This is a genomic window from Cupriavidus sp. 207A1 (genome assembly GCF_057798955.1).
In genome coordinates, this window is sequence record NZ_JBYOJO010000006.1 from 1 (window position 1) to 388,605 (window position 388,605).

Sequence of the window (388,605 nt, forward strand, 5' to 3'; positions counted from 1 at the left end):
CCCCACCGCTCGTTGCCGACACAACCTTGCGCCGTCATCCGGCCCCGCCAGCTGGATAGGTGCGTACGGCCATGCCGGCGCACCGCTCTTTCACGCCGGAGCCGCATGAGCGAAGCCACCCCTTCCCCCAAGTTCCTCGACGCCGTGCGCAACCTCGCCGGCTCGCTCGTGGCGATGGTGCAGACGCGCCTGGAGCTCGCCAGCGTGGAGCTGGCCGAGGAGCGCACGCGCTTGCTGAAGGTAGCCCTGCTGGCCTTGTTCGGGCTGGCGTTCTTCGGGTTGGGCCTGGTCACGCTGACCGCCCTCATCGCGATCCTGTTCTGGGACACCTACCGCTGGCAGGCCCTGGGCGCGCTGACGGTGCTCTACCTGGTGCTGTGCGCCGTCTGCCTGGCGTACGCCCGCAACGTGCTGCGCAACGCGCCGCCGATGCTGGAAGCCACCCTCGCCGAAATCGACAAAGACCGGGAGATCCTGCGCCGATGAGCACACTCGACCCTGACGACGCCACGCCCGCACGCGAAGGCGGCGAATACCCGCGCGCGCCCCGGTTCACGCAGGAGGTGCGCCTGCCGCTCGCGGTGCGCAAGGAACTGCTGCTGACCCGCGCCGCCCTTGAACGCCACGATTGCCGGCAGGCGCTGCACGCGGTACGCGGCGGCGTGCACCGCCTCGGCACCGTCAGTGCCTGGCTGCCGCGGATCGCGCGACCGGGCTCGTGGATGAAGGTGGTCGGGTTGACCAAGGACTACCCGATGCTCAGCACCGCGGTGACACTGGCGTTGCCGCTGGTCAAGCGCGTGCCGGTGCTGCGCCTGACCTGGAAGCTGTCCAAGCTGGGCCTGGTCGCGGGCGCGGCCTACTGGGCCTACAACACCTGGCGCGAAGCCAAGGGCCAGGCGGTGCCGCCGGCCAACGTGCCGACCCCGGCCCCGGCCGGCACCCCGCCCGCCGCCGACACCGGCTTCCGCGATCCACTGATCCCCTGACCCTCCTGCCGACTCACCCGGCCAGCGCCAGCGCCGGCCGCGCGCCGGCTTCGGGGCCGGCCGGCGCGAACGGCACCGGCGGCGCAATGTGATAGCCCTGCGCCAGGTCCACGCCCAGCTCGCGCAAGCGCGCGAGCATCGCCTCGTTCTCGACGAATTCCGCAATGGTCTGCTTGCCCATGGCGTGGCCGATGCGCTGGATCACCTCGACCATTACCAGGTTGACCGGATCGGCCAGCATGTCGCGCACGAAGCTGCCATCGATCTTCAGGTAAGCGGCGGGCAAGTGCTTGAGGTAGGTGAACGACGACATGCCGGCGCCAAAGTCATCCAGCGCGAAGCGGCAGCCAAGCTGCTGCAACTGCATGATGAACGCCCCGGCCTGCGCCAGGTTGGCAATGGCCGCGGTCTCGGTGATCTCGAAGCAGACGCCGTCCAGCGCGATGTCGAAGCGCAGCGCCTGCTCGCGCACGAAATCCGGGAACTGGATGTCCGCCAGCGACGCGCCTGACAGGTTGATCGCGCAGGTCGCGATCTCGGCCTGGCGCCCCGCCAGCGTGGCAAACGCGGTCTCTACCACCCAGCGGTCGATCATCGGCATCAGGTTGTAGCGCTCGCAGGCCGGCACAAACGCCATCGGCGGCACCAGCCGGCCGCGCTCGTCGACCATGCGCAGCAACAGCTCCACATGGCGCCCCGCCGCCGGCACCGTGCCCTGCTGCACCGGCACGATCTCCTGCGAGAACAGGCAGAAGCGTCCGGCGGCCAGCGCGGCGTGCACGCGGCTGACCCACTCCATCTCGCCTTGGCGCGCCTGCACCACGCTGTCCAGCGGATGGTAGACCTGGACGCGGTTGCGCCCGCCCTCCTTGGCCACGTAGCAGGCCGCGTCGGCCGCGCTGAGCGCCTCGGCCACGCTGCCGGTGTGCCGGTCCAGCGTGACCAGGCCGATGCTGACCCCCACCGCGAAGGTGCGCTGCCGGTGCGCAAAGCGGAAGCTGGCAATGGCGTGGCGCAAGCCCTCGGCCACGCGCTCGCCGTCGGCGCTGCCGCAATGCTCGAGCAGCACGCCGAACTCGTCGCCGCCCAGTCGCGCCAGCATGTCGCTGCGGCGCAGCTGGCCGCGCATGATCTCGGCCATCTGCCGGATCAGCTCGTCGCCGGCGGCGTGGCCGCAGGTATCGTTGACCACCTTGAACTGGTCCAGGTCCAGGTACATCAAGGTGTGGGGGGTGCCTTGCGCGCGCGCACGCTCGATCGCCGCGGCCAGCCGGCGCTCGAACTCGGCGCGGTTGACCAGGCCGGTCAGCGCGTCATGGCTGGCCTCGTACGCCAGGCGCGCGGCATGCGCGCGTTCCTGGCTGATGTCGTGCAGCACCACCACCACGCCGATGGCCTGCGCGGCGCGGTCGCGGATCAGGGCCACCGACGGCTTGACCGCCAGCGCCTGCCCTGGCTGCCCGGCACCATCGCGCTGCACCAGCTGGGCAGAGCGGCTGTGCCAGCGCTGGCGCAGCGCCAGCGTCACGATATCGGGCAGCGGCGCCAGGCTGTCCTCGTCGCGCAGCACGCACACCTCGCTCAGGGGCACGCCGCGGGCATCGGCCTCGCACCAGCCGGTCAGCGCTTCGGCGGCCGGATTCAGCGACTGCACGCGGCCCCATACGTCGGCGGTCACCACCGCGTCGCCGATCGCCTGCAGCGTGACCTGGGCGCGCTCCTTTTCGGCAAACAGCTGGGTCTTGTAGCGCTTGTGCTCGGAAATGTCGGTCAGCGAGCCCGCCATGCGCGCGCGCCGGCGCCCGGCACCGCGTACCAGCCGGCCGCGCGCGCGCACCCAGAGGTAGTCGCCGGCGCGGTTGCGCAGGCGGAATTCGGCGTCGTAGGGCTCGCCGCTGCGCAGGTGGTGCGCCAGCTTGGCCTCGAACGCCCCCAGCTCGGACGGATGCAGCAGGCCCAGCACGGTTTCGCGCGCATGCGGCAGCTCGTCGGCGCGGTAGCCCAGCATCTGCGCGCAGCGCGGCGAGAAATACAGCTCGCCGCGGCCAAGATGCCAGTCCCACAGGCCGTCGTTGCTGCCTTCGACCGCGAGCTGCAGCTGCTCTTCACTTTGCGCCAGGGCCTCGCGCAACCGGCGCTCGCGCCGCAGCGGCCCGACCGACAGCAAGATCGCCGACATCAGCAGCGCCGCCGCCATCACCGCGCTGCCGGTGGTGAGCAGCCGCGTGACCCGGCGCGACGCCTGCCCCAGGTGGCCCGAAAAGGCGCGCTCCAGCGGCGTCAGCCGGGCGTCGATCTGCGCGATGTTGCGCAGCACCGGCGCAACGCAGGCGTCATCGCAGTCGGGCTGGGCGGCCAGGCGCCGCAGCGCCAGCGCCTGCTCATGCAAGGCAAAGATCTCGAGATCGCCCTGCGCCCACACGCGGATGGCGGCATCGACTTCATGGATCTGGCGGAAATTCCGGTACAGGCGCACCATCCGCGGGATGTCTTCGGGGTGGTTGCCGCCGGCGAGCAGGCCCTCGTGCACGCGTTCCAGGTCAGGCTCGGCACGGTCCAGCTCCAGGCGCGCGCGATGGTCGCCGAACGGGATCGCGATGGACGCAAGGTAAGCGTCGAAATCCGCCGGATCGCGGTCCTCGCCGTAGCGCAGCAGATGCAGCACGGCGTTCTTCTGGCCCTTGGACCACTGGCTCTCGCCCGCCACGAAGGCGCGCGCGGCCGACAGCAGGTCCAGGCTGGCGATGCTGAACAACGCCAGCGCGACCACCACCGGTACGAACGGCCAGATGATGCGCAGCACATGCCCGCTGGCCGGCAAGGAAACGCCTGCTCGCCGCATAGGTCTTGTTCGAGGGGCCGTGTCTCGCGGCCGTTCCGAGGGCCCGCGGTCCACACGCCGCGGTTAGACCCATTGTGCTGCGCTGGCCGGGCGTGCGTCTCTACCTCGAACTAGTTAAAGCACCCCCCCACCCTCGGGGCATGCCGGACGGAAAAAATGCAAAAAGGGCCTGTGGCGTGCGCCACAGGCCCTTCGTAATGCTGGTGGGTCGTGCGTGACTCGAACACGCGACCAACGGATTAAAAGTCCGCTGCTCTACCGACTGAGCTAACGACCCGAAAAAACAGAACCGCGATTATAGTGATGCGATTCTCGATGTGTCAAGGGAAAGGCGCGCCAGCGGCTCACACCATGCGTTCCAGGCGCCACATCTGGTAGCGGAACGCCAGCACCGCGCCGGCCAGGATGCCGGCCAGCGCAATGAACGAGCCCAGCGCCAGCGTCGACACGCCCGACAGCCCCTGCCCCACCGTGCAGCCCAGCGCCGTGACCCCGCCCGCGCCCATCAGGATGCCGCCGACCATGTGGTTGGCGACGTCCTCGGCATTGCCGAAGCCTTCCCAGCGGAAGGTGCGCGTGGCCAGCGCATACGCTGCCGCGCCGGCGATCACGCCTAACACGCTGACGATGCCGATGGTCAGCACCTTGCTCTTGTCGCTGAACATCATCAGCCAGTCGAGCGTGTAGGCATACGGCGCGACGAAGCTCAGGCTTTCCATGCGGCCGCTGTTGGTCGAGACAAACAGTTCTTCCAGCGTATTGGGGTCTTCGGCGACGTAGCCGAGGTGGCCGGACACGTACCACATCGCCACGATGATCAGGCCCACGCCGATGCCGCCCAGCAGGTTGTCGAAGGTGCGGAAACCGCGCCCGGCCAGCGCCCACGCCGCCAGCACGCCGCCCAGCGCCAGGCCCAGGCCGAGTTGCAGCACGGAACGCGCCGCGCCGGTGCCCTGCGCCAGCACCGACGGCAGGTCCTGCGTGGTCGGCAGCGCCAGCGCCACCGCGTCGACGGTATTGACGCGCACCACGCCGAACAGGCCGCGCAGCGTCATGTAGGCCGACAGCCCCAGGAACACGAACACCACCAGCGACTTCAGGTTGCCCGCGCCGATGCGCACCAGCGTCTTGCTGCCGCAGCCCGACGCCAACACCATGCCGAAGCCGAACATCAGCCCGCCGGCCAGCGCCGACAGCCACGCCAGCTTGCTCGCGGCATAGATGGTCTTGGTCGGGTCGATGGCGCCGTTCCAGGCCAGCACGCCGGTGCCGATCATGGCCACGCCGATCGCCAGCACCCACATGCGCATGCGGCTCCAGTCGCCCATGTTGACGATGTCCGAGACCGCCCCCATGGTGCAGAAGTGGGTGCGCTGCAGCACCGCGCCGAACAGGAAGGCCAGGACAAAGGTGCTCAGCAGCACCGAGCGCGACAGCGCGGCAAGATCGATTTCAGGCATGGGGCGGGAACGGCGGGCTCAGGCTCGGGATCAGTCAGGCGGCGGCCTGGTAGCGGGTCGGGTCGGGCACGCCGGCGGCCTCGAAGCCGGCGCGGCGGATGCGGCAGGAATCGCACACGCCGCAGGCGCGGCCGTCGTCGTCGGCCTGGTAGCACGACACCGTCAGGCTGTAGTCGACGCCCAGCGCGATGCCGGCGCGGATGATCTCGCCCTTGGTCATGTCGATGATGGGCGCATGCACGCGGAAGCGGTCGCCCTCGACACCGGCCTTGGTGGCCAGGTTGGCCAGGGTCTCGTAGGCCGCGACGTATTCCGGGCGGCAGTCCGGGTAGCCCGAATAGTCGACCGCGTTGGCGCCGAAGAACAGGTCGCGCCCGCCCACCGCCTCGGCCCAGCCGAGCGCCAGCGACAGCATGATGGTGTTGCGCGCCGGCACATAGGTGACCGGGATGCCGCCGCTGGCGCCGTCGGTGGGGACCTCGAGCGCGTCGTCGGTCAGCGCCGAGCCGCCGAAGCGGCGCAGGTCGAGGTCGACGATCTCGTGGCGCACGGCGCCCAGCGCCGCGGCCACGCGCTTGGCGGCCTCCAGTTCCGAGGAATGGCGCTGGCCATAGCGCATCGACAGCGCATAGGTCTCGAAGCCCTGGGCGCGGGCCATGGCAAGTACGGTGGCGGAGTCGAGTCCGCCGGACAGCAGGACGATGGCGCGTTGGGTCATGGTGCGGTTCGCGCCGGGGGCGGCGCGCAAGAACATTCAGGCGAATCGCATATTCTAGCGCGACAAACGAAAAAGGCCCGCCGAAGCGGGCCTTGCGATGGCGGGCGGCGGCGCCGGCGGCGCTTACTTCAGCGTCTTGAGCCGGTTGCTCGCCGCCTGCGCCCCCTCGGTGCCGGGATACTTCGCCACCACCTGCTCCAGCGTCTTGCGCGCGGCCGCCTTCTGGCCGGACTCGAGCTGGTTGTTGGCGATGGCGATCATCGCGTCCGGCACCTTGGGGTGGGTCGGGTTGGCGTTGACCATGTTCTGCAGCACGAAGGTGGAACCCTTGTAGTCGCGCTGCGCGTACAGCGAGTTGCCGAGCCAGTACTGTGCCAGCGGCAGGTACGGGCTCTGCGGGTACTTCTTCGCGAACGCCGAGAACGAATTCCCCGCGCTCTTGAAGTCGCCCGCCTGGAACTGCTTGAGCGCGGCATCGTATTCGGGCTTTTCGCCCGGCTGCGCGACCCCTTCGCGGCCTTCGACCGTGACCTGCTGCGGCTCGAATTTCTTCAGGCGCGCATCCAGGTCGGCGTAGTAGTCCTTCTGCTGCTTCTGCAGCGTGTCCACCGTGTTCTGCAGGACTTCGTTCTGGCCGCGCAGCCGCGCCACTTCCTGGCGCAGGCCTTCGAGCTGGTTCTGCATGTCGAGCAGGGTGCGGCTGTTCTGCTCGATGCGCTGCGTCGCGGTCGCCTGGAAACCGTTGAACTGGTCGCGCAGGCCGATGACGGCCTTGCGGGCCTCGTCATCGTCGAACACTCCGGCATGCGCCTGCGACAGCGGCAGCATGCCGCCGCCGGCCACGGCGGCGAGCCACAACAAGGTGGAAACGCGTGCTTTCATGGAGGGTCAGTCCGCAGATCAGTAGTTGATGTCCGCGCGGCGGTTTTCCGCCCACGAGGCTTCATCGTGGCCGGTGGCCTTGGGCTTTTCCTTGCCCAGGCTCACGGCTTCCATCTGGCCGTCGGGCACGCCCATCGAGGCCAGCGAGCGGCGCACGGCTTCGGCGCGCTTCTGGCCCAGCGCGAGGTTGTACTCGCTGGTGCCGCGTTCGTCGGTGTTGCCCTGGATCAGGATCTTGCGGCCCTGGTTGGTGCCCAGGTACTTGGCGTGCGCGCCCAGCATGCCCTGGTAGTCGGCCTTGACGGTGTAGCTGTCGAAGTCGAAGTAGACGCTGCGCTTGGCCAGCGGGCTGTTCGGATCGTTCAGCGGATCGGCGGCGGTCACCGGGGTGACGGCGCGCGGATCGGCACCCGTGCCGCCGGCACCGGCGCCGGCATTGGCGGTGTCGTCCAGCTTGACGCCGGAGCTACAGGCGCCAAGGGCCAGCAGTGCGGCAACGGCAAGGGTTTTGGTCATCAGTTGGGCCATGGTGGTTGACTCCTGTTATTGCATGAAAGGACCCCAGGACGGCTCTCGAACATCGCCGGACTGGAGGGACAGAACCTGCCGGGTACGCCCGTCAGTGGACACCGCCGCCAGCACCGCACGACCGCCCACGCGGGTGGCATAGAGGATGTACTTGCCGTTGGCGGCGAAGCTGGGCGCCTCGTCGTTGGCCGTATCGGTCAGCGACGTCACGTCGCCGTTGGTCAGGTCCTGCAACTGCAGCTTGAAGCCGCCCCCGCGCGAAATGTACGCCAGGTACTTGCCATCCGGCGAAATGCGCGGGCTCACGTTGTAGCTGCCCTTGAAGGTGACGCGTTGGGCCCCGCCGCCCTCCTCGCCGGAGGCGGGCATGCGGTAGACCTGGGGCGCACCGCCGCGGTCGCTGGTGAAATAGATGCTCTTGCCGTCGGGCGAGTACTGCGGCTCGGTGTCGATGGCGCTGCTGCGCGACAGGCGGCGGATGCCCGAGCCGTCGGCGTTGACCTGGTAGACCTGGGTATTGCCGTCGCGCGACAGCGCCAGCGCCAGGTGGCGCCCGTCCGGCGACCACGACGGCGCGCTGTTGTTGCCCTTCTGGTTCGACACCAGCGTGCGCTTGCCGCTGGCCAGGTCGTGCACATAGACCACCGGCTTCTTGGCCTCGAACGAGACGTAGGCCACGCGCGCGCCGTCCGGCGACCACGACGGCGAGATGATGGGCTCGTTGCTGGTCAGCGCCACCTGGGCGTTCTGCCCGTCCGAATCGGAGATCAGCAGCTGGTAGCGGCCGCCCACCTTCGACACGTAGGACAGGCGCGTGGCAAACACGCCGCGCTCGCCCAGCAGCTTTTCATAGATGTAGTCGGCGATCTTGTGCGCGGTCACGCGCAGCTGCGACTGGTTCACGGTGAAGGCCAGCCCGCCCAGGCTCTGTCCCTTGACGGTGTCGTACAGGCGGAAGCGCACTTCGTACTTGCCGCCCGCGGCCGGGGTCACGCTGCCGGCGACGAAGGCATCGGCGCCGCGCGCCTTCCAGCTGCCCAGGTCGACATTGGCGGACTCGGCCACGGTGGCGCCGCCGGGGTCGACGTTGCGGAAACGGCCGCTGCGGGCCAGGTCCGAACGGATGATCGCGGTCAGGTTCTGCGGGGCCTGGGCCTCGCCCTGGAAGTTGGCGGTGGCCACCGGGAACTGGCTGCTGCCAACCCCGGAGATCTCAACATTGAGCTGCGCGTGCGCGGCGCCCGCGGCCATGGTCATGGCCGCGGCCAGCCACGCCATCAGCGCGCGCCGGCCGGCCAGCGGCATCGGCCGGCTCGCACCTCGGGATGCGGGGGAATCTGCGTTGTGCCGCCTCGCGGACAGCCAGTTGGGGGCCCAAAGCTTTCGCATGCTGCTCCTCAGTCGATTTCAAGTTTCGTCGGGCACCGTCGGGCACGCCGGGCAATCGTCAACACGGGCAAATGCGGCATTGCAGCGCGTGGCGCATGCCCCGTCCGTGTGCATACCGCACCGTCGGCTGCGTCGGGCAACCTGTCATGCTAGCGCTGGGACCGGAACCCGACGATGAAGGTTGCATTATGTTGCAAATCGTGCCGTGCCGTTCACCCGGTCCCACTCAGTCCTTCGGCCGGAAGGTAATGGTGAAGCTGGCCGGCGCCTTGCCGTTCTCGTCGCGCGGCAGCGGATCGGAACGCTCGACCGCGCGCAGCACGGCATTGTCCCAGCCGGAGTTGCCGCTGGACTTGGACAGCCGCGCCGACAGCAGCGAACCGTCCGGCGCCAGCTGCACCGAGACCACCGCGTTCGGGTTGCCCGGCACGTCTTCGGTAAAGACGATGTTCGGCTTGACGCGGCGGCGCACGCGGTCGGCATAGCCGGGCGAAGCCTTGCCGCCACCGCCGGCACCGGCGCCGGCCGCGTTGCCGACCCCGCCACCACCCGCGCCGGAGCCGCCGGCCAGCGCCTGCAGGCGCGCCAGCTCGCTCTTGCGCTGGGCGTTGGCGGCGGCTTCGCGCTTGGCCTTGGCGTCGGCATCCGCCTTGGCCTTGGCGTCGGCCTGCGCTTTCGCCTTGGCGTCGGCCTGGGCCTTGGCCTTGGCATCGGCCTGCGCCTTGGCCTTGGCCTCGGCGGCTTCCTTGCGCTCGCGCTCGGCCAGTTCCTTGCGTTCCTGCTCCTGCTGCGCGGCCTTCTTCTTCGCGTCGTCCTTGCGCTGCGCTTCCTTGCGCTCGGCCTCGCGCCGCTCGGCTTCCTTGCGGTCGGCCTCCTTGCGCAGCGCTTCCTTGCGCGCCTCTTCCTTGCGCTCAGCCTCCTTGCGCTCGGCCTCCTTGCGGGCCGCTTCCTTGCGCTCGGCTTCTTCGCGCGCGGCCGCCTCGGCGCGGCGCTTCTTCTGCTCCAGCGCGATATCGGCGTCGTCCTCGACCTTGCTCTTCACCTGCGGCGGCGGCGGCGCCGGACGCGGCTGCACCACCGGCTCGGGCTCTGGCTGCGGCTGCGGCCGTGGCGGCGGGGGCGCGGTGGCGGCGGGGATTTCCTCCCATAGTTCGGCCTCGGCCCCGACCGGGGTGCTGCTCTGCCAGCTCACGCCGTAGTACAGCACCACGGCCAGCAGCAGGTGCATGAGCAGCGCGAGCAGGAAGGAACGCAGGGTTCCCCGCTCCTTGACCGGCTGGTAGGGATAGGCGGCGGCGGTCGTCATCAAGCGCAACGGCAATCGGATAGGTGCTTCAATACGTCAGGAGGTCTTGGACTTGACCATCAGGCCCACGCGCTTGACGCCGTCGGCTTTCAGGACCGACATCACGTCCAGCACCGCCTCGTACTTGACCGCGCGGTCGGCGGCGATCACCACCGGCTGGTCCGGGTTCTCGTTCTGGCGCTGGTGGACGAAGTCCAGCAGGCCCTGCTTGTCGAGCTTGCGTTCGAAGGCGTTGCCGGCGGTGTCCTTGCCGCGCGCGGTGAGCTGGCCGTCTTCATGCACGGTGACGACGATCGGGGGCGCCTTCTGCTGCGGCGTGGCATTGGCCACGGTGGGCAGGTCGACGGTAGCGGGGCTGACGATCGGCGCTGCCACCATGAAGATGACCAGCAGCACGAGCATGACGTCGATATACGGCACGACGTTGATCTCGGCGCTGGCCCGGCGGCGCGAGCCGCCGCGGCGCTGAATGGCTGCCATTGCAGGACTCCTGGAAACGCCGGCCCGGGCTCGCGCCCGGGCCGTTGATAGGGAATACGGTTAGCGGGTCTGCCGCTGCAGGATGTTCAGGAACTCTTCCATGAAGCTCTCGAAGCGGATCGCCAGGCGATCGATTTCGGTGGCATAGCGGTTGTAGGCAATCACTGCCGGGATCGCCGCGAACAGGCCGATCGCGGTCGCCACCAGCGCTTCGGCGATGCCGGGCGCCACCGACGCGAGCGTCGCCTGCTGCACATTGGACAAGCCGCGGAACGCGTTCATGATCCCCCACACCGTGCCGAACAGGCCGATATACGGGCTCACCGAACCGACCGAGGCCAGGAACGGCAAATGCGATTCGAGCACGTCCATCTCGCGCTGGTAGGCCGCGCGCATGGCGCGGCGGGCGGCGTCGAGCAGCGCGCCGGCCTCGTTGCCGCGCTCGCGCGCCTTCAGGAACTCGCCCATGCCGGATTCGAAGATCCGTTCCAGCGCACCGGTGTTGTGGCGGTTGTTGACGGCACTGTTATAGAGCGCCTGCAGGTCGCCGCCGGCCCAGAAGTCGCGCTCGAAGCCTTCGGTCTGGGTGCGCGCCGAACGCACCGCCAGGTGCTTGCGGAAGATATAGGTCCACGAAAACAGCGACATGACGAGCAACAGCGCCATGACGGCCTGTGCCAGCACGCTGGCGTGGAGCACCAGCGTTACGATCGACATGTCTTGCGTGACGGTCACGGGATTCATCGTGCTGACTTGATGGTGGCTAGAACGGGGTCGGGGATCGGGGCGGGGCGGAAAGTGCTTTTGTCGACGCAGCCAACGCGGATCGCGCCGGTCGCGAGCATCAGCTCGCCACGCCAGGCTTCCTGGGTGAACTGCACCGAAGCCGGGCCGACCCGGTCGATGCGCGTGCGGATCTCAAGCTGGTCGTCCAGCCGGGCGGGCGCATTGTAGTCCACCGCCGTACTGCGGACGATGAAGACCACGCCCGCCTGGTCGGCGAGCGCCTGCTGTTCGATGCCGAGCGAGCGCAGCCACTCGGTGCGGGCGCGCTCGAAGAACTTGAGGTAGTTGGCGTAGAACACTACGCCGCCTGCATCGGTGTCTTCCCAGTACACCCGCAGGGTCCAGACAAAGTTTGGCATGGCCGCGATTGTAACGGAGAGCGATACCCGTTTCGTGTAAACCCGCAGGACGACTTTGCAACAGCAAGTTGCTGGCCAGGGCCGCGCCAGCCCTTGCCAGCCCTCGGCTGGCGGGTCCACGGCTTGCGGCGGGCGGCCGCCTCGCGCTACACTGCGCGCAACCATTCCATCTTGCGCGACTGGCGAAGTCAGTGGGCACTACCACGAGGAAGCGCAAGTTCTCTGGCGTGAAGTTTCCAAACGCCATGGCGTTGACGCGAGTCATGCCTGCCGCTCGCCTGGGCAGCGAATGGGAAGCAGGGTGCGCCTGCGCCGACGGCCAAGCCGCCGGTGCCGGTCGCCGCTAGCCTTCCCCGCGCGCCCTACCCCCGATGCCTGCATCGGATTCCCTTTTTTCAGACGAGTTTCGCCATGTTCGAACGCAGCCGTTTTACGATCGACCAGATCGACCCCGAGGTCTTTGCCGCCATCCAGCAGGAAAACCAGCGCCAGGAAGACCACATCGAGCTGATCGCCTCCGAGAACTACACCTCGCCCGCGGTGATGGCCGCGCAGGGTTCGCAGCTGACCAACAAGTACGCCGAGGGCTATCCCGGCAAGCGCTACTACGGCGGTTGCGAGTATGTCGACATCGTCGAGCAGCTGGCCATTGACCGCGTCAAGCAGCTGTTCGGCGCCGAAGCCGCCAACGTCCAGCCCAACTCGGGCTCGCAGGCCAACCAGGGCGTGTACTTCGCCGTGCTCAAGCCGGGCGACACCATCATGGGCATGAGCCTGGCCGAAGGCGGCCACCTGACCCACGGCATGGCGCTGAACATGAGCGGCAAGTGGTTCAACGTCGTCAGCTACGGCCTCAACGCCCAGGAAGACATCGACTACGACGCGCTGGAAAAGCTGGCGCAAGAGAAGAAGCCCAAGCTGATCATCGCCGGCGCCTCGGCCTTCGCGCTGCGTATCGACTTCGAGCGTATCGGCAAGGTCGCCAAGTCGATCGGTGCCTACTTCATGGTCGACATGGCCCACTACGCCGGCCTGATCGCCGCGGGCGTCTACCCGAACCCGGTACCGCACGCCGACTTCGTCACCACCACCACCCACAAGAGCCTGCGCGGCCCGCGCGGCGGCGTGATCCTGATGAAGGCCGAGCACGAGAAGGCGATCAACTCGTCGATCTTCCCGGGCATCCAGGGCGGCCCGCTGATGCACGTGATCGCCGGCAAGGCGGTGGCGTTCAAGGAAGCGCTGACGCCGGAGTTCAAGGAATACCAGCAGCAGGTGGTGAAGAACGCCGCGGTGCTGGCCGAGACCCTGATCGCACGCGGCCTGCGCATCGTCTCGGGCCGCACCGAAAGCCACGTGATGCTGGTCGACCTGCGCGCCAAGAACATCACCGGCAAGGAAGCCGAGCGCATCCTGGGCGAGGCGCACCTGACGGTGAACAAGAACGCGATTCCGAATGACCCGGAAAAGCCGTTCGTCACCTCCGGCATCCGCGTGGGCTCGCCGGCCATGACCACGCGCGGCTTCAAGGAAGAAGAAGCCCGCATCGTCGGCAACCTGATCGCCGACGTGCTGGACAACCCGCACGACGCCGCCAACATCGCCGCGGTGCGCGAGCAGGTGTCGGCCCTGACCAAGCGTTTCCCGGTCTACGGCTGACGCGCCCAGGCCGCCCGCGCGCACGCGCACGGGCGGCCGGCAGCTCCGCGGTCCGTGCCACCCCCGGCGCAGGTCGCGGGCCTCGCCAACCCGCCCCGCCGCCGCAGAACGACAACACGGACAAGGCGATGGGGTTCAACTGAAGGTGGTCCGGCATGAAATGCCCCTTTTGCGGTCATTCCAATACCCAGGTTCTCGACACCCGCATGTCGGAAGACGGCGATGCCGTGCGCCGGCGCCGCCGCTGCGAAGCCTGCGATCGCCGCTTCACCACCTATGAGCGGATCGAGCTGTTCTTCCCCGCCATCGTCAAGAAAAACGGCTCGCGCGTGGACTACGCCCGCGCCAAGCTGAAGGATTCGATGCGCCTGGCGTTGCGCAAGCGCCCGGTCTCGGCCGAAGCCATCGACGAAGCCATTACCCGGATCGAGGAAAAGCTGCTGGCCCTGGGCGAGAAGGAAATCCCCAGCAGCCAGGTCGGCGAACTGGTGATGCGCGAGCTGCGCAAGCTCGACAAGATCGCCTATATCCGCTTCGCCTCGGTCTACCGCAGCTTTGAAGACGTTTCCGAATTCTCGGACGTGCTGGCCGAAGTCACCGCCGGCAGCGGCAAGCGCTGACGCCTGCGTCTGCTGCTACCAGCACTGCGCCGACGCCACGCCGGCGCGCATCCCCGTGTTCCCCTGCAGCCCCAGGTGGTTGATGGTATAGCTGCCGCAGTCGTCCCCCGCCTGCGCGCCGACCGGCGTTGCCGTCGCGCTGTAGCTGGTCGCAGGATTGCCGGCCACCACGCTCAGCTGGTAGTAGGCCTGGCCGCCTGACTGGACCGCCACCGGGAACGCCGCGCCGGCATATCCCAGCGCCGCGGGCGTGCCGCCATAGACGTTCTGCGTGCTGAACAGCCGCTCCTGGCGCGCCGCGAGATCCAGCAAGGCGGTCTTGGCGTCGGTGCGGCGCGACTTGCGCACGTGTTCGGTGTAGGACGGGTAGGCGATCGCGGCCAGGATCGCGGCGATCGCCACCGTGATCATCAGCTCGATCAGCGTGAAGCCGGCGGCGGCACGCCGCGGCGATGGGGATGCGGACAGGTTCATGGGCGTCAGCGCAGGCGTATCCAGTTGAGGCGGGCGCCGGCGCCATTGGCGCCGGGGTTGATCTGGGTGATGGCGCCGCTGCCGCCCACGGTCTGCTGCACCAGGTAGGGCCGCTTCTTCGCCGTCACCACCGACGGCGTGCCGGTGCCGCTCAGGCCGATGCCGCTGACGATGCCGTTGTTCAGCAACGGGAAGGTGCTGCTGTTGGTGCTGCTGAAGAACGACTGCGCGGCCGCGCCGCCCGAGCCCATCGACACGCCTATGGTAAAGCCCGACGGCACCTCGGCATTGCACGACAGCGCCTGCGACAGCGCCGAACTGGGCGGGATGGTGGTGTTGACGATCACCATGCCGTAGGCGATCACCGGGTTGTAGATCACCTGCTCGCGCGTGGCCGACGGCAGCGGCAGTTGCCAGCCGTACTTGTTGTTGCCGCTGGCGCAGGCGTTCGAGCCCTGCCAGCACACCTTGCCGGCGCTGACCGTGCGCACCGTGACCGTGCTGCCGGCCGCGCGCCCTTCGGCGGTAATCGACTGCTGCGTCAGGTTGGCGCCGGACAGCGGCCGCGTGGCGCTGGCCAGCGAGGCATAGCGGGCCTGTGCCCCGGCCACGGCGTTCCATCCCGCCATGTCCCAGTCCCACACGCCATACAGTCCCTGCCCGCCCGGCTCGAACACCGCTTCGCTGCCCTGGGTCTGCTCCAGCCGGCGGCCGGTGCCGAACGCCACCACCACGCGCGGCATCGCCGCGGCGCCGGTTCCGGTGCCGGGCACCGAGCCCACCGCCACCCTGGTGGAGATCGGCTTGCCGCCGGTCTGCATCAGCGGGCGGCTGCCGGCGCGCCAGTGGTCCGGATTGTCCGAGGTCAGGTCGAAGCGCCACAGATTGCCGAACACGTCGCCAGCGTAGACGTAGTCGGTGATGTGGTCGCCGTCGAGGTCGGCCGGCGTGACATAGGCAATGCCGTTGCGGCTGCTGGCGCCGGCCGGGTCCTGCTGCGGCCCGTAGCCGGTGCCGAGATAGCGGAAGCTGCGCGAGCCGTCGGCCGGGTCGACCAGCATGATGAAGAGCCCGGCCGAGCCGCTCTTGCTGCCCAGGCCGTTGCCGAACAGCACCGCCCACTGGCCGTTGTGCAGGCGGCGGATCACGGGCGTGCCATAGGTGTTGCCGAGGTTGTCGCCGCACGCGCTATCGCCGGTGCACTGCAGCGTGTTGTTCCACTCGCCGATCACCGTGGCGCTGGCCGCCGCCGGGGTATCGCTGAAGCGTTCCGGATCGGTCACGTCGAGCGCGTAGAGCGCGCCGCCGGTCGCGGCCGCGGTCTTGCTGGCGAGCGGGCCGCCGCGGTTCGCGCCCGGCCCCAGGCCGCCGACCAGCCAGGTATGCCAGGCACCGGCGTAGTAGAGGTCGCCGGTGCCTGGCGTGGCATCGACAAACAGGTTGTGCACGTATTGCGGCGAACTGTAGGCGAGCGCCGCATTCGTCGACTGGATGGTGTCTAGCACCGCGCCGGGCATGTACGCCAGCACCTCGCGCCCGTCGTTGGGTTTGTTGGCGTCGTTGCCGACGAATGCTCCCGCGGCGTTGTAATAGCCGGAACGGAAGCCGTGCAGCAGCCCGTCGTTAGCGCCGACATAGACCACGTTGAGCCGCTGGGCCTTGGCTTGCCGGAAGGCGTCGTAGCTGCCGGCGGGCTCTGGCGGGCTGGCGCGCTTGTACAAGGCATCGGTCCACGGCCCGCTGTACGGCGATGACGGTGCGCCGACCCAGGCCGGGCTGGAATCGATGATGTCGCCCAGCACGCCGGTGCGCTTGCGGAACTGCCCGGCGCCGGCCGCGGTCAGCTCCTTGCTGCGGTCCCCGCGCAGATAGTCGAGGCGGTCGCCGCCCGGCGCGGCATCGCCCGCGCTCAGCTTCGCCTTGTGCGCGTCGGGCAGGTTGGCGTCCCAGCGCAGCGGGATGCCGCTGCTGCCGCTCCAGGTCAGGATCCTGCGGCTGTCGGGCGCCTGCGCCACCACCGCGGTGCCGGTCGCCGCGCAGTGGCCGCCGGTCAGCGTGCAATGCGCGTTCCAGTTGGCCACGGTGGCAATCGACACCGAGTCGGTGGCGGGATCGTAGAGCAGGTTCTGCGCGCTCAGCTCGCCCCACCAGTTGGTCGGGTGGTAGTAGGCCAGGTACACCTGCGAGCCGGCCTCGACCCGCGCCGACTGCTGCACGTTGGTGCCGGCCGAGCTGCTGGACTGGCCCACCGGCTCGGCCTTGAAGCAGGTGATCTCGTGCACGTTGCTGCCGCTGCCGGTGCCCGCGGCGAAGCCGAAGCGCAGCGACGCCGGCACCGGTCCGTTGGCCTGCGTGATGTCCTGGTCGGTGATCACCGGCGTGGCGGCGCCGCCGTTGTAGCTGTAGGACATGCTCAGCAGCCCGTTCTGGGTCAGCTTGAGCGAATAGACGATGGGGATGCCTTTGGCCCGCGTCGGCCTCGACACCGCCTGCTGGTTGGCGATCTTGTCGGGCAGGTCGCTGATGCCGAGCATGCGGTAGTTGTAGGCCAGCCGCCGTCCCCTGACATCGCCGCCGTCCTTGCCGCTGCTCCAGTCCTGCACATAGCCGCGCGCACAGGTGTTCTGCACCGCCTGCGCGCGCTTGCTGGCGCTAAGGCTGTCAGGGTAATAGGCCGGATAGGCGGCGCGCAGGCCGGCCCAGTTGGTGTCGCCCGAGCCGCGCACGCTGATGCGGTTGGCCTGGAAGGCCGGGCCCGAGTCGGTGTTGTCGGCCTTGTTCGAGAAGTTGCCGAACTCGTCAATGCCGATGCCGATATAGCCCCCGGCGACGCCGTCGTACGCACCATTGACGTTCGAGCAGCTGTAGCCCAGGCTGCCGCCCAGCCCGCCCACGGTCGGGCTCTTGCTGCCGTCGGCGAGGTAGAAGCTGATGCCGTCGGCGCCGGTGCCGCGCAGGTTGTCGCCGCCGTAGGTGACGGTGGAGAACGTGACCTGCAGCCCTTCCTGCATGCCGAAGGTGAACCGGGACACCACCGCGCCGTTCTGGTTGTCGCCGTTCGCGCCCTCGGCCGTATCGCCGTTGGTCAGCCGCAGCGCGCCGTAGCCCGCGGCATCCGGCACGCTGCCGCTGGCGCCGCCGACCAGCTTCGAATTGCGGTCCCGGTAGTAGGTGAAGCTCGACGTGGCGCAGCCAGGAATCGAGCCGGTGCCGTTGCCTGCGGTCAAGCACGCGCCATTCAGCGCCACCCAGTCGTAAGAGGACGCAGCCCCGTTCAGGTTGTCCTGGATCACCAGCGCATGCGCCGGCCCAGCCAGCAACACGTTGACGGCGGCGCTGACGGTGGCACTAACGGCGGCGGCAATGCCAGCGAGGCGTGGAGGTTGGCTCATCACTCTTTCCCGAGATCCTTGGTGCCGGCGCCAAGCTGGTAGGTGCTCTGCACCACCGCGGCGGTGCCGTCGCTGCCGCCGTAGCCAGCGCCGGTCACGCGGAACAGCATCGACAGGCCATCCGGCGACAGCCCCAGATAGTGGATGTAGAGGCTGGGCGCGCGCGCATAGTTGATGTCGGTGCCGTTCAGGCCGCCGGGGCTGCCGGCCGTCGCAAGGCGCATCGACGGCGGCAGGTAATCCGCCCGCGCCGGCGTCCACGGCAGGCTGGCCGGGTCCGCCAGCGCGTTGGCGCAGACCTGCAGGTTGGCCGGGTCGTTGGCGTCGATCACGCTGTTGCAGGCCGCGCCGGCGGAGCCGTTGCCCTGCCCCAGCCACCATTCGCCGTACTGAAGCGCGCCCTGCGCGGCCTCGAACGCGCGCTGCTTCTCGCGGGTGTTGCCGGCGATCTTCTCCTGCAGGCCGAAGCCGCGGAACATCGTCACCGACAGCAGCGACAGGATCAGCAGGAACAGCAGGCCGATGATCAGGACATAGCCGCGCGGCGCGGCGCCGGCGCGCAAGCGGTCTGGCTGGGCGCGTGTCATGGGCGGTTCATCAGGCTGATGGTCTGGGTCCAGCCGAGCGTGGCCGGCTGGCCGGGCTGACCGGCAAAGGGATTGGCAAAGGTCAGCGTCACGCGCGCACTGCGCACCTGGCCCCACAGTGCGCCGGCGCTGACCGCGCTGGCGCTCAGGTAGGTGTCGACGTTGCCGCCGTTGCCGGTGTCGGTGCCGTAGCGCACCCGCAGCGCGGAGATGCCGCCGGCCAGCGGCACCGGCGCGCCGCCGTTGACCGCGCAGGTCAGCTCGTTGGCGGCATTGACCGCAAAGGTGTTGAGGTAGGTGACACTGGCGCCCGAGGTATTGGCCGCCCCCTGGCAGTTCATGATGCCGTCGCCGCTGGCGGTGACAAAGCGCGCCGTCAGCGTATCGCTGGCGCCGTCGGCACCGGACTGGCCGACGATGGCCTGCCCCGCGACGAAATCGCCGAAGGCATTGTCCGCCAGCGCCGGCAGCGCGTCCGCCGCGACCTGGTTCAGCGGATCGGGGAAGTACCCGGCCGACTGCACCGTGTTGGCCAGCATCGTCATCACCAGGCGCTCGCTGTCCTGCAGCGCGGCCAGCCGCTCCTGGTCGCGCACGGTGCCGCGCAGGTTGAGGAACACCGTCATCAGCGCCGCCAGCATGAACAGCGCGATTACCATCGCCACCAGCACCTCGACCAGCGAGACACCGGCCTGCGCGCATCGATACCCGCGGCGAGACCCGCGGAGCGGGATTTGAAGGATCGCTCTCATGGCTGGACGTGCAGTGTCAGGCTTTGCGTGGCGGCCATGGCCGAGGTCCGCGCCGCGGTGGTCTGGTTGTAGGCCAGGTAGTGCTCGCTCCAGGTGGCGGTCAGGCTGCAGCGGATCGGGCGGCTGATGTCGTTGCTGCAATTGACCGTGGCCGCGTAGGTGGGGAAGTGTGCTGCCATTTCCGCGGCCCAGTGCTGCACGTCGTAGGCGGCCATCTGGATCGGCGTGCAGGCTACGCTGGCGCAGTCCGGCGCGGTGGCGCTGAGCGCGCCGGTGCTGTCGGTCACCGTCGCGCCGGACAGTGTGAAGGTCTGCGGTGCCGTGCCGGCCGCCCAGAAGCCGCGGTTGCCGTGCATCGCCGCGGCCAGGCTTTCCAGTTGCAGCGCCACCAGCGAACGCCCGCGCGCAATCTGCGTATTGGCCAGCGCCGCCGCCTGCATCTTGGCCAGGCCGAGCAGTCCCACCGAGGTGATCACCAGCGTGATCAGCACCTCGATCAGCGAGAGTCCGCGCGCCATGCGGCGCCGGTGCAGGCAGCCGTCCCGTCCGGTCACTGGCATGCGCCCTCCCCGGCGCGCTGGATGGTCTGCCGGCCGGCAATATTGATGGCGATGCAGCGCGTGGCTGCGTCGGCCACCGGGCTGGTGCGCAGCGTCATCGTCAGCGCGCCGCCGGGCAGTACGGCGAAGCCGTCGCGGTTGTAGCTCAGGAAAGCCGCGCCGGCGGGCGTGGTGAAGGTGTCGGTGGCGGACCAGCCGGCGCGGTAGTGCAGCACCTCGTCGGCCGGCGGGGCCGCGTCCACCGTTCCCGACCCATTGCGGTCGACGAACGCGATCCAGCCGCGCGCCCAGTTGCCGGCGCCCAGGCAGGCGCTGCCATTGGCGGACGGGCACACGCTGACCGGCAGGCCGCGCTTGACGGCCTCGCTGCGCGCGAGCTGCAGGGTGCCGACCATCGACTGGATCTCGCTGTCGACGCGGCTGGTGCGCAGCAGCGAGACGAACGAAGGCGTGCCGATCGCCGCCAGGATCGCCACCATCACCACCACCGCCATCAGCTCGACCAGCGTCAGCCCGCGGCAGCGCCGGCGCAACGCGCGCGGACCGGCGCCAGCGCGGCTGCCGCTGCTAGCCACGCGCACAGGCATGCCCGGGCCGGGCATGGCCACATCGCGGTGAAGGCAGGGAGGCGCGGTATCGCGAAGGCGAACCGTCGCCGGCATGTCAGCGCGCGGGCAGAGGTGCCGCCGCCGATGGACAAGGAACTGCCAGGATGACCCGATGCATGTTGACCCCCGATAAATGGCTTTGTTACCTGGGCAAGGCGATCCGCTCTGACGGCGGAAAGGCCTGCCCGCACCCGAAATTCTTATTCTGTGCCTCGCTGCCGCCGGAGTGGCTGGCGACGGGATACCGCGAAATCGCGATTCGCCATTCGAATAGCGGAATCGTTACGACTTTGCAACACCCGCGATAGTGGGGAATTTGATAATTCCTGTCAATTGCATCGCGTCAGCGTCTGGCGGCGAGCCGGCAACGCGTTGGGCCGCCGCAACTGACTGCCGGCAAGCGTCACGATCGGGGCCGGCATGCCCGCGCTTAACACAATGGTGCGGATCTTCCCGCTTTACGTTTCGGCACGTTCGCGGCCGGGAGGGCTGGCTAATCTGGGCCCATCGCCTTCACCGCCCATGCCATGTCCTCACCCGCAACCCGGCGTCCACCGCCGCCGCCAACTACCCCGCAACCCAGGCTCCAGCGCGCCTACGCACTGATCGAGGCACTTGGCGCCCTGTCGATCGTACTGGCCGGACTGCTGCCAATGGCGGTGGTCGGCACCACCGGGCTGGGCTGGCTGCGCGAACTGGAGCGCCTGGCGCAGGCCACGCGCAACGCGGCCGACGATGCTGAACTGGGGCGCTGCGCCACGGCGCTGGCCGCCGTCGCCGTCATCGTGCCGTTGCCGGATGTCGGCGGCTGCCAGCCGGCCGGCGCAACATTGGGGCGCCCATGAACGTGCTCATTGACGCGCGCAGCTCACGGCCCCACCCGCGCGGCTTCTCGCTGGTCGAATTGATGGTCGGCATGGCGCTGGGCCTGATCGCCTCGGCCGCGGCCGGCTCCGCCTTCCTCAACGCGCACGCGGCCTACCTCGCCGCCACCGACCGCGTGCTGATCGAGGAACGCGGCCAGCGCGCGCTGGCCATTCTGTCCACGCTGCTACGCCAGTCCGGCTGGCCGGGCGAGCCCGCGTCCGGCATGGCCGCCACCGCCCTGCCCGCGGTCAGCGGCGCGGACAATTGCGGCCAGCCCGCCATGGCCGCCGTGCCCGCCTGCGCCAGGGCCGCGGTCGGCCAAAGCGACGCGCTGCTGGTCCGCTTCAGCGGCAGCGGCCTGCCCGCCGCGCCGGCGCAGCCGGACGACACCATGACCGATTGCAGTGGCTATCCGGTTGCGGCAAGTGCAGCGGGCGCTGCGGGCACCGGAACAATCGCCGGCTACGTCGCGGAGAACCTGCTCTATGTGGCGGCTGGCGCCGACGGCGTGCCGCAACTGCTGTGCCGTTACCCGGCCCGCCGCAATGGCCTGATCGACGGCAGCGGCTGGACCTCGGGCGCGCTGGTGCGCGGCGTGGAATCGCTGCAATTGCGCTATGGACTCGACCTGGACCAGGACGGCCGCCCCGAGCGCTTCGAGACGGCATCGGCGATCCCGCCGCTGGGCGATGCCGCCTGGCAACGCGTGGTGGCGGTCCAGATCGCCGTCGCCGTGCGCGGCGACCGGCCGGGCTCGGCCACGCCAGTCCGGAGCAGCGCTACGGACACGCTGTCGCTGCCCGGCACCGCCGCGGCGGACCTGCCGCCCGCTGCGCCGACGCACGCCGGCACAGCGCGCCGCGTGTTCGCCGCCACAGTGCGGCTGCGCAATGCGCCACGCTGCCAGGAGACGCTGTGCTAGCGCCCCGCCCGGCACGCTCGCGCCACACTGGCGCCGTCACGCTGCTGCTGTGCGCCACCCTGCTGCTGATGGTGGTGCTGATCGCGGCCGCCACGCTGCAGATGCTGCTGGCCGGCCGGCAGCTTGCCGTCATGCAGCGCGAGCGCGAACTCGCCTTCCGCGCCGCCGAGGCGGCGCTGCGCGACGGCGAGGCCGAGCTGCTGGCAGCCGCCACATCGCCGGACACGCACGACCGCCTGGCGCTTTTGCCTGCGCCGGGTCGCTGCGGCAGCGGCCAGCAGGCGGGCGTCTGCCGGTCCGCGCTGGCCGGGCCTCCGGTGTGGCAGCCGTGGCTGCGGGTCGATGCCGACGTCGACGCCATCGGCGTGCCACTGGGCCGCTTTACCGGCGCTGCGCTGCCGGCCAACGCAGCCGCACAGGAGCCGCCGCGCTATGTCGCGGAAATTCTGGATGAAGCGCCGGCCGGCTACAGCGCGCCGGACCCCACTGTCGCAATCGCCCCGTGGCCGCGGGTCCGTGTGACCGCGATCGGCTTCGGCCCCACGCGCGCCGTGCGCGCACTGTTGCAAAGCGTGATCCAGCCATGACCCGCCTCGCCCGCTGCGCGCTCCTCTGCCTTGCCCTGATGCTTGTTCCCGCGTGCCATGCCGCCGGGTCCGAAGCGGGCCGGCTGCCGCTGGCCTACCGGAGCGCGAACGGCGCCTATCCGTGGACCGGGCGCTTGTTCGCCATCGGCTGGCAGGACCTGACGCAGGCGCCCTCGCCTGGCTTGTGGGAGGCCGGCGACCATCTCGACCGTCGGACGGTGCCATCGCGACGGATATTCACCTACGCCGCGCCGGACGGCGCAACGGCACGCGCCATGCCGCTGCAGTGGGATGCTGTAACCGAGGCCCCGCACATGGGCGACAGCGCATCGGTGGACTGGCTGCGCGGCGACAAGACCCGCACCAACCTGCGCCCGCGCGATACCCGCCTGGGCAATGCGGCAGGCGCGCGCGTGCGGGTGGTGGCGCCGCCGGCCTGGTCGCCCGGCAAACCCGGCCACGCCGGCTTTCGTCTGCGCTACAGCCTGCGCCCGCACGTGGCCTGGCATGGCACTGTCGACGGCCTGCTGCACGCGTTCGATGCCGCGACCGGCGAAGAGCGTGCCGCTTACCTGCCGGGCGCGCTGCTGCCCTATGCCCTGGCCATGCCGGCCCCGGGCACACCGACGCTGCCACCGCCATGCCCGCGCCCGGAAGCGCAGGACGTCACCCTCCGCGGCGAATGGCGCACGGTGCTGCTGTGCGGCGTCCCGGCCAATGCCGCGGTCGGCAACCCCGCCGCAGTCTTCGCGCTTGACGTCACCGATCCCGACGGACAGATGCCGTTCGTGCCGATCTGGGAGATCGCTGCGACCCACGCCTTGCCACTGGCCGCGCGCGGACCGGTACGCGCTGCCGGCATCCGTAGCCAGGATGGGTTGCGCTGGTTCGCGGTGGTGATCGTCGATGCGAGCGCCAATGGCGAAGCGGGTGTTGCCCGCGCCGGACTGGCGCTGCTGCCACTGGACAAGCCCGCCGGCGCCGCATGGGCCGGCCAGTACGCTGTACGCACCTTGCCCTTGCCGGAGCGCGATTGCCTCGGCGGCCCTGCGGCCGGACAGCTGGTGGCGGTCAGCGTGTTGTCCGATCTCACCGGTGCCGCGCTCGCGGCCTATGCCACCGACGATGCCGGCCAGCTCTGGCGCTTCGCGCTCGCCGACCTGCCGCCGGCCGGGGCAAGCCCTGCCGCGGCCTGCCTGTACCGGATGCAGGTGTCCGCGCGACCGGCCAGGGAAGAGGCCCCCGTATTGCTCGGATCCCCCACCGCGCCCGTGGTGATCTACGGCGCCGGCAACGAACTGGCCGCGGTGCCCGATGGCGCTGCGACACGCAGCGCCACGGCCCGCACGCCCCGGCAGGTCACGGCCCAGGTTGCGGACAACGGCCATATCCTGCGCGCGGCCCCCGACGGCACACAGGATCCCGGCTGGCGCCTGACCCTGCCCCATGCCGGCGAACAGCTGGTCCAGGTCGAGCCGGTCTTCCCCGGCTACCTGCTGTTCGTGACCCGCACGCCCGATGGCGCGCAGCGCAGCTACCTGGTGCTGGCGGCGACGGGGGAATCCGTCGTGCAGCGCAGCTCCGGCGAGCGCCTGCTGGTCGCCACCGGCCAGTTGCTACCGCCCGGGGCCAGCGTGTTCGCGACCCGCACCGAATTGCCCGGCACGCCCGCTCAACCGGGCGGCGCCGGACGCCAGGCCTTTGCCCTCTCAGTGTGGGCAGCGACGGGCAACGCCGTCACGCAGATCGCACAAACGCTGGCCACGCGCCGCACCGGACGCCTGCGCTGGCGCGAGATCGTCGGCCCGGCCAGGGAGGATGCGCCATGATGAGCCTGGCATCGGCCGGCCGGCGCAAGCGCGGCTTCAGCCTGATCGAACTGGTGGCGGCGCTGGCCGTGATGGCCATCCTCGCAGCCATCGCCGTGCCCGCGTGGCACCGCCATCTGGCGCGAGGCTGGCGCGCGCAAGCCCGCGCAGCGCAGACCGGCGCGATGCTGCGGCTGGAGCGGCATGCGCTCGAAGCCATGACCTTTGCCGCCGCGCCAGGGTCCGACATGGTTGCCGGCGAGTGGCCGCTGCGCGTGCCAGCCAATGGCCCGGTGCGCCATCTGGTAAGCGCCGGCGCTTGCCCGCAAGCCGCGCTCGATACCTGTGTCGAACTTCGTGCGCTGCCGCAAGCCGCGGATCCCGAATGCGGGACGCTGATCCTGCGCAGCACCGGCCAGTGGCTGGCGCTGCCCGATGGCGCGGCGGTGCCGCAGCCGTTGCCAACCCATTGCTGAGGCCAGGATGAAGATGCCATGCGATGCCGTCAGGCATCGACGCACGGGTGGACTGACGCTGGTCGAACTGGTCGCCGGCCTGGCCATTCTCTGCGTGTTCACGGCCGCGGCCTATCCGGTCTTCAGCGGCATGCTCGCGCGCCAGCAGGTCACGCTGGCGGCCGACCGGCTGGCGATGTCGCTGGCGCTGGCACGCGCCACCGCGCTGTCGCGCCGCGTCGAGGTGACGCTGCAGCCGCTGCCGGGGGAGTCCACGCTGAGTCCGGGCTGGCAACTGGCGACGGCAGGCGCCAGCCCTGACCAGCCGGTGGTGCTGTCCGTGGTCGAGCCCGGCACGCCGTGCCTGTCCGTGACCCTTCGGCAGACCGTGCGCGGCGCCAATGTGCTGAAATTCCTGCCTGTGGGATACTCTCGTTCTGAGCAGGGCGGTTTCCAGGCCGCCACCTTCACGCTTGGCTGCCGTGGCGAGCAGCGGCAAGTCAGGATGGGCGCGCAAGGACGTATCCGACTCTGCACACCCGGCCGCGACGCCGACTGCGAGGCGGAATCCTCAGAACCGCCATGACCCGGCAGCCCTGCCACCTCCCTGCCACCTGATCGCAGCGCCAAGGCCCAAGGCCCTACCCAATCGCCGAATGTTTTCCGATACCGACCACGCCGCCATGCAGCAGGCGCTCGCGCTCGCCGCGCGGGGCATGTTCAACACCACGCCCAATCCGCGCGTCGGCTGCGTGCTGATCAAGGATGGCCAGGTCATCGGACAGGGCTTCACCCAGCCGGCCGGGCAGGACCATGCCGAGATCCAGGCGATGAAAGACGCGCTGTCGCGCGGGCTCGATCCGGCCGGCGCCACCGCCTATGTCACGCTGGAGCCGTGCAGCCATTTCGGCCGCACCCCGCCGTGCGCCGATGCACTGGTGCGCGCCGGCGTGGCGCGCGTGGTGGCGGCGATGGAAGACCCCAATCCGTCGGTCTCCGGGCGCGGCCTGCAGCGCCTGCGCGATGCCGGCATCGACGTGCGCTGCGGCCTGCTGGAAAAGGAGGCGCGCGACCTGAATATCGGCTTTGTCTCGCGCATGACGCGCGGGCTGCCGTGGGTGCGCGTCAAGGTGGCGGCATCGATGGATGGCGGCACGGCGCTCCATGACGGCACCAGCCAGTGGATCACCGGCCAGGCCGCGCGTGACGACGGGCACGCCTGGCGCGCCCGCGCCTGCGCCATCCTGACCGGCATCGGCACCGTTCGCGACGACAATCCCGCGCTGACGGTGCGCGCCATCGCCACGCCGCGCCAGCCACAGCGGGTGCTGGTCGATTCCCGGCTCGAAGTGCCGCTCGACGCGCAGATCCTGACGCCCGACACCGGCGAATTCGCCCGGCCCGTGCTGGTGTTCTGCGCGGTGGAAGACCGCCAGCGCCAGCGCGCGCTGGAAGGCCGCGGCGCTGAAGTCGTGGTGCTGCCCAATCCGCACGGCAAGGTCGAGTTGCGCCGCATGCTGGAAGAACTCGGCCGGCGCGGCATCAACGAATTGCACGTCGAGGCGGGCTTCAAGCTCAACGGTTCGCTGGTGCGCGAGCGCTGCGCCGACGAACTGCTGATCTACCTGGCGCCCAAGCTGCTCGGCGATGCCCAGGGCATGTTCAACCTGCCGCCGCTGGCGCGGCTGCAGGATGCCGAGCAGTTCCACTGGCATGAAGTCCGGCAGATCGGCGACGACCTGCGGCTGATCGCCCGGCGCAACGATGCGTAGCGCCAGAACGCCGGCAGCCGATTCGAGATTCCCAACACCTCAAGCACAAGACTCCACCATGTTTACTGGCATTGTCGCGGCGGTCGGCCGCATTGAATCCGTGACCCCGCTCGGCGCCGCCGCAGACGCCGGCGTGCGCCTGCGCATCGCCGCGGGCGGGCTCGACCTGTCGGACGTCATCATCGGCGACAGCATCGCCATCCAGGGCGCCTGCATGACCGTGGTCGCCATGGCGCCCGACGCCTTCGAGGTCGAGGTCTCGCGCGAATCGCTGGACAAGACCGTGGGGCTCGACCGCGCCGGCCGCGTCAACCTGGAGAAGGCGCTGCGCCTGGCCGACCGGCTCGGCGGCCACCTGGTGTCGGGGCACGTCGACGGCCTGGGCGAAGTGGTGCATTTCGCCCCGGTGGGCGAGTCGCACGAACTGCGCATCCGCGCCCCGCGCGAGCTGGCGCGCTACCTGGCCTACAAGGGCTCGGTGGTGGTCAATGGCGTGTCGCTGACCGTCAACCGCGTCACCGATGAAGCCGACGGCTGCGTGTTCTCGATCAACCTGATTCCCCACACCGTCGAAGTGACCACGCTGCAGGAGCTCAAGCCCGGTGCGCGCGTGAACCTGGAGATCGACCTGATCGCCCGTTACGTGGAACGGATGCTGTCGAACACGCAGGCTCCCGCGTAAGACGCACGCTAGCGGCCCTCGTCGGGCACGTTGTAAGCCTGGCGCAACTGATCGGTGAAGGGCCGCAGCGCTTCCATGCACGCGGCGCTGTCGCCGCCTTCCATGGTCGACAGGCTCCAGTTGCAGCCGCTGGCATCCGGGGCGTGCCAGACAATATCGCCAAAGCAGGCGCCCTCGCACGCGGGCACCTTGGCCTGCTCTGCCCGGACCATCGCACGCAGTTCGGCCTTGTTCTTGATCTGTCTCGGCATGGCTGTCTCCCTGGGTAATGCGAACCTGCGGACGCGCCCGGACCGGTCTCAACCCCCGGTGCCGCGCGCAGTCCGGCGAACACTTCAGATGCGCCACTGGTGCAGCTTACGCTACCGCCCCTTGCTGGTGGCAAGTTTTCTCGCCGCGAGGCCTATGTTGTAAGTGAACTGGGAGGGACGGCGCGGTACGCCTAGAATGAAAGGGCTGTGCCGACGGCTGGTCTGGCCCACGGCGCACCCCCGCGCATTTCGCATTTCGCTTTTCCCTCGCCTACGCCTTATCGGACGCTGCCGCCTGGCGATCGCGTCCTGCTCACTGGCGTTTCCATACATCCGCCACGCCGCGCAACCGCGCCGTGACCGCCGCGCCGCTTGCGCCCGGCGACCAGGAGGATCTCGCATGCCCGCGCCTGCTTCCCGAATGACTTACCGCTGGATTCCGGCGATGCCGCGGCTGCAGTCGCCGCACCATGCCGCCCGCGCGCCGCATCACATGGGCCTGCTGAGGCTCGGTTCGACGCCGATGCGGCGCGCGGTCACGCTGCTGATCGACTGGGATCGCGCCGTCGGCGACGGCTGGCCGCGCCTGCAGCCGCCGTCATTGCCGTTGTGGCGCTTCCGGCCGTTCAAGCGCCCCGCCGCGCGGCGGTATGCCGGTTTTCCGTGGTGCCATGGCCGGACCGACTGAAACGCTGAAACGCAGCGTACCGCCATCCCGCCATCCATCGCGCGTTGCACACGCGCCAACCACGCCGGAACCAGCATGGACGAAAGCTTCTTCTATCAGCACTGCCACGTGGTCGTAACGCTGGCCGAGGTGACCTTCGGCAAATGGGAATGGTCGTATGCGCTCGATGCGCACGCCAGGTTCCACCGGCCCAACGCCGGCTTCCCCACCCGCGAGCTCGCGCTGGCTGACGCCACGCGCGCAGCCCGGACCCGCATCGCCAGGACTTCGCGCCTGCGCACCCCTGCCGCCGCCGCGGACTGGACGCCGCTGGCCGAAGCCGCGTAAGGCAAGATACCGGCAGCGCATACGACCAGGCGCCGCAGCCGCCACGCGCCTGGCTCCAGCGTCCTTCCGCGGATCCCCCTTCCCCGCTCGCCACGCCAGCCGGCGCACTTTCCGCTGCCGCTGCCTCCCGCGTGGGCTGCCTTGGCGTACAATAGCCGGCTTGACTGGGCAACCTGCCGGGCGTATATGGCCCGGCCGGCCCGGCCCGAAGCCCCGCCTCAGTCCGGCCGCTTTCCACCGCGGCCATGGTTCCTGCCACAGCCATTCGCCTGATTTCCGCCCCAACCTGCCGTTCAGCACGCCATGACAATCGCCCGTACCGAAGACATCATTGCCGACATTCGCGCCGGCCGCATGGTCATCCTTGTCGACGAGGAAGACCGCGAGAATGAGGGCGACCTGGTCCTGGCTGCCGATTTCGTCACGCCGGAGGCGATCAACTTCATGGCCAAGCATGGCCGCGGCCTGATCTGCCTGACGCTGACCGCCGAGCGCTGCCGCCAGCTCGACCTGCATCCGATGGTAAGCCGCAACGGCACCCAGCACGGCACCAACTTCACCGTCTCGATCGAAGCTGCCGAGGGCGTGACCACCGGCATTTCCGCCGCCGACCGCGCCCGCACCGTGCAGGCTGCCGTCGCCCGCGACGCCAAGCCGGCCGACCTGGTCCAGCCGGGCCATATCTTCCCGCTGACGGCGCAGCCCGGCGGCGTGCTGATCCGCGCCGGCCATACCGAGGCCGGCTGCGACCTGGGCGCGCTGGCCGGGCTGACGCCGGCTGCGGTGATTTGCGAGATCATGAAGGACGACGGCACCATGGCGCGCCTGCCGGACCTGGTCGAGTTCGCGCGCGAGCATGACCTCAAGATCGGCACCATCGCCGACCTGATTCACTACCGCAGCCGCACCGAGAGCATTATCGAGCGCGTCGGCGAGCGCGCCATGCAAACCCCGTACGGCACCTTCCACAGCATCGCCTATCGCGACAAGCCGACCGGCCAGGCCCACTTGGCGCTGGTCAAGGGCAAGCCCACGCCGGAACAGGAAACGCTGGTGCGCGTGCACGAGCCGTTCTCGGTGCTCGACCTGCTGGAAGTGAAATGCACGACGCACTCGTGGAGCATCCCCGCGGCGATGCAGGCCATTGCCGAGGCCGACAAGGGCGTGATCGTGCTGCTGAACTGCGGCGACACCGTCGAGCAGCTGTTCACGCAGTTCAGCGCGCTCGACGCCCCGCAGTCGCGTCCGCGCCGCAAGCCGGACCTGCGCACCTATGGCATGGGCGCGCAGATCCTGAAGGATGTCGGCGTCGGCAAGATGCGCGTGCTGGCCGCCAGGCAGCGCATGCCCAGCATGACCGGCTTCGACCTGGAAGTGACCGGCTACCAGCCGATGAGCGGCCAGGCCGACTGAGCCGGCCCCGGTACCGAGCCGGCCCCCCCGAATACCCGGGCCGCGGCGCATGCCGCCGCGGCCCTCCCGAAAAACTGGAGAATTGAACAATGGATCACGGCTTCTACCCCAGCAACCTCGACGGTGAAGGCCTGCGCATCGGCATCGTGCAGGCGCGCTTCAACGAGCCGGTCTGCGCCGAACTGCTCGAGGCCTGCGTGGCCGAGCTGGAAAAGCTTGGCGTCGAGGGCGAAGACACCCTGGTGGTAACCGTTCCGGGCGCACTGGAAGTCCCGCTGGCACTGCAGAAGATGTGCGAGAGCGGCCAGTTCGACGCGCTGGTCGCGCTGGGCGCCGTGGTGCGCGGCGAGACCTATCACTTCGAGCTGGTCTCGAACGAGTCGGGCGCGGGCATCACCCGCGTCGGCCTGGACTTCAACGTGCCGATCGCCAATGGCATCCTGACCGTCGACACCGACGAGCAGGCCCATGCCCGCACCCGCGAAAAGGGCCGCGACTGCGCGCGCGCCGCGGTGGAGATGGCCAACCTGGTGGCGGCGCTCGATTCGCTGCGCGGCCAGGAAGACGAGGACGATGATGAGTGATACCTCGAACACGCCGGACAACGACGCCGGCAAGGCGGCCGGGGGCAAGCCCGGCGCTGCCCGCACCGAAGCCAAGGCGCCGCCCAAGAGCGCGCGCCGCCGCTCGCGCGAACTGGCCCTGCAGGGCCTGTACCAGTGGCTGCTGAACCGCAACGACATCGGCGCGATCCAGGCCCACCTGCACGACGCCCAGGGCTTCAACAAGGCCGACCGCGAGCACTTCGACGCGCTGCTCAATGGCGCCGTGCGCGAAGAGGCACGCCTGACCGCCGCGTTCGAGCCATTCCTGGACCGCTCCGTCGATGAACTGTCGCCGGTCGAGCGCGCCGCCCTGCTGGTCGGCAGCTATGAGCTGGTGCACTGCCTGGACATCCCGTACAAGGTCGTGATCAACGAAGCCGTCGAGCTGACCAAGACTTTCGGCGGCGTCGAGGGCTACAAGTACGTCAACGGCGTGCTGGACAAGCTCGCTGCCCAGGTACGCGCCGCGGAAGTGGCTGCGCGCCGCTAAACCACCCCGCGGCTGCGCCGTGCCGTCGCGCTGGCCCTGGCGCCAGCGGCGATGAAGACGACACCCGCCGCGGCGGGTGTTTTCATTCCCACCGACCCCTTTTGCTGAACGGGCCCCTCCCGCCCGGAACACCATGGACTTGCAGCACCTGGCCACCGCCTCCCGCCTCGCCAACATTGACGCCTTCCATGTGATGGAGCTGGCCAAGCAGGCCGCCGCGCTGGAGCGCGCCGGCCGCCATATCGTGCACATGGGCATCGGCGAGCCGGACTTCACCGCCGCCGAGCCGGTGGTGCGCGCCGCCGAAGCGGCGATGCGCCGCGGCGTCACGCAGTACACCGGGGCGCTGGGCATCCATCCGCTGCGCGAGGCCATCGCCGGCTATTACCAGACCGCCTACGGCCTGGACATCCCGGCGCGGCGCGTGATCGTCACCGCCGGCGCCTCCGGGGCGCTGCTGCTGGCGTGCGCGGTGCTGGTCGAGATCGGCGCCGAAGTGCTGATGCCGGACCCGAGCTACCCGTGCAACCGCCACTTCGTCGCCGCCTTCGACGGCGTCGCGCGCATGATCCCGAGCGGCCCGGCCGAGCGCTTCCAGCTGACCGCCGCGCAGGTCGAGACCCACTGGGGCGAGCAGACCCGCGGCGTGCTGCTGGCCTCGCCGTCCAACCCGACCGGCACCTCGATCCTGCCCGACGAACTCGCGCGGATCCTGCAGGCGGTGCGCGCGCGTAACGGCTTCGCCATCCTGGACGAGATCTACCAGGGCCTGTCCTACGATGCCGCGCCGGTGTCGGCGCTGAGCCTGGACCCGAACGTGGTCACGGTGAACAGCTTCTCGAAGTACTTCAATATGACCGGCTGGCGCCTGGGCTGGCTGGTGGTGCCGGAGGCGCTGGTCGAGGCCTTCGAGAAGGTCGCGCAGAACCTGTTCATCTGCGCGTCGGCGGTGGCGCAGTACGCCGCGCTGGCGTGCTTCACGCCCGAGGCGCTGGCCACCTACGACGAGCGCAAGGCCGAATTCCGCCGCCGCCGCGACCTGATCGTGCCGGCACTGGAGTCGCTCGGCCTGCGCGTGCCGGTGCGCCCCGACGGCGCCTTCTATGTGTATGCGGACTGCCGCGGCGTCAACCACCCGGCCGCCGGCGACGCCGACCGCCTGACGCAGGCCATGCTGCACGACGCGGGCGTGGTGATGGTGCCGGGGCAGGACTTCGGCCCGCATACGGCCCGGGACTACATCCGGATCTCGTACGCGACCTCGCGCGAGAATATCGAGGAGGCGATGGCGCGGCTGGGCCAACTGTTCCGCTGACCGCACCCCTGCCGCTGTGGCGGCAGGCCAACAAAAAAGCACCCCGCGGGGTGCTTTTCTTCTGGGCGATGCCGGGGCCAGGCTCAGGCGTTGTGCGGCCCGTTATTGGCTTCCAGCTTCTCGGTCGGTGCATGCTCGACCGGGGCCTTGTCCTCGGCGGCCGGCTTGTCGGCATTGGCCGGCGCGCTGCGCACGCCGATCAGCTGGCGCAGGCGGGCACGTTCGGCCAGCACCTTGGCGCCGTAGCCGCCGTCGGTGGCCGTGGTGGCGCCGACGTAGTACTTCAGGCCACCCTCGAGCGAGCCGGCGCGGGCGATGCAGTCCTTGAGCACCAGCGCACCGATCTTGATGTTGGCGTACGGGTTCAGGGCCGCGGACACGCCGCCGACGGCTTCGTACTTGTCCTGGTGGACCTTGGTCATGACCTGCATCAGGCCCTGCGCGCCCACGCCGCTTTCGGCGTACGGGTTGAAGCTGGACTCGATCGCGATCACGCCCAGGATCAGCAGCGGGTCGATGCCGACCTCGCGCCCGGTCAGGTAGGCCGCCTTGACCAGCTGCGCGGTCGCCTGGGCGGCCACGCGGTACTTGCGGGCGATATAGTCCGCCACTGCGGCCTGCTCGCGCGCGCTGCCCAGCGTGGCGCCGGTGCTGCGGGCGTCCATCGCCACGCGCGTCACCGGGATCCGCGCGGCCAGGTGCGCGACCGACGGCACCTTGGTATTGGCCGCCAGGCTCCATTCGTCGACGCCCGACACGGTCGGCAGGCCGAGCTTGCCACCGCGGCCAGTGCCATAGCCGAACTTGGCCGCCGCGACGTCCGCCGTGCCCGGCGGGACGGCGCTGGATACGGCCGGGCTGTTGGCAGCATTGGCAGCATTGGCAGCATTGGCAGCGTTGGCGGCATGCGCGGGCGCTGCCACGGCAGCGCTCACCAGCACCGCCGGCGCTTCGTCACCGGCCAGCAAGGCGGCCAGCGTGGTGCGCCACTCCTGGCTCACCGACAGCGACACCGCCGAAACCACCGCCATCACGCCCAGGCTGTTCAGGGCGTACTTCAGCGTCGTGCGGCCACCGCGCAAGGCGCGGCCCGCGACCGGATGCGCAAGACGGACCTGCAATGCCCGACTCACTCCGGGTACCGGCTGTCGGAGGCGGACCTGCAGGGCCCGCCCGATGCCGGGAAGATGAAGGGTTTTCCAACCGCTCATGCTTACCTCCATCCGTTGCCCGCTTCGCGTGCCAGACTGCGGCATGCGCCCGATCTCAACGTACTCAAGTAAGGATGCCGCGCCGTCTAGCAGTGACGACCAAGCACCTGTTGGCAGGGCGCTCCCCGTGCGCCCAACTGGAAACAGGCCACGCCCTGGGGGGGCGCTACCTGCCACGACTTAACTCTCTACACTCCGGCAAGTCGCCGGAGGCGACCGGTCGCCCGCCATGCGCGCGGGTCTACGACCATCGGTCCTTGCTGGAGGGACTTTCTGGCACGTTGTTTTAATGTGCACCCCTTGACACAGGGAGAAAATCCATGTTGCGACGCAACACTCCATGGAGCAGACCGGATTGTAGGAACGGTGTTATATCCCGTCAAGAATAACAATTCGATAATTCACTACTTTCAGTTATTTGTAACAAGGCGGTTTTGGTCGACCCGGCATCACTCCGATGCCCGCAAACGCAGGCGTAGCCTTGGCTCGCCACGTTACGGCCCGCCCCGGGGCGGGCAAAAAACTTACAATTTCCGCGGCACCGGCTGGACGATTTTTTTGCCGCCGCCCCGAGGAATGTGTATCGTCACCGACCTGACCGCCGCCTCCCTGGATCCGGTGCGGGATGCCGCACCACAACAGAATTCACCATGCAATACAAAGACTTGCGCGATTTCATCGGCCAGCTCGAAGGGCTCGGCGAGCTGCGGCGCATCGCCCGCCCGGTATCGCCCAACCTGGAAATGACCGAAATCTGCGACCGCCTGCTGCGCGCCGGCGGTCCCGCGGTCGTCTTCGAGCAACCTGCGGGCGCTCCCCATGGCGACATCTATAGCGTGCCGGTGCTGGCCAATCTGTTCGGCACGACACGCAGAGTCGCATTTGGCATGGGCGCCGAATCGATGGAAGACCTGCGCGACATCGGCCGGGTGCTGTCGGCGCTGAAGGAACCCGAGCCGCCGCGCGGGCTGCGCGAGGCCGGCAAGCTGTTCACGCTGGCCAAGTCGGTGTGGGACATGGCGCCCAAGCGCGTCAGCGCGCCGGCGTGCCAGGAGGTGGTCTGGGAAGGCAACGATGTCGACCTGGCGCGCCTGCCGATCCAGACCTGCTGGCCCGGCGACGCCGCCCCGCTGATCACCTGGGGCCTGGTGGTGACCAAGGGCCCGCACAAGAAGCGCCAGAACCTGGGCATCTACCGCCAGCAGGTGATCGGCCGCAACCAGGTCATCATGCGCTGGCTGGCGCACCGCGGCGGCGCGCTCGACTTCCGCGAGCATGCGCTGGCCAACCCCGGCAAGCCCTTCCCGATCGCGGTGGCGCTGGGCGCCGACCCGGCCACCATCCTGGGCGCGGTGACGCCGGTGCCGGATACGCTGTCCGAATACCAGTTCGCCGGGCTGCTGCGCGGCAGCCGCACCGCGCTGGCGGGCTGCCTGACCCCGACGCTGTCCGAACTGAGCGTGCCGGCCTCGGCCGAGATTGTGCTGGAAGGCCATATCCAGCCCGATCCCAATCACCCGTCCGGCTACCAGCACGCGCTCGAGGGCCCGTTCGGCGACCACACCGGCTATTACAACGAGCAGGACTGGTTCCCGGTCTTCACCATCGACCGCATCACCATGCGGCGCGACCCGATCTACCACTCCACCTACACCGGCAAGCCGCCCGACGAGCCGGCCGTGCTGGGCGTGGCGCTGAACGAAGTGTTCGTGCCGCTGCTGCAGAAGCAGTTCCCGGAAATCACCGACTTCTACCTGCCGCCCGAAGGCTGCAGCTACCGCATGGCGCTGGTGCGCATGAAGAAGCAGTACGCCGGCCATGCCAAGCGCGTGATGTTCGGCGTGTGGAGCTTCCTGCGGCAGTTCATGTATACGAAGTTCATCGTGGTGGTCGACGACGATGTCGACGTGCGCGACTGGAAGGAGGTGATCTGGGCCATCACCACCCGCGTCGATCCCAGCCGCGACACGGTGCTGGTCGACAACACCCCGATCGACTACCTCGACTTCGCCTCGCCGGTGTCGGGCCTGGGCTCCAAGATGGGGATCGATGCCACCGACAAGTGGCCAGGCGAGACCACGCGCGAATGGGGCACCCCGATCGCCATGGATGCCGCGGTCAAGGCGAAGGTCGACACCCTGTGGGAAACGCTGTTCGAGCGTCCCGCCGGCCGATGATGGCAGCGGGCACGCGCCTGCGCCCAACCGCCGTTATCATGTCACGCTGATGCCGGGCGCCCGCGACAGGCGCCCGCAACCTACCCTCGCACCATCCGATGCCCGCGGCAGACGGGCCCAAGGAGGAGACATGACCACCGCCGCCCCGCTCGCCGAAGGCAACCTGATGTGGACGCCGTCCGAGGCGTTCCGCGACCGCAGCCAGATTGCGCAGTTCATGCGCTGGCTGCGCACCGAACGCAGCCTGGCCTTCGACGACTACGACAGCCTGTGGCAATGGTCCGTCACCGAGCTCGAAGCCTTCTGGGATGCCGTGCGCGCGTACTTCGACGTGCGCTTCGACACCCCGGCCAGGCAAGTGCTGGACCGGCGCACCATGCCGGGCGCGCGCTGGTTCGAAGGGGCCACGCTGAACTACGTGCAGCAGGTGTTCCGCCACGCCGGCAGCGGCAGCGCCCGCCAGCGCACCGCGATCCGCCATGCCGGCGAGGCACAGCCGCTGGCCGATATCAGCTGGCACGCGCTCGAGGCGCAGGTCGCGTCGCTCGCGCATGCGCTGCGCCGGATGGGCGTGCAGCGCGGCGACCGCGTCGCCGGCTACCTGCCCAATATCCCTGCCACCGTGGTCGCCTTCCTGGCCACCGCCAGCCTGGGCGCGGTCTGGTCCGGCTGCGCGCCGGACATGGGCCAGGTGGCGGTGGTCGACCGCTTCCGCCAGATCGAGCCCAAGGTCCTGATCGCCGTCGACGGCTACCGCTACGGCGGCAAGGCCTACGACCGCGCGCCTGTGCTGGCCGAGCTGGTCGCCGCCCTGCCCTCGCTGACCGACCTGGTGCTGGTGCCGCAAACCGGCAGCGGCGCCGCGACGCCCGCCGGCGTGCGCGTCCACGCCTGGCAGGACGTGCTGGCGCACGACGTGCCGCTGGCGATCGAACCCGTGCCGTTCGACCATCCGCTGTGGATCGTCTATTCGTCCGGCACCACCGGCATGCCCAAGCCGATCGTGCACGGCCATGGCGGCATCGTCATCGAGCAGCTCAAGCTGATGGCGTTCCACAACAACCTGGGCCCGGACGACGTGTTCCACTGGTACAGCAGCAGTGGCTGGATCATGTGGAACGCGCAGGTGGCGGGGCTGCTGCTGGGCACCACCATCGCGCTCTACGACGGCAACCCGGCCTGGCCCGACGCGGGCGTGCTGTGGCGCTTTGTCGACGATGCCGGCGTAACCCTGTTTGGCGCCGGCGCGGCGTTCTTCACCAACTGCATGAAGGCCGGCATCGAGCCCGCGCGCATCGCCGACGTGTCGCGCCTGCGCGGGCTGGGCTCGACCGGCTCGCCGCTGCCGGTCGAGGCCTACGACTGGATCTACCGCCATGTGCGCGAAGACATCTGGCTGGTGCCGATGTCGGGCGGCACGGACTTCGCGGGCTCGTTCGTCGCCGGCTGCCCGCTGCTGCCGGTCTATTCCGGCGAGATGCAATGCCGCTGCCTGGGCGCGAAGGTGGAAGCCTTCGACGATCACGGCCAGCCGCTGGTCGACACCGTCGGCGAACTGGTCTGCACCGAGCCGATGCCGTCGATGCCGCTCTACCTGTGGGACGACACCGATGGCAAGCGCTATCGCGACAGCTATTTCGACACCTACCCCGGCGTCTGGCGGCATGGCGACTGGATCAAGATCACAACACGCGGCGGCGCGGTGATCTACGGGCGCTCCGACGCCACCATCAACCGCCACGGCATCCGCATGGGCACCAGCGAGTTGTACCGCGTGGTCGAAGACCTGCCCGAGGTGATGGACAGCATGGTGGTCGACCTCGAATACCTCGGCCGCGAATCGTATATGCCGCTGTTCGTGGTGCTGCGCGAAGGCATGGTGCTGGACGACGCCTTGCGCGACACCCTGCGCGCGCGCATCCGCAACGCGCTGTCGTCGCGCCATGTGCCCAACGAGATCGTGCAGGCGCCCGGCGTGCCGCGCACGCTGTCGGGCAAGAAGATGGAGGTGCCGATCAAGAAGCTGCTGCTGGGCCATGCGCCGCAGGGCATCGCCAACCGCGACGCCATGGCCAACCCCGACACGCTCGACTGGTACTTCGACTACGCCGCGCGCTTCCTCAAGGCCCGCCAGGCCGAGCCGGCGGCGAACTGAGCGCCATGCCCTGATCTCTCCCCCCATGCACAACCTGCCAACCGAAGACTTCCAGGGCCAGCCGCTGGTGCGCATCGGCCAGGCCGACACCTACCTGCTGCTGGCGCCGCAATTCGGGGCGCGGCTGGTCCGCTGGGTGCACCGCGGCCAGGACCTGCTGTACTGGCCCGACGCCGCCGACTGGAGCCGGCCGGCCAAGATCCGCGGCGGCAACCCGCTGCTGTTCCCGTTCATCGGCCGGCATTTTGTCGACGGCAATCCGGGGCAATGGCGTGACGGACAAGGGACGGTCCATACCTTGTCGCAACACGGCTTTGCGCGCGACCTGCCCTTCGACGTCAGCGCCATCGACCCGCAGGCTGCCATCACGATGACGCTGCGCGACAGCGAGGCGACGCGCGCCGGCTATCCGTTTGCCTTCGTGTTCGATGTGGTCTACACCTTGCTGCCCGACGGCCTGGAGGTGGCGCTGCGCACCACCAACACCGGCACGCAGCGCCTGCCCTGTTATCCCGGCCACCACTTCTATTTCGCCCTGTCCCACGCGCAGCGCGCCGCGGCGTCGCTGGCGCTGCCCGACACGGAGCGCAAGCGTCAGTTGCCGGATGGCAGCCCGGGACCGGCAGAGTCTGGCGAGTCGACCTACCAGCTCGACGATCCACGGCTGCAGGACACCTTCCACGTCTTCCGCGGCAGCCCCTCGGCACAACTGGCCATGCCCGGCCACCGTATCGGCTTCGAGCTCGACCTGCCCGGCAGCACGCCCTGGCATGCCGTGACCACGTGGTCCGAGACCGAGACCTCGGACTTCTATTGCGTGGAACCGTGGGTGGGCCTGCCGGATGCCATCCACCACGGCCAGGGATTGCGCTGGATCGAGCCAGGGCAATCGGAAAGCGCGGTGTGCCGGCTGCGTGTGACTGGCTGATTCCTGCCAGCCGCTCAGTGCTCGAAATCCAGCCCGCCGATCAGGATCCGCGGATCGGCCTGCGACAGCGAGCGGAAATCGATGCCGCGCGGTTCCTGCCACGCCCGCAGCTTGGACGGCAGCGCCGCCAGGTAGCCGGCAAAGCGCGCCTCGCCGCCCGCGGCGAACAGGCGCTGCACCTCCAGCCCGTCCCACGCCAGCGTGATATCGAGCGCATACGGATGGCGCCGCAGCTCCGGCGGGCCTTCTGCCGTCATGCGCAGGCGCGGCGGCATCCCGGCGCCATCGGCAGGCAGCGGCTGGAGTTGCAAGCGCCGGTGCTGCTGGCCGATCGCATCGGCGATGCGCGGCAGGCATTCGGCTTCGAAGCGGGCGAAGAAGTCGGTGGTCAAGGTGGGGGGTATCCTGACATTGCGGGAGGGCGCCGGCGCTTGCGGCCCTGTGCGCCGGCGTGCCAGCCACTATACGCCGCGCGTCGCCGGCCGCGGCAAGCCAGTCCAAACACGGCCTATCATTGGCAGCTATGCAGCCCTATCGGAATCTCAGCGGCAAATCGGGTGTGGTCGCCTACGAATTCGGTCCTGAGCACATCCGGATCCGCTTCGACAACGGCCACGTCTACACCTATGACTACCGCAGGCCCGGCCGCCGTCATGTCGAACAGATGAAGCGCCTCGCCACGGCGGGACGCGGCCTGTGCAGCTATATCAGCCAGGAGGTTGGCAAGGACTTCGCGTACAAGGCCTGACGCCGAATGCGCCCCATCGGCCACTCGCTTGCATCCCCCCGGGATCCCGCATAGAATCGCGGGTTCGCGGGCGTCGTATAATGGCTATTACCTTAGCTTCCCAAGCTGCCAAGGTTTCCAATAAAGGCGCGGCTTTCAGCCTAATTCCTGCTCCGCAATTCTCCATTTCCGGCAACCCGGAAACCCGCATCCCGCCTATACCCGCTCCCGTTTTGCGGAGCAAGAAATTCCGCAGATTAAGGGGGATTCGAACCCCCGCAGGTGCCCGTGTCTATTGGCTCTGCGGGGTGATGCTGCGATGTTCTTCCGATTCCGCGGCAAAGCTAAGCCAACCCGGCGGCCCCCGCCGCGATACAATCGTGGCCATCAAGAGGGAAAGACAATGACAACGATCAGAGCAGCAGAACTGGAGGGCGCGAGCCTGGATTACTGGGTGGCCAAGGTAACCAGCAAGGGAGTGACGCTGGGTAAGCACCCGTTCTATCAGGATGCTGATGCGTATTTCCTGGCTGATGGCACGCACTACAACCCGTCAGCGGGTGGCGCCGATGCCGCGGCGCTGATAGCCCGGGCTGGAATCACGGCGATGCAACTGTTCGATGACCAGTGGATAGCCCAGTTGCCGGGCGGCGCGCAGTATTACGGGGAGATCGAGCACATTGCGGCCATGCGGGCGTATGTCGGCAAGGCGCTCGGGGATGAGTGGTCAGTTCCTGACAGCGTCGATCAGCGCCTGATGCCGGTCCCGGCACTCCCCGCCCTGCCGCTGCAGGTCGAGCGCGAACTGGCGTAGGTCAGCGAGGGTCGACCCGGTCGGCGTCTCCAGCACTGGCGGGCACGGCACCGCCGTTAGCGATGGCGGCGTTCTCGCGGTAGATGCGCATCCAGTCATCACCAGTGCGGCAGTCAGTAATATCAGGCGTCGCATGCTTGGCGGCCTCCACGGTCTTGGTGATGGTGCGGTACTCGATCTGCTTGCGGTCGCGGGCGGCAAGGTAGAGCTCGTGCGCGGCCTCAGCGTTGGCTCGCCACTTGTCGATTTCCTGTTGCTGGGCGGCGCGCTCCACGGTACGGCCATCGGAGCGCCCCTTGAGGTAGCCGACACCGAAGGACAGGACGAGAGCAGCCAGCACCGCCAGCCACAAACGCGGGTCTAGGATGCTCATGTCACAGCCTCCACGGCTTGCGCATGGAAGCCGTCCCACGTCTTCCGGTGGGGCCTGCCTGGGCGCCACGTCCGCTCGGCGTACAGCCGCCACGCGCCATCGGCGTCGGCCAGCGCCGGCAACGGATTGGGGTCGGTGTAGAGCAGCAGCCGGGCAACGCCGGCCGCCAGCACATCGTCCGACTCCAGAGCGGAATAGATCGCGTCGGGCGTAAACATGACGCGGCGGGCAGCGCACAGCGACCGGAGCAGTTCACGGCTGGCGGGATGCAGGTACACGCCCCACACCCCACCGCGCGATTTCTCGGTGCCGCGCTCGAATTGCCACAGGCCACGCGCCGGCCCGCCGATCTGGCGCCGATACGTGAGCCGGCTTTCCTGCAGGCCGATGGCTACCAGCATCACGCGCGCGCGATCGGTGCCCATGCCGGCCGGAAGGAGAGCCAGCGCCGGCCCAATGGCGGATTCCAGAGCGTCGCGGGCCGTCATTGCAGCCCCTTCCGCACGTCAGCCGCCACCTCGTCCAGACCCTGCCCCTTGTGCTTCTCGATGAAGTTAAACAGCCAGCGCACCAGCGCCCACGCCGGCAGGCCGCACGTGAACACGAGCCCGAGCATCGCCACCAGCCCGAACGGCTCATTGGCCCACGACTGCAGCCCGTAATGTTGGATCACAGCCGCCCCGCCACCGATGGAGCCGACGACAGTGGAGATCAGCCCCACAGCCCACTCGCGCGGACTCCGCGGCGTGGTGATGCACATGACGACGACGGAGGCTAGTCCAGCGCCGATCGCGCCAGCGCCAGCCATTCCGCCGATGAGTTTCCAGCCTGCCATAGAAGCTGCTCCGCTACTGATCGGTTCTGACATGTAAGACCCCGGTTTGCCAGCTCTTTGGCGGGCGTTGATGCTTGGTAAATCAGCCGGCTTGGAGCGCCGCGATCCTGGCTTCGACGTCAGCCAGCGACGACTGCACTGCGACGGTCTGAAGCTGGTTCAACTGGCGCTGCTGGGCCAGATATTCCATCTGCAGGCGTTGGAATTCGTGCTGCAGCTTCAGGTGGTCGGCCAGCGGGATATAGGATTTGTCCATATGCGATCAGTTGTAGAAGGGGACTTTGCGCAGCGTGCCGTTCACCCAGAACGACAGGTAGCCTTCCGGCGTTGCGGGGAGCGCCGAGGCGGCGCCTGCAAGGGCCGAGGGATGAGTCGTGTGCCCGGTGACACCCATCCCTGCCGCAGACAGGATGACAGCGCCGCTGCCGAGCGTGCTGTCATAGACCGCGCCCTGCGTGCCCGCCACGCCGTTCATGTTGATCTTCTTGTTAGCCGGGATGGCAATCGGCGTCGTGTAGTTCGCCTCGATGTTCAGGCCAACCGAGGATGCGGCATCTGCGGCCAGGTGGATGGCGTAGTTGGCCGAGGCGCCGGTAATCTGGATGCCGGAGCCGTGGCTAGACTGGATCTGCAAGCCGACGCCGTTGGTGCCGTCGATGGCGTTGCCAAGGATGCGGAAGCCGTAGCGCCAGTGGCCGGAGTTGTAGGTGCCATTGCCGCGTGTGTTGCTGGCCGCATAGACGGAGAAAGCTTCCGTTGCCTCGCCGCCGCCGAACGCGATGCACTCAACGCCAATCTTCTTGAGCGTGTCGCTGAACGCGAACTTGTTGACCACGTCGATTTCGCGACCGGCCATGGCGTGATTAACGCTGGTGCCGGTGCCGTCCGGCTGGACGTTCTTCACTTCATCGACGCCGCCCCAAATCACCGATGCGCCGTTCTCCGCCGACGAAATCTGGCTGTACATGCCGACGTGCTCCATCGCCGCCGTCGACTTCGAGGTGATGACCGAGAAGTAACCGAACTCGTGGTGATTCACACCGGCATTGATCGTGGAGCGGATGATGTGGCCGCCGACCTGGTTGGCGCCAGTGCCGACGGAATCCACAGTGCGCTGGATGCGGTCGGTGTCGTACGGCGTGTCTGCCACGCCCTGGGCGTCCCACAGGGTATGGGAGCCGATGATTGCGACGGAGCCGCCGAGCTTGTATTGCTTGCCCGCTGGCAGGTCCACCGGGCCAGAGAAGCCGGCCGCCGCCGCCGTCAGCGCCGCGAGGTCGTCCGCTACGCCATCGCCCACCATGCCGGCATCCATGCCGGTGAACAGGTCGCTGTTCTTCTGGTGCTGCGTGCGCGCCACCGAGTTGGCATAGGGCTGCTTGACGGCAACCAGCGCATCCCCAAGTGCCGCGTCCGTCGAGTTGGCCAGATCGGCCCGCAGTTGCTCGGCGGCATTGGCCGACGACCCAACGTTGTCCCGATCCCAGATCGTCGCGCCGACCGAGTTTTTTAGGATCATCCGGTAATTGCCGGTGCCGTAGACGACCGCCTCGCCGCGCTCGTTCAGGATGATCGGGTTGGTGTTCGGAATGGTCCCGGCAGCGTCCTGATAGGTCGCCCGGGGCGTCAGCGTGCCCGCGTCGTAGGTGAACAGCTGACCGCCGTTGAGCGGCCGACCGTTGCTGTCTTCGTAGGATTGGACCGGCTCTTGAAGCAGACTCTGCGTCATGTATGACCCCAGAAATGACGGCGCCCGCACGCGGCGGGCATAAAAAAAGCCCGCGGTCTGCGGGCTGTCGGGCTTGTGCTACTCTTTTCGGATGGACTGGATTGACCCCAAAATTCTCGAAAAGGGCCTGTGGTTAATGGCTTTCGTGGTGGCCTGGAATTTCGTTCTAGGGCTGATTGATGGCGTTCGTGCCCGTAATCACAGAGGCTGGCAGGAGGTTTGGCGCGAGCCGCTGAAGGAGCGCGTTTTGCGGCGCCTGAAGGGCCGGAGCGGCGTTACCACCGTTGAGCGCCCGTCCGACCACTGATTGGGCCAGCCGGTTGCTGCCGAGTAGCGCATTCAGGCCACGCCCAGCCGTCAGCCCAACTCCCACCGATACCGGATCAATCGCGGCTCCACTGCCGAGCAGGCCATAGACGCCCGCGCGCTGCGCAGTGCCGGAATCCCCGACGCGCTGCCGCAGAAACTGCCCGGCGATGTCAGCCAGTTCCCCCAAATCCTGCGAGCGGATGTTGCGAGCATTCGCCAGACGTGCAGGCGAAATGTTGCCCTCTGCCCCGCGCGGCAACAGGCGCTCCAGTTCCTTCAGATTGGCCCACTGCTGGCGCGTCTTCTGGAATGCCTCACCGGCGTCAGGCAGAGATTGATTCAGCGCATCCAGCAACGCCCCCCGCACCTCCCGCGCGTAGAACGCCAAGCTGCTGTCATTGCTCTTGCCGAGGCGATCAAGGCCCTTCTTGATGTTGTAGGCTGCCTCGGCGTCGATCACATCGCCCTGGCGCACCTTGCTCAGGATGTTGTCGATCTGGCGCGTGACCACACCAAACTGCGCATCCGTTAGTTCGTTCCTGGCGTCGCTGACAATGCGGGACAGGTCATCTTGGAAGGCATTGTCGGCATTGACGGCAGTGGTCTTCAGGACGCGGTCAAACTCGGCGCCGAGGCGCGCCCCAGCGCTGTCTACGGCCTTTGCGATGTCGTCCGTGTTCTCGCCAATGGTGCGTGACACCGCCGTATTGAACTGCTTCTGCTGGCGGTTCAGTGCGGCCGATTTCCCGCTGAAAGGCACGTAGTCCAGTGCAGCCGACAGGGCATTGAGCGGGCGCGTGTTCGCCAGTTGATCGGGGCGCACGTCAATCCCAAGCTCCTGCGCGCGCCGCGCCAGTTGCGCAACTTGCGGGCTTACGGAACCAAGCGTTGCCGAGCCGATTCCGCGCCCCACAGCTCGAGCACCTGCGCCGGCCAGCGGCAGAGCCGCACCCACGCCGGCCCCGGTAGCGATCTGCGCAAGCTTATTCTGGCCGAATTCGCCTTCTTCGGTGACTGGCGAGATTGCACCAGACGCGGCGCCAAGAGCCCCACTGCCGGCTGCCATACCGATCAGGCGCCCGGCATTCTGCGCGCCTTGTCCCCCACCGATGAGACGCGCCGAAGCCTGACCTGCGCGGCCACCGCCGCTGATGGCACCGCTACCGCCAGCGCCAAGCAGCCCGGCCACGTTGGCGCCGACACGGCCGATGCCCGCCGCAACCGACCCTTCCGTGTCGCGCTGATATTGCGCCTCTTGCTCGCGGATTTGCCGGTTCAGATCCTCGGCGCCGTCGACGCGGGCGACAGGAAGCCCAAGATCGGCCAGGCGGTTGCCGATTGCATCCACGGCACGCCCAACCCTCTCAGGGACGATGTTGCGCAGCAGTTGCGCTGGCCCACCGATCACGTCAGCCGTGAGGCCCTGTGCGACACCGCGCCCGAGGTTCGCCAGCATGCCGGCCTCTTGCGGTCGCGCTTTCGCGGCAGCGGGAGCCGGGCCGGAAGTGGATGCGCCGGCCGCTTGCGGCGATTCAATCACCGGCGCAGCCGACCACCATTCCCCTTCAGCAGCCTGTGCGCTGTCCGGCGTGGCGGCCTGGGCGGACGGCACCCCAGCGTTCAGAATGCGCCCTGCGACCTGCTTGCCGTATTCCAGCGTGGTCGGCGCCTTGGGATTGCGAGGATCGGACACGGCGATGCCGCGGCGCGCCTTTTCGAGACCACCGGGGCCGCCGTAGTAGCCAGCCGCGGTCAGCGCTGGATCACCGCCGGCCTGCTCGTACAGCTTGGCGAGATAGCGTACGCCGGCGCGGGCATTCTGAACCGGGTCGTTGATGTCCCAGCCCTTGTCGGCCACGCTTGAGAACGTCGAGGGGATGATCTGCATCCCGCCGACCGCACCCGCATTGGAGGTCTTGGTATTTCGGCCGCCGCCCGACTCCTGCATGTACACACTGCGCGCGATGTCGGCCAGCTTCGGTTCTACGTTCTCAGCAGCCAGCGCAACGTCGAGCGGCGATGCCTTGGGGGCAGAATCCCACCAGTTAGCCATTACGGTTTCCTCCGGGTCGTGCCGTCTGGAGCAACAAACAGGGTGCCAGACGGCAGCGCGTCAAACTGAGCCTTGCTGGCGACGCGCTGCGGGCTGCCGGGTTGCTGCGCCTGCTGCGTTGCGCCGCGCTGGAATTGCAGACCGCCACGCGACTGGTATTCGTTCAGCGTGGCATCGTCCACGCCAGCGATGACGTTGCGCTTGACCGCATCGAGGTTGCGGCGCACGTTCGTCAGGCCACTGCGCAGCTGGTCGTCCGTGGACAGAACGCCGGTGCCGAGTTCGTTCAGCAGCCGGTTCAGTTCCTGATTCGTCACCGCCGCACCCGACCGATCCTTTAGGGTCAGGTTCTGCAGCGTGGCGATCTTCTGGCGCAGCAACTGGCCCTCGCGCGACAGCAGGAACTGCGGCAGGTTTCCAGCCACCGGACCAAAGCCTGGAATGTCGCCCTTTTGCAGCCGCGCAATGTCCCCCTCGATGTCGGACAGCAGCGACTCGAACTGCGGGATGTTGGTCTTGTCGAGCTGCGTCGAGAAGGCATTCACCTTCTTGTCGAGTTGCTCCTGCGTCTTGGCGTCGCGCGCGACTTGACCGGCTTCCATCTGGCGCTGATTCGCCATATCCTGACCGCGCTGCGTGGTAGTCTGACTGCGAGCGAACTGCGATTCCTGCTGCTGTTGCCGGGCATCGAATTGGCGCTGATCCTGACCGAGACGCTGGTTCTGCAGTGCAGCGGCGTTCTCAGCCTTCCACTGTTCGATCACCGGAATAATCTTCATGCGGTTGGCCTGGATCGCCGCCGGATCGAACTGTGCCGGCAGCCGAGCGGCCACGTCCGGATAGACCTGCGAGGCGCGCGCGCGGAATTCATCCCACTGCGCCTGATTCTGCACGCCGGCCATGTTCTTGTCGGCCCAGTCGAACTGCGCCATGAGCTGGTCGCGTTGTGCCTTCTGAGCGGCGGCCTGCTGGGTCGTCTGGTCCGAGATCAGCTTCTGATACTGCGGCAGCGCGGTGGGCGACGCGGCAGCGATCTGGGGTAGCACCTCGCGCTTGAGGTTGCCCGATGCGTCGTAGTTCGCCGTGTTCCCGACGACGCCGGCCAGCGCATTCTGCTGCTGCATTTCGCGCTCACGCTGGTTCAGCGCCAGTTCGGCCAGCCGGTTCCGGCGCGCGCTGTCGAAAACCTCTTGCGTTGCAGCAAAGCCCTTCTGGAAGGCGAGCGGATCGATTTGAGTTGCCATTGCCTGTTACCCGTAAGTGCTGACGCGGCCGAAGAGTTGGTTTGCACCGCTGCCGATCGTGCCGAGGCCAGAGGCCAACGCATTGGCCTGCCCGGCGTACCCGGATGCCTGCGCGTTGCCTCCGTACTGCGCGGCATTGCCGGCGCCGGCGGCGAAGTTCTGGCCGGCGGCCTGCGTCGCATTGGTGGCGTTCTGCCCGACACCGGCCAGGTTGGCCAGCCGGTTGAAGCGGTTGGTCTGCTGCGTCTGGAAGCGGTTGAAGGCGTTGCCGTACTCGTTGGAAGCGAAGTTCTGGTTGAACTTCGTCAGCGCCTTCGCCGCGGCGCCCGACAGCAGACCGCCGCGCGCGGCCGCCGACGACTCGATCTGCTTCTGGCCCTCGCCCATGCGGAACTGGTAGCCCGGGTCGGTCTGGAAGTCCTGCGCGGTGAAGTCGCGCATCAGGTTGCCAGACTGGCCGTACAGCGCCGGCAGCGAGTTCTTGTAGTTCTGCACCTGCGCCTGGACGTTGGGGTCATTCCAGTCTGGTGCGGGCTGATCCGGGTTCTGCGCCTTCCAGTCGCGCAGGAAGCGTTCCTGGGCGTACTGGTCGGGGTTCATCATCCCGGCGCCCTGCGTCAGCGCGTACAGGGCGTTGTATCCGATGTCACGATACGGCGCCTGGTCCTCGCGCGCTTGGTCGTAGACCTCCTGCTGGAATCCCAGTTGCTGGGCCGCCGCATCACCCTGTGCGCGCGCGGCCTTCTTCGCCCCCTGTGCGCTGATGAGGGCCCCGCCAACCCCTGCGGCTACCGTCGCGACGATACCGAAGCTCATTTCAACTCCTTCAGCCGATTGGCGATCAATTGCTTGTTCTGCGAGCCGCCCAGCAGCTCCTGATTCGTGGACTCGGTCAGTTCCTCGACCAGCTTGTCGAGGTCGGTTTCATCCGTGGCATGCACGGTCGTCCAGTAGGTGTCTTCGTGCGCGTAGCCGGCGCGCTTGGCGCCAGGCTTCGAGGTGAGGATTGCGTGCGCGTCCGTGATGCGCTTCATGCCGTCATCGGTAGTGACCTCGATGTCGCCGGAGATGATGCAAAGGTGCTCGGTCTTGTGCACCGCGCCGGTCAGCACCGTGCCCTTGCGGATCAGCATCTTCCGGGCGTACAGGCCGGGGGCGAAGTGATGCCACACCGGGCATTCAACCTGCGGAAGCTCGGTCAGGGCGCGCTCCAAACGCATCACCTTCTCGCGCTCGCTCAGGCAGAAGCTGACTTCCGGTGTCACGCGCGGGACCAGGTTCATACCGACTCCGAGCCGCTGATAGTCAGCGTCACGCCGTTGCCGGTCGCCACGATGGAGCCGCCCGGCTCTACCTTCTGGTTGATGAGCCCGAACACGGTCTTTGCGCCACCAGCCGGCACGCTGATGCTGTCGATCTTCGTGCCGTCTCCCACTGCGCCGCCTGAATCGAACAGGTAGACAGAAACCGTGACGGGGGCGCCGGTCGGGTTCCATAGCTGCGCCGCCGAAACGCTCGCGCGCGTGCCGGCCAGCGCCGTGTACATGGTCGTGTTGCCCGCCGTCAGGATCGCCTGACCGAGGGTTTTCCAAGTGATTGCCATCTATCGCACCCTTCGTGCCCGGATTAGTGAATTGACCGACATGGTGCTGACACCGAAGGTCGAGTTGGCCACCAGATACACCGTGGTTGTCGCTGCCAGGCTGAGCCGCAGCACCGGCGAGCTTTGAATCTGCGCCGCGCCCGTGGTGTGCGTGGCCTGCGTCGAATTGAAGCTCCCCACACCGCCCAGCGTCGCGGATGTCGTGCTGATGCCGGAGGCGATGCCCGCAATGGTCGTGGTGCCGGCCGGAACGAACTGGATCGACCCGGACACATCCCAATCGCCCGCCGTGAGGCTGATGCTAGTTGCGTTTGCCGTGACGGCTGAGGCGAGCGCGACGCCTGCGCCGGTGTTGCTGACGTACTCGCCCACGCTGCCCGCGTTCGCGTTGTTGTTCGTGGTCGTGCCGACGATGCCGGCTGTCTGTGAAGGGACAAAGCCGCCTGTCACCGCCAAGCCATTCTGCGCATCAACGAAGCCGGTTGCGGTCAGCGTTGTGAAGGTGGCTGCCGCAGGGGTTGTGCCGCCGATAGGCGCGTTGTTGAGCGTTCCACCAGATATTGTCGGTGTGTTGATCGTTGGACTGGAGAGAGTCTTATTAGTGAGCGTCTGTGTGCCGGTCGTCGTGACAATCGCCACACCACCCACCGTGGAACTAGCCCCAAGAGACGCCACCCCGCTACTGGACAGGGTGGTAAAGGCGCCGGTGCCTGGCGTGGTCGCGCCTACCGATGCGTTATTGATTGTCCCGCCGCTTATCGTCGGGGTATTGACCGTCGGCGATGTGAGAGTCTTGTTCGTCAGCGTGTCGGTCGTCGCTCGGCCCACCAGCGTGTCGGTGCTGGTGGGAAGCGTCAGCGTGCCAGTGTTGACGATGCTGGCAATGTTCGGCGTGGTCAGTGTCGGCGATGTTCCGAAAACCAGCGCGCCCGAGCCAGTCTCATCGGCGATCACGCCGGCCAGTTGTGCCGAGGTGGTCGCAGCGAACTGGGCCAACGTCAGCAGCACCGAAGCGGCATTCGTCACCTGCCCGACCGCGTAGTCCCCGCTCTGCGCCACGACAGCGCCAGTCCGGCCAAACACCGACTGCACCGGCGCCGTCACAGACAAATCCTGCGGCGGCACGTAGACCATGCCCTCGTCGACTCCCTCATCGAGGCCGGGCGGCAGAGGCACAAACCCGCTGATCTCGTTGCTCTGGGCAGTCGTCAGTGCGATCAGGGCATTCACCGCGCCCTGCAGCGCAGTGATGTCGGTTCCGTTCGAGCCACCGATGCGGGTCATCAACTGCTGCAGCCAGATCCACCACGGCCGGCTGATCTGGCCCGTGCGCGCGTCGATGAACGGCTCGCGGATATTCGGGAGGTCAACCGTGCTCACGAAGTGCCCCGATCCGACTCGATGAACGCGCCCTGCATGGCGAACTTGGCATTCGCAGTGGTGGAGATGCGGAAGACGCGGTCCCGGCCTGAGCCAAGGCGATTCCATTGCACGCGCCGCCAGAACTCACCGATCTTGCCCAGCTTCTGCACCAGCGTGGACGACCAGGTATTGCCGCCATCATCGGACCACGACAGCCAGATTTCGGGGTCCACCTCCCCCGGCGTCGGCGTGCCTCCATTGCCCACCGCGACTTGGCAGTCCAGCACGAACTGGCGGAAGAAGTGCCGGTATCCGTCCGTGACCATGTGCGGGAAGTCCTTCAACCGAAGGATTTCGTCGCCGTTGTCGGTGTAGGTGTCTAGGTCCAGTTCGTAGATGTTGCCGTTCTCGAAGTCGCCCACCAGATTCTTGTTGTCGAAGAAGGCGTGCGAGTTGGCGCGGTGCCGCGTCGTGGCGTTATCCGAGAGGCGGTATTCGCGCTCGTGCCACAGGCTGCTCGCCACATCGAAACACCACGTCTTCTTGGCTGTCGGGAAAGTCAGCAGGAAGAAGGTGTGCCCGGTCTGCTGATACGTCCACGAGAACGCGTCATCGACCGTCGAATAGCTGGCGATGGCCGTTTCCAGCGCGTGGTCGCTAACGCGCTGCGGCTGGTAGTTCTGCGCGCGGAACACCATCCCGCCGCCATTCCGATCCCGGCCGAGCCAGTAGATCGTGTTGTCCAGACGGTTGACCGAGTGCGGCGCAAGCAAGCCCACCTCGTTGAAGGCGCCTTGCATGCGGGCAAACGGAGCATCCGGATCGCCCGAGTCGTAGAAGATTTCCAGGCTCGTCGGCCCGAACAGCCACAGCTCCAGGTGATCGACCACCATCGCAACGATGTCGTCAGGCGAGCCCTCAGCGCTGGCAAAGTCCAGCGGGTCGAGCGTGGTCGTGTAGAGCCCGGTCCAGTAGAACTGTTGCGTGCCAGGCTTGTTGAAGACGAACCGGCCGTTGATGAAGAAGACGAAGTTGGCGCCGTACCAGCCATCACCAGACATGACGGACACGGCGAAGGTCGCCAGCGTCACGACAGGCGCATTGATGGTGCCGTCCACGAAGACCGCGACCGTGCCGTTATCCGCTGCCACGACACGACCGGTCAGCGTCGACAGAGTGGCAAGCTCAGTCCACGTGCCCGAGGCGTAGCGGTACAGCTTCGAACCACGCACAGCGAACTGCACGCCGTTGCTCGCCACGAACTGGAGACGCACCTCACCCGAGCCCGGCATCGTGCTCCACAGCTTCAGGCCGGGCGTGCCGTAGTAGGTAACGGGCGCGGGCGAGCCAGGCGGGTTGATCTCGGCGTACAGATTCACCTGGCGGCCGGTGCCGGCGATCTTGCTCCGGGTCGAGCCGGCACCGGTGGTGAGCGGGATGCGCGGCATCAGTTGCTGTATTGATTGTCGATGATGTCAAGCCGGCCGATGCCCTGGCCGGCCGGTGTGCCAGCGGGCATCTGCAGGTTCTGCACGCGCGTATTCACGCGCTTCAGCTTGCGCAGGGTGCTGGATGCCAGCTTGGCAATGTCAGGGCGCAGCGGTGCGCCGAAGGCGCCGCAAAGCCACTCGGCGAGGTTGAATCGAATCGGCGCGTAGTACTCAGGCGGCAGCGTGATGTCGTCGCCAATGACCAGATTCGCCGGCAGGAACGCCTTGACCGTCAGTTCGATCTGACCGCTGCTCGGCTGCGGCCACACATACAGGGTCCCCATGGGGAAAGTCGGCTCATACAGAGCCGAGGCCGGCCACGCGCTGATGGTCTGGTTGGTGATGTTCTGCCATGCCGCCAGATCGGTCAGCAGGCGCAGGCGGTACAGCATGTCGCTCTGCAGCGTGCCATTGCGCCAGGCGGCAAAGTCCACCGACACCGGCCGCTCCACGTTCAGGTTGCCGCCCGGGCCGATGGTGTAGGACACCTGATTCGTGACGATGGGCAGGACGAGCTTCTGGAGGCAGTACACCTCCAGCTTGCTGGTGCGCCACAGGGCCAGCATCTGGTTCAAGGTATCGACGGCCGTTTCCGTATCGTCGGCATTCGGCGTCTGACCATTGCCGAGCACGCCGGCATCCTTCAGCGCCAGCTCGACCAGTTTGCTGACCGTGGCCATGTCAGATGATCCTTAGACGTTGACGGACAGCGGGGTCTTTTCCGGGCGGAACCAGAACAGCAGGTAGGTTTCCGACGCCGGGTCGATTGCGCCAGCAGTGGCGTTCACAAACGTGATCGCGACGGTATCCGCGGCGCTGACACGCGCGCTGCCGATTGCGAGGCCAGCCGACAGCGAGGGCTTCGCCACCGCGACGAAATCGCCGACCTTCAGGCCAGGCACGGTGAAGGTCTGTTCTGCGGACGTTGCTGCGGCCACGCTCGCCACGTTGATCGTCAGCGACACGACACCGAAGCGGTCCTCATTGATCATTGCACCCATGTCAGGCTCCTTTTGCTGCTTCGATTTCGGTAGCGAGGCGATCCGCGCCCCACCGCTTGTCCACCTTCACGCCCAGCGTTTCGGCTTGGGCTCGCAGGTCGTCCAGCGGATCGGCTTCCGGCTCTGCATCGGGGTCGGGCACATCGGCCGGCGAGTCGTACCAACCTTCGCCGAGCGCTTCTTCAGCGTCAGCGTCATCCACCACGATCGAGCGGCTGTCCGCCGAGTACTTCCAGCGCGGGTATTGGTCCATGGTCTTGTCCTGGAATCAGAAAGGAGAAACAGGCCCGAAGGCCCGTTCCAAGGCGACGCGCTTACTGCGTCAGACGTGCGGCCCACTCGGGGCGCAGGGCTGCCATACCAGCCAGGATGTCGAAGCGGCAGAGGCGCTTGTTGTTCGTGATGTCGAAGCCGCGCACGAAGCGCATCGACACGCCATCCGACACCATGCGTTCGGCCATGTCCATGCCGCGGGGCAGGTCCATGTCGACGGTCACCAGGGTGAATGCGTCCTTGTGGAACAGCATGTTCTGGCCGTTCTGGCTGTTGGCCGCGCCGGTCAGCACGGTGATCGCGGCGTTGTCGGCCGGGCGCGCGGTGACGTTCTGGTACGCACCGCCGGCGATGATGGCCGGGGAGATCACCACAGTGGCATTGCCCGAAGCGTCCGAGGACACGTCGGCGGTCACCACGAACTGCTGCAGCAGGCCGGTCGACTGCTTGTTCTCCGGGTTGACCGAGAACACGCCGGCGATGGTAAACACGTCACCGGCGCGCAGGCGCAGCGCGGCCGCGGCGGTCCAGCCATCGGTCACCAGCGAGGTGGTCGACGCATAGGGGTTGTCGGTCGCGCCCGAGTTGATAATGCCCTGGTTCGCTCCGTTCACCAGCGGGGTGCCGCCCTGCGGGCCGGCCTGGTGCGTCGGCAGGTTCTGCGACATCTGGAAGTCCATGCCCAGCGCGTTGCCCATCTGGCCGGTGCGGTACTGCTTGCCGACGGTTGACTGGTCGTTGAACAGGCCCTTCAGACCATCGACCATGTACGCGGTCGCCAGCGGCGTCATCGCCATGGTGCGGTTGTTGTCGCGCGGCGCGGCGTTGTTGTCCAGCAGGACGCCAGCGTTCAGCGCGGCCAGTGCCGTGGTCGGCGTGGTACCGGGGGTGCCGGTGAAGTTGAACACCTGCTTGTACAGCGACGCGATGCGCATGTCGAGTTCGGTGGCCAGGCGCTTGCCGGCGGGCTGCAGGTAGCGCTCGGAGAACTTGTCGATCGACAGCGTCAGGTCGAAGTCGGTGAAGTCCCAGTCGATGCCGAATTCCGGCTGGATGGTGATCGGCACCGTGGTTTCGTTCACGTCCTGGAAGTTCGCCGTTGCGCCGGAGCGGACGGTGTATTGCACCGGGCGGCGCACGTTGACCGTGGCACCGGCCTTGGCGCCGGACTTGGCGAACTGGTCGTTGTACTCGCGGTTGATGTTGCCGAGGAAGGCCGATTCGTTGTGCAGGATGCGCAGCGTCTCGGCGGCGATCATGCTGGAGGTGATGATGTTGTCAGCCATTTTGGGCTCCTGATGAGGTCGTAAAAAAACCCGCCTGAGCGGGTCTTATTTGCGGTTGCCTTGCAACTGCTCGTTGCGCCATTTCGCCCACCCTTCCGGGTCTTTGGACGGGTCAGGCGAACTGCCAGCCGCCGCGGCCTTGACCGGCTGCAGGGGCTTGGGAGCATTGCTCGGCTTGGGTTCGGGTTTTGCGGCCATATCGCGTTCGATCTGGCCGAGCTTTCGCGCCGCACGCAGCGGGGACATGTCCGCGAGTTCTTCCGCAACATCGGGATTCGTGCCGAGGTAATGGAGCACCTTGTGCGGCTCATCCGTTTCCAGAATTGCCTGCATCAGAGGTGTCGGCCGCGTCTGGGCGTCGAACAGCGGCGTGATGCTTGCCACCTCTTCCAGCGCCTTGTTGAAATCGGCCTTAAACTCCTTTGCCCCCTGCTTCGCGATCTCGTTGCAGCGGTCGTTCACGCGCTGTGCCTCGGTCATCTCGCGCGCCTTTTCCGTGGCGCGACGGTCGACCTCTTCCGGCGTCAGCGTTTCCTGCTCGTCGGAGGGCTGTGGCTGGCTGCGGGTGCGCAGGTTCTCGTTCTCTGCGCGGAGCTGATAGCGCTCGCGCGTGAGGCGATCCACCCGGCGTTGCAGTGCTCTGGCCTGGCGCTCGGATTCGGACAGTTCGGGCTTGCCCTCACCACCTTCCGGCGTCTCGACGGTTTCCTGACCCGCGACATCAGGATTGACAGCGGCATCACCCGATGGGATTTCGGTGACCTCGGGAGTCGTCACCAGGCTTTCAGTGGTCATAGCTCTCGGCTAAGTAGTGGCAGGCCGCATCCCCGGCCAGTGGGTTACTGCTGGAACTGCTCAGGCGGCAACTCGAACTGCGCGCCTTGTTCGGGCGTAAAAAAACCGCCTTGCGGCGGTTCGGTGGGTTCTCCCTGCTCGTCAGGCATGGCGCCCGGCGGCTCGCCCGGGTAGATGTCGGGCGACGCCATGACTTGCAGCCCGAATTCCTGAGCCAGGATTTGCGCCAACTGCGGACCCAGACCGGGCGCCATGATCTTCAGGCGCTCGGTTTCAGCCTTGTACCGGTCGATCAGCACCTTTTCGCTGTCGATCTGCTTGCTGTTTTCGAGTGCGTTGTATTCCTCGCCCAGCTTCTGCAGCATCTGCTGGCACTGCTCCAGTTCGCGCTGCATGCCCTGCATCTTGGCCATGATCTCGGGCGGCACATCCGACTTGTCGTTCTCGACTTCCTGCACCTGCGGCGGCGCCATGGCCAGTAGCAGCTTTGCCACCTTCTCGGCGTTCGGCCAGTCCTGGTTGCGGATCCACTCCGGGCCCAGCACCGGGATCAGGTCTGGCGCGCGCTGCAGCAGCTGCGCCATCGCCTCGCCGGATTCCTGACGCAGCGTGGTGAACGACGGACCGACCTTCACGCGCACGTCGTACTCGCCCACGTTCGGGTTGATCGATGCGATTTTGCCGTTCTGGTCCTTCTTGACGGCTTCCGACTGCTCGGGATCGATGACCACCGAGTCAGAAGAGCCGTCCTCGCCCAGGATTCGCGCCACGCGACGGGTGTCGTAGATGGCCGGGATCATGTCGACAACGATTCGCCCGAGGTGCTCCATCGAGCGGGACAGGTTGTCGATGTAGTGGAAATTGGCGGTGTCGCCCTCGATCTTGCGGGCGTTGATGGCCTTGCCGCTGGTTTCGTTCGACGGCGCGCCGAGGTTGGCGCGGTACATGCCGATCGACGCCTGGATGTCCGACAGCGCCATCTGGCCGCCCTGGATGAAGCTCGCAGGGATGGCCGGCGGGTTGTTCCGCTGCGGCATCGGCAACTGCGTGGTGCCGTCGTCGGCGTATGCATTCCAGGGCAGGAACGACTTGTTCGACGTATTCGCCTGCGCCCAGATGTCTTCATACCCCTCGATGGCTTCTGCCGCAGCAATCCACGGCGCCTTCGGTTGTAGCGCCACCGATTCGATGTAGGCGGAGCGCTCGTAGTTGTACGCCTGCTGAGCGTCCTTCATGCGGCGCACCATGCCGCACAGGTAGCGCTTGCCTTCCACCCACAGCTCATAGCCGAGCACCGGGATCAGCGGAATCCACTGCGACGGGAAATCGGTCTGTTCTAGGATTTCCGACCCGGACATGGTCAGCCAGCGCACCGAGCGCTTCTCGGCCTCGTAGGAGCCAACCACAACAGGCTGGACGCCCGTCATCTGGGCCTGGCGCCAGTATTCGTCCTCGGACATCTCCGTGCGGCCGCCCGGGCCTTCCACGATCAGGCAATTCGCCTTCTTCGTGACAACCGTGAAGCGCTCGGCAATGCGCAACGCGTCGTTCTGGAACCATCCGGCGGCGGTCTGGCCGGTCCACGACGACACCGCGGCGCCAGGGTAGCGCTGCTGGAATGCCTTCTTCGACAGGACCGAGGTCACCCACCCGCGCGTTGCGTCCGAACCGTCCGGCTCGGTCGAATCCGGGTCCAGCATCACCGATAGCGGGTCGTGCACGCGCTGAATGCGGATTTCCTGCTGGTTCAGCTTCGGATTGACCACCACCGGCAGCACGCGCATCCAGCCGAGGCCGATGCGGGCCGCATGTTCCTGCGCGGTGTCGTAGCAGATCGAGGCGCGCGACTGGTACTCGATGTGCCGCACCACGCCTTCCAGCGTGTTCGCCACGGCAATATCGCCGCGCTCGCTCGGCATCACCTTGATGGCCGGCTTGTTCTGCCGGCTGTCGTTGACGACCTGGGCGATGTACTGGTTCGTCTGGTCGAACGTCAGGCAGGGGCGCGCGCCGTCGATGGACGATTCGCGCGCGCGGCGCACGTTTTCGTCCCACTGCTCAGGACAGGCCGGGTTCGAGAAGCGCAGATCGGCGCGCATTTCCTCGAACTGCTTCGCCCAATAGGACTCGTCGTCCTTGAAGTCCTGCAGCAGGTCGTTGATCTCGGCCATCAGGCGTAGTAGCTGATATTGAGGATGGCGCCGGCCGTTTCCTCGATGAAGCGGATGTTCTTCAGGTCGCCTTCATACCGGAGTTCGCCGCCGACGGGCAGGCGCATGCCGGTGGTCGCGTTCGGAACCACCCCGTCATCGCGCCAGCGCACAGGCTGGGCCTCGCACTGGATCACGGCCAGTCGCGCCGGGATGATGCCGGTGGCCGCCCCAGGCACCGTCAGGCTGACGGGGGCTACCAGGCTGGTGATCTGCTGGTAGCCGAGGGGCTTCGTCAAGTCTTTGAGCATGTCAGTTCCTATGCGGCCATCCAGTTGGTGAATTGCTGAACCTTCGGCTTGTCTGCCTTCGGCTTCTTGCGCTCAGCCACCATTCCTGGGAATAGCTCGGTGAGCGCCCAAATTGCTGCGTCCGCGCGGTTCGGAGAGCGCGGGCCGGTGTATCCGATTGTGGAAAACGCCGCCAGTTCGTCTTCCATCTTGCTGAAATAGCCGACGTGGCGAACCTTGCCCTGTTCGTACAGCGACGAAAACGGCTCCGCACGCACAACCTTGCCTCGCGTGGCCGTGACCATCTTGAAAGGCGTCCGACTCCGCGCGGTCTGGATGACGTGTTTCACCATCGCGCCGCCATAGTTCGTCTCGCCGACGATCACGTCAGCTTGGTGGCGCTCCCATGCCGTGGTGGCGATGTTTCCCCACGTCGCAGGCCCAGCCTGCACAGTGCAGTCCTCGAGGATGTAGCCATTGCCGTCAGTGCCGAGACCAGCCACCACGATCCCGATTTCGTCGTTGTCTGCATCGGCCTGGTCGTCGGAGCCAGACGGGTCAACTGCCACCACGATGCGCACCATATCCGGCACCGCCCCGTCGATCACACGCCACTTCTCGATGTTCTCGTCGGGGAACAGCGCATTCGGATTGGCGTCGGCAAACTCACCATCAAGGAACCGCTTTCGCAGCCGCGCGGACATGTTCTTCAGCGTGTCCAGGTACCCGTCGGACAGGTTCTCTCGGTTCGCGTCCGGGTTGATCTGGAAGGATGCATAGTCGCTCGGGCTGCGAATCGGCTCGTTCGTGTCCGGATCGCGCTTCTGCACAAACAGCTTGTACGACCAGTGCGCCTTGTTAGGCGGGTTGCAGTCGTAGTACATGCGCGGCTTCAACTGCGTCGGCTCGCGCCCCTTGATCTCCTGCATGGCCTTCTGTGCCAGGCGTGTAACTGCCACGCCGACAGAGCCATATGGAATCTGGCTCGCCTCGTTCAGGTACATCGTGGCGAATTCCATGCCGAGAATCTTCTCGGTGCGCTCCTTGTCGTCCAAGCCACCAAACCAGATCTGCGAGCCGTTCGGAAGCTCTGCATACCAGTCCGTCTTGCTCAGCGTGTACTCGACGCCGGGGAAGCAAACCTGCATCACCTTCGGGAAGGTATCCAGCACCACGGAGTTCTTCACGTGGTTGAACCGAAAGCGCAGGATGCAATGCCGGCTGTTCGGCGCCTTCATGGCGCGCATGACCACATTGCGGGTCAGCAGGAACGTCTTTCCGCTCCGGCTGCCGCCAAACAACATGATGTGCGTCGCATCACCCGCCAGGATGACTTGGGCTTCGGCCTGCTTCGGGTTGAGCTTCACAGTTTCTCGTCAAGATCCGAAGCCGCGATGACAACCGGGCCGCCCTCCTTGCCGGTTAGCTCGACGCCCTGGATGGCCTTGCCATAGCCGCGGTCAAGCAACTCCTTCGCCGCCGCGATCCGGGCCTGATGGCTCTCGCTCGTCGTCAGGATCGTCGCCAGTTCAGTGATCGCCGCCTCGCAATGCTGCTGCGCGAGCGCCTTGATGTCAGCCGTGATCTTGTTCAAGGCACCGGGGGGCCGCCCGGCGCCAGGCCGCTTGCCACCCTTTGCCATTGATTTCCCTTGATATTTAATCGATTTCCAGAATCTCTACCCGGCTTACCGGGCGCTCTATTCCTGCCGCTCTCCGCTACCGGATCGTCTACAAAGAGACGCGCCCCGCCGACCGAAGCCAGCGAGGCGCCAAGGGTCCGAAGACCGAGGGAGACAGATGAAACGGGTTGAGGTGTAGGCAGGCTGCTACGTGCGACTTAGTCCGCGCCCTTGTGGAAGGTTCTTCGGCGGATACCCCTTACCAAGACCACTTTCGGCCGTTACCTCACGGCTGGCGATTCACCTTGTCCAGGCTAATGCACAAGGGCAGAAAGCGACTGTGAAACGCTTTGAATCGCCATGCGTGAGGTGGCTCCTTGCGGGAGCCAGTCGTCAACCGTCGTTGTTAGGCCGCATCGTGCAGTTGCTGCTTGAGCGCATAGCCCATCAGCGGCCAGATCTTGTTGACGGCGTTCTGGCGCGCGATCTTGCGGCCGATCTCGGCGTCGAAGTTCTCCGGGCTGGCGCAGGCCGACTCACCGGTCACAGTGAAGCCGTTGCGCAGCACCAGCACGCAGAATGTCAGCAGGGCCAGAGGGTTATCGGGCTTGCCAACGCTGCCTTCCACTTGGCGCACGCCGTCCTCCGCCGTGAAGTAGTGCTCGCTGGCGATGTTCGCCTCGATGTCGGCCGGCGTGACGCGCGGCGCGGTCTTGCCCTTGGCTACGATTTCCTGCTCGATTGCTTGGTCGCTCATCCATCCCTCTCTTGTTATGCGACCCGCTGGCCGCGAAAGTACGCTTTCCCGTCATCCCGCACAGCGCAGAACTCCGGATACAGCAACTCACCATCCCGCCACGTCAGCACCGCGAAGCCGGATTGCCAGTTCGCGTTGCGGCCAGTCAGGTACGCAAACTCGTCTTGCTCGGGATCAGCCAGCATGCCAGTCTCGATCCCATAGCGCAGTTGCCCGAAGCCGCGGAACTGCACGGCCTGCAACCTGTGCGTGTGCCCGGTCACCACATGGAAGCCTGAGCCCTTCACCACGTTGTTGTAGGCGGCGTGCATGCCGTTCGCCACCGCGTGGATGATCTTCGTGTCGTCGTTGACGTCGATCCGGTACGAGTCATGCCAGCGCGGCAGATGGTCAGCCAGCGCGAAGCCTTGGACGCCCTCGTACTCCGGCGCCATCGCGGCCAGCTTCGTGTCGAAGCGAATATCGTGATTGCCGGTCGTGCGCAGCAGCTTCATGCCACGCGCCACCTTCTCGATCTCGGCCAGCCGCTCCTGTACAGCGTGCAGCTCTTCCTTGACGCTGTACGTCTTCTGCCAGCCTATCCGGGCGTGCTTGCTGATCCTGGCGCCGTCCAGCAGATCGCCATTCAGGATCACCGCGTCGATGTCCGAGGCGTATTCCGCGATCACGTTGCAGAACGCCTTGTGCGCGGTCGTCACCAGCCCAGGCGAGTAGTGCGCGTCAGAGCCGATCACGATGCTGCCCGAGCGAATCTTGAGCGTGTTGACGCTCTTCTTCTCCGACAGCGTTACCTGCACCGACTGGCCCCGCCCCAGCCTTTCCCGCAGCGTTGTTTCCGCCACCCCCATAGCCCGCGCCGCAGCACGGATAGAGCCGTACTGCTGTATCAGGTCGTCGCGGGTCATGAGTTCAGCCTAGCGGCCCAGCAGCCGCACCATTCGCCGTTATCCACCAGCGGGAACATGCTCGTCACGCCGCCGTCTTCGAAGTCCACAGCGACGCTCGGCGGATTGCGCCGGCACTCGTTGCGGCCTTCCTTGGGCACGAAATAGCGGCAGTTCTCGCAGGCGACAACCGTCTCGGCCGGCTCTGCCGGTGCTTTCTTGCGAGTAGCCATAGCTTAGGTGTGTCGCCTGATGCGGCTGGGAGGTAGGGATTGTCGGGGAGACGGTCCGCTAGGCGACACGCCTAAGCCATGCGGGAATGCAAAAAGCCCGCGGCTGATTTCTCAGGACGCGGGCTCTCTGCCACAGAGAATAGACTAAGTCTTTGCGGTTTACAAGTACTTTATGCAGCCGCCTCCACCTTGATTAGCCCCCTCTTTCGTAGGGACGGCAGCAGAGCCAGCTTCGCCTCCTTGTAGGTGTAGTGCTGATCCTCGACCCGATTGGAGCGCCAGACTGCCGGCCCGGACTTGTTGCGCATGCTGATCTGGATGGCGGACCGCTGCTCGACCGTCAGGCTGTCAATGCAAAGCTGGATGATCTCGGATTGGAGGTCTTCCAGCTTTGTCTCGTCAGCCTCGTACTGGTCATTCTCAGCGGCCCAGGCATCGCCCGACCGGTATTGCTTGCACGTCTGGTCCTGTGCTGGATACCACATGCCGCGGACTTCCCGGAAGCTCTCCCGCTGCTGCCAGGCGTACCAGGCAAGGAGCAGTTCCTCTATCTGCTGCGACTCGTCTTGCGTCATGCCTCCTCCTTGATGGCCGACTCGCAACGCTCAATCGCCGCCTCCACCGACGCATCGCCGCTCTGCCTAACGGCGCCATACGGCATGTCACAATCGTTCCCGCGCAGCATCCTCGCCGCCTTGTCGCAGATGCTCCGGAATCGCTCCCTGCTGGCCTTACTGGTCCGGCTCAGCACCGCCTCATGCTGCATGGTCGCCGCATGGCAGCTAGCCAGATAGGCCGCGACCCGCTTCCAGTACTCGACTTCCCGCTCCAGATCCCTCATTCCTCCCTCCCCTTATCCCGTTTCGATTTGCCGCCACCGGCCACGATGAGGCACCACAGCGCCCAGTAGAACCACGCACCCATCACGCCACCTCCAGTAATCCAGCCTCGATCAGCGCCACGCTGGTCTTGGCGATCCACTCCATCTGCTGATGCCAGCGCTCCAGCTTCCCCATGCTCTTGCCCTGATCCAGCTCGCCGTGGCAGGTCATGCACAGGGCCATGATCGCGGCGTCGCTTGCCTTGTGCCCCATGCCTTTGCCGAAGCAGGACAGGTTGGCGTGGGCGGCTTGGGTTGCCCCTTGCCGGCCACAGCAGACGCAGGGCAGCGAGGCCACGGCGCGGCGGAGCTTCTCGCTGCGGTAGGTCATGCCACGTGCCCCCATTTTTCGCCGCTGTGGATGTGCGCGATATGACCCCTGGAGACTCCAAACCGAGCCGCAAGCTTCGAGTTCGATAACGCGCCTCGGAGGCGCCGAATCTCTCGCACGATCTCCTCCGTCAACTTCGCGCCCTTCACCAAGGAGCCCCGCATCTGTGTCCCGTGCGCTTGCTTGTCGAGCATGTTCCCCGCCCTGGAATCCCAGCGCAGATTCCCCGGGCTGTTGTTCCGCCTGTCGCCATCGTTATGGCAGCCCTCCTGATCGGGGGCGCCTGGCCCGACGAATGCTTCCAGCACAAGGCGATGAACCCATGCGGCCTTCCCCTTGCCGTCCTTCCAAAGCCTGCACTGAAGGTAGCCGTGCGTATCGGGGTTGGTGCTGAGCACCTTCCCTTTGCGGTTCAGTCGCCTGTTCGATGCCTGAGTCACGCGGTCAAGCGACCTCACGCGCCCGCAGTTCGACACTTCATACATGCCCTCATATCCCGGGATGGCGCGCCATTCCTCAGAGATTCCAGTCGATGCCAAAGTCACGTGCAGCCTCCATGTGGATGTTTTCGATCAGTTCGGAGAACTTCTTGACGGACAGGGCGGCGGTAGACCAGTAGGTCTGCACGATCTCCCCATCCGGCGAGGTGTATTCGTCTTTCAGTAGGAACCGGCGCCGGTAGTACTCCTTCCAGAACTCCATCGGGTACTGCCTGCCGCCCCACCATGCGTTATCGGCGATCTCCTTGAGCATCGCGTGCAGCTTGGCGTTCTGCTCCGCGTTCCGCTTGCGCTCTTCCGACGTGACGATCAGGCGCAGCGGCTCGCCTTTGTCGGCAAAGCTCTTGGCGTTCGCCTTGACCAGCGCCACGAAGCCAGCCCATACGGACGGGCCGCGCAGGACGAACTCCTTGTACATGGCGGCGCTCACTTCCACCCCTCCCCCGGTCGATGGCTCGGGATCGAGCTTGCCAGCGACACGATAGGCGGCTGCACGGCTGCAGCGCGAGCCTGAGCAATGCGCATTGCCTGATCCGGTCGGTACTCGCGGTATGCCGGCGACGGGCACTTGGTGGTTTTGGGCTTGCTCATGACTTAATCCAGTAGTAGACCCCGTCAATGTCCTTGAAGGTGTCGAATCCCTCCGGGGCGAGAAATTCCGTGACTCGAACGCGCAGGCCGATCTTGTTTGGTTGGATTTCCGGCCTCAGTTCCAGCGGCCCCATGTTTCCCCATTCCTCGCAAATCAGCGTGCGCGGTGTCTGCTGCTCCTTCGGCAGCCAGCTTTGAGCGCCGATCATGTACTTGATTCCGGACGGCGGTTGCGGCTCAATCCTTACCTTGCTCATGCGATCCTCGCAATCCGCACCTTGAAGCGCGGGCAGTTGGACAGGGTGTGGTCAGTGCCGCCGCAGCGTGTGCAGGCTAGGGTTGTTTTCATGCTCGCCCCTTCAGCTTGCGGACTTCCTCCACCAGGTCATTGAGATACGACCTCGACGGATAAGGAAAATCGACGTACTTACCAGTGATGGCGGAGATGTGCCGGATCGTAGTTTCACAGCGGCCTTCGCTCGCGTAATAGTCCGCGATCAGTTTGGCGATCTTCCACGCTACGAGGGCCACGATAGTGGCGCAGACAACGACCACAACGCGCGGCAGCACCTCGGTAACGATCAGCCACCAGATGAACCCCTCCTTGGCGCCGTCGGCAAGCCCGGACAGCGTTTGCAACACCAGCTTCAGTTCCTCGATACCCATTTGCCTCTCCTAGTTAGCTAACGTCCTGCACCTTCACACCCCACCGGCCGCGCGTGTCCTTCGCCCAGCCGTGGATCTCCAACTTCCAGCCCGCCTGCCGCACTGCCGGCGTGTTCTCGTGGTCGGCGATCTTTCGCGCCCGAGAACTCATGTTGCTGCGGCTGGTGGTCTGCACGCCCAACGTCTCGCCTTCCTTTACTGCCAGCAGGTCGATGAAGCCGAACAGGTCTTGTCTGACCCTGGCGTGCGGGTTCCACTTCTCGACCACGGCCACCATGTAGCCGCGGCCTTCCAGAAATTCCTTGCTGCGCGATGTGGGGCTGCTCAAACCAGTCTCTCCTGCACCCAGCGGATAGCGCCGATCACCTGCTTGAGCGCCCACGACAGCAGCGCCAGAGGCACCAGCAGCGCCGCGGTCAGTGCGTAGAACAGGAAGAAGCCGAGCGCGGTGATGAGAGCCACGATATTTGCCATTACTGTTCTCCTTCGGTTGATCGCCATGCGTCGCCGCGCATCGGTGTGACTGGCAGGCCGACCAGCAGCCCGGACGCGTGCCGGAACATCCTGCCATCCCACTGCGCCATGAACTCGACCTCACCCCCCACATCTCGGTAGCGCACTAGGCCCACCGCTTCAGGCGCCTTGCTAATCGGCTGCCAGTTCATCTCACCACCCTGCCACGTGAGGCAGCACATCGCTGCGCATCGCCTGCGCAAACCAGTGCCCCATGTAGTCGAATTCCGGCAAATGCCAGAAGCACGCCGACAGCCAGCCGGCAGTTATTGTGTTGATCCAGTACATCAGGCGGCCCTCCCTTCGAGCACGTTGATGGCCTCAGCGTCGCCGCCGACCTGGCCGTAGACCCACTTGTACGCATCCCGCTGCTCGCGGCGCGTGGTGTTCGCTTGGATGTCGTCCGTCAGGTTCAGCGCCGCACCGATCAGCCGGAACTCGTCGCCAGTGCAGCCCAGCTTGCCGGTGCGCTTGTAGCGCTTGCCGACCTCGACCATTGCCGCCAGCGCGCGCTCGATCTCGTCTTGCACTTCCGGCTGGTGGGCAAAGCTCTTGTTGGCGATCGCACAGCCACAGTTCAGGCGGAAGACCAGCGTGTGCCAGCACTCCGAGTCACCCTCGCCGGCCAGGATCTTCGCCAGGTGCGCGTGCGGGATCAGCTTCAGATTCGTGTCAGAGTTGCCGCTGTGGCGGAACATCACCGGCAGGGCTCCGGTCTCGCGTGCAGGGCGACCCGGCTTGCGTCGGGTCTTGCGATTGCCGGCCATTACGCAGCCCCCATGAGTTGGCGCCGGGATGTCGGCAGCGCAATGTCAGCCAGGTCGATCCCCCAAACTGCCAGCAGCGCGGTGAAGTCGACGGGGTTCACCTTGGCGGCGCCCTTCACGCGGGCCAACTCCCCCCGGATCGCATCCATGTCCACCGGCTTGTAGGCGACGCTGCGCCCACCAACGCCGCCGATCGTCTCGATGCGCTCAACCATCTTCATTTCGTGCAACACCAGCAGGTTCTTAACGACTTGCGATACCGCCGCATGGTGCTTTGCCGCAAAGGCCTTACAGCGAATCGGCTCCCCCGTCAGGAGTTGTTCCAACACCTTTTGCTTGATTGGTTGCTTTACAGTCATCTCGCCCTCTCCTTCGCTTCTTCCGCCGTCTTGTACGGCCCGCCAACAATCTCTTTGTCTCGCCACAGCAGGTATCGCGCTTCGCCCTTCACATAGCCCTTGGTGATCGTCCAGGGGCCGGCGCGGATGGCGTACTTGCCGTGGGGTGCCCAGGTCATGCCGCCCGGCCGATTTGCTTCACTGGCGCCGCCACCTCATCCATGCGCGTGATGCCAAGCAGCGCCCCAGATTTGCCGCCAAGCCGGACAGCCTCGGCAGCCTGAGGATTTCCGATCAACACCGGCTTCATCAGTGGCATACCGTTGCGCTGGTTTTGCGCGTTGGCGATGCCAGTCAGAACTGGGTGGTATTCCGGCGTTTCGCGTCGCATTGCATAGCCGCGGTAACGGCTCTCGAACTCCTTGCCAACAAACGGCCATTCGTCGTCGCTATGGCCTCCAATGCGCACCCAGCCGCCCATGTCGTGGACTACTCGGTGGATCAGCTGGTCATCGAAAACGACATCGGCATAGGTGCCCACCGAGCGCACCGCCTTGTCCACCTTCGCCCAAGCTTGCAGAGCCCCGTCCTGCGTACTGCCCGACATCATGCGAATCAGGTCAGCGGGCTTCGGCATGAATTGCCCGTTGTCTGGGTTGCGCACGTGGCGATCAAACGCCTGCCGGACCGCAGCAAGGTCGTAGTCCTTCAGCGCGTTCCAGTACAGGCCAACAGCGAAGGGGCTGGCAGGCTTGCCGTACAGCTCCGAGACGGCAGAGAGCATCTGCCCGAAAGTTTCAAAATCAGACTGCTGCATCGTGACCTCCGAAGATCAGGCGTTGAGCCTCTTTGACGCTGTTGGCTGTCTGCTGGCCCGCGGTGGCGGCGCCCTTGGGCGCGCCGCCCCGCTGGTTCCGCACCCAATTGCGCCAGGTAGCCATCCAGTCCGCCTTGCGCCCCTTTGCCCCCGGCTGGGCGATCCAGTAATCCCGGAACTGGCTTGCAACGCTCTCGGGGCTAAGGTCCGGGCGCTCTGCCCTGCAGAACTCGATTTCCTCGAAAGAGGGTTTCCAGTCAGCAGGCAAGCGCGAAGCGCGCGCAGTCTTTTCTCCTTCTTTCTTCTCTTCTCTTCTCTTCTCTTCTCTAGCTAACGCATCCGTAACGGCCCCGTGCTCATCCTGTAACGCTTGGTCCGTTACATGACCGTTACTGCGATGGTTGGCTACTCGTTTTGCCGTCTGCGCCCGCGTTTTTGCTGACGCCCCGTTGTGCTCGTCAAACCTGACGAGGCGCACCCCTTCCGGGTGATCCTCCAGCCAGCCGACATCGACAAGCGCGTCAGCGAGGCCAGAAACACCAGTCTTCCGGTCAACCGCACGGAGCGTCAGCCCAGGCATTGCGCCGTCTAGCGAGTGCTCGTCAGCCGTAGCCCACACCCAATACAGGCCGCCGATCACCGTGGCTTCAGTGGTGTCCGTCAAGTCAACAAGCCTGGACACCCGTGGGTCATTCCAAAGGTTGGTGCGCATCTTGATCCAGTCCCCTGCCATGTCAGCCCCTTAGCGGGGTACCAGTGCGAGCGTCTCGTGTTTCTTGCCGGTCGCAATGCAGCGGCGGGTTCCAGCCACCTTCAGCCGGCGCGCATCCAGCAACTCACGAACGCGGCCACAGACCGAGGACAGCCGCAGATTGGTCTTACTGGCGATGTCTTCCCGCGTCAGGGATGCATCGGCAGGCAGGAAGCAGTCGACAACCATCTGCTGCTGGGCCGTCAACTGCTTGACACCCAGAGAGTGATAGGCGTCCGACTGCGTGATCGAGAGGCGCCGACCACTAGCGCTAAGTACTTGTTCCATCTGATCCCCCCGGGGTTCCGGTTAATGAACTACGCGCGCCGCATGTAACGGTGACTGCGTTACAGGTGCGTTACCGACTCGTTTGGGTGAGCGCTAGGCCAGCCTTGTGCGCCAGGTACTGAGTCACCGCACGGTTGCCAACCGACCACTCGAAGTCGTTGATAAGTTCGGCCGGCAGAGAACGACGGCCCTTGGCGTCGTCCGCCATCAGGTAGTCCGTGGTGTGGGACGGGTAGGAGCCGATGCGCTCTGACAAGGTGGCGCGCGTCAAAGCCCGCACCCCGCGCATTTCCCATGCAAGACGAACTGCTTCGCGGTACGAATTGCAGGCGGCCACAAGCGCAATCGGAAGTAGGCGCGGCTCGTCCATCCTCGACTTCCAGTCCAAGTCGTGCTCAATCACGGCATTCAGGTATTTCTGCGCCGCCTCCATGCTCGGCAGAGCTGCGCCACGCCGTGCGTTACAGGGGTCGCAAACAGGCTCGACCATCAGGGGCTGGCCGTAGTCGCGATGGTCGTAAGCCTTCGCTTGCTCACCGCAGTCAACGCAGGAGAGCGTTGAAATGGGCGGCAGATCGCCGCGCGCAACGGCTTTTGCCACTTCGGCGCGGGCCTGCTGCGCACCGGAAATCTTGTGCGCTGCCACGCGCGACTGGATGACAATCTCACTCATTACGCTGCCCTCGCTGCCTTCATTGCTTCAACCTGCGATTCCAGCTCGCGGATACGGCGCTGCTCCGGCGTTTCGATAACCGAGCGGAACCCGCATACCGAGTCTTCGTACTGGCGGATCGCCCAGTTCCCGCAGAGCGCCTGGAACTTGATGCGGAAGTCGAACGGCAGGTATTTCTTCCCGGACAGAATGTTGGAGAGGTGCGATTTGGGCATGCCGAGGATCGCCGCCGCGTCGCTCAGGCTGTAGCGAACGCGGCGTTTCGCCCAGCACAGAACGACCGCATCAGCCTCATTGCGCAGACGGGCGATGAGGGCTTCAGCTACCATTTCCGGTTCTCCGACGACCTCAAAAAACGGCATCTCGCGTTGCATCTGTTCGCTCCCCAACATTTGTTATTGGTGTTCCACTTGGTGTTCCACGTGCCAATTCGTCACAAAAAAACGATGATCAAGTCATCGCAAATCAAACAAATGGCGTTATGAACGACTTACTTCCCGCCCCTGGCCTTCCCGTTCTTGCAGCAGTACTCGCGCACGAACGCCCAATCGACGGACGCGTTCAGGTCCTCACACTTGATCTTTCGATCCGTGAGTCGCTCAATTTCCGGGCAATACTTAGGAGGAACGTGACCAGCCCTCACCCACTGCTGGACTACTCGGTAGCTCGACAAGCCGAGGACCCGCGCGATTGCGGACTGACTTCCGAAGTGCTTGATGGCTTGTTGGATTCCGTTCATGGAACCGATTCTATACAAGAAATTCTAGCATTGCTAGTTTTTCCTGCGGTGCCGCTATTTTTTATAGTGGTTAGGATTCGCGCATGACCACTATCCATTCACGAATCAAGCAACGACGCCTCTTCCTTGGGCTGTCGATGGAAAAGCTCGCCGAGGAAATAGGCGTGAAGGCCTGGCAGACGATCCAGCAATGGGAGAAGGAAGGCGGGACCGCGCCGAAGCGGGATCGCTTAGAAGCAACAGCCCGCGCGCTGCAAACAACGTCGAAATGGCTGATGTTTGGCGAAGATCCCGCCTGGCAGCCCGAAGTAACTTTCTCGGAATACAGAAGTAAAAATTACTTAGGACAAAGTGAAGCTGAATCTTCAGCGCACCCTTACAATCCCCTTGCAGGGAACGTCCCCACGAGCCTTATCAGCTACCCAGTAGATGTGTCTCGGTTCCGCCCCATCTACGTCGTGGGGAAAGCACAAGGGGGCTTCCCGGATCGAATTTGGACAGACGGGGATTTTCCGGTGGGCGCTTCAGATCAATACGCGGAACTGGCTAGCCCAGACCCGCACGCATTCTTGGTACCGGTTGTTGGCGATTCAATGTCGCCACGCTTCAACGAGGGCGAGTTCGCGCTTGTCGAGCCGGGAACAGAGCCCGAGCTGGAGGACGATGTGCTGGTGCGCCTCCAGACCGGGGAAACGTTGATCAAGCGGTTGCTGTCACAACGGCATGGCATCCGGCTTGGCAGCTACAACCGGCCCGAGATCCTGACCTTCCAGCCGGAAGGCATCACCTGGATCTACTACATCGCCCACACCGTGCCCGCTCGGAAGATCAAGAATCGGATATAGGGAGAAAAGAATGCTCAGGGGTCTCTGTGCGGTAAGCGCCGCCGCTGTCCTTGCTGGATGCGCGACTTCATCATCCACCTATGGCCCGGACGGACGCGCGGCACACTCGATCAATTGCTCTGGCGCGGCGCTCAACTGGGGAATGTGTATGGCGAAGGCCGGCGATCTATGCGGAGCGAAGGGATACGACGTGATCGACCGCGTCGGCGAAGGTTATTCGGTCATTGGAGCTGGCGGAGGCGGCCTGTTCGGGGCATCCGGCTATAACAGATCGATGGTCGTCACCTGCAAAACATAAGCGCCGCTCAAGCGCACAAAAGCCCACCCTAGCGGTGGGCTTTTTGTTGCCATAACACGACCCGCAACCTGAAGTAACACTCTGATTTTTCTGGAAAAGCAAGAACCAGACACAGTCTGTTACGCGGATTTGCGCCTCGGCCTGCTAGTTTTTCTTGCATTGCTAGTTTTTCTTGCGTAAGATGCTTCCAACGACGAACGCACAACGGTGCACAACGATGGAGAGCGAGATGAAGAACCCGCCGGCACACGCCGAACAGCAAGTCGAGCAGCAGACCGAAGTCATCACGACCTACAAGGGCTTCGACAAGGATCTGAAGTGCCGCGGCTTCCAGTACGAGCTGGGGGCAACGTATGAGCATGCCGGCGAGGTCAAAGCGTGCGGTTCGGGCTTCCACGCCTGCGAGCATCCGCTTGACGTGTTCGGCTACTACCCGCCGGCAAACAGCCGCTATGCCGTGGTCGAACAATCGGGTGATCTGAGCCGCGAGGAAGGCGGTGACACGAAGGTTGCGAGCCGCACTCTGAAGGTTGGCGTCGAACTGAGCCTGGCTGGCCTGATCAAGGCGGCGGTCGAATACACCACCAGCCGCTGCGAGCCGATCAATCCCGAATCGCCCGCCTCCAGCACCGGCAACCGTGGCGCGGCCTCGAGCACTGGCAACTATGGCGCGGCCTCGAGCACTGGCAACTATGGCGCGGCCTCCAGCACCGGCGACTATGGCGCGGCCTCCAGCACCGGCGACTATGGCGCGGCCTCCAGCACCGGCGACTATGGCGCGGCCTCCAGCACCGGCAACCGTGGCGCGGCCTCCAGCACCGGCTACCGTGGCGCGGCCTCCAGCACCGGCTACCGTGGCGCGGCCTCCAGCACCGGCTACCAGGGCGCGGCCTCCAGCACTGGTAAGCATTCCGTAGCTATCGCCTGCGGCATCGAAGGCAAGGCTATGGCCTCGGCCGGCAGCGCGATCGTTCTCTGCTACCGCGACACCGACGCAGAAGGCGATGACTACGCCCGCATCGTTCACATCAAAGCCGCAATTGCTGGTCAGGACGGCATCAAGCCGGACACCTGGTACCAGCTGAACGCTGAAGGCGAGTTCGTAGAAGCCGAATAACACCACTGGACGCACAACGGTGCGGACAACAGACGGGAGCAGAGAGATGCAGACGATTGAGATCAAGGGACAGATCTACGCCCGCCGCAACTGGCAAGACCAACTGGAATTCGGCTTCTACGACTTCGACATCGGCAGCGACTGGTTCCCGGTGTGCGATCACAAGATCGTCACCGAGATCCCCGCGGGGTTCGACCCGCGTCTGGCGCAAGTCGCAGCTCTGCAGGCGCAGTTGGAAAAGCTCCGCGCCGAGTTCACCAAGCGCGTGACGGAGATCAACGAGCAGATCCAGTCGATCACCGCCATCGAGTACACCCCGGCGCAGGAGGCGGCATGACCACCGACCAAGCCGTAGCGCGCCAAGTTGCGCACGAGAACCTGCTGGCCGAGGTGCTGGAAGCACTGGAAGGCTATGTCACAGCCGAAGCAATGCCCACCTACGGCGATGCCTCTGCCTTTGTTTGGCCGAAGGTGGAAATGCGCAAGCCAGGGGATACCGCGTGGGGCTGGATTTGCGAGAAGCACGGCCTTGGCTACCAAAGCGGCTGCATTTGCTGCAGAGACGACTTCAGCAGGTTCGGTGAGTGGAAAGATCGGGAAGCCAGAGCGGCCCGTGACGAAGCCTTACGTGCTGCGCGCGACAAAGCCCGCGCTGTCCTCGCCCGAGCAAAGGAGCAAGCAGCATGAAACTCCCCATCACCTACGAAGACCTCGACCTGATCGTCACCGGGGAATACCACCGCGGGTATTCCGCCACCTGGATGGATCCGGGCGAGTCGGAATCGTTCGAGGTGTACCGCGTCATGGACCGCGATGTCGATGTTACGCATCTGTACGACGACGAGCAGCTGCAGGAGATCGAGGCGCTGGCGCTGGAGGCTGTCGAAGGCGAAGCGGAATACGCCCGCGAGCAGGCTGCGGAGTGGAAGCGCGAGGAACAACTTTTTGGGGCAAGGGTATGAAGATCAAGGTTTGGTGTGACAGCGGGGCAAACATCCACTCGGCCCGCGAAGAGGTGGTCGACCTCGAAAGGGATTGGGGCATCAGCGACGAGGATTGGGACGCGATGACGGACGACGAGAAGGATCAAGCGGTAAACGACTGGGCCAATGAGCGCCTCGAAATCGGCTGGAGCGAAGCATGACGAACCTCCCCCAAATCGACCCTAGCTTCCTCCGCCATCTCTCCGCAGAGACGCGAGACGAGATAGCCAGGCAGTCGGATGAGCCGGGGCCAGTGTTCTGGTTCAGCTTGGCGCTGGTGGTGCTGTTGGCTGTGTTTGTCGTCGCGTATCCGATCGTGATGGTGCTTGGCGCCAAGTAAGGAGCGAGACATGAAAACTCCCGGAAAGATGGTCGACATCAAGGCGCTGCGCACCGGCCTGCCGGCCAACGAGATCAAGCTGGCGATTTTGGAATCGCGCCGGCTGCAGCAGATCCGCGAGCTGGGCGACGCTTGGCTGCTGCACAAGGACAACGCGCCCGAGCGCGGCACGTACAACCCGCTTACCGGGATGAGGCTGGCGTGACATGGACCCGGCCTACTACCAGACAGTCGGCCAGTGGCAAGAGGCCGAGCAGCAAGACCTGATCGAGTGCATGGAGTGGTACGAGGCTCGCAGGGATCAATTCAACCAATCTGAAGAGGAATCTGAAAATGAGCATCGCAACCTTAGTGCTGGGCAACTCCGGGACGGGCAAGAGCACTAGCCTCCGCAACCTGGACCCGACGAAGACCATCCTGATCCAGTGCCTCAAGAAGCCGCTGCCGTTTCGCTCCACCGGCTGGAAGATCCGCAAGACCCTGAAGGACGAGGGCAACGTCTTCCAGACGGACGACGCCGGCACGATCGAGCGAATCATGCGCTCGTCGCCGCATGAGATTGTCGTGATCGATGACTACCAAGCATCGATGGTCAACCAGCTCATGTCGCGCAGCAGCGAAAAGGGCTACGACAAGTTCACCGACATCGGCAAGGACGCATGGAGCATCTTCAATGCTGCCGGCGATCTGGCGCCGCACCGCCGAGTCTACATCCTGGCTCACACGCAGACCGACGAATTCGGCGCGGTGCGCATGAAAACGGTGGGCAAGATGGTTGACCAGACCCTTGTGCCGGAAGGCTATTTCACCATCGTCCTGCGGACGGAAGTGACCAACGGCGCCTACCACTTCAGCACGCAAACCAACGGTCAGGACTGCGCCAAGAGCCCTATCGGCATGTTCGCCGATCGCCTGATCGAGAACGACCTCGCATTCGTGGACGAGCAAATCTGCGATTTTTATTCCCTCAAACAAGCAGCCTGAAAGGAAATCAGACCATGTATCAACTCGACAAGAACGCCGCGATGAACGCCGACTCCACCGGCAAGTGGCTCAGCGAAACCGGCAAGTACGTCGGCAAGATCCTGTGCGCCGAGGACATCAAGGCTCAGACCGGCACCCGCGGCGTTGCCCTGACCCTGCAAGCCAACGATGGCCGCGAAACTCGCCAGTACATCTACACGGTCAAGGAGAACGGCGAGAAGCTGTCCGGCTATGACCTGCTGATGGCGCTGATGACCTGCCTGAAGCTGCGCGACATCAAGCCGGCAGCCGGCCCGGTGAAGCGCTGGAATCGCGACACGAAGCAGGAATTCACCGAGCAGGCGACCGTGTTCCCCGAGCTCGCCAACAAGCCGATCGGCTTCCTGCTGCAAAAGACCGAGGAAGAGAGCCGCAAGAATCCGGGCCAGACCGCCTGGACCGCCAAGCTGGTTGGCGTGTTCGAAGCCGGCACGGAACTGCTGGCAGGCGAGATCCTGGGCGGGAAGACGAAGCCGGAAGCGCTGGCACTGCGTGTCGCGCAACTGGCTGACCGTCCGCTGAAGAAGCGCCCTGCTGGCGCGCCGGCTGCGCACGACTACGGCGGCGGTGGTGGTGGCGACCAGTTCGATCAAGACATCCCTTTTGCCCCCTACATGCGCGGCTTCGTGGGCCACGCCATCTAAGGAGCCACCATGACCGCCCTGACGCTCTATCAGATCAGCCAAGAGCATCGCGCGCTGGCTGACGCGCTTCAAGACATGGATCTGGACGAGCAGACCATTGCCGACACTCTGGAAGCGGAGTCGGGGCTGGTCGAGAAGAGCCAAGCCGTGGCTTTTGTGATCCGAAACATGGAGACGTTCGCCGCCGCCGTGAAGGCCGAAGCTGCGGCGATGGCTGACCGCGCCAAGCGGATCGAGAAGCGCGCCGACTCGATCAAGACCTATCTGCATTCGTGCATGAACCTCGCTGGCGTCCAGAAGATCGAGCACCCGCAATTCACGATCAGCGTGCGCAAGAACCCGGTCAGCGTGCAGATCTTCGAGGAAGGCTTGCTGCCGCCTGACTACCTGCGCGAGATCCCGGCGAAGTACGAGCCGGACAAGAAGCTGATCAAGCAAGCGATCGAGGATGGCGCTGACGTGCCAGGCGCCAAACTGACCCGCACCGAGTCATTGCAGATCAAGTAACCGACTGCGCTTTAGCGGCGCGCCAGCTACCCGGCACGGTGCGTCGCCTTTTTACACGAGGAAGGCATGACCGAGAAGAACAAGGAACTGATCCAGCGCATGCGCAGCATTGCGCAGGCATCCATGGGGCCGGACGCAGTTCGCGTTCCACCGGGCATCCAAGCGCTGATCGACGGTGCTGATGCGCTGGAGGCCGCCCTGGCGCAGCAACCGCAGGGGGAGGCGGTGGCCAGCCAGAGCGCCGAGCCGGTGGCGCTGACGGATGCCAAAACGCTCGCGTTGGGAGCCATGGTCGACGCTATGCGCTGGTGGGGTGCCCAAGAAGACGGCATTCCCGCCGAATGCAAGAAGGCATTCGACTCCGCAATGCTGGCACTGGGCTGGTCGTACTCGCACCCGCAAGACCTGAAGGTGCTCGCCACGCCTTCCGCCGCTACCGGGGCGCAGGGGCTGACGGATGAGCGCGCATTGAACGCCCTGCGGCATTTCGTTGAACTGGACGGCGTTCCAGAGATTCACGGAGCAATGCCTGTTGCGCTGCGTGCATTCAGCGATAAGGTCCGCGCCATCCTCGCCCAAGCCGCCCCGAGCGCCAGCGCGCAACAGGCGGAGCCGGTGGCGTGGTATGACGGCCACAAGTTCTATGGGAGTGAGATGGCTGCCGCCTTGGACCGAGCCGGCCCCGTTCGCCCCGTCTACTATGCCACCACCGCGCCTGCCACGCCTGCCGTCACAGAAGACATGGTGAGTCGCTTCTTGGGCTGGCGCCTGCCGGATGATTTCGCGCCGGACTGCGGCATCTCGTTCACGCCGGTCAGGCAGTACACCGGTGAACTTGTCGGTTGGCCCGTGGGCACGAATATGCTGACAGCAATCCAGGCACGTCAGATGCTGGAGCATGTGCTCGCCACGCCCAGCGCATCGCCTGCCGCGCTGACGGATGCTATCAAGGCCATGCGCAAGCCCAAGGCACCGGACGGCGCCGCCTACGCGGAATACGACAAGGGCTACAACAAGGCGCTGTCGCATGTGCTGGAACGGCTCTCCGCATCGCATCCCAAGGAGAACGACAATGGCTGACCTGAAACCGTGCCCGTTCTGTGGTGGAGACGCAGGCTGCAATCGCAGGAGCGGAGACGAACGCGACGGATACGCAGACCATGTGACGATCTTTTGCACTGGTTGCGGCGTGCGAGTTGCGGCAAGCGGCGACACTTCGAAGGGCGGGTACGCGGATAACTCCACGGTCTACGAGCGCGCCATCGGCGCCTGGAACCGTCGCGCCGCATCGCCTGCCGACCAGGGGGGGAATGCGCGCCAGTTGGTTGCCGAACGGATGGTGCAGTCGGCACTAGAAGCCGGCTGGAATGAATTCGTCTCCGATACCGGCTGCTACCCGGCATGCTTCGAGGTGCAGCGCGGAAAGCGCATCGAGGCGGATTTCCAACGGGCGGAAGGTGCCTTTCTCGAATATATCGCCGCCAGCCTGAACGCCGCCATGAGCGCCACGCCACCAGCAGCCGAGAACGGAGAACACGCATGAAAGACGTCGCCCTGTTCCTTTACGACCTGACCGGCAACATGGCCAAGCCGTGGGTCGAGGCCGGCTACACCGCGGTGCTGGTAGACATGCAGCATCCGCCAGGCATCACGCAGGACGGCCCAATCATCAAGATTGGCGCCGACATCCGGAACGGCTGGCTCCCGCCGCGGGAAATGATCGACCGCATCGCATTCGCCGCGGCCTTCCCGCCGTGCGATCACCTGGCTGTGTCAGGGGCGCGCTGGTTCAGGGGCAAGGGTCTGCGCAAGCTGGCACTGTCGATAGACCTGTTCGCCACCGCTGCCGACCTGTGCGAGTGGCTTCAGGTGCCGTATCTGATGGAGAACCCGGTTAGCACGATCTCCAGCTACTGGCGCAAGCCGGACTACACGTTCCATCCGCACCACTTCACGCTGCTGGAGCCCGACGACAACTACACGAAGAAGACTTGCCTATGGGTCGGCGGCGGCTTCGTAATGCCGGCCAGTTGCAAGGACTTCACGATTGGCGAGCCGGACGACCGTATCCACAAGGCCCCCCCCAGTGACGACCGGGCGAACTTCCGCAGCGCCACGCCGATGGGCTTTGCCCGGGCGGTGTTCAAGGCCAACGGCAAACCGTTGCTACAGGTAGCCGCCTAACAGCCCAACACCTGTATTTCGAGAATACAAGCGATACCCTGTAAATGCAGCAGCAAGCACAACGAATCATCGAATTGACCCGCCGGGCCTGGCGGATTGGAGGGAAGGATGGAAACGTTCCTGAATGAGCAAGAATTGGCCGCCCTCACCGGCTTCAAGCTAAAGAGCAAGCAGGTGGCCCAGCTGAAGAAAATGGGCGTACCGTTCTACGTGAACGCGGCCGGGCGCGCGGTGGTGGTGCGATCTGTTGTGGAAGGCGGCAAGGCACAGCCTGCGCCGGAGAAGCGCGGCTGGATGCCGCGCGTGGTTCCCGCGTGAGGATGAGATGGGACGGAAGCCCAGCAAGAACCTGAACCTGCCGCAGAACATGCGCGCGCGGAAGCAGCGCAGCGGCAAGACGTACTACTACTACGACCAGGGCGGACGGCCTCGCAAGGAGATCCCGCTGGGGTCGGACTTCATCTTGGCGATCAAGCGCTACGCCGAGTTGCACATCGCAGTCGAAAATGTCTCCGGCCGGATCCTGTTCTCGGACGTGGCCAAGCAGTATGAGGTCGAGGAGATTCCGACGAAGGCCGCCAGCACCCAGGCCGTGCAGTTCTCGGACATCAAGCACCTGCTGGCCTTCTTCAGCGACCCGCCCGCGCCACTGGAAGCCATCCAGCCCACGCACGTGCATATGTTCCTGAAGAAGCACAAGGACAAGCCGACTACGGCGAACCGGTGCAAGCGCCTCTTCTCGCACATCTGGAACAAGGCGCGCGAGTGGGGCTACACCTCCCTGCCGAACCCGGCCGATGGCATCAAGGGGCACTCGCTGGAAAAGCGAGATGTCTACGTCGATGACTCCATGTACCGGATGGTCTATGAGAACGCAGCCCAGCCGCTGCGCGATGCGATGGATCTGATCTACCTGACTGGCCAGCGTCCAGGGGATGCGCTTGAGCTGGCCGAGCAGAACGTTCAGGAAGGCCACCTGGTGATCAAGCAGTCCAAGACCAAGGCGACCTTGCGCATTGCCATCATCGGCGAACTCAAGGCGCTGCTGGACCGGATTAAGGCCCGCAAGGCCGGGCTCGACGTCAGTTCGATCTACCTGCTGGTCAACGAACGCGGCCTGAAGCTGAGCCAGCCGGCGCTGCGCTGGCACTTCCAGAAGGCCAAGGAAGCAGCGGTAAAGGCGCACCCTGACCACGCCGAGCGCCTGGCCAACTTCTGGCTGTACGACCTTCGCGCGAAGGCAGCGGACGACACCAGCGAGCAGAAGGGCGACGCCGCGGCGGCCGATCTGCTGGGCCACGCCGACGTGCGGACCACCAAACGCCACTACCTGCGACGTGGGAAGCGGGTGGCGCCCACGAAATGAATTGCGGAGCGTAGGTTCGGTTGCGGAGCATAGACCGCCGCCGGAATCGTGCTAGAATCCGCTCCCAGCAAGCCATAGCGGGCGTCGTATAATGGCTATTACCTTAGCTTCCCAAGCTAAAGACGTGGGTTCGATTCCCATCGCCCGCTCCACTTCCAGTCGAGACAAGCCGCCTTTGCCACCGTTACGGTGATCCGCCCGGCGGCTTTTTTGTTGCCATGCTTCCCCAAGACCCCAGCACCGGGCCGGCCGACGAGGCCGAGCCGGCAGACCGCGCCGCCGTGCCAGCGTCCGCCCCCTCTCCTGCCGATCCTGAAGGCGTTGCGCATCCGCGCCGCATCCGTTCGTTCGTGCGCCGCGCCGGCCGGACTTCGACCGGGCAGCAGCGCGCCATCGACGAGGTCGGGCCGCGCATGATCGTGCCGTACGCAGCGCAGCCGCTGGACTGGGAGGCGACCTTTGGCCGCCAGGCGCCGTCGATCCTTGAGATCGGCTTTGGCATGGGCGAGACCACGGCGCATATCGCCGGCCTGCGGCCGCAGGACAACTTCCTGGGCTGCGAGGTGCATGAGCCGGGCGTGGGCGCGCTGCTCAAGCTGATCGACGAGCGCGGCCTGTCCAATGTGCGGATCCTGCAGCACGATGCGGTGGAGGTGATCGCGCATATGCTGACCGACGACTGCCTCGACGGCGTGCACATCTATTTCCCGGACCCGTGGCACAAGAAGCGCCACAACAAGCGCCGGCTGGTGCAGCCGCCGCTGGTGAAGGTGCTGGCCGCGCGCCTGAAGCCGGGCGGCTATATCCACTGCGCGACCGACTGGGAAGAGTACGCGCACCAGATGGTGGAAGTGCTGTCGGCCGAGCCGCTGCTGGAGAACACCTCGGCGGCGCCGGACGGTTTTGCCGAGCGGCCGGACTACCGGCCCGTGACCAAGTTCGAGCGGCGCGGTGTGCGGCTCGGGCATGGCGTGTGGGACGTGGTGTTCCGCAAGCGCGCCTGAGCGCAGCAAACGCGCAAACAAAAAAGCGTGGCATCTGCCACGCTTTTTTTGTTGCCCGCGGTACGGCGAGGTCAGGCGTGCCAGGACACCAAGCCGGTGTAAGCGGTCAGCAGCACCACGATGCCGAAGGCGATGCGGTACCACGCGAACGGCTTGAAGTCGTGCGTGGCGACGAAGCGCAGCAGCCAGCGCACGCACAGGAAGGCGGACAGGAAGGCAAAGACGAAGCCGACCGCGAAGATGCCGAGGTCGTCGCCGTTCAGCAGCGCGCGCGCCTTGTACAGCTCGTAGACCGTGGCGCCGAAGATCACCGGGATCGCCAGGAAGAACGAGAATTCAGTGGCGACCTGCCGCGACAGCCCGAACAGCATGCCGCCGATGATGGTGGCGCCCGAGCGCGAGGTGCCCGGCACCAGCGCGAAGCACTGCGCCAGCCCCACCTTGAGCGCGTCGCGCCAGTTCAGGTCGTCGACCGACTCGATGCGCGGTGCGCCGGCCTTGGCGGCTTCCAGCAATGCATTGCCCTGCGGATGCGAGACCGTGCCGCGGCGCGCATCGCGCCATTCGGCCAGCAGGATCACCACGCCGCCGACGATAAAGGCCAGCGCCACCGAGATCGGGTTGAACAGGTGGGCCTTGATCCATTTGCCGAAGATAAACGCCAGCACGATCGCCGGCACCGAGGCGATCACCACGTTGGCCGCAAAGCGCTGCGACAGCGGGTCGTCGCGCAGGCCGCGCACCACCTTGCCGATGCGCGCGCGGAACTCCCAGCACACCGCCAGGATGGCGCCGAACTGGATCACGATCTCGAAGATCTTGCCCTTTTCGTCGTTGAAGTCGAGCAGCTGGCCGGCCAGGATCAGGTGGCCCGTGCTCGAAATGGGAAGAAACTCGGTCAGGCCTTCGACGATGCCGAGGATCACGGCCTTCAGCGCTAGTGCGATTTCCATGCGGAACGAAAGAGACGTAGTCGCGGGCGTTGTCCGGCCTGGTGCCGGACCGCCTGCATTGTTGTTCGATGCGCCCGGTCAGGGGCGGTTGATCTTGACGTTGATGCCGTCGGGCAAAACGGTGATTGTACCGGGCTCGACGTGCGTGCCGGCAATGCGCAGCTGGTCTTCGCGGAAGGTATAGAGCGGATAGCCCTGCAGCAGCTGCTCGGCCAGGATGCCGCCCAGCGCATTGAGCTGGCGCGAGAACTGCGCGGGCATGCCCTGCACGTCGAAGCGCTTCACCTCCGGATCCTGCAGCACCACCGAGCGGGTGGGCTCGTCATAGCGCAGCCCGCTGTCGAGCGCGAAGCGGCCGCTCAGGGCCTGGCTGAAGAACAGCTTGTTGTCGATGGTCGCGTCGAACTGCACGTTGACGCGGTTGCGCACGGAATCCAGCGTCAGCTGCGGGTTGGTCAGCTGGATGTCGAACAGCTCCATGTAGCGCTTGTTGAACGGGAACTTGCGTTCCAGCGCCGCCTGCAGCTGGCTTTGCGAAAAGGTGTATTCGCTGCGGAAGGCGCCGCAGGCGGCCAGCCCCACGGCCAGCGTGGCCGCGGCGGCGGCGGCGAACCAGCGCCGTCGGGAAGTCCGGATCATATTGCCTCCGATTGCGGAACATCAGGAATGAATGCCAGGCGCCATGCCACCGGACGGCTCAGGCGTGCGCTTGCGGCGCGGTCAGGATCTCGAGCCGGGTCAGCCAGTGCAGCGCCGCTTCGCGCGAATCGCCGCACATCTCGGCCGACGGCTTCAGGCCACCGCAGAACGCGGGCCGGTCCGGGCTGCCGAACACCGCGCAGCGCATGTCCGGCAGCAACTGCGCGCACGGCACGCCCGCCGGCTTGCCTCCCGGCATGCCCGGCAGCGGCGAGGCGATCGACGGCGCGATACAGCACGCGCCGCAGCCCGCGCGACAGGAAAGGTCTGACCGGCAACTCATGACGATGGTTCGGGATCGGCGGCCGTTGAGTCTGCCAGCACAAAGGCGACATTGTGCCCGAAGGACCGCGGGTCTCCTGTAAGAAAAGGAAAACGCCCTAAGCGGGCGCAGGTGACAAGCAGCCGTGCATTTAGGATCACATGACGGGACGGGTTGCGGCCCCGAGCATAGTGCATGCCCGTGCTTGACCCTCTGGGGGGCCTCATCTACATTACTGACCCACAAGTTATTAACTTTTTCGACGCGCCCCCTCGTGCCCCGAAGTCTTCGCAAGCCCGCCGTGACCAAGCCACCCGCCGATCCGCACAAGGACACCGACAGCCCGCGCTGGAGCCGGCGCAAGGCGGCGCGGCCGCAGGAGCTGGTGGCGGCAGCGCTGGACCTGTTCGTCGAGCGCGGTTATGCCGCCACGCGGCTGGAAGACGTGGCCGCCGCGGCCGGCGTGTCCAAGGGCACGGTGTACCTGTACTTCGCCAACAAGGAAGAACTGTTCAAGTCGGTGGTGCGCGAGAACCTGGTGCCGGCACTGGCGCGCGGCGCCGACCTGGTCGATGCCTACCAGGGCAGCACGCCCGAGTTGCTGCGCGAACTGCTGCGCGGCTGGTGGGGCCTGATCGGCGCCACGCCGGTGGCGGGGCTGACCAAGCTGATCATGGCGGAGTCGGCCAATTTCCCGGACATCGCGCGCTTCTATAACCAGGAAGTGATGGTGCCGGGCGACGAGCTGTTCGCCAAGGTGCTGGCACGCGGCGTGGCGCGCGGCGAGTTCCGCGCGCTGCCGGCCAACCCCACCACCACGCTGATCTGCGCGCCGCTGGTATTCCTGATGATGTGGCAGCGCGCGCTGCGCGCCACCGCCGAGAAAGACATCGACCCCGAGGCCTTCCTCGATGGCCTGCTCGATATGCTGCTGTTCGGGCTGACCGCCGGCGAAGCCCGCGACCGCCCGCTGCCGCCGCAGCACGGCCCCTATATCTGGGAAGTGATCCGCGACGACATGCTGGCGCAACGCGCCGCCGCGCTGGCCGCCGACGCCACGCCCGCCGCTTCCGCGCCGCTACCCGGCACCCCGACATGAAACGAAAGCCCCTGCTGATCACTGCCGCCTGCCTGGCGCTGGCGCTGGCGCTGAGCGCCACCGTGGCCGTGCGCAAGGCCGGCAGCGCGCGGCAGCCGCAAGTCGCGGCGCCGGCCGCCAATATCGTCGAGTTCCTGCAGACCGACCTGGTACGCGTGGCGCGCCAGGACCTGCAGCTGTCGCTGCCGCTGTCGGGCAGCCTGCGCGCGCTGAACCAGGCCTCGGTCAAGGCCAAGGTCTCCGGCGAAGTGAAGCAGGTGCTGGTGCGCGAAGGCGAGCCGGTGCGCGCCGGCCAGGTCATCGTGCGCATCGACGCGACCGAATACGAAGCCCGGGTCGCGCAGGCGCGCGGCCAGATGCTGGCCGCGCGTGGCCAGTTCGAGAACTCGCGCCAGACCTGGGACCGCAACCGCGAGCTGGTCGACAAGGGCTTTATCTCGCAGACCGCCTTCGACAAGTACCAGTCCGACCTGGCGGTGGCGCGCGCCAACCTCGACGCCGCCCAGGGCGGACTGGCGGTGGCGCAGAAGGCGCTGGCCGACACCGTGGTCAAGGCGCCGCTCGACGGCATGGTGGCCGCGCGCGCGGTGCAGCCGGGCGAGAAGGTGTCGCCGGATACGCGCCTGGTCGATGTGGTCGACCTGCGCGTGCTGGAGCTGGAAGCACCGGTACCGATGGCCGACGTGGCGCGCGCCGCGGTGGGCCAGCCGGTGGCGCTGGAAGTGGAAGGCGCCGGCCGCTTTGCCGGCAAGCTGGTGCGCATCAACCCGGCCGTCAGCGAGGGCACGCGCAGCATCATGGTCTATGTCCGCGTCGACAACGCCGACCAGGTGCTGCGCGCGGGCATGTTCGCGCGCGGCGCGCTGGTGCTGGGCCAGCGCGCCGCGGTGGTGGCGGTGCCGGTGTCGGCGGTGCGCACCGAGGGCGAACGCGCCTTCGTCTATGCCATCGAGCGCGACACGCTGGCCGAACGCCCGGTGCAGCTCGGCCTGCGCGACGAAGCCAACGGCATGGTGGAAATCGTCGCTGGCCTCGACGCCGGCGCCGAAATCGTGCGCAACAACCTGGGCACGCTGCGCGGCGGCAGCCAGGTCAGGCGCGTCAAGGCCTGACGGTACAGAGGACGCGCGCCATGTGGTTCACCCGCCTGTCGATCCGCAATCCGGTGCTCGCCACCATGATGATGATGGCGTTCATCGTGGTGGGGCTGTTCTCCTACCAGCGGCTGCCGGTCGACCAGTTTCCCGACATCACCTTCCCGGTGGTGGTGGTGCAGACGGAATATCCGGGCGCGGCGCCCGAGTCGGTGGAATCCGACGTCACGCGCAAGGTCGAGGAGATCGTCAATACCATCTCCGGCATCGACGAGATCTTTTCGCATTCCTACCAGGGCACTTCGGTCGTCGTCATCAAGTTCGACCTGAGCGTCGATGTCGGACAGGCCGCACAGGACGTGCGCGACAAGATCGCGCTGATCCGGCCGCAGTTCCGCGACGAGGTCAAGGAACCGCGCGTGCTGCGCTACGATCCGTCCGACGCGCCGATCTTCTACCTGTCCGTCTCCAACGCGCCGGGCGCCAGCCGCAGCCAGCGCGAGCTGACCACCATCGCCGACCAGATCGTGCGCAAGCGGCTGGAAACCGTGCGCGGCGTGGGCGCGATCAATCTTGTCGGCGGCACCAAGCGCGAGGTCGAGATCCGCATCCGTCCCGCGCAGCTGGAAGCGCTGGGCATCGGCGTCGACCAGGTGATGAACGCAATCCGCAACGAGAACCAGGAGTTGCCCGCGGGCGAACTGCGTTCCTCGGCGACCGAGACCGTGGTGCAGATCAAGGGCCGCGTGCCCACGCCGGATGCGTTTCGCCAGATCATCGTGGCACGCCGCGCCGGCCAGCCGGTCACGCTGGGCGAGATCGCCGACGTGCGCGACGGCCAGGAAGAGCAGGAAAGCCTGGCGCTGCTCGACGGCAAGCGCGCGCTGTTCCTGTCGGTGGTGAAGGCGCAGGGCCAGAACACCGTCGATACCGTCGACGGCCTGGTACGCATGACCGACGAGGTGCGCAAGCTGGTGCCCGCCGGCGTGCAGCTCAACGTGGTCAACGACACCGCGCGCGGCATCCGCAGCAGCGTGAAGGAGGTGCGTTCGACGCTGCTGGAAGGCGCCTTCCTGACCGTGGCGATCGTGTTCCTGTTCCTCGGCTCGTGGCGCAGCACGGTGATTACCGGGCTGACGCTGCCGATCGCGCTGATCGGCACCTTCGGCGTGATGTACCTGTGCGGCTTCACGCTCAACGTGATCACGCTGATGGCGCTGTCGCTGTGCGTGGGCCTGCTGATCGACGATGCCATCGTGGTCCGCGAGAACATCGTGCGCCACAACCTGATGGGCAAGGACCACCGCACGGCGGCGCTGGATGGCACCAACGAGATCGGGCTGGCGGTGCTGGCCACCACCTTCTCGATCGTCGCGGTGTTCCTGCCGGTGGGCTTCATGGGCGGCATCATCGGGCGCTTCTTCCACCAGTTCGGCATCACCGTGGTGGCGGCCGTGCTGATCTCGATGTTCGTCTCGTTCACGCTGGACCCGATGCTGTCCTCGGTCTGGCATGACCCCGACCTGCACGGCACCGGCAACAAGCGCAGCTGGTACGGACGCACCGTGGGGCGGCTGCTGGACTGGTTCTCGGCCAGGATGGACCGGCTTGGCGACGGCTATGCCGGCATGCTGGGCTGGGCGCTGAAGCACCGCCTGGCCACCGCCATCATCGCCGCCGCCACCTTCTTCGGCAGCTTCGCGCTGGTGCCGCTGATCGGCACGGAGTTCGTGCCCAATGCCGACCTGGGCGAGACCCAGGTCGGCTTCACCACGCCGGTCGGCACCTCGCTCGACGTCACCGAAGCCAAGGTGCGGCAGGTGGAAGCCGCGCTGAAGGCCTTCCCCGAAGTGGCCTACACCTACGCCACCATCAACTCGGGCAACGCGTCGGGGCGCAACAACGCGCTGGTGTCGGTGCGCCTGACCGAGCGGCGCGCGCGCACCCTGACCACCGCGCAGCTCAACCCGCTGATCCGCAAGCGGCTGGCCGGCATTGCCGGCATCACGCTGACCATGGTCGGCATGCCCGACGGCGCCGGCGGGCAAAAGGCGATCCAGGTATCGATCCAGGGCGACGACCTGGACGAGCTGCGGCGCCTGTCGCGCGAAGCCGGCGCACGCATGGCGGCGATCCCGGGCCTGACCGACCTGGATTCGAGCATGAAGGACGACCGCCCCACCATCGAGGTCCGTATCCGGCGCGAGCTGGCCTCGGACCTGGGGGTGGGCGTGGCACAGATCGGCAATGCGCTGCGTCCGCTGCTGGCCGGCGATGCCATCAGCTCCTGGCGCGCGCCGGACGACGAGAACTATGACGTGCGCGTGCGCCTGCCGAAGGACGCGCGCACCGGCATGGCCGACCTCAGCGCGCTGATGATCGCCAGCAGCCACGCCAACGCGGACGGCTCGCCGAAGATGGTGCCGCTGCGCCAGATCGCCGAGCTGGTGCCCACCACCGGCGCCAACCAGATCAGCCGGCGCGACCTGAACCGCGAGGTCGAGCTGACCGCCAACGTGGCCGGGCGCTCGGCTGGCGAAGTCGCGCGCGACATCAAGGCCGCGCTGGACGGGGTGAACTGGCCGGCCGGCTACAAGTACCGCTTCGGCGGCTCGACCAAGTCGATGAACGAGTCGTTCGGCTACGCCGTATCGGCGCTGGCGCTGGCGGTGATCTTCATCTACATGATCCTGGCCTCGCAGTTCGCCAGCTTCTTCCAGCCGATCGCCATCATGACCTCGCTGCCGCTGACGCTGGCCGGCGTGTTCGCGGCGCTGCTGCTGTTCGGCTCGACCCTGAACATGTTCTCGATCATCGGGTTCATCATGCTGATGGGGCTGGTAACCAAGAATGCGATCCTGCTGGTGGACTTTGCCAACCAGGCGCGCCAGGGCCATGTTGACGGCGCCTGCGGTCGCGAGCCGCTGTCGCGCGAGGCCGCGCTGGTGGAAGCCGCGCGCGTGCGGCTGCGCCCGATCCTGATGACGACGCTGGCGATGATCTTCGGCATGGTGCCGCTGGCCTTCAGCCTGGGCGAAGGCGCCGAGCAGCGCGCGCCGATGGGGCAGACCGTGATCGGCGGGATCATCACTTCGTCGATCCTGACGCTGGTGGTGGTGCCGGTGATCTATACGTACCTTGATGATTTCGGCGCGTGGCTGCGCCGGCTGTGGCAAGGCAAGCCGCGTAATGCCTCAGCGGCGCCAGCCGCGCCGGCAGCGCCCGCGCAGGCCGGGACCGGCCGGCCTTCGGCAGCGGAACGCCCGGCCCCGGTGGAGGCCAGCGCGGAATGAGCCCGCAGGCGCCCGCAAGGTTAAAATAACGGGTTTGATAAGACTGTCCGGCCGTGGCACCGCGCGGCCGGCGCACAGACCGACAGCGGTTGGCATTGGTAAGGAATGGCAAGATGGATCTCGAAAAAGCCCGATTCAATATGATCGAACAGCAAATCCGCCCGTGGGACGTGCTGGACCAGGAAATCCTGGACCTGCTGGCGGTGGTCAAGCGGGAGCAGTTCGTCCCGTCCGCGTACGCCTCGCTGGCGTTCGTCGACATGGAGATTCCGCTGCCCGCCGGGCAGAACATGCTGGCGCCGCGCGTCGAAGCCCGCATCCTGCAGGACCTGGCCGTGCGCAAGCATGAGACCGTGCTGGAAATCGGCGCCGGTTCCGGCTACATGGCCGCGCTGCTGGCCAACCGCGCCCGCCACGTACTGACGGTCGACATCGTGCCCGAGTTGGTCCAACTGGCCCGCACCAACCTGGCCAACGCCGGCGTGACCAACGTCGAGGTCGCCGAAGGCAATGCCGCCGACGGCTGGGCCGCCGCCGCGCCCTACGACGTGATCTGCATTTCCGGCTCGCTGCCGGCGATCCCGCCGTCGATCCTGGCGCAGGTGAAGGTGGGCGGGCGCATCGCCGCGTTCGTCGGCGAACTGCCGGTGATGGAAGCGCGCCTGGTCACGCGCGTATCCGAGACCGAGTACCAGGTCGTCAACCTGTTCGAGACCGCGGTCAAGCCCCTGCAGGGCGCGGCCCGGCCGTCGCAATTCCAGTTCTGAGGACGTACCGCCATGCAGGTCATCCAAGCGACCGAACTTGCCCAGTGGCTGGCCGACGCCAGCCGCGCCAAGCCGGTCCTGCTCGACGTGCGTGAAGGCTGGGAGGTGCAGACCTGCGCCCTCCCCGGCATCACCCACATCCCGATGCGCGACATCCCGGCGCGCGCAGCCGAGCTCGACGAAGACGCCGACATCGTCTGCATCTGCCATCACGGCGCACGCAGCATGCAGGTGGCGGCCTACCTCGAGCGCCAGGGCTTCGGCAAGGTCTACAACCTGACCGGCGGCGTCGACGCCTGGGCCAGCCAGGTCGACCCCGCCATGCCGAAGTACTGACGCGGCAGCCAGCAGCAACACGAAGAAGAAACGACTGTCGGCCGCGGCACCCGCCGCGCCCACCTGGAGGTGTCATGACGTTTGCGCCCAACGCCCAGCCCGGAGCGATCCGGACGCGCCTGGCGATCGCGGTTTCCCTGCTGGCCCCGCTGCTGGCCCTGATGCCCGCGGCGCCGGCCAGCGCGGCCGACCTGCTGCAGGTCTACCGCGATGCGCAAGCCAATGACGCCCAGTTCGCCAGCGCGCGCGCCCAGCTGCTGGCCACGCGCGAGAAGCTGCCCCAGGGCCGCGCCGGCCTGCTGCCGCAGGTGGTGGGTACCGCGGGCGCCAACCGCACCAAGCTGGACCAGACCGCGTCGCTGCCGATCGGCGGCGCACCCAGCGCCTCCGGCACGCGCTTCTTCAACAACAACAACTGGCAGCTGCAGCTGAGCCAGCCGCTGTTCCGCTGGGACCGCTGGGAAACCTACAAGCAGGGCGAGCTGGCCGCGCAGGCGGGCGAAGTCACCTTCCACCAGGCCGAGCTCGACCTGATCACGCGCAGTGCGCAGGCCTACTTCGACGTGCTGGCCGCGCAGGACAACCTCTACCTGGCGCGCGCGCAGAAGAAGGCCATCTCCGAGCAACTGGAACAGGCCAGGCGCAATTTCGAGGTCGGCACCGCCACCATCGTCGACGCCAACGACGCCCAGGCCCGCTTCGACCTGGCGACCTCGACCGAAATCGCCGCTCAGAGCGACCTCGAAATCAAGCGCGCCACGCTGCAGCAGATCACCGGCAAGCCTGTCGACGAACTGATGGGCCTGCGCGCCGAAGCGCCGATCCCCGGACCCCAGCCGCCCGATGTCAACGCCTGGGCGGCGCAGGCCGAGACCAGCAACCTGCAGGTCAACCTGGCCAGCTACAACCTCGAGACCGCGCAGCGCGAGACCAACAAGGCCAAGGCCGGGCACCTGCCGTCGGTGGACCTGGTGGCCTCGTACGGCTTCAACAACCAGACCGGCAGCGCCACGCAGGCGATCTCGACGCACTACAACGCGTCGCAGATCGGCGTGCAGCTGACCCTGCCGATCTTCGCCGGCGGCCAGATCCAGTCGCGCGTGCGCGAGACCCTGGCGCTGGCCGACAAGGCCGCCAGTGACCTCGAGTTCGCCCGCCGCACCGCCGCCCAGACCGCGCGCCAGACCTACTCCGGCGTCTCCAACGGCCTGGCCCAGGTCAAGGCGCTGGAGGCAGCCGAGCGCTCCGCCACCAGCGCGGTGGAATCCAACCAGCTCGGCTATGAAGTGGGCGTGCGCATCAATATCGACGTGCTCAACGCCGAAGCCCAGCTGTTCTCCACCCGCCGCGACCTGGCCAAGGCGCGCTACGACACCATCATGAACGGCCTGCGGCTGAAGGCTTCCACCGGGGTACTGCAGGAAGAGGACGTGGTGCAGATCAACACCCTGCTGACCTCGTCGCCAGGCGCGCTGTACAAGCTGCCGGTGCCGGCACAGGCGGGCGCGAAGGTGCCGGCAAACCCGCGCGCGTCGTCGGCCGAGCGCGGCGGCACGCGGCGCGAAGCCACGCCCGCGGGCACGCCGCGCTCCTGATCCTCCGCCTGGTGCGCCTTACTGCGCGCGCGTGCGGGACTCCACGTTGAGCAACTGCCAGCGGATCGCCGATGCATCCGCCGGCGGGTTCGGCACCTGGTATTCGCGCACGCGCAGCCGGTAGGCCACGCCCGGCTCGAAATCCAGCCCTTCGATCGGCCCATACCACAGCTGCCACGGCGCATCCGGCGACTCGCGCCAGCGGTAGCACGTCATCTTGCCGACGCCCGTGCACTCCACACGCTGCGAGTCGATATAGACGGTCTTCTCCACGCCCGCGGCTTCCACGCGCGCACCACGCTTGCCCACGCCTTCGCGCTCGACGAACTGCAGCAGGTCGCCGTCCACGGTCTTCCAGATGATCTGCCGGCCGGTACTGGCCGCCGACGGCTGCGTGCCCACGGTGGCAAACGGCGTCTGCATCGCCTTCAGCAGCGCCGACTCCAGCGTCATGCGCGGTGGCGGGCAAGCCATGCGCGTGCCGGCGATGCGATCGAAGCGGATGCCGGTTTCGGTCTTGCCATAGCTGCCGGTAAAGCGATTGCAGCCGCTGGTGCCGCTGACCGTGCCCTGCGCGGCATCGATGCCCTCGTTGAACTCGAAAATGATCGGCTGGCCATTGTCGCCGTGCGGGATCTCGCGCAGCGAGCCGTCAGGCTGCTGCCAGCGCACCAGTTCCCAGCGGCTCGGTCCGGACGGCTGGGTCTGGTTCAGGTTGGTGCCGGCCGAGGGAAGATTGGGCGCGGTCGCGGTGGTGCAGGCGCCGAGCATGGCGGCGACCAGCACGGCGACCGCCAAGGGCATCGGGCGATTACGACTATCCATAAGAGCTCCTGTTGCGGGCTGCCCCGGGGCGCCCGTAGCGATGTCATCGATGGATGTGACAAGCAGCATGCCGGAAAGTGCACCCCGGCCATAGACCTTCAGTTTAGCAAGCCGATCCGGCAAGGCCTCCACCAAGCGCCTGACCCTCCACACACATCCTGTAACGGGTAGTCACGCTCACCCGGCTAGGATGCGGAACTCCTGGAAATGCCACCGTGGCCATCCGATATAATCGCTTCGCCCCGAGCCGCAATGCCGGCGCCGGGCACCGCTCCTCAGGAGACGGCGACAATAATAAGACGGACGGAACGGCACGCATCTCCCATGCACCACCTTCCTCCGGAAACCTTTCTCCATGCTCTTGATGACGAGATTGCAAGGGTCCCTACCGTTGGGGATCGACAAAGCTCTGTACCTGAGCGCCTGTGTTGTCCTGGCTGCGTTTCCCGCGCTGATGTTCGTCAAGCCGTCGCTCAGCAACACCTGCTTCGGGCTGTTGCTGGGGTGGAGCGCCATCGCCCTGGCTGCCGGCGGCCGCGCGGCCCTGGCCGAATACGGCGCGATCCTGAGCCGCTACTGGCCCTTCATGCTGGCCATGGCGGCGCTGCCGCTGGCCGTGCTGCTTCAGCAACTGCTGACTGGGGCCGAAGACCCGCATGTGCCCTATCTTTACCTGCGTTTTGCGCTGTTCATCCTTCTGGTCCCTGGCATGCTGCGCCTGGGCCGGCGCGGCATGCAGAGCATCCAGTGGGGCTTCGTCGCCTGTGCGCTGATAGCCGCCTTGTGGCTGCACGAAGTGGCCGCAGCAGGCCGCCCCAGCCATGTCGGCTTCTCCAATGTCATTCCCTTCGGCAACCTCGCCCTGCTTACCGGCATGCTCGCCGTGATCTCGATCGGTTGGAACCGCCCCGGCGATCACTGGCTGGCCGGCCTGAAACTGCTGGCCGGCTTCGCGGGCCTGTATGCCTCATACATGAGCGGTACGCGGGGCGGATGGCTGGCGATTCCGGTGTTGGCATTGATCGCATTGGCCGCCTCGCGCCGGTTGACGCGGCTGCACAAGGCGGGGGTGCTGGTGGGGCTGGCCGGGCTGATGGCGCTGGGGTGGTTCAGCAGCGCGATGGTGCAGCAGAGGACGGCTGCGGTTGTATCGGAACTGTCTCAATTTGTTCAGCATGTAACGTCGGACACTTCGATCGGAGTTCGCCTTCAGCTCTGGCGCGCGTCGCTTGAACTGTTCCAGGCCCAACCCTGGACCGGCGTCGGACCGGAACACTTCGAAACGACCCTGCAGACCCTTGCCACTCAGCATGTGATTACGCCGCTGGCGGCGACCATGCCGCATTCTCATAATGAACTGCTGCATGCCGCCGCGACGCTCGGCATTCCTGGATTGCTGGCGATCCTTGCGTTGTACCTTGTGCCCGCCGTATTCTTCCTGCGCCACCTGCGCGGAACCGACCGCGGCACCCGGGTCGCCAGCGCCATGGGCCTGGCGCTGTGCTGCGGCTTCATGGTGTTCGGGCTGACCGAAGTCATGTTCGCCACGACGCTGGTCAATGCCTTCTATAGCCTGGTCATGGCGTTTTGCTTTGCCTACGTCGTCGCGCGCCAAAGCAAACTGCCGGCACCGGCAACGCCTTGAACCCGGACTCGCGGCGCCATATCTGCTTCCTGACCGGCACCCTGAATGCGATGGCCGGCGCGGAGCGGATGACCGCCACCATCGCCAACGCGCTGGCGGCACTGGGACACCGCGTCACCATCCTTAGCCTTTGGGACAGGTCCAGCCAGTTTCCCTTGCACCCCGAAGTGCGCCATGAAGCGGTGTTCCCGCAACGCCCTTCGTTCAAGCGCGCCTATTTCGCCACCGTTGCCGGCATCCGCCGGCACTGCATTGCGCATCGCATCGATGTGCTGGTGCAGGTGGACCCCATGCTGGAACTGTTCGTGCTGCCTGCCACGCTCGGCCTTGGCCTGCACCATATCGCCTGGGAGCACTGTCACTTTGACGAGGACCTCGGCAAGCCCGCACGCAAGCTGGCGCGTCGGCTGGCGGCGCGGTTCTGCCGCCAGGTGGTGGTACTGACGGAGCGCGACCGCAGCCGCTGGCTGGAAGCGCTGCGGCCGCGCAGCGAGGTCGTGTGCCTGCCGAACCCGCTGCCGTTTGCATTGCCGGATGCGCCGGCGACACGCGCGCAAAGGACGGTGCTGGCCATGGGGCGACTGGTCCCGGCCAAGGGTTTCGATGTGCTGCTGCGCGCCTGGAAGATCGTGTCGGCACAGGCGCCGCAATGGCAGTTGCTGATACATGGCGAAGGCGAGCAGCGCCCCGCCCTGGCGGCATTGATCCGGGAACTGGGGCTGGCAGACAGCGCCAGCCTGCCCGGCATCTGCCATGACCCCGTGCAAACCTATGGCAGTGCCTCGGTGTTCTGCCTGAGTTCGCGCTATGAGGGCTTCGGGCTGGTGCTGATCGAAGCGATGGCCTTCGGGCTGCCGATCGTATCAACCGATTGCGAGACCGGCCCGCGCGAATTGCTGGATCCGGGCCAGGACGCGCTGGTGGTTGCCCCCGACGACGCCAATGCCTTGGCCCAGGCGCTGCTGGCCGTGATCCGCCAACCGGAACTGGCAGCAAGGCTCGGCGCCAGCGGCCGCCAGAAAGCCAGCCGGTTCGCGCTGGAACAGATCGCGCAACAATGGGATGCCCTGGTCAGTGCGCCGAGCTAATCTTCAGTCAGCCTTCCAACGTTGGTGCAACGGCCGCCAGGGTGCGCACCGTGGCGCCGCGATGCAAGCCCGAAAAAGTCTGCGCATGCGCACGCATCTCAGCCAGGCGCGCCGGATCTGCCAGCACGCTGGCCGCGGTACGCATCAGCACGTCGGCATTGTCGACACGCAGGCACGCGCCCGCGGCAATTGCATCCTCGGTCGCCTGCGCAAAGTTGAAGGTGTGCGGCCCGATCAGCACGGGGGTGCCGACGGCGCAGGCTTCGATCAGGTTCTGCCCGCCCAGTGGCAACAAGCTGCCACCGATAAACGCCAGGTCCGACGCGGCAAAGTACATGGCCATCTCGCCCATCGAATCGCCCAGCACGATGTCGGCCGTCAGCGGCGACCGCACGCGATCGAGATCCAGATTGCTGCGGCGTTCGACCGAAAACCCGGTCCGCGCGGCCATCGCGGCCACTTCATCGAAACGCTGCGGGTGGCGCGGAATCAGCAGCAGCGCCGGCCGGGGCACGCCTGGCGCCAGGGACTCCCAGCGCGAGAAGGCGTCGAGCAGCATCGCCTCTTCGCCCTCGCGCGTACTGGCCGCCGCCAGCACCGCGCGCGCGCCGAAGGCCTGGCGCAGCTGCCCGCCCAGCGCCACGCCGGCCGGCGCGGGCTGCATGTCGAACTTGAGGTTGCCGGTGATCTGCACCGCCGGCACACCCAGTGCGTGAAAGCGCTCGGCATCGCCCGCCGTCTGTGCCAGCACGCCGGCAAAGTCGCGGTACATCGACGCTGCGGCGCGACCGAAGCGGGCCGTGCGCCGGTAGCTGCGCGGCGACAAGCGGGCGTTGACGAGGTACAGCGGCACGCCCGCCTTGCGCGCGCCATGGACCAGGTTCGGCCACACCTCGGTCTCCATCAGCATGCCCACCTGCGGCCGGAAATACCGCATGAACCGCCGCACCAGCCACGGCAGGTCGTACGGCAGGTAGCACTGCACCACGCGCGGCTCCTTGCCAAACAACTGCGCGCCGGTCTGGCGGCCGGTTGGCGTCATGTGGGTCAGCAGCAGGCGGTGATGGGGATGCGCGGCCAGCAGCGCCTCGACCAGCGGCTGGGCGGCGCGGGTCTCGCCCACCGACACGGCGTGGACCCATAGCCACGGCCCCGGCTTCGGCAGGCCGCCATAGGCCCCGAGGCGTTCGCCGACATGCTGCAGGTAGCCCGGCTCCTTGCGCGCACGCCAGGCCAGGCGCAGCAGCGCCAGCGGCAGCACCGCCACCCATAACAAGCTGTACAGGAGACGCAACATCAGGCAGCCACTCCGCGCACGCGGCACGCCGCCTCGTAGACTTCATCGACCGACGGCACCACGCCGTCGTCGCCGACATTGGCAATGCGTTCCGACCAGTAGCCTTCGGTCTTCCAGCGCCAGGTGGCGGTATAGATTTCCACGGTGGGCCGGCACAGCGCCGCGGCGATATGGACCAGTCCGGTATCTACGCCGATCACGACTTCGGCGCGATTGATCAGGCCAAAGCCCTGCATCACGGAAAAGCGCGGCAACACCTTGGCCCGCGGCACGCCCGCAGCAATGGCTTCGGCAGCCTGGCGTTCCTTGTCATTGCCCCATGGCAACAGCATCACCAGGCCTTCTTGATTCAGACGCTCGCCCAGCGCGTGCCAGTTCTGCAGCGCCCATTTCTTGCGCGCCCCCGCGGTCGCATGGAAGCACACGGCATAGCGCGCCGGCAAATCCGCCCATAGCGGATCGTCGACGGACAGCGTCCGCGCGGCCTCCCCGAAAAACAACGGCGGCTCCGCCGGCGCGGTCCCGGTCAGCGCTGCGCCGAGCAAGCGCGAGCGCCGCACCGAATGGGTCTGGCGCGGCACCGATACCGGATCGGTATAAAGCAGCCGCGCCGCCGGCTCATAGCCCGAGCCCTGCGTCGCGTTGCCAAGCCCGATGATGGGCGCGCCCGGCGCGCGCGCGGCAACGCGCGCCACCACCGCGGTCTTGAGCAAGCCCTGGCTTTCGATCACGGCGTCATAGCGTTCCTGGCGCAAGGCGTCGCGCACCGCGCCGATCTCGCGCCAGGTGCCGCCCTGCAGCAGGCGCTTGCGCCAGCGCCGCAGCGCAAACGGGATCACGCGGCGCACCTCGGGCAGCAGGCGTACCAGCTCAACGTAGCCTTCTTCGACAACCCAGTCGATCTCGGCGCCCGGCCAGCGCGCGCGCAAGTCGTGCACCAGCGGCATGTTGTGCACCACATCGCCGAGCGACGATACCTTGACCAGCAGGATGCGCGGCCGCTCCGGCAGCGCAAAAGGCACCGCGGCCGGCATGGGCTGTGCCACACCGGCCGCGTCAGACGATGCCGCAGGCACCGTCGCGCCCTCAGAACGGGAGCTGAGCATCCGGCTTCTCGGCGAGGATCACGCGCTTGAACTCTGCCTGGATGCGCGCCAGCGCGGCGTCGTTGTCCGCTTCGAAACGCATCACCACCACCGGCGTGGTATTGGACGGACGCGCCAGGCCAAAGCCGTCGGCATATTCCACCCGCACGCCGTCGATGGTGATCACTTCGCGCGCGCCGTCGAACCTGGCGTTGGCGCGGATCTTGTCGAGCAGCGTGAAGGGCTCGCCCTCGGCGCACTTGAGTTGCAGTTCAGGGGTGTTGTTGGCGTTCGGCAGCGCGTTCAGCACGGCGCTGGGATCGGCATGGCGCGACAGGATTTCCAGCAGCCGCGCGCCGGTGTACAGGCCATCGTCAAAACCGTACCAGCGGTCCTTGAAGAAGACATGGCCGCTCATTTCACCGGCGATCGGCGCGCCGGTTTCCTTCAGCTTGGCCTTCACCAGCGAATGCCCGGTCTTCCACATCAGCGGCTCACCGCCGTGCTGGCGGATCCACGGCGCCAGCTTGCCGGTGCACTTGACGTCGTAGATCACCTGCGCACCGGGATTGCGCGACAGGATTTCCTCGGCGAACAGCATCAGCTGGCGGTCCGGGAAAATCACCTGTCCGTCCTTGGTCACCACGCCCAGGCGGTCGCCGTCGCCATCGAAGGCCAGGCCCAGCTCGCAGTCGGTCTCGCGCAGGGTCTTCATCAGGTCCTGCAGGTTTTCGATATGCGCGGGATCGGGATGGTGGTTGGGGAAGTTGCCGTCGACCTCGCAGAACAGCTCGACCACTTCACAGCCCAGGCCGCGGAACAGATCGCCGACAAAGGCACCGGCCACGCCATTGCCGGCATCGAGTGCAATCTTCATCGGGCGGGACAGCTTGACGTCTCCCAGGATCCGATCGAGATACTTCGCGCGCACATCGACTTCCTTGTACGCGCCTGCGCCCTGGGTGAAAGCGCCGGCCTCGATGCGCTTGCGCAGGTCCTGGATCTGCTCGCCGTAGATGGCCCGGCCCGCCAGCACCATCTTGAAGCCGTTGTAGTCGGGCGGGTTATGGCTGCCGGTCACCATGATGCCCGAGGTGGGGCGCACGCCGTCGATCTCGATATTGGTTGCGAAATAGACCATCGGCGTCGCCACCATGCCCAGGTCCAGCACGTCCAGCCCGGTGGCGCGCAGCCCCTCGACCAGGCCACCGATCAGGTCCGGGCCGGACAGCCGGCCGTCACGGCCGACGGCGATGGAAGTCTCGCCAAGCTCCACGGCGGCGGAGCCGAACGACAAGCCGATCTGGCGCGCGACGTCGCGGGTGAGCGTTTTACCCACGATGCCGCGAATGTCATAGGCTTTGAAGATGGAAGGATCGATTTGCATGTAGGGTCCTGAGTTGCTTGTCGTCCGCGCCACACCTTGCCAGCAGGCCGATGCGGCGCCCCAAAGGCAGCTATTTTGCCGGATTGCGGCGGGCCCGGGCGGTATAATCGCCGCATTATCACGGATGGACACAATTTTCGGAGTCTGTCCTACATCCGGCGGTGCCCTGCCCAGCGCTCAGGGGTATTTTGTCCTGCCGCGGCACCCGCGGCGGACCCGATCCGTCACGAAACGTACACAGCCTTGAAGCCATCCGCGCAACCGTCGTCCCGACCTCGCATTGCCTACCTGATCACCAATGCGGAGATCGGCGGCGCGCAGTCGCATGTCGCCGACCTGCTGCGGTCGACGGCCGGCAAGGCGGATACCGTGCTGCTGGCGGGCGGCGAAGGCCCCCTCTTCGAGATCGCCGCACGCACCGGCGCGCAGACCATCCGGCTGACACGGCTGGACAATGCCCTGTCGCCCTGGCGCGCCATCCATGCCTTGCGTGAACTGGTCGGGGCATTGAAACACGCCGCGCCGGACCTGATCCATGCCCACAGCGCCAAGGCAGGCGCGCTGGGCCGCATCGCCGGACTGTTACTCGGCATACCCGTGGTATATACCGTCCACGGCTTTGCCTTCAAGGCCGAAGCCCCACCCCGCCAGCGCCTGGCCGCGCGCGTGGCGGAATGGCTGCTGGCACCGCTGGCCGCGCGCGTAATCTGCGTCGCGCAAGCGGAACGACAACTGGCCCGATCGCTTCCGCTTGCCGCCGAACGCATCTCGGTCATTCCCAACGGCATCCCCGATACACCTCATCGCGCCGACCCGCAAGCCCCCCTGCGAAGGATTGTGATGGTCGCGCGCTTTGCCGCGCCCAAGCGCCCGGACGCGGCGATCCGCGCGTTCGCGCGCGCAGGGCTGGAGTCGTGCGTACTGACCCTGGTCGGAGACGGCCCGCAGCGGCACGCCATGCAGCAGCTGGCGCAACAGCTTGCACCGGGGCGCGTGGAGTTTCCCGGCAACGTCACCGAAGTACCGGCGCTGCTGGCTTCGGCGCAGGCCTTTGTGCTGGCGTCGGACCACGAAGGCTTTCCGCTGTCCGTGCTCGAGGCGATGCGTGCCGGACTGCCGGTAGTCGCCTCAAACCTGCCTGGCATTCGTGAACAGATCGAAGACAACCGGCACGGGCTGCTGGTCGATCACGATGACGAGCATGCGTTCGCCGCAGCGCTGCGCCGCCTTGCCGACGACAGCGCCCTGCGTGCGGCGCTTGGCCATGGCGCGCGCCAGCGCTGGGAGCAATGCTATGGCCTGGAACGCATGACCGACGCCACCTGGTCCGTCTACCGCGACGCTCTCGCCCAAACGCCCCGCGCCGCGCGGGTGCCGACGTCATGACCATCAAGGCCGACAGCATGCGGCACCGCGCCCTGCGCATGCGCACCGGCGGCTCGGAGACCGTGCGCCGCGTCAGCCGGATGGTGGCTTGGGCGGTGCTCGGCCTGGCGCTGTTCGCGCTCAGCGCGGTCGGCGCCGAAATGGCCCACCGTGCCGGCATCGTGACCTACGTGTTCACGCGCACCCTGCTATGGTCCGTCGTGCCGTACCTGGTCGCGTTCATGCTGCTGCATCGCTCGCTGCACCTGCCGGCGATGGAAGGCAACAGCCTGGCCGGACTTGCCGCGACGCTGCCGTTCTGCGGCCTGCTCTTCGTGTTTGCCGCCTTCCATATCGAATACTCGCGCGGCGCGCTGCTGCTGTCCTACCTGATCACACTGGCGTGGCTCTGGACCGGCTATCGACGCTTCGTGCAGAACTACGTGCCGCTGTTCGGCTATACCGATCCGGGTACGCTGGCGCAGCTGGACGCCATCCTCGCCATGCCCGGCGCCGCGGCGCCGGCGCGCATCCGCTTCGAACCGGTGGGCTCGCTGGAGGACGCCAGGCACTTCGACGGCCTGATGGTAGAGCGCAGCGCCACCGGCGACCCCGAACGCACGCGGCTGCTCGCGCACTACAAGATGAGCCATGTCCGCATGTACTCGGTCGAGCGCGTCGGCGAAATGCTGACCGGCCGCGTCGGCCTGGCGCATATCGACGAGAACTTCCTGGACGACTACGCCGCGCACTACCTCTACGGCTACCTGAAGCGCGCGATCGATATCGTGGCCGTCACCTGCCTGGCACCGCTGGCCGTGCCGCTGGGACTCGCCGTCGCGCTCGCCATCCGACTCGAAACGCCTGGCGGCGCCATCTTCCGGCAAGAACGCGTGGGCCTGTTCGGCAAGCCTTTTGTCATGCTCAAGTTCCGCAGCATGGGCGTCGACGCCAGCGCGCCCGCCCTGTTCGCGGCACGCCGCGATCCGCGCGTGACCCGGGTCGGACGCATTATCCGCAAGTACCGCCTGGACGAGATCCCCCAGCTTTGGAACGTGCTGCTCGGGCATATGAGCCTGATCGGCCCGCGGCCGGAGCAGGCGCCCATGGTCGACCGGTTTTCCGAGACCATCCCCTATTACCCGTACCGGCACCTGGTGCGGCCCGGCCTCTCCGGCTGGGCGCAGGTGCAGCAGGGTTATGCCGGCAGCCATGAAGAGACTGTGACCAAGCTCAGCTATGACCTGTATTACGTCAAGCATTGTTCGCTGGCACTGGACCTGCTAATCGGGGTGAAGACGCTCAGGACCCTCGCGACCGGTTACGGAGCCCGCTGATGGGCAGCGTCGACGAGACTGCCGCGCCGGCGCCATTGCGCATCTTTGTCATCACCACAGGCCTCAAGCTGGGCGGCGCCGAGCAGCAGATCGCGGCGCTGGCGCGCGCCTTCCTGGCACTGGGCAACGAGGTCGCCATCCTCAGCCTGACGCAGGGGCAGGAGATCGACTTGCCTGCCGCCATCCACGTCACCGAACTGGACATGCGCAAGACCCCGCTGTCGATGCTGGCGGCCCTGCGCAAGGCCCGGCTGCTCGTGCGGCAATGGCGCCCGGATGTTATCCACGCCCATATGGTCCACGCCAATCTGTTCGCACGGGTACTGTCCAGGATGGGACGCATGCCGCCAGTCATATGCTCGGCGCACAGCGCACGCGAAGGCGGCCGCCTGCGCGCCCTCGCCTACCGCGTCACGGATCGCTGGTGCGCCCTGACGACCCACGTCAGCGACGCCGGCCGCCTGGCGATGGTGGCCAGCGGCGCCGTGCCGGACGGGCGCGTGATCGTGATGCCGAACGGCATCGATACCGGCCGCTTTCGCCCGGACCAGGCTTCGCGCGAACAGGCCCGACGCGACCTCGGCCTGGGCCCCGACGACGTGCTGGTCCTCAACGTCGGCAGGCTGGTACCGGAAAAGGACCAGGCCATGCTGATCGAGGCCTTCGCCGAGCTCAGCCGCGACATGCCCAAGGCACGGCTCATGATTGCCGGAGATGGTCCGTTGCGCGATGAACTGGCGCATCGGGTCGCCCGGCACGGGCTGAATCATGCCGTACTGTTGGCCGGCGCCAGGACGGACATCCCGGAGCTGCTGCGCGCCGCCGATGTCTTCGTGCTGTCTTCGCGTATCGAAGGCATGCCGCTGGCGGTAGGCGAAGCGCTGGCCAGCGGTCTGCCGGTCGTGGCGACCGCCGCGGCAGGTGTATCCGAACTGGCGGCAGACACCGCCACGCTAATCCCCCCCGGAAATCCACAAGCCCTGTCGAGCGCCTTGCGCAACGCCATCGCAGGCCTGCCCGGCACCGAAACTGAACGCGACCGGCGCCGCCAGCGGATCGTCGGCCATTTCGACGTGAATGGTGTGGCGCGGCAATGGCTGGCGCAATACCGTAGCCTGAGGAAGCAACCCTGATGCGCCGCAAAGTCGCGGGCAACCTGCTCTGGCTGCTGGCCGACCGTGGCTTGCAGGTGGTCGTGGGCATCGGCGTGGTGGCCATGCTGGCGCGGGCGCTGGGCACCGAAGGGTTCGCGCATTTCCAGTATGCGCAGTCGCTGGTGTTTATTGCGGCGTCGATACCGTTGATCTGTTCGGCGGAGGTGGTGGTGCCGCGGTTGGTGGCTCGGCCGGCTCCTGAAGCCACACACGCGCTGCTCGCCCACGCCTTTGCGATTCGCATGTCCGCAGGCATAGCCGGTTACGCACTGATGTGCGCCTACCTGGCATTCACACAACAGCCGGCAGACACATGGATCCCCGCAGCCATCCTCGGCACAGCCATCATGCTGCGCGAACCGTTCGGCGTGGTCATTGCATGGATGCAGGCGCGTACGCATAACCGGCCGAACGTGGTCTTCAACCTCGTTGCAATGGCTGCGAAGGTCGCTCTGATCGGCGCGCTGTTCTTTACAGGCGTCAATTTGGTGCCTGCGTATGCGACAGCCTTTGCCATCGAACCGCTGATTGCCGCTGCGTTGCTAGCCTGGTACTACCTGTCACGCGCGCCGCGTAACGTACCTGCCCGCGACGCGACGCTGACCCGTGACCTGGTACGTGATGGGACGCTGTTCTGGGTGAGCTTTATGCTGATGGTGTGTGCCCGGCGTGCCGACCAGTTAATTCTCAAGCCGCTTGTGCCGCTAGCGGAACTGGGGGCCTATGCGGCGACGATGCAAGTGCTGGACAACTTTACGACTGTCGCCACCATTCTTGCCGCAGGCATTGCACCGATGTATGTGTTTGGCCAGCAATCGGCCGAAGCCGCCAGAAGGAACGTACTTCGCGTGGCGGGCGGCATGACGGCAATCGGGCTATGCGGTGCACTCATTCTGGCGCTTTGTGCGGAATGGGTCGTTGCGTTGCTGTACGGGCAAGCATTTGGTGAGACGGTCATGCTGCTGCGGCTGGCGGCACTGGCATCCACTCTTGTTTTTGCGGATGTCGGTTTGAGTCTGTTGCCCGTGTTCCTGCGCAAGCCGAGGTGGGTGGCGATGAAGTGGGCGCTGGTGCTGACTACGACGGTAATTGTCGACCTCATTGCGGTACCGCGTTTGGGTACACGCGGGGCAGTGCTTGGCTATGCGGTGGGAAATGCCGTGGCCTTGCTATTGGGGTTGGCTTTGGCACTTCGGGCGCGGACTGCGACGGCCGTTGCATCTGCATAGGCCAAGCTTCACCGGGCGTGGTCACCCATGCCTACCAGCGTAGCCTTTTGAAGTTCTTAGAGTTATCTCATTCTCCCGAGTCTCGCTGACGCGTAGTGTTGACGGCGGTGCTGACCACACCTCTCGTAGCGACTCAACCACACTCGACAGTCGTGGTTACGTAACAGCCAAAGCTCCGCTTTGGCCGGGTAGCGCGCATTGATACAAGACCCGGAAGGGAAAAGATGCGGGCCGTCTACGAGCGGTGGTCAAGTACCCGGCCGCCCCATGACTAGGGGCGAAGCGACATCTCTCAGGAGTTGGCTATGACGGAGCAATCTGCTTGCACTCAGGTACGTACTCTTACTACCGGGCGTACATACTTTCCGGTTCGGTGCGCCAAGAACAACGGCTTTAGTGGGTTGCGGGCTGTGCCTTGGATTCGGTTGAAAGGGGTCTGGCTGGAGCAGGCCGGATTTGCCATCGGGCGGTCGGTAAAGGTCGAGGTACGGCAAGGGCAAGTTGTTATTTGGCTTGCATAGTGCGAGCCAAGAACCACGGCTGTCAGGCGATCCTGATTGCCGTGGTCGATGGTCTTAAGGGTAGGGTCGAGGCGTTGCGACGGCCTGTCCACGCACAGCCGTGCAAAATTGATTAGACATCCTGGACTAAGCTCCGATGGGTAGGCCCTAGGGTTTGATGATCTTGCGATGCATATTCAAGCTTTCGATTGCGTCCTCGGTGTAGATTGCGCGCCGGATCTGAACACTAAGAAAGGCATGATGCTCTTCCAGGCACGTCACCACGACTTGAAATCCTCGGCAGCTTTTTGCCCCACGGGCCGTCGGCGAAGTCTTGCAACGCCTGCTCAGCCTTTTGCTCACTGGACGCGTTGTAAATTGGTCACGGCGCCTGCGCCAGGCCCCATTTTTGGCGCGACCGGTAAAAAATTCTGCCAGATGGGAAAGCGCATTATCCGCCGTGAACCCATGCTACTCCGTACCTGCCTAGAAGGCACCGTGAATCTAGCCTCAACATTGGGCGAGGCAGTAGCGCCGGCCGTTAAGACCTCGATGCAATGAGCACCACCGTCAAGTATGGCAAAATCTGGTGGCCCAGAGAGTCCGCCACAAAATGTACATTTCTATCGATCCCCTCCCAAAGGGCGAAAGCCTTGGCGTCAAAGCTCGGAAAAGTCCCTATCCTCATTCCGACACAATAGACAATTTTAGTCCGCTGCTTGCCGCAGGCATCTTCATAAGCGCCTGGATGTTTCTGACATCTGTAAGCGGACTTCTCCTGTCCTTGTCGCTATGGAGCATTGCCTTCGCGACAATTTTGTCCGCCTGGGCAGCAAGCCGACTGTGCGGACGACCGCTTCGCTTGGCATTCCGTAAGGAAATAACATGGGCGATCGTATGGTTGCTGCCGGCATTAGCCGGACTAGTCGTCTGCTTTCTACCTCCGTACTCGTGGGACGAAGTGGCGTATAGCGTCGCTTTACCTCGGGCGTTCGCGGCTGCTCACCGCTTCATTTATGTGGATAGCTATGGCCCTGCTTCCGCGTTCCCTGGAAACTATGATGCGATAACCGCGGCCTCGATACTGCTTTTAAATGGGCCATTCGCCGCCAAATTTCTGAATATAGCGATGACACTCGGTATGGCTTTGTGCGCGACGGAAATTTGCCGCAGCCTCGGAACCGATTCGAAAAGAGCCCCTCTTGCGGGCATGTTTGTGCTCTGCGCGCCGGTGGTAGTGCAGTATGCCCCTATTGCGAAGAATGACATTGCCAATGCCTTCTTTCAGACATTGGCGCTTGTTAGCTTTATGCGCTATGTTGCAACGAGGAATCCTCGGTTTGTTATTTTGTCCGGTTGGTTCGTTGGAACAGCAGTAGGAGTAAAGTACAACAGCCTGCAATTCGCCGCTGTATTCTGCGTGATCGCCGTCATCGCTATCCAAACACAACCGCTTCCAGCGAAGTGGCGTCGAGTTCATGTTGCGATCCTTGGAGCTGCCATTACCGTCTCAGCTGCGCCGTGGTATCTGCGCAACCTGTTCTATTTTCGAAATCCTTTTTATCCCTTCTTCAATGATACGCTTCACGCTCAAAATGCATTTTCGTCGCGTGACAGCGAGCTCTTGAAGGAGATGTTCGAAGGTTTGGCAAACTTTAGTTGGGAATCCGGGACTTTCGCTGGTTTCATCCACAAGCTATCCGATGGTTTCGGAATGCCAGTTCTAGTTCTTGGCGCCCTTGGTACGTTAATTCTTCGCAAAGAAGTGCGCAATACGAGCAATGGTTCCTTCTTGGCCATCCTCGTGGCTTTCTTTGCGCTAAGTCTCTTCGCTGGTTTTTGGGAACCGAGATACCTCCTCTTTTTGCTCGTCGGCCTATCAGCGCTGGCAACAGCCGTGATCTTCGAAACATGCGAATTGATTCATCGCCAATGGTCACAGATCTTCGTCCCAAGGATGATCATTGCCGGGGCTGTGGTGACACTATTAACGGGAACGTACACCGTTTACCAACTTACCTTTCTAGGGCCAATCCAAACCTATTTATCACAGCCGAGGAATATTTTTCTCGAGCAATCTGTCTCCTTCTGGCCAGTGGCAAATTGGTTGAACAAGCATATCCCCGCGGAGCAAAGAGTGGGGTTTGGGGTAAACATTCTCCCTTTCTACTATCTGACGGGGTCCTGGTTCAACATACACCCGATGAATGAAACCGGCAATTTGTCTCACTGCACAACTTCACAGCAGTTCTTACAAGCCTTTCGGAAACAAGGACTCTCATATCTCGCAGTATGGAAGTGGTACGATGAAGCTGCATATCCTGCCACCAAGACGCCATATTTACATGCATTCCTAAGCGCGTTCTATAGCTCGGTTGATGACCTCCACAATTCAGGAAATCTCGTGGAGGTCCAAATCATCGGTGATGTCAAGATATATCGCATTATTTACTAAACGAACAGACGTTGCATCGAAAGCATGACGGATAACGGACAATATTCTTATACGGGCACCGAGCTGCTGTTTAGCGCGGAAACTGCCCTCGCCAACTACAACGCCTGGATCGTGAAGGAGATGATTCGCTTCTTCCGAATTCGGCCCGGCCTGAGTTCCTCGGTTATTGATTTCGGCGCAGGAGTGGGCACTCTCGCGGAACTCTTTGCACAACAAACGGGGATCCGCCCATTAGCCGTCGAGGCGGACATCGAGCATCAATCCATCTTAAATGCGCGAGGAATCGCAACCTATGCAGCGATCAGGGATATTCCAGGTCAAGTCGATTTCGTGTACTCGTCCAATGTTCTTGAGCACATCGAAGACGACCTCACCGTCCTGCGCGAATTGCGCGCCAAGCTTACTCCGGGGGGCGGCATCGCCATCTTTGTACCCGCGTTCGAGGCTATCTGGTCCAAGTTCGACGAGCAAGTCGGTCATCACCGGCGATACACAATCAAATCGCTTCGCAAAAATCTGATGTTAGCCGGGTTCACCGTTGAGGAAATTCGATATTGTGATGCGCTAGGTTTTTTTCTCGCGTTATTATTTAAATGGTTCGGCACAAGATCCGGAGAACCAAGCGTACGATCATTGCGATTCTTCGACCGCATCTTGTTCCCAATCAGTAGGATACTAGACCTCCTCACCCACAGGTGGCTTGGAAAAAATGTACTTGCGTACGCAAAGAACTAGCGCACGCGATACCGAATAATTTTCGGTCAGCCCTCTAAAAAGACGTACATCTTATATAAAGAAAAACTCAGTAGCGACGTGACAAGACTGCCAAGAACGAAAGCTATAGTATGCGCCAGAGGGAGTCCGAGCGCGTGCCCGGCCAGATAAAATAGATTCGACGCCAATGCGCACATCGCTCCCGATAACGCTGACACGATGCAGAATTTTGCAAATGCTGCGCGCGATCCCTGCGCTGCATTAAACGTGATCCGTTTTTGCAGCACATAACTTAAAGCCGAGCCTCCCGTCCATGCCAAGATCACAGAGATCGTGAATCCCACAATTCCAGACGGAAGCATCCAGCCGAAAAGTTCTCTAAGCGCCACCGTACACAGCGCAACGAATCCGCCGACCGAGATGAATCGAAAGTATTGCCTTAACAGAAACGTATTGCCTCTGAGTGCAGATTTCATTGAGGACTAGTCCATCTTTCCCGTGATCAAGAGAACGGAATGCAAAAATGCAGTGAAAATTATCTGCAACCCGACCACCATGGTGGTCGCGGCAGGTATGGTGATCCGAAGGATCCTTGAAGGGTCTAGCTTCTGAAAATCGGCCACTCCCCAGTAGACCACCGATCCCACTGCGAGGAGCGCACCAATCGTAAATATAGCACCACCAAGTATTAGCTTTCCCTCGAGACGATGAACTCTCCTTTTAACTATACCGTCGGTGGACATCTTGTTGACGACACTGTCAGATATTGCCTGCGCTGTTGAATAGAACAGCGTTAGCTGAGTGCCCATCATGATCATGCAGGCCATAAAAAGCAGTGAACTAGTGTCAAGCGTCACACCCCCAACGCGCATACTGCCGCTCAACAGCAGGGCGCCTAAAACAATGCCAACAAGGAGGAGAACAAGACCGGGATACAAGAACAGTTGCCTTGGCGCGAAAAGCAGTAGGAACCTAAGATGTCGCCAACCGTCCGACCAACGGCGAAGATGCGGGGGGCGATCGCGACCATCCTTATTCAGCTTTGTCGCGACCTCGCAAATCGACAATTTCGCCAGGACCGCCTTGACGATCATTTCGCTAGCAAACTCCATCCCAGGAGTGTCCAGATTAAGTCGCAACACAGCTTCGCGGGAGAATCCTCGCAGTCCACAATGGAAATCACGAATGTCCGAACGGAAAAAAAGTCGCCCTATGAACGACAGCACCGGATTCCCAAGATAGCGATTCAAGAAAGGCATCGCCCCCTCCTCGATCCCTCCTTGGAAGCGGTTGCCCATTACAATCTGGAAGCCATCTCGCAGTTTTGCTACGAAGGGACTCAAAGAAGAAAAATCGTATGAGTCGTCCGCATCGCCCATTATGATGAATCGCCCTTTTGCTGCTGCAATCCCCCCTAATAGGGCCGCACCGTATCCCTTTCGGGGCACTGGAACAACTCTTGCACCTGCAGCGGCGGCAATAGACTGCGATCCGTCTGATGAACCATTGTCAGCGACAACAACTTCGCCCGTGATCCGTGCTCGCTCCATATAGGCCAGGGCCTTGGTGACGCATATGCCAACGGTTCGAGCTTCGTTCAGGCAAGGCATTAGAATGGTGAGTTCGGTTTCTTCTGGACTCCCGATAGCACGCTTTCGCAATCCCGCTTCATAAAAAACGTTGGTTGCAAGAATGTCTGACTCATGATGCTCTATCACCGACATGCGCCTTAAGTGAAGTGAGGCCGCAGCATGACCATTCCGCGCCTCGTTGATCGAATGCGCTATTATCCATCATTTCCTCATGTGAAATCTATAACGTCGTTCTGCACCACCAACGGAGGATGGTAAGCGCGAAAGTACCTGCTTTCCCGTGCCCACCCCGCGGGATGGTGCCCATTTGTTTTAGTGAGAACACCCTGGGTAGGGCGATGATGGAAACAGTCAGCTACTGTCATGTCCAGTGCAATCGCTGAGCTGCAATGCAGACGAAGCACGCTAGCTGCGGGGCTCACCAAAAGATGCCTGGACTGCATACCGCCGTAGCAACGACGCCTAGGGCGAAACCGACCGATACCGTACATCGCGATCAGCGTGACTCACCGCTGCGCAAGCCACCATCGAAGCGGCTGCCGCCCCAAAATGATTTCAGCGCCTCACGAATTAACCGAAAGATGATCAGCGCATTGACGGCCCACTATTAGCAGGTCAAGCCATATTTCGTGTTCGTCCATGCGACCCGCGCTTTATGATGGTTACGCGTGGGATGAATTGCCATACGCACGTAAGCGTCGCCGCCGCTCTTCAAGACGACGCGCCAGAAGGGATTAGATAAGCCGTACGAGGCGCTCACGCGATACGCGGGGATCGCGAATATTACCGTATAACCGGTTTGCGTCGAAATTGAGGTCCCATGGCGATGAATCCGGATCGAGGCGTTGCACGATTGCGTGGTCGGCTCAACATCAGCCGCTTCATCATCAGATTGGGTCATCGGCTGAGCAAGGCACCCGAGCGCGAGATCCACATCAGGCGCCATACCGCCCAACCCAGCCGGCACCCTCCGTTGCCGTCCATGCCCACTGTCGCGCGCCTTGCGTAAATTAATGGATAGTTCGACGCAAAAAGTGCGCTAATAGGTCCACATGCATCACACCTCAGGGCTGACATCCCGGCCGGAACGACCGAGTAGCGCGGCTGCGCTCGCCATCACGAATGAACCTTCATGAATGGGACCCTGGTTGGCCGAACCAAACCGGCAAGTCGCGTCTTGGCGAGCTCGTAGATCCATACCGGAGCTTCGCAATTCATTACGAAAAAACGGAGGCGTACAGGACCGTTTACTGGATCGCTATCCTGGACGTCAAGTCTTACAGGTGCATATGGATTGACGTCCGTTAGCGCGCGAGCGCTCTGGTGGGTGATCTTCCCTTGCTTGTTCACTATCTCGATGCCAACCACGCCCTTTGAATCGGGAAGGGCAAGTTCCAGTGCTAACTCGATCGACTTTACGCTATCGAAGTTGACTTGGTATTCCACGAACGGAACTTCCGCCAGGTTTCGGCCAAGAACGAGTTTGTAGCCTTGATCTAGGCCTTGCTCAACGCAATAGTCCTTGATTTCTGCGTAGGCCTCATCAACCAAATGCCAAAGATCTGAATTCAGCCCGAACCGGCGTCGAAGCTTTTGCATCAAGCCACGCTGCAGCAAGGCAATGCCGTTCGCGTGCTGTAGCGCCATTGCGCGCATGGTGGGCAAGACTGGATCCAACATTCTCGGAGGATGCAGCGACGCTCTCCATCGGGCAATAGCTGACATGTAGCTCGTTGAACTGAGTATCTCGCCAGGCCAAGCAATGGCGTCTCTCACACCATTGCCTAGCATGGTCCTCTCTCGGGTGTCGAGTAGGGCCTGCGGGGTAGTGCGTTCAATGACGGCCTTAATAAACTCGCTGTACCGCTCAGCTATTTTGCTAATCTCAAAGTCGGCCTCCGCCCTGTGCCTGGCTTTCGTCCCCAAATCGTTTGCGAGGTCAATGTCCTCGGACAAGGTGATCATAACTCTAGCAAGGGCTGCAGCATTGTTTTTCTCAATGAGATAGCCCGTCTCGCCGTCTACAATTAACCCCTCCGGGCCACCGCAACGCGTTGAGATAACAGGCCGTGCCCGACTCATGGCCTCAATCGTCACGAAAGAGAATGACTCCAGTTGACTGGTGACAACCACGGCGCGCGATTCATCGTATACAGAATTAACGTCGGACACCTTGGGGTGGAATTGAAAGACGCTAGTGAGACCATTTGCCCATACCAAGTCGCGTAGCTGAGAGACATAATCTTCGGCGCCAGCTCCGTAAACATGGAACTCGCACGGTGGCCCACCAGCCCCAACATAAATGTTGGCAGCCTCGATGAACATCGGTACGTTCTTGTTCGGCTCTAAGGTGCAAAGCATCGAGAACTTAGGCTTGATGTTTTGCATGTCGCGAAGGCTTGTCCAGCGCTCACACGGTGTCCCGTTTGGAACGATTTCGATCTTGCTCAGTGGCACTCGATAGAGTTCGCTATAGGCGTCCGCAGCGATACGAGATGGGCAGATGACCGCCGACGCCAAATCGATTTGGCGAGCATCCTCGCCCCCCCATCGCTGGGGGTCAAGCTGAGTGGCCAAGCGCGGGCTAACTAGTCCGTGCGAGTGCAGAATCACTGGCAGTTCGCACAGTGCAGCAGCGTAAACCGCGGGCGGTAGCACATTTGTGTTGACAACTACTCCGTCAAGTTCTAGTTCTTTAAACAGATTATAGAACCTGTGACTTTGATTGATACTCAGTGCCTCTTGGAAGCGCACATGGTTGGCGTCGCCCCTTGTTGGGACGTTAAAGCTATAGTCGGCATCGAATACGGCGATTCCTGATTCTTCGACTTGCTTGCGAATCTGGCCATCTCCTAGAGGGAAGACGGCTAAGGCATCAACGCCGTCGGACATATGGCCTAGGAAGTTTGCCAGAGCACGTTCTGCTCCGGCCGGATGGACGGAGTGGGACACCAACGCGACACGCGGCCCGCTCTTAGAGAGTGTACGTCCCTTAGTGGACGAGTAAATAAGGAAGTTCTCAAAATGGTGAGAGACATTCTCTGTTGCAAAGCTGGATACAACTTGCTTTCGTGCTTGGTCCCGGATTCTGTCACGCAAGCTGCTGTCGTCAAGTAGCTTGTTTATGCCTTCCTTCCAGGACTCGACACTCTCCGATGCGAAAACGCCCGTTCTTCCGTCCTCAACGAATGAGAGGTATGGCTCCACGTTGCTAAAGATCCCCGCGGCATCCACCGCCGAGATCTCAAGGAATTTGTTCGGACACTTTGATGCCTCGAAGTGCGTGTTGCCGAGTGGGGCGAGAAGAATGTCTGGAGCGTGCTTACTAAGGGTATTTGCATAGGCCTTATAACCATACACGTACGGTTCAAAGCGAATCCTTTCGGCTGGCACGTCCTTTAGCGCTGCCGGCACCGTATGCCCCATGTAAAGGATGTCAAAGTCATCTCTTTTGGCCGCTACCTCGGTCAACGCGCGAAAAGCGGCATTGTCTGGTCGCGACGATCCCGCATATCCCACAACCAGACGCCGCCCCGGATCTCGCTTTGCAGGTAAGAAATCCTCTAAATCAATGTTAGTGGGAAGAACCACGACGTCTGACGCGTAGGCACCCATGTCCTCAGCTAGAAGGCGGTTGTAGGTGAGCGCCGTATCTGCCTTCCGAAGGCAATATGTGAACGCCTTGAAGATCTCCGATTCTTCGTTGAATACGCGGGCGTATTCCGGCCAATCCTGAGCTACGGTAAACCAATTGTCATCCAGCATGTAGACCGTCGCTATGCCGGCACGGTTGCAGAAGTCCATCAGGGCACAAGCGTGCTTCGATTTTGCTCGGCTGAAGATGACTAGATCGCTTCCGTACAGGTCAAAAGACGTTGCCGCAGCATCCAGAATAGTTCGCCAGGTAAGAGGTATGGACAGACGGCCCTGACGAAAATAGTTAAAGAAGCAGAGCTGGTTGTGCGCCGGCTCGCCAGGGCCTCCGAGGACAGTGACGCGCAACGGCTGAACATTGTCTTGAACGACGTCGATTTTCGGCACTACCACACCAATGGTGGGACAGAATCGATTCAGGGATCGGACCAGACGATACGCGTCTGGGGCTGGCAATTTCCTTGCGAACCTCTCGATTCCGCTCGTGTCGGGTTCGGTTCTTAGCTGTAACGGGCCGTCGTCGCGGCCCAACATGACATGGCGTGCATAGAGATCCGCCGATATCTGTAGTTCATGGTCCAAGGGGTACTCGTGCCAGTTCCACACAGGAGCGTCTTGCCGCCGCGTTTGAATTCCACGAATTTGGCCCTTGCGGCTGAGGTGCAGTGAGAATTCCCACCAGAATGCTCGCTGCAGAAGTACGGAGGTAGCAAACCCACCGTTCTCGATGAAGCTTTCGCGCCTGACAATGCAGTGAGACATTGGGACGAAATCGGCCATCTCGACCCAGCCCGAGGGGTAGTCCCTGTGATTTCCGTCAGTCGGGTCGTGCAGCCAGGACTTCGGTATATCGGCCCGAAACGGTGAGATCGTTGGGGCGCCCGCTAGGACCACATCATAGTCCTCGACCATATCGACGAGCGTTTCAATGCCTGCGTACCATTCGCTGACGTCAACGCCAGGCCAAAGAAACGCCAGGTACTCACCTTGCGCAACTAACGCTCCCTTGTTAAAGAGAATTGCCGGCAAGGACTTCTTCGGCATTGCAAAAAGAGCGGCAGAAGCCACACGTTGAAAACCGGCGACATCTACCACTTGCCCCCAATGCTCCCCATCTCCAACAAAGATAAACTCGACACGGACCTTCTGGCTAATTGGAATTGCACAAAGATCGAGAAGTAGAGTTGTGACAGCAGCCTGGACCTGCACATAGTTGCCGACAAGGGGTACGATCGCTGTTACAGACTTCTTATGCACTTGGGGAACTCACAGGTTTGGAGAGCTACGGGAAACCATATGTCGCAACACTGGCGACCACACGTGTCACTCTTCTCAGGGCCAGTGTTATGGACTTCAAAGCACAGCCACGGATATTAGCCTGCCTGATGGACTCGAATAGCAGCAGACATGGGAATGGGACGCTCAGCTCTAGTCGGGCTTATTGCGAACGCTGAGTTCGCGCTTACCACGCAAGACAATTCGCCGGCCTACACGGAGGCAGCGCCAAGCATTACGCATTAGCAGCAGGTGAAGCGCTGTGACACCAAGGAAAGCAAGAAACAGCATTTGTTCAGAAATGCCTTGTTTCCAGCCATATACACCAATAAATCCCAGCAGAGCATTGCTAACGAGAATGACCCACACAATCGCGTCGGGACTCAGGCCAAGGCGCAGCAGCACATGATGCAAGTGTGTACGGTCAGCGGATAAGGGATTGCGGCGTTTCATTGCCCGGCGGATTACAACCACCAGCAAGTCGATCAGCACGAACCCAAGCACCCACAGCATTACAACTGGGGGAACATGATGGGCATTGTTATATCGGGGCTGTGACAGCTCCACTGCGAACCAGACGATTCCATACCCGAGCATCAAGCTGCCGGCGTCACCGAGAAATACGCGCAGGGTGCCTCGAAAGGGATTGCGCATGTTAAAGATCAAGAAACCTAGAATCGCGCCGCAGAAAATAACGCACACACGCTGGGCCGCAAGGTTGCCAAGTTCGCCCGCCAGATAGCTGTACCAACCAAATACAATGATCGACAGCCCCCCAGCCAGACCATCGAGCCCATCGCTCATGTTCATGGCATTGATCACGGCAACCACGGCGAAAAGAGTGAGCGGGATCGCCCAGTTTGCCAGTTCGACTTCGCGCCGGCCGAAAATATCGCCTAGCGACGTCAGGTAGACCCCGCCCCAAGATGTCATCAGGATTGCTGCAAAGATCTGCGCAGCAAGCTTGGCGACCGGCGACATACCATGCATGTCATCGATGAGACCGACAAAGGCGAGCAGCGTCATGCCACCCAGCAGCGCCACGTAATAGCCTTGGTTTCGCATAAATAGCAAGCAGCCAGCCCAAACGGCAAGCGTCACAGCAATGCCACCGACCAGTGGCACGGCTCCGTGGTGCCGCTTGCGGTTGTCGGGACGATCCAGCAGGCCGCCCACCATAGCGACAGGCCGCAGCAGCAGAACGCTCAGTGCGGAGACCAGGAAGGCAAAAGCTGGAACCCAAAAGAAATCGAACATGGAATCGTTCTAATAATGTTCAATTGCCGGCGGCGACATGGCGCAAGCGGAATCGCCAGTAGGCGGAAGACGTAAACAGCCGCATCATGCTTGCCATATGCCAGCGGAGGTAGCGAAGCCGGCGGTGGCTATCACGGCGGGCATCGTGCATCACTATGACATCATTCGCCAGATGGACACTGCCTCCATTCAGCCATGTGCGAAGGCAAACGTCCACATCCTCGCAATAAAGATGGTAGCGGTCGTCGAAGCCGCCCAGTCGCCGGAATAAGGTGGCATCAAAAAGCAGAAACATGCCGGCAGCCCAGTCAACCGGAACCGTCCCTTCGCCGGTGTAGTCCGGCGGCATCCGCTTGTTGGCTAACCGGGTCAGCGCCCGTCGCAGCAAGACCAATGGTCTCGGCACTTTCCGCGCACTGTCCTCGACCGCGCCGTCGTTGGCCACCACACGCGGCGCAACGACCCCCGGCCGTGCCAAGGCTTGCGCCAATAGCACCGGAAAGGGATTCTCGATCAGCCGGACATCCGGATTAACGACGCAAAAATATGGCGTATCGCAAAATGCAAAGGCCGCGTTGTGGTTCGCTCCGAAACCCTTAGGCTCGGCATTCTGGATATACTGGATGTCGAGATCGACGAAAGTGTCGTCCGTGTTGCGGCGTTCGGGCAAGTTCTCCGTAACAACCACTTTCAGGGGAAGCTCATGGGCGATCGTAGACAACTGCCTGATCAGCGGACGCATCAGTTCGCCCTGGCCGTGGCTGACCAGGGAAACCGTCAACAGCTTAGCGGTTGCTTCCACGACCCGGCCTCGCATCCACCAACGCCCCACCGCGGCCCTTTACGCCGTCGATAATGCCTCGGGTCATCAATCGGATTCGCTTCAGCCGCGGCGACATGCCGAGGCCGAAGAACACCGCAAACTGCGACAAACGGAACACATGCGTAATCCGCCATGCCAGGCTCATCGGCGTCGTCAGCAGCATGCGCACGGTATTGCGGAACATGTAGTAATCGCGCGCCGGGGAATGCACTGGCACCTCGCGCCAGCGGCCCAGCCAGACCCGCACGACATGGTCGCCCAGCGCATGCTCAAGTCGCGCGCGCGGGATTGCGAAGAGGCGCATGCCCCGCGCCTTTACGCGCAGGCACCATTCCGTGTCGACGTGGTCGATAAAATAGCCCTCGTTCATCATGCCGTAGCGTTCGAGCACGGAGATCGCGATCATGGTGCCGGAGGCAATCAGGAAGTCGGCCTCGACATAAGGCTCCGAAGTCAGGATGGCAAGCCGCTGCACACGGCCGCGCACCATGCGGACCACCTTGGATGTCGTGCCGGTACGGCGGTCGTGTGCCACCGCCCCTACGGCGCCAACCTCAACGCCTGCATCGCGCAGTTGCCGGTCGGCTTGCCGCAGCATGGTGACCATGTCGTCGGCAGGCACACTGTCGTGGTCAAGCAGGAGCACGTATTCGGCGCCGGCCGCCTTTGCGGCTTCGATACCGCGGTTTTGGGCCGCGGCGATGCCGAGGTTGGCGCCGAGTGGCACGTAGCGAATGCGTCCAGCCCCCGCATCTTCGGAGTTGCACAAGGCGGCGACATCGATTCGTGCGGATCCGTTGTCGACGACGACGACAGTCCCGACCTGCCGCAAGGTCGCTTGCAACAGCCGCCGGAAGACAGGCTCGTCGGGATTGAAGGTAACGACGACGGCAGCGGTGTTACGTGCTTCAACGGATGCGGCGCCGGGTGGCATGGCAAATTGGGCTTCGCTCATGCCGCCCCCTTCATCCGACTGTGAACAGTGCGGACCACGCGGGCAAGCAGGGACCTGGCCCGAACATAACGCAGGTGTACCCTCAGCTTCTGTCGCGCCAGCCATCCAGCCCCGCGAATCCAGCAGGTATCCGCGCTGATTGCCACACGACTCAAACGTGGCATCCGTACGGAGCGCTGGAATTCCTCCAGCAAGCTCCGCCACTGCATGGCCACCACATCCTGCGCATAGTGCTTTCGGACATCGTCGTACGCAGCCGCTGCCATCGCTGCACGTTGCTGCGGGTTGTCCACCAAGTCCACCATTGCCCGGTACCAGGCTTCGGCATCCTGCCGCACGATCAGGCCAGTAATTTCGTTCTTCACTGAGTCTCGGTAAGGCGGACTGTCGGCATATATGCCGGCGATGCGCAGTGCACCGTATTCACGGTACTTGTTGTTGGTCTTGTATCGGTTCGACTCCGTATCCGCCATTGGGGCCAGTCCGATATCCAGCGCGGTAGCATGCTTGAACCTGATGAAGTCCTCGTAACTTCCCATGTGGGCGTGATACACGACTCGGTCCTTGCCGTGTAGCAACGGAGGACAATAACCAAAGAAGTGCATCGTCACCTGCGGCCTTTCAGCCAGCACTCGCTCCAACGCAGGAAGAATTGCGATGAAGTCCTTTTCACGCGTAGCGCTACCCGCAAATCCGATGCGGACTTCGTGTTCGTGCTCAGGCGGCGACTCCAACCCGGACAAGAGGCTGAAGTCAAAAGGCGCAGCCAACACGATGACGGGCGCCGCGAAGCGATCCCGCAGATATTTCCCAAGATGAGGCGAGTTGACGATAACCGTGTGGGCGTTGCGAACCACAAGTTCGAGGGTCTCGCGCACTTCCCTAGCCTGATAATAAGCAATCAACGGCCCTTCGCCCTGCAGCTCCCAGAAGTTGTCATCGATGTAGTACAAATACTGTACCTTTCGGCGCAACATCCATTTCACCATGGGGGCGGCGGACGGATCGCCGACGCGGATCAGCAGCGGAATGGCGTCGACCCGCGTCCGGTCCGGCAGGAAACCTCCCACTAGCAGCTTGCGCACGCGGGCCTGGCCTCCCGTTGCCTCGGCTACGAGCCTACCGATGATGTGGGTGGTCGGAATTTCGCCCTCGATCATCAGATCGACGCTCAGCGCGGCAGAAGTTCCCGACGGTGTCGGAGTAGGCAGCTTATCGTTCGTCACTTTACTGAGTATTCTGTGGCACAGTCTGTCATCATCTGCTCCGGCTTACGGGCCGACCAATCAGGTGCCACGGTCCTGACCTTAGCAGTAGCACCAGCGGGCAAGCACTCTCCTGGTCCGCGAGAATCGCGACGGAATTACTTCGAGCGGATAGACCGGCGCAACCTTGGAACCCGAGAACAGCCGCACCTCGAATTCGCCGTCCTTTTGCGACAGCGGGAAATCGAGCGGGAAACGCACCGGCCCTCCCGCCATACCATCGATCGTCTGGACGCTGTGCCAGATGATCTCGTTGTTGCTGTCGACAATCTCCACGCCTACCGTTTCCTCAAGGTTTTCGATGGACTGCACGAGGCCGACCTCAATGGCCTCGGGCTGCCTCTTCGGTACCGCGATTTTGTAGGCAACAAAGGCCTCGTTGCGGAGGTCAGGCCCGTACCAGACCTTCGCGCTGGCGGACTCGCGCTCCAGCAGTGGCGCAAATGGCGCCGGCAGGTCATTGCGCATGCCCCGACCAACCAGCCGATCCACCACGCGGATGATACGACGGCGGCGGTACAGGGATACCTCGTGGGCGCTGATCAGGCCATCGATCCATGCTTTCTCGAGCATGCCGCCATACGACGCGAGCGACGCATAGGCATCGGCCGCGCGGCGCCGATAGCGAGCGGCCTCGTCTTCGACGCTGCGCAGCTTCTGTGCGTACTCTGTTACCTTGGCGCGCTCGCTATTAAGCTCCATCGTCAGGCTTTGGATGGTTGCCGTATGGCTCGCCACTGCTTCGGACTTGACCTTGGCGAGGTCGTCGCTCAGGGCACGGATCATCTCCTCGAGACGAATGATCTCAGTGTGACTGACGTCAGGCTGGCGCAACGGCGCCCGGAGCGTGCGCACGCCCAAACCGCCCGCGCGTAGCAGGCGGGTCGTGTCCAGGTCGCGCTCCCTGCGCTCGCGAACGTATTCTGGCTCGAAGAAATCCATCGAAGCGATGAGCTTCTGCACATCCTGCTCGTCGCTGGCACCGTCGGGCTTCCAGCAGACCAGGTGATACATGATCTGGTCACACACGTCGAAGTACTGGCGCCGCGCCTCGATCTTTTCTTCCGGGCTCAGTAGCAGGTACTGCGGGAAGTAGAAGAACTCCATGCGCGCGAGCCGGAAATCCAGCCCGGGGTCGGAGTTGTCAGATTCGGCCAGTCCCCACGCCTCTGCGTGGGGATGCCAGTATTCGGCATCGTCCAAGTTGGCAACTGGGCTGTTGGTCCAGAACCGTGGCGTATGCTCGTTGAAAACGTTCAGGTGATAGGGATTTGCAACGTTGAGCTTCTGCTCGTAATACGGTGCGACTATGCAGACTTGGGCACCATGTTTGCACACGCGATATACCTCACGCATGGTATGCATGATGTCCCGTGCATGCTCGAGCGAGTGCGAAGCGTACAGCAGATCAACAGAGTCTCTCTCCAGTGGCAGCACGCCATCGAGGTCGCCGATTATATCGACGCCTGGCATCTGCATGCGGTCGACGCCGATGAAGCCTGCGGGTTTCGACGAGCCACATCCCAGGTCGACTTTGCGTAACAGTTCCTTGGTTTGTTGCATGTTCATTCACACCTCGCTTCAAGTGTTTCGGATAGCCACGGCAAACGCCCTGGCACTTGCGCGATGTCTGGCCACATCGTTGTTGAACCCGCCGCCGAGGGGCTCGTCGCTCAGATAGGCGCCCGTGAACCCACCCTCCGCCACGCAGCCGGCCGCGCGCCGCAAGGATTCCACCGCATCCGAATAGACACGAAACAGAGCGCGCGCGACCGCCCCGTGCGAGCTTTCCGCGGTAACCACACGCCTCGCCAAGCCAATTCGCCCCTTCCTTTCCTCGTCCGACATTCCATATGCCGACAACAGCCCCTTCATCAGCTGATCGACCGAGTTGTCCTTCACCAGTACGCCACTGTGATTCGAGATGATTTCACTGATGCCACCCACATTGGGCGCAATGACCAGAACTTCTGCAGCCATGGATTCGAGGATTACCTGGGGCAAAGATTCCCAGTCGCTCGCGCAAAGCGTGATATCGGTTTCCGCAAGCACTTGGGCCGTATCGTTGCGGAAACCGTGAAAAAACACTGCTTCTTGCAATCCGAGCTTCTTCACTGCTTGCTCGCATTGCGTCACATAGTCCTTGAAGAAATGGGTGTAGCCGTAGAAATGCAGCTCGAATTCGAGCTGCTGCTCAGCCCTCAGACGCCCCACCGCTTCGATGGCTTGCAGCTGGCCTTTCCGCGGCTGTACGGTGCCAAACACCCCAATGCGCCGCGGCGGCGCGCTGCCCTCGCGAATGCCCCGGCGCGAGCCCTGTGCGAAGTACTCCTTGGGCACATGACTGCGAATGCATCGGGCTCGTGCGCCCAGCAGCTTGGCCCAGGCATTCGCGTAGAGCAGCGAATCGGAATGCACTATATGGCAGTGGCCGTGCAGCACGGGCTTATCCGAATTCGTCTCCACCTGATATAGCGACGCGACGTGCGGGACGCGACTCGCCGCGCAAGCACGTCCCAACTCCTGGATCAGCGTAACTGAGTGCACCATCTTGATGCGCTCCGCCTTGAGCCAGTTCGAGATCGAATCCACGGCCAACTGGTCAACTGCGCGGCTTACGGGTTCCGTCTCTACGCGTAGTGGCAGGTTGTGCACGGCGAAACCATGCTTGCGGCATGCTGCGACGATCTCATGGTCTGTGCCCTCGTTACCGAACGGGAACACAGCGATGGGCTCGAAACCGAATTCCGCAGCCAGACGCGCGTGACGAAGCAAATGATTCTCGGCGCCCCCCTGGTACGGGCTGTGGAATGCGAATGCTATGCGCGGCTTGGCGCCTTCCTCCACTCGTAGCATGGAATGCAGGCGAGCTGCCTCCAATGCCGCACCAAAGATGCCTGCCTGTACTTCGGCCGAGAAATCTGTCTCCACCCTCGCGCGCGCCTGCCTGACGTACTCGTGCCGCTCGTCCACAGAAAGCCCGATCGCCCGCGACAGCGCCTTCGCCCACGCGTCGGGCGAATTGCCGCACTTGATGCCCGTCACGCCTTCCTGCACGGCCTCGTACGGCTCGACATCGGAATACAGGCCCAATGCGCCAGCGGCAGTCGCCTCGAGGAACTTGATCGGACATTTGGCGCGCTTGGCACGTTTCTCGGCTGACAGGGGCGCCAGCATCAGGTCGAAGCCGGCTTGTGTCAGGCGGGCCAAGTATTCGTTGTAGCTGAACGTGAACGGCTCGGTGAACACTGGCGACTTCAGTTCGTCCGCATCGTCAGGCGCGAATCCCCAGAAATGGAACTCGATCGCGTCGCCATGCTGTTCCGACACTTTCACGAGCGCCGGCCAGAGCGTCGCGAGTTCTTCCTTTCGAGCGGAACTGCCCGCGAAGGCTATCCGCAGACGCTTGTTCTCGGGCAACGCCGACTGCAGCCACTTGCTCTCGATGTTGGTCGAAAGCTCGATGACCCGATCGCTGTGCTGGCGCGCCGATTCGGCCATCAGCGGCGAATACACGATGGTCAGATCGGCCATCCGCATCTGCCTCGCAACGGTTTCATAACCCGAGGCGCCGGGCGCAAGATACGAGAACGCCGGATCGAGTTCATGCATCGATAGGAGATCGTCGTCCATCAGGTAGACCGTGGCCTTCCCGATCCGCCGTGCGAAAGCCTGCAGGGTCTCAGCATGCTCGTCGATCGTCCGGTGGAACAAGATGATGTCAGCGCCGCCCAGCACGTCCTCGGTGAGTTGTGCCGACGGAATGAACGAGAAGACGTACTGGTCCCCAAGATAGACCGCCAAGTTGTGAATCGTGATATCAACGTTGGTGTCGTAGTGCGCCTTGGTCACTACAACGTGAGTCTTGCGCGAGATGAACGTCTTCGGCGCCGTCCACAATTCGCGGTGGCGGGACCGATACGGCGCGATGTGCGAGCGCCAGATTTCGTCGACCCGTTCGTCGCCCAATGCGCGGAAACGCTCGAGATCATCCACGCGATAGTCCAGCAGGCTTTCCGGTGTCAGGGACGCATCGCGATCGTGTGCCATCTGGAAGCGCGAGGCGAACAGGTCATACTGGACTGTCAGACCGAGCGAATTTTCCATATTGGCATCCACGAGGCTCAGCACTTCATCCAGGAAATAGAAGCGCGTATGCTTGCCCCAGCGCAACCACAAATCCCAGTCGCAGAGCCGACGCATCACTAGATGCATATCGTACCCGCCGTAGTTCTCGAATACCTTGCGGCGATGGAGAACCGTGTTGTTGGCGATGTAATTGCAGTCGACCAGGCGGTCATAGCTGAAGGGGCCTCCCAGCCTGCCTTCGTTCTTGCCGATTCTTGCCATGGCGCAGCCATACGCCACGCCGTAGTCCGGGTTCTTGTCAAGGGCCTCGATACGCAGCTTCAACGCATCAGGGGTCCAACGGTCGTCGTCGAACTGGTACGCGCAATACTCTCCCTTTGACAACAGAAGCCCTTCATTCACGCGCAGCGCCGGCAGCCCACTGTTGAGATCGTGCCGAACGTGCGCCACGCGGCTATCCGAACGCACATACTTTGCGACAACATCGGCCGTGCCGTCGGTGGAACCGTCATCTATGACCAGAAGCTCGAAGTCGCCGTATGACTGCGAGAGAACGCTTTCTATGGCCCGCTCCAGCAAGCCGTTGTCGCCGCGTGCATAGGTCGGCAGCACGATCGAAACCCGAGGTTGATTCCCCTTTTTTGGATTCGTATAAATCTTTTGGTCCTCAAGGAAAAATCGGGCCTGAAGCATAGCGGCGAACTCCATTTTCAATTGTGCGAGACTGCTGCGGGATCAGCATTTCTTGTTGTCCGCGCAATGGTGAAGAATCCTGCAACGCCTACGGGCGCTTCGGGAAAGCGCTGCCGCATTGCATAGACGCTCTACCGAACGCGCGATGGACCGGAGGCCTTGGTGCTTGCCCGCTATGGCGGCAGGGCGGGCAAGCGGTTCTCGCCCTGCCTCCCGCATTACCGGACCGGATGAGCGGTGTATTCCGCCAACACGTCCTTAACAGGTCCATCCATGGCGATCTCACCTTTCCTGAGCCAGATCACTCGCTCACAAAAATCCTCGACCAGTGCCAGGGAATGGCTCGAGAACACCAGAATCTTCCCCTGCTCCATGAACTCATACATGCGCTTCTTGGCCTTCTCCGCAAACACCAAGTCACCCGCGCCCATGACTTCGTCAAGCAGAAGGATCTCGGGGTTGATGGCAGTCGATACCGAGAAGGCCAGACGGATGAACATGCCGGCGGAATAGGTCTTGACCGGGTAATCAAGAAAGTGACCAAGCTCGGAGAACTCCGCGATGCTGTGGATCCGCTCTTCCACCTCGTCAGGCGTCAGGCCTAGCAGCATGGCGCGGATGCGGATATTGTCCCAGCCGGTCTGAGTCATTTCAAAACCGGTGGCTAACTCGAACATCGGCGACACGTGGCCGACAATCTCGGTTTCGCCAGATGTCGGCGGATAGATGCCGGCCATCACTTTCAGTATGGTACTTTTCCCCGCACCGTTCAGTCCGACCAAGCCGACCCGCTCTCCGTGCTTGATCTCGAGGTTGATACCCTTCAGCGCATCGACATATTCACGGCCGTTCCGCCCTTTACCGCGGAACAGGTTCATGACCGTGCCCTTCAAGCTATCTTGCCGCATCGACACGTCGAAGCGAACGCGCACATCGCGCAGGCTGATCTTCAATTCAGCGGTCATAAGACGTAGACGATCCGGTGAGACATGCGCTTCATCACGGCGAAGGCGGCAATCGCAGCCACGACCGCATAGCCGATCGCCACCATCCAAACCTCCTCGGGCGGCGACTCACTGTTCAGCAGCGGATAACGTACGATTTCGATCAGGTAATACAACGGGTTGTATCGATAGACGAAGCCAAGGCCACGCTCTTTCAGCATGGTGACCGTGTACATCACCGGCGTGACATAGAAACCGATTTGGATCAAACCACTGAGCAAGTGCGGCAAGTCGCGGAAGCGTGCGCCCAAGTGAGCCACTATCACCAAGTGCAGGAAATTGATGACGAGGAACAACAGGAATCCCGGGAAGAACCACAGGGCTCCTAGGTTGAACGAACGACCGTAGGCAATCGCGACAACGAAGAACACCAGCATCCCGACAGCAAACACGACGATGTAGGGAACCATTGCCCGGTACAGGTACGTTACCTTCGGAAATGAAAACTGCTTGATATATCCTTCCGCGTTGACAAACGCGGAGCCGCCCTCCGTCATCGCAGCCGTCATGAAGCCCCAGATGGCCAAGCCCAACGTCAGGAAGGGCAGGAACTCTTCCATCGGCTGATGAAACAGCTTGCCGAACACGATGCCTACTGCCGCCATCGTGGCCGATAGATTAATCAGTATCCAGAGCGGCCCCAATACCGAATTCCGAAACCGCCCCTTGACGTCCTGCACTCCCATATGGAGCCACACACGCCACAGTTTGGCTGCAGCAGCATATTCCGTCAGAGGATGCTTGCGGCTGCTGTTATAGACTGTCATCTAGTACACGCTCCATTGCGACCCGCCCATCCTGACGTCCTGTTTCCACGAAACCCAGCTTCTCGTAAATGCGAGCAGCATGGAGATTTGTTTCCAGCACCTCCAGATAAGCTTTAGACAAACCAAGCTTGTCGCGCGCGAACACCAGCAGTGCCTCGATCGCACGGCGCATCTTCCCTTGCCCGGCTGCTTCCGGCGATACGACAAAGCGGCCGATCTCGGCGCGGCCGGTCGACCCGTTCACGTCATAGATCGCAACCTGGCCAACCAGCGCGCCGGTCTCCGGGTCCTGCACTACGAAGACAAAATCGTCGGGCTTCTCGGAATACTTTCGAAACCAGCCCTGATGGCTCTCCAGGGTCAGAAGGTCGGAAAAAATGAATTGCTGCCTGACGCCCTCGCGGTTTCGCCAGGCCAGCGTCAACGGAAGGTCTTCCGTCGCAAGGGGGCGTAGACGCACCCCCTTGGCTTCGAATGGCTCGAAGATCGGCTTCATGCAGCGTACTTGCGAACCAGTTCGCAGACGAACTCGACGTCGTTACGGGAGATACCCATGTGCATGGGCAGCGACAGCACTTCGTTGCTGGCTGCGTGCGCGCGCGGGCATTTGCCCTTACCGCTGGCGTACATCCGGTATTCGGTATTGTCGCGATAGTGGACGCCCGGATACACCTCATGCTCGTGCAGCGCCAACATGAGTTCATCGCGGTTTTTCACACGAATCTGGAACAGGTGTCGCGACGAATCACAGCCTTCGGTAATCGGCGTCAGGCGGATATTGTCATGACCCGACAGCAGCTCCTCATACCAGTTTGCCAGTTGGCGGCGGTACGCATTGTCGTTGTCCAGGTACTTCAGCTGAACGAGGCCGATCGCTGCCATGATGGAGTTGCCGTGGTACTTGTAGCCAACCTCTTCCACGTCGTACATCCACTTGTATGCGCCTTGCGTCGTGGTACGTGCAAAGGTGTCCTTGTTGATGCCCAGCCACGTCATCTTGCGCACGCGCTCGTCATCTTCAGCTTCCTGGAAGCAAATCATGCCCGAATCGGCGGTGGGCAGGTTCTTCACGGCCTGGAAGCTGAACACCGTCACATCGGCATCGTGGCCGACGTGGCGACCGTGATAGCGCGTACCCGACATGTGGGCTGCGTCGAGCACCAGCTTGATGCCCTTTTCCTTGCACAGCGCAACCACCTTGTCGTACTGGCCGACATTGCCACCCAGGCCGACATAAATGACGGCACGAGTGCGGTCCGTGATGCGCTCGGCAATGCTGTCCGGGTCCAGGCACAGCGAGTCGTCGACATCGGCGAAGACCGGCGTCAGCCCGGAATACAGGATGGCATGGTTGGTGGAAACAAAGGTCAGCGGCGTGGTGATGACCTCATCGCCGTCCGCCCAGCCATATTTGGTCTTGAATAGTTCGAAGGCGAGGTGGAGGCCAACGGTATTGGAGCCGAGGAAATGCGCGTACGGCAGGCCGGTGTAGGACTTCCAGGCTTCTTCCATTGCGTTGGTCTTGAAGCCGAGCCCGGTCCAACCTTTTTCCAGGCACTCCTGGATTTCTTTCAGGCATTCTTGGACACGGAAATTGGGTACGAACAATTGGATTGCCATTTTTTTCTCCCAGGAATTCAGATATCTATTTGATCATTCAAACAATTCAGCAACTGCGAAAGCCGGCGCGTCCTCATCCTTCTTCGAGAGTACTGGCACTCCGTCGATTGGCCAGGTGATGGCCAGTGCAGGGTCGTCCCAGCGCAGCGACCGCTCGAACTGCGGGGCATAGTAGTCGGTGGTCTTGTAGAGGAACTCCGCGCTCTCCGACAACACCACAAAGCCATGCGCGAAGCCTTCGGGCACCCATAGCTGGCGCTTGTTATCAGCCGAGAGTTCCACGCCCACCCACTTGCCGAAATTCGGCGAACTCCGGCGGATATCCACCGCCACGTCGAACACCGTACCCGCTACCACGCGCACTAGCTTCCCTTGCGGCTGCTGGATCTGGTAGTGCAACCCACGCAGGACATTTTTCGCCGACCGAGAATGATTGTCCTGTACGAAGTCCCGCTTCAGCCCCGTGGCGTCTTCAAACTGGCGCGCATTGAAGCTTTCAAAGAAAAAGCCCCTATCGTCACCAAAAACCCTCGGCTCGAGGATAAGCACCTCGGGCAAGGCCGTCTTGACAATATTCATGCTCATGCAATCGACTCCTTCAATACCTGCTGCAGGTATTGGCCATAACCGTTCTTTGCCAGTTCCGATGCAATCTTCTGCATCGTATCCGCCGAAATCCACTGGTTGCGGAAGGCAATCTCTTCCGGACACGCCACCATCAGCCCCTGCCGCTTCTGCAGCGTCGCGATGAATGTAGCCGCCTCCTGCAGCGAATCGTGAGTACCGGTGTCCAGCCAGGCATAGCCGCGACCCATGATCTCGACTTCCAGTTGGCCGGCGTCCAGGTAGCGCTTGTTCACATCCGTGATTTCAAGTTCGCCGCGGGCCGAAGGCTTGATATCCGCCGCGATATCGCAGACCTGATTGTCGTAGAAATAGAGGCCTGTCACGGCATAATTTGAGCGAGGCTGCGCCGGCTTCTCTTCCAGCGACAACGCGCGGAAACTTTCATCGAACTCGACAACCCCATAACGCTCCGGATCGTGCACATGATAGGCAAAGACCGTGGCACCCGCCTCACGCGACGCCGCGCGCTGCAGTTGTTTGGCAAGGTCGTGACCGTGGAAAATGTTGTCGCCAAGAATCAGCGCCGCGGGATCCGAGCCGACAAAGGACTTACCGATAATGAAAGCCTGGGCCAGCCCATCCGGTGAAGGTTGCACCGCATACTCGATGTTAAGGCCCCACTGACTGCCATCACCCAGCATTTCGGTAAAGCGCGGCGTGTCCTGCGGCGTTGAAATCACCAGAATGTCACGAATACCGGCGAGCATCAGCGTGCTCAGCGGGTAATAGATCATCGGCTTGTCGTAAACGGGAAGCAACTGCTTGGACACCGATCGCGTGATCGGATACAGGCGGGTGCCAGAGCCACCAGCCAGAATTATGCCTTTACGTTTCATGTCTACTCTTTAGAGGTCTTGCAGGCATCTGTTACCAATGCGAACTCCGCAATATCGATGAATTCGCGCAAGGTGCGCTCCACGTCGCGGTGCCAATCGGGTAGCGCAAGGCCAAAACCATCCCGCAACTTTGACGTATCGAGACGAGAGTTCGCGGGCCTTGGTGCCGGGCTGCCGTATTCCTCGGCAGTTATCGCGCGGATATTGTCGGCGCTAAGTGACAAGGGCACGCCATTGTCCGTGAGATACCGGACAATCAGTTTTGCATACTCGCACCAGTTGGTCTCACCCAGCGCTGCGAGGTGATAAACCCCTGGAACGAAGTCCTGCTCCGCGCGGTTCAGGTACCGGCCTACGGCAACAGCCGTGATGTCCGCAACCAGCGAGGCCGGGGTTGGGGCACCCCACTGATCGGACACCACGCTCAGCGATTCGCGAGTCGTAGCGGCACGAACGATGCTCTTTAGGAAATTGCCGCCATGCAAGCCGTAGACCCAGCTCGTACGGAAAATCAGGTGGTTCGCCGTCGCAGCCTGCACCATTCGCTCACCGCCCAGCTTCGACTTGCCATAAGCGGACAACGGATTGGGCACGTCGGTCTCCACGTATGCACCGGCCTTCAAGCCGTCGAAAACGTAGTCAGTCGAATAGTGGACGACCAGCGCTCCCAGATTCGCGGCTTCTTCTGCCAGAATCCCCGGCGCAACCACATTGACCGCATTGGCCAGGTCGATCTCGCGCTCCGCGAGGTCGACCGCGGTGTAGGCGGCGGCATTGACGATGATGTCCGGGCGGGCTGTCCTGACAGCACCTCGCACACTGTCGGCATCGGTCAGATCGCATTGACGGCGGTCCACGGCCACCACGGTACCGTGCAGCGCGAGGCTGCGTGTCAGCTCAAAACCCAGTTGACCATTGGCGCCGATGAGCAGGATCCTTGGGAACATGCCGTACTCAAGCGGCATATTGCTTCGCCACCCAGTTCCGATACTCCCCCGACATCACGTCCTGCACCCAAGCCTGGTTATCCAGATACCACTGGACCGTCTTGCGCAGGCCGCTTTCAAACGTCTCGGCCGGCTTCCAGCCCAGTTCGCGTTCCAGCTTGCGCGCATCGATCGCATAGCGGCGATCATGCCCGGGGCGATCCTTGACGAAGGTGATCTGGTCGCGGTACGAGCCGGTAGCCTTGGGCGACAGTTCGTCAAGCAGGTCGCACAAGGTGTGCACGACGTCCAGGTTGGTCTTCTCGTTCCAGCCGCCCACGTTATAGGTTTCGCCCAGTCGGCCGCGTGCCAGCACCTCGCGGATGGCCGAGCAGTGGTCGCGCACATACAGCCAGTCACGCACGTTCTTCCCGTCGCCATAGATGGGCAGCGGCTTGCCGGCGAGGGCGTTGGCGATCACCAGTGGGATCAGCTTTTCCGGGAAATGATACGGCCCGTAGTTGTTCGAGCAGTTCGTCGTCAGAACCGGCAAGCCGTAGGTATGGTGATACGCGCGCACCAGGTGGTCCGATGCGGCCTTCGACGCCGAGTACGGGCTGTTCGGTGCGTATGGGGTGGTTTCCGAGAACTGCGGATCGGTTTCGCTCAACGAGCCGAACACCTCGTCGGTTGACACATGCAGGAAGCGGAATTCGGACTTCGCGGGCTCTTGCAGCCCGCTCCAGTAAGCGCGCGCGGCCTCAAGCAGCGTAAACGTGCCAACGATATTGGTCTGGATGAACTCGCCGGGCCCATGGATGGACCGGTCAACATGGCTCTCGGCGGCGAAGTGCACCACGGCACGCGGCTGGTAGGTGGCGAAGAGCTGGTCCAGTGCGGCACGGTCGCAGATATCGGTTTGCGAAAACACGTGGCGGGGGTCGTCCTCGACCGATGCGAGGGTCTTCCGATTGCCCGCATAAGTGAGCTTGTCGACGTTGACGACCCCATCCGCCGACTTATCGCCCAGCCATGCCAGAACGAAATTGGCGCCAATGAACCCAGCGCCCCCAGTGACCAAAATATGGGACAAAACTTGCTCCTTGCCTCGATATGTTTCGATGGCCCGACAAAAGCCGAGCGCCCACCTTGTCCTCTTCCGGGACGGCGGGGCGTTAAGTGCCTGCAGAAGTGGCGGTATTCTATCTGACTGAATGCACCAGCTTACGGGCTGCCTCCCACTTTTTGTTGCCTCATGTAACCGTGCCACGGTATATCGGTCACAAAACTACAAATAGAAGCGAATTTATTCTGACTGGACCCGATGCCCGACCATAACGTTACCCATACATCACTTTACGCAATCGGTGACCTGCAAGGCTGCGCACCCTCCCTGGACGCCTTGCTGGCTCGCCTGCCGGCGCAACCCGCGGTGCGCCTTGTCGGCGACCTCGTCAACCGGGGCCCTGCCTCTCTTCAAACCCTGCGCACCATCCGCGCCATGGGCGAGCGCGCGGAAACCGTCCTCGGCAACCACGACATCCACCTTCTGGCCGTAGCGTCCGGTGTCCGAAAAAAAGGCCGCCACGACACGGTGGATGACATCTTGGCCGCCCCCGACCGTGACGACCTGCTCACCTGGCTGCGCCACCGCCCTCTGGCCCTGCTGGATAACAACTTCCTGCTGGTCCACGCAGGCGTCCTGCCCCAATGGACCGCTGCACAGGTAATCGACCTCGCCCACGAAGTCGAAGAACAACTCCAGGGCCCCAACTGGCAAGGCTTCCTCGCCGACATCTTTGGCAACACGCCGGATCGCTGGCACGACGGCCTGCGCGGCATCGACCGTCTCCGCGTGGTGGTGAATGCCCTCACCCGCCTGCGCTACTGCACGATCGACGGGGTGATGGACTTCAAGACCAAGGATGGCCCGGGCAAGGCGCCGGACGGCTTCATGCCATGGTTCGACGTGCCGGGGAGGCGCACCCAGGAGGTGACGGTGGTCTGCGGGCACTGGTCGACGCTGGGCCTGGTCATGCGCCCGAACCTGATGGCGCTGGATACGGGTTGCGTCTGGGGTGGCAAGCTGACGGCGGCGCGCCTGGCGCCGGAACCCGCCAAGCGAACCGTGATCCAGGTGGATTGCCCGCAATATTGCGATCCGCTGGCGTGACTCGCTATCCCGCGTTGGCGGGGACGACAGGACGACTAGCCGATGGCAGCGGGCGCGGGTGGGGGTGCGCTGCCGGGCTCGGGCGGTTGGTTCAGGCGTTGGGCTGCCGTGGCGGCGTGCTCGGCGGCACCCTGGCTGAGATGGGCGACGACTTCCCTTGCAGAAGCCGCCAGTTCGCGGCGGTCGCCCGAGGCCTGCACCAGCGCCGGCCCGAGCACCAGCCGCGCCTTGATCCGCGGCGCACGCAAGACCGCCTCCAGCGATTGCAGCAGCGTGGTGTCGCCGATATAGGCGGCGGCCAGCGTCGGCTGGCCGGTGGCAGCATCGAGGTAGTTCAGGCCCAATGGCTGCACCGGCAGCCCGCCTGAGATCGGCGCCTGCATCAGGTTGGCATGGAACGGCAGCACGCTGGTCCCATCCGTCGTCGTCCCTTCCGGAAACACCCCGACCAGGTCCCCCTGCAGCATCACATCCGTAATGTCATGCAACACGCGGTGCGCGTCACGCTTGCGCGCCCGTTCGATAAAGATGGTGCCGGTCTTGTCGCACAGCCACCCGATCAGCGGCCAGTTGCGAATCTCGGATTTGGCGACGAAGCGCACCGGCTGCCAGCTGTGGATGACGTAGATGTCCAGCCACGAGATGTGGTTGGACACCACCATCGCGCCCTGCCGCGCCGCGCCGGTGTGCGCGGCGCCGGTGGCGTCGACCACCTCCACTTCCACCCCGCAGATCCGCAGCAGGCGGCGCGACCAGCGCCGGATATGCCATGCGCGCGAGCGCACGCCCAGCCATGGGAACAGCAAGGCGCAGGTCAGCAACCCGCGCAGCAGGTGCAGGACCAGTGCGGTCTTGCGCAGCCAGATCATGCCTGGGCGTGGTTGCCGTAGACGACTTGCCCGCTGACCAGGGTCATGCGGACCTTGCCTTCCATTTCGTAGCCGAGCCACGGCGAGTTCTTGCCCTGGCTCTTGAGTGAGCGGCGCTCGACCTTCCACACCTGCCTGGGATCGAACACGCACACGTCGGCGGCGCTGCCGACGGCGAGGGTGCCGGCCTTGAGGCCGATCACGCGAGCGGGCTCGGCTGTGATGCGGGCCAGCGCCTGCGCCAGCGGGACCTTGTGCTCGCTGGCCCAGCGCAGGGTCAGCGGCAGCAGCAGTTCCAGGCCGGTTGCGCCCGGCGAGGCCTCGGCGAAGGGCAGCAGCTTTTCGTCATCGTCGACCGGCGTGTGGTCCGAGCACAGCGCGTCGATGGTGCCGTCGGCGAGCGCGGCGACGATGGCGTCGCGGTCGCGCGGGCTGCGCAGCGGCGGCGAGAAGCGCATCTGCGAATTGAAGTAGCCGATATCCATGTCGGTCAGCGAGACGTGGTGGATATTGACGTCGCAGGTCACCTTCAGGCCTTCGCGCTTGGCCTGGCGCACCAGTTCCAGCCCGGCGGCGGACGACAGCCGGCACAGGTGAACGCGCGCGCCGGTGCTGCGCATCAGTTCGAAGATGGTGTGCAGACGCACGGTCTCGGCGATCACCGACACGCCCGACAGGCCCAGGCGCGACGCCACCGCGCCACTGGCGGCGACGCCGCCTCCGAGGAACGGGTCTTCCGGGCGCAGCCACACGGTGAAGCCGAAGGTCTGCGCGTACTGCAGCGCGCGCAGCAGCACCTGGGTGTTGCGCACCGGCGCCTCGGCCTGGCTGAAGCCGACGCAGCCGGCCTCGGTCAGCTGGCCCATCTCGGTCAGGGTCTCGCCCTTCAGGCCCAGCGTCAGCGCGCCCAGCGGGTAGACGTGGGTCTGGTTCAGCGTACGGGCGCGGAACTTCAGCATTTCGACCAGGCCGGGCTCGTCGAGCACCGGGTCGGTGTCGGGCGGGCAGACCAGGCTGGTCACGCCGCCCGCGGTGGCGGCCGCGACCTCGGATTCGAGCGTGGCCTTGTATTCGTAGCCGGGCTCGCGCAGGCGCGCGGACAGGTCGACCAGGCCCGGGCACACGATCAGCCCCTTGGCGTCGATGACCTTGTTGGCGGTGAAGTCTGCCGGGGCGCTGCCGACGCCGACGATCTTGCCGGCGGCGATATAGAGGTCCTGCGCGGCGTCGGTGTTGCTGGCCGGATCGATCAGGCGGCCACCCTGGATGTGAATCTTCATAGCTTGGCTTGTCGTGTCGCTGGGCTGGTTCGGTGTGTTCTGGCTGGCGTGCGGGGTCGGGCTGGCCGGCATCAGTCGTTGTTCCCGGCAACGATGCCCATCACCGCCATGCGCACGGCGATGCCGAAGGTCACCTGGTTCAGGATCACGGACTGAGAGCCATCGGCCACGGCGGAGTCGATCTCGACGCCGCGGTTCATCGGCCCCGGGTGCATCACGATGGCGTCGGGCCTGGCCAGCGCCAGGCGCTCCGGCGTCAGGCCGTAGGCCTTGAAGTATTCCTGCGCCGAGGGCAGCAGCGCGCCGCTCATGCGCTCGTTCTGCAGCCGCAGCATGATGACCACGTCGACGCCCTTGAGGCCCTCTTCCATGTTGTGGAACACGCGCACGCCCATCTGCTCCAGCCCGGACGGCAGCAGCGTGCGCGGGCCGATGGCGCGCACTTCGGGCACGCCCAGCGTGGTCAGCGCATGGATGTCGGAGCGCGCCACGCGCGAGTGCAGGATGTCGCCGACGATGGCCACCGTCAGGTTGGTGAAGTCCTTCTTGAAATGCCGGATGGTGTACATGTCCAGCAGGCCCTGCGTCGGGTGGGCATGGCGGCCGTCGCCGGCGTTGATCACGTGCACGTGCGGCGCGACGTGCTCGGCGATCAGGTAAGGCGCGCCCGAGCTGGCATGGCGCACCACGAACATGTCGGCGGACATCGCCGACAGGTTGTTGATGGTGTCCAGCAGCGACTCGCCCTTGCTGGTCGACGACGCGTTGATGTTCAGGTTCAGCACGTCCGCCGACAGCCGCTTGGCGGCGATCTCGAAGGTGGTGCGGGTGCGGGTGGAGTTCTCGAAGAACAGGTTGAACACGCTCTTGCCGCGCAGCAGCGGCACCTTCTTGACATCGCGGTCGGAGTCGGACAGCGAGACAAACTGGCTGGCGGTGTCGAGGATGTGCGTGATCATGTCACGCGACAACCCCTCGATCGACAGCAGGTGCTTCAGTTCGCCGTTCTTGGTGAGCTGCGGGTTGCGGAACGTCTTGGTCATGGCTGGTCGGGCGCGGGCAAAAAACGGGGAGGTGGTCTGGTCTCGGGGCTGGCTTTCGGGCTTTCCGGCTTTCCGGCGTTCGGGCGCGCCGGGCGCGCCCCTCGGTGCCGGTTCAGCCGGTGGCGGAATCGGTGGGTTCGGTGGCGAAGGTGAATTGCGCGGCGGCGCCTTCGCCCTGGCGCGACAGCACCAGGGTCGTGCCGGGCGGCAGCGCCATCTCGCCGGCGCACAGGTCGGCGGCGATCGGCAGCTGGCGCCCGCCGCGGTCCACCAGCACGCCCAGCGCCACGCGCGCGGGGCGGCCGTAGTCGAACAGCTCGTTGACGGCGGCACGGATGGTGCGGCCGGTGGCCAGCACGTCGTCGATCAGCAGGATGTTGCGCTCGTCCACGGCAAACGGCAGCGTGGTTGGCTGGGCCTGGCTATGCAGGCCCTTCTTGGCATAGTCGTCGCGATGGAAGGCGACGTTGATCACGCCGTGCTCGGGCAACTGCAGGTCCGCCGCCAGGCGCGCGGCGATCCATGCGCCGCCGGAATGGATGCCGGCCACCGACCAGCGCGCGCGCTCGGCCTCGGGGATCAGTGCCTGCGCCTGCTCCAGCAGCTTGCGGTACAGCGACTCGGCGTCGGGAACGGAAATCTGCGTCATAGCGGGAATTGGTCGAAGTACTGTTGCAGGATGATGCGGGCGGCCTCGGCATCGAGTTCGCCGCGGCGGGCGCCGGCCATCGACGCGGCGCGCGAGGTATAGCGCTCGTCCACCCATTCCACCGGCAGGCCGAAGCGGCCGTTGAGCTGGTTGCCGAAGCGCCGCGCCAGCTTCATCGACGGCTGCTCGCCGCCTTCGGGGTTGACCGGCATGCCGACGATCAGCTGCACCGGGTTCCACTCCTGGATTAGCGCGGCCACGGCCTCGAAGCGGCCTTCGACGGTGATATTGGGAAGAATGGTCAGGGCCCGCGCCTCGCGCGTGATGAAGTTGCCCAGCGCAACGCCGATCTTTTTTTCGCCGTAGTCGAATGCCAGGACCGTGCCGTCGCGGGGCAGTTCACGCCCCACGGCATCAGGCATGCCCGGCCTCGCCGGACAGCATGGTGAAGTCGATGCCGAGCAGCCGGATGGCGGCTGCAAAGCGCTCGTCGGGCGGCACGCTGAAGATGATTTCGGGATCGGCCTGGACCGTGAGCCAGCCGTTGCGGCTGAGTTCTTCCTCGAGCTGGCCGGCGCCCCAGCCGGAATAGCCCAGCGTCAGCAGGAAGCGGTGCGGGCCGCTGCCATTGGCCACGGCTTCCAGCACGTCCTTGGAGGTGGTCATCTCCAGTCCGCCGGGCACCGCCAGCGACGAGACATAGACGCCGACCGGGTCGTGCAGCACGAAACCGCGCTCGGTCTGCACCGGGCCGCCGAAGTAGACCGGCTGGTGCGCCACAGGCTGGATCTCGAGCTTGAGGTCGATCTTGTCGAACAGCGTGGCCATGTCGATGTCGATGGGCCGGTTGATCACCAGCCCGAGCGCGCCACGCTCGTTGTGTTCGCAGATGTAGACGACGGAACCCGAAAAGGTCGGATCGGCCATGCCGGGCATGGCAATCAGGAACTGATTGGTCAGATTGATGGGTGCTTCGGGCTTCGCCATGCCTTGCATTTTATCAAATCGCCGGGGGTCTTCCGGAAAAGATTGGCGGACGTTCCAGTGCAGCAAGGGGCGCTCCGCCACGCGCGGTGACCGCGGGCCGGATTACGCCTTGCCGGTCAGCGCGGCCAGTTCCTGGGCCGTCAGCCAGCGCCACTCGCCTTCGGCCAGCGCCGGATCCAGCTGCAGGCTACCGATGGCGCTGCGATGCAGCGCGTCGACGTGGTTGCCCGCGGCCGCGACCATGCGCTTGACCTGATGGTACTTGCCTTGCACCAGCGTCAGCCGCAGGCTGCGTTCGCCGGTGATCTCGCAGGCTTCCGCCGCGATCGGCGCCGGTTCGTCCAGCAGCTGCACGCCGCTGCGCAGCGCCTCGGCCTGGGCCGGCGTGACCGGCTCGGCGGTGGTCACTTCATAGATCTTGGGCACCTTGCGCTTGGGCGAGGTCTGGGCGTGGATGAACTGGCCGTCGTCGGTCAGCAGCAGCAGTCCGGTGGTGTCGTGGTCGAGCCGCCCCACCGCCTGCACCTCGCGCTGGCGCAGCGGCACCGGCAGCAGGTTGTAGACGCTGGGGTGATGGCGCGGGCGCTGCGAGCATTCATAGCCGGCGGGCTTGTTCAGCATCAGGTAGGCCTTGGTGCAGGCCAGCCACTCCTCGCCGTCGACGGTCAGGCGCAGGCCGTCCACGTCGAACTGCGCGCGCGGGTCTTCGCACAGTTCGCCGTTGACCTCGACCAGCCCGGCGGCGATCAGGTCGCCGCAGTACCGGCGCGTGCCAAAGCCCTGGGATTGAAGAATTCGGTCGAGAGTCATGAGCTTCTGTAGAGAATGGGATGGCGGCATGGCGGCCGGCGGCCGGCTCCTGTACCGCTATGTTAGGGTATCGGCGCGATCGATCCGGCGTTGCACGAGGTTCAGCGCCGGCAAACCCGTCAGACAGGCAAGCGAACATGCAGGCAGCAGCCACCCCGGCTACGTCCCGGCCACCGTACCGGATCGGCAAGACCTTTGCGCGCGGACTGGTCTGGTTCCGGCGCGACCTGCGCGCCACCGATCACGCGGCGCTGCATTATGCCTTGCGGCACTGCGCGCAGGTGTGGTGCGTGTTCGTGTTCGACCGCGACATCCTTGAGCCGCTGCTCGCACGCGGGCTGCGGGCCGACCGGCGGGTCGAGTTCATCCGTGAATCACTGGTGGAACTCGCCGGGACACTGGCCGCGGCCGGCGGCGGCCTGATCGTACTGCACGACCGCGCGCGGACCGCCATCCCGGCGCTGGCGCGCGCACTGGAAGTGGAGGCGGTCTTCGCCAACCACGACTACGAGCCCGCTGCCAATGCCCGCGACGAAGCGGTGCGCCAGGCGCTGTCGGAACAGTCCTGCGCGCTCTTTACCTTCAAGGACCAGGCGGTGTTCGAGCGCGACGAGATCCTGAACGGCCAGGGCAAGCCGTTTTCGGTGTTCACGCCGTACAAGAACGCCTGGCTCAGGAGCGTGGAGCCGTTCGACCTGCGCCCTTATCCCGTCGAACCGTACCTGCCGGCGCTGGCGCCGGTGCCCGCCGCGTACCGCCAGCCGGTGCCGACGCTCGCGCAGCTCGGCTTTGGTGCCAGCAACCTTGCCGAGATCGCAATGCCCACCGGCGCATCGGGTGCCCAGGCCTTGTTCGAGGAATTCAGCGGGCGCATGGGCGACTACGGCCGGCGGCGCGACTACCCTTCCCTGCGCGGCCCCAGCTACCTGTCGGTGCACCTGCGCTTCGGCACCATCTCGATCCGCACGCTGGCGCGCACGGCGCACGCCGTCATGCTGCGCGGCGGCGCCGACAGCGCGGGCGCGGCGGTGTGGCTGTCGGAACTGATCTGGCGCGATTTCTACTTCATGATCCTGCATCACCATCCGCGTGTGGCCGCCGGCGCGTCGTTCCAGCCAGCCTATGACGCCATCCGCTGGCAGGACGGCGACACCGGCGAGCGCTATTTCCGCGCCTGGCGCGACGCCGCCACCGGCTATCCGCTGATCGACGCGGCGATGCTGCAGATCCGGCAAAGCGGCTATATGCACAACCGCCTGCGCATGGTCACGGCCAGCTTCCTGGTCAAGGACCTGGGCGTCGACTGGCGCCGCGGCGAGCAGTATTTTGCCGACCAGCTCAATGATTTCGACCTGGCCGCCAACAACGGCGGCTGGCAATGGGCCGCGTCCACCGGCTGCGATGCGCAGCCGTGGTTCCGCATCTTCAATCCGGTGACGCAGTCGCAGAAGTTCGATCCGCAGGGCCGCTTTATCCGCAAATATCTGCCGCAACTGGCGGCGTTACCGGACAAGTACGTGCACGTGCCGTGGACCGCCCCGGAAGCCGTGCTGGCCGAGGCCGGCGTGCGGCTGGGCGACAACTACCCGCGCCCGCTGGTGCAGCACGACGTGGCGCGCCAGCAAACGCTGCGGCGCTATGAAGTGGTGAAGCAGGTGGTGAAGCCGGAGGTGAAGGGCGCCGGCGCGGAGGACTGAACGCGCCGGCCGCCGTGCCGCTCAGGCGGCCAGCATCGCGCTTTCGCGATAGTGGCGCTGCGCGTCTTCGAAGCGCTCGGTTTCCTCGAACAGCCGCGCCAGCGCCAGGTGCGTGCGCACGCGCAGGCGGCGCTGCTGATCGGGGTCGGCATACTTGAGCGCGCGCTCGAAGCTGGACTGCGCCTTGCCCCACAGCTTCTCGCCCAGGCACAGCACCCCCAGCGTGTAGTACAGGTCGGCGTCCGCGGGATGCGCGGCCAGCCATTTCTCGGCCTGCTGGATCTGCGGCAGCGCATGGCCGGGCACGGCGCAATCGGCATAGCGCAGTACCAGGCGGCTGTCCCAGTTGACCTTGAGCGCGTCTTCGATGATGCGGCGGGCCTCGTTCTGGCGACCCAGCGCCGCGAAGTAGCGCGCCGCCGGCTCGGCGATGCGGGTGGCGCGGCGCTCGTCGGCGGACAGCGAGCGCCAGAACTCGGACAGCGCCTCGGCATCGTGGCGGCGCTCTTCCAGCATGGCTTCGACGGCCATCTGCTTGAGCCGCAGCGCCAGCACCGGATGCAGCGCGTTGCGCTTCTCCAGCGAGCGCGCCAGGCGCAGCACCTCGGACCAGTTCTTCAGGTGCTGGTGCGCGCGCAGCGCGATGCGCTGCACATGGATCTGGCGCGCGCCCTGCGACTGCAGCTGGGCGATGGTTTCGAGCGCGCCGTCGGCATCGCGGGCATCGACCAGCAGCTCGGCCATCGACACCAGCCGGGCCTGCTCGCGCTCGGGGTCGGTCACCTGCGCCATCCAGGCGTCGCGCCGCTCGGTTTCCTGCATGCGGTGGGCGGCGCGCGCGCCGATCAGCGCGGCGGTCTGGGCCTGGTCGTCCCACGACTGGGCTTCGCGCGCGGCGCGCTCGGCGCGGGCGAAGCGGCCGGCGAACAGGTTTTCGATCGACTCGCGCAAAGCCGCCTGGGCCTTGCTCATGCGGCTGCGCTCGCGATAGGCGGCGGCGCGGCGCGGCATCTCGGCCAGATGGCGGATGGTGGACATCACCGTCCACACCACGAAGAAGATCAGCAGCAGCAGCGCCAGCGCCAGGTTCAGCGACAGCTCGACGCGGTACGGCGGATAGAACAGCACCACATTGCTGTGGTTGAACTGCGTGAACAGGGCCAGCCCGACGGCGCCGCCGAACAGGACCGCAACCCAGAACAGAAGGCGCATGGGCTTACTCCTTCTTCAGGGCTTGCAGCGCGCCCAGGCTTTCGGCCATGGTCGGCAGCTGCACCGTGACCGCGCCGGCCTGCGCCTGGCGCAGCAGCGTCAGCACACCCTGCACGCGGCGCGACTTGGTATCGAAATAGCGGCCGATCATCGCCTGCGCCGCGGCCAGGTCGTTGCGGAACACGGGCTCGTTGCGCGACAGCAGCGCCAGGCGCGCATTGAGCAGGCGCAGCTTGACGTTCTCGCGCAGGAACCAGCCCTGGTCGCCCGAGAGCAGCAGCGCCTCGGCATCGTCGACCTTGCGGATGCGGATCACCTGCGCCAGTTCTTCGCGCAGGTAGTCCCAGAAGCGGGTGAACCAGCCCGTCCCGTTGCCGTTGGCGGCGGCCGGCGCGCTGGCGCCATTGCCACCGTTGGCGGCGGCGCCCTTACGGGCATCGGCCTCGCTGCGTTCGAGCATGCGCTCGCTCGACAGCAGCGGCAGCGCATCGACCTGGTTGATGGCTTCGTCCAGCTTGATCGCGGCGCCGGTCAGGTCGGTGTCGGGCACCGCCTTCATGCGCGCCACGTCGCGCGCGATGGCCCGGCGCAGCAGGTTGTATTGCGGCTTGTCGGCGCGCGCCAGGCGCGCGTCGGCGCTCTGCAGCGCGGCCAGCGCGACCTGCACGTTGCCGGTCAGCTGCAGCTGCTGGCCGGCGCTGGTCAGCAACTGCTGGATCTCGGCGATTTCCCAGTCGTCGCGATTACGCATCAGGTCCTGGTAGACCTGCTCCAGCGCCACCTGCTTGTCGCGGGTCTCGCCCACCTGGTTCTCCAGCGCGCCGACCTTGGCCTGCAGTTCCTTGACGGTGTCCTGCGCGTTGCGCGTCAGCACGCGCGACTCCTGCACCAGCGCGTCGTTGCTTTGCTGGCGGCGCGCCAGCTCGCCGGTCAGGTGGTCGACACGCTGCTGCAGCCACCAGAAGCCGCCGGCGGTCGCCACCACCAGCACGGCGACCAGCGCCCATAGCGCGGCGGAGCGGCGCGCGGCGGGACGGGCAGCGCCGCCGTCGCCGGCGCCTTGCGGCGGCACCGCCTGCGCGGACTGCGCCGGGTGGACAGAGGCCGCGCCAGGCGGCGGCGTAGCGGAGGAGGACGTGGTTTCTTGCGTCACGCGTTCGACCTTCGTTGACATTGCAGGGACTGCGGCAGGCGCGCTGGCGGCCGGCGGCGTTGCTTCGACCGGCTTGGCGGCCGCGGGGGCGATCGGCGCTGGCAGGCTCGATGGCGCAGGCCCGGCAGGCGCAGGACCGGCATACGCATCGGCCCACTGCAGGCACGCCGCCAGCAGGCCGGCATCGCCTGGCGCGGCACGCTGGATATGGGCGAAGCCCAGCGCCAGCGCCTGTTCGGCGATTCTCGCATGGGGCGCGATGCACTGCACCTGCCGCAGCGAAGCGTCTTCCTGGGGCGACAGATGCTGCCGTGCCAGCACGTCGAGGTTGCGCACCGCCTCGGAACTGGTTAGCAGCCAGGCATGCGGTGCGGCGCCGGGACGCAGGTTGTCGCGCACGGCCTGCCATTGCATCGCAGTCGGTTCGGGCAGCGTGCGCTGGTAGGCCTCGACGGCTTCGACCTGGGCGCCGGCCTCGCGCAGGCGGTCGCCGAGCCAGTCGCGTCCGCCGTTGCCGCGGATGATCAGCACCGGCTTGCCGGCCAGTGCGGCGGGATCGAGCTGCGCCCACAGCGCCTCGGAATCGAAGCGCAACGCCTCGGCATCGGGCACCGTATCGTCATGGCCGGCCCCGTTGGCGTTGGCACCCGCGGGCGCAATCACGCGATACGCCGGTGCGGCGATGCCGCGCTCGGCCAGCGCGGCGACGCTGGCCGGGCCGACCACTGCCACCGCGACCTGAGCCGGCCAGCGCGCCACGGCCGAGCCCTGCACGCCGGCGAGCGCGTCCAGCGCAAAGGCAATGGCATTGGGGCTGACGAACACCACCAGCGCAAACGTGTCCAGCCGCGCCAGCGCCGCGCGCAGCGGCGCGTCGTCAGCGGCCGGGCCGATCGCCAGCAGCGGGAAGCTGAGTACATCCAGACCGGCGCCCTGCAGGGCCTCGGTCAGTTGCCGGGACTGCCCGGCGGGTCGTGTCACAACGACGGTCGGGCGGGGCATCGGGCAGCCTCAGGCAGGAGATGGAGCAGCGGCGTCGCCTGAATCGGCCAGCGCGGCAAGGATCGACTCGGCGCCCTGCGCCAGCAGGTCGCTGGCGCAAGCCTGGCCTAGCGCTTCGGCGGCAGCCGGGTCGGCGGCGGGCCCCGCCGCCGCGGCGCGGATGGCACGGCTACCGTCGGGCAAGGCGACGAAGGCCTCCAGCCGCAACTGGTCACCGTCCCAGCGCGCGTGCGCCGCCAGCGGAACCTGGCAGGAGCCGCCCAGCCGGCGCGACACGGCGCGCTCGGCGGTCACGGCCAGCGCGGTCGGCTGGTGGTTCAGCGGCGCCAGCCACTCGGCCAGTTCCGGGCGGGTGGAAAGGGTCTCGATCCCAAGCGCGCCCTGCCCCGCGGCCGGCAGCGACGCCTCGACCGTGATCAGCGCGCGGATGCGATCGCCCAGCCCGAGCCGCTTCAGGCCCGCGGCGGCCAGGATGATGGCGCCATATTCGCCGCGATCGAGCTTGCCGAGCCGCGTGTCGAGGTTGCCGCGCAGCGGCTTGATCACCAGGTGCGGGTAGCGGCTGCGCAAAGCAGCTTCGCGGCGCAGGCTGGAAGTGCCGACCACGGTGCCGGGCGGCATCTCGTCCAGCGATGCATAAGCCGACGACACCAGCGCGTCGCGCGGATCTTCGCGCTCCATCACCGCCGCCAGGGTGAAGCCCGGGGGCAGCTCCATCGGCACATCCTTGAGCGAATGCACCGCGAGGTCGGCCCGGCCTTCGTCCATCGCGAACTCCAGTTCTTTGACAAACAGACCCTTGCCGCCGACTTTCGACAGCGTACGGTCTAGAATCTGGTCTCCCCGGGTGGTCATGCCAAGAATGGACACGTCGCACGCGGGATAGTATTGTTGCAATGCAGCACGCACATGTTCTGCCTGCCACAGCGCCAGACGGCTCTCTCGGGAGGCAATGACGAGCTTTTGCGGAAGGTTGCGAGACACGACAGCGGTAGCGGAAGACGGGGTGGCGGACGACATGCGTCAATGGTAGCACGCGCCCCAATCGCCCCTCCGCACCATTAGATAAGCTTAGAGAAGCAAGAGGAGATTGCATGACGCAGCATGCTGCGCGGCCCAACGGTCGGAAGACCGGCGCGGCCGCCAAGGATTCGTCCGCCGCGAAAGGTGACGCAACCGGCGCAACCAGCGCTAAACCGCCCCGCTCCGCCCCCCGCGCAGCCAAGCGTTCTACCAAGCCCACGCTTTCGATCGTGTCGAGCAACGGAACCACCATCGCCACCGCCCCCTCCCGCCGCACCGCCCGCACCGCTGACAAGGACGTGCCGCTGCGCGAGGACATCCGCTTCCTGGGCCGCCTGCTGGGCGACTGCCTGCGCGAGCAGGAAGGCGACGCCGCCTTCGAGGTGGTCGAGACCATCCGCCAGACCGCGGTGCGCTTCCGCCGCGAGAACGACCGCGCCGCCGGCGCCGAACTGGACCGGCTGCTCAAGCGCCTGTCGCGCGACCAGACCAACCAGGTGGTGCGCGCCTTCAGCTATTTCTCGCACCTGGCCAATATCGCCGAGGACCAGCACCATAACCGCCGCCGCCGCGTGCATGCGCTGGCCGGCTCGCCGCCGCAGGACGGCAGCCTGCAGCACGCGCTGGAAAAGATCGACGCCGCCGGCGTCACCGGCAAGCAGCTGCGCAAGTTCCTCGACGAGGCGCTGATCGTGCCGGTGCTGACCGCGCACCCGACCGAAGTCCAGCGCAAGAGCATCCTCGACGCCGAGCGCGAGATCGCCCGCCTGCTGGCCGAGCGCGACCTGCCGATGACCGCGCGCGAGCGCGAGCACAACACCGCGCAGCTGCGCGCCAAGGTCACCACGCTGTGGCAGACCCGCATGCTGCGCGACGCGCGCCTGACGGTGGCCGACGAGATCGAGAACGCGCTGTCGTACTACCGCACCACCTTCCTGCGCGGCATCCCGCAGCTGATGAGCGAGCTGGAAGAAGACATCGCCGCAGTGTTCCCGGGGACGCGCAAGCGCAAGGGCGCCGCTGGCGCCTCGGGCACGCAAGCCGCGCCGCTGGCGCCGTTCCTGCAGATGGGTTCCTGGATCGGTGGCGACCGCGACGGCAACCCCAACGTGACCGCCGAGACCCTGGAGCACGCCGCCAGCCAGCAGGCGCAGCTGATCCTGGACTGGTACCTGGAAGAAGTGCACGCGCTCGGCGCCGAGCTGTCGATGTCGATGCTGATGGTCGACGCCAGCCCGGAACTGCTGGCGCTGGCCGAGCGCTCGCCCGACCATTCCGAGCACCGCGCCGACGAGCCCTACCGGCGCGCGCTGATCGGTATCTACGCGCGCCTGGCCGCCACCTGCAAGGCGCTGAGCGGACATGCCGCGACCCGCCGCCCGGTGGCGCCGGCCGAGCCCTATGACAGCGCCGAGGCCTTCGGCGCCGACATCCAGGTCGTGATCGATTCGCTGCGCGCGCACCACGGCCAGGCCCTGGCCAGCCACCGCATCGATGCCCTGGCCCGCGCCATCGCCGTGTTCGGCTTCCACCTGGCCTCGGTCGACATGCGCCAGGTCTCCGACGTGCACGAGGCGGTCATCGCCGAACTGTTCGCCGCGGCCGGCATCGCCCCCGACTACGCCGCGCTGCCCGAGGCGCGCAAGCTGGAACTGCTGCTGGCCGAACTGCGCCAGCCGCGCCTGCTGACGCTGCCGTGGCACGAGTACTCGGAGCAGACCCGCAAGGAACTGGCGATCTTCGCCGCCGCGCGCGAGCTGCGTGCGCGCTATGGCAAGCGCGTCGCGCGCAATTACATCATCTCGCACACCGAAACGCTGTCGGATCTGGTCGAGGTGATGCTGCTGCAGAAGGAATCCGGCATGCTGCAGGGCACGCTCGGCAGCAAGACCGACCCGGCGCGCATGGAGCTGATGGTGATCCCGCTGTTCGAGACCATCGAGGACTTGCGCAACGCCGCCGGCATCATGCAGTCGCTGCTGGACCTGCCGGGCTTCGATGCGGTGCTCGCCCACCATGGCGTCGAGCAGGAGGTGATGCTCGGCTACTCGGATTCGAACAAGGACGGCGGCTTCCTGACTTCCACCTGGGAGCTGTACAAGGCGGAGCTGGAACTGGTGCAACTGTTCGAGCAGCGCAACGTCAAGCTGCGCCTGTTCCACGGTCGCGGCGGCACCGTCGGCCGCGGCGGCGGCCCGACCTACCAGGCCATCCTGTCGCAGCCGCCGGGCACGGTCAACGGCCAGATCCGCCTGACCGAGCAGGGCGAGATCATCAACAGCAAGTTCGCCAATGCCGAGATCGGCCGGCGCAACCTGGAAACGGTGGTCGCCGCGACGCTGGAAGCTTCGCTGCTGCCACAGCAGAACGCGCCGAAGGACCTGGATACCTTCGAGGCCGTGATGCAGCAGCTGTCGGACCGCGCCTTCACGGCCTATCGCGACCTGGTCTACGAAACCCCCGGCTTCAAGGACTACTTCTTCGCCACCACGCCGATCACCGAGATCGCCGACCTGAACCTGGGTTCGCGCCCGGCCTCGCGCAAGCTGATGGACAAGAAGAACCGCCGCATCGAAGACCTGCGCGCGATCCCGTGGGGCTTCTCGTGGGGCCAGTGCCGCCTGCTGCTGCCGGGCTGGTACGGCTTCGGCAGCGCGGTGCGCTCGCTGCTCGACAGCGCGCCGGACGACAAGGCGCGCAAGCAGGCCGTCACCACGCTGCGGCGCATGGTCAAGACCTGGCCGTTCTTCTCGACGCTGCTGTCCAACATGGACATGGTGCTGGCCAAGACCGACCTGGCCGTAGCCTCGCGCTACGCCCAGCTGTGCGACGACGCCGCGCTGCGCCGCAATGTGTTCAACCGCATCAGCAAGGAATGGCACCTGACCTGCGACATGCTGGCGCTGATCACCGGCCACCAGGAGCGGCTGGCGGACAACCCGCTGCTGGCGCGCTCGATCAAGAACCGCTTTGCGTATCTGGATCCGCTCAACCACTTGCAGGTGGAACTGCTCAAGCGCTACCGGGCCGGCAAGGATGGGGATGATATCCGCGTACGGCGCGGGATCCACCTGACTATCAATGGGGTGGCGGCGGGGTTGCGCAATACGGGTTGACAGCCCAACCCAAGCCTCGGCCAAAGAGAGCGGTTCTGGTGCTCCAAAGCCGCCCGACCTGGCCCAGGCAAGGTGTCCTCCCTCTCCCGCGCGCGGGAGAGGGGAGCCCCCACCCGGCAAGCTTCAACCGACTCACCCCACAAACGCCCCCGGCACCGGATCTTCACCCAGCGCGTGCAGCAGCACCGCCCAGTGCATCGCCTCGTCGCCGAGGATGCTGCCGGCCGCGCGCGTCAGCTCGCGGTTGTAAAAGTTCGGCAGCACGCCCAAGTAAGCCGACGTGGCGCCCTTCTCCAGCCCCGCGGCAAAGCGCAGCACGTCGGCCTGCGTCTTCAGCTTTTCGGTCGGAAACTCATACGCCGACGCCTTCTTTGCCGTCACCGGCGTGCCGCCGAGCTTCGACACCGTCCCGGCCAGCACCTGCGCATGGGCCTTGTGGTGGTCCTGGAACTTGACCGCGGTGGCCAGCACCGGCTTCTGCAGCAGCCCGCTTTCGGCGCCGACCTGGTAAGCCGCGATCGCCTGGTATTCCAGCCCCAGCGCGGTATTGAGGATATTGATGTCGTCCTTGGTGCTGCCCGATTGCGTCTGCGCCCACGCCGGCATCGATTCGCCGAGCGTGATGACGGCCAGCGAGCCCAGCGCGAACAGGCCGGGCGCCTTGAGCAGCCCGCGCCGGCGCGCGTCCGGCGGCGTGATGAGGGTTCCGGGCTCGCGTGCGGGCTTTTGTGACATGCGGTCCATGGTGTGCTCCTGTGAGGGATGACAACGTGGCGCCCCCGGGACGGGGTGCCTGGCTTGCGCCTGTCAGCATCTACGCAGCTGCCGGGCGTTTGGATGCGCGTTTGGATGCAGCGCTACCTATAATCCGGCAAAGCTTGCTTGCAAGGAGCCGTCCCGGTGCCGCCCTCCCCGCAGCCGTCCTATGCCACGCCCGCCAGCCCCGACCGGCTGGAAGGACTGCTGCAGGCCGTGGCCGTGGGTGAGCGCCAGGCACTGCGCGCACTCTACGACCTCACCGCAACGAAACTGTTTGGCCTTGCGCTGCGTATTACCGGCAGGCGCGATTGGGCGGAGGATGTCGTGCAGGAAAGCTTTGTCAGCATCTGGCACCACGCCGGCGACTACCGGCCGCAGCTGGCCGCGCCGATGACGTGGATGACCGCGATCGTGCGCAACCGCGCGCTCGACTGCCTGCGCCGGGCGGCGGCCGCGCGCGTGCCGCAGACCGCCGAGCTGGAGCAGGACCTGGCCGAATGGCTGGCCGACGACTCGGCCGGGCCCGCCGAACTTGCCGAGGCCAGCCAGCAGGCGCGCGCGCTCAACCGCTGCCTGCAGCGGCTGGAGCAGCCCCAGCGCCAGGCCATCATACTGGCGTACCTGCAGGACCTGAGCCACGCCGAGCTGGCCGAGCGCCTGCGCGCGCCGCTGGGCACGGTCAAGTCCTGGATCCGGCGCGGGCTGGAGCGGCTGCGCAGCTGCATGGAGGGCGCGGCATGAAGCTGGCCAGCCATCCCGACCTGCTCGACCGGATCGCAGCCCAGTACGCGCTGGGCGTGCTGCGCGGCGGCGCGCGCCGGCGCCTGGAGCGGCTGGCGCATGAAGAACCGGCGGTGCGCACGGCGATCCACCGCTGGCAGGCGCGCCTTGCCGGCGTGGCCGAATTGCAGGCGGCGGCCGAGCCGGTAGACAAGGTCTGGTGCGGGATCGAGGAAAGGCTTGGCTGGAAGGCGGCCGAGGAGCGCAGTTCGCTCGCCGCACCCCGCGCCGCTGGCCCCGGCGCCGGCGGCTGGTGGCAGCGCCTGTGGACGGCGCCGGTGTTCTGGCGCGGCGCCGCGGCGGCGATGGCGGTGGTGGCGGTGCTGGCCATCGGCATCGGCATGCACTTGGCGCAGCAGCGCGAGGCGGTGCCCGCCGACGTCATCGCCGTGCTCAACGACGACCGCGCGCAGCCGGCCATGCTGGTGTCATGGGATGCAGGCAGCGGCGACCTTGTGGTGCGCCGGCTGAATCACCTGAAGCTGAACGATCAGCAGGTACTGCAGTTGTGGGCGCTGCCGGCAGGCGGAAAGCCACAGTCCCTGGGACTGATCGGCCGTGTGCCGCAAGCGCGGCTGGCGCTGGCGCAGCGGCCAACGGCGGTGCCCGCGCTGGCCGCCAGCATCGAACCGGCCGGCGGCTCGCCCCGTGCCGACGGGCCCAGCGGCCCGGTGGTGTTCAAGGGACCCGTGATCCACAGCCGGCCCTGAGCAGCGAGCCGCCGTCGCGGGCCGCACCGCCAGCGTGCCGCCGGGCGATATAATCGCCGTTTCCCAATTTTTCGCGCCCGCCGCCGTCCGCACGCCGGCCGCCTGCCGCGCGAGCCACTGCAGCCGACGTCCATGTCCACCTCCCAACTTGCCAAGAAAGGCGAAGCCTGGTCCGCCCGCTTCTCCGAACCGATGTCCGACCTGGTGAAGCGCTACACCGCCTCGGTGTTCTTCGACAAGCGCCTGGCCCTGTTCGACATCCAGGGCTCGCTGGCCCACGCGGCCATGCTGGCACAGCAGGGCATCATCGCCGAGGCCGACCGCGCCGAGATCGAACGCGGCATGGCGCAGATCCGTGGCGAGATCGAGGCCGGCAGCTTTGAATGGAAGCTGGACCTGGAAGACGTCCACCTGAACATCGAGGCGCGCCTGACCGCGCTGGTGGGCGATGCCGGCAAGCGCCTGCACACCGGCCGCTCGCGCAACGACCAGGTCGCCACCGACATCCGCCTGTGGCTGCGCAGCGAGATCGACAATATCATCGCGCTGCTGGGCGCGCTGCGCACCTCGCTGCTCGACCTGGCCGAGCAGCACGCCGACACCATCCTGCCTGGCTTCACCCACCTGCAGGTGGCGCAGCCGGTCACCTTCGGCCATCACCTGCTGGCGTACAACGAGATGTTCACGCGCGATGCCGAGCGCATGGCCGACTGCCGCAAGCGCGTCAACCGCCTGCCGCTGGGTGCCGCCGCGCTGGCCGGCACCAGCTACCCGATCGACCGCGAGTTCGTCGCGCAGCAACTGGGCTTCGACGGCGTCTGCCGCAATTCGCTGGATGCCGTGTCGGACCGCGACTTCGCCATTGAATTCTGCGCCGCCGCCGCGCTGGTGATGACCCACGTGTCGCGCTTCTCGGAAGAGCTGGTGCTGTGGATGAGCCCGCGCGTGGGCTTTATCGACATCGCCGACCGCTTCTGCACCGGCAGCTCGATCATGCCGCAGAAGAAGAACCCCGACGTGCCCGAGCTGGCGCGCGGCAAGACCGGCCGTGTCAACGGCCACCTGATCGGCCTGCTGACGCTTATGAAGGGCCAGCCGCTGGCGTACAACAAGGACAACCAGGAAGACAAGGAGCCGCTGTTCGACACCGTCGATACCGTGGTCGACACGCTGCGCATCTTCGCCGACATGGTGCCGGGCGTCAGCGTCAAGCCCGAAGCGATGCGCGCCGCAGCGCTGCAGGGCTATGCCACCGCCACCGACCTGGCCGACTACCTGGTGAAGAAGGGCCTGCCCTTCCGCGATGCGCATGAGGCCGTGGCCCACGCCGTGCGCGCCTGCGACGGCCGCCAGTGCGACCTGGCCGACCTGAGCGTGGCCGAGCTGCGCGAGGTTTCCGGCCTGGGCGACCAGGCCGCGCTGATCGGCGACGACGTGCACGCGGTGCTGACGCTGGAAGGCTCGGTCGCGGCGCGCAACCATGTCGGCGGCACCGCCCCGGACCAGGTGCGCGCGGCCATCGCCGCGGCACGCGCGGCGCTGTAAGAGCCAGGCAGCGCCCTGTAAGTTTCGCGTAAGTTCTCAGCAAGAAATAGCCACCGTGGCGCGAGCCCGGTGGCTTTTTTCATTGTTGCTGCGCGCTTTGGCGCAATCTCGCCCGCGCCCGTAGGTAGTAGCCCCTAGCGCCGCCACTTTTTGTTACAGATAAACTAATCGCCGCAAAAACCGGGGAGACAACCCATGTATTACTTGCTTGGTCTGTCACGACAGATCGACAGGTTGAATCAGCACACTGGCAGGCTTGCAAACATCATGATCCTGCTGTCGTGCCTGATCAGCGCCGGCAACGCCCTCCTGCGCTATGGCTTCAACTTGAGCGACAACTGGCCACTCGAACTGCAGTGGTACATGTTTGCCATTGCCGTGATGTTCGGCGCCTCCTACACCTTCCAGCGCAATGAACACGTGCGCGTGGACCTGATCTACGGCAACGTCTCGGAACGCGCGCAGCACTGGATCGACATCTTCGGCATCCTTGTGTTCCTGCTGCCCTCGTGCGTGCTGTTCACCTGGCTGTCGTGGGAATCGTTGTTTCTGCCCTCGTGGCGCATCCTCGAGCAATCGGGCAACTCCGGCGGCCTGCCGCGCTACCCGATCAAGCTGGTGGTGCCCGTCGGCTTCGCCCTGCTGACCCTGCAAGGCGTGTCCGAGCTGATCAAGCGCTTCGCCGCCCTCAAGGGCCTGGTGCGCATCGAATCCAAGTACGAGAGGCCGGTTCAATGATCCCGTTGGAATATATGCCGCCGATGATGTTCGGCGGCCTGGTGCTGTTCATGCTGATCGGCTTCCCGGTCGCATTCTCGCTGTCAGCTGTGGGGCTGGCCTTCGGCTTCCTGGCCATCGAATGGGGCTATTTCCCGCTCAGCTTCCTGCAGGCCATCCCGAGCCGCATCTTCGGCAGCGTGCTGGGCAACGAGCTGCTGCTGGCGATCCCGTTCTTCACTTTCATGGGCGCGATCCTGGAGAAGTGCGGGCTGGCCGAGGACATGCTGGACTCCATGGGCCAGCTGTTCGGCCCGGTGCGCGGCGGCCTGGGCTACTCCGTGATCCTGGTGGGCTTCATCCTGGGCGCCATCACCGGCACGGTGGCCGCGCAGGTGATCGCCATGGCGATGATCTCGCTGCCGGTGATGATGCGCTACCGCTACAACATGAAGTACGCCACCGGCGTGCTGGCGGCATCGGGCACCATCACGCAGCTGGTGCCGCCCTCGCTGGTGCTGGTCGTGCTGGCCGACCAGCTCAAGACGCCGATGGGCAGCGCCGACGTGGGCAGCATGTACCTGGGCGCCTGGGGGCCGTCGGTCATCCAGATCGCGCTGTTCGCGCTCTACACCTTTTTCCTGACGCGCTTCAAGCCTGACTGGCTGCCGCCGGTCCCGCCCGAAGCCCGCACCCTGCGCGGCTGGGCGCTGTGGCGCAAATGCCTGCGCGGCATCGTCCCGTGCGCGGTGCTGATCTTCCTGGTGCTGGGCACCATCATGCTGGGCATTGCCACGCCGACGGAATCCGGTGCCATGGGCGCGGTTGGCGCGCTGGTGCTGGCCGTGATCCGCGACAAGGCCTTTACCCGCATCGACCGGCAGGTCTACCGCGTCGGCATCGCCGCCACGCTGGTGGCCGCCGCGGTGGGCGTCTTCGCCTTCGGCTCGCACGCCTTCCGCATCCCGCTGGCGGTGATGTACCTGGTGATCGTCTGGCTGCTGCTGCGCGCCGGCCAGATGACGGACCTGCGCCTGCTTATCGTCGACGCCTACCAGTCCACCGCGCGCATCACCGCGATGGTGGTATTCATCCTGATCGGCTCCACCTGCTTCTCGGTGGTGTTCCAGGGCGTGGACGGCGGCGCGTGGGTCGAGCATTTGTTCACCTCGCTGCCGGGCGGCTGGATCGGGTTCCTGATCGTGGTGAACCTGTTCATCTTCTTCCTGGCCTTCTTCCTGGACTTCTTCGAGATCGCCTTCATCGTGGTGCCGATGCTGGCGCCGGTGGCGGTCAAGGTGCTGGCACCGGTGGTCGCCGACTCCATGGGCGGCAACCCGGAAGCCGCGGCAACGGCAGCGCTGGTGTGGTTTGGCGTGATGCTGTGCGTGAACATGCAGACCTCCTTCATGCACCCGCCCTTCGGCTTCGCGCTGTTCTACCTGCGCGGCATCGCCCCGAAGGAAGTGAGGAGTTCGGACATCTACTGGGGCGCCCTGCCCTGGGTCGGCCTGCAAATGGCCATGGTGCTGCTGGTGATGTTCTGGCCCGGCATGGTGACCGGCCTGCTCGACAAGGGCTCGCTCAAGCATAGCAACGCGGCGGAAGTCAGTATCCCGCTGGGCGAACCCGAGAAGCCGGCATCGGCGCCGGCCTCGCCGGGTTCACTGGAGCTGCCGGGTGCCGCGCCGGCGCCGGAACCGGCCGTGCCGCAGTTCGAGTTCGAGAAGAAATAGGTCGCGGCCTGATCGCCGCCCGCAGGCCCCGCAGCGATGCGGGGCCTTTTTATTGCGGCATGGCAGTGCCGGCGCCGCCCGGCGCCAGGCATTGCGCGAGGAAGTCGACAGTGGCCCGCACCGCAGGCAACTGCCCGCGCCGCGCCGGCAGCAGCAGCGTGGTGGTCACGCTGCCGGCCGTCCACTGCGGCAGCACGCGCGCCAGTTGCCCGGCCGCCAGCGCCGCGCGGCACAGCTCGTGCGGCAGCGGCACGATGCCAAGCCCCGCCACGGCGGCGCCGAGCAGCACGGTGGATTCATTCACGGTCATGCGCGGCACCGGGGTGGCTTCTGCACGCGCGCCCTGGGGCCCCCACAGCCGCCATGTGCCGGCGGTGGCACCGGTCAGCAGACCGTCGTGGCCAGACAGCGCGGCGGGCGTTTCCGGCATGCCGCGCCCCGCCAGGTAGTCGGGCGACGCCACCAGCACGATGTCGTCGACGGCAAGCTGGCGTTGCACCAGGCCGGAGTCCGGCAGCGGCGCGAAATGGCTGCGCACCGCGATATCGAAGCCCTCCTGCACCAGGTCGACCATGCGGTCGGACACCTCCAGCTGCACGTGCAGGCGCGGATAGGCGCGCGCCAGCGCCGGCAGGTGCGGCGCCAGGTAGCGCTGCGCGGTGGGCACCGCGGCGGTGATCCGCACCGTACCGCTGGGCTCGGCCACGCGCCGCTGCACCGCCTCTTGCGCGGCCTCGGCTTCGATCAGCGCGGCATGCGCGTGATCGTAGAAGTCGCGGCCGGCATCGGTCAGCGTAAAGCTGCGCGAACTGCGGTAGAGCAGCCGCGCCTGCAGGGCCTGCTCCAGCTCGGCCACGCGCTTGCTGACCGTGGACTTGGGCACTCCCAGCGCCCGCCCCGCGGCGGCAAAGCCGCCATGGGCGACGGCGACGACGAAGAAGCGCAGGTCGTTGAGATTGATCACGGCAAGCAAAGTCTATGTGCGTGGACGATAGGTCGGATTTTTGCCTACTACTCACGCAAAGTCCATGGATCTACAGTCCCCCTGTGCCCGATCGGCGGGCCCTAACCGAATCCAGGAGAACTACCCATGACTACCCCCACCCTCTTCTACGGCGTTCCCTCCGGCTGCTCTTTCGGCTCGATCGTGGCGCTGGAATGGCTTGGCCAGCCCTATCGCCTGAGCCGCATCGAAATGCCCGAAGTCGTGACCAGCGATGCCTACCGCCAGATCAACCCGGTCGGCGAAACGCCGACGCTGATGGACGCGCAAGGCAATTTCCTCAGCGAAAGCATGGCGATCCTCAACCACATCGGCGCGCGCGGCATCGAGCGCAAGCTTGGCTTTGCCCAGGGCACGCGCGATTTCGACCGGCTCAACCAGCAATTGGCCTACCTCAACACCAGCTACTTCGGCGCCTTTGCCCCGCTGTGGCATGCATTGGAGGGCGTGGACGAGACCGACCGGCCTGCACTGGTGCGCTATGGCACGGAGCAGGTCCGCCACGTGCACCAGGAACTCGAAGCCATGCTGGGCGAGCGGCCCTGGCTGCTGGGCGAGCACCGCACCGTGGCCGACGCCTACTTCAGCGGCATCGCGCGCTGGTCGAAGTACCACAAGGTGCTGAACGTCGAGGACTTCCCGAACCTGCAGCGTCTTTACAACCAGCTCGAAGCCGATCCGGCGGTGCGCTTTGCCCATGCCATCGAGCGGCAGGCGCCGGCGCAAAGCGCGGGGGCTTTCCAGGGCCACGTGACGCTGGAGGAAGTGCTGGCGCAGCGCTGACGCGACAGGCATCGGCGTCGCGACGAGGCACCCGCGCAATTGCGAATCGGCTCATCGACCAGCGGGCCGGCACGGCCCAGACTGGTTCCTGCGTTCAGCCCATACCCAGGAGAACACCATGCCGAGCACCAAATGCGCGGGGCACTTCGCCGCGACCCCGTTTTACTGCCTGCCATCGATACGTGACCGCCGTAATGATAACAATGCTATCATCGCACCATCCAACGGTGAGGAGTTCACGATGGCAACCCTACTGGTTCGTGGCGTCGATGAAGCGCTGGTCCAGCGCCTGCGCGAGCAGGCCGTCGCCAATGGCCGCAGCGCCGAGGCAGAACACCGCGCCATCCTGGCGCAGGCGCTGGGCGGCACGGCCCGGCGCACTTTTGCCGAGGTGCTTGCCGGCATGCCGGACGTCGGCCAGGACGCCGACTTCGAGCGCATCCAGGATACGGGCGAGGCGCCGCGTGTATTTGATTGATACCAACGTCATCAGCGAGACCCGCAAGCGAGAGCGCGCCAATCCCGGCGTCCGCGCCTTCTTCCGGCAGGCGGCGCGCGACGGGGCCGCGCTCTACCTGTCGGCGCTGACCGTGGGCGAACTCCAGCGCGGCGTGGCACTGATCCGCCATCGCGGCGACGCGGTGCAGGCGGCGCTGCTGGAGCGCTGGCTGGCCCATGTGCTCGAGGACTTCGGACGGCAGGTGCTGCCGGTCGATGCCGAGGTCGCGCAGGTCTGGGGCCAGTTGCGCGCGGCGCGGCCCGAGCACGCGCTGGACAAGTTCATCGCCGCCACCGCGCTGATCCACCGCCTCACCATCGTCACGCGCAATGTCGCGGACTTCCGCGGCACCGGCACGATGGTGATGAATCCGTTCAGCCAGGACAAATAGAAAGGGCCCCGCCTTGGCGGGGCCCTTGCTGCATCCACGGAAGATGCCGGCTGGCGCTCAGGCGCCCTGCTTCACGCAGTCGACGAAGTACGCCTTCTTGCCGTCGACCTCGTCCTCCACCAGGCCGTGGATGTCGGTCTCGAAGCCCGGGAACAGCTTGTTGAACTCGCGCGCAAACTTCAGGTACTGCACGATGGTGCGGTTGAAGCGTTCGCCCGGGATCAGCAGCGGAATGCCCGGCGGATACGGCGTCAGCAGGATCGCGGTGACACGGCCTTCCAGGTCGTCGACCGGCACGCGCTCGATCTCGCGGTGGGCCATCATGGCCCACGCGTCCGACGGCTTCATCGCAGGCTCCATGTCCGACAGGTACATCTCGGTGGTCACGCGCGCCACGTCGTTGGCCTTGTACACGCTGTGGATCGCATCGCACAGGTCACGCAGGCCCATGCGCTCGTACTGCGGATACTTGCCGACGAATTCCGGCAGCACGCGCCACAGCGGCTGGTTCTGGTCGTAGTCGTCCTTGAACTGCTGCAGCTCGGTCACCAGCGAGTTCCAGCGGCCCTTGGTGATGCCGATGGTGAACATGATGAAGAACGAGTACAGCCCGGTCTTCTCGATGATGATGCCGTGCTCGGCCAGGTACTTGGTGACGATCGCCGCCGGGATGCCGCGCTCGCTGAACTCGCCGTCGACGTCCAGGCCCGGGGTGATGATGGTGGCCTTGATCGGGTCGAGCAGGTTGAAGCCGTCGGCGAGGTCGCCGAAGCCGTGCCAGCGCTCGTTGGCCTTCAGCATCCATTCCTCACGGTCGCCGATGCCGTCTTCGATCAGCGCGTCCGGGCCCCACACCTTGAACCACCAGTCGCCGTTGTTGCCGGCATCGTAGTCGCCCTCGACCTTGCGCATGGCGCGGCGGAAGTCCATCGCTTCCTGGATGCTCTCTTCCACCAGCGCTGTGCCGCCCGGCGCTTCCATCATCGCCGCGGCCACGTCGCACGAGGCGATGATCGAGTACTGCGGGCTGGTCGAGGTGTGCATCAGGTACGCTTCATTGAAGCGGTAGCGATCCAGCTTGCGGGTCTCGGAGTCCTGCACCAGGATCTGCGAGGCCTGCGACAGGCCGGCCAGCAGCTTGTGCGTCGACTGCGTGGCGAACACCAGCGCATCCTTGCTGCGCGGGCGGTCCTTGCCGATCGCGTGCATGTTGCGATAGAAGTCGTGGAAGGCCGCGTGCGGCAGCCAGGCCTCGTCGAAGTGCAGCGTGTCGATTTCGGCCGCCAGCATTTCCTTGATCTGCTCGGCGTTGTACAGCACGCCGTCGTAGGTGCCCTGGGTGATGGTCAGGATGCGCGGCTTCTGGTTCTTCGCCTTGCTGGCGAACGGGTGGCTGGCGATCTTCTTCTTGATCGTCTGCGGATCGAACTCGCTCTTCGGGATCGGGCCGATGATGCCGTAGTGGTTGCGCGTCGGCATCAGGAACACCGGGATCGCGCCGGTCATCATGATCGCGTGCAGGATCGACTTGTGGCAGTTGCGGTCCACCACCACGATGTCGCCCGGCGCCACGTTGGCATGCCACACCATCTTGTTCGAGGTGGAGGTGCCGTTGGTGACGAAATACATGTGGTCGGAGTTGAAGATGCGCGCGGCATTGCGCTCCGACGCGGCCACCGGGCCGGTGTGGTCCAGCAGCTGGCCCAGTTCGTCGACGGCGTTGCAGACGTCGGCGCGCAGCATGTTTTCGCCGAAGAACTGGTGGAACACCTGGCCCACCGGGCTCTTCAGGAAGGCCACGCCGCCCGAGTGCCCCGGGCAGTGCCACGAATACGAGCTGTCCTGCGCGTAGTCGATCAGCGCCTTGAAGAACGGCGGCGCCAGCGTGTCCAGGTAGACCTTGGCTTCGCGGATGATGTGGCGCGCCACGAACTCGGGCGTGTCCTCGAACATGTGGATGAAGCCGTGCAGCTCGCGCAGGATATCGTTGGGGATATGGCGCGAGGTGCGGGTCTCGCCGTACAGGAAGATCGGCAGGTCGGAATTGCGGCGGCGCACCTCGGCGACGAAGGCGCGCAGCTTCTCGATCGCGGCGGCCTCGAGTTCCTCGCTGTCGCTGGCGAACTCGTCGTCGTCGATCGACACGATGAAGGTCGATGCCCGGCTGGCCTGCTGGGCGAACGAGGTCAGGTCGCCGTAGCTGGTCAGCCCCATGACTTCCATGCCCTCTTTCTCGATCGCCTCGGCCAGCGCGCGGATGCCGGAGCCGGAGATGTTCTCGGAGCGGAAGTCTTCGTCAATGATGATGACGGGGAAGCGGAATTTCATCGGGCATCCTTGATGGAAAGCGGGACATAAAGGACTTGAGCCACATGGCCGGCAGGGGTTCCCCGCGACGGCGACATGTGGCTCTCACGTCAGATTTGGCGGCCCTGGCGGGCCCGCCGTGCCGGCAGACGCCGGATTGTAATGCGCTCAGGTCTTCGGCAGTGTGACACCGTGCTGGCCCTGGTACTTGCCGCCCCGGTCGGCGTACGAGGTCTCGCAGATCTCGTCGCTCTCGAAGAACAGTACCTGGGCGCAGCCCTCGCCGGCGTAGATCTTGGCCGGCAGCGGCGTGGTGTTCGAAAACTCCAGCGTCACATAGCCTTCCCATTCCGGCTCGAACGGCGTCACGTTGACGATGATGCCGCAGCGGGCGTAGGTGCTCTTGCCCAGGCAGATGGTCAGCACGCTGCGCGGGATGCGGAAATATTCCATCGTGCGCGCCAGCGCGAACGAATTGGGCGGGATGATGCAGACCTCGCCCTTGAAGTCCACGAACGACTTCTCGTCGAAGTTCTTCGGGTCGACGATGGTGCTGTTGATATTGGTGAAGATCTTGAATTCGTCGGCGCAGCGGATGTCGTAGCCGTAGCTCGAGGTGCCGTACGACACGATCTTGCGGCCGTCGGCCTCCCGGACCTGGCCTGGCTCGAACGGCTCGATCATGCCGTGCTGCTCCGCCATGCGGCGGATCCATTTGTCGGATTTGATGCTCATAGGGTTGGGAGGATAGACGGCTCGGAGTGCGCCGCATTGTACAACCATTCGGCGCGCGCCCCCCAAAGCCTCGAAGCGGCCATGCAAGTGGCCGCTACGCCACTACATCCTCGGGTTGGCGGTGGCGGAAGCGCTCGCGCCCGGTATAGAGCAGGAAGTGCTTGCCGGTGCAGCGCGCGAACAGCGTCAGGTTGACGCGCCGGGCCATCTGGTAGCCCATCTGCGTCACGCCCGAGCGCGACAGCAGGAACGGGATGCCCATCTGCGCGCCCTTGATCACCATTTCGGAAGTGAGGCGCCCGGTGGTGTAGAAGATCTTGTCGCCGCCAGTCATGCCTTCGAGCCACATGCGCCCGGCAATCGCGTCGACGGCATTGTGGCGGCCGACGTCCTCGACGAACATCAGCAGCTCGGTGCCCTGGAACAGCGCGCAGCCATGCACCGAGCCGGCCTGCTTGTACACCGACTGCTGCAGCCGGATGGTGTCGATGATGCCGTACAGAGTGTCCTGGTCGAGCGTCGGGCCCAGCGGCAGGCGGATGCTGTCGACCTCGTCCAGCAGCGAGCCGAACACGGTGCCCTGGCCGCAGCCCGTGGTCACCACGCGGCGCGCGGTGCGCTCCTCGATGCGGTCGACGCCGGTGCGGGTGGTCACCGCGGCGGATTCGGTTTCCCAGTCGACCTGCACCGCGGCAATATCCTCGATCGATTCCACCAGGCGCTGGTTGCGCAGGTAGCCCAGCACCAGGTGCTCGGGCGCGCCGCCCAGCGTCATCAGCGTGACCAGCTCGCGCTTGTCGAGATAGACCGTCAGCGGCCGCTCGCCCGGCAGGTAGGCCGCGCGCACGCGCCCTTGCTCGTCGACGACTTCAACCTCTTCGATCAGGGGAACGGCTGCCTGGGTAAGCTCGGGACGCAAGGTCATGACGAGGGACTCGGGGCTGCGGGTGAAGCCCCGAGCGGCATGCAGGGGGCAGAAGTTATGGCGCCTTTGCGGACGATTGTACCGCGCCTGCCGCGGGGGCACCGGCGGTGCTGGCGATGGCCGGGGCCGGCGCCACGAACGGTCCCGGATCGGCGCAGGCGGTGGTCTGCACCGGCTCGCGCGCCTGCTGCCCGTGCGCCTTGCGGTCGGCCAGGTAATGCGCGGCGATCTTGTCCTGGGCACGGCACAGCTGGTACGCCGCGACCTTGTCGGACCAGGCGGCGCGCGCCCGGGTCTCGGCGGTCTTGGCCTGCTGGGCTTCGGTCGGCGCGGGCAGCTTGGCCAGCGCGCCCGGGGCGAAGGCCGTGCATGCGGCACCGGCAACGGCAATCAGCGTCAGGATGCGTGTCATGGTTCTGGATTCCTGCTGTGTCGTGGGGACCCGCTCGCCAGGCCTGCGTCAGGCTTCGCCGGGACTCTGCCGGGCCGGCCGGGCCGCGGCGGCGTCCGGGCTGGCCGAACGCTGGGCCGGGATCTTGCCGGACTTGATGTCGTCGTACCAGAGCTCGTGGTGCTCCTTGGCCCAGGCCTCATCGACCCAGCCATCGCGCATGGCACGGTACGCGCCTTCCATGCCGATGGTGCCCATATAGATATGGCCGCACGCCATGGCAGTCATCAGCACCGCCGAGATGCCGTGGATCACGTTGGCGATCTGCATGGTGGCGCGGTAGTAATCCATGCCGGGCACGATCATGTCGAGCACCCAGCCCGAGGCCGACAGCACCAGGCCGAACACGAACACGCCCACCCAGAACCACATCTTCTCGCCGGCGTTGAAGCGCCCGCTCGGCACGTGCTTGCCCGAGGCCAGCCCGCCGAGGCTGGTGACCCAGCGGACGTCGTCGCGGCTGGGCAGGTTGTCGCGCAGGAACACCACGAAGGCGACGATCACTGACAGCGTGAAGATCGGCCCCACCACGTTGTGCAGGTTCTTCAGGATGTAGCTGAGCCAGCCGAACAGCATATGGCCCATCAGCGGCAGCAGGAAATGCTTGCCCAGCAGCATCACGATGCCCGACACCGCCAGCACCACGAAGGAAATCGCCATGGTCCAGTGGACGATGCGCTCGAGCGGGGTAAAGCGCTCGATCATGCGACCGGTCTTGGGCGTGCGCAGCGGGATGGTGCCGCGCCACAGGAAGAACCCAAGGATCGCCACCGGCACGATCAGCAGCAGCCAGCCGCCCCAGACCGTGATGACGCCGTTGCGGAACAGCCGCCACGACTGGCCGGTGCGCTGGATCAGCACCCCGGCTTCCTTGTCGGGCAGGCTGCTGTAGTGGCGCTGGTCGGAATTGACCTCGCGCCACATCGGCGCGTTGTTGCCGGGCTGCGTGACGCTGCGCTGCTGCTGCGACCTGGCCTCGGCGGCGATGTCGCGCGGCGGGATGTCGAAAATGTTCTCGGACGCAATGCCGGCCAGCGGCTGGGCCGGATGCGTGGCCGGGTTGTTGGCGTCGGCGCTGGCCGATGCGGTCGCCGGTCCGGTCGACGGCCCGGGCGCGGGTGCCGGGGCCTGTGCCACGGCATTGCCGGCCGCGGCCAGCGCCAGCGCGCCGGCGGTCAGCCAACCCCGCCAGCCACGCCAGCCTCCGGCGCGGCATCGATTGTGCGACGGCGTCATAGCCCCTCCTTCAGTTCCCGGCTGGCGGGAAGTCCACACGGCGGCGCGGTCATTGCACCCGGTTGTACTCGTTCTGCAACTGGTTGCGCTGGCGGATCTGGTTGTTCCAGCTGTTGCGGTCGCCCGCGGTCCAGCCCTTGGCCACGAACGGATCGTCCGGGGCGCCCTGGAACGCCTGGGCGTCGGCCTTGCGGTGCGACGGGCCGATGGTCTGCGGCTTCTCGCCGCACGCGGCCAGCAGCACGCCGCACAGCGACACCAGTGCAACGACGCGGATGCGGTTCATGACGCTTTCCCTCCTGCAGGTGCCGTGGCGGCCGGCGCGGTCGGCGCGGCGGGCGCGGCCGGTGCGGGCGCGGGCTGCTGCGCCGGGGCCGCGGGCTTCGCGCCGGCCTGGGCATTGCCATAGGCCGTGCCCCAGCCGAATACGTCGCCGCCGGTGCCGCGCTTGATCACGCGGTTGCGCAGGATGTCGGCGATCACGTCGCCGTCGCCGCCCAGCAGCGCCTTGGTCGAGCACATCTCGGCGCACAGCGGCAGCTTGCCTTCGGCGAGCCGGTTGCGGCCGTACTTCTCGAACTCGGCTTCCGAGCCGTTCTTCTCCGGGCCGCCCGCGCAGAACGTGCACTTGTCCATCTTGCCGCGCACGCCGAAGGTGCCGGTCGACGGAAACTGCGGCGCGCCGAACGGGCAGGCGTACGAGCAGTAGCCGCAGCCGATGCAGACGTCCTTGTCGTGCAGCACCACGCCGTCCTCGGTGCGGTAGAAGCAGTCGACCGGGCAGACCGCCATGCAGGGCGCGTCCGAGCAGTGCATGCAGGCCACCGAGATCGATTTCTCGGCGCCGACCATGCCATCGTTGACCGTGACCACGCGGCGCCGGTTCACCCCCCAGGGCACCTCGTGCTCGTTCTTGCAGGCAGTGACGCAGCTGTTGCACTCGATGCAGCGCTCGGCGTCACAGATAAATTTCATGCGTGCCATGGTGTTCCTCTGCGCTTAGGCAAACCGCTCGATCTGGCAAATGGTGGTCTTGGTTTCCTGCATCATCGTCACCGCGTCATAACCATACGTGGTGGCGGTGTTGACCGCTTCGCCACGCACCACCGGCATCGCGCCCTCGGGGTAGTAGTCCTTCAGGTCCTTGCCCTGCCACCAGCCCGAGAAGTGGAACGGGACAAAGGCGGTATCGGGCCCGACCCGCTCGGTTACCAGCGCGCGCACCTTCAGCCTGGCGCCGGTCGGGGTCTTGACCCAGCAGTAGTCCCCGTTGCGGATGCCCCGGTCGGATGCGGCGCGCGGGTTGATCTCGACGAAGTTCTCCTGCTGCAGTTCCGCCAGCCACGGGTTGGAACGGGTTTCCTCGCCCCCGCCCTCGTACTCGACCAGGCGCCCCGACGTCAGGATGATCGGGAATTTCTCGGCCACCTTGTTCTCGAGGTTGCGCTGCTGCACCGATTTGTACAGCGTCGGCAGCCGCCAGAACGCCATCTTGTCGTCGTGGGTCGGGTACTTCGCGACCATGTCGGGACGCGTGGAGTACAGCGGCTCGCGGTGCTGCGGGATCGGGTCCGGGAAGTTCCATACCACCGCGCGCGCCTTGGCATTGCCGAACGGATGGCAGCCATGGTTCTTCAGCACCACGCGCTGGATGCCGCCGGACAGGTCGGTCTTCCAGTTCTTGCCCTCGGCCTTGGCCTTCTCGGCATCGGTCAGGTCGTCCCACCAGCCCAGCTTCTTCAGCAGCACGTGGTCGAACTCGGGATAGCCGGTGGTGATCTCCGCGCCCAGCGAGTGCGAACCGTCCTCGGCCAGCAGGTTGACGCCATCGCGCTCCACGCCGAAGTTGGCGCGGAAGTTGCCGCCGCCGTCCATCACGTGCTTGGTGGTGTCGTACAGGTTGGGCGAGCCCGGATGCTTCAGTTCCGGCGTGCCATAGCATGGCCACGGCAGACCGAAGTAGTCGCCGGTCAGGTCATAGCCGGTCACCGGATCCTTGCCCGACTTGCAGCGCAGCGTCTTGACGTCGAACATCTGCATATTGCGCATGTGCGACTTCAGGCGTTCGGGCGACTGGCCGGTGTAGCCGATAGTCCAGTTGCTGGCGTTGATCTCGCGCAGGATCGACTCGGGCTCGGGTTCCATCCAGGTCCGGCCGGCCCGCTTGACCTCGATCATCTTGTAGTTCTTCGACAGCTCCTTGCCGAAGCCGAGCTTGTCGGCGAACGCCTGCATGATGGTCTGGTCGGGCATCGACTCGAACAGGGGCTCGATCACCTTCTCCCGCCATTGCAGCGAGCGGTTCGAGGCCGTGCACGAGCCCGAGGTCTCGAACTGCGTCGCCGCGGGCAGCAGGTACACCGCGCGGTTGGGGTTGACCTTGTCGCCCTCGGCCGGCGGCATGTTGGCCATGGCCGCGGTCGCCGACGGGTACGGGTCCACCACCACCAGCAGGTCGAGCTTGTCGAGCGCCTTCTTCATTTCCAGGCCGCGCGTCTGCGAGTTCGGGGCATGGCCCCAGAAGAACACGCCGCGCACGTTGTTGTCCTGGTCGATCAGCTCGTTCTTCTCGGTGACGATATCGATCCAGCGCGACACCGTGGTGCCGGACTTCTCCATCATCACCTGCGAGGCGAACTGTTTCTTGATCCATTCGTAGTCCACGCCCCAGACCGCCGCATAGTGCTTCCACGCGCCGGTGGCCAGGCCGTAGTAGCCCGGCAGCGAATCGGGGTTGGGGCCCACGTCGGTGGCACCCTGCACGTTGTCGTGGCCGCGGAAGATGTTGGCGCCGCCGCCCGCCACGCCGATATTGCCCAGCGCCAGCTGCACGATGCACGAGGCGCGCACCATTGCGTTGCCGATGGTGTGCTGGGTCTGGCCCATGCACCACACCAGCGTGCTGGGCCGGTTCTTGGCCATGGTCTCGGCCACCAGGTAGACCTGCGCCTCGGGCACGCCGGTGACCTCCTCGACCTTGTCGGGGGTCCACTTGGCCAGCACCTCTTCCTTGATCTTGTCCATGCCGTAGACACGGTCGTTCAGGTACTTCTGGTCTTCCCAGCCGTTCTTGAAGATGTGGTACAGCACCCCGAACAGGAATGCGATATCGGTGCCCGAGCGGATCCGCACATAGTGATGCGCCTTGGCCGCGGTGCGCGTGAAGCGCGGATCGACCACGATCACCTTGCAGCCGTTCTCCTTGGCATGCAGCAGGTGCAGCATCGACACCGGGTGCGCCTCGGCAGCGTTCGAACCGATATACAACGCAGCCTTCGAGTTCTGCATGTCGTTGTACGAGTTCGTCATCGCACCGTAGCCCCAGGTGTTGGCCACGCCCGCCACCGTGGTGGAGTGGCAGATGCGCGCCTGGTGATCGGTGTTGTTGGTGCCGAAGAACGACACCCACTTGCGCATCAGGTAGGCCTGCTCGTTGCTGTGCTTGGAAGACCCGACGAAGAACATCGAGTCCGGGCCGCTCTGCTGGCGGATCTCCTTCATCTTCGCGGTGATCTCGTCGAGCGCCTGGTCCCAGCCGATGCGCTGGTACTTGCCGTTGACCAGCTTCATCGGGTACTTGAGCCGGTATTCGCCGTGGCCGTGCTCGCGCAGCGCCGCGCCCTTGGCACAGTGCGCACCCATGTTCAGGGGCGAATCGAACACCGGCTCCTGGCGGATCCACACGCCGTTCTGCACCACCGCGTCGACCGCGCAACCGACCGAGCAGTGGCCGCACACGGTGCGCCTGACCACGATGCCGGTCTTGCCATCGCCGGCGGCCTTCTTGTCGTCGGCGGCGTCGGCCTTGCGCAGCAGCGTCAGCTGCCCGGCCGCGAGGCCGGCGCCGACGCCGATGCCGGAGCGCTTGAGGAAACCGCGGCGGTCCATGGTCGGCATGGCGCCGGCCAGGCTGGCCGCGAGTCGTTGGGAGAGCCGGCCGGAGCTTGCGTCGGCGGAGTCGGGCCGGTTGGCGTGGCCGTCAGCGAGGCGGGCGGATGCGCCCTGCGCCGCGCGTTTGCGGGTCAAGATCATGTCTCACCTCAGAAACGGACGACTGGATTGCGTCCGGTTGCAGGCGGCGCGCCAGACCACGCCGCCTTGGCAGTTACACCAGCGTGGTCCGGTAATACTTGCGGATGTGGTCGGAGACCCGGTAACCCTTGCTGTCCGACGGAGGATCGGTGGGTTCCGGCAGTGCTGCAGCCTGGCCCGGCATGGCGGGTGTGCGCGCGCTCAGCGCTGCCGCACCGGTGGCGGCGGCTACAACTCCGGCGCCCGCGAGAAACGTGCGGCGCGCGACCCTGGTTGGCTTCTCTCTCATGGGGGGGCTCCTCGGTTGTCAAAGCCCGATGGTTGTGCCGTTATGCGTTGTTATGCATATTCTAGAATCAACTGGAAGGAAAGACCATGACAAGCACGGGTTTTTCCTTACCTTCTGCTTCAACTTGAGCTAAGAAACCTGCGCCTTGCGCCGCATCGGTCCCGCGCTCAGGCCATCTCGAGCGCCACCGCCTCGATCCCGGCGAAGGCGCCCAGCAGTCCGGCCACGCTGCGATAGAAGCGCGCCTGCGGGTGCGCCGCCACCGCCTCGCACAAGGGCTCGATCCAGGGCTGCATATGCTTCGCATAGAAGCGCTGCTGCTCGCCCAGGTTGGACACCGACAGGTCGTCGCCCGCCACCAGGAAGCGCATCACCTCGCACAGCGTGGCGATGTGGTCCTCGGTCTCGCTGACGCCTTCGTGGCGCTCCAGCCCGTAGCGGGCCAGGTCTTCGCGCAGCGCCACCAGCGGGCGCTCGTTGAGGAAGCCTGTCATATAGAAAGAGCCGTAGAGGAACACGTCCTGGCGTCCCACGCCGACGAACAGTTGCCGGTACTCCTCCTCTGCCTCGGCCGCGGTAGTCTCGGATGCTGCGTCGCACAACACATTCCACGCCTTGCCCAGCACGGTCTGCGCGTCTTCGCCCACGGCGCGGTTGGCCGCGATGTGATGCAGCAAGGCCGCGTCCGGGGCGCGGTAGAACAGCGTCGCGAGCAGACCGTACAGGTCGGCGCGGGCGGTGTCTTCGCTGTCCGCGGGGTCGGCGGGCGGCGCGGCGGTGAGCTGGATCGGCTGGAAATCTGTCATGTCGTGATGAATTGTGCCCGGCGGGCCGGGCGGGTCTCAGCGCAGGGTGGCGCCGGTGACGGCGCCTGGGTCGCGTTCCATCATGTCAACCACGCGGCAGTCCGGGCACATCTTGAGGCGCTCCGCGGCGGCGCCGGCAAAGGCGGGATGGCCGGCCAGGCGCACCAGCATCGACTCGACCATCTGCGCCGTGCCGAACGGCTTGGCGCAGCGCACGCAATGGAACGGCTGGGCCTCGTTGAGCGTGACCGGGCGCCGGGCCGCGTCGCCGGCCAGCAGGCGCGGCACCAGCGTCACGGCGTCTTCCGGGCAGGTCTTCTGGCACAGCCCGCACTGCACGCAGTTGCGCTCGATAAAGCTGAGCACCGGGCGCTCGGGGTTGTCACGCAGCGCCTGCGACGGGCACGCGCCCACGCACGCCAGGCACAAGGTGCACTTGCCGGTATCGACGGCGATGGCGCCGATGGGCGCGCCCGCCGGCAGCGGCACGCTCTGCGCCGGCGACGGCGCATGGCGCACCAGGTGGTCGAACGCGAAGTCGAGCAGCTCGCGCTTGGCCGCGACCGGGCCGAAGGGCGCGGGCGGCAGCGCGTTGCGTGCCGGCCGCAGCGCCGCCAGGCCGGCATCGAGTGTTTCCGTGTCTGCGGCCTCGACCAGCGACAGCGCCTCGTCGTCATAACCCAGGCCCGACAGCAGCGCGCGTCCCACCGCCATCTGCTCGAGCAGCGCGGTGCGGTATTGCGGGGCCTCGTCGCCGGTCAGCAGCACCGCGACGCGGCTGGCGCCCCAGCACAGCGCGGCCAGCCACAGCTCCAGCCCCACCGAGGCCGGATGGAACAGCGACAGCGGCATGACCTGCGCGGGCACGCCGCGCGCCTTGCCACCGCGGGCGGCGCGGCCCAGCGCCAGCAGCGCGGGCGTGCCGGATTCCTCGCCGTGCAGCAGCACCACCGGATCGCGCGCGCCGGCGTGCCGGTACGCGGACAGCAGCGTGCGCAGCCGCGCGCCGGTCGTCTCGGGGCCGGGGTAACCGTAGCTGATGGCACCGCTGGGACAGACCGTGGTGCAGGCGCCGCAGCCCATGCACAAGTTGGGCGTGACCTCGATGCGGCCCTTGCCATCATGCCAGCGCGAGGAGATGGCCTGGGTCGAGCAGATATCGATGCAGGCGGTGCAGCCGGTGGTCTGGTTGCGGCCGTGCGCGCACAGGCTGTCCTTGTAGCGGAAGAATTTGGGCTTCTCGAACTCGCCCACCAGACCGGCCAGCGCCAGCGCCTGGGCCTGCTGGCGGGCCGGATCGGCGCCGGCATGCAGGTAGCCTTGCGGCGGCTGGTGCATGGTGAAGGCGGGCGTGTCGCACAGGTCGAAGACCAGGTCGAAGCGGCCCGCGCCGGTGCCCTGCGGACGGTCGAAGTCGATCGCCGCGGCGGCGCCGCAGGCGCGCACGCAATCGCGATGCGCGCGGCAGCGAGACAGGTCGATCTGGTAGCTGAAGTCGATCGCGTCTTCGGGACAGGCATCGATGCAGGCATTGCAGCGCGTGCACAGGTCCAGGTCGATCGGGTTGCTGCGGCCCGCGCCGGTCTCCCAGCTGGCCTCGAAGGCGCCGAGCCAGCCCGTCAGCGCGGCCAGCCGGCCGCTGTGGACCGGATAGGCGCGCGCCGCGGGCTGCGCGGCGGTCCCGTCGCGCGGGTCGCCGCCGGTCAGCAGCACCGTGACTTCGAGCTGCATCGCGGCCAGCCGCTCGGCCCAGGGCAGCGCGCGCGCAGCCGGCCCCAGCACCAGCACCGCGCCGTCGCTGCGGTAGTCCACCACCGGCACCGGTTCGGGTTCGGGCAGCGCCGCCACCGCCAGCAGCGCGGCGATCTTGGCATTGGCGGTCCTGGGGTCGCGCCGGGCACCCTGCGACCAGCCGCCGGTTTCGCGAATATTGACGAAGCGCACCGGCGCGGTCACCACCGCCTGGCCATCGCGGCCCTGCGCGGCTTGTGCGGCCACCTCGGTGAACAGCTGGCGCTCCTGGGTGCAGGCGACGATCACGTCCTCGGTGCCGTCCAGCGCGGCGGTGAAGTCACCGATTTCACGCCGGCACAGCAGTCGATGGACCTTGAGCGGCCCCTGGCTGGCGTCGCGGGTTGCGTCTGACAATGCCGCCCCGTCCAGCGGCATGGTGTCGTTGCAATTGCAGATCAGCGTCGGCATGGCGAGTGCGGCTGACCGGTCCGGACGTCCCTTCTTGGCGGGGGTCTGCGGGCCGGCGGATTGTGGGGATGCCTATTGTAGGCTGCGCTGCCCCCTGGGGCTACGCGCACTTATGCGGATCTTGCCGCGGGTCTTGCTGGCCCCGTTGTTCGCTTTGACCGGGATCCGGCGGCGGCGTTTCGGCGCCTGCCGGTGCATCGGCCAGCACCAGCGGCGCGGCGGCGTCTTCGCCTGGTGCCGGACCCGCCTGATGCGGTTCCTGCTCCGCTTCCGTTTGCGCTGCCGGCGGTACCTGTTCCGGCTCCGACAGCCGGGCCGCGGCTTCGGCCGCGGCGCGTTCCTCGTCGGTCGGCTCGAACAGGCCCAGGGTCTCCGCCTGGCGCAACTGGCGCAGGGTCTCGGGCGGGATCGGGTCCGGCTTGCTGTAGTCGTCGATATAGATATCGAGCCCGTCCATCACATTGAAGTGCGGATCGGCAAACAAGGTCTTTAGCGCGGCGCGCTTGACCGATTCGTCCACGCCGCGCGCGACGAAGCGGGCGATCTCGTCACCGGGCCGCAGCGCCGCGACATCGGCCAGCGTCGGCGGGGGATCCCGCGGCGCCTCGGGAGCGGCTTCGACGGTCGCAGGGACAGGCTCGCTCTCGGTCCGTAGCGGCTGCGGCGGTTCGGCGGGAACGGCCACGCCTTCGCGCACCGCGGCCTTGCGGCGCGACCAGCGCGACAGGAAGGACGATTCGCTCATGAGCAGGGCCGTTTGCCAGTGGTGTCGGATCAGTAGCGGGCGCGCTCGTCCGGCGCCTTGAAGGATTCGGGCCGGCGCCGCTGCTTGGGCTCGGGCCGGTAATGTTCGTTGACGTAGGCCTGCAGCCAGTCGCGCTGCTCGGGCGCCAGCGGCACGTTCTCGACGGTCTCGCCGGCATCGAGCCAGCGGCCGGCCTCGTTGTACGACAGCGCCACGGTGACCGGCACCGGATGCGCATCATCTGCGTCGCCCTTGCCTTCATCCTCGGGCATGCGCCACAGCACGAACCAGCACGGCGTGGCCGAAGTCAGGTTCAGGTAGTAGCCCTCGCCCTGGTCACGGAACAGCTCGACCTCGTAGCCCGGGTACAGCCAGCGCGCGCCGTGGGCATCGTGCTCCAGGCACACCGGCTGTGTGCCGAACTCGCCCAGGTCGGGCAGCACCGCGTCAAGCTGCCATTTCCAGGGCTGCCAGCGATTCGCCAGCGCCACCTTGCGCATCACCACGGCCATGGTGACGGCGGGGCGGGCGCCGGGCGGCGGCAGGTTGGCGGTGGGCTGGCTGTCCATGGCGGCAGGCGGGCGCTCAGGTGTTCTGCACGACGATGCTGGGGAACTTGCTGGTCATGTCGCGCGCCTTGTCGGCGACCTTGATCGCCACCTTGCGCGCGATGGCACGGTACATCTCGGCCACCGGGCTGTCGGGCTCGGCCACCACGGTCGGGCGGCCGGAATCGGCCTGCTCGCGGATGCTCAGGTTCAGCGGCAGGCTGCCCAGCAGGTCGACGCCGTAGTCGGCGCACATTTTCTCGCCGCCGCCGTGCCCGAAGATATGCTCGACATGGCCGCAGTTCGGGCAGCAATAGACCGCCATGTTCTCGACGATGCCGAGGATGGGAATGCCCACCTTCTCGAACATCTTCAGGCCCTTTTTGGCGTCCAGCAGCGCGATGTCCTGCGGCGTGGTCACGATCACCGCGCCGGTGACCGGCACCTTCTGCGACAGCGTCAGCTGCACGTCGCCGGTGCCCGGCGGCATGTCGACGATCAAGTAATCGAGGTCACGCCAGTTGGTCTGGCGCAGCAGCTGCTCCAGCGCCGAGGTCACCATCGGGCCGCGCCACACCATGGGATTGTCCTGCTCGATCAGGAAGCCGATCGAGTTGGCCTGCAGGCCGTGGCCCTCCAGCGGCTCCATGGTCTGGCCGTCGGCGGATTCGGGGCGGCCGTCGATGCCCAGCATCATCGGCAGGCTGGGGCCGTAGATGTCGGCGTCGAGCATGCCCACGCGCGCGCCTTCGGCGGCCAGCGCCAGCGCCAGGTTCACGGCCGTGGTCGACTTGCCCACGCCGCCCTTGCCCGACGCCACCGCGATCACGTTCTTCACGCCCGGCAGCAGCTTGACGCCGCGCTGCACCGCGTGGGCGACGATCTTCATGCTGACGGCCACGCTGACATTGGTCACGCCCGGCAGCTGCCGCACCGCGGCCACCACCAGCTTGCGGATCGGATCGAACTGGCTCTTGGCGGGATAGCCGAGTTCGACCTCGAGCGAAACCTCGCCGCCATCGACGCGGATGTTCCGGGCCGAGCGGGTGGAGACCAGGTCCTTGCCCGTATTGGGGTCGATGACGGTGCGCAGGGCTTCGGTAACCTGCTCAGTGCTGAGGCTCAAGACAAACTCCGCTTGGGTAGTGGGGAATGGGCGCATGATGGCCTGCGCCTAATGTATCAAAGTATGCAGCACCGGCCATGAACGCCGGAAATCCGCGCGCAATCCCCTCTGTTGGGTGGGGGATTACAGACAATTACAACTCTCACAAGCTTGCACTTGTGCGCGCGCCGCCATATCCATATTGTAGTGCGGTTGGACGGCCCGGCATGCCGACACCGCAAGCGGTGCCGCGCCCGGCCGGGCCGACGGGCACAATGGGTTACCTGCCGCTTGCCTTGGCGTTACCATCGCCACGCGGTACCAAGAACATTTACGGGAACATCAGAAGGAGAAAGCATGAAGATCAAGCTCGTTACCGTTTCGCTCGCCGCCGCCACGCTGCTGGCCGCTGGCTGCGCCACCGAACAGCAAACCCACACGGCGGTTGGTACCGGCGTCGGCGCCGCGGTCGGCGCGGGGCTTGGCAACCTGATCGGCGGCAACACCACCGGCACGCTGGTGGGCGCGGCCGTCGGCGGCGCCATCGGCGGCGCGACCGGTTACAACTGGAACGCGATCCGTGGCAAGCTGAACAAGGACACCGCGGGCACGGGCACCCAGATCACCGAGCAGCCGGACGGTTCGCTGAAGGTCAACATCCCGAGCCAGGTCACCTTCGACACCGACAGCGCCTCCATCAAGCCGTCGTTCCGCTCGGTGCTCGACCAGGTCGCGCAGACCTTGGGCCAGCACCAGGACGTCAGCGCCAACGTGGTGGGCCATACCGACAGCACCGGCAACCCCAACTACAACATGCAGCTGTCGCAGCGCCGCGCGCAGAGCGTGGCCGGCTACCTGGGTGATCGCGGGGTCGCACGCAACCGCCTGAGCGCCGAAGGCCGCGGCCAAAGCCAGCCGGTCGCGGACAACGGGACCGAGGCCGGACGGGCACAAAATCGCCGCGTCGAAATTTTTTTGAAACCAATTCAAGGGTGACCCTGTCATAGAAACAGGTGCCGCTTGCCACCGTTGCTGGCTCGCGATGGGTGGCTGACCTCCCGGGCGGTACCTGATTTCTCCTCCTTTTCCGTTGTGGAAAGCTGCGCCGGCACTGACCGGCGCTTTTTTTTGCCCGAACGGGTCCGGCGGCCCGTCTATTCCGCGATGCGGAACCGCCGCGCGGCGGCCGGCCAGTTGTTAAAATAGCCCCTTCCCGGCACGCGCCCGCCCGTCCTGGCTGGCGCCGTCCCCCTCGATTTCCCCGCTCCTGACCGGCTCCTGTTTATGACCGCACGTCGCATCCTCGTCACATCCGCCCTGCCCTACGCCAACGGCCAAATCCATATCGGCCACCTGGTGGAGTACATCCAGACCGATATCTGGGTGCGGTTCCAGCGCATGATGGGCAACGAGGTCTACTACGTCGGCGCCGACGACACCCATGGGACCCCGGTCATGCTGCGTGCCGAGAAGGAAGGCATCACCCCGAAGCAGCTGATCGACCGCGTCTGGACCGAGCACAAGCGCGATTTCGACAGCTTCCTGGTGTCGTTCGACAACTACTACAGCACCGACGCGGAAGAAAACCGCGAGCTGTGCGAAAAGATCTACCTGTCCCTGAAGGCCGAGGACCTGATCGCCGAGCGCGAGGTCGAGCAGTTCTACGACCCGGTCAAGAACATGTTCCTGCCCGACCGCTTCATCAAGGGCGAGTGCCCGAAGTGCGGCGCCAAGGACCAGTACGGCGATTCCTGCGAGGTATGCGGCACCACCTACGTGCCGACCGACCTGAAGAACCCCTACTCGGTGGTGTCGGGCGCGACGCCGGTGCGCAAGTCGTCGGCCCACTACTTCTTCAAGCTGTCCGATCCGCGCTGCGAGAGCTTCCTGCGCGAGTGGGTGGCCGACCTGGCGCAGCCCGAAGCCGCCAACAAGATGCAGGAATGGCTGGGCGCCGAGGGCGAGGCCTCGACCCTGTCCGACTGGGACATCTCGCGCGATGCGCCCTACTTCGGCTTCGAGATCCCGGGCGCGCCGGGCAAGTACTTCTACGTGTGGCTGGACGCGCCGATCGGCTACTACGCCAGCTTCAAGAACCTGGCGCAGCAGCGCGGCATCGATTTCGATGCCTGGGTCGGCCCGCACTCGACCGCCGAGCAGTACCACTTCATCGGCAAGGACATCCTGTATTTCCACACGCTGTTCTGGCCGGCGATGCTGCGCTTCTCGGGCTACCGCACCCCGACCAATGTGTTCGCCCATGGCTTCCTGACCGTGGACGGCGCCAAGATGAGCAAGTCGCGCGGCACCTTCATCACCGCGCAGAGCTACATCGACACCGGCATGAACCCGGAGTGGCTGCGCTACTATTTCGCCGCCAAGCTCAACGCCAGCATGGAAGACCTCGACCTGAACCTCGACGACTTCATCGCGCGCGTGAACAGCGACCTGATCGGCAAGTACGTCAACATCGCCAGCCGCGCCGCGGGCTTCCTGGTCAAGCGCTTCGACGGCAAGGTCGATGAGGCCGCGCTGGCGCATCCGCTGCTGGAGCAACTGCGCCAGGCCGCGCCGCAGGTGGCGCACCTGTATGAAAGCCGCGAGTACAGCAAGGCGCTGCGCCTGGTGATGGAACTGACCGACGCCGTCAACGCCTTCGTCGACACCGAGAAGCCGTGGGAGCTGGCCAAGGACGACAGCAAGCGCGCCGCGCTGCATGCGGCGTGCTCGGTCTCGCTGGAGGCGTTCCGCCTGCTGACCATCTACCTGAAGCCGGTGGTGCCCAACGTGGCCGCCGGCGTCGAGCGCTTCCTCAACGTCGCGCCGCTGGACTGGCGCGCGATCGACCAGCAGTTGTCGGCCGCCAGCCCGGTGCAGCCCTACCAGCACCTGATGACGCGCGTCGACGCCAAGCAGGTCGACGCGCTGCTGGCCGCCAACCGCGAATCGCTGCAGGCAAGCGCGGCGCAGGCTGCCAATGCCAGCGCCGCGGCCATCGAGCCGATCGCCGACACCATCACCATCGACGACTTCGCCAGGATCGACCTGCGCGTGGCCAGGATCGTCGAATGCCAGAAGGTGGAGGGCTCGAACAAGCTGCTGCAGCTGACGCTGGATCTCGGCGAAGGCCGCACGCGCAACGTGTTCTCCGGCATCCAGTCGGCCTACTCGCCCGAGCAGCTGGTCGGCAAGCTGACCGTGGTGGTGGCGAACCTGGCGCCGCGCAAGATGAAGTTCGGTGTCTCCGAAGGCATGGTACTGGCGGCCTCGGCCGCGGATGAAAAGGCCGCGCCCGGCCTGTACATCCTGGAGCCGCACAGCGGCGCGGTGCCGGGCATGCGCATCGGCTGATCGTCTTTTATCGCTGCACCCTCTCCCGGCACGCGGGAGAGGGTTGCATCCCGCGGCACGCCCGTGACGCGGTTTCCCTCGGCGGCGAATCGCCGCTCCATCCCTCGCGGCGCGACATCTCGCCCGCCACAGCCGGCTGAATTCTGCAATGCAGAACAAAACAGCGGCAAATCCCCTCCCTCTCCCCGGCTCTATGCACACGCGGCATGTCATACATGGTTCCGGCGCATCGCGCTTGTGACCCCCTGGCCAGCCGCGTAGATTCCACCTCGCAGAATCACAAACCACAAAAACAAGAAGCCGGCGCCGCCGCTTCGCATGGAAGGGGACATTGTGAAGAAGCTCCTGATCGCCAATCGCGGCGAGATCGCATTGCGCGTGCAGCGCGCCGCCCGCGATCTCGGCATCGCCACCGTGGCCGTCTACGCCACTGACGACGCCAACAGCCGCCACCGCCTGCTCGCCGACGAAGCCGTCGCACTGCAGGGCGAAGGTGCGGCGGCCTATCTCGACATCGATGCCATCCTCGGCGCGGCGCGGGCCACCGGCTGCGATGCCATCCACCCCGGCTACGGTTTCCTCAGCGAGCGCGCCGACTTCGCCAGCGCCTGCGCGGCGGCGCAGATCGTCTTTGTCGGCCCCGAGCCCGGGCACCTGGCCCTGTTCGGCGACAAGGGCCGCGCGCTGGCGCTGGCCGCCCGCTGTGGCGTGCCGGTGATGCCGGCCACGCCGGGCGGCGCCACGCTCGATGCGGTGACGGCGTTCTTCGACGAACAAGACGGCGCCGGCGTGGTGCTCAAGGCCGTTGGCGGCGGCGGCGGGCGCGGCATGCGCGTGGTGCGCGAACGCGACGCCCTGCCGGAAGCCTATGTGCGCTGCCGCTCCGAGGCACGCTCGGCGTTCGGCATCGACGCCCTCTACGCCGAGCGGCTGGTGGCGCGCGCGCGCCATATCGAAGTGCAGATCGCCGCCGACGGCGACAGCGTGATCGCGCTGGGCGAGCGCGACTGTACGCTGCAGCGCCGCTTCCAGAAGGTGGTGGAGATCGCGCCCAGCCCGGCGCTCGATGCCGCGCTGCGCCAGCGCATCGTCGATGCCGCGTGCACGCTGGCGCGCGAGGCGCGCTACCGCAGCCTGGGCACGTTCGAGTTCCTGGTCGAAGAACCCGGGCATGGCGCCGGCCGCGATGGCGCGGCCCTGCCCTTCGTATTTATCGAAGCCAACCCGCGCCTGCAAGTGGAGCACACCGTCACCGAGCAGGTCACCGGGATCGACCTGGTGGCCGTCCAGCTGGGGCTGGCGCAGGGCCGTCGCCTGTCCGAACTGGGACTGGACCCGCATCACCCGCCGCGCACGCGCGGCTATGCGATCCAGGTGCGCGTCAATGCCGAAGCCACCGACGCGCAAGGACTGGCGCGGCCGGCGCAAGGCCGGCTGGAGCGCTTCGATCCGCCCACCGGGCCGGACGTGCGCGTCGACACGCATGGCTACACCGGCTATGCGCCATCCGCGCAATACGACACGCTGCTGGCCAAGCTGATCGTGACCTCGGCCAGCGACCACTTCGGGGATGCGGTGCGGCGCCTGCAGCGCGCGCTGGCCGAGTTCAACATCGCCGGCATTGCCACCAACCTGGACCTGCTGCGCGCGCTTGCGGAGCACGATGACTTTGCCAGCCAGCACGTGCATACCCGCTATATGGAGACGGCGCTGCCCGCGCTGCTGGAGCGCGCGGCGCAGATCGGCGCGCAGCACGCGGCAAGGCAGGCGCTGGCGGGCGCCCCCGTGGCGCCGGTGGCGGCCCTGTCCAGCACCGCCAGCTTCGAGGAACAACTGGGCGAAGGCCTGTGCGCGGTGCGCGCACCGATGAACGGCCGCGTGATCGAACTGGCGCGCGAGAACGACGTGGTCAAGGCCGGCCAGACCGTGGCGGTGCTCGATGCGATGAAGATGGAGCACGCCATCGTGGCCGAACAGGCGGGACGCGTCATCGACCTGCGCAGCGCGTCCGGCGAGCAGGTGGCCGAGGGCCAGGTGCTGCTGGTGCTGGAGCCCGCCGACGCCGGCGCGCATGCCGCTGGCGACACCGAATGCGCCGACCCCGCGGCGATCCGCCCGGACCTGCAGCGCGTGCTGGACCGACATGCCTTCCTGTACGACGCGGCCCGCCCGGAGGCGGTGGCACGCCGCCATGCGCGCGGCCAGCGCACCGCGCGCGAGAACGTCGACGATCTGTGCGATGCCGGCAGCTTCCGCGAATACGGCGGCCTGGCGCTGGCGGCGCAGGCCAGCCGGCGCAGCGAGGCCGACCTGATCGCCAACACCCCCGCCGACGGCCTGATCACCGGCACCGGCAGCGTCAACGGCAGCCTGTTCGCGCCGGAACGCGCGCGCTGCGCGGTGCTGGCCTACGACGCCACCGTGCTGGCCGGCACCCAGGGCAAGCGCAACCACACCAAGACCGACCGCATCCTGGAGGTGGCGCTGCGCAACCGCCTGCCCACGGTGATCTTTGCCGAAGGCGGCGGCGGCCGCCCGGGCGATGTCGACTTCCCCACCGTCGCGGGCCTGTACCAGCCGTCGTTCGGCGCCTTCGCCGAGCTGAGCGGCGAGGTGCCGGTGATCGGCATCGCGTCGGGACGCTGCTTCGCCGGCAATGCCGCGCTGCTGGGCTGCTGCGACCTGATCGTGGCCACGCGCAACGCCAACATCGGCATGGCCGGCCCCGCCATGATCGAAGGCGGCGGCCTGGGCGTGTTCCGGCCCGAGGACATCGGCCCGGCCGCGGTGCAGTACCACAACGGCGTGGCCGACCTGCTGGTCGAAGACGAAGCCGCGGCCGTGGCCGCAGCGAAACACTACCTGTCGATGTTCCAGGGCCGCCTGCAGACATGGCAGGCGCCCGACCCGCTGGCACTGCGCCACGTGGTGCCCGAGAACCGCCTGCGCGTGTACGACACCCGTGCCGCCATCGACGGGCTGGCCGACACCGGCAGCGTGCTGGAGCTGCGCGCCGGCTTCGGCACCGGCATCCATACCGCGCTGGCGCGAATCGAGGGCCGGCCGGTGGGCATCCTCGCCAACAATCCGCGCCACCTCGGCGGCGCCATCGACGCCGACGCCGCCGACAAGGCCGCGCGCTTCATGCAGCTGTGCAACGCGCACGGGCTGCCGATCGTGTCGCTGATCGACACGCCGGGCTTCATGGTGGGCCCCGAGGTCGAGGCCCGCGCGCAGGTGCGCCACGTGTCGCGCATGTTCGTGACCGGCGCCAAGCTGCGCGTGCCGTTCGTGGCGGTGGTGCTGCGCAAGGGCTACGGCCTGGGCGCGATGGCCATGGCCGCGGGCGGCTTTCGCGCGCCCAGCTTCACGGTGTCGTGGCCGACCGGCGAGTTCGGCGGCATGGGACTCGAGGGTGCGGTGCGGCTGGGTTTTCGCAAGGAACTGGAAGCGTTGCCTGAGGGCCCGCAACGCGATGCGCTGTACCAGCAGCTGGTCGCCCAGATGTACGAACGCGGCCATGCCATCAACGCCGCGGCGGCGCTGGAGCTCGATGCGGTGATCGATCCCGCCGCCACGCGCCAGTGGCTGGTCAGCGGCCTCGACGCGGGCGCCGCCGACCCCCACCGCGCCCAGCGACCGATACGCGCCTTCGTCGACGCCTGGTAGGCGCGGCGGCGGACAACACCCCAGAGCGACAGCAAGAGGAGACAGCAGATGAACGAACAGGCGTTCTTCGCGGACCTGGAAGCCCGGCATCGCAAAATCTGGCCCGCCGGCCTGCCCGACGCACCGGTCTACCCGCATGGCGAGGCCCCGCTGGGCGACTACCTGCGCGCCTGGGCGCGCAAGCGCCCGGACCATGCGGCGCTGGTCTGGTACGGCACCACCGTCACCTATGCCGAACTCGACGACCTGTCCGAGCGCTGCGCCGCGCTGCTCAGGGGCCGCGGCGTCGGCGCGGGCGACAGGGTCGCGGTGATGATGGGCAACTGCCCGCAGTTCCACGTGGTGTTCTACGCCATCCTGAAGCTGGGCGCGGTGTACGTGCCGGTCAACCCGCTCTTCAAGGAGCAGGAGCTGGAGTATGAGCTGAACGATGCCGGCGCCACCACCATCATCGTGCAGGACCAGCTGGCGCCGCTGCTGATGTCGGTGTGCGCGCGCACGCCGCTGCAGGCGATCTACACCACCAGCGCCGGCGCGATGCTGCCGGCCCAGCCCGACCTGCCGCTGCCGGCCGGACTCGATGCGCCCGCGCTGGCCGTCGACGGCGCCATCGACCTGCTGCAGGCGCTGCGCGAGACCGCGCCGGTGGCGCTGCCGCCGGTCGACCTGGACGCGCTGGCCGCGCTGAACTACACCGGCGGCACCACCGGCCTGCCCAAGGGCTGCATGCACACGCAGCGCGACATGCTGTACACCGCGGCGGCCTCGTATGCGCTGACCGGCGGCGTCGATGCGGCGCGGCTGGCCGAGGGCGCCGATGACGTGATGCTGAACTTCCTGCCGATGTTCTGGATCGCGGGCGAGAACCTCGGCCTGATCTACCCGATCTTCAGCGGCGCGACCGTGGTGCTGCTGGCGCGCTGGGACCCGGTCGCGGTGATGGCCGCAATCGAGCGCTACCGCGTCAACCGCACCTTCGTCGTGGTCGACAACGCCGTCGAGCTGATGAACCACCCCGAGTGCGGCCGCTACGACCTGCGCTCGCTGCAGCATACGCGCGCGGCCTCGTTCATCCGCAAGATCACGCCCGACATCCGCCAGCGCTGGCACGCGCTGACCGGCAGCATCATTGCCGAAGGCGCATGGGGCATGACCGAGACCCACACCAGCGACACCTTCACCACCGGCATGCAGGACGACGACATGGACCTGCGCGGCCGCCCGGTCTTCGTCGGCCTGCCGGTGCCAGGCACGCGCATCAAGATCTGCGACTTCGACACCGGCGCGGTGCTGCCGGTCGGCGCGGAAGGCGAGATCGTGGTCAGCACGCCGTCGCTGTTCAAGGGCTACTGGGGCCGCCCCGACGTCGACGCCGAGGTGTTCCGCGACGGCTGGTTCCGCACCGGCGATATCGGCGCCTATGACGAGGCCGGCTACCTGCATTTCCTGGGGCGGCGCAAGGAGATGCTGAAGGTGCGCGGCATGAGCGTGTTCCCGTCGGAGCTGGAGGTGCTGCTGTCGCGCCATCCGGCGGTGCTGGGCTCGGCCGTGGTGGGCCGCCCGGACCCGGACAAGGGCCAGGTGCCGGTGGCCTTTATCCGCCTGCGTCCCGAGCATGCCGACGGCACCACCGCCGACGCGCTGCATGCCTGGTGCCGCGAGCAGATGGCGGTCTACAAGGTGCCCGAGATCCGCATCCTGCCCGAGTTCCCGCTGACCGCCACCGGCAAGGTGCGCAAGGTGGAACTGCAGGCGCTGCTGGACACCGAGGCCGGCGGCTGAGCGCGAGCGCGACCCGCCCGCCCGGAAGCGCCGGCGACCAGCCACGCGCCTTGTGCGCGCCCAGGCGCCACCACGGAGCCACCACGGAGCCATCGGCCATGCACGATCGATCCCCCGGCACCACCAAGGAAGACCGCCACTTCGTCACCGCGCTGGCGCGCGGGCTGGACGTGCTGGCGTGCTTCCGCACCAGCGACCGCGCGCTGGGCAATCAGGAAATCGCGCGGCGCTGCCAGCTGCCCAAGTCCACCGTCTCGCGCCTGACCTCGACCCTGACCCGCCTGGGCTACCTGGCGCGCGTCGAAGGCAGCCAGCAGTACAGCCTGGGCACGGCCTGCCTGCGGCTGGGCAGCGCCATGCTGTCGCGGCTGGATATCCGCAAGGTGGCGCGCCCGCTGATGCAGGAGCTGGCGGACTTCTCCGGCGGCGAGGTGTCGCTGGGCACGCGCGACCGCTTCTCGATGATCTATGTCGAGCACTGCCGCAGCAGCGCCGCGATTGCGCTGACGCTCGATACCGGCTCGCGCATTCCGGTGGCAACCTCGGCGATCGGCCGGGCGTGGCTGGCGGTGGTGGCCGACGCCGAGCGGCAGGCCTTCATCGAGCAGGTGCGCGATGTCGACGACGTGGCATGGCCGCGCCTGCGCCAGGGCATCGAGCAGGCGCTGGCGGATCACCGCAGCCTGGGCGTGACCTGCTCGATGGGCGATTGGCAGGCCGATGTCAACGGCATCGCGCGCGGCTTCGAGCCCGGCCCGGGCATGGCGCCCATGGCGATCAACGTGGGCGGGCCGTCGTTCCGGCTGTCGCCGTCGTTCCTGCTGCAGGAAGTGCGGCCGCGGCTGCTGGAGGTGGTGCGCCAGCTCGAGAGCAGCTTCCCGCGCTGAGCGCATCCCTGGTTCACACCCACAGCGCCGCCACGAGACGGCGCAACAGGAGGAGCACCATGCAAGTGAAGACACTGTCCGGCGCCACCCGCCACCGGTTGCTGGCCGGCATCGTCGCCGCGGCCATCGTGCCGCTCGCCCACGGCGCCGCGCCAGCGCCCGCCACCGGCAGCCTTACGGTCGCCTTCGGCGCGGAATCCACCACCCTGGATCCGGTCAAGATCTCGGCCGGCGTCGACCATTATTTTGTCGGCCAGATCTTCGAGATGCTGGTGCGCCGCAACGCCGCGCTCAAGGACGAGAACTGGCTGGCGCAGAGCTGGAAGCTGGAGACCGGCAAGGATGGCAAGCCGGTGCTGGACGTGCAGCTGCGCAAGGGCGTGCGCTTCCACAACGGCGACCCGCTGACATCCGAGGACCTCGAGTTCTCGTGGCAACGCCAGCGCGACCCCAAGAGCAGCTTCTTCTCGCACTATGTCTCGTCGGTCGAGCGCTTCGAGATCGTCGACGCGCACCGCTTCAAGCTGCATTTCAAGGAGCCGGACGCGCAGTTCCTGGTCGGCAACATGCAGCTGTGGGCCATGCCCAAGAAGTACATCCAGACGGTGGGCGAGGAAGCCTTCGCCAGGAAACCGGTCGGCACCGGACCGTGGAAGTTCGTCTCGCGCACGGTCAAGGACGAACTGAAGCTGGAAGCCTTCGACGGCTACTGGAACCAGGACAAGCGCCCGGGCGTCAAGGAACTGACCATCAAGGTGATTCCCGAAGACCTGACGCGGGTGGCCGCCTTCAAGACCGGCAAGGTCGATTTCATCGACAACGTGCCGCCGTCGATGGTGGAAGAGTTCAAGAAGATGCCGGGCGTGAAGACCGTCACGCTGGTCAGCGGCAACAACCTCTTCCTGAACTTCAACACGCAGATGGCGAAGTCGCCGTTCAACGACGTGCGCGTGCGCCAGGCGGCCGCGCATGCCATCGATGTCGACGCCATCATCAAGCGCGTGCTGTTCGGCCAGGGCGAGCGCTATGCGCAGGTGGGCAAGGAGTCCACCGGCTACGACCCCGCGCTCAAGCCTTATGCCTTTGACCAGAAGCGGGCGCGCGAGCTGCTGAAGCAGGCGGGCTACCCCAATGGCTTCGACACGCCCTGCTACAACCTGACCACGCCACGCGAGCCGGGCGTGAAGGAAGTCGGCGAAGCCATGTACGCCTACCTGAGCGCGGTGGGCATCCGCTGCCAGGTACGCAACCTGGAGTACGGCGCGTGGATCAGCCTGGGCAAGCGTGGGCGCACCGGCCCGCCGGAGATGGATGGGGTGCTGAGCTGGATGTGGTCGCAGGGGCTGCCCGGCGACCCCGGGCTGGCCTGGTCCGGCCACCTGCACAGCTACCAGAGCGGCGGCGGCTGGGGCACCTACTCCTACACCAGCGACCCCGAGGTCGATGCGCTGCTGGAAAAGCAGCGCCAGACCATGGACCCGGCGGCACGCACCGCGCTGCTGCAGCAGATCGCGCGGCTCAAGCAGGAGCGCGTCCTGGGCGGCCTGCCTACCTACCGGCCGCTGGTCACCTTTGCCTGGCGCGACAACAAGATCAACTACGTGCCCTGGCCCATCCGCGACTACTGGCGCTCGTTCCAGGAAGTCAGCTGGAAGCAGCGCTGACCCGCCGCCGCGTCCGGCGCCCGTGCCGGACGCGGCATCCCCGCTGACGAATCTCCGACGGAGCCTGTCATGCCTATTGCCAAACGCCTGCTGCACGGCCTGATCAGCATCCTTGGCGCGAGCGTGATCATCTTCCTGATCTCGCGCCTGTCCGGCGACCCGCTGGCCTTGCTGCTGCCGGCCGACGCGCCGCCCGAGGTCATCGAACAGACCCGCCAGCACCTCGGCCTGGACCAGCCGCTGGCGGCGCAGTACCTGGTGTTCCTGCGCAACGCCGTCACCGGCGACTTCGACAACTCCTACCGCTGGCAGGAGCCGGCGCTCGGCCTGATCCTGGAGCGGCTGCCGGCGACGGTGGAACTGGCGCTGGCCGCGCTGGCGTTCTCGATCGCGATGGCGGTGCCGTTCGGGGTGCTGTCGGCGGTCTACCGCGGCTCGTGGTTCGACCGCTTCGCCAAGGTCTTCGCCATGGCGGGCCAGGCCATGCCCAACTTCTGGGTCGGCCTGCTGCTGATCCTGTTGTTCGCGGTGCAGCTCAACTGGCTGCCGGCCTTCGGGCGCGAATCGTGGCACAGCCTGGTGCTGCCCGCGATGGCGCTGGGCTGGTATCCGGTGGCGGCGCAGACCCGCGTGGTGCGCTCGGCCATGCTCGACGTGCTCGACAGCGACTACATCCGCATGGGCCGCGCCATGGGCCTGCCCGAGCGCGTGCTGATCTGGAAGTACGCGCTGCGCAACGCGGCGATTCCGCTGGTGACGATCCTCGGCGTCTACTTCGCGGCGATGCTGGGCGGCGCCTTCGTGGTCGAGGTCATCTTCGCCTGGCCCGGCGTCGGCCGCACCGTGGTCGAGGCCGTGTTCGCGCGCGATTTTCCCGTGGTGCAGGCGGGCGTGATGCTCACCTCCGTGCTGTTCGTGCTGTCCAACCTGCTGGTCGACCTGAGCTACGGCCTGATCGACCCGAGGATCCGCCATGCCTGAGACCGCCATGCCTCCTGCCCGCGCCCCCGCGCCGGTGCGCCAGCGCCCGCGGCACAACCTGCGCGGCCTGCCGTGGTTTGCGCTGGCGGTGCTGCCGCTGCTGCTGGCCTGCGCCATCGGCGGCGAGGCGCTGCTGCCGCACGACCCCAACGGCCTCGACCTCGGGCTCGCGTTCCAGCCGCCGGCATGGCTGGCCGGCGGCAGCTGGGCCTATCCGCTCGGCACCGACAACATGGGGCGCGACCTGCTCACGCGCATCATGGCCGGCACGCGCATCTCGCTGGTGGTCGCGCTGTACGCCATCCTGATCTCAGGCGGCATCGGCACCGCCGCGGGCATGCTGGCCGGCTACTTCGGCGGCCGCCTGGATGCGCTCATCATGCGGCTGGTCGACATCCAGATGTCGATCCCCGCGCTGGCGCTGGCGCTGGTGCTGGCCGCGGTGCTGGGCCCCGGCTTCGAGACCGTGGTGCTGGTGATCGTAATCACCTACTGGACCTGGTACGCGCGCATCGTGCGCGGCGAGGTGATGTCGCTCAAGCAGCGCGACTACGTGGCGCTGGCGCGCGTGGCGGGCTGCGGCACGCTCATCATCTTCCGCCGCCACCTGCTGCCCAACCTGCTCAACACCCTGCTGGTGCTGGCCACGCTGCAGGTAGGCCAGGTAATCATCTTCGAGGCCTCGCTGAGCTTCCTGGGCCTGGGCATCCAGCAGCCCGACGTGTCGTGGGGGCTGATGCTGGCCGATGCGCGCAACTACATCACCAACGCGTGGTGGGCCATCACCATGCCCGGACTTGCGATCATGGCCACCTGCCTGGCGTCCAACCTGCTGGGCGACTGGCTGCGCGACCACTTCGACCCGAAACGGAGGCAGCTATGACCGGCCCGGACCCGCACGTGACCCCACGCCGGTTGCCAACGGCCGCCCCCGACACGTCCTCGCACGGCGCGCCGATGCTGTCGGTGCAGGGCCTGACCACCCACCTCGAACTGCGCCGCGGCCTGGTGCGCGCCGTCGACGGCGTCGACCTGCATGTGAACCAGGGCGAGACCCTGGGCGTGGTGGGCGAGTCGGGCTCCGGCAAGTCCATGACCATCCTCTCGATCCTGCGCCTGCTGCCGCGCCAGGGCGGCGTGCGCCTGGGCGGCAAGGTGCTGCTCGATGGCGTGGACCTGCTGCAGTTGCCGGAAAAGACCATGAGCGCGCAGTACCGCGGCCGCAAGATCGCCATGATCTCGCAGGATCCGCTGACCTCGCTCAATCCGGTGTTCACCGTCGGTGACCAGGTCGGCGCGCCGCTGCACTACCATGGCCTTGCCGACAGCCGCGCAGCGCGCCGGCGCCAGGTGGTGCAGGTGCTGGAAAGCGTGCGCATCCCGTCGCCCGAGACGCGGCTGGACGACTATCCGCACCAGTTCAGCGGCGGCATGCGCCAGCGCGTGGTGACCGGCATGGCCATCGCCAGCGCGCCGCGGCTGCTGGTGGCCGACGAGCCCACCTCGGCACTGGACGTGACCATCCAGATGCAGATCATGGCGCTGTTCCGCAAGATCCAGGCGCAGACCGGCGTCGGCATCATCCTGATCACGCACGACCTGGGCGTGGCGGCCAGCATCTGCCACCGGGTCGCGGTGATGTACGCCGGGCGCATCGTCGAGACCGGCGACGTGCGCACGCTGTACCAGCGCGCCGCCCATCCCTATACGCAGGCGCTGCTGCAGGCCATCCCGCATTTCGGCGACCGGCGCGAGCGGCTGTACGCCATCCCGGGCAGCCCGCCCAGCCTGGTCGACCCGCCGCACGGCTGCCGCTTCGCGGCGCGCTGTCCGCACCGCAAGCCGCTGTGCGACGACGCCTATCCCCCCGAGATCGAACTCGAATCCGGCCACCAGGTCAGCTGCTGGCTGGCCTCGGCCGGTTGAGACAGCGTTAAGCCAGGAGGCGCCATGCTGCTTGAAGTGCAAGACCTGCAAAAGCATTTCCCTACGCGCGGCGGCACCGTGCGTGCCGTCGACGGCGTCAGCTTTGCCGTCGATGCCGGCCAGACCTTTGCGCTGGTGGGGGAGTCCGGTTGCGGCAAGACCACCATCGCGCGCCAGTTGCTGCTGCTCGAGCGCCCCAGCGCGGGCGCCATCCGCTTCGATGGCCAGGACGTGCTGGCACTGGACCGCAAGGGCGTGCTGGCCTACCGGCGCCAGGTGCAGGCAGTGTTCCAGGACCCGTCGTCGTCGCTCAATCCGCGGCTGAAGGTCAGCATGCTGCTGGCCGAGCCGCTGCTGGCGCACGGCCAGGGCGGCAACCGCGCGGCGCTGCGCGCCCGCCTGCTGGAGCTGCTGGAGATCGTCGGCCTGCCGCCCGGCGCGCTCGAACTCTACCCGCACGAGTTCAGCGGCGGCCAGCGCCAGCGCATCGCGGTGGCGCGCGCGCTGGCGCTGCAGCCGCGGCTGATCGTGCTGGACGAGCCCACCTCGGCGCTGGATGTCTCGATCCGGGCGCAGATCGTCAACCTGCTGTCCGATATCCAGCGCAGCTTCGGCCTGGCCTATGTGGTGATCGCCCATGACCTGGCACTGGTGGAGCACTTCAGCTCGGCCGTGGGGGTGATGTACCTGGGCAATATGGCCGAAAGCGGGCCCAGCGCCGCGGTGTTCAGCGCCCCGCGCCACCCCTACACGCAGGCACTGCTGGGCTCGGCGCCGCGGCCCGATCCCGACCACCAGCCGGCCGAGGGCCTGATCCTGGGCGATATCGGCTCGGCGCTGAACCCGCCAGCCGGGTGCAAGTTCCATCCGCGCTGCCCACGGGCGGTGCCGGCCTGCGCCACCGAGATCCCCCGCATGTTGCGGCTGGACCCGGCCGCCGGTTCAGCCGCGCCGGCGCACGTGGCCGCCTGCCATCTCCTTCACTGAGGGTCGGGGCGCGATGCAGGGGCGCGCCTCAGCCGCCCTGCATCCGCGACGGATCGTCGCTGCGCGAGGTCGTGGTGACCGTGCCGTCGCTGTTGAAATGCACGTTGAAGAAGGCCTTGTCGGTCGAGGTTTCCATCCAGCGGTAGCCCCACACCTCTTCCTTCTTCAGCGCGAACGCTTCCACCTTGGTGGGCTTGCCCAGCAGGCGGCGGATATCGTCCTTGCTCATGCCGGCGCGCACGCGCGCGAAATTTTCGGCCGACAGCACCTGCTCGATCTTAGCGACCTTGCCGTCGGCGCCGATGGTGACCATCCACGTGGTGGTGCCCTCGGGGCCGCGCGGGTATTCCAGGCGGCGCCCGCCGTCGGCCTCTTCCCAGACGATCTCGGGCTTGCCGGCCTGGCGGCGCAGGTCTTCCTCGGTCGACTGGCCCGGCACGATGCCCTTGAACAGCTCGCTGTCGGGCTTGATCGCGTTCCAGGTGTTGCGCGCGGTCTCGCCCGCCTTCTTCATGGCTTCGTCGACCTTCTGCTGGTCGCAGCCGAACAGCGCAAGCATCGAGGCAATCAGTCCCATGGCGGCAAGGCGTCGTGGCGACGCGGCAAAGGTCGAAGGGAAGTCATCGGCGCACCGGCTCGGCGATGACGGCCGAGGCCGCCTGTGCGGCGCCCTGGGGGTCGAGTGGCTGGCTTTCATCCTGCTGGCTCCTCCTGGTGCCGCGATTCGGGGCCCCGCTGAACAGGTTGGCCCAGGTATCGAAGCGGCGGTTGAACAAGACCGACAAACCGTTGATGGAACCGCCCTTGGCAATCAGCGACCAGCGCCGCGAGAACTGCCAGCTCAGCTTCACCACGTTCGAGGCCGAGGTCAGGCTCTGCTCGTAGCCGACCGACATGCGGTCGGTGATGGCCTTGCCCATGCTGACCACCTGCTGGTCGTTCAGGCCCGCGGTGCTGGGCCCGATCGAGAATTCGTCGATGCCGAAATGCGAGACGATGCCCTTGCCGGCCTTGCCGCCGATCAGCCCCAGCGCGGCGCCGCCCAGTGCCGAGCCGCTCAGCTGGCGCTGCTGGCCGGCGCCCGCGCTTTCCGCGCCGTAGCCAAACATCAGCCACGACAGCTTGTCCTCGTCGGGCACGTTGGGCTCCGACACCAGCCGCACGCGCGGCAGCCGCACCGTGCCGGTGACTTCGACACCGGCCTCGACCTCCTGGTTGCGGCGCATGGCGCGGATGTTCATGTTCGGGTTGTCGATCGGGCCGTTGAAATTGATGATGCCGCGTTCGATGTCCAGCTTGCGTCCGAAGGCCTCGTAGGTGCCGTCGGTGACGCGCACCGTGCCGGTGGCCTTCATCGGCGCCAGCGGTTCGCTCTTCACGCCCATCTGCCCGGCCAGCAGCAGGTCGGCGCCGGCACCGCGGAAGCGGAAGTTGTTGCCGAGGTCGACGGTCAGGTCGATCACCGGGCTGAAGCGGCTGGCGGGCTTGCTTTCCGGCACCGGCGTGGCCGCGGTCTTGACCGCGCGCTGGTCCTTGCGCCGGATCACCACGACATCGTCGCCCAGCACCGGCGCGCCGGCCTTGGGCAGGTCGAACAGCCCCCGGTCGACGCGGAACTTGCCGCGGATCACCACCTGCTTGTTCTCGTTGGCGATGCTGGCATCGCCCGACACCACGAGGGTGCGTTCCGGGCTGGCGAACAGCTGCAGCTTGTCGGCGACGATGCGGCCGGTCAGGTTGGGATCGGCCTCGCCCAGCTTGATATTGCCGGTGGCGGTGAGCTTGCCCTCGCCGCCATGGAACTCCACCTGCCTGAGCTCGACCGTGTTCTGGTCCAGCACCACGCGCACGGTGCCGTCGGTCAGGCGCAACCCCTGGTCGTACAGCGTGACCGCGAGGTCGTCGCCATTGATGGTGCCGGTCAGCAGCGGCGCCGCCACCGTGCCGGCCAGCCGCATCGCCGCGGCCAGGCGGCCGTCGAAGGCGTACTGCGGGCCGGTCAGCGCTTCCAGCGACTTCAGCCGCGGCACGTCGACGGTGACGGTTCCGCCCAGCGTCGAGGCCGGGCCCACGGTCTGCAGCCCCTGCTCCTGCACCAGCCCGGCCGAGGCATCGACCACCACCTTGCCGATGCGCCCCGACACCATGCCGCCGCGCAGCGCGATGCGGTTGCCGCCGGCGTCGGCGCGCAGGCTGGTCTCGCCCAGGCCGAGCGTGGTGAAGCCCCGGCCCGCGTTGACCGACAGGTCGCCGCTGCGCCGGCGCACTTCCGCAAACCCGCTGGCGGTCTCGGCCAGCGCCAGGTTCCAGCGGCCGTCGATGACCAGGTCGGAACGCACCGGCGGGCGCTCGCCGGTGATGGTTTCCATCAGCTCCAGCACGCGCGCCACCTGCAGGCCGTCGAGGCTGCCGGCGCTGCGGATGCGGCCGTGATCCCAGTCCAGGCTGTCGATCACCAGCGTGGCGCGGTCCAGCAGCAGGCGCGTCGCGCCCAGGCGCACGCGCTGGTCGGCCACCAGCAGCTGCGTCGGCGCGGCCAGGCGCAGGTTGACGGTGCCGCGCTCTTCCAGCGTCCGGATGGTGCCGTTCCAGCCGTCCTTGCCCCGCCACGCGCCCTGACCCGCCAGCGCCAGCTGCAGGGGCCGCTGGTTCATACTGCCGGCCGCCTTGACGTCGAAGCCGTGGTTGGCCTGGGTGCCGTTGAGGGTCGCGTCGAGCGTGGCGAGGCTGGCATGCGGGCCACGGTAGCCACGCGCCGCCAGTTGCACCGACAGTGGGCCGTCGAGCCCGCCGCGGATCTCGGCGCGGCCACTGGCGCTGGCCAGCTTGTGCGGGCCCACCTCCAGCGTTTGCGCGTTGTAGTCGGCCACCACCTCGGGCTTCTTCAGCGTGCCGGTGATGGTGGCGTCGAGCTTGAGCTGGCCGGCCACGCCGAACTTCAGGCGCTCCAGTTGCGGCGCATCGACCGCCAGTTTCAGCGCATCGCCGCGCGCGCCGAAGCTGCCGCGCAGGCTGGCCTGGTTGCCGGCCATGCTGAGCGCGGCCTCGCTCGGCAACAGCCGCTCTCCCGCCAGGCGCAGCTTGCCGCCGCCGGTCATCGGCAGGCCCGCGTATTCGCTTTCATGCACGGCGAAGTCCAGCGCCACGCCCAGTTGCGGCGCGAGTTCGCCGGTCGCGGTGAAATCCGCATTGATCCGGCCCGCGGCCACCTTGGCCAGGCGCGACGGATCGAACGCCGACAGCTTGCCCTTGAAGCTGTACGGCTGCTTGTCCTTCAGCCCCAGCTTGCCCTCGGCGGTCAGCAGGCCGGTGCCGACCACGGCGCGCAGCGCGGCCAGGGTCACGGTCTCGGCGTCCATGCTGGCGTCGGCAAATAGCTTGAGCTGGCCGCCCGACAGGTCCAGCGCCACGCTCTGGCGGCCCGGCTCGATGCGGACCACCACCGGGCCTGACAGGCTGGCGCTGGTCAGCGAGCCATGCAGCGCCGCCGGGTCCAGCCTGCGCACGTCCAGGTCGAAGCCGCCGCGGCCGCCGCGCAGCGAGCCGCTGCCGGCGATCTCGGCCTTGCCGGGCAGCGCCACGCGCAGGTTCGACACCGTCTGCGCCGCCTCGCTCAGTTCGACCCGGGCGCGCACCGACTGCACCGGCAGCCGCTCGCGGTCGAGCGGGCCGGCCTCCAGGTTGCGGATCTCGATCTCGCCGGCGACCGCCAGCGGCGCCGGCGCGGGCACGGCCGCGGGGGCAGAGGCCGCCGATGCCGGCGATGGCGCGGAGGCGGCCGGCGCGGAAGCCGCAGGCGCCGAAGCACCCGCCGCGTTGCTGCCGGCCGCCACGCCATCCACCGGCCGCAGCTCGGCATGCACGGTCAGGTTGGCGTGCGGCGCCGACGGGCTGAACAGGCGCGGGTTGATGCGGTCGCCGTCGACCAGCAGGTGCGTGAACGGGACCTTGCCGAACGGCGTCAGGTCGGCGCCGGCACGCAGGCGGATGCGGTCGCCGCTGGCCTGGACTTCGGCGCGCAAGGCGTCGAGGTTGCCGTTGGCGGTGGCATTGACGGCAAAGGCCTCGTCCTGCCAGCTGCTTTCCAGCAAGGCCTCGGCGCTGAGCGCGAACGGCGCGGCGGCGCCCAGCTGCGCGTTGGCGGCGAGCTTGCCGTAGGGCGTTTCCAGCTTGTCGACGCTGACGCGGTGGCGCTGGCCGTCGCTGTGCAGCGCGCCTGACAGGTTGCCGAACACCATCGGCTCGGCGGTGGGCGCCGGGCCCTGCACCAGCGCCAGGCGCTCGAGCGTCAGCGCATCGACATCGACGGCCAGCGGCAGTTCGAGCGAAGCGGGTTTGCGCATCGGCTCCGTGCTGGGCTCGGACGGCCCGAGCCGCACTTCGGTCTTGCCGATGCGCAGCCACTGCACATGCAGCCGCCGCGGCTGCCAGCTCAGCTTCCAGCTGCCGTCGACGCGGTCGACCGTCACGCGCGTCTGGCCGCTCACGAACACCACGTCGCGCAGGCGCAGGCCGTGCGCCACGGTGCCGCCTTCCAGGCGGCCGCCGAGCATGCCGGCCGACAGCCGCGTGGCCAGCGTCCACAGGTGCCGCGTGCCGGTTTCGGTGCGCAGCGCCGCCACGCCGGCGGCCGCCAGCACCACCACCAGCAACAGCAGGATGCCGGCCAGCCAGCCCAGCGCGCGCCACAGCCGCCGGCGCTTGCGCGGTGCCGGACCGGACGGCGGCGGCGCGGCGTCGCCGCCGCCGGGCACGGAAGGCAGGTCGTGCACGTTCATCAGAACGCCACCCCGAGCGAGATATGCGGCCGGAACTGCTGCTCCTGGATGCCATAGCCCACGTCCAGCTGCAGCGGGCCCACCGGCGTGCGCCAGCGCACGCCGACGCCCACGCCGTTGTAGATGGTCACGCCGCGCAGGTCGTTGGCGGCGGTGCCGGCATCCCAGAACACGGCCACGCCCCAGTCCGGCTTGAACCAGTACTGGTACTCCAGGCTGCCGGTGGCCAGGTACTTGGCCGGCAGGATGCTGGCGCCGCTGGGCGTGCCGATCGACTGGTAGCTGTAGCCGCGGATCGAGTCGGTGCCGCCGGCGCGGAAGCGCAGCGTCGCCGGGATCTGGCTGGCGCTGTCGCCGGTGACGTTGGCGCCCAGCTCCAGCCGCGCCACCACCAGATCGCGCTTGCCCACCGGGACGTACTGGCGGATCCGGCCGTACAGCCGCAGGAAGGTGGCATCGCTGAGCAGGTTCTTGGCGGCCACCCCGATCTGGGTGTTGATGACGTTGCCGCGGCGCGGGAATACCGGGTTGTCGACATCGCGCCGGGTCCAGGCAAAGGCCGGCACCAGCGCCTTGCTGATCTGGCTGGCCTGGCCCACCGGCAGCAGCTTGTCGTAGTAGAAATCCAGCGACGTGGTCACGTCGTACTTCTCGCGCGAGCGCGAGCGCTTCAGGCCCGCGCGCAGGCTGGTGGTGTCGGTGTTCTCGATATCGATGGTGCGCTCGTAGCTGCTGTAGACGCTGTTGCGGTAGGCACCGCGCGACGGCGGCATCGCCGCCTCGGCGAACAGGTAAGAGCGCTTCTGTTCGATGCGCGCCTGCGAATCGAAGGTCCAGGCGCGGTTGAACAGGTTGTAGTAGGAATAGCGCCCTTCGACCTGGGCCCCGGTATCGGTGGTAAAGCCGACGCCGCTGTTGAGCCGGTGCACCGGATATTCGCGCACGCGCACCGACACCGGCGCGGTGACCACCCCGTCCGGCGCCTGCTCGGCATCCGGCGGCGGCTCCAGGTCGACCTGCACGTTGGAGAAATACGGCTGGTTCTGGATCGCGCGCTGCAGCTCCAGCAGCCGCTCGACCCGGTACGGTTCGCCCTCGTTGAGCGGGTTGACGTTTACGATGATCTGTTCCGGGTAGCGGCGCGTGCCCGTGACCTTGAGCGGGCCCAGGCGGTAGGCCGGGCCGCTGACGTAGTGCGCCGACAAGTCCGCGCGCAGCTCGTCCGGCTCGACCCGCGCCTGCGACGCGGCCAGCCGCGCGCCGTAGTAGGTATGGCTCTGCAGCGTCACCAGCGCGTCTTCCTTGGCCTTGTCCCAGTCGTCCTGGCGAAACGGCTCGCCCGCGGGCAGGCCCCACTTGGCCTTCATCTCCGCCACCTGTTCGGGCGACTGGGTCGCCGCCGGGCCGGTCACCTGCAGGTCGACGTTGCGGATCAGCGTGCGCGCGCCGGGGTCGACCATCACATGGACCACGCGCTGGTCGCCCTCGCGCTCGACGCGGGTGGTGGTGGTGGGATCGAAATAGCCTTCGGTGGAGGTGAAGGCCCGCACCTGCTCGCCGACGGTCTCGACCATGTAGTCGAACTGGTCCTGCGACAGGTCGGTGCGATCCTTGTAGCGGGCCAGGTCGAGGTGCTCCTCGAGCATCTCGCGGATCGGCTTGGGCGCTTCGACCTCGACCTTGTAGGCGGCCTGGACCGCACCCGCGGCAAGTGCCAGCACCAGCGCCGCGAGCACGCCCGGTGCGCGCGCGGCCAGGCTCCTGGCGGCACGGCCAGCCGAGTCAGCGGTGTTAGCGGTGTCTTGCGGCATCGCCCCATTGTCCACACATACAAAGTCGGTATTTGACCACACCCGGCCGCGCGCCCGGAACTTTCCCACGCGTTGCGGTGCCGTCGCGGCCCCCGGCTACGGTCTGGCGTGCATCCCGGGGAGCCGATACTGTAAAATCATGGCCCACTGTACCTATCTGGCGCCCGCACGGGTGCATCCCGGTTGAACATGGCCCTCTACGAATCCGATATCACCCAGTTCCTGAAGCAGCTCAAGCAAGAGCGCCCGACGCTGGAGGCCGAGCAGCGCGACGGCCGCGCCCTGCTGTGGGACAAGGCACCGATCGACCTCGAAGAGCGCGCCCGCGCCCAGGCTTCGCGCGTGGCGCAGAAGCCCTACGTCTACTCGCAGGACAACTGATCCCCGCCGCCCCCGAGCCGAGCGCACCATGAGCGCAGCCGACCAGGACAAGCTGCCGCTGCCCGTGGAGCTGCCCGCCGTGGCGCCCGCCGCCGCCGCCGGCCCGGCCGGCCCCGCCGACATGGTCGACGGGATGGCGTTCGCGCGCCTGTACGGCGAGCCGCTGTTCAAGCTGCCGCAGGATCTCTACATCCCGCCGGACGCGCTCGAGATCTTCCTTGAAGCCTTCGAAGGCCCGCTGGACCTGCTGCTGTACCTGATCCGCAAGCAGAACTTCAATGTCCTCGACATCCCGATGTCGCAGGTCACGCGGCAGTACCTGTCGTATATCGAGCAGATCCGCAAGACCAACCTTGAGCTGGCGGCGGAATACCTGCTGATGGCGGCGATGCTGATCGAGATCAAGTCGCGCATGCTGCTGCCGGTCAAGAAGGCCGACAGCGACGAGGAAGCCGAGGACCCGCGCGCCGAGCTGGTGCGCCGCCTGCTGGAATACGAGCAGATGAAGCTGGCCGCGCAGCGCCTGGATACGGTGCCGCAGCTGGGCCGCGACTTCCTGCGCTCGCAGGTGTATATCGAACAGAGCCTGGCGCCGCGCTTTCCCGACGTGGAAACCGTCGACCTGCAGGCGGCCTGGGCCGACGTGCTCAAGCGCGCCAAGCTCAACCAGCACCACAAGATCTCGCGCGAGGAGCTGTCGGTGCGTGAGCACATGAGCCAGATCCTGCGCCGTTTGCAGCATGCGCGCTTCATGGAGTTCTCGGAGCTGTTCGAGGACGCGGTGCGCTCCGGCAAGGGCGTGCCGGTGGTGGTGGTGAACTTCATCGCCATGCTCGAGCTGTCGCGCGAATCGCTGGTGGAGATCACCCAGGCCGAGCCGTTCGCGCCGATTTATGTGCGATTGGCGTACAGCCCCAGCTGACCCGTCCGAACCGCCGAGGCCAGCCCCGCCCCAGTTGATCTACAATCCGCCGACAGCCGGCCCAGACCGGCACGGCAGCCGCCGCGCGCCGCGGACCGGCGTCCGGGTCACCCCTACACGACCAGCACACCAAGGCAGATGAAAGTCATTTCCTCCATCCAAGAGCTGCGGGACCAGTTGCGCGGCCAGAACCGCGCGGCCTTCGTCCCCACCATGGGCAACCTGCACGAAGGCCACCTGTCGCTGATGCGCCTGGCGCGCCAGCACGGCGACCCGGTGGTGGCATCCATCTTCGTCAACCGCCTGCAGTTCGGCCCGAACGAGGATTTCGACAAGTACCCGCGCACGCTGCAGGACGACATCGAAAAACTGCAGAGCGAAGGCGTCTACGTGCTGTTCGCGCCCTCCGAGCGCGACATGTACCCGGTGCCGCAGGAATACCGCGTCGAGCCGCCGCACGACCTGGGCGACATCCTCGAAGGCGAGTTCCGCCCCGGCTTCTTCAAGGGCGTGTGCACGGTGGTGATGAAGCTGTTCTCGTGCGCGCAGCCGCGCGTGGCGGTGTTCGGCAAGAAGGACTACCAGCAGCTGATGATCGTGCGCCAGATGGTGCAGCAGTTCGCGCTGCCGATCGACATCATTCCCGCCGAGACCGTGCGCGCCGAAGACGGCCTGGCGCTGTCGTCGCGCAACCGCTACCTGAGCCCGGACGAGCGCGCCGAGGCGCCGGTGCTGTACCGCACCCTGCACGACGTGCGCGACACCGTGCTCGGCGGCGACCGCGCCTCGGCCGACCTGCTGGCGGTGGAGGCCAGCGCCCGCGCGTCGCTGGAACAGCGTGGCTGGAAGCCGGATTATGTGTCGATCCGCAAGCGCGTCAACCTGCAGGCACCGACGCGCGAGGAATTCCTCGCCGGCGAGCCGCTGGTGATCCTGACCGCGGCCCGGCTGGGCGCGACCCGACTGATCGACAACCTGGAAATCTGAGCGGCGCAGCCGCGTCCGCCAAAGAAAAAGGCAGGCCCGCAGGCCTGCCTTTTTTCATGCCCGGCGCATGCCGGCGCGCTGCGCGCTCTTCACCACATGGCGCTGGTGGCCGCGCCGCCGCTTCCACCAGATCAGCGTGCCGGTCACGGCAAATGCCAGCGGCGCCAGCCCGAACAGCGTGACGAAGATCCGCCCCGGCAGGCCGAAGGCCTCGCCGGTATGCAGCGGAAACTGCCAGTTCAGCAGCGTGTCGCCGGCGGGCGCCTGGTGCGGGTCGCGCACGCCCAGGGGCGCGCCGGTCCAGGCATCGAGCCAGAGCCGCGTGGCGCCGGTGTGCTGGCGCACCTCGCCGGGCTGGCACAGCCGGATCTCGAAGGCGTCGCCGGGCTTGCGCGGAAAGCCGATGCGGGTGACCTGCGCCTGCGGGAACTGCGCCTGCGCCGCGGCCATGATCTCGCCCGCTTCCAGCGGCCGCGCTCCCGCCGGCGCGGGCGCCGAGACGTGCTTGGCCGGTGGCGTCACCGTCATCACGCCCGCCACGATCGGCGTGACCCACTTGGGCAGGTTCAGGTACCAGCCGGAAAACGCGATCACGGCCAGCACCGGCGCGGCCAGGATGCCGCCGGCGCGGTGCAGCGAATAGTTGAAGCGCGACCATGAACCGCCATGCGTAATGCGGAACGCCTGCACCACCGAGCGCAGCTTCATCTTGGGCCACCATGCCGCCACCCCCACCAGCGTGGTCAGCAACAGCAGCATGCCGGCGACGCCGGTGATGGTCTTGCCGGTATCGCCCGACAGCAGGTAGCGGTGCAGGTGGAACAGCGTGGGCAGCAGCAGCTGGCGCGACAGCCCCGCCTCGCCCCAGACGCGCTCGCCCTTCACCGCCAGCGTGACCGGGTCGACCATCACCTGGCGCGAGCGCCCCGCCACCACGCCGCCGGGTCCCTTGACCGGATACCAGGCGATAAAGACCCCGTCGGCATGGGTCGGCAGCATCAGCAGGTTGGGCTTGCCGTAGGGCGGCGCCGCCAGCCGCTCGGTCACGGCCTGGACCGTGTCCGGAGTCACCGGCGCGGTCATCGGCGCGGACGCCACCAGCAGGTCGGGATTGAGCCAGGCGTCGAGTTCATCGCGCCAGGCGATGGTCATGCCGGTCAGCCCCATCAGGACGAACAGCAGACCGAGACTCAGGCCGATATAACGATGCAGCTTGACGAGGACGACGCGCAGGCGGCCGGTAACCATGACGGGGTGAAGTACGTTGAGCGGACGCTGCAAGGCGCGGAATATGGCGGAAAAGCCATCTCCATGCCACGATGCGAATGCGAAGGATTCGCGATTCTAGCAGGGCCGCTGCTTGCCGCCGCCTGCCCGTCGCAACCTCAGCGCCACGACCTCAGCGCCGCAACGGCGCCAGCAGTGCCGCCAGGTCCAGGTGCGCGGCCAGGGTGTCGGCCAGGCGCTCGATCGACGCTTCACGCAGCGCGTCGAGATCGACCGCCTGGGCGTGTTCCAGCCCGGCCCAGCGCAGCAGCGCCTGGCAGCCGGCGGGATCGTCGAACAGGCCGTGCACATAGGTGGCCAGCACCTGGCCATCGGCCGAGCGCGCCCCGTCCGGCCGCAGGGTGCCGTCGCCGCGGTCGAGCCACAGCGCCGGCTGCTCCAGGCCCTTGCCGGTGGTAACGCCGAGGTGGATCTCGTAGCCGCGCACCGGCGCGTCGGCCGGGTCCAGCGCAAGCCGGCCGCGCACCTGGCGCAACTGCTTGTCGGCGGCCAGCGTGGTTTCATAATCGAGCCAGCCCAGCCCCGCGCTGCTGCCGGCGGGGCCTTCGCGGCCATCGGGGTCGTGCACCTGCCGCCCCAGCATCTGCATGCCGCCGCAGATGCCGACCAGCTTGCCGCCGTAGCGCAGGTGCCGCGCCAGCGCCGCGTCCCAGCCCTGGGCGCGCAGGAAGTCGAGGTCGCCGCGCACGTTCTTGCTGCCGGGCAGCACCACCAGGTCGGCAGGCGGGATGGGCCGGCCGGGGCCGACAAACTGCAGGTCCACCTGCGGATGCGCGCGCAGTGCGTCGAAATCGGTATGGTTGGCGATGCGCGGCAGCACCGGCACGATCACGCGCAGGCGCCGCGCGGCCTGGCCAGCATCGGCCTGCGCGCCGATGATGGCGTCCTCGGCATCGAGGTGCAGGCCGTGCAGGTACGGCAGCACGCCGAACACCGGCTTGCCGGTGCGCGCCACCAGCCAGTCCAGTCCCGGCTCCAGCAGCCCGATATCGCCGCGGAAACGGTTGATGATGAAGCCGGTCACGCGCGCGCGCTCGCTCTCGGACAGGCAGTCGAGCGTGCCCACGAGATGCGCGAACACGCCGCCGCGGTCGATGTCAGCGACCAGCACCACCGGGCAGTCGACCTGCTCGGCAAAGCCCATGTTGGCGATGTCGCGCTCGCGCAGGTTGACCTCGGCCGGGCTGCCAGCGCCCTCCACCAGCACCACCTCGTGCGCCTGCGCCAGGCGCGCGTGCGAGGCCAGCACCGCCTGCATCGCCTGCGGCTTGTAGGCGTGGTAGGCGCGCGCGTCCAGGTCCAGCCGCGCGCGGCCGTGGATGATGACCTGGGCGCCGGTGTCGCTGCTGGGCTTGAGCAGCACCGGGTTCATGTCGGTATGCGGCGCCAGCCGCGCGGCCTGCGCCTGCAGCGCCTGCGCCCGGCCGATCTCGCCGCCATCGGCGGTGACGGCGCTGTTGAGCGCCATGTTCTGCGGCTTGAACGGCACCACGCGCGTGCCGGCGCGGGCCAGCACCCGGCACAGGCCGGCGACGATGGTGCTCTTGCCGGCATCGGAGGTGGTGCCCTGGACCATCAACGTGCCGCGCAGGGCACCCGGCGGCAGGAATTGCGGAGAGTCGGGTTGCATCGGCGGATTATCGCACCGGCCCGCACGCGGGCCGTGCCATGCCCGGATGCGGCGGCTACAATACGCGGATGGAAACCCCGGCCATCGCACCCGCTAACGCATCCGGCATCGCCCCTGCCGCACAGCCGCGCGCTGCCGCCAGCGGGAGCGGCGGCCGCCAGCTGACCCTGGTGCTGGGCGGGGCACGTTCCGGCAAGAGCCATTTTGCCGAACAGCTCGCCACCGACCACGCCACCCTTACCGGCGGGCCGGTCACCTACATCGCCACCGCGCACCAGGACCCGGCCCACGCGGACCAGGAACTGGAGGTGCGCATCGCGCTGCACCGCGCGCGCCGCCCCGCCGACTGGCGCCTGGTCGAAGAGCCGGTGCACCTGGCCGACGCGCTCTATGCCAACGCGCGCCACGACGGCTGCATCCTGGTCGATTGCATGACGCTGTGGATCAACAACCTGCTATTCCCCAATGGCCGCAGCTATCCCGAGCATGGCGTGATCACGCCACCGGCGGCCTTCACCGAAGAAATCGAGGCGCTGCTCAACGCGCTGCCGACGCTGCCCGGCCACGTGATCCTGGTCTCGAACGAGATCGGCTTCGGCGTGATCCCGATGGGCGCCATCACCCGCTTCTATGTCGATGAACTGGGCCGCCTGAACCAGAAGCTGGCCGCCGCGGCCGACTGCGTGCGGCTGCTGGTGGCGGGCATCCCGGTGGCGGTAAAGGGGCCCGATCCCGCATGCTGATGCTGGCCTGGCCGGCATGCGTGGCAGCGGCATGGATCGGGGCACTGCTGGACCGCTGGCTCGGCGAGCCGCGCCGCTGGCATCCGCTGGTGGGCTTCGGCCGCATCGCGGCCGCATTGGAACGACGCCTCAACCCTCCCTCGCAACGTAATGCGCCATGGCGCCCGCGCCTTGCCGGACTTGCCGGGTGGTGCGCGCTGGTGCTGGTCCCGGCCGCGCTGACATGGTGGCTGGTGGCCGCCGCGGCCCGCTGGCACCCGCTCGCCGCGCTGGCGCTGCATGCGCTGGTGCTGTACGCGGCGCTGGGCGCGCGCAGCCTGCACCAGCATATCGCCCCGATCGCCGACGCGCTGGGCGCGGCCGACCTGCCCGCCGCGCGCGCGCTGACCGCGCGCATCGTCTCGCGCGACACCGCCGATGCCGACACCGAGGCACTGGCCCGCGCCGCCTGCGAATCGGCGCTGGAAAACGGCAATGACGCGGTGTTCGGCGCGCTGTTCTGGTTCCTGGCCGGCGGCGCGCCGGCCGTGGTCGTGTTCCGGCTGGCGAATACGCTCGATGCGATGTGGGGCTACCGCACGCCCCGGCTGCTGCATTTCGGCTGGGCCGCGGCGCGCCTCGACGATGCGCTCAACCTGGTACCGGCGCGGCTTACCGCGCTGTCGTATGCGCTGCTCGGCGCCACCGCGCAGGCGCTGCGCTGCTGGCGCACGCAGGCGCCGGCGTGGTCGAGCCCCAATGCCGGCCCGGTGATGGCCGCGGGAGCCGGCGCCGTCGGCGTGCGGCTTGGCGGCCCGGCGCGCTATCACGGTGAAATCGAGCAACGCCCGCCGCTGGGCACCGGCACCGCGCCGCAGGCGGCGCATGTGATGGCCTGTCTGCGGCTGGTCGAACGCACGCTATGGCTGTGGCTGGCACTGGCAGCCGCCAGCGCGCTTGCCGCACTGATGGTGTCCGCACCGGCATGAACACCGCCCTGCCCCCGATCCGCCATGGCGGCGACCTGCTTGCCGCGGTGCGCCGCTACGGCCGCGCGGCCGACGACTGGCTCGACCTGTCCACCGGCATCAACCCCGACGGCTATGCGGTGCCGATGCTGCCGCCGCAGGTGTGGCAAAGGTTGCCGCAGGACGACGACGGCCTGGCCGAACTGGCCGCGGCGGCATGCGGCGCGCCCCATGCGCTGCCGGTGGCCGGCTCGCAGGCCGCGATCCGTACGCTGCCGGCGCTGCTGCGCCCGGGACGGGTCGGCGTCGCCGCGCTGGGGTACAGCGAATACGCGCCGGCGTTCGCCGCCGCGGGGCACACCGTGGTGCTGCTGGACGAAGCCGACTTCAACCGGCCTGATCTGGCCGACGCGCTCGATCATCTGGTCGTGGTCAACCCCAACAATCCGACCGCGCGCGTGCTGCCCGCCGCCACGCTGCTGCGCTGGCATGCCGCGCTGGCGGCGCGCGGCGGCACGCTGCTGGTCGACGAGGCCTTTATCGATTGCCTGCCCGGCGGTTCCGTCGCCGCGCACAGCGAACGCCCCGGGCTGGTGGTGCTGCGCTCGATCGGCAAGTTCTACGGGCTGGCAGGCATCCGCTGCGGCTTCGTGCTGGCACAGCCGGCGCTGCTGGACGCGCTGCGCGCGCGCCTGGGCCACTGGACCGTCGCCGGCCCCGCGCGCGAGGTGGCGCGCCGCGCGCTGGCCGACCAGCCGTGGCAGCACGCCACGCGGGCACGGCTGCAAGCGTGCGGGGCGCGACTGGCCGCCGTGCTGGAACACCACGGCCTGCCGCCGGTGATGCATCCCTTGTTCTGCTGGGTCCCGCATCGCGACGCGGCGCAGCTGCAACACGTGCTGGCGCAGCACGGCGTCTGGACCCGTTATTTCGATGCCGCCGGCGGCTGCCCGCCGAGCCTGCGCCTTGGCCTGCCACCGGACCAGCCGCTGGCCTGGCAGCGGCTGGACGCGGCGCTGGCGGCCGCTGCCTGACCTTGACCATGCCATGCCGAATCGCCTGACTCCTGTCCTCGCCTGCGCGCTGCTGCTCGCGGCGCTGCCCGCCAGCGCCACTGTCTCCGCCATCGACGACGCCGGCCAGACCGTGACCCTGGCGCAGCCGGCGCGCCGCGTGGTCTCGCTGGCGCCGCACGTCACCGAGATGCTGTTCGCCGCTGGTGCGGGCGACCGCATCGTCGGCACCGTCAGCTACAGCGACTACCCGCCGCAGGCGCGCGAGATCGCGCGCGTGGGCGACAACAAGGCGCTGGACCTGGAGCGCATTGCCGCACTCAAGCCCGACCTGATCGTGGTGTGGCGCCACGGCAATGCGCAGAAGCAGGCCGACCGCCTGCGCGCGCTCGGCATCCCGCTGTTCTACAGCGAGCCGCGCAGGCTGGCGGCAATCCCGGACAATATCGAGAAGCTCGGCACGCTGCTCGGCACCGAAGCCACCGCGCGGCGCGCCGCCGACGGCTTCCGCCAGCAAGTGGAAACGCTGCGCAAAACTTATGCGGCACGCCCACCGGTGACGGTGTTCTACCAGGTCTGGCAGCAGCCGCTGATGACGCTCAACGGCCAGCACCTGGTCAGCGACATGCTGGTGCTGTGCGGCGGCCGCAACCTGTTCGCGGCCGAGACGCCGCTGGTGCCGACGGTGTCGGTCGAAGCGGTGATCGCGGGCAATCCGGAAGCGATGGTGACGGCGGGCATGGGCGCCACGCGCTCGGACCAGCCGCTGCCGGATTTCGAGATGTGGCGGCGCTGGAAGCAGGTCACGGCGGTGGCGCGCAACAACCTGTTCGTGATCGACGGCGACCTGCTCAACCGTGCCGGCCCGCGCGTGGTGCAGGGCGCGGCGCAGCTGTGCAAGGACCTCGACACCGCGCGTAGCCGCCGGCCGGCGCGCTGATCAGCCGGCGCGGTTCCACCAGCCCAGCCGCGCCCCGCCCTGGCCCAGCCTGAAGCCGCAGCTGGCGCCGAAGCCCAGCTCCCAGCTGACCGTGGTCGACAGCGGCACGCCCAGCCAGTGTGCCGCCAGCATGCGCATCGGCCCGGCATGGCCGACCACCCACAGACATTGCGCGCGAGCTTCGGCCAGCGTCGCGGCCCAGCCAACCACCCGCGCCATCGCCTGCGCCGGCGATTCGCCGCCGTGCGGGCGCGCATGCAGCAGGTCGGCCGCCCACTGGTCGAGCGCGCCGCGGTCGATCGCATCCCAGGCCACGCCCTCCCAGCTGCCGAAGTCGATTTCGCGCAGCGCAGGTTCGGTGTCGATGTCCGGCACGCCGCCAGGCCATGCCCGGGCCAGTGCCTGTGCCGTGCCGAGCGCGCGCGCCAGCGGGCTGGCCACGATGCGATCGGGAGCCGGCAGGCCGCCAACGATACGCGCCGCGGGCGGCGTCAGCGGCGCCAGCAGCGGCAGGTCGAGGCAGCCATAGCAGGTGCCTGCCGGCACCTGCGGCTGCGCATGCCGGATCAGGACCACGTCCATGCGGCGGCCACCAGGTAGAGTCCGATCTCGGCGCATTGCTGGGCCATGCCGAGGCAATCCCCGGTATAGCCGCCGATGCGGCGCACGAAGTAGCGGCCGAGCAGCAGGCGCAGCACCAGCAGCATCCCGACCGCCACCGCGCAGAAACCTGGCGACACCAGCCACAGCGGCACCAGCCCGCACAGCAGCGCGAACACCAGGCCCGCGCCGGCCAGCTTCTGCGCCACCGGCTTGGCCTTGCCCTCGGGGCGCACGTAGGTCAGCGTGGCGAGGTAGCTGACCGCCATCGCGCGGCTGGCGGCATGCGCGGCGACCAGCACGGCAAGCAGCACCGCGATGCCGCCGCGCCCGGCGATCGCCACCAGCAGTTGCCACTTCAGCAGCAGCGCCACCACCAGCGCGATCGCGCCGAACGCGCCGATGCGCGAATCGTGCATGATGCGCAGCACGTCCTCGCGCTGCCACGCACCGCCGAAGGCATCGACGCAATCGGCCAGCCCGTCTTCATGGAAGGCGCCGGTGAGCAGCAGCGTCGCGGCCATGCCCAGCAGCACGGCCACGCCGGGCGGCCACCACAGCGCCGCGCCCCAGGTGGCCAGCGCGCCCGCGCCGCCCACCAGCAGCCCGACCAGCGGGAAATAGCGTGCGGCGGCATGCAGGTAATGGGGTTCGAAGCCGACCCAGCGCGCCAGCCAGCCCGGCAGCGGCACGCGCGTAAAGTAGCCCAGCGCCGTCAGGAAATAGCGCAGTTCGCCGGCCACGCCCGCGGGGCTGCGGGGTCCGGGTCCGGGTTCGGGCACGGGCACCGGGTCGGTCGGCACGCTCATGGCGATGCGGTGCTGACGCCGGCGCCGCTGAAGGTGGCCATCTCGTTCAGGAACGCCGCGGCCGAGGCCAGCAGCGGCCACGCCAGCGCACAGCCGGTGCCTTCGCCCAGGCGCAGGTCCAGCGCCAGCAGCGGCGCGGCCTCGAACTGCGCCAGCAGCGCGCGGTGGCCGCGCTCGTGCGAGCAGTGCGTGAACACGCAGTACGGCAGCACGTTGGGGTCCAGCCGCTGCGCCACCAGCAGCGCCGCCGTGGCGATAAAGCCGTCGACCAGGATCACCATGCGGCTGGCCGCGGCGGCCAGGAAGGCGCCGGCCATCATCGCGATCTCGAAGCCGCCGAAGGTGGCCAGCACGTCCAGCGGTGCCTGCGCATCGGCATGCCGCGCCAGCGCGCCGGCCAGCACCTCGCGCTTGCGCGCCAGGCCGGCGTCGTCCAGCCCGGTGCCGCGCCCGATGCAATCCTCCAGCGGCAGGCCCGTCAGCCGCTGCATCAGGCACGCCGCGGCCGAGGTATTGGCGATGCCCATCTCGCCGAAGCCGATCACGTTGCAGCCCTGCTGCGCATGGCGCAGCACGCGCGCCATGCCGGCGGTCATCGCCGCGGCCGCCTGTGCCGGCGTCATCGCGGGCTCGGCGGCGAAGTTGCGGGTGCCATCGGCAATGCGGCAGTTGACCAGGCCCGGCGCCGCCGGCAGCGGCACGCGCACACCCGCGTCGACGATTTCCAGCGCAATGCCGTGCTGGCGCGAGAACACGTTGATGGCCGCGCCGCCGGCCAGGAAGTTCTGCACCATCTGCGCCGTGACCTCGGCCGGATAGGCGCTGACACCGGCGTCGGCCACGCCATGGTCGGCGGCGAACACGATCACCGTGGGCCGGCGCAGCACCGGCCGCGCGGTGCCCTGGATCAGGCCCAGCTGCAGGGCCAGCGCTTCAAGCCGGCCGAGCGCGCCGAGCGGCTTGGTCTTGTCATCGATGGCGGCCTGCAGCACGGGGCGCAGCGCTTCGTCGAGCGGAGGGATTTCGGGAAACTGCATGATGCCTGGATCGGGTACTCAGAAAAAAAGGGCTACATTTCCACGCCACGCTGGGCCTTGATGCCCTGCTGGAACGCGTGCTTGACCGGGGTCATGTCGGTGACGGTGTCGGCCGCCTCCACCAGCGCCGGCGGCGCGCCGCGGCCGGTGATGACCACGTGCTGCATCGGCGGGCGCGCGCGCAGGTCGGCGATGACCTGCTCCACATCAAGATAGTGCAGCTTGAGCGCGATGTTGAGTTCGTCGAGCAGCACCAGGCCGATGCCGGGATCGCGCAGCATGGCGCGCGCCACCTCCCACGCGGCCTGCGCCTTGGCCACGTCGCGGGCGCGGTCCTGGGTTTCCCAGGTATAGCCCTCGCCCATCACATGGAAGGCGCATTGGTCGGGAAAGCGGCGCAGGAACATTTCTTCGCCGGTGGGCTGCGCGCCCTTGATGAACTGGACCACGCCGGCGCGCATGCCATGGCCGAGCGCGCGCACCACCATGCCGAAGCCGGAGCTGGACTTGCCCTTGCCGTTGCCGGTGGTAATGACGATCACGCCGCGCTCGTCCTGCGCGGCGGCGATCTTGGCGTCGACGACTTCCTTCTTGCGCACCATGCGCGCCTTGTGGCGGGCATCGCGGTCGGGGTTCTGCTCGGCGGGGTTGTGGTTTTCAGTCATGGTGTGAGTGTGGTGTGGTCGGGCGCGCGCCGTCGGGAATCAGCGCGGTATGGGCGCCGTCGCTGACGCTGACGATCGCGGTGCGCAGCGCACGCGAGCAGTGTTCGGGGGTCAGCACCTGCGCGGCGGGGCCGTGCAGCGCGGTGCCGTCTTCAGCCATCAGCAGGGCATGGGTGGCGTAGCGCAGCGCCAGCGTCAGGTCGTGCAGGATCACCACGATGGCGTGGCGCCCGGCCCTGGCCAGCGCGGCCAGCTGCTCCAGCACCAGGATCTGGTGGCGCAGGTCCAGGTGCGAGACCGGCTCGTCCAGCAACAGCAGCGGCGCCTGCTGCGCCAGTGCCGCGGCCAGCGAGACACGCTGGCGCTCGCCGCCGGACAGCGTCAGCACATCGCGCGCGGCCAGCGCCTCGATATCCATGGCGCGGATCACGTCGTGCACGATGCGGTCGTCCTCGCGCCCGGTCCAGCCCCAACCCGAGAGGTGCGGATGGCGGCCCACGCGCACGGCGTCGAGCACCGGCATCGGGAAGGTGTCGTGCACGGCTTGCGGCAGGTAGGCGCGCTGGCGCGCCAGCAGCGCGGGGTCGACCAGCGCCGGCGCGGTGCCGTCGATCTCGACGCTGCCGCCGTCGGCGTGACGCAACCCGGCCAGCACGGTCATCAGCGTGGACTTGCCGGCACCGTTGGGGCCGGCGATGCACCACAGCTCGCCGGGGCCGACGGCCAGGCTCAGCCGGTCCACCAGCACGCGCTGGCTGGTGCGCAGCCGCAGCTCGCGCAGCGTCAGCCGCGGGCAAGCCGCGAGCGGCAAGGACCAGTGCGTGGCGGCGCTCATCGCGGCCTCCGCAATAGCAGGTAGAGAAAGGTCGGCACGCCCAGCAGCCCGGTGATCACCCCCACAGGCAACTGCGCCGGCGCCACCACGGTGCGCGCGATCAGGTCGGCCGCCATCAGCAGCGCGCCGCCCAACAGCGTCGCGGCCGGCAGCAGCATGCGCTGGTCGTTGCCCCAGGCCAGCCGCACCAGGTGCGGCACCACCAGCCCGACAAAGCCGATTGAGCCGGCGGTGGTGATGGCCGCGGCAATGCACAGCGATGCCAGCATGAAGGTCGCCAGCCGCACGCGCCCGACGCGCACGCCCAGCGCCTGCGCCACGGTCTCGCCCAGCAGCATCACGTTGAGCGCGCGCGCCATCGGCATGGCCAGCAGCAGCGCCGCCACCAGCATGGCCAGCGCGCCGCCGTAGCTGGCGGTGCCGCCCAGATCGCCGGTGAGCCAGAACAGCATGCCGCGCAGGCGCGACTCCGGCGCGACCGACAGGATCAGCGTAATCACCGCGCCCCAGCCGGCAGCCAGGATCACGCCGGTCAGCAGCAGCCGCGCGCCGGCTTCGCGATGGCCGCCCTGCACCTGCGGATGCAGCAAGTCGCGCCGCGCCAGCGATGCCACCAGCACCATCGCCAGCAGGGCGCCGAGCGCGGCGGCCGCCTGCACGCCCCACCACGGCGCCAGCGCCAGCATCGCCAGCAGCGCGGCGGTGGACGCGCCGCCCGATACGCCCAGCACGTAAGGCTCGGCCAGCGGGTTGCGCAGCAGCACCTGCATCAGCGCCCCGGACAGGGCCAGCAGCCCGCCGCAGGCAAAGGCCGCGGCCGCGCGCGGCAGCCGCAGCTCATGCACGATGGCGCCGGCGGTGCCGGTGTCGGCGCCGCTCAGCGCCAGCCACAGCGCGCGCGCATCGAGCGCAACGCTGCCCAGCGCCAGCGACAGGGCAAACGCCAGCAGCGCCGCAAACGCCAGCGCCAGCCAGATCGCCAGGGCGCGCCGGAATTCAGACATGGCGCGCCCGCGCGCTCATCGCTGGCGCCAGCCCAGCGTGATGAAGCCCGCGCGCCCCTGCGTGTTGTAGGGGTAGGCGAGCTGGTAGTCCTTGTCGAACAGGTTTTCGACGCGGGCGGCGATGAACCATTGCTTGTCGATGTTGTAGCGGGCGGTGAGGTTGACGATACCGTATCCGCCCAGCCGGCGCGAGCCGGCATCCATGCGCGACGACGACAGCAGCCATTCGCCGCCGAAGCGCCAGTTGCCGATATCGCGGCCCACGTCCAGCGCGGCATGGCGGCGCGCGCGGCGCAGCAGCTGGGTGTTGGTCTGCTCGTCGACCGGGTTCTGGAAGGTCACGCTGGCGCCAAAGTCGGTGCCATACACGGTGGCGCGCCACGATGCCTCGATGCCCTGCACCTTGGCCTTGTTGACGTTCTGCGCCAGGAACATGCCGCTGGGCTGCTGCGCCGACACGATCAGGTCGTGGTAGCGCGTCTCGAAGGCGGTCACGCGCAGCAGGCCGGCGCTGGCGGTGGTGTACTGCACGCCGGCCTCGACCGACTTGGCGCGCTCGGGCTGCAGGTTGGGCTGGCCGAAGTTGGGGAAGTACAGCTCGTTGAAGGTCGGCGCGCGGAAGGCATTGCTGACGCTGGCGATCAGCTTGAAGGCGTCGGTCAGGTTGTAGCCGTAGCCGGCGAAGAAGCTGCCCTGGTTGCCGAAGTCGGAATAGTGGTCGTTGCGCGCGTTGAGCTGCAGCTGGTGCTTGCCGAAGCGCCCGTCATAGCCGCCGAACACCGAGAACACATTGCGCGTCGGCGCGCCGTAGGCGCTCGAGTCCAGCTCCTGCTGCAGGTAGTCGGTGCCGAACAGCAGCGTGTGGTTGGCGGCCAGCGCATACTCGTTCTGCCAGTTGAACTGGCGGTTGCGGGTATTGAAGGTGCCGTTGGGCCTGCCGTTGAGGAAGGTGTCGCTGCGGTCCTCGCTCTGCGACAGCTTGAAATGCGTGGTCCAGTCCGTGCCCAGCTTGCCGTTGACGAAGGCCGACAGCGTGTACAGCTCGCTGTCGGTGCGGTTCTCGTCGGTGGGGCGGCCGAAGGCGCTGTCGAACGACAGCTTGCTCTTCGAGTAGTAGCCGGTGATGCCGGCATCCCAGTTGGGCGTGAAGCGGTGCTTCACCTGCCCCGACACGCTCTGGTTCTCGTACGGGTTGTCGTTGGGGTTGGCGCGCGGCGCCTGCTTCGTATTGATCGACGAGAAGCCGTCGGTCTTGAACGCCGAGCCGGTCAGGTTGAACGAGGTATCGCCGACCTGGCCGCCATAGCCGACCGTACCCTGGCGCGTATTGTTGCTGCCGTACTCCACCGCGGCGTTGGCCGCCGGCGCCTGGCCCGCGCCGCTCTTGGTGAAGATCTGCACCACGCCGCCGATCGCGTCCGAGCCGTACAGCGCCGAGACGTTGCCGCGCACCACCTCGATGCGGTCGATCTGGTCGGGCAGGATATTGGCCAGCTGCGCGGTGCCGCTGCTGGCCGACGACACCCGCACGCCATCGATCAGGATCAGGGTCTGGTTGGAGTTGGCGCCGCGCATGAACAGCGAGGTATTGCTGCCCATGCCGCCGTTGGTCGCGAACTCGACGCCGGCCTGGCTGCGCAGCAGCGTGCGCAGGTCCGGCGCCTGCGCATTGGCGATGTCCTGCTGCGTGACCACCGTGGTATGCGGCAGCGCCTCGGTGATCGACTGCGCGGTGCGGGTGGAAGTGACCACCACCGGCGCGAGCTGCGCGGTGCGGCTGTCCGCCGCCTGCGCGGAAGCGGTACCGGGAACCAGGGTGAACGAGGCCATGGCCGCCAGGATGGCGGGCACGGACGGACGCACCGCCGGGCTTGCCGGGCGGGTCGACCTGTGAAGCGATGAACGCATGATGCAGGACTGGATAGGAACGGCCGGGCCCGTTCCCCCGCGGGCCATATGGCGATGAGGCGTGCCGCGCACGGGCGGCAGCCCGCGTTCAGGCCGGTATCCGGGCTGGCGACACGGAACCGGCGCCTTCCCGAACCTGCGGTTCAGTGGCGTGTGGCCGGTCCTGCGGGCATGTGGCCTGGCATCCGATGACGGATCGGGCCTTGCCAGCGATGTGGCTGGCGCATGCGCACCGCGGTCGCTTACCGTTGCGGGGGCAGCACAGGTTGGCCTGTCCGGCGCGCAGCCGGCCCGGCTCCCTGTTTCCCGTTGAACTGCCCCTTCGCCAGGGACGAAAAGGGCGAGCACCTGGAACGTGCGCGAGTCTATGGCGTTTCGCCCCCCGCGTCAACGCGGCAACCCCACTGCGCGCATGGGCCGCGTGGTAGCGTTTTGTCACACTCTCGCGGCGTCTTGGGTGCAGAAGCCTGCAACTTCCATGCGGGCGGCCGGTCACAAACCTTTCCTCCGCATTGTGCATGCCGGCGCATCGGCTAGAATCGCGATACCTGACACTACTCCCATCATGACAGGCCCTATGCTCACCGAACTCGAACAACTGGCCGCCAAGATCGGGCGCGTGCTGCACCATGCGGACACCCTGGCGGCGGAGAACCAGCGGCTGCGCGACGAGATCGCGCGGCTGGAGGGCGAAGCCGCGCAGTTGCGCGGCGAGCGCGAGGCCATGGCCGCCGACCGCGAACTGCTCAATATCAAGATCGAGGAAGCGCAGCTGCGCATCCAGTCCATCCTTGACAAGCTGCCGACCGCCAGCGACACGCGCCAGCTCGACCTGCTCGGCGAAGAGGCCGTGGCGCAGGGCGCCGAAGCGCACAAGGCCCCCGGAGAACACGCATGAGCAACAAGCAAGTCGAAGTCAACATCGCCGGCCAGGCCTACCGCTTCGCCATCGCGCCCGAGAACGAGGCCGCGCTGCTCGAGGCCGTGGCCCTGGTCGACACGCAGATGAACAAGCTGCGCAGCGGCAGCGCGGCCAAGGGTGTCGAGCGCGTGGCGGTGATGGCCGCGATCAGCATCGCCTCGGACCTGCTGTCGCTGCAGCGCAAGCAGCAGGCCGAGGGCGCGATCCCGGTCGACGCCATCCGCGCGCGCATCCGCGAACTGAACGATCGCGCCGACGAAGCGCTGCGGCAATATGCCCACGTGGGCACCGGTACGCGCGGCTGAGCAGCACGGGTGGGATGTGCTGCGGATGCCGCGCTGCCGCGCAAAATGTAACGACACGCGCGAGCGCACTTGGTATGGCCTGCAACGCGGTGTATAGTGTAGCCAGACTGCACGAGGCACCACAGAAGTGCAGCTGACAGGTCAGGTTATCGCGCCTGGCCGCCGTTTTCATCCCATCCTTGTTAGAAACGGCAAACGTCTGACATCCAGCACGTGGACAGTCAGACGTTTGACAGTTTCCCTGCCTGGTTCGTGAGGGTCATAAACTCCTTGAACCGATATGCATTGCATGGTGCGGGATTATGTCGCGTGGGCGAGCGCGTCGTCGCATTCATAGTCCGGGCCTGGCCTGGACTCCCTGAGTGGATGATGTACCCGAAATGCGACTTCCGCAGCCACTCTGAACCTCACTTGGGTTCAGGATGCCGACCCAGCGGCCGAGGCGGGGACCCCCTAAAAAAGGCGGTGGTTTTCTGAACCATCGCCTTTTTTCTTGCCTGCATGCTTGCCCGTGTTTTCCCGCGCGGGCCTTCCTTTCCTGAGCAGCGCCGTGAGCCCTAACCAGAACCAACGCGCCCGCCAGTACTGGCTGATGAAATCGGAACCCGACGAGGCCAGCATCGACGACCTGGCCCGGGAACGGACGCTGCCGTGGACCGGCGTGCGCAACTACCAGGCGCGCAACTTCATGCGCGACGCCATGCAGGTGGGCGACGGCGTGCTGTTCTACCACTCGTCGTGCCCCGAGCCCGGCATCGCCGGACTGGCCGAGGTCTGCTCCGCGCCCTATCCCGACCCCACGCAGTTCGACCGCAAGAGCCCGTATTTCGACGCAGCATCCAAGGCGGAGGCGCCGCGCTGGCTGCTGGTCGACGTGCGCTTCGAACGCAAGAGCCGCCTGATCCCGCTGGCCGAGCTGCGCGAGCATGAAGCGCTGGCCGACATGGTGGTGCTCCGGCGCGGCAACCGGCTCTCGATCACGCCGGTGACGCCTGCGGAATGGCGCTATATCACCGGCAAGCTGATGGGCTGACGGGCTTGGCGTTGCCACGCCGCACCAGGCCTTGCGCGGCAAGGCTGACGACAATAACAACCACCTTGCTGACACGATGCCGTTCGACAACCTGCCGGTGCTGATCCCCGCCCTGCTCGCACTGGGCGCATTCACCGGCTTCTGCGCCGGCCTGCTCGGCGTGGGCGGCGGCATGATGATGGTGCCGTTCCTGACGCTGCTGTTCACCAGCCTGGGCTTTGCCGGCGAAGCCATCGTCCATACGGCGATCGCCACCTCGATGGGCACCATCCTGTTCACCTCGCTGTCGTCCGTGCGCGCGCACCACAAGCGCGGCGCGGTGCGCTGGCCGATCGTGCTGGCGCTGGCGCCCGGCATCGTGATCGGCGGCATGGTCGGCGGCGGCAAGGTCTTCGCGGCGCTGAAGACCAGCTGGCTGTCGCTGGCGTTCGCAGGCTTCGTCGGCTTCTCGGCGCTGCAGATGCTGCGCAACCGCCGGCCCAAGCCGGGGCGCCAGCTGCCGGGCTTCGCCGGCATGGCCGGCGCGGGCGGCGTGATCGGCTTCCTGTCTAGCCTGGTGGGCGCGGGCGGCGCCTTTGTCTCGGTGCCGTTCATGACCTGGTGCAATGTGCCGATCCACAACGCGGTGGCGACCTCGGCCGCGCTCGGCTTCCCGATCGCCGCGGCCAGCGTGGCGGGTTACATCTGGAGCGGCTGGCACGCCCCCGGGCTGCCGCCCGCCTCGCTCGGCTATCTCTACCTGCCCGCGCTGCTGGTGATCGCCGCGGCCAGCGTGCTGACCGCGCCGCTGGGCGCGCGCACCGCGCACCGCATGGATGTGGGCCAGCTGCGCAAGGTCTTCGCCGTGCTGCTGCTGTGCCTGGCCACGTATATGTTGTGGAAGGCCTGGCAGGCATTCTGACGATCCGCGTCACCCGCACGGGGGAAGCAAGGCCACTCGCGCGACGCCACCGCAACAATCGTTTGCAATGTCGCGGAACGATCGCCCTCGCGGCCACGTCTGATACCCATCACGTTTTGATTGGGAGAACCACATGAAACAATGGCTCGCCGCCACCCTGCTCGGCACCACCGCCGTCGTCGCTTCGGCCCACGGCGGTCCCACGGAAACGCCGTCGGGCGTGCTGTCGCTGACCGCGCAGGCCGTCACCGAGGTGCCGACCGATATCGTGCACCTGACGCTGGCCGCGGAGCAGGAAGGCGCGGAACCGGCCGCGATCTCCTCGGGCCTGTCGACCCGGACCCAGGCCGTCATCACGCAGGCGCGCCGCGTGCAGGGCGTGACCGCCGAATCCGGCGGCTTCACCATCCACCCCAGCACCGACCGCAACGGCCGCATCAGCACCTGGCGCGGGCGCTCCGAGGTCATCCTGAAGTCGCGCGATTTCTCGGCGGTGTCCAAGCTCGCGGGCGAGTTGGCGAGCCAGATGCAGGTGCAGAACATCGCCTTCTCGCTGTCGCGCGAAGCACGCGAGGCCGCCGAGGCCAAGCTCGCCGAGCAGGCCATCGCCTCGTTCCGCACCAAGGCGCAGGCCACCACCAAACTGTTCGGCTACAACAGCTACACCATCCGTGAAGTGAACGTGAACGAGACCGGCATGGTGCCGCCGGTGCCGCGCATGTACGGCGCCGCCAAGGCCATGATGGCCGACGCCGCGGTACCGGTGCCGGTTGAGGGCGGCAAGACCCAGGTCACGGTGTCGGTGAACGGGTCGGTGCAGATGCTGAAGTAAGCTGGCGCTTGCCACCGCCACTGGTAAGGGCTCCCCTCTCCCGCAGGCGGAAGAGGGGAGCAAACCCCCAGCTTTCGCCGGTTCCTCACAGCGCCGCAAACTTCTCCCGCAGCACGTTCTTCTGCACCTTGCCCATGGTGTTGCGCGGCAGCTCGTCCACCACGTGCACGCGCTTGGGCACCTTGAAATTGGCGATGCGGCCCTTGAGCGTGCCGATCAGCGCGCCCTCGTCGATGTCGGCACCGGGCTTGCGCACCACCACCGCCACCACCGCCTCGCCGAAATCCGCGTGCGGCACGCCGATCACGGCGCTCTCGGCCACGCCCGGCATCTCGTCGATAAAGCTCTCGATTTCCTTCGGGTAGACGTTGTAGCCGCCCGAGATGATCAGGTCCTTGCTGCGGCCGACGATGGTCAGGTAGTGGTCCGGCACCGCGCGCTCGCCCGCCTGGCTGACGATGGCGCCGCCGAAGCGGCCGACGTCGCCGGTCTTGAACCAGCCATCGTCGGTGAACTCTTCGCGGGTCTTTTCCGGCATGCGCCAGTAGCCCTGGAACACGTTCGGGCCCTGCACCTCGACGTTGCCGATCTCGCCTGGCGCGCAGCGCTTGCCGTCGCCGTCGACCACGCGCACCGACACCCCCGGCAGCGGCATGCCGACGGTGCCGCCGATGCGCTCGCCCAGCGCCGGGTCATAGGGGTTGGACACCAGCATCACGGTCTCGCTCATGCCGTAGCGTTCCAGGATGGTATGGCCGGTGCGCTCGCGGAAGGCGTCGAAGGTTTCCAGCAGCAGCGGCGCCGAACCCGACACGAACAGGCGCATGCGGCGGCAGGTGTCGTCGTCGAAGCGCGGCTCCTGCAGCATGCGCACGTAGTAGGTCGGCACGCCCATCATCACGGTGCAGCGCGGCAGGAATTTCAGCACTTGCGCCATGTCGAGCCTGGGTGCCCAGATCATCTTGGCGCCGGCCAGCAGCGCGCCATGCGAGGCGACGAACAGGCCGTGCACATGGAAGATCGGCAGCATGTGCAGCAGCACGTCGTCGCTGCGCCAGCCCCAGAACTCGTGCAGCGTCTGCGCATTGGAGGCCAGGTTGCGATGGCTCAGCATCGCGCCCTTGCTGCGGCCGGTGGTGCCCGATGTATAGAGGATGGCGGCGAGGTCATCGTCGGCGCGCGCCACCGTCTCGAAGGTGTCGGCCTTGCCCGCCGCGCGCGACAGCAGCGAGCCGCTGCGATCGTCGTCCAGCGTAAACACATGGTTCACGCCGTGGCGGAACGCCACCTTGGAGACCCAGCCGAAGTTCTTGCTGCTGCAGACCACCACTGACGGCTCGGCATTGCCGACGAAGTAGTCGATCTCGGCCTCCTGGTAGGCCGTGTTCAGCGGCAGGTAGACATAGCCGGCGCGCAGCGTGGCCAGGTACAGGAACAGCGCTTCGGGCGATTTTTCCACCTGCACCGCCACGCGCGCGCCTTCGGGCAGGTGCAGCGAGGCCAGCAGGTTGGCCAGCTTGGCGGTGGCGCGGTCAAGGTCGTCCCAGCTGTAGTACAGGCCGTCGTGCGTCTCGATGCAGCAGGCGGTACGGTCAGCGGGGAAGCGGGATTCGAACAGGGCGAACAGGTTGGCGTTCATGGCAGGGAGCGAACCAAAGACTGAGAAAGCAAAGACAACGAGGATAGGAAGCAGTGCCGTCGGCGCGCCCTACTCCCCGCGAAAATGTGGTGGCCGGCGCGCCAGGAAGGCAGCGACGCCTTCGGCGTGGTCCGCGCCTTCGGCATAGGCGAAATGCGCGTCCAGGTCGGCCGGCGACAGCGGCGCCGGCGACGGCGCCAGCCGATGGATGGTGGCCTTGTTGATGCGCGCTGCGGCGGGCGCGCCGGCGGCGATGCGGCGCACCGTGGCGTCCACCTCCGCGGCCAGCACGGCGGGCTCGACCACGCGGGTCAGCAGGCCTTTTTCGCGCGCCTCCGGGGCATCGAAGACGCGGCCCTCGAGCAGGATCTCCAGCGTCGCGGCGCGACCCGCCAGCGCCAGCAGGCCTTGCAGCTCGCCAGGCGCCATCGGGAAGCCCAGCCGATTGATCGGCACGCCGAAGCGGCTGTCCGAAGCGGCGATGCGCAGGTCGCAATGGCAGGCGATTTCCAGCCCGCCGCCCACGCACACGCCTTCGATCATCGCCACGGTGGGATGCGTGCATTGCGCCACCGCCGCCAGCGCGGGCGCGATGGTGGCCATGTGGTAGTGGCGCACGGCGGCCTCGTCGCCGCGCTCGGCGGGAAACTCGGCAATGTCGGCGCCGGCGGCAAAGTTGCCGTCGGCACCACGCACCACCACGCAGCGCAGCGAGTTATCCGCCGACAGGCGCGCAAACCCCGCCGCCAGCTCGCGCCACATCTGCGCGGAAATGGCGTTGAGCTTGCCCGCGTGCGCAAGCGTCACGGTGGCGGTGGTGCCCTGCGCGGCAAATCGCACGGTGCCGCTCATGGGCGCATCCCCCGGCTTCGGATCGGCATGGGCATGGCGTCAGTCCATCTTGGCGCCGGACTGCTGCACCACCTGGGCCCAGCGGCGGATCTCGGCGTGCTGGAACTGGCCGAACTGCTCCGGCGTGAACGCCGGCGTTTCCGAGCCGTTGTTCAGCCAGACCTGCTTCAGCTCCGGCGTGTTCAGCGCCTTCTCGGTCTCGGCGTAGAGGCGGTCGACAATGTCTTTCGGCGTGCCCTTGGGCACCCACATCGCGTACCACGTCGATACCTCGTAGTTGGGCACCCCAGCCTCGGCCGCGGTCGGCACGTTGGGGAAGGCGGGCGAGCGCTTGTTCGACGCCACCGCCAGCGCCTTGATGCGGCCCGCGCGGATATGCTGCGCCGACGAGCCGAGCCCGTCGAACATCAGGTCGACCTGGCCCGCGATCAGGTCGGACAGTGCCGGGCCGGCGCCCTTGTACGGGATATGGGTGATGAAGGTCTTGGTCTGGATCTTGAACAGCTCGCCCGCCAGGTGATGCGACGAGCCGTTGCCGGCCGAGCCGTAGTTGAGCTTGCCGGGGTTGGCGCGGGCGTAGGCGATCAGCTCCTGCAGCGTATTGGCCTTGACGCGGTTGGGATTGACCACCACCACCTGCGGCGGCTGCGCGATCACCGTGACCGGAATGAAGTCCTTCTCGATGTCGTAGTCCAGCTTCTTGTAGAACGACGGCGCGATGGCGTGGTGGGCGCCGCCGATAAACACGGTGTAGCCGTCCGGCGCGGCCTTGGACGCGAGGCTGGCGCCGACCGTGCCGCCGGCGCCGCCGCGGTTGTCGATCACGAACTGCTTGCCCAGCTGCTTGGACAGCTGCGCGGTGAGCGGGCGCGCGAAGGCGTCGGTGCCGCCGCCGGCGGGGAACGGCACGATCACGGTGACCGGCTTGGACGGCCAGGTATCGGCGTGCGCGGGGGCGGGGGCGGCAAGCATGGCGCCGGCACCGATGCCGGCCACGCCAAGGACCAGGCCCGCTGCGCGCGCGCAGGCGGCCAGGCTGAACTGACGACGATTCATCTTTGTCTCCTCTCTCTTCTGGAAAGTCAATCTGATGGCCGCGCGCGCCCGCATGGGCACTGCGCGGCTGGCTTTGCTTCTACGACATGGCTCCCGACAAAACGTCGCGGCGCGCCAGGCGCCGCGGGTGCAAGGGCAAGGACAATCCCCGTGACCGGACCAGGATCACAGCAGCTTGCCGACGCTGCGGCTGATGCGCGGGTTGCCTGCGCCCAGGCGTGCCAGATTGTCATCCAGCGCCTCGGGTACGTAAAGGTAATTGACCATCATGCCGCAGCTCTGGCTGCGGCCCTTGCGCGACAGGTCGGCGCCCCAGTTGAGCCGTTCCACGCAGGCGCCGTTGCCGAGGTGGAAACGCGCCACCGGGTCGGCCGGCATCGACTGGTTGCGTTCGCGCACCAGGAAATGCGCGGCCAGGGTCAGCGCGGTGTCGCGCACCACGGCATCGGCGGCATCCGGCGCCAGCGCCTCCAGCCAGGCCGCGCCGTCGGCGGGCGCGCTGCCGTGGCGTTCGCTCCAGCGCGCCAGCCGCTTGTCGCCCAGCACGCGCGCCACGGCCTCGCCGTCCTGCTTGCGCAGCCAGTCGGCGAACCCGGGAATCGGCGACAGCGTGGCGAACTGCTTCACCTTGGGGAATTCGCGCTGCACTTCCTCGATCACGCGCTTGAGCAGGAAGTTGCCGAAGCTGACGCCGCGCAGCCCCGCCTGCGTGTTGCTGATCGAATAGAAGATCGCCCACTTGACGCGGCGCAGGTCTTCCAGCGGCGCGGCTTCGTCCAGCAGGGTATGGACGTCGGCGGCCATCTCGGGGGCAAAGGCCACCTCGACGAAGATCAGCGGCTCGCGCGGGATGCGCGGGTGGAAGAAGGCGTAGCAGCGGCGGTCGGAATCGAGCCGGTTGCGCAGGTCGGTCCACGAGGCGATCTCGTGCACGGCCTCGTAGCGGATCAGCTTTTCCAGCAGCGACGCGGGCGAGTCCCAGGTGATCGGCTGCAGCTCGAGCAGGCCGACGTCGAACCAGTTCGAGAACAAGCCCTCGAGGTCGTCGTCGAGCGGGCGCAGCCCGGGCATGCGGCGCTGCCAGCGCAGCATGTCGGCGCGCAGCTGGATCAGGAAATGCAACCCGCAGGCGCTGTTGCCGCGCTGGCCATGCAGCGCGGCCAGCCGCTTGAAGAAACGGATGCGCGCGTTGGACTGGGCCTGGCCCGCGCGCGCGCCCTTGTCGCCATCGGCCGCGGCCTCTTCGCTGCCGTTGCTGGCCACTTCGGCCAGCACCGCCAGCATGCCGCGCCGCGTGGCCTCGCCGGCGGCTTCGTATTCGGCCTGCCAGGCCTGCGCGGCGGCATTGGCGGCGCCGTCGGTCAGGCGCGCATCGAAGCACAGGCGCAGTTGCTCGCGCTGGCGGCGCACCACCCGCGCCGGCAGCGGCGCCTCGCCATCGGCCGGCGTGGCGGCCCTGGCATCGCCATTGGCCTTGGCGTCGGCCTCGCCCTTGCGCCCCCACCAGCGGCCCAGCCGCGACAGGATATTGGAGCTGGACGGCTCGTTCTCGCCCAGCGGCGCGCTGATCTTCTGGTCACCCGTATCGAAGGAGTTCATGCGGTACCTGCCTTTGATGCATCGATGTGAACGTGGGGGAAACTGTGGCTGGCGTGGCGGTGTGCGGGAGTCAGTCTTCGGCGCCCGCCACGCGCAAGGCCGGCGGGGCGCGCACGGCCGCCTTTACCTCGGCTAGGTCGGTGACGTCCTGCGCCATCGCGGCGCCGCCGGCATCGAGCGCCTGCAGCGCGCCGCGCTGGCGCAGCAAGTGGGTCTTCATCATGGCTTCGGCGCCTTCCGGGTCGCGCGCCTTGAGCGCGGCAAACACGCTCAGGTGCTCGGCGCAGGATTCGTGGATCCGCCCCGGCAGCTTGAGGCTCTTGTGGCGCGACAGCCGCAGCACCTTGCGCAGGTCGCTGATCAGCCCGCTCAGCCAGCGGTTGCCCGCCAGCCGCTGGATCGCTTCATGGATCTGGGCGTTGGTCTCGTAGTAGGCGTCGATATCGCCGGCCTGGGCATAGCGCGCCAGGTCGGCGTGCAGGCCGTCGAGCGCGTCGAGGTCGGCGCGGGTGGCGTTGCGCGCGGCCTCATAGGCGCAACGCCCTTCGAGCAGCGCCATCAGCGGGAAGATCTCGTCGAGGTCCTGCTCGGACAGTTCATTGACGAAACAGCCACGGCGCGGCTCCAGCCGCACCAGGCCTTCGGCGGCAAGCACCTTGAGCGCCTCGCGCAGCGGCGTACGCGAGATGCCCAGCGTTTCGGCCATCGCGCTTTCGTCGATCCATGCGCCCGGCACCAGCGTATGCGCGTCGATCATGGCGCGCAGCCGGTCTGCCACTTCCAGGTACAGCGCCTGCTGGACGATGCGCATGCCATCTCCTGTATCGCACGGAGAATCCAATGGCGTGTGCATCGGATCCCATAATTCATAATTATGGATTAGGGCGCGAACGATACAAGGACTTTCGATGGTGCACCGCAAGGTCGTGCGTGCAGGTCCAGCGGGAAATGATGTGGTGAGGTGCGGCGGGCGTCCCTTGCCTCCCCGCAAGGAAACGCCCGCGCCTGAAAAGAACTGCCGAACTGCGTGATTCATCGCTGGCGGATACGAATGCATCCGTCGCGTGGGTCCATGGATTGACCTGGCGCTGGCCCCGCGCCACCCCTGTTGCAAACGCGCCAAAGCGCGTGGATTTTCCCGTGCCCTTTGATCCGTGCAGCGCGGCTAGCGTAACTCTCGACCCGAAGAGCCGTACTCCCCCCTGGCACTGCCGTTGGCGGCTGTGGCTCGCCGCTCATCTTGTAACAGTGATATTAGCGATTTACGTGCCAGTCGGGCTAAGCCCTTGATTTTATGGATGGCACCGAACCGCAACTTGTTACAGGATGAGATCAGTGTAACAGAATGTTTCCAAAGTGTTACGAGGGTTTTCCATGGTGAGGACGATACGGCATGGGCTGGCGGCACGCGGCCATACAAATTGTGCCGTCGGCGGTATTTATCGATGTCAGAATGTGAGGCCGTCGCCGCAATCGCCTTGCCTGGCATCGTTGCGTTTTTGAAACAGGCGCCGGCCGCCGCGGATATCCCCCGCCGGTTTCCTGTAGCCATCGCACATCACTCTGGAGGTCATGCCATGCAAGCTGGCAGCAGCGATTTCACCCTGGCCGCCAACCCGGCCGAACCGGCATCGCCCGCCGGCCCTGGCGCCGCCGCGCTGCGGCCGCTGGGCCTGAGCTTCACCGGGTCGGGCTCGGAATATTTCCGAATCTGGATCGTCAATGCGCTGCTGACCATCGTCACCCTGGGCATCTATTCCGCCTGGGCCAAGGTGCGCACGCTGCAGTACTTCTACCGCAATACGCGGCTGGACGGCGCCAGCTTCGACTATCACGGCAAGCCGTCGGCAATCCTGAAAGGCCGGGCCATCGTGTTCGGGCTGGTGCTGGCGTTCCAGTTCGCGTCGACCTTCTCGCCGTTCCTGGCGCTGGCGATGCTGCTGGTGCTGCTGGCGGTGTTTCCGTTGCTGCTGGTGCGTTCGCTGCGCTTCCGCATGGCCAACTCCAGCTACCGCGGCCTGCGCTTCGGCTTCACCGGCGGCGATGCCGAGGCCTACCGGGTGTTCGTACTGTGGCCGCTGGCCGCGGTGGCCACGCTGGGCTTGCTGGGACCGCTGGCGCACCAGCGCTTCAAGCGCTACCAGCACAACCACACCCGCTTCGGCACGGCACCGTTCGGCTTCCACGCCGGCGCGGGCGATTTCTACCGGGCCTACCTGCGCGCCTTCGGCGTGGTGCTGGCGGGCACGCTGGTGATGGCCGCGGCCGGCTTCCTGATGGCGCCGGGGATCGGCAATTTCGGCGCGGCGGCGCTGCTTGGCTTCGGCATCGCCGGCTTCTACCTGGGCATGCTGTCGGTCAGCCCCTACCTGATGGCGCGGCTGCAGAATGTGGTGTGGAGCCACACCACGCTGGCGCCGCACGCGTTCCGCAGCCAGGTCAGCGCCGCGCGCATGGTCTTTATCTTTGTCACCAACCTGATTGCGATCGCCCTGACGCTCGGCCTGTTCCTGCCGTTCGCGCGCGTGCGCGCCACGCGCTACCGGCTGCAATGCGTGACCATGCTCGCGGCCGGTCCGCTCGACAGCTTCGTCGCCGGCGAAGCGCAGCAGGTGGGCGCGCTGGGCGACGCGGCGGTAGACTGGTACGACATCGACATCGCGCTCTGACGCGCCATGATCCCGGTCACCTTCTTCGACGGCCGCTCGTCGCGCGCGCATCCTGCCACGCTGGCCGTGGAGGCGCAGCAGGCCGTGCTGCGCGACGCAGACGGCACCGAATTGCGGCGCGCGCCGCTGTCGCAGCTGCGCGTGTCGGAGCGCGTGCGCCGCGCGCCGCGGCTGGTCACCTTCGTCGACGGCGCCTTCTGCGAGGTCACCGACCATGCCGCCTTCGACCGATTGCTGGCCTCCACCGGCCACCGCGACGGCCTGGTGACGCGCGCGCAGAACAGCTGGCGCCTCGCTGGCCTGGCCGTGGCGGCGCTGGTGGCGGTGCTGGTGCTGGGCTACTACGTCTTGCTGCCGTGGGGAGCCGGCATGATGGCACGCGCGGTGCCGGCCGAACTGGAGGCCCGGCTCGGCCAGCTGACGCTGGAGAGCCTGGACCACGGCATGCTCGCGCCGACGCAGTTGCCGGCCGCCGAGCAGGCCCGCATCCGTGCCGGCTTCGCGGCGCTGCGGCGCCCGCGCGACGCCGCGCACGACTACCAGGTGGTGTTCCGCCAGGGCGGCGAAATCGGTGCCAATGCGCTGGCCCTGCCGGGGGGCATCATCATCGTCACCGACGAGCTGGTCGGCCTGGCGGGCAGCGGCGCCGGCCTGATGGGCGTGCTGGCCCACGAGGCGGGCCACGTGGCGCGCCGCCACGGGCTGCAGCAAGTGATCCAGGGCTCGGCCCTGGCCGCGCTGTCGGCCTACCTGTTCGGCGATATCTCGTCGGTGCTGGCGGGCGTGCCGGCCGCCATGCTGACCTTGCGCTATTCGCGCGACCACGAGCGCGAGGCCGACGCCTATGCCATCGACGTGATGCAGCGCAACGGCCTGCCGCCGGCGGCGCTGGCCGACGTGCTGGTCGCGCTGGAGCAGCGCGAGGGCAAGCCCGACGAAGCGCAGGCCGGGCGTGGCGAAGACTTCCTGTCGACGCACCCGCACACGCAGGCGCGCATCGACGCGCTGCGCCGTGCCGGCCGCTAGCGCGCGCTGGGCAGGCGGGGCTCAGGCCGCCGGCTGCGGCGCGCCGGCGCCGGGCTGGCGGCGGTAGGCCCAGATCACCATGGCGATGCCCGCCAGGATCATCGGCAGGCTCAGCCACTGGCCCATCGACAGCTTCAGCGCCAGCAGGCCCAGGAAGGTGTCGGGCTCGCGCGCGAATTCCGCGGCGAAGCGGAACGCGCCATAGCCGATCAGAAACACGCCCGAGACCGCGCCCATCGGCCGCGGCTTGCGCGCGAACAGCCACAGGATGACGAACAGCGCCACGCCCTCGCCGGCAAACTGGTAGAGCTGCGACGGATGGCGCGGGATGTTGTCGCCGGCCTGCGGGAAGATCATGCCCCACGGCAGGTCGGTGGCGCGCCCCCACAGCTCGCCGTTGATGAAGTTGCCAATGCGTCCGGCAGCCAGCCCGCAGGGAATCATCGGCGCGATGAAGTCGGTCACTTCCATCCAGTGGCGCCGGCGCAGCCGGCCGAACAGCCACATCGCCACCACCACGCCAAGGAAGCCGCCATGGAAGGCCATGCCGCCCTCCCACACCTTGAAGATCTCGATCGGATGCGCCAGGTAGTACGTCGGCTTGTAGAACAGCACGTAGCCCAGTCGCCCGCCCAGGATCACGCCCAGCACGCCGAAGAACAGCATGTCGTCCAGGTCGCGCGTGGTCCAGCCCTTGGCGGCGATATGCGGCTGGCGGATGCGCAGGCGCCCGAACCACAGGAACATGACGAACCCGGCCAGGTACATCAGCCCGTACCAGCGGATCGCAAGCGGGCCCAGGTGGATGGCAACCGGGTCGAACTGGGGATGAATCAGCATGTTGGCGTGAATGGTGGTTATGGGGCAGCGGCGGCGCCGGCCGTGCGGCGCCAGGTATGACGCGCGGGTGCGGCGAAGGTTGCACGGCAATGCCAACGCGTGGCCCGCGCACGCATCGTAGCCCGTAATGATGTCACAAATCCCCGCGGCGCCCCGCGAGGCGGACGCCGCGGGCGGCGCACTCCGGCGCCCCAACAATCCATTTGACACGCCAAAACGCACGCGTCATTCTTGCCCCATCACAGCGCCCGCCGCGCGCGCGCGGCGGCATAGAACAAGGATTCCGGAGACCCCAACCATGGCATTCAACAAGCGCTCCCGGCACATCACGCAAGGCGTGGCGCGCTCCCCCAACCGCTCGATGTACTACGCGCTCGGCTACCAGAAGGAGGACTTCGACAAGCCGATGGTGGGCATCGCCAACGGGCATTCGACCATCACGCCGTGCAATGCCGGCCTGCAGCGCCTGGCCGATGCGGCCATCGACGCGATCCGGGCCGCCGGCGCCAACCCGCAGGTGTTCGGCACCCCGACCATCTCCGACGGCATGTCGATGGGCACCGAGGGCATGAAGTACTCCCTGATCTCGCGCGAGGTCATCGCCGACTGCATCGAGACCGCGGCCCAGGGCCAGTGGATGGACGGCGTGGTGGTGATCGGCGGCTGCGACAAGAACATGCCGGGCGGCATGATCGCGCTGGCGCGCACCAACGTGCCGGGCATCTACGTCTACGGCGGAACCATCAAGCCCGGCCACTGGAAGGGCAAGGACCTGACCATCGTGTCGTCGTTCGAGGCGGTCGGCGAGTTCACCGCCGGGCGCATGAGCGAGGAAGACTTCGAAGGGGTGGAACGGAACGCCTGCCCGTCCACCGGCTCGTGCGGCGGCATGTACACCGCCAACACCATGAGCAGCTCGTTCGAGGCGCTGGGAATGTCGCTGCTCTACTCGTCGACCATGGCCAACCCGGACCAGGAAAAGGTCGACAGCGCCGCTGAATCGGCGCGCGTGCTGGTCGAGGCCGTCAAGCGCGACCTCAAGCCGCGCGACATCATCACGCGCGAGTCGATCGAGAACGCGGTGGCGCTGATCATGGCCACTGGCGGCTCCACCAACGCGGTGCTGCACTACCTGGCGATCGCGCATGCCGCCGAGGTGGAATGGACCATCGACGACTTCGAGCGCATCCGCCGCAAGGTGCCGGTACTCTGCAACCTCAAGCCGTCGGGCCAGTACGTGGCAACCGACCTGCACCGCGCCGGCGGCATCCCGCAGGTGATGAAGATCCTGCTCAAGGCCGGACTGCTGCACGGCGACTGCATCACCATCACCGGCCGCACCCTGGCCGAGGAACTCGAGCACGTGCCCGACGCCCCGCGCGCCGACCAGGACGTGATCCTGCCGATCGAGCGCGCGCTCTACGCCGAGGGCCACCTGGCCATCCTCAAGGGCAACCTCGCCGAGGAAGGCGCGGTCGCCAAGATCACCGGCCTGAAGAACCCGGTCATCACCGGCCCGGCGCGCGTGTTCGAGGACGAGCAGAGCGCGATGGACGCGATCCTGGCCGACCGCATCAACCCCGGCGACATCCTGGTGCTGCGCTACCTCGGCCCCAAGGGCGGCCCCGGCATGCCGGAAATGCTGGCGCCGACCTCGGCCATCATCGGCAAGGGCCTGGGCGAGTCGGTCGGCTTTATCACCGACGGCCGCTTCTCGGGCGGCACCTGGGGCATGGTGGTCGGCCACGTCGCGCCGGAGGCGTACGTCGGCGGCACCATCGCGCTGGTGCAGGAGGGCGACTCGATCACCATCGACGCGCACCAGTTGCTGCTGCAGCTGAACGTAGCGGACGAAGAACTGGCCCGGCGCCGCGCCAGCTGGAAGGCACCGGCGCCGCGCTATACGCGCGGGGTGCTGGCGAAGTTCGCGCGGCTCGCATCGACGGCGAGCAAGGGGGCGGTGACGGACTGAGAGCGGTCCGGTGGATGGCAAAAAGCCTGCGATCCCTCGCAGGCTTTTTCGTTTGCAGAGCGCTTGCAGTACCGTCGCCCCTGGCAGGCGCCCGCCTCTCCCGCAAGCGGGAGAGGGGAGAAAACCCTCAATCCTCCCCCGGCGCCTTCTCCATTTCCTCCAGCGTCGCGTCCAGCCACTCGACCAGCCGCGCCTCCAGCGACTGCGTCAGCTCGCTGGCCAGCTGCGCCGTCAGCGGCGCGAGCCGCGACTGCAGCGTGGCTTCGGTGTGGGCAGCGACCACCTGCGGCCATTCGGTGCGAAAGCGCATCATCACGCGGCTCAGCAGCTCGGTGCGCACCGCGCGCAGGTCGTCGTCGCCGGTGCCGGTGGCGGCGTCCGTCTGCACGGCGGGCTGGGCCGGCACGATCGCGTCGTCCAGCGCGGCGTCGCCGGTGTCACCCACCTGCATCACCATGCCGGCATCGTCCATGCCGAAGGTGTCGATCACCCCGTCGTCCGCCGCGGCGCCCGCCTGCGCCGGCGCTTCGGTGTCGGCTTCAGTGTCGGCTTCGGTGTCGACATCCGGCAGGTCGACCACCTCGGTCAGCAGCGGGATGCTGTCGTGCGGTTCCGGCCGCGGGATCACCCGCGAGGTGGTGCGTTCGCTCATGCGGCGTCTCCCTTGGGCTGGCCGATGTCGTGGTGCGTCAGCGGATACCCGCGTTCGCGGTAGAAGCGGTAGCGCTGGCGGCCGGCTTCGCGCGCGGCATCGCCGGCGCCGACCACCTCGATCAGCCGCTCGAAGCTGGCGAACTGCGCCGGGGCTTCGTCAGCCAGGTTGATCAGCAGCTGGTGGTGCGGCACGCCCTCGGTGGTGGCGGCCAGCAGGATCGGCGTGACCGCCGCGTTGGGGCTTTCCAGCCCGCAATGCGGCAGGAAGTCCAGCGGGGAGAAGGTCCACAGGCGCGCGTCGAGGTCAGCCAGCTGCGCCGGGGCGCCGTGGATCACCACCTTCTGCCCGGCGCCGTAGGCCTTGCGGACCAGCCGGCAGACATAGCCGAGCACGTCCGGCACGTTGCTATGGAAGTCGATGCGCGTCATGGACGGTTGCCGCTCCTGCTCCGTTGCGCCGCGCTCAGGCCGCGCGGTCCATCAGGAACTGCGTCAGCAGCGGCACCGGACGGCCGGTGGCGCCCTTGGCCGCGCCGCTCTTCCACGCGGTGCCGGCGATGTCCAGGTGGGCCCAGTCGTACTTCTCGGTGAAGCGCGCCAGGAAGCAGGCTGCGGTGACGCTGCCGGCCGGGCGGCCGCCGATATTGCCCATGTCGGCAAAGTTGGACTTGAGCTGGTCCTGGTATTCGTCGTCCAGCGGCATGCGCCAGGCGCCGTCCATGGCGCGGCGGCCAGCCTGCAGCAGCGCGTCGGCGAGCGCGTCGGAGCGCGCGTACAGGCCGCTGTTGACATGGCCGAGCGCGATGATGCAGGCGCCGGTCAGGGTGGCGACGTCGATCACCGCGGCCGGCTTGAAGCGCTCGACATAGGTCAGCGCATCGCACAGGATCAGGCGACCCTCGGCGTCGGTGTTCAGGATCTCGATGGTCTGGCCCGACATGCTGGTGACCACGTCGCCGGGCTTGGTGGCGATGCCGCTGGGCATGTTCTCGCAGGTGGGCACCACCGCGACCACGTTGAGCTTCAGGCCCATCTCGGCCACGGCCTGGATCGTGCCCAGCACCGAGGCGGCGCCGCACATGTCGTACTTCATCTCGTCCATGCCCTCGCCCGGCTTGAGCGAGATGCCGCCGGTATCGAAGGTGATGCCCTTGCCCACCAGCACCACCGGCGCCTGCTTGGCGCCGGCGCCGTCGTAGCGCAGCACGATGAACTGGGGCGGCTCCTCGCTGCCCTTGGTCACGGCCAGGAACGCGCCCATGTTGAGCGCCTCGATCTGCTTGCGCCCGAGGATCTCGGCCTTGAGCTTGTGGCGCTTGGCGATGGTGCGCGCGGTATTGGCCAGGTAGGTCGGTGTGCAGATATTGGAGGGCAGGTTGCCGAGGTCGCGCGTCAGCTCCATGCCGTTGGCGATGGCGGTGCCGCGCACCGCGGCCTGGGTCGCGGCGCGGGCGTCGCCGCTGTCGACCGCGATCACGACCTTGCGCAGCGAGGACTTGTCATTGGCGTTGGGCTTGCCGCTGGCCGCATTCTGGGCGTTGGCGCGCTTCAGTCCGGGATGGCGCTCGAGCAGGCGGTAGCCGGCTTCGCGCACCAGCGTGATGGTTGTGATCACGGCCCACGATACGTCGCGCTGCTGCGGCGCCTGTTGCGCCAGGCACCACAGCGCCGAGGTCGCACGCGTGGACGACAAGGCACGCACCGCGGTGCGCACCGCATCGGCGAAGGCCTTGTCCGTAAAGTCGGCTTCCTTGCCCAGGCCCACCAGCAGCACGCGCGCGGCGCCCACGCCGGCCACTTCGTGCAGCATCAGCTGGGTGCCGCGCTTGCCCTCGAAGTCGCCCTGCTTGACCAGCCGTCCCACCAAGCCCTTGGTGGCCACATCGAGGGCCTTGGCTACGCCGCCGAGATTCTGGCCTTCGAACAGGCCGACCACCAGGCAGTCGGTCTTGGTCGCCAGGAAACCATTTTGGCCGGCTTTGCTCCAATCCAGGGCTTTTGTGCTAAATTCCATCGCGCTTCCTTCCAGGGGCTCGTTAGACACGAAAGCCTCCATTATCCGCGATTTTTACCCCGCGACCTGCCGCCGCTGATACGCCCCGGTCACGTTGACAGCACGCTGTGCCGTCAGCCAGCTGTTCTGCCAGGCACCTCGCACGGCACATCGCCCGCTCCGGCCGGCAGCCCGGAACCGAACCCGCATGATCCTTCAACAAGCCCTGCGACGCGAGCTTGCCTACACCGCCGGGGCGGTGTTCCTGGTGATGCTGACCTTCATGCTCACCTCGCTCGTGATCCGCATCCTGGGGATGGCCGCCAACGGCAAGGCCAGCCCCAACGACGTGCTGATGCTGATCGGCCTGGCCACCATCGGCTACCTGTCGATCCTGCTGTCGGCGACGCTGTTCATTTCCACCCTGATCGTGCTGACGCGCTGGTACAAGGATTCGGAAATGGTGGTGTGGTTCTCGGCCGGCATCTCGCTGCGCGACCTGGTCAAGCCGGTGCTGCAGTTCGCCGCGCCCTTCATCGTGCTGGCGCTGCTGCTGGGCCTGTTCGCGTGGCCGTGGGCCAACCAGCAGAGTGCGCTGTTCCGCGACCGCTTCGAGCAGCGCGGGGTGATGTCGATGATCGCCGCCGGCCGCTTCATCGAGCCGGCCAAGGCCAACTACGTGCTGTTCATCGAAGGCATCGACGCCGACATGAAGCATGCGCGCAATGTCTTCGTCGCCAATGCCGAGGCCGACAAGATCGGCGTGGCGCTGGCGCACCAGGGCCAGTTCGAGACCATGCCCAACGGCGACCGGCTGGTGGTGATGGAGAATGGCCGCCGCTACTCAGGCACGCCCGGCCAGATCGACTACCGCATCGTCGAGTTCGAGCGCTATGCGGTCAAGGTGGACAACAAGCCGCCCGAGTCCGAGGCCAAGCTGCCGCCCAAGAGCCGCGACACCATCGAGCTGATCCGCAACCCCACGCGCGAGAACCTGGGCGAGCTGATCTGGCGCATCTCGCTGCCGATCCTGGCCTTCAACTTCGTCATGATCGCGATCCCGCTGGCCTACGTTAACCCGCGCCTGGGCCGCTACACGCCGCTGGTGTTCGCGGTGCTGATCTACCTGACCTACAGCAACCTGATCAACCTGTCGCAGTCCTGGGTGCGCAACGGCTCGATTCCGTTCTGGCTGGCCTGGTGGCCGATCCACCTGGCCGTGTTCCTGGGCGCGCTGGTGCTGTTCCGCTACCGCCAGAACCGCAGCCTGGGAGGCTGGCGCGCCGTGTTCGGGCTGCGCAAGCGCGATGCCGCGACTGCTGCCGGAGGCCGGGCATGAGGATCCTGCGCGTCTACGAACGCTATTTCGGCCGGCTGGTCTATGGCGTGTTCGCCTTCATCCTGTTCGCGGTGCTGTCGCTGTTCGTGTTCTTCGACATGCTCAACGAGCTGGAGAACGTCAACGCCCAGTACACCTCGCTGGTGGCGCTGTTCCACGTCCTGCTGCAGGCACCCACGCGGGTGTACGAGGTGCTGCCGATCGCGGTGCTGATCAGCGCGATCTATGTGTTCTCGCAGCTGGCCAGCCAGTCCGAGTACACCATCTTCCGCGTGGCCGGCCTGAACACCCGCCAGGCGCTGTTCTCGCTGTTCAAGCTGGCGGTGCCGCTGGCGCTCGTGACCTTTCTGTTCGGCGAGTTCATCGGCCCGCGCGCCGAGCAGTATGCGCAGAAGGTCAAGCTGGAGGCGATCGGCGCGACGGTGTCGTCGGGCTTCCGCTCCGGGGTCTGGGTCAAGGACCGCGACAAGGATGCCGCCGGCGAGGGCGAGATCACCCGCTTCGTCAACGTGGCGGGGCTGCGGCCGGACCAGACCATCACCGGCATCACCATGTACGAGTTCGACCCCCAGTACCGGCTGCGCGTGATCCGCGTGGCGCAGGAGGGGCGCTACCAGGGCGGCCAGTCGTGGGAGCTGCAGAACGTCAGCGAGACCCGCTTCGTCGAACTGGCGCCGCAGGCCCAGGGCGCTCAACCCGCGCCCGGCGCGCCGGCACGCGACGCGCTCGCGCCGGACTTCCGCGCCGAGCAGGTCAAGTTCCCGCGCGTGGCCATGCATTCGGAGCTGACCCCGCAGATCCTGTCCGTGCTGCTGGTGACGCCGGAGCGGATGTCGACGCTGGACCTGTTCCGCTATATCCGCCACCTGCGCGACAACAAGCAGGACACCCAGCGCTACGAGATCGCGTTCTGGAAGAAGGTGATCTACCCGCTGACGCTGTTCGTGATGGTGGCGCTGGCCCTGCCCTTCGCCTACCTGCACGCGCGCGCCGGCGCGGTCGGGGTCAAGGTGTTCGGCGGCATCATGCTGGGGCTGTCGTTCCACCTGTCGAATACGCTGTTCTCGCACGTGGGCCTGCTGCATACGTGGCCGCCGATCATTTCCGCGCTGGTGCCAGGCACGCTTTACCTGACGTTGGCGCTGCTGGCGCTGCGCTGGGTGGACCGGCACTGAGGACGGCCATGGCAGCTTCCGATCGCGCCCTGGTCCTGTTCGCGCATGGCGCGCGCGATGCGCGCTGGCGCGAGCCGTTCGAGCGGCTGCAGCAGAAGCTGGTTGCCGCCCTGCCCGGCTGCGAGGTGCGGCTGGCATTTCTGGAACTGATGTCGCCGCTGCTGGCCGATACGCTGGCGGAACTCGCCGCGGGCGGCGTCGCCGAGGTTACCGTGGTGCCGGTGTTCTTTGGCCAGGGCGGGCATATCCGGCGCGATTTGCCTGCCTTGCTCGACCAGTGCCGGCAGGCCCATCCCGGCATGCGGCTGCATTGCGCGGCCGCGGTCGGCGAGTCCGATGCGGTGCTGGATGCGATCGCGGCCTATTGCATGGCGTCGCTGCCCGGGACGGACCGCGCCCAGCCCTGAGCGGCAGCTTGCCCCGGCCATGAAAAAAGCCCCGTGCCGGCGTACCGGCACGGGGCTTTGTCGTTCTGGCGTGCGCTTGCGGCTCAGGCAGCGCGCGGCGTGCGCGCTTCAGTCACGCCCGCATCCTCGCGCGGCGCCTCGGTCGCGCGCGCGGCCAGCGCGGCGCCGATCATCAGCAGGCTGGGCTGCACCGGGTCGATCCATGCCGCCGCTTCGCCGGCCGCCATCTGGCCGAGCGTGAACTCGCGGCTGCGCTGGCGCGGCGTGGTGGCGGCTTCCACCACCCAGGTCGGCGTCGACGCGGGCTTGCCGTGCGCGATCAGCTGCGCGGCAATCGAGGCGGCCTGGTCCCGGCCCATGTAGTAGACCAGCGTGTCGGCCTTGACCGCGGCTTCGATATCGGGCGAGCCCTCGCCATCCGCTGCCTTGGCCTGCGTGGCAAACGCCACGCTGCGCGACACGCCGCGCTTGGTCAGCGGCTTGCCGATGGCCGACGCGGCCGCCAGCGCCGCGGTGATGCCCGGCACCACCTCGTACTCGATGCCGGCCGCTTCCAGCGCCTGCAATTCCTCGTCGGCGCGCCCGAACAGCATCGGGTCGCCGCCCTTCAAGCGCACCACGCGTTCGTACTTGCTGGCCAGATCCACGATCTGCCGGTTGATGAACAACTGCGCGGTGGAGCGCTGGCCGCAGCGCTTGCCGACTTCGACCAGCTCCGCCTGCGGACACCAGGCCAGCATCTCCGGCGACACCAGTGCATCGTGCAGCACCACCTGGGCTTCGCCCAAAAGCCGTGCACCACGCACCGTAATGAGGTCTGCCGCACCGGGGCCTGCCCCGATGAGGAACACCTTGCCGTAGGTCTTCTGCGCCTGCTTGTCCATCTGTTGCCCCTTGTCCGCTCGTTCCTGTTCGTTACCGATCAGGAAAACGCACGGATCATGCCTGCGGCCACCGTGTGGTTGGTCGCCTCGTCGATCAGCACGAAGGCGCCCGTGGCCGGATTATCGCCGTAGGCATCGCACACGATCGGCTTCTGCAGCGAAATCTGCACCGAACCGATGTCGTTCAGGCGGATATCGTGGCGGCCGGTCTCGTGCGACAGCGTGTGCACGTCCAGCACGCGGTCCACCGCCGACACGCGCGCGAACACGCTGGCCGTGGTGTGCTTGAGCACGTACTTGCGCGACGGGTTCAGCGACTCGTCGTCGAACCAGCACAGGTCGGCCTGCAGCTTCTTGGCGGAAGCCGCGGTCGCATCGGCGGCAACGAACATGTCACCGCGTGATACATCGACGTCCTCGGCCAGGCGCACGGTGACCGTGTCGCCGACGTTGGCCGATTCCGCGGCGCCGTTCGGGGTCAGCACTTCGGCCACCACCGCTTCGCGGTTGGCGGGCAGCACGCGCAGCTTCTGGCCGACGCGCACGGTGCCGGCTTCGACGCGGCCGGCATAACCGCGGAAGTCGTCCGACTGCGAACCGTCCTGGCGGATCACCAGCTGCACCGGGAAGCGCAGCGCGGCGTCGTCCTCGGGCGCGGCTTCTTCCACCGGCAGCTCTTCCAGCAGCGGCAGCAGCGGCTCGCCCTGGTACCACGGCATGGCATCGCTCTCATGCACGATGTTGTCGCCGCGCAGCGCGGACACCGGCACGTAGCGCACGTCCTTCAGGCCCAGTTGCTCGGCCAGTTCGGCGTAGGCGGCGCGGATCTCGTTGAAGGTCTGCTCGCTGAAGTCGACCAGGTCCATCTTGTTGACGGCGACGATCACGTGCTGGATCTCCAGCAGCTTCAGGATGGCCGAGTGGCGCTTGGTCTGTGCCAGCAGCTCGGCACGGCCGTCCTTGACGGTCACGCGGGTGGCATCGACCAGCACGATGGCCGCGTGCGCGGTCGACGCACCGGTGACCATGTTGCGGGTGTACTGCTCGTGGCCCGGCGTATCCGCGATGATGAACTTGCGGCGCGCGGTCGAGAAGTAACGGTAGGCCACGTCGATGGTGATGCCCTGCTCGCGCTCGGCTTCCAGGCCGTCGGTCAGCAGCGAGAAATCGATCTGCTCGCCGGCGGTGCGCTTGTTCTTGGCGTTGGCCAGCGCGGTCAGCTGGTCGGACAGCACGGCCTTGCTGTCGTACAGCAGGCGGCCGATCAGCGTGCTCTTGCCGTCGTCGACCGAGCCGGCGGTGATGAAGCGCAGCAGGCCTTGGTGGGTTGCTTGGTGAGTCATGTCTGGATCCTTTGCTGCGTGCGGCTTAGAAGTAGCCTTCCTTCTTGCGGCGTTCCATCGAGGCTTCGCTGGTCTGGTCGTCCATGCGGGTGGCGCCGCGCTCGGTGATCTCGGTCACCGCGGTCTCGGCGATGATCGCTTCCGGCGAATCGGCAACGCTGGCCACCGGGCAGGTGCAGCTGATGTCGCCGACGGTGCGGAAGCGGACCGACAGCACTTCGCTGACGTCGCCGTCCTGCTTCGGCGTGATCGGCGTGACCGGGACCAGCAGGCCATTCTTGCGCACCACTTCGCGCTGGTGGGCGTAGTAGATCGGCGGCAGCGCCAGGTTTTCGCGGGCGATGTACTGCCACACGTCCAGTTCGGTCCAGTTCGAGATCGGGAACACGCGCATCTGCTCGCCCTGCGCCATGCGGGCGTTGTACAGGCTCCACAGCTCGGGGCGCTGTGCCTTGGGGTCCCACTGGCCGAACTCGTCGCGGAACGAGAAGATGCGCTCCTTGGCGCGGGCCTTCTCTTCATCACGGCGGGCGCCGCCCATCAGCGCGTCGAACTTGTGCGCCTCGATGGTTTCCAGCAGCGTCACGGCCTGCGCGGCGTTGCGTGAATCGGTTTCCTTGCGCAGGCGCACGGTGCCGCGCTGGATCGAGTCTTCCACATGGCCCACCACCAGGCGCGCGCCCAGTTCGGCGACGCGCTGGTCACGGAACGCGATCACTTCCGGGTAGTTGTGGCCGGTGTCGATATGCACCAGCGGGAACGGCAGCTCGATCTTGCGGTCACCCAGGCGGAAGGCCTTCAGCGCCAGGTGCAGCATCACGATCGAATCCTTGCCGCCCGAGAACAGCAGCGCCGGGTTGCGGCACTCGGCCACCACCTCGCGGATGATGTAGATCGACTCGGCTTCGAGGCGGTCGAGGTGATCGTTCTGTACTTGCAACAGGTGCGCCACGCTGCTGGTGGCTTCTGCGATGTCGTTCATGATGCCCATTTTTTCCGGCCTCAATGCTTGATGTTCTGTTCGTGAAGCCCGCACTCTTTCGAGTCCTTGCTCTCCCACCACCAACGTCCCGCACGGACATCCTCGCCCGCGCGCACGGCACGCGTACACGGCTCGCAGCCGATGCTCGGGTAGCCCTTGGCGTGCAGGTCGTTGATGGGCACGTCGTGGCGCTTCAGGTAGGCCCACACTTCGGCCTCGCTCCAGTCCGCCAGCGGGTTGAATTTGGGGATGCCGCGGGCCTCGTCCATTTCCTCGAACGGCAGCTCGGCGCGCGTGACCGCCTGCTCGCGGCGCTGGCCGGTCAGCCAGGCGTCGGCGTGCGACAGCGCGCGGTTGAGCGGCTCGACCTTGCGGATGCCGCAGCATTCCTTGCGCAGGTCGATGCTGTCGTAGAAGCCGTTCAGGCCATTCTTCTTCAGGTAGTTCTCGACGGCCTCGGCGTCCGGCGTGAACTGCTCGATGCTGTAGCCGTAGTGCGACTGCACCTTGTCCAGCACTGCCAGCGTCTCGGCGTGCAGGCGCCCGGTCTGCAGCGTGAACACGCGGATGCCGGCGCGCACGGCTTCGGTGCCGCGCAGGATCGCGTCGGTCAGCACCATGTCCTCGGCCGCCAGGCTCGAGGCAAAGCGCGCGCGGAAGAAGCGCGCGGCGATGCCCGCCAGGCGCTCGCCCAGCTCGCGCTCCTTCTGCTCCAGCGCGGCGATGCTGCCGGTGTATTCCGGCGCAACCCACAGCGCAGGCGGACGCAGCGCCGACGCCGCACCGGCGTCGACCACGGCGATGTCGCTCAGCACCGTGCTCATGCCGCTTCCTTCGGTTGCGCGCCAACCTCTGCCCGCGCACGGCGGAACAGCGGCAGCGGCTCATCCACCGAAGCCTGGTAGGTCACGGTGAACTCGGTGAAGCCCTTGATGGCGTCGTCGATGTTCTTGTCGGCGCGCACCGCGAAGGCGTCGAAACCGCAGCGCTTCATGAAGTTGAGCTGGTCGCGCAGCACGTCGCCGATGGCGCGCAGCTGGCCCTTCCAGTGGTAGCGGGTGCGCAGCAGGTAGGCAGTCGAGAAGCCGCGCCCGTCGCGGAACACCGGGAAGTCCACCGCCACCAGCGCCACGCGCGCGAAGTACGCCTCGGCATCGCCCGGCTCGTCTTCCGGGGCCAGCCACACGCCGGTGCGGGCCGCATCGCGGCCGGCCAGCAGCGCTTCGTTGGCCTTCCACACCGACAGCGGGAACAGCACCGCGTCCTGGCTTTGCGCGGCCGCGGCAATCTGCTCGTCGGTCAGCGGCTGCTCGGCGGTGCCGCGCAGCACGGTCCAGGCGTCATCGACGATGACGGGGGCGACGGTAGCGCCGTCCTGTTGCAGTTGAATGATCTTTGCCATGTTCAGTCTCCGGTCCTCAGGCTTCGGCGCGCTCGCGCGGCTGCTTGTCGGCATAAACGCGCTCCTTGAACGGGGCGATGCCGATGCGGGACAGGGTTTCGATAAAGCGTTCGTCTTCGATGCGGTTGGCCACGAAGGTGTCGATGATGCGGCTCACCACGTCGGGCATTTCCTCGGCGCTGAACGACGGGCCGATCACCTTGCCCAGCGCGGTCTGGTTGCCCTGCGCGCCGCCCAGCGTGACCTGGTACCACTCGGAACCATCCTTGTCGACGCCCAGTACGCCGATATTGCCGACGTGGTGGTGGCCGCAGGCGTTGATGCAGCCCGAGATGTTCAGCGAGATCTCGCCCAGGTCATAGACATAGTCCAGGTCGTCGAAACGCTCCTGGATCGCCTGCGCGATGGGGATAGACTTGGCGTTGGCCAGCGAGCAGAAATCGCCGCCGGGGCAGGCGATGATGTCGGTCAGCAGGCCGATGTTCGGCGTGGCCAGGCCGGCCTTCTTCGCCAGCTGCCACAGCGCGTACAGGTCCTGCTTCTTCACGTCCGGCAGCACCAGGTTCTGCTCGTGCGCGACGCGCAGCTCGCCGAAGCCGAACTGGTCGGCCAGGTCCGCCACGGTTTCCATCTGCGCGTCGGTGGCGTCGCCCGGGGGCGAGGCCAGGCCCGGCTTGGTCGACAGCGTCACCGCGGCGTAACCCGGCACCTTGTGGCCGTGCACGCTGCGGCTGACCCAACGCGCGAACGCCTTGTCTTCCAGCAGGTGGTTTTCGTACGAAGCGTCGGTGTCGGCCAGCTTTTCATACGCGGGCGGCGTGAAGTACTGCGCCACGCGGTCGAACTCGACCTGCGTCAGCGTGGCCGGACCGTCCTTGCTGTGCTGCCATTCTTCCTCGACTTCCTGGGCGAACTTGTCGGCGCCGATCGCCTTCACCAGGATCTTGATGCGGGCCTTGTACTTGTTGTCGCGGCGTCCGTAGCGGTTGTACACGCGAATGGCCGACTCGATGTAGGTCAGCATGTGCTGCCACGGCAGGTCGTCCTTGATGATCGTGCCCAGGATCGGGGTACGGCCCAGGCCGCCGCCGGCGAGGATGCGCAGGCGCGTTTCGCCGTCGGCATTCTTGTAGGCGTAGACGCCGATGTCGTGCATCTGCACCACCGCGCGGTCGTCCTTCGACGCCGAGATCGCGATCTTGAACTTGCGCGGCAGGAAGGCGAATTCCGGCTGGAACGTGCTCCACTGGCGCAGCAGCTCGGCCAGCACGCGCGGATCCACCGACTCGTCCGGCGCCACGCCGGCGAAGTGGTCGGTGGTGATGTTGCGCACGCAGTTGCCCGAGGTCTGGATCGCGTGCATCTCGACGCTGGCGAGCTCGGCCAGCACGTCGGGCACGCGCTCCAGCTCCATCCAGTTGTACTGGATGTTCTGGCGGGTCGAGAAGTGGCCGTAGCCGCGGTCGTATTCGCGCGCGATATGGGCCAGCTTGCGCATTTGCTTCGACGACAGCAGGCCGTACGGGATCGCCACGCGCAGCATGTAGGCGTGGCGCTGCATGTACAGGCCGTTCTGCAGCCGCAGCGGCAGGAATTCTTCCTCGGTCAGCTCGTCCGCCAGGCGGCGGCGCACCTGGTCACGGAACTGGGCGACGCGCTCGGCGACGATACGCTGGTCATATTGGTCGTACTGATACATGGCGGGGTCCGTTCAGTATTCGTTGAATTCAGGAAACGAGCTTGATGGCGACGAGTGTCAGCGTCGTCGCCAGGGCGGCACGCACCAGCCGCTCGGGCAGCGCCCGCGACAGTTGCGCGCCCAGCCAGATGCCGGGGATCGAACCCACCAGCAGCGCCAGCAGCAAATTCCAGTCGACCGTGCCTAGCCACACGTGGCCCAGCCCGGCCAGCGCCGTCAGCGGGACGGCGTAGGCAATGTCGGTGCCGGCCACTTCGGCCGGCTTCATTTGGGGATACAGCAGCAGGATCAGCGTGGCGCCGACCGCGCCGGCACCGATCGACGAGACCGTGACCAGCACGCCGATCACCGCGCCGACGATGACGGTGGCAACCACCTGCCTGCGGCCATGCAGCTGGAAGCGCGGGTTGCGTTCCAGCCAGGCCAGCATCTGGCGGCGGAACAGCAGCGACAGCACCGTCAGCAGCACCGACACGCCGATGGTCACGCGGATCGCATGCAGCCAGCGGGCGTCGAGTTCGCCGGCGCTCTTCAGCACCAGGATGGCGGCCACGGCCGCCGGCAGGCTGCCGATGCACAGGCGCCGCACCACCTGCCACTGCACGTGGCCATGGGCGCGATGCGCGATGGTGCCGAAGCCCTTGGTGATGGCCGCGAAGGCCAGGTCGGTGCCGACCGCGGTGGCCGGCGAGAAGCCGAACAGCAGCGTCAGCAGCGGTGTCATCAGCGAGCCCCCTCCCACGCCGGTCAGTCCGACGAGGACGCCTACGAACAGACCGGAAAAGGTATAGGCCAGGGACATGGGGGACTCGGTGTGGCGAGGCCCGCGGATCTCGCCGTGGAACTGGCCGCGGCGGGAAGGCGCACCGAGGGCAGGCCGTTCATTAACAAAGTTCGAGAATCGTAATAAACTGGCCTCATACCTCAAACTAATAAGAAGTTGTTTGTTTATACGAACGCAGATATATGAACTTGCACCAGTTTCGCTTCGTGCGGGAAGCCGTCCGGCAGAATTACAACCTGACCGAGGCCGCTAAAGCGCTCTATACGTCACAACCCGGCGTATCCAAGGCCATCATCGAGCTGGAAGAAGAATTGGGGGTCGATATCTTCACGCGCCACGGCAAGCGCATCCGCAGCCTGACCGAACCCGGCCGCCGCATCCTCAGCTCGGTCGAGAAGATCCTGCAGGAGGTGGAAAGCCTGAAGCGCGTCGGCATGGACTATGCGGCTCAGGACCAGGGCAACTTCACCATCGCCACCACGCATACCCAGGCGCGCTATGCGCTGCCCCGCGTGATCAGCGAGTTCACCAAGCGCTACCCCAAGGTGCGGCTGTCGATCCAGCAGGGCAATCCGGCCCAGATCGCCGACATGCTGCTGCATGACCAGGCCGACATCGGCATCGCCACCGAGGGCATCTCCAGCGACAAGAACCTGGTGTCGCTGCCGGGCTACCAGTGGACTCACATGGTGATTACGCCGCCCGAGCACCCGCTGCTGGAAAAGAAGCACCTGGCGCTGGAAGACCTGATGGGATACCCGCTGATCACCTACGATGCCAACTTCGCCGGGCGCACCAAGATCGACAAGGCCTTCGCGCTGCGCCACCTGGCGCCGGACATCGTGCTCGAGGCCATCGACGCGGATGTGATCAAGACCTATGTGGAGATCGGGCTGGGCGTGGGCATCGTCGCCGGCGTCGCCTATGATGCCGAGCGCGACCGCAACCTGCGCGGCATTGCCGCCGGGCACCTGTTCGGCAGCAACGTGACCCACCTGGCCGTAAAGCAGGGGGCCTACCTGCGCAGCTTTGTCTATACCTTCATCGAGCTGTTCTCGCCGACGCTCAACCGCAAGCTGGTCGAGCAGGCCATGTCCGGCGAACACGAAGCCTACGAACTCTGAGGCGGCCACCGCTGCCGCCCCACTCTAATAAGAAGTCAATCCACGATGCCTGCCCTGCCTATCCCAACCTGCCGTCCGGAGGTCCTGTGAGCGACCTGCCCCGCATCCACTGGACCGAAAACGGCGTCGAGCACAGCGCCGCCTGGCGCTCCGAGGCCGGCCTGCCGCCGCCGCGGCGCGTGGTCGTCGCCGACGACACCACCAGCGCCGATACCGCCTACCGCCTTGCCTGCGAAGGCACCGCGCTGCTGTGGCGGGGCGATTTCCAGAACGCGCGCCAGTTGCTGAATGCGCTGGCGCGCCGCACCGAGCGCAAGCCCAAGAAGGCCAGCCGCCCCGGCCACAAGGCCCGGGACAAGAGCCAGGCCGCGTCGCCCACCGAGGCCTTCCACCTGCACCGGCTGGCGCAGTCGCAGCGCGCGCGCACGCTGGGCATGCTGCTGCTGCCGTTCGAGGCCGGCCACCAGATCCCGCTGCGCCGCGCGCCCGATGTGCAGGAAGCGTGCGAACAGGTCTACGGCCCGGCCGGCGAGCCCTACGTGGCCTCGCTGCGCGAGCTGCTGGGCATGATCGGCGCGTTCGAGTGGCGCAGGAAGGGCGTGGAGATCCCGGCGCTGGAAGACCGCATCCACCCGTGGTACGGCGTGTTCTCGCCGGTGCGCGGCGAGTACATCGACCTGGTCGCGGCCGAGCCGCTGCCGGCCACGACGCTGGCCTTCGATATCGGCACCGGCACCGGCGTGCTGGCCGCGGTGCTGGCCCGCCGCGGCGTGCAGCGCGTGGTGGCCACCGACCAGGACGCGCGCGCGCTGGCCTGCGCGCGCGAGAACATCGCCAGGCTCGGCTACACCGGGCAGGTCGAGGTGATCGAGGCCGACCTGTTTCCCGCCGGCCGCGCGCCGCTGGTGGTATGCAACCCGCCGTGGGTGCCGGCACGGCCGAGTTCGCCGGTCGAGCGCGCCGTCTATGACCCCGACAGCGCCATGCTGCGCGGCTTCCTGCAAGGGCTGGCCGAGCACCTGGAACCCGGCGGCGAGGGCTGGCTGCTGCTGTCCGACCTGGCCGAGCACCTGGGCCTGCGCCAACGCGACGAACTGACGGGCTGGATCGAGGCCGCGGGGCTGAAGGTGCTGGGCCGTTCCGACATCCGCCCGCGCCACCCGCGCGCGGCCGATGCGGCCGACCCGCTGCACGCGGCGCGCTCGGCCGAAGTGACCTCGCTCTGGCGCCTGGGCGTGCGCTAAGGCTGCTAAAGCCGCTGCCGCGGGGCCACGGTGCCCCGCCGGCCGAGTTCGGCTATCCTTTCCCGTCACATATAAGAACGGAGGAGACCATGCTGAAGCTGCCCCTGCGCCCCCTGCTGCTTGCCGGCGCGCTGATCGTCGCCGGCGCCGCGCATGCCGACATCCGCGTCGGCATCGATGTGTCCACCACCGGGCCGGCCGCCTCGATCGGCATCCCGTCCAAGAACACCGTGCTGATGTGGCCGCAGACGCTGGGCGGCCAGAAGGCGCACTACATCATCCTGGACGACGGCACCGACCCGGCCGCCGCGGTGCGCAACGTGCGCAAGCTGATCTCCGAGGAAAAGGTCGACGTGATCGTCGGCCCCAACATCACGCCCACCGCAATCGCCGCGCTCGACGCCGTGGCCGAGGGCGAGACCCCGATGGTGGCGCTGGCCGCCTCGGCCGCCATCGTCGAGCCGCAGACCGACGCCAAGCGCCGCTGGGCCTTCAAGATGCCGCAGAACGACTCGCACATGGCCACTGTGCTGACCGAGTACATGAGCAACCACGGCGTGCGCACGGTCGGCTTTATCGGCTTTGCCGACGCCTATGGCGAAAGCTGGTGGCGCGAGTTCTCGAAGCTGGCCGAGCTGCGCAAGATCCGGGTGGTGGCCAACGAGCGCTTCTCGCGCAACGACACCTCGGTCACCGGGCAGGTGCTCAAGCTGATGGCGGCCAACCCGGACGCGATCCTGATCGCCGGCGCCGGCACGCCGTCGGTGCTGCCGCAGAAGACGCTGGGCGAGCGCGGCTACAAGGGCAAGGTCTACCAGACCCATGGCATCGCCACCTGGGACTTCCTGCGCATGGGCGGCAAGGACGTGGAAGGCACGCTGTTCCCGACCGGGCCGGTGGTGGTGGCGCGCCAGCTGCCCGAGAGCCACCCGGTGCGCAAGGTGGCGCTGGACTTCGTCAATCGTTACGAAGCAAAGTACGGCGCCGACAGCGTGACGCAGTTCGCCGGCGATGCCTGGGGCGCATGGATGCTGCTCGACGACGCCGCCCGCCGCGCGCTGAAGACCGGCGCCCAGCCCGGCACGCGCGAGTTCCGCGCGGCCATGCGCGACGCGCTGGAGACCACCACCAATCTCACCATCCCCAACGGCGTGATGAACCTGAACCCGAAGGACCACCAGGGCTTCGACCAGCGTTCGCGCGTGATGGGGGTGATCCGCAACGGCAAGTTTGCCTACGCGGGCGACAAGTAGCCCGCCGCATCAACGCAACAACGCATCAGGAAAGGAAGCATCGCATGAGCACCACTCCCACCCCCGTCACCGTCGCCTTTATCGGCCTGGGCGCCATGGGCTCGCACATGGTGCGCCACCTGCTGGCAGCCGGCCACACCGTGCGCGCCTTCGTGCGCCGCCCGGAAGCCGCCGAGGCCGCGCGCGCGCTGGGGGCAGAGCCCTTCTTCACGCCCGCCGAGGCGGCCCGCGGCGCCAGCGTGGTCTTCACCAACGTGACCTCGTCCGAAGACGTACGCGAGGTGCTGCTGGGCGCGCAGGGCGTGATCCACGGGGCCGCGCCCGGCACCATCTGCGTCGACCACAGCACCATCTCACCCATCGTCACGCGCGAGATCGCCGCGGCCCTGGCCGCGCGCGGCATCGAGGCGCTGGACTGCCCGGTCTCGGGCGGCACCATGGGCGCCGAGGCCGGCACGCTGACCATCATGGTCGGCGGCAAGGCCGAGATGCTGGAACGCGTGCGCCCGCTGCTCGAGCTGCTCGGCAAGACCATCACCCATATCGGCGACCACGGCGCGGGCCAGGTCGCCAAGCTGTGCAACCAGATTGCCCAGGTGGTGAATATCGAAGGCATTGCCGAAGCGATGCGCTTTGCCGCCGCGCAGCAGGTCGATACCGGCCGCGTGTTCGAAGCCATGGCGACCGGCATGGCCGGCAGCCGCATGCTCGACCTGATGGGCCCCAAGATGGTGGCGCGCAACTTTGCCGCGGGCATCGAGGCGCGGCTGCACGACAAAGACTTCGGTCTGGCGCGCGACATCGCCGAGGAAATCGGCCTGGAACTGCCGGCGATGCAGGCCACCTCGGCGCAACTGCGCGCGCTGATGGCCAGGGGCTGGGGCAAGGACGATACCTCGTCGCTGCTGCGCGTGCTGGAGGACTGAGGCCCGGCGCGCGCCGGGGCTCAGCGCTCCACCAGCCGCAGCACCGCTTGCGTCAGCGCGCCGTCCGCGCTGGCCAGGCTGTCCAGCACGTTGAAATGGTGGCAGTCCGGCAGCACCAGGTCGCTCGCCGCCGGATGCGCCACCTTGGCCGGCCACGCCGCGCGGATCAGCGCATGCTGGCGGTGGTATTCGGCCGCCTCCAGCTCGCCCACGGCGATCGCCAGTGGCGCATCGCCGGCGGGCGCCATGTACGCGGGCGACAGCCGCGCGACATCGGCCTCCGATAACTTCAGGTCGCACTGCAGGAAGGCTGCGCGCCGCAGCGGCTCCAGGTCGTACAGCCCGCTGACCGAGAGCCCGCCGCGGATCAGCCCTGCAGGCAGGTCGGCTCCGAACTGCGGCCAGCGCGCGGCCATCAGCATCGCCACCAGGTGGCCGCCCACCGAATGCCCCGCCACGAACAGCCGCTGCGGGTCATGGCCGAGACGGTCCGCCTGCCGGTACAGCCAGGCCACGCTGCGCAGCACCTGCTGCACGATCTCCGGCACCGTCGCCGCCGGCACCAGCGTGTAGTTGACCACGGCCACCGACACCCCCAGCGCCGGCAGCGCGCCGGCGACGAAGCTGTGGTCGTGCTTGTCCAGCGCGCGGTAATAGCCGCCGTGCACGAACACCAGCAGCGGCGGCAAGGCCCCGTTGGCGCGCTGCGCGGGAAAGTAGTCCAGGGTCTCGCCCGACGCATGGCGCGAGTCCGCGCCGGCATAGCTCAGGTCCGCCAGGAACGCCCCGCGTGCACGCACCTGCGCGGACCACTGCGCCCAGCGCGCCAGATGCGCCGGGTTGTCCGGCACATTGGCGCGGTTGTTGTACTCGCGGTCATAGAAGGCGGGGTCCTGCGAAGGCAGGCTGGCAAGGCGCGCAAGCAAGTCTGGGTCGGTCATGGCGGTCGGGGTCGGCACAGTCGGTACGGTTGGCGGGCGCAGGACTGGACGCCATGCTACCGGATTTGCGTGGCCCGGGACCGGCCCGGCGCCGGTTGTCCGGCGGCCGGATTTCCGGCATAATCCCCGGCTCAGCCCGGCATCGGTTCCGATGCCGTCACACCTGCCCGGGTGGTGAAACAGGTAGACGCAGGGGACTCAAAATCCCCCGCCGCAAGGCGTGCCGGTTCGATTCCGGCCCCGGGCACCATCTAAAAATCTTCTGATGATTCAAGCCATTAGAAGATGTCGCAGTACAAGCCCCGCACCGGGGGACTTTCCTAAAATTGTGGTCAGGTACAGTTTCGGTACAGTGATGCGGCGCTAGCCTCATACGGAGTACTCATGGCTACGATCGTTAAGACTTCCTCGGGCACTTGGAAAGCCCTCATTCGCAAGACAGGCTGGCCGACCACGGCCAAGACGTTCCGCACCAAGCGGGACGCCGAAGACTGGGCGCGCCGTACCGAAGACGAAATGGTACGCGGCGTATACATCCAGCGAGCGCCGGCTGAGCGCATGACCGTCGAAGCGGCACTGACCCGCTACCTCAAGGAAGTCACTCCCACCAAGCGGGCCTCCACCCAAGCCGGCGAACACAAGAAGGCACAGGTCATCATCCGGCATCTTGGCAAATATTCGCTGGCCGCCCTGAACGCCGAGATCGTGGCGCAGTTCCGTGACATGCGACTGGCCGGCGACCCGGACAAGAATGGCAAGCTACGGCCTCGCAGTAACAACACGGTACGCTTGGAACTGGCACTGCTGGGCCACCTGTTCACCGTCGCGATCAAAGAATGGGGCATCGGCCTGCCCTTCAATCCCGTGTCCAACATTCGCCGCCCGGCCCCCGGCTCGGGCCGCAACCGGCGATTGACTCCCGAAGAACAGACCCGCCTGCTGCAAGCCGTCGATAAGCACTCGAACCCGATGTTCGGATGGATCGTCCGCATTGCCGTCCAGACCGGCATGCGGCTGTCTGAAATTGCGACGCTGCGTATTCGGCAAGTGGACATCGAGCGGCGCGTCGTGCGGCTGGAGCACACCAAGAACTCTTCGCCTCGTACCGTCCCGCTGACTGCCGAGGCAACACGCGTGTTCACCGAGGCACTTGCCAACCCCGTGCGTCCTGCTGAAACCGAATTGGTGTTCTTCGGCGAACCCGGCAGAGATGGCATACGACGCCCCTACCTGTTCGACAAAGCGTGGACCGATGCCAAGCGGGTAGCGGGCCTTGCAGACTTCCGATTTCACGACCTGCGGCACGAGGCTGTCAGCCGGTTTGTGGAAGCCGGCTTGAGCGATCAGGAGGTATCGGCCATCAGCGGCCACAAGTCGATGCAGATGCTCAAGCGCTATACGCACCTGCGGGCCGAAGACCTGGTGCAGAAGCTGGACCGCCTCGCGCGTCGCGCGCCGTCCATTTCTAAACAACGGAGTGAGGCCGACTCCCAAACAGAGAACAACGCATAATCGCTCCATCGCGTTGCCATAATGAATAACCGATTGTCTTAACCTCCGGAGGAAGCTAGTTTTGCATACCGCTATCAAGATCGTCGCCATCAGCAGCCTTGCCCTTACCCTTGCCGCGTGCGGCAGCGCCAAGGACGCTAACAAGAGCAACTTCAGCAAGGCCATACAGGCATACCTGGATACTCAGAAGGGCCTGTGCGCTGCGATTCCTGCAAAGGGCTTGCCGTTCACCCTAGCGAATCAAGACATGCTGGGCGGTCAGAGCAAGAAGCGCGCCGACGCGCTGGTCGATGCCGGGCTGCTGACGAAGCGAGACACCGAAGTCAAAGCCATGTTTGGCAACAAGATGGAGCCGGCCACCGAGTACCAAATCACTGACACCGGCAAGAAATTCCTCGTCGCCAATGGTGCCAATACGATGGCTGGTCAAGATGCCTTCTGCACCGGCAAGTACACCGTTGTGGAAGTGAGCAACTTCACCGAACCCAGCGACATGATGGGCGTAAAGCTGTCGCAGGTGAACTACCGCTACAAGGTAGAAGGTGCAGATGACTGGGCCAAATCGGAAGGCATGCGTGCCAATTACAAGAACTTTGCGGAACAGACGCAGGGAGATATCCAGGGTAAGGCGGCTGTCATCCTGACCAACGATGGATGGATGCACGAGCGCCTGTTCAAGCGCGGATAACCCCCCTGACGCAGTTCCAAATCGAAAAGGCCTTTCACCTATGAGTGAAGGGCCTTTTCTTTGGCTCTACACCGATCTGCGGGGTGATTCGGGTCGCCGAACGACACAGAGCGGTCTCTTCTATCTCTTGATGGCGAAGACTCCGACGGCGAGTAGCGACGAAAGCGCTGAATCACAGCCATTGCAACACGGCACCATGCGGATCCGTCCAGGCCAACGCATGGCCATCGGCACATAACAGGAACATGCCGGACGGTTGGGGGGTGGCCGCGGGCAAGAATTGTGGAAATACCAATGGACTTTCGTTGCTAATCCAGACGCAACGCGAGGCCAACATGTTGCGTGCAAATTCATTGCGCAGTGCCTGGTCCATAACGTAGTTCAGGACGGCGGAGTGATACACAACCACGGTCGCTTCCGCCGGAGCCTGTTCGATTAAGGAAGCAAGATCCCGCAGCAAATCGCCCCGGACGATCTGAGGCGGCGCGCGTCTGCAAATCCGGAGCGCAGACTGAAGGCGTGCGAGTCGATCGCCATCCTCGGGCCACACCAAGTCCTCAAGCCACTTCCTATCCTCGTCGCAGTGAACGTCGATTGGGCTCAGGTCTAGTCCAGCCCTCCACACAATTTCAGGATAGGTGTGGGGGAGAGAGCCCGCGCCGGAGACCGTACAGGGGAATACCGGATAACCCAAATCGTCTCCACACGGAGCCAGGCGTTGTCCCCCCCAGTCGTAGCCGTATTTGTCCATCAGCAGGCACAGCCCTGCAGAGGCGCCCACTTCGATGAGCGCTATCTTGCCCCTGACCGAAGCAAGAGCAGGCAGCAATACTGCACAGCGCCCCGGTTCGTTAGTCTGCGAGGAACGAGTCAGCATAAGAGCCCGAATGGCGGCGTCATGTTGCGCCAGGCCTGCATCGAATTCCGCAGGCGACGTGGGCACGCCTACGATATGCCGGAACGCTGCAAACAGCAGATTGGGTTGCTGTTTATCTACAGGTAGACCCTGTAAAAACGCCAGTGCGTCAAGCGAATTCGCGACATGCAACGCCCATTGTTCATACAACGGCGAGCGCCCCGCCGCCTCGACTTTTGAAAATCTCAAATAGCGATCAGCAATTCGATCCATGCCATCTCCCATACGCAGATGAGTCCCGGCAGATTAGCATCGCTCGCGGGAGCCGGTCGCGCCACTAAGCAGTTGCCAGCTTTGGATATTGACCTTGCATTATGACCGCTACTGGCCGGGTGCCGTCTATGACGACAGACCGATCCCGACCCTGAGCGGCCAGTCAGCCCTTCGGCCTTCATGCCTCAAAGGGGTCACTCCGCACACGACTGCAACTGCTAGAACGCGATCAGCTGATCGCATAGTCGGTCCAACGTAGGTGACGACGCGCCCGCGTCTACAGCATAGGCGAGCTTCGCGCCCACCATCATCGTGTGCTTTCTAGCGCCCGACGCTTGACCGCAACGCACAGCTGCCTTGTTCTTCACCGCCTCAAACACTTCATCGCCGAGGGACTGCCGGAGATCCGCATCGACGCAGTCGGAAAGCTCCTTGGGCCAGATCGCATGCGTGCCAGACCAGAGCGTTTCGTCAGGGAACAAGTTCGCATCGTCAACACCCAGAAACCGGAAGAGAGACTTGTTATCGCGCTCGTGATTTCGCCGATGGGCTTCGTTCGCAATCTTGTCGCCGTCGGCATCAAAAATCAGGAACAGCGGTATGTGCCCATGTGCCGAGCGATAACCGCCGGCCGCAACAACTCACTCTTTCCGCCTACAGGCACCAGGTGGGTGCCGCGCCGACGGAACTCCAGCAGGCGGTCTTTGAGCGCCAACCATGCATGGATGTACGCGCAGTCCTCAATGCCTTCTACTAGTGCCAGGCGTTGCGTGAAAAACATCTCGGCCAGTTGGGGCTGAAGAAGCTGATAGATCTTCGACAGCGTCGCCAGTTCTGCGACAGGCTGTTCGCCGAGTGCGTGCGCAATCGCATCGCCGATGGTAGCCAGCGTTGGCTGGCAAACAGATGTCGCATGGGAAGCCGCGTCGCGCCTCACCAGCCTGACGCTTTCGAAGGAATCGCCGCCGACGAACAGGGGGCTGTGAGTCGACACCATGACCTGCGAACCCGTGTTGGCCAGTTCTTGGAGAACACCCGCCAAATGCCTCGCCTGCGGCGGGTGCTGATACAGCTCAGGCTCCTCGCAACCCAAGATGAGCTTGGGCACACCGCTGCCGGTGTCGGCGTTGGCCAGTTCCTGCAGCAGGGCAAGAAGATAGGAGCGCTGGAAACCATGGCCGAAGCGACCCAGTTCACCTTGAAACTCGCCCTCGCCCAGCAGAACTCGCGCGAACGGATCTTCGACGCGAATGGACTTCTCCGAATCCTGATGCCATTGAAGCCGGAGGCTTGCTTCCGGATGTGCCCATTGGGCGAGTCTAGCGTTCAAGGCCGAAGACACCTCCGACAGCTGCTCCTGGCTCTCGTCAAGGAGCTGCTGGTAGCTGCGCCGGGCCGCCAGCGTGAGCTCGCTCAATCCCTCGGCGAAGTTGACCTTGGCACGCACCGTACGCGCAAGCAACTTGCCCAGCGCCGTCGCCTTTCCCTCCGCCTGCTCCGTGCTCGCGTCCTTCACCGCGGGCACGTACACCCACTGGATATGCCGCTGGAGTCGGCCCTGCCCTTTGGTCGCTCCGTAAAACTGATCCTCACTTGGGATCAAGGTGCACAAGTCTGGCCTGGCTGCCTCGAAGGTACGCAGTGCATCCTCCATTGCCGGGCCGGTCGTAGCTGCATTGAGATCCGGAAACTTGGCACGCAGGCCCGTATAGAGCTCTTTCAACTCGGCAACTTTGGCACCGTCGCCCTTTCGTCCGAAGTACTCTGCGAACTCGGCCATCGCCATGCGTTGCCCCAACTGTTTGATCTCGGCTTTGCCCTTCGCTTGATCGAAGGTAGCTGCAGCTGTGACGACCAGGAAACCGTTTCGGTAGTAGTCCTTGAAGTCTTCTTGCGCCTCGGCAGACAGCTGGTCAAACCACGCGGTCACCGAGGCGGGCCTGCTGGTATCTCGACGATGGAAGTCCTCCTCCGCCAAGACGGTGAGGGGATTGCCCTGCGCGTCGGTTTCGCGGAACAGGACATTGAGGGCAAACAGGACAGTCGATTTGCCCGCGCCGTTCGCGCCGACCAGGCAGGTGTAGTCGTCAAACTCAACAGTCGCGTCAGCAATGGCTCTCAGATTGCTAATCTGAACTTTGCGAATTCGCATGACCTCTCCCTTTCTTGTAAGGCAGATTATGGTCACCAAGTGGCGTTTTGCCAACAAGCCATGGCTGCGAGATATAAATCGGCTGGAACACTAGAAGGCTAATGGCGGCATCGTGGGCCACTGACTGAGACCGAGCCGCCAAGAGGCATCGCCGGCCACGCTGAAGAGCCGGAGACCTGCCGTTCTGCACCGGCAGGTCGTGGCCGTCGGCGAAACTTCGCCGCCGACCGCAGAGGTCACTATCCGCGAGAACCGGACGCTCCGACGCCGGGTGCATGATCCACGGGGATATGCGGCCCACGATTTAATGAGATGCAACGATTCTTGCAAGCGTCGCGCATGCGGTTTCTATGTTGTCGGGGTGTAGGTTGGTCACGCTGAGTAGCAAGCCACGTTGCGCGTGCCCGCGGCTAAGGTGCCAAGCGGAGAGCGCCGAGGGCGCGAGGCCATGTGCGCGGGCGGCACGCACCACGGCGATGTCGTCGGCAATCTGTGGGAGCGGTGCGATTACGCCCAGGCCAGCCGCTAGCGTGCCCGGCAGAAGTCTGTTTACATGCGTTAGCGCGAGGTTGCGGCGCTCGGTATAGAGAGCCTTCATCTGCCGCAGGTGCCGCAGGAAGTGCCCATTGGATAGAAACTCCGAAACAGCCAACTGGGCGATCCGGTTCGGAGCCGGGGCCAACACGGCGGCGACCTCGACCAGACGCTCCGCCAGCGAACGTGGGGCGACGACGAAACCGAGGCCGAGCGCCGGACTGAGCGTTTTGCTGAACGACCCGATGTGAATCACACGCTCGGCGCCTGCGCCTGAGGCGAGGGCCGGTGCCGCCCGACCGTCGAGCTGAAGTTCTCCGAGATAGTCATCTTCGATGATCCAGGCGCCACTTGACGCCGCCCAGTCGAGCAAGGCGTGTCTTCGTGCGCGCGATAGGGTCACGCCTAGCGGTGCGTGCTGGCCTGGGGTGACCAGTGCCAGCATGGCGTCTGGGGCCCGGGCGATGCCATCGTCCACGCGCAGCCCCTCGGCGTCAACAGCCACAGGTTCGAGGGTGGCGCCGATCAGCTCGAGCCCGCGCCTACCCAGCGGATAACCTGGCTCTTCGATCCACGCCTTGCGCCCCTGAGCGCGTAGCGCCGTGAGGGCAAGCAGCAGGCCCTGCCGGTATCCACCGGTGACGATGATTTGATCGGGATGGCATTGCATTTGCCGGCTGATGGCAAGGTGGCTCGCGATCTGGGCCCGCAGCACGGGTTCGCCTCGCGGGTCAGCGTAGGCCGTGTCAGTGATCGCGTCGTCGCGTAGGGCTCGCGCTCGCATGCGGGCCCAGAGCTTGGCCGGAAACGCGTCGTGAGCGGGTACGCCCATTTGGAACGGCCGTGGGGCGCTCGAAAATGGACGGTTGAAAGCCGCCAAAGGTCTGTCGATTGGCAAGGCGTCGACCGCTTCGATGGTAGGCGGCCGAGCGCTTACGCGCGTTCCAGCGGGTCCGGCGCCGAATACCAGGTTCTCGGCGATTAGCCGATCGTATGCCACGCGGATGGTGCCGCGCGCGACACCAAGCTGCGCGGCGAGGTCTCGACCGGAAGGCAAACGCTGTCCTGGCGCAAGCCGGCCGTCGAGGATCGCCTGTCGCAGGCTCGCATGGATCTGGTCGCCGATTGCCGCGACGGCGGCTCGGTCCACCTGAATCGACAGTGCATCGAACTTACTTAAGTCAGTCATCTTGGGTCAGTCGTTTCGGCAGTTTTTGGGCCTGTTTCTCCAACAGCCGGTGGAGTAACGTCTGCTTATGACATGGATCGCGGTCGAAGTTGATCGGCGGCCTTCGGGGCGCGCTGGCCGCGATTCGACAATCATAAACAACAGCAGAGGACAGTGATGACCCGTTTGAACTGGCAAGAGATCGCACCTGAAGGCGCAAAGGCACTTTTCGGTATCCACCACTACGTCACGAGAAGGACGAACCTTCCGGAGGAACTCGTGCACCTCGTGTTCCTCCGCGTTTCGCAAATCAATGGGTGCGCACACTGCATCGATATGCACAGTCGCGATCTAAGAAAAACCATGTCGATCGACAAGATCAGTTTGGTACCGGTATGGGACGAGGTGCACCATTTGTTCTCTGAGCAGGAGCGCGCCGCGCTGGCCTGGGCTGAGGAGGTGACCCGTGTCAGCGAGACGCACGCGTCTGATGAGGCGTATGCCGCCGCCTCGGCACAATTCGCGCCCAAGGATCTGGTTGACCTCACGATCACGATCGCCGCGATGAACGCGTTCAATCGGCTGGGAGCGCCATTTCGAGTTCCTGTCGCTGCTCAGTCGTGATCTGGTTTCCACACGCAGATTGGAAGTGATGCTTCACGGGCTCGAAGAGTGCAGAACCCTAGGCGTCGATGATGCATTCATGCCCGCCTACACGGCGACCGAGTGCTGCGCAAGATCATTAGGTCCTGGGCTGGGTGCTACTGCGCAAGCTCGAAAACGTCACGCGAGAAACCTTCCCCGGAAACCGGCGATGAACCTCTTCTTTTTTGCCCTATCCAATCACTTCTCTCATCTGCCCGTTTGTCGGGCCTTTAAGGGCTGCGCCATGTATTCAGAGGCAGGAGAATGGAATCAGCGCGGCCACGACTTAAGCGTATGCAAATCCAGCAACGTAAACCTCCCCCCATCCTGCCATCCACCTGTATCGATGTAGTAAACGTTGCCAAGCTGTGCAGGCTTGCGTAGCGTCATATGTCCATGGACCACCGCACGTACATTGCGGACAGGCTGGGAATACTGCATTCGATAGCGGTCTACGGACCATAGGCAGGCATCCTCATCCTCCGGGCTGAAAGTAGCGCCATGAACGGCCTGCCAATCGTCATAGGGGAAGTCGGCGTGAACCATACCGACTACACCACTCGGCGTTTCCACCTCGATAGCCAGCGGCAAGGCACTCAAGCAGGCCGCAATGCGTTCACGAACATCGCCGGCACAGGCATCCAACCATCCGCCGCCGTGGGCGCGATGATCAACGTCCGGAATCGGATTGCCCATCGCCCGTCGCCACGTCATCAGGTCGTGATTCCCACAGATCGCGTGAAACCACGGGCGCTCCAACCATTTCAGAACATCGGCTGACTCAGGACCTCGGTCCACAAGGTCCCCCACGGAAAACAATCGGTCCTTTTCTGGCGAGAACCTTACGGCAGCCAGCGCGACCTCAAGCCGACCAAAATGACCGTGGATGTCACCCACCGCAAAATCACGGCCGCTGGCATTCAATTGAAAGCGCCGGACTCGGACATTACCGGGCGTCATTCCAAGATTCCATATAGATCCCTAACGACTTGTCATGCATGCCTCATGATACTTGGCTCTCGCCGACAGCGTGACACGTAATCCGCTGATCCTAGTGCCATCACTTCGAATGCGAGTCAACAGCGTGAGCACGCTCACATCGTTGGTAATTCCCCACAAAATTTTTCCTTATCCACCGCCGTGTCAAACGCCGAAATCAGGGCACCTCTCTGAACGCGTCTAAGCCCTTGATTTCCAGATTCATTTTGCTTGATCGCTTCATCGCAAGAAAACCAATGTGCCATATCTTGGCATTTGGCGATGCCTAATCTTGGTTTTCATGGACACCCTATTTTGGTCTTTAAAATCAACGACTTAAGTTTGACAACTATGCCTTCACGGTAAAGACTGGCATTACCTACGGTGAACTTGTGAGGCATATGAATGACTACTGGAGAATATTTGTTGGGACGGTTTGGGCCGTTGATGAGCATCGTTGACGTCGCCACCTTGCTAGGCCGATCTCCCGACGGCGTCCGCGTGGCGCTTTATACCGATACCGATTTTTCGCGCAAGCTGAAACCAGCCATGCTGCGGGTCGGCCGCCGTGTTTATTTTCGGACGTTGCAAGTCACGGAAGCCCTGAATCTGGAACAGCCGGCAGACGATGACCTCACGCCCGCAGAGGTCGCTACGCGAGGGCCGCGCGCATGAGTCGGCAAAGAACCATCAACGACCAGATATGGCGCTCAAATCGCCTGTCAGGCTGCACGGTCGAAGACCGCTATGCGCTGTTCTATTTCCTGACCTCGCCATTCAGCAATGTCATCGGCGCCTATGAAATCGTCATTCGCGTTGCAGCCTCAGAAATGGGCTGGGACCCTGATTCACAACTAATGCCAGTGATGCGTCGTCTCATCGATGCTGGCATCTTGGATTTTGACCCGCAGGCGAATTACATCTGGATCAAAGATTGGTGGGACCACAACTCCGCCAAGATGGCAGTGGCAACGACCCTTAGGAAAAAGACACTCGAGCAAATAGCGGGACTGCCCCAAGGCTGGCGTGACGCTTACGTGAATGACTTTATCGATCGACTGCCTACCGAGGATCCGCTGCGCAATACGGTAGCCAAAGCCCTCAGATACGGTCCATATAGGCTATCGACACCCTATGCAGGCCCCGACGACGGCCAGACGTCCATTCCGGCCGAAGCAAAAGACATCCATAGAAATCAATCGATTAGCAACGGGCATACCCCAGCGACAGCCTATCTCCAGGGTATGGGCAGGGGGCCGGGTAACACTACTACTAACACTAACCCTATCTATAACCCTACTACTACAACGAGAACCGACGACGATCTTCAGTACCCTACCGCGCTGGTCCCCGCTGAGAAACTGTCGATCCAAAACTTGCTTACCGACGTCCAATCAGTTGATGCGCAAGCATTGCTTGACGAACTGGACGGGGCCATCAAGACACCCGGAACCATCAGAAAGACGAAGGTCGCCTATTTCAAAGGAATCCTTGAACGCCACCGCACCGGGGGATTCGTGCCGTCTGCTGGCATCCCGATAGCAACCAGAAGGGAACGCCTGGCAGCGACCCAAGATATGTCGCGTGCTTCGGAATCAGCACCACTCAGCAAAGCCGAATCTCAAGCCCGGCTTCAAGAAATCAAAGCCCAACTGGAGCTGCATACGAGGATGCCGAAATGACGCGCAAGACCACACTCAGCATCCGTCTGGATGGTGATCTGAAGCGGCGCTGGCAGGCACTTTGTCTTCGACAAGGCAGCACGCCCAGCGACGGCCTGCGGCAGATCATTGTCCGCCTTCTCAACGGTTCGGCAACGGACACGTCGCCCACTCCATCAACACATGAGCAGCCCGATACTTCGCGTCGCCGCTTGGAACTCCGCCTGACTGAGACGGAATATGCCCGTATCGAAGCACTGGCCTTGCAGCAGGGCATGTCCGCCAATCGCTGGGTCATCCACCTGATACGGGCCAATCTCAGCGGCGAACCGCAGTTCGGCATGACGGAGCTGCGAACGCTGGGCGAATCGAATTCGAGGCTGCTTGCCATCGGCCGCAACCTGAACCAGATCGCCCGGCATATGAACGCGGGACGCGCGCTGGAGACGGTGGTGACCGCTGAGCGTATCGACACACTGACCCGTCATATCAAAACCCACACCGCGCGGGTGGCAGACATCATGCGCGCCAACATTGACCGCTGGAGGCTGGAATGAGTCTGGTCATTGACGGAATTTTGAAGGACTGGGGCGAACGCATCTATACCAAGCCCGTCACCAGCCAAGGCGTAAAGCGCACGGTGACGCGATCACGCACTTCGCCACCCTCTACGCCTCTGCTGCTGACCGGCAGCGCTCGGGTCCGTGACAAGTTGATGCTGACCACTCGCAAAGCGCCCGAAGTCATGGTGAAGATCTCCGGCGGCGGCAAAGGCATCGCGCAGGTGAAAGCACATCTCGACTACATATCGCGCAACGGCCTGGTAGCGTTGGAGAACGAAGACGGTGAAATCATCCTTGGCCGTGAGGCAGTGCAGGACGTGCGCGACGAATGGAAAAGCGGCCAGTACGGGTTGCCTGATAACGGCTCGCGCCGCGAAACGTTCAATATCGTGCTGTCCATGCCGCCCGGCACCGACCGACGCGCAGTCAATGACGCTATCCGTGCATTCGCGAAAACGGAATTCGGCGCCAACCACGCGTATGTCTTCGCCATCCATGATGATGAAGCCCATCCCCACGGCCACCTTTGCGTTAAGGCGCTGGGTCTCGACGGCAGCCGGCTCAACCCACGAAAAGCGGACCTGCAACGTTGGCGGGAGCGCTTCGCCGAGGCACTGCGTGAAAATGGCATCGAGGCCAATGCCACACCGCGTAGGGCACGATCTAACACGCACACTACGGTCAAGCAGGCGACGCGGCATGCCGCCAAGCGGGGCAAGAGCACCAAAGCGGCCGAGCGGGAACAACGCGGGCTTTCCGGCGTTTCACGTGCCATCAGGAATGGCTACGGGCACATTGCGAAAGCCTTGGCCACTGGTGACATCGAGGACAAATCGCTTGCCCTGGAAATTGTCCGGTTCCTTGATCCCTCGCAGGACAGGGCGCTACAGGTCCCACAGCGTAGCCAGAGCAGCACAGAGGTGACCAAGGACGCCCAGCAACTAGAGAGGATCAACCACTCAGGCAAAGGCGACCTGAGCCGTTGATTGATTGCGGAAGAAGGACCATAAGATGGCTTTACGCTATGACGCGTTGCAAGACTACTGCGATGATCCAGCGCGCACCGGTGATGTGCAGGTCATTCTGTATGCACACTACTGGAAGGGCTTTGCCTTGGCCGTGCAGGACGGCACTACAGAGCACCCCGTCATGGACGACAAAGGCCGACCGTACCGGTTCCGAACAGTAGAAATGGCCCTGGCGGAACTGGCGAACATCTCGTACCTGTCGGACCGCATCATCATTGACCGTCGCATGTGGTGGCCGTAATCGGGAAACTACTTTGCATTAACCGTAAGTACAATCAACTTCGGTTGTACCTTTAACCACAACGAACGTTGCACCGCCCCAAGGACGCCTAGCGTACCGGGCGCCGACCCGAAAAGAAGGGTTCCGACCGCCGAGAGCAGATCGGCCGCTTAGTCGCCCCAAGAACGCTTTGTCGTACTGGGCGCGGTCCCTGAACAGACCGACAGACCGGACAGCACGGTCCTACGTTCGCCCTCAACCTCTCAGGAGTGGCGAACATGAAGAAACTATCAGCCTCTTGCATTCTGGCCGTCGGCATTGCCGCGTCGTCGGCCGCCTTCGCACAAATCCCCGTGACAGATGGCGCTTCCATCGCCAAGAGCGTGGAAAACCAGATCGAAACGATGGCGAAGTGGAAGATGCAGTACGACCAGATGGTCAGCCAGATCGACCAGATGAAGCAGCAATACGCTGCGGTCACTGGCGCGCGCGGCATGGGCGAACTGTTCAACAACCCGCAGCTGCGTGACTACCTGCCGCAAGACTGGCAAGACGTCTATGACAGCGTGAAATCAGGCGGCTATGCCGGCCTGAGCGGGCGCGCTGAAGCCATCTACGACAACAACAAGGTGTATGACGCCTGCACCGGCTTCGCCTCGAACGAGCAGCGCACCAACTGCGAAGCGCAGGCCGTCAAGGGCGCGCAAGACAAAGCCTTTGCGCTCGACGCCTACGACGCGGCGAAAAACCGCCTCAGCCAAATCGACCAGTTGATGAGGCAGATCAATCAGACACAGGACCCGAAAGACATTGCTGAACTGCAAGGCCGCATCGCGGCCGAGCAGGCCATGATTCAGAACGAGCAGACCAAGCTACAGATGTACCAGATGGTCGCGGCAGCGGAAGACCGGTTGCAGGAACAGCGCCAGCGTGAAATCAACGCGAAGGTGCTGGCGAATCGTGAATACACGAAGCATCAGCCTTTCAATCTGCTGGATAAATAAGAAGAGACAAGCCCATGATTTCCTACATTCACATCCCTGTTTTGACAATTTGCTTTTTCACACTGATGTTCATGCGCCGGTGGTGGCAATGCATAGACCGCCTTGGTTTCACGCGCGAGGTCGGCCGCCGCGCGCCTTCGCTTGTTCAAGGTGACATTCTGGGCGCAGCCTTCGCCATCCTCCCCTTCGTGATCGCGGCGCTAGATTGGTCCGGGGTTGTCCTGCCCGGCCAGTCGAGTCCGACGTCTTCATGGATGGCGGCATTGATTTCACTGTCCTGCCTCGGTGGTTGCGCGTTCGTCCTGCGCAACTCTAGCGGGCGAATCGTAGGCAATTGGGCTGGCACGCGTGAAAGCGCACTTCGCACAGTTGCGGCGCTACGCATCATCGACGCGGCCGAGCTGGCTCACGCACTCGGCGTATTGCAGCAGCACGAGAGCCGATACACCGGCGGCCGAACCATCGAAATCAACGCACAGGAGATGCGGAAATGAAAAAGCTCGTTCTCACCCTTTTCGTCGCAGCAACACTCGCGGGCTGCGACCAGACCGAGCCGGTCCAAACCGTGGATTGGTACAAAGCGCACGATGCCGAGCGCACTGCGATGGTTTCCAAGTGCCGGAATAACCCTGGCGAGTCGGACGCATCACCGAACTGCATAAATGCCATCACCGCCCAGAACCATCTGACGGTTGAGAAGCGCGGATACACAAAGCATGAGCCAATCAATGTGCTCGAAGGGGGCAAATAGTGGCTATTGAATCTAATATCTTTGAATGGATGGGCGAGAGCATCGACATGACGCTGAACGCATTTGTTCAGGTGACGTCGGGCAATGTCATTTCCATGTTCACTGACATCTTCATCTACGGTGGCACGCTCACACTCGTGATGATGGGATTCGCCATCATCTTCGGATATGTCGAAGCCCCTGCCTCAAACTTCATGAAGACTTGCGGGAAGTTCATCGTCATTGGCGGTTTGGCAATGAGCGCCCCTACGTACCTGTCATGGGTTGTCGAGGCATTGCGCGGCCTGGAGACGGGCGTCGCTGACGCCTTCTCGGCATCCGGCAGCAGTACGTCCGCAACCTCGGTTTATCAGGTGCTCGATAAGGCGGTGTCCGATGGCTTCCAGATCGGCGGCGATATGCTCGACAAGATGGGAAAACGGCGCTGGTATGAGATTGGCATGGTGTTTTGGGACCTACTAAACGCCCTAATCATCTACGCCGCCACGCTCATCATTGCCATTCCGGCGGGGGCAATGGTGATCGTTGCCAAAATCATGCTCACCCTCATGCTTGGCATCGGGCCGTTCTTCGTCGCCATGCTGATGTTCCCCGTCACCGCGAAATGGTTTGATAGCTGGTTTGGCCAAGTGATGACCTACATCATGCAAATCGCCTTGGTGACAACGGTTCTCGGCATGGGCATGAAGTTTTTCAGTGCACTTACGGCCAAAGTTTTGGCCGTCACCACTGACCATCCTATTGCCACAATGCTTGAAATCCTGATCGTCACGGGCGTCACCCTGTTCTTGCTGCAACGCGCATATGAGGCAGCATCGCACCTGGCCGGAGGCGTGTCCTCGGCGGGTATCACGCTTAGGCAAGTCAGCCAGGCCGCCGCATCCCCCGTAACTCAAGTTCTCAACCGTCAAACAACTCGCCGCGACATGCAAAGCGGCATGATGGTCACCGGGGGCCGGCTCAATCATCTCGCAGCAGGCAACACAATGTGGAACCCAGCGTACCGGCAACACGTCTTGCAGAACATGGGCAAGAACTGGGGGCCGGCTACAGGCGGCTCAGTCAAAGGCGAATAGCCTGCCATCTGCCCCTGCATTGGCCTCGCTTTCGGCGAGGCCCTTTCATTCCTAGCGGCAAAACTCCGCGCTTCGCTTGGGCAACCTCTTCGGTTGCATCCCGCGTCCGATCTTGCCGGACTGACTGCGGGGGCAGGCCCGGCGGCTTCGCCTTGTTCCTACCCCTTGCCACAGGCTGCACGGCCTCCACATGGGTCAAGGGTAAAGGCTACGCCCGGTATCCTCACCCGTTCCCTACGCTCCGCTTCGGGCTGCGGCTTCCGGTCCCGCCCTTGACCCCCTCTTCCAGCCAAACAACGTCAGGAGCGGTGCTCTCAAGCGGATGGCGGGTCAAGGGGTTGGTGCGGCCCGCAGCCCCGCAGGGCGAGGACACGGCCCCTTGACGCGGCAGGAGCGCGCCACGCTATGCCCCGGGGACAGGAGTTCCGGGCCAGAGGCCCGTAACCCCTGCCCCCGAGGCTCCCGCCGGCGAGGGTGGAGAGTCCAGAGAGGCAAAGCCTCTTTGGAAACTACGATGCAGGCTAATACAGGCGATCCATAGCAGGTAAAACAAGACAATTTCAGCGCACCACCCATGAGGTTGCGTGTACCTAAGCCAAAATACGCGTACCTCTTGTAAAATCGAGTTACCTACAGCAAGGAGACACCATGGCTGGCGAAGGTAAATGCGGGTTGCGGCCCCACAAAACCATATCAGATACCGAACGCGGCCGACGCGAATCGGCTGTTAACTACGCGCGAGCGTCCGTCGGCCTGGAAGGTCTCTGGCTCAGTGAAGCAGATGAGGCCCACGCCCAGCGTTTCATCGATGGTCAGATCAGCCTGCAAGAGTTTGTGCAGCCGCGCGCTGACGCGTTAACGCTCGCAAAGTCTTCGTCATGACGAAGAAATTTAGGATTTGGGGACTAGTGCAGGATAGGCTGTCGCCGGGATTTGCATTACATGTGCACTCCAGTGTTTAGATGTGGCAGAAATTTTGTAAAAACGCTGACTCAAGACCGTCTGCCGTAAGCCAAATTGAGACAGTCAAGTAATCAATGAAATCGCCCATTTTCATAAATACAGATTTGAAGGACTCGGCGCGGTGAAAATCAGAAAAATAAAGATCAAGAACTTTCGGGGCGTGAAAGAGCTTGACTGGAGCCTTCCCAACGCCGACATCTTCTGCCTAATTGGCAAAGGGGATTCTTCTAAATCCACCATCATCGAAGCCATCAGGTATGCCTTCTATCCTCAGTGGAATCTGACCCTAAGCGACGCCGATTTCTACCTGTGCACGGTAGCCAACTCTATCGTCATAGAAATCACCATTGGAGCTTTAACCGAAGCCTTCTGCGCCTTGGACAAATACGGTCAGTACCTCCGTGGCTGGGATTCCACAGCTCTCAAGCTCACCGACGAGCCTGAAGATCACCTGGAGAGTGTCCTGACCGTGCGGCTGACAGTCGACAAAGATCTTGAGCCCAAGTGGATGGTTGTCTGTGATCGTCACCCTGACGGCGTTCAGTTCAAGCAGGGCGATAGGAACAAGGTCAGTGTCGGCCTCATTGGTGCCTACAGCGAGAAACAGTTTTCGTGGGCTACAGGCACGGCGCTGGCGAAGCTCACTGAGGCCCAGAGTCTGAACGAGTTGCTGGCAACGGCCTCTCGCACAGCCAGAGCCTCTTTGGATGCAAACCGACCTGTCACCCTCAAGAACTTCGATGCGGCGGCTGAGAAGTCTCAAGACATCGCGAAGCTGTTGGGTGTGCCGGTGTCGGAAGCTTACAAGGCTCATCTCGATCTAGCTTCTATCAACCTGAAGGTTGGGGGGCTGGCCCTCCACGACGGTGACATTCCTCTTCGTCAGCTAGGTCTGGGATCACGGCGAATGCTGCTGTGTGGCATTCAGAAGATGGGCCTGGAAGAAGGGCACATCACCTTGTTTGACGAGGTGGAGTTCGGCTTGGAACCGCACCGAATAACTCGGCTCATCAAACACGTGCGAGAAGACAAGAAAGGCCAATACTTCCTCACCACGCACTCGCCCACAGTCCTGCGGGAACTGACGGTCAATGACCTATACATCGTTCACAGCAAGGCAGGTATCGTGCGGGTCACTCCCGCTTACTGCGAAGGGTTGGCCGCTCACGAGGCGCAAGGCAGAATTCGCTCTAGTGCCGAGGCGTTCTTGTCGAAGAAGGTCATCGTCTGTGAGGGGGCTACCGAGGTCGGGTTCATGAGGGGCTATGACGACTACCAGGTAGCCAAGGGGAATGATCCATTCTCCTATCACGGCGTGTCCTTGCTAAATGCAGGTGGGGCGAGCAAGATCAAAGCTCTGGCAGAGGCATTCAAGCTGCTCGGTTATGACGTCTGCGTTGTAGCTGACGGGGATGCAGAGAAACAGTTTTCTCCTGCTCATGAGGCTGAGTTGAGAGACAAGGGTATTTCGGTCTACGTATGGACCGACAAGCTCTCATTAGAGCAAAGAGCGTTTCGGGACTTGCCGTGGATCAGCGTGATTGCGAGTGTGCAACTCGCCCAAACTGTTCCTAGTCTGTCTGTCTACGACAACGTGCGCTCTTGGTATAAGAAGCCACTTGATGAAGACGTTATCAAGTGGGGAGACAGCCCTGAGCTGAGGCTTGCTATCGGAAATGCGGCAAAAAGCAGCGACTGGTTTAAGGACATTACCCGTGGCGATTTGTGGGTGCAGGCCATCAGCCCTGCATTCGATGACGCAGATTTCTCAAAGAAGGACATAGCCGCGAAGCTCGCCCAGCTTTGGGCTTGGGCAGAGCGTGTCTGAAGACCTGGCTCTCAAGCTCAACGACTTCACTACCAAGGGGTATGTGATAGCGCCGGCCGGCTATGGAAAGACGCACCTTATCGCCATGGCGGTGAAAGCTGCTACCAAACGGCAGCTCGTCTTGACTCATACCTTTGCGGGTGTGAACTCCATCAAGACCAAGATGAACAATCTTGGTGTGCCCGCTTCGAAGTACCAGATTGACACGATTGCGAGCTGGTCACTTCGGCTCTGTCTCGCCTACCCTAAGACTTCGGGGTGGAAGGCAGAGCACCCCACAGGTAAGCAATGGAACAAGCTCTACGAGCGCTGTTCAGAGCTGCTTGGGAAGCAGTTCATTCGTCGCGTTGTTGCAGCCAGCTATGCCGGCATCTACGTGGACGAGTACCAGGACTGCTCCGATCTGCAGCATTCTCTAATCTGTTCGTTCGCTGAGTTCATGCCGTGCCGAATCCTGGGCGATCCTATGCAGGCCATCTTTGACTTTGGTGGTGACGAAGGCAAGCCCGTTGATTGGACGGTAAGTGTCTATCCGACCTTCACTTGCCTTGGTCAGCTAGAGACGCCGTGGCGCTGGAAAACGACTGGCGATCCGAACCTTGGAGCTTGGCTCAAGAAGGCGAGGGAGACACTAATGCAGGGGAAGAAGATCGATATTTCAAACGGCCTCCCTCCATGTGTGAAACGTGTTCACACCCCCCCGGAATTCTTGGCGTCAAAGCAGTACTCCTCACTGATGGAATTGTTGGGCCATCAGGAGAGTGTGATTGCCCTTCATTGCGGCGACCAACAGTCCAAGAACAAGACCCATCTCTTGGCAAGAACCATGGGCGGACGGTTTTCTTCCATTGAAGAAGTTGAAGGTAAGGATCTTCACTCGTTCATCAAGAAACTGGTTTCCGCCAAGACGACCCAGCAAGGCTTCCTTCTTGCTTTGGATTTTTCCAAGAAGTGCTTCATCGGAGTGGGCAAGATCTTGACGGCCGGCACCAAGAGAGGCGAGGTCGCAAAGCAGAGCAAAGGGACCAAATATCCCTTGGTTCTGCATGCTGCGAATACTTACATCAAAGAACCGACAAGTGCGCACCTTAGAGCTTTCTTCTTGGCGCTGAAAGCGAACCCCGATACATCAGCCTACCGACGCGACCTGCTGTATCGCTTCCTCAATGTCTTGAAAATTCACATTGACGGGGGAGCGGCGACATTGACGGAGGCCGCGAATTTGTACCAACGAGACATGAGGCACACGGGGCGACCGATCAGCCACCGCAAGCTCATCGGCACAACCCTGCTGGTCAAGGGGTTGGAATACGACCATGCGGTCATCCTTGACGCTGACACACTAGACGCCCAGGATCTGTACGTTGCAATGACCCGCGGGTCCAAGTCATTGACGATCATTGGCTCCAAACACGAATTGCCTGCGAAGTAGCGGACGTTTAAGTCCTGTTTGTACGCCATTGGGCTTTCCTGATCGAACTTCCGCTTTCCAGTCGAGTGCAGTCATCTATCCTGGCATTCCGGCACCTACACTGTACCGAAATTTCGGTACAGTGTAGGTACAGTGACCAGTTTTCACCAATTCGGATAAAATACGCTAACCTACTGATTTGAAACTGTTTTTACCTATTTCAATCTACGCTAGAATTCGCCCTACTTCCCTGTAGAAACACTGTAAATCGCCGACTCAAAATCCCCCGCCGCAAGGCGTGTCGGTTCGAGTCCGACCCCGGGCACCAGATTCCTTCCCTGCCAAAGCTCGCAGCCAAAAAGCCGTCCACCTCAGGCCGGCTCCTGCCCGGGCTCAGACCTCGGTTTCCTCTAGCTTGTGCGTCTTCAGCCAGTCGCGCACCAGGACATTGAGCCGCGTTTGCCAGCGCGGTCCGCTTGCCTTCAACGCCTCGAGAACATCGTCATCGAGGCGTACCGTCGTGGCAGTCTTCAGGTCGCGTGAGCAGATGTGTTCAATGGCCGCACCGCCAGCCGCATTCCCATCGCCTCGAGAATGGCCGACAGGCTGCTGAGCGCCGGATTGCCCTTTGGCGACAGCGTGCGATAGAGCTGGGTAGGATTCAGGTGCGCCCGCTCGGCCACGGCCTGAACACCGCCAAAGGCCTGCGCCATCTGGCGCAGCACGACCAGCAACTCTGCCTGGTCACCATCGGCCAAGATGCCATTGATGACCTCCAGCGCCAGAGCCGGATCGCTGTGGTACAGCTCGGCCATCGCCTCGTCATGGGGCCTGCTTCTCATCATCCGATCTCCGTTGCCAGTCCTGCCAACAGCCCACCGCTCGGCCGATATCCGCGTCCTGCGTCCGCTTGTCGCCACCACACAGGAGCAGCACCACGCGATGACCGGACACGGAGTAATAAACCCGATAGCCCGGCCCGACGTCGATGCGCAGCTCCCACACGCCGTCACGGCAGAACTTGTGATCGCCGAAATTTCCCAGCTCGACCCGGGCCACCCGGCGAATCACCGCCACCTTGGCCTGGCTGTCGCGCAGCCGCCGAAGCCAGTCCAGGTAGAGATCCTGATGCTCGCCCGGCGTCACGTAGTGCTCGATCCGGTAGAGATTCATTTTCGTCTATAAACGAATAAAGATCAAGCCACCGACTCGACACTGCTGAGGCCCGCTTTGGAAATTCGCCCTCTCACCAGCCGGTTCGGTCACATCGCTTATACCTGCAATGCCTTCCGACCGACGTTTCAAGGTGTGTCGGACAGCGCCCACTGGTGCCCCGGGGCGTGGCTTCCTATCCTATGGCATTGCCCTCCCATCAACCCCGGAGCGACCATGAGCCGACTGACCCTATCCGCCCTCGCCTGCGCCACGCTGCTGGCCGGCTGTGCCGGCGCCAACATGGAAAGCCTGACCCAGGCCGGCGGCAGCCTGTTCACCGCGGCCACGCTGTCGGACAGCAACGTGAAGACACTGTCGGACCAGTCCTGCGCCGAGATGGACAAGAAGAACACCATCGCGGCGGCGAACAGTACGTACGCGCGTCGGCTGGCCACCGTGATGAGCGGCCTGGGCAATACCGGGCTGCCGCTCGACGCCAAGGTCTACGTGACCAAGGACATCAATGCCTGGGCCATGGCCAACGGCTGCGTGCGTGTCTACAGCGGCCTGATGGACCTGCTCAGCGACGACGAGGTGCGTGGCGTGGTCGGCCATGAGATCGGCCATGTGGCGCTGGGCCACACCAAGGCGGCGATGCAGGTGGCCTACACCGCGGCCGCGGCGCGCGGCTTGCTGGGGTCGACCGGCATCGCTTCGCTTACGGCGCTGTCGTCGTCGCAGATCGGCGCGCTGGCCGAGCAGTTCGTCAATGCGCAGTTCTCGCAGCGCCAGGAAACCGCGGCCGACGATTACTCCTTCGACCTGCTGACGAAGAACGGCGCCAACCGCCAGGCGCTGGCATCGGCGTTCCGCAAGATGTCGCAACTCGATGGCGGGCAATCGAGCATGCTGAGTTCTCACCCCGGTTCGCTCGAGCGCGCCAAGCATATCGAAGCACGCCTGGCCGGCGGGCGCTGAGCGCGGCGCATTCCTCGCTGCCGCCGCACCCATCCGGGTGAGGCGGCACCCTCCCTGCGGCGGGTGCGCGCCGTGCCCTGGCGCGCTGCCATCGAGCCCGCTACCGCGAGGCGCGCAACCCCGCGCGCGCATTGTTGACCGCGTTTAATTCGCCGACAAAAGCTTTCACTACGCCGACCCCGGGGCGGCAGAGATAATCCTTTCGCTGCTCGACACGGCCATGCCGTCGCACGCGCTGCCTGCGTGCCGACACCGCAAACGGCCAGCGTCGCCACGCTCGCCCTCGCCCGGGCCGGTATGCCGCGCCACGCACCGCGGCACCTGCGCGCGCGCCGCCTGCGAGGCCGAGCCCAAGCGCCCCCACACCCGGATGCCACAACTCGCCCAACCTGCCTCACTCGTTCAGGAGCCCTCGATGGACTGGTTGCACGTGATTTTCCAGAAGTCGCCCGAATCCGCGCTGTTCCTGTCGCTGGCGGTTGGCTACGCGATCGGCAAGATCACGTTCGGGCGTTTCCAGCTGGGCGGTGTCGCCGGCTCGCTGCTGGCCGCGGTGGTGATCAGCCAGGTCGGCGTCGAGATCGACAACGGCGTCAAGGCGGTGATGTTCGCGGTCTTCATCTACGCGGTGGGCTATGAAAGCGGCCCGCAGTTCTTCAACTCGCTGAACCGCAGCTCGCTGCGCGAGATCGCCATGGCGGTGTTCATGGCGGTGTGCGGCCTGGTCACGGTGGTGGTGCTGGCCAAGCTGTTCCATCTCGACAAGGGCCTGGCCGCGGGCCTCGCCGCCGGCGGCATGACGCAGTCGGCGATCATCGGCACCGCGGGCGATGCCATCACCAAGCTTGGCCTGCCGCCCGACCAGGTCAAGACCCTGCAGGCCAACGTCGCGATCGGCTATGCGGTGACCTATGTGTTCGGCTCGCTCGGCGCGATCATCGTCTGCGTCAACATCCTGCCGCGCTTCATGAAGGCGGACCTGAAGACGGATGCCAAGAAGGTCGAGGCCAAGCTCAACGGTGGCCTGCCCCAGTACGGTCCGGGCCAGCGCGGCGCGCTGCCCCGGCTGGTCGGCCGGCTGTATCGCGTGAATGACGCATCCGGACAGACCGTCGCGCAGCTCGAGATGAGCGGCGAGGACCTCGTCACCGTGGAAAAGGTGCAGCGCGCCGGCAAGCAGCTCGACGTCACGCAGGACCTGGTGCTGCAGCACGACGACCTGGTGCTGCTGGTCGGCCGCCGCGATGCCATCGTGCCGGCCGCCGCGCAGATCGGCGAGGAAGTGGCCGATGCCGATGGCATGGGCGCGGTGATGCAATCGCGCAACGTCGTGTTCACCGCCAAGGGCATGAACAACAAGACCGTCGCCGAGATCGTCGACATGGTCGGGCGCGACATGCGCCATGGCGTCTATATCGAGCGCATCGAGCGCTATGATCACCCGCTGCCCCTGCTGCCCGAGTTGAAGCTGCAGCATGGCGACATCCTGACGCTGTATGGCACCCCCGCCGATACCAAGCGCGCGGCGGGGATGGCCGGCTACGAGCTGGTGCCCAGCGAGAAGACGGACTTCGTCTACTTCGGCGCCGGCGTGCTGGTGGGCCTGCTGATCGGCCTGCTGGTCTGGCGCGTCGGCTCGATCCCGCTGACCCTGGGCGCGGGCGGCGGCGCGCTGCTGTCGGGGCTGGTGTTCGGCTGGGCACGGTCCAAGCACAAGATGTTCGGCGCCATGCCGACCGCCGCGTGCCAGTTGCTGAAGGATTTCGGGCTGGCCGCGTTCGTCGCCATCGTCGGCATCAATTCCGGCCTGCAGGCAGTGACCACGCTGCGCCAGAGCGGCCTGACCATCTTCCTCCTGGGCGCGGTGGTGACGCTGCTGCCGCTGTTCCTGACCATGCTGTTCGGCCGCTACGTGCTGAAGTACGACAACGCCGCGCTGCTGGCCGGCGCGCTGTCGGGCTCGCGCAGCGCCAACCCGGCCTTCGGCGGCATCCTCGACAAGGCCGAAAGCCCGGTGCCGACGGTGCCGTTCGCCATCACCTACGCGCTCGCCAACGTGCTGCTGACGCTGCTGGGCCCGCTGGTGGTGGGCCTGGTCTAGCGCGTTTCCCTTTGCCCTCTCCGCTGCTGCGCGGGCCCGTGCCGCCGGTGCCGGCCCGCCAACCCAACAACAAGCGTCTACACAGGAGCAAGCCATGAGCAAGTTCGATATCTCCAAGCTGTCCAGCCTCTCGCCGTTCGAACTGAAGGATGAACTGATCAAGCTGGCCAGCAGTGACGCCGAGCGTCTCATGCTGAACGCCGGCCGCGGCAACCCCAATTTCCTGGCGACGGTGCCGCGCCACGGCTTCTGGCAACTCGGCCTGTTCGCGATGCGCGAATCGGAGCGCTCGTTCTCGTACATGCCGGAGGGCGTCGGCGGCTTTCCGCGCCGCGAAGGTATCGAGGAGCGCTTCGATCTGTTTGCGCGAGAGTTCGCCGATACTCCGGGCGTGAAGTTCCTGGCCGGCGCGGTGTCGTACGTGCGCGACCAGCTGGGGCTGAGCGCGAGCGATTTCCTCTACGAAATGTGCGAAGGCATCCTCGCCTGCAACTATCCGGTGCCGGACCGCATGCTCAAGCTGTCGGAGAAGATCGTCGGCCAGTACATCCGCAAGGAGATGATCGGCGACCATCCGTTCATCGGCGAGTTCGACCTGTTCGCGGTCGAGGGCGGCACCGCGGCCATGACCTACCTGTTCAACTCCATCCGCGAGAACCGCCTGCTCAAGCCCGGCGACACCATTGCGCTGGGCATGCCGATCTTCACGCCGTATATCGAGATCCCCGAGCTGAACGACTACCAGCTGGAAGAGCTGTCGATCGACGCCGATCCCGACTCGCGCTGGCAGTATTCGAAAAAGGAGCTCGACAAGCTGCGCGACCCCAAGGTCAAGGCCTTCTTCCTGGTCAACCCGAGCAACCCGCCGTCGGTGCGCATGAGCGACGAGAGCCTCGAATACCTGGCCTCGATCATCGAAGAGCGCCCCGACCTGATCATCCTGACCGACGATGTCTACGGCACCTTTGCCGACAACTTTGTGTCGCTGTTCGCGATGTGCCCGAAGAACACCATCCTGGTGTACTCGTTCTCGAAGTACTTCGGCGCTACCGGCTGGCGCCTGGGCGTGATCGCCACGCATCGCGACAATATCTTCGACCTGCAGATCGGCAAGCTGCCGGACGCGGATCGGCGGGAACTGAACCAGCGCTACAGCTCGATCACCACCGAGCCGGAGCAGCTCAGGTTCATCGACCGCCTGGTGGCCGACAGCCGCACCGTGGCGCTGAACCATACTGCCGGCCTGTCCACGCCGCAGCAGGTGCAGATGGTGCTGTTCTCGCTGTTCTCGCTGATGGACACGCCGGACAACTACAAGAACGCGATGAAGCGGCTGATCCGCAGCCGCAAGGCGTCGCTGTATCGCGAGATCGGCATCGCGCCGGAAAGCGATGATCCGAACGCGGTCGACTACTACACCCTGCTGGATATCGAGCAGCTGGGCGGCAAGGCGATCGGGCCAGACTTCGTCAAGTGGATCATGAACTCGGTCGAGCCGAACGAGCTGCTGTTCCAGCTGGCCGACGAAGCCGGCGTGGTGCTGCTGCCGGGTCGCGGCTTCGGCACGCGCCACCCGTCAGGGCGGGTGTCATTGGCCAACCTGAACGAAGCCGACTACGCCAAGATCGGGCGCTCGATCCGCAAGCTGTTCGAGGCCTATGTCGAGAAGTACAACGCGGCGACGGGGAGCAAGGCCGACAAGAATGTCGTGAAGAAATAAGCCTTCGTTGACGTGTTTACGCCCGGCACTGCCGGGCTTTTTCTTTTGCTGTCAGCGGCACCCCGCCAGCTTCACCGCGATTCAACAAATTCCAGCACCGTCGCCAGCATGCCGCGCAGCGCCGGCTGCAGCGCCGTGGCACGCGCCTCGTCATAGGCGAACGGATACACCTCGCTCATGTAGGCGCACTGCGACAGCTCCAGCTGCACCGCGTGCACGCCCTCGGCCGGCTTGCCGTATTGCCGCGTGATATAGCCACCCTTGAAGCGGCCGTTGAGCACCGCGGTATGGCCCGGTACCGCGCTGGCCTGTTCCAGCAGTTGGCCGGCGAGCGCGGCGTCGCAGCTGTCGCCGTTGGCGGTGCCGAGGTTGAAGTCGGGCAGCTTGCCGTCGAAGAAGCGCGGCAGCACCGAACGGATCGAATGCGCATCCCACAGCGCGACGGTGCCATGCGCAGCCTTGAGCCGCGCCAGCTCCTCGGCCAGTGCCTGGTGGTACGGGCGCCAGATCGCATCGCGGCGCGCGGCGATCTCGGCGTCGTCGGGACCGTTGCCGTCGGCATAGAGCGGCGTCTTGTCGAAGGTATCGACCGGGCACAGGCCGGTGGTGTCCTGGCCGGGATACAGGTTGGCGTTGTCGGGCGGCCGGTTCAGGTCGACCACGTAGCGCGAGTGCGTGGCCGCCAGCACCGACGCGCCCAGTTCGCGGGCGAAGTCGTACAGGCGCTCCAGGTGCCAGTCGGTGTCGGGCACGGTGCGGGCCTCGGCGCTCAGGCGCTGCGAGACCGATGCGGGCAGGTGCGTGCCGACATGCGGCATCGAAACCAGCAGCGGGCGCGTGCCCCGGTGCAGGGTGAAGGCGGGGGTATCGGTGGAAAAGGACATGGTGGTTCGATGCAGTGGGCGTGTGCCCGGTTTCAGTCGGCCAGCAGGCTGGCGCGCGCCGCGATAAACAGGCGCCCGGCCTCCGCCTGCAGCGGATGCGCGCCATGCTGCACGCGGCTGCGGCCGGCAGTGCGGACTTCCGCTAGTGTCTCATGGCCGTGGCAGGCGAACACATGCGTGGCCAGTGCCTGCGGCCCGTCGAGCCCCGCCAGGGTCGGATGCGCGCCGTCCAGCACGACGAAGTCGGCCTGCTGGCCCGCTGCCAGTCCGGCCACCGCGCGGCCCGCTGCACGTGCGCCGCCGGCCACCGCTTCCAGGTACAGGCGGTCGGCCACCTGCGCGTGCGTGTCGGATGCCAGCACGTTGCGCCGCTGCAGGCCGAGCCGCTGGCCGTATTCGAACAGCCGCAGCTCCTCCGCCACGCTGACGCTGGCATGGCTGTCCGAGCCGATGCCCCATGCGCCCTGCTGCGCCAGGTAGGGCGCTGCCTCGAACACGCCGTCGCCCAGGTTGGCCTCGGTGGTCGGGCAGATGCCGGCCACCGCGCCGCTGTGCGCCAGGCGCCGGCGCTCGTCCCAGTCCATATGGGTGGCGTGCACCAGGCACCAGCGCGCATCGACGTCGACATGGTCGAACAGCCACGTCACCGGGCGCGTGCCCGACCACGCGATGCAGTCGTCGACCTCTTTCTGCTGCTCGGCGATATGGATGTGCACCGGCGCTTGCGCGTCGATCGCGCGCAGGCCCGCCAGCGCATGCAGCAGGCTTGCCTCCGGCACCGCGCGCAGCGAGTGCGGTGCCAGTCCGAGGCGCGCGCCGGATTGCGCGCACGCGGGGCGCAGCCGTTCCAGCAGCCTCAGCATTGCATCGGTGTCGTGCAGAAAGCGCCGCTGTCCTTCCAGCGGCGGCTTGCCGCCAAAGCCCGCGTTCTGGTACAGCACCGGCAGCAGCGTCATGCCGATGCCGGCGCGCTGCGCCGCGCGCAGCAGCCGCAGCGACATCTCGGCGGCATCGGCATAGGGCCTGCCGCCTTCGTCGTGATGCACGTAGTGGAACTCGCACACGCTGGTATAGCCCGCGCGCAGCATCTCGATATAGAGCTGGGTGGCGATGGCTTCCAGCGTGTCGGGCGAGAGCCGCTGCGCGAAGCGGTACATCAGCGTGCGCCAGCTCCAGAACGAATCGGCGCCGGCCGGATCGTCGCCCTGCGGGCGGCTGCGGAATTCCGTCAGGCCGGCAAAGCCGCGCTGGAACGCATGCGAATGCAGGTTGGGCATGCCCGGCAACACCGGGCCCGCCGCACGCGGCACGCCGGCCGCTGGCGCCGCCCCCGCCTGCACGGCGGTGAAGCGGCCGTGCTCGTCCCAGGCCAGCAGCACGTCGCGGGCCCAGCCGTCCGGCAGCAGCGCAAACGGCGCGAACAGTTGCGTGCCGCTCATGCCGTGGCTCCCGCGCAGGCATGGACCCGACCCTGGCGCACCACCGTCGCGACCGGATTGCGGCCGAACCAGTACGCCAGTTCGGCGGGCGAATCGATGCGCCACAGCGCGAAATCGGCAGCCCGGCCCGCTGCCAGCCGCCCATGGCGATCGGTGGCGCCCAGCGCTTGCGCCGCGTGCGCGGTCACGCCGGCGAGCGCCTCCGGCACCGTCAGCCGGAACAGCGTGCAGGCCATATTCATCATCAGCAGCAGCGAAGTCACCGGCGAGGTGCCCGGGTTGTGGTCGGTCGAGATCGCCATCGGCACGCCGTACTGGCGCAGCAGCGCGATCGGCGGCAGGTTGGTGTCGCGCAGGAAGTAGTAGGCGCCCGGCAGCAGCACCGCCACCGTGCCGGCTTCGGCCATCGCGGCCACGCCCGCCTCGTCCAGATGCTCGAGATGGTCGGCCGAGAGCGCGCGATGGCGTGCCGCCAGCGCGGCGCCGCCCAGGTTGCTGAGTTGCTCCGCATGCAGCTTGACGCGCAGGCCATGGCGCGCGGCGGCGTCGAACACGCGTTCGGTCTGCGCGATCGAGAAACCGATCGACTCGCAGAAGGCATCGACGGCATCGACCAGGCCCTCTTCGGCCAGCGCCGGCAGCATTGTGTTGCAGACCAGCTCGATATAGTCGTCGGCACGGTCCGCGTATTCCGGCGGCAGCGCATGCGCGCCGAGGAAGGTGGTGTAGACCGAGATGCCGAAATGGTCGCCCAGCCGGCGCGCCACGCGCAACTGCTTGCGTTCGGATTCCAGGTTCAGGCCATAGCCGGACTTGATCTCGATGGCGGTGACGCCCTCGGCCAGCAGCGGCTGCAGGCGCGCCGCGGCCTGCGCGAACAGCGTGTCTTCGTCGGCGGCGCGCGTGGCGCGCACCGTCGAGACGATGCCGCCGCCGGCGCGCGCGATCTCTTCATAGCCGGCGCCGGCCAGGCGCATGGCGAATTCGTCGGCGCGCTGGCCGCCGTAGACCAGGTGCGTGTGGCAATCGACGAGGCCAGGCGTGATCCAGGCTCCCTCGGCATCATGCCGCGGCGCGCCGCACCACGCCTCGGGCAAATCCGCTGCCGCGCCAAGCCAGGCGATGCGTCCGTGCTCGACCACCAGCGCGGCATCGCGGATCGCCTGCGCGGGATCGGCGTCGGGCAGCAGGTGGCAGTTGTGCCAGACACCGTCCGCGCTAGGCGCGGCGGATGCATAGGTCAGCGTCATTGAGCGGGCTCCATTTCCAGGGTGACGCACAGGCACATCGCCGCGTCACCGGCGGGTTCAAACGCAAGGCTCGATGCGGCCGCGGCCGCTCCAGCCAGCAGGCCGTCGCCCGCTTGCAGCAGCGTGGCGCCGTCCTTCGCCTGCCAGGCACCGTTGACGGCCAGCAAGCACAGCGTGTGGCTGCCGGTGCTGACCGCAAATCCTGCGCGGAACGCTTCGACGCGCGCACGGCAGTGTCCGCGCCGCGTCATCACGTTGAAGTCGCGCGTGGCGCCCTCGAGCAGCGTCGCCTGCAAGCTGGTATCGCCGGAAAACGCGAACGGCTCGCCGACGCCGGCCAGACGATGGCTGAAGCTGCCGTCGTCCGCGCGCAGCGTCACGCCCGCGCCGTCGAGCAGCACGATCTGGCGGTCGATGCCTGGGAACGCCGAGAACGGTCCATCGCTTTCGATATCGGCCACGCTCAGGCGCCAGACAAAGTCATCCATGCCCGCACCCGGCGGCCACACCGCGATCTCGCGCGTGTTGCCGCCGCCATTCTTCCAGCGCGTGGGCGCGATCTCGGCCAGCGCGAAGGATTCAATCAGCGCCGGGCTCATACGCCCTTCACCATCGGCAGGTCCAGGCCCTTCTCGTGCGCGCAGGCGATGGCAAGGTCATAGCCCGCATCCGCATGGCGCATCACGCCGGTGGCCGGATCGTTCCACAGCACGCGCTCGATGCGCTTTGCCGCCGCGTCGGTGCCGTCGCACACGATCACCACGCCGGAATGCTGCGAGAAGCCCATGCCGACGCCACCACCGTGGTGCAGGCTGACCCAGGTGGCGCCGCCGGCGGTGTTCAGCAGTGCGTTCAGCAGCGGCCAGTCGGATACAGCGTCGGAACCGTCGCGCATCGCCTCGGTCTCGCGGTTCGGCGACGCCACCGAGCCGCAGTCGAGGTGGTCGCGCCCGATCACCACCGGTGCCTTCAGTTCGCCCGACTTCACCATCTCGTTGAAGGCCAGGCCGGCGCGATGGCGCTCGTCCAGACCCACCCAGCAGATCCGCGCCGGCAGGCCCTGGAAGGCGATGCGGTCGTGCGCCATGTCGAGCCAGCGATGCAGGGCTTTGTCCTCGGGGAACAGTTCCTTCATCTTGGCGTCGGTCTTGTAGATATCCTCGGGATCGCCCGACAGCGCGACCCAGCGGAACGGCCCTTTGCCGCGGCAGAACAGCGGGCGGATATAGGCCGGCACGAAACCGGGAAAATCGAAGGCGTTCTGCACGCCTTCGTCGAACGCTACCTGGCGGATGTTGTTGCCGTAGTCGACCGTCGGCACGCCCATCCTCTGGAAGTCGAGCATGGCCTGCACGTGCTTGACGATCGACGGACGCGCGGCGGCTTCCACCGACTTGGGATCGTGCTGGCGCGCATGCTCCCACTGCGCGACGGTCCAGCCTTGCGGCAGGTAGCCGTTGACCAGGTCGTGCGCGGAGGTCTGGTCGGTGACGATATGCGGGCGCATGCCGCCGCCCTGCGCGCGCTTTGCCAGCTCCGGCACGATGTCGGCGGCGTTGCCGAGCAGGCCGACCGAGATCGCCTCCTTCTTTGCCGTGGCCTCGGCGATCATCGCCAGTGCTTCGTCGAGCGTGGTGGCCTTCTTGTCGAGGTAGCGCGTGCGAATGCGGAAGTCGATGCGCGATTCCTGGCATTCGATCGCCAGCACGCACGCACCCGCGAGCACGCCCGCCAGCGGCTGCGCGCCGCCCATGCCGCCGAGGCCCGCAGTCAGGATCCACTTGCCCGACAGGTCGCCGTCGTAGTGCTGGCGGCCCGCTTCGACAAAGGTCTCGTACGTGCCCTGCACGATGCCCTGGGTGCCGATGTAGATCCACGAGCCCGCGGTCATCTGGCCGTACATCATCAGGCCGGCGCGGTCCAGTTCATTGAACTTGTCCCACGTAGCCCAGTGCGGCACCAGGTTGGAGTTGGCGATCAGCACGCGCGGCGCGTCGGGATGCGTGCGGAACACGCCGACCGGCTTGCCCGACTGCACCAGCAGTGATTCGTCTTCACCTAGCCGGCGCAGGCTGTCCAGGATCGCGTCGAAGCATTCCCAGTTGCGCGCGGCCTTGCCGATGCCGCCGTACACCACCAGGTCCTGCGGGCGCTCGGCTACGTCAGGATCGAGGTTATTCTGGATCATGCGGTAGGCGGCTTCGATCAGCCAGTTCTTGCAGTGCAGCTGGGTGCCTCGCGGCGCGCGGATCTCGCGCTGGCCGCGTTGCAGGGATTGGGATTCGGGAGCGTTCATGTGTTGTTCTCCTTATGGGATGGCGCTGGTGGCGCGATCGGTTTCTGATGCGCTCGGTGCGTGACTGGGACCGGCTCAACCCGCGTTGGTCGGCAAAATCGCCCTCACCGCAGCAGGCCATCCCGCCCCCGCATCGCCCTGCACCACCCACTGTTTCATCGCCTCGATATCCGGCGCCAGATAGCGGTCGCCCTCGACAAAATCCACCCGCGCACGGATACGTGCCAGCTCCTGTTCCACCAGCGGCGACGACTTCAGCGGGCGGTGGAACTCGATGCCCTGTGCCGCGGCCATGGCCTCGATGCCGACCACCACCGCGGTGTTGGCCGCCATCTCGCCCAGCCGGCGCGCGCCGTAGGTGGCCATCGACACATGGTCTTCCTGGTTGGCCGAGGTCGGCAGGCTGTCCACGCTGGACGGATGCGCGAGCGACTTGTTCTCCGAGGCCAGCGCGGCCGCGGTCACCTGCGCGATCATGAAGCCCGAGTTCAGGCCGCCATCGCGCACCAGGAACGGCGGCAGGCCGGACAGGCCGGTATCGAGAAGCAGCGCGAGCCGGCGCTCGGAAATCGCACCGATCTCGGCGATCGCCAGTGCAATGATGTCGGCGGCAAAGGCCACCGGCTCGGCGTGGAAGTTGCCGCCGGAGACCACGTCGCCCTGCGCGGAAAACACCAGCGGGTTGTCCGACGCGGCATTGGCCTCGATCTGCAGGATGCGCGCGGCGTGCTGCAGGTTGTCCAGGCAAGCGCCCATCACCTGCGGCTGGCAGCGGATCGAATACGGGTCCTGCACGCGGCCGCAGGCCTTGTGCGAATCGACGATCTCGCTGCCATCGAGCATGGCGCGCACGGCGCCGGCCACGGCGATCTGGCCGGCCTGGCCGCGTGCTGCATGGATGCGGGCATCGAACGGCTTGACCGAGCCCTTGATCGCCTCCAGCGACAGCGCGCCGGCGACCAGGCCTGCCGCGAACGCGTCCTCGGCGGCGAACAGGCCGGCCAGCGCCAGCGCGGTCGACACCTGGGTGCCATTGAGCAGCGCCAGGCCTTCCTTCGGGCCCAGTTCGAACGCCTTCAGGCCGGCATGGGCCAGGCCTTCGGCGGCCGGCACGCGCTTGCCGCCGACCATCACCTCGCCCACGCCGATCAGCGTGCACGACATATGCGCCAGCGGCGCCAGGTCACCCGAGGCGCCGACCGAGCCCTTGGCCGGGATGCACGGGGTCACGCCGTGGTTGACCAGCGCCAGCAAGGCCTCGATCAGTTCCGGACGCACGCCGGAATGGCCGCGCGCCAGGCTGACCGCCTTGGTCGCCAGGATCAGCCGCACCGTGTCCTCGGCCAGGTCCGGGCCGGTGCCGACGCTGTGCGACAGCACCAGGTTGCGCTGCAGCTGCGCCAGCTTGTCGTTGGGGATGCGGGTCTGCGCCAGCTTGCCGAAGCCGGTGTTGATGCCGTAGACCACGGCGTCGGCGTCGATGATGTCCTGCACCGTGGCCTGCGCGGCGCGCACGCCGGCCCAGGCGGAATCGGCCATGGCCAGGCGCACCTCGCCGCGGTAGACACGGCGCAGGTCGGCCAGGGTGACTTGGCCCGGCTGCAGGGTCAGCAGCGGACGGGAGGCTTGGTCATGTGGGCTGGCAGTCATTTGTATGTTCCTGTCTATACAGCTTAGGTAAAAATTTGAGGTAGCAGGCGGATTCTTGTGGAATCAGCCGAAAGCGGGGTTGCCGTCGGCGCGGAAGCGGCTGCCGAGGCGATAGCGGTTGCCCGGATGCAGGCAGCGCACGAAGGTCACCGGCACGCCGTTGGTCCAGGTGCGGCGGGTCAGCATCAGGCAGGCCTGCGTAGGCGGCATTTCCAGCTGCGCGGCCTGCTCCGGCGTGGCGGCGATGGCGTCGACCACATGCTCGACCTGGTCGTAGGGCACGTGGCGCAGCAGGTATTCGCCAGGCTGGGTCGCGCTGAAATCCTGCGTGATGAAATCGGGCGCCACGCGCGGGTTCACGTAGCGGTCCTCGAGCTGCACCGGCACGCCGTCCTCGCGGTGCACGCAGACCGAGTGAAACACCGACTCGCCGGTGCGCAGCTCCAGCGCCGCGGCCACCTCGATCGATGCCGAGACACGCTCCACCAGGATCACGTCGCAGGCGTAGTCGTGCCCGCGCATGCGGATCTCGTCCTGCAGGTTGACCACCGACAGCAGCGTCGACTGCGGCTTGTGCTCGGCGACGAAGGTGCCCACGCCGGCCACGCGCACTACCCTGCCCTGCTCCTGCAGTTCGCGCAGCGCCCGGTTGACGGTCATGCGCGAGACCCCGAAGCGGTTCACCAGCTCCTGCTCCGACGGCACCCGGTCACCCGGCTGCCACGCGCCGCTCTGGATCTGGCGGGCGATGTACTCCTTCACCTGCTGGTAGAGCGCGGTGGGAGAGGCAGAAGCGGATGTCGGGGTTCCGGCGGCGTGGTTCATAAGGTCTTAGTGCTCGGCCGCGGCCATGGCCTCGGCGCGGATTTCCTCGGTCAGCCGCGCCTTGAGCGCGGAGAACTCCGGCGTGGTCTTGATCGTGTAATGGCGCGGATGCGGAAAATCGACCGCGATCTCGCTCTTGATCCGACCCGGCCTGGCGGAAAACACCGCCACCCGGTTGGCCATGAAGATGGCCTCGTCGATATCGTGGGTCACGAATAATACCGTCTTGCGCGACGCCTCCCAGATGCCCAGCAGCAGCTCCTGCATCAGCACGCGGGTCTGGTTGTCGAGCGCGCCGAAGGGTTCGTCGAGCAGCAGGATCTTGGGATCGTTGGCCAGCGCGCGCGCAATTGCGGTGCGCTGCTGCATGCCGCCGGACAGCTGCTTGGGGAAATGGTGCTCGAAGCCGCGCAGCCCCACGCGCTGGATGAAGAAGTCGCTGCGCTCCTTCTGCTCGGCCGCGCTCATGCCGCGCTCGCGCAGGCCGAAGCGCACGTTCTGCTCGATCGTCAGCCACGGGAACAGCGTGTATGACTGGAACACCATGCCGCGGTCCGCGCCGGGCGCGAACACCGGCTGGCCGTCGAGCAGCACGCGCCCGCTGGTCGGGGTATCCAGCCCCGCGACGATGCGCAGCAGCGTGGACTTGCCGCAGCCCGACGGGCCCAGGATGGTGACGAAGTCGTTGTCGCGCACCTCGAAATCGACCGGCTGCAGCGCCAGGGTCTGGCCGCCGCGCGGGTTGGAGAAGGTCCGCGAGACCTGCTGGATGGACAGTGCGCTCATTGGATCGAACTCCACGGGAACAGGCGCTGGTTGGCGCGCTTGAAGACAAGGTCCGAGACCAGGCCGATGCAGCCGATCACGATGATGCCGAAGATGATCTGCCCGGTATTGAGCAGCGCCTGGCTGTCGGTGATCATGTGCCCGATGCCCGACGACGAGCCGATCAGCTCGGCCACGATCACGTAGGTCCAGGCCCAGCCCAGCACCAGCCGCAGGATCTCGGCGATTTCCGGCGCCGCGCCCGGGATCAGCACGCGGCGCACGATGCCGGCGCTGTTGGCGCCCAGCGTGTAGGCCGCCTCGACCAGGTCCTTGCGCGCGCCGCCGACCGCCACCGCCACCATCAGCACGATCTGGAAGAACGAGCCGATGAAGATCACCAGCAGCTTCTGGGTCTCGCCGATGCCGGCCCACAGAATCAGCAGCGGGATGAAGGCCGACGCGGGCAGGTAGCGGCAGAACGACACGAACGGCTCGAAGAACGCCTCGGCCGCCTTGTACGCGCCCATGAAGATGCCCAGCGGCACCGCGATCACCGCCGCCAGCACGAAGCCGCCGACCACCCGCCACACCGTCATGCCGATGTCGCCGATGAAGTTGTGCTCGGTGAACAGGATCATGCCCTCCCTGGCCATCGTCAGCGGATCGGCCAGGAACGTGCGCGGCACGAAGCCGCCCAGCGTCACCACGGCCCACACGCCGAAGAACAGCACGAAGAAGGACAGGCCCAGCATCCAGCGGGTGTTGGGCGCCACCGGCACCAGCGGTGCCAGCCACGGATGGCGCCGGCGCAGCGGCGCTTCCCCGGTAGCGGGGGCCGCCACGGCGGCAGCCGGGGCGGGTGAACCAATACGGGCTTGCGTCATGACGTCACGCCTCCTGAAAGCTGCCGGGTTACTTGAGGAAACGCGCGTCGTACAGCTTGGTCACGTCCGGCACCTGGCGGATCACGCCGATGTCCAGCAGCACCGCGGCGGCTTCCTTGCTGAAGCTGGCGAGCTCGCCCTCGAAGAATTTCTTGTTGGCCTCGCGGTCCTGCCAGCGCAGGTAGGCGGACGACTTGGCGAACTGCTCGCCGGTCTGCTTGACCGCCGCGCCCATGATGTCGTTGGCCTTGGCCGGCTCCTTGCGGATCATCTCGAGCGCCTCGAAGTAGCTGTCGACCAGCGCCTGCGCGGCCTTGGGATTGTCCTTGAGCCACTTGGGGGCGCAGCCGAGCGTGTCGGTCACCATCGGATAGTCGAGCGTGGTGGCCAGGATCTTGCCCTTGTCCGGGTTCTGGCGCACCGTCGACAGATACGGCTCATAAGTCATGGCGCCATCGTTCTGGCCCGCGACGAAGGCCTGCGCCGCCGCCTGCGGCGACAGCGTGGTGGTCTTGACGTCCTTCAGCGACATGCCGTTCTTCTTGAGCATCCAGGCCAGGCCGAAGTACGGCGCGGTGCCCGGCGCATCGACGCCGATGGTCTTGCCCTTGAGGTCGGCAAAGCTCTTCACGTCGGCGCGCACGGCCAGGCCGTCGGCGCCGTAGGACTTGTCGAGCTGCACGATCTGGGTGATGGGCACGCCATTGGCATTCCAGGCCACGTGGGTTTCCACGGTGGTGGCCGCGCACTGGATCGCGCCGGAGGCCAGCGCCAGGTGGCGGTCCTTCTGCGGGATCATCTTGATCTCGACGTCGACGCCGTTCTTCTTGAAGATGCCGGCCTTGTCGGCCAGCGTCAGCGGCGCAAAACCGGTCCAGCCGCTCATGCCCAGCGTCACCGGCGTGTTCTGCGCCTGCGCCGCGCCGGCTGCCAGGGCCGCAGCCAGCACCGCCACCTGCCCTGCCACCCGACCGCGAAACCTGCTTGGATTCCTCATCTGTACGCTCCTTTGGTGTGTCCGTCGACGGCAGGCCATGCGTGTGGCCGTGCTCGTTTTCGGGCATTAAACAATGCCTGTATATACAAGTCAACGTAGGGCTTCCACCAAGCAACCAGGCGGATAATCGCCTTAAAAAGCGCATTCTGGCGCGGAACCCGCAACCAGGCACTGCACCGTCCTGGATCCGGCCGCAAGTGCCGGCACCAGTCAGGCGCGTGGAAAGTGTTGCTGTATAGACAGGGTCGAGACGACGCTGTGGGGCAGCAAGCCCCGTGCCAGCGGCACGAGGAGCCGGGTGGAGGTCTCAGGCGCCGAAGAAGTCGGCGACGGTGGGATAGCGCAGCCGCAGGCGCAGTTCGCGCTTGAGCCGGCGGTTGTCGAGCCGGCGCGACTCGCTCATGAAGCTCAGCAGGGTCTTGTCGATCACCTGGAGCGCCTCGCCGCGCGTGATGCGCGGCGGACGCGGCAAACCGCGGCGCTCGGCCACGAGGTCGAAGTATTCGGCCATGCGCAGCTCGGTATCGTCGCTGGCGTGGACCACGCGCTGCGGGCGGCCGCGGAACAGCGCCGCCACCATGATGCGGGCGAGGTCGTCGGCATGGATGTGGCTGGTGTAGACGTCGTCCTGCGGCACCAGCGCCGGCGTGCCGCGCTTGAGCCGCGCTACCGGCAGCCGGTCCTCGGCGTAGATGCCGGGGATGCGCACCACGCTGGCGCGCCAGCCGGCGTCGCGGCCGAAGGCGCGCACCGCCTGCTCGGCGGCGACGCGGCGGCGCGCGCGGGCGGTCTGCGGCCGCACCGCATGGAATTCGGCCACGCGCGCGCCCTGGCGGTCGCCGTAGACGCCGGTGGTACTGGCGTAGACAAACGCAGCGCGGGGCCGGGTACGGTCGGGTAGAATGGCGGGCTCGCCGGGCAGCATGCCGGCAGCCGTCCTGGTGCGGCGCCCCGCAGTCCGGCGCCATGCGGTCCGGCGCAATGCGGCGAGCAGCGCACGCGTGCGCGGATCGCCATCACCCTGCCCGGGTGGCGGCGCCAGGTCCAGCACCCGCGTGGCCAGCCCGCGCAGCCGTGCCAGCGTGGCCGGCCGGTCCAGGTCCGCCACCAGCGGCACCGCGCCGGCGGCACGCAGTTCGGCGCGGCGTGCCGGCTGCGAGGTCACGGCGAAGACACGCATGCGCGACGACAGGATTCGCAGGCAGCGCGTCCCCACATCCCCGCAGCCGACGATCAGCAGGCGCGGGCGGCCCAGCCGGCGCGATGGCGCCGGCAGTTGCGGCGGTTGGGAAAGGCGCGGGGCCTGCAGCTTCGACAGAATTTGGCTCATAGACCGATTATGGCTTATCAAGTAACCGTCATGCCCAGCGGCCACAAGTTTGAAGTGGCCGCGGACGAAACCATCCTCGGCGCGGCCCTGCGCCACAGCATCGGGCTGCCCTACGGCTGCAAGAACGGCGCCTGCGGTTCGTGCAAGGGCCGCGTGCTCGAAGGCAGCATCGTGCAGGGCGACCATGCCCCGTCAGCGCTGACCGCGCAGGAAAAAACCGAGGGCCGCGCGCTGTTCTGCTGCGCCAATGCGACCTCGGACATCACCATCGAATGCCGCGAGGTCCACGGCGCCGGCGACATCCCGATCAAGAAGGTGCCGTGCCGCGTGACCACGCTGGAGCGCCTGGCCGACGACGTGATCGCGATCAAGCTGCAGCTGCCGGCGACCGAGCGCATGCAGTACCTGGCCGGTCAGTACGTCGAATTCCTGCTGCGCGACGGCAAGCGCCGCAGCTATTCGATCGCCACGCCGCCGCACGAGGACGGTCCGATCGAACTGCATATCCGCCATATGCCGGGCGGCGCCTTCACCGACTACGTGTTCGGCGCGAAGGAAGGCCAGCCGGCGATGAAGGAGCGCGACATCCTGCGCTTCGAGGGCCCGCTGGGCAGCTTCTTCCTGCGCGAGGAATCGGACGCGCCGATCATCCTGCTGGCTTCCGGCACCGGCTTCGCTCCCATCAAGGCCATCGTCGAGCATGCCGCCTACACCGGCATCACGCGCCCGATGACGCTGTACTGGGGCGGCCGCCGGCCCAAGGACCTGTACATGCACGCGCTGTGCGAGCAGTGGGCGCGCGACCTGCCTAACTTCAAGTACGTGCCGGTGGTTTCCGACGCGCTGCCGGAAGACAACTGGCAGGGCCGCACCGGCTTCGTCCACCAGGCGGTGATGGCAGACTTCCCCGACCTGTCGGGCCACGAGGTCTACGCCTGCGGCGCGCCGGTGATGATCAACGCCGCGCGCGGCGACTTCACGCGCCAGTGCAAGCTGCACGAAGACGCGTTCTTCGCCGACTCGTTCACCTCCGAGGCCGACCTGCACGCGGCCCCGCCGGCGGCCTGAGGGCCGCCCGCGCGCCGTTCCGCCAACGCAACAATGCCCGGGCTCGCCAAAATTGGTTTTGACACCCGGGCCCGTGCGCCTTATATTTGCCCGCATGCACACGACCCTCAACCGACGCCGCAGCTTCCGTACGTCGCTCCCCGCTGGGGTGCCGCGCGGCTGACCGTCGACTGCGTCTGTTCATGTCAACGAGCCACGGGCAACCCCCGTGGCTTTTTGTTTTCCCGCGTCTTACCTGCTTGTCCGTCCATCGTTTAAAGCCGACCCCTGGAGTCCGCCATGGCATTTGCTGAGTTTCCCGTCCAATCCCTGATGTACATCACCAACCGGCCCGAGCTCGTGTTCACCGAGGGCAAGGGCTCCTGGCTGACGGACCACAACGGCAAGCGATACCTGGACTTCGTGCAAGGCTGGGCGGTCAACTGCCTGGGCCATTCCAACCAGGGCATGATCGACGCGCTGGTCGAACAGTCGAAGAAGATCATCAACCCGAGCCCGGCCTTCTACAACGAGCCGATGCTGCGCCTGGCCAGGCAGCTGACCGATAACAGCTGCTTCGACAAGGTCTTCTTCGCCAACAGCGGCGCCGAAGCCAACGAAGGCGCGATCAAGCTGGCGCGCAAATGGGGCCGCAAGCACAAGGATGGCGCCTACGAGATCATCACCATGGACCACAGCTTCCATGGCCGCACGCTCGCCACCATGAGCGCGTCGGGCAAGGCCGGCTGGGACACCATCTTCGCGCCGCAGGTGCCGGGCTTCCCCAAGGCCGAGCTGAACGACCTGGCCTCGGTCGAGAAGCTGATCACCGACAAGACCGTCGGCATCATGCTGGAACCGGTGCAGGGCGAAGGCGGCGTGATCCCCGCCACGCGCGAGTTCATGCAGGGCCTGCGCGCACTGGCCGACAAGCACAAGCTGCTGTTCATCGTCGATGAAGTGCAGTCCGGCTGCGGCCGCTGCGGCACGCTGTTCGCGTACGAGCTGTCGGGCGTCGAGCCGGACATCATGACGCTGGGCAAGGGCATCGGCGGCGGCGTGCCGCTGTCGGCGCTGCTGTGCAAGGCCGAGGTCGCCAGCTTCGAGGCCGGCGACCAGGGCGGCACCTACAACGGCAACCCGCTGATGACCGCGGTCGGCAGCGCCGTGATCGAGCAGCTGACCGCCCCGGGTTTCCTGGACGACGTCAAGGCCAAGGGCGAATACCTGAAGGAGCAGCTGCTGGCGCTGTCGGCCGAGTTCGGCCTGGGCGGCGAACGTGGCGAAGGCCTGCTGCGCGCGCTGCTGCTGGGCAAGGACATCGGCCCGCAACTGGTCGAAGAAGCGCGCGACATGGCCCCGCAAGGCCTGCTGCTGAACGCGCCGCGCGCCAACCTGCTGCGCTTCATGCCGGCGCTGAACGTCACGCGCGAAGAGATCGACCAGATGATCGGCATGCTGCGCACGCTGCTGAAGAAGCTGGCCTGATCCTCCAGGTAGCTGCAGACAAAAAAAGCCTCGCATTACGCGAGGCTTTTTGCTTTGCAGCCGGGACGGCGCCGCAGAGGAGTGAGGGAGAGGGCCAGCACCGCAGAACCCGCGCACACCGACCGAGCCGGCCCGCGCGGGGCCCCGCGGCAAGGGGAAAGGCCTTGCGCCTGCGGGCGCCCGCCCTCTCCCTCACCCCTCTTGCGGCAGCGGGGTGTCGGAGCCGGGGCGGCGGCGCGCCGCTTACTCGCCCAGGTAGGCGGCCCGCACCTTGGGATCGTCCAGCATCTGGCTGGCATCACCGCTCATGGTGATCAGGCCGGATTCCATCACGTAGCCGCGGTGCGCGGCCTGCAGCGCCAGGCGCGCGTTCTGCTCGACCAGCAGCACGGTCACGCCCTGCGCCGAGATGTCGCGCACCACCTCGAAGATCTTCTCCACCATGATCGGCGACAGGCCCATCGACGGCTCGTCCAGCAGCAGCACCTTGGGCTGGCTCATCAGCGCGCGCGCCATCGCCAGCATCTGCTGTTCGCCGCCCGACATGGTGCCCGCCAGCTGGTTGGCGCGCTCCTTCAGGCGCGGGAAGATGCCGAACATGCGCTCGACGTCGGCCTTGATGCCGGCTTCGTCGTTGCGCGTGTAGGCGCCCATCTGCAGGTTCTCGGTGATGGTCATGCGCGCGAACACGCCGCGGCCTTCCGGCACCATCGCCAGGCCTTGCTTGAGCAGCGCGTAGCTGGGCACGCCCTTGATCGACTTGCCCATATATTCCACGTCGCCGCCGGCCCAGCCCTGCAGGCCGGTGATGGCCTTCATGGTGGTGGTCTTGCCGGCGCCGTTGGCGCCGATCAGCGTGACCAGCTCGCCGTCGCGGATTTCCAGGTCGATGCCCTTGACGGCCTGGATGCCGCCGTAGGCAACCTTCAGGCCGGAGATCTTCAGTACTGTCTGTTTCATTGCAGGCTGATTCATTACGTCCGCTCCCGCCATCAGTGCGCCGAGGTGCCGAGGTAGGCCTCGATCACCGCGGGGTTGTTCTGCACCTCGTGCGGCAGGCCCTGGGCAATCACCTTGCCGTAGTCCAGCACCGTCAGGCGGTTGCACAGGCCCATCACCAGCTTCACGTCGTGCTCGATCAGCAGGATGGTCTTGCCATCGTTCTTGATCTTGTCGAGCAGGCCGCGCAGCTCCACCTTCTCGGTCGCGTTCATGCCGGCGGCGGGCTCGTCCAGCGCCAGCAGCTTGGGCTCGGTCGCCAGCGCGCGCGCGATCTCCAGCCGGCGCTGGTGGCCGTACGAGAGGTTGCGCGCGGTGAAGTTGGCGTACTTGCCGATGCCGACGTAGTCGAGCAGGTCATGCGCCATGTCTTCGATGCCCTCTTCTTCGCGCCGCACCGAGGGCGGGCGGAAGATCGCGCCGAACACGCCGGCCTTGGAGCGCACGTGGCGGCCGACCATCACGTTCTCGAGCGCGGTCATGTCGCCGAACAGGCGGATGTTCTGGAACGTGCGCGCAATGCCGGCCTTGGCCACCTCATGCACGGCGGTCGGCTGGTAGGGCTTGCCGCCCAGCACGAATTCGCCCGAATCCGGCGTGTAGAGGCCGGTGATCACGTTGAAGAACGTGGTCTTGCCGGCGCCGTTGGGGCCGATCAGCCCGTAGATCTCGCCCGGCTTGATCTGCAGGCCCACGTCGGACAGGGCCTGCAGGCCGCCGAAACGCTTGTTGACCCCCTGCACCGACAGGAGGAAATCGTTGTTGCTCATGTCTTCCTCCGGTTTACAGACGGCCGATATTGCCCGCGCGGCGCACCACCGGGCGGTCTTCCTTGCGCGGCGACGGCCAGATGCCGGCCGGGCGGTACAGCATCACGCCGACCAGGGCCAGGCCGAACAGCAGCTGGCGCAGCACCTCGGCATCGACGATCACGTGGCCGAACAGGCCGGTCTGGATCGGCTCGGCGACCACGCGCAGCAGTTCCTGGAAGCCCACCAGCAGCACGCCGCCCAGGATCACGCCCGGGATATGGCCCATGCCGCCCAGCACCACGATCGCCAGCACGTAGATCGATTCCCACAGCGTGAACGATTCCGGCGAGACGAAGCCCTGGAACGCGCCGAACACCGCGCCCGAGGCGCCGCCGAACGACGCGCCCATGGCGAACGCCAGCAGCTTGATGTTGCGGGTGTTGATGCCCATCGCCTTGGCGGCGATCTCGTCTTCGCGGATGGCAACCCAGGCGCGGCCGATGCGCGAGGTCTGCAGGCGCAGGCACACGAACACGATCACGATGACCAGGAACACCAGCAGGTAGTAGTACATGAACACCGGCGAGAACTTGAGCCCGAAGATCTCGTGCGACTTCGAGAAGTCGAAGCCGAAGATATGCACGGGGTCGACCGCGGTGATGCCCTTGGGACCGTTGGTGATGTTCACCGGGCGGTCCAGGTTGTTCATGAAGATACGGATGATCTCGCCGAAGCCCAGCGTGACGATGGCCAGGTAGTCGCCGCGCAGCTTGAGTGTCGGCGCGCCCAGCAGCACGCCGAAGGTAGCGGCCACCAGAATCGCCAGTGGCAGCACGAACCACATCGACAGATGGATGCCGGTCGGGAACAGCTGCTGGATCCACTCGAACTGGTTCGCCAGGTGCGGCGAGCCGAGCAGCGCCATCATGTAGGCGCCCACCGCGTAGAACGCGATATAGCCCAGGTCAAGCAGCCCGGCAAAGCCGACCACGATGTTCAGGCCCAGCGCCAGCATGATGTACAGCAGCGCAAAGTCCAGCACGCGGACCCAGTAGTTGCCGCCCAGAGTCTGGACGATGAACGGTGCGCACAGCGCCACCACCAGGAAGCCAATCAGTGCGGCCAGGGTCTTGGCCGGCACCTTGGTCGGCGCCGCGACGGCGGCCGTGGATGGAATCGGGGTATTCATGGATTCGCTCTCCTCAGGCGCGATCCGCCACGCGTTCGCCCATGATGCCGGACGGACGGAAGACGAGCACGGTGATCAGTACGATGAAGGCAAAGACGTCCTGGTAGTTCGAGCCGAACACGCCATTGGTCAGGTCGCCGATATAGCCGGCGCCGAGCGCCTCGATCAGGCCCAGCAGCATGCCGCCGACCATGGCGCCCGCGAGGTTGCCGATGCCGCCCAGCACCGCGGCGGTAAACGCCTTCAGGCCGGGAATGAAGCCCATGTAGAAGTGGGCGTTGCCGTAGTTGGTGGCCATCATCACGCCGGCCAGCGCGGCCAGCGTGGCGCCGATCATGAAGGTGGCGGAAATGACGAAATTGGGGTTCACGCCCATCAGGCCGGCGACCTTCTGATTCTCGGCGGTGGCGCGCATGGCGCGGCCGAGCTTGGTGCGGTTGACCAGGGCCAGCAGGCCGGACATCACCATCACGGCCATGCCGATGATGACCATCTCCTTGCCGGTGATGGTGGCGCCGGTGGCGCCGATGTCAATGGGTTCCGAGGGCAGCAGCTGCGGGAAGGTCAGCGGGTTGCGCGACCAGATCAGCATGCCCGCCGTCTGCAGGATGATGGAAACCCCGATCGCGGTGATCAGCGGGGCCAGCCGTGGCGCATTGCGCAAGGGCCGGTAGGCGACCCGCTCGATCGAATAGGACAGGATCGCGCAGACCGGCATGGCGACCAGCGTGGCGATCACCAGCGTCAGCCATTCAGGCAGGCCGGGGGCGAATTTCTGCAATCCGAGGATGGCTGACAGGGCGGTCAGCGCGCCGATCATCAGCACGTCGCCGTGGGCGAAGTTGATGATGCCGAGAATGCCGTAGACCATGGTGTAGCCCAGTGCGATCAGCGCATAAATGCTGCCAAGCACCAGACCGTTCACGATCTGCTGGATAAAGATATCCATGAAAACTCCTGCTTCAGTCCCTGACCTTACGGCATGGTGTGGATGCCGGGGGGACCCTGGTGTGTGATGGGTAACGTTGCGGTGGTTGCTTTGCTGGTGAGCGGCCTGCCCTGCTCCATCCATGGTAAGGATGCTTCTACATTAGGCGAGGCTAAAAAGAACGGCACCGCAAAATACTCACGGTGCCGTTCGGATGGGCCGGTAAGCCCAGATTACATCTTCACGACGTCGAGGACGGACTTCTTCTTGTCCTTGTACTCGTACAGCGTGATGGTGCCTTCCTTCATGTCGCCCTTCTCGTCAAAGGCGATGTTGCCGATCACGCCCTTGTAGTTGGTCTTGGGCATTTCGGCCAGGATGGCAGCCGGTTCGGTCGAGTTGGCGCGCTTCATGGCATCGACGACAACCATCACGGCGTCATACGTGAACGGCGCGTAGATCTGCACCGGTGCGTTGAAGCGGGCCTGGTAGCGCTTGTCGAAATCCGCGCCCTTCTCCATGCGCGACAGGGCCAGGCCGGCCTCGGAGCAGATGATGTTGGTCACGGCCTCGCCGGCCAGTTCGGCCACCTTGTCGGTACAGACACCGTCGCCGCCGACGATCTTGGCGGGGATGCCCAGTTCACGGGCCTGCTTGGCGAACGGGCCGCCGGTGGCGTCCATGCCGCCGTACATGATCACGTCCGGCTTCTTGCCCTTGATCTTGGTCAGGATGGCCTTGAAGTCGGTGGCCTTGTCGTTGGTAGCTTCACGCGCCACCACGTTCACGCCGGCCGCCTTGGCGGTCTTCTCGAACTCGTCGGCCAGGCCCTTGCCGTAGGCGGTGGCATCGTCGACGATCGCCACGCTCTTGGCATTCAGGGTCTTGGCGGCATAGTTGGCCAGCGCCGGGCCCTGCTGGGCATCGGTGGCGACCACGCGGTAGGTGGTCTTGAAGCCCTGCTTGGTGTAGTCCGGGTTGGTCGACGACGGCGAGATCTGCACGATGCCGGCGTCGCTGTAGATCTTGGACGCAGGGATCGACACGCCCGAGTTCAGGTGGCCGACCACGGCCGCCACCTTGGCGTCGACGAGCTTTTGCGCCACGGCGGTGCCGGTCTTGGGATCGCCGGCATCGTCTTCACCGACCAGTTCCAGCTTGACCTTCTTGCCACCGACTTCCAGGCCGGACTTGTTGACTTCTTCCACGGCCAGGCGGGCGCCGTTTTCGTTGTCCTTGCCAAGGTGCGCGATGCCGCCGGTCAGCGGGGCCGCGTGGCCGATCTTGACGACGACCTCGCCACCACCGGCCGCAGGCGCTGCGGGAGCCGCGGCTGCCGGCGCCGAAGAGGCCGGATCCGCCGGCTTGTCTTCCTTCTTGCCGCAAGCTGCGACCAGCGCCACTGCGGCCGCGATCGGCAGAATCTTGGCAAACGTGATTTGCATGAGTGATCTCCTAGGATTCACAAAAACAGGGATTTGCAACGCCTCCCGGACGTTTCCCTGGACCGCCGTTGTTTAGTTTCAATTTGAAACGCGCGCATTGTATCCCCTTTCTTAGTCGATGCAATACGCGACGCAACATCCTTGACCATTTACCGCGCATTTGAGCTAGGGAATTTCCCCAATGCACAGATTGCGGCAATTCCCGCTCACATGACGCGGCCGCCCCTCCTTCTTACAAGAACCGTGCCTGCGGCGCCCCAGGCGGCCAGGAAGCAGCGCCGGCACCACCTATAATGCACCATTATTAATTAGGCGTTTCATTTACATTGCGTGGTGCTTCTCTCTAATGTGCAGAATGTAGCGCCGCACCATAATAGGGAAAACCCCAGCTTCGGGGATTACCCTGATTAGCGCCAGGCACGAATGGCGGGCACCCCTGGCACCGGCAGCGGGCATTATTCCCGGTCCGGCACCGGCCAGAAACAAAAAAGGCGCCGCAACCGCGGCGCCCCTTTATCAGGCCAGGCATTCAGGCGGGCATGCCCGCGCCACACTCAGGCGGCTGCGCTGGTGGGCAGCAGCCCGCGCGGCAGCGGGAACGCCATGTTTTCCTCGATGCCGTCGAGCGGACGCACCTGGCGCGCACCCAGTTCGCGCAGGCGCTCGACGATGGACTGGGCCAGCGCTTCCGGCGCCGAGGCCCCTGCGGTCAGGCCGATGCGGCGCTTGCCGGCGACCCACTCCGGCCGCACCTGCTCGGGCGCGTCCACCATATAGGCCGGCACGCCCAGGCGCTCGGCCAGCTCGCGCAGGCGGTTCGAGTTGGAACTGTTGGGACTGCCGACCACGATCACTACCTCCACCTGCGGCGCCATGAACTTCACCGCGTCCTGGCGGTTCTGCGTGGCATAGCAGATGTCCTGCTTCTTGGGCTCGCGGATCTCGGGGAAGCGGGCCTTGAGCGCAGCCACGATCTCGCGGGTCTCGTCCACCGACAGCGTGGTCTGGGTGACGTAGGCCAGCCGCGACGGATCGGCGATCTGCAGCGCCGCGACATCGGCGACCGACTCGACCAGCACCATGCCGCCGTTGGCCTGGCCCATGGTGCCTTCGACCTCGGGGTGGCCGCGATGGCCGATCATCACGATCTCGCAGCCCTGCGCGCGCAGCTTGCTGACTTCGACATGCACCTTGGTCACCAGCGGGCAGGTCGCGTCGAACACGTGCAGGCCGCGCCGGGCCGCGTCTTCGCGCACCTCGCGCGACACGCCATGGGCACTGAAGATGACGGTGGCGCCGGCGGGCACCTCGTCAAGCTCGCCTACGAACACCGCGCCCTTACGGCGCAGGTCGGCCACCACATAGGCGTTGTGGACGATCTCGTGGCGGACGTAGATGGGGGCGCCGAAGCGCTCGAGCGCGCGCTCGACGATTTCGATGGCGCGGTCCACGCCGGCACAGAAGCCGCGCGGCTGGGCCATCAGGATTTCTGCGTCGGGGGCGGGGGTCAGGTCGGGCATGCTGCGGTATCCGGACAGGTTCGGCGTGGCGACGTTCAGAGAATGCCGATCAGCTGCACGTCGAACAGGATGGTCTGCCCAGCCAGCGGATGGTTGAAGTCGAACAACGCGGCGGTCTCGCCGATCTCCTTGAGCACGCCGGCGTACTTGCCGCCGCCGGGCGCGTTGAACTCGACCAGGTCACCCGGGCTGTAGTCCTCTTCGAACGAACTGTTCTCGCGCAGCGTGGCCAGCGACACCCACTGCAGCAGCTCGGCGTTGCGCGGACCGAAGGCCTGCTCGGGCGCCAGGCGATAGGTCATGCGCTCGCCTTCGGGCATGCCCAGCAGCGCCTGCTCGAGCGTCGGCGCGAACTGGCCCTGGCCCAGGAGCAGCGTGGCGGGCTTTTCCTCGAACGTGCTGACGACCTCGGTGCCGTTGTCGAGCGCGATGCTGTAGTGCAGGGTCAGGAAGGAGTCGGCCTGGACAGTCTTGCGGCCAGCCGTGCCGCCGTCGGCTTCCGACGCGAAAGTTTGCAAATTCATGGGTGATCAACCAGGGAACAACCCGTATTGTATTCGACTGGCCCCTGGCCCGCCGCCCCAGCGCCTCAGGCCCTGTTCCCGACGCGACTACTTCTGGATGCCCATGACCATTGCCAAATGGCCCGCCTGCGAGCGGCCCCGCGAGAAACTGCTGGAAAGCGGCGCTGCCGCCCTGTCTGATGCCGAACTGCTGGCCGTCCTGCTGCGCGTGGGCGCCGCCGGCAAAAGTGCCGTGGACCTGGCACGCGAGCTGCTGCACCGCTTCGGCTCGCTGACCGCGCTGTTTGCGGCCGAGGGCGAGGCGCTCGCCGGCGTGCGCGGCATGGGCACGACCAAGTTCGCCCAGTTGCAGGCCATCCCCGAGCTGGCGCGACGCGCGCTGGCCGAGTCGCTGCGGCTGCCGGCCGGCTTCGACTCTCCGGATTCGGTGCGCAGCTACCTGCGCCTGACCCTCGCACCGCTGCAGCACGAAGTTTTCATGTGCCTGTTCCTGGATCCCGGCAACCGCATGGTGGCCAGCGAAGAGCTGTTCCGCGGCACGCTGACGCGGACCTCGGTCTATCCACGCGAGGTGGCGCGCCAGGCCCTGACGCATAACGCGGCCGGCATCATCGTCGCCCACAACCATCCGCGCGGCACCACGGCCCCCAGCCAGAGCGACATCCACCTGACGCGCGAGCTGGCACGCACGCTCGACCTGATCGACGTGCGGCTGCTGGACCATTTCATCGTCGCGGGGCACGAAATCCGCTCGCTGGCGGAATCCTGCGAGCGCCTGCCCGGGCTGTGACGCCTACGACACCAGAGGAGCAGGGCTGCAACACTGCCGGGGCCGGAGCGCAGAAAGCATTGATTCGCTGGAGGAATCCGGTCTATAATGCCCGTTTTGCTGAAGTCTCAACCGCTGCAGTCCGGGCCCGCGCGCCTTTTGTTGATCTGTTGCGAACATTGTCCACGAATAGAAGATTTAGGAGTGCTTCATGGCACGCGTCTGTCAAGTGACCGGGAAAGCGCCGATGGTCGGCAACAACGTTTCCCACGCAAACAACAAGACCAAGCGCCGTTTTCTGCCCAACCTGCAGAATCGTCGTTTCTTCGTTGAATCCGAAAACCGCTGGGTGAGCCTGCGCGTCTCGAACGCCGGCCTGCGCCTGATCGACAAGAAAGGCATCGACTCCGTGCTCGCCGACCTGCGCGCACGCGGCGAAGTCTAATTAGGAGTACATCATGGCAAGCAAGGGCGGCCGCGACAAGATCAAGCTGGAATCGACCGCAGGTACCGGTCACTTCTACACCACCACCAAGAACAAGCGCACCATGCCGGAAAAGATGGAGATCATGAAGTTCGATCCCGTCGCCCGCAAGCACGTCGCTTACAAGGAAACCAAGATCAAGTAATTGATCCGGTATCCCGCCAGAAAGCCCCGCCATGCCGCGGGGCTTTTTGTTGCCCGTCGATATTGCGCACAATTGCATGTCGGCCCGGCGGACTGATGCACGGGATGGCGCGCCGGGTGTAGACTTTGCCGTTTCCCCAATCTGTTAAGCGCCCTGCCCGCGCTCTCCTTGCACCATGAATTTCGACGTCGCCATCGTCGGCAGCGGCCTGGCCGGCCTTACGGTCGCATTGCAACTGGCCGACACCCACCGGGTGGCCATCCTCAGCAAGCGCGCCATGACCCAGGGCGCCAGCGACTGGGCGCAAGGCGGCATCGCGGCGGTGCTGGACTCCGGCGACAGCCACGACGAACACACCCAGGACACGCTCGTTGCAGGTGCGGGGCTGTGCGATGAAGAGGCCACGCGCTTTATCGTGGAGCACGGGCGCGAGGCCATCCAGTGGCTGATCGACCGGGGCGTACCCTTCACCCGCGACGCGCAGGCCGAGCTGGGCTTCCACCTGACCCGCGAAGGCGGCCATAGCCGCCGGCGCATTATCCACGCCGCCGACGCCACCGGCCATGCGGTGGTCAGCACGCTGCTGCAGCAGGCCACGCAGCACCCGAACATCACCATCCTGGAAGACCACTTCGCGATCGACCTGATCACGTCGCGCAAGATGGGGCTGCCGGGCAACCGCTGCTACGGCCTCTACGTGCTGGACGACCGCACCGGCGCAGTGCACACCATCACCGCCACGCACACCGTGCTGGCCGCTGGCGGTGCGGGCAAGGTCTACCTCTACACCACCAATCCGGACACGGCCACCGGCGACGGCATCGCCATGGCCTGGCGCGCGGGCTGCCGGGTGTCGAACATGGAATTCATCCAGTTCCACCCCACTTGCCTGTACCACCCCTACGCCAAGTCTTTCCTGATCTCCGAAGCGGTGCGCGGCGAAGGTGGCCTGCTCAAGCTGCCCGACGGCACGCGCTTCATGCCCGAACACGACGAACGCGCCGAACTGGCGCCGCGCGACGTGGTGGCGCGCGCGATCGACTTCGAAATGAAGAAGCGCGGGCTGGACTGCGTCTATCTCGATATCACGCACCAGCCCGAGGCCTTCCTGAAGGAACACTTCCCGACCATCCATGCGCGCTGCCTGGAACTGGGCATCGACATCACGCGCGAGCCGATTCCGGTGGTGCCGGCCGCGCACTACACCTGCGGCGGCGTGGTGACGGACACCATGGGCCGCACCGATATCGGCGGTCTCTACGCCGTGGGCGAGACCGCCTGCACCGGCCTGCATGGCGCCAATCGGCTGGCTTCGAACTCGCTGCTCGAATGCATGGTGATCGGCCGCGCCGCCGCCGCAGACATCGCCTCGCAGGACAAGGCCGGCGCGCCCAATATAGCGCTGCCGGCGTGGGACGAGAGCCGTGTTTCCGATGCCGACGAAGAAGTCGTGGTGTCGCACAACTGGGACGAGCTGCGCCGCATGATGTGGAACTACGTCGGCATCGTGCGCACCAGCAAGCGCCTGGAACGCGCGCAGCACCGCATCGTGCTGCTGCGCGAGGAGATTGCCGAGTACTACGCCAATTTCCGCGTCACCACCGACCTGCTGGAACTGCGCAACCTGGTCGAAGTGGCTTCGCTGATCGTGGACAGCGCCTATTCGCGGCATGAAAGCCGCGGGCTGCATTTCAGCCGGGACTATCCTGATTCATTGCCGAAGGCTCTGCCGACGGTGATGCAGCCGCCTGCCGGCCGCAAGCGTTGACGACGCGTTTGCCAAGCAAAACGGGGTGGCGCCGCATGGCCCACCCCGTTATTCATTTGGCCGGAACAACCCTCAGCCGATGATGCGCAGCGAGTAATCCGTCGCGCGCACGTCCTTGGTCAGCGCGCCCACCGAGATCCGGTCCACCCCGGTCTCGGCAAAGGTGCGGATGGTGTCGGCATTGACGCCACCCGATACCTCCAGCAGCGCCCTGCCCTGGTTGATCTTCACGGCGTCCTGCATCATCGGCACGGTGAAGTTGTCGATCAGCACCGACGTGGCACCGGCCACCAGCGCTTCCTCCAGTTCGGCCAGGCTCTCGACCTCGATCTGCACCGACGCCTGCGTATCGAGCGCCAGCGCCGCCCGCATCGCCGCGCCGATGCTGCCGGCCGCGGCGATATGGTTTTCCTTGATCAGGATGCCGTCATACAGCGCCAGGCGCTGGTTCTCGCCGCCGCCGATGCGTACCGCGTACTTCTGCGCCAGGCGCAGCCCGGGCAGCGTCTTGCGGGTATCGAGCACGCGCGCACGGGTGCCGGCGATCAGGTCGGCATAGCGGCGCGTGGTGGTCGCCACGCCGGACAGCAGCTGCAGGAAGTTCAGCGACGGACGTTCGGCGGTCAGCAGCGAGCGCGCCGGGCCGGCGATCTCGCACACCACGGAATCCGGCGCCATGCGCGCGCCCTCTTGCTGCAGCCAGCGCACTTCCAGCGCCGGGTCGACCGCGCGCATGCACGCATCGAACCAAGGCTGGCCGCACAGCACCGCGGACTCGCGCACGATCACGCGCGCATGCGCGGCCTTGTCCGCCGGCACCAGCAGGCCGGTCAGGTCGCCGCTACCGACATCCTCGGCGATGGCTGCCTGGACATTGGCCTGCAGCGCTGCCTGCAGCGCCGCGCCGTAGCTATCGAAAACCGGATTCACGCTCATGCCGGGCCGATCCCCTGGAACAGCGCCTGCTCGTTGGCGAGGTCAGCCGACGGACGTACATTGCGCTTCTGCGCGGCAGCGAAATCCAGCATGCGGTTGATGCAGGTTACGGCCTGGCGACCGATCACGGGATCGACATGGATCTCGTTGCGGCCAGTCTCCAGCACCTCGGCCAGGTTGGTCAGCGCGTTCATCGCCATCCACGGGCAGTGCGCGCAGCTCTTGCAGGTCGCGCTGTTGCCGGCGGTCGGCGCCTCGATGAAGTGCTTGCCGGGCGCGGCCATGCGCATCTTGTGCAGGATGCCGTTGTCGGTGGCGACGATGAATTCGGTTGCGTCCAGCTTCTGCGCGGCCTCGATCAGTTGCGAGGTGGAGCCGACCACGTCGGCCTGCGCCACCACGTTCTCCGGCGATTCCGGATGCACCAGGATCTTGGCGTTGGGGAATTCGCGGCGCAGCAGGTCCAGCTCGATGCCCTTGAACTCGTCGTGCACCAGGCAAGAGCCCTGCCACAGCAGCATGTCGGCGCCGGTCTGCTTCTGGATATAGCTGCCCAGGTGCTTGTCCGGTGCCCACAGGATCTTCTTGCCCTGCGCGTGCAGGTGCTCGACGATCTTCAGCCCGATGCTGGAGGTCACCATCCAGTCCGCGCGCGCCTTCACCGCGGCGCTGGTGTTGGCATAGACCACCACGGTGCGGTCGGGGTGCGCATCGCAGAAGGCGGCGAACTCGTCGGCCGGACAGCCCAGGTCAAGCGAGCAGGTCGCGTCCAGGTCCGGCATCAGCACGGTCTTCTCGGGGCTGAGGATCTTGGCGGTCTCGCCCATGAAGCGCACGCCGGCCACCACCAGCGTCCTGGCTTCGTGGTCGCGGCCGAAGCGGGCCATTTCGAGGGAGTCGGAGACACAGCCGCCGGTTTCCTCGGCGAGGTCCTGCAGGTCGGCGTCGACGTAGTAATGCGCCACCAGCACCGCATTGCGCTCCTTCAGCAAGCGGCGGATACGCGCCTTCAGCGACTGCCGCTCATCGGGCGATAGCACCGGCGGCACCTTGGCCCAGGCATGGGCCACGCAGCTGGCGCCAGCGGCGTTTTGGGCACCCGCCAGGTTCGGCTTCTCGAACTCGACGGTCTTGATCGATTGTGGGGTCATCTCCGGGTACTCCTCTAGACCTCCGCCAACAGGGTGCGGCCGGCCAGAACATGGGGGAGTTTATCTAAAACAAAAGCCCCGCCATGGGCGGGGCTTTGTCAAACCATACGGCGCGGCCGAATTGTATCAGGCGTAGCGGCGCAGGCGCAGCGAGAAATCGTGCAACGCCTGGATACCGCTGGCCTCGGCACGGTGGCACCAGGCCTGCAGCTGCTGCAGCAGCTGCTCGCGCGTCAGGTTCGAACGGCCCCAGATGGCGGCCAGTTCACGGCGCATTTCAACGAAGGTCTGCAGCGCCTTGTTCTGCTCGACGATGCTCGCCAGCTGCTCGCGCTGCTGCGCGGCCAGCTTGGTTTCCTCGCGGTGGAACCACTTGCTGGCGGGCTTGAAGCTGCGGTACTCGGCCACGCGGCCTTCCTTGAGCTTTTCCAGTTCCTGGCGGAACGCGCCCTTGACGGCCTTGGCGTAGCGCGCCATCACGTCATAGCGGTTGGCGATGATGGCTTCCAGCGTGTTGTGGTCGACCGGACGGGCCTCCACCAGGCGCGCCTTGGGCGGGATCTTCTTGACCTTGGCCAGCCCCACCGCCTGCATCGCGCGGATATAGCCCCAGCCCACGTCGAACTCATACCACTTGATCGAGAACTTGGCCGAGGTCGGGTAGGTGTGGTGGTTGTTGTGCAGCTCTTCGCCGCCAATGATCAGGCCCCACGGCGACACGTTGGTCGATGCGTCCTCGCAATCGTAGTTGCGGTAGCCCCACCAGTGGCCCAGGCCATTGATGATGCCCGCGGCATGGATCGGGATCCACAGCATCTGCACCGCCCACACGGTCATGCCGATCACCCCGAACAGCGCCAGGTCGATGATCAGCATCAGGCCGACGCCCTGCCAGGTGAAGCGCGAGTACAGGTTGCGCTCGATCCAGTCATTGGGGCAGCCATGGCTGAACTTGGCGATGGTTTCCTTGTTCTTGGCCTCGGCGCGATAGAGTTCAGCCCCCTCCAGCAGCACCTTGCGGATGCCGCGGGTCTGCGGGCTGTGCGGATCGTCCTCGGTTTCGCACTTGGCGTGGTGCTTGCGGTGGATCGCGGTCCACTCGCGCGTGACCATGCCCGTGGTCAGCCACAGCCAGAAGCGGAAAAAGTGTTGAGCGATGGGGTGCAGGTCCAGCGACCGGTGCGCCATGCAGCGATGCAGGAAGATGGTGACGCCGGCGATCGTGATATGCGTCGTCACCAGCGTGTAGATGACGATCTCCCACCAGGTCCAGTTGGCAAGGCCGTTGGCGGCCCAGTCAAGAATAGTGTCGAACAAACTGTTCTCCGTCGGTTAAACAGGGACTTTCCCGTGCAATCCGGCTGGGCCGGTACACACAACGCGCAGAAAAAATAGCTGCGAATCTATTGATTGCGATAGCTGTCTGGCGCTTGCCACGGGACCCGAAGTCGCTCCGGGCTCCCCCAGGGCAGCACGCGCGGCGCCGGCCGTGGCTAGCGGCTCATGAAGCGAGCCGGGAACGAGCCGCTGCAATCTGGCGGCTGTCTGATGTGGGAGCGGGATGTCTCAACCCGCGACAACCCGGCATTCTACCGGATCGCCGAGGGCGCAAGCATACGCTATTTCCCGGATTTGGACGGGGTGCAACGGTTTTCGTTCCACGGGTGGCGCATCCGTCGCCCGCTCTGCGTGCCCCTTGCCGGGAAGTTCAGGAGGCGTTTGCAGCCTCTGGCAAAATGCTCGCCTTCGGTCCGCCGGGGCCCCCAGGCAGCGTCTCATGCATCACACGGAGTTCGCGCTGCGGGTATGGAATAGAGATGCCGTGCTCGCGCAGCGTACGCCAGATGGCGCGGTTCATCGCCGATTGCACCCCAAGCTTGCCGTTCTGCGGATCGGCCACGAACACCGCGACTTCGTATTCGATGCCACTGTCGGCGAACAGCACCAGGAAAGCCGCGGGCTCAGGGTCGGGCAGCACGCGCGGCAGTTCACGCACGCATTCGGTCAGCAGCGCGATCACGGTCTCGGGATCGGCGCTGTAGTCGGCCTGCACGCGTGTCGCCACGCGCACGTTGGTGTTCGAGAACGAATGGTTCTGCACCGACTGCGCCACCAGCTGCTCGTTCGGCACCAGCGTCTCGCCGTCGCCGTTGCGCACCACGGTGTAGCGGGTGCGGATCTGCGACACGATGCCGGTGTACTTGTCCACCGTGATCTGGTCGCCCAGCTTGACCGAGCGGTCCAGCAGGATGATGAAGCCCGAGATGTAATTGCTGGCGATCTTCTGCAAACCCAGCCCCAGGCCCACGCCCAGCGCGCCGCCGAAGACCGACAGCACGGTCAGGTCGATGCCCACCAGCGACAGGCTCAGCAGCAGCGACACCAGCAGCAGCAATGCCTTGGAAATCCGCGTCAGCACCACCTTCAGGTTGCCGTCGAGGTTGGCCGAACGCATCAGCCGCTCTTCCAGCCACGAGCCGAACCACAGCGCCACCAGCACCGTCAGCAGGATCCAGACCACCGCCATCAGGGTCTCGGCCACACTGATCTTCTGCTTGCCGCCGATCGAGAAGCGCACGCTCTCCATCCAGCCCACCACGTCGCCGAGCACGCCCAGCACGTACAGGGCCATGCCCACCCAGACCAGCGTGGTCAGCACCTTCTCGACCAGCAGCAGCATGCCGTGCAGCTGGCCGCTGCCGGACATGACGCGGCGCAGCACGTAGAAGGTGAAGTTCAGCGCGGTGATGCCGAACAGCGGCACCAGCGCCAGCCGCAGCACGCTGACCGGGATCAGCGGCGCCAGCGCAAAGCGGGCCACCAGCACCAGCGCCCAGCCGGCCAGCGGAAACATCGCGCGCTCGAGGCTGGCGGCGGCAAAGCGCACGGAGAAGCTGGAGGCCTCGTAGCGGGCCTCCAGCCGCCGCACCACGAAGCGCGCCAGCGGCCACGCCACCAGCAGGCAACCCGCCAACACCAGCAACTGCCAGAAAAAGCCGGGGCCGCCGGCATCGCGGATCAGGTCGTCCAGCATCTTGCCGAACATCGAATGCGAGGCTTTCAGGTCCTTCAGGCCGCCGAGGTCGGACAGGGTTTCACCGTTCATGGTGCAGGTTCAAAGTTGGCCGCCCGCGCGCGGCGGGCGGCGCGGCTGGAAACCGCGATCAGCTGGTGCGCTCCAGCACCGCGGCAAAGAAGCCATCGGTCTGGTGCAGGTGCGGATACAAGGCGAACATGCCGTTGTCCGGCAGGCCCGGCACTTCGATCTTCTGCTCGGCCAGCACTTCGGCGGCCGGCACCAGGCGGAAGTTGGGGTGCGCGGCGAGGAAATCGCGCACGATCTGCTCGTTCTCGGCTTCGAGCACGCTGCAGGTCGCGTACACCACGCGGCCGCCGCCCTTCACCAGCCGCGCCGCGGAGTCCAGGATCGCGGTCTGCTTGGCGGTCAGTTCCAGCACCGACTCCGGCGATTGCCGCCACTTCAGGTCGGGATTGCGGCGCAGCGTGCCCAGGCCGCTGCACGGCGCATCCACCAGCACGCGGTCGGCCTTGCCGGCCAGGCGCTTGATCTTGGCGTCGCGTTCGGAGTCGATCAGCACCGGATGGACGTTCGACAGGCCGCTGCGCGCCAGCCGCGGCTTCAGGTTGGCCAGGCGCTTCTCCGATACGTCGAAGGCATAGAGCCGGCCGGTCGAGCGCATCGCCGCGCCCAGCGCCAGCGTCTTGCCGCCGGCGCCGGCGCAGAAGTCGACCACCATCTCGCCGCGCCGCGGCGCCACCAGGCTGCACAGCAGCTGGCTGCCTTCGTCCTGCACCTCGACCAGCCCGTTGACGAAGATCGGCAGTTGGTTCAGCGCCGGCTTGCCGGCCATGCGGATGCCGGCCGGCGCCATCGGCGTGGGCTCGGCGCCCAGGCCCGCGGCCTGCAGCTCGGCCAGCGCGGCCTCGCGGCTGGTCTTGCCCAGGTTGACGCGCAGGTCCAGCGGCGCCGGGCGCAGCCAGGCGTCGCCCAGGGCCGCGGCAAAGGACTCGCCATGCTGGCGCACCAGTTCGTCGTACAGCCACTCGGGCAGGTTGGCGCGCACGCGCGGCGCGAGGCTGGAGCGCTCGATGGTGGTCAGGCGGTCCAGCCACTCGGCTTCATCGGGATAGAGGAACGGCGACAGCGCATCGCGGCCCAGCGTCGCCGCCAGCCCCAGCAGCGCCAGGCGGCGCGAGGCCGCGCCGGTGCCACTCTCGGCGAACTGGGCAAATTCGACGCGCCGGCGCAGCACCGCGTAGATCGCCTCGGCAATGATGCCGCGCTCGCGGTGGCCGAGTTTGGCGTTTTCGCGGAAGTAATAGCTGACCACCGCATCGGCGGGACGCGCGAACAGCATCACCTTGCCCAGCAGGCGATCGATATGCTGGATATGGGTGGCATGCAGGCCGCCATGCGTGCGCACCGGGGCGCCGTTGGCGCCACCGGCATTGGGCGACTTGCGGATCGGGCTGCTCTTGCCCTTGCTGCGCGCGGGGGCGCGGCCCTCGCCGCGCGGGGAACGGTTTCCTGCCTGGGTACGGCTCATGCCTGGACTCCTGCCGCCGGGGTCGCGGCGGAGATGGCCATCAGCAATTGCGGTTCGGCCGGGTTGATAACGTTGACGACGCCGTTCTGGAGCTGCAGCCGGTCCTCGACGAACCACTGCACGGCGCGGGGGTAAATCACGTGCTCGCAGGCGAGCAGGCGCTCGGCCAGGGTCGCGGGCGTGTCCGCCGGCAGCACGTCGAGCGCGGCCTGGATCACGACCGGGCCATGGTCCAGCTCCGGGGTCACGAAATGCACGGTCGCGCCATGCAGCTTGACACCGGCATCCAGCGCCTGCTGGTGGGTATTCAGGCCGGGGAAGCACGGCAGCAGCGACGGATGGATATTCAGCAGCCGGCCCGCGTAGCGGTCGACAAAGCCGGGGGTGAGTATACGCATGAAACCCGCCAGCACCACCAGATCGGGGGCATGGGCGTCGATGGCCTCGGCCAGCGCCGCGTCGAAGGCGGCGCGGTCTGGATACTGGCGATGGTCGACCACGCCGGTTTCAATGCCTTGCTGGCGCGCAAACTGCAGGCCCGCGGCGTCCGGCCGGTTCGACAGCACCGCCGCCACGCGGGCGGGCCAGCCCCCGTCCGCGCAGGCACGGACGATGGCTTCCATATTGGAGCCTCGCCCGGAAATCAAGATGACAATTTTTTTCATCGCGCAATTCTACCAAGGCAAGGCGCTAAACTCCGGTAAAGCCAAACCAGTACGTGCTTAATTCACGAGATCCGGGCAGGCGCCGATTAACTGGCCTGTGGTAGCGAAGCCGTATAACCCGATTGATGGATTGTGACGCTTCGCCCCCTCTGCTAGAGTGGGCCCTACGTCCACGCGCCATTCCTGTGCATGACACAGGTTCTCCGGAGAGGTGACAACAAGGACGAAACGGGATATTTGAACGGGAATTCGCATGTCGAACGCTGCACCGACGTTGTTGGTGGTCGATGATCATCCTATGGCCTTGTCAGGGACCACCGCCTTCCTGGCCGAAGTCATGCCGGATGTGGCAGTCCATGCCGCCGGCAGTGCCCGCGAGGCCCTGGCCAGCCTGCAGCAAGGCTTGCGCCCCGATATCGTGCTGCTCGATATCTGGCTGAATGACGGTACCGGCTTCGATGCCATGCAGACCTTCAAGACCGTCATCCCGGGCGCGCGCTTTATCTTCATGTCGGCCGAGGCCACCCCGGAAATCGTCGGCCGCGCCCGTGCGCTGTCGGCGTGCGGCTTCGTCGGCAAGCACCTGGACGCCAATGCCTTCACCGCCGCGGTGCGCAAGGTGCTGGCCGGCGACACCGCATTCCCCACCGACGAAGCCCTCAACGGCCGCGCGCAATCGTTCGGCCCGGCTCACGGCATTCCGGTCACGCCCGCCGAACTGGGCCTGACGCCGCGCCAGGGTTCGGTGCTGGCGCTGGTGCTGGAAGGCCTGCCGAACAAGGTGATCGCGCGCCGGCTCGGGCTGACCGAGAACACTGTCAAGGAACACGTGTCCGCCATCCTGCAGCGCCTTGGCGTGCGCACCCGCATGCAGGTGATGTCGCGCATGGAACGGTTCCGGCTGCGCCAGTAAGGCGCGCGACGGCCGTTACCGTTCACCAGGGTGCGCCGGCGCGTCGCTAGGCGGGCCGCAGCCAACGTCGCAGCAGCATCCGCAGCGAGGCCGGGTCCACCGGCTTGGGCAGCACGAAATAACCTGCCTCCTCCGCCGCCGCCAGCGCGGCCGACTTCAGGTCCCCGGTCAGCAATGCGCTGCGCGCCTGCGGCTGCGTGTTCTGCCAGCGCTCGAGCAGGTCCAGCCCGTTCTCGCTGCCCGGCAGGCGCAGGTCGCAGAAGATGATGTCCGGGCGCAGGCCCTGGGCAAACAGCTTGTCGGCCTCGGCACCGTGGGCGGCGCAGGCCACGCGGATGCCCCACGCCTCCATCAGCGCGATCCAGGCCTTGCGGATCTGGCTGTCGTCGTCGACCACCAGCACCGTGCCCTGCAGGCGATCGGGCTTGGCCTCCTCGGCCTGCGCCATGGCGCGCATCTCGCGCACGCTGGCCACGGTCTCGGCCGGCACCGGCGCCAGCGCGAACCAGAACACCGAGCCCTTGCCCGGCACCGAGCGCACGCCATAGGTGCCGCGCATCAGCCGCACGCATTCCTTGAAGATCGCCAGCCCCAATCCCAGCCCCTGCGACGGGTCACGCTGCGGGTTGTGGACCTGGTAGTACGGCGAGAAGATGTCCGGCAGGTGCTCGGGCGTGACGCCGGCGCCGGTGTCCCATACCTCCAGCCGCACGTTCTTGCGGCGCTGGCGCGCGGTCACCAGCACGCCGCCGCGCTGGGTATAGCGCAGCGCGTTCTGCACCAGGTTGAACAAGGCCCGGCGCAGCAGCACCGGCTCAGCCATCGCGTACAGCTCGTCGGGCACTCGGGGGGTCAGGGTCAGCCCGCTTTCGCGCGCGTCGGCGGCAAACTGGCTCATCACGTCGCGGATCAGCGCGCCCAGCTCGCACGGCTCCAGCGTCGGCAGGACCTTGCGCCCTTCCAGCTTGGACAGGTCCAGCAGCGAGCGGAACAACAGGTCGATGGTCTGGGTGCCAGCCGCCACCTGCTCCACCAGCGGATGCAACGCGCTCGACTGGTTGCGCGCGCGCAGCGCCTCGACCAGCATCACCAGCGCATGCACCGGCTGGCGCAGGTCATGGCTGGCGGCCGCCAGGAAGCGCGACTTTTCTTCGCTGGCATGCAGCGCCCGCTCCTTCTCGTCCTGGAACTGCTTGGCCAGGCGCCGGCTGTCGCCCTCCAGCTGGATCGCGCGCACCAGCGTGACCTGCAGATTGAAGGCGTGGCGCGACAGCATCAACGCGTAGATTGCCAGCAGGCCCTGCACATAGACGCCGTGGCCAGGGAAGGCGAATTCCGCCATCAGCAGGTTCGGTACCAGGATCGGCACGCCCGCGTAGACCAGGTTCGACGGCACGGGCGCCTGCGACACCGCGCCGCCGGCAAGCACGCCGAGGGTCAGCAGGTACAGCACGCTGGAGAACACCGGCGAGGCTGTATACAAATGCATCAGCGCCGAGCTGCCCCAGGTCACGCCGGTCAGGAAAGCGACCGCGCGCATGTTGTTCCACCATTTCTGCGTGTGCGCGGAGCGGCTCATCAGGGCGTGGTCGCGTTGGTAGCCAATGTAGAACCACAACCCGCCGGCCGTCAGCAGCAGCATCACCGCGCACCAGCCCAGCAGCGCGGCGGGGCTGACGTCGTTCCAGAACCCGATGGTGGTCAGCGCGGGCAGCAGCACCGAGGCGACGATGGCGGTCGGCGCATTCTTGTGCACGATCGCCATCAGCTTGGCGCGCGTCTCGACGTCGAGCTGGGCGCTCGACTGAGGCAGGCTCCTGGGCAGGAGCCGGGAAAAGAACCGATAGGTCAGCGCTTTCAACTGGGAATCGGGGAATGAGCGAAGATCGGGCATACCGCGCTGGATGCCCGTAGCGATCCCGTAGTGAGCCAAAGTGGCGCCTATCATGCCGCCTTTTGCGGCATCGCGCCATGGCGGGAGGGCCGGTTGCGGCACAAAAGCCGCAGCGCGGCGACCGGCCGGGGGCCGCGGCAGCGGCAAGCCGACCCATTCGCCTTATAATGCTCGCTTTACCTGAATCGTTTCCCGCCGTCCCCGTGAAAGTCTTCCGCGGCCTGCCCAACGCCGAGAGCCGGGCGCCCTGCGCGCTCACCATCGGCAATTTCGACGGTGTGCATCGCGGCCACCAGTCGCTGCTCGCGCGTGCGCGGGCGGCGGCGGATGCGCGCGGCCTGCCGCTGTGCGTGATGACCTTCGAGCCGCATCCGCGCGAATTCTTTACACCGGACAAGGCCCCCACCCGGATCGCGCTGCTGCGCGACAAGCTGGAAAGCCTGCGCCGCAACGGCGTCGACCGCGTGGTGGTGGAACACTTCAACGCCCACTTTGCCGGCCAGTCGCCGCAGGAATTCGTCGAGAACGTGCTCTGGCATGGCCTGCATACCCGCTGGCTGCTGGTCGGCGACGATTTCCGCTTCGGCGCCAAACGCGCCGGCGACTTTGCCTACCTGCAGGAGGCCGGGCGCCGCTACGGCTTCGATGTCGAGCAGATGGGCTCGGTGTCCGAGGGCGGCATCCGCATCTCCAGCTCGGCGGTGCGCCAGGCGCTGGCCGATGGCGACCTGGAACACGCGCGGCGCCTGCTCGGCCATGGCTACGCCATCAGCGGCCACGTGATCCACGGCCGCAAGCTGGGCCGCGACCTCGGCTTCCCGACGCTGAACCTGCGCATCTCGCACAAGCGGCCCGCGGTCAGCGGCATCTTCGTGGTGCAGGTGCACGGCATCGCCGACCATCCGCTGCCCGGCGTGGCCAGCATCGGCGTACGCCCCACCATCGAGGACGCCGGCCGGGTCCTGCTGGAAGTCCACCTGTTCGATTTCAATGAAAGCCTGTACGGCAAGCTGGTGCGGGTCGAATTCATGAAGAAGCTGCGCGACGAGGCGCGCTTCGACTCCCTGGATGAACTCACCGCCGCGATCGCCAAGGACAGCGCCGATGCGCGCGCCTTCTTCGGCCTGACGGCGCCGGGCGCCGCGGCGGCAGCGGAAGGCAGCGGCGGCCGCGATTTCGCCACCTCGGCCACCGACCGAATTAGGTAGCGGCCGGCGCCCCGCGCCCCGCTGCGCGGGCCCGGTTCGCACGCCGCCTGCCCCAGTCTTCACGCGCGCCCGCCGGCCCAGCGCCGGCCGCGCGCCAACCGAATTGCCCTGAGAATCGAAATGTCTGACGACAAACGCGCCAAGCCCGAGAAGAACAAGTATCCCGTCAACCTGCTCGACACGCCCTTCCCGATGCGTGGCGACCTGCCCAAGCGCGAGCCGCAATGGGTCAAGCAGTGGCAGGAAAAGCAGCTCTACAAGAAGATCCGCGCGGCGCGCAAGGGCGCGAAGAAGTTCGTTCTGCACGACGGCCCGCCGTATGCCAACGGCGACATCCATATCGGCCACGCCGTCAACAAGGTGCTCAAGGACATGATCATCAAGGCGCGCGGCCTGACCGGCCTCGACGCCGTCTACGTGCCGGGCTGGGATTGCCACGGCATGCCGATCGAGATCCAGATCGAGAAGAAGTTCGGCAAGGGCCTGCCGGTGCAGGAAGTCCAGGCCAAGGCGCGCGCGTACGCCACCGAGCAGATCAAGCGCCAGATGGCGGACTTCGAGCGTCTGGGCGTGCTGGGCGACTGGGATCACCCCTACCTGACCATGAACTACAGCAACGAGGCGGACGAACTGCGCGCGCTCGGCAAGATCATGGAAAAGGGCTATGTGTTCCGCGGCCTGAAGCCGGTGAACTGGTGCTTCGACTGCGGCTCGGCGCTGGCCGAGGCCGAAGTCGAATACAAGGACAAGGTCGACCTGTCGATCGACGTGGGCTTCCCGTTCGCCGAGACCGACAAGCTGGCGCACGCGTTCAAGGTGCCGGTCGAGCAGATCGACGCCAGGCCGGGCTGGATCGTGATCTGGACCACCACGCCGTGGACCATCCCGAGCAACCAGGCGCTGAACGTGCACCCCGAGGTGGAATACGCGCTGGTCGACACCCCGCGCGGCCACCTGATCCTGGCCACCGAGCGGGTCGAGGAGCAGCTGAAGATCTACGCCCTGGAAGGCAAGGTCGTCGCCACGGCCACCGGCGCCGCGCTGTCGGAAATCCGCTTCCACCACCCGCTGGCCAAGATGGACGCGGGCTATGACCGCCTGTCGCCGATCTACCTGGGCGACTACGTCACCACCGACACCGGCTCGGGCATCGTGCACTCGGCCCCTGCCTATGGCGTGGAAGACTTCCAGTCGTGCAAGGCGCACGGCATGCCGGATGCGGACATCATCAGCCCGGTGATGGGCAACGGCGTCTACGCCGGCACGCTGCCGCTGTTCGGCGGCTTGTCGATCTGGGATGCCAACCCCAAGATCGTCGATGCGCTGCAGGAATCGGGCAACCTGTTTAACTCGCACAAGTACACCCATAGCTACATGCACTGCTGGCGCCACAAGACGCCGATCATCTACCGCGCCACCTCGCAGTGGTTCGCGGGCATGGACGTGGACCCGGTCGAGGAAAACGGCAAGCCCGTGCCGACGCTGCGCGAGACCGCGCTGGCCGGCATCGAGGCGACCGAGTTCTATCCGTCGTGGGGCAAGCAGCGACTGCACAACATGATCGCCCACCGCCCGGACTGGACCCTGTCGCGCCAGCGCCAGTGGGGCGTGCCGATGGCGTTCTTCGTGCACAAGGAAACCGGCGCGCTGCATCCGCGCACGCCCGAACTGCTGGAACAGATCGCCAAGCGCGTCGAGCAGCACGGCATCGAAGCCTGGCAGACGCTGGACCCGGCCGAACTGCTGGGCGACGAGGCCAGCCAGTATGAGAAGAACCGCGACACGCTCGACGTCTGGTTCGATTCCGGCACCACGCACTGGACCGTGATCCGCGGCTCGCACCGCGACGACCTGTACGACCCGGCCGCCGACGAGGCCGACGGGCGCCTGGCCGACCTGTACCTGGAAGGCTCGGACCAGCACCGCGGCTGGTTCCACTCGTCGCTGCTGACCGCCTCGATGCTGTATGGCAAGCCGCCCTACAAGGCGCTGCTGACGCACGGCTTCACTGTCGACGGCGAAGGCCGCAAGATGTCCAAGTCGATCGGCAATACCGTGTCGCCGCAGGACATCGCGAACAAGATGGGCGCGGAAATCATCCGCCTGTGGGTGGCCTCGACCGATTACTCCGGCGAGCTGTCGATCTCCGACGAGATCCTCAAGCGCGTGGTGGAAGGCTATCGCCGCATCCGCAATACGCTGCGCTTCCTGCTGTCCAACCTGTCCGACTACGACCACGGCAAGCATGCGCTGCCGGCCGCCGAATGGCTGGAGATCGACCGCTACGCCGTGGCGCTGACCGCGCAACTGCAGAAGGAAGTGCTGTCGCACTACGAAGCCTATGAATTCCACCCGGTGGTAGCCAAGCTGCAGACCTTCTGCTCCGAGGACCTGGGCGGCTTCTACCTCGACGTGCTGAAGGACCGCCTGTACACCACCGCGCCGGACTCGAAGGCGCGCCGCGCCGCGCAGAACGCGCTGTACCACATCACCCAGGCAATGCTGCACTGGATGGCGCCGTTCCTGTCGTTCACCGCCGAGGAAGCATGGCAGGTGTTCGCCCATGGCACCGAGCACACCGACACCATCTTCACCAGCACCTATTACGCCGTGCCGGAAGTCGACGATGCCGACGACCTGCTGCAGAAATGGCATACGCTGCGCGAAGTGCGCGCCGAGGTCACCCGGCAGCTGGAAGCGGTGCGCGTGGAAGGCGAGATCGGTTCGTCGCTGCAGGCCGAGCTGACCATCCAGGCTGGCGGTCCGGTGCTGGCGGCGCTGCAGAGCCTCGGTGACGACCTGCGCTTCGTGCTGCTGACCTCGTCGGCCAAGGTCGCGCCCGCGCCCGAGGCTGGCGACCTGCTGGTGACGGTGACGCCGTCGGCGCATGCCAAGTGCGAGCGCTGCTGGCACTATCGCGCCGACGTCGGCCACAACCCCGACCACCCCACACTCTGCGGCCGCTGCGACAGCAACCTGTTCGGCGCCGGTGAACACAGGAGCCACGCCTGATGGCATCGACCACGTCCCGTTCGGCGCGCCCGGCGCGCCGCAACAAGGCTGCCGGCAGCACCACCCCGCTGCTGTGGATGGCCTTTGCGCTGCTGGTGGTGCTGCTCGACCAGTTCTTCAAGATCGTGATCGTGCGCAGCTTCAGCTACGGCGAGTCGCGCCCGGTGACCGGCTTCTTCAACCTGGTGCTGGTCTACAACAAGGGCGCGGCGTTCAGCTTCCTGGCCGACGCCGGCGGCTGGCAGCGCTGGTTCTTCACCGGCCTGGGCGTGGTGGTCGGCGCGTTCATCGTCTGGCTGCTGTACCGCCATACGGGCCAGCGGCTGTTCTGCTTCGCGGTGTCGCTGATCCTGGGCGGCGCGGTCGGCAACGTGATCGACCGCGTGGCCTACGGCCACGTGATCGATTTCCTGGACTTCTACGTGCGCAACTACCACTGGCCGGCCTTCAACGTGGCCGACTGCGCCATCACGGTGGGCGCGGTGCTGCTGATCGTCGACGAGCTGCGGCGGGTGCGCAAGCACTGAGCGGCGCCGGTATCATCCCCCTTTCCTCCCAGCCAGGTTCCCCACCATGGATTTGCGCGGCAAGCATATCGTTCTCGGCCTGACCGGCGGCATCGCCTGCTACAAGTCGGCCGAACTGGTCCGGCTGCTGACCAAGGCCGGCGCCACCGTGCAGGTGGCCATGACCGAGGCGGCGACGCATTTCATCACCCCGGTGACGATGCAGGCGCTGTCGGGCCGGCCGGTCTTCCTGTCGCAATGGGATGCGCGCATCGACAACAATATGGCGCATATCGACCTCTCGCGCGAGGCCGACGCCATTGTCATCGCCCCTGCATCCACCGACTTCATGGCGCGGCTGGCCAACGGCCTGTGCGACGACCTGCTGAGCACGCTGTGCATCGCGCGCGACTGCCCGCTGCTGGTGGCGCCGGCGATGAACCGTCAGATGTGGGCCGCCCCCGCCACCCAGCGCAACGCCGCCCAACTGCGCGCCGACGGCGTGGTGATCCTGGGCCCGGGCAGCGGCGACCAGGCCTGCGGCGAAGTCGGCGACGGCCGCATGCTGGAGCCCGAGGAACTGCTCGAAGACATCATCGCCTTCTTCCAGCCCAAGCCGCTGCAAGGCAAGCGCATGCTGATCACCGCCGGCCCGACCTTCGAGGCGATCGACCCGGTGCGCGGCATCACCAATCTGTCGTCCGGCAAGATGGGCTTCTCGATCGCGCGCGCGGCGCGCGAGGCCGGCGCCGAAGTGCTGCTGGTGGCCGGCCCTACCGGCCTGCCGACGCCGCGCGGCGTGATGCGCACCGACGTGCGCAGCGCCCAGCAGATGCATGACGCGGTGATGGCGCAGCTGCCCGGCGTCGATGTCTTTGTGGCGGTGGCCGCGGTGGCGGACTGGCGCCCGGCCGAGGTCGCGCAGCAGAAGCTGAAGAAGGCCAGCGATACCGATACGCCCACGCTGCAGTTCGTGCAGAACCCCGACATCCTGGCCGCGGTAGCGGCCCGCGCCGATGCGCCGTACTGCGTCGGCTTTGCCGCCGAAAGCGAGAACCTGGAGCAGTACGGCGAGCAGAAGCGCCAGCGCAAGGGCGTACCGCTGCTGGTGGGCAATATCGGCCACCACACCTTCGGCCTGGACGACAACGAAATCGTGCTGTTCGACGCCGCCGGCATGACGCGGCTGCCGCGCGCCGACAAGCTGTCGCTGGCACGCCAGCTGGTCGCGGCCATCGGCCAGCGCCTGCCCGGTCGCGCGCGGCCCTGACTTTGCAACGTATTCCCGAGATTGTTTATGACCCAGCCTCTGAACCCGACCGTCGAAATCAAGGTGCTCGATGCGCGCCTGAACGAATGGGGCCTGCCCGCCTACCAGAGCGAGATGGCCGCCGCCATCGACCTGCACGCCTGCGTCGACGCGCCCGTGGCGATCGCGCCGGGCACGCCCGCGCAGCTGGTGCCGGCCGGCATCGCCGTGCACATGGGCAATCCGTACATGGCCGCGACCATCGTGCCGCGCTCGGGGCTGGGCCACAAGAAGGGGCTGGTGCTGGGCAATTCGATCGGCGTGATCGATGCCGACTACCAGGGCCAGATCATGGTCAGCGTGTGGAACCGCAACGCGCCTGGCACGGAGCCGATCCTGATCCAGCCGGGCGAGCGCATTGCGCAGATGATGTTCGTGCCGGTGCTGCGGCCGGTGTTCTCGACGGTCGAAGAGTTCAGCCAGGACAGCGAACGCGGTGCGGGCGGCTTTGGCTCGACCGGCGTGCATCACGCCAAGGCCGGCGCCTGACCGGTTGTCGGCCTCGGCATGAAGTACTGGCGCCCCGCGGGGCGCCAGTTTGCATTTCAGCCCCGCTGCTCGAACAGCAAGGCCACACCACTGGCAACATCGGCCGGCACCAGGGTTTCGCGCGGGCCCAGGTCGTGGGTCGGCACGCCCTGCTCGCGCCAGCCGGCGCGGGCCGCCGCAAGGTCGTTGGTGCGCAAGCGGATCGCGGCATAGCCGGGCCCGTCGCGACGGATATGCGCGCTGCCGGTGGCCGATGCCAGCGCCTGCGGCGTGCTGAGCACCAGCGTGGCATTGTCGACCGCCAGGCTGCTGACATGTTCGCTGAGCTGCGTCAGCTCGCCGCCGGTCAGCTCGGCATAGGCGCGCGCGGCGGCATCCACCAGCGCCGGGGCCACCACCAGGAACATGGTCGCGATGCTGTGCGCGCCGTTGGCATGGCGCATCCATTCGGGCCGCCACAGCAGCTCGGGCGTGCGATGCTCGCAGACGAAATAGCGCGCACCCGGGGCGTCGTCGAGCGCGGTCACGCGGAAGGTGGCCGGATGCTCGCTGCCATCGTCCAGCCGCACCGGACGCGAGAATTCGATCGGTTCCGAGGTGTGCCAGCCGTCCGCGCGCAGCCGCGCCGCGGTGGCGAAGGCATCGGCGCTCTTGCACGACATCGCCGCACAGCCACCGCCGCGTTGCTGGGCGTCCCAGTAATACTGCCGGCTGGGGCTGGGCGCGGTCACGTGCAGCAGCTCGAGGTAGTCCCGCTGCAGCATGATGCAGTGGTTCTGCGAACCCAGCGTGTGGTAGCCGCGCGGCGTCAGCGTGAAGCCGAGCCGCTGCCAGGCCTGAGCGCCGGCATCGAGGTCTGGGCACACCACCACGGCGTGATCGAACATTTCTGCTTGCGTTGCCATCGGCATCCCCCCGGACGCGTGGCGCACGGTGGCGCCGGACTGGTTTATTCGAACTGGATATTGGCCCTGCGCGCCACCGCCTGCCATTTGTCATGCTCGCGACGTACCAGCTGGCCCAGCTCGGCCGGGCTGCCGCCGACGATTTCGAAGCCTTGCGCGCCGAGCGCATCGACCACGCGTGGCTGGCGCAGCGACTCGACCAGCGCGCCGTGCAGGCGCGTCACCGTCGCCACCGGCAGGTCGGCCGGACCGAACACGCCGATCCACGAATAGGCCTCGAAGCCCTTGAGGCCCTGCTCGGCCACCGTGGGCACCTGCGGCAACTGGCGCAGGCGGCTGGTGCCGGTCACGCCCAGCACCTTGATCGTGCGCGCGGCCACGTGCGCCTGCACCGCGGCGTAGCTGCTGAAGAAGATATCGACCTCGTTGGACAGCACCGCCTGCACCGCCGGGCCGCCGCCCTTGTAGGGCACGTGCAGCATATGCACGCCGGCCTCGGTCGCGAGCGCCTCGGCCGCGAGCTGGTTCAGGCTGCCGATGCCCGACGACGCATAGCGCACGCCGTCATGCCTGGCCTTGGCCAGCGCCACCAGTTCGCGCACGTTCGACGCCGGCAGCGCCGGATTGGCGGCGATCACCAGCGGGAAGCGCACCAGCTGCGAGATCGGCGAGAAATCGCGGAAGGTGTCGTAGGGCAGCTGCTTGTAGGCAAACGGGTTGATCGCATGCGTGTCGAATGCCATCAGCAGCGTATTGCCGTCAGGCCTGGCGCGCGCCACGGTGCTCGACGCGATCAGCCCGCCCGCGCCCGGCTTGTTGTCCACCACCACGGTCTGCCCCAATGCTGCCTTCAGCCCGGGCTGCAGCTGGCGCGCGACGATGTCGACACTGCCTCCCGGCGGGAACGGCAGCACCAGTGCGATCGGACGGTTGGTGGCAGCGCCATCGGCGGCGCTTGCGACCGCGGCATGGAGCATCGGGCCCGGCAAGGCGCCCAGCGGCAGGATCTTGAGCAGCAGGCGGCGGCGCCGCGTGCGTTCGGCAGAGGACATCGGGGTGTTCGGTTTCGGGGCGCTGGAGGCGTGGGGCGGCAGGGAAAAAGGAACGGGGCGGCCAGTCTGGCCGCCCCGCCATTTTGCCCGATGATCGACCCCGTTGCTGGCAACGCGGCCGAATATCGCTCAGGCTTCTGCGCGCTGTTCCTCGGGCGCCTCGGGCGGTTCTGGCTCGATCTCGGAGAAATCGAGCTTGATCTGGTCCTGTTCGTCCAGATCCACCACCACCTTGCCGCCGGAGACCAGGCGGCCGAACAGCAACTCGTCGGCCAGCGCCTTGCGGATCATGTCCTGGATCAGGCGTTGCATCGGACGCGCGCCCATCAGCGGGTCGAAGCCCTTGTGCGCCAGGAACTTGCGCAGCTTCTCGCTGAAGCTGGCTTCCACCTTCTTCTCGTGCAGCTGCTCTTCCAGCTGCATCAGGAACTTGTCGACCACGCGCAGGATGATTTCCTCATCGAGCGAGCGGAAGCTGATGGTGGCATCCAGCCGGTTGCGGAACTCCGGCGTGAACATGCGCTTGATGTCGGCCATCTCGTCGCCCTGCTCGCGCGAGCTGGTGAAGCCGATGGTGGCGCGGTTCATGGTCTCCGCTCCCGCGTTGGTGGTCATGATGATGATCACGTTGCGGAAGTCGGCGCGCCGGCCGTTGTTGTCGGTCAGCGAACCATGGTCCATCACCTGCAGCAGGATATTGAAGATATCCGGATGCGCTTTCTCGATTTCGTCCAGCAGCAGCACGCAGTGCGGCTTCTTGGTCACGGCCTCGGTCAGCAGGCCGCCCTGGTCGAAGCCGACGTATCCCGGCGGCGCGCCGATCAGGCGGCTCACCGCATGGCGCTCCATGTATTCGGACATGTCGAAGCGCAGCAGCTCGATGCCCATGATGAAGGCCAGCTGCTTGGCAACCTCGGTCTTGCCCACGCCGGTGGGGCCCGAGAACAGGAACGAGCCGATCGGCTTGTCGGTCTTGCCCAGGCCCGCGCGCGACATCTTGATCGCCGAGGCCAGCGCCTCGATCGCCGGATCCTGCCCGAACACCACCGACTTCAGGTCGCGCTCCAGCGTCTGCAGCTTGCTGCGGTCGTCCTGGTTCACGCTTTGCGGCGGAATGCGCGCGATGCGCGAGACGATGTCCTCGATCTCGCCCTTGCCGATGGTCTTCTTCTGCTTGGACTTCGGCAGGATGCGCTGCGCCGCGCCGGCCTCGTCGATCACGTCGATCGCCTTGTCCGGCAGGTGGCGGTCGGTGATGAAGCGCGCCGACAGCTCGGCCGCGGCGGTCAGCGCCGACGACGCGTACTTGACGCCATGGTGCTCCTCGAAGCGCGACTTCAGCCCGCGCAGGATCTGCACGGTCTGGTCCACCGACGGCTCTACCACGTCGATCTTCTGGAAGCGCCGCGACAGCGCCGCGTCCTTCTCGAAGATGCCGCGGTATTCGGTGAAGGTGGTCGCGCCGATGCACTTGAGCTGGCCCGACGACAGCGCCGGCTTGAGCAGGTTGCTTGCATCCAGCGTCCCGCCAGAGGCGGCGCCCGCGCCGATCAGCGTGTGGATCTCGTCGATGAACAGGATCGCGTTGGGATTGTCCTTGAGCGATTTGAGCACGCCCTTCAGGCGCTGCTCGAAATCGCCGCGGTACTTGGTGCCGGCCAGCAGCGCTCCCATGTCGAGCGAGTAGACCGTCGCCTTCTCCAGGATGTCCGGCACCTCGTTCTTGGTGATGCGCCACGCCAGGCCTTCCGCAATCGCGGTCTTGCCGACGCCGGCCTCGCCCACCAGCAGCGGGTTGTTCTTGCGCCGGCGGCACAGCACCTGGACCACGCGCTCGACTTCGCTCTCGCGGCCGATCAGCGGATCGATCTTGCCGGCCTTGGCCAGCGCGTTCAGGTTCTGGGTGTATTGCTCGAGCGGGCTTTCCTTGCCGTCGCCGCCCTCGCCCTCGCCGGCCGCCTCGCCGTGCTTGGCCGGCTCGGACTGGTCCTTGCGGATGCCGTGGCTGATGAAATTGACCACGTCCAGGCGCGTCACGCCCTGCTGCTGCAGGTAATAGACCGCGTGCGAATCCTTCTCGCCGAAAATCGCGACCAGCACGTTGGCGCCGGTGACTTCCTTCTTGCCGTTGGAAGTGGACTGGACGTGCATGATGGCGCGCTGGATCACGCGCTGGAAACCCAGCGTGGGCTGGGTATCGACCTCGTCGGTACCCGGCACCACCGGCGTGTTGTCCGCGATGAAGTTCTTAAGGCTGGTGCGCAGGTCCTCGATATTGGCCGCGCAGGCGCGCAAGACTTCAGCTGCCGTGGGATTGTCGAGCAATGCCAGCAGCAGGTGCTCCACGGTAATGAACTCGTGGCGTGCCTGCCGGGCTTCGACAAAAGCCATATGCAGGCTCACTTCCAATTCTTGCGCAATCATGCTTCCTCCATCACGCACTGCAGGGGGTGCCCCGCCTGCCGCGCGTGCGTTGACACCAGCTCGACCTTAGTCGCCGCGATATCCCTGGTGTAGATACCACAGACGCCCTTTCCTTCCCGGTGCACGGTCAGCATGATCTGCGTCGCCGTTTCCCGGTCCCTGCTGAAATACTGCTGCAGGATCATCACGACAAACTCCATCGGAGTGTAGTCGTCGTTCAGCAGCACCACCTTGAACATGGCAGGCGGTTTCAGCGCCTGCTCTTTGCGCTCCAGGATGGTGCCCGCTTCGCGTTGTGGGACATTCGCAAGCCGTGTAGCCATGGCTTTATTCTAACCCTTACTCGCAACTCTGCAATTTGGGGAAAAGGCGGTGGATTCAAGAGTCCGGCCACCGGTTTTCCGTGGTGAATGGGAGCGGATAGTTCCGCGGAAGGCCTTGCAAGGCACGTCGCCGCACCGACCGAAAATCCGGGCCGGCGGCCGCCGATTCATGGCAACGGTAACACCAGGCGCCGTCCTGTTCCTGCCACACCCTTCTGGCAGTGGGGAATCCGCCAGCTTGACAGTCTCCGCCTTTGCCAGAAAAATCGGTTGCACACCCACCGAAGGCCAGCGAGCCAAAGCAACAGCCAAGGCGGGTGATCCGTGAGCAGGGAGGCCCACGGCCCGCGGCGGCGAGTCAGCAATCAGACTGGCCGCCTCGCGACAGCACCTCGCCGCGCGTCATCGCCGGCCGCATTTCAGCACGCGGCCAGCCATGGCGCCGCAGTCCGTGCCGTCTGGCTGGCAAGCTTCCCCGCTTGAAAATCTGCTATTTCGTTGGGGGAGTATATGGCAAGCGGTATCGTCAAATGGTTCAATGACGCCAAGGGATTCGGGTTCATCAAGCCGGACGAGGGCGAAGAAGAACTGTTTGCGCACTTTTCGGCTATCCAGATGGCGGGCTTCAAGACGCTGAAGGAAGGCCAGCGCGTCTCGTTCGAGGTGGTCCAGGGCCCTAAGGGCAAGCAGGCCACCAATATCCAGGACGCCAGCTAAAGCGCGCCGCGACCGCATCCCCGGCCGCAGAGCCACCGGAGCGGTCAACCAGGGTGTGGGGGGGATTTGCCCCCGGGACGGGACCGATGCCAGCGCCCCCGCTGGCCGCCAGAGGCGGCGCGGCGGGCACCGGCTCGCATCAGCGGCACGCACACCCGATCGAAAGCCCGGCCTGGCGCCGGGCTTTCTGGTTTTTGGGCCGGCCTTCCTTGCCACGCCCGCGCGCGCCGGCTCAGGTCCAGCCGTCGATCTTCAGGCCGCTGGCCTGTTCGGCCTCCTCCTTGGTGACCTTGCGCACAGTCTGGCCGAAGGTCCAGACATGGCCCTCGGCATCGCGGGCGGTGTAGGTGCGGTCGCCATAGAACTCGTCCTGCGGCTCGCGCAGGATCACGGCGCCGGCGGCCCGGGCCCGCTCGCAATGCTGGTCGAGCCCGTCGGGCAGATGCACGTGCACGGTCTGGGTGTTCTTGCCCCCGACCGATGCCGGGCTGGCGGTAAAGTCGGCCCACTCGCTGCCCACCATCAGGTAGCTGTCGGCGAATCGCATTTCGGAATGCACCAGCTGCCCTTGCTGGTCGCGGATCACCATGACCCGCTCGAACCCGAATGCCCGCTCCAGCCAGTCCAGCGCCGCCAGCGGATCCTTGTAGAACAGGGCCGCACCGAAGGCGGTGCGGCGGAACGGATCGTCCATGCCAGTCTCCCCGGGCCGGATGCCCGTCAGTCAGTCCTGACGTTCTAGCCAAGGCAACGGCGAGCGGCAAGAAAAAACCCCGGTTCCGGGGATCCGGTACCGGGGTCTTGTTGACAGCTCGCCCGTCTTGGCGGGAGTCTGTGCTTACATATTGTCGATCATCACCTGACCAAAGCCCGAGCACGAGACCTGGGTCGCGCCTTCCAGCAGCCGGGCGAAATCGTAGGTGACCTTCTTGGACAGGATCGACTTCTCCATCGACGCGATGATCAGGTCGGCGGCTTCGGTCCAGCCCATGTGGCGCAGCATCATTTCCGCCGACAGGATTTCCGAGCCCGGATTGACGTAATCCTTGCCGGCGTACTTCGGCGCGGTGCCGTGGGTGGCCTCGAACATCGCCACCGAGTCCGACATATTGGCGCCCGGCGCGATGCCGATGCCGCCGACCTGCGCCGCCAGCGCGTCAGAGACGTAGTCGCCGTTCAGGTTCAGCGTGGCGATCACCGAGTATTCGGCCGGGCGCAGCAGGATCTGCTGCAGGAAGGCGTCGGCGATGGCGTCCTTGACCACGATGTCCTTGCCGGTCTTCGGGTTCTTGAACTTGCACCACGGGCCGCCGTCGACCAGCTCGGCGCCGAATTCCTTCTGTGCCAGCTCGTAGCCCCAGTCGCGGAAGCCACCTTCGGTGAACTTCATGATGTTGCCCTTGTGCACCAGCGTCACCGACGGCTTGTCGTTGTCGATCGCGTACTGGATCGCCTTGCGCACCAGCCGCTCGGTGCCCTCGCGCGACACCGGCTTGACGCCGATGCCCGAGGTCGCCGGGAAGCGGATCTTCTTCACGCCCATCTCGTTCTGCAGGAAGGCGATCAGCTTCTTGGCCTGGTCGCTCTCGGCGGCCCATTCAATGCCGGCGTAAATGTCTTCCGAGTTCTCGCGGAAGATCACCATATCGGTCTTTTCCGGCTCGCGCACCGGCGAGGGCACGCCCTTGAAGTAGCGTACCGGGCGCAGGCAGACATAGAGGTCCAGCTGCTGGCGCAGCGCCACGTTGAGCGAGCGGATGCCGCCGCCGACCGGCGTGGTCAGCGGCCCCTTGATCGACACCACATATTCCTTCAGCACGTCCAGGGTTTCATCCGGCAGCCACACGTCCGGGCCGTAGACCTTGGTCGACTTCTCGCCGGCGTAGATCTCCATCCAGGCAATCTTGCGCTTGCCGCCGTAGGCCTTGGCCACGGCCGCGTCGACCACCTTGATCATCACCGGGGTGATATCGAGGCCCGTGCCGTCGCCTTCGATATAAGGAATGATCGGGTTGTCCGGGACATTGAGCGAAAAGTCCTGGTTGACCGTGATCTTTTCGCCTGCCGGAACCTTGATGTGTTGGTACATGACGTCTCCAGTTACGGAACGGTTGTGACTGCCGCCGGTTCGTGGCCGGACGGCGAGATTCGGGGAGATGGCGCTGGCATTGTAGCGGGCCTGGATGCCACGCCCATACTGCCGTGCATCATGCCGGCGCCATGCCTGATCGGCTTCAGTCTTATATAAGACACAAGACTAATTTTATATTATGCAGCAATTTTTCATCATCCGCCAATCGGGCCGGACCCCGATCCGGCCGACCTGACCGACCTGCACACGCGCCGCTGCGGCATACTTGCGCCCCATGACCCTGATCGCCCTGAACAAGCCGTTTGGCACCATGAGCCAGTTCTCGGAACACCCGAGCCGGCCCACCCTGGCGTCGTGCGTGTCGGTGCCGGGCGTCTATCCGGCCGGCCGGCTCGATGCCGACAGCGAGGGCTTGCTGCTGCTGACTGACGATGGCGCGCTGCAGGCGCGCATCGCCGACCCGCGCCACAAGCTGGAAAAGACCTACCTGGCGCAGGTGGAGGGCATTCCCGACGCGGGCACCCTCGTCCGCCTGCGCGCCGGTGTCGACCTTGGCGATTTCGTGACCCGGCCGGCGGTGGTGCGCGCCATCGAAGCCCCCGACTGGCTCTGGCCGCGCCATCCGCCGGTGCGCTTCCGCGCCGCCATCCCCACGGCGTGGCTGGAGCTGAAGATCCGGGAAGGCAAGAACCGGCAGGTCCGGCGCATGACGGCGGCGGTGGGCTTTCCGACGCTGCGGCTGATCCGCGTGGCGATCGGCGCGCTCGACCTGCGCGCGCTCGGCCTCGCGCCCGGCCAAAGCTGCGAAGTGCCGCTCGCGGAGTCAGGCATTGCGCTGTCGACAACCACGGGACGCGCGGCGCCAGCCCCGCGCACTCATGTCTCAAAGACCAGACAGGCGAACGACGCCAAGCGGCGCTTGCGTTACAAAAGCTAACAATCGACCGTCAACGCTGCCAACAGCGGCCTCGTTCTTGTCGGGGACACGTCCAAGCACGCGTGTCACCACTTTCCCGACTGCTTTTATCCTTCGAGGTAATACGCCATGAAAAAACTGATCGCTGCACTGGTTGTCGGCCTGTTCGCCACCGGCGCCTTCGCCCAGGCCGCTGCGCCTGCCGAGCCGGCCACGCCCGCGGCCGCGGCCACCAAAGAAGCCCCGAAGAAGACCGCCAAGAAGAAGGCCACCCACAAGAAGCACAGCAAGAAGAAGGAAACCGCTGCTGCCGCAGCCCCGGCCGCGTAACCACGGCTGGCGCCACTGCCGGGACGTGCGCCGGCATCAGAAAGATAGGCAGGCCGCCACCAGGGCGCCTGCCTTTTTTGTTTGGGGCCGGTTGCACCGCGCGCGGCGTGCCACGCGTGCAACCTGCGTTATGCTTGCGGCTGCCCGACGCCGAGCCTTCCCGGACTGACCATCATGCCCCTGTTGTCGAAGACCCTGACCTCACGCTGCTGCTTGCTGCTTGCCACACTGGCGGCCGGCGTTGCCAACGCCCAAGGCGCGCTGCCGGTGGCGCCGCTGACCGCGGGCATGTATGCGATCCAGGCCGAAGTCGCCGCCACCCCCGCGGCCCGCGAGCAAGGCCTGATGTACCGGAAATCGATGGCGCCGAATTCCGGCATGCTGTTCGTGTTCGAGCAGAAGGCGGGCCACTGCTTCTGGATGCGCAATACCGAGCTGCCACTGTCGATTGCGTTCCTCGCCGACGACGGCACCATCGTCAATATCGAAGACATGGCGCCGCGCACCGAAAACAACCATTGCCCGAAGGCGGCCGTCCGCTATGCGCTGGAAATGAACCAGGGCTGGTTCGCGCAGAAGGGCATCAAGGCCGGTGCAAAGATCGGGGGATTGCCGCAGCCGCGCTGAGGGGCGGCTGCGCGCGGCGCCGGCACGAAAGCCGGCGCGGGTGCTGCTCAGTCGCGGAAGTTGTTGAAGTCCAGCGGTGCCTCGGACACATCCTTGCGCAGCATGGCGATCACGTTCTGCAGGTCGTCGCGCTTGGTGCCCGACACCCGCACCGTGTCGCCCTGGATGCTGGCCTGAACCTTGATCTTGCTGTCCTTGATCATGCGCACGATCTTCTTGGACAGGTCGCCGGTCACGCCCTTCTTGATGGTGATCACCTGCTTGACCTTGTCGCCGCTGATTTTCTCGGTCTTGCCGTAATCCAGGAAGCGCACGTCGACATTGCGCTTGGCCATCTTGCTGATCAGCACGTCCTTGACCTGGTCCAGCTTGAAATCATCGTCGGCAAAGGCGGTCAGCTCGTTTTCCTTGTGCTCGACCCGGGCGTCGGAGCCCTTGAAATCGAAGCGCGTCGAGATTTCCTTGTTGGCTTGCTCGACGGCGTTCTTCACCTCGACCATATTCGCTTCGCACACTACGTCAAACGACGGCATTGCATTCTCCTTGTGATCCGTATGCCCGGAAGCCAGCCGCGCACGGCGCCTTCCGTATAATCCAGCCTACCTCGCAGTTCCGGGTCGCGCACACCAGCGGCGGCCGCGTCACCTTTCCCTTGCATGGCAGATTTCCACGAATTCTATCCCCTGCGTCGCCACAATACATTCGGATTCGATGCGCGCGCGCGCTTTGCCGTGCCCGTGCGCAGCGAGGCCGACCTGGTCACGGCCCTGGCCGACCCGCGCGCCGAAGGCCTGCCGCTGGTGGTGCTGGGTGGTGGCAGCAATGTCGTGCTGACCGGCGATCTCGACGCGCTGGTGCTGCTGATGGAAATCCCCGGCTACCAGGTCGAAGCCACCAGCGCGGGCGGCGAAGCGTGGCTGGTGACCGCCGGCGCGGGCGAGAACTGGAACGCGCTGGTCAACCGCACCATCGCCGACGGCATGCCCGGGCTGGAAAACCTGGCGCTGATCCCGGGCACCGCCGGTGCAGCCCCGATCCAGAACATCGGCGCCTATGGCGTGGAACTGCGCGAGCGTTTTGCCGGCGTGCGTGCCTATGACCGGCAGGCCGGCACCTTCGTCTGGCTGGATCAGCAAGCCTGCGAGTTCGGCTACCGCGACAGCGTGTTCAAGGGTGCCGGCGCAGGGCGCTACATCATTACCGCGGTCACGCTGCGCCTGCCCAGGGCATGGCAACCGGTGCTGTCCTACGGCGAACTGGCGCGCGAACTGGATGGGCAGGCCGCGCCGGACGCAGCCGCCATCCGCGACGCCGTGGTCGCGATCCGCTCGCGCAAGCTGCCCGATCCAGCGCAGCTGGGTAATGCCGGCAGCTTCTTCAAGAATCCGCTGGTCAGCGCCACGCAGCGCGACGCCTTGTTGCAGGCGCATCCTGACCTGGTCAGCTATGCGCAGCCAAACGGCACGTACAAGCTGGCGGCCGGCTGGCTGATCGACCGCTGCGGCTTCAAGGGCCTGAGCGACGGCCCGGTGGGAGTCTATGGCAAGCAGGCCCTGGTGCTGGTGCACCACGGCGGCGGCACCGGCGCGATGCTGCTGGCGCTGGCCAACCGTATCGCAGATACAGTGCAGGCGCGCTACGGCGTGCGCATCGAGCCCGAACCGGTGGTGCTGTAACGCTGCGGGCCAGCCCGGCTGGCCCACAGCCTGTCACTCGAAGTGACAGACGTAGTCCAGCGTCTCCTGCACTTCGATATCGAAGCTGCTGTTGCCCGGCACGCTGAACTGCTGGCCGGCGCCGTAGGTCTGCCAGTCTTCCGATCCGGCCAGGCGCACGCGGCAGCTGCCCGCGTTGATCTCCATGATTTCCGGCGCGCCGGTGTTGAAGGTCAGCGACGCCGGGAAAATCACGCCCAGCGTCTTGCGGGAGCCGTCCGGGAACAGCACGGTGTGGCTCACGCACTTGCCGTCGAAATACAGGTTGGCTTTCTTGACGACCGATACGTTGTCGAACTGGCTCACTTCCATCTCCTTGGGTGTCTTGCGAATGACGTAAAAAGAGGGGCCGCAACGGCCCCTCTCCTGTTCACCCCGGGCGCGCTCAGTAGCGGCCGCAGAGCAGGTATTCCATCAGCGCCTTCTGCACGTGCAGGCGGTTCTCTGCCTCGTCCCAGACCACGCTCTTGGGGCCGTCGATCACGGCGGCCTCGACTTCCTCGCCGCGGTGCGCCGGCAGGCAATGCATGAACAGCGCGTCGGGCTCGGCGCGGTCCATCATCGCGGTGGTGACCATCCAGTCCTTGAAGGCGCGCTTGCGGGCGTCGTTCTCGGCCTCGAAGCCCATGCTGGTCCACACGTCGGTGGTGACGAGGCTGGCGCCCTGGCAGGCCGCGAGCGGGTCGTCGAAGACCTTGACCAGCCCGGCGGCGGACGCCGGCACCATGGCCGGATCCAGCTGGTAACCCGGCGGCGCCGAGAAATGGAAGGTAAAGCCCAGGCGCTCGGCGGCCTGGATCCAGGTGTACGCCATGTTATTGGCGTCGCCGATCCACGCCACCGTCTTGCCGCGGATGCTGCCGCGCTGCTCGATATAGGTGAAGACGTCGGCCAGCACCTGGCACGGGTGGTATTCGTTGGTCAGGCCGTTAATCACCGGCACCCGCGAATGCGCGGCGAAGCGGTCGATGATGTCCTGGCCGAAGGTGCGGATCATGATGATGTCGACCATGCGCGAGATCACCTGCGCCGCATCCTCGATCGGCTCGCCGCGGCCCAGCTGCGAGTCGCGCGTGTTCAGGAACACCGCGTGGCCGCCCAACTGGTGGATGCCGGCTTCGAACGACAGGCGCGTACGCGTGGAATTCTTCTCGAAGATCATGGCCAGCGTGCGGTCATGCAGCGGGTGCCAGGTCTCGTAGTTCTTGAACTTGGCCTTCAGGATCCGCGCGCGGTCCAGCAGGTACTCGTACTCGTCGGGAGTGAAGTCGCTGAACTGGAGGTAATGCTTGATCGGGGTTGAGCTCATAAAACAAAGAAGGCGGCTCGGTGGGGACACGCCGTCACGAACTGTTCTTGCAAACTGTTCATGACCGAAGCGCGTCGCGGAGCCGCCTTTCGCGTCGCATACGCAATTTAACTGCAAGGATCATAAGGGATTATTTCTGCTTTGGCGAGCCCGGATCAACCCGGCCGCGGCCTGCCGCACGGTTGCGCTGACAGCTTCCTGACAGGATTTCGTCCTTATGCGCAACTCTTATATAAGATATAATACTGGCTGATTCACGCGGGGCCCGGCATACCCATGCCAGTGCCCGCCGCCGGCATCAAAAGTGCCCCTGCAGGACACCGACGCCCCGCCTTCCGGCTGGAACCAGCGCGAACCAATCGCGTCCCGGCCGCGTCAAACGGGCGCCCCCGTCCAGCGGGCTTACTGTCGAGTCATCCGCCTCACCCGCAGTGTCCAGCCTCATGAACCCCAACGTTCGCGAATACTTTATCCAAGGCATTACCAAGGAAGGCAAGACCTTCCGCCCGAGCGACTGGGCTGAACGACTGTGCGGCGTGATGGCGCAGTTCCGCCCCGAGGGCGACAGCGGCGACCCCCGCCTGACCTACTCCCCCTACGTGCGGCCGATCTTTGCCGGCAATGTCAAATGCGTGGTGGTGGACGTGCGCCTGCGTGATATCGAACCCAAGGCGCTGGACTTCGTGCTGAATTTCGCCCGGGACAACAACCTGCAGCTGGTGGAAGCCTGCTCGCTCGAATAAGCCCGGCGGCGCGGCGCCGGAAAGCAAAAAAGCTCGTCGGGTGACGAGCTTTTTTGTTGTTGGCGGCATGCCCGGGGGCACCCGCCTCTGCTGGGCCGCCGTGGCGGCCCGGCCAGCTATCAGGCAGCCATGGCCTTGATGGCGGCCGACAGGCGCGACTTGTGACGTGCAGCCTTGTTCTTGTGCACGATCTTCTTGTCGGCGATGCTGTCGATCACAGCTTGCGAGTTCTTGAAGATCTCGGCGGCAGCGGCCTTGTCGCCAGCGTCGATGGCCTTGCGGACGGCCTTGACGGCGGTGCGCAGACGCGAACGCAGGCTGGAGTTGTGAGCGTTCTGGGCAACGGCCTGGCGGGCGCGCTTGCGGGCTTGTGCGGAATTTGCCATGTAAAAAATATCCTGAATTCAGATGCGTGCCGCGGGGGACACAACAATTAAGTCATATCGAGCGACCCGGGATGCACTGACACACGAATCCGGAACGCAACTGTCCTTGTGAATCGGCAATTATACACAGATGCCGGAGCATGTGACAAGACCGCCGGGACTTTGCCGGCGCAGGCCGGGCCACGCAGCGTGATCCGTATAATAAGCGCCACATTGTGCCGGGCCACGTGGCGCGCCGGCAACTTTACTGCCCGGACCGCGTCTCAAAGAGCCCGCGGCGCCCCTGGCACCGGCCCACCCGTCACGCACCCGTCCGCACCTTGAACCTGCTCAAAGCGCTCGCCACCATCAGCAGCCTGACGATGCTCTCGCGCGTCACCGGCCTGGTGCGCGAGATCCTGATCGCCCGCGCCTTCGGCGCGTCGGACATGACCGACGCGTTCAACGTGGCCTTCCGCATCCCCAACCTGCTGCGCCGCATCTTCGGCGAAGGCGCGTTTTCACAGGCCTTCGTGCCGATCCTGGGCGAATACCACGCCAAGCGCGGCGATGCCCCGACCAAGGCCCTGATCGATGCCGTCGCCACCGTGATGACCTGGGTGCTGATGGCCGTGTCGCTGCTGGGCGTGATCGGTGCGCCGCTGGTGATGACGGTGGTCGCCACGGGTTTTCGCGGGCAGGCCGATACCTATACCGCGGCCGTGTTCATGACGCGGGTGATGTTCCCGTATATCGGGCTGATCTCGCTGGTGGCGCTGGCGTCGGGCATCCTCAATACCTGGCGCAAGTTCGCGGTGCCGGCCTTTACGCCGGTGCTGCTCAACCTGTGCCTGATCGTGGCGGCGCTGTTCGTCGGCCCCCACATGGAGCAGCCGATCTACGCGCAGGCCTGGGGCGTGCTGATCGGCGGCGTGCTGCAGCTGGCGATCCAGGTGCCGGCGCTGCGGCGCCTGGGGGTGATGCCGCGCATCCGCTTCAACCTGCGCGCGGCGTGGTCTGACCCGGGCGTGCGCCGCATCCTGCGCCAGATGGGGCCGGCGCTGCTGGCAGTGTCGGTGGCGCAGGTCAGCCAGATCATCAACACCAATATCGCCTCGCGGCTGGCGGCGGGCAGCGTTTCGTACCTGACCTATGCCGACCGCCTGATGGAATTCCCGACCGCGCTGCTGGGCGTGGCGCTGGGGACGATCCTGCTGCCCAGCCTGTCCAGGGCCAACGCCTCGGGCGACCACGCCGAGTATTCGAGCCTGCTCGACTGGGGCCTGCGCCTGACCTTCCTGCTGGCCGTGCCGTGCGCGGTCGGGCTGTTCGTGTTCGGCGCGCCGCTGACCGCGGTGCTGTTCAACTACGGCAAGTTCGACGCCCATGCGGTCGAGATGACGCGCCAGGCGCTGGTCTCTTACGGCGTGGGCCTGATGGGGCTGATTTCGATCAAGATCCTCGCGCCGGGCTTCTATGCGCGGCAGGATATCCGCACGCCGGTCAAGATCGCGCTGCTGGTGCTGGTGATCACGCAGGCCTGCAACGTGGCCTTCGTGCCCTGGATCGGCCATGCCGGGCTGGCGCTGTCGATCAGCGCCGGGGCCACGCTCAACGCGCTGCTGCTGTTCTACGGCTTGCGCCGGCGCGGCCTGTACCGCCCGGCGCCGGGCTGGTGGCTGTTCCTCGCGCAGCTGAGCGCTTCGGTGCTGCTGCTGTCGGGCATGCTGCTCTGGTTCGCGCGCAACTTCGACTGGATCGGCCTGGGCGCGACGCCGCTGCTGCGCATCGCGCTGCTGGCTTCGTGCCTGGTACTTGCAGCGGTGGTCTACTTCGGTACACTGTGGCTCATGGGACTGCGCTACTCTGCCTTCAGGCGCCGGGCCGGCTGATGGGTCAGCGGCAACTGCCATTGCCGGCTGAGCGCCTGGCATTGGTGACCCACGCTGCGCGCGGTGCCGGCGGCTGCACCGGGAAACCGACATGACATCGACCAAAGTCCTGGATTATTTCGCCAGCCTCGTGGCCGACGAAAACGGCATCCCGCTGACCGAGACCGCGCTCTCCATCGCGCAGGACGCCTATCCCGACCTGGACCTGCAGGGCGAACTGGCGGCGCTGGACGTGCTGGCGCTGCGGCTGAAGCGCCGGATTGCCGAAGGCACCCCCGCGATCCAGCGGCTGCGCCTGCTGAACCATTTCTTCTATCGCGATCTGGGCTTCGGCGCCAACGCGAACGACTACTACGACCCCGACAACTCGTACCTGAACGTGGTGCTGCGCCAGCGCCGCGGCATCCCGATCTCGCTCGCGGTGCTGCATATGGAACTGGGCCAGCAGATCGGCCTGCCGCTCAAGGGGGTGTCGTTTCCCAACCATTTCCTGCTGCGCATGACGATCCCGGCCGGCGAGGTGATACTGGACCCGCTCACCGGCGAGACCCTGTCGAAGGAACAGTTGCAGGAGATGCTGGACCCATACCTGGAGCGCGAGGGCATCAGCGATGCCAGCCAGGTGCCGCTGGGCCTGTTCCTGCGCGCGGCCAGCCACCGCGAGATCATCGCGCGCATGCTGCGCAACCTGAAGGCGATCTATCTGCAGGAATCGCGCTGGCAGCGGCTGCTGGCGGTGCAGAACCGGCTGGTGATCCTGCTGCCGGGATCCATCGAGGAAGTGCGCGACCGGGGCCTGGCCTATGCCAACCTGGAGTGCTTCCGCCCCGCGCTCGCCGACCTGGAAGCCTATGTCCAGGCCCGCCCGGACGCCGCCGATATCGGCCAGATCCGCGAGCGCATGCCCGCGCTGCGGATGATGAGCCGCAGCCTCAGCTGAGGCTGCTCAACCGGGGCGGCTCAGCGCTCGACGCGCGTAGGCCGGCGGCGGTTGCCGCGCACCAGCTTCCACAGCCCCCCCAGCACCAGCGGCACTACGGCCGCGCCGATGCCGGCCAGCACAATCAGGTTCAGGTACTGGCGGATGAACGGCAGGTTGCCGAAGAAGTAGCCGGCAAACACCAGGCCGACCACCCATGCCACGGCGCCGATCACGTTGAACATCTGGAAGCGCGCGAAGGTCATCTGCGACACACCAGCCACGAACGGCGCGAAGGTGCGCACGATCGGCACGAAGCGCGCCATCACCAGCGTCTTGCCGCCGTGCCGCTCATAGAAGTCATGGGTGCGGCGCAAGGCATCCTGGTCCAGGAAGCGCCACTGGTGGTCGAACACCTTTGGCCCGATCCAGTTGCCCACCATATAGTTGACGGTATTGCCGGAAATGGCCGCCACCAGCAGCAGGCCGATCAGCACCCATTCGTTCATGGCTCCGGTCGCGCAGAAGGCGCCGGCGATAAACAGCAGCGAGTCGCCCGGCAGGAACGGCAGCACCACCAGCCCGGTCTCGGCAAAAACGATCAGGAACAGGATGGCATAGACCCAGTGGCCGTACTGGTCGATGACCGTGCCGAGGTATTTGTCGACATGCACCAGCATGTCGATGAGCTGCAAAGCGAGATCCAAGTCGTTCCCCGTGTGGTGGTTTGACGGTTTATTCCCATGCGGCGCCGATCTCGGATCCGCGCCGCCATCGCCTGAATCATACAAGAGCGGCGGCGCCTTTCCCCCACCTCGGCAACCCGTCTGCGTGGGGGAACGTCCACGTATAATCGCCGGATGCCAGCCTCCCCTTCCAGCACTGCCTTGCGCACCACCCAGCAGCCGCGCCCGATCCGGCCGCTGCCGGACCAGCTCATCAGCCAGATCGCCGCCGGCGAAGTGGTCGAACGCCCGGCGTCCGTGGTCAAGGAACTGCTGGAAAACGCGCTCGATGCCGGCGCCACGCAGCTCGGCATCCGGCTGGAGGAAGGCGGCGTGCGGCGCATCGTCATCACCGACAACGGCTGCGGCATTCCCGCCGCCGAGCTGCCGGTGGCGCTGATGCGGCACGCCACCAGCAAGATCGCCTCGCTCGACGAACTCGAATCGGTGCTGACCCTCGGTTTCCGCGGCGAGGCGCTGGCCTCGATCGCATCCGTGTCGCAGATGTCGCTGACCAGCCGCACCGCGGCGGATGCCCATGCCACCCAGGTCAGCGCCGACTCCGGCGCGCTGCAACCCGCTTCCGGCGGTGTAGGCACCACCGTCGACGTGCAGCACCTCTACTTCAACACGCCGGCGCGCAGAAAGTTCCTCAAGACGGAACAAACCGAGCTGGGCCACTGCCTGGAGATGGTCCGGCGCGTGGCGCTGGCACGGCCGGACGTGACCATCTCGGTCCACCACAACGGCAAGCCGCTGGAGCACTGGAATGCCGGCGACGTCGCCACGCGCACGGTGCAGGTGCTGGGCAGCGACTTCGCCCGCGCCCGGCTGGCGCTGGACGAGCACGCCGATACCCTGAGCCTGTACGGCTTTGCCGGGCTGCCCACCGCCTCGCGCGGGCGGCCGGACCAGCAGTACTTCTTTGTCAACGGCCGCTTCGTGCGCGACAAGCTGCTCAACCATGCGGTGCGCAGCGCTTACCAGGACGTGCTGCACGGCGACCGCTTCCCGTCGTACGTGCTGTGCCTGGACCTGCCGCCGGAGATGGTCGACGTCAACGTGCATCCGTCCAAGATCGAAGTGCGCTTCCGCGAATCGCGCGCCGTGCACCAGTTTGTCTACCACGCGGTGCAGCGCAGCCTGGCACGCCAGGCCGGCGCCAACGGCGACAGCCTGCATACCGATGCCGACGGCGAGCTCACGCTGCCGCCGGGCGCCGTACCGCCAGCGGCCGCAGCGCGGCCTGGCGCTGGCGGCCCGGGCCAATGGATCAACTATTCCGCGGCCCGCCAGACCGAACTGGGCATCGCCCAGCCGCGCCAGGCCTACCTGGGCATGGTGCGCGAGGCCACCGCGCCGGTGGCACGCCCATACGGCGCGCCCGCCACGCCCTCCGGCGGCTGGGCCGGCGCGTCGCCGCAACCGCCGGCATGGCTGGCCGACGTCGAGGCGGCGCGCGCCGGCGATCCGCCCGGCCTGCTGGACCGGCTGCCGGCTGCAACGGCGTCCGACCACACCGGCGCTGCCGACGAACACCCGCTCGGCTATGCCATCGCCCAGCTGCACGGCATCTACGTGCTGGCGCAGAATGCGCGCGGGCTGGTGCTGGTCGACATGCACGCGGCGCACGAGCGCATCCTCTACGAGCAGATCAAGGCCGCACTGGACGCGCGCGAGCTGGCGGTGCAGCCGCTGCTGCTCCCGGTCACGCTGCCCGCCAGCCCGGTCGAGATCGGCGTCGCCGAAGAACACCAGGAAACGCTGACGCTGCTGGGCTTCGATATCGCCCCGGTGTCGCCCACCACGCTGGCGGTGCGCGCGGTGCCGGCGCTGCTGCAGCAGGCCGATGCCGAGGCGCTGGCGCGCGACGTGCTGCGCGACCTGCACGCCTACGGTGGCTCGCGCGTGCTGGCCGAGCGCCGCAACGAACTGCTTGCGACCCTGGCCTGCCACAGCGCGGTGCGCGCCAACCGCAAGCTCACGGTCGAGGAAATGAACGCGCTGCTGCGCCAGATGGAGCAGACCGAGCGCGCCGACCAGTGCAACCACGGCCGGCCCACCTGGGTGCAGCTGACCGTGACCGAGCTCGACCGGCTGTTCCTGCGCGGGCAATAAGCGCGCTCGCATCTTTTGATCCAAGGTTTTCGATGTCCGCCGTACCCCACGATTCCGCCTCGCACCCGCCCGTGGTCTGCCTGCTCGGCCCTACCGCGTCGGGCAAGACCGCCGCCGCGCTGGCGCTGGCGGCCGACGCACCGGTGGTGATCATCAGCCTGGACTCGGCGCTGGTGTACCGCGAGATGGATATCGGCACCGCCAAGCCCACGCGCGACGAACTGGCCGCGGCGCCGCATCACCTGATCGACATCATCGACCCGGCCGACAGCTACTCGGCCGCGCAGTTTGTCACCGACGCCGAGCGCCTGGTCGCGCAGATCCGCGCGCGCGGCCACGTGCCGCTGATCGTCGGCGGCACCATGCTCTATTACAAGGCGCTGACGCAGGGTCTCAACGACCTGCCGCAGGCCGACGCCGCGCTGCGCGCCGAGCTGGACCAGCTCGCCGCCGAGCGCGGCTGGCCGGCCCTGCATGCGATGCTGGCCGAGGTCGACCCGGTCACCGCGGCGCGGCTCGCACCCAATGATGCGCAGCGCATCCAGCGCGCACTGGAGATCCACCAGCTGTCGGGCCAGCCGATGTCGGCGCTGCTGGCGCGCCAGGCCGAGGGCCGCACCTTTGCCGGCGCGGCCGACCAGCGCTACCGCGTGATCGCGCTCGAGCCGTCGGACCGGCTGGCGCTGCATGACCGCATCGCCCGGCGCTATGACGCCATGCTGGCGCAAGGCTTTATCGGGGAGGTCGAGCGTCTGCGCGCGCGCGGCGACCTGCATCCGGGGCTGCCGTCGATCCGCTGCGTCGGTTACCGGCAGGTGTGGGAATACCTGGATGGCGAGGCCGACTTTGCCACCATGCGCGAGCGCGGCATCGCCGCCACGCGCCAGCTGTGCAAGCGCCAGCTGACGTGGCTGCGCAGCACGCCCGAGCGGCTGGTGGTCGATTGCCTGGCGCCCGATTATGTCGACCAGGTGCGCAGGCTGGCGGATTTCGGCCACTGATCCGGTGCCATGCCGGCTGGCATGGCGAGTGACGGACAGGCGATAATTGCCGATCCCTGACCTCGCAAGGCCGACCCGCATGTCCAAGCCCAACTTCACGCTGCGCCCCGCCACCGCCGCCGACAGCGAAACGCTGTTCAACCTGATCCTGGCGCTGGCCGAATACGAAAAGCTGACCCATCTGGTCGAAGCCACGCCGCGGAAGATCGAGGCGGCGCTGTTCGGCGCCACGCCGCATGCCGAGGCCGTGCTGGTGGAGGTCGACACCGATGTCGACGGCAAGGCGGGCCGCAAGGCGGTCGGCTTTGCCCTCTTCTTCCACAACTTCTCTACCTTCCTGGCCAAGCCCGGTCTTTACCTGGAAGACCTGTATGTCGATCCGGCGTGGCGTGGGCACGGCCTGGGCAAGGCCCTGCTCAAGCATCTGGCCGCGCTCGCGCTCGAGCGCGGCTGCGGCCGCTTCGAATGGTCGGTGCTGGACTGGAACCAGCCGTCGATCGACTTCTACCAGGCCATGGGCGCCGACGTGCTCCCTGACTGGCGCATCTGCCGCGTGACCGGCGCGGCCCTGGAGCAGCTCGGCGGGAAGTAAGGCGGCAACCGGTCCACCACCGGTGTTATACACTTGATCCGAAACCGCCATACAATGACAGCAACAACTGTCTTTTTTCCGGACCGCGCCAACCGCCATGCCACGCACCAAAGCCGAACCGGCCGCCAGGCCCACCGAAGGACTCCCTGAGACCGACGCGGACGGTGCGCGCGGCGCATCGGTCGAGGAAATCGCGGACCGAATCCTGACCGCGATCTGGGAGCACCGCCTGCCGCCGGGCACGAAACTGGTCGAGGAAAAGCTGGGCGGGGTATTTGGCGTCAGCCGCACCAAGGTGCGGCTGGCCTTCGCCAAGCTGGCGCACGAGGGTGTGCTGACCGTGCATCCCAACCGTGGCACCTTCGTCTCCAGCCCGAGCGTGGCCGAAGCGCGCCAGGTGCTGCATTCCCGCCACCTGCTGGAGCCCGCGCTGGTGCGCGACCTGGCCGGCGCGATCAGCGCCGGGGGCGTGCGCGCGCTGCGCGAGACCACGCGCCAGGAAGCGCAGGCACGAGACAGCAACGACCGCCGCGCCATCATCCGGCTGTCGGGCGAGTTCCACTGCAAGCTGGCGGAAATGACGGGCAACCAGTACCTGGGCAAGTACATGCGCGAGCTGTGCTCGCTGACCTGCCTGATCATTGCGCTGTATGACGCGCCGGGCGTGCCGTCGTGCCCGCATCACGAGCACGACGATATCGTCGATGCGCTGGAAGCCGGCGACGGCGAACGCGCCGCGCGGCTGATGAGCGAGCACCTCGGCCACGTCGAAAGCACGCTGCGCCTGGAGTTGCCCGCCGAAGAAAAGGTGGACCTGGAAGCGGTGTTCGCCGCGGTCTGAACCGCGGCGTTCACCTGAAAGCAAGCCGCGGCGCGGCTTAGCGGTGCTCGATGCGCGCCGCCAGCGCCGCCGGCAAACCCAGCGTGGGCTTGGCGTCGGGGCGGCGGAAGGTGCCCGCGGTGGCCTTGCGGGGCTGCAGCGCAACCAGCGCCTCGGCCTGCTTGACGGCGGCGGCCATCTGGTCGACCACCGGCACCGGAATGCGGTCGCGCACGCGCGCGGCGAGGCCGGCCAGCGGCGCGCCGGCCAGGATCACCACGTCGGCCTCGTCTTCCACCACGGCGCGGTTGGCCAGTTCCACCAGTACGGCTTCCTTCTCTTCCTGCACGTCCGACACCGAGGCAAAGCTGCCGTCGAGCATGCGGATGCCGGCCAGCCGGCCGCGCAGCCCGTGCATGTCGACGCACTCCTCGTACCAGGGGCCCAGCGCGCGCGCAAAGGTGACGATGGCAAAGCGCCGCCCGAGCATGCACGCCGACAGCATCGCCGCCTCGGCCATGCCCACCACGGGCAGGTCGAACAGCTCGCGCGCCCCCATCAGGCCGGGGTCGCCGAAGGCGGCGATGACCGCCGCGTCGAACTGGCCGTGATGCTCGGCCAGCATTTCCAGCGCGATGGCGCCGCCGATCTGCGCTTCGGCGCGGGTGGCGATATACGGCACGCCGCGGCTCGCGGTCAGCGGCACCAGCTCGGTGCCGGGCGCGGCGGCCTCGTTCGCGGCGGCCATCAGGCGCGCGGTGATGCCTTCGCTGGTGTTGGGGTTCAGAACAAGGATTCGCATGTCAGGGGATCAGGCAGGGTTGACTAAGGACGCCAGCACGTTTTCGGCCAGCTTCGCAGCGGCCAGCACGCTGCGGTCGGCACCGCGCGGGCCGGCGATCTGCAGGCCCACCGGCAGGCCGTCGCGGCCGCTGCCGCAAGGCACCGAGATCGCCGGCGCCAGCGCATGGTTGAAGAAGGGCGTGAATACCGCATGGGCGCGCGGCTCCACCGCCACGCCGCCGATGCGCTCCGGCCCGAGGCGGTCGTTGCGCCAGGCCACGCACGGCGTGGTAGGGCACAGCAGCAGGTCGTAGCGGGTAAAGAAGGCGGCCACCGCCAGCGCGATCTGGCGGCTGGCTTCGCGCGCGCGCGCCACCTCGGCGCCGGTCCAGGCCAGCCCGCGCTCGATCTGGCGCGCGACGTCGGCATCGAATACCTCGGGGTCGCGGCGCCAGGCATCGCCATAGAGATGGGCCAGGCCGACATGCTGCAGCGGCATCAGCGCGGCCTCGTCGGCGCCCTGCGGCCACGCCGGGTCGGCGCGCTCGATACTCAGCCCCGCGGCCTGCAGGCGGGCCACGGCCTGGTCGAACGCCTGCGCGACATCGTCGTCGACCGGCGTGTCCAGGCCCAGGCGCGGACTGACCGCGATCTTCAGCGTATGCAGCGGCCGCGCCGCGCCCGGCGAGAAGCCGAGGGTGTCGGGGTCGCGCGGATCGGCGCCGGCCAGCGCCTCGAACATCAGCTCGGCATCGGCGACGGTGCGCGTGATCGGCGCAATCACCTGAATGCCGTTGAAGGCATGGGCGAAGCCGACCGAGTCGGGGATCGCGCCGTAGGAGGGCTTGAAGCCGACCACGCCGGCATGCGCGGGCGGGCGCCGGCTGGAGCCGCCGCCATCGGTGCCCAGCGCCAGCGGCGCCATGCCGGCCGCCACCGCCACCGCGCAGCCGCCCGACGAGCCGCCCGCGGTCAGCGTGGGGTCGAGCGGATGGCGCGTCAGGCCGTAGACCTTGTTGGTGGTCAGCCCCTTGCAGGCGAACTCCGAGGTGTTGCCCATGCCGAGCACGATCGCGCCGGCGCGGCGCAGGCGCTCGACCGCGATCGCGTCGGCGGGTGCGATGAAGTCGCGGTACAGCTGCGAGCCCTGCGTCACGCGCCGGCCCTGGCTCCAGATCACGTCCTTGACGATCACCGGCACGCCCGCCAGCAGCGGGCGCTCGCCCTGCGCCAGGCGCGCGCGCAGTTGCGCCAGGTCGGCATCGACCAGTTCCTGGCGTTGTTCGAAGACGGCGTTGAGCTGGTCGTTGCGCGCCGCGATGCGGGCCTGGAAGGCCGCCGCCACCTCGGCGGGGTCGAGGCGCCCGGCGGCGACGCGGGCCGCGATGGTGGCGGCGTCGAGGCGATTGGTCAGTTCCATGTCTACAGTGTCGGTCAAGCTATCGATCACGCAAGGCGGCGTTCACAGGCTGCCGCCCGAAGTGCGGTAGCGCGGCCGCGCCATTTCGGGCAGGCCGCATGGCAGGAACTCGCCGTGGCCGGCCTCGGCCATGACCTCGCCCTCGTGCGCCACCACCTTGCCGCGCACCAGCGTGGTCACCGGCCAGCCGGTCACGCGCAGGCCCTCGTAGGGGGTGTAGTCGACGGCATGGTGCAGCCCCTCATTGCGGATCGTCACTTCGCGCTGCGGGTCCCAGATCGCCAGGTCGGCATCGGCGCCGATGGCGATGGTGCCCTTGCGCGGATGCAGGCCGTAGAGCTTGGCCGGGTTGGTCGAGGTCAGCGCGACGAACTGGTTGACCGAGATGCGGCCGCCCACCACGCCTGCCGAGAACAGCAGCGGCAGCCGCGTCTCGAGTCCGGGGATGCCGTTGGGGATGTACTGGAACGGGACTTCCTGGCCGCCGGGCTTCTTGCCCTGCGCGTCTTCGTAGCGGAACGGTGCATGGTCGGACGAGAAGATGGTGAAGAGGCCGTCGGCCAGGCCGTCCCAGATCACCTGCTGGTTGCTGCGGTCGCGCGGCGGCGGGCTGCACACGCACTTGGCACCGTGGTAGCCGGGCTGGTCGAGGTCTTCGGCGGTCAGGAACAGGTACTGCGGACAGGTCTCGGCAAAGATCTTCATGCCGCGGTTGCGCGCCCAGCGAATCTGCTCGACCGCCTCCTTGCCCGAGACATGGACGATCAGGATCGGCACGTCGACCAGCTCGGAGAACGTGATGGCGCGGTGCGTGGCCTCGCGCTCGATCGCCATCGGCCGCGCCAGCGCGTGGAACTTCGGCGCGGTATTGCCGGCCGCCCCGAGCTTGTCGGTGAGCCAGGCGATGCAGTCGGAGTTCTCGGCATGCACCATCACCAGCGCGCCTTCCTGGCGCGCCACCGACAGTACCTCGAGGATCTCGCGGTCGTTCAGCTTGAGGTCGTCGTAGGTCATGTAGATCTTGAACGACGAATAGCCTTCGCGGATCAGGCCCGGCAGCTCGTCGTTCAGCACCGCCTCCGTCGGGTCAGCCACGATCAGGTGGAAGGCGTAGTCGACCACCGACTTGCCGCCGGCGCGGCGATGGTAGTCGGCCACCGCGGCGCGCAGCGAATGGCCCTTCTCCTGCGCGGCGAAGGGAATCACGGTGGTGGTGCCGCCGCACGCCGCCGAGACCGAGCCGGTGCGGAAGTCATCCGCCATGCGCAGCCCGTCCGGCATCGGCTGGTCCAGGTGGCAGTGCGCATCGACGCCGCCGGGCAGCACCAGCTTGCCGCCGGCGTCGATCACCTGCGCGGCCTCGCCCAGGTCAAGGCCGAGCTGCACGATGCGGCCGCCGGCGATGCCGATATCGCATTGCATGGTGTCGCTGGCGGTGACGACGGTGCCGTTGCGGATGATGAGGTCGAACTGTTTCACGGTACGGTTTGGTTGTGAGGACAAGGAGAGCGGCCGCGCTTCAGCGGTCGGCGTCGGACAGGTGCATGCGCGCGGTTTCACGCGCCGCGAACGCCGCCACCGCGATCAGCGCGCACACCGCTGCCAGGTAGAGCGCCACCGGCATGGTGTTGCCGAAGCGGTCGAGCAGGCCCACGGCGATCAGCGGAGCGAGCGCGCCGCCGAACACGCCGGCGAACTGGAAGCCGAGCGAGGCACCGGTGACGCGCACCCGGGTGGCGAACAGCTCGGGCAGGAACGAGGCCAGCGGCGAGAACATGAACGACACCAGCACCATGCCGACGAACGAGGCCAGCATGATCAGCGCCGGGCTGCCGGTCTTGACCATGGCGAAGAACACGAACGCCCACACCGCGCCGCCGATGCCGCCGATCATCAGCACCGGCCGGCGGCCGATACGGTCAGCCAGCAGGCCGGCGATCGGGATGAACAGGATCTGCGCCACCGCGCCCAGCAGCACGGCATTGAGCGCGATGCTCTTGGGCAGGCCCAGCTTGGTCGGCACGAAATACAGCAGGAACAGCGTGAACACGTAGAAGGCAATATCGCCGCCCAGCCGCGCGCCGAACGCGATCAGCAGCTGCTTCTTGTAGTTGCGCAGCACTTCCATGATCGGTGCGCGCGCTTCGGCATGCGATTCCTCCAGCTTCTCGAACATGCCGGATTCGCGCACGTTGGAACGGATATACAGCCCGACGCCGACCAGCAGCGCCGACAGCAGGAACGGCACGCGCCAGCCCCAGCTGAGGAAGGCTTCTTCGGATACCTGCCACGTCACCAGCGCAAAGATGCCGTTGGCCAGCAGCAGGCCGATCGGCGCCGCCAGCTGCACCAGGCTGCCGAGCATGCCGCGCCGCTTACCTTCGGGATCGAGTTCGTTGACCATGATCGCGGCCCCGCCCCACTCGCCGCCCAGCGCCAGGCCCTGCACCACGCGCAGCAGCACCAGCAGCAGCGGCGCCAGCGCGCCGGCCGCGGCATAGGTCGGCAGCAGGCCGATGCCGAAGGTGGCCAGGCCCATCATCAGCAGCGTGATGATCAGGATCGACTTGCGGCCCATCTTGTCGCCGTAGTGGCCGAAGATGGCCGCGCCCAGCGGCCGCGCCACGAACGCCACGCCATAGCTGGCGAAGGACAGCAGCGTCGCGGTCAGCGGATCGCTCTGCGGGAAGAACAGCTTGGGGAAGACCAGCGCGGCGGCCGATCCGTAGATGAAATGGTCGTAGAACTCGAGCGTGGTGCCGGCCAGGCTGGCCCCGGCGACGCGCGCGACTGACTGTTTGCTGGCCGACGTGCCTTTTTCCGCCGCGTCGATGCTGACTGCTTGCATGGTGGTCCTCCAATGGTCCCTGGCCTGCCCGCTGCGCACCGGTCGCCGGATGCGCGCTGGGTTGTCTCCGGACGGGCATGCGTGTGCCTCGTCTTTGCTCAGTACATTAGGCCATAAACCGCCATACAATCAAGAGAAATATTGTTTTTCAGAAATGGTGCATATGCATGCTGGAATTTGGTGCGATGCACTAAAGCGGCACCGTCCACCACATGGCGGCACCGAGTTCGGGTAAACACCTAACCCGCTATCCGCCAGCGCGTGCGGACGAAAAAAAACGGCGCATGCCCGAAGGCATGCGCCGTTTTCTGTATGTGTGAAACGCTGAGTTCGCGTCAGATCACGATGGTCTGGGCCTCGCCCTCGGCGCGTTCGCGGATCTCGCCGATCTGCCACACGGCTTCGCCGGCGGCCTGCAGGTGGCGGATGGCGCGTTCGGCGTCTTCCTTGGCCACGATCACCACCATGCCGATGCCGCAGTTGAAGACGCGGTGCATTTCGTCGTCGGCCACGCGGCCCTGCGCCTGCAGCCACTGGAACAGCGGCGGCAGGGTCCAGGCATCGCGATGCAGCACGGCCGTCACGTTCTGCGCCAGCACGCGCGGCACGTTTTCGGTCAGGCCGCCGCCGGTGATGTGGGCCATGCCCTTGACCGGCAGGGTTTCGATCAGCGACAGCAGCGGCTTCACGTAGATCCGCGTCGGCGCCATGATCGCGTCCTGCAGGCGCTGGCCGTGGAAGTCGGCGTTCAGGTCCGGCCTGGCCACCTCGATGATCTTGCGCACCAGCGAGTAACCGTTGGAATGCGCGCCCGACGAGGCCAGGCCCAGCACCACGTCGCCCGGGGTGATGGTGCTGCCGTCGATGATCTTCTTCTTCTCGACCGCGCCGACGGCAAAGCCGGCCAGGTCGTATTCGCCGTCCGGGTACATGCTCGGCATTTCGGCGGTCTCGCCGCCGATCAGCGCGCAGCCGGCCAGTTCGCAGCCGCGGGCAATGCCCTGGATCACGGTGGCGGCGGTGTCGACGTCCAGCTTGCCGCAGGCGAAATAGTCGAGGAAGAACAGCGGCTCGGCGCCCTGCACCAGGATGTCGTTGACACTCATGGCGACCAGGTCCTGGCCCACGGTGTCATGGCGGTTCAGCTGGAACGCCAGCTTGAGCTTGGTGCCCACGCCATCGGTGCCCGACACCAGCACCGGCTCCTGGAACTTCTTCGACAGCTCGAACAGCGCACCGAACCCGCCGATGCCCGCCATCACGCCCTCGCGCATGGTGCGCTTGGCGAACGGCTTGATGCGGTCGACCAGCGCGTCGCCGGCATCGATGTCAACACCGGCGTCGCGGTAGGAAAGGCCTGCCTGGCCGGCGGTCGGGGATGCGCTCATGGGAACCTGCTTGTCCTGGAGGAAATAAAGTGAGGAATTCGGCTCTCGGGCCACCGTCGCCTCCGTCGCTTGGCATCGGAAGGCGGGCGCGAGTCCAGTAGAATCGCAATTTTAACGGATAGAGGCCCCCCGCTTCCAGTTTCCGGCGAGATCGCGCCGCAAACGGCGCTGCCGCCCCCTCCCAACCCTTGATGAATGCCCCGCTGTTGAACCAAGAGGCCAAGCGCATCCTGCTGTGGATCGTCGTGGCCGTGGCGCTGTTCGCCGCCATCCTCGCGCTGGCGCCGGTGCTGACGCCGTTCCTGTTCGCATTCATCTTCGCCTATATCCTGAACCCCGGCGTCGACTGGCTGCAGCGCCGCCGGGTGCCGCGCGCGATCGGCGTGACGCTGATGATCCTGCTGCTGACGGTGGTCTGCGTGATGCTGGTGCTGCTGCTGATCGCGGTGCTCCAGCGCGAGATCCCGCAGGTGCGCGAGCAGTTGCCGATCCTGCTGAAGAAGCTCAATTCGGTGGTGTCGCCGCGGCTGGCCGAGTTCGGCGTGCGCGTACGCTTCGACTTCCCCGGCCTGCGCAACATGATGTCGGACCGCTTCGCGGCCAGCCCGGAAGACCTGCTGGTGGTGCTGCTGAACTACGTCAAGATGTCGGGTTCCGCGCTGATCGCGGTGGCGGGCATCGTCTTCATCGTGCCCATCGTCATGTTCTACCTGATGATGGACTGGCACATGGTGATGCGCCGCATCGAGGGCGTGGTGCCGCGCCGCTGGGTGCCCAAGGTGCGCGAGCTGACCAACGAGACCGACGCGCTGCTGTCGCAATACCTGCGCGGCCAGATCCTGGTGATGGTGATCCTGGCGGCGATCTACTCGATCGGGCTGACCATCGCCGGCTTCGATATCGGCGTGCCGGTCGGGGTCTTCACCGGGCTGGCGGTGTTTATCCCGTATATTGGCTTCGGCGTCGGGCTGGTGATGGCGATCCTGGCGGCGCTGCTGCAGTTCGGCAACTGGTACGGGCTGGCCGCGGTGGCGGTGGTCTACGGCTTCGGCCAGTTCATCGAGAGCTTCTACCTGACGCCAAGGCTGGTCGGCGAGCGCATCGGCCTGCACCCGCTGGTGGTGATCTTCGCGCTGCTCGCCTTCGGCCAGCTGTTCGGCTTCTTCGGCGTGCTGCTGGCGCTGCCGACCTGCGCCGTGCTGCTGGTGGGGGCGCGCCAGCTGCGGCGGGTTTACCTGGCCAGCGATCTCTATCGAAAATAACGGCTGGCGCCCGCTACCCGCTGCTGCCCGCTCCACGAATCTAGCCGAAGTTAGCCATACGTCATGTCCCCGCGTCCCAAGCAATTGTCGCTCGAGCTGGGCAGCCCGCCGCCTTCGACCTTCGAGAATTTCGTGGTGGCGTCCAACCGCGAGGCGGTGCAGCGGCTGCGCGAATTGCCGCCCGCGCTCGCGCAGGAGCACGCCAGCGACCGCCTGATCTACCTGTGGGGCGAGGTCGGCTGCGGCCGTACCCATCTGCTGCATGCGGTGTGCGAGGCCGGGCCGCAGCACGGCATCCGCTGCCGCTACCTGAGCCCGCACCATCCGCTGTCCGATTTCCTGTTCGACCCCTGGTGCCAGCTCTACACCGTCGATGACGTCGAGCTGCTCGACGAAGCGCGCCAGATCGCGGTGTTCTCGCTCTACAACGAGGTGCGCGCGCACGGGCGCACCGCGCTGGTGGTGGCGGGCGGCCTGGCGCCGCGCGCGATGCCGGTGCGCGAGGACCTGCGCACGCGCCTGGGCTGGGGCCTGGTGTACCAGGTCGCGCCGTTGTCCGACGACGACAAGAAGGCCGCCGTGCTCCATGCGGCACGCGAGCGCGGCCTGCAGCTGTCGCCCGAGATCACGCACTGGCTGGTGACGCGGCACTACCGCGACATGCCCAGCCTGATGGCGCTGCTGGATGCGCTCGACACCTATTCGCTGGAACGCAAGCGGCCGGTCACGCTGCCGCTGCTGCGCGAGATGTTCGCCGAATTCCGGGATTAGACGGCGGCCCCGGCACCGCATGCTCCCCTCCCCCCATCCTGCCTTCAGGTAAAATCGCCGCCCATGAATCTGGCACTCTTTGACCTCGACCACACCCTGATCCCGACCGACAGCGACCATGAATGGGGCCGCTTCCTGGTCCGCCTGGGCGTCGTCGACGAGGTAATCTACCGGCAGAAGAACGACGAGTTCTACGGCCACTACAAGGCCGGCACGCTCGATATCCAGGCCTTCCTGCGCTTCGCGCTGGCGCCGCTGGCGGCCAATCCGCGCGACCGGCTCGATGCCATGCGGGTGCGCTTCATGCACGAGGTGATCGACCCGGTGATCACGCCACAGGCGCGCGCGCTGGTCTACAAGCACCTCGAAGCCGGCGACCTGTGCGCCGTGGTCACCGCCACCAACAGCTTCGTCACCGCGCCGATCGCCGCGGCCTTCGGCATCAAGCACCTGATCGCGACCGAGCCGGCCACCGTCGATGGCAAGCCCGAGAGCCAGTTCACCGGCGAGGTCGAGGGCGTGCCCAGCTTCCGCGAAGGCAAGATCACCCGCGTCGAAGCCTGGCTCAAGGCCCAGGGCGCGGGCTGGGACAACTTCGAGACCACCACTTTCTACAGCGACTCGGCCAACGACCTGCCCCTGCTGGAGAAGGTCACCGAGCCGATCGCCACCAACCCGGACGATCGCCTGCGCCACCACGCCGCCGCGGCCGGCTGGCGCATCATGGATCTGTTCTGACGTGATCAAGAAGCTCATTACCCGGCTGCTGGGCAAACCCGGCCCCAAGCAGCGCCGTACCGGCCGCGCCCATACGCCGCGCATCGTCAACGTGGACGAGCACCAGATCGACCCCACGCTGCTGTCGCGCAATGCTGTCAAGGTCACCTCCACGCTGCAGCAGGCCGGCTACCAGGCCTATATCGTCGGCGGCGCCGTGCGCGACCTGCTGCTCGGCATCAAGCCCAAGGACTTCGACGTCGCCACCAATGCCACGCCCGAGCAGGTGCAGTCGCTGTTCCGCCGCTCGCGCATCATCGGCCGGCGCTTCCAGATCGTGCACGTGACCTTCTACGGCGGGCGCGAGCAGGAAATCATCGAGGTCTCGACCTTCCGTGCGCTGGTCGACGCCATCGCCAGCGAGACCCTGCCCGAAGGCCGCCGCCTGAAGCGTGCCGAGCTCGACAGCAAGACCCATGCGATCGACGCCTCGGGCCGCGTGCTGCGCGACAACGTATGGGGCTCGCAGGCCGAAGACGCGGAACGCCGCGACTTCACCATCAACGCGATGTACTACGATCCGGCCGCGCAGACCGTGCATGACTACCATCACGGCATGGAAGACATCCGCGCGCGCCTGCTGCGCATGATCGGCGACCCGGCCACGCGCTATCGCGAAGATCCGGTGCGGATGCTGCGCGTGGTGCGCTTCGCCGCCAAGACCGGCTTCGATATCGACGAGGCCACGCGCCTGCCGATCGCCGGCCTGGCCGAACTGATCCACAACGTGCCCAGCGCGCGCCTGTTCGACGAGATGCTCAAGCTGCTGATGTCCGGCCACGCCTGGGCCTCGCTGCAGGAGCTGCGCAAGGCCGGCCTGCACAAGGGCCTGCTGCCGCTGCTGGACGTGGCGCTGGAGCAACCCATGGGCCAGCGCTTCGTGCAGCTGGCGCTGGACAACACCGACCGCCGCGTGCAGGCCGGCAAGCCGGTGTCGCCGGGCTTCCTGTTCGCCGCGCTGCTGTGGCACCACGTGCTGCAGCGCTGGAACAAGCTGCGCGACGAGGGCGAGCACGCCATCGCCGCGCTCAACGCCGCCATGGACACGGTGCTGGAAAAGCAGACCGGCCAGCTCGCGATCCAGCGCCGCTTTGTCACCGACATGCGCGATATCTGGGGCATGCAGCCGCGCTTCGAAAAGCGCGTCGGCCGCATGCCGTTCCGGCTGCTGGAATCGCCGCGCTTCCGCGCCGGCTACGATTTCCTGGCGCTGCGCTGCCAGTCGGGCGAGCTGCCGGAAGAGCTGGCCGCCTGGTGGAACGACTTCCAGAACGCCGAGCCGCATGAGCGCGAAGACCTGATCGACGCGGTGCGCAGCGCGCGCGGCCAGGGTGGCGGCCAAGGTAGCGCCCAGGGTGCGGAAGGCGAAGGCCCGGCCCGCAAGAAGCGCCGCCGGCGCGGTCCGCGGAAATCGGATAAAGTTTCTTCCCGGAGCGACTCGGACGCGGGCGAGGCAGCACATGCCGGCCCCGGCCAGCCGGAGGAAACGTAAATGACTCTCGCCTTCATCGGCATCGGCGCAAATATTGGCGATGCCCGCCAGGCCATCAAGGACGCCATCGTGTGCCTGGCCCAGCAGGTCGGCATCACGGTGCTGGCGCGTTCCTCGCTCTATCGCACCGCGCCGGTCGATGCCGGCGGCGACGACTACTACAACGCGGTGGTCAAGGTGCAGACCTCGTTCACCGCATCGCAGCTGCTGCGCATCTGCCACCACATCGAAGACCAGTTCGGCCGCGAGCGCCCGTTCCGCAACGCGCCGCGCACGCTGGACCTGGACCTGCTGCTGTTCGGCGACGAACAGCACGACCACGAGCACCTGACCGTGCCGCACCCGCGCCTGACCGAGCGTGCCTTTACGCTAGTGCCGCTGCTGGAGCTGGACGCCGCGCTGGCGATCCCGGGGCGGGGCCGCGCGGCCGACTACCTGGCCGGCGTGGGCGCGCAGCGCATCGAGAAGGTTTCCACCTGCAAGTGCCTGCGCATGCAGGCCGCCGCCGGCGAGCCCGACCGTGGCGGCACCCCCGGCTGAGCCCGCCCGGCAGCGCCCGCGGCACTGCCATCCACCACACTGACGCCCGGAGCGCCATGCTCGATCACCTGCGCCGCATTGTCGTCGAAGGCCCCGTCGGTTCGGGCAAGACCTCGCTGGCCCAGCGCCTGGCGCGCACGCTGCAGGCCCAGGAACTGCCTGACCACGCGCGCCGCAGCCCGTTCCTCGAGCCGTTCTACCGCGACCCCGCGCGCCATGCGCTGGCGCTGCAGCTGTGGTGCCTGACCCAGCGCGCGGTGCAGCTGCAGCAGTGGCAGGCGGGCGTCGCCGCCGGCCAGCGCATGGTCAGCAACTTCCTGATCGCCAAAGACCGCCTGCATGCCGCGCTGACGCTGTCCGAGGACGAACTGGCGCTGTACGACGGCATCGCCGCGCGGCTGGCGCTGCCGCCGCAACGCGCCGACCTGGTGATCGTGCTGCAGGCAACCCCCTCGCTCTTGCGCGAGCGCATCGTGCGCCGTGGCGAGCCCGGCGAGGCCGGCATCGACGAACACTACCTGCAGCGCCTGGCCGGCGCCTATGGCGAACTGTTCCACCGCTACGACGACGCCCCGGTGCTGGTGGTCGACACCGCCCACTTCAATCCGGTGGACAATGACGACGATTTCCGTACACTACTGTCGCGCATCGAAAACATGCGCGGCCGCAAGGCCTTTCTCAATCTCGCCGCGCCCTGACAGGCATCCTCGCCTGCCAGACACAACACAATAACGACGGCTGTCGTTGCCGTGCGGGCCGCCCTCCCGGCACCGGCAAGGCCGTCCTACACGGGCACTGCCATGAGCTACCTCCTCGATCCCTCCCGCAAGACCATCACGATTCCCAAACTGCAGGCGATGCGTGACGCCGGCGAGAAAATCGCCATGCTGACCGCGTACGACTCCAGCTTCGCCGCGCTGCTCGACTACTGCGGCGTGGAGATGATCCTGGTGGGCGACTCGCTGGGCAATGTGATGCAGGGCCAGCAGACCACGCTGCCGGTCACGCTGGAACAGATGGCCTACCACACCGAATGCGCCGCGCGCGCCAACCAGACCGCGCTGCTGCTGACGGACCTGCCGTTCGGCACCTATCCGACGCCGGAAGCCGCGTTTGCCAGCGCCGTCACGCTGATGAAGGCGGGCGCGCAGATGGTCAAGCTCGAAGGCGGCGACTGGCTCGCGCCGATCGTCAGGTTCCTGGTCGAGCGCAGCATCCCGGTGTGCGCGCATATCGGCCTGACGCCGCAGTCGGTGCATGCGCTGGGCGGCTTCAAGGTGCAGGGCAAGACCGACGCCGGCGCGGCCCAGCTCAGGCGCGATGCACTGGCGCTGCAGGCCGCCGGCGCCCAGGTGGTGCTGATGGAGGCGGTGCCGGCGGCGCTGGCCGGCGAGATCACGCAGTCGCTGGCGGTGCCCACCATCGGCATCGGCGCCGGCGCCGACTGCTCGGGCCAGGTGCTGGTGCTGCAGGACATGCTCAACATCTATCCTGGCCGCAAGGCCAAGTTCGTGCGCAACTTCATGGACGGCCAGCCGTCGATCGAGGCCGCGGTGCGTGCCTACGTGGCCGCCGTCAAGGACGGCAGCTTCCCCGCCGTCGAGCACACCTTCTCCGCCTGACGAGGTGGAGATCGGCAGCGCCACCGCCGAAGCCTTCCGCCTGCTGGCCAGCGGCGACGCCGGCCTGTGGTTCATCGTCTGGACCTCGCTGGTGGTGGCGGTGCTGGGGCTGGCGATTGCCACCGTGCCGGCCATCGCCGCGGCGTGGCTGATCGCCACGCGCCAGTTCCCGGGCCGCCGCGCCGTGGTGGTGGTGGCGCAGGCCTTCCTGTCGTTCCCGACCGTGCTGGTCGGGCTGATCCTCTACCTGCTGCTGACGCGCCAGGGTCCGCTGGGCAGCCTGCACCTGCTGTTCACCCCTGCCGGCATGGTGCTGGGGCAGGCCGTGATCGGCTTCCCGGTGGTGCTGGCGTTTGCGCTGTCGACGCTGCAGGGCGCCGACGTGCGCCTGCGCGAGACTGCCTGGGTGCTGGGCGCCGGCCGCTGGCGCACCTTCCTGACGGTACTGCGCGAACTGCGCTTCGGGCTGATGGCGGCGGTGGTCGCCGGTTTTGGCCGCGTGATCGCCGAAGTGGGCTCGGCGCTGATGATCGGCGGCAATATCGAGGGCTCGACCCGCACCATCACCACCGCCATCGCGCTGGAAACCAGCAAGGGCGAATTCGCGCAGGGCATTGCGCTGGGCCTGGTGCTGGTGGCGCTGGCGCTGCTGGTCAATATCGGCATGGCCTGGCTGCAGGGTGCCGGGGGCTTTCGCCGATGACACTGACCGTTGCCGCCGACCACGGCCCGCTGCTGATCGTGCGCGGGCTGGCGCGCAGCATCGGCCTGCGCAAGCTGTTCGCGATCGACACGCTGGTGATCCCGCGCGCCACTGCGATCGTCATGACCGGCATGAACGGCGCCGGCAAGACCACGCTGCTGCGCATGCTGGCGGGGCTGGAGCCCGCGCCCGGCGCGGTCGCGCACTGGACCGATGCGCAGGGCCACGCCCACAGCGCGGCGCTGACACCGCTGCCGCCCGCGCTGCGCCGGCGCATTGCCTACCTGCACCAGCATCCCTACCTGTTCCGCACCTCGGTGCGCGAGAACATCGCCTACGGCCTGCGCGCGCGCGGCCTGCCGCGCCATGAGATCGACCTGCGCGTGGGCGAGGCGCTGGGCTGGGCCGGGGTCTCGCACCTGCAGGACACCGCGCCCGAATACCTGTCCGGTGGCGAGATCCAGCGCGTCGCGCTGGCGCGCGCCAAGGTGCTGGAGCCGGAATTGCTGCTGCTCGACGAACCCACCTCCAGCCTGGACGGGCACGCGCGCGAGCAGGTGATCGCACTGGTCGGCGACCTTGCCGCCGAAGGCCGCACCGTGGTGATGATCTGCCACGACCGCGAGCTGATCAACCTGCCCGGCGTGGTGCGCTGGAAACTGGGCGACGGCGTACTCGACACCCACCACCCCTAATCAGCGGCTCAGGCCTGCAACTTCGCCGGCATCGCGCCGCGCAGGGCGTTGACCAGCACGATGGCCTCGGCGCGCGCCAGCATCGCGCGTGGGACCACCGCTTCTTCGACCGGCTCGCCCGGCGCGCCCAGCGCCGCGCCGCCCGCCTCCAGCACCACCGCCCGCATCACGCCCGGCAGGATGTCGGCCGACAGCGGCGGCGTCAGCCAGCGGCCATCGATGCGCACGAACACCGAGCTGCGCCCGCCCTCGAGCAGTTCGCCGCGCGTGTTGAAGAACAGCCGGTCGAAGCCGCCGGCGCGCTCGGCGGCCTGCCAGCCGGCATCGAAGAGCGCGCGCGCACTGGTCTTGTGGCGGCGCAGCGGGTCGGCCGGCGGCAGCGGGTCCGGCGCGAGGTCGACACCGACCGGCCCCGCCGGCAACGGCGCCAGCGCGCCGCTGGCGAACGACAGCGTGCCGGACTTGTCCACGCTCAGGCGCAGGCGCCAGCTGCCGGCACCCAGTTTTGCCGCCTGCGCGGCCACCGCCTCGCGCGCGGCGTTGGCGTCGAAGGCAAAGCCGAACGCCTGCGCCGAGGCCCTGATGCGCGCCAGGTGCCGCGCCAGGTGCGGGCAGGCGCCGTCTTGCGCGCGCAGGGTCTCGAACAGCGCGAAGCCGGGATCGTGGCGGGTCAGGAAGCGCGCCTTCCAGCCGCATTCGGCGAATTCCTCCGCCGCCACGCTGTCATGGACGATGCCGCCGCCCACTCCCATTTCGCCGGCGCGCAAGCCGCTGGCCGCTGGCGGCGCCAGCACCAGCGTGCGGATCGCCACCGACAGCGCGAACGGACCGGCCATGGCCGCGCCGGACGGCGCCTCGATCCAGCCGATTGCGCCGGTGTAGAGCCCGCGCGGCGCGTGCTCCAGCTCGGCAATGATCTGCATGGTGCGCCGCTTGGGCGCGCCGGTGATCGAGCCGCACGGGAACAGCGCCGCCATCAGCGCGCCGAAGCCGGTGCCGGGCCGCGCCGTCGCCGTCACGGTAGAGGTCATCTGCAGCACCGCGCCGAACGGCTGCACCGCGAAGCGCTCCGGCACCGCCACGCTGCCCGGCTGCGCGATGCGGCCCAGGTCGTTGCGCAGCAGGTCGACGATCATCACGTTCTCGGCCCGGTTCTTGGCATCGGCCGCCAGCGCTGCGGCGGCCTGCGCATCGCGCGCGGCATCGCCGGCGCGCGGCGCGGTGCCCTTCATCGGCCGGGTCAGCAGGTGGCCCCGGCCATCGTGGCGCACGAACAGCTCGGGCGACAGCGACAGCACCATGGCGTCATCCGGCAGCCGCGCCAGCACGCCATAAGGCACCGGCTGCGCGGCGCGCAGCGCCGCGTACAGCGCCACCGGATCGCCGAAGGCCTCGCAGCGCAGGCGCTGGGTGTAGTTGACCTGGTAGGTGTCGCCGGCTTCGATCCACTGGTGGATGCGCGCGATGGCGTCGTCGAAGGCTTCGCGCGAAGTATCGGAAGCGATATCCATCAGGCCCGCTGGCTTCGCCTCCGCATGGGTCTGCAGCCACGCCGCCACCGCCGCCGCATCGAGCCGTTGCAGCGCGCCGAACCACAGCAGGCGCAGCGCACCGTCGTGGAACGGCATGGCGTTGCCGGTATGCACCGGCGCCTCGACCAGCGCGCCGCCGAATTCGTAGGGCGCGAACACGGTGGCGTGCCAGCCCTGGCGCCAGCCTTCGGCGAGCATCGCGTCGAGTCGGGCGATGTCGCTGCCGGGGGGCAGCAGGTCTTCGTGCACGAAGCTGGTGTAGAGACGGGATGCGGGTTGCCCGGCGGGTGCGGTGGCGTCGTCGAGCAGGACGAAGACGTCATCACCGCCCGCTTGCGTGCTCCCCTCTCCCGCTTGCTGCAGAGGGGCTGGGGGAGAGGGCGGGGGCTGGATGCTTGCTACCACGGGAAATCGTCAGGAAAAACAGGATTGCCGGCGCCGCCAGCATGGAAAGCAGTGATGCATTATCGCGCGGCGCAAGCCTGGTGGGCGATGGGCGCGCCTGCCCTCTCCCCCGGCCCCTCTCCCGCAAGCGGGTGAGGGGCGCAAACCCGCGGTTCGCCGGCGTCATGCGCCAAAAAACAAAACCGGCCACGCTCGCGCGTGGCCGGTTCCATACCGCCAAGCCGGATCAGCTGAAGAAGCTCTTCACCTTGTCCAGCCACGAGGTTTCCTGCGGGCTGTGGCGCGAGCCGCCCTCGTGCACCGAGCGGTCGAACTGGCGCAGCATTTCCTTCTGCGCCTCGGTCAGCTTGACCGGCGTCTCCACGTTCACATGCACGTAGAGGTCGCCGGGGTAGCCGGAGCGCACGCCCTTGATGCCCTTGCCGCGCAGCCGGAAGGTCTTGCCGGACTGGGTGGCCTCGGGCACCGGGAAGGTGGCCTTGCCGCTCAGCGTCGGCACTTCCAGGTCGCCGCCCAGCGCCGCGGTGGCGAACGAGATCGGCATCTGGCAGTGCAGGTCGTCGCCGTCGCGCTCGAACACGGCGTGCGGCTTGATGTGGACCTCCACGTACAGGTCGCCCGGCGGGCCGCCATTGATGCCCGGCTCGCCGTTGCCGGATGACCGGATACGCATGCCTTCGTCGATGCCGGCCGGGATCTTCACTTCCAGCGTCTTCTGCGACTTCAGCTTGCCCTGGCCGTGGCACTTGGTGCAGGGCTTGGGGATGAACTTGCCGCTGCCGTGGCACTTCGGGCAGGTCTGCTGCATGGTGAAGAAGCCCTGCGACACGCGCACCTGGCCCGCACCGTGGCAGGTCGGGCAGGTTTCGACGCTGGAGCCGGGCTCGGCGCCGTTGCCGTGGCAGTGGTCGCAATCGTCCCAGTGCGGCACGCGGATCTGGGCCTCGTGGCCGTGCGCGGCCTGCTCCAGCGAGATCTCCATGCTGTAGCGCAGGTCGGCGCCGCGGTAGGCCTGCGGACCGCCGCCGCGACGGCCGCCGCCGCCGCCCTGGCCGAAGATATCGCCGAAGATGTCGCCGAAGGCCTCGGCAAAGCCGCCGTAGCCCTGCGCGCCGCCGAAGCCGCCCGCCATGTTCGGGTCCACGCCGGCATGGCCGTACTGGTCGTACGCGGCCTTCTTCTCCGGGTCGGAAAGCATCTCGTAGGCCTCCTTGGCCTCCTTGAATTTTTCCTCGGATTCCTTGCTGTCCGGATTGCGGTCCGGGTGGTATTTCATCGCGAGCTTGCGATAAGCCTTCTTGACTTCGTCTTCGCTCGCGTTCTTGCCTACCCCGAGCACTTCGTAATAGTCACGTTTTGCCATGGTGGCTCATTACCTCATTGGCCGGCGGGTGCAAGCGGCACGGGCCGGCGAATAGCAAAAAAGCCGAGCGCGGCATCCGACGGCGGTTTCCCGCGGGTCTGATGGCCGTCGCCCGGCGTCGGGGCGGGAGCGGCGCCGGCCAGTGCCTGCACCGCCGCCCGCGTATCCCGATTACTTCTTGTCGTTGACTTCCTTGAATTCGGCGTCCACAACGTTGTCGTCCTGCGGCTGGGCCTGCTGCTGGCCGCCGGCAGCACCCGCGGCACCGGCCGCGGCGCCTTCGCCGGCCTTGGCCTGCATGTCGGCGTAGACCTTCTCGCCCAGCTTCTGGCTGACTTCGGACAGCGCGTTGACCTTGGCGTCGATCTCGGTCTTGTCGCCGCCGCGTGCGGCGTCTTCCAGTTCCTTGATCGCGGCCTCGATCTTTTCCTTCTCGCCCGCGTCCAGCTTGTCGCCGTACTCGGTCAGCGCCTTCTTGGTCGAGTGGATCAGCGCGTCGGCCTGGTTGCGGGCATCAGCCAGCTCGCGGGCCTTCTTGTCTTCCTCGGCGTTGGCCTCGGCGTCCTTGACCATGCGCTGGATCTCGTCTTCCGACAGGCCCGAGTTGGCCTTGATGGTGATCCGGTTTTCCTTGCCGCTGGCCTTGTCCTTGGCGCCCACGTGCAGGATGCCGTTGGCGTCGATGTCGAACGAGACCTCGATCTGCGGCGTGCCGCGCGGTGCCGGCGGAATGCCCTCGAGGTTGAACTCGCCCAGCAGCTTGTTGCCGGTGGCCATCTCGCGCTCGCCCTGGTACACCTTGATGGTCACGGCCGGCTGGTTGTCGTCGGCGGTCGAGAACACCTGCGCATGCTTGGTCGGGATGGTGGTGTTCTTGGTGATCATCTTGGTCATCACGCCACCCAGGGTTTCGATGCCCAGCGACAGCGGCGTCACGTCCAGCAGCAGCACGTCCTTGCGGTCGCCCGACAGCACCGAACCCTGGATCGCGGCACCGACGGCCACGGCTTCGTCCGGGTTCACGTCCTTGCGCGCTTCCTTGCCGAAGAACTCCTTGACCTGCTCCTGCACCTTGGGCATGCGGGTCATGCCGCCGACCAGGATCACGTCGTCGATGTCGCTGACCTTGACGCCGGCATCCTTGATCGCGGTGCGGCACGGCTCGATGGTGCGGGTGATCAGCTCTTCGACCAGCGATTCCAGCTTGGCGCGGGTCATCTTCAGGTTCAGGTGCTTCGGACCCGAGGCATCGGCCGTGATGTACGGCAGGTTGATCTCGGTCTGCTGCGAGCTCGACAGTTCGATCTTGGCCTTTTCAGCGGCTTCCTTCAGGCGCTGCAGCGCGAGCACGTCCTTGGACAGGTCGACGCCCTGGTCCTTCTTGAACTCGCCGATGATGTAGTCGATGATGCGCTGGTCGAAGTCTTCGCCGCCCAGGAAGGTGTCGCCATTGGTCGACAGCACTTCGAACTGCTTTTCGCCGTCAACATCCGCGATCTCGATGATCGAGATGTCGAAGGTGCCGCCGCCGAGGTCATACACGGCGATCTTGCGGTCGCCCTTCTCGTTCTTGTCCAGGCCGAAGGCCAGCGCGGCCGCGGTCGGCTCGTTGATGATGCGCTTGACATCCAGGCCGGCGATGCGGCCGGCGTCCTTGGTCGCCTGGCGCTGCGAGTCGTTGAAGTAGGCCGGCACGGTGATCACGGCTTCGGTCACCGGCTCGCCGAGGTAGTCCTCGGCGGTCTTCTTCATCTTGCGCAGCACTTCGGCGGAGACCTGCGGCGGGGCCAGCTTCTGGTCGCGCACCGACACCCATGCGTCGCCGTTGTCGGCCTTGACGATGGAATACGGCATCAGGCCGATGTCCTTCTGGACTTCCTTCTCTTCGAACTTGCGGCCGATCAGGCGCTTGACCGCGTACAGCGTGTTACGCGGGTTGGTCACGGCCTGCCGCTTGGCGGGCGCGCCGACCAGGATTTCGCCGTCTTCCATGTAGGCGATGATCGACGGGGTGGTGCGTGCGCCTTCCGAGTTTTCGATGACCTTGGGGGTGTTGCCCTCCATGATCGCGACGCAGCTATTGGTGGTACCGAGGTCGATACCGATGATCTTACCCATTATTCTCTCCTCTTGAGCCAGCGCTATGCGCGCGGCTGCAATTCAACCTGAGGCCGAAATGTGGCCGTCCGGGGGCTTTTCAAGGGCAGAACCGGCAAATCCGAGTAATTTTCTCGGTTTCTGCCCTCATTCAACGGCTGGCGCTGCCGCGGCTTGAGCAGGAAGCGCTGGCAGAACGCTTTATGTGGCTCTTGAATTACTTGGCCGTGTCATCGCGATCGCGCTGCCACAGCACGTCGGAGCCGCCGCCCGCCCGGTTCAGCACCCGCGCCAGCACGAACATCAGGTCCGAGAGCCGGTTCAGGTACTGGCGCGGCGCCTCGTTCAGCGCCTCGGCCGCGCCCAGGGCCACCAGCGCGCGCTCGGCGCGCCGGCACACGGTGCGGCAGACGTGGGCCTGCGCCGCGGCGCGGCTGCCGCCGGGCAGGATGAATTCGGCCAGGCGCGGCAGGTTGGCGTTGTAGTCGGCCAGCCAGGTGTCGAGCTGCGCCACCTGCTCGGGCTTGAGCAGCGTATAGCCCGGGATGGACAGCTCCCCGCCCAGGTCGAACAGGTCGTGCTGGATATGCAGCAGCGCGGCGCGCACGTCGGCGGGCAGGTCTTCGGTCAGCAGCACGCCGACGTGGCAGTTCAGTTCATCGACATCGCCGATCGCGGCGATGCGCAGGCTGTCCTTGCCGGTGCGGCTGCCGTCGCCCAGGCCGGTGGTGCCGGCGTCGCCGGTGCGGGTGGCGATCTTCGACAGGCGGTTGCCCATGCCGGTCTCCTTGTCAGCGGTTGGTCGTTGGGAAATGGCGCATTATCGCGCCAGAGCCGGTGACTTAGCCATGCGCGCTGCGTCCGTCGGCACGGGCTGGCGTCGCCATCGGCTTGTGCGGCTATCGGCCGCGCGCTCGCCGAGAGAAGGTGCACCAGCCGCCGCGCGGCGTAGAATGCAGTTATCCGTCCATTCGATAACCGGGTCGCGCCCCAGCCTGCCGCCGGCACCCTCGGCGTCCTCGCCGTCCATGAGGCCGCACCGACCCGTCGGAGACCCGCATGAACCACCCCACGCCGTCCGCCTCCCTCGCCCGCCGTCCGCTGCCGCCCGCCATCGCCGACGCCCTCGCGGCACGCTTCGGCGAGCGCTTTACCACCTCCGCCGGCGTGCGCGAGCACCACGGCCGCGACGAATCGCCGTTTCCGCCGGCGCTGCCCGATGCGGTGGTGTTTGCCCACAGCACCGAGGAAGTGGCCGAGGTGGCGCGCCTGTGCAACCAGCACGGCGTGCCGCTGATCCCGTACGGCGCGGGCTCGTCGCTGGAAGGCCACCTGCTGGCGGTGGCCGGCGGCATCAGCCTGGACCTGTCGCAGATGAACCGGGTGCTGGCGGTGCAGCCCGAGGACCTGACCGTGACGGTGCAGCCCGGCGTCACGCGCAAGCAGCTCAACCAGGAGATCAAGGACACCGGCCTGTTCTTCCCGATCGACCCCGGCGCCGACGCGTCGCTGGGCGGCATGTGCGCCACGCGCGCGTCGGGGACCAACGCGGTGCGCTACGGCACCATGCGCGAGAACGTGCTGGCGCTGACGGTGGTGACCGCCGACGGCCGCGTGATCCGCACCGGCACGCAGGCGCGCAAGTCGTCGGCGGGCTATGACCTGACCCGGCTCTTCATCGGCAGCGAAGGCACGCTCGGCATCATCACCGAGGTCACGGTGCGGCTGTACCCGCAGCCCGAGGCGATCTCGGCCGCGGTGTGCGCCTTCCCCAGCATGGGCAGCGCGGTGCAGGCCGTGATCCAGACCATTCAACTGGGCGTGCCGGTGGCGCGCGTGGAATTCGTCGATGCGCTGGCGATCCGCGCCATCAACCGCCACGACAACCTGACCCTGCCCGAGACCCCGCACCTGTTCTTCGAATTCCACGGCACCGAGGCCGGCGTGCGCGAGCAGGCCGAGACCGTGCAGCAGATCACCGCCGACTTCGGCGGCCAGGGCTTCGAGTGGGCCACGCGCCCGGAAGACCGCAGCCGGCTGTGGAATGCGCGTCATACCGCGTACTTTGCGATGCTGCAGCTCAAGCCGGGCTGCAAGTCGGTCACCACCGACGTGTGCGTGCCGATCTCGCGCCTGGCCGACTGCGTCACCGAGACCGAGAAGGACCTGAACGCCTCGGCGCTGCCCTGCCCCATCGTCGGCCATGTCGGCGACGGCAACTTCCACGTGGCGATCCTGGTCGACCCTGACAAGCCAGAGGAAATGGCCGAGGCCGAGGCCATCAACCAGCGCATCGTCGAACGCGCGCTGGCGATGGGCGGCACCTGCACCGGCGAGCACGGCGTGGGCCTGCACAAGCAGCGCTTCCTGGTGGACGAGCACGGCGAGGACGCGCTCGACCTGATGCGCGCGATCAAGGACGCACTGGATCCCAACCATATCCTGAACCCGGGCAAGATCTTCAGCGCCACGCGCGGCGCCGCGCAGTAAAGCTTGCGACCGGATGGCCTCCATGTTCAACCGCGTCCCGCCGCTGCACCTGCTGATCGCGTTCGAGGCCGCCGCGCGCCTGGGCAGCTTCGCGCGCGCGGCCGAGGAGCTGTCGGTGACGCCCAGCGCGGTCTCGCACCGGATCAAGAACCTCGAGGAGCTGTGGGGCGAAGACCTGTTCGTGCGCGCCAACGCCGCGCTGCGGCTGACCGCCGCCGGCACGCGCTACCTGCGCAACGTGCAGGACGCGCTCAAGTCGCTCAACGAGCTGGCCCGTCCCGAGTACAACAAGCTGCGCACGCGGCTACGCGTGGCGATCCCGCCCACCTTCGGGCGCCAGCACCTGGTGCCGCGGCTGCCGGAGTTCGGCGCGCTCTATCCGCATATCGACCTCGAGCTGCACCTGGCGATCCCGTTCCTCGACGTCAAGGCCGAGGACACCGATGTCGAGATCCGCTACGGCACCGGTCGCTACCCCGACCTGAAGACCACCAAGCTGCTGGTGGAGCCGGTGTTCCCGGCGTGCGGGCGCGAATACTACGAGCGCGTCAACGGCCGCGCCATCACCAGGCCCGAGCACCTGCACGGCCTGGTGCTGCTGCGCAGCCCGCTGGAGCCGTGGAAGCCGTGGTTCGAGACCGCCGGGCTGGACTGGCCCGAGCCCCAGACCGGCCCGCAGTTCAACGACATCGGGCTGATGCTGGAGGCGATCGCCTCCAACCAGGGCGTGGCGCTGGTGCGCCAGCGCATGGCGCGACACTGGCTGTCGCTGGGGCAGATGGTGCGGCTGCTAGATGTGGAATCGGTATCGCCGCACGGCTACTACATCGTCGAGCGCGAACAGGCGCCGCTAAAGCCCGAGGCGCGCTATTTCGTCGACTGGCTGCTGAGCCTGGACTGGTAGGAGGCTGCGCCAATGGAAATCCGCCTGCTGACCCCCGACGATGCCGCGGCCTTCCACGCGCTGCGGCTGCAGGGACTTGCCGAGGCGCCCGAGGCCTTTGCCGCCAGCCTGGAAGAAGAACAGGAGCTGGCGCCGGAGTCGGTGGCGCAACGCCTTGCGCCGAACCCGGACAAGGCCGTCTTTGGCGCCTTCGAGGCCGCCCCCGGCGGCATGGCGCTGGCCGGCGTGGTTGGCGTGATGCGCGAGCCCCGGCGCAAGCACTGGCACAAGGCCTCGATCTTCGGCATGTACGTGGCGCCGGCCTGGCGCGCGCGCAAGCTCGGCCGCGCGCTGATGCTGCGCGCGCTGCAGCAGGCCGCCGCCATGCCGGGCGTGCGCCAGGTGACGCTGTGCGTCAATGCCGGCAGCGCGGGCGCGGTGCGCCTGTACGAATCGCTCGGCTTCGAGCGCTTCGGGCTGGAGCCCGATGCGTTGTACGTCGCGCCGCACTTCCACGACAAGCTCGACATGGTGCTGCGGCTGCCGGCCGCCCCGGCGCGGCCGGACCTCTGAAGGCAGCCCCCGCCTGTCCCGCCTTACCGCTGGCCGGCCGCCGGTGCTACGCTGAAACCGGCGCCCGTGCCCGCCGGGCATGATGAGCATTATTGATCGGCCCGGCATGCCGAATTCACGTCCGGCGTGGTGCCCGCGCCCGGTGGCCTGCGCTATAGTCACCCGTCCCCCGCGGCCGGCACTGCACCGCCGCGGCCGGCAGGCCGGCAAACGATCATTACAGGCCGCCCCCCAGGAGACCCCACAGGAGTCGTTCATGAATGCCCCGCACGAAGCCCAAACCCTCGCTCCCGGCGCCGCCGACACTCCGGCCACGGCCGACGGCCGTCGTGACGCGCTGCTGGCCGGCCTGGCGCAGATCCTGCCCGATGCCGCGGTGCTGTGGAAGCCGGAAGACACCGTGCCCTATGAATGCGACGGCCTGGCCGCGTACCGCCAGGTGCCGATGGCGGTAGCACTGCCCGACACCGAGGAGCAGGTCTGCGCCATCCTGCGGCTGTGCCACCAGCTGGGCGTGCCGGTGGTGCCGCGCGGCGCCGGCACCAGCCTGTCGGGCGGCGCCATGCCGATCGCCGAGGGCCTGGTGCTGTCGCTGGCCAAGTTCAAGCGCATCCTGTCGGTCGATCCGTATGCGCGCACCGCGGTGGTCCAGCCGGGCGTGCGCAACCTGGCGATCTCGGACGCCGCCGCGCCGCACAACCTGTACTACGCGCCCGACCCGTCGTCGCAGATCGCCTGCACCATCGGCGGCAACGTCAGCGAGAACTCCGGCGGCGTGCACTGCCTGAAGTACGGCCTGACCGTGCACAACGTGCTGCGCGTGCGCGCGGTGACGATGTCCGGCGAGGTGGTGGTGTTCGGCTCCGAGGCTCCCGACGCGCCCGGGCTGGACCTGCTGGCCGTGCTGATCGGCTCCGAGGGCATGCTGGCCGTGGTGACCGAGGTCACCGTGCGCCTGATCCCCAAGCCGCAGCTGGCGCAGGTGATCATGGCCTGCTTCGACGATGTCGAGAAAGGCGGCAACGCGGTCGCCGACGTGATCGCCGCGGGCATCATCCCGGCCGGGCTGGAGATGATGGACAAGCCCGCCACCGCCGCGGTCGAGCAGTTCGTGCATGCGGGCTATGACCTCGATGCCGCCGCGATCCTGCTGTGCGAGTCCGACGGCACGCCCGAGGAAGTGGCCGAGGAGATCGAGCGCATGAGCGCGGTGCTGACGGCATCGGGCTGCACCCGCATCGTGGTCTCGCAGAACGAGGCCGAGCGGCTGCGCTTCTGGAGCGGCCGCAAGAACGCCTTCCCGGCGGCGGGGCGGATCTCGCCGGACTATTACTGCATGGACGGCACCATCCCGCGCAAGCACATCGGCACGCTGCTCAAGCGCATCGAGGCCATGGAAGTGAAGTACGGCCTGCGCTGCATCAACGTGTTCCATGCCGGCGACGGCAACATGCACCCGCTGGTGCTGTTCGACGGCGGCGACGTGGACGAGTGGCACCGCGCCGAGCTGTTCGGCGCCGACATCCTGGAAACCTGCGTCGAGCTGGGCGGCACCGTCACCGGCGAGCACGGCGTGGGCGTGGAAAAGCTCAACTCCATGTGCGTGCAGTTCTCGACCGCGGAGCGCGACGCCTTCTTCGGCGTCAAGGCCGCCTTCGACCCGGCGCGGCTGCTCAACCCCGACAAGGCCATCCCGACGCTGGCGCGCTGCGCCGAATACGGCAAGATGCACGTGAAGAAGGGCCTGCTGCCGCATCCCGAACTGCCTCGCTTCTGAGCCACGCCATGCGCGAGAATCCACGCCGGCGCCAGCACCAGGAAGCCGTGGCGCGCCAGCGCCTGGGCCAGCCCGAGGCCGGCTGGCGCCAGCGCTGGTACACCATCATCTTCGAGGCCGATACGCGCGAGGGCCGCCTGTTCGATGTCGCGCTGCTGCTGGCCATCGTCACCAGCGTGATGATCGTGATGCTCGACAGCCTGCCCGCGGTGAACCAGCGCATGGGCGGGGTATTCACGGCGCTGGAATGGATGTTCACGCTGCTGTTCACGGCCGAGTACGCCATGCGCCTGCTGGTGGTGCGGCGCCCGTGGCGCTATGCGCTGAGCTTCTACGGCGTCATCGACTTCATCTCGATCATGCCGACCTGGCTGGCGTTCTTCGTGCCGGAACTGCATTTCCTGATCGACGTGCGGCTGCTGCGGCTGCTGCGCGTGTTCCGGATCCTGAAGCTGACCGTGTACTTCGAGGAAGCCGAGATCCTGTACCGCGCGCTGGTCAACAGCCGGCGCAAGATCTTCGTGTTCCTGGCCGCGGTGTTCATCATCACCGTGATCCTCGGCACCGTGATGTACGTGGTCGAGGGGCCGGAGCACGGCTTCCACAGCATCCCGGTCAGCATGTACTGGGCCGTGGTGACGCTGACCACCACCGGCTTCGGCGACATGGTGCCGAAGACGCCGCTGGGGCAGTTCATCACCTCGCTGACGATCCTGCTGGGCTACGGCATCATCGCCTTTCCCACCGGCATCGTCGGCGCCGAGCTGGCCGCCAGCATCATGAAGCGGCCACTGACGACCCGCACCTGCACCCATTGCCTGACCGAGGGGCACGAGCCCGACGCACAGTATTGCAAGCACTGCGGCAGCCAGCTGCCGGCCTATCAGAACGACCGGCCTGAAGTCCCGGGCGGCCGCGACGGCTCGACCTGACCCTGGGCCTCGCCATAACACCTTCCCCATCTCGCACGACTATGCAAGCCACCCTCGACGCCTTCCGCGACGCCGTCAGGCAAGCCACCGAGACCCGCACCCCGCTGCGGCTGCGCGGCGGCGGCAGCAAGGACTTCTACGGCCAGCCGCCGCAAGGCCAGTTGCTGGACACGCGCGCTTACACCGGCATCGTCGACTACGACCCGGCCGAGCTGGTGATCACCGCGCGCTGCGGCACGCCGCTGGCCGAGGTCGAGGCCGCGCTGGCAGAAAAGCGCCAGATCCTCGCGTTCGAGCCGCCCCACTTCGCGCTGCCCGGCCAGCCCAGCGTGGCGACGCTGGGCGGCGCCGTCGCCGCCGGCTTGTCGGGCCCGCGCCGGCAGGCGGTGGGCGCGCTGCGCGACTTCGTGCTGGGCGCGCAGCTGATGGACGGCCGCGGCGAGGTGATGGACTTTGGCGGCCAGGTGATGAAGAACGTGGCGGGCTACGACGTGTCGCGGTTGCTGGCGGGCTCGCTCGGCACGCTGGGGCTGATCCTGCAGGTCTCGCTCAAGGTGCTGCCGGCACCGTTCGACGAGGCCACGCTGCGCTTCGAGATGGCACAGGCCGAAGCCATCCGGCAACTGAACCAGTGGGGCGGCCAGCCGCTGCCGCTGGCGTCTTCGGTGTGGCAGGCGGGCGTGCTGCACGTGCGCCTGTCCGGCGCCGGCGCCGCGGTGCGCGCGGCCTGCGCACGGCTGGGCGGCGAACGCCTGGAGCCGGCGCCCGCCGCCGCGCTGTGGCAGTCGCTGCGCGAGCAGACCCACCCGTTCTTTGCCCCGGCCCACGCGGGCCGCGCGCTGTGGCGACTGGCGGTGCCCACCGTGGCCGCGCCGCTGGCGCTGCCCGGCGAACAGCTGGTCGAATGGGGCGGCGGCCAGCGCTGGTGGCTGCCCGAAGAGGGCTCCGCCAAGGCCGACGCCGAAAGCGTGCGCGCGGTGGCCCAGGCCGCCGGCGGCCATGCCACGCTGTTTCGCCACGGCGACAAGTCGATGGGCGTGTTCACGCCGCTGGCGTCGCCGCTGGCCGCGATCCATCGCCGCCTGAAAGAGACCTTCGACCCGGCGGGCATCTTCAATCCGCAGCGCATGTACCCCGGGCTCTGAGCCCGCGGGCCCAGACACCCAGGCACAACTTCCCCACATCATGCAAACGACCCTGGCCGATTTTCTCCGCGACACGCCCGAAGGCGAGGAAGCCAAATCCATCGTCGGCAAATGCGTGCATTGCGGCTTCTGCACCGCCACCTGCCCCACCTACCAGCTGCTCGGCGATGAACTGGACGGGCCGCGCGGGCGCATCTACCTGATGAAGCAGGTACTCGAAGGCCATGCCATCACCGAAAGCACGCGCCTGCACCTGGACCGCTGCCTGACCTGCCGCAACTGCGAATCGACCTGCCCCTCCGGCGTGCGCTACGGCCGCCTGGTCGACATTGGCCGCCAGCTGGTCGACGACAAGCTCGAGGCCGAAGGCGTGCGGCGTCCCGCCAGCCAGCGCATCGCGCGCTGGGTGTTGCGCGAGGGGCTGACGCGGCCGGCGCTGTTCGGCACGGCGCTGCGCCTGGGCCAGATGGTGCGACCGCTGCTGCCGGGCACGCTGCGCGCCAAGGTGCCGCCGCTGTCGGCCAGCGCCGCGCCAGGCACGTGGCCGCGCAACACGCATGCGCGCAAGATGCTGTTGCTCGACGGTTGCGTGCAGCCGGCGATGTCGCCCAACATCAATGCCGCCACCGCGCGCGTGTTCGACCGTGTCGGCATACAACTGGTGGTGGCGCGCGAGGCCGGCTGCTGCGGCGCCATCCGCTTCCACACCGGCGACCACGATGGCGGCCTCGACAATATGCGCCGCAATATCGACGCGTGGTGGCCGCATGTCGAAGCCGGCGCCGAAGCCATCGTGATGACCGCATCGGGCTGCGGCGCGATGGTCAAGGACTACGGCCACCTGCTGCGCAACGATCCCGCCTATGCCGAGCGCGCGCGCCGCATCTCGGCGCTGACGCGCGACCTGTCCGAGATCCTGCCGGACTTTGCCGACGACCTGCATGCCGCCGCCGGCGCGGTGCCGCGCGACGGGCGGCGCGTGGCCTACCACCCGCCGTGCACGCTGCAGCACGGCCAGCAGATCCGCGGCAAAGTCGAAGCGCTCTTGACCGGCCTCGGCGTGGAAGTCAAACTCTGCGCTGACAGCCACCTGTGCTGCGGCTCGGCGGGCACTTACTCGGTGCTGCAGCCGGAACTGTCCCAGCGCCTGCGCGACGACAAGCTCGCCAAACTGCAGGCGACGCAGCCCGAAGCCATCGTCTCCGCCAATATCGGCTGCATCTCGCACCTGCAGGGCGGCACCGATACGCCGGTCATGCACTGGATCGAACTGGTCGACCGGATGCTGGGATAACACCCCGGCCGTGGTTGTCTCCGCTCTCTCCCGCTTGCGGGAGAGAGGGCCATGCACAACCACGACCGCCCCATGCTCCAGACCTTTGCCATCCTGTTGGTTTTCCAGTCCGTCGGCGAGGTGATCAGCTACGCGCTGACCCTGCCCGTGCCCGGCCCCGTGCTCGGCATGATCCTGCTGTTCGGCTGGCTCGTCTTCGACGACCGGCTGCTGCCCGTGATCCAGGGCACCACCACCGAGCTGCTCAAGCACCTGTCGCTGCTGTTCGTGCCGGCCGGCGTCGGCATCATGGTCCACGCCAACCGCATCGAGGGCGAGTGGATGCCGATCCTGGTCGCGCTGGTGGTGTCCACCTGGCTGGCCATCGCCACCACCGCGGTGGTCACGCGCATGCTGATGCGCAAGCGTTCCGGCTCGCCCGACGCGCCGCCCGCCGACGCCAGGGGAGAACAGGCATGATGACGCCGCGCCTGAACGAGATCTGGGTCTACCTTGCCGCCAGCCCGCTGGTGGGCCTGACCGCGACGCTGCTGGCCTATGTGTTCGCCTTCCGCATCTACGAAAAATCGCGCTTCTCGCCGCTGGCCAACCCGGTCATGATCGCGGTGGCGCTGCTGGTCACGGTGCTGACCGTCACCGGCACGCCCTACAAGACCTACTTCGACGGCGCGCAGTTCGTGCACTTCCTGCTGGGGCCGGCAACGGTGGCGCTGGCGGTGCCGCTGTACCTGCAGCTGCCCAAGCTGCGCACCCATGTGTTCCCGCTGCTGGCGGGACTGGTGGCAGGCTCGGTGGTGGCGGTGGTGTCGGCGGTGGGCATTGCCTGGCTGCTGGGTGCCTCGCCCGAAACCGTGCGCTCGCTCGCGCCCAAGTCGGTGACGATCCCGATCGCCATGGGCGTGGCCGAGAAGATCGGCGGGCTGCCGTCGCTGACAGCGGTGCTGGTGATGGGCACCGGCATCATCGGCGCGGTCAGCGCGACCATGCTGCTGAACCTGCTGCGCATCCGCGACTACAGCGTGCGCGGCTTTGCCACCGGCGTGGCGGCGCACGGCATCGGCACCGCGCGGGCGTTCCAGGTCAACCAGGAGGCCGGCGCCTTCGCCGCGCTCGGCATGGGCCTGAACGGCGTGCTGACCGCGATCCTGGTGCCGGTGATGGCGGCGTGGATGCCGCACTGACCTCCCGTCCCTGACATCCTCCTGACAGCACGCTGTCAGCAGCCCCCGCGCATGATGCGAGCTCCTCACTCCCCTACCTATGGAACCCAGGAGCCCATCATGAGCCAACGTCTGATCAACTGGCTGGAAATCCCCGTCGTCGACATGCCCCGCGCCATCGGCTTCTACGAGCAGGTCTTCGATATTCGGCTGCGCCGCGAAACCATGAGCCAGGTCGACATGGCCGTGTTCCCGCACCCCGATCCCGGCGGCGCGCTGGTCGCCGGCGAAGGCTACCGGCCCAGCAACTACTACGGCACGGTGCCGTACCTGCACGCGCCGGAACTCGATGCGCTGCTGGAACGCGCTGCGCGCGCCGGCGGCAAGACCGTGTTCGGACCGCTGCGCCTGCCGGGCGAAATCGGCCGCATCGCGCATATCACCGACAGCGAAGGCAACCGCATCGGCCTGCACGAGCCGGTGGCCGGATGACCGCCATGGACCACGCCGACCGATGAGCCGCCGCGCCGACCGCCTGTTCCAGATCGTGCAGGTGCTGCGCGGCCGCCGCCTGACCACGGCGGCGCTGCTGGCGCAGCGGCTCGGGGTCTCGGAACGCACCGTCTACCGTGATATCCAGGCGCTGTCGCTGTCGGGCGTGCCGGTCGAGGGCGAGGCCGGCATCGGCTACCGGCTGCGCGCCGACTTCGACGTCCCGCCGCTGATGTTCAGTGCCATGGAAGTCGAAGCGCTGGTCGCCGGCCTGCGGCTGCTGAAGGCCTGGGGCGGCGGCGCGCTGGCCGCCGCGGCCGATCCCGCGCTGGAGAAGCTGATGGCGGCGCTGCCGCCGCCGCGCCGGCTGGCGGCGCAGCAAAGCCGCGTGTTTGCGCCAGAGTACGTCAACCAGGCGCATGTGCGCGAGGCCTTCGACGTGGTGCATGGCGCGCTGGGCGCGCACAAGCTGCTGCGGCTCGACTACTGCGACGTGCAGCAGCGCATCACCGAACGCGTGGTGATGCCGCTCGGGCTGTTCTTCTGGGGCAATGCCTGGCTGCTGGCGACGTGGTGCACCACGCGCGAGGACTACCGCAGCTTCCGGCTGGACCGCTGCCGCGCCATCCGCATGCTCGACGACCACTTCCACGAAACCCCGGACCGCTCGCTCAACGGCTTCCTGCGCGCGGTGCGCGCCAGCGGCGCCTGAGGCTCAGGCGGCGGGGTCGGACAGCAGCCGCTCGATATCGGCGCGCAGCTCTTCCGGCTTGGTGGTCGGCGCGTAGCGCTTGAACACCGTGCCGTCGCGGCGCAGCAGGAACTTGGTGAAATTCCACTTGATGCCCTGGGTACCGAGCACGCCACGCTTCTCGGTGGTCAGCCACTGGTACAGCGGATGGGCGTCGGGGCCGTTGACGTCGATCTTGGCGAACATCGGGAAGCGCACCGCGAACCGCGTCTCGCAGAACTGCCCGATCTGCTGCGCATCGCCCGGCTCCTGCTTGCCGAACTGGTTGCACGGAAAGCCCAGTACTTCGAGCCCGCGCCCGTGGTATTCGTCATAGAGCTTCTGCAGGCCTTCGTACTGCGGGGTAAAGCCGCATTCGCTGGCGGTATTGACCACCAGCATCACCTTGCCCTGGAACTGCGACAGCGGCACCGGCTGGCCGGCGAGCGAGTTGGCTTCGAACTGGTAGACATTGCTCATGGCAGACTCCTGTAGATAGCCAAGCATACCGCCACGCGCGGCAATGCGCAGCAAGGCGCAGCCTTCAGATGACGTTGAGGTGTTCGGTGCCCGCGCCCAGGTCCGAGTCCTTGGCGTGGGTGCTGTGCAGCTTGATCATCAGGCGCAGGTCGTTGAGCGAATCGGCGTTGCGCAGCGCATCTTCGTAGGTGATCTTGCCCTGCTCGTACAGGTCGAACAGCGCCTGGTCGAACGAGATCATGCCCTGCTCGCGCGATTTCTTGATGACTTCCTTGAGCTCGTGGATCTCGCCCTTGAAGATCAGGTCGGCCACCAGCGGCGTGCCGATCATGATCTCCACCGCCGGCACCCGGCCCTTGCGGCCCGCGCGCGGCAGCAGGCGCTGCGAGATCATCGCCTTCAGGTTCAGCGACAGGTCAATCAGCAGCTGCTGGCGCTTCTCCTCGGGGAAGAAGTTGACCACGCGGTCGATCGCCTGGTTGGCGTTGTTGGCGTGCAGCGTGGCCAGGCAGAGGTGCCCGGTCTCGGCGTACTGCATCGCGTACTCCATGGTCTCGCGGTCGCGGATCTCGCCGATCAGGATCACGTCGGGGGCCTGGCGCAGCGTGTTCTTCAGCGCCACGTGCCAGGACTCGGTATCGATGCCGACCTCGCGCTGCGTGACGATGCAGTTCTGGTGCGCGTGCACGTACTCGATCGGATCCTCGATGGTGATGATGTGGCCGTAGGAGTGGGCGTTGCGGTGGTCCAGCATCGCCGCCAGCGTGGTCGACTTGCCCGAGCCGGTTGCCCCGGTCACGATCACCAGCCCGCGCTTGGCCATCACCACCTCATGCAGCGTCTGCGGCAGGTCCAGGTCGGCCACCGACGGAATGCGCGTATTGATGGTGCGCACCACCATGCCGGCCTTGCCCTGCTGGATGAAGGCCGACACGCGGAAGCGCCCGGCCTTGGGCGCGCTGATCGCAAAGTTGCATTCGCGGCTGGTATCGAAGTCCTGCACCTGGCGCTCGTTCATCACCGAGCGCACCAGGCCCAGCGCCTGGGTCGGGTTCAGCGGCTGCTGCGACACCGGCGTGATCTTGCCGTCGACCTTGATCGCCGGCGGGAAGTCCGACGTGATGAACAGGTCCGAGCCGCGGTTGCTGACCATCAGCTCGAGCAGGTCATTGATGTACTTGGCGGCGGATTCGCGGTCGAGCATGGCGGTGTCCTGCTGGAGAAAGGGCGAAGGCGGAGGGTGGGCCTCAGCCCATGAACGCGTCCGGGTTCTTGGCAATCGCGCGCGCGTCGCTGTAGCTGATGACGCTGCGCTTGATCAGGTCCGACAGGCACTGGTCCAGGGTCTGCATGCCCAGCCCGCTGCTGGTCTGCATCATCGAGTACATCTGCGCGATCTTGTTCTCGCGAATCAGGTGGCGGATCGCGGGCGTGGCAATCATGATCTCGTGCGCGGCGGTGCGGCCGTTGCCGTCGCGGGTCTTCAGCAGCGTCTGCGAGATCACCGCTTCAAGCGATTCCGACAGCATGGTGCGCACCATGTCCTTCTCTTCGGGCGGAAACACGTCGACCACGCGGTCGATGGTCTTGGCCGCAGAGCTGGTGTGCAGCGTGCCGAAGACCAGATGGCCGGTCTCGGCCGCGGTCAGCGCCAGGCGGATGGTTTCCAGGTCGCGCAGTTCGCCCACCAGGATCACGTCCGGATCTTCACGCAGCGCCGAGCGCAGGGCGTTGGCAAACGAATGCGTATGCGGCCCCAGCTCGCGCTGGTTGATCAGGCTCTTCTTGGAGCTGTGCACGAATTCGATCGGGTCCTCCACCGTGAGGATGTGGCCCATGTCGTTTTCATTGCGATGATCGACCATCGCCGCCAGCGTGGTGGACTTGCCCGAGCCGGTGGGGCCCGTCACCAGCACCAGCCCGCGCGGCTTCATGCACAGGTCGGCGAACACCGCCGGCGCGCGCAGCTCTTCCAGCGTCAGCACCTTGGACGGAATGGTACGGAACACCGCGGCGGCGCCGCGCTGGGTGTTATAGGCATTGACGCGGAAGCGCGACAGGCCGGCGATCTCGAACGAGAAATCGATTTCGAGGCGTTCCTCGTAGGCCTTGCGCTGGGTGTCGCTCATGATGTCGTACACCATGGCGTGGACATCCTTGTGCGTCATCGAGGCGACGTTGATGCGCCGCATGTCGCCGTGGATACGCACCATCGGCGGCATGTCCGCGGACAGATGAAGATCGGACGCCTTGTTCTTGACGGCGAAAGCCAATAGCTGCGCGATGTCCATCTATAATGACCCCACCCTGAATTGTTATCGGTACTTGACGTACCTTATATATATGTTCGCCGGATTATGTCTGTGATTGCCGCCAACTTGCAAGCCGTACGCCAGGGCATTGCGGCGGCAGCACAACAGGCCGGCAGGCAACCCGCGGACGTCGCCCTGCTGGCCGTTTCCAAGACCGTTTCCCCCGACCGCATAAGGGCCGCATACGCCGCCGGACAGCGCGAATTCGGCGAGAACTACGTCCAGGAAGGTATCGACAAGATCGCCGCGCTGGCCGACCTGCGCGGCCACCTGCAATGGCATTTCATCGGCCCGCTGCAAAGCAACAAGACGCGCCCGGTGGCGGAACATTTCGACTGGGTGCACTCCATCGAGCGGCTCAGGATCGCCGAGCGGCTGTCGGCCCAGCGTCCTGCCGGCATGGCGCCGTTGCAGGTCTGCATCCAGGTCAATATCAGCGGCGAAGCCAGCAAGAGCGGCGTCGCCCCGGCCGAGGTGCCCGCGCTGGCGCATGCGGTCGCGGCCTTGCCCAACCTGCGGCTGCGCGGGTTGATGGCAATCCCCGAACCCGCGCACGACCCCGCCGCGCAACGGCGCCCGTTCGCCGCCATGCGCGCCATGCTGCAGGCGCTGCGCGCCGACGGCTTGCAGCTCGACACGCTGTCGATGGGCATGTCGGGCGACATGGAGGCCGCCATCGCCGAGGGCGCCACCCTGGTGCGGATCGGCACCGCCATCTTCGGCGCGCGCGGCTGACGTCCGCGCCCCGACCGGAATCTTTCAGACCCCAGAGACCTTCATGCTCGACACCCTCACCTTCGGCTTTCTTGGCGGCGGCAACATGGCTTCCGCACTGATCGGCGGCCTGATCGCGCGCGGCGTGCCCGCCGGCGCGATCCGCGTGGTCGACCCGTTTCCGGAAGCGCAGCAGCGCCTGGCGCGCGACCTCGGCGTGCATGCGGCCGCGGCCCCGGACGCCGCCTTCGGCGCCAGCGATGTGCTGGTGCTGGCGGTCAAGCCGCAGCAGTTCCGCGACGCCGCGGCGCAGCTGCTGCCGCACCTGCCGGGCGAGGGCCCGGGCAACCTGGTGATCAGCGTGGCCGCCGGCATCCGGCTGCAGGACATGCAGCGCTGGCTCGGCGGGCGCAACCGCGTGGTGCGCGCGATGCCGAATACGCCGGCGCTGTCGGGCATGGGCATGACGGGCCTGGCCGCACCGGCCGCGCTGTCGGCAGAAGACCGCGCGATTGCCAGCGCCGTGGCCGAGGCCGTCGGCAAGTGCGTGTGGGTCGATGGCGATGAGCAGATCGACGCCGTCACCGCGATTTCCGGCAGCGGCCCGGCCTATGTGTTCTATTTCATCGAGGCGATGCAGCGCGCCGCCACCGAACTGGGGCTCAGCGCCGAACAGGGCCGCGAACTCGCGGTGGAGACCTTCCGCGGCGCGGCCACGCTGGCGGGGCAGTCGCCCGAACCGGTGGCGACGCTGCGCGAGCGCGTGACCTCGAAGGGGGGCACCACCTATGCGGCCCTGACCTCGATGGAGGCCGCCGGCATCGCCGATGCCTTCGTGCGCGCGATGCACGCGGCCGCGGCGCGCGGCAAGGAAATGGGGGCGGAGTTCGGCAAGGATTGAAGTACCAGGACGCCCGCAGCAAGCTCCCCTCGCCCGCCTGCGGGAGAGGGGATCAAACCCTCAGCCAGCGTACAAATCACCGCACCGCGTACGCCAGCGCCGTCCCCGCAAACACGCAAGCCCCCAGCCAGTTGTTGTGCCGGAACGCCGCGAAGCACCGCATCCGGTCGCGCTCGCGGATCAGCGTGTAGTGGTAGCCGGCACAGCCGATCGCCGCAACCAGCCCCACCCAGTACGGCCAGCCCAGGCCCAGCAGCACGCCCGCCCATGCCATCAGCGCAAAGAACGCGGCGTAGCACAGCATGATCGCCGCCACATCGAAGCGCCCGAAGGTGATGGCCGAGGTCTTCATGCCGATCAGCAGGTCGTCGTCTCGATCGACCATGGCATAGGCGGTGTCATACGCGACCGCCCAGAACACATTGGCCAGCAGCATCAGCCAGGCCACCGGCGGCACCTGGTCCTGGATCGCGGCGAAGGCCATCGGGATGCCGAAGCCGAACGCGATCCCCAGGTAGGCCTGCGGAATCGCAAAGAAGCGCTTGAAGAACGGGTAGGTGCCCGCCACCACCGCGGCCACCACCGCCAGCCATTTGGTCAGCGCGTTGAGCGGCAGCACCAGCGCAAACGCCACCAGCGCAAGCACGGCGGCCACCGCCAGCGCTTCCCATGCGGCGATCTTGCCGGCGGTCAGCGGGCGCTCGCGCGTGCGCTTGACGTGCTTGTCGAAGTCGCGGTCGGCCCAGTCGTTGATGGCGCAGCCGGCCGAGCGCATCAGGAAGGTGCCCGCGACGAAGATCCAGAACAGGGCCCAGCGCGGCGGCCCGTCCGCCGCCATCCACATGGCCCACAGCGTCGGCCACAGCAGCAGCAGCGTGCCGATGGGCTTGTCGATGCGCACCAGGCGCGCGTAGAGGGCAAGGCGTTCAAGCATGGGAGTGGGTGGCAACGGCGAAAGGGTCTGCACGGCGTGGATCCGGGGCGGGCGATTCAATGAAAACGCGCCGCAGCCCGGACGGCTGCGACGCGCTGTACCAGCGGCCGCAGGCGCGGCCGCCAGGAGACCAGGCAGGCCTCAGGCCAGCATCGAGCGCAGCATCCACGCGGTTTTTTCATGCGTCTGCATGCGCTGGGTCAGCAGGTCGGCCGAGGGCTCGTCGCCGGCGGCATCGATCACCGGGAAGATCGAGCGCGCGGTGCGCACCACGGCTTCCTGGCCTTCGACCAGCTTGCGGATCATGTCGGTGGCCTCGGGCACGCCCTCTTCCTCGGCGATCGACGACAGGCGCGCGTACTCCTTGTAGGTGCCCGGCGCCGGGTAGCCCAGCGCGCGGATACGCTCGGCGATCGAGTCCACGGCCAGCGCCAGCTCGTTGTACTGGGTCTCGAACATCAGATGCAGCGTATTGAACATCGGACCCGTCACGTTCCAGTGGAAGTTGTGGGTCTTGAGGTAGAGGGTATAGGTGTCCGCCAGCAGCTTGGACAGACCTTCCGCGATCTTCTTGCGGTCCTTGTCGGAAATACCGATATTCACGCTCATCTCGTTCTTCTTTGCCATGGTAGATACGCTCCGTTCTGGTATAGCCACGAGGAGCGCCGCCGGGCTTGCCGAATCGTGGCGATTCGGGGGCCGGGCGGCGCGGTACCCCGCATTATTGCACCGGGCAACGGTCCCGGCCAAACCCCGCGCCGGGGGGCCGTTGCCGGGCGGGCGCTTATTGCAGGTTGAGCGCGCGCTTCACGCCCTCGCCGTAGGCCGGGTCGGCCTTGCTGAAGTGTTCCAGCTGCACGCGCACGATGGCCTCCGGCACGCCCTGCATCGCCGCGGCGATATTGGCGAACAGGCGCTGGCGCTGGCCCTCGTCGAACAGGCGGAACAGCGCGCCGGGCTGGCTGTAGTAGTCGGTGTCGACGCGGTGGTCCCAGCGGTCGGCGGCGCCGTCCAGCGCCAGCGGCGGCTCGATTGCGCGCTCGCTGGCGGCGTAGGCGCTTTCGCGGTTGGGCTCGTAGTTGAGCTTGCCGCCCTGGTTGCCGTCCACGCGCATCGCGCCGTCACGGTGGAAGCTGTTGTGGAACGGGCATTTCGGCGCATTGACCGGGATCTGGGCGTGGTTGATGCCCAGGCGGTAGCGCTGCGTGTCGCCATACGAAAACAGCCGCCCCTGCAGCATCTTGTCGGGCGAGAAGCCGATGCCGGGCACGATATTGGCCGGGTTCATCGCCACCTGCTCGACCTCTGCAAAATAGTTGTCCGGGTTGCGGTTGAGCTCGACCACGCCCACGTCGATCAGCGGATAGTCCTTGTGCGGCCAGACCTTGGTCAGGTCGAACGGGTTGATGTGGTACCTGGCCGCCTCGGCCTCCGGCATGACCTGAACGCGCAGGTTCCAGCGCGGGAAGTTGCCGCGCTCGATATTGTCGAACAGGTCGCGCTGGGCGCTCTCGCGGTCGTTGGCCACCACCTTGGCCGCTTCCTGGTTGGTCCAGTTCTCCACGCCCTGCTGCGACTTGAAGTGGAACTTGACGTAGAAGCGCTCGTTATTGGCGTTGATGAACGAGTACGTGTGCGAGCCGAAGCCGTGCATCTGCCGGTAGTTCTGCGGCAGGCCGCGGTCGCTCATCAGGATGGTGACCTGGTGCAGCGATTCCGGGTGGCGCGACCAGAAGTCCCACACCGCGATCGGGTCGCGCAGGTTGGTGCGCGGGTTGCGCTTCTGCGTGTGGATGAAGTCGGGGAACTTGAGCGGGTCGCGCACGAAGAACACCGGCGTGTTGTTGCCGACCAGGTCCCAGTTGCCTTCGTCGGTATAGAACTTGATCGAGAAGCCGCGCACGTCGCGCTCGGCGTCGGCCGCGCCGCGCTCGCCGGCAACGGTGGAGAAGCGGATGAACAGCGGCGTTTCCTTGCCGACCTCGGCAAACACCGAGGCCTTGGTGTACTGGGTGATGTCGTGGGTGATGCGCAGCGTGCCGTAGGCGCCGGAGCCCTTGGCGTGCACGCGGCGCTCGGGAATGACTTCGCGGTCGAAGTGGGCCAGCTTTTCGAGGAACCAGACGTCCTGCAGCAGCATCGGGCCGCGCGGGCCGGCGGTCTGCGAGTTCTGGTTATCGGCGACCGGTGCGCCGGCGGCAGTGGTGAGAGTGTCCTTCTTGCTCATCTTTTCCTCTTTGTGGGTCGGCTGAAAGGGAATGCCGCGTCAGTGCGCAGCGGCATAGCAGGCCAGGCAATCGAGCAGGCAGCGCCCCATGCGGAGGGAAAAACGGGGCTGGGTTGGTGTCGTTATCAGTGACTGGGCGCTGGTGCTCATCATCGGTTCCTGTCTTGCGTCGACGCCATCCGCATCGACAGGAACCAGTCTACAAATTATCTATTAAGTTGAGAATTTAATTATTTATACCTATGTATTAGGTCAAATCTATTCGGGGTTAGGGAAACTTATGCCAGCGGCAGGTGACCACCCCAAGACAGCGCGGCGACATGACCGGTTCGGGAAGCAGAAATGACAACGGCCGCAGCGGAGTCTCCGCTGCGGCCGTTGCCTGGCCGGTCCTGCGAGGCGACGCTCAGGCGGCTTCGGCCAGTTCCTTGGCGTCGAGCTTGCGCACGCCTGGCAGGTCGCAGGCGGCCACGGCGTTGGCCAGCGCTTCCATCGCCGGCAGGCGGGTGAAGCTCTTGCGCCAGGCCAGCACCACGCGCCGGTCGGGCACGGGGTCGGCAAACGGCACGTACGACAGCATGTCGCCCTTTGCTTTCAGGTCGGGCACCGAGGTGCGCGGCAGCACGGTGATGCCGACCCCGCTGGCCACCATATGGCGTATGGTCTCGAGCGACGAGCCCTCGAAGGTCTTCTGGATGCCGTCGGCCGCCTGCGAAAAACGCGACAACTCGGGGCATACACCCAGCACGTGGTCGCGGAAGCAGTGGCCGCTGCCCAGCAGCAGCATGGTCTGCTGCTTCAGCTCCTCGGGGTCGACCGCGTGCACCTGCGCCAGCTGGTGGCCGCGCGGCACGGCCACGACAAAGGGTTCGTCATAGAGCGGGCGCACCGTCAGGCCGGAATCGGGAAACGGCTCGGCCATCACCGCGCAGTCGATCTCGCCCTGCTTGAGCAACTCGATCAGCTTGTGGGTGTAGTTCTCCTGCAGCATCAGCGGCATCTGCGGCACGGTGTCGATCATCTGCTTGACCAGCGACGGCAGCAGGTACGGCCCGATGGTGTAGATCACGCCCACGCGCAGCGGGCCCGCGAGCGGGTCCTTGCCCTGCTTGGCGATCTCGCGGATGGCCATGGTCTGCTCCAGCACACGCTGGGCCTGCGCCACAATCTGCTCGCCGACCGACGTCACCGACACCTCGGAGGTGCCGCGCTCGAAGATCTGCACGTTGAGTTCGTCTTCCAGCTTCTTGATGGCGACCGACAGCGTCGGCTGCGACACGAAGCAGGCTTCCGCGGCCCGGCCGAAATGGCGCTCGCGCGCCACGGCGACGATGTACTTGAGTTCAGTGAGCGTCATGACTTATCAAATCCGGGTAGGCGATAGATTTTACCTTCGATTGCCGGATCTGTCAGAGTGCCCACTTCACGCGAGCCGGTATGCGACGGCTCAGGCACAAAGCCGCCGAGCAAGACTTCAATCAGGCCTTCAGGTAGTGCTCGCGCCCACCCAGCCAGCGCGACAGGTGCGCTTCGACCGCTTCCGGATAGTGCGCAAGCATCAGCTCGGCCGCCGCCTGGGCGTACTCCACCAGCCAGGCATCGGTCTGCAGGTCGGCAAAGCGCAACATCGCCTCGCCGGACTGGCGCGCGCCCAGGAATTCGCCCGGGCCGCGGATTTCCAGGTCGCGCCGCGCGATCTCGAAGCCGTCGGTGGTCTCGCGCATGGTCGCCAGGCGCTCGCGCGCGGTGGGCGACAGCGGCGCCTGGTACATCAGCAGGCAGACCGATTCGGCGCTGCCGCGCCCGACCCGGCCGCGCAGCTGGTGCAGCTGCGCCAGGCCGAAGCGCTCGGCATGCTCGATCACCATCAGCGAGGCATTGGGCACGTCCACGCCCACCTCGATCACGGTGGTGGCCACCAGCACCTGCAGGCGATTGGCGCTGAAGTCATCCATTACCGCGGCCTTCTCCGCCGGCGGCAGGCGCCCGTGCACCAGGCCCACGCGCAGGTCGGGCAGCGCCGCCACCAGGGTCTCGTAGGTCTCGACCGCGGTCTGCAGCTGCAGCGCCTCGCTTTCCTCGATCAGCGGGCACACCCAGTAGACCTGGCGGCCTTCGGCCGCGGCATGGTGGATGCGCCCGATCACCTCGTCGCGGCGCTCGTCGTTGACCAGGCGCGTGACGATGGGCGTGCGCCCCGGCGGCAGCTCGTCGATCACCGAGACGTCGAGGTCGGCGTAGTAGGTCATGGCCAGCGTGCGCGGGATCGGCGTGGCCGACATCATCAACTGGTGCGGCACGGTTTCGGCGCCGCCGGGCGCGGCGGGCGCCTCGGCGGCGCCGGCCTTGCCGCGCAGCGCCAGGCGCTGCGCCACGCCGAAGCGGTGCTGCTCGTCGACCACCGACAGCCCCAGCCTGGCAAAACGCACGGTGTCCTGGATCAGCGCATGGGTGCCGATCACCAGCTGCGCCTCGCCCGATTCCACGCGCGCCACCGCCGCGCGCTTGTCGCGCGCCTTCTGGCTGCCGGCCAGCCACACCACCGGCACACCCAGCGGCTCCAGCCACGCCGACAGCTTGCGGAAATGCTGCTCGGCCAGGATCTCGGTCGGCGCCATCAGCGCCGCCTGGAAGCCGGCATCGATGGCCTGGCACGCGGCCAGCGCGGCGACGATGGTCTTGCCGCTGCCCACGTCGCCCTGCAGCAGCCGGTGCATCGGGTGCGGCAGGGTCATGTCGGCGGCGATTTCGCCGACCACGCGCTGCTGCGCGCCGGTCAGCCGGAACGGCAAGGCGGCCAGGAAGCGCGTCAGCAGCCCGCCCTCGCGGCGCGGCATGGTCGGCGCGGTCTTGTCGCGGCGCGCCGCGTGCGCGCGCCGCAGCGAGATCTGCTGCGCCAGCAGTTCGTCGAACTTGACGCGCTGCCAGGCCGGGTGCGAGCGGTCGGCCAGCGCGGCCTCGCTCTCCTGCGGCGGCGGCGCGTGCAGCAGCCGCAGGCAGTCGGCCAGCGCACGCAACTGCAGGCGCGCCAGCGGCCCCTGCAGCACCGGTTGGGGCAGCGTCTCGGGCAAGGGGGTGCGCGCGAGCGCGCCGCCGATGGCCTTGCGCAGGTAGGCCTGCGGAATGCCGGCGGTGGACGGGTACACCGGCGTCAGGCGGTCTGGCAGCGCCTCGCCGGCCAGCACCGGGCGCACGGTCGGATGGACCATCTCGGCGCCGAAGAAACCGCCACGGACCTCGCCGCGCACGCGCAGGCGCACGCCCTCGGCCATTTGCTTGGTCTGGCTGCCGTAGAAGTTCAGGAAGCGCAGGGTCAGCTCGCCGCTGTCGTCGGCAAGCTTCACCACCAGCTGGCGGCGCGGCCGGAACGTGACTTCGTTGGAGATGACTTCGCCTTCCACCTGGGCCGGCAGCCCGAGCCCGGCACGGTGGATGGCCTCGGCGATCGGCACCACCGTGGTCTCGTCCTCGTAGCGCATCGGCAGGTGCAGCGCCAGGTCGACCGGGCGGCGCAGGCCCAGCTTGGCCAGCCGCGCGGCGGCCGTGGATGCGCCCGAGCCCGCGGCCTTGCCCTTGGCCGCGCCCGCCTTGCCGCGCGCAGGCGCCGCCGTGCCATTGGCATCGCTGGCGTCGGCAGGGTCCTGGATCGGTTCGGCGGCGGTTCCGGGCATCGGCGAATAAGTTGGCAGCAGTCGCTGCGGGCTTCTGGACTGGCTGGCGCGGCGCCGGCGAATGGCGGGTATCACGCCCGGCGCGGCGGCAAGCGCGCCCGTGGCCTTACAATATCGGATTCGCCGATTGTACCCATGCCGGCTGCCAATCCGGGCAGCGGAGTGACGCGCCGTGCCCGGCGCCCGCCTCCGCCACAGCCTGCAGACCGCGCAGACCGCCCCCCCACGATGTTGACGCTTTCCGATTTCGACTTTCCGCTGCCGCCCGAACTGATCGCCCAGAGCGCGCTGCCCGACCGCAGCGCCAGCCGGCTGCTGGTGGTGGAGCGGCTCGCCCCCGGCGACACCGCCGACGCAGTGCGCATGGCCGACCGCGCCTTCAGCGACATCGTCGATTACCTGCGTCCGGACGACCTGCTGGTGTTCAACGACACCCGCGTGATCAAGGCCCGTTTCTTCGGCCACAAGCCCAGCGGCGGCAAGGTCGAGGTGCTGGTGGAACGCGTGCTCGACACCCACACCGTGCTGGCCCAGGTGCGCGCGTCCAAGACGCCGGCCGAAGGCAGCGCCCTGCACCTGGCCGATGATGCCTTTGCCGTGACCGTGGGCCCGCGGGTGGACCAGTTCTTTACGCTGCGCTTCCCCGAGCCGGCGCTGGACCTGATCGAACGCTACGGCCGCCTGCCGCTGCCGCCGTATATCACGCACGACCCCGACGCCTACGACGAGACCCGCTACCAGACCGTCTACGCGCGCAGCCCCGGCGCGGTTGCCGCGCCCACCGCCGGGCTGCATTTCGACGACGCGCTGTTCGCCCGCCTCGATGCCGCCGGCGTGCGCCGCGCCTTCCTGACCCTGCACGTGGGTGCCGGCACCTTCCAGCCGGTGCGCACCGAGAACCTGGCCGAGCACAAGATGCATTCGGAGTGGTACGCGATCTCCGAAGACCTGGCACAGGCGGTGCGCGACACCCGGGCACGCGGCGGCCGCGTGATCGCGGTCGGCACCACCTCGCTGCGGGCGCTGGAGTCGGCCGCGCAGCCCGGCGGGACGCTCGCCGCCGGCAGCGGCGACACCGATATCTTCATCACGCCCGGCTACCGCTTCCGCCTGGTCGACGCACTGATCACCAACTTCCACCTGCCCAAGTCGACGCTGCTGATGCTGGTGTCGGCGCTGGCCGGAGTGCAGGCCATCCGCGCCGCCTACCGCCATGCGGTCGAGCAGCGCTACCGATTCTTCAGCTACGGAGACGCCATGCTGCTGACCCGGCAGCCGGACGCCGCCGCCGCGGCCTGATTTCAGACTATTCGCCATGCTCAACTTCGAACTCATCACCACCGACGGCAACGCCCGCCGCGGCCGCGTCACGCTGAACCACGGCGTGGTCGAAACGCCGATCTTCATGCCGGTGGGCACCTATGGCTCGGTCAAGGCGATGTCGCCGCTGGAACTGAACGAGATCGGCGCGCAGATCATCCTGGGCAACACTTTCCACCTGTGGCTGCGGCCGGGGCTGGAGGTGGTCAACGCCCATGACGGCCTGCACCGCTTTATCGGCTGGGACAAGCCGATCCTGACCGACTCCGGCGGCTTCCAGGTGTTTTCGCTGGGGGACCTGCGCAAGATCACCGAAGATGGCGTCACCTTTGCCTCGCCGGTCAACGGCGACAAGCTCTTCCTGTCGCCCGAGATCTCGATGCAGATCCAGCGCACGCTGAATTCCGACATCGTCATGCAGTTCGACGAATGCACGCCGTACGAGATCGACGGCCGCCCCGCCACGCACGAGGAAGCCGCCAAGTCGATGCGCATGAGCCTGCGCTGGGCCAGGCGCTCGCGCGACGAGTTCGAGCGGCTGGCCAACCCGAACGCGCTGTTCGGCATCGTCCAGGGCGGCATGTACGAAGACCTGCGCGACGAGTCGCTGGCGGGACTGTCGGAACTGGACTTCCACGGCTTCGCCATCGGCGGGCTGTCGGTGGGCGAGCCCAAGGAAGACATGATGCGCGTGCTGGAACACGTGGCGCCGCGCCTGCCGGCCAACAAGCCGCACTACCTGATGGGCGTGGGCACGCCCGAGGACCTGGTCGCCGGCGTCGCCGCCGGGGTCGACATGTTCGACTGCGTGATGCCGACCCGCAACGCGCGCAACGGCTGGCTCTTCACCCGCTACGGCGACGTCAAGATCAAGAACGCCGCGCACCGCAACGACCCGCGCCCGCTCGACGAGAGCTGCGCCTGCTACACCTGCCGCAATTTCTCGCGCGCCTACCTGCACCACCTGCACCGCGTGGGCGAGATCCTGGGCGCGCGCCTGAACACCATCCACAACCTGCACTACTACCTGCAGCTGATGCGCGAGGTGCGCGAGGCGATCGAGCAGCACCGCTTTGCCGACTTCCGCCGCCAGTTTGCCGCCGACCGCGCGCGCGGCACGCAGTGACAACCCCGGGCGGCGCGAACTTTCCCGCCGCCCGCGGTCGAATAGCCGGTCAAGGCGCGGCGTCCGCCGCCCAAGTTGCCCCCAACGCACCCCGAACAAACCCGTATTCCGCCCTAGAATGCCAAGGGCGGGCTGGGTGCGAATGGTAGAATGTTCGATTAATTGACTGACTTTTGTGACGGAGAATCAACGTGCTGATTTCTAACGCATTTGCCCAGACCGCCGGTGCCGGCGGCGCGGCTGGCGGCCTGATGAGCTTCCTGCCCATCATCCTGATGTTTGGTGTGCTGTGGTTCATCATGATCCGCCCGCAGATGAAGCGCCAGAAAGAAGCCAAGGCAATGCTCGAAGCGCTGGCCAAGAACGACGAAGTCGTCACCGCCGGCGGCATCCTGGGCCGCGTGACCAAGGTCACCGACCAGTACGTCAGCCTGGAAATCGCCGAAGGCACCGAGATCACGGTGCAGAAGAATGCCGTGACCACGGTGCTGCCCAAGGGCTCGCTGAAGGCGCTCTGATCCCAGGATCGCGCGCGCGACTCCCGCCTTTGTCTTTTCCGGCATGCCCGTTCGCGCATGCCCCGGCAGCCGCCTGATCCAGCCCGACGAAGCCCGCGCGGCTTCGCTCCGCGGCTGCCAGGCGGCTGTTTGCCAAACCGGTTCGGCCCCGCCGACGTGGCGCGCCACGCCTGCGCCGGCCCCGCCAACCGCTGAATGACTGGCCCGAGATGAATCGTTATCCGCTTTGGAAATACCTCGTGATCCTGGTGGCCCTGGCCATCGGCATCATCTACACCTTGCCGAACTTCTTCGGCGAGGCGCCTGCCGTGCAGGTGTCCTCGGGCAAGGCCACGGTCAAGGTCGACCTGTCGATGCAGAAGCAGGTCGAAGAGATCCTGGCGCAGAACCAGCTGCAGCCCGACGGCGTCTTCTTCGACATCTCCGGCCAGTCGGGCTCGGTCAAGGCGCGCTTCCGCACCACCGACGAGCAGCTCAAGGCCAAGGACGTGCTGTCGCGCACGCTGAACCCGGACGCGGCCGATCCCGCCTACGTGGTCGCGCTGAACCTGCTGTCGGGCTCGCCGCGCTGGCTGACCTCGCTGCACGCGCTGCCGATGTACCTGGGCCTGGACCTGCGCGGCGGCGTGCACTTCCTGCTGCAGGTCGACATGAAGGGTGCCGTCGACAAGAAGCTCGACAGCCTGGCCGGCGACGCGCGCACCCTGCTGCGCGACAAGAACATCCGCCACGGCGGCATCGACCGCGACGGCGAGCGCCTGACGGTGCGCTTCAACAACGCCGACGACGCCAGCCGCGCGCGCGCGCTGCTGGCCGACAACCTGCGCGAAGTGGCCTTCGCCATGGACGGCAACAACATCGTCGGCACCTTCACCGAGGCCGCCCGCCGGGCCGTGCAGGACGCCGCGGTCAAGCAGAACATCACCACGCTGCATAACCGCGTCAACGAGCTCGGCGTGGCCGAGCCGGTGATCCAGCAGCAAGGCGCCGACCGCATCGTGGTGCAGCTGCCGGGTGTGCAGGACACCGCCAAGGCCAAGGACATCATCGGCCGCACCGCCACGCTGGAAGCGCGCCTGGTCGACAACGACGCGCCGCGCAGCCCGCGCCCGGGCGACCCGGTCCCGTTCGGCAGCGAGCTGTTCACGCAAGGCAACGGCGCCCCGGTGGTGCTGAAGAAGCAGGTCATCTTCACCGGCGACCGCATCGAAAGCGCCTCGGCCGGCTTCGACCAGAACCAGCAGCCTTCGGTCAACATCAAGCTCGACGCCCAGGGCGGCCGCGTGCTGCGCGATGTCTCGCGCGAGAACCTGAAGAAGCCGATGGCGATCGTGCTGTTCGAGAAGGGCAAGGGCGAAGTGCTGACGGTGGCGACGATCCAGTCCGAACTGGGCTCGAGCTTCCAGATCACCGGCTCCTACTCCACCGAAGCCGCCAACGACCTGGCCCTGCTGCTGCGCGCCGGCTCGCTGGCCGCGCCGATGGAGATCATCGAAGAGCGCACCATCGGCCCGTCGCTGGGTGCCGACAACATCGAGAAGGGCTTCGACTCCGTTGCCTATGGCTTTGCCGCCATCGGCGTGTTCATGATCCTGTACTACATGCTGTTCGGCGTGTTCTCGGTGGTCGCGCTGGGCGTGAACCTGCTGCTGCTGATCGCGGTGCTGTCGATGCTGCAGGCCACGCTGACGCTGCCGGGCATTGCCGCCATCGCGCTGGTGCTGGGCATGGCCATCGACGCCAACGTGCTGATCAACGAGCGCATCCGCGAGGAACTGCGCGCCGGCGCGTCGCCGCAGATGGCGATCGCGGTCGGTTTCGAGCGCGCCTGGGCCACCATCCTGGACTCCAACGTGACCACGCTGATCGCCGGCCTGGCACTGCTGGCGTTTGGTTCGGGCCCGGTGCGCGGCTTTGCCGTGGTGCATTGCCTGGGCATCCTGACCTCGATGTTCTCGGCGGTGTTCTTCAACCGCGGCCTGGTCAACCTCTGGTACGGCCGCAAGAAGAAGCTGCAGAGCGTGGCCATCGGCCAGATCTGGAAGCCCGGCAATACCACCGACACGCCGGTCGCCAAGTAAGCGGCCCGCGGCACAACACGTAGTACAGAACAGGATTCAACATGGAATTCTTCCGCATCCGGCGCGACATTCCCTTCATGAAGCACGCGTTGATCTTCAACGTGATCTCCTTCCTGACGTTTGCCGCGGCCGTATTCTTCCTCTGGCAAAAGGGCCTGCACCTGTCGATCGAATTCACCGGCGGCACGGTGATGGAGGTCAGCTACCAGCAGGCGGCCGACCTGGAAAAGATCCGCGGCCAGGTGGGCAAGCTTGGCTATACCGACGTGCAGGTGCAGAACTTCGGCACCTCGCGCGACGTGATGATCCGCCTGCCGCTGCAAAAGGGCGCGGACGGCAAGCCCGTGACGTCCGCCCAGCAGAGCGAGCAGGTGATGGGCGCGCTCACCGCGGCGTCGCCTGACGTCAAGCTGCAGCGCGTCGAGTTCGTCGGCCCGCAGGTGGGCAAGGAGCTGGCCACCGACGGCCTGCTGGCGCTGCTGTGCGTGGTGGCCGGCATCGTGATCTACCTGTCGTTCCGCTTCGAGTGGAAGTTCGCGGTGGCGGGCATCATCGCCAACCTGCACGACATCGTCATCATCCTGGGCTTCTTCGCCTTCTTCCAGTGGGAGTTCTCGCTGTCGGTGCTGGCGGCGATCCTGGCCGTGCTGGGCTACTCGGTTAACGAATCGGTGGTGATCTTCGACCGGATTCGCGAAGCCTTCCGCAAGTACCGCAAGATGACCACCCACGAGGTCATCGACCACGCCATCACCAGCACCATGTCGCGCACCATCATCACCCACGGCTCGACCGAAATGATGGTGCTGTCGATGTTCTTCTTCGGCGGCCCGACGCTGCACTACTTCGCGCTGGCGCTGACGGTGGGCATCCTGTTCGGCATCTACTCGTCGGTGTTCGTCGCGGCGGCGCTGGCGATGTGGCTGGGCGTGAAGCGCGAGGACCTGGTCAAGGGCGAGAAGAAGGGCGAGTCGACCGACCGCAACGACCCCAACTACGGCGCGCAGGCCTGAGCCCTGCCCGGCCGGAAAAAAAGAACGGCGCCCCGCGGGGCGCCGTTTTTCATGGCCTGGCCAGCAACATTCAGGCCGGCATCGAGAAGCGCTCGATCCATGCGGCCAGGCGGTCGGAAGCGAAGCCCTCGCTGCGCGGGGCGGCCCGGCAGACGATGGTGTCGCCGTCGCGGACGAACTTCAGCGCGCCGCCCGCTTCTTCCAGCCACAGCAGGCTGGCCAGCCAGGCGGCATGCTGGGCCGACACCGTCGTGCCCACGGGCTGGGCCAGGAACTCGGCCAGCGCGGCCGGCTGGGTCCAGACCACCGTATCGCCGTCGCGGCGCACCACCTCGCTGCCGAGCGCGTCGGCAACCACGGCGGCGGCATCGGCAGCGCCCCGGCCCGCATTGGCGCTGCGCAGCCCGGCCAGGCGTGTGCCCACGGCATGGCCGAAGCTACCGCTGCGCTCGGCTTCGGCGCGAACCAGGTCGGCATAGTCCATGCGCTGCCAGTCCGGCTCGGCGTTGCGGGCCCCCGCCAGGTCGACCGCCGCCAGGTAAGTCTCCACCGGCTGGAAATGGCCCGGGCCAATCAGGCTCGCGCACAGCGCGTGCAGCATGCCGATGCGGGTTGCCACGGTCTGGGTCTGCAGCACCGCCAGCTTCTCGCGCACCAGTTGGTCCCGCTCCTTGCGCAGGCCGGACATTTCCAGCGCCTGCTTGAGTTCCATGCGCAGCGCGGTGATATCCCACGGCTTCTTGATATAGCGGTGGATCTGCCCCTGGTTCACCGCCTCGACGGTCTGGTCGAGTTCCGAGTACGCGGTGGTCAGGATGCGCACGATATGCGGGTAGCGCTCGCGCGCGTAGCGCAGCAGTTCGTTGCCGTACTCGCCCGGCATGCGCTGGTCCGAGACCAGCACGGCCAGGCTGTCGGCGTGAGCGTCCAGCAGCGTCTTGCCCTCCTCCACCGAACCGCCAGTCACCACCGGCGCCAGCGCGCCGATGGCCCGCTGGAAGTATTTGACGGCGGTCGCCTCGTCATCGACGAACAGAATCGCCGGGGGTGGTGCCTGGGTGGCAATCGGTTCGCTCATCGGTCACTCCTAATCATTCGATTCCTGAAATTTGGAAAGTCCAGCGTCACTGTGGTCCCGGCACCGGGAGCGGAGGCGATCCGGATGCCGCCGCCGAAGGACTGCATGACGCGGTTGCAGAAAATCATGCCGAGGCCACTGCCGCCAGCGCTGGCGTGGGTAGTGACCGGATCGACCAGCAGCCGCCCCATCACCTCTGGCGGGATGCCGGGGCCGTTGTCGCAGATGCGGATTTCCTGGTTGGGCTGGGTTGTCACCACGAAGCGCAGGGACGGCTGGTCCACGCCCGCGAGCGCGCGCAGTGCGTTGCTCATCACCGACGACAGCACCAGCGCGACGCAGTTGGGCAGCGTCTGCACGGGGAAATCGCCCTGCATGTCGACGTCGACCCACTGGCGCTGCCCGCCGGTGAACGGATACGTATCCAGCAGCGACGCCACCAGCGCGCCCGCACTGACCTCGGTGCCGGCGTCGGCCGCCGGCGTCTTGCTGACTCCCGCGCTGTTGCGCACCGACTCCAGGAACGACGACAGCACCGCCAGGCAATACTGCGCGTTGTCGTACATGGCGCCCGCGGCCTGCCCGATCTCGCCTTGCCGCTGCTCGCTGTAGTCGGCCTGGACGCGGCTTTCGATGCCGCGCGCGAAGTTGGCAATGGCGGCCAGCGGCGTGTTCAGTTCATGCGCCAGGAAGGCCAGGGTTTCGTCGATCGCCATCAGGCGGTGCTGGCGCAACGCGCGCTCCAGGTGGCGCTCGCCGGCCAGGTGCAGCACCTGGCGCACGTCGCCGACACTCAGGGGCTTTTCCAGGATGCGGAAGACTTCGCCGCTGTTGACCGTTTGCAACAGCATGTCCTTGTCGGCGTAGGCCGTCACCAGGATGCGCACGATCTGCGGATAGGCCTGGGCGACCTCGCGCAGCAGGTCGCCCCCGTCGCGGCCGGGCATGCGGAAATCGGTGACCAGGATCGCGATCCGCCCGCCCTCTGCGCGCAGCGTCGCCATCGCCTCGTCGGCGCCGGCGGCAAGCAGGACCTCATACTCGCTGCCGACCGCGCGCGCAAAGTACTTGCGCGCCATGTCTTCGTCGTCGACATAGAGGACGACATTGGGCCGGGCTTGCTGGAGTTCGCTCATGCGACTTACTCCGCGCGAGGCAGGTCGAAGCTGAACGCAGCCCACTGGCCGAGCTCGCTTTCGGCAAACAGCTGGCCGCCGTGGCGCTCGATCACGGCATAGCTGATCGACAGCCCCAGGCCCAGGCCCTGCCCGACTTCACGGGTGGTGAAGAACGGCTCGAACACCCGCGCCAGGTGCTCCGGCGCGATGCCGGGCCCGTTGTCGCGCACGGTCACGTGCAATCGGCCTTCGGCCCAGCGCACCGTGGTATGGATCGCGGGGGCGGTGGTGCCGGCCTTGCGCATGGCCAGCGCCGCATTGGAGAACAGGTTGATCAGCACGCCGATGATGGCGGCTTCGTCGCCCAGCACCAGCGTATCCGCAGGCAACTCGCGCGTGACCTTGACGCCGCGCAATTCATGCGCGGTCAGGCGGATCGAGGAATCCAGCGCCTTTTCGAACATGAACGGCGTGCCTTCCACCTCCGCGCCCGGCTTGCGGTAGGCGAAGGTCTTCAGGTCGGAGACGATATGCTGGATGCGCTGCATCCCCTGCTTGGCATCCACCAGGCATTCAGTCACCGACTCGCTTTCCTTGGCCTGGGGCTCTTCCATCGCCACCTCGATCGCCATCAGGCAGAAGTTCACCGGATTGTTGACCTCATGCAACAGACCTGCGGCCAGGGTACCGATCGCAGCCATTTTTTCCTGCTGCAGCATCTGGCCCTTGATGTCGACCAGCTTGCGGTTGATGACCTCGAGCTCGGCGTTCTTCTCGGCCACCTCCGCCTTCAGGCGGAACAGCATAAAGCGCGCGCGCTCGTTGAAATAGGTGTAGACCGCGCTGGCGGCGGCGGCAAACAACAGGAACAGCGAATTGACGATAAAGGTGCCGAGCGGCTCGATGCCGCCGGGGTGAAACAGGCAGGCGAGCACATACAGCAGGTAGGAAAGCACGCCGAACACCAGGTTCTGCCACAGCCCGAACGGCAGCGCGATGCCTGATGCGAAGATGGCCAGGTTCAGCCCGACGTAGTACGGCGAATGCACCCCTTCGGTCTGCGAGATCATCCAGGCGATCATGATCTGCGGCAACAACAGCCAGGTGAGCGTCAGCCAGGGCGCGAAGCGGCGGCCGGCGGCACTGTACAGGACCACCACGACGCCGGCGATCAGCATCGACACCACTACGCGTGCCACCGCAAAGGGAAACTGCTGCTGCGGATACTGTCCGTAGTCGAGCCCGACGCCGAGCAGGACCAGCACGATCGCGGTATAGGCGCCGCCGCGGCTGAAGGCCAGACGGAAGTCGACCAGTTCGGACTGGTAGCCGGCGTAGAGTTGGTTGGTGCTCATGGCGTGACCCGCGAGGACAGCCTCAGTCAATGGTGGCTTCCGCGAATACGTTGACCCCGGTGCTGTCGACGTAGACGCGGTGCGAATGCGAGTGTTCGGGCAGCAGTTGCGCCATGCCCGCATCGTCGCGATAGATCAGGTACCACTCGAGCAGGTGCTCCATGCCGAATTTCTCCGGATTGTCGGCATGGACGTTGGTCACCAGGATCTGGCCGCCGGGGCGCGAGCGCGAGGCAAAGTACGACAGCAGCCGGGCGCAGACCTTGTCCGAAAGGTAGTCGAACAGGCCGGCGCAATAGACCGCGTCGAACTCGCGCGCGGCGGCATCGTCCGGCGAGATGCGCCGCTTGAGCAGTTCGTGCACCGACTGGTGCACCATCTCGACGGCAAACTTGTTGCCGACGCTGCTGGCCGAGCGCTCGATCGACTTGTGCGTGTATTCCAGCGTCTCTTCGCTGAAATCGACCAGCTGGAACGACAGCAGCTCCGGGTTCGGGTATTCGCGCACGAAGCGCTGGATTTCGAAGGCCGGGCCGCATCCGACATTGAGCACGCGGAACGGCCGCCCGGCGGCGCGCGCGCGTTCGGCCTGGCGCGTGAGGAAATCGATCAGCAGGTCGATGCGATTGCGGTGCGCGGTTGCCACCGCCGCCTTCAGGAAGGCGGTATTGACGATCTGGAAGTAGGTGGTCGGGCCTTGTTGCGGATCGCCCAGGATCTGGTTCACCATTTCGTAGTCGCCGGCATAGCCGAGCGGCTTGGTGAAGGTGCGGTAGACGAACGGCGCGCGCAGCAGCAAGGGATGCAGCGCCGACTGCGCGTAGGTGCGGTGCACCGGGGCGATTTCGGCGTCCACGCGCTGGGCCTCGCCCTCGAGCCAGTCCAGGTAGGTCTTGGTCTTGGCCATGATCGGCGTGGCCAGCTCGTAGAAGACGTCCTCGCGCAGCTTGCCTTCGGTCTTGGGCAGCGACTCGGTCAGGTCGACCTGCTCGACCCAGCGCGACACTTCGGACAGGAAGGCGCGCATCTCGTTGACCACGATCTGGTAGTCGCGCCGGATGTTGAAACGCGTGTCCCAATCCTGCACGAACAGCTCGGCTTCGCGCGCGACCGACTTGGGCTCGTTGTTGAGATCGGACAGCTCGCGCCACTCGTCGATCAGCGTCAGCGAAACCACCGCGGTCAGGCCGGTGTTCACCAGGCTCATCACCACGGCCTTGCCGAGATAGGCATTCTTGGCGCCCATGCGGACGCTGAGCTCGCTCAGCACCTCGCTGACCTGCACGATCGAATACGGGTTGTAGATTTCCATCACCAGAGATTTCCTCTGGAGATTGATGATCGTGCCCCGCACCTGCTCGCCCTGCGAGTTGCGGAAACTAACTACCGGATCGATTTGCGTTTTGGAGTACACGGTATAGCGCCAGGGAAAACCGGGAAACGCTGCGGGCCATACAGCCAGGGCAGAACGGCCGGGTACAGCATGAGGGGCGAGGGGGTCGCGGGAACGGCTACCGGTATCGGGACATGCAGCGAATGCTCATAGTGATGCGCTCTGGCCAGTTGCGGGCATGGCTGCCCCCCGCCGTGGCAGGAGTCGCAATACCCCGGATCATGGTGGATTGCCGCGGGCCATTGTACTGTGCCCGTCGCAACTCGCACAACAAAGTGCCGTGGCGGCCCCCCCGCATGGTGCAATACAACAAAAAAAGGCCGGCATGAGCCGGCCTTGACTACGGTCTTGCCCGCCGCAGCGGGCCGCGCGCTCAGTCTGCGCGCACGCCTTCCACCTGGATGGCAAGCTTGACCTCGGGCTTGAAGCCCATCTTGACGCCATAGTCCAGGCCGAAATCGGCCCGGTTGAAATGACCCACGGCGTCGGCGCCGCAGGCTTCGCGCTTGAGCATCGGGTGCTGGATGCACTTGAATTCGCGGATTTCAAGCTTGACCGGCTTGGATACGCCGCGCAGCGTCAGCACGCCGTCGACCTCGGTCGGCACGTCGCCCTTGAACTTGGTGAACTTGCCCTTGTAGGTGGCCTCGGGGAAGGCTTGCACGTCGAACATGTCAGGGCCCTTGGCGTGCTGGTTCAGCTTGGCATTGCCGAAATCGATCGAAGCCGGGTCGATGTTGACCTCGACCGAGCCCGCCTTGGCGGCGCGGTCCAGCGTCACCACGCCGCTGGACTTGTCGAACTTGCCGCGCCAGGTCGACAGGCCGCCCAGGTGGTCGGCCTCGAAGCTGGGATAGGTATGGGTCGGATCGAGGTTGTACGTCACGGTGTTGGCCGAAGCCACGCCGAAGGCGGCGGTTGCGGAAACGGCCGCGACGGCGGCAACGAGGGAACGCAGTTTCATGGTGTCTCCCGACAAATCAGGGTTGGGATGGAGCGGTTCAGGTAAGTCCTGGGGTACGTCAGCGGAATGCCGGCCTTACTTCTTGGCCAGCACGATACGGAATTTGATCTGGACGTCGTCGGCGACCACGGAGGTGTCCTTCCATTCGCCGTCGCCGATATTGAACGCGGTGCGCTTGATCGGCAGCGCGCCCTCGAACACCTGCGCGCCGCCCTCCTGGCGGTAGGTGGCGGGCACCACCACGTCCACGGTCTTGCCCTTGATGGTCAGCTTGCCGGCCACATCGTACTTGCCCGGCGTGCCGTTCTTGATGCTGGTCGACTGGAACACCGCCTTGGGGTACCTGGCGGCGTCGAACCAGTCCTTGCCCTTCACTTCCTTGGTGGTCTCGGCATCGCCGATCTCGAAGCTGGCCACGTCGATCTCGATCTTGGCTGTCGATGTCGCCAGCTTGGCGGGGTCGAAGCTGACGTTGGCGTCGAACTTCTTGAACTTGCCTTCCATCGGCACGCCGATCTGGCGCGCCACCGCGGTCACCGAACTCTTGGCGGCGTCGACCTGGGCCCAGGCCAGGTTGGCGGCGATGCCGGTGGCGGCCAGCACGGCAACCAGGGTGGCACGGAGAGTGGCCGAGCCGCGGCGGGAATTGCGTTTCATCTGGGAAAACTCCTGTCAGGGACGGCGCAGCCGCGCCGCGGAACGAAAATGATTGGCGCGCGAGGTTCAGCGCAGGAACGGCAGCATCCGGCCCAGCGTGCCGTCGCGGTCGACAAACTGGTGCTTCACCGCCGCCGCCGCATGGACAACGACCACCGCGGCCATCAGGTAGTTCAGCCAGATATGGGTGAACTTCAGCACTTCCTTCAGCGCATCGCTTTTCTCGATCAGCGCCGGCATCTTCCACAGGCCCAGGTAGACCACCGGCACGCCCGCGGCCGAGCTGTACAGGTAGCCGCTGATCGGCACGATCACGATCAGCAGGTACAGCAGATGATGGGCGCCGGCCGCCGCCCTGGCCTGCCACGCCGGGGTGCCGGGCGCGACCGGCGGCGCGGCGTGAGTGGCGCGCCACAGCACGCGCAGCACGGCGATGGCGAAGATCGTCACGCCCAGCCACTTGTGCCAGGAGTACAGCTTGAGCTTGGTCGGCGTCAGCCCGGGAATGCCGGTCATGTACAGGCCCAGCCCGAATGCGGCGAATATGGCCAGCGCCACCAGCCAGTGCAGGGCAATCGCGGTGGCACCGTAGCCGGCGGGGGCAGTGGCGGTAGAACGCATCGGATTCCTCTCGCCCGCGGCACGGGCGTTTCACAATTTTGGGGAAGGCATCGGCGCGGTCCCACCGCCGTGCGCTTACGATTCTCGCATTATTGCGGTCGGATGTGCGCCAGTGAAGGACAGTCCTTCATTAAGTTATTCAAATGCTTTGAAGCGACATTCCGGCGCAGGCGTCACAACGGCACGGCAGGCGCACGCGCAGCCTGTCGGAAAAGCAAAAAGCCATCCCGCGGGATGGCTTTCGGTTTGCGCCGCCCCATTTTTAGGGGCGCGAAGTGGCGTCAGATGCGCTCGGCAAGCACCACGGCCTTGCCGATATAGCTGGCGGGCGTCATCTCCAGCAGCAGCTTCTTGGCGTCGTCGGGGATCGCCAGGCCGTTGATGAAGGTTTGCAGCGCTTCGCGCGAGATGCCCTTGCCGCGGGTCAGCTCCTTGAGCTGCTCGTACGGGTTGGGCACGCCGAAACGGCGCATCACGGTCTGCACCGGCTCGGCCAGCACTTCCCAGCAATTGTCGAGGTCTTCGTCCAGCCGCTCCGGGTTGGTCTCGAGCTTGCCCAGGCCGCGCAGGCAGGCCTCGTAGGCCAGCAGGCTGTAGCCGAAGGCCACGCCGATATTGCGCAGCACGGTGGAGTCGGTCAGGTCGCGCTGCCAGCGCGACACCGGCAGCTTCTCGGACAGGTGGCGCAGCACCGCGTTGGCCAGGCCGAGGTTGCCCTCCGAGTTCTCGAAATCGATCGGGTTGACCTTGTGCGGCATGGTCGACGAGCCGATTTCGCCGGCCTTGGTCTTCTGCTTGAAGTAGCCCAGCGAGATATAGCCCCAGACGTCGCGGTTCAGGTCGAGCAGGATGGTGTTGGCGCGGGCGATCGCATCGAACAGCTCGGCCATGTAGTCGTGCGGCTCGATCTGGATGGTGTACGGGTTGAAGGTCAGGCCCAGGCGGGTTTCGATGACCTGCTTCGAGAACGCCTCCCAGTCGAAGGTGGGGTAGGCCGACAGGTGGGCGTTGTAGTTGCCCACGGCGCCGTTCATCTTGCCCAGCAGCTCGACCTGCTCGATGCGCTGGATCGCGCGCGCCAGGCGCGCGGCGACGTTGGCCATTTCCTTGCCGAGCGTGGTCGGGCTGGCCGGCTGGCCATGCGTGCGCGACAGCATCGGCTGGGCGGCATTGAGCCTGGCCAGCTCGACCAGGCGCGCGTGCACGCGCTTCAGCGCCGGCACCACCACGCCCTCGCGCGCGCCCTTGAGCATCATGCCGTGCGAGGTGTTGTTGATGTCTTCGGAGGTGCAGGCGAAGTGGATGAACTCGCTGGCGGCTTCCAGTTCGGCGTTGCCCTTGACCTGCTCCTTGAGCCAGTACTCGACCGCCTTCACGTCATGGTTGGTGACCGCCTCGATTTCCTTGATGCGGGCGGCATCGGCCTCGCTGAACTTGTCGACCAGCGCCAGCAGCGCGGCCTCGGACGCGGCCGAGAACTTCGGCATGTCGGGCAGGCCGGCCTGCGCCAGCGCGATCAGCCAGTGCACCTCGACCTTGACGCGGTTGCGCATGAAGGCCGCCTCGGACAGCCATTCGCGCAACGCATCGGCCTTGGCGGCGTAACGGCCATCGATCGGGGACAGGGCGGTGAGCGGCGAAAGCGAGGAGGAGGTCATGCTGGAAACCGGGAAAGGGAGGAAATAAAGAAGAAGGCGGCGAACAAGTGGCGCCACGGGGGCTGGCGGGCACGGACGGGCGATGCGCCCGTCACGCCGCATCGGCGGGCGGCCGGCGCTGCGCAACGCGCGATTTTACCACCCCTGCCCCTGCTCCGGGCGGCGGCAAAGCGCGGCCGCGGGGCATCGGTGCGCGAACCCGCATTCGCCATGCGCCGCGGGTATACTCGCGCACGCCGTTCCAGTAGCCTGTTATGAAGTGCATCGGGCAAGCCATCGCTGCCTCCCCGCCGCCGCTGCCGCCGAGCGACGATGCACTTCATAACAAGCTCAAGGGGAGAACATGAAGCTGTATGCATCCCAGACCAGCCCGTACGCGCGCAAGGTGCGCGTGGTGATGGCGGAGAAGAAGATCGAGTGCCAGCTGATCGAAGAGGACGTCTGGTCGCCTGAAACCCGGATCGGGCAGTACAACCCGCTGGGCAAGGTGCCGTGCCTGGTGATGGAAGATGGCGGCGCGATCTTCGACTCGCGCGTGATCGTCGAGTATGTCGACACGCTGACGCCGGTCAGCCGGCTGATCCCGCAGGGCGGGCGCGAGCGCCTGGAAGTGCGTTGCTGGGAAGCGCTGGCCGACGGCCTGCTCGACGCCGCGCTGCTGGTGCGCCTTGAGGCTACCCAGCGCGAGCCGCACGAGCGCAGCGAGCGCTGGGTGCAGCGCCAGCGCGGCAAGATCGACGCGGCGCTGGTGGCCATGGCGCACGGCCTGGCCGACCGCCCCTTCTGCACCGGCACGCATTACTCGCTGGCCGACGTGGCGGTGGGCTGCGCGCTGTCCTACCTGGACTTCCGCTTCCCGGACATTGCCTGGCGCGAACGCCATCCGAACCTGGCGGCGCTGGAAGAAAAGCTGTCGAAGCGCCAGTCGTTCATCGATACCGAGCCGCCGCGCGGCTGATGGCCTGTCTCGTGACGAAAACACCCGCCTGGCGCGGGTGTTTTTGTCTGTGGCGCAGGCTTACTGGATGATCCCGCCGCCCAGGCAGATATCCCCGTCATACAGCACCGCCGACTGGCCGGGCGTGACCGCCCATTGCGGCTCGGCAAACGCCAGCGTCAGCGCATCGGCGTCGACCGCCTGCACCGCGCAGGCGGCATCGCTCTGGCGATAGCGGGTCTTGGCCGCCATCGCCGCGCCCGCGGCGGGCGGCTCGCCGGCCACCCAGGACAGGTCCGACGCGGTCAGCACCGGCGTCAGCAGCCACGGATGGTCGTGGCCCTGCACCACGTAAAGCGTGTTGTTGGCCATGTCCTTGCGCGCGACATACCAGGCGTCGCCGTTGCCGTCGCGGCTGCCGCCCAGTCCGATGCCCTTGCGCTGCCCCAGCGTGTAGAACGCCAGGCCGATATGCTCGCCGACCACCTTGCCCTCGGGCGTCTTCATCGGCCCCGGTTTGGTGGGCAGGTAGCGGTTCAGGAAGTCGCGGAACGGCCGTTCGCCGATAAAGCAGATGCCGGTCGAATCCTTTTTCTTCGCGTTCGGCAGGCCGATTTCGGCGGCGATCTCGCGCACGCGCGTTTTCGGGATCTCGCCCAGCGGGAACAGCGTGCGCGACAGCTGCGCCTGGTTCAGCCGGTGCAGGAAGTAGCTCTGGTCCTTGGTATGGTCGAGCGCCTTGAGCAGCTCGAAGCGGCCGGCCGGGTTCTGGCGCACGCGCGCATAGTGGCCGGTGGCGATGGTTTCCGCGCCCAGCGACATGGCATGGTCCAGGAACGCCTTGAACTTGATCTCGGCGTTGCACAGCACATCCGGGTTGGGCGTGCGGCCGGCCGAGTATTCGCGCAGGAAGTCGGCGAAGACACGGTCCTTGTATTCGGCGGCGAAGTTGACCGCCTCCACGTCGACGCCGATCAGGTCGGCCACCGAGACCACATCGAGCCAGTCCTGGCGCGTGGAGCAGTATTCGCTGTCATCATCGTCTTCCCAGTTCTTCATGAACAGGCCGATGACCTCGTAGCCCTGCTGCTTGAGCAGCCACGCCGTGACCGACGAATCGACCCCGCCGGACATCCCCACCACGACACGCTTGGCGGCACCGCTCACGACTGCGCCCCCGCTTGCAGCACCGACGGGTGCGTGTACAGCGCGTCCAGCGCAAAGCGCTTGCCGGCCAGGTAGTCGTCCACGCACGCCATCACCAGCGGCGAACGATGCCGCTCCGGGCACGCGCGCAGTTCGTCGGCACCCATCCACACGGTGCGCACGATGCCGGTGTCGAGCTGGCGACCGGCGTCGAGCGAGCCCAGGTCGCCGGTAAAGGCGAAGCGCACGTAGGTCACGTCGCCGCCGGTGCGCGACGACAGCGAACGCCCCATGTAGCAGCCCAGCAGCGCGCGCGGCTCGAAGGTGTGGGCGGTTTCTTCCAGGGTTTCGCGGATCACGGCGCGGATCAGGCTTTCGCCCGGATCCAGGTGCCCCGCGGGCTGGTTCAGGCGCAGCCCGTCGGCGGTTTCCTCTTCCACCAGCAGGAACCGGCCGCCGCGTTCGATCACGGCGGCAACGGTCACGCTGGCATTCCAGTCACTTGACATGATGCTCAATTTTTAGGCAATCCCGCATTCTACCGGTTGCGGGCCCATCGTGCAGCGCCGCGGGAGCCACCGGCGCCCCGCGTTCCAGGCCCGGCAAAAGCCGACCGGCCGGTCACCATTGCAAGTCAGATTCCTGTAAGCTGCGGAAAAATTGTGCGCTGCGGCTTAACCCGATCCGGCAGCGCGCACGGGCCAGACGTCGGTCCGTCCAACCAGACAAGACGCCAGCTAAAGGAGAAATTGACGATGTACATCGGCATCCCGCAGGAGACGCGGGCCGGCGAGACTCGCGTCGCCGCCACCCCGGAGACCGTCAAGAAATACGTCGCCCAGGGCCACAAGGTGGTGATCCAGGCCGGCGCCGGCCTGGGCGCCAGCCAGCCCGACAGCGCGTATGAGGCGGTCGGCGCCACCATCGGCAGCGCCGCCGACGCGCTCGGCGCACAGATGGTGCTCAAGGTGCGCGCACCCGATGCCGCCGAACTGGCGCAGATGAAGCCCGGCGCGGTGCTGGTGGGCATGCTCAATCCCTTCGATGCCGAGAACAACGCGCGCATG

Annotated in this window: 380 protein-coding genes, 3 tRNA genes, 1 other RNA gene, 3 pseudogenes and 2 riboswitches; of the genes and pseudogenes, 173 read left to right on the top strand and 214 right to left on the bottom strand. The window is 66.4% G+C overall.

The genetic code is table 11. From position 1 onward, the window contains the following. The first annotated feature begins 105 nt into the window (after nt 1–105). Both AC3FMM_RS12245 and AC3FMM_RS12250 read left to right on the top strand, forming a co-directional pair. Nucleotides 106–486, top strand: coding sequence for a phage holin family protein (locus AC3FMM_RS12245; protein ID WP_115680817.1), 381 nt, complete (start codon nt 106–108; stop codon nt 484–486). Then, on the top strand, nt 483–989 hold the full coding sequence (locus tag AC3FMM_RS12250; protein ID WP_115710422.1) for a DUF3318 domain-containing protein: 507 nt from the start codon (nt 483–485) through the stop codon (nt 987–989). Before AC3FMM_RS12245 ends, AC3FMM_RS12250 begins: the two co-directional genes overlap by 4 nt. 13 nt (nt 990–1,002) lie before the next feature. On the opposite strand, the gene AC3FMM_RS12255 is transcribed toward AC3FMM_RS12250, so the two are convergent. The 11 genes from AC3FMM_RS12255 to ybgC all read right to left on the bottom strand — a co-directional run bounded on the left by AC3FMM_RS12255 (nt 1,003) and on the right by ybgC (nt 11,739). Then, nucleotides 1,003–3,831 (bottom strand): EAL domain-containing protein, encoded by a 2,829-nt coding sequence (locus AC3FMM_RS12255; RefSeq protein WP_488686690.1) that lies wholly within the window; start codon nt 3,829–3,831, stop codon nt 1,003–1,005. A gap of 201 nt (nt 3,832–4,032) precedes the next feature. After that, a tRNA-Lys gene (locus AC3FMM_RS12260) sits at nt 4,033–4,108 on the bottom strand. Nucleotides 4,109–4,175: 67 nt separating this feature from the next. Next, nucleotides 4,176–5,291, bottom strand: a complete 1,116-nt coding sequence (locus AC3FMM_RS12265; RefSeq protein ID WP_488686691.1) for a YeeE/YedE family protein — start codon at nt 5,289–5,291, stop codon at nt 4,176–4,178. A 34-nt stretch (nt 5,292–5,325) separates the two neighbouring features. Further along, entirely contained in the window at nt 5,326–6,009 is a 684-nt protein-coding gene (gene queC / locus AC3FMM_RS12270) for a 7-cyano-7-deazaguanine synthase QueC (RefSeq protein WP_012353550.1), read from the bottom strand. 123 nt (nt 6,010–6,132) lie between these two features. Further along, on the bottom strand, nt 6,133–6,891 hold the full coding sequence (gene ybgF, locus AC3FMM_RS12275) for a tol-pal system protein YbgF (RefSeq protein ID WP_115710426.1): 759 nt from the start codon (nt 6,889–6,891) through the stop codon (nt 6,133–6,135). A gap of 18 nt (nt 6,892–6,909) precedes the next feature. Further along, the gene (gene pal / locus AC3FMM_RS12280) at nt 6,910–7,419 is read right to left on the bottom strand and encodes a peptidoglycan-associated lipoprotein Pal (RefSeq protein ID WP_115710427.1); all 510 of its coding nucleotides are present in this window, start codon (nt 7,417–7,419) and stop codon (nt 6,910–6,912) included. A 15-nt stretch (nt 7,420–7,434) separates the two neighbouring features. Next, nucleotides 7,435–8,808: a Tol-Pal system beta propeller repeat protein TolB gene (gene tolB / locus AC3FMM_RS12285; protein ID WP_115710428.1), complete on the bottom strand. Its 1,374-nt coding sequence runs from the start codon at nt 8,806–8,808 to the stop codon at nt 7,435–7,437. Nucleotides 8,809–9,034: 226 nt separating this feature from the next. After that, entirely contained in the window at nt 9,035–10,114 is a 1,080-nt protein-coding gene (gene tolA / locus AC3FMM_RS12290; RefSeq protein ID WP_115710429.1) for a cell envelope integrity protein TolA, read from the bottom strand. Between the two features lie 36 nt (nt 10,115–10,150). Next, nucleotides 10,151–10,594 carry a protein TolR gene (tolR, locus tag AC3FMM_RS12295; protein ID WP_111519458.1) on the bottom strand — a complete coding sequence of 148 codons (444 nt, stop codon included), beginning with the start codon at nt 10,592–10,594 and terminating at the stop codon, nt 10,151–10,153. Nucleotides 10,595–10,654: 60 nt separating this feature from the next. Further along, a complete protein-coding gene (gene tolQ, locus AC3FMM_RS12300; protein ID WP_012353556.1) occupies nt 10,655–11,338 on the bottom strand; it encodes a protein TolQ in 684 nt (227 codons plus the stop codon). Continuing rightward, on the bottom strand, nt 11,335–11,739 hold the full coding sequence (gene ybgC / locus AC3FMM_RS12305) for a tol-pal system-associated acyl-CoA thioesterase (RefSeq protein WP_111519457.1): 405 nt from the start codon (nt 11,737–11,739) through the stop codon (nt 11,335–11,337). The genes tolQ and ybgC overlap by 4 nt, the downstream gene beginning before the upstream one ends. A gap of 165 nt (nt 11,740–11,904) precedes the next feature. Continuing rightward, nucleotides 11,905–12,030: riboswitch (ZMP/ZTP riboswitch) on the top strand. A 120-nt stretch (nt 12,031–12,150) separates the two neighbouring features. Between ybgC and glyA the strand changes: the two genes are divergently transcribed. Further along, nucleotides 12,151–13,398: a serine hydroxymethyltransferase gene (glyA, locus tag AC3FMM_RS12310; RefSeq protein ID WP_062801448.1), complete on the top strand. Its 1,248-nt coding sequence runs from the start codon at nt 12,151–12,153 to the stop codon at nt 13,396–13,398. A 155-nt stretch (nt 13,399–13,553) separates the two neighbouring features. Continuing rightward, nucleotides 13,554–14,018, top strand: coding sequence for a transcriptional regulator NrdR (gene nrdR, locus AC3FMM_RS12315; protein ID WP_012353559.1), 465 nt, complete (start codon nt 13,554–13,556; stop codon nt 14,016–14,018). A 15-nt stretch (nt 14,019–14,033) separates the two neighbouring features. Here the strand turns inward: nrdR and AC3FMM_RS12320 are convergent, their stop codons facing one another. From AC3FMM_RS12320 to AC3FMM_RS12345, 6 genes are read right to left on the bottom strand one after another with little or no spacing between them, the layout of a single operon-like run. Then, the gene (locus AC3FMM_RS12320) at nt 14,034–14,492 is read right to left on the bottom strand and encodes a type IV pilin protein (protein ID WP_326346629.1); all 459 of its coding nucleotides are present in this window, start codon (nt 14,490–14,492) and stop codon (nt 14,034–14,036) included. 5 nt (nt 14,493–14,497) lie between these two features. Next, nucleotides 14,498–17,884: a pilus assembly protein gene (locus AC3FMM_RS12325; protein WP_488686692.1), complete on the bottom strand. Its 3,387-nt coding sequence runs from the start codon at nt 17,882–17,884 to the stop codon at nt 14,498–14,500. Then, nucleotides 17,884–18,471 (bottom strand): pilus assembly PilX family protein, encoded by a 588-nt coding sequence (locus AC3FMM_RS12330; RefSeq protein ID WP_115680873.1) that lies wholly within the window; start codon nt 18,469–18,471, stop codon nt 17,884–17,886. Before AC3FMM_RS12330 ends, AC3FMM_RS12325 begins: the two co-directional genes overlap by 1 nt. After that, nucleotides 18,468–19,223 (bottom strand): PilW family protein, encoded by a 756-nt coding sequence (locus AC3FMM_RS12335; RefSeq protein ID WP_488686693.1) that lies wholly within the window; start codon nt 19,221–19,223, stop codon nt 18,468–18,470. Before AC3FMM_RS12335 ends, AC3FMM_RS12330 begins: the two co-directional genes overlap by 4 nt. Continuing rightward, on the bottom strand, nt 19,220–19,783 hold the full coding sequence (gene pilV / locus AC3FMM_RS12340; RefSeq protein WP_326346627.1) for a type IV pilus modification protein PilV: 564 nt from the start codon (nt 19,781–19,783) through the stop codon (nt 19,220–19,222). The genes AC3FMM_RS12335 and pilV overlap by 4 nt, the downstream gene beginning before the upstream one ends. Next, entirely contained in the window at nt 19,774–20,370 is a 597-nt protein-coding gene (locus AC3FMM_RS12345; protein WP_240991274.1) for a GspH/FimT family pseudopilin, read from the bottom strand. Before AC3FMM_RS12345 ends, pilV begins: the two co-directional genes overlap by 10 nt. A gap of 548 nt (nt 20,371–20,918) precedes the next feature. Here AC3FMM_RS12345 and AC3FMM_RS12350 point away from each other — a divergent pair. From AC3FMM_RS12350 to AC3FMM_RS12385, 8 genes are all read left to right on the top strand, one after another. Continuing rightward, nucleotides 20,919–21,236 (top strand): hypothetical protein, encoded by a 318-nt coding sequence (locus AC3FMM_RS12350; RefSeq protein WP_488686694.1) that lies wholly within the window; start codon nt 20,919–20,921, stop codon nt 21,234–21,236. Then, nucleotides 21,233–22,180: a PilW family protein gene (locus AC3FMM_RS12355; RefSeq protein WP_115710440.1), complete on the top strand. Its 948-nt coding sequence runs from the start codon at nt 21,233–21,235 to the stop codon at nt 22,178–22,180. Before AC3FMM_RS12350 ends, AC3FMM_RS12355 begins: the two co-directional genes overlap by 4 nt. Next, nucleotides 22,174–22,767 (top strand): pilus assembly PilX family protein, encoded by a 594-nt coding sequence (locus AC3FMM_RS12360; protein WP_488686695.1) that lies wholly within the window; start codon nt 22,174–22,176, stop codon nt 22,765–22,767. Before AC3FMM_RS12355 ends, AC3FMM_RS12360 begins: the two co-directional genes overlap by 7 nt. After that, on the top strand, nt 22,764–24,596 hold the full coding sequence (locus tag AC3FMM_RS12365) for a pilus assembly protein (RefSeq protein ID WP_488686696.1): 1,833 nt from the start codon (nt 22,764–22,766) through the stop codon (nt 24,594–24,596). The genes AC3FMM_RS12360 and AC3FMM_RS12365 overlap by 4 nt, the downstream gene beginning before the upstream one ends. Then, nucleotides 24,596–25,051 (top strand): type IV pilin protein, encoded by a 456-nt coding sequence (locus AC3FMM_RS12370; RefSeq protein WP_488686846.1) that lies wholly within the window; start codon nt 24,596–24,598, stop codon nt 25,049–25,051. Before AC3FMM_RS12365 ends, AC3FMM_RS12370 begins: the two co-directional genes overlap by 1 nt. A gap of 13 nt (nt 25,052–25,064) precedes the next feature. Next, nucleotides 25,065–25,616, top strand: coding sequence for a GspH/FimT family pseudopilin (locus AC3FMM_RS12375; RefSeq protein WP_488686847.1), 552 nt, complete (start codon nt 25,065–25,067; stop codon nt 25,614–25,616). A gap of 70 nt (nt 25,617–25,686) precedes the next feature. Continuing rightward, complete coding sequence (gene ribD / locus AC3FMM_RS12380) at nt 25,687–26,802, top strand: bifunctional diaminohydroxyphosphoribosylaminopyrimidine deaminase/5-amino-6-(5-phosphoribosylamino)uracil reductase RibD (protein WP_115710448.1); 1,116 nt, start codon at nt 25,687–25,689, stop codon at nt 26,800–26,802. A gap of 58 nt (nt 26,803–26,860) precedes the next feature. After that, entirely contained in the window at nt 26,861–27,484 is a 624-nt protein-coding gene (locus AC3FMM_RS12385; RefSeq protein WP_115710449.1) for a riboflavin synthase, read from the top strand. 8 nt (nt 27,485–27,492) lie between these two features. On the opposite strand, the gene AC3FMM_RS12390 is transcribed toward AC3FMM_RS12385, so the two are convergent. Continuing rightward, the gene (locus AC3FMM_RS12390; RefSeq protein ID WP_115710451.1) at nt 27,493–27,735 is read right to left on the bottom strand and encodes a hypothetical protein; all 243 of its coding nucleotides are present in this window, start codon (nt 27,733–27,735) and stop codon (nt 27,493–27,495) included. A gap of 400 nt (nt 27,736–28,135) precedes the next feature. Between AC3FMM_RS12390 and AC3FMM_RS12395 the strand changes: the two genes are divergently transcribed. The 6 genes from AC3FMM_RS12395 to AC3FMM_RS12420 all read left to right on the top strand — a co-directional run bounded on the left by AC3FMM_RS12395 (nt 28,136) and on the right by AC3FMM_RS12420 (nt 32,573). Further along, complete coding sequence (locus AC3FMM_RS12395) at nt 28,136–28,423, top strand: hypothetical protein (RefSeq protein WP_326346623.1); 288 nt, start codon at nt 28,136–28,138, stop codon at nt 28,421–28,423. 75 nt (nt 28,424–28,498) lie between these two features. Beyond that, complete coding sequence (locus AC3FMM_RS12400; RefSeq protein WP_115680883.1) at nt 28,499–28,750, top strand: hypothetical protein; 252 nt, start codon at nt 28,499–28,501, stop codon at nt 28,748–28,750. A 303-nt stretch (nt 28,751–29,053) separates the two neighbouring features. Then, entirely contained in the window at nt 29,054–30,163 is a 1,110-nt protein-coding gene (ribBA, locus tag AC3FMM_RS12405; protein ID WP_115710455.1) for a bifunctional 3,4-dihydroxy-2-butanone-4-phosphate synthase/GTP cyclohydrolase II, read from the top strand. 89 nt (nt 30,164–30,252) lie between these two features. Further along, the gene (ribH, locus tag AC3FMM_RS12410) at nt 30,253–30,747 is read left to right on the top strand and encodes a 6,7-dimethyl-8-ribityllumazine synthase (RefSeq protein ID WP_488686697.1); all 495 of its coding nucleotides are present in this window, start codon (nt 30,253–30,255) and stop codon (nt 30,745–30,747) included. Further along, nucleotides 30,740–31,258 (top strand): transcription antitermination factor NusB, encoded by a 519-nt coding sequence (gene nusB, locus AC3FMM_RS12415; protein WP_115680886.1) that lies wholly within the window; start codon nt 30,740–30,742, stop codon nt 31,256–31,258. Before ribH ends, nusB begins: the two co-directional genes overlap by 8 nt. 133 nt (nt 31,259–31,391) lie before the next feature. Next, nucleotides 31,392–32,573, top strand: coding sequence for a pyridoxal phosphate-dependent aminotransferase (locus AC3FMM_RS12420; protein WP_414247670.1), 1,182 nt, complete (start codon nt 31,392–31,394; stop codon nt 32,571–32,573). An 83-nt stretch (nt 32,574–32,656) separates the two neighbouring features. On the opposite strand, the gene AC3FMM_RS12425 is transcribed toward AC3FMM_RS12420, so the two are convergent. Then, on the bottom strand, nt 32,657–33,784 hold the full coding sequence (locus AC3FMM_RS12425; protein WP_488686698.1) for a transglycosylase SLT domain-containing protein: 1,128 nt from the start codon (nt 33,782–33,784) through the stop codon (nt 32,657–32,659). Nucleotides 33,785–34,434: 650 nt separating this feature from the next. Between AC3FMM_RS12425 and ubiD the strand changes: the two genes are divergently transcribed. From ubiD to AC3FMM_RS12440, 3 genes are all read left to right on the top strand, one after another. Further along, entirely contained in the window at nt 34,435–35,961 is a 1,527-nt protein-coding gene (ubiD, locus tag AC3FMM_RS12430; protein ID WP_414247669.1) for a 4-hydroxy-3-polyprenylbenzoate decarboxylase, read from the top strand. A 130-nt stretch (nt 35,962–36,091) separates the two neighbouring features. Further along, complete coding sequence (locus AC3FMM_RS12435) at nt 36,092–38,116, top strand: acetoacetate--CoA ligase (RefSeq protein ID WP_488686699.1); 2,025 nt, start codon at nt 36,092–36,094, stop codon at nt 38,114–38,116. Nucleotides 38,117–38,141: 25 nt separating this feature from the next. Further along, nucleotides 38,142–39,044: an aldose epimerase family protein gene (locus tag AC3FMM_RS12440; RefSeq protein WP_473704013.1), complete on the top strand. Its 903-nt coding sequence runs from the start codon at nt 38,142–38,144 to the stop codon at nt 39,042–39,044. A gap of 14 nt (nt 39,045–39,058) precedes the next feature. On the opposite strand, the gene AC3FMM_RS12445 is transcribed toward AC3FMM_RS12440, so the two are convergent. Further along, nucleotides 39,059–39,436 (bottom strand): DUF5594 family protein, encoded by a 378-nt coding sequence (locus tag AC3FMM_RS12445; RefSeq protein WP_115710464.1) that lies wholly within the window; start codon nt 39,434–39,436, stop codon nt 39,059–39,061. Between the two features lie 131 nt (nt 39,437–39,567). On the opposite strand from AC3FMM_RS12445, the gene AC3FMM_RS12450 reads away from it, so the two are divergent. Both AC3FMM_RS12450 and AC3FMM_RS12455 read left to right on the top strand, forming a co-directional pair. Beyond that, entirely contained in the window at nt 39,568–39,792 is a 225-nt protein-coding gene (locus AC3FMM_RS12450; RefSeq protein WP_414247665.1) for a hypothetical protein, read from the top strand. A gap of 382 nt (nt 39,793–40,174) precedes the next feature. Continuing rightward, nucleotides 40,175–40,585 (top strand): phage protein NinX family protein, encoded by a 411-nt coding sequence (locus tag AC3FMM_RS12455; protein ID WP_488686700.1) that lies wholly within the window; start codon nt 40,175–40,177, stop codon nt 40,583–40,585. 1 nt (nt 40,586) lies between these two features. On the opposite strand, the gene AC3FMM_RS12460 is transcribed toward AC3FMM_RS12455, so the two are convergent. From AC3FMM_RS12460 to AC3FMM_RS12670, 43 genes are all read right to left on the bottom strand, one after another. After that, nucleotides 40,587–40,958, bottom strand: coding sequence for a hypothetical protein (locus AC3FMM_RS12460; protein WP_488686701.1), 372 nt, complete (start codon nt 40,956–40,958; stop codon nt 40,587–40,589). Further along, nucleotides 40,955–41,446 (bottom strand): hypothetical protein, encoded by a 492-nt coding sequence (locus AC3FMM_RS12465; protein WP_488686702.1) that lies wholly within the window; start codon nt 41,444–41,446, stop codon nt 40,955–40,957. Before AC3FMM_RS12465 ends, AC3FMM_RS12460 begins: the two co-directional genes overlap by 4 nt. Beyond that, nucleotides 41,443–41,793 carry a hypothetical protein gene (locus tag AC3FMM_RS12470; RefSeq protein ID WP_488686704.1) on the bottom strand — a complete coding sequence of 117 codons (351 nt, stop codon included), beginning with the start codon at nt 41,791–41,793 and terminating at the stop codon, nt 41,443–41,445. The genes AC3FMM_RS12465 and AC3FMM_RS12470 overlap by 4 nt, the downstream gene beginning before the upstream one ends. Nucleotides 41,794–41,875: 82 nt before the next feature. Then, complete coding sequence (locus AC3FMM_RS12475; protein ID WP_488686705.1) at nt 41,876–42,049, bottom strand: hypothetical protein; 174 nt, start codon at nt 42,047–42,049, stop codon at nt 41,876–41,878. Between the two features lie 6 nt (nt 42,050–42,055). Next, nucleotides 42,056–43,522 carry a hypothetical protein gene (locus AC3FMM_RS12480; protein WP_488686706.1) on the bottom strand — a complete coding sequence of 489 codons (1,467 nt, stop codon included), beginning with the start codon at nt 43,520–43,522 and terminating at the stop codon, nt 42,056–42,058. Nucleotides 43,523–43,688: 166 nt separating this feature from the next. After that, complete coding sequence (locus tag AC3FMM_RS12485; RefSeq protein WP_488686707.1) at nt 43,689–45,884, bottom strand: lytic transglycosylase domain-containing protein; 2,196 nt, start codon at nt 45,882–45,884, stop codon at nt 43,689–43,691. Continuing rightward, on the bottom strand, nt 45,884–47,128 hold the full coding sequence (locus tag AC3FMM_RS12490; RefSeq protein WP_488686708.1) for a hypothetical protein: 1,245 nt from the start codon (nt 47,126–47,128) through the stop codon (nt 45,884–45,886). Before AC3FMM_RS12490 ends, AC3FMM_RS12485 begins: the two co-directional genes overlap by 1 nt. 6 nt (nt 47,129–47,134) lie before the next feature. Then, the gene (locus AC3FMM_RS12495) at nt 47,135–47,944 is read right to left on the bottom strand and encodes a hypothetical protein (RefSeq protein ID WP_488686709.1); all 810 of its coding nucleotides are present in this window, start codon (nt 47,942–47,944) and stop codon (nt 47,135–47,137) included. After that, on the bottom strand, nt 47,941–48,411 hold the full coding sequence (locus AC3FMM_RS12500; protein WP_488686710.1) for a hypothetical protein: 471 nt from the start codon (nt 48,409–48,411) through the stop codon (nt 47,941–47,943). The genes AC3FMM_RS12495 and AC3FMM_RS12500 overlap by 4 nt, the downstream gene beginning before the upstream one ends. Then, the gene (locus AC3FMM_RS12505; protein ID WP_488686711.1) at nt 48,408–48,731 is read right to left on the bottom strand and encodes a hypothetical protein; all 324 of its coding nucleotides are present in this window, start codon (nt 48,729–48,731) and stop codon (nt 48,408–48,410) included. The genes AC3FMM_RS12500 and AC3FMM_RS12505 overlap by 4 nt, the downstream gene beginning before the upstream one ends. Then, nucleotides 48,732–50,111, bottom strand: coding sequence for a hypothetical protein (locus AC3FMM_RS12510; protein ID WP_488686712.1), 1,380 nt, complete (start codon nt 50,109–50,111; stop codon nt 48,732–48,734). Then, nucleotides 50,108–51,541: a packaged DNA stabilization protein gene (locus AC3FMM_RS12515; protein ID WP_488686713.1), complete on the bottom strand. Its 1,434-nt coding sequence runs from the start codon at nt 51,539–51,541 to the stop codon at nt 50,108–50,110. Before AC3FMM_RS12515 ends, AC3FMM_RS12510 begins: the two co-directional genes overlap by 4 nt. After that, entirely contained in the window at nt 51,541–52,263 is a 723-nt protein-coding gene (locus AC3FMM_RS12520; RefSeq protein ID WP_488686714.1) for a hypothetical protein, read from the bottom strand. The genes AC3FMM_RS12515 and AC3FMM_RS12520 overlap by 1 nt, the downstream gene beginning before the upstream one ends. Nucleotides 52,264–52,275: 12 nt before the next feature. Then, nucleotides 52,276–52,584 (bottom strand): hypothetical protein, encoded by a 309-nt coding sequence (locus tag AC3FMM_RS12525; protein ID WP_488686715.1) that lies wholly within the window; start codon nt 52,582–52,584, stop codon nt 52,276–52,278. Between the two features lies 1 nt (nt 52,585). Continuing rightward, entirely contained in the window at nt 52,586–52,837 is a 252-nt protein-coding gene (locus AC3FMM_RS12530) for a hypothetical protein (protein WP_488686716.1), read from the bottom strand. Nucleotides 52,838–52,898: 61 nt separating this feature from the next. After that, the gene (locus tag AC3FMM_RS12535; RefSeq protein ID WP_488686717.1) at nt 52,899–54,143 is read right to left on the bottom strand and encodes a P22 phage major capsid protein family protein; all 1,245 of its coding nucleotides are present in this window, start codon (nt 54,141–54,143) and stop codon (nt 52,899–52,901) included. Nucleotides 54,144–54,188: 45 nt separating this feature from the next. Beyond that, nucleotides 54,189–54,938: a hypothetical protein gene (locus tag AC3FMM_RS12540; RefSeq protein WP_488686718.1), complete on the bottom strand. Its 750-nt coding sequence runs from the start codon at nt 54,936–54,938 to the stop codon at nt 54,189–54,191. Between the two features lie 44 nt (nt 54,939–54,982). Further along, on the bottom strand, nt 54,983–57,109 hold the full coding sequence (locus AC3FMM_RS12545) for a portal protein (protein WP_488686719.1): 2,127 nt from the start codon (nt 57,107–57,109) through the stop codon (nt 54,983–54,985). Then, nucleotides 57,109–57,399, bottom strand: a complete 291-nt coding sequence (locus AC3FMM_RS12550) for a hypothetical protein (RefSeq protein ID WP_488686720.1) — start codon at nt 57,397–57,399, stop codon at nt 57,109–57,111. Before AC3FMM_RS12550 ends, AC3FMM_RS12545 begins: the two co-directional genes overlap by 1 nt. Nucleotides 57,400–57,407: 8 nt before the next feature. After that, complete coding sequence (locus tag AC3FMM_RS12555; protein ID WP_488686721.1) at nt 57,408–58,745, bottom strand: phage terminase large subunit; 1,338 nt, start codon at nt 58,743–58,745, stop codon at nt 57,408–57,410. After that, complete coding sequence (locus AC3FMM_RS12560; protein ID WP_488686722.1) at nt 58,742–58,972, bottom strand: hypothetical protein; 231 nt, start codon at nt 58,970–58,972, stop codon at nt 58,742–58,744. Before AC3FMM_RS12560 ends, AC3FMM_RS12555 begins: the two co-directional genes overlap by 4 nt. 433 nt (nt 58,973–59,405) lie before the next feature. Beyond that, nucleotides 59,406–59,756 (bottom strand): Gp49 family protein, encoded by a 351-nt coding sequence (locus AC3FMM_RS12565; RefSeq protein ID WP_488686723.1) that lies wholly within the window; start codon nt 59,754–59,756, stop codon nt 59,406–59,408. A gap of 14 nt (nt 59,757–59,770) precedes the next feature. Continuing rightward, the gene (locus tag AC3FMM_RS12570; RefSeq protein ID WP_488686724.1) at nt 59,771–60,661 is read right to left on the bottom strand and encodes a hypothetical protein; all 891 of its coding nucleotides are present in this window, start codon (nt 60,659–60,661) and stop codon (nt 59,771–59,773) included. After that, nucleotides 60,658–60,873: a hypothetical protein gene (locus AC3FMM_RS12575; RefSeq protein WP_116378628.1), complete on the bottom strand. Its 216-nt coding sequence runs from the start codon at nt 60,871–60,873 to the stop codon at nt 60,658–60,660. The genes AC3FMM_RS12570 and AC3FMM_RS12575 overlap by 4 nt, the downstream gene beginning before the upstream one ends. 170 nt (nt 60,874–61,043) lie before the next feature. Next, entirely contained in the window at nt 61,044–61,448 is a 405-nt protein-coding gene (locus tag AC3FMM_RS12580; protein WP_488686725.1) for a hypothetical protein, read from the bottom strand. Continuing rightward, a complete protein-coding gene (locus AC3FMM_RS12585) occupies nt 61,445–61,714 on the bottom strand; it encodes a hypothetical protein (RefSeq protein WP_488686726.1) in 270 nt (89 codons plus the stop codon). The genes AC3FMM_RS12580 and AC3FMM_RS12585 overlap by 4 nt, the downstream gene beginning before the upstream one ends. An 82-nt stretch (nt 61,715–61,796) precedes the next feature. Next, nucleotides 61,797–62,084: a DUF968 domain-containing protein gene (locus tag AC3FMM_RS12590; protein WP_488686727.1), complete on the bottom strand. Its 288-nt coding sequence runs from the start codon at nt 62,082–62,084 to the stop codon at nt 61,797–61,799. Further along, nucleotides 62,081–62,629: an NUMOD4 domain-containing protein gene (locus tag AC3FMM_RS12595; protein ID WP_488686728.1), complete on the bottom strand. Its 549-nt coding sequence runs from the start codon at nt 62,627–62,629 to the stop codon at nt 62,081–62,083. Before AC3FMM_RS12595 ends, AC3FMM_RS12590 begins: the two co-directional genes overlap by 4 nt. Beyond that, nucleotides 62,601–63,002 carry a recombination protein NinB gene (locus AC3FMM_RS12600; protein ID WP_488686729.1) on the bottom strand — a complete coding sequence of 134 codons (402 nt, stop codon included), beginning with the start codon at nt 63,000–63,002 and terminating at the stop codon, nt 62,601–62,603. The genes AC3FMM_RS12595 and AC3FMM_RS12600 overlap by 29 nt, the downstream gene beginning before the upstream one ends. Before the next feature lie 169 nt (nt 63,003–63,171). Then, nucleotides 63,172–63,432 (bottom strand): hypothetical protein, encoded by a 261-nt coding sequence (locus AC3FMM_RS12605; protein WP_488686730.1) that lies wholly within the window; start codon nt 63,430–63,432, stop codon nt 63,172–63,174. Nucleotides 63,433–63,520: 88 nt separating this feature from the next. Then, nucleotides 63,521–63,841 (bottom strand): hypothetical protein, encoded by a 321-nt coding sequence (locus tag AC3FMM_RS12610; protein WP_488686731.1) that lies wholly within the window; start codon nt 63,839–63,841, stop codon nt 63,521–63,523. Between the two features lie 13 nt (nt 63,842–63,854). After that, nucleotides 63,855–64,169 carry a hypothetical protein gene (locus AC3FMM_RS12615; RefSeq protein ID WP_488686732.1) on the bottom strand — a complete coding sequence of 105 codons (315 nt, stop codon included), beginning with the start codon at nt 64,167–64,169 and terminating at the stop codon, nt 63,855–63,857. Beyond that, nucleotides 64,166–64,315: a hypothetical protein gene (locus tag AC3FMM_RS12620; protein ID WP_488686733.1), complete on the bottom strand. Its 150-nt coding sequence runs from the start codon at nt 64,313–64,315 to the stop codon at nt 64,166–64,168. The genes AC3FMM_RS12615 and AC3FMM_RS12620 overlap by 4 nt, the downstream gene beginning before the upstream one ends. A 192-nt stretch (nt 64,316–64,507) precedes the next feature. Then, entirely contained in the window at nt 64,508–64,642 is a 135-nt protein-coding gene (locus AC3FMM_RS12625; protein ID WP_488686734.1) for a hypothetical protein, read from the bottom strand. Further along, nucleotides 64,642–65,121, bottom strand: coding sequence for a hypothetical protein (locus tag AC3FMM_RS12630; RefSeq protein WP_488686735.1), 480 nt, complete (start codon nt 65,119–65,121; stop codon nt 64,642–64,644). Before AC3FMM_RS12630 ends, AC3FMM_RS12625 begins: the two co-directional genes overlap by 1 nt. Continuing rightward, entirely contained in the window at nt 65,121–65,480 is a 360-nt protein-coding gene (locus tag AC3FMM_RS12635; RefSeq protein WP_488686736.1) for a hypothetical protein, read from the bottom strand. Before AC3FMM_RS12635 ends, AC3FMM_RS12630 begins: the two co-directional genes overlap by 1 nt. Beyond that, nucleotides 65,477–65,638, bottom strand: coding sequence for a hypothetical protein (locus tag AC3FMM_RS12640; protein ID WP_488686737.1), 162 nt, complete (start codon nt 65,636–65,638; stop codon nt 65,477–65,479). The genes AC3FMM_RS12635 and AC3FMM_RS12640 overlap by 4 nt, the downstream gene beginning before the upstream one ends. Further along, nucleotides 65,635–66,276, bottom strand: a complete 642-nt coding sequence (locus tag AC3FMM_RS12645; protein ID WP_488686738.1) for a DUF6475 domain-containing protein — start codon at nt 66,274–66,276, stop codon at nt 65,635–65,637. The genes AC3FMM_RS12640 and AC3FMM_RS12645 overlap by 4 nt, the downstream gene beginning before the upstream one ends. Next, entirely contained in the window at nt 66,263–67,009 is a 747-nt protein-coding gene (locus AC3FMM_RS12650) for a hypothetical protein (RefSeq protein ID WP_488686739.1), read from the bottom strand. The genes AC3FMM_RS12645 and AC3FMM_RS12650 overlap by 14 nt, the downstream gene beginning before the upstream one ends. Nucleotides 67,010–67,018: 9 nt before the next feature. Further along, nucleotides 67,019–67,315: a hypothetical protein gene (locus AC3FMM_RS12655; RefSeq protein WP_488686740.1), complete on the bottom strand. Its 297-nt coding sequence runs from the start codon at nt 67,313–67,315 to the stop codon at nt 67,019–67,021. A 70-nt stretch (nt 67,316–67,385) separates the two neighbouring features. Continuing rightward, complete coding sequence (locus AC3FMM_RS12660) at nt 67,386–67,988, bottom strand: hypothetical protein (RefSeq protein WP_488686741.1); 603 nt, start codon at nt 67,986–67,988, stop codon at nt 67,386–67,388. Next, nucleotides 67,988–68,362, bottom strand: a complete 375-nt coding sequence (locus AC3FMM_RS12665; RefSeq protein WP_488686742.1) for a hypothetical protein — start codon at nt 68,360–68,362, stop codon at nt 67,988–67,990. Before AC3FMM_RS12665 ends, AC3FMM_RS12660 begins: the two co-directional genes overlap by 1 nt. 116 nt (nt 68,363–68,478) lie before the next feature. Next, nucleotides 68,479–68,727: a transcriptional regulator gene (locus AC3FMM_RS12670; protein WP_116312811.1), complete on the bottom strand. Its 249-nt coding sequence runs from the start codon at nt 68,725–68,727 to the stop codon at nt 68,479–68,481. 83 nt (nt 68,728–68,810) lie between these two features. Here AC3FMM_RS12670 and AC3FMM_RS12675 point away from each other — a divergent pair, with 83 nt between their 5' ends. From AC3FMM_RS12675 to trmB, 18 genes are all read left to right on the top strand, one after another. Continuing rightward, nucleotides 68,811–69,572: an XRE family transcriptional regulator gene (locus AC3FMM_RS12675; RefSeq protein ID WP_488686743.1), complete on the top strand. Its 762-nt coding sequence runs from the start codon at nt 68,811–68,813 to the stop codon at nt 69,570–69,572. Nucleotides 69,573–70,099: 527 nt separating this feature from the next. After that, complete coding sequence (locus AC3FMM_RS12680; RefSeq protein ID WP_488686744.1) at nt 70,100–70,987, top strand: DUF7666 domain-containing protein; 888 nt, start codon at nt 70,100–70,102, stop codon at nt 70,985–70,987. A gap of 46 nt (nt 70,988–71,033) precedes the next feature. Further along, nucleotides 71,034–71,324, top strand: a complete 291-nt coding sequence (locus tag AC3FMM_RS12685) for a hypothetical protein (protein WP_488686745.1) — start codon at nt 71,034–71,036, stop codon at nt 71,322–71,324. Further along, nucleotides 71,321–71,674, top strand: a complete 354-nt coding sequence (locus AC3FMM_RS12690) for a hypothetical protein (protein WP_488686746.1) — start codon at nt 71,321–71,323, stop codon at nt 71,672–71,674. Before AC3FMM_RS12685 ends, AC3FMM_RS12690 begins: the two co-directional genes overlap by 4 nt. Further along, nucleotides 71,671–71,949, top strand: coding sequence for a hypothetical protein (locus AC3FMM_RS12695; RefSeq protein ID WP_488686747.1), 279 nt, complete (start codon nt 71,671–71,673; stop codon nt 71,947–71,949). The genes AC3FMM_RS12690 and AC3FMM_RS12695 overlap by 4 nt, the downstream gene beginning before the upstream one ends. After that, entirely contained in the window at nt 71,946–72,131 is a 186-nt protein-coding gene (locus tag AC3FMM_RS12700; protein WP_488686748.1) for a DUF7167 family protein, read from the top strand. The genes AC3FMM_RS12695 and AC3FMM_RS12700 overlap by 4 nt, the downstream gene beginning before the upstream one ends. After that, nucleotides 72,128–72,310, top strand: a complete 183-nt coding sequence (locus tag AC3FMM_RS12705) for a hypothetical protein (protein ID WP_488686749.1) — start codon at nt 72,128–72,130, stop codon at nt 72,308–72,310. The genes AC3FMM_RS12700 and AC3FMM_RS12705 overlap by 4 nt, the downstream gene beginning before the upstream one ends. Nucleotides 72,311–72,320: 10 nt before the next feature. After that, nucleotides 72,321–72,515: a hypothetical protein gene (locus tag AC3FMM_RS12710; protein ID WP_488686750.1), complete on the top strand. Its 195-nt coding sequence runs from the start codon at nt 72,321–72,323 to the stop codon at nt 72,513–72,515. A 128-nt stretch (nt 72,516–72,643) separates the two neighbouring features. Beyond that, complete coding sequence (locus AC3FMM_RS12715; protein WP_488686751.1) at nt 72,644–73,294, top strand: ATP-binding protein; 651 nt, start codon at nt 72,644–72,646, stop codon at nt 73,292–73,294. A gap of 14 nt (nt 73,295–73,308) precedes the next feature. After that, entirely contained in the window at nt 73,309–73,977 is a 669-nt protein-coding gene (locus AC3FMM_RS12720; RefSeq protein WP_488686752.1) for a hypothetical protein, read from the top strand. A gap of 9 nt (nt 73,978–73,986) precedes the next feature. Beyond that, nucleotides 73,987–74,484, top strand: a complete 498-nt coding sequence (locus AC3FMM_RS12725; protein ID WP_488686753.1) for a siphovirus Gp157 family protein — start codon at nt 73,987–73,989, stop codon at nt 74,482–74,484. A gap of 66 nt (nt 74,485–74,550) precedes the next feature. Beyond that, nucleotides 74,551–75,564 (top strand): hypothetical protein, encoded by a 1,014-nt coding sequence (locus AC3FMM_RS12730; RefSeq protein ID WP_488686754.1) that lies wholly within the window; start codon nt 74,551–74,553, stop codon nt 75,562–75,564. Beyond that, nucleotides 75,557–76,027: a Lar family restriction alleviation protein gene (locus AC3FMM_RS12735; RefSeq protein WP_488686755.1), complete on the top strand. Its 471-nt coding sequence runs from the start codon at nt 75,557–75,559 to the stop codon at nt 76,025–76,027. Before AC3FMM_RS12730 ends, AC3FMM_RS12735 begins: the two co-directional genes overlap by 8 nt. Next, a complete protein-coding gene (locus AC3FMM_RS12740; protein WP_488686756.1) occupies nt 76,024–76,668 on the top strand; it encodes a hypothetical protein in 645 nt (214 codons plus the stop codon). Before AC3FMM_RS12735 ends, AC3FMM_RS12740 begins: the two co-directional genes overlap by 4 nt. Before the next feature lie 108 nt (nt 76,669–76,776). Continuing rightward, a complete protein-coding gene (locus tag AC3FMM_RS12745) occupies nt 76,777–76,986 on the top strand; it encodes a DUF4224 domain-containing protein (protein WP_488686757.1) in 210 nt (69 codons plus the stop codon). A 7-nt stretch (nt 76,987–76,993) separates the two neighbouring features. Then, nucleotides 76,994–78,034 (top strand): tyrosine-type recombinase/integrase, encoded by a 1,041-nt coding sequence (locus AC3FMM_RS12750; RefSeq protein ID WP_488686758.1) that lies wholly within the window; start codon nt 76,994–76,996, stop codon nt 78,032–78,034. A gap of 77 nt (nt 78,035–78,111) precedes the next feature. Beyond that, a tRNA-Gly gene (locus AC3FMM_RS12755) sits at nt 78,112–78,186 on the top strand. A 66-nt stretch (nt 78,187–78,252) separates the two neighbouring features. Continuing rightward, nucleotides 78,253–79,038 carry a tRNA (guanosine(46)-N7)-methyltransferase TrmB gene (gene trmB / locus AC3FMM_RS12760; RefSeq protein ID WP_414247664.1) on the top strand — a complete coding sequence of 262 codons (786 nt, stop codon included), beginning with the start codon at nt 78,253–78,255 and terminating at the stop codon, nt 79,036–79,038. A gap of 71 nt (nt 79,039–79,109) precedes the next feature. Here trmB and AC3FMM_RS12765 read toward each other — a convergent pair whose 3' ends face one another. From AC3FMM_RS12765 to AC3FMM_RS12775, 3 genes are all read right to left on the bottom strand, one after another. Continuing rightward, nucleotides 79,110–79,991, bottom strand: a complete 882-nt coding sequence (locus tag AC3FMM_RS12765) for an undecaprenyl-diphosphate phosphatase (protein ID WP_062801473.1) — start codon at nt 79,989–79,991, stop codon at nt 79,110–79,112. A gap of 78 nt (nt 79,992–80,069) precedes the next feature. Then, the gene (locus AC3FMM_RS12770) at nt 80,070–80,630 is read right to left on the bottom strand and encodes a DUF1439 domain-containing protein (protein ID WP_326346615.1); all 561 of its coding nucleotides are present in this window, start codon (nt 80,628–80,630) and stop codon (nt 80,070–80,072) included. Between the two features lie 58 nt (nt 80,631–80,688). Then, nucleotides 80,689–80,973, bottom strand: coding sequence for a YkgJ family cysteine cluster protein (locus tag AC3FMM_RS12775; RefSeq protein ID WP_115710475.1), 285 nt, complete (start codon nt 80,971–80,973; stop codon nt 80,689–80,691). A gap of 253 nt (nt 80,974–81,226) precedes the next feature. On the opposite strand from AC3FMM_RS12775, the gene AC3FMM_RS12780 reads away from it, so the two are divergent. The 6 genes from AC3FMM_RS12780 (at nt 81,227) to AC3FMM_RS12805 (ending at nt 89,136) form a co-directional block, all read left to right on the top strand. Then, the gene (locus tag AC3FMM_RS12780) at nt 81,227–82,051 is read left to right on the top strand and encodes a TetR/AcrR family transcriptional regulator (protein WP_488686759.1); all 825 of its coding nucleotides are present in this window, start codon (nt 81,227–81,229) and stop codon (nt 82,049–82,051) included. Continuing rightward, nucleotides 82,048–83,163, top strand: a complete 1,116-nt coding sequence (locus AC3FMM_RS12785; protein WP_488686760.1) for an efflux RND transporter periplasmic adaptor subunit — start codon at nt 82,048–82,050, stop codon at nt 83,161–83,163. Before AC3FMM_RS12780 ends, AC3FMM_RS12785 begins: the two co-directional genes overlap by 4 nt. A 20-nt stretch (nt 83,164–83,183) precedes the next feature. Next, entirely contained in the window at nt 83,184–86,438 is a 3,255-nt protein-coding gene (locus tag AC3FMM_RS12790) for an efflux RND transporter permease subunit (protein WP_488686761.1), read from the top strand. Between the two features lie 113 nt (nt 86,439–86,551). Next, nucleotides 86,552–87,205 carry a protein-L-isoaspartate O-methyltransferase family protein gene (locus tag AC3FMM_RS12795; RefSeq protein ID WP_488686762.1) on the top strand — a complete coding sequence of 218 codons (654 nt, stop codon included), beginning with the start codon at nt 86,552–86,554 and terminating at the stop codon, nt 87,203–87,205. Between the two features lie 12 nt (nt 87,206–87,217). Continuing rightward, nucleotides 87,218–87,541, top strand: coding sequence for a rhodanese-like domain-containing protein (locus AC3FMM_RS12800; protein ID WP_115710478.1), 324 nt, complete (start codon nt 87,218–87,220; stop codon nt 87,539–87,541). Nucleotides 87,542–87,615: 74 nt separating this feature from the next. Further along, nucleotides 87,616–89,136 carry a TolC family outer membrane protein gene (locus AC3FMM_RS12805; RefSeq protein WP_488686763.1) on the top strand — a complete coding sequence of 507 codons (1,521 nt, stop codon included), beginning with the start codon at nt 87,616–87,618 and terminating at the stop codon, nt 89,134–89,136. Between the two features lie 18 nt (nt 89,137–89,154). Here AC3FMM_RS12805 and AC3FMM_RS12810 read toward each other — a convergent pair whose 3' ends face one another. Next, nucleotides 89,155–89,961, bottom strand: coding sequence for a DUF4377 domain-containing protein (locus tag AC3FMM_RS12810; protein ID WP_488686764.1), 807 nt, complete (start codon nt 89,959–89,961; stop codon nt 89,155–89,157). Nucleotides 89,962–90,316: 355 nt separating this feature from the next. Here AC3FMM_RS12810 and AC3FMM_RS12815 point away from each other — a divergent pair, with 355 nt between their 5' ends. Further along, a complete protein-coding gene (locus tag AC3FMM_RS12815; RefSeq protein WP_326346608.1) occupies nt 90,317–91,606 on the top strand; it encodes an O-antigen ligase family protein in 1,290 nt (429 codons plus the stop codon). Beyond that, on the top strand, nt 91,603–92,694 hold the full coding sequence (locus AC3FMM_RS12820) for a glycosyltransferase family 4 protein (protein ID WP_488686765.1): 1,092 nt from the start codon (nt 91,603–91,605) through the stop codon (nt 92,692–92,694). Before AC3FMM_RS12815 ends, AC3FMM_RS12820 begins: the two co-directional genes overlap by 4 nt. A 7-nt stretch (nt 92,695–92,701) precedes the next feature. Here the strand turns inward: AC3FMM_RS12820 and waaA are convergent, their stop codons facing one another. Genes waaA through AC3FMM_RS12835 form a run of 3 tightly spaced genes read right to left on the bottom strand, consistent with a single transcriptional unit; the run spans nt 92,702 to nt 96,463 of the window. Continuing rightward, nucleotides 92,702–93,991 carry a lipid IV(A) 3-deoxy-D-manno-octulosonic acid transferase gene (waaA, locus tag AC3FMM_RS12825; protein WP_488686766.1) on the bottom strand — a complete coding sequence of 430 codons (1,290 nt, stop codon included), beginning with the start codon at nt 93,989–93,991 and terminating at the stop codon, nt 92,702–92,704. Beyond that, nucleotides 93,991–95,097, bottom strand: coding sequence for a lipopolysaccharide heptosyltransferase I (gene waaC / locus AC3FMM_RS12830; protein WP_488686767.1), 1,107 nt, complete (start codon nt 95,095–95,097; stop codon nt 93,991–93,993). Before waaC ends, waaA begins: the two co-directional genes overlap by 1 nt. After that, nucleotides 95,078–96,463 (bottom strand): phosphomannomutase/phosphoglucomutase, encoded by a 1,386-nt coding sequence (locus tag AC3FMM_RS12835; protein ID WP_111519373.1) that lies wholly within the window; start codon nt 96,461–96,463, stop codon nt 95,078–95,080. The genes waaC and AC3FMM_RS12835 overlap by 20 nt, the downstream gene beginning before the upstream one ends. A 243-nt stretch (nt 96,464–96,706) precedes the next feature. Here AC3FMM_RS12835 and AC3FMM_RS12840 point away from each other — a divergent pair, with 243 nt between their 5' ends. The 6 genes and pseudogenes from AC3FMM_RS12840 to AC3FMM_RS12865 form a co-directional block, all read left to right on the top strand. Then, nucleotides 96,707–97,849 (top strand): glycosyltransferase family 4 protein, encoded by a 1,143-nt coding sequence (locus tag AC3FMM_RS12840; protein ID WP_115710491.1) that lies wholly within the window; start codon nt 96,707–96,709, stop codon nt 97,847–97,849. Continuing rightward, nucleotides 97,846–99,165: a sugar transferase gene (locus AC3FMM_RS12845; RefSeq protein WP_115710492.1), complete on the top strand. Its 1,320-nt coding sequence runs from the start codon at nt 97,846–97,848 to the stop codon at nt 99,163–99,165. Before AC3FMM_RS12840 ends, AC3FMM_RS12845 begins: the two co-directional genes overlap by 4 nt. Continuing rightward, complete coding sequence (locus AC3FMM_RS12850; RefSeq protein ID WP_488686768.1) at nt 99,165–100,298, top strand: glycosyltransferase; 1,134 nt, start codon at nt 99,165–99,167, stop codon at nt 100,296–100,298. Before AC3FMM_RS12845 ends, AC3FMM_RS12850 begins: the two co-directional genes overlap by 1 nt. After that, nucleotides 100,298–101,548, top strand: a complete 1,251-nt coding sequence (locus tag AC3FMM_RS12855) for a lipopolysaccharide biosynthesis protein (RefSeq protein ID WP_488686769.1) — start codon at nt 100,298–100,300, stop codon at nt 101,546–101,548. The genes AC3FMM_RS12850 and AC3FMM_RS12855 overlap by 1 nt, the downstream gene beginning before the upstream one ends. Before the next feature lie 305 nt (nt 101,549–101,853). After that, nucleotides 101,854–102,069 (top strand): SymE family type I addiction module toxin, encoded by a 216-nt coding sequence (locus tag AC3FMM_RS12860; RefSeq protein WP_488686770.1) that lies wholly within the window; start codon nt 101,854–101,856, stop codon nt 102,067–102,069. 8 nt (nt 102,070–102,077) lie between these two features. Next, nucleotides 102,078–102,175: pseudogene (locus tag AC3FMM_RS12865) on the top strand (transposase); the annotation flags it as partial. A 47-nt stretch (nt 102,176–102,222) separates the two neighbouring features. Here AC3FMM_RS12865 and AC3FMM_RS12870 read toward each other — a convergent pair. Further along, nucleotides 102,223–102,430 (bottom strand): annotated as a pseudogene (locus tag AC3FMM_RS12870) (transposase); the annotation flags it as partial. 231 nt (nt 102,431–102,661) lie between these two features. Between AC3FMM_RS12870 and AC3FMM_RS12875 the strand changes: the two are divergent. Together AC3FMM_RS12875 and AC3FMM_RS12880 are read left to right on the top strand one after the other, a co-directional pair. Further along, a complete protein-coding gene (locus AC3FMM_RS12875) occupies nt 102,662–104,503 on the top strand; it encodes a glycosyltransferase family 39 protein (protein WP_488686771.1) in 1,842 nt (613 codons plus the stop codon). A 24-nt stretch (nt 104,504–104,527) separates the two neighbouring features. After that, nucleotides 104,528–105,238, top strand: coding sequence for a class I SAM-dependent methyltransferase (locus AC3FMM_RS12880; protein ID WP_488686772.1), 711 nt, complete (start codon nt 104,528–104,530; stop codon nt 105,236–105,238). A 26-nt stretch (nt 105,239–105,264) separates the two neighbouring features. Here AC3FMM_RS12880 and AC3FMM_RS12885 read toward each other — a convergent pair whose 3' ends face one another. The 17 genes from AC3FMM_RS12885 to rfbB all read right to left on the bottom strand — a co-directional run bounded on the left by AC3FMM_RS12885 (nt 105,265) and on the right by rfbB (nt 127,693). After that, nucleotides 105,265–105,693 carry a GtrA family protein gene (locus AC3FMM_RS12885; RefSeq protein ID WP_488686773.1) on the bottom strand — a complete coding sequence of 143 codons (429 nt, stop codon included), beginning with the start codon at nt 105,691–105,693 and terminating at the stop codon, nt 105,265–105,267. A gap of 6 nt (nt 105,694–105,699) precedes the next feature. After that, nucleotides 105,700–106,941 carry a glycosyltransferase family 2 protein gene (locus tag AC3FMM_RS12890; RefSeq protein WP_488686774.1) on the bottom strand — a complete coding sequence of 414 codons (1,242 nt, stop codon included), beginning with the start codon at nt 106,939–106,941 and terminating at the stop codon, nt 105,700–105,702. 984 nt (nt 106,942–107,925) lie between these two features. Continuing rightward, complete coding sequence (locus tag AC3FMM_RS12895; protein ID WP_488686775.1) at nt 107,926–111,720, bottom strand: glycosyltransferase; 3,795 nt, start codon at nt 111,718–111,720, stop codon at nt 107,926–107,928. 171 nt (nt 111,721–111,891) lie between these two features. Beyond that, complete coding sequence (locus tag AC3FMM_RS12900; protein WP_488686776.1) at nt 111,892–112,995, bottom strand: MraY family glycosyltransferase; 1,104 nt, start codon at nt 112,993–112,995, stop codon at nt 111,892–111,894. Between the two features lie 19 nt (nt 112,996–113,014). Then, nucleotides 113,015–113,797 carry a glycosyltransferase gene (locus AC3FMM_RS12905; protein WP_488686777.1) on the bottom strand — a complete coding sequence of 261 codons (783 nt, stop codon included), beginning with the start codon at nt 113,795–113,797 and terminating at the stop codon, nt 113,015–113,017. Next, on the bottom strand, nt 113,781–114,773 hold the full coding sequence (locus AC3FMM_RS12910; RefSeq protein ID WP_488686778.1) for a glycosyltransferase family 2 protein: 993 nt from the start codon (nt 114,771–114,773) through the stop codon (nt 113,781–113,783). The genes AC3FMM_RS12905 and AC3FMM_RS12910 overlap by 17 nt, the downstream gene beginning before the upstream one ends. Further along, nucleotides 114,770–115,999 (bottom strand): glycosyltransferase family protein, encoded by a 1,230-nt coding sequence (locus AC3FMM_RS12915; protein ID WP_488686779.1) that lies wholly within the window; start codon nt 115,997–115,999, stop codon nt 114,770–114,772. The genes AC3FMM_RS12910 and AC3FMM_RS12915 overlap by 4 nt, the downstream gene beginning before the upstream one ends. 81 nt (nt 116,000–116,080) lie before the next feature. Beyond that, a complete protein-coding gene (locus AC3FMM_RS12920; RefSeq protein WP_488686780.1) occupies nt 116,081–117,601 on the bottom strand; it encodes a class I SAM-dependent methyltransferase in 1,521 nt (506 codons plus the stop codon). Nucleotides 117,602–117,619: 18 nt separating this feature from the next. Next, entirely contained in the window at nt 117,620–120,835 is a 3,216-nt protein-coding gene (locus AC3FMM_RS12925; RefSeq protein ID WP_488686848.1) for a glycosyltransferase, read from the bottom strand. Between the two features lie 203 nt (nt 120,836–121,038). After that, nucleotides 121,039–121,785: an ABC transporter ATP-binding protein gene (locus AC3FMM_RS12930; protein ID WP_240072499.1), complete on the bottom strand. Its 747-nt coding sequence runs from the start codon at nt 121,783–121,785 to the stop codon at nt 121,039–121,041. Then, nucleotides 121,782–122,591, bottom strand: coding sequence for an ABC transporter permease (locus AC3FMM_RS12935; RefSeq protein ID WP_488686781.1), 810 nt, complete (start codon nt 122,589–122,591; stop codon nt 121,782–121,784). The genes AC3FMM_RS12930 and AC3FMM_RS12935 overlap by 4 nt, the downstream gene beginning before the upstream one ends. Continuing rightward, a complete protein-coding gene (locus AC3FMM_RS12940; protein ID WP_172581753.1) occupies nt 122,578–123,087 on the bottom strand; it encodes a GNAT family N-acetyltransferase in 510 nt (169 codons plus the stop codon). Before AC3FMM_RS12940 ends, AC3FMM_RS12935 begins: the two co-directional genes overlap by 14 nt. Continuing rightward, nucleotides 123,084–124,211 carry a DegT/DnrJ/EryC1/StrS family aminotransferase gene (locus tag AC3FMM_RS12945; protein WP_115710513.1) on the bottom strand — a complete coding sequence of 376 codons (1,128 nt, stop codon included), beginning with the start codon at nt 124,209–124,211 and terminating at the stop codon, nt 123,084–123,086. Before AC3FMM_RS12945 ends, AC3FMM_RS12940 begins: the two co-directional genes overlap by 4 nt. 33 nt (nt 124,212–124,244) lie before the next feature. Continuing rightward, nucleotides 124,245–124,796 carry a dTDP-4-dehydrorhamnose 3,5-epimerase gene (rfbC, locus tag AC3FMM_RS12950; RefSeq protein ID WP_488686782.1) on the bottom strand — a complete coding sequence of 184 codons (552 nt, stop codon included), beginning with the start codon at nt 124,794–124,796 and terminating at the stop codon, nt 124,245–124,247. Continuing rightward, complete coding sequence (gene rfbA, locus AC3FMM_RS12955) at nt 124,793–125,674, bottom strand: glucose-1-phosphate thymidylyltransferase RfbA (RefSeq protein ID WP_488686783.1); 882 nt, start codon at nt 125,672–125,674, stop codon at nt 124,793–124,795. Before rfbA ends, rfbC begins: the two co-directional genes overlap by 4 nt. 2 nt (nt 125,675–125,676) lie before the next feature. Next, nucleotides 125,677–126,639 carry a dTDP-4-dehydrorhamnose reductase gene (gene rfbD / locus AC3FMM_RS12960; RefSeq protein ID WP_488686784.1) on the bottom strand — a complete coding sequence of 321 codons (963 nt, stop codon included), beginning with the start codon at nt 126,637–126,639 and terminating at the stop codon, nt 125,677–125,679. Next, on the bottom strand, nt 126,629–127,693 hold the full coding sequence (gene rfbB / locus AC3FMM_RS12965) for a dTDP-glucose 4,6-dehydratase (protein WP_488686785.1): 1,065 nt from the start codon (nt 127,691–127,693) through the stop codon (nt 126,629–126,631). Before rfbB ends, rfbD begins: the two co-directional genes overlap by 11 nt. Nucleotides 127,694–127,924: 231 nt before the next feature. Here rfbB and AC3FMM_RS12970 point away from each other — a divergent pair, with 231 nt between their 5' ends. Next, the gene (locus tag AC3FMM_RS12970; RefSeq protein ID WP_115710523.1) at nt 127,925–128,773 is read left to right on the top strand and encodes a symmetrical bis(5'-nucleosyl)-tetraphosphatase; all 849 of its coding nucleotides are present in this window, start codon (nt 127,925–127,927) and stop codon (nt 128,771–128,773) included. 35 nt (nt 128,774–128,808) lie between these two features. Here AC3FMM_RS12970 and AC3FMM_RS12975 read toward each other — a convergent pair whose 3' ends face one another. The 7 genes from AC3FMM_RS12975 to AC3FMM_RS13005 all read right to left on the bottom strand — a co-directional run bounded on the left by AC3FMM_RS12975 (nt 128,809) and on the right by AC3FMM_RS13005 (nt 134,411). Next, complete coding sequence (locus AC3FMM_RS12975) at nt 128,809–129,642, bottom strand: lysophospholipid acyltransferase family protein (RefSeq protein WP_488686786.1); 834 nt, start codon at nt 129,640–129,642, stop codon at nt 128,809–128,811. Continuing rightward, nucleotides 129,639–130,922: a dihydroorotase gene (locus AC3FMM_RS12980; protein ID WP_115710527.1), complete on the bottom strand. Its 1,284-nt coding sequence runs from the start codon at nt 130,920–130,922 to the stop codon at nt 129,639–129,641. Before AC3FMM_RS12980 ends, AC3FMM_RS12975 begins: the two co-directional genes overlap by 4 nt. A gap of 71 nt (nt 130,923–130,993) precedes the next feature. Next, nucleotides 130,994–131,965 carry an aspartate carbamoyltransferase catalytic subunit gene (locus AC3FMM_RS12985; protein WP_115704367.1) on the bottom strand — a complete coding sequence of 324 codons (972 nt, stop codon included), beginning with the start codon at nt 131,963–131,965 and terminating at the stop codon, nt 130,994–130,996. Nucleotides 131,966–132,077: 112 nt separating this feature from the next. Beyond that, nucleotides 132,078–132,614: a bifunctional pyr operon transcriptional regulator/uracil phosphoribosyltransferase PyrR gene (pyrR, locus tag AC3FMM_RS12990; RefSeq protein WP_115680931.1), complete on the bottom strand. Its 537-nt coding sequence runs from the start codon at nt 132,612–132,614 to the stop codon at nt 132,078–132,080. Beyond that, the gene (gene ruvX / locus AC3FMM_RS12995; protein WP_010813827.1) at nt 132,611–133,036 is read right to left on the bottom strand and encodes a Holliday junction resolvase RuvX; all 426 of its coding nucleotides are present in this window, start codon (nt 133,034–133,036) and stop codon (nt 132,611–132,613) included. Before ruvX ends, pyrR begins: the two co-directional genes overlap by 4 nt. After that, the gene (locus tag AC3FMM_RS13000) at nt 133,029–133,601 is read right to left on the bottom strand and encodes a YqgE/AlgH family protein (protein WP_025583981.1); all 573 of its coding nucleotides are present in this window, start codon (nt 133,599–133,601) and stop codon (nt 133,029–133,031) included. Before AC3FMM_RS13000 ends, ruvX begins: the two co-directional genes overlap by 8 nt. Before the next feature lie 102 nt (nt 133,602–133,703). After that, a complete protein-coding gene (locus tag AC3FMM_RS13005) occupies nt 133,704–134,411 on the bottom strand; it encodes a pseudouridine synthase (protein WP_115710529.1) in 708 nt (235 codons plus the stop codon). Nucleotides 134,412–134,548: 137 nt separating this feature from the next. Between AC3FMM_RS13005 and AC3FMM_RS13010 the strand changes: the two genes are divergently transcribed. Continuing rightward, entirely contained in the window at nt 134,549–136,108 is a 1,560-nt protein-coding gene (locus AC3FMM_RS13010) for a cryptochrome/photolyase family protein (RefSeq protein WP_488686787.1), read from the top strand. A 21-nt stretch (nt 136,109–136,129) separates the two neighbouring features. On the opposite strand, the gene AC3FMM_RS13015 is transcribed toward AC3FMM_RS13010, so the two are convergent. From AC3FMM_RS13015 to hemC, 3 genes are read right to left on the bottom strand one after another with little or no spacing between them, the layout of a single operon-like run. After that, nucleotides 136,130–137,320 carry a heme biosynthesis protein HemY gene (locus AC3FMM_RS13015; protein WP_115680934.1) on the bottom strand — a complete coding sequence of 397 codons (1,191 nt, stop codon included), beginning with the start codon at nt 137,318–137,320 and terminating at the stop codon, nt 136,130–136,132. A 4-nt stretch (nt 137,321–137,324) separates the two neighbouring features. Next, nucleotides 137,325–139,475, bottom strand: a complete 2,151-nt coding sequence (hemDX, locus tag AC3FMM_RS13020; RefSeq protein WP_488686788.1) for a fused uroporphyrinogen-III synthase HemD/membrane protein HemX — start codon at nt 139,473–139,475, stop codon at nt 137,325–137,327. A 9-nt stretch (nt 139,476–139,484) separates the two neighbouring features. Then, entirely contained in the window at nt 139,485–140,495 is a 1,011-nt protein-coding gene (gene hemC / locus AC3FMM_RS13025) for a hydroxymethylbilane synthase (RefSeq protein ID WP_488686789.1), read from the bottom strand. A gap of 74 nt (nt 140,496–140,569) precedes the next feature. Between hemC and ppc the strand changes: the two genes are divergently transcribed. After that, complete coding sequence (ppc, locus tag AC3FMM_RS13030) at nt 140,570–143,614, top strand: phosphoenolpyruvate carboxylase (RefSeq protein WP_115710535.1); 3,045 nt, start codon at nt 140,570–140,572, stop codon at nt 143,612–143,614. Between the two features lie 132 nt (nt 143,615–143,746). Here the strand turns inward: ppc and AC3FMM_RS13035 are convergent, their stop codons facing one another. Beyond that, nucleotides 143,747–144,358 (bottom strand): ferritin-like domain-containing protein, encoded by a 612-nt coding sequence (locus tag AC3FMM_RS13035; RefSeq protein WP_198035993.1) that lies wholly within the window; start codon nt 144,356–144,358, stop codon nt 143,747–143,749. 156 nt (nt 144,359–144,514) lie between these two features. On the opposite strand from AC3FMM_RS13035, the gene AC3FMM_RS13040 reads away from it, so the two are divergent. The 5 genes from AC3FMM_RS13040 (at nt 144,515) to AC3FMM_RS13060 (ending at nt 149,861) form a co-directional block, all read left to right on the top strand. Next, the gene (locus AC3FMM_RS13040) at nt 144,515–145,114 is read left to right on the top strand and encodes a sigma-70 family RNA polymerase sigma factor (RefSeq protein ID WP_488686790.1); all 600 of its coding nucleotides are present in this window, start codon (nt 144,515–144,517) and stop codon (nt 145,112–145,114) included. Next, nucleotides 145,111–145,863, top strand: coding sequence for an anti-sigma factor (locus AC3FMM_RS13045; protein WP_488686791.1), 753 nt, complete (start codon nt 145,111–145,113; stop codon nt 145,861–145,863). Before AC3FMM_RS13040 ends, AC3FMM_RS13045 begins: the two co-directional genes overlap by 4 nt. Nucleotides 145,864–145,995: 132 nt before the next feature. After that, entirely contained in the window at nt 145,996–147,408 is a 1,413-nt protein-coding gene (gene argH / locus AC3FMM_RS13050; protein WP_488686792.1) for an argininosuccinate lyase, read from the top strand. 195 nt (nt 147,409–147,603) lie between these two features. Next, on the top strand, nt 147,604–148,146 hold the full coding sequence (locus AC3FMM_RS13055) for a TRAP transporter small permease subunit (RefSeq protein WP_012353642.1): 543 nt from the start codon (nt 147,604–147,606) through the stop codon (nt 148,144–148,146). Then, the gene (locus AC3FMM_RS13060; protein WP_115710540.1) at nt 148,143–149,861 is read left to right on the top strand and encodes a TRAP transporter large permease; all 1,719 of its coding nucleotides are present in this window, start codon (nt 148,143–148,145) and stop codon (nt 149,859–149,861) included. The genes AC3FMM_RS13055 and AC3FMM_RS13060 overlap by 4 nt, the downstream gene beginning before the upstream one ends. A 49-nt stretch (nt 149,862–149,910) precedes the next feature. Here AC3FMM_RS13060 and AC3FMM_RS13065 read toward each other — a convergent pair whose 3' ends face one another. Further along, nucleotides 149,911–150,825 (bottom strand): LysR substrate-binding domain-containing protein, encoded by a 915-nt coding sequence (locus AC3FMM_RS13065; RefSeq protein WP_488686793.1) that lies wholly within the window; start codon nt 150,823–150,825, stop codon nt 149,911–149,913. Between the two features lie 126 nt (nt 150,826–150,951). On the opposite strand from AC3FMM_RS13065, the gene AC3FMM_RS13070 reads away from it, so the two are divergent. From AC3FMM_RS13070 to AC3FMM_RS13080, 3 genes are all read left to right on the top strand, one after another. Continuing rightward, on the top strand, nt 150,952–151,647 hold the full coding sequence (locus tag AC3FMM_RS13070; protein ID WP_115710541.1) for a glutathione S-transferase family protein: 696 nt from the start codon (nt 150,952–150,954) through the stop codon (nt 151,645–151,647). A 241-nt stretch (nt 151,648–151,888) separates the two neighbouring features. Continuing rightward, the gene (locus AC3FMM_RS13075; protein ID WP_115680944.1) at nt 151,889–152,125 is read left to right on the top strand and encodes a FitA-like ribbon-helix-helix domain-containing protein; all 237 of its coding nucleotides are present in this window, start codon (nt 151,889–151,891) and stop codon (nt 152,123–152,125) included. After that, the gene (locus AC3FMM_RS13080; protein WP_026164459.1) at nt 152,112–152,537 is read left to right on the top strand and encodes a type II toxin-antitoxin system VapC family toxin; all 426 of its coding nucleotides are present in this window, start codon (nt 152,112–152,114) and stop codon (nt 152,535–152,537) included. Before AC3FMM_RS13075 ends, AC3FMM_RS13080 begins: the two co-directional genes overlap by 14 nt. Nucleotides 152,538–152,594: 57 nt before the next feature. Here AC3FMM_RS13080 and AC3FMM_RS13085 read toward each other — a convergent pair whose 3' ends face one another. The 14 genes from AC3FMM_RS13085 to apbC form a co-directional block, all read right to left on the bottom strand. Then, nucleotides 152,595–154,865: an arginine/lysine/ornithine decarboxylase gene (locus AC3FMM_RS13085; protein WP_115680946.1), complete on the bottom strand. Its 2,271-nt coding sequence runs from the start codon at nt 154,863–154,865 to the stop codon at nt 152,595–152,597. A 147-nt stretch (nt 154,866–155,012) separates the two neighbouring features. Continuing rightward, nucleotides 155,013–155,579 (bottom strand): dCTP deaminase, encoded by a 567-nt coding sequence (dcd, locus tag AC3FMM_RS13090; RefSeq protein ID WP_018008077.1) that lies wholly within the window; start codon nt 155,577–155,579, stop codon nt 155,013–155,015. 94 nt (nt 155,580–155,673) lie between these two features. Continuing rightward, nucleotides 155,674–156,504 (bottom strand): formate dehydrogenase accessory sulfurtransferase FdhD, encoded by an 831-nt coding sequence (locus AC3FMM_RS13095; RefSeq protein ID WP_488686794.1) that lies wholly within the window; start codon nt 156,502–156,504, stop codon nt 155,674–155,676. A gap of 55 nt (nt 156,505–156,559) precedes the next feature. Next, entirely contained in the window at nt 156,560–156,916 is a 357-nt protein-coding gene (locus tag AC3FMM_RS13100; RefSeq protein ID WP_488686796.1) for a hypothetical protein, read from the bottom strand. 48 nt (nt 156,917–156,964) lie between these two features. Then, entirely contained in the window at nt 156,965–158,191 is a 1,227-nt protein-coding gene (locus AC3FMM_RS13105; RefSeq protein ID WP_115710543.1) for a formate dehydrogenase subunit gamma, read from the bottom strand. A 49-nt stretch (nt 158,192–158,240) separates the two neighbouring features. Then, nucleotides 158,241–158,477, bottom strand: a complete 237-nt coding sequence (locus AC3FMM_RS13110) for a hypothetical protein (protein ID WP_018008073.1) — start codon at nt 158,475–158,477, stop codon at nt 158,241–158,243. Beyond that, nucleotides 158,474–159,175 (bottom strand): formate dehydrogenase FDH3 subunit beta, encoded by a 702-nt coding sequence (gene fdh3B, locus AC3FMM_RS13115; protein WP_092306741.1) that lies wholly within the window; start codon nt 159,173–159,175, stop codon nt 158,474–158,476. The genes AC3FMM_RS13110 and fdh3B overlap by 4 nt, the downstream gene beginning before the upstream one ends. Before the next feature lie 15 nt (nt 159,176–159,190). Next, nucleotides 159,191–162,223, bottom strand: coding sequence for a molybdopterin-dependent oxidoreductase (locus AC3FMM_RS13120; protein WP_116312972.1), 3,033 nt, complete (start codon nt 162,221–162,223; stop codon nt 159,191–159,193). A 73-nt stretch (nt 162,224–162,296) separates the two neighbouring features. Next, entirely contained in the window at nt 162,297–162,512 is a 216-nt protein-coding gene (locus AC3FMM_RS13125; protein WP_252675484.1) for a formate dehydrogenase, read from the bottom strand. Between the two features lie 167 nt (nt 162,513–162,679). Beyond that, on the bottom strand, nt 162,680–163,318 hold the full coding sequence (locus AC3FMM_RS13130) for a TorD/DmsD family molecular chaperone (RefSeq protein ID WP_115710547.1): 639 nt from the start codon (nt 163,316–163,318) through the stop codon (nt 162,680–162,682). A gap of 36 nt (nt 163,319–163,354) precedes the next feature. Continuing rightward, nucleotides 163,355–165,520, bottom strand: a complete 2,166-nt coding sequence (locus AC3FMM_RS13135; protein ID WP_414247617.1) for a 4Fe-4S binding protein — start codon at nt 165,518–165,520, stop codon at nt 163,355–163,357. 100 nt (nt 165,521–165,620) lie between these two features. Beyond that, nucleotides 165,621–166,265, bottom strand: coding sequence for a DUF3306 domain-containing protein (locus AC3FMM_RS13140; protein WP_488686797.1), 645 nt, complete (start codon nt 166,263–166,265; stop codon nt 165,621–165,623). Nucleotides 166,266–166,294: 29 nt separating this feature from the next. Beyond that, on the bottom strand, nt 166,295–166,834 hold the full coding sequence (locus AC3FMM_RS13145) for a DUF3305 domain-containing protein (protein ID WP_115710552.1): 540 nt from the start codon (nt 166,832–166,834) through the stop codon (nt 166,295–166,297). 16 nt (nt 166,835–166,850) lie between these two features. After that, nucleotides 166,851–167,939 carry an iron-sulfur cluster carrier protein ApbC gene (apbC, locus tag AC3FMM_RS13150; RefSeq protein ID WP_111519324.1) on the bottom strand — a complete coding sequence of 363 codons (1,089 nt, stop codon included), beginning with the start codon at nt 167,937–167,939 and terminating at the stop codon, nt 166,851–166,853. 336 nt (nt 167,940–168,275) lie between these two features. On the opposite strand from apbC, the gene AC3FMM_RS13155 reads away from it, so the two are divergent. The 10 genes from AC3FMM_RS13155 (at nt 168,276) to AC3FMM_RS13200 (ending at nt 183,165) form a co-directional block, all read left to right on the top strand. Continuing rightward, a complete protein-coding gene (locus AC3FMM_RS13155) occupies nt 168,276–168,914 on the top strand; it encodes a YiaD family glycine zipper/OmpA-like lipoprotein (RefSeq protein ID WP_115704410.1) in 639 nt (212 codons plus the stop codon). A 288-nt stretch (nt 168,915–169,202) separates the two neighbouring features. Continuing rightward, nucleotides 169,203–171,269, top strand: a complete 2,067-nt coding sequence (gene metG, locus AC3FMM_RS13160; protein WP_488686798.1) for a methionine--tRNA ligase — start codon at nt 169,203–169,205, stop codon at nt 171,267–171,269. A 333-nt stretch (nt 171,270–171,602) separates the two neighbouring features. Next, nucleotides 171,603–174,938: an acetyl-CoA carboxylase family protein gene (locus AC3FMM_RS13165; RefSeq protein WP_488686799.1), complete on the top strand. Its 3,336-nt coding sequence runs from the start codon at nt 171,603–171,605 to the stop codon at nt 174,936–174,938. A 48-nt stretch (nt 174,939–174,986) separates the two neighbouring features. After that, nucleotides 174,987–176,720 carry an AMP-binding protein gene (locus AC3FMM_RS13170; protein WP_488686800.1) on the top strand — a complete coding sequence of 578 codons (1,734 nt, stop codon included), beginning with the start codon at nt 174,987–174,989 and terminating at the stop codon, nt 176,718–176,720. Between the two features lie 98 nt (nt 176,721–176,818). After that, a complete protein-coding gene (locus tag AC3FMM_RS13175) occupies nt 176,819–177,607 on the top strand; it encodes an IclR family transcriptional regulator (RefSeq protein WP_115710557.1) in 789 nt (262 codons plus the stop codon). Between the two features lie 59 nt (nt 177,608–177,666). Further along, the gene (locus AC3FMM_RS13180) at nt 177,667–179,271 is read left to right on the top strand and encodes an ABC transporter substrate-binding protein (RefSeq protein WP_488686801.1); all 1,605 of its coding nucleotides are present in this window, start codon (nt 177,667–177,669) and stop codon (nt 179,269–179,271) included. A 69-nt stretch (nt 179,272–179,340) separates the two neighbouring features. Further along, on the top strand, nt 179,341–180,252 hold the full coding sequence (locus AC3FMM_RS13185; RefSeq protein ID WP_488686802.1) for an ABC transporter permease: 912 nt from the start codon (nt 179,341–179,343) through the stop codon (nt 180,250–180,252). After that, entirely contained in the window at nt 180,245–181,135 is an 891-nt protein-coding gene (locus AC3FMM_RS13190; protein WP_488686803.1) for an ABC transporter permease, read from the top strand. Before AC3FMM_RS13185 ends, AC3FMM_RS13190 begins: the two co-directional genes overlap by 8 nt. Continuing rightward, the gene (locus AC3FMM_RS13195; protein WP_488686804.1) at nt 181,132–182,178 is read left to right on the top strand and encodes an ABC transporter ATP-binding protein; all 1,047 of its coding nucleotides are present in this window, start codon (nt 181,132–181,134) and stop codon (nt 182,176–182,178) included. The genes AC3FMM_RS13190 and AC3FMM_RS13195 overlap by 4 nt, the downstream gene beginning before the upstream one ends. Before the next feature lie 24 nt (nt 182,179–182,202). Further along, nucleotides 182,203–183,165 carry an ABC transporter ATP-binding protein gene (locus AC3FMM_RS13200; RefSeq protein WP_488686805.1) on the top strand — a complete coding sequence of 321 codons (963 nt, stop codon included), beginning with the start codon at nt 182,203–182,205 and terminating at the stop codon, nt 183,163–183,165. A gap of 28 nt (nt 183,166–183,193) precedes the next feature. Here AC3FMM_RS13200 and bamE read toward each other — a convergent pair whose 3' ends face one another. Genes bamE through AC3FMM_RS13215 form a run of 3 tightly spaced genes read right to left on the bottom strand, consistent with a single transcriptional unit; the run spans nt 183,194 to nt 189,754 of the window. Further along, nucleotides 183,194–183,742, bottom strand: a complete 549-nt coding sequence (bamE, locus tag AC3FMM_RS13205; protein ID WP_115680966.1) for an outer membrane protein assembly factor BamE domain-containing protein — start codon at nt 183,740–183,742, stop codon at nt 183,194–183,196. 43 nt (nt 183,743–183,785) lie between these two features. Then, the gene (locus tag AC3FMM_RS13210; protein WP_488686806.1) at nt 183,786–187,943 is read right to left on the bottom strand and encodes a translocation/assembly module TamB domain-containing protein; all 4,158 of its coding nucleotides are present in this window, start codon (nt 187,941–187,943) and stop codon (nt 183,786–183,788) included. Further along, nucleotides 187,943–189,754: an autotransporter assembly complex protein TamA gene (locus AC3FMM_RS13215; RefSeq protein ID WP_116312978.1), complete on the bottom strand. Its 1,812-nt coding sequence runs from the start codon at nt 189,752–189,754 to the stop codon at nt 187,943–187,945. The genes AC3FMM_RS13210 and AC3FMM_RS13215 overlap by 1 nt, the downstream gene beginning before the upstream one ends. Nucleotides 189,755–189,943: 189 nt before the next feature. Here AC3FMM_RS13215 and AC3FMM_RS13220 point away from each other — a divergent pair, with 189 nt between their 5' ends. From AC3FMM_RS13220 to panC, 3 genes are all read left to right on the top strand, one after another. Continuing rightward, the gene (locus tag AC3FMM_RS13220) at nt 189,944–190,135 is read left to right on the top strand and encodes a DUF3460 family protein (protein ID WP_018008060.1); all 192 of its coding nucleotides are present in this window, start codon (nt 189,944–189,946) and stop codon (nt 190,133–190,135) included. A gap of 28 nt (nt 190,136–190,163) precedes the next feature. Next, a complete protein-coding gene (locus AC3FMM_RS13225) occupies nt 190,164–191,057 on the top strand; it encodes a segregation and condensation protein A (RefSeq protein ID WP_115704430.1) in 894 nt (297 codons plus the stop codon). 138 nt (nt 191,058–191,195) lie between these two features. Beyond that, the gene (panC, locus tag AC3FMM_RS13230; RefSeq protein WP_018008058.1) at nt 191,196–192,044 is read left to right on the top strand and encodes a pantoate--beta-alanine ligase; all 849 of its coding nucleotides are present in this window, start codon (nt 191,196–191,198) and stop codon (nt 192,042–192,044) included. Between the two features lie 54 nt (nt 192,045–192,098). Here the strand turns inward: panC and AC3FMM_RS13235 are convergent, their stop codons facing one another. Together AC3FMM_RS13235 and AC3FMM_RS13240 are read right to left on the bottom strand one after the other, a co-directional pair. Continuing rightward, on the bottom strand, nt 192,099–193,292 hold the full coding sequence (locus AC3FMM_RS13235; RefSeq protein ID WP_115710572.1) for a PepSY-associated TM helix domain-containing protein: 1,194 nt from the start codon (nt 193,290–193,292) through the stop codon (nt 192,099–192,101). 151 nt (nt 193,293–193,443) lie between these two features. Next, on the bottom strand, nt 193,444–194,961 hold the full coding sequence (locus tag AC3FMM_RS13240; RefSeq protein WP_473702958.1) for a cobyric acid synthase: 1,518 nt from the start codon (nt 194,959–194,961) through the stop codon (nt 193,444–193,446). Between the two features lie 38 nt (nt 194,962–194,999). On the opposite strand from AC3FMM_RS13240, the gene cobU reads away from it, so the two are divergent. From cobU to AC3FMM_RS13260, 4 genes are read left to right on the top strand one after another with little or no spacing between them, the layout of a single operon-like run. Continuing rightward, nucleotides 195,000–195,704: a bifunctional adenosylcobinamide kinase/adenosylcobinamide-phosphate guanylyltransferase gene (gene cobU / locus AC3FMM_RS13245; RefSeq protein WP_115710576.1), complete on the top strand. Its 705-nt coding sequence runs from the start codon at nt 195,000–195,002 to the stop codon at nt 195,702–195,704. After that, nucleotides 195,698–196,672 carry a CobD/CbiB family cobalamin biosynthesis protein gene (locus AC3FMM_RS13250; protein ID WP_488686807.1) on the top strand — a complete coding sequence of 325 codons (975 nt, stop codon included), beginning with the start codon at nt 195,698–195,700 and terminating at the stop codon, nt 196,670–196,672. Before cobU ends, AC3FMM_RS13250 begins: the two co-directional genes overlap by 7 nt. Continuing rightward, a complete protein-coding gene (gene cobD / locus AC3FMM_RS13255) occupies nt 196,669–197,685 on the top strand; it encodes a threonine-phosphate decarboxylase CobD (RefSeq protein WP_488686808.1) in 1,017 nt (338 codons plus the stop codon). The genes AC3FMM_RS13250 and cobD overlap by 4 nt, the downstream gene beginning before the upstream one ends. A 13-nt stretch (nt 197,686–197,698) precedes the next feature. Then, nucleotides 197,699–198,604 (top strand): cobalamin-binding protein, encoded by a 906-nt coding sequence (locus AC3FMM_RS13260; RefSeq protein WP_116313295.1) that lies wholly within the window; start codon nt 197,699–197,701, stop codon nt 198,602–198,604. Here the strand turns inward: AC3FMM_RS13260 and AC3FMM_RS13265 are convergent, their stop codons facing one another. The 7 genes from AC3FMM_RS13265 to AC3FMM_RS13295 are packed head-to-tail and all read right to left on the bottom strand — an operon-like array spanning nt 198,605 to nt 205,462. Beyond that, on the bottom strand, nt 198,605–199,186 hold the full coding sequence (locus tag AC3FMM_RS13265) for a histidine phosphatase family protein (RefSeq protein WP_326346582.1): 582 nt from the start codon (nt 199,184–199,186) through the stop codon (nt 198,605–198,607). It lies immediately after the preceding gene. Further along, nucleotides 199,171–200,013 (bottom strand): adenosylcobinamide-GDP ribazoletransferase, encoded by an 843-nt coding sequence (locus tag AC3FMM_RS13270; RefSeq protein WP_488686809.1) that lies wholly within the window; start codon nt 200,011–200,013, stop codon nt 199,171–199,173. The genes AC3FMM_RS13265 and AC3FMM_RS13270 overlap by 16 nt, the downstream gene beginning before the upstream one ends. Next, nucleotides 200,010–201,050 (bottom strand): nicotinate-nucleotide--dimethylbenzimidazole phosphoribosyltransferase, encoded by a 1,041-nt coding sequence (cobT, locus tag AC3FMM_RS13275; protein WP_488686810.1) that lies wholly within the window; start codon nt 201,048–201,050, stop codon nt 200,010–200,012. The genes AC3FMM_RS13270 and cobT overlap by 4 nt, the downstream gene beginning before the upstream one ends. Nucleotides 201,051–201,082: 32 nt before the next feature. Beyond that, entirely contained in the window at nt 201,083–201,715 is a 633-nt protein-coding gene (gene cobO / locus AC3FMM_RS13280; RefSeq protein WP_115710586.1) for a cob(I)yrinic acid a,c-diamide adenosyltransferase, read from the bottom strand. Next, complete coding sequence (locus AC3FMM_RS13285; RefSeq protein WP_414247600.1) at nt 201,708–202,550, bottom strand: ABC transporter ATP-binding protein; 843 nt, start codon at nt 202,548–202,550, stop codon at nt 201,708–201,710. The genes cobO and AC3FMM_RS13285 overlap by 8 nt, the downstream gene beginning before the upstream one ends. Then, nucleotides 202,547–203,554, bottom strand: a complete 1,008-nt coding sequence (locus AC3FMM_RS13290) for a FecCD family ABC transporter permease (RefSeq protein WP_115710590.1) — start codon at nt 203,552–203,554, stop codon at nt 202,547–202,549. The genes AC3FMM_RS13285 and AC3FMM_RS13290 overlap by 4 nt, the downstream gene beginning before the upstream one ends. 15 nt (nt 203,555–203,569) lie before the next feature. Beyond that, nucleotides 203,570–205,462: a TonB-dependent receptor domain-containing protein gene (locus AC3FMM_RS13295; protein WP_473702965.1), complete on the bottom strand. Its 1,893-nt coding sequence runs from the start codon at nt 205,460–205,462 to the stop codon at nt 203,570–203,572. A 74-nt stretch (nt 205,463–205,536) separates the two neighbouring features. Next, nucleotides 205,537–205,829: riboswitch (cobalamin riboswitch) on the bottom strand. 210 nt (nt 205,830–206,039) lie between these two features. Here AC3FMM_RS13295 and AC3FMM_RS13300 point away from each other — a divergent pair. The 6 genes from AC3FMM_RS13300 to AC3FMM_RS13325 all read left to right on the top strand — a co-directional run bounded on the left by AC3FMM_RS13300 (nt 206,040) and on the right by AC3FMM_RS13325 (nt 209,455). Next, nucleotides 206,040–206,360, top strand: a complete 321-nt coding sequence (locus tag AC3FMM_RS13300; protein ID WP_012353681.1) for a hypothetical protein — start codon at nt 206,040–206,042, stop codon at nt 206,358–206,360. After that, the gene (locus AC3FMM_RS13305; protein WP_062801552.1) at nt 206,357–206,689 is read left to right on the top strand and encodes a cell division protein ZapA; all 333 of its coding nucleotides are present in this window, start codon (nt 206,357–206,359) and stop codon (nt 206,687–206,689) included. Before AC3FMM_RS13300 ends, AC3FMM_RS13305 begins: the two co-directional genes overlap by 4 nt. Before the next feature lie 235 nt (nt 206,690–206,924). Continuing rightward, a non-coding RNA gene (ssrS, locus tag AC3FMM_RS13310) (6S RNA) lies at nt 206,925–207,142 on the top strand. A gap of 97 nt (nt 207,143–207,239) precedes the next feature. Then, complete coding sequence (locus AC3FMM_RS13315; RefSeq protein WP_172581755.1) at nt 207,240–207,722, top strand: EVE domain-containing protein; 483 nt, start codon at nt 207,240–207,242, stop codon at nt 207,720–207,722. Nucleotides 207,723–207,798: 76 nt separating this feature from the next. Continuing rightward, on the top strand, nt 207,799–208,623 hold the full coding sequence (locus tag AC3FMM_RS13320; protein ID WP_488686811.1) for a sulfite exporter TauE/SafE family protein: 825 nt from the start codon (nt 207,799–207,801) through the stop codon (nt 208,621–208,623). 133 nt (nt 208,624–208,756) lie between these two features. Continuing rightward, nucleotides 208,757–209,455, top strand: a complete 699-nt coding sequence (locus AC3FMM_RS13325; protein WP_116312988.1) for an SIMPL domain-containing protein — start codon at nt 208,757–208,759, stop codon at nt 209,453–209,455. Between the two features lie 85 nt (nt 209,456–209,540). Here AC3FMM_RS13325 and AC3FMM_RS13330 read toward each other — a convergent pair whose 3' ends face one another. From AC3FMM_RS13330 to AC3FMM_RS13350, 5 genes are all read right to left on the bottom strand, one after another. After that, nucleotides 209,541–211,094: a malonate--CoA ligase gene (locus AC3FMM_RS13330; RefSeq protein WP_115680985.1), complete on the bottom strand. Its 1,554-nt coding sequence runs from the start codon at nt 211,092–211,094 to the stop codon at nt 209,541–209,543. 69 nt (nt 211,095–211,163) lie between these two features. Beyond that, nucleotides 211,164–211,946 (bottom strand): enoyl-CoA hydratase/isomerase family protein, encoded by a 783-nt coding sequence (locus AC3FMM_RS13335; RefSeq protein ID WP_488686812.1) that lies wholly within the window; start codon nt 211,944–211,946, stop codon nt 211,164–211,166. Nucleotides 211,947–211,985: 39 nt separating this feature from the next. Continuing rightward, complete coding sequence (locus tag AC3FMM_RS13340; protein WP_488686813.1) at nt 211,986–213,002, bottom strand: Bug family tripartite tricarboxylate transporter substrate binding protein; 1,017 nt, start codon at nt 213,000–213,002, stop codon at nt 211,986–211,988. A 165-nt stretch (nt 213,003–213,167) separates the two neighbouring features. Further along, a complete protein-coding gene (locus AC3FMM_RS13345; protein WP_115710597.1) occupies nt 213,168–214,601 on the bottom strand; it encodes a malonyl-CoA decarboxylase domain-containing protein in 1,434 nt (477 codons plus the stop codon). 70 nt (nt 214,602–214,671) lie between these two features. After that, a complete protein-coding gene (locus AC3FMM_RS13350; RefSeq protein WP_488686814.1) occupies nt 214,672–215,412 on the bottom strand; it encodes a GntR family transcriptional regulator in 741 nt (246 codons plus the stop codon). A gap of 766 nt (nt 215,413–216,178) precedes the next feature. Between AC3FMM_RS13350 and AC3FMM_RS13355 the strand changes: the two genes are divergently transcribed. Both AC3FMM_RS13355 and AC3FMM_RS13360 read left to right on the top strand, forming a co-directional pair. After that, the gene (locus tag AC3FMM_RS13355) at nt 216,179–217,270 is read left to right on the top strand and encodes a YjgN family protein (protein ID WP_488686815.1); all 1,092 of its coding nucleotides are present in this window, start codon (nt 216,179–216,181) and stop codon (nt 217,268–217,270) included. Between the two features lie 6 nt (nt 217,271–217,276). After that, a complete protein-coding gene (locus tag AC3FMM_RS13360) occupies nt 217,277–218,296 on the top strand; it encodes a M48 family metallopeptidase (RefSeq protein WP_115680991.1) in 1,020 nt (339 codons plus the stop codon). Between the two features lie 21 nt (nt 218,297–218,317). Here the strand turns inward: AC3FMM_RS13360 and lgt are convergent, their stop codons facing one another. After that, nucleotides 218,318–219,136 (bottom strand): prolipoprotein diacylglyceryl transferase, encoded by an 819-nt coding sequence (gene lgt, locus AC3FMM_RS13365; protein ID WP_115680992.1) that lies wholly within the window; start codon nt 219,134–219,136, stop codon nt 218,318–218,320. Between the two features lie 298 nt (nt 219,137–219,434). Between lgt and ilvD the strand changes: the two genes are divergently transcribed. Then, entirely contained in the window at nt 219,435–221,108 is a 1,674-nt protein-coding gene (gene ilvD, locus AC3FMM_RS13370; RefSeq protein ID WP_116312993.1) for a dihydroxy-acid dehydratase, read from the top strand. 127 nt (nt 221,109–221,235) lie between these two features. Here ilvD and AC3FMM_RS13375 read toward each other — a convergent pair whose 3' ends face one another. The 3 genes from AC3FMM_RS13375 to AC3FMM_RS13385 are packed head-to-tail and all read right to left on the bottom strand — an operon-like array spanning nt 221,236 to nt 223,776. Beyond that, the gene (locus tag AC3FMM_RS13375; protein WP_116312994.1) at nt 221,236–221,760 is read right to left on the bottom strand and encodes a hypothetical protein; all 525 of its coding nucleotides are present in this window, start codon (nt 221,758–221,760) and stop codon (nt 221,236–221,238) included. Beyond that, on the bottom strand, nt 221,757–222,191 hold the full coding sequence (locus AC3FMM_RS13380; RefSeq protein WP_115680995.1) for a DNA polymerase III subunit chi: 435 nt from the start codon (nt 222,189–222,191) through the stop codon (nt 221,757–221,759). The genes AC3FMM_RS13375 and AC3FMM_RS13380 overlap by 4 nt, the downstream gene beginning before the upstream one ends. A gap of 34 nt (nt 222,192–222,225) precedes the next feature. After that, on the bottom strand, nt 222,226–223,776 hold the full coding sequence (locus AC3FMM_RS13385) for a leucyl aminopeptidase (protein WP_115710609.1): 1,551 nt from the start codon (nt 223,774–223,776) through the stop codon (nt 222,226–222,228). 187 nt (nt 223,777–223,963) lie between these two features. Between AC3FMM_RS13385 and lptF the strand changes: the two genes are divergently transcribed. Genes lptF through AC3FMM_RS13400 form a run of 3 tightly spaced genes read left to right on the top strand, consistent with a single transcriptional unit; the run spans nt 223,964 to nt 226,676 of the window. Next, the gene (lptF, locus tag AC3FMM_RS13390) at nt 223,964–225,094 is read left to right on the top strand and encodes an LPS export ABC transporter permease LptF (protein ID WP_115710611.1); all 1,131 of its coding nucleotides are present in this window, start codon (nt 223,964–223,966) and stop codon (nt 225,092–225,094) included. Continuing rightward, entirely contained in the window at nt 225,091–226,269 is a 1,179-nt protein-coding gene (gene lptG, locus AC3FMM_RS13395; protein ID WP_488686816.1) for an LPS export ABC transporter permease LptG, read from the top strand. The genes lptF and lptG overlap by 4 nt, the downstream gene beginning before the upstream one ends. 8 nt (nt 226,270–226,277) lie before the next feature. Continuing rightward, nucleotides 226,278–226,676: a sirohydrochlorin chelatase gene (locus tag AC3FMM_RS13400; RefSeq protein ID WP_116312997.1), complete on the top strand. Its 399-nt coding sequence runs from the start codon at nt 226,278–226,280 to the stop codon at nt 226,674–226,676. 83 nt (nt 226,677–226,759) lie between these two features. On the opposite strand, the gene cobA is transcribed toward AC3FMM_RS13400, so the two are convergent. From cobA to AC3FMM_RS13435, 7 genes are read right to left on the bottom strand one after another with little or no spacing between them, the layout of a single operon-like run. Then, nucleotides 226,760–227,560 (bottom strand): uroporphyrinogen-III C-methyltransferase, encoded by an 801-nt coding sequence (gene cobA, locus AC3FMM_RS13405; protein WP_414247595.1) that lies wholly within the window; start codon nt 227,558–227,560, stop codon nt 226,760–226,762. A 38-nt stretch (nt 227,561–227,598) separates the two neighbouring features. Beyond that, entirely contained in the window at nt 227,599–228,903 is a 1,305-nt protein-coding gene (locus AC3FMM_RS13410) for a sulfate adenylyltransferase subunit 1 (protein ID WP_115710618.1), read from the bottom strand. 25 nt (nt 228,904–228,928) lie between these two features. After that, the gene (gene cysD, locus AC3FMM_RS13415; protein WP_488686817.1) at nt 228,929–229,894 is read right to left on the bottom strand and encodes a sulfate adenylyltransferase subunit CysD; all 966 of its coding nucleotides are present in this window, start codon (nt 229,892–229,894) and stop codon (nt 228,929–228,931) included. An 11-nt stretch (nt 229,895–229,905) separates the two neighbouring features. Beyond that, complete coding sequence (locus AC3FMM_RS13420; RefSeq protein WP_116312999.1) at nt 229,906–230,709, bottom strand: phosphoadenylyl-sulfate reductase; 804 nt, start codon at nt 230,707–230,709, stop codon at nt 229,906–229,908. Beyond that, on the bottom strand, nt 230,706–231,287 hold the full coding sequence (locus AC3FMM_RS13425) for a DUF934 domain-containing protein (protein WP_116313000.1): 582 nt from the start codon (nt 231,285–231,287) through the stop codon (nt 230,706–230,708). Before AC3FMM_RS13425 ends, AC3FMM_RS13420 begins: the two co-directional genes overlap by 4 nt. A 16-nt stretch (nt 231,288–231,303) precedes the next feature. Then, the gene (locus tag AC3FMM_RS13430) at nt 231,304–232,986 is read right to left on the bottom strand and encodes a nitrite/sulfite reductase (protein ID WP_116313001.1); all 1,683 of its coding nucleotides are present in this window, start codon (nt 232,984–232,986) and stop codon (nt 231,304–231,306) included. Between the two features lie 28 nt (nt 232,987–233,014). Further along, the gene (locus tag AC3FMM_RS13435) at nt 233,015–233,788 is read right to left on the bottom strand and encodes a sulfite exporter TauE/SafE family protein (RefSeq protein WP_115710626.1); all 774 of its coding nucleotides are present in this window, start codon (nt 233,786–233,788) and stop codon (nt 233,015–233,017) included. A 164-nt stretch (nt 233,789–233,952) separates the two neighbouring features. Between AC3FMM_RS13435 and AC3FMM_RS13440 the strand changes: the two genes are divergently transcribed. The 4 genes from AC3FMM_RS13440 (at nt 233,953) to AC3FMM_RS13455 (ending at nt 238,317) form a co-directional block, all read left to right on the top strand. Then, complete coding sequence (locus AC3FMM_RS13440) at nt 233,953–234,894, top strand: CysB family HTH-type transcriptional regulator (RefSeq protein WP_018008018.1); 942 nt, start codon at nt 233,953–233,955, stop codon at nt 234,892–234,894. A gap of 86 nt (nt 234,895–234,980) precedes the next feature. Beyond that, nucleotides 234,981–236,138 carry a methyltransferase gene (locus tag AC3FMM_RS13445; protein ID WP_115681007.1) on the top strand — a complete coding sequence of 386 codons (1,158 nt, stop codon included), beginning with the start codon at nt 234,981–234,983 and terminating at the stop codon, nt 236,136–236,138. Between the two features lie 89 nt (nt 236,139–236,227). Next, on the top strand, nt 236,228–237,391 hold the full coding sequence (locus AC3FMM_RS13450; RefSeq protein WP_488686818.1) for an ABC transporter substrate-binding protein: 1,164 nt from the start codon (nt 236,228–236,230) through the stop codon (nt 237,389–237,391). A gap of 44 nt (nt 237,392–237,435) precedes the next feature. Beyond that, nucleotides 237,436–238,317, top strand: a complete 882-nt coding sequence (locus AC3FMM_RS13455) for an NAD(P)-dependent oxidoreductase (protein ID WP_326346571.1) — start codon at nt 237,436–237,438, stop codon at nt 238,315–238,317. A 20-nt stretch (nt 238,318–238,337) separates the two neighbouring features. On the opposite strand, the gene AC3FMM_RS13460 is transcribed toward AC3FMM_RS13455, so the two are convergent. Then, complete coding sequence (locus tag AC3FMM_RS13460) at nt 238,338–239,258, bottom strand: alpha/beta hydrolase (RefSeq protein WP_115710634.1); 921 nt, start codon at nt 239,256–239,258, stop codon at nt 238,338–238,340. 165 nt (nt 239,259–239,423) lie between these two features. On the opposite strand from AC3FMM_RS13460, the gene AC3FMM_RS13465 reads away from it, so the two are divergent. From AC3FMM_RS13465 to AC3FMM_RS13475, 3 genes are all read left to right on the top strand, one after another. Continuing rightward, nucleotides 239,424–239,508: transfer RNA gene (locus AC3FMM_RS13465), tRNA-Leu, on the top strand. A gap of 134 nt (nt 239,509–239,642) precedes the next feature. Continuing rightward, complete coding sequence (locus tag AC3FMM_RS13470; protein ID WP_149895546.1) at nt 239,643–240,770, top strand: site-specific integrase; 1,128 nt, start codon at nt 239,643–239,645, stop codon at nt 240,768–240,770. 61 nt (nt 240,771–240,831) lie between these two features. Further along, nucleotides 240,832–241,458: a hypothetical protein gene (locus AC3FMM_RS13475; protein WP_070541142.1), complete on the top strand. Its 627-nt coding sequence runs from the start codon at nt 240,832–240,834 to the stop codon at nt 241,456–241,458. Nucleotides 241,459–241,630: 172 nt separating this feature from the next. Here AC3FMM_RS13475 and AC3FMM_RS13480 read toward each other — a convergent pair whose 3' ends face one another. The 4 genes from AC3FMM_RS13480 to pdxR all read right to left on the bottom strand — a co-directional run bounded on the left by AC3FMM_RS13480 (nt 241,631) and on the right by pdxR (nt 246,462). Beyond that, the gene (locus AC3FMM_RS13480) at nt 241,631–242,587 is read right to left on the bottom strand and encodes a DUF2332 domain-containing protein (protein WP_488686819.1); all 957 of its coding nucleotides are present in this window, start codon (nt 242,585–242,587) and stop codon (nt 241,631–241,633) included. Between the two features lie 218 nt (nt 242,588–242,805). After that, on the bottom strand, nt 242,806–243,069 hold the full coding sequence (locus tag AC3FMM_RS13485) for a hypothetical protein (protein ID WP_094830274.1): 264 nt from the start codon (nt 243,067–243,069) through the stop codon (nt 242,806–242,808). A 104-nt stretch (nt 243,070–243,173) separates the two neighbouring features. Then, nucleotides 243,174–244,739, bottom strand: a complete 1,566-nt coding sequence (locus tag AC3FMM_RS13490; RefSeq protein WP_488686820.1) for an ATP-dependent nuclease — start codon at nt 244,737–244,739, stop codon at nt 243,174–243,176. A gap of 304 nt (nt 244,740–245,043) precedes the next feature. Further along, entirely contained in the window at nt 245,044–246,462 is a 1,419-nt protein-coding gene (pdxR, locus tag AC3FMM_RS13495) for a MocR-like pyridoxine biosynthesis transcription factor PdxR (RefSeq protein ID WP_488686821.1), read from the bottom strand. A 156-nt stretch (nt 246,463–246,618) separates the two neighbouring features. On the opposite strand from pdxR, the gene AC3FMM_RS13500 reads away from it, so the two are divergent. Continuing rightward, nucleotides 246,619–247,065, top strand: a complete 447-nt coding sequence (locus tag AC3FMM_RS13500; RefSeq protein WP_029580638.1) for a carboxymuconolactone decarboxylase family protein — start codon at nt 246,619–246,621, stop codon at nt 247,063–247,065. Nucleotides 247,066–247,356: 291 nt separating this feature from the next. Here the strand turns inward: AC3FMM_RS13500 and AC3FMM_RS13505 are convergent, their stop codons facing one another. Further along, nucleotides 247,357–248,046: a metallophosphoesterase gene (locus tag AC3FMM_RS13505; protein ID WP_457954855.1), complete on the bottom strand. Its 690-nt coding sequence runs from the start codon at nt 248,044–248,046 to the stop codon at nt 247,357–247,359. 465 nt (nt 248,047–248,511) lie between these two features. Here AC3FMM_RS13505 and AC3FMM_RS13510 point away from each other — a divergent pair, with 465 nt between their 5' ends. The 12 genes from AC3FMM_RS13510 to AC3FMM_RS13565 all read left to right on the top strand — a co-directional run bounded on the left by AC3FMM_RS13510 (nt 248,512) and on the right by AC3FMM_RS13565 (nt 258,590). Further along, complete coding sequence (locus AC3FMM_RS13510) at nt 248,512–248,739, top strand: plasmid-related protein (RefSeq protein ID WP_261312076.1); 228 nt, start codon at nt 248,512–248,514, stop codon at nt 248,737–248,739. Beyond that, entirely contained in the window at nt 248,736–249,746 is a 1,011-nt protein-coding gene (locus AC3FMM_RS13515; protein WP_488686822.1) for a hypothetical protein, read from the top strand. Before AC3FMM_RS13510 ends, AC3FMM_RS13515 begins: the two co-directional genes overlap by 4 nt. Then, on the top strand, nt 249,743–250,282 hold the full coding sequence (locus AC3FMM_RS13520; RefSeq protein WP_042997010.1) for a plasmid mobilization protein: 540 nt from the start codon (nt 249,743–249,745) through the stop codon (nt 250,280–250,282). Before AC3FMM_RS13515 ends, AC3FMM_RS13520 begins: the two co-directional genes overlap by 4 nt. Then, nucleotides 250,279–251,274 (top strand): relaxase/mobilization nuclease domain-containing protein, encoded by a 996-nt coding sequence (locus tag AC3FMM_RS13525; RefSeq protein ID WP_149895551.1) that lies wholly within the window; start codon nt 250,279–250,281, stop codon nt 251,272–251,274. The genes AC3FMM_RS13520 and AC3FMM_RS13525 overlap by 4 nt, the downstream gene beginning before the upstream one ends. A 25-nt stretch (nt 251,275–251,299) precedes the next feature. Beyond that, nucleotides 251,300–251,557 carry a hypothetical protein gene (locus tag AC3FMM_RS13530; RefSeq protein ID WP_223203257.1) on the top strand — a complete coding sequence of 86 codons (258 nt, stop codon included), beginning with the start codon at nt 251,300–251,302 and terminating at the stop codon, nt 251,555–251,557. 257 nt (nt 251,558–251,814) lie between these two features. Next, nucleotides 251,815–252,540, top strand: coding sequence for a P-type DNA transfer protein VirB5 (gene virB5, locus AC3FMM_RS13535; RefSeq protein ID WP_488686823.1), 726 nt, complete (start codon nt 251,815–251,817; stop codon nt 252,538–252,540). Nucleotides 252,541–252,554: 14 nt separating this feature from the next. Beyond that, nucleotides 252,555–253,034 (top strand): hypothetical protein, encoded by a 480-nt coding sequence (locus tag AC3FMM_RS13540; protein ID WP_488686824.1) that lies wholly within the window; start codon nt 252,555–252,557, stop codon nt 253,032–253,034. After that, nucleotides 253,031–253,291 (top strand): EexN family lipoprotein, encoded by a 261-nt coding sequence (locus AC3FMM_RS13545; RefSeq protein WP_109061302.1) that lies wholly within the window; start codon nt 253,031–253,033, stop codon nt 253,289–253,291. The genes AC3FMM_RS13540 and AC3FMM_RS13545 overlap by 4 nt, the downstream gene beginning before the upstream one ends. 47 nt (nt 253,292–253,338) lie before the next feature. Further along, nucleotides 253,339–254,367: a TrbL/VirB6 family protein gene (locus AC3FMM_RS13550; protein WP_488686826.1), complete on the top strand. Its 1,029-nt coding sequence runs from the start codon at nt 253,339–253,341 to the stop codon at nt 254,365–254,367. Nucleotides 254,368–255,015: 648 nt separating this feature from the next. Then, nucleotides 255,016–255,249 (top strand): antitoxin VbhA family protein, encoded by a 234-nt coding sequence (locus AC3FMM_RS13555; protein ID WP_488686827.1) that lies wholly within the window; start codon nt 255,016–255,018, stop codon nt 255,247–255,249. A gap of 202 nt (nt 255,250–255,451) precedes the next feature. Next, nucleotides 255,452–257,158, top strand: coding sequence for an ATP-dependent nuclease (locus AC3FMM_RS13560; protein WP_142096688.1), 1,707 nt, complete (start codon nt 255,452–255,454; stop codon nt 257,156–257,158). Then, entirely contained in the window at nt 257,151–258,590 is a 1,440-nt protein-coding gene (locus AC3FMM_RS13565; RefSeq protein WP_142096692.1) for a UvrD-helicase domain-containing protein, read from the top strand. Before AC3FMM_RS13560 ends, AC3FMM_RS13565 begins: the two co-directional genes overlap by 8 nt. Nucleotides 258,591–258,962: 372 nt before the next feature. On the opposite strand, the gene AC3FMM_RS13570 is transcribed toward AC3FMM_RS13565, so the two are convergent. The 3 genes from AC3FMM_RS13570 to AC3FMM_RS13580 are packed head-to-tail and all read right to left on the bottom strand — an operon-like array spanning nt 258,963 to nt 259,742. Further along, nucleotides 258,963–259,055, bottom strand: coding sequence for a hypothetical protein (locus AC3FMM_RS13570; RefSeq protein WP_240987689.1), 93 nt, complete (start codon nt 259,053–259,055; stop codon nt 258,963–258,965). A gap of 44 nt (nt 259,056–259,099) precedes the next feature. Beyond that, nucleotides 259,100–259,411, bottom strand: a complete 312-nt coding sequence (locus AC3FMM_RS13575; protein WP_116313297.1) for a helix-turn-helix domain-containing transcriptional regulator — start codon at nt 259,409–259,411, stop codon at nt 259,100–259,102. Beyond that, nucleotides 259,392–259,742 (bottom strand): type II toxin-antitoxin system RelE/ParE family toxin, encoded by a 351-nt coding sequence (locus AC3FMM_RS13580; protein ID WP_116313006.1) that lies wholly within the window; start codon nt 259,740–259,742, stop codon nt 259,392–259,394. Before AC3FMM_RS13580 ends, AC3FMM_RS13575 begins: the two co-directional genes overlap by 20 nt. A 216-nt stretch (nt 259,743–259,958) precedes the next feature. On the opposite strand from AC3FMM_RS13580, the gene loiP reads away from it, so the two are divergent. From loiP to AC3FMM_RS13595, 3 genes are all read left to right on the top strand, one after another. Continuing rightward, complete coding sequence (loiP, locus tag AC3FMM_RS13585; protein WP_115710638.1) at nt 259,959–260,702, top strand: metalloprotease LoiP; 744 nt, start codon at nt 259,959–259,961, stop codon at nt 260,700–260,702. Between the two features lie 415 nt (nt 260,703–261,117). After that, the gene (aspT, locus tag AC3FMM_RS13590) at nt 261,118–262,803 is read left to right on the top strand and encodes an aspartate-alanine antiporter (protein ID WP_414247590.1); all 1,686 of its coding nucleotides are present in this window, start codon (nt 261,118–261,120) and stop codon (nt 262,801–262,803) included. 94 nt (nt 262,804–262,897) lie between these two features. Continuing rightward, complete coding sequence (locus tag AC3FMM_RS13595) at nt 262,898–264,523, top strand: bifunctional aspartate transaminase/aspartate 4-decarboxylase (RefSeq protein ID WP_115710642.1); 1,626 nt, start codon at nt 262,898–262,900, stop codon at nt 264,521–264,523. A gap of 71 nt (nt 264,524–264,594) precedes the next feature. On the opposite strand, the gene hutG is transcribed toward AC3FMM_RS13595, so the two are convergent. From hutG to AC3FMM_RS13650, 11 genes are all read right to left on the bottom strand, one after another. Further along, the gene (gene hutG / locus AC3FMM_RS13600) at nt 264,595–265,407 is read right to left on the bottom strand and encodes an N-formylglutamate deformylase (protein ID WP_115710644.1); all 813 of its coding nucleotides are present in this window, start codon (nt 265,405–265,407) and stop codon (nt 264,595–264,597) included. 32 nt (nt 265,408–265,439) lie between these two features. Continuing rightward, nucleotides 265,440–266,846 carry a formimidoylglutamate deiminase gene (locus tag AC3FMM_RS13605; protein ID WP_414247589.1) on the bottom strand — a complete coding sequence of 469 codons (1,407 nt, stop codon included), beginning with the start codon at nt 266,844–266,846 and terminating at the stop codon, nt 265,440–265,442. Then, on the bottom strand, nt 266,843–268,096 hold the full coding sequence (hutI, locus tag AC3FMM_RS13610; protein WP_488686828.1) for an imidazolonepropionase: 1,254 nt from the start codon (nt 268,094–268,096) through the stop codon (nt 266,843–266,845). The genes AC3FMM_RS13605 and hutI overlap by 4 nt, the downstream gene beginning before the upstream one ends. After that, nucleotides 268,093–268,695 (bottom strand): HutD/Ves family protein, encoded by a 603-nt coding sequence (locus AC3FMM_RS13615; protein ID WP_488686829.1) that lies wholly within the window; start codon nt 268,693–268,695, stop codon nt 268,093–268,095. Before AC3FMM_RS13615 ends, hutI begins: the two co-directional genes overlap by 4 nt. After that, the gene (gene hutU, locus AC3FMM_RS13620; RefSeq protein WP_414247586.1) at nt 268,692–270,392 is read right to left on the bottom strand and encodes a urocanate hydratase; all 1,701 of its coding nucleotides are present in this window, start codon (nt 270,390–270,392) and stop codon (nt 268,692–268,694) included. The genes AC3FMM_RS13615 and hutU overlap by 4 nt, the downstream gene beginning before the upstream one ends. A gap of 75 nt (nt 270,393–270,467) precedes the next feature. After that, nucleotides 270,468–272,042, bottom strand: coding sequence for a histidine ammonia-lyase (gene hutH / locus AC3FMM_RS13625; protein ID WP_473702978.1), 1,575 nt, complete (start codon nt 272,040–272,042; stop codon nt 270,468–270,470). Nucleotides 272,043–272,105: 63 nt separating this feature from the next. Further along, nucleotides 272,106–272,867, bottom strand: coding sequence for a histidine utilization transcriptional repressor HutC (gene hutC, locus AC3FMM_RS13630; RefSeq protein ID WP_018008004.1), 762 nt, complete (start codon nt 272,865–272,867; stop codon nt 272,106–272,108). A 6-nt stretch (nt 272,868–272,873) separates the two neighbouring features. Then, entirely contained in the window at nt 272,874–273,653 is a 780-nt protein-coding gene (locus tag AC3FMM_RS13635; protein WP_012353726.1) for an ABC transporter ATP-binding protein, read from the bottom strand. After that, entirely contained in the window at nt 273,650–274,519 is an 870-nt protein-coding gene (locus tag AC3FMM_RS13640) for an ABC transporter permease (RefSeq protein WP_326346563.1), read from the bottom strand. The genes AC3FMM_RS13635 and AC3FMM_RS13640 overlap by 4 nt, the downstream gene beginning before the upstream one ends. Nucleotides 274,520–274,547: 28 nt before the next feature. After that, nucleotides 274,548–275,516 (bottom strand): ABC transporter substrate-binding protein, encoded by a 969-nt coding sequence (locus tag AC3FMM_RS13645; protein WP_115681024.1) that lies wholly within the window; start codon nt 275,514–275,516, stop codon nt 274,548–274,550. Nucleotides 275,517–275,823: 307 nt separating this feature from the next. Beyond that, entirely contained in the window at nt 275,824–276,846 is a 1,023-nt protein-coding gene (locus AC3FMM_RS13650; protein WP_488686830.1) for an NAD-dependent epimerase/dehydratase family protein, read from the bottom strand. A gap of 9 nt (nt 276,847–276,855) precedes the next feature. Between AC3FMM_RS13650 and AC3FMM_RS13655 the strand changes: the two genes are divergently transcribed. Together AC3FMM_RS13655 and AC3FMM_RS13660 are read left to right on the top strand one after the other, a co-directional pair. Beyond that, nucleotides 276,856–277,914: a CDP-6-deoxy-delta-3,4-glucoseen reductase gene (locus AC3FMM_RS13655; RefSeq protein ID WP_488686831.1), complete on the top strand. Its 1,059-nt coding sequence runs from the start codon at nt 276,856–276,858 to the stop codon at nt 277,912–277,914. Between the two features lie 279 nt (nt 277,915–278,193). After that, the gene (locus AC3FMM_RS13660) at nt 278,194–279,381 is read left to right on the top strand and encodes an acetylornithine transaminase (RefSeq protein ID WP_116313017.1); all 1,188 of its coding nucleotides are present in this window, start codon (nt 278,194–278,196) and stop codon (nt 279,379–279,381) included. 243 nt (nt 279,382–279,624) lie between these two features. Here the strand turns inward: AC3FMM_RS13660 and AC3FMM_RS13665 are convergent, their stop codons facing one another. The 7 genes from AC3FMM_RS13665 to AC3FMM_RS13695 all read right to left on the bottom strand — a co-directional run bounded on the left by AC3FMM_RS13665 (nt 279,625) and on the right by AC3FMM_RS13695 (nt 286,738). Further along, on the bottom strand, nt 279,625–280,341 hold the full coding sequence (locus AC3FMM_RS13665) for an ABC transporter ATP-binding protein (RefSeq protein WP_115681028.1): 717 nt from the start codon (nt 280,339–280,341) through the stop codon (nt 279,625–279,627). Nucleotides 280,342–280,373: 32 nt separating this feature from the next. Continuing rightward, nucleotides 280,374–281,150, bottom strand: coding sequence for an ABC transporter ATP-binding protein (locus AC3FMM_RS13670; protein WP_062801615.1), 777 nt, complete (start codon nt 281,148–281,150; stop codon nt 280,374–280,376). 13 nt (nt 281,151–281,163) lie between these two features. After that, the gene (locus AC3FMM_RS13675; protein ID WP_115710659.1) at nt 281,164–282,321 is read right to left on the bottom strand and encodes an ABC transporter permease subunit; all 1,158 of its coding nucleotides are present in this window, start codon (nt 282,319–282,321) and stop codon (nt 281,164–281,166) included. 13 nt (nt 282,322–282,334) lie between these two features. Further along, nucleotides 282,335–283,270 carry a branched-chain amino acid ABC transporter permease gene (locus AC3FMM_RS13680; protein WP_115681030.1) on the bottom strand — a complete coding sequence of 312 codons (936 nt, stop codon included), beginning with the start codon at nt 283,268–283,270 and terminating at the stop codon, nt 282,335–282,337. A gap of 212 nt (nt 283,271–283,482) precedes the next feature. Then, entirely contained in the window at nt 283,483–284,694 is a 1,212-nt protein-coding gene (locus tag AC3FMM_RS13685; protein ID WP_115710661.1) for a branched-chain amino acid ABC transporter substrate-binding protein, read from the bottom strand. A gap of 554 nt (nt 284,695–285,248) precedes the next feature. Continuing rightward, entirely contained in the window at nt 285,249–286,214 is a 966-nt protein-coding gene (ispH, locus tag AC3FMM_RS13690; protein WP_115681032.1) for a 4-hydroxy-3-methylbut-2-enyl diphosphate reductase, read from the bottom strand. A gap of 35 nt (nt 286,215–286,249) precedes the next feature. Then, nucleotides 286,250–286,738 carry an FKBP-type peptidyl-prolyl cis-trans isomerase gene (locus AC3FMM_RS13695; protein WP_116313018.1) on the bottom strand — a complete coding sequence of 163 codons (489 nt, stop codon included), beginning with the start codon at nt 286,736–286,738 and terminating at the stop codon, nt 286,250–286,252. A 103-nt stretch (nt 286,739–286,841) separates the two neighbouring features. On the opposite strand from AC3FMM_RS13695, the gene radC reads away from it, so the two are divergent. From radC to nadB, 4 genes are all read left to right on the top strand, one after another. Then, nucleotides 286,842–287,528, top strand: coding sequence for a RadC family protein (gene radC / locus AC3FMM_RS13700; RefSeq protein ID WP_115710665.1), 687 nt, complete (start codon nt 286,842–286,844; stop codon nt 287,526–287,528). Nucleotides 287,529–287,718: 190 nt separating this feature from the next. Continuing rightward, a complete protein-coding gene (rpmB, locus tag AC3FMM_RS13705; protein WP_006575661.1) occupies nt 287,719–287,952 on the top strand; it encodes a 50S ribosomal protein L28 in 234 nt (77 codons plus the stop codon). Between the two features lie 13 nt (nt 287,953–287,965). After that, the gene (gene rpmG, locus AC3FMM_RS13710; RefSeq protein WP_010814980.1) at nt 287,966–288,136 is read left to right on the top strand and encodes a 50S ribosomal protein L33; all 171 of its coding nucleotides are present in this window, start codon (nt 287,966–287,968) and stop codon (nt 288,134–288,136) included. Nucleotides 288,137–288,311: 175 nt separating this feature from the next. Beyond that, the gene (nadB, locus tag AC3FMM_RS13715) at nt 288,312–289,904 is read left to right on the top strand and encodes an L-aspartate oxidase (protein WP_116313019.1); all 1,593 of its coding nucleotides are present in this window, start codon (nt 288,312–288,314) and stop codon (nt 289,902–289,904) included. 72 nt (nt 289,905–289,976) lie between these two features. Here the strand turns inward: nadB and nadC are convergent, their stop codons facing one another. The 6 genes from nadC to purN all read right to left on the bottom strand — a co-directional run bounded on the left by nadC (nt 289,977) and on the right by purN (nt 297,224). Further along, on the bottom strand, nt 289,977–290,840 hold the full coding sequence (gene nadC / locus AC3FMM_RS13720; protein ID WP_116313020.1) for a carboxylating nicotinate-nucleotide diphosphorylase: 864 nt from the start codon (nt 290,838–290,840) through the stop codon (nt 289,977–289,979). Next, nucleotides 290,837–291,991 carry a quinolinate synthase NadA gene (nadA, locus tag AC3FMM_RS13725; RefSeq protein WP_012353742.1) on the bottom strand — a complete coding sequence of 385 codons (1,155 nt, stop codon included), beginning with the start codon at nt 291,989–291,991 and terminating at the stop codon, nt 290,837–290,839. The genes nadC and nadA overlap by 4 nt, the downstream gene beginning before the upstream one ends. Nucleotides 291,992–292,117: 126 nt before the next feature. Then, entirely contained in the window at nt 292,118–293,308 is a 1,191-nt protein-coding gene (locus tag AC3FMM_RS13730; RefSeq protein WP_115710671.1) for a DesA family fatty acid desaturase, read from the bottom strand. Nucleotides 293,309–293,699: 391 nt separating this feature from the next. Continuing rightward, nucleotides 293,700–295,097, bottom strand: coding sequence for a mechanosensitive ion channel family protein (locus AC3FMM_RS13735; RefSeq protein WP_473702980.1), 1,398 nt, complete (start codon nt 295,095–295,097; stop codon nt 293,700–293,702). A gap of 58 nt (nt 295,098–295,155) precedes the next feature. Then, nucleotides 295,156–296,559 carry an RsmB/NOP family class I SAM-dependent RNA methyltransferase gene (locus tag AC3FMM_RS13740; protein WP_115681037.1) on the bottom strand — a complete coding sequence of 468 codons (1,404 nt, stop codon included), beginning with the start codon at nt 296,557–296,559 and terminating at the stop codon, nt 295,156–295,158. Further along, complete coding sequence (gene purN, locus AC3FMM_RS13745) at nt 296,556–297,224, bottom strand: phosphoribosylglycinamide formyltransferase (RefSeq protein ID WP_115710673.1); 669 nt, start codon at nt 297,222–297,224, stop codon at nt 296,556–296,558. Before purN ends, AC3FMM_RS13740 begins: the two co-directional genes overlap by 4 nt. Nucleotides 297,225–297,477: 253 nt before the next feature. On the opposite strand from purN, the gene AC3FMM_RS13750 reads away from it, so the two are divergent. Then, entirely contained in the window at nt 297,478–298,137 is a 660-nt protein-coding gene (locus AC3FMM_RS13750) for a response regulator (protein WP_012353747.1), read from the top strand. Nucleotides 298,138–298,183: 46 nt separating this feature from the next. Here the strand turns inward: AC3FMM_RS13750 and AC3FMM_RS13755 are convergent, their stop codons facing one another. Beyond that, a complete protein-coding gene (locus AC3FMM_RS13755; RefSeq protein WP_115710675.1) occupies nt 298,184–299,998 on the bottom strand; it encodes a hybrid sensor histidine kinase/response regulator in 1,815 nt (604 codons plus the stop codon). Nucleotides 299,999–300,234: 236 nt separating this feature from the next. On the opposite strand from AC3FMM_RS13755, the gene AC3FMM_RS13760 reads away from it, so the two are divergent. The 5 genes from AC3FMM_RS13760 (at nt 300,235) to dut (ending at nt 306,555) form a co-directional block, all read left to right on the top strand. Beyond that, on the top strand, nt 300,235–301,239 hold the full coding sequence (locus AC3FMM_RS13760) for a bifunctional riboflavin kinase/FAD synthetase (RefSeq protein ID WP_115710677.1): 1,005 nt from the start codon (nt 300,235–300,237) through the stop codon (nt 301,237–301,239). A 120-nt stretch (nt 301,240–301,359) separates the two neighbouring features. Next, a complete protein-coding gene (gene ileS / locus AC3FMM_RS13765) occupies nt 301,360–304,251 on the top strand; it encodes an isoleucine--tRNA ligase (RefSeq protein ID WP_488686834.1) in 2,892 nt (963 codons plus the stop codon). Beyond that, nucleotides 304,251–304,778: a signal peptidase II gene (lspA, locus tag AC3FMM_RS13770; RefSeq protein WP_326346556.1), complete on the top strand. Its 528-nt coding sequence runs from the start codon at nt 304,251–304,253 to the stop codon at nt 304,776–304,778. Before ileS ends, lspA begins: the two co-directional genes overlap by 1 nt. Before the next feature lie 46 nt (nt 304,779–304,824). Then, on the top strand, nt 304,825–306,027 hold the full coding sequence (coaBC, locus tag AC3FMM_RS13775) for a bifunctional phosphopantothenoylcysteine decarboxylase/phosphopantothenate--cysteine ligase CoaBC (protein WP_115710682.1): 1,203 nt from the start codon (nt 304,825–304,827) through the stop codon (nt 306,025–306,027). Between the two features lie 27 nt (nt 306,028–306,054). Further along, nucleotides 306,055–306,555, top strand: a complete 501-nt coding sequence (dut, locus tag AC3FMM_RS13780; protein WP_115681043.1) for a dUTP diphosphatase — start codon at nt 306,055–306,057, stop codon at nt 306,553–306,555. Between the two features lie 56 nt (nt 306,556–306,611). Here dut and AC3FMM_RS13785 read toward each other — a convergent pair whose 3' ends face one another. From AC3FMM_RS13785 to clpS, 4 genes are all read right to left on the bottom strand, one after another. Continuing rightward, nucleotides 306,612–307,460, bottom strand: coding sequence for a VOC family protein (locus AC3FMM_RS13785; protein WP_115711724.1), 849 nt, complete (start codon nt 307,458–307,460; stop codon nt 306,612–306,614). A gap of 44 nt (nt 307,461–307,504) precedes the next feature. Continuing rightward, nucleotides 307,505–308,512 carry a tripartite tricarboxylate transporter substrate binding protein gene (locus AC3FMM_RS13790; RefSeq protein ID WP_488686835.1) on the bottom strand — a complete coding sequence of 336 codons (1,008 nt, stop codon included), beginning with the start codon at nt 308,510–308,512 and terminating at the stop codon, nt 307,505–307,507. A 129-nt stretch (nt 308,513–308,641) separates the two neighbouring features. After that, nucleotides 308,642–310,936, bottom strand: a complete 2,295-nt coding sequence (clpA, locus tag AC3FMM_RS13795; protein WP_018007976.1) for an ATP-dependent Clp protease ATP-binding subunit ClpA — start codon at nt 310,934–310,936, stop codon at nt 308,642–308,644. Further along, nucleotides 310,933–311,259, bottom strand: coding sequence for an ATP-dependent Clp protease adapter ClpS (gene clpS / locus AC3FMM_RS13800; RefSeq protein ID WP_010814998.1), 327 nt, complete (start codon nt 311,257–311,259; stop codon nt 310,933–310,935). Before clpS ends, clpA begins: the two co-directional genes overlap by 4 nt. Nucleotides 311,260–311,769: 510 nt before the next feature. Between clpS and AC3FMM_RS13805 the strand changes: the two genes are divergently transcribed. After that, the gene (locus AC3FMM_RS13805) at nt 311,770–311,976 is read left to right on the top strand and encodes a cold-shock protein (RefSeq protein ID WP_012353757.1); all 207 of its coding nucleotides are present in this window, start codon (nt 311,770–311,772) and stop codon (nt 311,974–311,976) included. 232 nt (nt 311,977–312,208) lie between these two features. On the opposite strand, the gene AC3FMM_RS13810 is transcribed toward AC3FMM_RS13805, so the two are convergent. Together AC3FMM_RS13810 and icd are read right to left on the bottom strand one after the other, a co-directional pair. Continuing rightward, complete coding sequence (locus AC3FMM_RS13810; RefSeq protein WP_115710685.1) at nt 312,209–312,670, bottom strand: VOC family protein; 462 nt, start codon at nt 312,668–312,670, stop codon at nt 312,209–312,211. A 144-nt stretch (nt 312,671–312,814) separates the two neighbouring features. Next, nucleotides 312,815–314,065 carry an NADP-dependent isocitrate dehydrogenase gene (gene icd, locus AC3FMM_RS13815; protein ID WP_112774326.1) on the bottom strand — a complete coding sequence of 417 codons (1,251 nt, stop codon included), beginning with the start codon at nt 314,063–314,065 and terminating at the stop codon, nt 312,815–312,817. 277 nt (nt 314,066–314,342) lie between these two features. Here icd and AC3FMM_RS13820 point away from each other — a divergent pair, with 277 nt between their 5' ends. From AC3FMM_RS13820 to AC3FMM_RS13830, 3 genes are all read left to right on the top strand, one after another. Further along, complete coding sequence (locus tag AC3FMM_RS13820; protein WP_488686836.1) at nt 314,343–315,005, top strand: pseudouridine synthase; 663 nt, start codon at nt 314,343–314,345, stop codon at nt 315,003–315,005. A 108-nt stretch (nt 315,006–315,113) separates the two neighbouring features. Beyond that, nucleotides 315,114–315,314: a hypothetical protein gene (locus AC3FMM_RS13825; RefSeq protein WP_115681047.1), complete on the top strand. Its 201-nt coding sequence runs from the start codon at nt 315,114–315,116 to the stop codon at nt 315,312–315,314. A gap of 174 nt (nt 315,315–315,488) precedes the next feature. Then, on the top strand, nt 315,489–315,941 hold the full coding sequence (locus AC3FMM_RS13830; RefSeq protein ID WP_115681048.1) for a DUF192 domain-containing protein: 453 nt from the start codon (nt 315,489–315,491) through the stop codon (nt 315,939–315,941). 47 nt (nt 315,942–315,988) lie between these two features. Here the strand turns inward: AC3FMM_RS13830 and AC3FMM_RS13835 are convergent, their stop codons facing one another. Then, nucleotides 315,989–316,474, bottom strand: a complete 486-nt coding sequence (locus tag AC3FMM_RS13835) for a YajQ family cyclic di-GMP-binding protein (RefSeq protein ID WP_012353763.1) — start codon at nt 316,472–316,474, stop codon at nt 315,989–315,991. 123 nt (nt 316,475–316,597) lie between these two features. On the opposite strand from AC3FMM_RS13835, the gene murB reads away from it, so the two are divergent. Beyond that, the gene (gene murB, locus AC3FMM_RS13840) at nt 316,598–317,617 is read left to right on the top strand and encodes a UDP-N-acetylmuramate dehydrogenase (RefSeq protein ID WP_488686837.1); all 1,020 of its coding nucleotides are present in this window, start codon (nt 316,598–316,600) and stop codon (nt 317,615–317,617) included. Between the two features lie 33 nt (nt 317,618–317,650). On the opposite strand, the gene ppnP is transcribed toward murB, so the two are convergent. Further along, nucleotides 317,651–317,962: a pyrimidine/purine nucleoside phosphorylase gene (ppnP, locus tag AC3FMM_RS13845; RefSeq protein ID WP_115710691.1), complete on the bottom strand. Its 312-nt coding sequence runs from the start codon at nt 317,960–317,962 to the stop codon at nt 317,651–317,653. A 79-nt stretch (nt 317,963–318,041) separates the two neighbouring features. After that, a complete protein-coding gene (gene argF, locus AC3FMM_RS13850) occupies nt 318,042–318,965 on the bottom strand; it encodes an ornithine carbamoyltransferase (protein WP_115681051.1) in 924 nt (307 codons plus the stop codon). Nucleotides 318,966–319,408: 443 nt separating this feature from the next. On the opposite strand from argF, the gene AC3FMM_RS13855 reads away from it, so the two are divergent. Beyond that, complete coding sequence (locus AC3FMM_RS13855; RefSeq protein ID WP_012353767.1) at nt 319,409–319,708, top strand: DUF3579 domain-containing protein; 300 nt, start codon at nt 319,409–319,411, stop codon at nt 319,706–319,708. 119 nt (nt 319,709–319,827) lie between these two features. On the opposite strand, the gene rpsT is transcribed toward AC3FMM_RS13855, so the two are convergent. Next, nucleotides 319,828–320,094, bottom strand: a complete 267-nt coding sequence (gene rpsT / locus AC3FMM_RS13860; RefSeq protein ID WP_006579059.1) for a 30S ribosomal protein S20 — start codon at nt 320,092–320,094, stop codon at nt 319,828–319,830. Between the two features lie 320 nt (nt 320,095–320,414). On the opposite strand from rpsT, the gene murJ reads away from it, so the two are divergent. Beyond that, a complete protein-coding gene (murJ, locus tag AC3FMM_RS13865) occupies nt 320,415–321,965 on the top strand; it encodes a murein biosynthesis integral membrane protein MurJ (protein ID WP_116313027.1) in 1,551 nt (516 codons plus the stop codon). A 91-nt stretch (nt 321,966–322,056) separates the two neighbouring features. Further along, nucleotides 322,057–322,905: a SirB1 family protein gene (locus AC3FMM_RS13870; RefSeq protein ID WP_062801644.1), complete on the top strand. Its 849-nt coding sequence runs from the start codon at nt 322,057–322,059 to the stop codon at nt 322,903–322,905. A gap of 20 nt (nt 322,906–322,925) precedes the next feature. On the opposite strand, the gene AC3FMM_RS13875 is transcribed toward AC3FMM_RS13870, so the two are convergent. Next, the gene (locus AC3FMM_RS13875; RefSeq protein ID WP_018007966.1) at nt 322,926–323,579 is read right to left on the bottom strand and encodes a VTT domain-containing protein; all 654 of its coding nucleotides are present in this window, start codon (nt 323,577–323,579) and stop codon (nt 322,926–322,928) included. A 165-nt stretch (nt 323,580–323,744) separates the two neighbouring features. Here AC3FMM_RS13875 and mutL point away from each other — a divergent pair, with 165 nt between their 5' ends. From mutL to AC3FMM_RS13895, 4 genes are all read left to right on the top strand, one after another. Beyond that, nucleotides 323,745–325,727, top strand: coding sequence for a DNA mismatch repair endonuclease MutL (mutL, locus tag AC3FMM_RS13880; RefSeq protein WP_473702990.1), 1,983 nt, complete (start codon nt 323,745–323,747; stop codon nt 325,725–325,727). Between the two features lie 32 nt (nt 325,728–325,759). Then, nucleotides 325,760–326,728: a tRNA (adenosine(37)-N6)-dimethylallyltransferase MiaA gene (miaA, locus tag AC3FMM_RS13885; RefSeq protein ID WP_488686839.1), complete on the top strand. Its 969-nt coding sequence runs from the start codon at nt 325,760–325,762 to the stop codon at nt 326,726–326,728. Between the two features lie 79 nt (nt 326,729–326,807). Next, entirely contained in the window at nt 326,808–327,320 is a 513-nt protein-coding gene (locus tag AC3FMM_RS13890) for a GNAT family N-acetyltransferase (protein WP_115710698.1), read from the top strand. Between the two features lie 97 nt (nt 327,321–327,417). Continuing rightward, nucleotides 327,418–328,161, top strand: a complete 744-nt coding sequence (locus tag AC3FMM_RS13895; RefSeq protein WP_115681056.1) for a GntR family transcriptional regulator — start codon at nt 327,418–327,420, stop codon at nt 328,159–328,161. A gap of 37 nt (nt 328,162–328,198) precedes the next feature. Here the strand turns inward: AC3FMM_RS13895 and AC3FMM_RS13900 are convergent, their stop codons facing one another. The 5 genes from AC3FMM_RS13900 to purM form a co-directional block, all read right to left on the bottom strand. Continuing rightward, nucleotides 328,199–328,942: an aspartate/glutamate racemase family protein gene (locus AC3FMM_RS13900; protein ID WP_115681057.1), complete on the bottom strand. Its 744-nt coding sequence runs from the start codon at nt 328,940–328,942 to the stop codon at nt 328,199–328,201. A 9-nt stretch (nt 328,943–328,951) separates the two neighbouring features. Continuing rightward, the gene (locus tag AC3FMM_RS13905) at nt 328,952–330,343 is read right to left on the bottom strand and encodes an amidase (RefSeq protein ID WP_488686840.1); all 1,392 of its coding nucleotides are present in this window, start codon (nt 330,341–330,343) and stop codon (nt 328,952–328,954) included. A gap of 42 nt (nt 330,344–330,385) precedes the next feature. Next, nucleotides 330,386–331,822, bottom strand: coding sequence for a dihydropyrimidinase (gene hydA, locus AC3FMM_RS13910; RefSeq protein WP_116313032.1), 1,437 nt, complete (start codon nt 331,820–331,822; stop codon nt 330,386–330,388). Nucleotides 331,823–331,862: 40 nt separating this feature from the next. Continuing rightward, nucleotides 331,863–333,191 (bottom strand): MFS transporter, encoded by a 1,329-nt coding sequence (locus tag AC3FMM_RS13915; RefSeq protein WP_115710704.1) that lies wholly within the window; start codon nt 333,189–333,191, stop codon nt 331,863–331,865. 335 nt (nt 333,192–333,526) lie between these two features. After that, a complete protein-coding gene (gene purM / locus AC3FMM_RS13920; protein WP_115681061.1) occupies nt 333,527–334,579 on the bottom strand; it encodes a phosphoribosylformylglycinamidine cyclo-ligase in 1,053 nt (350 codons plus the stop codon). A gap of 191 nt (nt 334,580–334,770) precedes the next feature. Here purM and AC3FMM_RS13925 point away from each other — a divergent pair, with 191 nt between their 5' ends. The 9 genes from AC3FMM_RS13925 to AC3FMM_RS13965 all read left to right on the top strand — a co-directional run bounded on the left by AC3FMM_RS13925 (nt 334,771) and on the right by AC3FMM_RS13965 (nt 342,441). Then, entirely contained in the window at nt 334,771–335,841 is a 1,071-nt protein-coding gene (locus AC3FMM_RS13925) for an AI-2E family transporter (protein WP_115710706.1), read from the top strand. 63 nt (nt 335,842–335,904) lie between these two features. After that, a complete protein-coding gene (hda, locus tag AC3FMM_RS13930; RefSeq protein WP_012353781.1) occupies nt 335,905–336,612 on the top strand; it encodes a DnaA regulatory inactivator Hda in 708 nt (235 codons plus the stop codon). Nucleotides 336,613–336,675: 63 nt separating this feature from the next. After that, nucleotides 336,676–337,350 (top strand): histidinol-phosphatase, encoded by a 675-nt coding sequence (locus AC3FMM_RS13935; protein ID WP_115681063.1) that lies wholly within the window; start codon nt 336,676–336,678, stop codon nt 337,348–337,350. Nucleotide 337,351: 1 nt separating this feature from the next. Continuing rightward, entirely contained in the window at nt 337,352–338,881 is a 1,530-nt protein-coding gene (gene pcnB, locus AC3FMM_RS13940; protein WP_115710707.1) for a polynucleotide adenylyltransferase PcnB, read from the top strand. Beyond that, complete coding sequence (gene folK, locus AC3FMM_RS13945) at nt 338,882–339,421, top strand: 2-amino-4-hydroxy-6-hydroxymethyldihydropteridine diphosphokinase (protein ID WP_115681065.1); 540 nt, start codon at nt 338,882–338,884, stop codon at nt 339,419–339,421. Between the two features lie 56 nt (nt 339,422–339,477). After that, complete coding sequence (locus AC3FMM_RS13950) at nt 339,478–340,119, top strand: deoxynucleoside kinase (protein WP_115710711.1); 642 nt, start codon at nt 339,478–339,480, stop codon at nt 340,117–340,119. A 102-nt stretch (nt 340,120–340,221) separates the two neighbouring features. After that, on the top strand, nt 340,222–341,043 hold the full coding sequence (panB, locus tag AC3FMM_RS13955) for a 3-methyl-2-oxobutanoate hydroxymethyltransferase (protein ID WP_488686841.1): 822 nt from the start codon (nt 340,222–340,224) through the stop codon (nt 341,041–341,043). Nucleotides 341,044–341,047: 4 nt separating this feature from the next. After that, the gene (locus AC3FMM_RS13960) at nt 341,048–341,746 is read left to right on the top strand and encodes an ABC transporter permease (protein WP_115710713.1); all 699 of its coding nucleotides are present in this window, start codon (nt 341,048–341,050) and stop codon (nt 341,744–341,746) included. Beyond that, nucleotides 341,743–342,441, top strand: coding sequence for an ATP-binding cassette domain-containing protein (locus tag AC3FMM_RS13965; RefSeq protein ID WP_414247576.1), 699 nt, complete (start codon nt 341,743–341,745; stop codon nt 342,439–342,441). The genes AC3FMM_RS13960 and AC3FMM_RS13965 overlap by 4 nt, the downstream gene beginning before the upstream one ends. Nucleotides 342,442–342,449: 8 nt before the next feature. Here the strand turns inward: AC3FMM_RS13965 and pabB are convergent, their stop codons facing one another. From pabB to AC3FMM_RS13985, 4 genes are all read right to left on the bottom strand, one after another. Then, nucleotides 342,450–344,378: an aminodeoxychorismate synthase component I gene (pabB, locus tag AC3FMM_RS13970; RefSeq protein ID WP_488686842.1), complete on the bottom strand. Its 1,929-nt coding sequence runs from the start codon at nt 344,376–344,378 to the stop codon at nt 342,450–342,452. Nucleotides 344,379–344,604: 226 nt separating this feature from the next. Further along, nucleotides 344,605–345,741 (bottom strand): molecular chaperone DnaJ, encoded by a 1,137-nt coding sequence (dnaJ, locus tag AC3FMM_RS13975; RefSeq protein WP_115710719.1) that lies wholly within the window; start codon nt 345,739–345,741, stop codon nt 344,605–344,607. Nucleotides 345,742–345,912: 171 nt separating this feature from the next. Then, nucleotides 345,913–347,859: a molecular chaperone DnaK gene (gene dnaK / locus AC3FMM_RS13980; RefSeq protein WP_115681070.1), complete on the bottom strand. Its 1,947-nt coding sequence runs from the start codon at nt 347,857–347,859 to the stop codon at nt 345,913–345,915. A gap of 196 nt (nt 347,860–348,055) precedes the next feature. Then, a complete protein-coding gene (locus tag AC3FMM_RS13985; protein WP_115681071.1) occupies nt 348,056–348,616 on the bottom strand; it encodes a cob(I)yrinic acid a,c-diamide adenosyltransferase in 561 nt (186 codons plus the stop codon). A 281-nt stretch (nt 348,617–348,897) separates the two neighbouring features. Here AC3FMM_RS13985 and AC3FMM_RS13990 point away from each other — a divergent pair, with 281 nt between their 5' ends. The 11 genes from AC3FMM_RS13990 to AC3FMM_RS14040 all read left to right on the top strand — a co-directional run bounded on the left by AC3FMM_RS13990 (nt 348,898) and on the right by AC3FMM_RS14040 (nt 359,296). Beyond that, complete coding sequence (locus tag AC3FMM_RS13990) at nt 348,898–350,328, top strand: FAD-binding oxidoreductase (protein ID WP_326346543.1); 1,431 nt, start codon at nt 348,898–348,900, stop codon at nt 350,326–350,328. A gap of 13 nt (nt 350,329–350,341) precedes the next feature. Next, a complete protein-coding gene (locus AC3FMM_RS13995) occupies nt 350,342–351,232 on the top strand; it encodes a LysR substrate-binding domain-containing protein (RefSeq protein WP_115681073.1) in 891 nt (296 codons plus the stop codon). A 12-nt stretch (nt 351,233–351,244) separates the two neighbouring features. Further along, nucleotides 351,245–351,784, top strand: a complete 540-nt coding sequence (locus AC3FMM_RS14000) for a GNAT family N-acetyltransferase (RefSeq protein WP_116313036.1) — start codon at nt 351,245–351,247, stop codon at nt 351,782–351,784. Between the two features lie 256 nt (nt 351,785–352,040). Further along, on the top strand, nt 352,041–353,561 hold the full coding sequence (locus tag AC3FMM_RS14005) for an FAD-linked oxidase C-terminal domain-containing protein (RefSeq protein ID WP_116313037.1): 1,521 nt from the start codon (nt 352,041–352,043) through the stop codon (nt 353,559–353,561). An 8-nt stretch (nt 353,562–353,569) separates the two neighbouring features. Then, a complete protein-coding gene (locus tag AC3FMM_RS14010) occupies nt 353,570–354,493 on the top strand; it encodes an ion transporter (RefSeq protein WP_116313038.1) in 924 nt (307 codons plus the stop codon). A gap of 41 nt (nt 354,494–354,534) precedes the next feature. After that, nucleotides 354,535–355,638, top strand: coding sequence for a glycolate oxidase subunit GlcE (glcE, locus tag AC3FMM_RS14015; RefSeq protein WP_116313039.1), 1,104 nt, complete (start codon nt 354,535–354,537; stop codon nt 355,636–355,638). 40 nt (nt 355,639–355,678) lie between these two features. Next, nucleotides 355,679–356,932, top strand: a complete 1,254-nt coding sequence (glcF, locus tag AC3FMM_RS14020; protein ID WP_115710728.1) for a glycolate oxidase subunit GlcF — start codon at nt 355,679–355,681, stop codon at nt 356,930–356,932. Between the two features lie 72 nt (nt 356,933–357,004). After that, nucleotides 357,005–357,391, top strand: coding sequence for a CidA/LrgA family protein (locus tag AC3FMM_RS14025; RefSeq protein ID WP_115681496.1), 387 nt, complete (start codon nt 357,005–357,007; stop codon nt 357,389–357,391). Then, nucleotides 357,388–358,113, top strand: a complete 726-nt coding sequence (locus AC3FMM_RS14030; RefSeq protein ID WP_082819011.1) for an LrgB family protein — start codon at nt 357,388–357,390, stop codon at nt 358,111–358,113. Before AC3FMM_RS14025 ends, AC3FMM_RS14030 begins: the two co-directional genes overlap by 4 nt. Before the next feature lie 99 nt (nt 358,114–358,212). Next, the gene (locus tag AC3FMM_RS14035; protein ID WP_197717962.1) at nt 358,213–358,584 is read left to right on the top strand and encodes a VOC family protein; all 372 of its coding nucleotides are present in this window, start codon (nt 358,213–358,215) and stop codon (nt 358,582–358,584) included. A gap of 22 nt (nt 358,585–358,606) precedes the next feature. Next, nucleotides 358,607–359,296, top strand: coding sequence for a helix-turn-helix transcriptional regulator (locus tag AC3FMM_RS14040; RefSeq protein WP_488686843.1), 690 nt, complete (start codon nt 358,607–358,609; stop codon nt 359,294–359,296). A 3-nt stretch (nt 359,297–359,299) separates the two neighbouring features. Here AC3FMM_RS14040 and AC3FMM_RS14045 read toward each other — a convergent pair whose 3' ends face one another. The 3 genes from AC3FMM_RS14045 to AC3FMM_RS14055 form a co-directional block, all read right to left on the bottom strand. Then, entirely contained in the window at nt 359,300–359,794 is a 495-nt protein-coding gene (locus AC3FMM_RS14045) for a glutathione peroxidase (RefSeq protein ID WP_116379168.1), read from the bottom strand. A gap of 64 nt (nt 359,795–359,858) precedes the next feature. Then, nucleotides 359,859–360,998, bottom strand: a complete 1,140-nt coding sequence (locus AC3FMM_RS14050; protein ID WP_473702995.1) for a PilT/PilU family type 4a pilus ATPase — start codon at nt 360,996–360,998, stop codon at nt 359,859–359,861. Between the two features lie 43 nt (nt 360,999–361,041). Further along, the gene (locus AC3FMM_RS14055) at nt 361,042–362,085 is read right to left on the bottom strand and encodes a type IV pilus twitching motility protein PilT (protein ID WP_115681084.1); all 1,044 of its coding nucleotides are present in this window, start codon (nt 362,083–362,085) and stop codon (nt 361,042–361,044) included. Nucleotides 362,086–362,151: 66 nt separating this feature from the next. On the opposite strand from AC3FMM_RS14055, the gene AC3FMM_RS14060 reads away from it, so the two are divergent. Both AC3FMM_RS14060 and proC read left to right on the top strand, forming a co-directional pair. Further along, on the top strand, nt 362,152–362,841 hold the full coding sequence (locus tag AC3FMM_RS14060) for a YggS family pyridoxal phosphate-dependent enzyme (RefSeq protein ID WP_115710731.1): 690 nt from the start codon (nt 362,152–362,154) through the stop codon (nt 362,839–362,841). 43 nt (nt 362,842–362,884) lie between these two features. Then, entirely contained in the window at nt 362,885–363,721 is an 837-nt protein-coding gene (proC, locus tag AC3FMM_RS14065; RefSeq protein ID WP_116313041.1) for a pyrroline-5-carboxylate reductase, read from the top strand. Between the two features lie 76 nt (nt 363,722–363,797). Here proC and ubiA read toward each other — a convergent pair whose 3' ends face one another. From ubiA to recG, 5 genes are all read right to left on the bottom strand, one after another. Then, complete coding sequence (ubiA, locus tag AC3FMM_RS14070; protein WP_116313042.1) at nt 363,798–364,655, bottom strand: 4-hydroxybenzoate octaprenyltransferase; 858 nt, start codon at nt 364,653–364,655, stop codon at nt 363,798–363,800. Nucleotides 364,656–364,796: 141 nt separating this feature from the next. Continuing rightward, nucleotides 364,797–365,282 carry a Dps family protein gene (locus AC3FMM_RS14075; RefSeq protein WP_092306463.1) on the bottom strand — a complete coding sequence of 162 codons (486 nt, stop codon included), beginning with the start codon at nt 365,280–365,282 and terminating at the stop codon, nt 364,797–364,799. Between the two features lie 157 nt (nt 365,283–365,439). Continuing rightward, nucleotides 365,440–366,882 carry a catalase gene (locus tag AC3FMM_RS14080; RefSeq protein WP_116313043.1) on the bottom strand — a complete coding sequence of 481 codons (1,443 nt, stop codon included), beginning with the start codon at nt 366,880–366,882 and terminating at the stop codon, nt 365,440–365,442. Nucleotides 366,883–367,288: 406 nt separating this feature from the next. Then, nucleotides 367,289–368,239 (bottom strand): LysR substrate-binding domain-containing protein, encoded by a 951-nt coding sequence (locus AC3FMM_RS14085; RefSeq protein ID WP_115681089.1) that lies wholly within the window; start codon nt 368,237–368,239, stop codon nt 367,289–367,291. Between the two features lie 121 nt (nt 368,240–368,360). Then, a complete protein-coding gene (gene recG, locus AC3FMM_RS14090; RefSeq protein ID WP_488686844.1) occupies nt 368,361–370,553 on the bottom strand; it encodes an ATP-dependent DNA helicase RecG in 2,193 nt (730 codons plus the stop codon). A gap of 228 nt (nt 370,554–370,781) precedes the next feature. Between recG and queA the strand changes: the two genes are divergently transcribed. The 5 genes from queA to secF all read left to right on the top strand — a co-directional run bounded on the left by queA (nt 370,782) and on the right by secF (nt 376,611). Beyond that, entirely contained in the window at nt 370,782–371,852 is a 1,071-nt protein-coding gene (gene queA / locus AC3FMM_RS14095) for a tRNA preQ1(34) S-adenosylmethionine ribosyltransferase-isomerase QueA (RefSeq protein ID WP_115681091.1), read from the top strand. 16 nt (nt 371,853–371,868) lie between these two features. Further along, nucleotides 371,869–372,999 carry a tRNA guanosine(34) transglycosylase Tgt gene (gene tgt / locus AC3FMM_RS14100; RefSeq protein WP_116313044.1) on the top strand — a complete coding sequence of 377 codons (1,131 nt, stop codon included), beginning with the start codon at nt 371,869–371,871 and terminating at the stop codon, nt 372,997–372,999. 191 nt (nt 373,000–373,190) lie between these two features. Further along, entirely contained in the window at nt 373,191–373,517 is a 327-nt protein-coding gene (gene yajC / locus AC3FMM_RS14105) for a preprotein translocase subunit YajC (RefSeq protein ID WP_012353816.1), read from the top strand. Between the two features lie 209 nt (nt 373,518–373,726). Further along, nucleotides 373,727–375,598: a protein translocase subunit SecD gene (gene secD / locus AC3FMM_RS14110; protein WP_115710744.1), complete on the top strand. Its 1,872-nt coding sequence runs from the start codon at nt 373,727–373,729 to the stop codon at nt 375,596–375,598. Nucleotides 375,599–375,639: 41 nt separating this feature from the next. Then, nucleotides 375,640–376,611 (top strand): protein translocase subunit SecF, encoded by a 972-nt coding sequence (secF, locus tag AC3FMM_RS14115; protein WP_115710745.1) that lies wholly within the window; start codon nt 375,640–375,642, stop codon nt 376,609–376,611. Nucleotides 376,612–376,681: 70 nt separating this feature from the next. Here the strand turns inward: secF and AC3FMM_RS14120 are convergent, their stop codons facing one another. The 8 genes from AC3FMM_RS14120 to purB form a co-directional block, all read right to left on the bottom strand. Further along, nucleotides 376,682–377,689, bottom strand: a complete 1,008-nt coding sequence (locus tag AC3FMM_RS14120) for a response regulator (RefSeq protein WP_115681095.1) — start codon at nt 377,687–377,689, stop codon at nt 376,682–376,684. After that, nucleotides 377,686–378,825 carry an ATP-binding protein gene (locus AC3FMM_RS14125; protein WP_488686845.1) on the bottom strand — a complete coding sequence of 380 codons (1,140 nt, stop codon included), beginning with the start codon at nt 378,823–378,825 and terminating at the stop codon, nt 377,686–377,688. The genes AC3FMM_RS14120 and AC3FMM_RS14125 overlap by 4 nt, the downstream gene beginning before the upstream one ends. Nucleotides 378,826–378,830: 5 nt before the next feature. Then, complete coding sequence (locus tag AC3FMM_RS14130; protein WP_115710749.1) at nt 378,831–380,162, bottom strand: sensor histidine kinase; 1,332 nt, start codon at nt 380,160–380,162, stop codon at nt 378,831–378,833. 22 nt (nt 380,163–380,184) lie between these two features. Then, nucleotides 380,185–381,576 (bottom strand): class I SAM-dependent methyltransferase, encoded by a 1,392-nt coding sequence (locus AC3FMM_RS14135; protein ID WP_115710750.1) that lies wholly within the window; start codon nt 381,574–381,576, stop codon nt 380,185–380,187. A 352-nt stretch (nt 381,577–381,928) separates the two neighbouring features. Next, nucleotides 381,929–382,519 (bottom strand): YceI family protein, encoded by a 591-nt coding sequence (locus AC3FMM_RS14140; protein WP_115710752.1) that lies wholly within the window; start codon nt 382,517–382,519, stop codon nt 381,929–381,931. A gap of 75 nt (nt 382,520–382,594) precedes the next feature. Beyond that, entirely contained in the window at nt 382,595–383,176 is a 582-nt protein-coding gene (locus AC3FMM_RS14145) for a YceI family protein (protein ID WP_115710754.1), read from the bottom strand. A 66-nt stretch (nt 383,177–383,242) separates the two neighbouring features. Beyond that, entirely contained in the window at nt 383,243–383,797 is a 555-nt protein-coding gene (locus AC3FMM_RS14150) for a cytochrome b (RefSeq protein WP_062801694.1), read from the bottom strand. Nucleotides 383,798–384,078: 281 nt separating this feature from the next. Beyond that, nucleotides 384,079–385,455, bottom strand: coding sequence for an adenylosuccinate lyase (gene purB, locus AC3FMM_RS14155; protein ID WP_115710756.1), 1,377 nt, complete (start codon nt 385,453–385,455; stop codon nt 384,079–384,081). Nucleotides 385,456–385,798: 343 nt separating this feature from the next. On the opposite strand from purB, the gene AC3FMM_RS14160 reads away from it, so the two are divergent. Further along, entirely contained in the window at nt 385,799–386,413 is a 615-nt protein-coding gene (locus AC3FMM_RS14160; RefSeq protein WP_115710758.1) for a glutathione S-transferase C-terminal domain-containing protein, read from the top strand. A gap of 60 nt (nt 386,414–386,473) precedes the next feature. Here AC3FMM_RS14160 and mnmA read toward each other — a convergent pair whose 3' ends face one another. Both mnmA and AC3FMM_RS14170 read right to left on the bottom strand, forming a co-directional pair. Next, on the bottom strand, nt 386,474–387,559 hold the full coding sequence (gene mnmA, locus AC3FMM_RS14165; protein ID WP_115681101.1) for a tRNA 2-thiouridine(34) synthase MnmA: 1,086 nt from the start codon (nt 387,557–387,559) through the stop codon (nt 386,474–386,476). Continuing rightward, nucleotides 387,556–388,047, bottom strand: a complete 492-nt coding sequence (locus tag AC3FMM_RS14170; RefSeq protein ID WP_025583862.1) for an NUDIX hydrolase — start codon at nt 388,045–388,047, stop codon at nt 387,556–387,558. Before AC3FMM_RS14170 ends, mnmA begins: the two co-directional genes overlap by 4 nt. A gap of 246 nt (nt 388,048–388,293) precedes the next feature. Between AC3FMM_RS14170 and AC3FMM_RS14175 the strand changes: the two are divergent. After that, nucleotides 388,294–388,605, top strand: a pseudogene (locus AC3FMM_RS14175) (NAD(P)(+) transhydrogenase (Re/Si-specific) subunit alpha); the annotation flags it as partial.

What these genes read in the sequence shown, in the direction of transcription:
- AC3FMM_RS12245 (WP_115680817.1), top strand. Translation starts at nt 106, where the DNA reads ATGAGCGAAGCCACCCCTTCCCCCAAGTTCCTCGACGCCGTGCGCAAC.
- AC3FMM_RS12250 (WP_115710422.1), top strand. Translation starts at nt 483, where the DNA reads ATGAGCACACTCGACCCTGACGACGCCACGCCCGCACGCGAAGGCGGC.
- AC3FMM_RS12255 (WP_488686690.1), bottom strand. Translation starts at nt 3,831, where the DNA reads ATGCGGCGAGCAGGCGTTTCCTTGCCGGCCAGCGGGCATGTGCTGCGC.
- AC3FMM_RS12265 (WP_488686691.1), bottom strand. Translation starts at nt 5,291, where the DNA reads ATGCCTGAAATCGATCTTGCCGCGCTGTCGCGCTCGGTGCTGCTGAGC.
- queC (WP_012353550.1), bottom strand. Translation starts at nt 6,009, where the DNA reads ATGACCCAACGCGCCATCGTCCTGCTGTCCGGCGGACTCGACTCCGCC.
- ybgF (WP_115710426.1), bottom strand. Translation starts at nt 6,891, where the DNA reads ATGAAAGCACGCGTTTCCACCTTGTTGTGGCTCGCCGCCGTGGCCGGC.
- pal (WP_115710427.1), bottom strand. Translation starts at nt 7,419, where the DNA reads ATGGCCCAACTGATGACCAAAACCCTTGCCGTTGCCGCACTGCTGGCC.
- tolB (WP_115710428.1), bottom strand. Translation starts at nt 8,808, where the DNA reads ATGCGAAAGCTTTGGGCCCCCAACTGGCTGTCCGCGAGGCGGCACAAC.
- tolA (WP_115710429.1), bottom strand. Translation starts at nt 10,114, where the DNA reads ATGACGACCGCCGCCGCCTATCCCTACCAGCCGGTCAAGGAGCGGGGA.
- tolR (WP_111519458.1), bottom strand. Translation starts at nt 10,594, where the DNA reads ATGGCAGCCATTCAGCGCCGCGGCGGCTCGCGCCGCCGGGCCAGCGCC.
- tolQ (WP_012353556.1), bottom strand. Translation starts at nt 11,338, where the DNA reads ATGAATCCCGTGACCGTCACGCAAGACATGTCGATCGTAACGCTGGTG.
- ybgC (WP_111519457.1), bottom strand. Translation starts at nt 11,739, where the DNA reads ATGCCAAACTTTGTCTGGACCCTGCGGGTGTACTGGGAAGACACCGAT.
- glyA (WP_062801448.1), top strand. Translation starts at nt 12,151, where the DNA reads ATGTTCGAACGCAGCCGTTTTACGATCGACCAGATCGACCCCGAGGTC.
- nrdR (WP_012353559.1), top strand. Translation starts at nt 13,554, where the DNA reads ATGAAATGCCCCTTTTGCGGTCATTCCAATACCCAGGTTCTCGACACC.
- AC3FMM_RS12320 (WP_326346629.1), bottom strand. Translation starts at nt 14,492, where the DNA reads ATGAACCTGTCCGCATCCCCATCGCCGCGGCGTGCCGCCGCCGGCTTC.
- AC3FMM_RS12325 (WP_488686692.1), bottom strand. Translation starts at nt 17,884, where the DNA reads ATGAGCCAACCTCCACGCCTCGCTGGCATTGCCGCCGCCGTTAGTGCC.
- AC3FMM_RS12330 (WP_115680873.1), bottom strand. Translation starts at nt 18,471, where the DNA reads ATGACACGCGCCCAGCCAGACCGCTTGCGCGCCGGCGCCGCGCCGCGC.
- AC3FMM_RS12335 (WP_488686693.1), bottom strand. Translation starts at nt 19,223, where the DNA reads ATGAGAGCGATCCTTCAAATCCCGCTCCGCGGGTCTCGCCGCGGGTAT.
- pilV (WP_326346627.1), bottom strand. Translation starts at nt 19,783, where the DNA reads ATGCCAGTGACCGGACGGGACGGCTGCCTGCACCGGCGCCGCATGGCG.
- AC3FMM_RS12345 (WP_240991274.1), bottom strand. Translation starts at nt 20,370, where the DNA reads ATGCCTGTGCGCGTGGCTAGCAGCGGCAGCCGCGCTGGCGCCGGTCCG.
- AC3FMM_RS12350 (WP_488686694.1), top strand. Translation starts at nt 20,919, where the DNA reads ATGTCCTCACCCGCAACCCGGCGTCCACCGCCGCCGCCAACTACCCCG.
- AC3FMM_RS12355 (WP_115710440.1), top strand. Translation starts at nt 21,233, where the DNA reads ATGAACGTGCTCATTGACGCGCGCAGCTCACGGCCCCACCCGCGCGGC.
- AC3FMM_RS12365 (WP_488686696.1), top strand. Translation starts at nt 22,764, where the DNA reads ATGACCCGCCTCGCCCGCTGCGCGCTCCTCTGCCTTGCCCTGATGCTT.
- AC3FMM_RS12370 (WP_488686846.1), top strand. Translation starts at nt 24,596, where the DNA reads ATGAGCCTGGCATCGGCCGGCCGGCGCAAGCGCGGCTTCAGCCTGATC.
- AC3FMM_RS12375 (WP_488686847.1), top strand. Translation starts at nt 25,065, where the DNA reads ATGCCATGCGATGCCGTCAGGCATCGACGCACGGGTGGACTGACGCTG.
- ribD (WP_115710448.1), top strand. Translation starts at nt 25,687, where the DNA reads ATGTTTTCCGATACCGACCACGCCGCCATGCAGCAGGCGCTCGCGCTC.
- AC3FMM_RS12385 (WP_115710449.1), top strand. Translation starts at nt 26,861, where the DNA reads ATGTTTACTGGCATTGTCGCGGCGGTCGGCCGCATTGAATCCGTGACC.
- AC3FMM_RS12390 (WP_115710451.1), bottom strand. Translation starts at nt 27,735, where the DNA reads ATGCCGAGACAGATCAAGAACAAGGCCGAACTGCGTGCGATGGTCCGG.
- AC3FMM_RS12395 (WP_326346623.1), top strand. Translation starts at nt 28,136, where the DNA reads ATGCCCGCGCCTGCTTCCCGAATGACTTACCGCTGGATTCCGGCGATG.
- AC3FMM_RS12400 (WP_115680883.1), top strand. Translation starts at nt 28,499, where the DNA reads ATGGACGAAAGCTTCTTCTATCAGCACTGCCACGTGGTCGTAACGCTG.
- ribBA (WP_115710455.1), top strand. Translation starts at nt 29,054, where the DNA reads ATGACAATCGCCCGTACCGAAGACATCATTGCCGACATTCGCGCCGGC.
- ribH (WP_488686697.1), top strand. Translation starts at nt 30,253, where the DNA reads ATGGATCACGGCTTCTACCCCAGCAACCTCGACGGTGAAGGCCTGCGC.
- nusB (WP_115680886.1), top strand. Translation starts at nt 30,740, where the DNA reads ATGAGTGATACCTCGAACACGCCGGACAACGACGCCGGCAAGGCGGCC.
- AC3FMM_RS12420 (WP_414247670.1), top strand. Translation starts at nt 31,392, where the DNA reads ATGGACTTGCAGCACCTGGCCACCGCCTCCCGCCTCGCCAACATTGAC.
- AC3FMM_RS12425 (WP_488686698.1), bottom strand. Translation starts at nt 33,784, where the DNA reads ATGAGCGGTTGGAAAACCCTTCATCTTCCCGGCATCGGGCGGGCCCTG.
- ubiD (WP_414247669.1), top strand. Translation starts at nt 34,435, where the DNA reads ATGCAATACAAAGACTTGCGCGATTTCATCGGCCAGCTCGAAGGGCTC.
- AC3FMM_RS12435 (WP_488686699.1), top strand. Translation starts at nt 36,092, where the DNA reads ATGACCACCGCCGCCCCGCTCGCCGAAGGCAACCTGATGTGGACGCCG.
- AC3FMM_RS12440 (WP_473704013.1), top strand. Translation starts at nt 38,142, where the DNA reads ATGCACAACCTGCCAACCGAAGACTTCCAGGGCCAGCCGCTGGTGCGC.
- AC3FMM_RS12450 (WP_414247665.1), top strand. Translation starts at nt 39,568, where the DNA reads ATGCAGCCCTATCGGAATCTCAGCGGCAAATCGGGTGTGGTCGCCTAC.
- AC3FMM_RS12455 (WP_488686700.1), top strand. Translation starts at nt 40,175, where the DNA reads ATGACAACGATCAGAGCAGCAGAACTGGAGGGCGCGAGCCTGGATTAC.
- AC3FMM_RS12460 (WP_488686701.1), bottom strand. Translation starts at nt 40,958, where the DNA reads ATGAGCATCCTAGACCCGCGTTTGTGGCTGGCGGTGCTGGCTGCTCTC.
- AC3FMM_RS12465 (WP_488686702.1), bottom strand. Translation starts at nt 41,446, where the DNA reads ATGACGGCCCGCGACGCTCTGGAATCCGCCATTGGGCCGGCGCTGGCT.
- AC3FMM_RS12470 (WP_488686704.1), bottom strand. Translation starts at nt 41,793, where the DNA reads ATGGCAGGCTGGAAACTCATCGGCGGAATGGCTGGCGCTGGCGCGATC.
- AC3FMM_RS12475 (WP_488686705.1), bottom strand. Translation starts at nt 42,049, where the DNA reads ATGGACAAATCCTATATCCCGCTGGCCGACCACCTGAAGCTGCAGCAC.
- AC3FMM_RS12480 (WP_488686706.1), bottom strand. Translation starts at nt 43,522, where the DNA reads ATGACGCAGAGTCTGCTTCAAGAGCCGGTCCAATCCTACGAAGACAGC.
- AC3FMM_RS12485 (WP_488686707.1), bottom strand. Translation starts at nt 45,884, where the DNA reads ATGGCTAACTGGTGGGATTCTGCCCCCAAGGCATCGCCGCTCGACGTT.
- AC3FMM_RS12490 (WP_488686708.1), bottom strand. Translation starts at nt 47,128, where the DNA reads ATGGCAACTCAAATCGATCCGCTCGCCTTCCAGAAGGGCTTTGCTGCA.
- AC3FMM_RS12495 (WP_488686709.1), bottom strand. Translation starts at nt 47,944, where the DNA reads ATGAGCTTCGGTATCGTCGCGACGGTAGCCGCAGGGGTTGGCGGGGCC.
- AC3FMM_RS12500 (WP_488686710.1), bottom strand. Translation starts at nt 48,411, where the DNA reads ATGAACCTGGTCCCGCGCGTGACACCGGAAGTCAGCTTCTGCCTGAGC.
- AC3FMM_RS12505 (WP_488686711.1), bottom strand. Translation starts at nt 48,731, where the DNA reads ATGGCAATCACTTGGAAAACCCTCGGTCAGGCGATCCTGACGGCGGGC.
- AC3FMM_RS12515 (WP_488686713.1), bottom strand. Translation starts at nt 51,541, where the DNA reads ATGCCGCGCATCCCGCTCACCACCGGTGCCGGCTCGACCCGGAGCAAG.
- AC3FMM_RS12520 (WP_488686714.1), bottom strand. Translation starts at nt 52,263, where the DNA reads ATGGCCACGGTCAGCAAACTGGTCGAGCTGGCGCTGAAGGATGCCGGC.
- AC3FMM_RS12525 (WP_488686715.1), bottom strand. Translation starts at nt 52,584, where the DNA reads ATGGGTGCAATGATCAATGAGGACCGCTTCGGTGTCGTGTCGCTGACG.
- AC3FMM_RS12530 (WP_488686716.1), bottom strand. Translation starts at nt 52,837, where the DNA reads ATGGACCAATACCCGCGCTGGAAGTACTCGGCGGACAGCCGCTCGATC.
- AC3FMM_RS12535 (WP_488686717.1), bottom strand. Translation starts at nt 54,143, where the DNA reads ATGGCTGACAACATCATCACCTCCAGCATGATCGCCGCCGAGACGCTG.
- AC3FMM_RS12540 (WP_488686718.1), bottom strand. Translation starts at nt 54,938, where the DNA reads ATGACCACTGAAAGCCTGGTGACGACTCCCGAGGTCACCGAAATCCCA.
- AC3FMM_RS12545 (WP_488686719.1), bottom strand. Translation starts at nt 57,109, where the DNA reads ATGGCCGAGATCAACGACCTGCTGCAGGACTTCAAGGACGACGAGTCC.
- AC3FMM_RS12550 (WP_488686720.1), bottom strand. Translation starts at nt 57,399, where the DNA reads ATGCTCAAAGACTTGACGAAGCCCCTCGGCTACCAGCAGATCACCAGC.
- AC3FMM_RS12565 (WP_488686723.1), bottom strand. Translation starts at nt 59,756, where the DNA reads ATGAGCGACCAAGCAATCGAGCAGGAAATCGTAGCCAAGGGCAAGACC.
- AC3FMM_RS12570 (WP_488686724.1), bottom strand. Translation starts at nt 60,661, where the DNA reads ATGACCCGCGACGACCTGATACAGCAGTACGGCTCTATCCGTGCTGCG.
- AC3FMM_RS12575 (WP_116378628.1), bottom strand. Translation starts at nt 60,873, where the DNA reads ATGGCTACTCGCAAGAAAGCACCGGCAGAGCCGGCCGAGACGGTTGTC.
- AC3FMM_RS12580 (WP_488686725.1), bottom strand. Translation starts at nt 61,448, where the DNA reads ATGACGCAAGACGAGTCGCAGCAGATAGAGGAACTGCTCCTTGCCTGG.
- AC3FMM_RS12585 (WP_488686726.1), bottom strand. Translation starts at nt 61,714, where the DNA reads ATGAGGGATCTGGAGCGGGAAGTCGAGTACTGGAAGCGGGTCGCGGCC.
- AC3FMM_RS12590 (WP_488686727.1), bottom strand. Translation starts at nt 62,084, where the DNA reads ATGACCTACCGCAGCGAGAAGCTCCGCCGCGCCGTGGCCTCGCTGCCC.
- AC3FMM_RS12600 (WP_488686729.1), bottom strand. Translation starts at nt 63,002, where the DNA reads ATGTACAAGGAGTTCGTCCTGCGCGGCCCGTCCGTATGGGCTGGCTTC.
- AC3FMM_RS12605 (WP_488686730.1), bottom strand. Translation starts at nt 63,432, where the DNA reads ATGAGCAAGGTAAGGATTGAGCCGCAACCGCCGTCCGGAATCAAGTAC.
- AC3FMM_RS12610 (WP_488686731.1), bottom strand. Translation starts at nt 63,841, where the DNA reads ATGGGTATCGAGGAACTGAAGCTGGTGTTGCAAACGCTGTCCGGGCTT.
- AC3FMM_RS12620 (WP_488686733.1), bottom strand. Translation starts at nt 64,315, where the DNA reads ATGGCAAATATCGTGGCTCTCATCACCGCGCTCGGCTTCTTCCTGTTC.
- AC3FMM_RS12625 (WP_488686734.1), bottom strand. Translation starts at nt 64,642, where the DNA reads ATGTACTGGATCAACACAATAACTGCCGGCTGGCTGTCGGCGTGCTTC.
- AC3FMM_RS12630 (WP_488686735.1), bottom strand. Translation starts at nt 65,121, where the DNA reads ATGGCCGGCAATCGCAAGACCCGACGCAAGCCGGGTCGCCCTGCACGC.
- AC3FMM_RS12635 (WP_488686736.1), bottom strand. Translation starts at nt 65,480, where the DNA reads ATGACTGTAAAGCAACCAATCAAGCAAAAGGTGTTGGAACAACTCCTG.
- AC3FMM_RS12640 (WP_488686737.1), bottom strand. Translation starts at nt 65,638, where the DNA reads ATGACCTGGGCACCCCACGGCAAGTACGCCATCCGCGCCGGCCCCTGG.
- AC3FMM_RS12645 (WP_488686738.1), bottom strand. Translation starts at nt 66,276, where the DNA reads ATGCAGCAGTCTGATTTTGAAACTTTCGGGCAGATGCTCTCTGCCGTC.
- AC3FMM_RS12650 (WP_488686739.1), bottom strand. Translation starts at nt 67,009, where the DNA reads ATGGCAGGGGACTGGATCAAGATGCGCACCAACCTTTGGAATGACCCA.
- AC3FMM_RS12655 (WP_488686740.1), bottom strand. Translation starts at nt 67,315, where the DNA reads ATGGAACAAGTACTTAGCGCTAGTGGTCGGCGCCTCTCGATCACGCAG.
- AC3FMM_RS12660 (WP_488686741.1), bottom strand. Translation starts at nt 67,988, where the DNA reads ATGAGTGAGATTGTCATCCAGTCGCGCGTGGCAGCGCACAAGATTTCC.
- AC3FMM_RS12665 (WP_488686742.1), bottom strand. Translation starts at nt 68,362, where the DNA reads ATGCAACGCGAGATGCCGTTTTTTGAGGTCGTCGGAGAACCGGAAATG.
- AC3FMM_RS12670 (WP_116312811.1), bottom strand. Translation starts at nt 68,727, where the DNA reads ATGAACGGAATCCAACAAGCCATCAAGCACTTCGGAAGTCAGTCCGCA.
- AC3FMM_RS12675 (WP_488686743.1), top strand. Translation starts at nt 68,811, where the DNA reads ATGACCACTATCCATTCACGAATCAAGCAACGACGCCTCTTCCTTGGG.
- AC3FMM_RS12680 (WP_488686744.1), top strand. Translation starts at nt 70,100, where the DNA reads ATGAAGAACCCGCCGGCACACGCCGAACAGCAAGTCGAGCAGCAGACC.
- AC3FMM_RS12685 (WP_488686745.1), top strand. Translation starts at nt 71,034, where the DNA reads ATGCAGACGATTGAGATCAAGGGACAGATCTACGCCCGCCGCAACTGG.
- AC3FMM_RS12690 (WP_488686746.1), top strand. Translation starts at nt 71,321, where the DNA reads ATGACCACCGACCAAGCCGTAGCGCGCCAAGTTGCGCACGAGAACCTG.
- AC3FMM_RS12695 (WP_488686747.1), top strand. Translation starts at nt 71,671, where the DNA reads ATGAAACTCCCCATCACCTACGAAGACCTCGACCTGATCGTCACCGGG.
- AC3FMM_RS12700 (WP_488686748.1), top strand. Translation starts at nt 71,946, where the DNA reads ATGAAGATCAAGGTTTGGTGTGACAGCGGGGCAAACATCCACTCGGCC.
- AC3FMM_RS12705 (WP_488686749.1), top strand. Translation starts at nt 72,128, where the DNA reads ATGACGAACCTCCCCCAAATCGACCCTAGCTTCCTCCGCCATCTCTCC.
- AC3FMM_RS12710 (WP_488686750.1), top strand. Translation starts at nt 72,321, where the DNA reads ATGAAAACTCCCGGAAAGATGGTCGACATCAAGGCGCTGCGCACCGGC.
- AC3FMM_RS12715 (WP_488686751.1), top strand. Translation starts at nt 72,644, where the DNA reads ATGAGCATCGCAACCTTAGTGCTGGGCAACTCCGGGACGGGCAAGAGC.
- AC3FMM_RS12720 (WP_488686752.1), top strand. Translation starts at nt 73,309, where the DNA reads ATGTATCAACTCGACAAGAACGCCGCGATGAACGCCGACTCCACCGGC.
- AC3FMM_RS12725 (WP_488686753.1), top strand. Translation starts at nt 73,987, where the DNA reads ATGACCGCCCTGACGCTCTATCAGATCAGCCAAGAGCATCGCGCGCTG.
- AC3FMM_RS12730 (WP_488686754.1), top strand. Translation starts at nt 74,551, where the DNA reads ATGACCGAGAAGAACAAGGAACTGATCCAGCGCATGCGCAGCATTGCG.
- AC3FMM_RS12735 (WP_488686755.1), top strand. Translation starts at nt 75,557, where the DNA reads ATGGCTGACCTGAAACCGTGCCCGTTCTGTGGTGGAGACGCAGGCTGC.
- AC3FMM_RS12740 (WP_488686756.1), top strand. Translation starts at nt 76,024, where the DNA reads ATGAAAGACGTCGCCCTGTTCCTTTACGACCTGACCGGCAACATGGCC.
- AC3FMM_RS12745 (WP_488686757.1), top strand. Translation starts at nt 76,777, where the DNA reads ATGGAAACGTTCCTGAATGAGCAAGAATTGGCCGCCCTCACCGGCTTC.
- AC3FMM_RS12750 (WP_488686758.1), top strand. Translation starts at nt 76,994, where the DNA reads ATGGGACGGAAGCCCAGCAAGAACCTGAACCTGCCGCAGAACATGCGC.
- trmB (WP_414247664.1), top strand. Translation starts at nt 78,253, where the DNA reads ATGCTTCCCCAAGACCCCAGCACCGGGCCGGCCGACGAGGCCGAGCCG.
- AC3FMM_RS12765 (WP_062801473.1), bottom strand. Translation starts at nt 79,991, where the DNA reads ATGGAAATCGCACTAGCGCTGAAGGCCGTGATCCTCGGCATCGTCGAA.
- AC3FMM_RS12770 (WP_326346615.1), bottom strand. Translation starts at nt 80,630, where the DNA reads ATGATCCGGACTTCCCGACGGCGCTGGTTCGCCGCCGCCGCCGCGGCC.
- AC3FMM_RS12775 (WP_115710475.1), bottom strand. Translation starts at nt 80,973, where the DNA reads ATGAGTTGCCGGTCAGACCTTTCCTGTCGCGCGGGCTGCGGCGCGTGC.
- AC3FMM_RS12785 (WP_488686760.1), top strand. Translation starts at nt 82,048, where the DNA reads ATGAAACGAAAGCCCCTGCTGATCACTGCCGCCTGCCTGGCGCTGGCG.
- AC3FMM_RS12790 (WP_488686761.1), top strand. Translation starts at nt 83,184, where the DNA reads ATGTGGTTCACCCGCCTGTCGATCCGCAATCCGGTGCTCGCCACCATG.
- AC3FMM_RS12795 (WP_488686762.1), top strand. Translation starts at nt 86,552, where the DNA reads ATGGATCTCGAAAAAGCCCGATTCAATATGATCGAACAGCAAATCCGC.
- AC3FMM_RS12800 (WP_115710478.1), top strand. Translation starts at nt 87,218, where the DNA reads ATGCAGGTCATCCAAGCGACCGAACTTGCCCAGTGGCTGGCCGACGCC.
- AC3FMM_RS12805 (WP_488686763.1), top strand. Translation starts at nt 87,616, where the DNA reads ATGACGTTTGCGCCCAACGCCCAGCCCGGAGCGATCCGGACGCGCCTG.
- AC3FMM_RS12810 (WP_488686764.1), bottom strand. Translation starts at nt 89,961, where the DNA reads ATGGATAGTCGTAATCGCCCGATGCCCTTGGCGGTCGCCGTGCTGGTC.
- AC3FMM_RS12815 (WP_326346608.1), top strand. Translation starts at nt 90,317, where the DNA reads ATGCTCTTGATGACGAGATTGCAAGGGTCCCTACCGTTGGGGATCGAC.
- waaA (WP_488686766.1), bottom strand. Translation starts at nt 93,991, where the DNA reads ATGTTGCGTCTCCTGTACAGCTTGTTATGGGTGGCGGTGCTGCCGCTG.
- waaC (WP_488686767.1), bottom strand. Translation starts at nt 95,097, where the DNA reads ATGCTCAGCTCCCGTTCTGAGGGCGCGACGGTGCCTGCGGCATCGTCT.
- AC3FMM_RS12835 (WP_111519373.1), bottom strand. Translation starts at nt 96,463, where the DNA reads ATGCAAATCGATCCTTCCATCTTCAAAGCCTATGACATTCGCGGCATC.
- AC3FMM_RS12845 (WP_115710492.1), top strand. Translation starts at nt 97,846, where the DNA reads ATGACCATCAAGGCCGACAGCATGCGGCACCGCGCCCTGCGCATGCGC.
- AC3FMM_RS12850 (WP_488686768.1), top strand. Translation starts at nt 99,165, where the DNA reads ATGGGCAGCGTCGACGAGACTGCCGCGCCGGCGCCATTGCGCATCTTT.
- AC3FMM_RS12855 (WP_488686769.1), top strand. Translation starts at nt 100,298, where the DNA reads ATGCGCCGCAAAGTCGCGGGCAACCTGCTCTGGCTGCTGGCCGACCGT.
- AC3FMM_RS12860 (WP_488686770.1), top strand. Translation starts at nt 101,854, where the DNA reads ATGACGGAGCAATCTGCTTGCACTCAGGTACGTACTCTTACTACCGGG.
- AC3FMM_RS12875 (WP_488686771.1), top strand. Translation starts at nt 102,662, where the DNA reads ATGTACATTTCTATCGATCCCCTCCCAAAGGGCGAAAGCCTTGGCGTC.
- AC3FMM_RS12880 (WP_488686772.1), top strand. Translation starts at nt 104,528, where the DNA reads ATGACGGATAACGGACAATATTCTTATACGGGCACCGAGCTGCTGTTT.
- AC3FMM_RS12885 (WP_488686773.1), bottom strand. Translation starts at nt 105,693, where the DNA reads ATGAAATCTGCACTCAGAGGCAATACGTTTCTGTTAAGGCAATACTTT.
- AC3FMM_RS12890 (WP_488686774.1), bottom strand. Translation starts at nt 106,941, where the DNA reads ATGTCGGTGATAGAGCATCATGAGTCAGACATTCTTGCAACCAACGTT.
- AC3FMM_RS12900 (WP_488686776.1), bottom strand. Translation starts at nt 112,995, where the DNA reads ATGTTCGATTTCTTTTGGGTTCCAGCTTTTGCCTTCCTGGTCTCCGCA.
- AC3FMM_RS12910 (WP_488686778.1), bottom strand. Translation starts at nt 114,773, where the DNA reads ATGAGCGAAGCCCAATTTGCCATGCCACCCGGCGCCGCATCCGTTGAA.
- AC3FMM_RS12920 (WP_488686780.1), bottom strand. Translation starts at nt 117,601, where the DNA reads ATGCAACAAACCAAGGAACTGTTACGCAAAGTCGACCTGGGATGTGGC.
- AC3FMM_RS12925 (WP_488686848.1), bottom strand. Translation starts at nt 120,835, where the DNA reads ATGGAGTTCGCCGCTATGCTTCAGGCCCGATTTTTCCTTGAGGACCAA.
- AC3FMM_RS12930 (WP_240072499.1), bottom strand. Translation starts at nt 121,785, where the DNA reads ATGACCGCTGAATTGAAGATCAGCCTGCGCGATGTGCGCGTTCGCTTC.
- AC3FMM_RS12935 (WP_488686781.1), bottom strand. Translation starts at nt 122,591, where the DNA reads ATGACAGTCTATAACAGCAGCCGCAAGCATCCTCTGACGGAATATGCT.
- AC3FMM_RS12940 (WP_172581753.1), bottom strand. Translation starts at nt 123,087, where the DNA reads ATGAAGCCGATCTTCGAGCCATTCGAAGCCAAGGGGGTGCGTCTACGC.
- AC3FMM_RS12945 (WP_115710513.1), bottom strand. Translation starts at nt 124,211, where the DNA reads ATGGCAATCCAATTGTTCGTACCCAATTTCCGTGTCCAAGAATGCCTG.
- rfbC (WP_488686782.1), bottom strand. Translation starts at nt 124,796, where the DNA reads ATGAGCATGAATATTGTCAAGACGGCCTTGCCCGAGGTGCTTATCCTC.
- rfbA (WP_488686783.1), bottom strand. Translation starts at nt 125,674, where the DNA reads ATGAAACGTAAAGGCATAATTCTGGCTGGTGGCTCTGGCACCCGCCTG.
- rfbD (WP_488686784.1), bottom strand. Translation starts at nt 126,639, where the DNA reads ATGCCGCTTGAGTACGGCATGTTCCCAAGGATCCTGCTCATCGGCGCC.
- AC3FMM_RS12970 (WP_115710523.1), top strand. Translation starts at nt 127,925, where the DNA reads ATGCCCGACCATAACGTTACCCATACATCACTTTACGCAATCGGTGAC.
- AC3FMM_RS12975 (WP_488686786.1), bottom strand. Translation starts at nt 129,642, where the DNA reads ATGATCTGGCTGCGCAAGACCGCACTGGTCCTGCACCTGCTGCGCGGG.
- AC3FMM_RS12980 (WP_115710527.1), bottom strand. Translation starts at nt 130,922, where the DNA reads ATGAAGATTCACATCCAGGGTGGCCGCCTGATCGATCCGGCCAGCAAC.
- AC3FMM_RS12985 (WP_115704367.1), bottom strand. Translation starts at nt 131,965, where the DNA reads ATGACCAAGACGTTCCGCAACCCGCAGCTCACCAAGAACGGCGAACTG.
- pyrR (WP_115680931.1), bottom strand. Translation starts at nt 132,614, where the DNA reads ATGACGCAGATTTCCGTTCCCGACGCCGAGTCGCTGTACCGCAAGCTG.
- ruvX (WP_010813827.1), bottom strand. Translation starts at nt 133,036, where the DNA reads ATGCCTGATGCCGTGGGGCGTGAACTGCCCCGCGACGGCACGGTCCTG.
- AC3FMM_RS13000 (WP_025583981.1), bottom strand. Translation starts at nt 133,601, where the DNA reads ATGGCGAAGCCCGAAGCACCCATCAATCTGACCAATCAGTTCCTGATT.
- AC3FMM_RS13005 (WP_115710529.1), bottom strand. Translation starts at nt 134,411, where the DNA reads ATGACTCTCGACCGAATTCTTCAATCCCAGGGCTTTGGCACGCGCCGG.
- AC3FMM_RS13010 (WP_488686787.1), top strand. Translation starts at nt 134,549, where the DNA reads ATGCAGGCAGCAGCCACCCCGGCTACGTCCCGGCCACCGTACCGGATC.
- AC3FMM_RS13015 (WP_115680934.1), bottom strand. Translation starts at nt 137,320, where the DNA reads ATGCGCCTTCTGTTCTGGGTTGCGGTCCTGTTCGGCGGCGCCGTCGGG.
- hemDX (WP_488686788.1), bottom strand. Translation starts at nt 139,475, where the DNA reads ATGCCCCGCCCGACCGTCGTTGTGACACGACCCGCCGGGCAGTCCCGG.
- hemC (WP_488686789.1), bottom strand. Translation starts at nt 140,495, where the DNA reads ATGTCGTCCGCCACCCCGTCTTCCGCTACCGCTGTCGTGTCTCGCAAC.
- ppc (WP_115710535.1), top strand. Translation starts at nt 140,570, where the DNA reads ATGACGCAGCATGCTGCGCGGCCCAACGGTCGGAAGACCGGCGCGGCC.
- AC3FMM_RS13035 (WP_198035993.1), bottom strand. Translation starts at nt 144,358, where the DNA reads ATGGACCGCATGTCACAAAAGCCCGCACGCGAGCCCGGAACCCTCATC.
- AC3FMM_RS13045 (WP_488686791.1), top strand. Translation starts at nt 145,111, where the DNA reads ATGAAGCTGGCCAGCCATCCCGACCTGCTCGACCGGATCGCAGCCCAG.
- argH (WP_488686792.1), top strand. Translation starts at nt 145,996, where the DNA reads ATGTCCACCTCCCAACTTGCCAAGAAAGGCGAAGCCTGGTCCGCCCGC.
- AC3FMM_RS13055 (WP_012353642.1), top strand. Translation starts at nt 147,604, where the DNA reads ATGTATTACTTGCTTGGTCTGTCACGACAGATCGACAGGTTGAATCAG.
- AC3FMM_RS13060 (WP_115710540.1), top strand. Translation starts at nt 148,143, where the DNA reads ATGATCCCGTTGGAATATATGCCGCCGATGATGTTCGGCGGCCTGGTG.
- AC3FMM_RS13070 (WP_115710541.1), top strand. Translation starts at nt 150,952, where the DNA reads ATGACTACCCCCACCCTCTTCTACGGCGTTCCCTCCGGCTGCTCTTTC.
- AC3FMM_RS13075 (WP_115680944.1), top strand. Translation starts at nt 151,889, where the DNA reads ATGGCAACCCTACTGGTTCGTGGCGTCGATGAAGCGCTGGTCCAGCGC.
- AC3FMM_RS13085 (WP_115680946.1), bottom strand. Translation starts at nt 154,865, where the DNA reads ATGAAATTCCGCTTCCCCGTCATCATCATTGACGAAGACTTCCGCTCC.
- dcd (WP_018008077.1), bottom strand. Translation starts at nt 155,579, where the DNA reads ATGAGCATCAAATCCGACAAATGGATCCGCCGCATGGCGGAGCAGCAC.
- AC3FMM_RS13095 (WP_488686794.1), bottom strand. Translation starts at nt 156,504, where the DNA reads ATGACCTTGCGTCCCGAGCTTACCCAGGCAGCCGTTCCCCTGATCGAA.
- AC3FMM_RS13100 (WP_488686796.1), bottom strand. Translation starts at nt 156,916, where the DNA reads ATGACACGCATCCTGACGCTGATTGCCGTTGCCGGTGCCGCATGCACG.
- AC3FMM_RS13105 (WP_115710543.1), bottom strand. Translation starts at nt 158,191, where the DNA reads ATGACGCCGTCGCACAATCGATGCCGCGCCGGAGGCTGGCGTGGCTGG.
- AC3FMM_RS13110 (WP_018008073.1), bottom strand. Translation starts at nt 158,477, where the DNA reads ATGAACCGCATCCGCGTCGTTGCACTGGTGTCGCTGTGCGGCGTGCTG.
- fdh3B (WP_092306741.1), bottom strand. Translation starts at nt 159,175, where the DNA reads ATGGCACGCATGAAATTTATCTGTGACGCCGAGCGCTGCATCGAGTGC.
- AC3FMM_RS13120 (WP_116312972.1), bottom strand. Translation starts at nt 162,223, where the DNA reads ATGATCTTGACCCGCAAACGCGCGGCGCAGGGCGCATCCGCCCGCCTC.
- AC3FMM_RS13125 (WP_252675484.1), bottom strand. Translation starts at nt 162,512, where the DNA reads ATGAGAGAGAAGCCAACCAGGGTCGCGCGCCGCACGTTTCTCGCGGGC.
- AC3FMM_RS13130 (WP_115710547.1), bottom strand. Translation starts at nt 163,318, where the DNA reads ATGACAGATTTCCAGCCGATCCAGCTCACCGCCGCGCCGCCCGCCGAC.
- AC3FMM_RS13135 (WP_414247617.1), bottom strand. Translation starts at nt 165,520, where the DNA reads ATGCCGACGCTGATCTGCAATTGCAACGACACCATGCCGCTGGACGGG.
- AC3FMM_RS13140 (WP_488686797.1), bottom strand. Translation starts at nt 166,265, where the DNA reads ATGAGCGAATCGTCCTTCCTGTCGCGCTGGTCGCGCCGCAAGGCCGCG.
- AC3FMM_RS13145 (WP_115710552.1), bottom strand. Translation starts at nt 166,834, where the DNA reads ATGGACAGCCAGCCCACCGCCAACCTGCCGCCGCCCGGCGCCCGCCCC.
- AC3FMM_RS13155 (WP_115704410.1), top strand. Translation starts at nt 168,276, where the DNA reads ATGAAGATCAAGCTCGTTACCGTTTCGCTCGCCGCCGCCACGCTGCTG.
- metG (WP_488686798.1), top strand. Translation starts at nt 169,203, where the DNA reads ATGACCGCACGTCGCATCCTCGTCACATCCGCCCTGCCCTACGCCAAC.
- AC3FMM_RS13170 (WP_488686800.1), top strand. Translation starts at nt 174,987, where the DNA reads ATGAACGAACAGGCGTTCTTCGCGGACCTGGAAGCCCGGCATCGCAAA.
- AC3FMM_RS13175 (WP_115710557.1), top strand. Translation starts at nt 176,819, where the DNA reads ATGCACGATCGATCCCCCGGCACCACCAAGGAAGACCGCCACTTCGTC.
- AC3FMM_RS13180 (WP_488686801.1), top strand. Translation starts at nt 177,667, where the DNA reads ATGCAAGTGAAGACACTGTCCGGCGCCACCCGCCACCGGTTGCTGGCC.
- AC3FMM_RS13185 (WP_488686802.1), top strand. Translation starts at nt 179,341, where the DNA reads ATGCCTATTGCCAAACGCCTGCTGCACGGCCTGATCAGCATCCTTGGC.
- AC3FMM_RS13190 (WP_488686803.1), top strand. Translation starts at nt 180,245, where the DNA reads ATGCCTGAGACCGCCATGCCTCCTGCCCGCGCCCCCGCGCCGGTGCGC.
- AC3FMM_RS13195 (WP_488686804.1), top strand. Translation starts at nt 181,132, where the DNA reads ATGACCGGCCCGGACCCGCACGTGACCCCACGCCGGTTGCCAACGGCC.
- AC3FMM_RS13200 (WP_488686805.1), top strand. Translation starts at nt 182,203, where the DNA reads ATGCTGCTTGAAGTGCAAGACCTGCAAAAGCATTTCCCTACGCGCGGC.
- bamE (WP_115680966.1), bottom strand. Translation starts at nt 183,742, where the DNA reads ATGGGACTGATTGCCTCGATGCTTGCGCTGTTCGGCTGCGACCAGCAG.
- AC3FMM_RS13210 (WP_488686806.1), bottom strand. Translation starts at nt 187,943, where the DNA reads ATGAACGTGCACGACCTGCCTTCCGTGCCCGGCGGCGGCGACGCCGCG.
- AC3FMM_RS13215 (WP_116312978.1), bottom strand. Translation starts at nt 189,754, where the DNA reads ATGCCGCAAGACACCGCTAACACCGCTGACTCGGCTGGCCGTGCCGCC.
- AC3FMM_RS13220 (WP_018008060.1), top strand. Translation starts at nt 189,944, where the DNA reads ATGGCCCTCTACGAATCCGATATCACCCAGTTCCTGAAGCAGCTCAAG.
- AC3FMM_RS13225 (WP_115704430.1), top strand. Translation starts at nt 190,164, where the DNA reads ATGAGCGCAGCCGACCAGGACAAGCTGCCGCTGCCCGTGGAGCTGCCC.
- panC (WP_018008058.1), top strand. Translation starts at nt 191,196, where the DNA reads ATGAAAGTCATTTCCTCCATCCAAGAGCTGCGGGACCAGTTGCGCGGC.
- AC3FMM_RS13235 (WP_115710572.1), bottom strand. Translation starts at nt 193,292, where the DNA reads ATGGTTACCGGCCGCCTGCGCGTCGTCCTCGTCAAGCTGCATCGTTAT.
- AC3FMM_RS13240 (WP_473702958.1), bottom strand. Translation starts at nt 194,961, where the DNA reads ATGCAACCCGACTCTCCGCAATTCCTGCCGCCGGGTGCCCTGCGCGGC.
- cobU (WP_115710576.1), top strand. Translation starts at nt 195,000, where the DNA reads ATGCCCGGATGCGGCGGCTACAATACGCGGATGGAAACCCCGGCCATC.
- AC3FMM_RS13250 (WP_488686807.1), top strand. Translation starts at nt 195,698, where the DNA reads ATGCTGATGCTGGCCTGGCCGGCATGCGTGGCAGCGGCATGGATCGGG.
- cobD (WP_488686808.1), top strand. Translation starts at nt 196,669, where the DNA reads ATGAACACCGCCCTGCCCCCGATCCGCCATGGCGGCGACCTGCTTGCC.
- AC3FMM_RS13260 (WP_116313295.1), top strand. Translation starts at nt 197,699, where the DNA reads ATGCCGAATCGCCTGACTCCTGTCCTCGCCTGCGCGCTGCTGCTCGCG.
- AC3FMM_RS13265 (WP_326346582.1), bottom strand. Translation starts at nt 199,186, where the DNA reads ATGGACGTGGTCCTGATCCGGCATGCGCAGCCGCAGGTGCCGGCAGGC.
- AC3FMM_RS13270 (WP_488686809.1), bottom strand. Translation starts at nt 200,013, where the DNA reads ATGAGCGTGCCGACCGACCCGGTGCCCGTGCCCGAACCCGGACCCGGA.
- cobT (WP_488686810.1), bottom strand. Translation starts at nt 201,050, where the DNA reads ATGCAGTTTCCCGAAATCCCTCCGCTCGACGAAGCGCTGCGCCCCGTG.
- cobO (WP_115710586.1), bottom strand. Translation starts at nt 201,715, where the DNA reads ATGACTGAAAACCACAACCCCGCCGAGCAGAACCCCGACCGCGATGCC.
- AC3FMM_RS13285 (WP_414247600.1), bottom strand. Translation starts at nt 202,550, where the DNA reads ATGAGCGCCGCCACGCACTGGTCCTTGCCGCTCGCGGCTTGCCCGCGG.
- AC3FMM_RS13290 (WP_115710590.1), bottom strand. Translation starts at nt 203,554, where the DNA reads ATGTCTGAATTCCGGCGCGCCCTGGCGATCTGGCTGGCGCTGGCGTTT.
- AC3FMM_RS13295 (WP_473702965.1), bottom strand. Translation starts at nt 205,462, where the DNA reads ATGCGTTCATCGCTTCACAGGTCGACCCGCCCGGCAAGCCCGGCGGTG.
- AC3FMM_RS13300 (WP_012353681.1), top strand. Translation starts at nt 206,040, where the DNA reads ATGCTCACCGAACTCGAACAACTGGCCGCCAAGATCGGGCGCGTGCTG.
- AC3FMM_RS13305 (WP_062801552.1), top strand. Translation starts at nt 206,357, where the DNA reads ATGAGCAACAAGCAAGTCGAAGTCAACATCGCCGGCCAGGCCTACCGC.
- AC3FMM_RS13320 (WP_488686811.1), top strand. Translation starts at nt 207,799, where the DNA reads ATGCCGTTCGACAACCTGCCGGTGCTGATCCCCGCCCTGCTCGCACTG.
- AC3FMM_RS13325 (WP_116312988.1), top strand. Translation starts at nt 208,757, where the DNA reads ATGAAACAATGGCTCGCCGCCACCCTGCTCGGCACCACCGCCGTCGTC.
- AC3FMM_RS13330 (WP_115680985.1), bottom strand. Translation starts at nt 211,094, where the DNA reads ATGAACGCCAACCTGTTCGCCCTGTTCGAATCCCGCTTCCCCGCTGAC.
- AC3FMM_RS13335 (WP_488686812.1), bottom strand. Translation starts at nt 211,946, where the DNA reads ATGAGCGGCACCGTGCGATTTGCCGCGCAGGGCACCACCGCCACCGTG.
- AC3FMM_RS13340 (WP_488686813.1), bottom strand. Translation starts at nt 213,002, where the DNA reads ATGAATCGTCGTCAGTTCAGCCTGGCCGCCTGCGCGCGCGCAGCGGGC.
- AC3FMM_RS13345 (WP_115710597.1), bottom strand. Translation starts at nt 214,601, where the DNA reads ATGAACTCCTTCGATACGGGTGACCAGAAGATCAGCGCGCCGCTGGGC.
- AC3FMM_RS13350 (WP_488686814.1), bottom strand. Translation starts at nt 215,412, where the DNA reads ATGCGCATCGTCCAGCAGGCGCTGTACCTGGAAGTGGCAGACCGGCTG.
- AC3FMM_RS13355 (WP_488686815.1), top strand. Translation starts at nt 216,179, where the DNA reads ATGCAAGCTGGCAGCAGCGATTTCACCCTGGCCGCCAACCCGGCCGAA.
- AC3FMM_RS13360 (WP_115680991.1), top strand. Translation starts at nt 217,277, where the DNA reads ATGATCCCGGTCACCTTCTTCGACGGCCGCTCGTCGCGCGCGCATCCT.
- lgt (WP_115680992.1), bottom strand. Translation starts at nt 219,136, where the DNA reads ATGCTGATTCATCCCCAGTTCGACCCGGTTGCCATCCACCTGGGCCCG.
- ilvD (WP_116312993.1), top strand. Translation starts at nt 219,435, where the DNA reads ATGGCATTCAACAAGCGCTCCCGGCACATCACGCAAGGCGTGGCGCGC.
- AC3FMM_RS13375 (WP_116312994.1), bottom strand. Translation starts at nt 221,760, where the DNA reads ATGAGCGAACGCACCACCTCGCGGGTGATCCCGCGGCCGGAACCGCAC.
- AC3FMM_RS13380 (WP_115680995.1), bottom strand. Translation starts at nt 222,191, where the DNA reads ATGACGCGCATCGACTTCCATAGCAACGTGCCGGACGTGCTCGGCTAT.
- AC3FMM_RS13385 (WP_115710609.1), bottom strand. Translation starts at nt 223,776, where the DNA reads ATGGAATTTAGCACAAAAGCCCTGGATTGGAGCAAAGCCGGCCAAAAT.
- lptF (WP_115710611.1), top strand. Translation starts at nt 223,964, where the DNA reads ATGATCCTTCAACAAGCCCTGCGACGCGAGCTTGCCTACACCGCCGGG.
- lptG (WP_488686816.1), top strand. Translation starts at nt 225,091, where the DNA reads ATGAGGATCCTGCGCGTCTACGAACGCTATTTCGGCCGGCTGGTCTAT.
- AC3FMM_RS13400 (WP_116312997.1), top strand. Translation starts at nt 226,278, where the DNA reads ATGGCAGCTTCCGATCGCGCCCTGGTCCTGTTCGCGCATGGCGCGCGC.
- cobA (WP_414247595.1), bottom strand. Translation starts at nt 227,560, where the DNA reads ATGGACAAGCAGGCGCAGAAGACCTACGGCAAGGTGTTCCTCATCGGG.
- AC3FMM_RS13410 (WP_115710618.1), bottom strand. Translation starts at nt 228,903, where the DNA reads ATGACTCACCAAGCAACCCACCAAGGCCTGCTGCGCTTCATCACCGCC.
- cysD (WP_488686817.1), bottom strand. Translation starts at nt 229,894, where the DNA reads ATGGGCATCATGAACGACATCGCAGAAGCCACCAGCAGCGTGGCGCAC.
- AC3FMM_RS13420 (WP_116312999.1), bottom strand. Translation starts at nt 230,709, where the DNA reads ATGAGCACGGTGCTGAGCGACATCGCCGTGGTCGACGCCGGTGCGGCG.
- AC3FMM_RS13425 (WP_116313000.1), bottom strand. Translation starts at nt 231,287, where the DNA reads ATGGCAAAGATCATTCAACTGCAACAGGACGGCGCTACCGTCGCCCCC.
- AC3FMM_RS13430 (WP_116313001.1), bottom strand. Translation starts at nt 232,986, where the DNA reads ATGTATCAGTACGACCAATATGACCAGCGTATCGTCGCCGAGCGCGTC.
- AC3FMM_RS13435 (WP_115710626.1), bottom strand. Translation starts at nt 233,788, where the DNA reads ATGTCCCTGGCCTATACCTTTTCCGGTCTGTTCGTAGGCGTCCTCGTC.
- AC3FMM_RS13440 (WP_018008018.1), top strand. Translation starts at nt 233,953, where the DNA reads ATGAACTTGCACCAGTTTCGCTTCGTGCGGGAAGCCGTCCGGCAGAAT.
- AC3FMM_RS13450 (WP_488686818.1), top strand. Translation starts at nt 236,228, where the DNA reads ATGCTGAAGCTGCCCCTGCGCCCCCTGCTGCTTGCCGGCGCGCTGATC.
- AC3FMM_RS13455 (WP_326346571.1), top strand. Translation starts at nt 237,436, where the DNA reads ATGAGCACCACTCCCACCCCCGTCACCGTCGCCTTTATCGGCCTGGGC.
- AC3FMM_RS13460 (WP_115710634.1), bottom strand. Translation starts at nt 239,258, where the DNA reads ATGACCGACCCAGACTTGCTTGCGCGCCTTGCCAGCCTGCCTTCGCAG.
- AC3FMM_RS13470 (WP_149895546.1), top strand. Translation starts at nt 239,643, where the DNA reads ATGGCTACGATCGTTAAGACTTCCTCGGGCACTTGGAAAGCCCTCATT.
- AC3FMM_RS13480 (WP_488686819.1), bottom strand. Translation starts at nt 242,587, where the DNA reads ATGGATCGAATTGCTGATCGCTATTTGAGATTTTCAAAAGTCGAGGCG.
- AC3FMM_RS13490 (WP_488686820.1), bottom strand. Translation starts at nt 244,739, where the DNA reads ATGCGAATTCGCAAAGTTCAGATTAGCAATCTGAGAGCCATTGCTGAC.
- pdxR (WP_488686821.1), bottom strand. Translation starts at nt 246,462, where the DNA reads ATGACTGACTTAAGTAAGTTCGATGCACTGTCGATTCAGGTGGACCGA.
- AC3FMM_RS13500 (WP_029580638.1), top strand. Translation starts at nt 246,619, where the DNA reads ATGACCCGTTTGAACTGGCAAGAGATCGCACCTGAAGGCGCAAAGGCA.
- AC3FMM_RS13505 (WP_457954855.1), bottom strand. Translation starts at nt 248,046, where the DNA reads ATGACGCCCGGTAATGTCCGAGTCCGGCGCTTTCAATTGAATGCCAGC.
- AC3FMM_RS13510 (WP_261312076.1), top strand. Translation starts at nt 248,512, where the DNA reads ATGAGCATCGTTGACGTCGCCACCTTGCTAGGCCGATCTCCCGACGGC.
- AC3FMM_RS13515 (WP_488686822.1), top strand. Translation starts at nt 248,736, where the DNA reads ATGAGTCGGCAAAGAACCATCAACGACCAGATATGGCGCTCAAATCGC.
- AC3FMM_RS13520 (WP_042997010.1), top strand. Translation starts at nt 249,743, where the DNA reads ATGACGCGCAAGACCACACTCAGCATCCGTCTGGATGGTGATCTGAAG.
- AC3FMM_RS13525 (WP_149895551.1), top strand. Translation starts at nt 250,279, where the DNA reads ATGAGTCTGGTCATTGACGGAATTTTGAAGGACTGGGGCGAACGCATC.
- AC3FMM_RS13530 (WP_223203257.1), top strand. Translation starts at nt 251,300, where the DNA reads ATGGCTTTACGCTATGACGCGTTGCAAGACTACTGCGATGATCCAGCG.
- virB5 (WP_488686823.1), top strand. Translation starts at nt 251,815, where the DNA reads ATGAAGAAACTATCAGCCTCTTGCATTCTGGCCGTCGGCATTGCCGCG.
- AC3FMM_RS13540 (WP_488686824.1), top strand. Translation starts at nt 252,555, where the DNA reads ATGATTTCCTACATTCACATCCCTGTTTTGACAATTTGCTTTTTCACA.
- AC3FMM_RS13545 (WP_109061302.1), top strand. Translation starts at nt 253,031, where the DNA reads ATGAAAAAGCTCGTTCTCACCCTTTTCGTCGCAGCAACACTCGCGGGC.
- AC3FMM_RS13550 (WP_488686826.1), top strand. Translation starts at nt 253,339, where the DNA reads ATGACGCTGAACGCATTTGTTCAGGTGACGTCGGGCAATGTCATTTCC.
- AC3FMM_RS13555 (WP_488686827.1), top strand. Translation starts at nt 255,016, where the DNA reads ATGGCTGGCGAAGGTAAATGCGGGTTGCGGCCCCACAAAACCATATCA.
- AC3FMM_RS13575 (WP_116313297.1), bottom strand. Translation starts at nt 259,411, where the DNA reads ATGAGAAGCAGGCCCCATGACGAGGCGATGGCCGAGCTGTACCACAGC.
- AC3FMM_RS13580 (WP_116313006.1), bottom strand. Translation starts at nt 259,742, where the DNA reads ATGAATCTCTACCGGATCGAGCACTACGTGACGCCGGGCGAGCATCAG.
- loiP (WP_115710638.1), top strand. Translation starts at nt 259,959, where the DNA reads ATGAGCCGACTGACCCTATCCGCCCTCGCCTGCGCCACGCTGCTGGCC.
- aspT (WP_414247590.1), top strand. Translation starts at nt 261,118, where the DNA reads ATGGACTGGTTGCACGTGATTTTCCAGAAGTCGCCCGAATCCGCGCTG.
- AC3FMM_RS13595 (WP_115710642.1), top strand. Translation starts at nt 262,898, where the DNA reads ATGAGCAAGTTCGATATCTCCAAGCTGTCCAGCCTCTCGCCGTTCGAA.
- hutG (WP_115710644.1), bottom strand. Translation starts at nt 265,407, where the DNA reads ATGTCCTTTTCCACCGATACCCCCGCCTTCACCCTGCACCGGGGCACG.
- AC3FMM_RS13605 (WP_414247589.1), bottom strand. Translation starts at nt 266,846, where the DNA reads ATGAGCGGCACGCAACTGTTCGCGCCGTTTGCGCTGCTGCCGGACGGC.
- hutI (WP_488686828.1), bottom strand. Translation starts at nt 268,096, where the DNA reads ATGACGCTGACCTATGCATCCGCCGCGCCTAGCGCGGACGGTGTCTGG.
- AC3FMM_RS13615 (WP_488686829.1), bottom strand. Translation starts at nt 268,695, where the DNA reads ATGAGCCCGGCGCTGATTGAATCCTTCGCGCTGGCCGAGATCGCGCCC.
- hutU (WP_414247586.1), bottom strand. Translation starts at nt 270,392, where the DNA reads ATGAACGCTCCCGAATCCCAATCCCTGCAACGCGGCCAGCGCGAGATC.
- hutH (WP_473702978.1), bottom strand. Translation starts at nt 272,042, where the DNA reads ATGACTGCCAGCCCACATGACCAAGCCTCCCGTCCGCTGCTGACCCTG.
- hutC (WP_018008004.1), bottom strand. Translation starts at nt 272,867, where the DNA reads ATGAACCACGCCGCCGGAACCCCGACATCCGCTTCTGCCTCTCCCACC.
- AC3FMM_RS13635 (WP_012353726.1), bottom strand. Translation starts at nt 273,653, where the DNA reads ATGAGCGCACTGTCCATCCAGCAGGTCTCGCGGACCTTCTCCAACCCG.
- AC3FMM_RS13640 (WP_326346563.1), bottom strand. Translation starts at nt 274,519, where the DNA reads ATGACGCAAGCCCGTATTGGTTCACCCGCCCCGGCTGCCGCCGTGGCG.
- AC3FMM_RS13645 (WP_115681024.1), bottom strand. Translation starts at nt 275,516, where the DNA reads ATGAGGAATCCAAGCAGGTTTCGCGGTCGGGTGGCAGGGCAGGTGGCG.
- AC3FMM_RS13650 (WP_488686830.1), bottom strand. Translation starts at nt 276,846, where the DNA reads ATGAGCCAAATTCTGTCGAAGCTGCAGGCCCCGCGCCTTTCCCAACCG.
- AC3FMM_RS13655 (WP_488686831.1), top strand. Translation starts at nt 276,856, where the DNA reads ATGGCTTATCAAGTAACCGTCATGCCCAGCGGCCACAAGTTTGAAGTG.
- AC3FMM_RS13660 (WP_116313017.1), top strand. Translation starts at nt 278,194, where the DNA reads ATGGCATTTGCTGAGTTTCCCGTCCAATCCCTGATGTACATCACCAAC.
- AC3FMM_RS13665 (WP_115681028.1), bottom strand. Translation starts at nt 280,341, where the DNA reads ATGAAACAGACAGTACTGAAGATCTCCGGCCTGAAGGTTGCCTACGGC.
- AC3FMM_RS13670 (WP_062801615.1), bottom strand. Translation starts at nt 281,150, where the DNA reads ATGAGCAACAACGATTTCCTCCTGTCGGTGCAGGGGGTCAACAAGCGT.
- AC3FMM_RS13675 (WP_115710659.1), bottom strand. Translation starts at nt 282,321, where the DNA reads ATGAATACCCCGATTCCATCCACGGCCGCCGTCGCGGCGCCGACCAAG.
- AC3FMM_RS13680 (WP_115681030.1), bottom strand. Translation starts at nt 283,270, where the DNA reads ATGGATATCTTTATCCAGCAGATCGTGAACGGTCTGGTGCTTGGCAGC.
- AC3FMM_RS13685 (WP_115710661.1), bottom strand. Translation starts at nt 284,694, where the DNA reads ATGCAAATCACGTTTGCCAAGATTCTGCCGATCGCGGCCGCAGTGGCG.
- ispH (WP_115681032.1), bottom strand. Translation starts at nt 286,214, where the DNA reads ATGCCCGACCTGACCCCCGCCCCCGACGCAGAAATCCTGATGGCCCAG.
- AC3FMM_RS13695 (WP_116313018.1), bottom strand. Translation starts at nt 286,738, where the DNA reads ATGAATTTGCAAACTTTCGCGTCGGAAGCCGACGGCGGCACGGCTGGC.
- radC (WP_115710665.1), top strand. Translation starts at nt 286,842, where the DNA reads ATGACCATTGCCAAATGGCCCGCCTGCGAGCGGCCCCGCGAGAAACTG.
- rpmB (WP_006575661.1), top strand. Translation starts at nt 287,719, where the DNA reads ATGGCACGCGTCTGTCAAGTGACCGGGAAAGCGCCGATGGTCGGCAAC.
- rpmG (WP_010814980.1), top strand. Translation starts at nt 287,966, where the DNA reads ATGGCAAGCAAGGGCGGCCGCGACAAGATCAAGCTGGAATCGACCGCA.
- nadB (WP_116313019.1), top strand. Translation starts at nt 288,312, where the DNA reads ATGAATTTCGACGTCGCCATCGTCGGCAGCGGCCTGGCCGGCCTTACG.
- nadC (WP_116313020.1), bottom strand. Translation starts at nt 290,840, where the DNA reads ATGAGCGTGAATCCGGTTTTCGATAGCTACGGCGCGGCGCTGCAGGCA.
- nadA (WP_012353742.1), bottom strand. Translation starts at nt 291,991, where the DNA reads ATGACCCCACAATCGATCAAGACCGTCGAGTTCGAGAAGCCGAACCTG.
- AC3FMM_RS13735 (WP_473702980.1), bottom strand. Translation starts at nt 295,097, where the DNA reads ATGAACGGTGAAACCCTGTCCGACCTCGGCGGCCTGAAGGACCTGAAA.
- AC3FMM_RS13740 (WP_115681037.1), bottom strand. Translation starts at nt 296,559, where the DNA reads ATGAGCCGTACCCAGGCAGGAAACCGTTCCCCGCGCGGCGAGGGCCGC.
- purN (WP_115710673.1), bottom strand. Translation starts at nt 297,224, where the DNA reads ATGAAAAAAATTGTCATCTTGATTTCCGGGCGAGGCTCCAATATGGAA.
- AC3FMM_RS13750 (WP_012353747.1), top strand. Translation starts at nt 297,478, where the DNA reads ATGTCGAACGCTGCACCGACGTTGTTGGTGGTCGATGATCATCCTATG.
- ileS (WP_488686834.1), top strand. Translation starts at nt 301,360, where the DNA reads ATGTCTGACGACAAACGCGCCAAGCCCGAGAAGAACAAGTATCCCGTC.
- lspA (WP_326346556.1), top strand. Translation starts at nt 304,251, where the DNA reads ATGGCATCGACCACGTCCCGTTCGGCGCGCCCGGCGCGCCGCAACAAG.
- coaBC (WP_115710682.1), top strand. Translation starts at nt 304,825, where the DNA reads ATGGATTTGCGCGGCAAGCATATCGTTCTCGGCCTGACCGGCGGCATC.
- dut (WP_115681043.1), top strand. Translation starts at nt 306,055, where the DNA reads ATGACCCAGCCTCTGAACCCGACCGTCGAAATCAAGGTGCTCGATGCG.
- AC3FMM_RS13785 (WP_115711724.1), bottom strand. Translation starts at nt 307,460, where the DNA reads ATGGCAACGCAAGCAGAAATGTTCGATCACGCCGTGGTGGTGTGCCCA.
- AC3FMM_RS13790 (WP_488686835.1), bottom strand. Translation starts at nt 308,512, where the DNA reads ATGTCCTCTGCCGAACGCACGCGGCGCCGCCGCCTGCTGCTCAAGATC.
- clpA (WP_018007976.1), bottom strand. Translation starts at nt 310,936, where the DNA reads ATGATTGCGCAAGAATTGGAAGTGAGCCTGCATATGGCTTTTGTCGAA.
- clpS (WP_010814998.1), bottom strand. Translation starts at nt 311,259, where the DNA reads ATGGCTACACGGCTTGCGAATGTCCCACAACGCGAAGCGGGCACCATC.
- AC3FMM_RS13805 (WP_012353757.1), top strand. Translation starts at nt 311,770, where the DNA reads ATGGCAAGCGGTATCGTCAAATGGTTCAATGACGCCAAGGGATTCGGG.
- AC3FMM_RS13810 (WP_115710685.1), bottom strand. Translation starts at nt 312,670, where the DNA reads ATGGACGATCCGTTCCGCCGCACCGCCTTCGGTGCGGCCCTGTTCTAC.
- icd (WP_112774326.1), bottom strand. Translation starts at nt 314,065, where the DNA reads ATGTACCAACACATCAAGGTTCCGGCAGGCGAAAAGATCACGGTCAAC.
- AC3FMM_RS13820 (WP_488686836.1), top strand. Translation starts at nt 314,343, where the DNA reads ATGACCCTGATCGCCCTGAACAAGCCGTTTGGCACCATGAGCCAGTTC.
- AC3FMM_RS13825 (WP_115681047.1), top strand. Translation starts at nt 315,114, where the DNA reads ATGAAAAAACTGATCGCTGCACTGGTTGTCGGCCTGTTCGCCACCGGC.
- AC3FMM_RS13830 (WP_115681048.1), top strand. Translation starts at nt 315,489, where the DNA reads ATGCCCCTGTTGTCGAAGACCCTGACCTCACGCTGCTGCTTGCTGCTT.
- AC3FMM_RS13835 (WP_012353763.1), bottom strand. Translation starts at nt 316,474, where the DNA reads ATGCCGTCGTTTGACGTAGTGTGCGAAGCGAATATGGTCGAGGTGAAG.
- murB (WP_488686837.1), top strand. Translation starts at nt 316,598, where the DNA reads ATGGCAGATTTCCACGAATTCTATCCCCTGCGTCGCCACAATACATTC.
- argF (WP_115681051.1), bottom strand. Translation starts at nt 318,965, where the DNA reads ATGAGCTCAACCCCGATCAAGCATTACCTCCAGTTCAGCGACTTCACT.
- AC3FMM_RS13855 (WP_012353767.1), top strand. Translation starts at nt 319,409, where the DNA reads ATGAACCCCAACGTTCGCGAATACTTTATCCAAGGCATTACCAAGGAA.
- rpsT (WP_006579059.1), bottom strand. Translation starts at nt 320,094, where the DNA reads ATGGCAAATTCCGCACAAGCCCGCAAGCGCGCCCGCCAGGCCGTTGCC.
- AC3FMM_RS13870 (WP_062801644.1), top strand. Translation starts at nt 322,057, where the DNA reads ATGACATCGACCAAAGTCCTGGATTATTTCGCCAGCCTCGTGGCCGAC.
- mutL (WP_473702990.1), top strand. Translation starts at nt 323,745, where the DNA reads ATGCCAGCCTCCCCTTCCAGCACTGCCTTGCGCACCACCCAGCAGCCG.
- miaA (WP_488686839.1), top strand. Translation starts at nt 325,760, where the DNA reads ATGTCCGCCGTACCCCACGATTCCGCCTCGCACCCGCCCGTGGTCTGC.
- AC3FMM_RS13890 (WP_115710698.1), top strand. Translation starts at nt 326,808, where the DNA reads ATGTCCAAGCCCAACTTCACGCTGCGCCCCGCCACCGCCGCCGACAGC.
- AC3FMM_RS13895 (WP_115681056.1), top strand. Translation starts at nt 327,418, where the DNA reads ATGCCACGCACCAAAGCCGAACCGGCCGCCAGGCCCACCGAAGGACTC.
- AC3FMM_RS13900 (WP_115681057.1), bottom strand. Translation starts at nt 328,942, where the DNA reads ATGCGAATCCTTGTTCTGAACCCCAACACCAGCGAAGGCATCACCGCG.
- AC3FMM_RS13905 (WP_488686840.1), bottom strand. Translation starts at nt 330,343, where the DNA reads ATGGAACTGACCAATCGCCTCGACGCCGCCACCATCGCGGCCCGCGTC.
- AC3FMM_RS13915 (WP_115710704.1), bottom strand. Translation starts at nt 333,191, where the DNA reads ATGCAAGCAGTCAGCATCGACGCGGCGGAAAAAGGCACGTCGGCCAGC.
- purM (WP_115681061.1), bottom strand. Translation starts at nt 334,579, where the DNA reads ATGAGCGCATCCCCGACCGCCGGCCAGGCAGGCCTTTCCTACCGCGAC.
- AC3FMM_RS13925 (WP_115710706.1), top strand. Translation starts at nt 334,771, where the DNA reads ATGAATGCCCCGCTGTTGAACCAAGAGGCCAAGCGCATCCTGCTGTGG.
- hda (WP_012353781.1), top strand. Translation starts at nt 335,905, where the DNA reads ATGTCCCCGCGTCCCAAGCAATTGTCGCTCGAGCTGGGCAGCCCGCCG.
- AC3FMM_RS13935 (WP_115681063.1), top strand. Translation starts at nt 336,676, where the DNA reads ATGAATCTGGCACTCTTTGACCTCGACCACACCCTGATCCCGACCGAC.
- folK (WP_115681065.1), top strand. Translation starts at nt 338,882, where the DNA reads ATGACTCTCGCCTTCATCGGCATCGGCGCAAATATTGGCGATGCCCGC.
- AC3FMM_RS13950 (WP_115710711.1), top strand. Translation starts at nt 339,478, where the DNA reads ATGCTCGATCACCTGCGCCGCATTGTCGTCGAAGGCCCCGTCGGTTCG.
- panB (WP_488686841.1), top strand. Translation starts at nt 340,222, where the DNA reads ATGAGCTACCTCCTCGATCCCTCCCGCAAGACCATCACGATTCCCAAA.
- AC3FMM_RS13965 (WP_414247576.1), top strand. Translation starts at nt 341,743, where the DNA reads ATGACACTGACCGTTGCCGCCGACCACGGCCCGCTGCTGATCGTGCGC.
- dnaJ (WP_115710719.1), bottom strand. Translation starts at nt 345,741, where the DNA reads ATGGCAAAACGTGACTATTACGAAGTGCTCGGGGTAGGCAAGAACGCG.
- dnaK (WP_115681070.1), bottom strand. Translation starts at nt 347,859, where the DNA reads ATGGGTAAGATCATCGGTATCGACCTCGGTACCACCAATAGCTGCGTC.
- AC3FMM_RS13985 (WP_115681071.1), bottom strand. Translation starts at nt 348,616, where the DNA reads ATGGGCAACCGCCTGTCGAAGATCGCCACCCGCACCGGCGACGCCGGC.
- AC3FMM_RS13990 (WP_326346543.1), top strand. Translation starts at nt 348,898, where the DNA reads ATGAACCACCCCACGCCGTCCGCCTCCCTCGCCCGCCGTCCGCTGCCG.
- AC3FMM_RS13995 (WP_115681073.1), top strand. Translation starts at nt 350,342, where the DNA reads ATGGCCTCCATGTTCAACCGCGTCCCGCCGCTGCACCTGCTGATCGCG.
- AC3FMM_RS14000 (WP_116313036.1), top strand. Translation starts at nt 351,245, where the DNA reads ATGGAAATCCGCCTGCTGACCCCCGACGATGCCGCGGCCTTCCACGCG.
- AC3FMM_RS14005 (WP_116313037.1), top strand. Translation starts at nt 352,041, where the DNA reads ATGAATGCCCCGCACGAAGCCCAAACCCTCGCTCCCGGCGCCGCCGAC.
- AC3FMM_RS14010 (WP_116313038.1), top strand. Translation starts at nt 353,570, where the DNA reads ATGCGCGAGAATCCACGCCGGCGCCAGCACCAGGAAGCCGTGGCGCGC.
- glcE (WP_116313039.1), top strand. Translation starts at nt 354,535, where the DNA reads ATGCAAGCCACCCTCGACGCCTTCCGCGACGCCGTCAGGCAAGCCACC.
- glcF (WP_115710728.1), top strand. Translation starts at nt 355,679, where the DNA reads ATGCAAACGACCCTGGCCGATTTTCTCCGCGACACGCCCGAAGGCGAG.
- AC3FMM_RS14025 (WP_115681496.1), top strand. Translation starts at nt 357,005, where the DNA reads ATGCTCCAGACCTTTGCCATCCTGTTGGTTTTCCAGTCCGTCGGCGAG.
- AC3FMM_RS14030 (WP_082819011.1), top strand. Translation starts at nt 357,388, where the DNA reads ATGATGACGCCGCGCCTGAACGAGATCTGGGTCTACCTTGCCGCCAGC.
- AC3FMM_RS14035 (WP_197717962.1), top strand. Translation starts at nt 358,213, where the DNA reads ATGAGCCAACGTCTGATCAACTGGCTGGAAATCCCCGTCGTCGACATG.
- AC3FMM_RS14040 (WP_488686843.1), top strand. Translation starts at nt 358,607, where the DNA reads ATGAGCCGCCGCGCCGACCGCCTGTTCCAGATCGTGCAGGTGCTGCGC.
- AC3FMM_RS14045 (WP_116379168.1), bottom strand. Translation starts at nt 359,794, where the DNA reads ATGAGCAATGTCTACCAGTTCGAAGCCAACTCGCTCGCCGGCCAGCCG.
- AC3FMM_RS14050 (WP_473702995.1), bottom strand. Translation starts at nt 360,998, where the DNA reads ATGCTCGACCGCGAATCCGCCGCCAAGTACATCAATGACCTGCTCGAG.
- AC3FMM_RS14055 (WP_115681084.1), bottom strand. Translation starts at nt 362,085, where the DNA reads ATGGACATCGCGCAGCTATTGGCTTTCGCCGTCAAGAACAAGGCGTCC.
- AC3FMM_RS14060 (WP_115710731.1), top strand. Translation starts at nt 362,152, where the DNA reads ATGTCTGTGATTGCCGCCAACTTGCAAGCCGTACGCCAGGGCATTGCG.
- proC (WP_116313041.1), top strand. Translation starts at nt 362,885, where the DNA reads ATGCTCGACACCCTCACCTTCGGCTTTCTTGGCGGCGGCAACATGGCT.
- ubiA (WP_116313042.1), bottom strand. Translation starts at nt 364,655, where the DNA reads ATGCTTGAACGCCTTGCCCTCTACGCGCGCCTGGTGCGCATCGACAAG.
- AC3FMM_RS14075 (WP_092306463.1), bottom strand. Translation starts at nt 365,282, where the DNA reads ATGGCAAAGAAGAACGAGATGAGCGTGAATATCGGTATTTCCGACAAG.
- AC3FMM_RS14080 (WP_116313043.1), bottom strand. Translation starts at nt 366,882, where the DNA reads ATGAGCAAGAAGGACACTCTCACCACTGCCGCCGGCGCACCGGTCGCC.
- AC3FMM_RS14085 (WP_115681089.1), bottom strand. Translation starts at nt 368,239, where the DNA reads ATGACGCTCACTGAACTCAAGTACATCGTCGCCGTGGCGCGCGAGCGC.
- recG (WP_488686844.1), bottom strand. Translation starts at nt 370,553, where the DNA reads ATGCCCGGAACCGCCGCCGAACCGATCCAGGACCCTGCCGACGCCAGC.
- queA (WP_115681091.1), top strand. Translation starts at nt 370,782, where the DNA reads ATGTTGACGCTTTCCGATTTCGACTTTCCGCTGCCGCCCGAACTGATC.
- tgt (WP_116313044.1), top strand. Translation starts at nt 371,869, where the DNA reads ATGCTCAACTTCGAACTCATCACCACCGACGGCAACGCCCGCCGCGGC.
- secD (WP_115710744.1), top strand. Translation starts at nt 373,727, where the DNA reads ATGAATCGTTATCCGCTTTGGAAATACCTCGTGATCCTGGTGGCCCTG.
- secF (WP_115710745.1), top strand. Translation starts at nt 375,640, where the DNA reads ATGGAATTCTTCCGCATCCGGCGCGACATTCCCTTCATGAAGCACGCG.
- AC3FMM_RS14120 (WP_115681095.1), bottom strand. Translation starts at nt 377,689, where the DNA reads ATGAGCGAACCGATTGCCACCCAGGCACCACCCCCGGCGATTCTGTTC.
- AC3FMM_RS14125 (WP_488686845.1), bottom strand. Translation starts at nt 378,825, where the DNA reads ATGAGCGAACTCCAGCAAGCCCGGCCCAATGTCGTCCTCTATGTCGAC.
- AC3FMM_RS14130 (WP_115710749.1), bottom strand. Translation starts at nt 380,162, where the DNA reads ATGAGCACCAACCAACTCTACGCCGGCTACCAGTCCGAACTGGTCGAC.
- AC3FMM_RS14140 (WP_115710752.1), bottom strand. Translation starts at nt 382,519, where the DNA reads ATGAAACTGCGTTCCCTCGTTGCCGCCGTCGCGGCCGTTTCCGCAACC.
- AC3FMM_RS14145 (WP_115710754.1), bottom strand. Translation starts at nt 383,176, where the DNA reads ATGAAACGCAATTCCCGCCGCGGCTCGGCCACTCTCCGTGCCACCCTG.
- AC3FMM_RS14150 (WP_062801694.1), bottom strand. Translation starts at nt 383,797, where the DNA reads ATGCGTTCTACCGCCACTGCCCCCGCCGGCTACGGTGCCACCGCGATT.
- purB (WP_115710756.1), bottom strand. Translation starts at nt 385,455, where the DNA reads ATGACCTCCTCCTCGCTTTCGCCGCTCACCGCCCTGTCCCCGATCGAT.
- AC3FMM_RS14160 (WP_115710758.1), top strand. Translation starts at nt 385,799, where the DNA reads ATGAAGCTGTATGCATCCCAGACCAGCCCGTACGCGCGCAAGGTGCGC.
- AC3FMM_RS14170 (WP_025583862.1), bottom strand. Translation starts at nt 388,047, where the DNA reads ATGTCAAGTGACTGGAATGCCAGCGTGACCGTTGCCGCCGTGATCGAA.